The following is a 461373-nucleotide window of genomic DNA, read 5'->3' as shown; positions in this document are numbered from 1 at the left end:
CATGGTTTTGCCTATGACGATCTCCCCGTCTTTTACCAGGGGGACTTCTTCCATCTTTCCAGCAGAGATGATGGCAGAGTTGGGAGAGCTGACGATTGCAGAAAATGCGTGGATATTAAACATTCCCAGATTGCTCACGACAAAAGTTCCCCCGCTTAAATCATTCATGTTAAAGTTTCCTTTCCCTGATTTATTTTTGATATCTCCCATACATCGGTGAATCTCTTCCAGAGGCAGTTTGTCTGCATCTCTGATAACAGGGACTAATAAACCACGTTTTGTATCTACGGCGACGCCCATATTGATATTTTCGTTCTGGATGATCTTGGTTCCGTCATCCCAGGAACAATTCATAATGGGAAACTCGGCGATTGTATCTGCCACCGCTTTGATTAAAATAGTTGTGTATGAGACTTTGAACGGTAAACTTTTTCGGTATGCGATCATCTGCTCACAATTTATCACTGAAAAATGTGTAAATTGTGGAGCTTCCCAGCTTTTTACCATCTGCTTTCCCATACTTTTGGCTAAAGGCGAAAGTTTCTTTTCAATCATCGACTTCTACCCAGGCAATCGTTTTTGTGATCTCAACGGTATCGCCCTCGTCAGCTACAATTTCAGCCAACGTACCGTCAAGCGCTGATTCTACCTCGGTCACTGCTTTGTCTGTCTCGATCTCCAAAAGGACTTCGCCTTTTGAAACAGTATCACCTGCTTTCTTTTTCCATTCAAGAATTGTACCCTCCTCCATGTCCAATCCAATTTTCGGCATAATGACTTCTTTTCTCATACTGCTTCTCCTTTCACTCATTGGGTTTATAATTTAAATATGGTTTCTCTGATAATTTCGCTGACAGACGGATGGGGGAACACACTTTTTTTGAGTTCTTCCACAGATACCTTCTGATCTATCAGGGCTGCGATGCCCCATATCATTTCTGATACATAGGGCCCCAGAAGATGCGCGCCCACAAGACACCCTGTCTCCTGATCCATGATCAGCCTGCACAGCCCGTTTCCATCTGCATTTTCTGCCACATAACGGCCGGAATAGGCCATCGGAAGCTCTGCAGTTTTAACCGCAAGGCCTTTTTCTCTCGCAGATTCTTCGGTTTCCCCGATTCCCGCAAATTCCGGGAACGTGTAGATGACGGAAGGAATTGTCTGATAGTTGATCTCATCTTCTATGCCCAGCATATGATGGACTGCGACCTCACTTTCCCGATAAGCAGTGTGGGCCAGCATCATTTTTCCGTTGACATCCCCGGCGGCGTATATTCCCTCTGCGGAGGTACAAAGATGCTGATCTGTCACGACCCTCCCATGTTTTGCAGCGACTCCTATATGTTCCAGGCCGCATCCTTCCATGACGGGCTTTCTGCCTATGGAGAGAAGAATTTTATCGGCTTCTGCGAGCTTTGTCTCTCCGTTTTTTTCACACACAAGGCCATGACTGTTTACTTCCGTGACCTTGTGTCCCATCAGGAAAGATACCCCCTTTTTCTCCAATTCCTTCTGGAGAATCTTTGACAGTCTGGCATCCATACTTCCAGCAACCTTATCAAGCATCTCGACCACGGTCACCTTTACACCTGCCGTACAGCAGTAAGCCGCCATCTCCAATCCGATGACACCGGCCCCGATGACAGCCAGATGTCCGGGGAGTTCTTCCAACTCTAACAGTTCTCTGCTGGTTATGGCCAGCCCGCTTTCCAGGGCCTTTGCCACCCCCGGGATCGGCGGAATCAGAGTCTCTGATCCCGGGGCTGCCAAAATATATTTTGCGGTATATCTCTCTGCTCCCGCCTCCACGAGAAATCCTTCTTTTGTTTTTTCTATGACTTCTGCTCTCTCATAGACGACCTTTATCTTATTTTTCTTCATGGTCATACCGACGCCGGAGACCAGCATCTGTATCACCTTATTTTTTCTTTGAAGGACGGTCTTGGTATCCATGGTCACGCCGCGGGCCATGACGCCATACGCCTGGCCGTTTTTAGCGTGATCAAAGATCTTGGCCGAATTCAGCAGGGTTTTTGTAGGAACACATCCCTCGTTTAAGCACACGCCCCCGAGTTTCTTTTTCTCAAACAGCAGGACCTTCATCCCGGACTCTGCAGCTCTCTGGGCAGCCAGGTAGCCTGCGGGGCCTCCTCCGATCACAATCAAATCTAAGATATCCATAGTTCTCCTTTCTGTTACAGACAAGAATGGGCGGCATCCAGAATGTCTTTATAATCAGGAAGGTATGCCTTTTCAAGTACCGGCGCAAATGGAACCGGTACGTTCGGAGCACCCACCCGCTTTACAGGTTCTTTGAGCTTGTCGAATGCCTTTTCCTGAATCACCGCCGCAATTTCCGCTCCGAACCCGCCTTTGACACAGGCTTCGTGTGCGATGACTGCGTGTCCTGTCTTGCTGACAGAAGAGATGATGGTATCGGCATCGAATGGTTCTAAAGAACGGACGTCAATCACTTCGGCCTGTATTCCCTCTTTTTCAAGCTCTTTGGCCGCCCTGAGACTCTGATCCACCATAGAAGAATATGCAACGATTGTAATGTCACTTCCCTCCCGCTTGATATCACAGTTATATCCGCATTCGTATGGTTCCTCAGGCACTTCGCATTTCTTTTTGTATAAACCTTTGTGCTCTATAAACACAACCGGGTTGTTATCTCTGATCGCGTGCAGGAGCAGGCCTTTGGCGTCGTAGGCGTTGGACGGAATCACGACCCGGATTCCCGGAATATGTGCAAAGATTGCCTCCAATGACTGGGAATGCTGCGCCCCGTTTCCTAACCCTGCGCCGCCCTGGGTGCGGATGACAAGGGGCAGACTGACGCGTCCTCCGTACATATATCGTAATTTTGCCGCCTGATTCATGATTTGGTCAAAGCAGGTGCCGATAAAATCAATATATGAAATTTCCACTACAGGGCGCAAGCCGAGCATAGAAGAGCCAATGGCTGTTCCTATAATGGCGGCTTCGGAAATCGGGGTGTCCATGATCCGTTTCTCTCCGAAGTTCTGAATCAAGTCATAAGAACAGCGGAGCTGCCCTCCGTAAACCGCTATATCTTCCCCGATGGAAAATACGGACGGGTCACTGTTAAATGCCGTGTGAAGCGCTTCATTGATGGCTTCCCGCATAGAAATCTTTCTCATATCGTCTTCTTCCTTTCCTTATTTCACGAACCTGTTCCACTGTATCTCTGCAAATGAAGTGTCATATAAATCATTTCTTAAGTCTTCCGGGGAGGGCTCTTTTTCATTTTTTGCGCTTTCGCTGGCCTCAAGAACGACTGCGAGTTCTTCTTTCTGTATCTTTTTAAAATCCTCTTCTTTAAAGCCGTACTCCTCTGCCAGAAGTTTTTCCACATGCCGGATCGGACACTTTTCTTTCCACTCCGTGACTTCTTCCCTGGATCTGTAATTTTCGTTGTCTCCGTAATAATGTCCGGCGATGCGGTATGTCTTCATTTCCATTAAGATCGGGCCGCTGCCGCCCCTTACTTTCTCACACGCCCTGCCGAACTCGCTGTAGACCGCCTCAATATCGTTTCCGTCTACCGTGATGCCCTCGATTCCGTATCCGACGGCTCTGTCACTGAGATTCTCTATGTTGGATGATTTTTTCTGGCTGGTGGAGATCGCCCACTGGTTGTTTTCACACACAAAGATGACTGGGAGTTTCATGACGGATGCCAGATTCACCGCTTCATGAAAAGAACCCTGGTTGGAGGCACCATCGCCGAAGAAACATACGGCAATATTTTTGCTGGACGTATATTTCAGCGCAAATGCGGCACCCACAGAGATCGGAAGACCTCCTCCCACGATACCGTTGGCACCCAGCATACCGATCGACATATCGGCAATGTGCATGGAGCCCCCTTTTCCTTTACAGTAACCGGACTCCCTGGCCATCAGTTCCGCAAACATCAGCTTCATATCGGCGCCTTTTGCGATACAGTGTCCATGCCCTCTGTGGGTAGAGGTGATGTAATCCTGATCGTTAAGATGGGCACAGACACCGACGGCTATGGCTTCTTCTCCATTGTATGTATGGACGGCTGCGCGGGTCAGATTCATCTTGGCCAGTTCAATGGCCTCATTCTCAAACTCACGGATCCGTATCATTTTCCGGTAGAATTCCAATAATTGTTCTTTTGATATGGCATTATTTCTCATGGTAGTCAAAAGTTCTCCTTTCGTACACTGCGCAGCTTTCTGCGTCATTTCCATGTTTCTACGGCAATTATAGCAATGTACAAAATCACGTACAATTTGCTTTTCATGATTTTTGGTAACATTTGCTTCCGTCATTCTGAACACTTTTTCTTGCCTTTTTTATCTTTTTTTATTAAGATTTACTTTAGAATAAGAAAATTAACATGTATTGCCAACGATAAATCAGGAGATTGCTATGAATCAGAAACAATATCAGCTCGTTACTCTTTTTACATCTTCTGAAAAGAAGAAATATACATACAAAGAACTAGAAGAAATGCTGCATATCGGTAAGCGGTCAATTAATAACTACATTGCTGAGATCAATGATTTCCTGCATGAGAATGGATTTCATAAAATCCAAATCCTTCCCGACAGTACGCTTGTACTGGACAGCTCCATCAATGAGCTTGGAATGATACGGAAACGATACTATTCCCGCCCTCTCTATGAATATCATTTTTCTTCAGAAGAGCGCACATCCATCATCAAATTGCTCTTATGCAGACAAAACCTGGTTTCTACGTCTGACATCATACGTTCTCTGGATATCAGCAAAAAAACCTGTCTTTCAGATATGAAACAAGTTGCAAAGGACCTTGAGCAGCAGGATATTTTACTGATCACAACCGCGAAAGGATACCGGATTGATGTTAGTGAAGTTTTCAGAAGGGATTATCTGATTAATAGTTTTCACACTTTTTTGAATGTGGCAGGAGACCATTCTTCCTTTTCGGGCATTGATTTATGGATTTCCAGACATTTTGACCTGGATGCATTCAAGCTTCAGGTATTTCCGATTCTTCTTACATGGCAGAAAGACAATCATATTCATATTGAGGGTTATCAGTTTTACCAGCTGCTCTGGATACTCGTGGTGACTGCTGAACGAATCAAACAGGGAAATCACCTCGATGCATTCCCCTGCGCATCGGACAGGCGCACGGTTGCAGTCTCAAGAGATCTGTACCTAAGAATTCAGAGGGTGATCTCTGCATCGATTCCAGAAGAAGAATTTTATTTCCTTGCCTCCTATATTGACGGCCTGTGTCTTACAAACCTTCCTCAGACTCCGCTGGGGATCATTCCGTCAAACACCGTCATCCACACCTTTTTGGTCAATGTATCTCATGATCTGAAGCTGAAGCTGGCAAACGATGTTAAGCTCTACGATCAGCTGTCTGCCCATATAAAAAGTTTCTTCTCACTGTTAGAGAGAAGTACGTCCTTCGACCAGAGTTTTTATAAAGAGCTGGAAGATGAGTACCCGGCCATATGTAAGTCGGTCAAAAATAATTTATATATTCTGGAACAGAGCTTTCACCGTACATACAGTGAAAACGAAACGGCATTTTTGGTCATGCACATTGCCGCTGCTGTCTCCAAAATCCTGACAGAACGGCAGAAATTTAAGATCCTTCTTATCTGTGATACTGGCGCCGCCGCTGCCTCCTATGTCACAAATAAATTAAAATATTACTGTAAGGTAGATGATGTACAAGCGGTTACATCCTTTGAGTTTAAAAATTACATGTCAAGGGTGAATCCGCCGCCGAATCTGATCGTCTCCTTTTACCCTGTCGATGAAATCTCGATTCCTGTTGTTGTCGTATCGCCCGGACTTCCGCCGGAGGATCTGATCAAACTTCAGGAAAAGATGTATGAATCCAGGAAGGATGAAAATCATATCCTCAACAAACGATCTGCAAGATTTTCAGAGGCTCAGGAGGCGCCCTCCTCTAAATCTTCCAGCATAATTTCTCCGCATCTGATTGCATTGGATCTTTATGCAGGTACGTGGAAAGATGCTGTACAGCTGGGCGGCAGTCTATTAATGCAGGAAGGATTGATGACTCAGGAATATATTGATTCGATCGTAAAAAATATAGAAATCAACGGTCCTTACTTTGTCTTCTGGCCGCATATCGCTTTGGCCCATGCAAATGCAAGTGCGGAATTTATGCCCTTTTCGGCAAGTCTGATCCGCCTGAAGCAGCCGGTATTCTTCGGAAATGAACAGAATGATCCTGTGAAGTATATTTTTACTTTTATTGCATCAGATACTTCCGAAAATGATGAAAAAATACTGTCTGTGATTAATGTTGCGTCCAGTCCCACCTTATTTCAGCACCTGGACGAGGCAAAAACCCCTGAGGAAGTTTATGGGATCATTCATGAACTGGAAAAAAAACTCTGAAATATCGTTTTTTCTAATGCAAAAAATATCCTTACAACTGACTGTATTTGCCAGTTGTAAGGATATTTTTTATTTTCCGAATTTGTCGATGAGTTCGATCAGTTCATCGATCTTCTCATCACCGTTGTCTTCTGCCAGTGCTTCAGATATGCATCCCTTCATGTGTGCTCTTAGAATTTCTTTATTCGTCTTTCGTATGACGGCCTCTGTCGCCATGAGCTGATTGGAGATATCCATACAGTACCGGTCTTCCTCCACCATCTTTAAGATACCGTCGATCTGTCCCCTGGCGGTTTTAAGAAGCCTTGTGATCTGAGTTTTGTCTGCCTGCATGGACCCTCCTTACTGAATACCCGTCACTTGATAACCTGCATCTTCCACTGCCTGTTTCAGTACTTCCTCACTGACCTCTTTTTCTAAGTTCACAACAGCATTTTTATCTGAAAGGCTGACCTCTGCGGCCACCCCGTCGAGTTTATTGAGTGCATCTGTCACGTGTTTTACACAGTGTTCACACATCATTCCTTCGATTGAAATCGTCTTTTTCATCTTTGTTTCCTCCTCACTTTGGCCCGGCTCATGTACTTTCACCGGTGTTTCTTTGTTTCTTATAAAACCTGGCCGGAAAAACTTCAGGCGCAGGGCATTGCTCACGACAAATACAGAACTTAAACTCATGGCTGCGGCACCGAACATAGGATTAAGCTTTAATCCGAAAAACGGATACAGACATCCGGCGGCCAGGGGAATTCCGATTACATTATAGAAAAAGGCCCAGAAGAGATTTTCCTTGATGTTTTTGATCACCGCTTTGCTGAGCTGGACTGCCGCCACTCCGTCCAGCAGATCACTCTTCATCAGAACGATATCTGCGGATTCGATGGCAATATCGGTGCCGGCTCCAATAGCTATTCCCACGTCGGCTCTGGCAAGGGCCGGAGCGTCATTGATACCATCCCCGATCATGGCCACTTTCTTTCCTTCATTCTGAATTTCCCGGATCTTGGCCTCTTTGTCCTGTGGAAGCACTTCTGCGATTACACGGCTGATGCCCAGCTGTTTCTGGATTGCCTCTGCTGTTTTTTTGTTATCTCCGGTCAGCATGACGACTTCGATATGCATCTTTTCAAATTCCTGAATGGCCTGTCTGCTGGTCGGTTTTACCACATCGGCTACGGAAATCAGTCCAAGCAGTGTGCCCTCTTTTGCAAAGTAAAGAGGAGTCTTGCCCTGTGAGGCAAAAACAGTACTTTTTTCTTCCAGTTCTCCAAGAGAAACTCCTATCCGTTCCATCATTTTCAGGTTGCCGGCATAAACCTTATCACCTTTTATGGAACCTTCGATCCCTTCTCCGGGCACAGACTTAAATCCAGATACTTCATAGAGACCGGCATTGGTCTCTTCGCCAAAAGAGACAATGGCATCTGCGAGAGGATGCTCTGAAGGTTTCTCCATACTGGCGGCAAGCTTGACCAGTTCTTTTTCTTTCATGCTGCCGGAGGTTAAAATATCTGTCACCTGAGGACGTCCTTCCGTGACAGTTCCGGTCTTGTCCAGAACGACGGTTTTTATCTCATGTGCCGTCTCAAGGCTCTCCGCAGACTTGATCAGAATGCCGTTTTCTGCGCCTTTCCCGGTTCCCACCATGATTGCGGTCGGGGTGGCAAGGCCAAGTGCACACGGGCAGGAAATAACCAGGACGGCAATGGACGTAGACAGCGCGAACTCAAATGTCTGCCCGGAAAGGAGCCATATGATCCCAGAAGCCAGGGCAATGACAATCACTACGGGAACAAAAATTCCGGCAATTTTATCCGCAAGCTTTGCGATCGGCGCTTTGGAACCGGAGGCATCTTCCACAAGCTGTATGATCTGGGCAAGCGTCGTGTCGTTTCCTACCTTTGTAGCCCTAAATTTAATAAATCCCCCTTTATTGATGGATGCGCTGATGACTTTGTCTCCGGAGGATTTCTCCACAGGGATGCTTTCCCCGGTCAGAGCGCTTTCATCCACAGAAGTCATGCCTTCAAGGATGACTCCGTCAACCGGAATACTGGCTCCGGGGCGCACGATCACCGTATCACCCTCATTCAGCTCCTCCACAGGGATCTCAATCTCTTCCCCGCTTCTTTCTACAGTCGCAGTCTTCGGAGCCAGATCTAAGAGTTTGCTGATAGCCTCCGAAGTCTTCCCTTTGGACCTGGCCTCCAGATATTTTCCGACCGTGATCAGCGTCAGGATCATAGATGCAGATTCAAAATATAAATCCATGTGGTACTGATGTACCAGATGAAGATTCTGCACACCGAGGCCGTATCCCATGCGGTAAATGGCAAAGACTCCATAGACAAAGGCAGCGCCGGACCCGATGGCGATCAGGGAATCCATATTTGGAGAGCCCTTAAACAATGTTTTAAATCCCACCTGATAAAACTTCCGGTTAATATACATGACCGGGAGAACCAGGAGCATCTGGGTCAGCCCGTAAGAAACCGCGTTGTGGGTTCCGCTCAGAAAGGACGGGAGCGGAAGATTCACCATATGCCCCATGGAAATGTACATAAGCGGTATCATAAACAGGATGGATACCCAGAGTCTTCTTTTCATGCCAGTAATCTCATCATCTACGCCGATATCCCGTTTTCTGCCTGCTTCTTCCTGCTTATCATGGACAAAGGCACCGTAGCCTCCGCCGATGACAGCGCGGATAATCTGATCATCGTTTACTTCTGACTCGTCATACTCTACGGTCATGGTGTTTTGAAGCAGATTGACATTAACTTCAGCAACACCGTCTAATTTTCGGACACTCTTATCTACATGGGCACTGCATGCACTGCATGTCATACCCGTCACATCAAATTTTTGTTTCATAACACGCCTCCTTACCACCCCCTGGGGGTATGGGTATATTATAGGTCCCGCCATAATTTCTGTCAACGATAACATTTCTCAATTAGTATTTCCCAATCCGCTTATAATATCGCCTTATACGTAGAAAAGCAGAAAAAAGCAGCTTATCTCTGCTTTTTTCTGCCTTCCATCCACTCGATGAATTTTTTTGTTAAAAGCGGGTCAAACTGTCTTCCTGACCAGCGTTTTAATTCTTTTATGATTTCTTTTTCAGAATGACGATACCTTCCGAATGGTGCATATTTCATCCGGTCATAGGTATCTAAAATTAAAAGCATTCTCGATTCCACCGGAATGCTGTCGCCTGACAGACCATACGGATAGCCGCTGCCGTCCCAGTTTTCATGATGGTATAACACAATCTGTGCTTCTTCTTCCATATCCGGCACGGACTTCAGAATCCGGTATCCCGTTTCCGGATGACGCTTGACTTCCTGCCTTTCGTTATAGGACAGAAGGTCCCGCTTGTTCAGGACCTCATCAGAAATGGAAGCCATTCCGATATCATGTACATAGCCGAGGCCCTGGAGAAACTTGACCCGTTCGGTTTCCAGACCGAGATAAGAAGAAAACTGACCGAAAAGCCGGGACATTCTCATGGAATGCTGATGGATTTTCGGATTTCTAGTAAAGAGTGCATTGAGGATTACATCTAATGTCTCTGATTTTTTCACGGCGTTGTTTCTGAACTTCTTTCGGTACATCATATCTTCTGCGGCGGATAAAACCGTCAATATATCTTCTCCCGGACTGCTTTTTACTGCGCAGCCCCATGAGAAGGAAAGCCGGATGCCTGACAGGCTGTGCAGCTGTATCATCTCCTCTGCTCTTTTTAGAAACGATTCAGCTTCGCATAATTCTGTCCCCGGGAAAAAGGCAGCGATTTCATCTCCCCCGATCCGGGCAAAGATATAGTTTTCCTTTGCGTATGTTTTCAGAATCTTTGCAACTGTAGTGATCGCCCTGTCCCCGAAGGAATGGCCCAGGGAATCATTGATCATTTTTAAACGGTCCAGATCCAGGATTGCCGCGGAGAGGGGGAGATCATCCGTTTTATCACAGTACAGAAGATATTCATTGTAAAACATCCGGTTATAAAATCCGGTCAGTGAATCATGAATACTTTTCTCCCTTATTTTCTGCTGTTCTTTTTTCAATTCCGACACTTCTGTTACGATGCCCGCAAACAGCATGGATGCTTTGTTCTCCATACGGCCGAGGGGCTGTCCATATCGGTTGCCGGTTATGATAACCGGGATATAACTGTTCCTGCACAACATCCTGGCTTCTATTGATAAGACCTGATCCTTCTTCAAGAGACCGTGTATCATCATATCCAGTTCCTCTCTGGTGTCTTTGTCTGTCAAGTCTCTGATATTATAGCTGCACCGGTCCTGAAACGGTACAGATACCATACTGCAGAATCGGTGATTTGCATCTGCGATCCGCCCTTCCTGGTCAAATACAAGATATCCGGCCGGCGCGCTGTGAAACAGCTGCTGGTAATGCATCCGTTTCTTACGGCACTCTTCCAAGTTATATTCAAGATGTTCAATCTGCTTTGTCAGTTCCTCCACAGATTGTTCTTTGCCTGTCTTTTCAAGATGAAAGTGATTTAAATTGCTCATGATCGATCCATGTCTCCCCCTTATTAAAACAAAACCCCCGAAGCCTGCCGATGCCTTCCGGCAGACATTAAAATTATTATATGAGAGATTTTCCAAAAATAGAACCGGATATGTAAAAAAACATATTCGGTTCTATCATTTCGGGGGATCAAAGGAAATTGAAACTGAGCTGATCGCTTTCTTCCAGATCTCCCATTAATCCCAATTCTTTCATCTTATCTACAACAGATTTGGGCGTCTTTGTCCGGTCACGGAAATTTTCCATAGAAGTAAATGGTTCTCCTTTAGACGCCTCTGCGGCTTCCTTGGCAGCTTTTTCTCCCATACCGTCAATGGCTGAGTAAGGAGGCATGATCTTTCCGTCAATGATCTGAAAGTCTTTTGCCTTTGCCCGGTAGATATCCAGAGGCATGAACTCAAATCCACGGGCATACATCTCATCTGCAATCTTCATTTCCCGCAGAAGATCAAGGTCTGCATTTTTCACCTCAAACTTCGGCGTGTTTTGTATCTCCTTCATCCGGTTATTCAGTTTTTCTTTTCCCATACACATGTCTTCATAGGAAAATGCTTTTGCGCGGATACTGAAATAGGCGGCATAGTAGGCGAGAGGATGAAAAACCTTAAACCAGGCAATCCTCCATGCCATCATGACATAGGCAACCGCATGTGCTTTCGGGAACATGTATTTAATTTGTTTACAGGACCAGATATACCATTCCGGCACATCTTTTTCCCTCATTGCTTCTTCCTGTTCCGGTTTCAGGCCTTTTCCCTTCCGGACGCTCTCCATAATCGTAAATGACAAGGCTTCATCCAGACCCTGATTGATCAGATAGACCATAATATCATCCCTCGTACAGATGGAAGTTGAGATTGTAGCATCCCCCTCCTCGATCAGTTTCTGAGCATTGCCGAGCCATACATCTGTACCGTGGGACAGTCCTGAAATACGGACCAGATCCGAAAAGCTCTGAGGATTTGTGTCCAAAAGCATCTGAATAACGAAATCGGTTCCGAATTCCGGTATCCCGAGAGATCCGAGTTTCGTGCCTCCGATCTGTTCCGGAGTGATGCCCAGAACCTCTGTTCCGTGAAACAGAGACATGACAGATTTATCATCCAGGGGTATATTCTGGGCGTTGACTCCTGTCAGATCTTCCAGTCTGCGGATCATGGAGGGATCGTCGTGACCCAGGATATCCAGCTTTAACAGGTTGGAATCGATGGAATGATACTCATAATGGGTTGTAATAATCGGTGATCTTACGTCGTTGGCCGGACGCTGAACGGCAGTAAAGTCATAAATTTCTTTGTCATGGGGCACAACGATGATGCCGCCGGGGTGCTGGCCGGTCGTTCTCTTAACTCCGGTGCATCCTTTCGCCAGCCGTTCGATCTCACATTTTCTTTTCGATATTTCTCTTTCTTCTAAATATTTAAGGACATATCCATAGGCAGTCTTTTCCGCCAGCGTACCGATGGTCCCCGCGCGGTAGGCCTTTCCTTTGCCAAAGATCACTTCCACATATGCGTGGGCCTTACTTTGATATTCCCCTGAAAAATTAAGGTCAATATCAGGTTCCTTGTCCCCTTTAAATCCGAGGAATGTTTCGAACGGAATATCGTGGCCTTCTTTGTTTAATTTTGCACCGCATTTCGGACACACCGCATCCGGCATATCACATCCGGACATACCCATCCTGGCATATTTTTTTACCTCAGGAGAGTCAAAATCCACATAATAACACTCCGGACAGATGTAGTGGGCAGGCAGAGGATTTACTTCCGTGATCCCGGACATGGTCGCCGCAAAAGATGACCCGACAGATCCTCTTGAACCTACCAGATAACCATGGTCCAGGGAATCCCATACAAGCTTCTGTGCGATGATATACATAACTGCATAGCCGTTTCCGATGATGGAATTCAGTTCTTTGTCAAGTCTGGTAGTTACGATGTCCGGCAGGTTCGGACCATAGATATCGTGTGCTTTCTTGTAGCAGATATCCCGGAGATCCCGGTCTGAGTTTTCGATGACCGGCGGACATTTATCCGGATGGATCGGAGAGATATTTTCAATCTGGTCACTGATCTTATTCGGATTTGTTATGACAACTTCTCTGGCTTTATCGCTTCCCAGATATTCAAATTCATGGAGCATTTCCTCCGTTGTACGGAAGTAGAGAGGCGGCTGGCTGTCCGCATCTTTAAATCCTTTTCCGGCCATAAGAATCGCCCGGTAAATGGAATCATCCGGATCTAAAAAATGCACATCGCAGGTAGCAGCCACAGGTTTGCGGAAGGTTTCGCCCAGCTCCACAATCTTCCGGTTGAAATTTCTGATATCCTCAAAAGAGCTGACGTTCTCATGGCGGGCAGATTCGATCATAAACTGGTTATTGCCCTCCGGCTGAATTTCCAGGTAATCATAAAATTCAACAATCTTTGCGATTTCTTCCTCAGACCGCTGATCCACGATGGCACTGTACAGTTCGCCGGCTTCACATGCTGATCCGATGATCAGCCCTTCCCGGTACTTATTGATCAGGGATTTGGGCATTCTGGGGCGCCGGTTAAAGTACCGGACGTGAGATTCCGACACCAGGCGGTTTAGGTTGACTCTTCCGGTGTTATTTTTGACGAGAATGATCCCGTGATAGGTACGGCCTTTTTTAATGAAGTCTTCGGAACCTGCAACAAACTCATTTACCTGATCCAGGTCAAAGATTTCTTTTTCCTCCAGCATCTGAACAAATTTTATGAAGATTTTCCCCGTAGCTGTGGCGTCATCCACTGCCCGATGATGAGTCTCCAGTTTGATGTTCAAATTTTTGCACAGATTATCCAGTGTAAATTTTGCCAGGTGGGTCATCAGGCTTCTTGACAGACCGAGCGTATCCACAATGGTTGGATGAAAATCAAGATCCAGACGTTTCGCATTTTCATGGATAAATCCGGTGTCGAACCCGGCATTGTGAGCCACTAAGACAGAATCCCCGCAGAACTCAAGAAATCTTGGAAGTACAGCATCGATCGTATCTGCATTCATGACCATTTCATCTGTTATTGTCGTAAGCTGTGTGATTTTAAATGGAATCGGAATCTGCGGATTAATGAATTCACTGAAGGTTTCTGTGATCTCACCATCTATGACCTTTACGGCCCCGATTTCTATGATGCGGTCTGTCTGGCTGTTAAATCCTGTGGTCTCAATGTCGAATACCACAAAATCTCCCCGGAGGGACTGGCCTCTGGAGCGGACTGCCAGATCTCCAAGGTCATCGACAAAATAAGCCTCCACTCCGTAAATAATCTTAAACGGATCGTCTTGTGGAAGCCTTAAATCCTCATAAGCGTGCCTTGCAATCGGAAAGGCCTGAAGCACGCCGTGATCCGTGATGGCAACGGCAGGATGTCCCCACTCGTAGGCGCGTTTTACGATGTCATTGATCTGAACAACGCTGTCGTTGTCGCTCATAACTGTATGTAAATGGAGTTCTACTCTCTTGTCCATGGACGTGTCCTGGCGTTTCTCCCTGAAATCCGAGACTGCCTTAATGCCCATGACAGAACCAAGAGATATCTCATGATCAAATTTATCATACATGGCGACCGCCTTAACACGGTAGAAACCGCCTTTTTTCAGATCGCTTAGAACCTCCGGGAGCTGTTCATTCCTGACAAAAATTTTACAGGAGATGGTATCCGTAAAGTCCGTGATATGAAAAATAATGATTGTTTTTTCATTTCGAATTTCTCTCGTATCGAGGGTTGTAACCTGTCCGTGGATCACGACTTCACCGATCTCATCGATAATATCTTTGATTTCAATGAGTTCCCCTTCACAGTTTCGGCCGTAAAGAAGGGTCGGATCGTCTTTAAATTTAGGCTTTCTCTTAAACTTGGAATCGTAAGAAAAGTTGGATTCCTTTTTCTTTTTTCTGGCTTTTTTCTCTTCTTCCTGTTCTTTGCTGAGCAGGTCTGCCTGTTCGACAATCCCCTCAATCTCTTTTTGAAGCTTATATTGGCTTTCCTTTTTCAAAGACCGGTCTGTCGTCTTGGAAAAATCAAAGCCAACTTTGATCTCCATGCCAAATTTGTCTTTCAGCGTTGTCTCAAAATATTCTTTGATCTCATCTGCCTTGCTCTTGTTGACAAACGTATTTTCAAAAATAAAGGTAACGACATCGCCGTCAATGGCATAGTCTCCTTTTCTGACTACATTAAAAATAACCTCCCCTTTGCCTTTTAACTCAAAGAGGAAGCTTTTCATATAGTGTTCAAATAAATAATCCAGATCGTATTGGGCTGAAAGCCGGAAATACTCCTGAAAGCGTATTTTAACATAGCGCTTTGAAAACAGCTGCTCCCGGATCTGCTGTTCCATCCGCCAGGTGTCGATTCTTGGGATCAGATGGTCGCTTGTAAATGAAATGAAAAGTGTATTTTTTGATTTCTTGAACAGGACCTGACGGATACACACAGTGCGGAACAGTTCTTTTACATCCCCGGATACTTTCAGGTCAGGAAATACCTGAAAAAATTCTTTTGTATGCTCTTTAGCAGTCTGCATCTGATTCACCCCAATGTTCTAATTCATAGCGCAGAGTACTTAAAAGATCCTCCTCCGGGACCTTGCGGATGACCTGTCCTTTTTTCATCAGAAGGCCTTCACCGATTCCGCCTGCGATCCCGATATCCGCTTCCTTTGCCTCACCGGGACCGTTGACGACACAGCCCATGACGGCGACCTTGATATTCAAATGTTCGAAGTCTGCGGCCATCGTCTCCACCTGCCCGGCAAGACTGATCAGATCAATGTTGGTCCTTCCGCATGTAGGACAGGAAACTACTTCGATCCCGCCCCTTCTGAGCCCTAACGTCTTTAAGATCAGTTTAGCGCTTGCGATTTCGTTGACAGGATCTCCGGTCAGTGAGACGCGGATTGTGTCTCCGAGCCCCTGGTGAAGGATAATGCCCAGTCCGACAGCGGACTTGATATTCCCGCTGTACACGGTTCCTGCCTCTGTGATTCCGACGTGAAGCGGATAATCAATCTGCTCTGCTACCAGTTCATATGCTCTGGCACACATGAGAACATCAGAGGATTTGATGCTGACCACCAGATTGTCATAGTCGAATGCCTCGATCATACGGACTTTGTCAACGGCACTCTCCACCAGTCCCTCGGCCGTCACACCGTGATGTTTTTCCACCAGCTCTTTTTCCAGGGAACCGCTGTTGACGCCTACTCGGATCGGAACGCCGTACTCCTTTGCTTTTTCAATGACTGCACGGATACGGTCTTCTCCTCCGATATTGCCCGGATTGATGCGAATTTTATCGGCGCCGTTCTCCATAGCCGCGATGGCGAGCTTATAGTTGAAATGTATATCCGCCACCAGCGGAATGTGAATCCTTTTTTTGATCTCACCCAGGGCATCCGCTGCTTCCGGAGTCGGGACCGTGCATCTTACGATGTCACATCCGGCTTTCTCAAGGCTTAATATCTGTGATACGGTAGACTCAACGTCTTCTGTCTTTGTATTGGTCATGGACTGGATCAGCACAGGATTGCCGCCGCCAATCTTCTTATCCCCAATCCGGATGACTTTTGTATTATTTCTAGTAACCATACTAAGACTCCTTTACAACATAATCTTATAGATATCCTGGAACATGACAAAGATCATAAGCCCCAGCAGTAAAAACAGGCCGACCGTGTGGACAGCAGCTTCCACGTTTTTTGAAACAGGCTTTCTTCTGACCGCTTCCACGATAAGAAAACAAAGTCTGCCTCCGTCCAGTGCGGGAAGCGGCAGAAGGTTCATAACCCCCAGGTTTGCACTGATCAGGACCGCAATACTCAGCATTGTGGAGAGAAGGACTGTGAAACCGTAAGTGGCTGCCTGGTTATACGTATCCCCTACCTGTTTTACAATGCCTACAGGTCCTGACAGATCATTCAGCGTCAGCTGTCCCGTGGCCAGTTTTACAACACTCTTTACCGTCACGCGAATTTGGAATCCCACCTCATGAAATCCATATTCTATGGTTTTTAATGGATTTAATTTTTGATATGGTTCCCAGCCGATGCCGATCATATACCGCTTGGCTTCTTGGTTAAACTTCGGGGTCACAGAGAGGCTTTTCTCTGTTCCGTCCCGCTTTATCACAATAGGCACTTCTCCGCCTTTATAGTCCAGAAGGAAATAATAAGACAATTCACGGTTATTGTAGATCTTTTTTCCATCAATCTTCAAGACCTGGTCCCCGGCTTTCAATCCTGCTTCCTGAGCAGGAGACTTTTTCTCCACTCTGGCGATATCGGGCAGGTCAGCGCCTGATATACCGATCATAATAAAGGCAAGGATCAGGGCAAAAACAAAATTGAAAAACGGTCCGGCAAAAATGACTGCCATTCTGGCCCAGACAGATTTATTTCCAAAAGCGTCCGCCTCCGGCCGGTCTTCGTCTTCACCCATCATACAGGCTCCGCCAAATGGAAGGAGTTTTACGGAATAATAAGTTTCTCCCACTTGTTTCCCAAACAGAGTCGGACCAAGACCTATACAGAATTCGTCCACACGGATACCATTCTTTTTGGCGACTGAAAAATGTCCCAATTCATGTACGATGATAATAATGCCAAAGATTAAGATTGCAATAATAATGTTCAAGTAATTACCTGCTTTCTATGAATTCATATACCCACTGTTCTGTTTCCAGTACCTCCGTAAGAGATGGATTCTCTATCACATGATGTGCATTCATTGCATCTTCGATCAGATCATAAATCTCTGTAAAAGATATTTTCTCCTGCAAAAACAGAGCCACCGCTTTTTCGTTGGCTGCGTTCAGCACGGCCGGCATGGATCCTCCGGTCCGTCCTGCATCATATGCATATGAAAGACCTTTTAGAACATCGACAGGCGGCTCTTCAAAAGAGATACTTCCCAATGCAGCAAAATCTAAACGGTCTCCCGGAAGAAATCTGCGCTCCGGGTAGTAGAGGGCGTATTGGATCGGCAGCTTCATATCCGGGGTTCCCAGCTGGGCCTTTACCCCGCCGTCCTGAAACTGCACCATAGAGTGAATGATACTCTGCGGCTGTACGACTACCTTGATCCGGTCAAAATCTATATCAAAGAGCCAGCGTGCCTCGATCACTTCCAGCCCCTTATTGACCAGCGTTGCGGAATCTATGGTGATCTTTTTGCCCATAGACCAGTTCGGATGTTTTAAAGCATCTTTTAATGTGACCGTTTTGAGTTCTTCTTTTGTCTTGGTTCGGAACGGTCCGCCGGATGCCGTGATGATCAGGGAATCCACATCTCTATCAGACTCTCCCTGAAGGCACTGAAAAATAGCGGAGTGTTCACTGTCCACCGGATAAATCGAAACTCCGTATTCTTTTGCCAATGGCATGATCAGGTGGCCTGCGGTCACCAGCGTCTCCTTATTTGCGAGAGCGATGTCTTTCTTTGCCCTTATAGCAGCCATCGTCGGCTTTATGCCGATCATCCCGACGACTGCAGTGACGACCAGCGAACAGCACGGCTCAGAAGCTGCCTCGATGAGCCCTTCCGGTCCGGAAAGCACCTGCACTTCGAGATCCTTTACACGAAGACGCAGTTCCTCTGCTCTTTGTTCGTCATAGAGAACTGCTGTATGAGGATGAAATTCCCGGATCTGCTGTTCTAAAAGATCCACATTGCTTCCGGCTGCCAGAGCCGTCACGCCAAGATCTTTATTTGCACGTACAAGCTCCAGTGTCTGGGTTCCGATGGAACCGGTAGAGCCGATGATGGAAATGTATTTCACTGCATTGTGCCTCCTGAGATCATCATTGTGAGATAATAAATAACCGGAGCAATCAGTATGATACTGTCAAACCGGTCTAAAATACCGCCGTGTCCTGGAATCAGAGTCCCGAAATCTTTGATCTTGGAATCTCTCTTGATGGCAGAGGCAGCCAGGTCACCGATCACGGATATAGCCGCACCGATTCCACAGATGATCCCGAACATCATCATCGGATTAAAATTAAACCGGATTCTTGTCTTTAAATAGATCCCATATGCTGCTCCTAAGATCACCGCCCCAAGGATTCCGCCGATCAGTCCTTCTATGCTCTTTTTCGGACTCAGCTTCGGGGTCATTTTGTGCTTTCCGATCAGCATGCCCGTACAGTAGGCCAGTGTATCATTGCCCCACGCGGCCAGGAACAGGAGTACAATAAATTCGCCTCCGTTCTGAGCGATCCTCAGCTGATAAATATAGGAAATCATGACGCTCACATAGACAAATCCAAAAAAACAAGCCATGACCTGGTTCATGTGATATTTGGGAAATCGGACCACATAACAGCCGAGCAGGAAGATCATAAACAAAATGATGATCGATGTGGACCACTGGCCCAGGTCAAAAAACAAGGCGGCATAGTAAAGAATCGTTCCTGTGTATCCAAGGACCGCCAGAGATGATTTCTCTATATTGAATATCTTCAGTATTTCATTGTATCCGATCAGGGCAACGATCGCCGTTAAGAGTAAAGTCACGATCCCTCCCAGGTAAAGGCCAAGGACGGTAACTGCCACTAAAGCAATCCCGCTGATAAGTCTCTGTTTAAACATAAGTCTATATTCCTCCAAATCTCCGTTCTCTTCCGTTATAGTACTCCACAGCTTTTTTCAATTCTTTTTTATTGAAATCCGGCCAGAGCACATCGGTAAAATAAAATTCTGTGTAGGCCAGCTGCCAGAGCATAAAATTTGACAGACGCTGCTCTCCGCTTGTGCGGATCATCAGATCAGGTTCTGGAATACCCTTTGTATCCAGATATTCCGCAAATACATCCTCTGTAATATCCTCTTTTTTCAGGGTACCGGCCAGCAGATCACCGGCCATTTTTTTCATGGCGCGGATCATTTCATCGCGGCTTCCGTAATTCAGGGCAATCGTAAAATTAATTCCTGTGTTGCCCTTGGATGCTTCTTCAAGCTGTTCGATCTTTTCCCTGAGATCCTCTGAAAGGCCGGTCACGTCTCCGATGACGCGGACCCGCATATTATTTTTATTTGCCCGTTTGATGCATGTTTTTAAGTAATCCCTTAAAAGCTTCATCAAAGCATCCACTTCATCCTTCGGACGTCTCCAGTTTTCGGTTGAAAATGCGTATACCGTCAGGTATTTGATGCCCATGTCAAATGCATCCTCAATGATTCTCTCCACCGTCTTGCTGCCCTGTGCATGCCCCATATTCCTGGGAAGGAATCTTTTTTTCGCCCATCTGCCGTTGCCGTCCAGAATGATCGCAACATGCTCCGGCACTCTCATTGACTCCATAGAACACCTCCGTCAAATCATCGAAAAAACAGGGCTGACTCAAACCAGCCCTGCTGCTTTTCTTTATTGTTATACCGTCATGATCTCTTTTGACTTTGCTTCCACCGCATCATCAATTTTTTTAATATATACATCTGTAAGCTTCTGAACTTCAGATTCCTGGTCTTTTAGCTGGTCATCGTTCAGTTCATTGGCTTTGTTCATTTTTTTCAATTCGTCATTAGCATCTCTGCGGATATTCCGGACTGCAACTTTTGTTGTCTCCCCTCTTTTTTTGATATCCTTTGCCAGATCTTTTCTGCGTTCTTCCGTGAGTTCCGGGAAATTCAAGCGGATCGCAGACCCGTCATTGTTAGGAGTGATTCCGATGTCAGACATCATGATCGCTTTCTCGATCTCTCCGAGCAGATTCGGCTCCCATGGCTGGATCAGGATCGTGCGTGCTTCGGGAACAGAGACATTGCCCACCTGCTGGATCGGAGTCGGTACTCCGTAATAGTCTACGGTAACTTTGTCCAGAACATGGGGATTGGCCCGTCCTGCACGTATCGCCATAAATTCTGATGTCATGTTCTCATAAGACTTCTGCATCTTATCTTCAAATTTTTTTAACATTTTTCTTCCTCCTATTTTACGGTAACATATGTACCATTGAATTTTCCTTTTAATAAATCAGCTATGCTGTCCGGCTCATTGAGCCCGAACACTGCAAGGGGCATCTTGTTTTCCAGACACATGATCGTAGCTGTCAGATCCACGACTGCAAGCTTTTGATCCAATACTTCATCTAAACTGATCGTATCGTATTTTTTTGCATCGGGGTTGACCGCGGGATCGCTGTCGTATACACCGTCAATAGACTTTGCGAGCAGTATCGCATCTGCCTCGATCTCCACGGCGCGCAGAGCCGTTGCCGTATCGGTAGAAAAATACGGATGCCCGGTTCCGCCGGCAAAGAAAGCGATCTTTCCGTCTTCCATGGCTTTTACCGCCTTGTCTTTGGAAAACAGTTCTGTAAACGAACCGCACACAAATGGGGTGAATACTTCGGTCTCAAGCCCTGCGGTGCGGAAAGCGTCCGCAACATAAATACAGTTCATCACCGTAGCCAGCATGCCGATCTGGTCTGCTTTTGTCCGTTCCATATTCTCGCTTGTGCGTCCTCTCCAGAAATTACCGCCTCCGATGACAATGGAAATCTGGAGGCCCCGGTCGGCTAAAACCTTGACCTGTCTTGCCACATCCATACAGGTAGCTTCGTCAAAACCGGTCTTTTTATCTCCCGCGAGAGCTTCGCCGCTCAGCTTTAAAAGAATCCGTTTCATATCCTTTATATCTTTCATGAACATACCTCATCTATCGTATTTTTCTGTTTCTCTCTGATGAATTATAGCATAAACCATACCAAAGGACAACTGAAAATCAGCTGTCCTCACTGTCCAGTATAATCGTAAACGGTCCGTCGTTTGCGAGTGTCACTTCCATCTCCGCACCGAAGATCCCGGTCTCGACTTTAGGAACTTTTTTTCTGCACTCCGATATGATATATTCATACAATTCTTCTGCAAGATCCGGTTTTCCTGCATTGATGAAAGAAGGCCGGTTGCCCTTTCTGCAGTCTGCATAGAGGGTAAACTGGGAGACGAGCAAAAGGCTTCCGTCCACATCCTTCAGTGCAAGATTCGTCTTTCCGTTTTCATCATCAAAAATTCTTAACCCCACCATTTTTTTGATCAGTTTATCCGCTGTCTCTCTCGTGTCGTTCTGACCGACACCAATCAGCACGAGAAAGCCTCGGTCAATGCTTCCGACCGTTTTGTGGTCCGCATCCACTTTGGCATGGCTGACTCTTTGAATTACAAATTTCATATGCTCTCTCTTTCTGTCAATTTCCAAAAATTCTTCCTGTAATCTCTTCCGCTTTCCTGTAAACGAAATCTGGTTCTTCTCCGATGGAGAATTCTCCGTCCTCATAGAGGATCTTTCCAGCAACCATGGTGAGCCGGACATTCTGCTTGCTGCCGCTGTAAACTAAGTTTTTTGTCAGATTGTGGACCGGCCGCATATTGGGCTGGTTCAGATCGATCAGTATTAAGTCCGCCTGCTTCCCTTCTGCGAGAATATCACAGTCAGAAAGCCCCATTGCCGCTGCGCCGCCTAAAGTTGCCATTTTGAGCACAGTGTCCGCATCTGTGGCCGAGGCGTCGTTTTCCCGGTATTTGGAGAGCCCTGTGACCAAAAACATTTCCCGGAACATATCCAGGCAGTTGTTGCTTGCGGGACCGTCTGTCCCGATGGCCAGGCTGATTCCCATATCCAGCATCTGCTTTATTGGTGCAATACCGCTTGCCAGCTTCAGATTAGATGCCGGATTGGTGATCACAGACACCCGGCGTCTTTTCAAAATCCGGAGATCTTCCGGTTCCATATGGATACAGTGAAAACACCCGCCTCCATTTTCAAACAGGCCCAGACGATCCATGTAAGCCGTCGGCGTCAGCCCGGTGCGCTCTCTGCAGGAGATGACTTCCGGGAGGCCCTCTGAACTGTGAGTATAAACCGGGGCATGATACTGATCCGACAGCTCTTTTACAGCGCGAAGCTTCTCTTCGGATGTAGTATACTCCGCATGAAATCCAAGCCGAAAGCTGATCAGACTGTCTTCTTTGTTATATTTTTGATACCATTCGTCCAGCTGTTGGGCAGACTGTGAAAAATCGTTCAGGGCACCGCAGAGCACTGTCCTGAATCCGCAGTCTTCGGAGGCCTGAGCAATCGTATCGGGTGTTAAATACATATCGAAATTAGCTGTCATCCCGCTCGTCAGATATTCCATGACAGCCAGTTTAGAGAGATGATAGATATCATCGGGAGTGAGTTTTGCCTCCCACGGAAAAACCTGCCGGTTGAGCCATTCGAGCAGCGGCAGGTCATCTGCATGGGATCTTAAAAAGGTCATGGCGGAATGAGTGTGGGCATTTTTAAAGCCCGGCATTAAAAGACCGCCCCGGGCGTCAATCTCTCTTTCAAACGGCCGGGCATCTCCGGAATCTGCGGGTGGTTTTTCACCGATATATGAAATACGGGACCCGTCAGTTTGAATTTCTCCGTCAAACGGCTGCATGCCGTTTTCCATTGTAAGAATTTTAGCATTGTAGATCCTTATCATGGGACTCTCCCTTAAATATACCGCCGGAACTGCTTTTCTCAAAGCAGCTCCGCTATCTTTATGATCCCTTCTTTGAGCAGTGCCTTGAACACAGGAGCCACTTTATCGGCAGTCTCCTGAACCTCTTCATGGCTTAAAGGCTTCATTGTAATACCTGCACCCGGATTGGTGATGCAGGAAATACCGCAGGTTTTCATCCCCATATGCTTTGCGGCTACGGCTTCGCAGGCTGTACTCATGCCAACCGCATCCGCTCCCAGTATTCTGCACATCTTGATCTCCTGGGGAGATTCAAAATTCGGTCCGCTGAGCTGTACATAGACACCTTCCTTTAAATCAATTTCAAGTGTCCTGGCGATTCTGCGGAAAATATCCTGAAATCTGTCATTATAAATGCCTGTCATGTCACAGAAACGTTCTCCAAGCTTTTCCAGATTCGGTCCAATCAGCGGAGAAGGAACAAAGGTGGAAATCTGGTCAGTGATCATCATGAGATCACCGGCGTCAAATTCGTCGTTGACACCTCCTGCCGCATTGGTAAGGATCAAGGCTTTGGCGCCCATCATTTTCATCAGGCGGATCGGCAGAACTACATCTGTCATATCATAACCTTCATAGTAATGAACTCTTCCCTGCATGATCACAACAGGCACCTTTTCTACATAACCAAAGATAAATCTTCCTTTATGGCCTTCCACTGTAGACACCGGAAAATCCGGCAGATCCCTATATTCTACAATCGTCTCAATCTGAATATCTTCTGCAAAACCGCCTAGTCCTGATCCGAGCACAACGGCTATCAGCGGCTTAAAGTCTGTTTTTTCCTGCATGCTCTCATAGCATCTCTGTAATTTTTCGTAAACCGCATTCATCACGGTCCCTCCTTTATGAAATCAAATGAATATTATATTCTGCACCATGTTTCGACAGCCATGTTTTCGGCTGTTCATAATCCGGCATATACTGTGCGACCGCCTCATAAAATGCCGGGGAATGATTCATGACTTTTAAGTGGGCAAGTTCATGCACCACTACATATTCAAGAACTTTCCGCGGCATCAGGATCAGCTTCCAGTTAAAATTCAAGTTTCCTCTGCTGCTCGCGCTGCCCCAGCGGGTTTTCTGCTCACGGATCGTTATTTTCCCGCAGGAAACACCCATCTGTTCTGCATATATCCGGCAGAGCCGTGTGATCACAGTCTTTGCTTCCTTTTTATAGTTTTCCCGTTCTTCAGCAGTCATACGAATTTTTTTCTGATTTCTTTTTCTCTCCGCTGAAAGCTTCATGTGGTGTCTGATCCAATCCTGCTTATCTTCTATAAATCTGCGGATCTCACTTTTCGGAAATCGTTCGGGAGCCCTGACGACCACCCGACCGTCTGCAGTCACCGTGACTGCAAGGGTCTTTCTGCCGCTGTAAATCACTTCATAGTCTAATGCCTGATCCACTGGTAAACCACTCCCTCCAGCAGTGCCTTGGACGCGGCAAAATATTCACGGATTCTGTCTTTGTGTCTGCTTTGATAGATCACCGAATCCGAGATCACCGCATGGGCGTTCAGTCCTGCGGCTTCTGCCAGATAATCCGTCCTTGGAACATAGAGTTTCTGCGTGCACACATAAAATGATTTTCCGGGAAATGCGGAACATGTATTTTTCATTGTGCGGAATGTATCGAGACCTTCCCGGTCTTCATATATATTTTCTTGTGGAATTCCTCTGAAAAGCAGGTACATTTTCATGAACTTTACTTCTTTTCTCGTCCCTGAGATCAGAATAAACTTTCCGATGCTGGCCCGGTAAAGCCTCAGCGCCCCGTCCAGACGGTCTTTCAGCTGTGCGCCTATGATACCGTTTTTAACGAGTGCTCCCGGGACCAAAATGCCGTCCCGCTTTTTTAACGCCTCACAGAAGAACACATCCGCTGCAGCCCTCTTTTGTTTTCCGTGCAGCTTTCTGTATGAAAACAGAGAAAACCCTGCGGGCAGGATACCCGGAAGAAACCAGAGCCCTGTATGTCTTTTTTTGCCGTTCATCTCTCATTACTCCTTACTTACTGACCGTCATCTTCGGTTTGTTCCTGCTGCTGTTCCGTTGTGGCCGGCTGCTCCGTCGTGGCAGGTTTTGGTGCCTCGGTCTTCTGCTGTGTGGCTGTCGTCGTTTTCTGCCGTTCGGCCGTAGTCTTCTTCTGTCTGCGCGTCGTCGTACTCTTGTGGGCTGCGGTCGTACTCTGATGATTGGAGCCGGTGTTTTCTGTGCCCCGCTCCTGAGTCTGCTGATCTTCTGAGGACCCGGTGTCTTCTAAAGTCGTCTCTTCCGAGGATGTCTCGGTTGCCGATGAATCTTCCTTATCCTTTTTAAATCCTCCGGAAAACATTACAACAATGACCATGCAAATGATCACAGCGACTGTCCCAAAGATCAGTGCGATCATATTTTTTTTACTGATCTGCATTGTCTTATCTCCTGTTCTTATATAAATTTTTGTTTTATTTTCCTTCTATGTGCCGTCTCCATTATAAAAGAGGAATGATAGTGTGTCAATTTTTACTAACAAAGAAATTATATCATAGAATCATGCTGGGAATTATGTAGAATCTTTTTCAGTTGGTATCTTTGACTTGTAAAATGGTTTTTTGGACATTATACTAGTAGTGATATAATATTGACAAAAAATAATCAAATAAGCTAAGGGGATGAAAACATGTATTGCACAAAAAATATTACAGACGATTTATATTGGATCGGAGGAAACGACAGGAGACTCGCCCTGTTTGAAAACATTTTTCCGGTGCCAAACGGTGTTTCTTACAATTCTTATGTGCTGTTAGATGAAAAAACAGTGCTTTTCGATACGGTGGACAAGGCTGTCAGTGAACAGTTTTTTGAAAATCTTGTCCATGCGCTCGGAGAACGCACACTGGATTATGTGATTATTAACCACATGGAGCCTGATCACTGTGCCATGCTCAAAGAAGTAATCATGCGATATCCGGATGTTCAGATCGTATGCAATGCCAAGACAGCGGACATTATCAAACAGTTCTTTAAGATCGAGACGGACGCTGTCATCGTGAAGGAAAACGATACCCTTTGTACAGGAAAACATACTTTCACATTCCTTATGGCACCTATGGTACATTGGCCGGAAGTTATGGTCACATATGATACGACGGACAAAATATTATTTTCAGCAGATGCTTTCGGAACATTCGGAGCGATCAACGGAAATCTGTTTGCCGATGAGATTGAATTTGAACACAAATGGCTGGATGACGCCAGAAGATATTATACGAATATCGTAGGAAAATACGGAGCTCAGGTACAGGCGCTGTTAAAGAAGGCTTCCAATGTGGAAATCGGGATGATCTGTCCGCTCCACGGTCCGGTATGGAGAAAAAATATTGAGTGGTTCGTTGAAAAGTATCAGAAATGGAGCACTTATGAGCCGGAAGACCAGGGTGTCATGATCGCTTATGCATCTATATACGGCAACACGGAAAATGCAGCCAATGTACTGGCTTCCCGCCTCGCTGATAAAGGTCTTAAAAATATTGCCATGTACGATGTGTCTGTAACCCATCCGTCTGTGGTTGTTTCCGAAGCATTCCGGGCAAGTCATCTGGTATTTGCATCCCCGACATACAACGGCGGTATTTTTCCGAATATGGAGACCGTGCTGCTTGATCTGAAAGCCCATAATCTTCAGAAACGTACCGTAGCGTTCATGCAGAACGGAACGTGGGCAGCCACATCCGGCAGGCAGATGAATGAGATGGTGTCAGGGATGAAACAAATGACGGTCCTGGAACCAACCATCACGATCAAATCTGCACTGAATGACAGCCAGTCAGAGGAAATCGACGCGATGGCTGATGCAATTTTGGAATCTATGAACTAAAGAAATTATATACAAAATGACGCTTTTAAAGGCTTTGTAATCAGGTCGTTTAAAAGCGTCTTTTTTATCCTCCGATCTGAGACATTTTCCGGCTGTCTGCTTCACCATCCGTGTCTCTCTCAGAAAATCGGTGTCCTTCGGGCTTATCCAGAACAGTCTGGCGTATGAGCTGTGAAAGATCTCCTCTTGATATTCCGGATCTTAATTTTTCTCTCAGAGGGATGCCGCGGCTGTAATACAGGCAGGGCTTTAAGAAGCCTTCTGAGGTGAGCCGGATTCTGTTGCACTGTCTGCAGAATTTACAGTGTACCGCATCGATGAAGCCCACGGCTCCGGAAAAACCGGGAATTTTTAAGTATCTGGCAGGTCCGTTTCCACGGATTTGTTCTTCTTTTTTAATCCCGGGATATGTTTGACGGAGCAGAGATATGATCTCATCTGAATTCATACCGGTAAATTGTGTTCCGAAGCCGATAGGCATCATCTCAATAAAGCGGATGTCAACGTGATCCTCTCTTCCGATTTCCAGCAGATCCAAGATTTCATCGTCGTTGATGCCTTTCATAACCACACAATTTACTTTCGTGTTCAGACCCATGCGGGCAGAGTTTCTGACGGCTGACAAAACTGTCTGTACTCCTGTTTTCCCGGTGATCTCTTTATATTTCTTCTCGTCCAGCGTGTCCAGGCTGATGTTGATGCCGTCGATCCCTGCCTCTTTCAGCCGTTCAAGATACGGTTCTAAGAGGAGGCCGTTGCTGGTCAGGGTAACCTGCCTGACTCCGGGAAGCTGTTTCAGTCTTTCTATAAAGCCGGCGCATCCTTTCCTCACCAGAGGCTCTCCCCCTGTGATCTTAAACTTACAGATGCCCAGATCTGCGGCGCTCTCACATATGCTTAACAGTTCTTCGTAGCTTAAAATATCTGTATGTTCCACTGATGGAATATCCTCCGGCATGCAGTACCGGCACCTTAAATTACAACGGTCAGTGACGGAAATCCTCATGTAATCAATTGTGCGTCCATAGATATCTTTCATCACTGTGTGTCCTTTCTATCTCAAAAACAGACGAAGCAGCCTGTTTTTTCTCTTGCTGTACGGGTGGTAACGAATGGGAAGATCCGTCCATGTTGATTTTTTTACGATACTTTTTCTGTGGCTGAATGTCCGAAAGCCATATTCGCCGTGATAGGAGCCCATGCCGCTCTCACCGACTCCCCCGAATCCCATGTGTGACGTGGCAAGATGAATGACGGTGTCGTTGATACATCCGCCTCCGAAAGCCATGTTGTTAAGAATCCACTGTTCCATCTTCTTGTTTCCTGTAAACAGATAGAGAGCCAGGGGCTTCTCCATCTGCCTGATATGCTGTACCGCGTCAGAAAATCTACGGTAGGACAGCACAGGAAGTACAGGGCCAAAGATCTCTTCCTGCATGACGGGGGAATCCCACGATACCTCCGGAAGAATAGACGGTGCTATTTTCAGTGTTTTTTCACAGCCGTATCCTCCGAGGACTGCAGTCTCTTCCCCGATCAGCTTCATAATCCTGTGATAGTGTTTTTTATTGACGATTTTTGGGTATTCACTGTTTAGGAGAGGCTCCTCTCCAAGCATCCTGCGGGTCTGGAAGATCAGTTCTGTTATCAAAGTCTCTTTTACTGCTTCGTGTACGAGGATATAGTCCGGGGCCACACAGGTCTGTCCGCTGTTTAACAATTTTCCGAACACGATCCTCCTGGCAGCCAGGGAAAGATCTGCCGACCTGTCCACGATACAGGGACTCTTTCCTCCGAGTTCCAGGGTTACGGGCGTCAGACGGCGTGCCGCATGTTCCATGACGATTTTCCCCACTGCCTTGCTGCCGGTAAAGAAAATATGATCAAACTTCTGGCTGAGAAGCTGCTTGTTCTCCTCTCTTCCGCCTTCTACGACAGAGATATAATTCGCTGGAAAAGCCTCCTCGACGATGTGCCGGATCAGCGCGGATGTGTTGGATGCGTCTCTGGACGGCTTTAAGATACAGCAGTTTCCGGCGGCTATGGCTCCGATCAAAGGAGCAAACGTCAGTAAAAAGGGATAATTCCATGGAGCCATGATCAAAACCACACCCAGAGGCTCGGAGATTTCAAAGCTTTTTGCGTGAAACTGGCTGACCGGCGTAGGCTTTCTCTTCGGTTTCATCCAATTTTTTAAATGTTTTTTTGCATGAGTTAATTCACTGTAAAATAATCCGATTTCTGTCATATATGATTCAAAGCCGGATTTGTTCAAATCTTTTTTCAGGGCACGCTCCAGCTGTTTTTCATGGCTTTTGACTGTCTGCTCTAAACGGCAGAGAGCTTCCATCCGAAAAGCGTAAGACTGTGCAGCACCTGTATAATAAAAATTCCTCTGAAGTTTTACCAATCGTTCAATGGTCATAAAGGTTCCTCCTTATGGAATAAAAAAGAAAAAGATATCTGTTCATAGTCAGACTTTTTTTCCAGCGGCCCGGGTGTTTTCTGTAAGATGAATTCGGTCTGTCCGTCATCCATAAGCCATACCCATGCATCTTTCGGGTCCAGGATGAGAGGCATCCTGTGGTGAACACCTCTCACTGATTCATTTGCTTCTGTGGTAAGAATCACGAAACGCTGCCAGGAACCAAACTGATTCCAGCATCCTGCCATCAGCAGCGGTTTTCTGTCTGTGCGCTCAAAAGTATATTTCGTCTTTTCGCTGTCCCACTCATAAAAACCGCGGGAAGGTACGAGAATTCTTTTGGTGCGGACGCTGTCTCTGAACATCTTTTTTTCCAGTGCACCCTCCGCTCTTGCATTGAAAATCAGCTTATTTTTCTCAAAACCGGGAAATCCCCATCTCATCTTTTCAAACCCAATTCCTTTCGGTGTGGAAATCAGGACATCCGCAGTATCCGCGGGATGAATATCCTCCGCCGCCGGGACAACATCTTTTGTTCCGGGAATTTTGAATATATTATAGAGTTCTTCTGCCACTGAAGGGTCTGTAAAATATCTTCCGCACATAGTGCTCTCCTGTCCGTTAAGTTTTATTTTTTCTCTGTTTGATCACTTTAAGCCTGGTGAATTCTTCTCTCTCTTTCTCTTCCAGGGCATTGGATATCTCGCTCACAAGACTCCTGTAAGAGGGAATCGTAATGTTTTTCAAGGCATTTGCACGCTTTTGCGTCTTTTTGATGCTGGCTGCCAGCCGGTAGGCAGAGTTTTCAACCATGGAAAGCCGGATCGTCAGATCTTTGACTTTCCGGAAAGCTTCTCTTGCTTTGTCGATGGATTCCCTCGTAGTGCTGAAGGAATAGGTCGGAATGTTTTGATCCGGTGTGTAAGTCACCAGAGGGATCTCTGTTCCCATGATACTGCGGCTCTTTATCTGAATAGAATCCTCGATGGGCACCGTGTAGGCCAGCTGGTCTGTCTCGCTGATGCCGTGTTCAATATTTGCTTCCTGAAGACATTGATAGGCGTACGTAAAAGTCACATCAATCTGTTCCTGAATATCCTTCGCCTGATCAATCAGGTTCATAAGCTCTCTGATCAAAATGTTCCGCTTCTTGTCCATCAGATCATACCCCTGCATCGCCAGGGCGAGAGAATTTTTAGCGAGCATCAGATTCCCCTTGGTCGGAAAAGTTCTCGGGTCCATATGTCCGCCTCCTTTCGTTCAGCTTGGACTAAAACATTAAAGAATCCGTCGCCGCCGGAGGCCTGCTGTCCTCCGGATTTTTGGAATAAGTCTCCTTATCTCCGGTCTTTCGATAATAACGGTCCAAAAGCTTCGTGTCAACACGGTCCAGTTCTTCTCTCGGGAGAATGGCGAGGAGTTCCCAGCCGAGATCGAGGGTCTCTGTCACCGTACGGTTTTCCTCACTTCCCTGTCCGATGTACCGTTCCTCAAACTCTTTTCCAAACTCTAAATACTTTTTGTCGATCGGAGACAGTTCGTCTTCCCCGATGACGGAGGCCAGATTTCTGGCATCTCCCACTTTTGCATAGGCGGAGAAAAGCTGATTTGCCAGATCCTGATGATCTTCCCTCGTATAGCCCTCTCCGATTCCGTCTTTCATAAGGCGGGACAGGGACGGGAGCACACTGATCGGCGGATAGACAGCCTGACCGTGCAGGCTGCGGTCCAGCACGATCTGTCCTTCCGTAATATATCCGGTGAGATCCGGGATGGGATGCGTGATATCGTCATTGGGCATTGTAAGGATCGGTATCTGGGTCACTGATCCGTCGATGCCTTCCACAATGCCCGCCCTCTCATAGATCATTGCCAGTTCACTGTATAAATAACCGGGAAATCCTTTCCGGCTCGGAATTTCTCCCTTTGAGGAGGAAACTTCCCTCATGGCCTCCGCAAAGGCCGTCATATCCGTCAGAATGACTAAAATATGCATGTGATGTTCAAAAGCCAGATATTCTGCCGCGGTCAGCGCCACCTTGGGTGTGATCAGCCTCTCAGCCACCGGGTCGTTGGCCATATTTAAAAACATCGCCACATGGCCTAAGGCACCGCTCTCTTCAAACGTCCTGCGGAAGAAATCCGCGTCGTCGTGTTTGACACCCATGGCGGCAAAGACGATACCAAAGTTTTCCATGCTGTCCCCGCCCAGTGAAGCCTGGGTCACGATCTGGGCAGCCAGCTGATCATGGGGCAGCCCATTTCCCGAAAAGATAGGAAGTTTCTGTCCCCGGATCAGTGTCATCAGGCCGTCAATTGCCGAAATCCCTGTGCATATAAAATTTCGCGGATACTCCCTGCGGACCGGATTCAGGGGTAGTCCGTTGACATTGCGTTTTACGTCCGACACAATGGGTCCCAGTCCGTCGATAGGCTTCCCAAGGCCGTTTAATGTCCTCCCGAGGATGTCGGGAGAGAGAAAAATTTCCATTGGATGCCCCGTAAGCCTTGTATGAGTATTGGAAAGCCCCATATTATCCGTTGTGTCAAACACCTGGATGATCGCTTTGTCCTCGTAAAGTTCTATGATCTTTCCAAGCTTTTTTTTATTTCCCTCTACCACAAACTCTACAATTTCCTCATAAAAAGCATCTCTGCAGCCCTCCAGTACCACCAAAGGTCCATTGATCCTGTCAAGTCCCAAATATTCAATCGGCATGTGAAACACTCCTTTCAGGTACAATTTTTTTACACTGCAGACAATTTATCCGTTTTTCTCGATCACTTTCCGATAGAAATCATCCACCGCTTTCCGATATTCATCAAACATCTCCATCCTGTCATTGGGCACGTCATATTTCATGGAGATCACAGATTCAAACACCGTATCTTCTTTCAAAACAGACATGGGCATATTCATACTGATCAACAGCTTTGCCTTTTCATATAAATAGAGGATTACATCCATCATCTCAAACTGTTTTTCCATAGATACGCAGGTATCGTCTTTATGAAAGGCATTCTGCTGCAGAAATCCAAGACGGATTACTCTGGCGATCTCCAGAATCAGCTTCTGGTCATCGGGAAGCACATCGCTTCCGATCAGTTTGACGATTTCCATCAGGCTGCTCTCCTGATTTAAGAGAGCCATGATGCGGTTTCTGTGATCCACAAACTCCACGGAGACGTGTTCTTCATACCAGGGTGCCAGATCTTTTAAGTATTCACTGTAACTGGTCAGCCAGTGAATGGCAGGGAAATGTCTGGAATAAGCAAGACTTTTGTCAAGTCCCCAAAAGCACCGCACAAACCTCTTTGTATTCTGGGTCACCGGTTCTGAAAAGTCGCCTCCCTGGGGCGATACCGCGCCGATGATCGATACGGAGCCTTCTGTGCCGTTTAAATTCTTCATCATACCCGCCCTTTCATAAAAGGCCGACAGTCTTGAGGCAAGATAGGCAGGAAAGCCTTCCTCCGCCGGCATCTCCTCCAGCCGTCCGGAAAGTTCTCTCAGCGCTTCCGCCCAGCGGGACGTAGAATCTGCCATGATTGCCACGTCATATCCCATATCCCTGTAATATTCGGCCAGGGTCAGTCCAGTATAAATGCTTGCTTCCCTGGCGGCAACAGGCATATTGGACGTGTTTGCGATCAGGACTGTGCGGTCCATCAGGGGATTCCCGTTCTTCGGGTCCACCAGCTTGGAAAACTCCTCCAATACCTGTGTCATCTCATTTCCGCGCTCTCCGCATCCGATATAAATGATGATGTCGGCATCCGACCACTTGGCGATCTGATGCTGAGTCATCGTCTTGCCGGTTCCAAAGCCGCCCGGGATACAGGCCGTACCGCCTTTTGCAATGGGGAACATCGTATCCAGAATCCTCTGTCCGGTAATCAGCGGCCTGGATGCCGGATAGCGCAGGCTGACCGGTCTCGGAACTCTGATGGGCCACTGCTGCATCATAGGAAGTTCTTTGAGATCACCGTTTTCCTGTCTTACGGTAACCAGCGGTTCATCGATGGTATAGTTGCCGTCGCAGACTGTCTTTTCGACGACACCCTGAACTCCGGGAGGCACCATGCACCGGTGAGTGATGGCGGCCGTCTCCGGCACCCTGGCAATCACATCCCCCGGTTTTATCTGATCTCCCGCCGATACGGTGATCTGTGTTTCCCAGCGTTTTTGATAATCCAGGGAATCTACCTGAGTTCCCCGGCTGATATATTTTCCGGACTGAGCGGCAATCTGTTCGAGAGGGCGTTCAATTCCGTCAAAGATATTATGGAGAATTCCCGGTGCCAGTGACACAGAAAGCGGATGTCCGGAGGCCTCTGCCCGGTCTCCGGGACGAATGCCTGTGGTATCTTCAAAAACCTGTACCGTAGCCGCATTCTTATCCAGGGAGATCACCTCTCCCACCAGTTTCTCCGGTCCCACATAGACCATCTCGGACATTTTAAAGCCAATGTCTCCCTTCACGTAGATGACCGGTCCGTTGATTCCGTATATACGGCCTGCCTCAGACATTTTTCTCACCTCCCCGGAACAGAAAATCCGCGTATTCTTTCTCAAGTGCCCGGCTGAAAGAACGGTCAATCAGAATATTTTTGGTCCGGATGACTGCCCGGATTCCGCCGGTAAAATCTTCGCTGCTGACCGTCAGCAAAGCTCCGGTCCTCTCTTCTATGGCTTCCTTTAACTCTCTGTCCGAAGCATTGATATAGATCACAGTCTCCTCCCCGTCAGCATAGAGCATGGCTTCTCTGACCTGGCGGCTGAGAAGATCCAGGTATTCCCCGGTTTTCATATAAATCTTCAGCAGTTCGCGGACCCGTCCAAAAAGTTTCTTTTTTAACTCCTCCTGATATTCATTCAGTTCTCTCCTGAGCCTTATCTGATACTCAGAAATATCTCTGTTCTGCCTTAACCTGATCCGGGCTTTTTCATTCCCAATCCTGTTCTCGGCCTGCATCTTCATTTTCTGCTGATGTTCCGACAATCTGTGAGACAGAAAATCCGCATGTCCTTTGATCAGGGCATTTCCCTCGGACCTTGCCTCTTTCATAGAAACCCTCTGCAGGTTCTGGATTTTTTCTTCCAATGTCATTTGGGGTCACCTTCTTTGCAATCCTTAAAGCTTCAGTCCAATGGCTTCATTTACATACGATGTGATAAAGTCTTTTCTGCGTCCGGTTCCGTGGCGGTCGGGTATCTCGACAATCAGGGGCATTTTCCTGTTCAGTCTGATCTCGTCGATGATCTCGGGAAATTCCCTGCCGAACTTTTCCGTGAGCAGCACAATGCCGATCGTGCTGTCGGTCATGACCTTCTCAAGTGTACGGGAGAGTTCCTCTCTTTCATGGACAACGATGCCGTCCACGCCGGCAAGCCGCATTCCTGTGCAGGTGTCGACATTATCACTGATCAAAAACATTTTCATGGCTCACAGCTTTCCCAGGATCATAAAGGCGATGACCAGCCCATAAAGGCAGATTCCTTCCGCCAGCCCTGCAAAGATCAAAGATTTACCAAAAATACTGCTGTCCTCACTGATGGCGCCGAGAGCAGCGCTTGCGGCGCTGGCCACGGCAATTCCTCCGCCGATGCCGGAAAGACCAGTAGAAAGAGCCGCTGCCAGATATCCGATCCCGGCCGATGGATTGCCGGAGCCCGAAGCCGCCTGCACTCTTTCGGGATAAAGCATAACCACTGCGGCAATCAGAAGAGTGCCGAAGAAAAAGAAAACATTGACTCCCAGAGCCTTCTTATATCTGGATTTCTTTTTCTGCCCTAACAGAAAGTATCCGAACGGTATTAAAACGCTTAAAATCAAGGCTGCAATCAGCACAAGCTTTGTTAATGTATTCATAGTGAAGACCTCCTTTGATCTGATGTGTCCTGTTTGGTTTTATGTCTGTACGGCCGGAATTCCGTTCCGCCTCCCTGATAAAAGCGGCTGAATATTTCATAATATTCGAGTCTCAGCACCTGGATGCCCACAATGAGTCCTTCCATCAGACAGACAAACAGGTTTCCGAATACGATCACCGCCCAGTTGATATGCCCTTCTTCCGCTCCGGACAGCATCATGACGACTCCCATCATGGCTCCGTGGCTGACAGCAAACGCTCCGATCCTCACAAAAGACAGAGTGTTGGAAAAGTAGCTTAACAGTGTCTCAAATAATTCAAAAAATGCCTGGACGAAAAACATAAGCTTCCCCTCCTTTATTTCAGGCCTGTGTCTTTTCAGCATGCCGGAGAGAGGTTCCTTCAATGCAATTATGAGCAGCGGAATGCCGAACATGACAGCCAGTATGACCGTTCCCGGCATCCTGCGGCCCGTGACAAACATAAATACTGCCAGGAGTACAGAGCCATAAAACAGAAGTCCTGCGGCTCCGCTGGCTCCAAACAGTGATTCTCCCAGATCACCGGCCCGTACAGAAAATATAATGTGCAGGATCATGGTCAGAAGAATCAAAAATGTTCCAAAAATAATCGCCGCGATGAAGACCGTATTCATCTTTCCGATGCCCGGAACATTCATCATTGCCTCCTGGGGCTTCAGCCATCTGGCCTGTATAATATTCTCAAATCCAAAAAAGCTTCCGTACATCCAGCCGAAAAAGGAAGAACAGATGCCGGCAGCCGCAATGATCCCGGCCAGGTCAGCCTTTTTTGTCAGATAGAGCAGCATACCTCCCGCAAAAAGACATAATCCCTGTCCCAGATCTCCGAACATGATGCCGAAAATAAGAGGATACGTCATCGCAATAAAGATCGTCGGATCAATCTCGTTGTGAGAAGGCAGTCCGTACATTTTCACAAACATTTCAAATGGCCTGAGCACCTTTGGATTGTGCAGTTTCGTAGGGGGCTCTCCGAAGTAATCCTCGTGTTCATCCTCCACCATTAAAAACAGCTTTTGGTCGTTTTTAATGTCTTCGGTAAAACTTTTGACGTCTTCTTCTGACATCCAGCCGCATAAAATATAAAAATTCTCGTGTTTGTCCTCCACACATGCCGCCATCTTCCTCACGTCAAAATTTGCCGATAAAGCCGCTAAGGTTTCCCTGGCGGCATAAATCTTATCCGCATTTTCATTTAATTCCTGTTCCAGCTTCTTATTCAGCTTCTTTTTTTCCTCTGTTAGAATAGAGAGTTTTCGGTTCAGGTCGTCACAAGCCTCCTCCGGAGTTCCGATGAACTCGTCCGGAATAAAAATCCTCTCAAAGTGAAGAGACTTGAAAATGGCATCAATCTGTTCCGATTTGGACCTGGACGTAAAATATACCCCATACCCATAGCTGTTATTTCGTACCCCTTCGACGAAGATCACATCCGGATTGTGTTCGATAAACTCCAGCATCTTTTCGAAGTATTCCAAGGGTGCCCGTCCGAAACGGAATTTCACGAATTGAAAGTGAAACACTTCTCTCAGTACAAACTGCATGGGGCGGAATGGTTCAATCATTTTTATTTGCTCGGTGAGATTCTTTTCCTCAAGTTCCAGTGCTTCTTTTTGGGCCTCAATACTGCGGCAGATGTTTTCGGTCTGGGATATGATCCTGAGTGCCTGGTCAGAAGTCAGACCAGGCAGATCCTGAGTTTTTGGAACACTCAGAAGCTCTGCGGCTTTATCGGCCTGTTCCAGAGGCTTTTTATAAGGGTTTGTATCTGTGAACGGCTGCAGGTTATCAACCGTCTTTAATTCCGACAAGGCATTTTCAAGCTGAATCTCATATTTTGACAGATAGTCGTTGGTGACTCTGTCGATGTCGCGCTTTGGTCCTGTGAGTGTTATAAACTTCATCTTAACAATCATACCCCGATCACTCCTTTCACATAGCCTGCCGTCTGTTCAGGAGGCAGGCCGTAACGGACACGTTCCATAATGGTGATCAGTCTCTGTATCTCTTCTTCCTTATAAAAGAGATATGCGGTGAGGCTTGCGATAGAATACGGATCTCTGCGCCTTTCCGTCAAATACAGGCGGCGGAGACATTCGCGGTACATCTGCTCAATGGAAGCTGTATCTTCTATCCGGTACCGCCTCCCATAAAAACTTCCCGTGACCTCCGTCTTAAATTCCTCAGTTCCTGACACTTCTGTGAGTTTTTTCAATTCCTCCGCATGAATATGAAAATGTATTGGAATCAGCAGCGCATAGATATCCGCAGGCTGCATCTCATAGTACTTCTTGGATCGGTAGATCCACTGCAGATTCAGAAGATCTACCTGTGTGCCTGCCTCTTTCGTGAAAATCTCCAGTTCTTTCTTTTTTAAGATTTTTTTCTTTTCCCTCCATATGGAGGAGAAATAATAGAGATTCAGTGCCAGATCAAAATCAAACAGTGTCTGTGCCCCTGCATCCAGTAAATTTGAGAGCGGACCGTAATACTCCGTATCCCGAAGTCCTTCCACCAAATCTTTCATATTTTTTGATCCGATCAAACGATCGATGGAAATCTGAGAATATCGGTCAAAAAATCGTTTCTTATAATCCAGGTCAAAAGGTTTTTGATAATGATTAAAAATAATCCGGAAACAGTAATTGATCAGTTCCACCTCATATCTTTTTAAATATAATTTGAGGAATCTGCGCTGTTCCAGTCCTGAAAACCGGTACAGCTTTGTATAATCTTCATAAAGAGACTGTACCAGAACCTTTTCTATATTCCCTCGGTGAAGATCTCCCTCATCCAGAAGAGATAGGATATCCCTGTAGGCCGGATATCCTTTCAGATGGCCCACGATTTCAGGGACACTGAAAAGCTCTGCCAAAAACTGAAAATCTTCATCCCTTAACAGCTTGGCTCTCATGGCACGTATCTTAGTAACAAGAGCGCTGTATTTTATCATACTTCCCATAGGCTATACCCCGCTGATGCGTTCTAAAATCTCCCTGGCATACTGCTCCCCGCTCTGCTCATATTCCTTCTTCAGCTGAAGGATCTTTGATTCATGTTTTTTTTTCAGCTGTTCCTTTTCAGCGGATACTTGGCTCTCTGCCTGTTTTGATACTTCTGTAAGCCTCTGCTCCGTCACAGCCTTTAATTCCTCGTCAAATTTTGTCTGTTTCCGCCGCATTTCCTGTTCAAGCTCATCCTTCTCTTCCTCTGCATGTTTTACGATGGCGGCAGCGGCACTCTCAATTTCAGCCAGCCTGTTTACAATCGCATCCATCTTCACGCCCCCTTTTAAAGTCAAAATGTTTTTTTTCATTATACACCTAATGCATAAAAAAAGCATCTGAAAACCCAGAGATGTTTCTCTGTTTTCAGATGCATATTTCAGACGGATTATTTTGAGAGCAGGATGTTAAGCAGACCTTCTTCGTCTGACACTGTATAGTCCGGAGATGTCTTGCCGTCCGGCAGAATATCCTGTCTCCGGTTCAGCCAGATGCTCTTCCAGCCGGCAGCAATGGCTCCGCATATATCTGTGGCATAGGTATCACCTATAAACCATGTATCCTTCATATCAAGTCCGAATCTCTGCTCCGCGAGTTTAAAAATCCCGGGGTCCGGTTTGCGGACTCCCTCATCCCCGGATACAATGATATGGCTTCTTGGTATCCATTCTTCCAGATGAAGACTCTTTACTTTGTTCCACTGAGCACGGGAGAATCCATTTGTTATAATTCCGGTGAAAATTCCTTCTTGTCTGCAAAATTCCAGAACGTTTTTCATTCCTTCTGTCAGCGTAATTTTTGTCTGTTCTCCCCGGTAAACTTCATGAAATTCCATCACCTCTGACTCTGTAATCTGAATCCCGAATTTACTGAAAGCTTTGCGGATTCTGTCAACAACAGGGATGTCGTGAATTCTTCCTGCCAGAAATAAGTCTATGGAAGGAATGGAATATTTCTCTTTAAAAACCTTGTCGCATGCGCTGCAAAATGGTATGGATACATCATAAAGTGTGTCATCCACATCGAATAGTATAGCCAATATCCCCACCTCACTTTTTCTTTTGATTATTTTGCGGCATCCACCGGCCTGATCCGTCTGAAACAAAGCTTCCGTCACCGATGCCAAGCGCAGACTTTGCAAGCATATCTGCCTTGTCATTGTATTCATCATTGGAATGCCCTTTTACCTTTACAAACCGTACCTGAAGCCGATCCTTCACACTATCGTAGAAGGAACGGTAGGCTTTCGTTCCCTCTTTTTTTGCTGCCCACTCCCCGGTACACCATTTTGCGATTCCCTCATAGTCATAGTAAATGGCCAGTTTTTGATAACCGCTGTCCACAGCATACTGCATTGCCTTTTGAGCACCCTTGATCTCGCCGGCTACATTTCGCATAGCGGCTAACGCAGGATCTGCATATTTTTCGGCAAAATACAAGTCTCCCTCTTTTTTTCTGAGGACCATGCCATATGAAAATTCTTTTTTTCGATGGTCATAACTCCCGTCTACATAGGCTGTCAGTGTCTGACCGTCGATCTCTATATCCTGCCCGGCTGAAGAATTAAGAAATGCCTCAGCCTCAGCCAATGCAGGAAAGCTTTTAAACTGAGCACAAGGAAATCCGGAAACCTGTGCCTGACAATCCTTCCATGTGCGGTAAATTCCCGGGTTGCGTCCTTGTCTGACTGCATAAAATTTGTTTGCCACGATGTAAGTCCTCCATATTTTTTCCGCTTTTTATTATAACAGAAACAGGAAGTATCTGAAAGTACAGATACCCCCTGCCTGATTGCCGATATTTTAATGATAAAAGATGAAGTTTTAGTTATTCGACAAATTCACAGAAAAACTGTATGTAGCATTTGCTTTGGCAAGGACCTTCTGTTTTACAGAACAATCGTCGATCAGATAGGAAAATTCTTTCATGACATCCCATAAGTCCCTTGCCTCCTGACCGCTTAATTCGGTTGTACGGTCATTCAGTAATTTCCCTACTGCGGCTGCGGTCTGCCTCACATTTTCTGTGCTAAAATCATTTCCAAGCAACTCTAAAAAAACTTCAGACATATATTTCATATTTGCTCCTTTTATTATCTTAAAAGTAACACTGCTCATGCTTATAGAGTAAAGCAAAATTCTGAAAAAGTCTATTCTTTTCGACAGACATAAAATGAAAGAATCCGTCTCTATTCGACAGAATCTCCGTTCATACTTTTCTTAAAAGTGTCCAGCAAATCTGACAATATACGTTTTTGTTTGGGAGTCAAACTTTCTACTTTCAGGAGAAGTTTGTTTTCACTCTCAATTATTTCCGGATCAAATTGATCTTTTAATATTTCATTTGGTGCTGTTTTTAATGCCTAACATATTCTGATAAACAGAGGCAGACTTGGAAGCCTGATCCCTGATTCTATCTGCCTGATGTGTCCGGCATTTACATCACAAATTTCTGAAAGAGCTTCGGAAGTCAGCCCTCTTTCTTTCCGAATCTGGTTAATCCTCTTACCCAACAATCTGCGTTCCATGTTCATGGCTCCAATCGGTATTATTTTCTCTCTCTCATATCCTTTCACAGCCTTATCTTTAAGGTTTTAACATACATGTATTTCATTATATACAAAAGGTTTCCCGTTTCACTAGATGCGTAGACGTATGTATTATAATCTCTCAGCACACAAAACAGATGGATATGAACATGCTTCTTCTTTTATGTCGAATTTTGTCATCCATTTTCTGTTTACAAGATTCATAGAAAAGCCGTCTATCAAACGTGACAGGAACAGGATATCAAGATGAAAATAAATCTATGAGTCATCGGGAGCTCAGCTTTTGCAGCCATGACTGCAGAGCAGGACACTATTATGGAAATAATGGGGAAGGATATGTTAGATATACCGGCTTCATAAGAGGAAATCGGAACAATGAATGCGGAACTGAAAAGGAAAGATTATTCCTGCTGCTGATCTTTGGAAAAATTCATTGCAGCGGCAATCTCAGAAAATTTCCCGGTAATATAGCCATAATTTTCTCTTTTATGGGGAATTATGCACTGACTGCAGTCTTTCACGCCGTTTTTTAAATTAAAACTGCCGCCGCAGTTCTCCCCAAGCATATAGAGCGGACAGTAACAAAAAAGACAATTAAAGTTTTCAATATCATCTGTTTCATGGCATGGAAAATACTCACAGTCTCTGTGCCGGAAAAATTGATAGTTTTTTTTCTCTCTCTTCATAATTTACTTCCTGTCTGATGTTCTGAAACGAGGCGGACGAGACTTTCGGCCGATGCCTGCTCTGCAATATATACCTTCATTCCAACTTCTTCTGCCGCCCGGGCAGTCTGCTCTCCGATGCATGCTGCCTTCATTCCTTTGATGCACGTATCCGCCACTGCAGCCGCAAATCCCCGGACTGTGGAAGCGCTTGTAAAAACTGTCCAGTCGATCTCTCCCGATTCGATCATTTCTTTTACAGGGACCAGCTGCCAATTCTCATATTGAGTGTCATAGATTCCTATATCATCTGTCTGAATTCCGGGCTTTTTATGAAGAATCCGTATCATTTCCTGATTTCCCGAAGCTGCCCGCGGTATCAGGATGTGCTCCGTACCTGTAAGTCTGTCCGCGAGTGTCCCGGCAAGAGAAACTCCGTCATAATGTTCGGGTACCAGATCACAAAACAGGCCTCTCTCTTCCAATGCATTTTTTGTGCCTGCACCGATGGAGGCTATCCTGCAGGAACCAAGGCTCCTGATATCTTTCTTCTGATGTTTCATTTCCTCAAAGAAGATTCTGACTCCGTTGACGCTTGTGAACACGATCCAGTCATAAGAATTGATCTTCTCAAGAGCCATGGAAAGTTTCCTCTGGTCTCTTACCGGCTCTATACTGATAGAAGGCATTTCCAAGACTTCGGCCCCCTGATCTCTGAACATGGCAGCTGTCTTTTTGATAAGCTCCTTCGGGCGTGTGAGTAAAATGCGGCATCCCGCCAGAGGGAGGTCTTCATACCAGGCAAAATCTTTTGAAAATCTGCATACCTGTCCGACGACAATGACCGCAGGAGTCTTTATCCGGCTTTTGCACACGGCTTCCGGAAGTTCACGAAGCGGCGCAGCAACTCTTTTCTGTCCTGCCGTGGTTCCCCTGGAAAGCACGGCAGCCGGCATCTGAGGGTCCATTCCCGCAGAGATCAGGGAGTCTGCGATATCCGGAAGTGATGAAATTCCCATCAAAAACACCAGAGTACCTTTTGTTCTCACGAGAGCTTCAAAGTCGATATCATATTCTGACCCTGCTTTTTTGTGTCCGGTTATGATATGAACGGAAGAACTGAAATCCCTGTGAGTCACCGGGATACCGTTATATTCCGGCACCGCAATCGGTGAGGTGATGCCAGGAACGATTTCAAATGGAATCTGGTGTTCTTTTAACAGTTCCAGTTCTTCTCCTCCCCTGCCGAACAGGAAGGGGTCTCCTCCCTTCAGCCGCACGACAAAACGGCCTTTTTGAGCTTCTTTAAGAAGCAGCAGATTGATTTCTTCCTGAGGCATCGTGTGCTGTCCGGAACGTTTTCCGACATAAATGTAATCAGCTGTTTTGGGAAGTGCCGATAATATTTCGGTGCCGATCAGGCTGTCATAAATGATCACATCTGCCTTCTGCAGCACTTCCGCCGCTTTTATCGTCAAAAGGCTGATGGACCCGGGCCCTGCGCCCACCAGCCATACCTTTCCAGTCTTCATCGGTAATTTCTCCTTTTTATTTCCATCATAGCATATTGACAAGGTTCTAACAACTCGATAAAATGGGAGAAATTGAATGTTTACAGGTGCCTTTTATAAAGGAGAATAGGAAAGCGGGTGAGATTCCCGCACGGTCCCGCCGCTGTATAGGAAGAGCTGCATTTCAATCATGTCACTGGGAAACTGGGAAGGCGGAATGCGGCAGTGAGGCCTGAGTCAGAAGACCTGCCGTAAACATGCGATTTACACCGGTCTGCGAAAGACAGCCGTTGTAGAATATATCGTCGAAGGAGCCGCGTCCTTCTGCGCCTATATTCGATGCGCCAGCATACCTGGTGTTTTCGGTGCTGCAGTTTCTTACACCGAGACACAGCGAAGTGAATCGAAAGGAGCAAACATGAAAAACTATCAAAAAATCATTGTAACCGCTGCATTGGCGGCGGCTGTCATCTTTGGCTTCGGCCGCACAGCCAGCGCCATGCACATCATGGAGGGATATCTTCCTCCTCTGTTCTGTATCGCCTGGGGAGTTCTGAGCCTTCCGTTTTTAGCCGCAGGATTTTTTTCCATCAAAAAGACGGTCAGCAAAGACCGGCGGCTGATGACGATACTTGCTATGTCAGGAGCATTCATCTTCGTTATCTCTTCTTTAAAAATCCCCTCTGTCACAGGAAGCTGTTCCCACATGACCGGTACCGGACTTGGCGCCATTCTGTTCGGACCTCTGGCTGTAAGCATACTGGGCATCATCGTTCTGATCTTCCAGGCAGTCCTTTTAGCCCACGGCGGATTGACGACTCTTGGAGCCAACACTTTTTCTATGGCAGTCGCAGGGCCGTTTTTATCCTTCGCAGTGTATAAGATCTGCCAAAAATGCGGGCTGAACCGCCGAATCAGTGTATTTTTGGCCGCAATGCTTGGAGACATTTTTACATACTGTATTACCAGTGTTCAGCTGGCACTTGCATATCCTTCAGAACAGGGCGGCTTTTTGGCTTCTGCAGCAAAATTTCTCGGAGTCTTTGCTCCGACCCAGCTCCCTCTTGCCATCGTAGAAGGAATTCTGACCGTTGTGATCATTATCGCTCTTGAATCCTATGCCCGCCCGGAACTCAAGATTCTCAGCTTCATCAAGGAGGGACATGCATATGAAAAGTGATAAGAAAAAAGTAATCATCCTGCTTTTCGTGGCCGCCTTTATTGCTGTGGCCCCTCTGTTTGCCTTAAAAGGCGCCGAGTTCGGAGGCTCTGATGATGCGGGCAGTGTCATGATATCAAAGATTGAGGGAAAGGAATATCAGCCGTGGTTCACTCCTGTGCTGGAAACCTTTATTGACGGAGAACTTCCGGGTGAAGTGGAAAGCCTCTTGTTCTGTGTACAGACCGGGATTGGTGTCGGGATCATTGCCTATAACCTGGGACGTTTAAGGGAACGGAAGCGCCTCCTTGCTGCGGCAGAGGCGGCAAACGATGCTGATTGACCAATACTGTCACCGGTCCGGGCTCAGAAAAGTAAATGTCATGGAAAAGTTCTGCTTTTCCATGACAACGCTTCTGCTCTGTATCCTCAGCAGATCTTTTTCTGTTTCGACTCTGGTCATTCTAAGCCTTGGCTGGCTGACGGTAAAAAAAGGCGGCATCCCTGTCCGCCGGTATATAAAGCTGATGCGTCTTCCTGCGGTCTTCCTGCTCTTGAGCACGCTGGCGATCCTCTTTAATATTTCCAAAACTCCTCTGGATGCCTATGCAGTGCCGGCAGGTTCCTACTATATAACAGGAAGCTGGGAGTCGCTGATCTTCGGTTTCAGGCTGATACTCTCAGCTCTTTCTGCAGTATCCTGCTTATATTTTTTGTCTCTTTCCACCCCGGTGACTGACTTGATCGGCATTTTAAAGAAGCTGGGCTGCCCGGCTCTGCTCATAGAACTGTTTATGCTCATTTACCGGTTTATTTTTGTCTTATTGTCGGAGGCCACAGCCATCAGGATCTCCCAGGAGGCAAGGCTTTCCAACCGGAATTTCAAGACATCAGTCCATGCATTCGGAGGTATGGCTTCCGCCTTGTTCATGAAAGCAATGAAGCGTTCCGGCAGATTATTTGATGCCATGGAATCCAGATGCTATAACGGGAACATGCGGGTCCTTTTAGAGGACTATCCTCCAAAAAGGAAAGAAATTATTTACATCATAATGTTTGAACTTCTTCTGCTGTCTCTCATAATAGGAAGGAAAATTTACGGATGAAGATGGAATCTATTATAAAAGCCGATAATCTGTATTTTACTTATGACGGAGAGAATACTCCGGCGTTAAACGGGCTTTCCCTGGATATTCAAAAAGGCAAAAAAATCGCAGTCATGGGAGCCAACGGTTCCGGAAAATCTACTTTCTTTCTCTGTCTGAATGGGATTTTAAAGCCTCAAAAGGGAACTCTGTTTTTTTGTGGAACACCATATTCCTATGATAGGAAAAGTCTGTTAGAGCTGAGGCACAGGATTGGAATTGTATTTCAGGATCCCGATAACCAGCTGTTTTCGGCCAGTGTCCTGCAGGAAATCTCCTTCGGCATCTTGAATCTTGGAGCTGACAGCGAAACGGCTCTCAAAGAGACGGAAAAGATCATGGATGCTCTGGATATCACAGAGTTGAAAGACCGCCCTACCCATATCCTGAGCGGAGGGCAGAAAAAACAGGTTGCCATTGCTGACATCCTTGTCATGCATCCTGATATTGTAATCCTGGATGAGCCGGCTGCGGCTCTGGACCCTAAACATACGGCCCTGGTAAACGGAACCATAGATCAAATGACAGAAGCCGGATTGACTGTTCTGATCTCAACCCATGATCCGGACTATGCTTTCTCATGGGCGGACCAGATTATATTATTCCATCAGGGCAGAGTTCTGAAATCAGGATCTCCTATAGAAGTATTTTCTGATCAGGCAGCCCTTACCCTCACCAATCTGTCTCGGCCCGCCGTACTTTCTATGTATGGAAGTCTTTGCCGGAAAAAAATAATAAATACTGGAATTCCGATTCCCAAGAACCTTAAGGAGCTTGAACAAATAATTGAAGGAATCTGAAAAATATCTGTCTGCGGAGGAAATAGATGAAGAAAAAAGCGATTTTAGCTGTCAGTTTCGGGACAAGCTATGAAGATACACGAAAAAAAACGATCGAAGCGATCGAACATACACTGGAACATCATTTCCCGGATCACAAGATGTACCGGGCCTGGACCAGCCGTATGATCCTTAAAAAAATAAAGATAAGAGACGGCATCCATATTGATTCTGTGCCGGAAGCCATGGCGCACATGAAAGCCGACGGCATTACGGATGTGATCATCCAGCCCACCCATGTCATCAATGGTGTGGAAAATGACCGGATGAAAACAGACGCGCTTTCCTTCCGGGACTCTTTTCATTCTATTGTCTTCGGGGCACCTCTTCTCTCATCGGAATCCGACAATGAAGCGGTTGTAAATGCGGTGGCATCGGAATTTTCGTGGATCACTGACAAAGATGCCCTGGTTTTGATGGGACACGGAACTACTCACTATGCCAATACTGTCTATGCTGCACTTGACTACCGGTTCAAGGATATGGGGTTTAAAAATATATTTCTGGGTACAGTAGAAGCCTTCCCGAGCATGCAGTCCCTGATGCGTATGGTAAAAGAATACCAGCCGAAGAAAGTCATTCTTGCACCTTTTATGATCGTAGCCGGAGATCATGCAAGACATGATATGGCGGGAGACGACCCGGATTCCTGGTACTCTCAGTTTGTGTCGGCAGGATATCAAGTAGAATGTGTCATGAAAGGACTCGGAGAATATGACGGGGTCAGGGAGCTGTTTGCCGAACACGCGAAATCGTGTACCTAGATATTGACTTTCTCAGTCAATATGATATTATCTATAAAAATAGCATAAATGTTAATTACCGCCGGGTAACGTCTTATTTATTCCAGTAGGCCTTTGTTGGAATGAGTAAGGCGTTTTTTATTCCATAGGGAAGTCCTGCGGAGATGTACACAAATGCATAAGGAAGGTATATACCATATGAAAGAGATGTCATGTTTTAAAGTTTTTTTGAAGTATTCTTCGCTCAATGTACTGGGTATGCTGGGGCTGTCTTTTTATATTTTGGCAGATACTTTTTTTGTCTCCAGGGCATTAGGGGCAGATGGACTGACCGCCCTGAATCTTGCAATTCCGGTTTACAGCTTTATAAACGGCAGCGGATTAATGCTCGGAATCGGAGGAGGAACAAAATATTCAATTTTAAGAAGCCAGAAAAATAAAACCAAAGCGAATCAGGTATTTACAAATGCTGTGGTTTTGACGGGAATCGTTGCAGGTATCTTCTGCCTGCTTGGTATTTTCTGCTCCGGACCTATGGTCAGAATGTTGGGAGCCAACGAATCTGTGTTCCAAATGACAAAAACTTATTTACAGGTTATTCTGCTGTTTGCCCCAATGTTTATGGCAAATAATCTCTTGCTGTGTTTCGTAAGAAATGACGGAAATCCTCATTTAGCCATGGCAGCTATGATCTGCGGAAGTCTGTCTAATATTATTTTGGATTATATCTTTATATTTCCGCTCGGAATGGGACTGTTTGGGGCAGCGTTTGCCACCGGACTGGCACCGGTAATCAGCATTTTGATTCTGTCCCCTTATCTGATCAATAAAAGAAATCAGTTTCATTTAAAGAAATGCAGGCTTTCGGCAAATCTGCTGCTTGACATTTTTTCAAGCGGACTTCCGTCTTTGATCACGGAAGTTTCTTCCGGTATCGTGATCATTGTATTTAATATGATCCTGCTGCGCATAGCGGGGAACATCGGCGTCGCGGCCTATGGTGTCATCGCGAATCTGTCGCTGGTCGTCATGGCAGTCTATACAGGCATCGCACAGGGGATACAGCCCGTCTTAAGCAGCAATTACGGTGCCGGAAACCATAAAAATGTTACTGTGATTTTACGTTACGCCGTCACTGCGGTTATTGTTATCTCCGCCTGCGTTTATCTGTGTATATTTTTCGGTGCGGAACCGATTACCGGAGTCTTTAACAGCAGTCACAATAAAACACTTCAGGATATCGCAGCCGCAGGACTGAAAATATACTTTACCGCCTCTGTATTTGCAGGTTTCAACGTTGTGGCTGCCGTCTACTTTACTTCCACGGAATACCCGCGGCCGGCACACATCATATCAATTCTCCGGGGATTTGTCATCATCATTCCTATGGCTTTTTTGTTGTCTGCCCTGGGAGGCATCACTGGGGTTTGGGCGGCCTTTCCCACGACCGAGCTGCTTGTCAGTCTGATTGGAATGATCCTGCTTTTTCAATTTCATAAAGTAAAGAAAAAAGATTCTTGACATTAGGAATTCGTCTGTTATAATATGAATTGCTCGGAGGGCAAATCATTTGGATGATAGGCCGGACAAGGGTATAGATTGAATGATCAATCTGTTCCCTGTCCGGCTTTTTTACGTCTAAAATTATCATTTATTTTCAGGAGGATCACAATATGGATTTTTTAACAGGAAAAATCAGACCACTTTATTTTAAATATTTATCAGCTGCTTTCTGCAGTGCACTGATAACTTCCATCTATTCTGTTGTAGATATGGCCGTGGTAGGACAATATCAAGGCCCGGAAGGTACAGCTGCTCTTGCCGTAGTTGCCCCAATATGGAATATCATTTACAGCCTGGGACTGCTTATGGGGATTGGAGGGTCGGTAATCTTCAGTACCTTAAAAGGACGAACAGATCTTAAATCACGTGACGAAAATGAATATTTTTCTGCTTCCGTCATTGGTTCCGTTTTTTTAGCTGTAGCTGCATGGATCATTCTAATCTTTTTCGGCAAAGAATTGTTGGTCTTCTTCGGAGCAAAAGGCAGCTTTTTAGCGCTGGCAGAAACCTATATCATACCAGTTAAATTCGTACTGCCCTGCTTCTTACTCACACAAATGCTGGCAGCTTTTTTAAGAAATGATCAAGCTCCGCTCCTGGCAGCCATTGGTGTATTATCCGGCGGACTCATTAATGTATTTGGAGACTACATTTTTGTCTTCGCCTTTGACATGGGAATCTTTGGAGCCGGATTGGCCACAGCGATTGGTTCTGTCATATCATGTGCTGTAATGCTGTCTCATTTTTTCACAAAAAGAAATACATTAACTTTTGTAAAGCCCGAACGCTTGCTCCATAAGCTAAAAGAAATCAGTGTGGTTGGGTTCTCAACATTTTTTGTTGATATTGCCATGGGTATTATGACAATCCTGTTTAACAGACAGATCATCAAATACTTAGGGGTAAACGCCTTATCCGTCTACGGGGTTATCGTTACCTTAAGTACATTTGTACAATGCTGTGCATACAGTGTCGGACAAGCTTCCCAGCCTATTATTTCTGTCAACTTTGGGGCAGCACAGGGACATCGGATAAAAGAAACGTTAAAATATGCTTTGTACACAGTTATATTTTTGGGAGTTTTCTGGACCCTGTTAATGCTGCTTTTTCCAAATACATTTATTAAAATATTCATGACACCTGCCGGAGGAATATTAAAAATTGCACCTGATATTATGAGGTGTTACGGGCTTTCTTTCCTGCTTCTCCCTTTTAATATTTTCTCAACGTACTATTTTCAGGCGTTATTGAAACCAAGAGCCTCTTTTATTGTCTCAGTAGCCAGAGGACTTTTTATCAGCGGAGGTTTCATTATGATACTTCCTTTCATAAACGCTGATTACCTTTGGTTTACAATGCCTCTGACCGAATCCATCGTTGCAGTGTTTGCCATAGCTGCAATGATGCATTTCAATAAAAATTTATCTGTAAAAGGGCGATAACATCTTACCCTAAGTACTTAAAAAACCCCGGTATAGCTTTCCCTTGCTATACCGGGGTTTTCAGATAACTTCTCCAACAGATATCTTCGTCATTTCAGCCGTTTTTTCAGACCTCTGATATCTCCGGACTGAATATACGGGATTATCTCGGAAATTTGCTCTGCGGGCCAGTCCCACCATCTGAGTTCCTGAAGGAATGCAGTATCTTCTTTAGAAAACCGCCTTCGTATCGGCCTTGCAGGAATCCCGCCGACAATCGTATAGGGCGGTACGTCTTTTGTCACGACTGCGCGGGTGCCGATTACTGCACCGTCACCGATCGTCACACCCGCCATGATAACGGCTTCAAAGCCGATCCATACATCATTGCCCACGACGACATCTCCCCTGTTGTCCCAGGACTGTTCCGGCGTAATGCCGTGTCCCCACTCTTCACCGAACAGCGGAAACGTATAGCCGGACAGAGAAGACAGAGTATGATTCGCACAGTTCATCAAAAATTTTGCTCCGCACGCGATGGAACAAAATTTTCCGATATACACTTTGTCGTGATTGATCGGATAATGATACAGCACATTATGTTTCTGAAAATCTCTCGGATCATGGACAAAATCGTTGTAAATTGTAAAATCACCGACTTCTATATTCGGACAGTCAATCACATTTTTTAAATAAATTGTCTGGCTGTCGCCGGTTCTTGGATAAATTTTTTTCGTATCTGGAATCGTCATAACACTTCTCCTATCTTTGCTTCGTGTTTTCCCTAGACCATTCCAGTGACTGCAATACACAATTTCATAGAAAGTCACCCCTTTCCAGCCTATTATATCACAGATTTTATTCTTTTGCCTTTAATGCCTCCACCATGTTGATGCCGGGAATTTTTCTGGATACAATGCGGCTGATCATCCATGAGAGCACCAAGGTTCCTGCGGCGCTAAACAGCCATGAAGTCCATCGGATAAAGACCGGGATATCCATCGATTCCTGAACGGTGGAGAGCAGATAACAAAGCATTCCATATCCAGCCGGCAGTCCCAGGAGAATTCCGGCCGCGCATACCCACACGTTCTGCTGGATCATAACAGTCCTGATCCGATGGTCGGGAAAGCCAAGAACCTTCAGTGTTGCAAATTCTCTGTATCGTTCCATATATGACAAAACACCCAAATTGTAAAGCATGACACTTCCTAAAAGCACAGCACCAAAAACCAGAATTCCTATGATCATAACCATTCCTTCCATCATCACATCCATGTTTTTTGTCAGGTCAGCCTGAAGCGAGATGGTACACTGACCCTCATAGTTTCCAAAACCATTCTCCGGTATCTTTCCAATGACGGCTGTGGGCCTGAACTTAAGTCCTCTGTCCAGATAATCTCGTCTCATCATCGTGATTCCCTGAGAGACCGGTGTCCGGATCACTGCCTGTACTTTAGAACAGATTTTTTTATCCTGTCCGGCAGCCTTCCAGGCAACCGTATCCCCCTTTTTGATCCCAAAGCGGTCTGCCGTCTTTTTAGAAACTGCAATTCCGTTCTGAAGATCGGTAAATTGGCTGAGACTCTCTGCAAGCTTTAAATAGCTGGCCGACTCCTGTACCGTCATGCTCACTTCATGTTCATTTCCGTTCCTTATGAGAAGCGCCGTGCCTTCCTGAAGATACTCTCCATCGGTTCTTCGCAGCAATTCCTCCCGGCCTCTTTCATCAGGCAAATCTGTAATCTTGCATTCATATGACTGCTGCTTATGAAACGTCCAGTCAGAGAGGCTGACAAAGGTATCGTATAAAGAAAATGCGCAGAACAGAAGCGCTGTACACCCTAAAATTCCACAGAGAGTCATAAAACTTCTCAGCCGGTTTCTTCCAATATCCCTGAGATTCCATCGGCTGGAAAAGGAAAGACACCTCGGTATTTTCATGCAGTTTCTTATGCGGTACTTTGGCTGCGTTTCTTCTCTGAGGCTTTCTGCCGCTGTTCCTTTCAAATAGGTCCTGCAGACAGAAAAACTGATAAAAAGACAGATCAAAACGCACCCTGCCGGCAAAACCGCATAAACTGCCGGAAGGCTTCCTCCCCATTCAGGAAGATGATACATATTTTTTAAAAACCGGTAGATCAGATCCGGCAGCACCCGATAACCTAATATATATCCGAGTCCTGTTCCCAAAACACAGATCAGCGCAGTATGGGATAGATAATGGACCGTCAGTTTCTCTTTGGTAAAGCCCAGCGCTTTCAAAATCCCGATCTGTGTCCTTTGATTTTTCAGCATCCGGTGCATAGTCGTAGATGTGATCATCAAAGCGATAAAAAGAAAGGCCATGGAAAATACCGTTCCGATAGACTGGTGCTGCTTGATCTCATCGGTAATCATAGAGACAGCCGGATGGTCTTTCGCATAAACGGTCGTGATTTGCCTGTTTTTATAAATGATTCCCGCGATATTTTCCCTGCGGGCTGATTTTGAAGTCCTTATTACAATCTGATTATAGGCAGGCAGTCCCGCCGCCGGAACCAGTTTCGGACTGATCCATGCAAATCCATTATTTTTATGGTCCGGAACCATAGAGTCTTTTCCGGCCCCGTATATATATTCCGGACTGGAGACCAGCCCGAGGATTTTCCCCTTTATTGTAATACCTTTTTGAACAAATGTTATGGTATCACCGGTGCGAAATCCATTTTTCTTGGCAAATAAGTCATCCAGCCAGACACCTCTTCGTCTGCTGTCAAAACCCTGTCCGTCTCTTATAAGAAGTCTGGATATTTGATTGCTGTCGGCGGCATAACAGTCAATGGCTGTCTTTTCCCTGCCTTTTAGACTCATTGGGATGAAAAGTCTTCCTTCTGCCTGTTCTATTTTTTTGTCCTTTTTCAGACGTTTTATATCTTGTTTTGTAAAGGAGTCTCCGTACAGCCATTGGTCAGCGAGCTTCTGATTATTTATGTAAGCATCGAAGCGGCTTAAAAGCCCGCTCCATTCCCCGGTAATACCTGAGAACAGAAAGCAGCCAAAAAACATCATGAGAAAGATAGCCAGAAACTGTACTTTGTTTTTTCTGATGTCGCGAAATGTTTTTTTTATCAGCATTACCACTCCACCTCGCTTATTCTGAGGGGTGCTGTATTGATCTCCACACCTGTGATCTCCCCATTCCTGACCCGGATGACCTTATCTGCCGCTTTCGCTATATTGGCATTGTGCGTGACAATGAGCACTGTTTTCTTATCTTTTCTGCATAAGTTCCAGAGCTGTTCCAGTATCATGCATCCTGTCTCACTGTCCAATGCTCCGGTCGGTTCATCACAGAGCAGAATATCGGGGTTTTTGGCAATGGCTCTGGCGATGGATACCCGCTGCTGCTCTCCGCCGGAAAGCTGATCCGGGAACTTCTCTTCATGTCCGGAAAGTCCCACTTTTTTCAGAACTTCTGCTGCCGGAAGTGCTTCTCGTTTTAATTCTCTCATCAGATCCACATTTTCTTTTACAGTTAACGTGGGAATTAAATTATAAAATTGAAATACAAACCCAACTTTTCCGGCTCTGTAAAAAGACAGTTCTTTTTCAGTCAGACCTGTGATCTCCTGACCGGCCACTTCTGCAGTTCCGCTGTCCGCCCGGTCTATTCCTCCCAGAATATTTAAAAGCGTGGATTTACCGGCGCCGCTGGGCCCTAAGATTGCAGTGAATTCTCCCGGTTCGACAGAAAAAGATACATCTTTCAGCGCATAGATATCGCGATCCCCGGTATGGTAAATCCTGCTGATATGATTCAGTTCTACAATCTTCATGGCTTCTCCTCCTGGTTCATGACAAGTCCCGCACAGAGCATCCGGAAAACCTGAATGAATTCTTTCTGTGCTTCCTCTGAATTTGGATGTTCCAAAAGAGCATGGCGGATACAGGATATAAACATTTCAGCGATAATATCCACATAGGGAGAATCACTGTCATCAAGGCCTAAATGCCATGCCATGTGTTCTTTGAACTGCTGTATAAATGACTTCTTTAATTCTAAAAAACGAGTGGTTTTAAGATCCAATAATATAAGCAGCCGCTGATCCATCAAATACTGTATCTCTGATCCCTGGACTAATGACACGACATCATCCATCTGACCAAAAATTTCTTTGACTTCTTTTAAGGAATATACCTTTTGTTCTTTTTCAAAGTGCTGTTCTATAAGTTTATTAAGCCCCTCTACCGGCTCCTTCAGCAATTCTTCCAGTATTGCTTCTTTGTTATCAAAATAGTGATAGATATTTCCAATGGTTGTGTTTGCTTTTTTTGCGATGACTCTCAGAGAGGAACCTTCGTAGCCGTGAATCAGAAACTCCTGTTGGGCCGCATTTAAAATGGTTGTTCTGATCTCTTCTTTCTTTATCTGCATATCCTTACCTCCTGGGATCATCATAACTGCTTCTTATGTACCTTACAATACAATGGCAAATATAAAAATCAAAACATGACGAGCGATCATTATTCAAAACAAAAAGACACCCTGTATATAATACAAAGCGCCTTTTGTCCTGACTTTAATCCAGCATCTTATTCAGTTTTTTATCAAAACTTACTATCGTATCTCCTAATACTCTGTGCCGTGAAATCAATATACAGTCCACAAAATCAAGAGATGTATCAACCAATATAGTCAGTGCCTCACAGATTATTTCTCGATCTTCGATTAATACTTCGTCAAAAAAATCTATGAGTGTACTCCCAATTTCATTCCGTTCTATCTTGTATACGCCCGACAAAACATAAACTACTTCCGCAACGACTTCCGGCAGAGTAAAGGCCCCTTTTCAATGATCTGTCTGGCTTCTTCTGACATCTGCGGATGATCTCCCAAAAGATATCTTAAAATGACATTTGCGTCAATCAGTTTTCTCATGCTTTTCGATCATCGCCCTTTCGTATGAACCTTCCTCTTTTGCTGTCAGTTCAGAATCAGCATATCTTGAAAGCCGTCTGTACGTATTCCCTCGATTCGCAGTCATGACAAATGGCATCCCGTTTTCATTTACACTTTGCTGTGCGAAAATACGTACTGCCTCCGCAAAAGAGGTACCCATCTCCTTGTAAAGAGTCTCCGCTTTTTCCTTCAAATCCGCATCCATACGAACCTGTAATGTTGCCTCCTTCGCCATAATATCGCCTCCTGTTTTTGTAATACAATCGTAATAGAATCATAATTCTATGTCAATAGTATTAAATGATTATCTATATATCCTCAGCCAGCTGTCTCACGCCATACTTATTGGTTCTTCTGGAAATCAGATAGGAAAAACCGATCAGAAATCCAACGATGATAAATACAGGCGGCAGTACACTGGACCCTGTGATTTCCGCATGAAATTTTGAGATCCCAAGACTGCCGAACATGACACCAAACATCCGGTTTGTAAACAGCCCGACAAAAAGAAGTCCAAACACAGTTCCAAGAATTCCGATAATGCCAAAGGAAAAGGCAAACTGCAGACGCAGGTTCTTTAGAGAATATCCCATACTTCTCTGAACGGCAAACACTCTCCTCTGTTTTTTAAGAGTGTCATAGATAAAAGGAACATCTGTTCCTTTTCTGGCAAAGTCGGTCCTGCCATTCAATAATTTGATTCTGGATGTGAAATCCTTTCCGGTAGCATGATTCGTCTACAAACTTACCATCGTGCTCTGATAGTTTACAGCTTTCGTTGTCGCTGAAAGCTTCTCATAGGTCTCCCGGTCTAAAAACAGCTGTTTAAATCCGGTCATTGTGCTCCCGAGAAACGGATCTTCAAAAAAACCTGCGATCCGGTATTTTGACATCTGCCCGAACAGTTTAAGAGTCACAGTATCTCCCGTCTCTAAGTGATTGGAAACTTTTAAGGTAATGGGGAGATATATTGATGACTTCCGGCAAATGCATCCTGGCGGCCGCTTCATTTTACTGTTCCTGGCTCTGCCATAAAACTGATCAATGATGATATCAAAAAAACAAAGAGGCTTTAGGACAGAGTAACCATAAGTTCTTCGCATCAGCGCCAGGACTCGGGAATACATCTCCGCCAGATCTCTGTCATCTTCTACGATAAATATTTCTGACTGCTGCATATAAACTCCTCCTAATTCATTTCAATCAGTCTCTATTTTGCAGCCTCTTTTAAAGCTTCCCGCAATTCTTTATCACATGCATAAATATACAATCCATTCACTCCCCGAGTCATCAAAACCCGCACTTCATGCTGAATCAAAGTTTCACCAAATTCCTTCTTTGTACCATTCGATAATGTACGTTTTCTGGTGGCCTTTAAATTATGACTTTCATTTGGATCAAAAATAATCTCTCCATTGCGGTACTTCACAGACGGGCCAAGAATGACACCTGCATAATTCAAGTCAAATCCCTGGATTGTAAATGTAGATCCGATTTCATCTATTGTCTGAGACTGCTCTGCCCAGGCAAGTGATCTGTTTTTTCTTTTCTCTTTTTTCCCTAATTCCTTATTCAGCTCACGGTTCCATGGTTTTTTCCATTCTCCGATTATGACTTCCCAATATTTTTGCATCCTCTTTTCTACTGATGAGTTCTGGCTATATTCCCAATCATAAGTCGCTATCATCCGGGAAAGCTTGTGTTCTTCTTTTGCTGATTTCTCTTTAATCGCTGTTTCAAGTTCTGCCGGCTGTTCAAAAACTTTTATCTCATATCCGGTGGTATCCGTTGGAATTTTTGATATTCTTTTCTCCTTTGTAAAACCATCGATCCAAGAAATCGTTTCATCCGATGCGGTAATCCTCATCTGCTTTGTCAGCTTAAAATGATTTCCATTTTCGTCGGCACTCTTTCTGTAATCATTTAAAATTTCTGCCTCCCAATATTGCTCTGTTGTTAAGATCTGATTTTCATCAAACATAACGATGGTGACTTTTGCTCTCTCGATAATGTCCTTGAGCTGGTTCTTTCCCTGGTAAGATTGCTTCCCTTGTGTCAACAGTAAATGAGCCTCATCAATAAATGCTACATCTATGGGCTGATCAATTGAATGATGATTAATAAACGGAGTTGGTTTGCTTACAACTTTTCCATATTTATTTTTTAAACCTAATTTTTCTGCTATTTGCTCGTATACTGTAATCTGCTCTTCATGATTCACCAGCAGACAACATTGAAAATTCTCTATTTTCTGCTCTTCTGCCTTCAAATACATCTCATAAAAAGTGCTGCTGTTTAAAACAGTCTTCCCTGTTCCGGCTTCTCCATCAATGAAAATAAGCTGTCCTCTTTTATTTTGATCATTTAATGCTGAAAAAACTTTTTCTATAATCCTGTCTCTGATATCTTCCTGTTCCTGTGTCAGCTTATGCAGAGGAGAAGCTTTAAACAGCGCCGAATCTTTAATAACACTTTCATTTGGAAACAAATCCGGATCTGTTTTTCTCAGCTTATACCAGATCCTTTGAAAAATATGATTCATTTCAAAATCAGGAAAATATCTATTCTGCGGATTTGTCCTTTTGTTATGTATTCTTTTGACAGCATCGATTCCCATCATATACATCATTAAACGATTTTCAATATCCAGAGTCAAAGATTTATTGAAATGCTCATGGCCAATGATATACAAATCTGGCGATTTTGTTCTCAGATGAGACCTCCAGTTTTGTTTGTCCCCGGATTGATCAAAATGCTGTTTTGTTCTCTGAACAACATTGTTTGTCTCTCCAACATAAACCTCGTAGCTTTCACCTTTTTTCCAGTTATGAATATAAACGATTGGGTAGTCAAGCAATATAATTCTTTCTGAATGTTTATTTTCTAAGTGTTTTTGAAAATCCTGCAGACTTTGTATGTTATCCTTTATTTTATATATAATAGGCTCCAAGTTTTCTCCTCTGTAAATGTTTAAAAACATTTACTTTTCCTTTCGTATTGACTGTAAAAATTATATCATGCAGGCTGTAAAACAACAATCGCACTTTTACTTTCCTCATCCTCAGTGTTAAAATAAAATCATAATGAAATAAAAATTTTTATAAATAAAGGAGGCACTATGGAATCAGCAATTACACGTGATAAGGCTTTTGAGCTTTTGAAACAATATAACAAAGAACCTTTTCACATCCAGCATGCACTGACAGTGGAAGGTGTCATGAAATGGTATGCAAACGAACTAGGCTTCGGACAGGAAGAAGACTACTGGGGCATCACAGGACTTCTTCATGATATTGACTTTGAACTTTATCCGGAAAAACACTGCCAAAAAGCACCGGAGCTCCTGCGGGCAGGAGGTATTGGAGAAGATATGATCCGCTCTGTCTGTTCCCACGGCTATGGGATCTGTTCCGATGTCCGGCCTGAACATGAAATGGAAAAAGTCCTGTTTGCGGCCGACGAACTGACCGGTCTGATCGGTGCTGCTGCATTAATGCGTCCTTCTAAAAGCGTACAGGATATGAAACTATCCAGTGTCCGCAAAAAGTTTAAAGATAAAAAGTTTGCGGCAGGATGTTCCCGGGATATAATTTCACAAGGAGCTGAGAACCTCGGCTGGGAGCTGAATGAACTACTTGAAAAAACGATTCTTGCCATGCGTTCCTGCGAAGATCAGATCCGGCAGGAAATGCAAAAATATGAACAGTAGGAGGTAATCCACCATGTGTATTAACAAAAAAAGACAAGCAGATGTTACCCTACATGCAGAGCCGAACAAAAAAAGTGCCGACTGCATGGAGTAAACAGGCACTTTTGATATGCGGCTTTGCATCCAAGAACAACGATGTTTAAGGAAACGAGGCCAAATATGAAATATAAAAATGCATCTTCCCTTCTTCCTGCGGCCCTTGTGGAACAACTTCAGGACTACCTGCAGGGAGAATATTTATATATTCCTAAAAAAGAAGATCAGCATAAAAGCTGGGGTGACCAGACCGGAAGCCGGCTCAGGATCAGCAAACGCAATGCCTGTATCCGGAGAGATTTTCAGCTTGGGAAGTCAATAGAAAATCTGTCAGAGACATATTTTCTATCTGTACACACTATCAGGAAGATTATATACAGCAAATAAAATATCTGGAAAAAGTGCGGTTTATAGATTGGAAACCGCACTTTTGTTTTGCGCATGAAACTTTCTGAATCCATAAGTATAAAATGATTCTGTATCAATTCGTATATTGAGGGAAACTTATCTCTCTGATATTCTTTGATGCAGGAGGTGTTACTTATGAAACAAAATAGAAAGACTGCATCATTTGGATTTGCACAAACGGATATTGCCCCGAGCATATCCGTAGAAATGGTTGGATTTTCAAGAACAAACAATAAATCAAGGGGTGTTCTTCATCCATTGAAAGCACAAGTCCTGATATTCAGGACCGCAGATAAAACAATATGTCTGACAGCCATCGACAGTCTGGGATTTACCGTAAAATTAACGTCTCAATTAAGGAAGCAGATATCAAATGTACTGAATGTTCCCGTTGACAACATCATGATCTGCTTTTCCCATACTCACTCTGCTCCGAATGCTGCAGCAGAAAGTGCCTATTTTACCTTCGTGTGTGACCATATATGTTCTGCCCTGAAAACGGCCCTGAAAAATATGAAACCATTCTATGCCGGATGGGGTATTGCAGAACATGACATTGGAGTCAATCGGAGATCCGGAAAAGTTTTAAGAGATCCCCGTCTGGGAGTTTTAAAGCTTTCCAAGCCCGATGGCAGTCCGGCACTGCTCCTGCTTCGGGTATCCGCCCATGCAAATGTCCTTACAAGTGACAACTATAAAATTTCTTCCGATTATTTCGGCGTAACCAGGCAAAAACTTTCCGATTCATTTGGATGTCCGGTTATGATGATTCAGGGGGCATCCGGAGATCTCCGCCCCAGATTCCAACAGGAAAATGCAGAGTTTATGGAGGTTTATGGTGTAGACGCCTTAGAAAAACCATATACTGCCGAAGAAAAAGAAAAATATTTCAGACAGAGCACAGAATCCTTAAACAAAATGGCAGAATCCATATTTCAGTCTGTTGCTTCCATCTTTACTGCTTTAAAAACAATACCGATATACCGTCTTTCTATGTGTTCTGTAAGACACAGTTTCACAGCCGATGTTCCGCCTTTGAACCGGGCTGCTGAAATCGCGGCTGAAGCAAAGGAAAAGGCCAGGATTGACGGAACAGGATGGCTGCAGGAGGTCCGCAGGCTGCACCATGAACACATCCCTGCTCAGACAGCAGACATTGAATTTCAATATTTTTTATTGAATGAAGGATGTCTCTGCGGTGTTCCCAATGAAATCATGTGCGAAATATCTCTGGATGCGTGGCATCGGTCAAAGGATTCCCTTCTTTTCCTAAACGGCTATACCAATGGGATTGACAGTTACCTTCCCACAGCTGAGGAATATGATGAGGGCGGTTATGAAGTCCTCTGGTCTAATCTGATCTATTATCCTTATCACGGAAGGGTCATGCCGCTGAACCGGGAATCTGCCCGCCGGATGGCATCCTTTGTACTGGCTGACCGAAAGAATCTTCTGGCGGATTAGTCTGCCCCTATTCTTTTTTCTGCCTGATGTGAAGTCTTCCAGGCTTTGTCATGATTGTTTTCCATGACAGGGTGTAATCTCAGCTGATACTGCCCGCCGTGCTGACGGACCGTCCGGCTCAGTTCCCCGTAAACCAGTTCCCGTTTCTTCTGCTGGGAAACAGGAATACTGATGTCCGCCGTTATGAGAATGTTTGCCCCAGATTTGATCAAATAAAAATGATGGATGTTTAATAATCGATGGATTTCTTTCGCTTTCTCTTTTAAATCTTTTTTTATTTCCTGTATCTCAGGAGACTCTTCTGCCATTATATCCGCCTGGACCGTACAGCTGCATCCAAACTTCTGCTCTATTTCTATAGAAAGCTCTGAGGCCCGGGCGCAGACAGTATTTTCTGTTCCAAGAACCTTTGCCGAGACCACATAATGGTTGAGCCCGTAGTCATGAATCATTAATTCATAACAACTCTTGATGCCTTTCTTTTGCATTATCATCTCTTCTATCTTTTCTGCTATGGAACTATCGGCCTGCATACCGATTACTTTCTGTACAATGTCTGAAAAACTTTTGACTCCATTGAATATAATCAGTGCCGCCACTCCGACCCCGCACCATCCATCTATTTTTCAGGAAGTAAATTCTGCGGCGAGTGCTGAAACCAGTACTGCGGATGTAGCGAGTGCATCGGCCAGTGAATCATTTGAAACAGCTTTTAATGTCTCTGACTGCCGCCGCTCTCCTGCCCGCTTTTGTATAAAATGCATCCATATTTTAATAAATACAGACAGGAGCAGCACAATAAATACAGAACCCGGATACTGGGACTGCTGTCCTTGATATACGGCGGACCCAGAGGATTTGAGCAGTTCTAATCCTATCGTGATTACCGATGCAGAGGTCAGCATGCCAAGGATCCATTCCAGTCTCCCGTGTCCAAACGGATGATGTCTTCCAGCGCCGCATCCTGCCGCCCAGAGCCCAAGCATCGTGACAGCCGATGTCCCCGCATCTGTCAGGCTGTTCCATCCGTCTGCGGTTATCGTTACAGAATGGCTGACAGCGCCGGCTCCAAATTTCACCGCACACAGCAATAAGTTTAATGCAATTCCCAGCACGGTAAGTCCGAAAATACCGATCCCTTTCTTTTCCCCTTTCATATATTTTCCTCCTTCATCTGTTCCATAGACCGGCTGCCGTTTTGGATTCCCAATATTTCATTCATCTTCCATGCAAACCACAGAGTCATCAGTGCCGAACAGATATCCGCCGCCGGCTGAGCCCACACAATCCCTGAAAGTCCGAAGAGTTTTGGAAGGATTAAAATACACGGAAAGAAAAAGATCCCCTGCCTTCCTAAACTCAGAATACTTCCGGCACCGCTTCTCCCTGCCGACAGATATAGGGAGGCATAAACCATCTGAAACCCAAAAGTAAGAAACATCAGCGCATTCAGCCTCAGTGCTTTTCCTCCAAGGGCCAGCATCTGAGGGTCAGTTCCAAACAGCCCGATTACCTCTCCGGAATACAGAATACATAGAAATGACATGAGAATACAAAAGGCAGTAGACCATAAACTGCACAGCTTTACCGCCTTCCTGAGCCGTTCATACTGCCCTGCACCAAAGTTAAAACCTGCAAACGGCTGAAATCCCTTCATAAAGCCAAAGACGATATAGATACCGACCGTCATGACCCGGCTGACGGCACCCATTGCTGCGACTGCATAATCCCCGTACTCTTTTGCCGCCGTATTTGTAAGGCCCAGTGCAGCACTGGCAAACAGCTGAAAGGTCAGGACAGGAATTCCTATTTTTAAAATTTCCTTATAAACAGCACCTTTTATTGTAATTTTACGGATGGACGGTTTCAGCACACCCTTTTGTTTTCTCAGGTAATACACATACATCAATGAATTGACACAAAGAGAAATAACCGTAGCTGCGGCGGCTCCGCGGATTCCCATATGCAGTCCGTATATCAGAATCGGATCCAGGATCAGGTTCGTCACACTTCCGGCCATCATAGCCGCCATTGTAAATCGCGTTGATCCCTGAGCCGTCAGAAGGTTATTCATGGTCACATTAAATACATTGAGTATAGAACCGGAAACATAAATTACAGAATATTCTCTGGCATAGGGTAAGATCGTTTCTGTAGCTCCAAGTGCCGACAATACTGGTGTCAAAAAGCACAGGATCAGGCCAATAACTGCCGCTCCTGTCAATAGTCCGGAAAATAAAGCCGTTGAGGCTGTCTGGTCAGCCAGAGTGTACTCCTTCTCCCCGAGCAGCCGGGAAATATAGGAGGACGCCCCTGCACCGAACATCATCCCCAGTCCGATGACCAGCTGGACAACAGGGAAAACCACAGAGACTGCGCCCATTTGGCTGGTTCCCAATCCTCCCACAAAATAAGCGTCCACGGCATTATACAGAGCTGAGATCAGCATACCGATCATCGTGGGGATACCTAGTTTCATCAGCGCCTTTGACACTTTTTCTTCTCCTAAAAGAAAGTTCGTTTTCGTTGTTTGTTCCATTTTTCTTACCTCCAAAAGTATTTTTTATCTGAACGGATCACTTTTCCGTACAAATCAGAAGAATTATAATATTGAATATATATTCAATATTGTTCAATAAAAAAGGGAACCGGCTCAAAAACCGATTCCCTGCAAATACATCTTCGATATTTTATTTAGTAATTCCATAGCCCATTCCTCGCTTTCATAATGGTATGCAATTTGAAGCAGCGCATCTACAAAATTGTTGGCTACAATATGCACAAACACCGGATCATGGTTTTTTAACATGTCTTTGTGTGAATTCAGATGATGCTCAATTTCACTGACTAAGCGCTCTTTTTCATCCTCATATTTGGTCTTTGTGCTCTTATCCATCATAATAATCAATTCCCTGCGGTGTCTGAAAAGAGTCCGGATACAGTTCTCTTCCATTTGGCTCAGATACTTATAGTCTTGATAGTCCGGAGAGCCGCCATGTTTCATGACCCGTTTCCAGTCAAAACAAACCGGCCTTAAAACTTCATCAAACAAAGCCTCTTTATTTTTATAATAGGAATAGATCAGTCCGGCGGGAATCCCTGCCCTGCCGGCAATGTCCCGTATCGTTGTGCGGACATATCCATGGGTAAAAAACTCTTCCAGTGCAGAATCAAGAATACACTGACGTATTTCATCTTTTAAGACTTGTGCCATAGCGCCTCCTAATATTGAACTTTAATTCAATATTATAAGAAAGCCGGGATTTTGTCAACTATTGTTTCATCTTTGCTACAAATTTCATCTTGATGACTGACGGCAGCAGACAAAGCAGTTTGTTTCTCCATCCGGGAATGAAAATACTCTTATTTTTCATCAGGCTGTGATATGCATGCCGGGCCACATTCTCCGGATTCATGGCACCCTTTGGAATTTTGGCTCCCTCTCTTTGAAAGAAACCTGTCTTTGTAGCACCGGGACATAATGTGCAAACCTGTATTCCATGTTTTGGCCTCATATCTTACTGCACGGCTGTAACTTAAAACAAAAGCTTTGCTCGCAAAAAAGCTGGAAGTATAAGGACCCGGCTGAAATGCCCCTGTGGAAGAAACGTTGAGCACCTTTCCGCTTCCCTTCTGATACCGGTCTTTAAGAAACAGCTTCGTAAGTTCTGCAAGCGTCATCATATTTAAGATCAGCATATTACGGTCTTCTTCTATACCAATGTTTTGTGTTTCTCCTTTCAATCCGTATCCTGCGTTATTGACGAGAACAGAAATTTCAGAATGACCTCCTGTTATTTCTTTGTAAAGTTCCTCTGCAGCCCCAAACTTAGACAAATCCTTTTTGTATGTTTCTACTTCTGTGTGAAATTCTTCTGACAAACTGTTTTTTACCATAGACAATTTCTCACTGTTTGAAGCTGCGATTAGAATTCCAAAACCATTTTGGGCAAAAACTCTCGCAAGTTCATATCCAATACCGCTGGTTCCGCCTGTGATTAATACATATTCCATAAAAATCTCCTTACTTACATGCATTGTAATCAAAAGGAGCATATCTGTCATTCACATAGGTGAATCCATCTGTTTTTTTATACGGCACAAGGAGCCCGGGCGGATTCCCAAATAAGATGCCAGATGCTTTTGGCTGAGACGGCCAGCCAGTTTGGATTCTTCCAAAAGAAAATCTATATATCGTTCAGAGGCGCTTAGGGTCAGCAGGCCCCTTTCCCGTCTTTCTGCTTTCTTCAAGGCACGCTGGGTAAACTCATTGATGACTTTAAGAATCGTTTCATCTTCATTTCTGTTAGCATTGAGAAAGGAATAAGGTATCTTTACGCAAATACACGTTTCTAATGTCTCGATTGTGAAAGTCGCTTTTCCTGATTTTCTGAGTCTTTCTGTACAGGCAAACTCCCCTTCTGCCGCAAAGCATTTTGACATATCATTCCCTTCTGAGTCTATATAATATCCCCTCATGAGACCTTCAGCGATAAAGTAAATGAAACCAGGTTCCTCTCCCTGGTAAAGGACAGTGCAGCCCTTTTCTAACAACACAGTCTCCGCTGATCGATCAAGAGTCCGGCTGAAATTCGCCGGCAGGGAAAGCTTTAATCCACACTCTAAATATTCACTTGGTTTTTTCATTTAAATCACCTGTCTTATGATACGTTCATTTTACGGTTTCTTGACATCTTTTTATTATATAGTTATAATTATAACAGTTATAAATAGAACTATATAGAAAGGAATGCATTTGATGCAGAATCATGTTTTAACCTATGCCAATCATTTCAAACATCTGTACCGCCAGACATTTCAGCCCTTGTCGGAACAATATGAAATGTCTCAGCTGGAAATTGATATTTTGCTCTTTCTGAAAAACAATCCCCGGAATAATACCGCCAAGGAAATCTCAGTCATGCGGGGGTTTGCAAAATCCAATGTTTCAAAAGCCGTGGAATCTCTCAGGATACAGGGTTATCTGACCACCTCTCCTGATCCCGGTAACCGGAAGGTCCGCCGTCTGTATCTGGCTGAGGAAATGCAGAACAGAATCGACGCCCTTTCAAAGTGCCAGGAACAATGTTTCGCACTTCTCCTCGATGGATTTACAGAAGAGGAGCGGCTCAAGCTGCAGGAATTTTTCAGCAGGATCGACGAAAATATTACAAAGTCACTAAATCATAAAAAACACGAAGTATGAGGTAACAGCTATGTTGTATAAATTTATCATTTGTTTTTTAGCCGGAATCGGCGCAGGATTGGGGACAGGCTTCGCTGGAATGAGTGCAGCTGCAGTCATAAGTCCCATGCTGATCACTTTTCTTGGAATGAATCCATATATGGCAGTGGGCATTGCCCTGGCAAGCGATGTTTTTGCCAGCGCAGTTTCAGCTTATACATATGGAAAACACAAAAATCTGGATATTAAAAACGGACTGGTCATGATGATTTCTGTGCTTTGCTTTACACTAGTCGGCAGCTATATTTCCAGCCTTGTACCAAGCACTGCTATGGGCGGATTTTCTACATTCATGACTTTGCTGCTGGGAATTAAATTTATTGTCCGTCCTGTTATGACCACAAAAAGCAGTATGGATTTGGTGGATGCAAAAAAAAGATTTCTTCAGTCTGTTCTCTGCGGATCTGTCGTCGGTTTTATCTGCGGATTTGTAGGAGCGGGCGGAGGCATGATGATGCTCCTTCTGCTGACCAGTGTCTTAGGGTACGAACTCAAAACTGCTGTTGGAACCAGTGTATTTATCATGACATTTACTGCTCTGACCGGATCTCTGAGTCATTTTGCCATCGGCGGACGCCCGGATATGCTAAGCCTGCTTTTCTGCGTGCTGAGTACATTTCTCTGGGCAAGAGTAGCAGCGAAGTTTGCAAACAAAGCTTCGGCGATCGTATTAAACCGGGCAACCGGTGCGGTCCTTACGGTGCTTGGACTGGCGATTGTCGCAGTGAATTACCTTTAATCAAAAGGGCCGGATCCACTAAGGTGAGCCGGCCCTTTTGAATGCATCGATTTATCTGGTTCCATCTATCATATAAAGCAGTGCATTTACAATACACGCCGCAATATTGCTCCCGCCTTTTCTTCCCCTTGCCACAATATACGGAACTTCAGCATCCATGATCAGTTCTTTTGACTGGACCACATTGACAAATCCCACGGGAACCCCTATTACCAGATGAGGATCCAGTTTCCCTTCCCTGATCAGCTCATACAGCCTGACCAGTGCCGTCGGGGCATTTCCAACTGCAAAAATGAACTTCTCACCTAAAGCCGCCGCTTTGTCCATACTCGCCACAGCCCTTGTGGTGCCGTTTGCTTTTGCTGCTTCTGCAACATCCTCATCGGACATAAAACAGTGGACCGTTCCCCCATACCGGGCCAGTTTCTTTTTATTAATGCCTGCCCTGCCCATCTGCGTATCTGTCACAATGGACGCGCCGTTTTTGATGGCATCTATGGCAAGTGATACTACATGATCCGAAAAGCAAAGATTTTTTGCATAATCAAAGTCGGCGCTAGTATGAATACAGCGCTTTACGATAGGTTCAGTTCCGGGAATCAGCGAAAAAGCCCTCAATTCCTCTGTTATGATCTCAAAACTTCTTGCCTCTATCTGGGCAGGCTCCACATTCTCAAGTTTAATTTTCATCAGTCTTCTGCTCCTTTATGAAGGATTTCATATATTTTTTCCATATCCAGATGCTTTCTCAGTTCATCTGCCAGCAGATCATACTGATCTTCCTTTAACTGCCGGTAATCCGTCGCCGGAGCATCGGAAAGATCGATCCCTTTCTTTTCTCCAATGGCACGGACAATCTTTTCCGCCGTATCCGAGAGGTCAAAAATGCCATGTAAATAAGTGCCGTAGACATTTCCTACCCAGGTTCCGCAAAGCTTTGTGACGCCGTTACCTTTATCCTCAAAAAACGTCAGCGGTTTTGCATTGCCGTGCTGTGAAGAGATTCCCATGTGAATTTCATATCCTTCAAAGGGAGCTCCTGAGATTGGATACAAATCTCCATCCAGCTTAAGAAATCTTCCTTTGACCCGGCTTCTTGTTTTTTGTTTGGAAAAGACGGTGTCGATCGGGAGCAGTCCCATTCCTTTAACCAATCCTCCTGTCTCCACATGATGAGGGTCAGACAGTACTTCTCCCAGCATCTGATAGCCTCCGCAGATTCCAAAAATAATCGTTCCCCGGTATGCTTCTTTGAGGATCATATTTTCCAGGCCGGACTGACGGAGCCACAGGAGATCCTCAATGGTATTTTTGCTTCCCGGAAGCAGGATCATATCCGGATCTCCGAGTTCTCCCGGGGTTTTCACATAACGCAGTGAAACATTTGGAATGAGTTCAAACACGTTAAAGTCCGTAAAGTTAGAAATCCTTGGAAACCGGATCACAGCAATGTCGACCAATTCCTTTTTTGTTTTCCGGTCGAACTTCTCGCTCAGACTGTCCTCATCATCTAATTCAAGATTCATATAAGGGGTAACCCCCACGACCGGGATCTGCACTTTTTCTTCCAGCATCTCAACGCCGGGATCCAGGATCGTTTTATCTCCCCGAAACTTGTTGATAATCATTCCTTTCACTCTTTTTTGTTCTTCCTCTGTCAGCAGCATCATGGTTCCGGTCAGCTGTGCAAAGACGCCTCCCCGGTCGATGTCTCCCACTAGAAGTACAGGTGCATTGGCCAGTTCTGCCATGCCCATATTGACGATATCGTCCTGTTTCAGATTAATCTCTGCCGGACTCCCCGCACCTTCTATGACAATCATATCATATTCCCTGCTCAGAGCATCAAATGCCTTTTGGATTTCAGGAATCAGCGTTTTTTTATATGCAAAATAATCTCTGGCGCTCATATTGCCAAGGACTTTCCCATTTACAATCACCTGAGAGCCGGTATCGCTGGAGGGCTTTAAAAGAATCGGATTCATATAGACAGACGGTTCGATTCCCGCCGCCTCTGCCTGCATAACCTGGGCACGTCCCATCTCCAGTCCGTCCTTTGTTATGTATGAGTTCAGTGACATATTCTGAGACTTAAACGGAGCGGTTTTATAGCCATCCTGCTTCAATATCCTGCAAAGCCCTGCTGTGATAAGACTTTTCCCGACGTTTGACATCGTTCCCTGAATCATGATTGTCTTTGCCATGCTGTTTCTCCTTTCGTGAACGCCTGAAGTGTCCGGATAAACCGCCGGTTTTCCTCTTCTGTCCGGACTGCGATCCTGAACCATCCTTTTGAAAGCCCCTCATAATTCCGGCAATTCCTGATCAGAATTTGATTTGAGAGACAATATTCATAGAAATCCTCCGGGCCTTTGAAAAATATATAGTTGGCTCTGGACCCGTAAATTCGAAAGCCTGCTTCCTCCAATGCTTTCTTTAAAATATGTTTCTGTTCAGACACGAACCGGACTGACCGTTTTAAGTAGGACTGCTCCGACAAAGCCGCTGTTCCTGCGGCCTGGGCAGGAGACGACACTCTCCATGGCTGGGTCACTTCCGTCATTTTTAAAAGGACCTTTTCGTCGGAACAGATACCGTACCCGAGACGGAGACCGGCCATGGCATAGCGCTTTGTAAATGCTTTCAGCAAAAAAATATGGCGGTTATATTTCAGGCAGCCTGCCAGTTCATAGTCCTGTCCTTTCGGGACAAAATCCAGGAAACACTCGTCCACTGCAAAAAATACCTGATGTTCTCTGCACTTTTGTGAGAGTTTCAGCAGCATTTCCCTGTCGGTCAGTTCTCCTGTGGGATTGTTTGGATTGCACAAAAACACCATATCCAAAGCCGGTGTGATTTCTGAAAGGATCTTCTCTGTCACACGGAATTCTTCCTGTTCTGTCAAATAAAAATAGGTTATCTGACAGCCCACACTTTTCAGTGCCTGTTCATATTCTGCGAAGGTCGGAGCTAAGATCAAAGCTTTCTTAGGCTTTAACGCCAGTGTCAGGGCGAAAATAAGATCTGCAGCGCCGTTGCCGCAGATCAGCCAGGACTCAGGAACCTGTTCCCACTCTGATAATGCCTTTTTTAATTTGCTGCAGTGAACGTCCGGGTAATGTTCGATTCCTTCGGCCGATTTCCGAACAGCTTCTTTGACACTCTCCGGCGTTCCAAGAGGATTTACATTGGCGGAAAAATCAGTTATATGCCCGTGACGGTAAATATCTCCCCCGTGTATATGTTTCTTCATGCCGCTCCTCCTTCCGGTCAAAACTTCCATCCGATACACATAAGTATAATCCCAAAAACGGCGGCTGCCAAGAGGCTGCATCCGTACATAAGGCCGTTGGCTCTTTTTATATCTTCCGGCTCCGGGTGTCTTAAATCATCGCCTATGGTTGGTTTTTCATAAAGTTTTCCAAAGTACCAGGCATTTCCTGCCAGCTGGATATGCAGGGCTCCCGCTGTCACGGCTTCCGTGTGGGCAGCATTGGGACTCTTATGGTTTCTTTTGTCTCTCCTGTAAATCCGTCTGGCCGCCGGCACATCATTTCCGGTAAAAATACAGGCAGCAATCATAAACCATGCAGACAGCCTTGCAGGGATATAATTTGCCAGGTCATCCAATTTCGCCGGATATCTGCCAAAATTCAGATATTGTTCATTCTTATAGCCCACCATGGAATCCATCGTGTTGATGGCTTTGTAGAGAAACATCAGCGGAACACCGCCTAATGTCATATAAAATAACGGGGCCACGACTCCATCCGATGTATTTTCCGCCACGGTCTCCACGGCGGCCTTTATAACACCGGTCCGGGTTAGTTCTTCTGTATCTCTTCCGACGATCATGGAAACTGCCTTTCTGGCCCCTAAAAGAGATCCTTCGGTAAGCTCTCTGTAAACTTTCATACTTTCATCTTTCAAGCCTCTTGCCGCCGTCAGCTGATAACAGAAAAAAGACTCCAAAAGAAACCCTGCCGCCTGGCTCCATCCGTACAGTATTTTCAAAGCAAAAAACGGAAGGGCGAAGGATGCGGACCCGATCAGGAGGATCAGAAGAATTCCTCCCGCCCGTTCTCCTCGTGGTGTCTGAGGAAAAACAGACCGGATTCCTTTTTCCGCCGCTGATATGGCAGAACCGATCAGGCGGACGGGATGACAGAGCCAGCGGGGATCGCCGAACAGGAAGTCCAGGAAAAACCCAAACAATAATGCTGCTGCTCTTACTTCCATATGTCTGATCCCTCTTTTCTGATATAGATTTCATGACTGCCTATGACCCATTGTTTCTCATCCGTCTCTATTTCATATCCCTCCAGATTTTTTACCTGCCAGTCAAAATAATCCCTGTGAGGGACGGCAAATCCGTCTAAAATACTCATGATCGTTCCTCCATGGACTACCATTGCAAAAGTTCTATATTGATACTGTATGCAGTGCTCTATGCATAGAGAAAACCCTTCAAGACACCTGGCCTGAAATTCTTCTCTGCTCTCTCCCCCAGGAAAAGGGAGGGTTCCGTTGCTGTCGATCCATTCCTGATACTTCGGTTCATCGGATAACTCTATGTAGTTCTTTCCCTCAAAAATGCCGAAATCACACTCAGCGAAATGTTCCCGGATCACCGGCTTTTTCCCGCGGTAAAGAAGTCCGGCAGTCTGTATACACCGCCTCATAGGGCTTGTATAGACCACGTCTGTCTGCGGATATATCCGGTCCAGACACAAGGAGATCCCTTCCGGGCTTAAATTTTCATCTGTTCTTTTTCCAGCATAGCGGCCTGAAGCATTACTCTCTGTCATGCTGTGCCGGATCACGTATCCTCTGATCATCCCTTTATCACCGTCCCTATTCCGCACACGACCCGGTGCACTTCACTGCTCATCCCGGCCAGACAGGTAAGAAGCCTTCCCTCTGTCTCCCTGAAATTCCGGTCAAATGCATTCGCCGGCACAACACCGCAGCCGAGTTCATTAGCTATAAGGACCAGCTCCGGGTTTGCCTCAAAAATTTTCCTGGCTTCCTGTTCATAATCCTTTATATCCGGCAGTTTCCGCCTGACCCATTCATGAAAATGATACAGGCATTGGCAGGAATAAATCTCCTCCAAAGAACAATCCGCTCCGTCTGTCATCTGATTTCCCGGAATGCCGGTGACCCTTTCCGCATATTGTTTTTTTCCTTGAAATGCTCCTCCTATGATGATGATCATGACTGCTCCTTTACATTATTTTCTCTATTACGGCCAGGCATATGGCCGCAGACAGCTCACATATCTGCAGAAACCACCCTGCGAGATCTCCTGTAATGCCGCCAAACTGTTTCATCGACATCCGGTAATACCAGGCAAAGGATAAAATGGCTCCTCCAATACACAAAAGTCCGGCAGCAGGATTTAAGAGACACATGGCGGCCGCAGACCCTGCCGCTGTCACAGCCGAGACTCCGCGCACCGCTCTTTTGTGGGCAGTCCCCGAAAAGGATGCCGCAAGCCCTGTTTCTTTTGCCATGGGAAAAGATGCGATGGAAAAGGCACTCAGCGCCCGTGACAGCACGAATCCCCAGGAAAGAATCAAAAGATTTCCTCTTCCGATCTCACTGAGGGCGCCTCCATAAGCAATAAAATAACCCACGCATGAGAGAACGGCAAATGCTCCGCAGTGGGGATCTTTTAAAATCAGCAGCTTTTTTTCTCTGTCCCGGCAGGACCCTAAAGCGTCTGCGGTATCCATGAATCCATCCATGTGGATGCCTCCGGTGACAATGACCGGGATCAGAGCCAGGCCGGCAGTGCGGGCCAGGATACCCAAGTTCAAAAAGCTGCTGAAATCGGACCAGCAGATGACAAGAAGCCCCACAATCCCCCCAACTGCCGGAAAAAAACAAAGGGTATATTTCATATATTCTTTTGTCCACTCACTTTTCGGCACAGGAATCCTGGAATACATGGAAAATGCGATTTTAAAGCTGTTCCAAAGCTGCTTCATTTTTTGTCTCATCCTTTCTGTCTCAGCGGAATCCCGCATACTACTTCCACCACCCGGTCTGCCATTTCTGCCATCCGGCAGTTTAAATCCCCAAGATATTTCTGATAGAGGATCGTTTCGGCTCCATATTCTATTCCGTCTGAAAAAATCTCATTTGTGACAATACATACATCCTCTGCAGATGCCAGAAGATGTTCTATACCGGAAAGAATGGATGCTCTTGTATCAGCACCTGCTCCCTCTTCTGTAAACATTTCGTTGGCCGTAAGGTTTGACATACAGTCCAGCAGCACATGGCACTCCTCAGGAAGACAGAGATCAGAAAGGCCGGTAAAACATTCTAAGGTGACAAACCCTTTGTCCCGTCTCATCTCCCGGTGTCTTTGGATCTTCTTTCTGGTCTCCTCATCAAACGGCATCATCGTTGCTATATAGATTTTCGGATCGTTCCAGGAATCTGCAAGACTCTCTGCATATTCTGATTTTCCGCTGCCGCTGCCGCCGGTGACTAAGGTAAACATCCTGCCCTCCTTTCAGCTGAGAGGAACATACTGTTCCACGTTGATTTCATCAAAGGTGCTCATTTTTTCATAGACATCCAATGCCGTGTCCAGTAAAGGAAACAGCATAAGAGCCCCTGTCCCTTCTCCAAGGCTCATGCCGCAGTCAAGGCAGGCGTCCAGACCAAGCGCATCCAGCAGCAGTCCTGCCGCCGGCTCCTTTGACTTGTGGGAAGGAAGCATATAATGGACTGCGTCAGGACAGATTTTCATTGCCGCCAGAGCCGCTGTCCCGGAAATAAAACCGTCGATCACAATGGGAAGTCTTACTGCCGCTCCGCCCAGGAAGAATCCCGTCAGAGCGGCCAGATCAAAACCGCCGACTTTGGATAGGACATCCAGCGGATCCTTCCTGTCTGGCTGGTGCAGGTTTACTGCCTGTGTAATCACCTGAATCTTGCACCGGAGTCTCTGATCATCGAGGCCCGCTCCACGCCCGGTCATTTCTTCTGCCGGCCGGTCCAGAAGAACGGATGCGACCGCACTGCTGGTGGCCGTATTTCCGATTCCCATCTCGCCGGTGGCTGCGATACAATATCCCTTACGGGAAAGTTCAAATGCCATGGAAATTCCCGCATTGACTGCGCTGACGGCTTCCTCTCTGGACATCGCAGGCTCTCTCAGCATATTTCTTGTCCCAAAGCCTGATTTCTTTTGAATCAGAGACGTCTCGCATGCGACTCCCACGTCCACGGCAAACAGATCTGCCCCCAGATGCCGGCACATCACACTGGAAGTAGCCCTGCCGTTTAACATGTTTTCAGAGACGATCGCCGTGACCTCCTGTCCTGACTGGGAAATTCCCTCTTCCACGACTCCGTTGTCGGCGCACATACAAACCAGTGCTTTTTTCGTGAGATTGATGCGCTCACTTCCGGTGATCCCCGCGATCTTTACGATCAGATCTTCCAGCTTTCCAAGGCTGTGCAGCGGTTTTGCTATGCTGTCCCAGCGCTTTCTGCACCGTTTCATGGCGCCTTCATCCGGTTTCGTGATATGACTGCTGATTTCTGTGATGTCCATTTTATCTCCTCTTTTCCGTCTGGTATTGACGGCATTTCCTTAAAAATGCCTTTGGAAGCTCCGGACAGCCATAGTAATAAAAATGAGGAAAACCTGCAAACAAAGTATCGGATGCGTAGATACATTCCCAGCCTCTGTTTCCCACTGGTTTTTTGGCATAAAAGTCCTGCCCGCAGCAGTCGGAATCATAATAATGAAACTCGTGAGCCGTAAGCTCTGCAGGACTGGTTCCAAACAAGCTGCCAGAGTTCTGTCTCAGAGAGATATATCCGAACCGTGAAAGACGGTCCTCTTTATATGCCTTTCCCGGAATCACGCCTGCCATTTCCCTGAAAATACCGTCTTTGTCCTCCATCTCCCTGTGAAGATACAGAAAGCCTCCGCATTCGGCCATACATGGAAGCCCGGAAGACACAGCAGATGCAGTCTCTCGTCTCATCACATGATTTTCCTCAAGTTCCATTCCGTAAAGTTCCGGATAACCGCCGTAAAAGATCAGTCCGTCCAAATCTTTAGGCAGGTGTCTGTCATGAATAGGCGAAAAAAATACAAGTTCCGCTCCCATGTCACTGAGCAGTTCTAAATTTTCTCTGTACATAAAACAGAAGGCTTCATCTTTTGCAAGCCCGATCCTTACCTTGGAAAACGATGTGTTCTCAAAAGAATCCGTTTCATCTTCTGCCTCCAGGAAAGAGGCACCTTGCGCAATTCTAAATAATGTATCCCAGTCGATAGTTTCTCTCATAATACCCGCAAGACGGTGAAGCTTCTCTTTGATATCCTTGATTTCATCCGGCATCACAAGACCGAGGTGACGGCTTTTAAACACACAGTCCGGGACTTCCGGCACATAGCCTGCAACCGGGATGTCCAGCCGTTCCTCGATCAATTGTTTCATCCGGGGATAGAGCATCGGAGATATCCGGTTTAGAAGGACCCCTCGGATGCCGCTGTCCTTTTTCCATGATAAAAAGCCATGAATCTGTGCCAGGACAGAAGTACTCATCCCTTTTGCATCGACAATCAGGACTGCAGGAGTTCCTGTGATGCTGCACAGTTCATATGCGCTGGCTTTTGCCGTTGTCCCTCCGAGGCCGTCATAATACCCCATGACGCCCTCTATCACAGCCAGATCGGCGTCTTTGGCATGGCGGGCCAGCAGGGATCTGAGTGCCGAAGCCGCTGTCAGAAAAGGATCCAAATTCCAGGCATCGGTTCCGACTGCTTTCCGGTGAAACATCGGGTCAATATAATCCGGCCCGCACTTAAAGGATACCGCCTTTTTCCCCATCTCTCCAAGGGCGGCAAGAATGCCGCAGGTCACCATCGTCTTCCCTCCTGCACTCTGCGGGGCCGTAAATAAGAGTCTGTCAATCTTCACGGCGCACCTCCCCGGTCCCAGTGCAGGAAAGGATATAAACCGGATTTTCTCCCATCATCAAATGATAACTGCCGGCTTTTTTCGCCCTGCTCACCGTCACATTCACGATATCCGGCTTCGTGACAGGCAGAGTTTGAAAGGCCTTGACTGCCTCTGTAAGTGTCTCCAGCGTTATGCAGTTCATAACAATTCTGACCCTGGGGTTTTTCTTTAACACAGCATGAAGGATTTCTGTGAGACCGCCTGAAGTCCCTCCGATAAAGACATGGGTGGGAGGTTCCAGCCCTTTTAATGCCTCCGGTGCCGTACCTTCCACGATATGTATAGAATCCATGCAGAACTTTCTCCGGTTTTGACGGATCAAATCTGCCGCTTCCGGTTTCTTTTCCACTGCATATACGCGTCCTTCATCTGCTTTCTCTGCCATCTCTATGGAGACAGATCCCGTGCCTGCACCGATATCATAGCAGACAGCATCTTTCAAAAGCTGAAGCTTTGAAAGAGTGATGCTCCGCACCTCCTCCTTCGTCATGGGAACCTTTCCGCGCACGAACAGATCATCCTGTAAACTGTGAAAAGCAAAACGATTCCGCGGCTTTGGATTTTCCACACAGAGCACACTTAAAGTATCCGTTTTGCAGCAAAGGAATTCCTTAGGCGGGCCGGATCTGATCTTTTCGCCGGGATAGGAAAGCCGTTCCCCTATATGGAGAGTAACCTCCCAAAGGCCATATTGAAGGAGTTCCTTCGCCAGCTCCCCGATTTGTGTTCCTGTGCCCAGGATCGCAAATACTTTCCCGTTTTCTGCTATTTTCCGTACAAGATGTCTTTTCTGTCCATGGCAGCTAACCATCACCGCATCCTCCCAGGAAATACGAAGTTTGGCCATGAAATAGGACAGAGAAGAAATGCCGGACACTGCTCTTACGTTCCATTCTTTTTCAGAGGACAGCAGTCCGTACAGTTTCTTTGCCCCGCTGTAAAATCCGGGATCCCCTGACACAGCAATGGCAATATGGTCATAAAACGGATGAGCCTTTATGTATGCCAAAATCTCTTCACTTTTATATTCCTCATAAATCTCTGCCTTACGAGCGTTTCCGGCCGCTTTTTTTGCTGTTTCCAGCACCCGGCCGGCTCCGATCAGAAGATCTGCCTTTTGGCATGCACGTACTGCCTCTCCTGTCATCGTTTCGATGCTTCCCATTCCCACACCTGCAAGAGTAATCTCCGGACGGTATGGGATCTGAAAACGTTCCTTCAGCATCTTCCGGCATTCTTTAAAGGTAAGCCCTGCTTCCTTCTTCGGCCTCCCAATGATCAGAAGCTTTGCTCCCGCCTCTTTCGCGGCCTCTAATTTTTCCGGAAATCCGCCTTCCATACCGGAGGCCTTTGTCACCATCCATTTACAGCCATACTGCCTGAGCATTGCAGTATTCAGTTCCTTTGAAAACGGCCCTTGCATACAGATCAAATGATTTCCCCGAAACCCCATTTCGTCACAGCTTTTTACCACATCCGGAAGAGAGAGGACTCTCGCATAAATCCTCTCTTCAAATTCAGGAACCGCAGTAAACTCTGCCAAATCTTTGCTTCCGGTTGTCAAAAGAACATTTCCCTCTGTGCGTGAAAGAAACTCCGCTGCTTCTTTTGCGGAACTGACACAGGTAATGTCTCCTCCGTCCCAGGTGCCCTCGTCCCTTACCAGCCGTATCAGCTCCGTGTGGGTGTGGATACAGGCTGACCGTATATTTTCTGTTACCAATTCTGCATACGGGTGTGTGGCGTCAACCACAAGATCCGGATTTTCGGTTCCGATCTGTTCTTCCATCTCCTCTGCGGAAAGCCTTTCAGGAGACAGGACCATATGCTCCGCTTCCCTGATCAGGCTTTTCCCATATTCAGTTGCCGTAAATACAAAGACCTCCACGCCGGCCCGGCTTAGAAACTCCGCCAGTTCCCGGCCCTCTGTGGTGCCCGCAAATAAAAATACTTTATACATCTTGATATCCTCTCGGAGTGACCATCGCTTCGGACAGGGTCTTTGTCTGGGAGTTCCCAACAAATACTGTGGTAAACATATCCGCCTCTGCGTCTTTAAGCTCCTGAAGAGTGAGGAGAGACTTCTCCTCCCCCTCTCTTCCGATATTTTTTACGATTCCGCATACCGTGTCCGGGGATTTATACTTCAGCATGAGTTCACATGCCTTTTTCAGATAATCCCGACGCTTTTTGCTGGACGGATTGTAGAGACAGACAGAAAAGTCTGCCCTGGAAGCCGCAAGAATCCGCTTCTCGATGGTTTCCCACGGAGTCAGCAGATCACTCAGGCTGATGACGCAGAAATCATGGATCAATGGTGCCCCAAGCAGTGCCGCTCCGGCTGTGGCTGCCGTGACCCCCGGTATGACTTCCAGTTCTGTATCAGGATATTGTGCGCCGATTTCATACATTAGTCCGGCCATCCCGTAGATTCCCGCATCTCCGCTGCAGATCACCGACACCGTCTTTCCTTTCCGGGCCTCCGAAAATGCCATTCGGCACCTGTCTGTCTCTTTTGTCATGGGAGTAGACAGAAACTGTTTGCCCGGCAGGTGATCTCTCACCAGATCAATGTATACGGTATATCCGATAATGACATCACTCTGTCTTAAAACATCCGCTGCCTTTACGGTCATCTGTTCATACGCTCCCGGACCGATGCCCACTACATATATTTTATGACTCAAACCTGATCCTCCAATCTTTTAACGCAAGAGCCGCAGTCACGCCATTTCCAGCCTGTCTGCCCACAATCAGTTTCCCTCCGTCTCCGGCCGCCAGAAAGGCACTTCTCTCACAAACATTATCTGCGCCGGTCACGCGGCTGACAAAGGCAGAGGATGTAAATGCTCCTTCTGCCTGCATCAGTTCCTTGGCAGTAAACGTTTGAAAAAGAATTGCTTTCTCCCTGCAAAAACCAAGGAGTCCGCGTTCTTCCTTCTTTAAATCAATGCTGGCTGCCAATCCCAATGCCAAAGGCTCAAGCTGCCCTGTTTCACATACCTGTAAAAAAGCCTGTTTGATGGCTTTTTCCGGTGTGCCTTTTTTGCATCCCACTCCAAAAACGAGAGCTTTCGGAATCAGCCTCAGGGTTTTCGCAAAAGGAAGAAAATTCTTCCTCACAGAAATGCAGATGCCGAGTTTTGTATCTTCCCCCCGCACCAGTCCCTCCGGCAGATTCCCAGACACCGGAAAGTCACTGTGAAACCCGACCGGCATCCCTGACAGCAGAGAGGCGGATATTTCTTTGGCAAGCCCAAGATCCATGATATGCAGACGGTTCTTTTTTGCAAACAGATCCACTGCAAACACCTGATGGATATCCGTAGCCGTAGTAATCACAGGAACAGCGCCTGTGAGGAAAGCCGCCTGTTCTGCCAGATCGTTGGCGCCTCCCAGATGTCCGGACAGCAGAGGAACCGAAAAGTTTCCTGTCTCATCGATTGCTATGACAGCCGGATCAGTGTCTTTGCTTTTGATAAAAGGTGCAATAGCCCTCACCGCAATCCCGCAGGCCCCGATGAAATATAAGGCGTCTTTTTCCCGAAACTGCCTGGCAGTCCAGTCATTTAATGACTCTGTTACACAGTGCACATCCCGGTTCTTGATATATCCGGATTTCACTGAGATTTCTGCTCTGTGGCCCGACTTATTGAGACCCGTCTTCAATTTTTCGGCAAGGTTTAACCCTCTTTGGCTAAAGCAAATGATGACTGTCTTCATTTCCCGTTTCCTTTTCTGTATCCCGTGGTAAACTCCGGATCATAGAGCTTCGACCTCTGATAATGATGATGGGAGACCACATCCCCAACAATGATCAGCGCTGTTTTCGTAATCCCGTGCTCCTCTGCCGTCTGAAAGAGAGTCGCCACGGTACAGAGGAAGGTCTGCTCATCCTCCCAGGTCGCCTTATAGACGATAGCCGCCGGTGTCTCCTCTGCGTATCCGCCTTCCACAAGCTTCTCTGATAATTCCTTTAACATTCCGGTGCTGAGGAAAATCACCATAGTGGCCTGGTGAGCAGCAAAAGATGCAATGCTTTCTCTTTCCGGGACCGGGGTCCTTCCCGCCATCCTTGTAATGATGACGCTCTGTGACACATCGGGAAGTGTATATTCTAAGTTCAAAGCAGATGCTGCTCCGCAGAAGGAACTGACACCCGGACAGTAATCATATGGGAGACCTTTTTCATCCAGAAGGTCCATCTGTTCTCTGACAGCCCCGTAAAGACATGGATCTCCGGTGTGCAGCCGGACCGTGTCCTTCCCCGCCTGTTCCCCTTCTTCCATGACCTTGAAAACTTTCTCCAGTGTCATTTCTGCGCTGTTGTAGATCTTACAGTCAGGCCCTGCATATAAAAGAAGCTCCGGATTCACCAGAGATCCGGCGTAGATCAGGATATCCGCTGTCTCGATCAGCTGTTTTCCCCGGATGGTGATCAGGTCCGGCGCTCCGCTGCCCGCTCCGACAAAATGGATCATTGTACATCCTCCTGTTCCTTTACGATGATCAGGGAGTAATACCCTGCCTCCTGTGGGATCTCATTGATGCTGCCATAAAGTTTCTCATCTCTCATTCCGCAGTTTTCTATCATTCTTCCGTCCAGATTTTTTTCAGACAATTTTTTCTTCACCTTGGCCAGCTGTTTTCCTGCCTTCATGAATACTTTTGTCCCCGAAAGTTCCAGCCATTCTTCCACCTCATAGGCTGCCGGTAAAATGTGCAGTGCCTGGTCTTTCTCTGCAAGGCCTGTTTCCATTCTGGCCGCAGCCGCACAAAAAGAGGGGATACCGCTTATGATCTCTGCCAAAAATCCCTGTTTTCTGACAATCTTATGTAAATACAGGTAAGTAGAATACACAGTGGGGTCACCGAGCGTTAAGAAAGCGATATCCATCCCTTTCTTCAGATGTTCTGTCAAAAGAAACGCCCCCGCTTCATGGTTCTCCTTCAGTTTTTCTTCATCTCGCGTCATAGGCATATGGATACCGATCAGTTTTTTATCTTTTATTTCCGGACACGCCCTGACCGCAATCTGAAAAGCCGTGCTTTCTTCCGGATTTCTGCCCGGAACAGCGACTGCCGCGCACTCTCTGATCTTTCTCACTGCCTTTAGCGTTATAAGTTCCGGATCCCCGGGACCCACCCCGATTCCATATAGTGTTCCGCTCATTCTGTCTCCTTTAGTTTCTGCCATAGTAAATCTGTGTGTTTCGTCTGTCCCAGAAATCCGTGTCCGCCTGAAAAGACCAGGGCACCGGTCAGCAGCCTGTCATAGGCTCTTCGGGAAAGATTCTCCCCAATCTTTTCTAACAGATCTTCCATTGTCCGCTCCAAAATACCTTCTGATTTCAGTAACGAAATGCCCTCTTCCGTGGTTTTTGTCTGAAGAATCTCCCTGACCGTTTTAAGACCTGCACCGCTCCTCACTGCAGCGGCAGCCATCAGCTCTGCCCGGCAGTCTGCCTCTCTTGAATGGGTATTCATAATCCCGCCTGCAAGCTTGATGAACTTTCCGATATGGGACACAAACAAAAGACCCCTGGCCTTTAAATTGACAGCCATGTCGATCGTATCACCCACAAAGTTACTGCACTTTAAGATGTTGTCTCCCGAAATGCCGCAGTGTGTTTTTACATAGTCAGCCCCGTAATTCCCTGGCGTCACTAAAAGGTACCCGTTTCCCTCTGCGAGCAGAATCCGCATCTCTGTTTCAATACTTTTGACTATCGCCGCTTCGCTCATAGGTTCTACGATCCCGGTGGTTCCGAGAATCGAGATCCCTCCTTCGATCCCGAGGCGCGGATTAAAGGTTTTCTTTGCAGTCTCCTCTCCCTCCGGCGTCCGGACGGTGACTGAGAGACCTCCTTCATAATCGGAACAGTCAAGAACTTCCTGCACGGCATCCGTGATCATTTTCCTCGGCACAGGGTTAATGGCCGCCTCGCCGACCGGCAGAAAAAGGCCTTTTCTTGTAATTTGACCAATCCCCTCTCCTCCTTCTATGAGAATTCCGGGAGAAGGATTTTTTTTCACCTCCGCATAAATATGAATCCCGTCTGTGACATCCGGGTCGTCTCCGGCATCTTTGGTAACACAGCAGGAAACCGAATTATCTGATACCCTGAAATCCTCCAGGGGCAGAAAAAGACGGATACCCGCTGGTGTCATAAGAGAAATCTTTGCCTCCTGTTTCCCAAAAAGCAGAGCTGCCGCAGCTCCTTTGGCTGCGGCGGCCGCACAGGAGCCTGTCGTAAAACCGCATCTCAGCTCTTTATTCTGCTTTATGACCTTATGTTCTTCAAGTCCCCTGCCCATAGAATTCCTCCCGGCTGTCTTCTCTATGAAAAAAAGGAATCCATCACATCCAGCGTCAGATCTACATCCTCCTGTTTCATAGCATTGTTAAAGAAAATAGCTTCAAACTGGGACGGGGCCAGATGGATTCCGTGATCCAGCATATAATGAAAATATTCTGCAAATACTGATACATCCGAAGTCTTTGCATCCTCATAATTGGTAACCGGACGGTCTGTAAAAAACAGACAGCTTAAGGAGCCTGTCCCTGTAATCTGATATTCCCTGCCGTGCCGCTTTAAGATCTCTTTTACACCGCTCCTGAAAGACTCTCCGAGTTTCTCAAGATGCCGGTAGACTTCCGGGTGATCTTTTAGAATTGTAAGTTCCGTGATACCGGCCGCCATGGCAACCGGATTTCCGCTCAGAGTCCCGGCCTGATAAACACTGCCGAGAGGTGCGATCATTTCCATGATCTCCCGCTTTCCTCCGTAACAGCCTACCGGCATGCCTCCTCCGATGATCTTTCCGAATGTGGCCAAGTCCGGCATCACGCCGTAAGTTCCCTGTGCGCCGGTAAGTCCCAGTCTGAAGCCGGTGATGACCTCATCAAAAATCAGCAGTGTCCCGTTCTCGGTACAGATGTCTCTGAGATCCTTAAGAAAGCCTTCTCTCGGCAGTACAACCCCCATATTTGCCGCCACCGGTTCAATGATCAGCGCGGCGATCTGTCCCGGATTTTCTTCAAATAATTTACGGACGCTGTCTATGTCATTATACACCGCAGTCAGGGTATCCATCGCACAACCCTTTGGCACCCCAGAGCTGTCCGGGATTCCGGCGGTCATTACACCGGACCCTGCTTTGACCAGCAGTGCGTCAAAATGTCCATGATAGCATCCCTCAAATTTGATGATCTTATCTCTGCCTGTAAAACCTCTCGCCGCCCGAATGGAACTCATCACGGCCTCCGTGCCCGAATTGACCATGCGGACCATATCAAAACACGGCACCAGGCTGCAGAGCAGTTCTCCCATCTTGACTTCGATCTCTGTGGCCGTACCAAAGCTCAGCCCCTTTTGAGCAGCTTCCACTACCGCTTGTTGGATCTCTGGATGATTATGTCCTAGGATCATCGGTCCCCAGGAGCCGATGTAATCAAGATAACGTTTTCCTTCTTCGTCATATACATAAGTGCCTTCCGCTTTTTTAATGAACCGCGGACAGCCACCCACAGACTTGTAGGCCCTCACCGGGCTGTTGACGCCTCCCGGCAGTACCCGTTTGGCGCGGTTAAATAAGTCTTCTGATCTGGTCATCATCCGATCCTCCCTTCTCTCATAAATGCGGCGATCTCCTTCGCAAAATACGTCAGGAGGATATCACAGCCTGCCCGGTAAATCCCGGCAGCCGTCTCGCAGATCATCTGATCCTCATCAATCCAGCCCTTCATGGCTGCCGCCTTGATCATAGCATACTCCCCGCTGACGCTGTATGCAGCTACCGGAAGATCGACCGTGTTCCGGACATCCCGCACAATGTCCAGATATGAGAGAGCCGGTTTCACCATGATGATGTCCGCTCCTTCTTCGCAGTCCTGTTTCACTTCCTTCAGGGCCTCCAGACGGTTATGATAATCCATCTGATAACTCTTCCGGTCTCCAAAAGAAGGGGCAGATCCGGCGGCATCCCGAAATGGACCGTAAAAGGCGGAAGCATACTTGGCCGCATAGGACATGATCGGCACATCTGTGTAACCGTGCTGATCCAGCAGACTTCTGATCTCAGAGACCCGGCCGTCCATCATATCAGACGGGGCTACCATATCGGCCCCGGCCTGTGCCTGGGACAGGGCAATCTTAGCAATCATGGGCAGAGTCTTGTCGTTGTCCACCCGTTCTCCGCTTAAAATACCGCAGTGTCCGTGGGAAGTATACTCACACATACACACGTCTGTAATATAATAGAGATCCGGCACTTCCTTTTTTGCCTTTCTCAATGCCTTCTGGATGATGCCGTACTCTGACCAGGCCCCGGTTCCGCACTCATCTTTTATATCCGGAATTCCAAACAGCATAACACTCGTCACCCCGGCATCCGCCATTTCATTCAGCACCTCCGGCATCCGGTCCAGACTGTACCTGAACTGTCCCGGCATGGACGGAATTTCTTCTTTCACATTTTCTCCCTCCCGCACAAAAAGCGGATAAATGAGAGAAGACGCATCCATCCTCGTCTCCCGCACCATCTTTCTCAATACCGGTGTGGACCGGAGTCTTCTTGATCTTATTGTCATATCCATTCTGCATCCTTCTTTCTGTATCATTTATTCCTGTATCTGTTCTGCAAGGCGCCGTCCAAGCCCACCGGCATCCTGTGCCTTCCCAGTGATGCTCATTTTCCTTCCGGTATTATCTGCTGCATTATAATAAAGACCGGTAAGACAAAGGTCACTCCCTGTAATCTCTGCGTATGCCGCGATCGGAGAAGAACAGCCCCCGTCCAGAGCACGTACAAAACTCCGTTCCGCCTCGGTCACAAGTTCCGTCTCCCTGTCATGGATACAGGAAAAAAGGGACTGATCAAAATCTTTCCTCACCTGAACGCACAGTGTCCCCTGCCCTGCCGCCGGCAGCATTTCTTCCACTGAAAAATAACGGCTGATCCGCTCTTTAAGGCCTGCTCTTTTCAGTCCCGCGGCCGCCATGATCAGTGACGAATACTGTCCTTTGTCCAATTTGCGGAGTCTCGTGTGGATGTTCCCCCGGATACTCTGAAACTCTGCTTCCGGAAACAATCTTCTTACCTGGAGAACTCTTCTGGCACTGGAAGAACCGATCACCTGTCCAAATTCTTCAAAATCTCCGGATGAAGGAAGCACAAGCACGTCTCTCGGATCACCCCGCTTAGGCACTGCCGCCACGGGAAGGTCATCAGAGATCTCCATAGGCAGATCCTTCATACTGTGGACCGCCATGTCGATCCTTCCGTCCAGAAGGGCCTGGTCAAGTTCCTTCACAAAGAGGCCCTTTCCCCCAATCTTATCTAATGTCTTATTAAGAATCTTATCCCCGGTGGTTTTCAAAGTCACCAGTTCAAAAGAAAGCTCCGGATAATTTGCTTTTAACTGCTCTATTACAAGTCTTGTCTGAGCCACAGCCAGAAGGCTTTCGCGGCTTCCAATCCTCAGTCTTTTTGGTTCCATATCAAACTCCTGATTCTGTCTGCTGTCTGTTTTGTCTTTTTATGATCGGCACCTCCGGATGTAACCCCGATGACAATATCCCCGTCTTTTATAACTGAAGGAAAATAAAAACTGCACTCTTCTTTGCAGTCGCTGATATTGACAGGTATTTTCTCCCTCCGGGCTTCCAGAAAAATAATGTGATTGACTTCCCTGTCATCTGTTGCGGCAAGCACCATATCAAAATTTTTCAGGTCTCCTGAAACATAACTCCTGGAAATCCAGGTGACAAAGCCCTCAAGAACCATGTCTTCTATCTCTTTGCAGACAGACGGCGATATGACGGTGATATGTTCATGAAACATTTGAAGTGTCTTAAGCCTCCGCAGGGCGATTGCGCCCCCTCCGACCATCAAAATCCTGAAATGCCGGATATCTGTATACAATGGAAAGTATCCCATGGTCAAGCCTCCTTAAAAAATATCCACCTCATCTGCCGACAATTCCAGTGCCTCAAGGATATGTTTCCACTCCTGCCTCGGGAGCACATCTTTAAGCCCGAAGAGGATTCGTTCAACTGCTGACTCCGATGCCCGCATCACCTCTTTTTGAAGACCGCTTACATCCCGGTGCTTTTTCCTTAACTCCCTGTATGTCTTCTTCAGCTTGGCATTGGTCAGTTCCCCGGCAGCGCTGCTGACTTCCCGGACCAGGGGAATGTAGTCCCTGAAATAATACCAGTTCATAAACTCATCAGACTGCTCGCAAATGATTTCTTCTGCCTTCTTAAGTTCCCCGGCATCCGCCGATACCTGAAGGCCCAGATCGTCCATATCTAAAAGGCAGCATCCGGGCAGCTCTGTAAGATCCGGGTCCAGGTCTCTTGGCACTGCAAGGTCTGCAAATACATAAGAGCAGTTCTCCTCCAGAGCCTCTGCCGCCTGCTGCGCATGGACCGTATAGTGTGGACTTTTTGTGGCACTGAAAACAAAATCCATGGTTCCCATGGTTTTATACCGGTCCCGGTAAGGAACGACTCCGCATCCTGCCGGGATCATGACGTCCTGTTTCCGGTACTGCCGCAGAGTCATGGAAACACAGGCCCCTTTATGTATCAGCCATGCGGCCAGAAGACGGCCCATTTCTCCATTACCGATGACCAGACATTGTTTTCCTTTAAATGAGCCGTATCGGTCTTCCAAAATCGAAACGGCCCGTTCCGGCACAGAGGTGTCCCTGCTTCCGATCCGGGTTTCCGTTTTGACTTTTTTTGCTGCCGTCACAGCCATCCGAAACAGCGTGTCCAGAACAGGATCCGGCTTACAGCATTCTCTGGCACGGTTAAGCGCCTCTCTGACCTGGGAGACAATCTGGTCTTCCCCAAGGATCTGAGAATGGAGACCACTGGTCATTTCCATCAAATAAGAAACAGCCTCAGTCCCGGATCTTCGGACGAACAGCTCTCTCCCCGAATTCTTTATATGAGGCAACTGTGTGAAAAGGTAATCCAGGGGGTCAGGTGTCAGATTATAAAACCAAAGTTCTGTCCGGTTGCAGGTCGACAGGACAATACAGGACGCGTCTGGGTCTGTTTCCTTCACCGACTTCATGAATCGGACGGCTCCTGAATCTGTAAACGCAAACGGCTCCCTCTCCTCCACCGATGCCGTATGATAATCTATTCCTATCATCGAAAGTTCCATAGCTAACTCCTTTTTATGTCTGAAAGAATTTTAGCACGTTTTGCTGAAAAAGCGCAACTAAAAACAGAGCTCATCCGGCATTTCTCTGCCAAACATACCTACTGGATAAGTATTCATCAAACAAAAGGAACCATCCAACGATAGTTCCTTTTGTTTTAAGAAGTTCCTGTCTAGGAGACATTTTTCTTTTTACGGTTTGCCGCAGCCACACCGCATATCAGCGACATGAGCATGACTCCTGCCCAACCTGCAAAGCCCAAAGACTCTCCAGCTTTAGCCGTATTTTTGGTGACCCGCTTCGATTGGACTGAGCTGCCGGTCTTCGGTTTCGGCGCGGATGAACTGTTGGACGGAGGCACAGCAGCCTTCTGTTCATCCTCCTTTGGAACCGCTTTCCACCCGGCACTGTAAACCGTTGTTCCCGCCGGGAATTTCTCCGGCAGAAGCTCTGATTTCTTTCCATTTTGATCAAACCAGCCAGTAAACATATATCCTTCTTTTGACGTCTTCGGCATGCTGCGGTCAGAAATCTTCTGGTCTGTCAATCCTGTAAGATTGTCCACAGAGCTGCCCCCATTCACTTTAAATACAATAGATGCTTCTTTGGCAGACCACACGGCTATATAGGAACGGTCGCCGTAAGAACCTTCCGGAATGCTCACATCCTGCGACGGCAGCGGGAATCCGGTCCCCATCCATCCAGCGAATTCATAACCTGTTCTCTGAGGATTGATCAGGAGAATTTCATCGTCAAAATAGGTGTATGTCCCCGGATTCTTTTGTCCCTGAGGCAGTCCTCCTCCGGCATAATCATAAATGATCTTATATGACCTCGGAACGACTGCTCCAGGATCTTTGAGCGCATCCGGCGGATTCTGCTGATACTTCATTTCGTCATATAAATCCGAAACATCACCTGAAAATGTGCCTGAGGTAATCGGAGGTATTTCATCGGTATCCATTTTGTCCATCTGCATTGCCTTCTGTCCGTCGCTGCTCCAAACTTTTAAGAGTTTTCCTTCCCCCTGATTGATATTCAGTGTTTTAACTAGAGAATCGAGATTGTCCGCACCGTATTCCCGGACCGCTATATTATGTTTGCTTATAAATGTACCCCCGGTAATAGATACCTCGGCTCCCCGAGCACCTCCGTATTCTCCGCCTCTGGATATGATGGAAAGTGCCGCTCCGTCACGGACTGCCCCGTCTCCTGAGGGAATCACCGGATTGACCCGCTCATCGGAAGCGGTAATCACTCCTCCTGATATTGAAACCTTTCCTTCACCGAGATACTGAATCCCTGCGCTTCCTTCAAAAATTCCGCCGTTGATTGTCAGATTGCCGTTCTGAGGATGATAGACTGCCGCCCCGCCGGTATTCAAAGCTTTTACAGCGCTACCGTTCACCGTAATATCCGTACCGTCAAAAGTACCGTTTCCTGCAATGCCATAAGATCCCCCGGTCACTGAGCCGTCATTCAGCACCAGGGATGCAGTCCCATAGGTGCCGCTGCCGATCAGCGCAATTCCCGCGCCGCTTCCGGTGATCCGGGTGTCAGCACCGCTGACAGTGACTTCCGGTGCCAAATTGTTGTCGCCGTTTCCGATCCTCAGGCCATATCCCATCATACCGGCGTCTGGATTCGATGTAAGCTTCATATTCTCCAGATACAGTTTGACTCTTTGTCTTGCAAACACCGCTATGCTTAACTTGCCAGGTTCGCTGCTGTCATTGGTAATCGTTCCGTTTTTCAGCTTAACTTCAATCGTTTCCCCATATTTATTTATCAAAAAAGTCTGCTCTTTTACAGATCCGATGCTGTGTCCGTTCAAATCCAATGTCATGGATTTATCAATTGAGAATTGTTCATTGGCGGCAGGCACATCTTTGAGCAGCACTACGGTCTCTCCGGCCTCTGCCTTTCTGAGTGCTTCTGCCAATGTGGTATAAATAATATCCGCTCCATCTCTGCTGATCTTCGCTGCTTCATCTGCTTTTACAACGAACATACCGTTCGCCTCTTCCATGATATACCCTTTGCTGAGTGAAATGTTATCTTCGGACAGAGGATTCTTTGAAAAGGTCCCGGCTTTCACCATAACCTTTGAGCTTTCTCCGTCAGTGAGAAAAACAACACCGTTGTCATCTACCTGAAAACTGCAGTTTGAAACAGTGACATTCATTCCACTGTTTCGGATTCCGGTCACCTGACCCGCCAAAGCCGGCGGACCGCCGTAGATTACAGACAGACTTTCAGCTTCTATACTGCCAATGTGATTATAGATGCCGATCACATTTTTCGTATCCGAAGGCGGTTTCGGAAGATTGATCGTTCCGTTTTTTATAGTAAAGATATAACTCTTCCATGACTGTTCGTTATAAATGACACCGCTGCTCCAATCACCGTCCGAAGATGCGTTCAGACTCTTTCCGTTTAAGTCAATCGTTATCTTTTCGTTTATGATTATCTTACTGTCCAGCGTAATATCTTCCAGAAGTTTGAGTGTATCCCCCTCCGCTGCATTGGCCGCTGCCTCTGTCAGAGATGTATATTCAGTCCCTGTCTTCTCATTTAAAACGACATTTCCGCCGCTTATATTTCCTGGTTCTACTGCAAATATTGTCCCGGTGGTGCCGAGAACTATAATAACTGTTAAAAATATGGAAACCTTCTTTCTAAACACTCTTTTCATCCGAAACCCCTTTCCCCTGTGAATTCTGCAATGTATTGACAAAATAGAACTATGAATTCTCTATTATTTTATAATAAAAGGAAACTTTTATCAAATAGATATGCTGTAATAACTACTTTTTCAGTTCAAAAAAGTCACGGAATCTCTTATTTGCTTCCATAAGTTCCTGAAAACTGCCCTGTTCAGAGATTCTGCCGTCTTCCATATAAATAATTTCATCATACATCTTAAATATATCTGCATTCATATTGTGGGTAATCGTCACCAGTGTCAGTCCTTTCAATTTCAAAAGCCTGGTTTCTATATCATATGCCGTCTGCATATCAACAGCGGAAGTCCCCTCATCTAAAATCAAAAATGGTTTATGTCTGATCAGAGCGCGGGCAACCGCAATGCGCTGCTTTTGTCCGCCGGACAAGTTTGCCCCGTTTTCACCGGCGATATGGGACAGACCATCCGCCATCTGACTGATAAAACCGGCAGAACCACTGGCCTCTAGCGCCTCCTCCAGCTGGTGGTCCGTAAACTCCTGATGTAAACAAATGTTATGATAGATGCTTTCATTAAACATATAAATATTTTGATGAATGACGGAGGAAAGTTCCGTAATTTTTCTGAGATCAAGATCTCCCAGGTCTGTATCATCGTACCTGATCGTGCCTTCATATTTGGAGTAACAACCCGTAATCAGCCGGATAAGCGTCGATTTTCCACAGCCGCTTCTGCCCACAAGCGCATATTTCTTTCCTTGTTCTATGTTCAAAGAGAGTCCGTCTATCACATTCCGGCTGCTGTCATAAGAAAATTTCAAATGATCAATCGATATTTTCTTGTTTAATGAAGGGGCTGTTTTGCCGATAAACCTTCTTTCCTGGTACTCCGACAAATTCTTCAGACGTTTTATGATCGGCTTCACACTTTTTAGTTTTGGGATACTTCCCAAAATCATCAAAAGCGGATTAGCAAGATTTCCGCTGGCCTGCGTCATTCCCAGCAGCACTCCAGGTGTCACACGGCCAGTCATAATGAAATAAGCAGAAAGAAAAATGACAACCACCTGCAGAAAAACTGCAAGCAGCATGGACAGGGCATCATTTGCAGCAGCTGTTTTGTCCACGGAATACTTTGCATTTATGGTCTGTATGCTGCTCTTTTCAAATCTGGAAAGCGCATATCTTTTCATCCCATAAGATTTAATGACTTCAAATCCTGACAAAAGATCCTTCACATGTCCGGTAAAATCCGCAAGTTTTTCTGAATATGCCTCCTGTCTTTTTGCCATGATTCCGCCGAATACACCGGGAACGATAAACATCAGGAGAACAGCAAAGATGACGCAGACTGTGATAATAAGGCTAAAATAAATCATGACTGCGAGGGAGGCTATAAAAACAATCGTATACTGAAGGATTTCCAGCAAAGGGATGAGATAGTTGTCTTCCAGCAATTTCACATCATTTGTGATAAAGGAAAGGTATTCAGAAGTTTGATATTTTTCAAAATCTTCAGTACTGCGGCGTTCTATTCCCTCAAATGTCTTTGTGCGGACAGAACGCAGCGCATTGCAGATGAAACGCTTACTGCACAGTTCCTGCAAATATGCAAAAATTCCTATAAAAAGAAAGTAAAACAGTGAAAAGATCATCGTCGTCAAAAAACCCTTCTTATCACCTATAACTGCAATATCAAGTATTTTCTGCAGGACTATAGCGATAAAAACATAGGATAAAGAACTTACAACAGTAAATAGAACAGTGACAAAAAGCAGAAACTTATTTTCTTTTAAAAACTGATTCATTATATCCTCCTTAGATACATGCAACATGTATGTATTTGGTTATAAAAAATTGCCTCGGCTGGCATAAGGCAATTTAATCTATATTTATGGTATTCTCCCTGCACATTGACAAAATTTCTTCGTCTATGACCGGCATTCCTATTTTATCTGTGATCTCCTTGATCATTGACAAACGCTCCCATAGCTCCTCTTCTGTCTCACAGGGAAAGACTGACGGAACCATCCAAAAATTAGTCAGCATCACTGCCAGCTGAGATAAGGGTTTAGCATGCTTTGCTGTTACAGACCCGTCCTTTATTCCTTCTTCTATTAATTCCTCAAACATAGGTGCCAGCGTATCGCGGTTTGTCTCGATCAATTTTTTTAAAAAGGAAGGACTCTCCACCAGTTGGATGGAAGCGATACTGAGCTTCCTGCTGTCAGTTTCTCTAAAAGAATCTTTCAGTACAAACTTTAATTTCTCCAGTCCATTTAGATCTCTGCGTGCTTTTGCCTTTGCAAAAGGGTTATCGTCATAGAACAATTTTTCACTTAAAACATCAAAGACTTCCTCTTTTGATTTGAAATGGTGGTAAAATGCTCCTCTCGTCAGCCCGCCTAATTCACTGATGATATCTAAAACTGTGGTCTCCTCATATCCTTTTTCCAGAAAAAGCTTCAGTGAAGCATCTAAAATCCTCTGTACTGTTTCTTCCGGATGTTTATTTCTCGGCACTGCGTATCTCACCTCCTTTTACATGCACTGTGTATGTTTTATGTTATCATAATACTGTCTGCTATGCAAGACACAAAGTCTTAACATGAAAACAAAAAAATGCAGCAAAACAGGATCATGTTTCTGTTTTGCTGCATCATATCATATAATCAGGATTTTTCCCTTAATTTTCTTTTATTCTTTGTCATCGGTTTTCAGCGCTCGCATGGAATTAAGAATTGCGATTACAGATACTCCGACATCTGCGAAGACCGCTTCCCACATATTTGCCATTCCGGCTGCGCCAAGAGCCAATACAAGAGCCTTCACCCCTAAAGCGAACACAATATTTTGTTTCACGATCCGCAGTGTTTTTCTTGAAATATGAACGGTGGAGGCAATCTTTCTGACATCGTCGTCCATCAATACTACATCCGCGGCTTCTATGGCCGCATCAGATCCCATGCTCCCCATGGCAATCCCAATATCTGCTCTTGTAAGCACCGGAGCATCATTAATACCGTCTCCGGCAAAAGCAAGCTTTTCTTTGTCCCTCTGATTTTCCAGGAGCTTTTCCACCTTAACTACTTTATCGCCCGGCAGGAGTTCTGCGTATACTTCATCAATCCCTAATTGTGCAGCAACAGATTCAGCTGCCTCTTTCCTGTCTCCGGTGAGCATGACACATTTTTTAACACCTGCCTGCTTCATGCGTTTGATTGCCTCTTCTGCCCCGTCTTTTACCGTATCAGAAATGACAATGGCACCTGCAAACACTCCCTCAGAGGCCACGTAGACGACAGTTCCGCTGCTTTTGCAGGAGACATAGTCGATGTGCTGCTGTCTCATCAGCTTGCCGTTTCCGATTAGAATTTCTTTTCCATCGATCAAAACACGGATTCCGTGTCCCGCGATTTCCTCAGCGTCGGACACACGGTTCATATCCGCTGTTTTTCCATATGCCTCTTTGATAGAACCTGCAATCGGGTGATTCGAATATCCTTCACCCAATGCCGCCAGTTCAAGAAGTTCCTCCTCGCTGCATCCCTGCGGCAGGATCTCCGTCACTTTAAATTCGCCCTTTGTCAAAGTTCCTGTCTTGTCAAATACGATGGTCGTCATCTCAGATACGGCTTCCAGATAATTACTTCCTTTGACCAGCACACCGAGCCTTGAGGCAGCACCAATCCCTCCGAAAAATCCCATAGGCACTGAAATTACCAGCGCACATGGACAGGAGATGACAAGAAAAATACAGGCTCTCTGAACCCATTCACCCCAGCCTCCTCCTAAGATCAGCGGAGGAAGTACTGCAAGAATCACAGCACCGATCGTTACCACAGGGGTATAATATTTTGCAAATTTGGTAATGAAATTTTCTACATTTGCCTTCTTGCTGCTGGCATTTTCAACAAGTTCCAAAATTTTTGCAACAGTGGAGTCTTCGAATTCTTTCGTCACTTCTACTTTCAGTGTACCGCTTCCGTTGACGCACCCGCTGATCACTTCATCGCCTGCGGCTGCCTTTCTTGGAACGGACTCGCCGGTCAGTGCGGCTGTATCGACCAGGGATTCCCCCTCAATGACCACACCGTCCAAAGGAATTCTTTCCCCCGGCTTTACAACAATAAAATTTCCTATTTCCACTTCATCAGGATCAACCTGTGTAAGCACTCCGTCAACCTCAATATTCGCATATTCGGGGCAGATATCCATCATTTCTGAGATAGACTGGCGGGATTTTCCCACCGCATAACTCTGGAACAGCTCTCCCACCTGATAAAACAGCATAACGGCCACTGCTTCAGAATACTCTTTCACTCCAAAGGCCCCGAACGTGGCAATCATCATGAGAAAATTTTCATCAAATATCTGTCCGTTTTTGATATTTCTGGCTGCTTTGAAAATAATGTCATAACCGATCACCAGATACGGAATCAGATAAATCACAAATAAAGCCCATGAACCTTCCAAACTTTCCAGCTTTCCCATATGTTCCGCAATCATCAGCCCTGCAAGCAGGAAAAATGCCGCGATGATCCGGATCAGCATCTTTTTATGTTTTTTTGTCATAATTATAGTCTCCTTATATTAAAAAATAAAACCCGGAGTGAGGGATCGGCTCCGTTCCATCCGGGTTTTATCAGCTAGATGAGTATCCTGCAGTCAGGCTCAACCTTGGCACAGGTACTGACAACCTTCTGCATGATCTCATCAAACTTTTCATCTTCTGCGCTGATCGTCATTTTCTGAGTCATAAAACTTACACTGGCATCATTTACTCCCGGTATTTTTTTAATTGCCTCTTCCATCTTTGCCGCACAATGTGCACAGTCTAAATCCTGTAACTTAAATTTTTTCTTCATAATATCCTCCCATTTTAATTATGATTATTCCTCAATATGATCTCTTCCCTGAGCGATGATCGTTCTTACGTGACCGTCTGCCAGTGAATAAAAAACCGATTTCCCTTCTCTTCTGGATTTTACAAGCCTTGCCTGCTTCAGTATCTTCAGCTGATGTGAAATGGCAGACTGAGTCATATCAAGAGCCTCCGCCAGGTCACACACACATACTTCTGCTTCAAACAAAACAAACAGAATCCTGATCCTTGTAAAATCTCCAAAGACCTTAAAAAGGTCTGCCAGATCCTGCAGTTCACTTTCCTCGGGCATTTTTTCATTTACTGTTTTCAGAAGGTCATCATGGACCTGATAGGTATCACAGCAGTCTATATCATGTACTGTCAACTTCTCACCCTCCTTTTTATTATTATATTCATTCATATGAACAATCATTCATATGTTATATTTATAATAGCTCTCTTTTATCAAAATGTCAATCATAAAAAATAAAATATATTCATATTTCACCTGATCCTTTGAATATTTATGAAACAAGGTTTATAATAAGAAAATTAAAGCAGGAAAGGAGGATAAAATATGAAAATCTATACAGAAGTACAGTTTCAGAGTCACAATGTGCTCGTCGCAGATGTGGAAAAGGCAGTGAAGGAGGACATCAAATCAAAAGGTGTAAAATTAAATTCCCTGTCATCATTGGAAATCTATTATCAGCCGGAAAATTTGTCTGTATTTTATGTGGCAAAAGCAAAAGACGGCACTTCTATTTCTAATGAGGAACCGCTGAGCCTTGAATAACTCAGATACTATCGCTACATAATTATATTTTAAGCAGGGGCTGCTGTGCGAAAAACGTACAGCAGTTCTTCTTGTCAGAACAAAGCGGGCAGGACGAAAAAAAGAGCCAGTCCTTGAAGTATCTGGCTCATAGTTTCAGTCATCATCTGACAATGCTGATTGATGTACAGAAACAATCTTCCTGCAGTTTTTATTCTTCCGGCTCATTAAATACCTTTCGAAGGTACTCTTCTTTCTCCTTTGTCAGTTTCTTGCCCTTTATAGCTTTGATCAGTGCAACTTTAGAACCGCCATACCAAAAATCAACAAATTTCAGTACCTGTTCTCTTTTGTATTTTTTTTCGTCTACCAAAGGCTTGAGATAAGAAAATCTTCCTCTTCTCTCAATTTTAACAAATCCTTTTCCTTCGATGCTTGTTAAAAATGTACGGACCGTAGATCTTTTCGCATCCCAGTCAAACATTTCTTTCAGTTTATCCTGAAGATCCTGAATGGAAATCTCCCGATTCTCTGCCCATACACACTTCATGATCAGTTTTTCCCGGTTTGTCAAATCTCTGTCTATCATCGGCGTCTCTCCTTATTATTCATTTAATCAATTAACATCATTTTGTAAATTATATCATATTATTTGCTCAGTTTCAAGTTTTAAATGCAGATACTTCAAAAAAAATGCCAAAAAAAGAGAAAACACAGGTTATTTCTGTGTTTTCTCCCGAAAGACATGGCGTTTAAGCAGTTATTTGCTTTTTGCTCATTCCCCAAAAGTAATCAGACCGGCTGATAATACAGTCCATGCTTTGTACAGTACCAGAACAGCCTGCCGTGACCGAAAGCGGGAATCCTCGTCTGCATATCCCATTCGGGATAGAGTCTGCGTACCATCATACTGTCACCCGTCAGCAGCGCAGCAAAAGAGATATAATGATCTCTTGTCATTTCATGTGGAGACGAAATAAAGTAATCATTTTCAATAGACTCCACCTTCAAACGTTCATCTTCCGGTGCTTTCCGGGCCTGTACTGCCCTTAACTTCTTTCCGCAGCAGGAAACCGCCGTATCTGCCAGAGCAGTCACCAGATTGCCGCAGTTTGGACAGATATAAAATTGCATATGTTTCATATTTCCTCCTAATACTTCGTTGACATCGAGCCTGCCTGAGAGCAGTTTTTCCAGGTCTACGTCAAAAACCCCGGACAGTTTCGGAAAAAACGAAATATCAGGGCATCCCAAACCGCGTTCCCATTTTGATATCGTTTTATCGCTGATATTCATGTGCTCTGCCAGCTGCATCTGCGTCAGCTGTTTCTCTTTTCTCAATGTTTTAATAAGTTTTCCTATCTTTTGACTGTCCATATCAATTCACCTCATCTGCTATTATAAAAAAAGACTCCCGGGAATACAATCAACGCTGCGTAGAGTCCGGAACCCGGTCAAATATCAGAGCATGATATATCTCTTCTTTCGTATTGCATTTTAATATTCTCTTAAGGCGTTTTTGTTCCTTGCCGACAGCAACGATCTCTTTGATCAGATCTAAATATTCCTTTTCTCCCGTTGAAGCAAAACAGAAGACTAAGTTCACCTGATGCTGTTCTTTCCTGAAACAGATTCCTTCCTTTGAAACCAATACGCTTAACCCATCCTGTATCACTCCGGAATCCTTCCCGGCATGAGCCAGTGCCACACCCTGACTGACCACGATATAGTCTCCGTACTCTTCTACTTTTTCTATTGCCTCTTGTGTATATCTCGGCTCAATATAGCCGAATTGTTCAAGCGGTTTTGCCGAACGCCTTATGGCCTCTTTCCAGCTGCAGGGAGCTGCATGGATCGTGATAAATTCTTTATTTAACAGCTCTGCCATCGCACTTTCTTCCTCCGGATCTTTTTTTAAGCCCATAAGCATAGATTCAATCTTGTCATATATTTCTGCCGGCAGCCGGTCATCATCCATTAATTCCTCAAGATCCTCCAATATTTTCTTCTTTTTCTTTTCTGCCGGCAAATTTATCTGTTTCTGGCTTTGAAAGACTTCTTTTTGGATTAAATTTAAATCCTTCATAGTCAAAAAAGGATTGACTGTGATCACTTTATACCGGTCTGCCTCAATATGTACTGTCGATAGAATAAAATCAATCTTTTGTTCCATTTGCTCCAATTCACTGACCACTTCACCCGCGGCAAGAACGCCTGCAATTTCAAAATCAAAATAGTTTTTAATCTGTGCTTCCAAATATTTTCCCGTAGCCATGCTGCCGGGACAAACAATCACGATGGAAAGCTTCGGGATATAGTATCTCCGGTTTCTGATCACCGCCACACAAATATGGATAACGATTGATTTTTTCATATTGGTACTTAATTTATAAGATAAAAAAGATTCTAAAATATAAGAATATTTCTCTACTAATGTCTCCAGCAATTCATAATTCATGGGCAGATCATAATTTTTAGGGAATTCAACTTCATAGTTCCCCCAGTCCTTCATGCTTTTAATATGCATCAAAAGTGAATCAATTAATTTATCGTCATTGGTCAATTCTAACCGGAGCTCCTGATCAATTTGTGAAACAAAAAACATAATAATCTTATACAGCTCAACTTCGTCTACCGTCTTTACAAACGAATATAAATTATTTTTTTCAATATAGGTCCTGAAGCAGGCAATCATTTTTTCTGTCACCGGAACTTCTAACATGTAGCCTGCATACAGCATCATATGATCGATGTTTGTTAGTTTCGACTTTTCCGTTACCAGTTTATCTGTACCGGCATGATCGCGTTCACGGAAGTTAAACGCTGCAAATAAATATAAAACGATATCATAAAATATATCCTCAATGAAGACCAGATTATTTATCTTCATATAATCCTGCATATAAGAAAACAGCTCTGAAAATGTATACTGAATCTTCATTTTATCAAGCATCAATCTCTGGAAATATCCGTCATTCTTAATATTAACTGCGATTTTTTTATAGAGTGAAACCAGCAGTTCCAATGACGCCTCATAACTGCACGATAATTTGATTCCCTTTCCGCTGTCCAAGAGAAGCTCTGCATCACTGGGTATCAAAATCTGTTTGACTGCGTCGATGTCACTCATGATCGTAATACGGCTTACATAGAGCTCCTCCGCAAACCGGTGCATCGTCGTGTAATGGGGATTCGCAATCAATTCAAGCATAATATAAATCTGCCGTTCTTCCGGTGACAGTTTATACATATACATGTCCATCTGATATAAGTTCTTCTCTACTGTTTCTCTGTCAAACAGCCCTCCAAATTTAAAACTTCCGTCCTCAGTTATTAAGATCTCTTCCATTGAGATCGTCTTGAGGAAATCATTGATCTCATTAATATCATTCTTTAAGGTTCTCCTGGAAATATCATACCGGCACATCAACTGCTTTGCAGATATATCATTTTCCTTTGATCTCAGTATTGCCTGCATTATCTCAGTGCTTCGTCGTTTCATGGCATATCACTTTCCTCTTTATAATAAAAGAAACAGACATTATAGATTTTTGTCTCTCTATAATGTCATATTCTCCTTCAGGTTTATCCTAATTTTGTTTCCAGCAGTTTTGTAATATCTTCCAGCGGCATGCTGCTGCATTTCTCCAGACTGCCTTCATCCATTACAAACTGCATTAATTTCTGAAGAAACTCTAAATGATCATCTGCTCCTTTGATTGCCAAATTAAACACTAATCTCGTATCAATATACTCTTCACTGTCGTCCATCCGGTAAAACCGGACCGGTCGGTCTAATCTTAAGAAGCAGATACAATTTTCTTTTATCCCCTCTGCCTTACTGTGCGGTATGGCCACCGGTATGCCGGCCGGCAGCCCTGTGGGATATTCCCGCTCTCTTTCAATGCAGGAATCTGTGAATGATCTGCTGACACTTCCACGTTCCATCATGCATGTTCCGCAAATCCTGATCGCTTCTTCCCAGTCTTTCGCACTTCCCTCTGTCGCTATGTATACATTTTTTGAACTCACTGCGGTCACTCCTTTGTTTTATGGCTGTATCTACATTCCGAAAAGCTTACTTATAAAGCAGATGATTACGGTTCCCAGATTATATCCAAAAGATCCGTCCGCTACCATTCCCTGTATTTTCAGGCCCGTCACCGAAAGCATCTTTGTACACTCCGGCACAAACATATTGACAAAGAATGTGATCAGAAACATGGATGCGATGGAACAGACCAGGCTCCTCAACAGGTTCCCTTTGCTGGCCAGCACGCACATAACCGTGGTGTAGCACACAATTCCCAATAGTCCAATCGGGAAATACACCATATTCGGAATGATAAATGCGAATAAGATTGTGATTGGGATACAAATCGCAGTACAGGTAATACATGCGGGATCTCCCAGCCCCAGAGCCACATCCATGCCGATGAATAATTCCGCATCTTCACCCATATGTTTTTTCATATAAGCACTTGCTGCATTTCCGATCGGTGTGAGTCCTTCCATCATGATAGATACCATTCTCGGAATCAGGATCAGCACGCTGGCAATTCCCATTCCAATCCCAAAGATCGTTGTAGGTGCCTGTCTCGTAAGTAATCCAAGGAAAATCCCTACGATCAGACCTACAAATGCCGGATCTCCAAAGAAGCCTAACTTTTCTTCCAGTTTGTTCATGTCAATGTCAATGTCTTTTACTCCCGGAATATGGTCGATCAGCTTGTTGATCCCCCAGGATAAGGGATACATAAACGTAGTAAAGGACAAGGTTGAACAGGTCGTTCCGTCAAGGCCGAAAAAATCCTGCCATTTATGTGCGATCGCCTGCCCGGCGTACAGTGCTGCAATGGAAAGTCCAACTGTGATTGCCAGGCCGAGCACCGCGTTTCCCCAAAGTGCATAGGCCAAGGCTCCGGGGATCAGAAAATGAATGTAATTCCAAATATCCACATTCAGTACCTTCGTCAGCCCCGCTCTCAGCAGGATAAAGTTTGCGATTACGATCAGCGGCACCGCGATCGGCGCAAACGGTACGGTCCATGAGGCTCCGCCCACGGCTGCAAATCCGATATCCGCGGCCGTAAAACCGCTTCCCATTTTTTGATAGTATTGTGTAATTGGTTCAATCGTAGCTGTAAGAAGACCAACCGTTAAGCTCAATCCCTGAAAACCGATTCCTACCATTAATCCGGCTTTCAGCGATGCCCCAAACTTCATCCGGAACACGAGTCCCAGAATACAGATCATGATTGGAAGCAGGGCAACAGCACCCATATTCAATAAAGCCTGAACCGCTTTTAATAAAATATCCATACGTCTCTCTCCTATCTTTTCTAAAGCTGATCACTAATTTTCATTTTGAAGCCTGTGGCATGTTTCTATGATCTCATCCCTGATCTTATCCTCATTGATCCCCGAGATCAGCCCAAATACCTTGATCAGAGGTTTCTCTAATTTCTGCCGGTAATTTGTTGTCACCATAACTATGTCTACATCTGCCTGTTTTGCCGGGATTTCTGTCATTGTGCTTTTTATGATCTTTGCCGGAATCCCAGCATCCTTACATATTTTCTTTACCGCTTCCTGTGCAACGGTAGAGGTGGCCACTCCGCTTCCGCAGGCCACTAATATTTTCAATTCTTTTGCCATAATCTTTCATCTCCTACTCTTCATTCGGAAGCAATACGACTTTGATTGCCTCCCCTGTTCTAGTCAGCTCGATCCCCTTGTTTATCTCACTTAACGGCAGTACATGAGTGATGAATTTTTCCGTCGGAAAAGCATCGGAAATTGCCAATTCATAAGATTTCTGCACCTGCATGCTGTTGGCACCGTAGTGTCCGTAAATCCACAGGCTGTTATAATGAATATAGTTTGAATCTATTTCTGTCAAAGCTCCCTTAGGCACTCCGCCGAAGAATACGATGATTCCGCCTTTTTTTGCCATAAAAACGGCCTGTGACTGTGCAGCTGTTGACGGATTTGCGGAGATCACTTTTTCCGCTCCTTTTCCCCCGGTCAGCCTTTTTACGGCTTCGATCGGATCTTCTTTTGTGCTGTTCACAGTATGATCGACTCCAAACTGCTTTGCTGTCTCTAAGCGCTTGTCGTTGATCTCGATCATGATGATCTTTTTAGCTCCGCGGATCTTTGCCAGCTGTGCATGGAAACAGCCGATAGGACCGGCTCCTATGATCACAACCGTATCTCCCAGAGTGACATTTACGTTTTCCTGACATGCATAGACAGAAGATAATGGTTCTCCCAGTGATGCACTGTTGTAATCGACCCCGTCCGGGATTGGATATACAGCATCTGCATTGAGCTGCTCCGGAGGCACCGGGAGATAATCTGCAAAGCCTCCCTGACGGTTCGCATAGTCTCCTGCATTTTCACAGTTTTCACTGTGGCCGCTCCTGCATGCTTCACACTTTAAACAATGTTCTACCGGATAAACATAAAGCCGGTCCCCTACGGCATATGTAGTAATCTCCGGTGAAACTTCCGCAACTTCCCCAACCACCTCGTGACCATAAATGTGGGGATAATCTCCCTTTCTCGAATCTGTCGTTAGGTTTCTGATATCTGACCCGCAGAGTCCGATGGCTTTAACCTTTAGCAACAGCCCTCCTTTGGGGCATGCTGGTTTCTCGGTTTCTTCCACCCTGATATCATTGGGCCCATACATAATCGCTGCTTTCATTTTAAAATTTCCTCCTTTTTCTTATTTCTGTTTCTTTTGCTTCCCGGGTGGTGTTCAAACAATGACTCTAATTTATCATCCGGAATATCTGCGACCGTGCCGACTTCTCCTGCGATCTTCGCAATTTTTAACACTTCCTCTGCCGCCTCAATGATTTTTACTGCATCTTCTAAGGTCTGCCCAACGGCTACACATCCGTGATTGCCAAGCAGAACCAGATCATGCTCTTTCATTGCCTCATCGATTCCGTCTGCTATGTGAATCGTTCCCGCCTCTCCATAAGGCAGACACGGAATCTCTCCGAACACTAAAGAAAAGGTTGTAGAACATTTTAGTTTAATTGTCTGATTACAGTACGCATAGGCTGTTAAATACGGAGCGTGGATATGTGCCACTGCATTGCAGTCAGGCCTTGCTTTCAGTGCAGCCTCATGGAGCAGATATTCGCTGGAGCGGTTCACACTTCCTGCGATCTGTTTCCCGTCTTTTACAACTGCTACCATATCTTCGTCCACAAATGCTTTTCTAGTCCCTGAAGGTGTGATATATAATTCTCCGGTTTCACGGTCTAAAATTGATATATTTCCCTCCAATGTATTCACCAAGCCTTTTGCATCCAATAATTTTGCATAAAGAACGATTTCCTTCTTAATGTCATTTACCTTGTTTGCCATTTTAATCTCCTTTTGAATAGTTTTTTTGCTTATGCTAATTCATGAATTAGGATGTTGTGTGGTATGAATTCAGTATATCGTTCACACTTTTCATTCTCAAGACAAAAGCCTTACCCCTGTTCTGACAGTGTTTTTTACTATCTGGTTAAAAATATATCCATGCATCCGGACAAAATTTGACTAAAGACATTTTCCACACGATTTCCGTTCGGCTCTTAGAATGCCTCACTCCAATCGTGTGGAAAATGGACATATTATCTGCTGGAAAGGTATTCTTTGTATAAAATGGGTTATTCAATATAAGATTTCTTTATTCATCAGCCTTCTCCAGAAAAAACTATGTCCATTTTGACCAGTTTGGAGGCTTTGCTGAAAGTTAGAAAATCTTACATTTCTGAGACAGCAAGCCGGAAAACTGGTCAAAATGACATACAAAAAGAGCCGCATTCACTGCGGCTCCCATTTCAATATGCAATCATATTTTTACCTTATAACTTTATCATAAAAGTCATAAAACTTTAATATCCTCAAAAATGTAATGCGGTCTCTGATATACGGCGCGATTTTGGCCGTCTTTTCTCTCATTGATAAATCAAAGCCAAGATCCTGAAGACCAGCAGTTCCGTTCACTTTCCGAAGCATTTCTTCTATTTCTTCCGGCTTCGGAATTTCTTCGATTACCGCAGTGATTTCTTTTGTCTTCTGCTTTAATACTGCCGGATCTATCGTATCCAGAAGATTCGGATCATTGGTTTTTTTAATATTTTCACAGAGTTCTTTGTTCGTAAATATACGTTCAATCAGAGCTGTCTCCACATCCACAGATTCTTTGATCTCAAACTTACCCTTTCTTAAATAATCAGCCGCCTTATGGTATATATCGCTGGCCAAAACAAGCCCAACTCCGACTTTTTCTCCGTGATACGCACTGATTTCCTCATTGATAACTGCCATTTCCCAAAAATGTGCCATATGATGCTCCGAACCGGATGCCGGACGGGAATTCCCTGTCATCTGCATGGCTAGGCCCGACAGAAGCAGCCCGTACATTAATTTTTCATATGCGGCAATTTCTCCTCGTATCAGCCCTTCCAATGATTTTTTCAAGTTATCCAAAGCTTCATACTCCATGCTGCAGATTCTGCTGCAGATAGATTCACCGTTTAAGAGATGTGTGATCTTCCAGTCTGCAAGCGCCGTATATTTTCCCAGAAGGTCACCCACACCTGAGGCCGTCAGACGCATTGGTGCATGAGCGATTACGCGGCTGTCAGCGACTACAAGGATCGGTGAGACCGCAATCATACTTTTTTTAAACCCGTACCATGACATGGCGGCTACTGTGGAAACATATCCGTCTACACTGGCTGCCGTAGGCACGGAAATGAATGGAATCTGATCTTCATATGCATGATACCTTGTGAGATCATGGATGGTTCCGGAGCCAACTGCGATCAGACAGTCGATGCCTTCCATCTGCTCCAATGCTTTCCGGACTTTTTGTACACCGATCTCATTGGCATGGAGATTTTCAGGATTCAGTTTTATAACCTTGATCCCTCGGATAAGTCTCTCAACTTCTTTTCCGGCTGCCTCATATGTATGATCGTCACAGACCATTGCGAAATTGCGGTACTGGGTATAAGGATCTTTTTGTAAAAACTCCGGTATCCTCTGCAGTGCCCCCTGCTCCAGGATCATATCCTTCACCTTCAGCCGGTGCTCCTTCCCACAGGTACATTCTCCGGTAAATTCTTTCATATCTATTCTCATATGTTTCTCCCTTCTAAGAAAATAAAATCCGCTTTTCTTTATGATATATTTTGTTTAAAGGATCTTCAAGATCAGTTTGTTTCCTTTCTCCCATACCAAAACTTTACCAGCCGGAAAAGGAGCAGTATCCCAACTCCTTTGATCTGCCTCATAGCTGCACTCGTTTTTTCTCCCGTTAAACAGAAAAATGGAACGCCGTTTGAAGAAGCGTTCCATTTTCTATTATACTATTTTTCATTGTGGAGCAGTTTATGTTCCTTCCCTTTCAGAATTCCGTCATAAACGGTCGCCACAATCGGATTCTGGCTGGAAAGCTTGATCTGGGCCATCTTATCGATCTTATACAGACCCTCAACTCTCGCTTTCTTTGTCCTCGGCCCGATCGGCACAGGCTGGCCTCCTCCGGTAATGCATCCTCTCTTGCATGCCATGACTTCAACAAAGTCATAATAGATCTCTCCCGCATCCAATTTATCCAGTACCTCTGAGGCACATTTGAGGCCATTGACTACCGCGATCTTTACGTCCCTGTCTCCCAGCTTAACGGAAGCTTCTTTGATCCCGTCCACGCCCCGGACACCGGTAAAGCTGATGGCCTCCAGATCTTCTGCCCGGTCGCTGTTCATCAGGCGGCGCAGGACGGCCTCTGTCACTCCTCCGGTCACGCCGAAGATTGCTCCGGCTCCGGAGGAGATTCCAAACGGCATATCCAAAGCCTCCGGCTCTACCTGAGAAAGGTCAATCCCTGACTCCTGAATCATGCGGGATGCCTCGGTCGTTGTCAGAACATAATCTACATTTTGTTCCCCTTCATTGAAATGTTCCGGCCTCGTGATCTCTGCTTTTTTTGCGGTACACGGCATGATGGATACGACCACTGTTTTCCTCGAGTCGCCTGCCTCATCCATTCGTGCCTCTTCTTTGATCAGCGCTCCGAACATTTCCTGAGGAGAACGGCACGTTGAAATTTTTTTCCTGAACTGTGGATACCTGTTCTCACAGAACTTCACCCATGCTGGACAGCAGGAGGTGAATAACGGAAGGTTATCTCCGGATTCAAGCCGTTCTACCAGTTCCTTGGATTCTTCCATGACCGTTAAGTCTGCGCCGAAGTTTGTATCATAGACTTCATCGAATCCGATCCTTCTAAGGGCGGCCACAAGACGCCCCAGTACATTTTCTCCTTTCGGGATTCCGAACTTGTCTCCCACGGCTACGCGCACGGCAGGAGCAATCTGGACAACGACCCGTATTTTCGGATCAGACAGCGCATCCCAAACTCTTTCAATGTCCTGCTTGATCGTAATGGCTCCGGTAGGACAGACTGCACGGCACTGTCCGCATCCCACACAGTCCGTTTGTGCCAGGTCTTTGTTAAAAGCCGTTGTCACCTGCATTTTTGATCCGCGGAATGCGAAGTCCAGGATTCCCATGCCCTGAATTTCATCGCAGGTCCTCACGCAGTCTCCGCATAGGATACATTTGTTAGGGTCCCGGATGATACATTCGGAAGACAGATCCTTCGGTAGCTGCTTTTTATTGTTCTCAAAGCGCACCTCCTTGATTCCCAGCTGTCTGGATAATTTCTGCAGGACACAGACACCGTTTTTCGTACAGGTAGTACAGTCTCTGCAGTGGGAGGCCAGCAAAAGTTCAATAATCATTTTTCTGTGATGCTTAAGCCTCGGTGTATTTGTATAGATCACCATTTTGTCTCTTGGTGTCTCAGAGCAGGATGCAAAGATCCTACCCCGGTCATCTTCCACCACACACATCCGGCATGCGCCGTATGTGGAAAGTTCGGAATGATAGCAGAATGTAGGAAGATCGATCCCGGATTTGCGGATGACAGACAAAACATTTTTTTCATCTGTGAACTCTACTCTTCTGTTATTGATTGTCATATAACTCATGTTCTTCTCCTCCTACCCTTCAATATGGATCGCACCAAACGCACAGGCACTCTCACATGCACCGCACTTAATGCATTTATCATTGTCAATTACATACGGTTCTTTGATCCGTCCGCTGATGGCGTCTGCCGGACAGTTCCTTGCACACTTGGAACATCCTTTGCAGCGTTCCGGGCTGATGATAAATCTTCTCAGGGCACTGCAGTTATGAGAAGCACACTTCTTGTCGACCACATGTTCCACATACTCATCGCGGAACAGCTTAAGGGTACTCATGACAGGGAGGGCAGCACTTTTTCCCAATCCGCAGAGTGCCGTCTCTGTGATCGTCGTGGCAAGTTCCTCTAAAAGATCCAGATCTTCAGGCTTTCCTTTTCCTTCTACGATCCGCTCAAGTATCTCCAGCATTCGCTTGGTTCCTTCCCGGCAGGGAACACATTTTCCGCAGCTTTCATTCTGGGTAAAGTTCATGAAAAACCGTGCCACTTCTACCATACAGGTGCTGTCATCCATGACAACAAGGCCTCCGGAACCGATCATGGCACCCATTTTTTTCAGGGAATCAAAGTCCAGATTTACATCCAGGTGCGGTGTGATCAGACATCCTCCGGACGGTCCTCCGATCTGTACCGCCTTGAATTCTCCGTCTCCCTTGATTCCTCCGCCGATGTCATAGATCACTTCCCGGAGCGTCGTTCCCATAGGCACCTCGATCAGGCCCGTGTGGTTGACACTGCCTGTCAGGGCAAACGCCTTGGTTCCGGGACTCTTTTCCGGTCCGATCCCTTTAAACCACTGTGCCCCTTCTGTGATGATCATCGGTACATTGGCGAACGTCTCTACATTATTCAGCACCGTCGGCTTTCCGAACAGTCCCTGTTCCACGGTTCTCGGCGGTTTTACACGGGGCATTCCCCGGTTGCCCTCGATGGATGCCGTCAGTGCGCTTCCCTCTCCGCAAACGAAAGCACCTGCTCCTTTATTGATATGTAAGTGGAAAGAAAAATCGGTTCCCAGGATATGATCTCCCAGAAGTCCGTATTCTTCCGCCTGTTCTATAGCCCGTTTCAGACGGCTGATTGCCAGTGGGTATTCGGCCCGCACGTAAATGTATCCTTCCTGAGCACCCACCGCATAGGCTGCAATCATGATGCCTTCGATCATCTTGTGGGGATCTCCCTCCATGATGCTCCGGTCCATAAATGCACCCGGGTCTCCCTCGTCTCCGTTGCATACGACATAGCGGATTTTCTCTTCCTGTCCGGCTACCTGGGACCACTTATACCCTGTCGGGAAACCTCCGCCTCCCCGCCCTCTTAAGTTCGACTCAGATATTTCGCTGATCACCTCTTCCGGCTTCATGTCAAACAGTGCTTTTTCCAGAGCCTCGTATCCGCCGATGGACAAATATTCCTCTATGTGTTCTGCGTCAATATGCCCGCAGTTTTTCAGCACGATTCTCGTCTGTTTTTTATAGAAGGGAATCTCTTCCTGTCTCTGATATTCAATTCCATCCCTCTTGAATAACAGATGCCTGATCGGTTCCCCCTTTTCGATCGTCCTGTGAAAAATTTCCTCACAGTCTTCCAGCTTCACCTTCGTATATAGGATTCCCTGAGGCTCGATCCTCATCAAAGGACCCATCTCGCAGAAGCCATGGCATCCGCTTTTTTTAATTCCAATCTCACCGTCTCCGTGTGCAATCTCCGGTCCGAAATGGACTTCTACGTCTGGATGTTCCCCCACTAACTCACACATCCTGTCATAGATGGCACCGGACCCTCCGGAAAGACAGCCTGTACCTGCACAGATCAGGACCCGGCACTTACTTTTGTTCATCTGCTCCCTGGAAGTCTGACGGATCTGTCCGAGAGCTTCTCTGTTTTCAATCTTTTTCATCATCTAAGCTCCTCTCAGTTCTCGAATCAGTTCAGCGGCAGCATCCGGGGTCATCGCCGGATAGACTTTGTCATTGACGGTGATGACCGGTGCAAGACCGCAGGCGCCGAGACAGGAAACGGTCTCCAGCGTGAACATCATATCATCCGTAGTCGCTTTCTCCTCTGAGAGCCCCAGTTCACTGTAAAGACGTTCCAGAATGGAGACCGATTTGCGGACATGACAGGCTGTTCCGTTGCAGACTTTAATGATATATTTTCCTTTTGGCTCAAAAGAAAAATTTTCATAAAAGGTCGCAACACTGTACGCCTTGGCTTCGTCAATGGACAGCTTTGATGCCACATAACTTAAAAGCTCCGGCGGAAGATAGCGGTATTCTGCCTGAATATCCTGGATGATCGGGATCAAAGCAGCCTGCGTAAGCCCGTGAGATGCTATGATCTCATCTGTTTTGTCATAGTAGGCCTGGTTTAACATGAGATACCTCCTTTACGTTGTGCATTTTGGTTAAATTTTTATCAATCACCGTTAATTATATGTCAATTTTGACTGATTATCAATAAAATAAGTATAAAACTTTTCACCAAACCGCAGAAAGTCCCACAGTGATAAAAGACAGCAGTCTTTTTCACTGTGGGACTTTCTTTCATTATTTTTTACATCGCCAGTTTAAATATTTCTACAATATCTTCTGTATTTAAGCGGCGCACCCAGCCGATGCTTCCGTCCTCATGGACAACGCGTACTCGTTTCGCCATGCGCTCCATCACTTCTTCATCTAAATCCTCAACTCCGGGAACATCCCTTAATTTTGTCGGAACTCCAAGGCTTAAGAAAAACAATTCTAAACGGTCGATGGCTTCCAGTACAGTTCTCTCCGGATCGCCATAGTCCATAGACACTCCCATAACACGAGTTGCCCATTTTATAAATTTGTCCATATTGTCTTTGTACACATATTTCATCCATGCAGGAGTAATCACCGCAAGCCCTGCTCCGTGAGTTACGCTCTGGTATTCACCGGATAACTCATGCTCGATGAAATGGGATGCCCAGTCGCCGGTTCTTCCCATGCCGGTCAGACCATTGTGCGAAAGGGTCGATGCCACCATGATGCTGGCTCTTGCCTCGTAATTTTCCGGATCTTTCATGAGAATCCGTCCGCAGTCCATACATGTGTGGAAAATAGCCTCACATAAATAGTCCGTCAGTATGTCATTTTCCTTTTCAGGAGTAAAATATCTCTCAAAGGAGTGAGACATGATGTCAATGATACCGCATGCCGTCTGGAATGGAGGCAGAGTCATTGTAAGTTCCGGATTTTCAATGGCAAATCTGGCACGGTTGATGTCATTGTCACAGAACCGTTTTAAGTTTTCGTCTGCTTTTGTAATAACACAGCTGTTAGACGCCTCACTTCCTGTGGCGGCAATGGTAAGAATGACACCTAGAGGAGTACTCTTTGTCGGCACATCATGAGGTACCCCGTCTTCTTCGATAAAGAAATCCCAGACGTCTCCTTCATAAGGAAGACCCATGGCAATCGCCTTTGTAGAATCGATAACGCTTCCTCCGCCGATGGCCAGAAGAAAATCGACGCCCTCTTTCTTACAGAGTTCGATCCCCTCATAAACCTTTGACAAATGAGGGTTCGGGACAACTCCTCCGAGTTCCACTACCTTCAATCCGTCTGCTTTTAACATATCGATCACTTTGTCGACAAATCCGTTTTGTTTTACAAATCCGCTGTCGTGATGTACCAGCACGGTTGTTCCGCCGTATTCTTTGATCCATTTTCCCGTTTCTTTTTCTGCATCTCTTCCCACAACCAGTCTGGTAGGGCTTAAAAATGTAAAATCATTCATTTGAATCTCCTTCCGTTTCCGTCTTAATTATTCCATATTTGCGTGACGTGCAAACAATTCCTTGTCACCCTGTTTTGTGATCCTCATCAAATCCATGACGATAGCGTCATATGTGATCCATGTCAATTCTTCAAAAGAAGACCCGGAAGACTGGACGCTGCCTTTTCCCTGGCCTGCACATTTTTCTGTCACTCCCGGAATGCGGATGGCCGCATCTGCCATAGAACCTATCTTATTTTCTGGGAACATTGTGACAGTCGCAACCTTTGCTCCCTGAGCCTTTGCAGTCTTGGCATTGGAAACTAAGCTGGCTGTATTCCCTGAGCCTGAACCGACAATCAGCAGGTCACCTTCCTGGATACTAGGAGTCGTAGGCTCCCCCACAAAATAAACCTGAAATCCCAAATGCATCAGCCGGTTAGAGAACCCTCTGGCAGCAAAGCCGGACCGCCCTGCTCCGCCTACGAAGATCCTTTTTGCGTTCATAATCAGATCTTCTACCTTTAACACGTCTTCATTCTGGATTTCTTTTGCGTTTTCCATTAATTCGTTTAAAATGGAAAAAACATTTTTGCACTCGCTCATATTCTTTCTTCCTCCTTGATTATAATAATGCATCTTGAATTGCTTTTGCTTCTGCAACCGGATCATCCGCATGACCGATAGCAGATCCAACGATCACGATATCTGGTTTTAATTCTACATATTTGCCGATAGTCTTACTGTTGATTCCTCCTGCTACGGCAATCTGAGATTTCTTTGCATTTGCTGTCATAACTTCCAGATCCTGAATAGGTTCTCTTCCCGCTGCCTGCTGGTCGGCTCCGGTGTGCACAGCCAGGATATCCACTCCGATCTCTTCCATTTTTGCGATCCTTGCCGGAAGGTCTTCCACACAAATCATATCTACGACCAGTTTTCTTTCATAATCTCTGGCAGCTTTTAAGGCTCCTTCTATTGTCAAATTATCAGAAACTCCCAAAATGGTAGCATAGGCAGCCCCTGCCTCATAGGCATAGCTTGCTTCTAAATATCCTCCGTCCATGATCTTTAAATCCGCCAGGATCTCCTTATCCGGGAAGAAACGGTGAAATTCACGCACTCCCCTCATTCCTTCGTCCATAACAAAAGGTGTTCCCACTTCAATAATGTCAACATGTTCCGCAACCTTATCGGCAAAACGCAGGGCGTCCACAAGATTCATTTCATCCAATGCCAGCTGTAATTTCATTCTTTTTTCCTCCTAAAATTTATTTATTTGTTTTTTGGGCTGCATACTCGTTATAATATTTTAAAATTTCATTATAAATTCTGCTTCCAGCTTCGATTCCGGTATAGTGTGAAACTGCTTTTTCAATTCCGTTTTCACTGATATATGCCTGAATCTGGGCAGCCTGCTCATCCCCGTCCATGTCATATAAGAATGCTGCCGCGATTCCCTTCAGGATCAGGTCATTTGCAAGTCCGTACTCTTCACATTGAACAGCCGGTTTCACCATACGGTCTTCCGGATCCAGCTTCCGGATCGGAGCTTTAGCGATCCGCTCAACAGTATCTTTGACACCTGGTGTAGACCAGCGTCCGATGGTAGCGTCAATATAATCAACCATATCTTCATGTGCAAAACCATGTTTTTTCTCGATAAATGCGCCGGCCTGAAGCATAATGTCTCTCGTCAGTTGTTTGTTTTCCGGCACCATAAAGTAGTCCTGAATAATATCATAACCCATCTGGCGGGCGATGTAAGCTGACATCGTATGTCCGCCATTGACAACACAAAGTTTTCTTTCTAAATACTTATCGAGGTTGTCAGCATATTCTGCATCTTTGATCGGCTCGGCATCCGGGTCCACCAACTGCTCTTTTTCAATGACAAGTTCAAATGTATTGCCCACATCAATTCCGTCTCTTCCGTCACGGTCAGCTGCAAACACCATACGGTCCACTGCTGTGCTCGGGATTCCGGCGATCTTATCCAGTTCCTCCTCTGTGAGAATCCCTGTCTTTAACAGTTCTTTCTTTAACATAACCCCGCAGTAAAAAGCATTCTCACATGGGATTACATTGACCCTTTCTTTTCCTGCGTCTAATCTGGCTTTTAATCCAGCTGCCAGGTTGTTTGCGATCTTTGGAAAATTGTCTGCGATGACTGCTGTTGTCACCAGATCGGCGTCTGTAATCGCCTGTGTCACTTCTTCCGGCTGCGTAATCGGAGATAATGCAGAGACTTTATCGATCTCTTTTCTTCTGTAATCTTCCTGGATTACATACAGGTAATAATTGTGATACTGATTCATCTCAGCATTTAATTTTTCATTTACATCGACAAACGTAATCTCATATCCTGTATTATGTAATAAGTCTGCTATAAATCCTCTGCCGATTTTTCCTGCTCCAAAATGTACCGCTTTCATAAAAATCTCCTTTTCTACAAATCATAATGTTAAAGGTGTGTTGTTTGCCTATGATCTTATTATAGAAAGCTTGTTTTGGAAAATCCATCTGTTCCAGTTCTGTTTTTTTCAATTTTATTTTGACAAAATTATCACTGTGGCACAGACACAAAAAAAACGGGCATTCTGTTCGGAATGTCCGTTTTTTGTATTATACAGCCAGCAGTTCCGCCAGATACTGTTTAAACTGATATCCGAACCACTGTCTGACTCCTTTCTCATCTGCTCTGTGGATCATTTCCTGGATATCCCTGTCCTCGATCACACTTTCCAGCATACGATTTAAAATATTTTTTTCATATTCCGACGCCTGATCCGGATAAACGGCATAAATGACATCCGTGTACTTTTCTCCGTTGGACAAATATTGATCGTCATGATAGTGAGCAGCAAAAAGCTTCGGTTCCGGCATTCGGGCAAGGACTGCTTCGTAATAGACCATGTCCGTTACCGGAATATAGTAGGACTGCTGTTTCTTCATTTTTTCTTCTGTTTCCGGCAGGGAACACAGGCTTTCTTCCGATAATATCCGCAGAAGGTTGTTTTTTAAATCTTTTTCCCTTGTCTCAACGATCCTGAATTGTCTGATAACTCTCAAGCCTGTATCCATGAGCAGGCGCAGTGTTTCAAGCGATTCTATATTATCCCTGGATTCCAGCTGGCGGCGTTCCTGTTCCCGGACCGTTATCTTGCGCATCGTTTTATATTTGTGGCGTTTGATCGCTTCATGGATTTGTTCCAATTCATTACTGCTTAAAAGCGGCGATACTTTCAGATAATTCCGTTTATCAATATAGAGAGGAATTGTGGATAAGATCAGATCATACTCGTCCAGATTTTCCTGACCGAACCCGACCAGCGATACCTCTTTGCTCACGCATATTTCCGGAATTTCCTGTTCTACCCGGTGGGCGAGCATTTTGGAAGAGCCCATGCCGCCGGAACAGACGACGAGAATCCGGAATGAACGCTTCATGACTTTATCCAGAGACACTGCAAAATAAAGTACCAGATAGCCGATCTCATCATCGGGGAAGAAATCATCCTGAAAAATCCTGTCTGCACCTTCCCGGATAATCCCGAACAGTTCTTCATAGTCTTTTTTCACATCCTCGATCAGCGGATTAGAAATACACATACCGCTTCGGATTCTTGTCAAAGCCCTCTCTATATGAACATACAGGCTTTCTTTTAATTCTTTGTCCCGGATCAGCTGAAGCCCCATACGGTCTTCCACATATTCAATGAATGTATGGATTTTAGAATCCAGAATACGGTTTTTGACCGTATAGACGCTTGATGTATCCTGGATCATTCCCATATGAAGCACCCATTTTATATACTGTTCTTCCTCCTGGCTCAGCAGAATATGAAATTCCTCTTCCAGCTCTCTTTTCACCTGCCGGGTAACCCTCTGTTCTTCTCCTTTAAAATTCTCAGTCTCAAACACTTTCTCATAGGGCTGTCCCTTTTGATGACAGCCGATCATCATGGCGATCAGCAGTATATATTCCAAGTACTCCCGGTCTTTGATCATAGCCGGCAGTTCACACTGATCCCGTATGATATTTTTCATTCTAAGGTAACATGCCGACATCACATCGAGATATCCGTACTCTTCCATCCTCTTTGTAAACGGATTCGACACATCCCCTTCTCTCCTCAGCCATTGATAGAGAGTGGCTTCATCTGCATGATTCAGAAGAATATTGATCATCAGCGCATTCTTCTCGATCTCACTGCCTGTGAGCAGGATTCCCTCCCCCTTTTTCTGGATCAGGTGAAGATCGTACACACCTAACTGCTCCTTTACCTTTTTCAGGTCATTTCGCACTGTGGGCACGGATGTATGATGGTCAATGGCCAGTGCTTCTGTTTTTATGTAATCATCCTGCTGAAGAAGATATAATAAAATAAAATCAATTCGTTCTCTGGGATCTACAATATAAATCTGTTTTTCCATCCCCAGAGAAATGCGCAGAGATTTCATGTCCTCTAAGCTCCCCACTGCGGCCATGCCTTTCTTGCTGACTGTATTAAGCTGTACTCCGTATTCCCTCATAATCTCTGTGACTTCCGGAATCTCACGGTATACCGTGCGGTCAGACACATTGATCTGCTTCGCGATTTCACCGATCGTCACATAACCTTTACTGTTCAGAATCACTTCTATTATTTCTTTAATCCGATTCGACATCTGCATCGTTCTCACCTCAAAAACATTTTAACACATCCTATTCAAAGATCACATCTATATCATGATCAAAACAAAAAGCATCAAATTCTTCCGGCAGCGGCCGGTCGGTGATCAATACGTCGATCTCCGCCAGATCAAATACTTTTATATAATATTTACAGTTTATTTTTGTGTGGTCTGCCAGCAAAATGGTTTTTTTAGCCTGCTGATGATATACCCTGGTGATCTCCGCATCTTCTAAATATAAGTTTGTCAGTCCCTGTGAAACATCCAGACCGCCCATCGACATAAAACAGATGTCTGCATAGCGGGACCTCACATAATTGCAGGCATCTGCACCGTAGACTGCATCATTGAAAATATCGTATTTTCCGCATACGACTTCTACATTTATGTTTGATGATTTTGCCAGTTCCTTGGCCGCGGCAAAGCCATGCGTCATGACATTTAACTTTTTATCCCGGTTGATATATTGAGCCAGATAAAAACAGGAACTGCTGGCATCCATAAAAACAGAGTCACCATTTTGGACAAACTGTGACGCAAGCCTCGCGATATATTTTTTCTCCTGTATATTTTCATCGTGCCGGAATGCCTGTGGGTATTGGGTCTGCTGCCTGCTTACATAAGAAGCGCCGCCCCGGTTTCTCTTCAGCAGACCCTTCTTTTCTAACAGCGTCAAGTCCCTGCGAATTGTCGGCTCACTGACATACAAAAGCTTTGTCAGTTCTTTGACCGAAATGTAATTTTTCTCTTTTACTAACTGGATAATTTTCCTTTCACGGTCTTCAAAACTCATAAGATTCCTCCCTTTGTTATCAATTATATGCGAAAATTTGATCGTTTTCAATCATAAGACGAGCACTTTTAGTTTCGAACTTCATTTTTTCAATCAAATCTTGATAATTTCCGAAAATATTATAGAATAACATCATATCTTTGAAAAATAAATAGAAAGGAATCAAATAGATGAAAATTGACGGAATTATTTTTGATATTGATGGAACACTGTGGGACGTAAGAGATGAGATTGCTCTGGCGCTTACCAGGGAAGCCCACAATCAGGGTCATCCTGAAATAAACTTTACATCTGAAAATCTCACCTCTGTATTCGGGATTCCTCCAAAGGAAGTGGCTGATCTGTTTATGTCTCACCTTCCTCCAAAAGAACGGTACAAACTCATGGAGGACTGTGGAAATCACCAGATAAAACTTGTCGAATCCCTGAACACCGACCGGACTTATCCGGGAGTAAAAGATACAATTAAAAAACTTGCACAGCAGTATCCCCTGTTTATCGTAAGCAACTGCCCCAGCGGTTATGTCCGTGCGTTTATGAGAAGAAACAAACTCTCTCCCTGGATCATGGACTATGAAGAACAGGGTCGTACCGGATTATCAAAAGTAGAAAACATAAAACTTGTCATGGAGCGCAGCCGGCTGAAGTCTCCCATATATATCGGGGATACAAAGGGAGATGCCGAAAGTGCGAAAAAAGCCGGGATCTCTTTTGTATGGGCATCTTATGGCTTTGGCCATGTGGATAACCCAGAATACTCCATTGACGATTTCAGAGAATTACACAGATTACTGGAACAATAAAAAGTTCTTTTCTCATTTTTTTAAAATTAGGGGTTGTAAACAATTTTTAATGAACTTATGCTTACATTAAGGATATCCTTTATCACATAAACCAATGGATGAAAGGAGAAATTATGACAACTCAGCAAGACATGAAAGAACTTGAAGCGATCATCAACAAAGACTATGGCAATACAGCAGGCATCGTCGTATTAAAGGACGGTGAAATGCAGTATGAGCAGTACTTTAACGGCTGTACCGCCGAAAGCCGCGTTCATATATATTCTGTTACAAAGAGCATTGTCTCTATTTTGATCGGAATCGCCATGGACAAAGGCTTCATCACAGACATTGACCAGAAGGTTTTAGATTTTTTCCCTGACTACGTCCCAAACCAGAGAGAAAAAACCATACAGAATATCACACTGAAACATTTGCTGACGATGACAGCCCCGTACAAATACAAAATTGCCCCCTACGTCAAATACTTCACCAGCGATGACATGGTAACGTTTACGCTTGATTTACTGGGAGGCAGGGGAAAACCAGGCCAATTCAGATATGCTCCTCTGATCGGACCGGATCTTTTGACAGGTATTTTAAAACAAGCTGCCGGCCAGTCTGTATTTGAATTTGCCCGGGAAAATTTATTCATACCGCTTAAAATTACCGCGGAGCGCAGCATCGTATTTCATTCCAAGGAAGAACAGCTGGCATTTAACAAAGCCACGGATATCAGCGGCTGGGTCTCTGACCCGTCCGGTACAAACACAGGAGGCTGGGGCCTTACCCTCTCGGCTGCGGATATGGCAAAACTGGGTCAGTTATATCTAAATGGCGGACTGTGGAACGGAAAACCTATTGTTTCAGCAGAATGGATCAGCGAGAGCACGAAAGAGCACAGCCGCTGGATTAAGGAGAACCTTGCTTACGGGTATTTATGGTGGCTCCACGAAGAAGGCTTTGCAGCAATGGGAGACGGTGGAAATGTAATCTACGTCAACATGAAGAAAAACCTGACCGTAGCCATCGCTTCCCTGTTTAAACCCAGAGCGAAGGATCGAATAGACTTTATTCAGAACTATATAGAACCGAAATTTCAGTAAAATTTATTTCTAAACATTCAAAAACAGCCTGCCCATGGAATTTTTGTTGAATTTCCATGAGCAGGCTTCCCGTTATAAATTATTCCCGATACCCTGAGATCAGATCCGCAAATCTCTTGGCCGTCAGATGCGGCCTTGTGATAGCACTTCCGACAACCACTGCATGTGCCCCCAGATACAGGCATTTCACTGCTTCTTCCGGAGTATTGATATGCCCTTCCATCATCATATACACATCGCTGCCAAGATCCCGGCACATCTTTGCAAATGCCCTCATATCCTGGGTTTCAAAATGCTTTGTTGCCTCCGTATATCCAAACAGAGTAGGCGCCACAATATCGACACCCAAGTCGGCCGCTCTTTTGGCCTCGTCATAGTTGGAGACATCGGCAAAGATCATGGCCTCAGGGATTTCCCTTTTCACATCCGCTACAAGTTCCCATGCACGGCGGCCTTCTTTTGTCATTCGGTCCGTACAGTCCATGGCAATGATCTCTGCTCCCGCTTCCCAGACCTGCTTTGCGGCCTCCAGAGTCGGAGTGATAAAAACCTCTTCATCACCTCTCCTGATCTTATATAAACCGATCACCGGCAGATCCACTGCTTTTTTAATGGCTCTGATCTGCTCCGGAGAATTGGCCCGGATTCCGACTGCCCCTGCCCACTGTGCGGCCTCTGCCATCTTGACTACCATATCATCTGTGTAGATCGGATCTTCAGGCACTACCTGGCAGGATACGATTAAACCTTTCATAGAATCCAGTATTTTTCTCTTTTCTGCATCTGTTGTGTTCATGATTCCATCTCCTTTTATGTCTATGTTGCCTTGTACGTCTTTTCTGTCTTTTATCATAACATAAAATACACCATTTGACACCTGGTCTGTCCTGTACATCATAAAATTACGCCGCCATCTACATCATCAGTATATGAAAGATCAAAATCATGGTAATCAACAATGATATCAGCAGAATGATACGGCAGAATTCTTTCATGGCCTTCATTTTTTCTTCCGGTTTTTCCTTTTTCATCATTCAAACCCACGTATCCTTTCTGCCACCGGTGCCTTTCCCCGAATAATCCGGTATGCGGCCAGAGGAATTCCAATGCATACAGCCGCAGATAACAAGACAGCTGCCAAAACCGGAACGGCCGGAATTTGAAATGGAATGTTCATGTAATTCATCGTCTGATAGTACTGATAAGTGATAAAAAGGCCAGCCGTTGCCGTCAGTGCCAGAGAAGTTCCCGCAAACAGTAGCCCCTCCCTGACCAGAAGCTTTTTCACCTGTTTTTCGGTCATTCCCACACTTTCCATGACAGCCAGAGACACCTTCCGGTTCTGGATATTTCCAAACACCGTATTGATATAATTCATCAGTCCGATCAATGCAAGAATAAGGGCAATTCCCACACCGACTCCGGTCATATTTCCCTGGGCCTTTTGGATATCCTTCATGCTGTCGATCCTGGATTCATAGGACACATCTTTAGCATAAGGGCTTTGACTCAGTTTTTTTCTGATTCTGCCTTCTGTTTCATCATCATATTCTTTTGTATACCGGATATTCAGTTTTGAAATATACGGATTCATGACGTGCTTCTTCATAAATGATTCACTGACAATAACAACTGGTGCCTTTCCTGAAGTTCTGCCATAATAACTGTCGTCGGTCATGCCTGCAATTCTTAGCTGGAACTTTTTGTTTTTATTTTCTGACAGATAAAATTTTACCCTTGCTTTTTTATCGATCTGACCGGAAAGATCCATGCCCGGCCCATAGATAATACAAATCTTACCGCTTTCAAAAAGTTCCTGATCTACCGGTTGTATGAGACTCTCATTTAAGTGCTCAAATTCCTCTTTATCAATTCCCTGCATGACAGAATAATATTTCTCCGGATGCTTTTTATAATCGCTGACATCGTCTTTATAAGGCGTATACATCCACTTCTCATAAAACTCTCTCATCCACACATCTGAGAATTCCGGTTCCCATGGGACAATGATCTTTGAACAGCGCAGCGGGTGCACTTCCCGGATATCTTTGCTCTTTTTCAATTCTTTTATCAAAGATGGTTTAAGTATCTGTTCCCATTTTTCATCTTCCTCTTTCATCAGAGTATCATTGCTGACTACTAAATCCGTGTCCATATAGTTTGACATGATCGTTCTGGCTCCGTGACTTTGGATGATCGTGATCAAACATAAAAACATCGACAGACTGGCAGCAAGGGAGAGGACTGCAATTCCTGTTTTTTTCTTGTCCTTACAAAACTGATCTGCGGCCATTCTCCACAGGAGACTTCCATTTCTTGTTTTATGCGTTTTCTTTCCTGCCGATGTAAGACGGTAATTGAGCGCCTCCACAGGTGTAACAGAAACCGCCTTCTTCATTGGCTTTCTGCCTCCGAAATAAACGGTCAGCCCCGTAATAAAAATTGTAATGAAAAAGACTGCCGGATGAAATGTGACAGGGATTGCGCTTTCCCTGATGCCGAGCGTCCGCACAATCTTCGGGATCAGCAGAAAGGATGTTAAAAAACCGAGCAGGATTCCTCCGCCCACCCCGGCTGTTCCTATCATCATTATCTGAGTTTTCATCAATAGACGAATCTGCCTTGAGGACATTCCCACGGTCTGCATCAGCCCATAGTAACGGATATTTCCTGAAACGGACAGGTACAAAATATTATAGATCAGCAGATAGGCACTCAGGCAGGTGACCAGGACCAGACCGGCCATTCCCGCAAAGATACCTGCAGATTTCTCCGTTTCTCCTGTAAATTGAAAATTCTGCCGCTTATTCAGATGTATACTCTCCTGAAACTTCGTCCTCTGATCTTCTGTCAGTATTTTATTTTTAAATTTTACATACAGCACACCCATTTGATTCAGCTGATATCCGGTCTTGTTATAAAATGCTTCTGATACATAAAACAGCTCCTGCTCACCGTATCCTTCCCATATTCCGGAAATAAGAAAGTTTTTCGTGTGAGTACCGTTCTGGTCTGTATAAGTCAGATCAAAGGTATCTCCAACATCCAGATTTTCTTTCCCGCAGTCTTTCAGGGCTGCTTTCGTGACCATCAGTTCATTTTCCTTTTTCGGATAGTAGCCTCTTACCCGCTTTCTGGCAGGCTTCATCATGACACTCCAATTCGTCTCATCACACCAGATCAGTCCGGTATGAAGTGTATCGTCTGCGTCTGTTTTCACTGCGGCGCCTGCATATGCTCCTGCTCCTGCAACTCTGACATCCTGATTATTTTTGCACTGTTTCAGCTGCTGCTCTGAATAACCGCCGTGCAGGACTGCATCAAAATCTGCGCCGTGTAAATGAATATTCTGCACCTGCTGCATTTTAAAATAAGTACTTCCGACCGTAAACACACTGAACAGCATAAAAGAAGACAGCATGACGGCGATGATCATCACGGCAGATTTAGGCTTGTTTCCTCTAAGTGAAGACACGGCCATCTTTGTAATGATCTTCCGGTTATTATTTTCCAGCATACGCATCACTTCCTCTCATGATCCGTCCGTCCTCGATGTGAACGATGCGGTCTGAAAGCTGTGCAATATCCTGATCATGGGTAATCAGAACAACGGTCTGTTTAAACCGACCCGCTACCGCTTTTAAAAGCCCCAGCACATCATGGCTGGAAGCAGTGTCCAGATTCCCCGTAGGTTCATCCGCCAGGATCATCGAAGGTTTCGATGCAATGGCTCTGGCAATGGCCGCCCTCTGCTGCTGTCCTCCGGACAGGGTATTGGGCAGCGCCTCTTTTTTCTCCTGCAGTTTCAAAAGATTCAGGATCTCATCAATGAATTCTCTGTCCACACAGTCTCCATCCAGTTCAATGGGCAGGGTTACATTTTCATACAGATTTAAATCCGGGACAAGATTGTAATTCTGAAATATGAATCCAATTTTTCTCCTGCGGAAGACCGCGAGCTGTTCCCTGTTCATTTTGGCAAGATTCTTTCCGTCTATATACACCTCACCTTCCGTCGGCACATCCAGCCCTCCGATCATATGAAGGAGCGTACTCTTCCCGCTTCCCGATTTACCGATAATGGATACAAACTCCTGATCTTTCACCCTGAAGTCTACCCCATCCAGCGCTTTCACAACGTTCGTCCCCAGCTGATAATATTTTTTCAATGCCCGTGTCTCTACTATATATGATTCCATAGATTGATCTCCTTTCCTTTGATACTGCAATCATAACTTATAAAAATCACAAACCGTTCACAGACATAAAATTTCACAGTACTGTAACTTTCCTTCTATCACCCATTGGGCAGGTAAATCTGAAAATCGGAACCTTTTCCAACCTCAGAACAGACTTGGATATAGCCTCCCTGCATTGTTATGATCTTCCTCGCCAGATAAAGCCCCACACCGATCCCCTCCTGGTCATACACCTCCGGTTCCCGGTAAAACCTTGTAAAAATCTCTGCCTGACGCTCCAGGGCAATCCCCTTCCCGGAATCCCTGATACTGATCTTCGTAAATATCTCCTGGACTGACACCGAGATTTCAATATTTCCTTCTCTGCCGGTATACTTTACCGCATTGTCGAGCAGGTTAAAGACAGCCTCCTCCGTCCACTTTGTATCATGATGTACCACAATGTCCTCATCGCAGTCCACAGACAGGCGTATCTGCTTTTTCTCGGCTTTCAAAACGATTGCCTCCACTGCTCTTTGAAGCGTCCCGCACAAAGGTAATTTCATACAGCGGACTTCTATGATTCCTGTCTCCAGACGGGACATTTTTACCATGCTCTGCAGAAGAAAATCCAGCTTTTCAGTCTGAATCCTTATCTTTTGGAGAAATTCCCCTGCTTCTGCCGAATCCAGTCCTTCATCCAGCAACACCTCCTCATAGAGCTTGATATTCGCAATGGGAGTTTTCGTCTGATGGGAAATATCCGAGATCAGGCTTTTCATTTTTTTCTTCTCTTCCAGATTTTCTGCGCTTTCCCTCTTCCAGATGCGCTCCAGCTTCTGAAGCCTTTCGTAAACTTTATTCCACAGAGTATCTCCCTCTTCTTCTATATTTTCCGGCTCCCTGCCGCAGGTCATATCGTTCAGACACCGGATCAGACGGTCGCTGAAGAAGAAAACATCCCGTTTTAGCTTCCATATTTTTATGCCCATAAAAACCGATATGAAAAAAAGGCAGCATGCCGCTGCTGTCATGATTCCAGCCATTGATATCCCATCCCATAAATATTAGAAATATAATGATGCTCTCCGTCCTCGATCTTTTTTCTCAGACGGTTTACGTTGACTGCCAGAGCGTGTTTATCCACGAAGCAGCCCCCGCTGTCCCAGATACGTTCAAGCAGCACAGCGTAGGTCAGAAGCTGTCCTCTGTTCAGGACAAACTGACGGAGCAGCCGAAATTCCGTAGGAGTAACCATACATTCTTTTCCGCCCGCCTCTACCTTTGCCCTCTCAAAATCTATCTTTAAAAATCCATCGTCAAAGAAATTTTCTCTGCCGGTCTTTTCCCTCTTTAAAACCACGCGGATTTTTTCTTTTAATATTCTGATAGAAAACGGCTTTGTAATGTAGTCTTCCGCCCCGGAACCATAGCCCTCCAGGGCATCCTCCTCCAAATCTCTCGCTGTCAGAAACAAAACCGGGACTTCCCTCTGTCCTTTCATCCATCTGCAGAGAGAAAATCCTTCTCCGTCCGGCAGATTAACATCCAATAAAATCAGTTCCATTTTTTCTTGTCGATATATGGCTTTCGCCTCACAAACCGAATACGCTGAATATATGTCATACCCCTCTTTTTTCAGCGCATAGCAGATCGTCCGGTTTAGCTCCCGGTCGTCTTCCACGATCAGTATTTTCTGCATTTTGTACCTTCTTTCCGCATTTTCATCTGTCTTCAGCTTCTATTTTATCATACAATTAAGCCAAAAGACCTTCACTCCGGTGATTATCACGATATTGTGATCTTAAAAAAATAACAAAGGAACTGCTGTACATAACCGATTTCTCCGTCATGGCACAGCAGTCCCTGATTTGATTTTACCGAATTTATTTTAGTATAGAAATAACAACTTTTATTTCAGCGTTTTTAATGCCTCTGTTACAAAGGCGTGGTCTTCACTTTGAGCCATTCCGGATACGGTCACGGTTCCGATCATTCCTGTCCCGGAAACAAAGACCGGAATGCTTCCTCCTGCCTGCGCATAATCACCTTTTTCCAGCCCATACCGATTCCACATGTCATCCTGTTTGAGATCCATCGACAATTTCATTTCGTAAGAACTTTTTTCAAAATCATAAACCGTGTTTTCTTTCCTGCGGACCCAGTCTTCGTTGTTCTTAGACGTGCCCTCCATTGCCGCATAAAAAATCTGCTTTCTGTTCTTTGTAATGGAAATGACAATCGGTTTGTTTTCTTTCAAAGCTTTCTGGTACATTTGGATACCCAAAGCACAGGCTTCTTCGTTTGTGAATGATTTGAGAACAAGTTCTTTCTGCTCCTCGTTCATCTGATCAATTAATGTTTTGATATCTTCCATGACTTCCTCCCTATTGATCTGCCGGGAATACGATTCCCATCTGTTTTCTCGCTTCATCCATGACCTTCAGCTCCAATACAGAGTACTGATTATGTATCTGCGCACTTTCTTTTGCCTCTGCCAGCCGAATGAATTCCTCTATCTCATAATACATGTTGTTGGCCTTTTTGTCTATTTTGATCTCTTCTCTATCACCGTTCCGATAGACAATCTCGATCTTTGTTGTATCCGGAATTTCCGTTATGATCATAGAAGCCTCTTCTCCCTGGATCTGGCTTGGAAGTGCGGAATTTGTAATCTTAGAGTACATAAGCTCCGCCTGCATTTCATCATACATAGCCACAATGGTTCCGGACGCATCCACTCCGTTGGAAAGTTTCAGGCAGTGAGCTGAGATTTCATTGGGCAGTCCGAACAGTTTTACCATCGGATGCACACAGTAGACGCCGATATCCATCAGAGATCCGTTGGACAGCTCCGGTTTAAATGCGTTTTCTATGATTCCTTTTTTAAAATTGTCATACCGGCTGGAATACTGGCAGTACTGGAACGTTGCCCTGCGGATCTTTCCGAGCTTCGGAAGATTTTCCTGAATTGCCGCAAAACCAGGGTCGAACACGGAACGCATCGCTTCAATGACCATGACTTGATTTTCTTCTGCGGCCTTGAGCATCTGCTCTAATTCGCCGGAATTAGATGCAATGGTTTTTTCACACAGGACATGCTTGCCGGCTTTCAGCATCTTTATACTCTGTCCTGCATGGAGCGCGTTGGGAGATGCCACGTAAACTGCATCGATGTCTTTTGCAGCCGCCAGAGCATCAAGGGAATCATAGCAGTCTTCGATCCCATATTTCTCTGCATACTCTTTTGCCTTTTCCATACTCCTTGAATACACTGCCTGAACCTTAAAGCCTTCACATTGGCTCCCCGCATCCATGAAATTGTCTGTTATAAAATTTGTTCCGATTACTGCAAATCTGACCATATGATCTCATCCTTCCGTGTGGCTATTGTTTTATATTGGTTACTATTATTTTATTGTGTTGGATCTTTTTTGTCAACCTTCCCAACTTTTGTTTTCACTTTGCACAGAACAGCAATCGGCAGAAAGCTTACTTAGAGGCATCTCACGGAAAAAGACAGGAGTTACTGTAAATAGTAAATCCTGTCTTCTCTGCGTACATTCACTGATCTCAGCAGCTGGTCATGTTCTTTCCTATGCCTGTTAATCCCTCAAAATCTTTCACAAAGTCATCAATCGCTGATGTGATTGCCTGATTTTTTACCAATCCTTCAATCACATCCGGTGCGGCTGTAGAAGCGCCGATTCCGTATTCACATAGTTCCAGCACCTGCTGAGAATTCTTAAAGCTGGCTGCCAGCACTTCTGTGTTCAGTCCATTATTCCTGAAAATATCATGGATTTTTTTTGCAGCCTGGATACCGTTATATCCCATATTATCAATCCGGTTAATATAAGGGGCTGCGTAGGATGCCCCGCTCTTTGCTGCAAGGAACGCCTGCATCGGTGTATAAACCGCAGTTGCCGTCAGTTTAATACCCTCTTTCTTTAATTCCTGCATTGCCTTAAATCCTTCAGGAACAGCCGGAATTTTTACATAAGTATTCTTTCCGAGCTCTTTGACGATTTTATGTGCCTCTTCAGCAATTCCATGCGCATCGCCTGACACAGTCTGCACATGAAGTTCCGCTTCATCCCCGATAAACTCACGGATTTCTTTGAGTACATCATAAGGACTTCTTTTACTTTTAGCCAAAATAGATGGATTCGTGGTCACACCATCCACCGGATAAAATTCGTAAATTTCCTTAATCCGTTCGATGTTCGCATCATCAATCATTAATTTCATGGTAAATCTTCCTTTCAATTACAGTGTCTGCTCTGTTCTTTCAATAATATCATCCTGTGTTTTTTTAGAAAGTACATTGAAGAATGCACTGTATCCGGCCACACGGACAATCAGATCTTTATGGTCCTCCGGATGTACCTGCGCATCCAGCAGCGTTTCTTTTGACACAATATTATACTGTACATGATATCCGTGCAGTCGGTTGAAAAATGTACGGATCAGCATTTCCAGCTTTTGTTTGTTCTCTTCCGTAGAAAGCATCTGCGGCGTCATCTTCTGATTTAATAAGACACCTCCGGTTATTTTCTCTGTGGGAAGTTTAGAAACAGTTTTAAATACCGCGGTCGGTCCGTTTTTATCCGCATTATGTGCAGGACTGCAGCCTTCCGCTAAAGGTTCAAATGCATTTCTTCCATCCGGCGTTGCCTTAGTTCCCATACCCTGCCCCACATTGGCACTGATGGAAGATGTGCCGCCGTAGCGTATCCCTCCGATCGGTCCTCTCTGATAACGAGTGTTTGGATATTTCTTGATTTCATCTAAGTAAGAATCATATGCTTCAAGAACCAGCAGGTCTACATCGTCATTGTCATTGCCGTACTTTGGTACGTCATTGACCAGCATCTCCTGAATCTTCTGATTCTCCGGAGACTGGAAATCATCAAGAATCGCATTCCAGAGCTGCTCCTTTGTAATTTTCTTTTCTTCGTAAACAAGCTGCTTAATCGCAGCCAGAGAATCTGCCATATTTGCAATTCCAACCTGAAGTCCGGAAATAAAATCATAAACAGCTCCGCCTTCTTTGATGGTCTTTCCTCTTCCGATGCAGTCATCCGTAAGCGCAGAGCAGAGAATATCCGGCACATCTCTTTCAGATGCTTTATCGATGACATTCTCAACAATGACACTGTAACGGGTCATTTCTCTTACAGTCTTATCCCACGCTGCCAGCAGATCCTCATAGGAGTCCATATCCTTAAAATAACCATAACCTTTTGTAAATCTCTTTCCGCTTGTCAGATCCACGCCATTATTCATGGCACAGAGCAGAACTCTCGGAAAATTGATATAAGACATTCCCGTACAGCGGTATCCCCACTTGCCGGGAACTGCGGTCTCTACACATCCAATGGCGCTGTAATTATAAGCGTCCTCTTCTTTGACACCCCAGTTGATAAAAGAAGGTATGATAATTTCGTCATTGTTCAGTGCCGGCATTCCAAATCCAAGCTTCATAACTTCGATACATTCGTCAAAAAACTGCTTGTTGATATTTTGATGATACCGCACCGTCAGGTTGGGCTGGGTAAGCCTTGTCTGTGCAACAGATTTAAGTACTGCAAAACTTAATTCATTCACCGCATCTTTCTTATCCGGTGTCTGTCCGCCGATCGTAACATTCTGATACATAGGAGAGCCGGCTGAACTTAAGGTATGTGCCTGGGATCTTATTTTATTGATGGTCAGTGTCTTGATCCAGAGACATGTCAGGATTTCTCCTGCCTCTTCCTCTGTCATCGTTCCGTCCTGAATCTCTTTTTTATAATACGGATACATATACTGGTCAAACCTTCCGTAACTTAAAGAGTGTCCGTTTGACTCGATCTGCAGGATCAGCTGAATGAACCAGACAGACTGTACAGCTTCTTTGAAAGAAGATGCAGGTTCATACGGAACCTTAGAACAAATCCTGCTCATCTCTTCCAGTTCTGCTTTTCTCTTCGGGTCCTTCTCTTTGCCTGCTAATTCTTCTGCCAGTCTGCTGTAACGCAGTGCAAAATGATGAACCGCCTCAATCACAATCAAGACAGCCTTATAAAATTCATTTTTATCAACACTCTCCGGATCAGTAAAGTCAAGAGCATCTTTGAAAGCCTTTGTTCTTTCTTCATATCCTTTCAATCCCTCAGCCAGAAGTCTTTCATAATTCACTGCTAAATGGGCATCTCCTGCATTTAGTTTTCCTTCCATGCCGAAAACACCGGTTTCCATAAAGACACTGACTTCATCAGGAAGAAGCGCCTCACCTCTTGCGCGCAGATTATTATTCTCCCAAAATGGTGCAATCTCACGAAGCTGCTGTTTTGTTTCTTCTGTTATATAAAATACATCTCCATCTCTCTTCTCAAAGAGATCCAATTCGTTCAGAATAAATTCCATTGTGTATTCGGGAAAAATCGGAGCATTGGCATTCTTCGTTGCCTGGTTGCCGGCGATCACAGATTTGTCTTCAATGTAAATCGTCATGTTTTCCAAAATCTTCTTCAGCATAAGCGCTCTCACCATAACACGGGGCTGATTCTGATTCTCTTTATAGGCCTGAGTCGCCAGCAATGCCCTCTCAGCATCGATATAGGGTTTCTCATCCAAGACTTCTTCACGAAAAGCACTCATTCTGTCTGTCAGTGATCCAAAATGCGCTTTATTTTCCATAAGCTCCTCCTTTAAATTTCACTCGTAATATTTCTTTGTTTTGTTTGTAATTTAAATCTACATCATTTCCAAATATTTGTCAAGATGTTTTTGTATTAAAATTAATTATTCTTTCATTTGAAAGTTTTTATTTTCAAATCGAAACAAATATGTTATGATTTAGTCAGCAAAGGAGATTACTATGAAAAAAGCAGATTATAAAAAAACAGGTGTTGTTTTTAATATTCAAAAATTTAGTGTCAATGACGGTCCAGGCATCCGAACGGTTGTTTTTTTTAAAGGCTGCCCTATGCACTGCCGCTGGTGTTCAAATCCCGAAAGCCAGCTTTCAGAGATCCAGATTCTATGGGATCAAAAAAAATGTATTGGGTGTCATCACTGCATAGATGTATGTCCGTCCAAAGCAATTTCTTTGATTCAGGACCACATCCGCGTTCATGCAGAGAAATGCATCGGATGCAGACAATGTGTACTCGAATGTCCCGGTAAAGCATTAAAATCAGAAGGGGAAACCAAGACAGTACAGGAAGTCCTTAATGTAGTGCTGCAGGATAAAGATTTTTATGAAGAAAGCGGCGGCGGCATTACTCTTTCCGGCGGTGAATTCCTTTCCCAGCCCGAATTTGCCGCTGAACTGCTGCTTGCCTCTAAGGAAAATGGACTGCATACTTGCTGTGAGACAACAGGATTTGCTGATCCGGAAATCTTTAACGGCGTAATAAAACATCTTGATTACATACTATTTGATATGAAACATTGGAATACCGCAAAACACAAAGAGGGCACCGGTGTATCCAATGATCTTCCTCTATTTAATATGAAGCACGCCATCCAAGCAGGAAAAGAAGTCCTCCCAAGAATTCCTGTGATCCCGGGATTCAACGACTCCTTTGAAGATGCCGCCAGGCTGGCAGACACCCTGCTGAAAGCCGGAGCAGATAAGTGTCAGCTGCTTCCTTTTCATCAGTTCGGTGAAAACAAATATGATTTATTGGGTCAGGCGTATGATTACCATGATATACCGTCTATGCACAGGGAGGATTTGCAGGATTATCTTCAAACAATGATTGATTGCGGGATTCTTGCATTTTTTTAAGCAGCATGTTCTTTCATTCGTAACTTTACCTCATTGATTGAATCTTTATTTGTGGTATACTAGGAAACAAAGTAAAATATCACAATGCTACAACATACGAACGGAGTCATCATATGAAAAACAGGACAAATAAGATTTTGGAGCTTCTCACCCAAAAAAATAAAATTGAAGTATCACAGCTTTCCGAACAACTTGGTGTTTCCCAGGTTACTGTCAGAAAGGACTTAGATGAACTGGAAAACAAAGGAATCATAAAGCGTGAACACGGATTTGCACTCTTATGCAGCACGGACGATATTAACGGGAGAATCGCCTACCATTATGAAGCAAAACGAAAAATCGCCAAGAAAGCGGCCGAATTGATCTGTGACGGCGATACGGTTATGATCGAAAGCGGCAGCTGCTGTGCTCTCTTGGCAGATGAGCTGGCCTCTTCCAAAAAAGATTTGACGATTATTACCAACAGTGCTTTTATCGCAGACCATATCAGGGGAAAATCAAACTTTCAGATCATTCTCTTAGGCGGCATTTATCAGCAGGATTCCCAGGTCATGGTAGGCCCGATGATTCGTCCCTGTGTAGAAAATTTTCTTGTAGATTTATTTTTTATCGGAACAGACGGTTATACTCCCAAAGCCGGCTTTACCAATCGTGACCAGATGCGGGCACAGGCTGTACGGGATATGGCCCTGCAGGCCGGTCAGGTTGTCGTATTAACAGAAAGTGACAAATTTTCTAAACACGGAATTGTCCCTCTCAACCTAAAAGAACAGGTCAAGACAGTGATTACCGATGATCAAATTTCTGAGGCTTCCAAGTCAGAGCTGGAGAGCAAGGGAATCAAAGTAACATTTTGACCAGTTCTCCTGCTTGCTGTCTCCAATAAGATTCAAAAAAACAGAACGGAAAATATTTTTGATATTTTCCGTTCTGTTTTTCTTTTTTTACTTACTTATTGAATTTATTCGTCATCTTTTCTTGAGCGGCTGTAGATCATTTTCTTTGTTACGATAAAGATCACCAATGCTGCAAGAACAATAACACCGCCTACCAGGAATACATTCGCATAGGTAGATGCAGCTCCCGCTTCAACGCCTGCAATACTTCCTCCTGACATTGCACCCTTTGACATGAGCTGTCCAAAGACTGCCACACCGACAGATCCCGTGATCGCCTGTACAAGGTCATTGATTCCCAGGACACGCCCTGACTCTTCCGGCGATACCGTAAGTGTTGCCGTGTCTACGATCGGTGAGTAGAAGAAAGATGTTCCGAAGTAGTAGATACATGGTGCTGCCGCCAGTGCTGCATATTTACCGTAAGGAATCGCAAACGCAATGGCAATCAGTCCGAGTCCCATGGCTGAAAGAGCCATAATGATCGCTGCAGAACGCCCGATTTTTTTGATGACCGGTCCGCACACGAATCCAAGTACTGCCGCCAGGAGGATAGACCATACAAGCAGGTTGGAAACCTGAGCAGAATCAATACCAAACACCTCAAGTCCAATGGCATTTACACCGGCGTTCAGTGTATAGCTGAAGAAGTAACCTACGAAGATAACTACCATAGTTGCCACAAATGCTGGATTCTTTAAGAATGCCGGGGTAATGATCGGGTCTTCTGCTTTGTTGATGTACACGATAAAGGCTACCAGAGTTACAACGGTTGCAACGGTCCAGAGCATATTCATGTCAGTAAAGAACATTGTGATGGCACCTGCAAAAGCACCGATTAAAGTGAAGCCCCAGCCGTCAATCTTAGCGCCTTTTGCGTGTTCATCCGGAAGGTTCTTTGAAAGCGCCGGAAGAAATATAACAGAGATCATCGGGATCGCAAACATCCATCTCCAGTCAATTTTTGTTACATATCCGGCTGCTACTACACCGAGGGCCGCTGAAAATCTGAATACTGCCACAAAAATACCGTAATAAACTACACGCTCTTTCTGAGAAATGTATTTGGACACAAGGACCAGGAATACAGATCCTGCCACCTGACCGCCTATAGACTGAAGCATACGCGCCGCTACAACCGCCCAGATGCTCACTGGCCCCAGAAGGAATCCAATCGCAGAGCCAACAGCAAATACAATAGTTCCTAAAAGGGTCATTTTCTTTAGAGATACAAAGTCACCCAGAGATCCGTAGATAACACAGACAATACCGAGAGCAATACCCGGAAGGGATGTGATCAGGGATGCAAGTTCCGGTGTTCCCAGCTGCTGACCGATATTTACAAAGATCATTCCGAATGCCTGCTGCTCAAGAATACCAAAAATAAAGATGATCAGCACCAATGGGATTGCACGCTTTGCCATACGGTTCATTTTTTCAAATTCTGGTGTTCCTTCCGCAGGTACCGGGATACCTGTTGTTTTTATATTTGTATTAGACATTTTTTATACCATACCTTTCAATAATGTTTTTCATATTGTTTATTTACATTCCGTGTCTGCGACTCTCTTCACATATCGTCTGCGGAAACGTTCTGCATCCACATCCACACACACTGCAGCGTTCTTTGTTTCACTTAATGTACCGTCAAAATCTACCGCTGTGGCACCCATGGTAAGCGGGCTGGAGATTTCCACATCGATAAAAGCGTCTTTTGTTTCAAACAGTTCCGGCTCCATCAGATACATGGCCGCAGAAGGATCATACATCTTAACTCCCTCTTCCACATGGCCGCCGTCATAAGAACGGAACAGGGAACTGATCATTCTTCCCGTCTCTCCGCTCTCTTCCAGTTTCTCAAGGTCTTCCACTGTAAGTCTGGCCTTTCTTCCAATATCTAATCCAACCATGGTGATCGGAATGCCGGAACGAAATACGATTTTCGCCGCTTCCGGATCAATGGTTACATTAAACTCTCCATAAATGCCTATGTTCCCTCTTTCTGTAGAACCGCCCATAGTAACGATTTCCTGGATTTTTTCTTTGACCTCAGGAAACGTCGAGATCAGCAGAGCGATATTGGTCAGCGGACCAAGCGTGAGGATCGTTACCTTCTCTTCTGACTCCATCAGCACCCGATATTCGCTCAGAACTGCATTTTCTTTTAACAAAAGCTCCTTGTTAGGTTCAGGAAATTCAAACCCTCCCATACCGGATTTTCCATGCGCATTTGTTGCAAATCTGTTGTCCCTTAAAAGAGGAGCCGCTGCACCTTTTGCCACCGGGACATCCTTTTTCAGAAATGTCAGCAGCTTTAATGCATTGTTTGTGGTGTGTTCAATACCAACATTTCCTGATACACTGGCGATCAGCTTCACATCCAGGGACGGCTCGGACAGCATGACTGAAATTGCCGCCGCATCATCGATCCCCGGATCCGTATCAATGATTATTTTTCTTGTTTCCATGGTGTTCCTCCTAGTATAATTAGCATAAACAGTAAATCCGCTTTTTCTTAGTCTTCCTCAAACCGCTCTACCTCATCCTTTTTCGGGATAGACGGCGCCGCACCTTCCATAGAGACCGCGATCGCAGATGCTTTCGAAGCCATGTGAAGTGCTTTTTTCACAGTTTGCCCCTGCAGTCTTGCAGCCATATAATAGCCGGTGAAGGTATCTCCTGCCGCGGTGGTATCTACCGTTTCCACTTTATATGCTTTCTGCTCTGCCACTCCTTCTGTTCCCGCATACATCGAACCGTTTTCTCCAAGAGTAAGAACGATTTCAGCATGAGGAAACCGTTGTGTAAGCTGTTTTAGTAAAACATCCTGATCTGCATCTGACTGAACCAGTGTACGCGCTTCCACTTCATTTAGAATGAAACAGTCAATGTGATTTAGATTAATATCAAAAATCTTTTCATCCATTGGAGATGGATTCAGAACAATCTGCATTCCCCTTTCATGTGCTTTTTCTACAATATACGGAATCTCACTGATTTCATTTTGCAGGATCAGGCAGTCCCCTTCGTGAAATTCCCTGAGAACCTGATCCGCCATCTCTTTTGTGACCGCTTGATTTGCACCGCCGTACAAAATAATACAGTTATCTCCCTTCCGGTCTTTCTGAATCACTGCATTTCCAGTCCTGACATCCTCACTGATCCTCAGATAGCGGGTATCAACCTCTGCATCACAGAGAAGTTCGCTTAAAAACCTTCCGTCTTCCCCGATGATTCCTGCATGATAAACATCTCCCCCTGCTCTGCCGAGCGCAATGGACTGGTTAAGTCCTTTCCCTCCCGGAAACACATCCAGCGTATTAGAGGAGATCGTCTCTCCCTTTTCTACAAAATGGCTTACGCTGTAAACATAATCAATATTTAAAGAACCAAAATTAAGTATTTTCATATTACCCTCACTCACTCGTCAGTTTTTCGAAATGAAAATGCCATCTTATAAATGCTGCGGCAGTCATCCCGATTCAGTCTTTTTATGCCTCCAATGCTGTCATCTTCACCGCGGAAAGCGATCTGGTCAAGCATCTTTTCCACTTCATCTGTAGGAATCCTGAAGTCCTCAAATGATACCGGCATTCCCATGCTCCGGAAAAACTCTTCTGTTTTCAGAATCCCTTTATACGCTGCCTCCAATGTATTGTCTCCGTTCCAATCCACTCCAAATACTTCTTTCGCATAGCGGGCAAACCGTTTAGGGTCTTCCTTATATACATACCGCATCCAGGATCCCATAATAATAGAAAGTGTGGCGCCATGCGGCGTATCATACAGAGCACTTAATTCATTTCCGATTTCATGGGTTGCCCAGTCCTGGATTCGGCCAATGCCGACGGTATCGTTATGTGCTATCGTTCCGATCCACATGATCTCTGCGCGGTAAGAATAATTGTCCGGATCTGCGAGAACTTTAGGCCCAACCTCAACCAAGGTTTTCAGGATTCCTTCTGACATCCGGTCGATCACTCCAATCTCCCCATCCGGTGAGAAATATCTCTCACATACATGGGAAAACATATCCACAACACCGCATGCAGTCAAAAACTTTGGCAGCGAACAGGTCAATTCCGGATTCATAAACGCGATTGCCGGACGCAGGATCGGATTGCTGACCAAAAGTTTCATTCCAATCTCAGTATTGTTTATTACACTTACTTCACTGGATTCACTTCCGGTTGCCGGGCAGGTAAGGATCACGCCTGTGGGCAGAGACTTTTTGGGCACTTCTGTTCCCGTAAAAAAGTCCCATACATCTATATCCGTCACTGCTCCCAGCCCGATCGCCTTGGCAGAATCAATCACGCTTCCTCCGCCAATCGCCAGTACCATATCTGCATGTTCTTCCTTTGCCAGAAAAATTCCTTCTTTTACAAGAGACAGTCTTGGATTCGGCAGGACCCCGCCAAGTTCCAGCGTTTCGATTCCTTCTTTTTTAAGCTGTTCCTTCACCTGATCCAAAAGTCCGGTATCGTACAAAAATTTTCCATCGTCATGGTGGATCAAAACTTTTCGGATCCCCATCTGCTTTAATTCGCTTCCAATCTGATTTTGCGCATCTTTTCCAAAAACAAATTTGGTATCAATACATAAGTTAAAATCCTTGAGCATCTTTTACACACCTTCTTTTATAATTTTTTCTATTTCTGAAACATCCTGTGCACAGTATTTAGGTTTGCGGGCACAAAGCTGTTTTGTATCTCCGTCTCCGTATGTCACCCCAATACAGTCAATTCCATTTTCACATGCAGCATCCACATCACTCCATGTGTCCCCGATATAGACATACTGACTTGCCTCCAATCCTGACTTGCGCATTACATCGGTGATCATCTCACTTTTTGTTCGTTCAGCCCCCGGGAAAGAATCCGGAGATATCCAGCCGTCGAACAATGCTTTCCAGTCTTTTTGCTTAAGGATCTTTTCCAATGCTTCCTGCGGTTTCATGGTAATGATAAAATGGATCATTCCTGCTGCCCTGGTTTTCAAAAGCAGTTGGCGGATTCCGGGATAGAGATATGTATTCTGGTAATCGTTGAGCGTACGGTAATGTACTCTTACCACTTCCTCAAACATCTCATATTTCTCTTCTTCCGGCTTTGGAATGATCTGATGAAAAACTTCTTTCACCGTTTTTCCAAGATTACTGTCCCTGCCGGTAAACTCTTTGGGCAGCCTGCCGCCGCATTTCGCTGCGGCATGTTCCAAAGTAATCCATACATCCCTGCCAGTATAAGCCAGAGTGCCGTCAAAGTCCCATAAGACCATCTGATACTTCATCAGTTATAGTTTTTAAGCGTCTTATACAGCAGATCCATAAATCCCGGAAAGTCTAATTCCAGGGCTGCCTCAGCGTTTGGCGCTTCTCCTCTGAAATCCATCTGCGGCTCTCTGCACAGATCCACAGCAGGCTCTACTCCTCTTAAATGACGATAATCACATACTGTCATTCCCCTGGTAAGCTCACCTTTTAATTCAATGTCGATGTGCATATCAGCCGCTTTGATCAGAGACGGGTCGATCAGCCATGCCACCGCACAGGCATCGTGCATATTGGCCCCTGAAAGAGATGCACTCTTAATGGTTGTATCGATGAAGAATTCTGTCAGATCTGCCGCAAAATGTGCTGCTTTCGTTCCGATTTCACGGAATTTGGCCACATGCTCTGCTGTCAGACAACACTGCCTGGTCAGATTAATTCCTGACATTTTAATATGCATTCCTGAGTTAAATACACGGTAGGCTGCTTCCGGGTCTACATAAATATTAAATTCTGCTGCCGGGGTCCAGTTGCCGTAAGTCACAGAACCGCCCATGATACTTAATTCTTTGACACGCTCCACAATTTTGGGCTCACGGTTAATAGCTGCTGCAATGTTTGTCAGCGGGCCTGTGGCGATCAGAGTGACATCATCTGTGTTCATCACAGTTTCCACAATAAAATCAACTGCATGTTGATCCTGTGCTTTGGCAGTTGGCTCCGGAAGAACCGGACCGTCCAGCCCAGTTTCACCATGAAACTGCGGTGCGGTTACAAGAGGTACGGTTGTAGGGCAGGAATGTCCCGCAAAAACAGGAATATCAGTTCTTCCCAACACTTCCAGCACCTTCAGGGCATTCTTTGTCACATTCTCTAAAGTACAGTTACCGCCGATCGTGGTAATTCCAAGCACATCTAAATTCTGTACTGCCAGCATCATGGCAAACGCGTCATCATGCCCCGGATCGCAATCTAAAATCACTTTTTTCATAACTGATTCTCCTTTACTCTGCTTGATGTTCTTCTAAAAACTTTTGTAACTGCTCTGTATCAGGAGCAGTTCTGGCACCCTTTTTTGTCACGGTATACCCGGATACTGCATTTCCTGCGACCAGGCACTCCTTAAGCGGTCTGCCCTCCAGTACTGCACGGATAAATCCGGCATTATAGACATCCCCCGCTCCAACCGTATCTTCTACTTTGACCGAAAATGCAGGCGCTGCTGTTTCCTCTTGTGCAGAAAATCCATAAGAACCTTCTTTTCCATTTCTCACGATCACCACACGGCCTTCAGATACGAAGGACCTGGCATTCCTTCTCCAATCTTTCTCTTCCCCAAGATAAGCAAATTCATCGGTACCGGATCCCAGCAGATACGCCGTATATTTGATAATCTCACGCACCGCCTTCTCATATTCCGGATCCAAAACACCGTCATCCACTCTCAGGTTCAGATCGAATGAAGTAGGAACTCCCGCTTCATATGCTTCTTTAAAAATCTTGATCACCGTGTGGCGGGCAGAGGTATCATACGCCAATGACATTCCTGATGAATGTACCCAGTCCGCTTTCCGTACTTTTTCAAACGATACTTTATCTGCATCCAGCACTTTAAATGCCTGATCCACCCTGGGCCATCCCCAGAGATAGCGTTCTCCGTTTTCGTCAATAAACGCAAACACACCGACTGTATTCAACTCCGGCTCAATGATCATATCGGATATATTTACGCCTTCTTTTTGAAGATCACTTTTCACGTACCTTCCATACTGATCTTCTCCGATGGAACCGATAAAACTTGTTCCGACTCCAAGCCTTGCCAGAGCCACTGCCGTGTTGGCAGAGGTCCCGCCCCCCTGAAGGGACGGTTCCGGATAATCAACCAGTGTCCGTTCTTCATTCAGAAATCTCGGATAAGGTACGATAATGTCAACGGTCGCATCGCCGACAACGATTACATCAGGCATTCTGTGCTGCCTCGATAAATGCTTTTACTCTGGCCGGATCTTTGCAGCGTTCTGTGTCTGCACGCTCATCGTCATAGTTTGTCATCGTAAAGGAGTCTACTCCGTACGGATGTGTGATATGGATAGCTTCTGCCACATTGTCTGCATCCAGTCCTCCAGCGATAATACAAGGTACATCCGTGCTTTCGATGATAGCTTTGTCGATCAGCTGGTCATGGGTAAGTCCCGTTGCTCCGATATCGCCTGCTGACGGCGCTTTTGTATCAATCAGGAAGAAATCCGCTACCGGTTCATAATCTTTGATGTACTGCATAACTTTCTGCTCTTCAAGAGGCACCCCCGCAAGAACAGGAATCGCCTGCATAATCTTAAGTCCCGGGAATCTGTTTTTAAGTTCCTGTACCTGGGCCGGGGTAATGCCCTCAATATCGCCTGATAAATGCATCACATCCGGCATAGCCTCTTTTAAGTCTTCTGTAATCTCGTCAATGTCTTCTGATACTGTCAGACCAATCCTGACTGCTTCCGGCTGCACGCCTTCAAAAATTTCTCTGGCGCGTTCACATGAGAGCTGACCCGGGGTTCTCTTGATCTTTCCATAAGACACTCCAAGGTGATGTCCTCCCATCTCCACGACCATCCGTGCATCCTCTACTGTTCTGATCCCATAAATTTGAATAATTACATCTGCCATTTCCTAAACCATCCTTTCTTCTAATGCTTCCATAAATGCTTCTGTTGTAAAAACTGTCTTTGTAAATCCCGCCCCCTGTGCCACTTTTGTAATCGGCGGAGGCGCAACAAAACTCTTCTTTAAGGTTTCAACTTGCGCAAACACATCTTCAGCCCTGCCGTCCAGGATCACCTCCCCTCTGCACATCACAATGATGCGCTTAAAATTCTCAACTACAAATTTCATATCATGAGAAATGGTAATACATAATTTCCCTCTCTCTTTCAATGTCTGAATAATCCTGTGCAGCCTTAGATTTCCCTGCACATCCTGCCCGCAGGTAGGTTCATCAAAGATCAGTACCCCGGGATCCATCATGATGACCGCACCAATGGTACAGAACTTCTTCTCCGCCAAAGTCAGATCCAATGGATGCAGATCCAATTTCTCAGATAATCCTACAAGGTCAGCGGTCCACTCCACTCTCTTGTCGATCTCTTTCTGCGTCATCCCGATCTGCTTTGGTCCGAATTCAAATTCTTTCCTTACAGATTCCAGAAACAACTGGTCATCCGGATTCTGGAATACGTATCCAACCTCCTTTGACCACTGTGCTGTGGACCGTTTTTCAATACTCTCGTCATTGATCAGCACTTCTCCTGATGAAGGTCTCAAAATTCCGTTAAAGTGCTTTACGACTGTGGTCTTCCCGGCTCCGTTCTGTCCTATGACCGCGACCGGATCCGTTCCTTCAATCTCCAAATTAATTCCCTTCAGAGCTTCATCCCCTGAAGGATACACATAGCGGAGTTTTTTTAACTCAATCTTCATATTTTCAGAACCTCCTTCACCATTTCTATGGTCGGTCCCTCGGTAATTTCTATTTCCCGTTCCGTATAATGTTTTTCCTTAAGCGCCTGGGAGAGTTTCACATAATCAGGGACTCCGATCCCCCTTTTTACAATCTCCGGATTTCCAAAAATTTTCTTAGGTTCGTCTATAGCGGCGGCTTCTCCCTGATCCAAAACCAGAATCTTGTCCGCACATCTTGCAACCCTCTCCATATCATGATCCACCATAATGACCGTGATTCCTTTCTTATTCAGATCTTTTACAATATCAAAGATCTCCTCACTTCCTGACGGGTCCAGCTGGGTGGTACATTCATCTAAAACCAAAATTTCAGGTTCCATGATAAATGCAGAACCGAATGCCACCCTCTGTACTTGCCCTCCGGACAATTCCAGAGGATTTTTAGAAAGAATATGGTCAATCCTCATGAGTTTTGATACATAATCGACTTTCTCAGCCATCTGTTCCCTCGGTATTCCCCTGTTGCCAAGTCCGTATGCCAGCTCCTCCGCCACTGTCCCGGCGGTATAGGAAAGCTGGTTAAAAGGATTCTGGAATACCAGTCCGATCTTCGGTGAAAGCTCTGCAATCGTACTTTCCTCGGTACTCACTCCGTCCACAATCACCTGACCGGACATTTTCCCAGCAAAATAATGAGGAATCAAACCGACCAGCGCGTTACAGAGCGTAGATTTCCCTGATCCGTTGGAGCCTATGATGCACAAAAAACTTCCTTCTTCCACCTGAAAGCTGATCTTTTTCAGCGCTTTCCTTTTTGTCTGCCTGTACTTAAAAGAAAAATCTTTGACCTCTAATACTATCCTGCCCATTTGTTCTCCTCTTCTTTTATATCAGGTTCATCTTCATCAAAACTGTAACTGCTGCTGTGATAATAAAAAATAAGGCCAGGAAAATATTTACAGCTTTATCTCTCTTCGTTGTTCTGACTTCCACGTAACTCGTCTGCTTTACGCCTTTCATTCCAAACCCTCTGGTCTCCAGCGTCATACCCCTTTCCTGAGCATCGGTCAGAGAGGACATGACAACTGGTCCCAACAGCGGTATGTAAGCTTTTACCCTGGCAAATATAGTTCCTCCGGTTTCTACCCCTCTTGCTTCCTGCGCCTCCTGGATCACTGCCATTCTTCTCTGCATCTGGGGAACTACATTAAGACTTGCCAATACTAAATATCCGGCTTTCGGCGGCAGACCGCTCTTTGTAAGCGCTGCTACCAGTTTCCCGGGATAGGTTGTCTTGTTCATAATATAAAATGCTCCCAGAAAGACCAGAAGTGTGCTTATGATCTTCAGTGCATAGAGAACGCCCTCCAATCCAACTTTCGCAAACCCCAGATCCGCAATCACTGTCACGTTTCCTGGATGATAACATCCCTGGATAAACAAAAGCATAACTGCAACCGGCACTCCGAACCCAAACATGATCTTTGCAAATTCCTTCAGTATCCCGGCAAGACAGGCTGTCACAAATAATCCTATGATGACGGCCAGACCAAGCCATGATCCCGGAAAGATCAGCGACCCAAGCCCCAGAGAAAAGACTGCAAAGATCTTTGTCATGGGATTCAGCTCTTCGATCACCGTATGTTTTGAAATAAATGTGTTTGATGTCTTTGCCATGCTAAACCTCCCTTAAGCGGACTTGCATTTTAATCTTCATCGTCTTCCTCATCGTCATCGTCTGTATCCGCCGCATACTGACTCAGGAATCTCTTCGGGATCTTCTGTATAAGGATAAACGCAATGAAGAATGTAATCCCTTTATCGATCAGATTTTCAAGCATGGAGGTGGATAATACCGAAGTTATAATGTTTTTCGTAGCTGCGATCAGCGTTACGGTCAGTACTGAAGTTCCTGTCACGCCGGCTGACCCTCCGTAAACGAAAATTGTGATCACTGAGGCGGAAATGGTGTTGGTCAGCGTACATGCTAGCCATGTCAGAACAGCTCCCCAAACATTCTTGAAAAAACCTTTTTTCACCATATATCCGGTGACTACCGCACACAAAACGCTGACGATGGAATAGGGCAGATAAACAGGATTTGCCACCAGTGCCAGGAATACATTGGTCAGCAGTCCGCAGAGGGCAGATACCCATATTCCTGATAAACACGCAACAACGATCGTCCCGATCATATCCAGAAACAGCGGCAGCTTTAATGCAGAGCACAGGGTCCCGCCAATCAGGTTGATTCCGACTGCGATTGGGATCAATACCAGCGACTTTGTGGAAAACTGAGCTCTGATCCCTTCTGCAAATGTCATTTTTTTCTTTCTCATAACTTCATCCTCCTTTTTCATAAATAAGTTGGAACGCATTTTAAAGCGTGACGGAAATAGCGAGAGAAAACTCAATAATAATTCTAGGAAACTATTTTCCGAAATCATTTTCTTTATTTAAAATTTATCACTGCTCTATTCATTTGTCAACATTTTTATCATATAATGTTACTTTTTTTGTTTTTTCGATCCGTTCATTGTCTATTTTGCACATTTGGCTATATTGACATATATTATTTCTTTGTCTATTATGGAATGTAGTATAAAGTTGGAGGAATTTTATGAACATAAAGGAAATCGCACAGCTGGCAGGTGTCTCTGCCTCAACCGTTTCAAAAATAGTCAATCAAAAAGATGAAAGCATCAGCAGCGAAACAAGGGAACGGGTGCTGAAGATCGTAAGGGAGTATAATTACACTCCCTATGCAGCTGCCACCGCTTCCCCTGCAAAGACATGGATCCTCGGCATCCTGCTCCGGTCTTCTGTTTCTCTGGATTCTACGCTGGACGGGATCATACAGACCGCCCAGCAAAATGGGTACAGCGCCCTTGTATATAACAGTTACTCCGACATGGAACAGGAGCTTAAAAACATTACTTCATTGTGCAAAAACAACGTTGACGGTATTATCTGGGAGCCTGTAAGCAAAGAAAGCCTCTCCCGTACCTCTCACTTTCAGGACATGAACATCCCGCTCATGACCATTGGGCCCAACGGCGGTGATAATTCGCACATGATTCCTTATGAAGAAGCTGCCTACCGGATCACTCAGGAATTGATCAGCAGAAAGCACCGCAGTATTGCCTGTATCTTAAAAGAAGGGCGCCGTACTTCTGCCTTTTTAAACGGATATAAAAAATGTTTGTTCGACAATCATATGAAACTGGATAAAGATTTGATTTTTTATGATCTGGATGAATCTCTGATACATAAAGTAAACACTCACAGTATCAGCGGGATCATCTCTTCTCATTACCGGAAATCACTGGAATTTTATCAGCTTATGAATACATTAAGCTATAGGATCCCCGAAGACATCTCCCTCATTTCCTTAAAAAATGACACGATGGAGAACCTTGCTTTTCCCAATATATCCGAGATTTCCACTTATACCATGCTGAATGCTGATTTTGGTTCTTATTTATGCAATAAAATCATTACAGAGATTGAAAAACGCACGGACAAGCCACATTCTTTTGTCCAGGATTTTCATCTGGATAACGAGATCACAGTCAGTGTCCCATTTAACTTAAACGTTCCCAAGATCACAGTGGTCGGCAGTATCAACATTGATACCTACCTGAATGTACCGCAGCTGCCTCACAGCGGAAAAACTGTCAGCAGCTCCACTTCCTTTGTTTATCCCGGCGGAAAAGGCATCAATCAGTCCATCGGAGCGGCGAAGCTGGGACACCGCGTAACACTGATCGGCAATGTCGGTTCTGATATTGATTCTGCCTCTGTATACAACGCTCTTAAAGAATATGGTGTAGAATCTTTTGGAGTGAAGCGGTGTAATCAGGAAAAGACAGGACAAGCATTTATTTTTGTAGAGTCCAGCGGACACTCCATGATCTCTATCCTCTCCGGCGCAAACAACATTCTGACCCCGGAGGATATCCGGAAGCGAAAACGTTTCTTTAAAAATACCGGTTACTGTTTGATCCAGTCAGAAATCCCGCTGGATACCGTGGCAGAAGCATGCCGTATTGCACATGAATGCGGAGCCAAAACAATCCTGAAGCCCTCTGTCTGCGGATTTATTCCGTCAGAAGTACTTTCCGGAGTCGATATTTTAGTCCCGAATGAGGAGGAACTGAACGAAATATGCCCGGCCCAGTCAACCCTTCAGGAAAAGACTGCTGCCTTATTGGAATACGGCATAGAAACCATCATTGTCACCCTTGGTGAAAACGGCTGTTATGTCCGGACTGCGGATCTGGAAAAACATTTTCCGGCAGTTCCATTTCCGTCTGTTGATAATACCGGTGCCAGCGATGCCTTTATCAGCGCTCTGGCCGCTTATCTCCTGTATGGATATTCACTGGAAGAAGCCGTCCGGATTGCCACCTATGCCGCAGGTTTTTGTATCTCCCGGGAAGGTGTTGTTCCGTCCCTTATTGATAAACGCAGCCTGGAAACTTATATTATTCAGAAAGAAAAATCTTTGATTAAAGAACGTAAATCATCATACCGATAGGAGGAAATTATGGATTACAGAACTTATTTAAGAAACTACCCTGATCAGGAAGGACGTTTCGGCCCTTACGGCGGCGCTTATCTTTCGGATGAGTTAAAACCCGCCTTTGAAGAAATTTCAGAGGCTTACCAGACGATCTGCCACTCATCCCAGTTTATCAATGAACTCCGGAGAATCCGCAGAGAATTTCAGGGAAGACCCACACCGGTCTATCACTGTGAACGGCTCTCGAATATGTACGGAAACTGCCAGATCTATCTGAAACGGGAAGATTTAAATCATACCGGCGCCCACAAGCTGAATCACTGCATGGGAGAAGGCCTTCTGGCAAAATTCATGGGAAAGAAACGTCTGATCGCCGAGACCGGAGCCGGTCAGCACGGCGTGGCTCTCGCAACGGCGGCGGCATTTTTCGGACTGGAGTGTGAAATACATATGGGAGAAGTGGATATTGCAAAACAGGCTCCAAATGTGACCCGCATGAAAATTCTCGGTGCAAACGTCGTTCCCGTTACACACGGATTAAAAACTTTAAAAGAAGCCGTTGATTCTGCATTTGATTCTTACGCAAAAAACTATAAGGATTCTATTTACTGTATCGGATCTGCCCTGGGTCCTCACCCATTCCCGCTGATGGTCCGTGACTTTCAGTCTGTTGTAGGATATGAGGCGAAAGAGCAGTTTATAGAGATGACAGGGCTGCTGCCCGATGTAGTCTGCGCCTGCGTCGGAGGAGGCAGCAATTCCATCGGCATGTTCATTCCCTTTGTCGATGAGCCGGTAGACATCGTGGGCGTGGAACCGCTGGGCCGGGGCTCAGCCTTAGGTGATCACGCCGCATCTATGACTTATGGAGAAAAAGGAGTCATGCACGGATTTGAAAGCATCATGCTGAAAGACAGAGATGGAGAGCCCGCTCCGGTCTACTCTATCGCCAGCGGACTTGACTATCCCTCTGTCGGCCCGGAGCACGCATTCCTAAATGATTTAGGACGGGTTTCCTATGAGACGGCAGACGATGAAGCCGCCATGAAAGCATTTTTTGAACTTTCCCGCTATGAGGGGATCATTCCGGCCATTGAGAGTTCCCATGCGGTTGCCTATGCAACGAAGAAAGCACAGGAAATGAAGAAAGGTTCTATCCTCGTTTGTCTGAGCGGCCGGGGAGACAAGGATATTGACTATGTCGTAGAAAACTATGGGTACGGAGAAAAGTATTTATAAGTTTTTCCGCTCAGCTACAATCTGTTTGCTGCAATCATAAATCAGGAAACCGCCCTGTGACCATCTTTGGTCACAGGGCGGTTTCCCGTCTCTGGTTTTGCGAGTTCTTCTGCCTGCATTTCTCAGCGGATACGAACTGTCTTCTGCGGACTGTAACTTCCGTAATATTTTGTTTTCCCGACCGTTTTATAAGCGCGCACTTTAACCTGATAAGATTTTTTCCCGGAAAGCTTAGACAATGTATAAGAACGCTTGGAAGTTCTTTTATACTTATAAGATTTTGTTCCTTTTTTCCGGTATGCGATCTGATATCCGCTTGCTCCTGTCATTTTCTTATATTTTAAAGTCAGCTTCTTTGACTTTTTGGATCTAGCATAGGTGATCTTTGTCTTCTTCGGAACAATATAAAATGATTTTGTAACGGTTCCGGTATAATTGCCTTTCCCTGTCACCTTCACTGTGGCTTTCCCGGTATTCTTGTTTTTTCCATAGCTTAAGGTATAATCCGTGTTCTGTCTCAAAGTTTTCGATCCATATTTCACTGTCACAGACGGTTTTATAATTCTTCCGGTATAAGTACGGTTCGAAATCCCGCCAGTGCTTAAAGTATTCACACCCCGCCTGGAAATTATAAAATGTTTAACAGCACGACCAGTGTAATTCCCCTTTCCCGTAACTGTTACAGCTGCCGTACCCGCGTTGGTATTATTGTTGTAGGATAAGGTATAATCTGTTCCTTTCTTTAAAACAATTCCGGCATTTGTCACTCGCATATCCGGATATTGTGGTTTTCCATTATAGATCTTGGTGCCGGTACTGCCGTAATTCAATTTATTTATATCCGCCGGAACAATCGTAAAATTTCTGGCAGCGGTTCCTGTATAGTTCCCTATCCCTTTAATTGTCACAGATGCCTGACCTGCATTAATATTGTTGCTGTAAGTCAGTGTGTAATCCGTGCCTTCTTTCAACGCTGCAGTATCGTCCTTTACAATAACAGCGGGAGTCTGTTTCTTTCCATTATAAATAGCAGAAGATATCTTTTCGATTTGGACGGCTGTAATTCTGCGTGCCTGCTCCTTCAAAGACTCATGGTTCAATTCAGTAAATGCTTTAATACGGTTACAAAACTCAGAAGCATGCGTATCATACCATCCGCTGCCGTCAAATAAAAAGCTTTGCTGCGGTGCAGTTTTCTCCTCCGCAGATATCCAGCTGCCAGCCTCGCTTTTTGCCACAAAAATACTGCCAGAGTTCTCGGATTTATTTTTTAATGTTATAACAACAGAAAAATGACTTCCCTGGCTTAATTTTATTTTATCAGGCAGCTCAATCGTATAGATCCCTTCATAGGGCTCAAAACCGGTAACCGGCTGTGCCAAGGCTTTGGTTCCGCTGTACGGATCAGAAACATCCTTCAAGTCCGTATAAACCTGGACACTGTAATTGGTGTCTGCACCAGCAATCCCCACAGAAACCGCCTCCAAAAATTCAGGATATTTCCCGCTTCCGCTCTTAGCTTGAAAAACATTGGCTGCAGTCAGACTTCCCCCTCTGGTTTTGAGCCTCTGCATACCGACAGATCCATCATAAAAATAATTATTGTCATATTGGTCTGCTGCCATATAATTATAAGCTACAACAGAATTTAAAGGCTGATCATAGGAAAGATAAAAATATCCCCCATCGCCTGCTCTGCTGCTCCAGCTGTTTTTTACGATCCACGCTCCATCCTTCTGCGGCTTCTGATCTCCAAACAATTCTCTTGAAATGCTGTCATCATATCCGACAATGGTAACAGCATGGTCTGCTTTATCACTCCCACTGTAAAAATACTTATCTAAAGCACCCATTCCTTCCGATGCATAAGAGGCACTGACCGATCCATTTGTGATAATCGCCTGTTTCATCCCTTCTGTATCCTGAGCAGGAAGAAAAACAGCATCTTTCATTGCATATTCAGTATTTAGATAGTTAAGATCTGCATCCAAAAATTTAGGATAATTATTTTTGTCATTTACATAGGGAGCTTTACTTTCATCAACAGGTCCAGGCCACTGTGACAAGCTCATTGCAGTATACCAGTTGTTTCCGCCGTTTTGAAGATAACCATCCGGCTGCCCTGCATTTTTTCCCACTATTATATTTTGGTCTCCCTCTGTATTTCCCAGCGGATCGTTGACCCTGTGATAAAAGAAATAGGCCAGCTGCAGTTCTGACAGATCAATTTCTGATTTGTCAGCTGCCAAACCGTTTTTTAAAGCACTGGTCTCAGCCGCAGATATGGCAGAAAACGCCCAGCAGCCTCCGAACGGACTCTGATTTTTTACACTGGTTATATAATTTTCTGTCCTGGCATCATAGGATTTCGGAAGAACATTCCGCGAACGGAACCGGACATTTTTTGTCTTCGACTCAGATACTTCATAATCTACTGTATGATAATGACTTTCCCCTTCCCCGGAAGATTTTTCTTTTGCTTCCGGCAAAGTCAGCTGACTGAAAAATAAACAAAGTGACATTAAAAAAACAAACAGCTTTTTCATACTGCCTCCCCTCCCCCGCTTCCTGCAGGGACAGAACTCTTAACTTTACCCCTTAAACTTTTGTTATCTTGCCTGCATCCCCGCCAGCGTGTCCATTTTCTCCCTGACAAAATGGTTGAATATTGAAATCGTTCGTCCGACTCCGATCACTGCGGCCACCGTTCCAATGCCAATCCCGACGATTTTCCCCGCAAAAATCATGCCTGTCATAGCCGTAACGGAGATGTTTAATATGTCAAAGCAGTTCTTCACAAGTCCGGTTTCCTTCCCGACACAGTCCGCAATTGCCTGTACAATTCCATCTCCGGGATTTGGAATTACCCGCATGTTTAAAGACATGGCCGCACCGATCCCGGTCAAAACCACCGCAATGGCCAGGAATGTAAACCTCCCTAAAGAACTTCCGGCAAAGCTGTCCGGACTAAGCGAGGAAAGATCAGGTATCCATGCTGAAAAAACATTTAAAAATCGTGTAAAAACCAGACTCAGCGGAAACTGCAGCAAGTCCATAAGAAGCACCAGCTTTAAATCGACCTTATTTGCGTGTACAAGTATGGTGCTTTCCCTCTTCATGCTCCGTTTATTTCTGATGGTATGAAGAAGCATTTCAGCAGCCACGAAGATTCCATAGAGAACCAGCGTCATATTTCCGAAATTGAGGTTCCATATAGCTGAAATACTGTATGAAACTGATATGATCGGCGATACACCCAGGCCTGTTTTTGTATTTAAAGTAATCCCCAGAGCCAGTATAAAAAGCCCCGCCGCATAAAAAATTCCCCTGAACAAATTCGATTTCTTCATAAGGCTTATATCAGTCCTATTGATTCCAGCGCCATTGTGATGCCTTCTTCTCTTACGGTGCCCGTCAGCATGTCAGCCGCTTTTCCTGCTGCCCTGCTGTGCCGCCCCATCACAATGCCGGTTCCTACAGCCTCAAGCATCTCGATGTCGTTATCGGAATCGCCGAAGGCATAACAGTCTTTTTTGCTGATTCCATACCGGTCCATGAGATTTATAATAGCATTTCCCTTGGTGATCCCTCTTGACATAATATCTAAAATATTCATATCTTCAAAAGGTTTCACACACTGCAGCTCCCCTTCAAATTCCGTCTGTATTTCATCCATCAGCTCTTCCCTGTTGTAATTTATCACGATTTTCGTAATATTCTCTCCCTTTCTTGTCTCCCACGGTGCGAACCAGCGTTCCGGAAATCCAAGAAAGTTCCGGAAATCATGGTAAAACGGCTGATCATAGTGCATATAATATGTAACATCCTGTGTCTCCATATGCAGAGCCGTATCTTCTGAAAAATATCCGGAAATGACCTTCTGCATCGCCTCTTCAGAAATGTGAATATCACTGACAACCTGTCCGCCGACTTCCGTATAGGACCCGTTGCAGGTGATAGCTCCCTCAAATTTATCGATATCCGCTTCCAGAAAACGTTTGCTGCGCCCCGAACACAGCATCGTCAGATACCCGTTTTCCTTTAGTCTTCCGAGAGATTCTATTGTCTTTTGGGTTGCTTTTCTAATATTATCTGTATCGTCCACGGTCGTTCCGTCATAATCAAAGAAAACGATCCCTTTGTACTTTTTCATAAATCCTCTTTTCTAAACAAAACATGATGTATTACTCTTTTATTGTACTATGTTTAAAAATAAATTCAATACGAAGTTCTGACCCGAATCCTAATCAATCCATTTTTGCAGCACGTCTAATAAGCGCTCAATATCTACAGGTTTTGCAAGGTAATCATTCATCCCTGCACTATAGCCCATTGCCGCATCAGCAGTGAACGCATTTGCCGTCAACGCTATGATCGGGATTTTGCGGGCATCGTCTCTCTCCATGCTTCGTATGGCAGCTGTTGCATCATACCCGTTCATAACCGGCATTTGAATATCCATTAGAATAGCACTGTAATCACCCGGTGCAGATGCCTCGAAAGCTTCTTTACCGAGCTGTCCGTTTCCGGCTGAGTCTACATGCACATGATTCATTTCCAGGAGTTCTATGACAATTTCTCTGTTAATATCATTGTCCTCAACCAGAAGCACCCTCTTCCCTTCTATTCCTGTCTGTTTTTCCTCCTCATTGTCTCCTGTATCGTCTTCTTTGTCCACAGAGACAAACAATTGAAGTACCTGAAGAATCTTCGACTTAAACAGAGGTTTCGTTATAAATGCGTCGGCGCCCGCCTCTAAAAACTGTTCTTCAATTTCGGAATAATCATAAGCAGATATCACAATAATCGGCACATGCCCGCCTAAATTTTCCCGTATCGCTTTTGTGGCCTCCAGCCCGTCCATCTCCGGCATTTTCCAGTCCAATATCACTGCAAAGAAGTCCTCCGCCGCGTTATGTGCCTCTACAACTCTGCTGACCGCCTCTTTCCCGGACAGCACCCATTCTCCCCGCATGCCTAATTCAACTAAAAGTGCAGCAGCGCTCTCGCATGTCATCCGGTCATCATCCACTACCAGTACCGGCCGGCCGGATAGTTCTTCTGTGCATACCTCTTCTTCCCCGCAGATTTCAAGCGGGACAGATACCGTAAACTTACTTCCTGTACCAATCTTGCTCTCCACACTGATCGTCCCATTCATCATACGGACGATATTCTCTGTAATTGCCATTCCCAGGCCTGTGCCCTGAATTTTACTGATTCTGGAATCCTCTGCCCTTGAAAAAGGCTCAAAAATGTGCGGCAGAAATTCTTCTGATATTCCAATTCCTGTGTCAATACAAATAAATTCATACTGACTTTTCTTTGGATTCGGTGAATACTGCTCATTGATACGCAGCGTAATCGTTCCGCCTTCCGGCGTATATTTTACAGCATTCGAAATCAGGTTCATCAGGACCTGGCGGAGACGGTCACCGTCCGCAATCACATGTTCATGGTTTACATGTCCGATACTCATCTGAAACTGCTGATGCTTTCCATTAATTAACGGCAGGCACATATCCATAACTGCCCCAATCATGTCGGGCAGACTGATCTGCTCTAACGAAATATTTATCTTTCCGCTCTCAATTTTAGACATATCCAAAACTTCATTGATGAGACTGAGCAGATGCCTGCTTGAAGTGTTGATCTTATTCAGGCAGTCCTGTATCTTGTCCGGACATTCCAGATTTGCCTGTGCGATGGCCGCCATGCCCATAATGGCATTCATCGGTGTCCGTATATCATGAGACATAGAAGAAAGAAAGTTTGTCTTGGCTGCATTTGCTACTCTCGCTGCCTGATATGCGTCCTGCAGTGCCGTTTTTTGCCGTTCCTGCTCTTCTCTCTCCTTTGTAATATCAATCCCAATGCTGTAGAAAGAATCTTTCCCGTCCCAGCTGTCTTTCGCGCTGACATAACTGAAGGTCATTGTGAGGATTTTAATCTTTCCGTCCCGGGTTACAATACGCCCCTCTGCCGCTGTATCTTCACCGGTCTCTCTGGATTTTTCCATGATCTCCACCGTGCGTTCTATGTCATCCGGATGCACATAGTCGCATTTAGACTGAAGTTCATTTTCAAACTGTTCCTCAGTATAGCCGATCATCTGCAGAAACCCTCCGCCATACCAGATAACCGTTCTTAAATCCTCGGCATCCACCCGGGCAAATCCGCCGGGTATTGTCCGTATAATGGCTTCTCTTTCCCTGTCTCTTTTCTCCAGTTTATATTCCGGACTCAGATTATCATTAGACAGTTCAATCCGTGCCCTATGCCCTTCCCAGTCAATAATACGGTTTTTGATCAGAAACGAACGTTTCAAAACCGGATTGTAGAATTCCCATTCATAGAATTCATCCTCCGTGAGACAGTCATTATTGCAGAAAGGACAGGGAGATGTCCTTCCCTGAATCACTTCATAACATTTTCTTCCTATCAGCTGTTCTTTCGGAAGGCATAAGGTATCACAGGAAGTCTTATTGAGATACAGAAGCTCATAGGAATCAATATCTGAGATATAAATATTCCCCACATACTCATCCAGCATCCATTTAAAGTATTCTGCTTTCTTTTCCTGACTCCTGTTCTGCTCCACACTGCCTCCTTCTGACGGCAGCTCTATTTTCCGATCTGTCATAACCCTCTCCTTCAATAAGCCGGTCTCTTTCTTGCTCAAACCCCACCTTGTTCATATTATATATCCTGATTATAGCAAAGTGTTCCTCTGTTTACAACAGATTCCCAAAATCCACAGATGCCGAAAATCATTCTCTGTCTGCGGCTATGTTTTGTTATTTTATATATTTTGCTTCGAACTGTCCTGCTGCAGCCGGTTTATCGATCAGGTATCCCTGGATATAATCGCAGCCTGCCTTTTTCATAAACTCAAATTGTTCCTCTGTCTCCACCCCTTCTGCGCAGCACTGAATTCCGATCGCATGACTCATTTGAATAATATGTTTTACCAAAATATCTCCCTTGTCTGACTTTTGATATTTTTGTATAATTCCTTTGTCGATCTTCAATATATCAAAACTTGCCATCATCAAAAATTCATAGGAAGAGTATTCTACTCCAAAATCATCTAAAGCAATACAAAAACCATAATTCTTCAGCTGCTTAAGAAGATAGGCCATCTGTTTTTTGTTCAATGTCTCCTGAGTCTCTGTGATCTCCAGTTCAAGCTGGTCCGGTTTTAAATCGTATTTCCCGAAAATCTTACAGAAGTTTTCAAAAAAATGGTCGTCAAATAATGTAATTCTAGAAAAATTTAGTGCAAGTTTCATATCAGACAGGCTGGTGTTTTTCCACTTTGTAAGCAGTCTGCACGCTTCTTCCATGACAAAAAAATCGATATAGGAAATCAGTCCCTCACTTTCCAGCAGTGGAACAAATTTAAACGGTGATACGATAGACCCGTCTTTTTCTCTGTACCGTACTAATACTTCAGCACTGTCTATCTGTCCTGTTTTTACATGCAGCTTAGGCTGCAGATATACTAAAAACTCTTTCTTTACAATCGATCCCAAAAGTTCTCTTAATAATGGTACTTTCTCTGCGGCAATATTCTTATTTTCTCTGTAATAATCATGTTTATTAATGGCCATGAGCCGTTCTGCTTTATTCACCAGTTCCGGCAGGTCTTCCTGTACATCGCTCCACGATGTTCCAACTGAAACAATACACCGGCCGTCTTCAGACAGGCTTTTTTCCATGGCACTGAGCATTGTTCTGAATTTACTGTATTCAATCCTTTCTGTCACGATCAGAAACTCATCTCCGCTGAGGCGGAATTTCCTGCCCTCCGGAAAAAACTGTTTCATTTTGTTTGCGATATATCCGATCAGAATATCCCCATACATATGACCCTTCTTATCATTCATGATCTTAAGCCCATTGATATCCATAAAGATAACCCCTGCCGGGACCGGTCTGTCTTCCAAAAAGTCTCCGCAGTATTGTGTATAACTGTTCCGGTTTTCCAGACCGGTCATAGAGTCCTGATAGCTCATCTGTTCCAGTTTGCTTTTCAAAGCGTTTTTTGCTATTTCATTTTCAAGGAAATAGGAGAGTTCTCTCAGATAACGAATGTTATTCTTATATCTTTTGGCATCATCAATCCCCAGAAATCCTTTTATCATCCCTTTAACATACAGAGGGACAGCAAGAAGACTCTGAATCCCCTGTTCTTTTAATATTTCGTATTCCAGACTCCGGTCCTCTCCCAGATTTTCAATGTTCTCTATTCTTATATAATCCCTGGTTTCAAATCCTTTAAGCCAGAATACTGCCGCCTCGATAGGAATATTCTGCAGAAATGTTATCTGAGGTTCCACACCCTTAGCACAAATTTCATATGTATTGCGGGCAATGCCGCGCTCTTCTTCTATTTCCATAATATAGACGCGGTCCGACTGATAATACTCTCTGATGATCTCCAATACATATTCAATAGAATCTTCCAGATATCCAGAAGAAGTAAGACAATGGATACAATCTACAATACTTTTCTCCGCTGCAATATGGCAGTCATTATCATCGCAGCGAACAGGGAATCCCGCCTCCCGGACAAACTGCAGTTCTTGTTCTATCTTCTCATTCCGTTCTAAAATCTTTTTCTTTTGCAAAAACGTAGCCAAAATCTGTGAGATCAGCGACAGGGCATTTACTTCGTCTTTTGTCCACAGGCGGACACCCGTGCACTCATCGAATCCAAGGAATCCGCTCAGGTTATTTTCATTCCAAAAGGCACACTGAAGAGTTGAACTTATGCCCTGTGCCTCAAATATTTCTGTCTGCTCCCGTGTCAATGTACGAATATCCCGGCAATAGAAAACCGAATTGTCTTTAAACAGGTTTTGGTAATCTCCAAACTGACTGTACGCAAGATTCTGCAGTTTTTCTTTTACAGGAACTATACCGTTGTTGCACCACTCATATGTATTGGAACAGCACTCTCCGTCCTCACTGCTTTCAAAAACATATGCACGGCTCACATCAAACTGCTTTCCTACAATTTCAAGAATCATCTGAACAGCCTCATCGATATCTTCCATATCATATAGAATTCGGAATACATAGCGCGCCAGATTATCCGGTCCGTCTGAAAATTCCTTCTCCGAATCTATCGCCGTGCCTAAAAAAGAATATTCTGCTTCATCCACACAGAAAGATTTCTCTTTGTTATACAGTACGTATCTGCTTTTTCCCTGCTTTTTTGCCTGATAAAGAGCATGGTCCGCACACCGGTATAAGGAATTAAAATCCTTTCCATTCTCCGTGAAAGGGCTATCCCAATACTGCAGGTCACCTGGACTTCCTGTTTTTCATCTTCAAACAAATGGGCGAACATTTCCGACAGCTCTCCCGCTCTTTTTTCAGCCGCCTGTGATGAAGGAATATTCTTCATGAATATGGCGAACTCATCTCCTCCGATCCTGCCCACAATATCGCTTTCCCTCATGAGCTTTTTCATTCCCGAAGCCATTTCTGTGAGTACCACATCTCCCAGCATATGTCCTTTTGTATCATTGATCTGTTTAAAGTTATCTGTATCAATCATAAACAGAGCACACTGATTGTCTGAGTGCATCTCAAGATAACGCTTTATCCTCTTCTCTGTCTCTTCCCGGTTATATACCCCTGTCAGAGCATCTTTTTCTGCCCGATACCGCAATTTCTGTATTCTTTGTTTCTCCTTCTGAATATTCCAGACACTTCCAACTGCCTTGACAGGCTTTTTCTGTCCGTCATAGCGGATAATCGCATAGATTCTGCACCAGGTATACCTTTCCTCAGAATCTTTCCACCGGAATTCTGACATAGAGTATAGATTCCCCTGTCTTACCCGGTTCCTGAACTCAGCCAGTGCCGGAATATCTTCCGGATGGATCCGAAGAAATGTGCTGTCAGCCTGGTCTGTGTCAAAACACACATCTCTGATACAAACTTCTACTCCATTGCTCTGCGTACATGTTATCCTGTCTTGTTCTATATCCCATTCGAAAATCATTGCTTCTGACAAATCTATAGGGGACCCATCTGCTGCCATACAACCGATCTTTTCTCTGTGTGTCATCTTTGTCTCCCCCTTATTTCAAATAATACCCATGCACTTACCTTGTTCATATTATATCATATATTGTCTCATCCAGGTGAAATATCATCCTATCCAATATGATTTGTGATATTATAATGACAGCATAATTTTCACGAACCAGACCATCGAGAAAGGAATCAAAGTATGTCTAATTACCACAGTCAGGAACAGACCATTTACCGCAATCTTTCAGGTAAAATACAGATGGGTTTTTACGATAATGGAGAGCGGTTCCCTTCTGTTAAAGAGATTGCTGATCGTTTCCATGTCTCTTATTGTCCTGCACAGAGAGCACTCAAACTGCTTGAAAAGGATGGACAGATAAAACTTTACCGCGGAAGTGCCACTGCAGTTTTAAAGAAACCCTATGAAAATTATCTTGAAAGTAATGTTTTTAAACGGCGTATAAAATCAGTGCTGGATTTATGCCACAGTCTTGAGCTGATCTCTCCGGCACTCTGCACTTATAATATTCAGCATTTTAAAAAAGCATCCTCTTCTCTCTGGTTAAAAAAAATTGCACAGGGACAGCATGCCGGACGCGGTCTTTACCAGCAGTTTGAACGTTCTCTGCATTTGCTGGGCAATCAAACTGTACTCAGCCTTTATTATGACATCAGTTCTTTTTCTGGGAGTGCATTTCTGGATATCTTATATTTAAAATACGGAAAAGAAAAAGCGGATTCCTTCCTGCAGCATATTGCCTCAGAATATGCAGACTGTATCCGAAATCAACATCAGGACACTTCGTTTGTTCTTCAAGAAAAACTGGAGAAATTATGCGGCACATTTTTTGATGCCATCAAAGATTATCTCAGAAACACAGAGTGCGATGCGGATTCCAAAGCGCAGGAATTTTTCAGCTGTGAGCCCCGCAAAGGGCGTACCCGCTACTGTGATGTCGTTGCGATTGATATGATCTGCAGAATCAATCAAGATGTCTATCCTGTCGGCACACGGCTTCCTAACAGTCATACTTTAGCAGATATTTATCATATTTCCGGGATTACTGTCCGGCGAACGATTGCTCTTCTTAATAAGCTGGGCGTCACAGAAACAGTCAACGGGGTGGGTACTTTTGTTATTTCCCGGGGCGGACCAGATATTCCATATAAACTGAAGGACTTGACTTTGGATGACAATATGAGAAACTTTTTAGAAGCTCTGCAAATTCTGGCGATCATCAGCGTTCCGGTTATGCTTGTATCTCTCCCACATGTCCCGCGTAAAATGCTGAAGGAACTTTTTGCGGCTGCATCCATACCCGATGAAAAAAAATCTTTGGTACATGCGGTCAGCATCGGGCTGCAGTCTGTAATCAGGTACTGTCCCTTTGCGGCTGTGCAGGAAATTTACAAAAAGCTTACGCTCCTGCTGTTAAAAGGAAGTATCCTTCGCCTGGAAGAAACAGGTGCTGAACCAGTTACCGGATGGACTAAGATTTCTGCGTCTATTCGAAAAAGCTGCGCCCATTCAGACTACGAACAGCTCGCCCGCGCATTCCAAAGTCTTTTTCAGAATAATTTTGCTTCCTCAAAACAGCTTCTTTTGGAAATTGGCGTGGAAGGTGTCGAAAAAATCACCGGATTTTAACTATATATACAGAGAGAGGAAGGCAGTTTCAGAGATAATGTGCCGCTCTCTTTTTTCCTGCCGATGCTGCGGTGCTTCTATCTTTTTTCTTTCCGCCATAAGATCAAACTTCAGGCACAATATTTTCTCCGGTTTTTTCACCTTCTGCGGCTGAACCATCTTCCCCGGATCCTGCAAAAGTGCCGGTCATTCTCATCCATACGGATTCCCGTGATTCACCGGCCTGCTGATCTCATACTCTGCATATTCCCTGCTTTTTATTACTCTCCTATCTAAGATTTAAATTCTGTCTTCCTAATTCTATTCCTCATATTTTTAGCCGATCGTTTTTATTTATTTAACAATATCAAACCAAACACAAATGCACAGGAAGTAAATTCATTCATACAGTCCTGCTCAATTCTAAATTTTCAATTATTCAATTTTATAATTAATATATTTAATTATTATATTAATATTTTTAATTTATTTATTGACATTTATAAGTTTTAATATTATATTAATAGAAAACAGAAAGGAAATGAATGCATGAAAAAGATTATCAGCCGCTGTCCCGTGTGCAGGAATGACCTGGCCGTCACAAGACTCAAATGTAACTCCTGCAATACCATCATTGAAAATAATTTCAGACTCAGCAAATTTGATTATCTTTCAGACGAAGATCTGTATTTTACAGAGACTTTTATCCGCTGCCGGGGAAATATCAAAGAGGTTGAGAAGGCGCTCGGCATATCCTATCCCACGGTCCGGTCCAAACTGGACACAGTGATCAAAGAACTCGGTTATGAATCAGCTCCCGATGAACAGCCGGTTCAAAAAGAAGAAATTTTGAAAGCACTGGAAAACGGTGAAATAACAGCGGAACAGGCAATCGCACAGTTAAAATAGTATAGAAAAAGGAGTTTATCATGGATGAGAAATTAAGAATTTTAAAAATGGTTGAGGATGGAACGATCACGGCAGAGCAGGGAGCCGAACTGATGGCGGCTATGAATACGGAGACTCCTCCCCGGGAGCCGGTGTTAAAGAGAAACAGCTACGACAAAAAAATGTTCCGCATCATTGTAGACAGTGTTTCGGGTGACAAAGTAAACGTACAGTTCCCGGTGGGAGCCATCAAGAAGATATTAAAAGTGACCGGGAAACTTCCGATTCCGGAAAAAGATCTGGAAGGAGTTGATCTGTCCAGCATGATGGACGCTGTTTCCGAATGTCTGGACGACGAAATCGAAGGAGATTTTGTCAGCGTAGCCGCAGCGGACGGAACGACTGTAAGAGTCTTTGTAGACTGACAGGGTATCTCATATGAAAGTAAAAATCAGAACAAAAGGGGTACACCTGTCTATGCCGGTCCCGGTTTCTATGGTCGGTTTTGTCATAAGATTCATTCCAGACAGAATATTTGAAGACATGAAAAGTCGTACGCCGGGTCCTTACTGCAGCCTGATTTCAAAAGATATTATCTCTCTAGTATTGAGAGAATCCCTGGATCTTTTCAAGGAACATAAAGGCCTGGAAATCATTCATGTGGAAGCATCGGATGGCACCTTTGTGTCCATAAAACTATAAAAACGTCTCCTGGTCAGATATTTGAATTGACCAAGAGACGTTTCTTTTTTTATTGATTTCTGACTTTTTCAACCCAGGCGGCTAACTCCTCTTTTGAATGTTTTCCGTTGAGGATTTTCCCTTCTTTTATTACTGCGGCATCGGCACAGCTGCTCTTCAGTTTCTCCGCTGCCTTCCCGAATCCGCTTCCCCCTGAAGTGGCAAACAGCACAATGGTTTTTCCTCCAAAATCATAGCTCTCTAAAAATGTATTGACAATCGTCGGAGCCACATACCACCAAACCGGATATCCAAGAAAAATGAGATCATAGTTTTCAATTTCCGCACTTTGATCAGCGATTGCAGGCCGATAGGTCTGATCGCTCATCTCCACAGAACTGCGGGACTTTCTGTCCGTCCAGTTCAAATCATCTTTTGTATACGGAACTTCCGGCTTAATTTCATAAATATCTGCATGTGCCGCTTCTGCCAGCGCCTGGGCGGCTTTTTTGGTTGTGCCTGTTGCCGAAAAATAGGCAACTAATATTTTTTTATTCATTGTATCCCTTCTTTCTGGTCATTACCTGATAAAATTTGTCTGTTGGAATTCTTCCTTCTCAGGCAGCCCATATGCTTCCCTTCCGAGAGCAATGCTTTTCATAAGGAAAGCCATATTTTTCGCCAGAGTTCTCATCGTCTGCAGGCCTTCCTCATCCTGACAGGCCTCACCCGGCACTCTGCCGTGTATGCCGTTCCAGTATTGACTGGATGCGACCGGCATTCCTGTGATCGTAAAATATTTGTTCAGCTGGTCAAATGCTGCCGATAAACCTCCGCGTCTTGCCGCCACAGCACATGCACCGACCTTCATGGTCTTGTCAAATTGTGTGCTGTGAAACAGCCGGTCAAGAAAAGCACTCAGCGTGGCATTTGCCGAAGCATAGTAGACTGGACTGGCAGCCACCAGACCATCACATTCTTCGAATTTCGGTGCTGTCTCATTGACGATATCATTAAATACACATTTCCCTTTTTCCGCACAGGAATTACAGGCCGCACAGCCTCTGATATCCTTGTTTCCCACTTGGACTATCTCAGTTTTTATGCCCTCCTCCAAAAATATCTTTTCCATTTCATGCAGTGCCACATATGTATTCCCCTTTGAATGAGGACTTCCATTGATCATTAATACCTTCATCATAAAACCTCCTTTTACTATAGGATACTCCTTAGAGTTAACTCCATGTCAAGAATTTTTTGTCCCATAAATTACCACGTTCATTTTATCGAACATATGTTTTCTTCTCAGTGTCAGCTGTGTTATACTCAAGTCAGAAAGGAGTGTCATATTTATGGAGAAATCAATCTATGCATGTATTGATCTGAAAAGCTTTTATGCTTCAGTAGAAGCTGCCGAACGAAAGCTCGACCCGTTTAAGGAAAACCTCGTGGTCGCCGATCCGTCCAGAGGCCGGGGTGCCATATGCCTCGCCGTCACGCCGGCCATGAAATCTCTTGGAATCAAAAACCGCTGCCGTCTTTTTGAAATTCCGGAGACTGTGACATATATCACTGCAAAGCCGCGGATGAAGCTCTATATGGAATATTCCGCCCGGATCTACTCCATTTATTTAAACTATGTCAGCAAAGAAGATATCCATGTCTATTCTATTGACGAATGCTTTCTGGATTTCACGCCTTATCTGCATACGTATGGAAAAACTCCGAAAGAAATGGCGGTCATGCTGATGGATGCTGTCCGCAGAGAAACCGGGATCTGTGCCACGGCAGGCATCGGCACAAACCTATTTCTGGCAAAGGTAGCCCTGGATATCACCGCAAAACATTCACCGGATCATATCGGTTATCTGGATGAAAAAGAATTTAAGAGGACCATCTGGCATCACCGCCCGATCACAGATATATGGAATATCGGAAAAGGCATCGCGGCCAGGCTCAGCCGTTATGGCATTTATGATCTTTACGGGACGGCACATATGGATGAAAAGCTTCTTTATAAAGAATTTGGTGTCAATGCAGAGTTTCTCATCGACCATGCCCACGGGCGGGAGCCGTGTACCATAAAAGAAATTCATGATTATGAGTCTAAAAGCCACTCTGTTTCTCAAAGCCAGATCCTTTTTGAAGATTATTCTTATGACAATGCTCTTCTGGTCCTCAAAGAGATGACAGATGCACTGGCTCTGGAACTCAGGAGCCGTCATCTGACAACCGATTCCATTTCCATGTCCGTCGCATACTCCAAAAGAGAACTTCCTCCGTCCGGCGGCACCAGAAAACTTTCGGAGCGGACCGATTCTTATCGGGAACTCTCCCATGAATTTGAACGTTTTTTTCACCAGACTGTACAGAGGGGCATTCCCATCCGCAAAATCTCTGTCGGTGCAAATCATGTGGAGGAGACTTCCTTTCGGCAGCTTCATCTGTTTTCAGATATGGAAAAAGATGAAAAGGAACAGCATCTGCAGGATGCCGTCCTTTCCATTAAGCATCGATTCGGAAAAAACGCCGTGGTGCGCGGAATGAGCCTGTGTGAAAAAGCAACTGCCAGAAAACGCAACACGCTAATCGGAGGCCACAATGAAAGCTGACCGGGCAAGACAATTTCTTCCGTTTGCCGCTTTACGAGGTTTTGATGGAATGCTTCGTGAGATAGAAAAGCAGTCAGTTCCAAAAAAAGAGTTGACGGAAGAAGAATTAAGACTTTTAAATGAAAAAATAAAGTTGATCGGCAAAGGATCGAATGTATGCATTGTTCATTACGAAAAAAGTGCATATACAGAGACAAAAGGAACAGTGTCTTTTATTGATCCGGTATTCCGCAGAATCTTCGTCGGAGAAAAGAGTATTTTCTTTGACAATATCCAAAGTATATCAGATCAATAGCTGGAGAATCATATTACTCCTCCTTTTGGCTGAATTTGACTGCTCCAAAAATCAGCCAGGCAATACCAATCAGCGTAATACCGATAGATACGCCTTCGGATACGCCAAAAATGAACTGCGAAGCATCGGACGTCATATGCTTTAACTGCATAGAAGGCATCAGGCGTCCGATGAACAGCAGCAGTAAACCGATGCACACATCTTTCAGTGATCTTAAATGCTGGCAGCTTCCTAACATTGTTTTCATGTTCTGTTCACTGGCTTCCGGCAGCTGTGTACTCTCTATATCTTGGCCCGCCACAAGCTCGTTCAGTGTTATATGAAGGGCATCGCATAACTTCTCATGGAGTGACAGGTCAGGGAGACACTTTCCGTTCTCCCACTTTGATACAGCCTTATTTGTAATGCCAAGCAGTCCAGCCAGCTCAGCCTGTGTCAATCCCTGTGCTTTTCTTTTACATTTTATGTAATTTCCGATTTTTTGTATATCCATAACTGCCTCCTTGATACTGTTTATTGTACCTTAGATTTTCATGAAATACTATCTACCTGTGGTAGAATTCCGGCAGATAAAAGAAAAAAAGAATGTGAAGTCCTTTAGAACTTACACATTCTTCTTTCTGACCGATATTATTTCGTCTTTCTTAGATTCCTTCAAAGATATCTAAGATTTCCTGCTTGGATTTCGCATGGGCTATCTTATCCACATTGTCAAGGTCGGAACATGTGACTGCAATCTTGCCGAGCATTTCAATATGTTCGTCATTTTTCCCTGCAATCCCTATGATCACATAAGCAGTCTGACCGTCATAGTCCACTCCGTCCGGAACTTGCAGCAGTGAGATCCCGGAGGACTTGATCCTCTCCTCTGACTTGCAGATACCGTGCGGAATTCCGACATGATTGCCAATATAAGTACAAGCTGCCTCTTCACGTTTCAGCATATCTTCCAGGTATTCCGGCTGAACATAGCCATTTTCAATCAGCACGCCGCCTGCTGCCCTGATTGCATCTTCTTTTGAATCCAGTTTCACATTGAGACGAATATTATTTTCATTAAATACTTTATTTCCTGCCATTTTAATTCCTCCAATTTTAAATTTATTTGCTGCTTATATATAGATTATATAAATTCTGTGTCCAAAAATCCATTTGTTCCAGTGCTGTATTTATCAAAAATAAATTTGACAAAGTTATCACTGTCACGACAGACCGTGTTCCAAAAAGCATTCTTTGTCATGAGAATATATGACGCCTGTCGACTGTAAATACGCGTATATAATCGTTGTCCCCACAAACTTCATGCCTCTTTTTCTTAAGTCCTCCGATACGGCATCTGACAGTTCAGAACGGGACATCCCTTTTTCAAAGATTACTTTTCCATCCGTCCAATGCCAGATATAGTTTGAAAAGGAACCATATTCTCTCTGTATCTCCCGGAATATCTCCGCATTGTTTACCGCCGCTCTGATTTTCAGCTTATTGCGGATGATCCCCGGATTCTGCTGAAGTTCCAGCAGCTTGTCTTCTGTATAAGCACATACTTTCTCTAAATCAAAATCGTCAAAAGCCTCACGGAATGCCTCCCGTTTATTCAGCACACATTCCCATGACAGCCCCGCCTGAAAGGATTCCAGGACCAGCATTTCAAATAATCTGTGATCATCATATACCGGGACACCCCATTCCTCATCATGATAGCGGATGTAAAGCTCATTCTTTGGATTTGCCCATGTACATCTCTGTTTCTTATCCGGCCATTCCATAAATTCTTCTCCTTTAAAGAGCCGTTCCCTTTTTCGGAACAAACAGCTGTGACATATCTGCCCCTTCATGCTCAAGCAGTTTTATTTTGGCGGCAATGCCCCCTGCATATCCTGTCAGGCTTCCATTCGCCCCAACTACCCGGTGGCAGGGAATGATAATAGAAATGGGATTATGACTGACCGCCCCTCCGACTGCCTGGGCAGACATTCGTGTTCTGCCAGTCTTTGCAGCTATCTTCCCGGCAATTTCGCCGTAGGTCATCACCTTTCCATAGGGAATCTCCCGCAGAATTTCCCACACGCTCTGCCTGAATTCTCCGCCTTTCGGGCATAAAGGAAGCTCAGAAACGGAAGGCTTTTCCCCTGAAAAATACCGGTCCAGCCAGTCTTTTGCTGTTTTAAGCACGAAAAGACCGTCTTTTTTCTCCATTTCTCCTGAAAGGGTTCCTCCAAAATATTTCTGTCCTTCCATCCAAAGACCCACAATATGATCGCTGTCTGATGCAATGGTCAGCATCCCTAAAGGGGACTGATACTTCGTAAAAAAATACATGATTTCCTCCGATACAGAATTTTTTATCGTTCAGGCTTGTATATTCCGTAATTTCCTCTCTCTGTGTTCTTCACTTCATACAAAGCAGTGTCTGCATTTTGGTAAAGTTCCCGAAAAGTCTTCCCGTCACGGGGGTAAAACACGACTCCCATGCTGCAGGACACCTCCCCTTTGTCTGTATATTTGCGCCGCAGCAGATGACAGAGCATATTGATTCTCGGAATTACATCGTCCTCAGACCCGATGTTTCTCAATAAGACCATAAATTCGTCTCCGCCCATTCGGCCGCACAGATCACTTTCTCTCAAAAAACCTTTTATAAAATGAGCCGTTTCCCGAATAACCTGATCTCCGAACGGATGTCCGTGGACATCATTGTGGGTTTTGAACCGGTCAATATCCAGCATAATCAGAGCATGTTTGTTTGCAGAGCCCTCTTCCCCTAAAATTCTTGTAACTTTTGCCACGAAAGTCTCTCTGTTGAGAAGTCCGGTCATGCCGTCGTGCTCTGTCTGGCTGCGGAGTTTCAGCTCTTCTCTTTTTTCTTTATCAATATCGAGAGTCATCATAAAGAGACGTACATTATCGCTGTAAGGATCAGCCAGGAGCAGAATAATGGCGCGTACCCAGAAGAGACTTCCATCCGGCCGCTTTCTCAAATAATTCATGGAGCCTCTCGTCTGGCCTTTGTAATAACGGACCAGCAGCGAATCACGGTCAAAAAAGTCAGAAAACCTCTCAGCGTCCCCTTCATATACAAAATGATCGGCAATATATTGTACCGTCTGTGTATATTTTTTAAGCGGCCGCAGGTAATCCGGCGGAAGATCTCCGGCTTCTTCATCAAAGAGATCTTTCGTCAGGTTATATTCATAAAATCCAATGGTTTTTCCTTCCTGGGATTTGAAATACTGGCTCCATTTCTGGTAACTCAATTCCTTCTCCCGCTGCTCTGTAATATCCTCACAGGATATGACTGCCTTTTTTACATTTCCATTTTCATCATAAATAGAAGAAAACTTTGCTTCGTACCATCCGAAGGAACCGTTTTTTCTCCTCTTTTTGACTGCCGCATGTCCGTTTGGTTCACCCCGCAGGATAGCTTCATAAAATTCTATGTACTCCTTCTTACAGGGGCCGTCAATAGCTCCGGATTTCACGATGCTGTAAGGGGCATCATCCACAACCGGCGGAAGGCCGAATTCATCTGCCGCGGCTTTTGGCTGATGGAGCTGTTTTTTCTCCGCATCATAAATATACATTAATTTATCTGTAAGCTGATAGGCAATCCTGCTCTCTTCGCTGCTGATGCGCAGTTTTTCCTCCATCTCCTTCCTGTCGGCAATGTCGACCAGAGCACAAGTCATGCGGTCCGGCTGTTCCGGATCATAAAAACACCGGACCAGCAGCCACATTAATTTCCCGGAGCTGTGTTCGGCGCGGTACTCCAGCTGAAACTCCCTGTGCCCATTCCGGATATGCTGAAACACTTCCCTTTTGATATATAAATAATCTGATTCGGGAAGTATAAACTTGGCATTTAAAAATCCCTTTTCTTTAGCACTTTGGGGTGTATATCCATAAATCTTATAGTAAAATTGATTTGCATATAGCATTGTCAAGTCAGTATCCAGAAGGACCTGGCATATTCCGCAGGGTACTGTATCTAATATCTTACTATAGTCTAATACTGCTTCCAACTAAACTGCTCCCCTCTTCACAATGCAGACAAAGCCTGTCTGTAAAGTGTTTATTTTTTGAGTATAGCAAAATATGGAGAAAAAAGCAATGAAGCGTCCTTCACATGATTTCCCCATACTTTCACTTTTCTGCCGATAAAAATAAGACTGTATCTGTTATGTACGATTCAAACCCGGCAAATCCAGCAGATTCAAAAAATAATCGCAGTTCTTTTTGGCTGTACACCCTCACATCACCTTTATTGGAAAAGGGAAATACCAGCGTGTTGGCAAGACACCGCACCACCGGAGAATAAAACGGTTCTGCAATAAAAACTTTTCCATGACTCTTTAATACCCGCATACATTCGCCGGCAAAGGTCCGGGGATTCTCAAAATGATGGAACGCGCAGGATACCGTAATAACATCCATACTCTCATCTTCAAAGCCGAGAGGCGCACAGGGGCCAACTGTAAATGTACAGTCCGGGTACCTTTCTCTGGCAGACGCAATCATATTTTCAGAAATGTCTACACCAAAGGCATTAACTCTCGCCTTTTTGGAGAGTTCTCCAAGCAGATATCCATTGCCGCAGGCAACGTCCAGTATATTATCTCCATCTCTGAGCACCGCCTTTTTTATAATCTCTTTTTTATGGGATCTTGTGTAATTGCCCTCCGGGCCAGAGTCATATTCCCACGCCATCTCATTGTATATTTTATGAGACTGTTCTGTCTTTTTCCCCAAATTCATTCCTCCGAGTATGTTGTATCATACCTCACCTAATTTATTTCTGTTTTCAGCAGTGAATACATCCTCATATCGATAACTTTACCATTTTTCACGGCGTTATTTCTCAATGTTCCCTCATATTGGAAACCGGCTTTTTCGAGTACCCGGCATGATGCGGCATTATATGCAAATGGCTCAGCAAAGATTCGGATCATATCGCTTTTATCAAAAACATAGGCACAGATTTGTTTTACAGCCTCAGTCATGATTCCTTTGCCCCAATATTCTTCTGCTATATAGTAGCCCAGCTCACCAGTCTGTCTGTGTATGTTCTCCTGACGGAATACTCCAATACTGCCGACCACTTTGCTGTCTGCTGTGACAGCAAAGGCAAAAGTTTGATCTTCATCTGCAGAAAGCATATCCGTTATATATTCTGTTCCATCTTTCTCAGTGTAAGGGTAAGGCAGTCCGTCCCGAAGATTATTTTGTATCTTTGTATTAGACAGAGCAGCCGCTAAATCTTCTGCATCCGATAACTTCCACTTCCTTATTTTACAAATCATTTTTATCTGCCTCCTTGGTATGGTTGCACAGCATTGGGACCTTTTCTCTAATTTAAATTCAAAGTGGTGAATCTGTCAAGGTAATCCCAAATATCTTCAAAATTTATTAGAATTAATCAATCATTTTATTTATTTTAGAGGAAAATCAAATTTTAAAGAATATGTACAGCCTGATTCAGAGTCAAATGGAGAGTGTGATTGTATATCATCTACCTACCAAATAGATTTTAAATTATTGAAAAGTACAACAAGACTACATGCTTCACGAGAATTATCAGAACTTATGTAAATTTACTTAATGCTAAGAAAAATATATTCTTCCTTTTCCCGTATGAGTTTTCTTTTGTAAAACGTTATAACTTTCGATATGTTTTAAATAATATTAGAATTGCCTTAGAAAAAGATTTTTAGGAGTCAAATATATACAGAGAAAAATATTCCCATGGTTATGATACTTATATTGCATATATTTATTCAATAGTAAAACATATAGTATATTGTATGATTATGTATACTAACTCAAATGCTCTTGAGCTTAATTCCTCGATTAACAAAAAAGGATCGTTGTTATACAACGACCCTTTTGTCCAGTCTACACTGATAATGGTAATTCAATCACTCTGGGATTAGTTTCCCATCTGCTTTGCCACTTCCTCAGCAAAGTTTTCTTCTTTCTTTTCGATTCCTTCGCCTGTCTCAAAACGGATGAATCCTTTGATGGCAATCTTCGCAGAATTAGCTTTTGCTACTTCTTCTACATATTTTCCAACAGACTGTTTTCCGTCTTCAGCCTTTACATAAGCCTGATCTAAAAGACAAACTTCTTTTAATTCTTTGTTCAGACGTCCGATGATCATCTTCTCGATGATATTGTCCGGCTTGTCTGGATTTTCATTCTTAGCCTGAGCCTTTAAGATTTCTGTTTCATGATCGATATAATCTTTGGAAACTTCATCTCTGCTTGTATATTTCGGCATGATAGCAGCTACCTGCATAGCTACGTTTTTGCCCATTTCTTTGATATCGTCATTGACAACATCTGTCTCAACTTCTACTAGTACGCCGATCTTTCCGCCTGCGTGGATATAAGAAGCAACGAATCCGTCTGCTGATTCCATCTGTGCAAATCTGCGGATATTTAAGTTCTCACCGATGATGGCAATTTTTCCGTCTAATACTTCTTTTACAGTCTTTCCAGCTTCTGCTTTAGATTCTTCTGCCAGGAAAGCTTCGATGTCTGCCGCGCCTGTTGTGAGGGCCTGATCGGCAACCTCTGCAACATAAGTCTGGAACTGTTCGTTCTTAGCAACGAAGTCAGTCTCAGAGTTTACTTCCACGATAGCAGCTTTCTTTCCGTCATCAGAAAGTTTTGTAGCTACTAATCCCTCTGCAGCAATACGTCCGGCTTTCTTCTCAGCCTTTGCAAGTCCCTGCTCTCTTAAGTGCTCAACAGCTGCTTCCATATTTCCATCGGTAGCGTTTAATGCCTTTTTACAGTCCATCATTCCCGCACCGGTTTTTTCTCTTAATTCTTTTACCATTCCTGCTGTAATAGCCATGATTTTTCCTCCAAATAAATCTTATTCTTCTGCAGCTTCCTCTTCTGCTTCCACATCAGCAGCATCCATTCCCTGGTTTGCTTCAACAACAGCATCAGCCATTGCAGATGTGATCAATTTGACTGCACGGATTGCATCATCATTTCCTGGGATGATATATTCTAAATCTTCCGGGTCACTGTTTGTATCAGCGATACCTACCAGAGGAATTCCCAATGTATGTGCTTCCTGAACACAGATATTTTCTTTTTTAGGATCTACAATGAAGATCATATCCGGAATTTCGTTCATCTCTTCGATTCCGCCTAAGTTCTTCTGTAATTTGTCCATTTCTTTTCTAAGTTCTAATACTTCTTTCTTCGGAAGAACTTCAAATGTTCCGTCTTCTTCCATCTTTTTGATCTTCTTTAAACGGTCGATACGGCTTCTGATGGTCTTGAAGTTTGTAAGCATTCCGCCTAACCATCTCTGGTTTACATAGAACATTCCGCAGCGCTCTGCTTCAGTCTTGATAGAATCCTGAGCCTGTTTCTTTGTTCCCACGAATAAAATCTTTCCGCCTTCTGCAACACACTCTTTTACTGCGTTGTATGCATCGTCTACCATGCCTACGGATTTCTGAAGGTCGATGATGTGGATTCCATTACGCTCTGTGTAAATGTACGGAGCCATTTTAGGATTCCATCTTCTTGTCTGATGTCCGAAATGAACACCTGCTTCTAATAACTGTTTCATTGAAATAACGCTCATAAAAAATCTCCTTTGGTTATGCTTCCACCATTGTCATTATCCCGGCAAACCTTTCGGCACCTACCGGAATTCCAACGGCGTGTTTATTTTTACCTTTGACAGTATAGCACATCTATTTTGTATAATGCAAGAAAAACTTCGCAATTTAAGCCTAGATACGCCCGGCACGGTTTAATTCGTCAAAAATCAGGTCATTTACAACTTTGATATAGGTCCCTTTCATACCGGAAGACCGGGACTCGATGACTCCTGCACTCTCCAGCTTTCTCAGTGCATTGACGATGACTGATCGGGTAATGCCGAAACGGTCGGCAATCTTGCTGGCAACCAAAATGCCCTCGCTGCCGTTCAGTTCATCAAAAATGTGATGAACCGCTTCCAGTTCCGTAAAGGAGAGAGTTCTGAAGGCAGATTCAATAATATTCTGCTTTCTGCGTTCACTCTCCATCTCTTCACTGACAGAACGCATCATCTCCAAACCAACGACTGTTGTTCCGTATTCAGCCAATATAATATCGTCGATCGTATAGTCATCTTCCATCCGGTACATAAACAGCGTGCCAAATCTCTCTCCTGCAATATCGATCGGGGAGATAATGCCGCAGTAGCGGTGAATGTCGCTTTCAAAACCGAGTGTCTGGAGGTTTACATTCTCCTTCGTGGATAATATCGTCAGCAGACGCTCATTTAAATCCGTATCAATATAATCCCCGATTTTGCCGCTGATCATCTCTTCGATAGGATCTATGTTCTCTGAATTTTGAATTCCTAAGATCTTTCCCTTTTTGCTGATAACGATCACATTGGAATCCATAACCTCCATCAGAACCTGACAGATGTCATTGAAAACGACTTTTTGTGAATTGTTGTTATGCAGTAATTTATTTATCTTCCTGGTTTTATCTAATAATTGTACACTCATAGCTACTCCTTATTTTTCGTAACTTCTTCCTCTTTCGGCAGATCACATACATATCCGCAGTGTTCGTCTGAACAAACCAGTTTCTTTCCTTTTTCCACCATATACTTTCCGCAGCGCTCACACTTGACGGTAGAAGGCTTCTGCCATGACATAAATTCGCATTCCGGGTTATCCTCACATCCGTAGTATTTCCGGCCCTTCTTGGTTTTTTTCAGGACGACTTCCTTTCCGCACAGCGGACATGGAACTCCGATCTTTTCAAAATGAGGCTTTGTGTTTCGGCAGTCAGGGAATCCCGGACAGGCCAGGAATTTCCCATACGGCCCGTATTTCACAACCATGTTGCGTCCGCACTGGTCACAGACTACGTCGGTCACTTCATCCTCGATGGTCACCTGCTCCAGCTCTTTTTCTGCGGCCTCCACGGCTTCTTTCAGATCCGGATAGAAGTTTTCCACCACTGATTTCCAGTGGACCTTGCCTTCCTCCACCATATCTAAAAGTGCCTCCATCGTGGCGGTAAAATGCACATCCACAATAGACGGGAATGCCTTTTTCATCATAGTATTGACCGCTTCTCCAAGCTCCGTCATATACAGATTCTTCTTTTCCTTAACCACATACCTTCTGGCAATGATCGTCGATATGGTAGGAGCATACGTACTCGGCCGTCCGATCCCCTGTTCTTCCAGGGTGCGGACAAGGGTTGCTTCCGTGTAGTGGGCCGGCGGCTGTGTAAAATGTTGTTTATGGTCAAACTCTTTTAACTTCAGTTCCGTGGAAGTATCAATACTTTTCAGTATGACATTTCCTTTTGATTTTTCATTGTCGATGTTGTACACAGTCAAAAATCCGTCAAAAACGATCTTGGATGCGGAGGCATTGAAACGGTATCCGTTGGCATCGATCTTTACGGATGTGGTCTCATACTTGGCTGCACTCATGCGGCTCGCCATAAACCGGTTCCAGATCAGCTGATAAAGCCTGAACTGGTCTCTGGAAAGCTGTTCTTTCAGGCTCGCCGGAGTATTTTCGATGTAAGTTGGACGAATCGCTTCATGGGCATCCTGTACATTTTTGCCGTCCTTTTTTGAAACTTGTCCGTTTCCGACAAAATCACTTCCATAAGTTTCGGAGATAAACTCTCTGGCATTTTTATCTGCCTCTTCCGAAATCCTTGTGGAGTCTGTACGAAGATAAGTAATCAATCCCACGGTGCCTTTCCCTTTAATGTCCACACCTTCATACAGCTGCTGGGCAATCCTCATGGTCTTTGCTGTCGGAAAATTCAGTTTGCTGGATGCATCCTGCTGCATCGTGCTGGTCGTAAACGGAAGCGGTGCTTTCTTGATACGCTCCCCTGTCTTTACGCTGTCAACATGAAACTCGGCTCCTTCCAATTCCGCAAGGATCTTGTTCAGCTGTTCTTCATTCTTAATCTCGATTTTCCCGTCTTTGTCACCGGCAAACTTGGCCTCCAGAGGCTTTTTGCTCCCTTTCACATTCAGGAAAGCATCCAGTGACCAGTATTCTTCCGGTATGAAAGCGCTGATCTCTTCTTCCCGGTCACAGATCAGGCGAAGAGCCACAGACTGTACCCGTCCTGCGCTCAATCCCCTCTTGATCTTTGCCCATAAAAGAGGACTGATCTTATACCCCACAATCCGGTCCAGGACACGCCTCGCCTGCTGGGCATCCACCAGGTCCATGTCGATCTCTCTCGCATGCTTTAAGGATTCCTTGACTGCATTCTTGGTGATCTCATTGAACGTGATACGGCTGCATTTTTTATTCTCCAGCTTCAGCGCATAATAAAGATGCCATGAAATTGCTTCCCCCTCCCGGTCAGGGTCAGTCGCGAGATAAACTTTATCGGCCTTCTTCACTTCTTTTCTCAGTGCCGCCAATACTTCTCCCTTGCCCCGGATCGTAATATATTTTGGTTCAAAATTATGTTCCAGGTCGATTCCCATCGTACTCTTGGGGAGATCCCTCACATGACCGTTGGATGCAATGACTGTATAATTTTTCCCTAAAAATTTATTGATCGTCTTTGCTTTCGCTGGTGATTCTACAATTACTAAGTATTTTGGCATTTTTGCACCTCTTAATTATATTTTTATTATGTAATAATTTTTCAGTATTTCCTCTGCCAACCCCTGCCTCTTTAAATAGTATAAGGATGTCACAGTCTCTGTGACCGGCAGTCTTGCCTCCGAAGCTATCTGTTCCAGGCATTTGGGTTCCAAACTCAAAACATCATACACCATTTTTTCACCTCTAGCAAGTGAATTTTTATCAAATTGACAGACATTATGTGAAAATACTCTGAATTTTGGAAATTCATTTAAGATATCTTCGGGACCGGAAACCAGCTTGGCGCCTTGCTGGATCAGGCGGTGGCAGCCCCTTGATACATCACTCGTCACATTGCCCGGAAGTGCAAAAATTTCTTTATTTTGTTCCAATCCGCAGTCCGCTGTGATCAGAGATCCGCTTTTCTCTCTGGCCTCTACTACAAAGATTCCGTCGGAAAGTCCGCTGATGATCCTGTTCCTCTGCGGAAAGAGAAAAGAAAACGGCTCTACACCGGGACCATACTCAGAATAGATCACCCCCTGTTTCTCCACATCGGCGAAGAGTTTTTGATGAACTTTCGGATAGATCCGGTCAATCCCGCATCCCAAAACACCTGCCGTCGGCGCGCCTGCATCCAGGGCTCCCCTGTGAGAAGCTCCGTCGATTCCCCTGGCCATGCCGCTGACGATCAGAACACCTCTCCCGGACAGCTCCTTCGCAAAATATCCTGCCATCTCTCTTCCATATAAAGTACAGGATCTGGCCCCTACCATTGCGATGACCAGCCTTGATTCTCTCGGCCTGCCTTTTCTAAAAATCCCGAACGGATAGTCATAGATCTGTTTAAGCCGCTGCGGATAATCGGGTTCTTTCCATATAATATAGTCTGTTTTCTGCTTTTTTAACTCCTCGTACTTCTTACAGATATAAGATTCATCTCTTGTCTCAAGAAAAAGCCGGTACTGTCTTTTATTAAGAAATGATTTTGCAGTCTCTTCATTAAGTTTCCTGAGTTCTTCCGGGTGAAGAACGGCAGAAAGAATCTTACCCTGCGTCTTCCGGTTTATCTCAAGAAGCGACGTAAACCAAAACCACGAAAGCTTTTCATTCATACCCCACAGCCTCCGATAAAAACTCCATATTGCGCAGAGACAGTGCCTCTATAAGATGTCCCTCTCCTATCCCGCTTTGCTGTTCCATTCCGGCAATCGTTTTTGCTGTCCTCACAATCTTATGAATACCCCGCATTGAAATATGATGTTTCTTTTGTTCTTCTTTCAAAATTTTTTGGCTTTCTTTATTCAGGGGACAAATTTTTTCTATATCCTCTGCCTGTATCTGACTAAAATAAGAATACGGAGTATCCGAGAGTTCTCTCTGTTCCTCCCTGATATGCTCTATGACCCTGCTGCGGATAACAGCCGAAGTTTCCGTCTCAGCGTCCATTTTCTTTGCCTCCTGTCCAACTGTAAGGATCAGGTCAAAACGGTCCAGTACGGGACCGGAAAGTCTGTGATAATAGGACCGCTTTTGACCCGCGCTGCACCGGCATGCCTCCGGAGTGAAGCTGTTGCCGCATGGACACGGGTTCATGGCCGCTGCAAGTAAAAAGTCCGCAGGCATGGTATAGTCTCTCCCAAGCCTGTTTAAAATAATCTGCTTATCTTCCAGCGGCTGTCTCAGTGCTTCAATACATTTGGCGTCAAACTGTGCCAGTTCATCCAAAAACAGCACACCTTTGTGGGCAAGTGTGATCTCTCCGACTTTTGGAACCGCTCCCCCACCGATCAGCGCTCCTCTGGATATGGAAGAATGGGGTTTTCGGAAAGGCGGGCAAAAATCCCCTGCATCCCTGTGGATTCCTGCCGCCTGATAGAGAGCCTGCACCTCCAGGTATTCGTCCTCAGATAAACTATTCATAATAGAAGGAATCCGTTCCAGGACCATAGTTTTGCCGCATCCCGGAGCTCCGATCAGAAGAATGTGATGTCTCCCGGTCACGGCGATCTCCAGAGCTCTTTTTAAGAAAGCCTGCCCTTTTATTTCCGAAAAATCAAGACACTGGCTGTTTAGAATTATCCTTTTTTTCTGAAAATGGTATGGAAGCACACACCCGTTTCTGAAATAGTCCACAGCATCGGAGAGATGTTTTACCGGAACCAATTCCACATCTTTCATATATACAAGAGATTCCATATCATCATAGGGAACCATAAACCGCCGGATGCCCTGCTTTTTTCCTTCCATGATGATGGGCAGGCACTGTCTGATCCCATGGACACTGCCATCCAGTCCCAGCTCTCCCAGGAGGCAGATAGGCGGTTCTTTAGTAAATGGAATATAGTTGAGACCGGCCATAACGGCCGCTGCGATGGGAAGATCAAATGCAGTTCCTGTCTTTCTGATATCGGCAGGAGATAGATTAACGGTAACTTTCATCGGAGGGAGCGGACAGCCCAGAGCCCGCAGCGCGGATTCCACTCTGTGCCTGGATTCTTTTGCTTCATTAGAAAGGCGGCCTACCATAGTAAAGTATGGGAGACCGCTTCTTAATTCCGCTTCGACCTGAATGATACAGCCTGCGGCGCCTGAGACAATGCCGCTTAGCATCGAACAAAACATAAAGCCTCCTTCTTTCCCGGAAGCCTCTCAGCTAACAATATACTGTATCTTATCATATTTTCTAAATTTTTACAACTATTTCAGCAATTTTTTTAGTTCACTCATAAAGGTGTTCACATCTTTGAACTCTCTGTATATAGCGGCAAATCTTACATATGCCACCTCATTCAGTTCCTTCAGCTTGTCCATGACGATTTCTCCGATCAGGGAACTCTCCACCTCGCGCTGTCCGAGATTATAGATCTTTGTCTCGATCTCATCTACGATCTGATCGATCTGTCCCATGGATATAGGCAGTTTGTGGCAGGACTGTACGATACCCGCCTTGATCTTGGAGCGGTCATACATCTGTCTGGTCTTGTCCTTTTTGATCACAGACAGCGGTTCTGTCTCGATCTTTTCATAGGTCGTGAAACGCTTGCTGCAGTCGTCACACTGTCTTCTTCTCCTTATGGAGTTATTGTCTTCCGAATGTCTGGAATCAATGACTCTGGAATTTTCACTTCCGCAATAAGGGCACCTCATTTTTCTACCTCCCGGGCTATGCTTTTCTTTGTACTCTTTTGAGAGGCAGATCACGTCTGCCTCAAGATTTTCCATTCGTTAAAGGAAGTATATCATTTTTTCCAGATCACTTCAAACATTCTTTTTCATTAATATCCACCAATACAGTGTCACAGCCGATTCGAATGATCTTCTTATATGGAATATAATAAAACTCACCTTTTGTAAAGCACAGGATCTTTGTCGCTTTTGGAACGATCAGGCATAAAATCTGACCTGACGCCGGGTCAAACTCCAGATCGATGACACATCCCAGTTTATCTCCGGTCCGGCAGTTGATCACATCCTTTTCCCTTAACTCTAAAAACTTCATGAAACGCCACCCCAGAAAAATAGTTATAATAGTGTATGCACCAGGAAATAAAGTGTGACAAAAAGGCTGTATCCTCCAGTCAGATACAGCCTAATGATCTTTTTATCATTCACTTTATTATACCGTAATGATTTTTTTCGGACACTTTTTGGCACAGAGTCCGCAGTTGACACATTTCTCATAATCAATATGAGCAATATTATTTTCTACCGTAATCGCTCCAAGCTTACATTCCTTCGCACAAAGTCCGCAGCCGATGCATCCGGCTTTGCACACAGACATGACGTCTTTTCCCTTGTCTTTAGAATTACACTGTACTAAATGCTTCTTGTCATAAGGAACCAGTTCAATGAGTCCCTTCGGGCAGATATCGGTACATTTTCCGCAGCCGATGCACGCTTCTTTGTCAACATAGGCAATCCCGTTGACGATGGAAATTGCATTCTCAGGGCAGACCTGAGCGCAGCTTCCGAATCCCATACATCCGAAAGAGCAGGCCTTCGGCCCTTCTCCGGGCACATTCATCGCTTCCACACAGCTCATCTGTCCTGTATATTCGTATTTATTTGATGCTTTCTCACAAGTTCCCGCACACTTTACGAATGCCACCTGTTTTACGAAATCACCGGCTTCCACACCCATGATGGCACCGATTTTTTCTGCCGCTGAAGGCCCGCCTACCGGACAGGCATTGACCGCAGCTTCTCCGTTTGCGATCGCTTTTGCAAGCCCGTCACATCCGGCGTATCCGCATCCTCCGCAGTTATTGCCGGGAAGTTCTGCTCGGACTGCTACTTCTTTTTCATTGACCGGAACCTTAAACTTCTCAGAAGCGATTCCTAAAAGAATAGCAATGACCAAACCAATTCCTCCGACCACGACGGCCGCGAGAATAATTGCTGTAATATCCATTTATGCTACCTCCCTATATGATTCCTGAGAATCCAAAGAAAGCGATAGCCATCAGACCTGCCGTGACAAGAGTGATCGGCATTCCTTTGAAAGATTCCGGGATGTTGTTGTATTCTAGTTTCTCGCGGATACCGGCCAGGATCACGATGGCGATGGTAAATCCGACAGCCACTCCAAATCCGTTGACTACACTGGTAATAAAGTTGTAATCATACTGAACGTTATTCAATGCAACACCGAGCACCGCACAGTTGGTAGTGATCAGCGGAAGATATACGCCTAAAGACTCATAGAGAGCCGGCATAGATTTCTTTAAAAACATTTCCACGAACTGCACCAATGCCGCAATGACAAGAATAAATGCGATCGTCTGAAGATATTCCAGATGAAACGGCACGAGTATGCCAGCATAAACGAAATAGGTAACCGCTGAGGCGATCGTGATGACGAAAATAACCGCAGCGCCCATTCCGCCGGCGGTCTCTACCTTCTTGGATACACCAAGGAAAGGACAAAGGCCTAAGAACTGGCTCAATACTACGTTATTAACTAATGCCGCACCGATTGCGACTAATAATAAATTTGACATTGTTCATCCCCCCTATTTGTCGTCCACACTGTTATCAAAAAACCGGCTTCCGCAGGCACCGTTTCCGCAGCTTGCACAGTCGCCGCATCCGGAAGCCTGAGACTCTCCTGCTTTTTTCGGTTTCTTGTTTCTTACCTTATTCTGAACTGCAACAAGGCAGGCCAGGACAAAGAATGCTCCGGGAGCCAGGATAAAGATCGTGATCGGCTCATAAGCAGCCGGCATGATCTTTGCGCCAAAGATCGTACCTGCACCGAGGAGTTCACGGAAGGCTCCGATCACAGTCAGTGCAACAGTAAATCCAAGGCCCATTCCGACACCGTCGAAGAAAGAGAGCACTGCCCCGTTCTTAGATGCAAAGGATTCTGCGCGTCCCAGGATAATACAGTTTACTACGATCAAAGGAATGTAGATTCCAAGGCTTGCATTCAGTGACGGCACATATCCCTGCAAAAGGAACTGCACTACAGTTACGAGAGATGCAATAATGACAATATAGCCCGGAATACGGACTCTGTCAGGTATAATATTTCTCATGAGTCCAATGATCAGATTGGAAAACATTAAAACGGCCGTAGTGGAAAGTCCCATTCCTGCCCCGTTGATGGCGGATGTGGTTACCGCGAGGGTAGGACACATACCGAGCATTAAGACGAAAGTAGGATTTTCTTTGACAATACCGTTGATCAAACGTTCTATCGGATTACTTTTCATCTCAATTACCTCCTTTCAATGTATCCATTAAAGCAACACAGCTGTTGACTCCGCTTGTCACCGCACGGCTGGTGATCGTAGCGCCGCTGATGGCATCGACCTTTGCGTCGTCACTCTTGCCGGAACCGTCTTTTACGACTTCAAACTGCTTTGCTTTTTTATTGTTAAAGTTGCTCTTGAACTCCTCTTCTTTTGCCTTCATACCAAGGCCCGCAGTCTCATTGATCGTCAGAGTCTCATATCCGTTGACCGTACCGTCATTTTTGACGCCGACAGAGAGAGTGATATCTCCGCCGTATCCGTCAGGGTTTGTCACGGAGAATACATATCCAAGACCTTTTCCGTCCTTATCTACTGCTTTGGCAATCTCACTGACCGTATTCTGGCCCAGATTCTTTGCCTTTAAAGCTTTGTTTATCTCTTTTTTATCAAGTTTCACTGCCTCAAAACGGTCTGCGTCTTTGAACACAGCCTTGTATGCTTCCTGTTTTGTCTTTTCTTCCTGCTTTGCAATCGGATCTTTGGTCACGTTGTAAACGAATCCAAGGATCAGTCCGGCAGCCAGAGTGATGATAAATAATTTAATACAGTCATTTACTAAACTTTTATTCATTGTCTTTGCCTCCTTTTGCCTTCACAATTCCAAACGGAGTCGGAACCGTAATCTTTTCAATCAGAGGAACAACCAGGTTCGCAATGATAATAGAGTAAGAAACTCCCTCTGCCATCGGTCCGAACAGTCGGAAAATACCGGTCAGCAGTCCGCAGAGGACGCCGAAGATGATCTTTCCTCTGGAAGTGATCGGTGAAGTTACATAGTCCGTTGCCATGAAGATCGCACCGAGCATCAAACCGCCGGAAAAAATCTCAGACGCCATGTAAGTGAGATCGAAGCCATGTCCTCCAAAAAGCAGTACGAAGACAGCCACCGTCGCCACATAGATGCATGGGATCAGCGGTGAGATCACTTTCTTTAATACCAGGTAGGCTCCTCCCAGGAGGAGAAGGACGGCGGATGTCTCTCCGATCGTTCCGGGGATGAATCCTGTAAAGACACTTCCCAGGTCTACACTCTTTCCCGCCTTCAGCAGTGCAAGAGGAGTCGCAGTGGTGACACCGTCATATGTAAATGTTGTCATTCTTGCCGCGAAAGAGATCATCAGAAAGCAGCGGGCTCCCAATGCCGGGTTCATAAAATTCTGTCCCAGGCCGCCGAAAACCTGTTTTACGACAATGATGGCAAACAGGCCGCCCAGCACCGGCATCCAGAAAGGAACACCTGCCGGCAGGTTCAGTGCAAGCAGGAGTCCGGTCACAGCCGCGCTCAGATCGCTTACCGATACTTTTTGTTTCATTAACTTCTGATATATATACTCAGCAGCCACACAGGTGACAATGGAGACCGCAATGGTCACAGCCGCAGATGCACCGAAGATATAGATACCAAAAACTGTGGCCGGGAGTAATGCAAGGATTACATCCAGCATAATGCTTTGTGTTGAGCTTTTGTCCCTTACGTGCGGGTTTGCTGAAACACGATATAATGTTTCGTTCATATGTACCTCTCCTTTACTTCTTTCTACGATTTGCCAAGACCTGTTTGCGTCCTGTCTTCATTGACTGTGCCAGGTTTCTCTTCGCCGGACAGATAAAAGAACAGCATCCGCATTCCACACACTCATCGCCATGGAGAGCTTCAAATGCTTCAAAGTTATTGTTATCTGCCAGTACGGACAGTCTTGCCGGCATTAACTTCTGAGGACAGACGCTGACACAGCGCCCGCAGTTGATACAGTTGCTCGGCTCTACGGCAGACACCGGGTCCTTTGTAAATGCCAGCAGAGAAGAAAATGTTTTGACTGCCGGAACATCAGTAGTAAACATAGCCATTCCCATCATCGGACCTCCGGAGATCACCTTTTCAGGCTGCCCCTTAAATCCGCCGGCTGCTTCGATCAGCTCGCTGACATTCGTTCCGGTGCGCACTAAAAGATTCTTCGGACTTTCTATGGCGTCTCCTGTCACTGTCACAACACGCTGAAATAAAGGTTTCCCTTCTTTTACTGCGTCCTTCACAGCAACAATTGTTGCCACGTTGTCCACAATACATCCTGCATCTGCCGGAAGCATGCTGGAATTGATGGCTCTTCCCGTTGTCGCATAGATCAGGGAACGCTCTGCTCCCTGCGGATATTTTGTCTTCAGCTCCGCAACCGAAATCCTAGCATCCCCTTTGACACAATCGCTGACTTTTGCAATGGCATCTTTTTTATTATCTTCCACTGCGATGATCCCTTTTGCTTTCGGGAATAAGTCCAGAACAATGTTCAGCCCTTCCACGAGGACTTCCGGAGTCTCCATCATGATCCTGTAATCTCCGGTTATGTAAGGCTCACACTCCGCACCATTGACAATGATGTACTCGATGGCACCCGGATCTTTCGGAGCCAGCTTCACATGAGTAGGGAAACCTGCCCCTCCGAGTCCGACGATTCCTGCGTCTTTGATCGCAGCGAGAACCTCGTCTCTGGTCATATCCTGATACGGCTTTGCCTGAAACTCCGCTTCTTTGAATTCTCCGTCGTTTTCTATTACAATCGCATTTACTTTTGCTCCGGCGGGAGTCACTCTCGGCTCAATCGCTTTCACCGTACCCGAAACAGAGCTGTAAATATTGGCTGACACAAAACCGCCTGCCTCTGCAACCTTCTGTCCCGCCAGTACCTGATCACCTTTTTGTACGATCGGTTTCGCAGGTGCCCCGATGTGCTGGCCCACAGGTAAAACAACATCTCCTTTCGGCAGATATTCGGTGATCGGGGAATTTTTTGCGTATTCTTTCCCGTCATCCGGATGAACTCCGCCGCTAAATGTAAACAATGCCATTTTTAAGCCTTCCTTTCTCTTTTCTTAAATTTCCATATCTTTAATGATAAATTGTTTAGCATGCAAAATCAACTTTCGACATTTTTTTCACAAACGAAATCCCACAAAATAACATACATCTCACTAAAATCTTTTCATTCTTTCACTTTATTCAACTTTTTGCACAGAAAAAGAAACAATGCCGGGTTCTATATGTGAATTAATTGTCAATCTAAAAGGAGTCCCCGATCCTGAGAACTCCCTCTTTGAAGTTTTATCTAATGCCTGATCTGTCCATTGCCATAAATAATAAATTTGGTAGTCGTCAGTGCATCGAGTCCCATAGGTCCCCTTGCGTGAATCTTTTGAGTGCTGATTCCGATCTCTGCACCAAAGCCGAACTCGAATCCGTCTGTGAACCTCGTGGAAGCATTCACATAGACCGCAGCCGCGTCGATCTTCTCCAGAAACTCCTGGGCATGAGAATAGGAATCTGTGATGATCGCCTCGGAATGTTTTGTGTTGTAGCGGTTGATATGTTCTACCGCCTCATCAAAGCTGTCCACAACCTTTATCGAGATAACAGCATCCAGATATTCCGTGCCCCAGTCTTCTTCCGCCGCTTTCATCACCCGGTCACTGACTGCCATGACTCTCTCGTCTCCTCTGACCTGCACTCCCTTTTGGAGCAGAGCCTCTACGATGGCCGGAAGATGGGTCTGTACAACATCTTTATGTATGACCAGAGACTCACATGTATTGCAGGTTCCGAGCCTTTGAGTCTTTGCGTTGACCACGATGTCGACAGCCATTTTTGGATCTGCATACTGATCGATGTAAGTGTGGCAGTTTCCGGTTCCCGTCTCAATCACGGGAACTGTGCTGTTTTTCACGACGCTCCGGATCAGTCCGGCTCCTCCTCTTGGAATAAGGACATCAATATATTCCGTCATCTGCATCATCTTTGTGGCAGTTTCACGGCTGGTATCTTCCAGGAGCTGGATGCTGAATACCGGCATCTTTTTCTTGTCTAAAGATTCCTGGAGAACTTTCGCAATCGCGAGATTGGAGTGAATGGCATCGCTTCCGCCGCGGAGCAGACAGGCGTTTCCTGTTTTAAAGCAGAGAGCAAACGCATCCGCAGTAACATTGGGCCGGGATTCATAGATGATTCCTACAACACCCAGAGGAACGACTTTCTTTCCGATCAGCAGTCCGCTTTTATTGGGCTTCATCTCAGTGACTGCCCCAATGGGATCTTCCAGATCCGCCACCTGTCTGAGTCCTTCTGCCATGCCTTCGATCCTGTCTACCGTCAGAGTCAGCCGGTCCACCAGTGCCTCTGACATCCCGCGCTCCATGGCAGCTTTCACGTCTTTCACATTCTCCGAAAGAATATAATTCTGATTTGTCACAAGCTGGTCTGCCGCTTCCCTGAGCAGCTCGTTTTTGTCATTCATGGATGCCTGCGCCAGAACGACCGACGCTTCTTTTGCCTGTCTTCCTAATTGTTCTAACATAACAACCTCCCTGCTATTTTATCTCAATGCTTTCCCTTTGGCTTCAGCGGAGTCACGCTTCCGTCCTCATTCTTTATGCTGATATGATTCAGCTGGCCGCGCAGATTTGCCCGGACAGACTGTATATATTCTTCTCGAAGCTTCTTCTGCTCCTTCTTTTCCTTCTCTGAAAGCCCGACGGACTTTTCCAGATGATATAATTCATTGATTCTTCTGATCTTGTCTTCGTTCATACTATTCCTTTCCAGTCTGAATTATGAGTTTAAATACGGACATTCCGTAAGATATTTCCGAAAATTAAAATGTTCTCTTTTATGGGCCAAGAAAAGCGTTCCGATCTCCCTGCCCCCTATAATCCTGTTTAAATCATTTAAATCTCTGCTGTTTGCTATGACCATATCGGCCCCGCAGTCTGTTACGATGTTTGCAGCCGCGATCTTTGTGGCCATGCCTCCGGTTCCTACCTTCGTCACAGCTCCTTTTGCCATATTTTCGATCTCTTCCGTGATCACGGGTACTTCTGAAATAAGTTTTGCTCTTTTATTTCTATGCGGGTCGTCTGTATATAATCCGTCGATATCTGTAAGAAGGATCAAAAGATCCCCTTCTACTACCGCAGTGACCACCGCAGATAAAGTGTCATTGTCTCCGAACTCAATCTCTTCCGTGGAGACGGTGTCGTTTTCGTTCACGATAGGAATAATGCCCAGACTCAGCAGCTGGTTAAATGTATTTCTCGCATTGAACCTGCGCATATCGTTCAGCATCGTCTCTTTTGTGATAAGGATCTGGGCTGAACCCTGATTGTACTCTGCAAACAGCTTTTGATAGATCATCATCAGCTGTCCCTGCCCCACGGCAGAGCAGGCCTGCTTCATCGGCAGGGATTCCGGGCGTTCCTTGAGTCCCAGTGCTTTAAACCCGACCCCGATGGCTCCGGACGATACTAAGATCACATCTTTTCCGCTGTTGTGAATGTCTGTCAGGACACGGACCAGCTTTTCAAGCCGGAATAAATTTAGCTGTCCTGTCTTCGGATGGATTAGGGAAGAAGTCCCTACTTTTACTACGATCCGCTTCTTATCTTTTAGTTTTTCTCTGTTTTCCATAATGCTGAAGTCCTGTCCTATTCCCGCTGATCCCCGGTCAGCGCAGTTTATGATTATTGTAGCCTCTTTCTCAAAAAAAATCAATGCATTATCACCGAAAAATCGACATCGTTAAAAACCCAGAAGAATCTGATGAAATCAGAATTCTTCTGGGTTTATCCTTAAACCTCAAGAAGGATTACCGTTTTGCTTTCCAGTGATGCTTTCACGTCGATGATTCTTTGATTACTGCTTCCCCGGAATCTTAAATTTAAATCCTTTTTTTCTTCCACAAAAGGTCCGTCCACTAAAACATCCAGATATTGAAGTACCTTAGGATCAAACTCCATGATCTCTTCAAACAGATAAGAAGAATACATCCAGATATTTTTTTCCGGACAGCGCTCTTTGAGCTTCCTCAGCAGTTCCCTGACCGGACGCCGGTTTTCAGGTTCCATGGGCTCTCCTCCGAGAATCGTTGCCCCGGCTATATGCTCTCCTGCGGTCAGTGTTAAGAATTCTTCTTCCGCCTGTTCATTCCATTCATGGCCGCCTTCAAAATCCCATGTCTCCGGATTAAAACAGCCCTTACACTTCCTCGTGCACCCCTGGACAAACAGGGAGGTCCTGATGCCGGTCCCGTTTGAAATGTCGGTCTTTCTGATCTGTGCGTACCGCATTTAGTTCACCTCTTGCACCTGATTATCCAAGTGGACAAACCGTTCTCCGATCTCCTGGGTACGCCCCTTGTTCCAGAAATTATCTCCCAGATATCCGCAGGTCCTGCGGCATACGTTTAAAGTCTTGTGGCTTCTGTTGCCGCAGTTTGGGCAGTACCACTCGTAGTTCTCATCCAGAAGAATTTCCCCGTCAAATCCGCATTCCTGACAGTAGTCTGACTTTGTATTGATCTCGGCGTACTGAATCGTATCGTACATATAGTCGATCAGAGCAGACAGCGCTTCCGGATTCTGATTCAGGTTCGTCACCTCCACGTAACTGATGGCCCCGCCGGAAGAAATGCTCTGGAATTTCGCTTCAAATCCAAGTTTTTCAAAAGCATCGATCGGTTCTGTCACGTTTACATGGTAAGAATTTGTAATGTAATCTTTATCCGTGATTCCTTCCACAACACCAAACCGTTTCTTTAAGCTTCTCGCAAATGTATAAGTCGTAGACTCTGCCGGAGTTCCGTACACGCTGAATCCGAGTCCGGACTCTGCTTTCCACCGGTCACATGCTCCCCGGAGGCGCTCCATGATCCTGACAGCCAGTTCGTCCCCATCCTCTGTCGTATGGCTTTTTCCGAGAAGGGAAAGAACGCACTCGTACAAACCGATGTATCCGAGGGAAAGTGTAGAATAGCCGCCTTCCAATAGCTTGTCAATGGTCTCGCCCGGCTTCAGCCTTGCGATAGCTCCGAACTGCCAGTGAATGGGACTCACATCTGACAAAGTGCCTTTCAGGCTCTCGTGCCGCAGCATCAGCGCTTCCCGGCACAGACTCAGGCGTTCGTCGAGGATATTCCAGAATTTCTCCATATCCTGCTCCGCGGACAATCCCACATCGGCCAGGTTAATCGTCACGACTCCCTGGTTAAATCTGCCGTACCATTTATAATTGCCTTCTTCATCTTTCCATGGGGCCAGAAAGCTTCGGCATCCCATGCAAGGGAACACTTCCCCTTTGTAGTTCTTCTTCATAATCTTTGCCGAAATAAAATCGGGCATCATGCGTTTTGCCACACATTTGACCGCCAGATCCGTCAGATAGCGGTACCTGCTGTCTTTCGGCACGTTGTTTTCATCCAAAACATACAAAAGCTTTGGAAATGCGGGTGTCACATAGGCTCCCACCGGATTTTTCATTCCCTCATACCGCTGCCTTAACATTTCTTCGATCAGCATCGCCGTTTCTTTTTCATATTCCGGTTCTTCGCTGATGTACATGAAGACAGACAAAAACGGAGCCTGTCCGTTGGTTGTTGAAAAGGTATTGATCTGATACTGGATCGTCTGGATGCCGGAAACGATCTCATCGTGAAGACGGTCTTCGGCGATCAGTTCTACTTCCCGTTCCGTATACGCTTTTCCGATCATCTCCCCTTCCTTTTTCACCTTTTCTTTATGTTTATTTAAACTCACTCTTACAAAGGGCGCCAAATGGGAAAGCGAAATGGTCTGGCCTCCATACTGACCGTTTGCCACCTGCTGCACGATCTGGGTCGCAACCGTACAAGCCGTCTGGAGGGACTTGGGAGTCTCGATCAGTTTGCCGTTTATCACCGTTCCATTTTTAAACATATCCTTTAAATCCACCAAATCGCAGTTGTGCATCTGCTGGATATAGTAGTCCATATCATGAAAATGAATGATGCCGTCATCGTGTGCCTGAACAATTTTAGGCGGAAGCATCATCCTCCTGCAGTAGTCTCTGGAAAATTCTCCCGCGATCAGATCCCTCTGGGTTGCCAGTATATTCGGATCTTTGTTGGAGTTTTCATCCAAAGCTTCCTGGTTCTCTCCGGTCACGATGCCGAATACTTCATTGTCAATGGTATTTGTCTCTCTCTGGAACTCTCTGACCTTCCGGTATCCCTCATAGGCCTTGGCCGTCAGAATCTGGTCTTTTTGAATGAGCTTTTCAAATACCTGGTCTTCGATCCGGTAAATGCTGATATCCTCGTCTCCCTGATGTTCCTCATGGATCTCAAAGGAAATATCTTTTGCGCATTTTTCATCCACAACCCCGCTTCCGTACCTCATGGCTTTTAAGATGGCAAGTTCAATTTTAGACGGATCAAAATCTACTTTACTGCCATTTCTCTTAATCACTTTCATTTATCTTCACCCTTTCAATTATTCTGTCCTTTATTATAAACCAATATATATTGTGTGTCCAGATGTTAAACATCACAATATGTTGTATTTTTTATCCATATTTTCGATTAATTGTTCCGCCGTTTTAATGCCGTCCATAGCCGCAGACGTGATGCCTCCGGCATATCCTGCGCCTTCCCCGCATGGATAGATCCCGGATATACTGCCCTGAAATGACTCATCCCTTTCCATCCGGAGAGGGGATGAGGTTCTCGCCTCTATTCCGCTCAGGACTGTATCGCCATCAGAAAATCCTTTGATTTTTTTCTCAAAAGCATCCATTCCCTCAATGATTGCCTCTGAAACCTCGTCCGGCAGACATTCCCTTATATTTGCAAATGCTGTTTTCCCTTTTGTATTAGGAAGGATCTTTCCGAATTTATCAGTCTTTTTATCTTCCTTAAAATCTGAAAACGTCTGAACGGGTATGGCTCCGTTTCCGGCCAGATAAGCTTTCTCCTCCCACTTTCTCTGGAATTCGATGCCGGCCAGCGGATGTTCTGATCCAAAATCCTCCGGCGTCACACTGGCGATGACCGCACTGTTTGAATTTCTCGCCATACGGTCGTGATTGCTCATTCCATTGACTGTCAGCCTTCCTTTTTCTGAAGACGCATTCACCACAAATCCTCCGGGGCACATACAAAAAGAATAGACGCTCCTGCCGCATGAAGCTCTGTAAGTAAGTTTATAGGAAGCCGTGGGCAGTTTTTTATCCGCCGCCCCTTTTCCATACTGGGATTCGTCGATCTTCTGCCTCGGATGCTCAACCCTTACCCCGACGGCAAAAGCTTTCGGCGTCATATGAAGCTTTCTTTTATACAGCATTTCAAAGGTATCTCTGGCACTGTGTCCCACTGCCAGCACTGCAGTATCGCACGGAAGTGTCTCTGTTCCATTGATCACAAGCGCCGTCAGTCTTCCTCTTCTTATTACCAAATCTGTTACCTTGTTTTCGAACCGGATCGTTCCTCCTGCTTGCTGTATAGCATTTCTCATATTTGCCACAACCATGCAGAGCAGATCTGTCCCGATATGCGGTTTTCCGTCATATAAGATTTCTTCCGGTGCCCCATACTGCACAAAGGTTTCCAGCACAAACCGGTTCCGCCCGTATTTGTCCTTCACTGCTGTATTGAGCTTTCCGTCGGAAAAAGTCCCGGCTCCTCCTTCTCCGAACTGTACGTTTGACTCAGGGTTGAGATCCCCGTTTTCCCAGAAAGCTTCTACGTCCTTCCTTCTCTCTTCTACAGGTTTTCCCCGTTCCAGAAGAACCGGTTTCAGCCCGGCCTTTGCCAAAATCAGAGCTGCAAAAAGGCCGGCCGGGCCCATGCCGATCACCACAGGGCGGACCGGGATCTCTTTCCTGCATTTAGGTATCCGGTATTCTTTTCTTTCGGCTTTTGTTATCCTGGGATTCTTGTTTCTTTTGAGAAATTCGGACTCTTTCTCTACTTCTGCATCGATTGTATATACATAGCTGATCTGATCTTTTTTTCTGGCATCCAGAGACCTCTTAAAGATCTGATAGTTTTTTAACGTTGCGTGATGCACCGCTTTTTTTATTTTCTGTTCCAGCTGGACTTTCGTATGTTCCGCCGGAAGTTTTATCTGACTGATTCTGATCATTGATTCTCCGCCTCTATCTGATTTCCCGCAATATATCCTGATGTAAAAGCCCACTGAAGATTATAGCCGCCGCAGGTGCCGTCTACATCCAGTAATTCCCCGGCAAAGTACAGACCCCGGTGAATCTTCGATTCCAGTGTGCCCTCGATGACTTCCCTGACGGAAACGCCGCCTGCCGTCACCTGTGCCATATCAAATCCTTTATAACCCGAAACCGGGACCGGAAACTTCTGTATCATGGAACGGATCTGCCTCAGTTCTTTCTGTGTAAGGTCCGCTGCACTCTTCTCCGGCCGGATTTTCAAACGGCTCAGCACCGTAAATGCCAGTTTTTTATTCAGGAAGCCCTGGAGAAATTCTTCCGCTGTCTTGTAATATCCGACTTTTCTGAAATAGTCCATTAATTCCTTCAACGTGAACTGCTCCGGCATGAGGTTTAAGATCACTTCCACCTTTTTTTTCTTCCTCAGAGCGTCGATGGCATACCGGCTGACCTGAAACACCGGAATTCCGGATATCCCATACTTGGCAAACTGGACTTCTCCTGTTTGTTCCGCTGTCTTCTGTCCGTTTACGTAGACCGAAAGCGCAGAAACATTGCGGACACCGGCCAAATGCTGAAAGAATTTCTCCTCCGATTCCAGAGCCACCAAAGCCGGAAATACATCCGTCACGGTGTGCCCCACAGCTTTTGCCAGTGCATATCCGCTGCCGTTGCTGCCCAGTTTTTCCTGGGCCATTCCCCCGGCTGCCAGGATGACATTTCTGCCCTGATATTTCTCTGTGCCGCATGTCACATGAAATGTATCCTTTATCTTCTGTATTTTTTTAACTTCCGTTCCCGTCTTTATATGTACGCCGAGCTGCCGCATTTTCCCAGTCAGTGTATCAACCACCGTGGAAGCCTGCATGGACGCAGGATAATAGTATCCTCCCAAATCGGTGGTCAGCATTCCCATGGACTGGAAAAAGTCCAGGGTCTCTGCGGCCCCAAACACCTCCAGCATGGAGTATGGAAATCCCGGTTTTTCTCCCCGGTAGCAGTCCTGATCTAAATAACTGTTTGTCAAATTGCACCGTCCGTTGCCTGTGGCAAGGATCTTTTTTCCCGGCCTGTCCATCCTTTCCAGCACAAGGACGGAGCATCCTCTGCGCGCCGCTGTGATAGCCGCCGTCATACCGGATGCCCCGCCTCCTGCGATGATTACATCATACTTCATCTATATCCTCCAAAACACTGGTTCCGTCTATTTTTGATTCTATACCAAAATAGTCTAACACAGTGCTCCCGATATCTGCAAATGTTTTTCTTGTTTTTAAATTGACACCTTTTGCCTGCCCGTATTGATACATAAGAAACGGCGTATATTCTCTGGAATGATCCGTAGAAGGAGTCGACGGATCACATCCGTGGTCTGCCGTGATCATCAGGATATCCCCTTCCCGCATCAGCCCCAGAAGCTTCGGCAGCTGTTTGTCAAAATAACTGAGGGCTTTGGCATATCCGTCCACATCATTTCGGTGCCCGTACAGCATGTCAAAGTCTACGAGATTTACGAAACATAATCCTTCAAACCTCTTCTTCATCCACTCTTTCGTCTGCTCGATGCCATCCTCGTTGTTTTTGGTAAATGAAAACTCCGTCAGTCCTTTACCGGCAAAAATATCGTGGATCTTTCCAATGCCGATCACATCAAATCCCTTTTCTTTCAGCTGATCCAGCATCGTCACTTTCGGCGGTTCTATGGAAAAATCATGTCGGTTGGACGTCCTCGTATAATGGCCGCTCTCTCCGATAAACGGACGTGCAATAACCCTTCCCACACCGTGCTTTCCCGTCAGGATCTTCCTTGCTATTTTACAGTATCGGTACAGCTCTTCCGGCGGCACCACATCTTCATGGGCTGCGATCTGGAATACACTGTCCGCCGATGTATAGACAATGAGCGCTCCGGTTTTCACGTGTTCATCTCCGTAATCTCTGATAACCTCCGTACCGGAATACGGCCGGTTGCAGAGGATCTTTCTGCCTGTTTCCTGTTCAAAAACCGCAGTGACTTCTTCCGGAAATCCTTTCGGATACACCGGCAGCGGTTTTTCAGATATGATTCCCGCAATCTCCCAATGTCCGATGGTCGTATCTTTTCCTTTCGACTGCTCCGTCATTCGTCCATAGGTGCCAATCGGCACAGTGCTCTGCCTGTCACCGTCGATCTCTGCGCCGTCGACAGCAAATAAGCCCAGTTTCTCCAGATTCGGCAGGTCAAAATACAGACTTTTGGACACTGCCAGCAGTGTGTTGCTTCCCTCATCCCCGAAATCTTTGGCATCGGGCGCTTCCCCGATGCCAAAGCTGTCCAGCACGATCAAAAAAACTCTTTTCATTCCGGTCACCTCAATCTATCTTGCTTGTTCAGAATTTATCTTCTCTTTAGATTATAGTGCTAACTGCTGTAGGACTCAAGAAAATGATACACTTCTTCCACGGAATGAAATTTCTTTTTTTCTTTCAGCATCTGGTGGACTTCATCCGGCAGATCATTTTTTGTCAAATCTGTATATTCAAAAATTTCTTTTGTCTGATTGTTCAGGATCACCAGACTGCCGTCGCGCAGGGCGAGCCCGTAGGTTGTCTTTTTCTTTTTCGTAGTTTCTGCCTGCTCTTTTGTCGTCTGTTCTTTGATGATTGTGGACTGTACCTGATGGACCAGCTTGTCCTGGCTGGTATCCTTCTGATAAAACGCCACATAACACATATACCCGCAGAGGGTTGTGATCACGACCATATATATTAATAAAAAACGGTTGATTTTGTTCATACGAAACACTCCTTTTCCATAAGCGTTCCCAAAATCAGCCGTTCTATTCAAAAAAATATGAAATTCAGCAATTTACACGGTTCAGCAGAAGAATATCCTGTTCTCCCGCCGTGTCACACCGGCATGAAACAATTTTCTGAACATCCAGATATACAAATCCATCCTCAAATCCATCCTGATCAATCTTCTGTATTTTAATGAAGTTTTTGCTGAAATCCTGAATGAAACCGAGAATAGAATATTTCCCGTCCTCATCCATGTTAAAATTCATCAGCAGTCCCTGCTCCTTTGCATACCGGAGCAGAGCATCCATACAAGTCTGCTGGTCTAATTTATAAATTCTTCCATGGCTTTTTTTCTTATGTAGATAAAGGGTGCCCATCCTCCGTTCTCTGCTGCCGTCCGTCTCTGCCCTGAAAAAACACTTGGGCCGCTGCAGCACAAAACCGTCGTACTCTCCCCTCGATGAAATCTTCGCCATCAGCAGTTCCTCTTCCGTCATGTACAGTATATATCCTGTCAGGACTGTCTGCTCACCGCCCATATGGCCATATAAACTGACCAGTTTCTTTTCCTTTTGTATCTGCTCTAGTATCTGATTCATGCCTGTCCTCCACTTTTTCTTCTATTATAACAGAAAATGGATATTGAATGTAGGCTGTTTTCTTTTATTACTTCATTCTATTATAAATTATGAATTTAGAGTAATTTTAATTTTTGTGCTAATTTCAAAATAGCGTGTCCCTTTGGCATTTGCTTTAATTCTTCCTCTGAAAATGTTTGAAATTTAATTACAAATACAAAGTAAATAATCATACCAACAGGCACTGACACAGCCAGACAAGCCGCATACCCAATACTGGACCCTGAAATAAACTGCTCAAATGCCCAGGAAATAATAAATATAACAATCCCCATAACTCCTGCACTCAACATAGGCTTTAAAACTGACTTTTTTAAGTCCTGTCTGTATCCAGTGAATTTTGTAAGCGCTCGGGCATTTAGTACACTCATGACAACGGAAAAAGCCACAGTTGCTAAAACGATTGCATAGACATTCGCATTTGTGGTTTGTATCAAAATCACTAAAACTGCTACGTTAGCAACAACTGAAATTGCTGAATGTTTCACCGGGACCCTCATCTTTCCAAGACCCTGCAGAATGCCGTTTGTCATAGTAGAAAGACAATAAAAGATAATAGAAACAGCTCCTACCTGCAGCATTCTCGGACTGAGTCCCTGAACCGCATATTTAGGTCCAAACAATAACCCAATGACAGGTTTAGCTAAAACTGCAATTCCAACTGCACAGGGAATAGCAATCATCAAAATAAACCTGACCGCCGTATCAATGTTGTTCTTAATCGCTTCCTGATCGTTCACCGCATAAGACCCGGCAATATCAGGTACAATTGCATTTGATAAAGAAGATGCAATAGCAATCGGGACATTAATCAATACATTATACTGGCTTGAAAACAATCCGTAGAAAGCAGATACTGTTGTCTCCGGCAATCCTTTATTTGTCAGCAAATGTCCAAATAAAGTTGAATCTATACTGGCGCTGCAATTATAAATAAATGTGCTGAAGATTACCGGTGTTATAGTAAAGATCAATATTTTAACAATTCTTTTATAGGATTCCGTCTTCTTTGTTTTATCATGCTTCATCTGTAATTTTACTTTTGGACGATAGCTCAAATAAATGATAAAGCAAAATAACAGCCCAGTCAGAACACCTGCTCCTGTACCTATTGCACTTCCTGCCGCACCATGTTCTGCAAGTTTAAAAGCCGCCGCTTTTGTAGCATGTCCCACATAAGGTGCCACTAAAACATATGCCATAACAACGCTGACGACTGCATTTAAGATTTGTTCAAGAATTTGTGATACAGAGGTTGGCACCATCGTGTTGTGCCCTTGAAAATACCCGCGCAGTACGCCCAAAATCCCAGAGAAAAATATCGTAGGCGACATCGTTCTGAGCGCAAAAACAGACCCCTCATTCGGAACAAGATAAGGGGCTCCGACATATGTGAAGATAAAACCTGCGCCGCCAACTACGGCTGCATAAATTAATGCTCCATGAAATACTCTCTGTGCATTCCTATACTGTTTCATCGCAAGTCTTGATGCGATGGCCTTGGATACAGCTAAAGGAATACTAAACGATGCTATCAGCAAAACCATACTGTAAATTGTATAAGCAAATCCATAGTATCCCATTCCCTGCTCACCAATAACAGCAAATAATGGTCTTCTATACAAAAGTCCAATAATGCGGCAGAGCATTTGCGCGGCAATCAATATGGTTCCCTGTACTAAAAAGCTGCTCTTTTGTTTCTTTCCCATAGTAACCTCTAATCTCTTGTATAGTGAACGAACTGCAGTATTTCTTCCTGTTTTTCTTCCATCACCGCACGTTCTTCATCTTCCATGTGGTCATATCCAAACAGATGAAGCATACTGTGGGCGATCAAAAAGGCATATTCTCTCTCCAGGCTGTGTCCGTAAGCCTCGGCCTGTTCCTTTGCCTTGTCCATAGAAATCACAATATCACCCAGCATCAGCTCCCCTGAATCCGGGTGAAACGCTGCCGGATCTTCTTCCAGTCCGTCGAAACATCCAGGCTTTTCGTACTCGACCATCGGAAACGAAAGGACATCCGTAGGACGGTCAATGCCCCTTTGTTCCAGATTGATCCGATGGATCTCATTATTTCCCACGAGCATGAGATTCACTTCGCACTCAAAAGGGCATGTTACATAATCCACAGCAGCCTCAACAACTTGTCCGGCAATCATTTCACAGTCTATGCCTGCTGTTCCTTCATACTCATTCTCTAAAAAAACACTCATAACTTTACCTGTCTTTCATTCGTTTCCGGGGAGTTTTCTCTTTTTTCTTTCGGTTTTTGCTTTCTTCATATTTATCATATGCCGTGACGATCTGCTGTACCAGAGGGTGCCGCACGACGTCCTTGTTTGTCAGCTTACATATTCCGATATCCGGAATTTTCCCAAGTACTCTTACTGCTTCTTCCAGGCCTGAAATACTGTCAAACGGGAGATCTTTCTGGGTCAGATCACCGGTAATGATCGCCTTTGATCCAAAACCGATCCTGGTTAAAAACATCTTCATCTGGGCGGGTGTCGTATTCTGTGCCTCATCCAGGACGATGTAGGAATTATCCAGTGTCCTTCCCCTCATATAAGCCAGAGGAGCTACCTCAATCAGACCCTTTTCCATGTTCTTCATAAAGGCATCTGCCCCCATGATCTCATAGAGAGCGTCATAGAGCGGCCTTAAATACGGATCTACCTTGCTCTGCAGATCCCCCGGAAGAAAACCAAGCTTCTCACCGGCTTCTATGGCCGGCCTGGTGAGGATGATGCGGTTCACTTCATCATTCTTAAATGCAGTGATGGCCATGGCCATCGCCAGATAAGTCTTTCCGGTCCCTGCCGGTCCGATTCCAAACGTGATCATCTTCTCTGAGATCTGTTCCAGATATTTTTTCTGTCCCAGTGTCTTGGCTTTCACAGGCTTTCCCTGGACGGTGTGGCAGACCACATCCTTATCCAGTTCCAGCAGATGGCCGCTTTTTTCTTCCATGGACAGGGACAAAGCGTAATTGACATTCTGTTCTGTGATAATGTTGCCTCTCCTGGAGAGTTCCAGCAGTTCCCCGATCACAGACTCCGCTTTTTTCACAGCTTCTTCGCCGCCCACCACTTTCAGCTGTCCGTCTCTTAAAATCAAGTTTACATGAAGAGTCTTTTCGATCTTCTTCATGTAAACATCAAATTGTCCAAATACATTTCCTCCATGCTCAGAAGGAAATTCCAAATCTATTTCTATTGGATTCATAGGTACTCCTCAACATTTTATTTTCTTATATTAATAGTAGTTTACCATTTGCCTCCGATCTTTTCAACATTTTGTCATACGGCAGCAGACAGAATTACTGCGGAGCAGCGGTTGTCGGCGTAATTTTTTCTACCTGTTTTTTCGTCAGAGATTTTATATTTCTGATCTTTCCAACCGGCTCCTCAACATCAATCGTCCCCTTGGCAATGTAGTCATTTCCCTGTCTCTCATATTGAATGTTGGTTTTTATCACTTTAATTCCCTTTTTCTTCTTGTCATTGACATATGCGGAGAGCCGCTTTTTCAGCTTATCCTGAGCCTGTGCTTCCGTCAAAACTCTTCTTTTGGGTTCGTATCCTTCAAACTTCTTTGTTGTGATGCCGATTGGAAAATATAGATCACCGATGTGCAGCAGTTTCTTCTCACCTAAGACGTCATAATCCCCTTTCTGCTCCTTGATCGGAAGCTTGAGCTGCCAGTTTAACAGCTGTATACTTTCCACCCGCGTACTTTTCGATATAAACTTTTTCTCATAAGTGGCAATCGGTATGGTCTCCTTGTAATCTTCTTTGGTTCTCAGAATAATTTGCCCGTCGGCTTTGATCTTGCTTGTCTCGGTGACCTGATAATCGTCACTGTAATAATAGATCATTCCCGAAATGAGCGTATCTCCCCTTTTTACTTTGTCTCCCACCTGGACTAAAGGAGTGCCGCTTTTTACTGACATAGAAGTAATTGTTCCCTTTTTATTGGAAACAATATCACATGGCTTTCTGGGATTTTGTTTCGTTTTCCTGTCCAATGATTCCTTTATGTCAATATGTAATCTGGTGCCGTTGATGGAACAGGAAACCCATGCAATGCCTTCGTGGTCTTCCCGGATATGTTCCTCTAACAGGTTGCAGTCAATCTTTTTCTTATACGTCCCGATTTGATAAAAATTGCTCTTTACATATTTCAGCATATCGCTTTTGGAATACCGTTCATTTCCCGACACTGTGATCTCCCAGATAAACTGGGACATTAAAAACATCAGGACTAAGGCCATGCCGATGCCGAAGAAAAACACCTTTCGTTTCCGGTGCTCCAATAAAAAAAAGGGAAGCCCCTTTCTCCCCAGAATCCGGACTGAAGTCCCGGTTTTTTCTGCAAGTGCCAGAACAGTTTCATAGGCTCTCTTTTGTACGGAACACTGATATCCATTCCCACCCGGCTTCAGATTCCAGAGCACCAGGTTTTGTTTTGCACATAGGTTAAGAAAACGTTCCACGGAAGGACCTGATATCTCTAAAAATATACTTCCGAAAAAATACTGTATTAATCTGACCATCCTGATTCTCCTTTATGCGTATTCCAGCCGTGTGATTTCGCCGGTCACCTTCATAATTTCCATGGAATAATATTGAATGACAAGATTTGTCCCTATGATCCTCAAAACCACGTGGTTTCCCTGGACGGCGATTTGATTTTCTTCGTAAGACAGGATTCCCTTATAATTTTCAATCATCACCTGTTCATTGCCGGTTAAGGTAATAATAAAATCGCCAAAGACCACATCTCTTGGAAGGGATAAACCTTTGGCTAATGCCTCCTTTGGCTTTTTCTTCATATAGACCCTCACTATGCTTTTTGGCGCAGCAGCACACTTAAGCATCCTATCGTTGTTTTAATATATGCAAAAGAAAAGCACCGTATACCTCAAGTATACGATGCCTGCTTCTATTATTTTACTTTTCTTTTACGAGCCGCTTCAGACTTTTTCTTACGACGAACACTTGGTTTTTCGTAATGCTCTCTTTTGCGGATTTCCTGCTGAATACCTGCTTTGGCACAGTTTCTCTTAAATCTGCGAAGAGCGCTGTCTAAAGATTCATTTTCTTTAACGATAACGTTTGACATTCTTAATTCCTGACCTCCCCTCCAGCCTTATATTGTGCATTATGACTGTTTGGGCACTTTCTTGCACTAGATTATTATACCATAATTGGGATATTCGTCAATAGTTAAAATCATGTTTTTCAACGGAAAAAATGAGTTTTTATAGTTGACTTTAGAGAGGATTCCAGATCTCTTTAAGAAGATGCTCGGGCACCTTTGTCTTTACCTCTTCTTCAACTGCGTAAATACAATAATTTTTTAAATCTTCTGCGGCTACCCCTGCACTTCCGGTAAAAGCCCTCGGTGCCATTCCCTGCTGCCGGCCTAAAAAGGACAGCGGTGAGTCGCTTCCAGTATCATTGACGGTGTCTTTTACCTGATATGTATATTTTACATGATAGATGTCTAAGATATCCCGGATTTCATTGAATTTCTTTACGGATCTGCCCTGATAGATCTGCTGCTTTTTCTTTAGCATATAACATTCTCCTAATATCCGAATCGTTAAATTGGTTCCACAAACTTTTCATATATTATATCATTCTTTTAATTTTCAATCAACTATTTATACAATCACAATATCATGAGTATTTTAATAGCTTTTCATTCTATTTTTTTCTAATATATGTTAATATAGTATTAATTATAAATTTATTAATCTTTATAAATAAAGATTTATGAAACAACTAGTTCATCTAAAAGAAAGGAAGGTACAAATGAAAAAATTAAAACAACTATGCAGCGTAATGTTATGCATGGTTATGGTGACCGTATTTACCATAACTCCAATCCGTGCAGACGATGTAACAACATCTCCAACTACTACTATTTCAGGAACTGCTTCGATTACAGGAATCGTTTCACAATTTCCCGAGGATAAGGATGTAAAAGCATCTCTTTCAAATACAAATCCAGCTATAAAAGTAACTGTGGAGGCTACTATCGGATATAAAATTGGAACTGCAGAAAAAACAATCAAATCAGTGCCTATTCCCATGGAAACAAAAACTACGGATTCAGTCGAAGTAAATTTTAGATTCACACAAAAAGATCTAAATCTATTACCAGCAGGTACTTACGACATTAAGGCCAAATCAACAACTGACAGCGCAAATTCTGTTAAAGAAGCAAAGATTGGCTCTATCACCGTTAACAAAGAAACCCCAACCGTAACCATTGACAAGCCTATTTCCCTGACAAAATCAAGAAGCAATTTTGAAACAGCCGATGGGGAGCTCAAGGCAAAACTTGACAAAGCATTCTTTTCAAATACAAATCCAGCTTCTCTTGAGTTAACCGCATCCATCAATGACAACAGCAATGCTGCTAAAGTCACAGAGAAAGCTACAGCGACTAAAAATGGTGAGGTAGCCTTTACTTTTACTCAAGCCGACTTAAATACACTGCTGGAAGGTGATTACACGATTACCGTGACTTCTGCCGGAAATGACTTTAACAATGCAATAGCCGCTGTCACCCTCGGAACCATCAAAATAACACCGATGGTAAATGCATCTGTTAAGACTCCTCAGACATTCGATTTATCGAAACAAGGCGATATAGTCATTGGAATCGTTAGTAACGGTCGCACCTTAAAAGCCATCAAAAACGGTTCCCAAACCTTAACTAGCGGAAAAGATTATATTCTCGGAAACGAGTCTGTAAGAATCTACAAAAGTTATTTCAATCAATTTGCCGTAGGAAAACAGCATTTAACGTTTGATTTCGATGAAGGCAGTGATCCGATCTGTCAAGTCAATATCATAAAATCCTTAAAAAATACAAACCTGATTTTAAAAGGATATAAAGATAAATCCATTACGACATTATCAAACAGAACCGCCGGCAGTAAACTTCCCGGATGGAACAAGAAAAGCTACAAGGCAGCCGGAAGAAAAGGTTACGAGTTTGTCGGATGGACCTACAACGGAAAAACAGTGACTACAGTTCCGGATGACAGATTAAATGTAACACTCACTGCAAAATTCTCAAAGTTAAGTGTTGGCAGGGCCTCTGCTTTGTCTGTCAAAGGCAAATCCGGCAAAGGTGTTGGATTCACAGCAAAATCAAAGACTTACACAAAAGCAGACGGAACAAGACGTGGATTCCGTTTCCGCTATTCCCGAAGCAGCAGTATGAAAAAAGCCACTTATAAAACAACAGGATTAGGTAAAAACACATATACAAAAACAGGATTAAAGAAAAACGCACGATACAACGTTCAGGTGAGATATTATTATTACGATTCAACAAACCAGAAAGTATACGGAGCATACTCAAAGAGTAAATCTGTAAAAGCATACTAAACTAATCTTTATGTTCAAACCGCCTGTTTTTGCGGCATAAAAATGAAAAGCCTTCAAACTGAGAAAATTTAAAATAACTCAGTTTGAAGGTTTTTTTCTTTCGTTTTCCTCACGGTTTGAAATGGTACTTCATTCGTTTTGATTTATTTCAGCTGTCCGGCCAATTCTTCCTTAGCCTTAGCGATCGCATCATCGATTCCTTCCGGCTTCTTTCCTCCGGCCTGGGCCATATTCGGACGGCCTCCTCCGCCTCCTCCGACGCATCCTGCGATGCCTTTGATCAGATTTCCCGCATGAGCTCCGGCTTTTTGTGCCCCGTCGGTAGCCATAGCCACAAGGAACACTTTTCCGCCCAGAGAAGATGCCAGTACAATCACGCCCTCTCCAAGTTTTTCTTTCAGGGAATCGCCGAGTTCCCGCAGGCCGTTCATGTCTACGTCCGCCACTTTCGCTGCCAGAAGTTTCACTCCGTTTACATCCTGCACCTGATCCATCACGTCTCCAAGAGCATCCTTTGCCAGTTTGCTCTTTAGGGACTCGTTTTCGCTGTGAAGTTCTTTCAGTTCTGTCATCAGGGCTTCCAGGCGTGCCATCAGTTTGGCAGGCGTTGATTTTACAACCTTTGAGGCTTCCATGAGTTCTTCTTCCATCTTTTCATAATACTCAAAGACCGCTTTGTCCGTGATCGCCTCGATCCTGCGGACACCAGCCGCAATACCGGTCTCTGAAAGGATCTTAAATGCAGTGATGGATCCCGTGTTAGCCACATGGGTTCCTCCACACAATTCCACAGAAAAATCTCCCATAGAAACGACACGCACTTCATCTCCGTATTTCTCGCCAAACAAAGCCATGGCTCCGGTATTCTTGGCCTCGTCCATGGACATCAGCTTCGTCTCCACAGGCAGGCTTGCAGCGATCTCCTCATTTACGATATGCTCTACCTTTTTGATCTCCTCCGGTGTCATCGGAGAGAAATGAGTAAAGTCAAATCTCAAATGCTTCGCGTTGTTGCTGGAACCGGCCTGCTCCACATGGCTTCCAAGCACCGTACGCAGCGCTTTCTGCAGAAGATGGGTGGCACTGTGGTTCTTCTCTGTCTGGCGGCGGTTTCTCTCATTGACATTTAAAAGAACCTTTTCACCGACACTTAAATTTCCTTCATTCACATATCCTACATGTCCAAATTTTCCACCGGAAAGTTTGATTACATCTTCCACGGCAAAAGAAGAATTTTCACTCAGGATCACGCCCTGATCCGCTTCCTGTCCTCCGCTTGTGGCATAAAACGGCGTCCTGGAACAGATGATCGTTCCCCTCTGGCCTTCTACTAAAGAGTCTGTCAGCTCCTGATCCGTGGTCATGGCAATGATCTCTGACTCACAGGTCAATGTATCATATCCGACAAACTCAGAGGTCATGGCAGGGTCCAGCTGTTCATAGACCGTTGCATCAGCTCCCATGTAGTTGGTCGTCTCCCGTGCCTCTCTCGCCTGCTTTCTCTGCTGTTCCATGGCTCTCTGGAATCCTGTTTCGTCCACGGAAATGCCCTTTTCCTCAAGAATCTCCTTTGTCAGATCCAGAGGGAACCCATAAGTATCATAGAGCTTAAAGGCATCCTTGCCTGCAAGCTCCTTCTTTCCTTCTCTGGACATGGCTTCTTCCATGTCCGCAAGAATCTGAAGCCCCTGGTCGATGGTCCTGTTGAACTGTTCTTCCTCTGTTGTAAGAACCTTGTAAATAAATTCTTCTTTTTCTTTCAGTTCCGGATATCCGTCTTTGGACTCTGCGATCACGGTCTTACTGAGTCCGGCCAAAAACAGATCCTTCATGCCAAGCATCCTTCCGTGTCTTGCCGCACGGCGGATCAGACGGCGCAGCACATATCCGCGGCCTTCATTGGACGGCATGACACCGTCGGAAATCATAAAGGACGCAGACCGGATATGGTCTGTAATCACTCGGATAGAAATGTCATTCTTCTCATCAGCGCCATAAGTCACGCCTGCCAGTTCACAGATCCTGTCACGGATCGCTTTGATCGTATCCACATCGAAGATAGAATCCACTTCCTGGACTACGACAGCCAGACGCTCAAGCCCCATTCCGGTATCAATATTTTTATTGTCTAATTCTTCGTAATTGCCGTTTCCGTCATTTTCAAACTGTGTGAAGACATTGTTCCATACTTCCATGTAGCGGTCGCATTCACAGCCCACCGTACAATCAGGGCTTCCGCATCCGTACTTCTCTCCCCGGTCATAATAAATCTCTGAACACGGTCCGCATGGACCTGCACCGTGCTCCCAGAAGTTGTCCTCTTTTCCGAAACGGAAGATCCTCTCAGGAGCAATGCCGATTTCCTTCTCCCAGATCTCAAATGCCTCGTCGTCATCCAGATAGACAGAAGGATACAAACGTTCCGGATCAAGTCCCACAACCTCAGTCAAAAACTCCCATGACCAGCGGATTGCTTCCTTCTTAAAATAATCCCCGAAAGAAAAGTTTCCGAGCATCTCAAAAAATGTTCCGTGACGCGCTGTCTTTCCGACATTCTCGATATCTCCGGTACGGATACACTTCTGACAAGTCGCAACTCTGGTCTTCGGGGGCACTTCCTGGCCTGTAAAATATGGCTTTAACGGGGCCATACCTGCATTGATCAGCAAAAGACTCTTATCATTCTGAGGCACCAGAGAAAAACTCTTCATCACCAAATGATCCTTGCTCTCAAAAAAATCAAGGAACATTTTCCTTAATTCATTTACTCCATACGATTTCAAATCTCCATCCTCCTAAAAATTAATATGAAACTATTCTGCCCGGACAGATGCCTATGACGGCAGCTTCCTTTACAGCAAAGAAAAACCTTCTGCTGCATCAGAAGGCTTTCCATTCTATCTTACACATCTTATTCCTGATCCGGTTTCTGCTCATTCTTTGCTTTCTGCTGCGCTTTCTTCTGAATCTTACCGACAGCCATCTTCTTTCCGAAAAAAACGCCTCCTACCGATACGGCAAGCAAAAAAATAAACTTGATCAGATATGTGACAAACTCTGATAAATATGCGTGCATGTCCTGCCTCCTTTATCAAACCACGGTTCTTTGGTTTGCTCATGTGGCAATTATATCAAATCGGACAGCGAATGACAATTATTTTCTTTCAATTAATTCCCTGGTCACCTCGTCCCAGGTCATACCCCGCTCTGCCATCAGGACCATCAGATGGTACAGAAAATCAGAAATCTCGTACTTCATTTCCTCCACATCCGGATTTTTCGCCGCAATGACGATCTCCGTGGCTTCTTCCCCTACTTTTTTAAGGATCTTATCAATTCCCTTTTCAAATAAATAATTCGTATAGGAACCTTCCTTCGGATGCTTTTTGCGGTCCATAATCACATCGTAGACGGACTGGAACACTTCCATCGGGTTGTCATCTTTGTATTCCTTCTTCACAAGATCCGTAAAAAAGCAGGAATAGCTTCCTGTGTGGCAGGCATTTCCCACCTGCTCAACCTTAGCTAAAAGCGTGTCTTTGTCGCAGTCAATGGTCAGAGACTTTACATACTGGTAATGTCCCGAGGTATCTCCTTTGGTCCATAGTTCTTTTCTGCTGCGGCTGTAATAAGTCATGATCCCGGTCTCGACGGTCTTTTCAAACGCTTCCTTTGTCATATAAGCAACCATGAGCACTTCATTGGTCTTATAATCCTGAGTTACTACCGTTAGCATTCCATCACTGTTTAATTTAAATTCATCAAAACTCATGGAACTTTCAAAGGTGTTGACGCCGAATCCCGCAGTTCTGCAGTCGTGTTTCAGTTCCATGACTCCAAACGCTTCTCTGGATACCACCGCCAAATCATCAGCACCTGCAAGTTCTAAGATCCGTACAGCTTCTTTCGGGTCAGAAATGCTCACCATCACCGGAAGTCCGGATACTTCTTTGATTTCTTTGATCAGGGATGCAAAAGTTTCATATCCTTTGTCTGCAAGCAAAAGCAGTTGTCCGGCTCCGAGCCTCGCCATTTCCTTCGCAAAGGATACGGGATCTTCCTGTCTTTCCAGATCCATGGACACAATAATCTGATCCTTTCCAAACCGGTCCCCGGCCTTTTTCACGATTTCCTTATCCACAAGGACCGTTTTCCCAAGGCAGACCTTATCTGCTCCGGCATATAAAATCTTTTTTACGTCTTCCAGGTCTTCAATGCCTCCTCCGGCATAAAGCGGGATGTCAATATCCTTTGCAATCTCTTTTACGGTCTCCGCAGTTATTTTCTCGTCATAATAGCCGACGGCATCCGCACCTGAATGATCATACGCTTTTGCCGCTTCTGCAGGCTTTCCCCCGTAAATGCAGGGAATAATTTTTATCTGTCGTTCCATCTATAATGCCCCTTTCGTAGAAAGCACATCCGTAATGCGCGGGTCCATGCCGGTGGCCTCATCCAAAGCCTTTGCAAAAGCCTTAAAGGCCCCTTCCATCAGATGATGGTTGTTGGTGCCTGAGAGCTGTCTGATATGCAGATTCATAGAACTTGCGTAAGATACCGCATAGAAAAATTCCCGGACCATCTCCGTGTCAAATCCGCCGACCCTGTCCGCAGTAAAGCTGAGGTCTGTGTCAAAATAAGGTCTTCCTGACAAATCCAGGCCGCACAAAATCAGGGTCTCATCCATCGGGAGTACAAAGGAACCATACCTTTTTATGCCCTTTTTGTCTCCTGCTGCCTGTTTGATCGCTTCACCAAGGACGATCCCCGTGTCTTCAATGGTGTGATGGCTGTCCACATGCAGGTCGCCGTCCACCTTCACGTTCAGGTCAAAAAATCCATGCTTTGCAAAACTGGTCAGCATGTGGTCGAAAAAACCGATTCCTGTGTCCACCTCAGAGGCTCCGCTGCCGTCCAGATCGATAAACAGTTTAATCTTCGTTTCACTTGTGTTCCGAATAATTTCCGCGCTGCGACTCATATTGCTTCCTTTCTCTATTCGTTTTCAAATCTCACTTTAATGGAATTGGCATGGGCTGTCAACTCTTCCTGTTCCGCAAATGTTTCAATGTCTCTGTGCACCGGTTCCAGAGCTTCCCTGGAATAATAGATCACACTGGATTTTTTGATAAAATCGTCCACACTTAACGGAGAGAAGAATCTGGCTGTTCCGTTGGTCGGGAGTACATGGTTCGGTCCTGCAAAATAGTCACCCAGCGGTTCACAGCTGTACTGTCCGATAAATATGGCTCCCGCATTCTCGATCCTTGTCATAACGTCAAAGGGATTCTCCGTCATGATCTCCAAATGCTCTGAGGCGATGGAATTTGCCACGTCCACTGCCTCTTTTAAATCTTTAGCGATCAGGATATATCCAAAAGAATCAAGAGATTTTTGCATGATTTCCGTTCGTGAGAGCTTTTTCAGGAATCCGTCAACTTCTTCAGAAACCTGTTTGGCCAGTGTCTCACTCGTCGTCACCAGGATGGCACTGGCCATCTCGTCATGCTCCGCCTGGGATAACAGGTCCGCGGCCACATACCGGGGATTGGCGCTGTCATCGGCCAGCACGAGAATCTCGCTCGGTCCCGCGATGGAGTCGATGCTCACATTGCCGTACACTGCTTTTTTCGCCAGCGCCACGTAAATATTTCCCGGTCCCACGATCTTATCCACCTTCGGAATTGTCTCTGTACCGAAAGCCAGAGCCGCTATCGCCTGGGCACCTCCCACTTTATATACTCTTTGCGCACCTGCCTCTTTCGCTGCCACCAAAGTGTTCGGATTCACTTTGCCGTCCCTGCCCGGAGGCGTCACCATGATAATTTCTTTTACCCCTGCCACATGGGCCGGTACAATATTCATGAGCACAGATGACGGATAGACCGCCTTCCCTCCCGGCACATACACTCCGCACCTGGCAAGCGGAGTCACCTTCTGTCCAAGCAAAACGCCGTTCTCTTGTGTGTCAAACCAGCTGTTCTGCTTCTGCTTTTGATGAAAGTCACGGATATTTACGATGGCCTTTTTTATGACATCAAGAAGCTTTGGTTCAACCTTTTCATAAGCTTCCTCAATTTCAGCTTCCGTCACCAGCACAGTATCTGCCGTAAGCTTTGTCCCGTCAAACTTCTCGGTGTACTCAAACACCGCCTCATCGCCTCTGGCTTTTACATCATTGACGATGGCATTGACCTGCTCTTCATAGCCCTCGTAGTGATTCGGGCTTCTCTTCAGCAGGTCGTTTAAAATATCCGCAATGGAATCTTCATTTACTTTTACAATTCTCATGGCACTACCCCTGTTTCTTCTCGTCTAACAACTTCTTTAATGCAGTCACAATTTTACTGATCCGCTCCTGCTCCATTCTCTGGCTGACCTGGTTCACGACCATCCTTGCGGAAAGCGGGCAGATCTCTTCCAATACTTCCAGACCATTCTCTCTCAGCGTAGAACCTGTCTCCACGATATCCACGATAACCTCTGAGAGACCCACGATCGGCGCCAGCTCTACGGAACCGTTGAGCTTTACGATCTCCACGGTCTGGAGTTTTTTATTATAGAAATACTCTTTCGCGATATTCGGATATTTGGATGCCACCCGGATCAGCTGACTGCCGTTTAAATACTTTTTGGCTTCCTTTGGTCCGCACACGCACATCCTGCATTTGCCGAATCCCAGGTCCAGCACCTCATAAAGATTCCGTCCTTCTTCCAGGATCGTATCCTTTCCGACCACCCCGATGTCTGCCGCCCCGTACTCCACGTAAGTGGGCACGTCGCTGGCCTTGGAGAGGAAAAACTTCAGCTTCAGATCTTCGTTTACAAAAATCAGTTTTCTTGTCTTTTCATCTTTCATCTCTTCGCAGGTAATCCCTATCTGTTCCAGCAAAGATAATGTCTTCTTGGCAAGTCTACCCTTTGCCAATGCAAATGTTATATATCTCATCTCACTGCCCTTTCGTTAAATCCCTGACGCTATCCCCGGTTTCATAATATAAAACACATCCGATCGACTGATCCGAAGCCATTGCTATATACTCTTCCAGGTTTCTGTCCTTCTTTTCCAGTATGACTGCTTTTCCTTTTTTCCGATAGCCCGCAGCTGCCGGAATGGCGGCTTCCATAGCGGCCTCCTCATAGATGATCAGCATGTCTGTGGAATCGGCCTCCATTTCGATCTTCTGGCGCTCCATAGCCATCATCAGACTGTCCAGCACGATGGCAAATCCGATGGACGGAGCTTTCTTTCCAAACTGTTCGATCAGGTTGTCATAGCGGCCCCCTTTTAAAACCGCGTCTCCGGTTCCGTAAGTATAGGCTTTAAAAATAACCCCGGTGTAGTAATTGTGGCGGCTTAACATGCCCAGATCAAAGCTTATGTACTGCTCCAGCCCATATACCTGAAGCATCCGGTACACCTTTCTCAGCTTCCGGATGGCTCTCTTTGATGTCTCATTGGACACAAGGGCATCGGCCTTATCTAAGATGTCCACATCGCCGTTGAGCTCATTGAACTGGATAAAAACATCTTTTACAGCCTGGGGAATGTCAAGGCTTTCGACAAATTCGATCAGTCCGAAGAAATTTTTATTAATGATCAGCTCTCTTAACTGCTCTTTTACGTCTTCATCTTCTATGCACTCTACAAGTCCCTGGAAATACTCGACCTGGCCGATGGTCAGCCGAAAATCTTTCAGCCCTGCGTTCAGGCAGCAGTCCAGCGCCATGGCGATGATCTCTCCGTCTCCGTGACTGGAAGGATCATTGATGAGCTCTGCGCCCATCTGGCAGGTTTCCTTTAATTTCAGCTGATAGCTGGAATTATTCAAAAAGACATTTCCGGTATAGGCAAACCGCAGGTTCCGTTCCTCACTGTCATAATACTTTGCCACGCACCTCGCCACAGAAGGCGTGATGTCCGGCCTAAGGACCAGGGTATTTCCCTCCCGGTCAAAAAATTTGTACATCTCCTTGGAGGAAACGGTTCCTTTCTCACTGTTAAAGATATCGAAAAATTCAAAAGTTGGGGTAATGATATTCTCGTAACCGTAGAGGGCAAAGACATGATTTAATTTGTCCTTTAACCTGAGTCTTTTTTTACATTCCAATCCGTATATATCCCTTACTCCTTCCGGCGTATGGACCCTCTTCTGATTCATAATTCTTCTCCTTTTTACTTTAATACACTAAAGTGATAATTCGCTACCATGCTAAATACTTTAGTTATCATACCAGTCTGTCTTTTCGTTGTCAACCGTTTTACATATCTCTGTCTGTAAAATCTTCCTCCATATGGCTGCTTGCGCCGTACATATCCCGTCCCACAACCCGTTTGGCGATCCGTTCTTCCTCGATCCACCGGCTCAGGAGATCCTTTACCCTTCTGGAATCAGCAATATTTTTAAGCTCGATCACCGGATTTGAGGCATCCTTTGTGGTAAGGCGGATCGTTCCGGTGCCAAAGATTCGGTTTCCGAAAGTTCTCTCATAGGAGACATCCATAATTCTGTATAAAAGGCATTCTTCCTCATGTGTTGACAAAAGTCCGGTCTGCGTATATAATCTTTGGTTCTCAACTCTGTATTTTGTAAAGGTAATCGGCCACCACAGCAGATGACTGCGGTCTGACCATGTTTTATTTTGTTCATCTATCATTGGCTCGGTCCTCCATATTCTGAAAATTACCTTTCCATTATACCTGTATTAACGGCAAAAAATCAACCAAAACAGGGCGCGGCGTGATATAATACGATTGACTAAAAAATGGAGGTGCAGCTATGGCATTTGACGGATTTGTCATTTCAAATATCGTAAACGAACTAAACGAAAAAATATTAAACGGAAGAATTTATAAAATTTATCAGCCCGAGGCCGATGAAATCACCCTTGTGATCAAACAGAACCGGGAAAATCTAAGGCTCCATCTTTCTGCCAGTCCGAGCCTGCCGATCGTCTATCTTTCGAACCAGGGCAAACAGAACCCGATACAGGCCCCCAACTTTTGTATGCTGCTTCGGAAGCATCTGGGCAGCGGGCGTATCATCTCCGTAGAACAGCCGGGCTATGAGAGAATCATTGAGATCACAGTGGAACATCTGGACGAATTGGGAGATGTCTGCCAAAAGAAACTGATCATCGAACTGATGGGCAAGCACAGCAATTTAATCTTCGTGGGACAGGATGGAATGATCCTCGACAGCATAAGACACGTGGGAGCCAACGTGAGCTCCAAGCGGGAGGTCCTGCCCGGCATGACTTACTCTATGCCTCCCACACAGCACAAAAAGGATATAGATTCTCTGACTCTAGAAGACTTTTTAACCGGAATCAAGCCAAAACCCGTACCGGTCACCAAGGCACTTTATTCATCCATCACGGGCATGAGCTCGTTTTTGGCAAATGAAATCTGCTACCGCGCCGGAGTCGACGGCAATCAGTCTACAGATGCCCTGACTCAGGACCAGTGCTCCGGTCTCTACTCCCAGCTGAAAAAGCTGGCGGTTTCCGTTGAAAAGCACGAATATGTGCCCAATATCATTTATCAAAACGGGGAGCCGAAAGAATTTTCCTGTTTTCCGATGACGTCTTATAAGACGTCTTATGAAGTGAAAGTCTTTCCATCCATCAGCGATGTTCTGGTCATCTATTACTCTGAGAAGGAAAAATATACAAGAATGAAACAGAAGTCTGCCGACCTTAGAAAAATTGTCCAGACTTCCATCGAACGCACGAGCAAAAAATATGATCTGCAGAGAAAACAGCTGCTCGATACGGAGAAAAGAGATCAGTATAAGATATATGGAGAATTAATTCAGGCATATGGATACGGTCTTGAACCTGAATCCAAATCCCTCAAATGCCTGAACTATTACACCAATAAAGAAGTCACCATCCCCCTTGACCCTGTCAAGACTCCTCAGGAGAACGCACAGAAGTACTTTGCCAGATATAATAAGCTGAAACGGACCTATGAAGCCCTCTCCGAACTTACGGTTGAGACAAAAGATGACCTGATGCATCTGGAATCAATCGCGTCTTCCCTGAATCTTGCAGAGAACGAACAGGATCTTTCCTCCATCAAACAGGAACTCTCAGATTATGGATATTTGAAAAAGCGCGGTTCTAAGGGAACGAAAAAACCGGCAAAATCAAAACCTCTTCACTTTGTATCCTCTGATGGATTTCATATGTATGTAGGCAAAAATAATTATCAGAACGATGAACTGACATTTAAATTTGCCAACGGCGGCGACTGGTGGTTTCACGCAAAAAATATGCCTGGCTCTCATGTCATCGTGAAAAAAGAGCAGGCGGACACTCTGCCGGATGCTACTTTTGAAGAGGCCGGGCGGCTTGCCGCTTTTTATTCCAGCGGCCGTCAGGCACCAAAAGTAGAAGTCGACTATATACAGAGAAAGGAATTGAAAAAACCGCCGAAAGCAAAGCCTGGATTTGTCATTTACCATACGAATTATTCTATGATGTGCGTCCCGGATATCTCAGGCATCAAAGAACAGTAACCGAAAAAGCATTCTGGCGGTTTTCCTCTTGGTTTAAGAGGCGTTCATGTGATATTCCAGCCTGAGTTTATCTGCGATCAGCGCTATAAATTCAGAATTGGTCGGCTTCCCTTTGCCGGCACTGATCGTATATCCGAACATCTCTTCCAGCAGTTCGATCTTTCCTCTGCTCCATGCCACTTCTATGGCGTGGCGGATCGCTCTTTCCACACTGCTGGAAGTTGTTTTATATTTTTGTGCAATTGTTGGGTATAGCAGCTTTGTTATGTAATTCATCATGTTGACATCATGAATCGCCATGATGATGCCTTCCCTAATGTACTGATATCCTTTGATATGAGCAGGAATTCCCAGATCTCTGATGATCTTTGTCACATCTTTCTGGATATCATATTCTGTAAACGTTTTTTTGACCGGCTCGCTTTTCACCTCAAATGTCTTTTGGAAGTTATTATTTACTCTTTTCATTCTCATCATCTGATTAATTCTGTCCATTAAGACATTCGTATGAAACGGCTTCATCATACAGTAGTCGACACCCATAAGGCTGATACACTCGATCAGTCTCTGATTGCCGATGGAGGTAATTGCAATAAAAGAAGGTATCTTGTCGTCGTCCATCGTCCCGTTGCACTGTTCGATTACACCCAGTCCGTCTAAAACCGGAAGTACAATATCGATCACTACCACATCGGGCTCATGTTCCTTAATCAGCTTTACTGCGGAAGCACCGTCATAAGCCACTCCCACTACCTGCATTTCATTCTCCATTTCTCTGCAAAGTTCTTTAGCCTCATTTTGACTGCTGACGGCGATCAAAATTTTCCGTTTATCATACATTATGTATACCCCTCCATCCAAATCTAACCATTCTAAGAGAGAAATATATCAAGCATATTCCCCTTTGTCAATCGCATAATCAAACAATATTTACTATCTTCCATCATTTTCAGACATTTTTTGCGACACGATTCGATCTCCGTATTCAAGTCTGATTTTATCTGCAATCAGTGCAATAAATTCTGAATTTGTCGGTTTCCCTTTCCCTGCATGGACCGTATATCCGAACAGCGCATCAATCGTATCCATTTTCCCGCGTCCCCAGGCTACCTCGATGGCATGGCGGATCGCCCGTTCCACTCTACTAGATGTAGTACCAAACTGTTTGGCAATTGTTGGATATAGTTGTTTCGTGATGGAGTTCAGAATATCCATGTCGTAGATGGCCAGCATGATGGAATCTCTCAAATATTGATAACCCTTAATGTGAGCCGGCACACCTATTTCATGGATAATGTTTGTGATAATGATCTCCAGCTGGTTCTTATTCAGACCTTCCTGCTCCTTTAATGCGACAAAAGGCTTCTGTACTTTTTTGTCTAATTTTGCTTGTTTTATTTTTCGGATTACCATTTCCGAATCAAATGGTTTTAGGATAAAATAAGATGCACCCAGCTCCATCGCTTCTTCGGCAACACTTTCCTGACCCATGGCAGTCACCATAATCACCGTCGGCTGTTTTTCAAGTCTCTCATCACGAAGCTTTTCCAAAACCCCGATTCCGTCAAGCTTCGGCATGATAATATCCAAAAGAACAACGTCCGGCTTTTTCTCTTTGATAATCTCCACGGCTGCTTCCCCGTTGCCGGCACTTCCGATGACCTCGATCTCCTGATCTAAGTTTAAAAGCTGAGTCATCATACTGACCATTTTCTGATTATCATCCGCGATTGCCACATTAATTTTGCTCATGTTAAGTCCTCCGATTCTGTTTTTATTTACAATATAATTATATATTTTTGCAAACTTTACAAACACCCCTTATCCTTCGCAAGTTTTTTGTAAATAACAGCAAAATCATCTTATTTAGAGGAATTCAGCATGTTTTCAATGAAGGTTGCGTACCCTTTTGTCGAATCATCCACAAACACATGGGTCACTGCACCTATAATGTGGTTATTCTGAATGATAGGAGTCCCGCTCATTCCCTGAACGATACCATTCGTCAGCTTTAAAAGTTTTGGATCTGTAATCTCAATCTCCATCCCTTTCAGCACATCATGGTTGGATTGATCCACACTTTTGATTTCAATGTCATAAGTCTCTCTCCTGCCGCTGATGCAGCTTATGATCTGCGCTTTGCCTTTCTTCACCGACTGTTTATAGCCGATTCGGTAAGCCTTGTCTTTCTTATCCGACTGAGTCGTACCGTAAATGCCGTATTTGGTATTCTTGCGGATGGTTCCCAGAAGATTTGCCTCCTTGTAAAAAATGCTTCCTACAATCTCTCCCGGAGATCCTGATTTCCCCTTCTGGATCGTGTCAATCTGCGGAGTCAGCAGGTATCCGCCCTTGATGTCCATCAGCTTTCCGGTATCCATATCACAGATACCATGTCCTAAGCCTCCGAATTCGGTTCCGGCCACATAAGTCATAGTTCCGATGCCCTGTGTATTATCTCTGACCCAGGCGCCGATCTTGTACTGGCTGTCTGTGACAGACTGCACAGGCTTAACTTTGATCTTTGTTTTTTTATGGTTCCGGATCACTTCCAGGGTAACTTCCTTTCCATTGCATTCGTTGATCTTTTTCATAAAATCAACCTTTGTTTCAACCTTTGAACCGTTCACTGACAGAATATAGTCACCCTGATACAGTTTATTGGAGCTTGGGGAATGGTTTCCTCCGTCCACTCCGGTGATCATATCTGTTTCCAGCACAAGGATCCCATTGGTTTCTACATAGATGCCGACAATCTTTCCGCTTGGCACCAATGTTTTCTGTTTGACGACATTCACCTTAATGTCTTTTAAAGGTATGGCGCCGAACAGCTTTGCTTTGATCTCATCCTGCCCCACCGAATCTTTGGTCAGCACGAACGGCTGGTTCAGTTTGATCTTCTGATCCTTGACCATTCCCACGGCCGGAACGTCGTATTTGAGACAGGCTTTCTCTCCCATCGTCAGTTCGATGGCGTTGGGCAGTACATTTCTGCAGTATTTGAAATAAACGGCGCAGATTCCAACGATGTTTATGACAAACAGAGCAATGAGAATTTTGCGGTAATAGTATTTTCTCATGGTTTCCTCCTAAACAGATTAAATCAAAAATGATTTAAAAAAGGACGTATCCTGTTATGTGATACATCCTTTTTATTATGTCTGAAACCATGGAAAAGCACTCAGTATAATTTTGCGTCATTTGCTAAACTTTTCATTTCTTCTGAATTTTTTAAAACGGCCTCCGTAATGTCGTCTCCGTTGATCATGCGGCTTAATTCCCTGAGAGAATCCGCCTCTGTAAGTTTTTGTATGGTCGTTGTCGTCTTCTTCCTGTCTGCACGTTTTTCAATATAGTAGTGTGAATCCGCCATGGCCGCAATCTGAGGAAGATGTGTGATCGCCAGTACCTGATGGTCTTTTGCGATGACAGCCATTTTTCTGGCCACTTTGTTGGCCGTCTCCCCGCTGATTCCCGTGTCGATTTCGTCAAAAATCAACGTTCCCACACGGTCCACATCCGCAAGGACAGATTTCACTGCAAGCATGATCCTTGAAAGTTCTCCTCCGGATGCCACATCCGCGATAGGTCTCACCGGAAGTCCGGGATTCGTGGAGATCATAAAGGATACCTTGTCAGTCCCGTCGGCATGAACTCCTTCTGCCGCCGATACCTGAATCTGAAAGCGGACAGAGAGAAAATTAAGCTCTGAGAGCGCCTTAAAAATCTGCTGTTCCAATATTTTTGCGGCTTTTTTCCGCTCTTTTGAAAGCTTTTCGGCCGCCTGATAAAATGTCTTTTCGGCTTTGGATATATTTCCCATGAGACACTTTTTTTCTTCCTCATAGTGTTCATAGATTAAAAGCTTCTCCTCGGCCTGCTGCCTGTAGTTTAAGACATCCTCAATGGTTCTTCCATACTTTTCTTTCAGTCCGTTTATGAGATTTAATCTGTCTTCTGTTTCGGAAAACTCCTGAGGATCAAATTCCATCAACGACATATAATCTGAAATCTGCTGATTAAATCCATTGATAATATCTTCTGCCTGAAGCAGCTGCTCATAGGAATCTGTCAGCCCGGAATCCAGGTTCACAATCCCCTGAATCTCTTTTAAGGCGCTTGAGAGCAGAGTTCCCACGGAAACCTCAGATTCGTTTCCGGTACATTCATAAGCCTTTTTCACGCCCTCCATAATCTCCTGGCTGTGCATCATTTTTTGATATGCTTCTTCCAGAAGTTCATCTTCATTTTTTACGGGATGAGCATCCTCTATTTCCTGAATCTCGTGTTTTAAAAAACTCATCTCCCGGAGTCTCTGGGCTTCATCTGTCTCAAAGTCGCCTCTGCGGTTCAGAAGTTTCTGAAGTGCCTCAAATGCTTCCTTTGTGTCTTTCTTATATTGTTTCCCATTTTGGCTTAAAAAATGGTCTAAAATTGATTTGTGATTTTTTTCATTTAAAAGTGACTGGTGTTCCTGCTGTCCATGAAGGTTCATGAGCCTTTCTGAGACCTCCTGAAGGGTCTTTAACGTCACCGTACAGTCATTGATGCGGTTTACATTCCGCTTCTCCGATATCACCCTCCTGACAAGGATCATGCCGTCTTCTGCGGGAAGATCCCTTTGTTTCAGATCATTTAAAATTTCTTCATCTTCCGTGTAAAACAAGAGCTCGATCAGCGCCTCACTGCTCCCCGGCCTGATCATATCCCTGGAAACCTTCTTTCCAAGGGCACTTTCAATAGAGCCGATGATGATTGACTTTCCCGCCCCCGTCTCACCGGTCAGTATGTTTAAGTGCTCATCAAAATGAATCTCGATCTCGTCAATCAAAGCTAGATTTTTTACATGCAGACTCTGTAACATAGTTCACCTACTTATCACTTGTGCTCTCCATCATCAGACGGATCTCCCTGATGACATCACTGCCGTTTTCCTGTTCTCTTACGGCACAAAAAATCGTGTCGTCTCCGGCGATGGACCCCATGAGTCCGGGAAGATCCAGATCATCCAGCGCCGCGGCGCAGGCCATCGCCATACCTGATGCTGTCTTAATGACCAGCAGATTCCCGGATGTCTCCATGGAAACAATGGCATCATTTAAAATTCTCTGATAGGACTTTGCCACCTCTTTTTCCCTCGCACTTAAAAGCCCGTATGCCTGCCTTCCGTCCGGCAGAGGAATCTTCGTAAGCTCCAGTTCCCTGATGTCCCTGGAAACCGTCGCCTGGGTCGTGCTGAATCCCTGGTCATTCAGCAGGCTGGTCAATTCTTCCTGTGTCTCGACCGGCTGCTTTGTGATCAGTTCGATGATCGCCTGCTGTCTCTTTTTTTTCATGCTTTTCCACCAACTTTCACCCGAAGCGTATGATAAAAACTATTTTCCTGAACCTTGACAACCTTCGCAACTTTCCGGGATTTATGAATCTTTATGATATCTCCCGGATTCAGCCGCTCTGCCACCTGGCCGTCGAAGGTTACAAGTGCTTCCTCAAGCTGTGTTTTTCTGACCTTCTGGATATGGATCTCAATGGTATCCCACTCGCCAAGGACAATGCTCTTTGCCTGGAGAGAATGGGGACAGACCGGTGTGATCAGAATAACATTTGCCTCCGGATTTACAATCGGGCCTCCTGCGGAGAGATTATAGCCCGTGGACCCGGTAGGCGTTGAGATAATGACTCCGTCTGCCGCATACACATCTAAAAGTTCTCCGTTGACAATGATCTTAAATGAAATGATTCTTGAAAAACCGCTTCTCGTGATAACGATGTCGTTGAGAGCAGACAGTCTGTAACATGATATGTCGCGGTGGAAAATACATCCCTCCAGCATCATCCGCTCCTCGATATGAAAACGGTCATTGAGAAGATCATCAATCCCCTCCGACAGATGAGACATTTCAATTTCCGTTAAAAATCCCAGGGTGCCCAGATTCACTCCCACCACCGGGAGATCATGAGGTGCTATGAGGCGGGATGCATGCAGCATGGTTCCGTCTCCGCCGAGTACAATGACACATTCCACTTCCCCGGGAATATTGGAATAGGACTGGGTATCTTCCGTAAAATCTTTTCTCAAAAAAGCGGCTCCGCCTTTTGATTCAATATACTCCCTTATCTTGTTGGAAGTGGAAAATCCCGGGTCTTTCTCTTCATTGGTCATAATCAAAAAATTCTTCATTGTCTTCCTTCTTCTGCTATTTTATCTTCTCCAGATCACCGTGAGATGCCGCTACCACTTTCGGTATCTCTTCTCTCAGGTTGTTCTCGTGCTGCTTTTCTTCAGTCTTCTTCATATGAAGGAGATATTCGATGTTTCCCTCCGGACCTTTGATCGGAGAGTAATCAAGATGTAACAGTTCAAATCCATTGCTGCTTGCAAAATCCGTGATTTTTTCTATGACTTCCCCGTGAACGGCCGGATCTCTCACAACGCCTTTTTTCCCGACCTTTTCTCTGCCTGCTTCAAACTGCGGTTTGATCAGGGCGGTTACCTCCCCGCCGTTTTCCAAAATTCCGTAGACGGCCGGAAGAATTTTGGTCAGAGAGATAAAAGACACATCGATGGAAACAAAACCCGCTGGCTCCTCTATGTCTTCCGGTGTCACGTAGCGCATGTTTGTTCTCTCCATGCACACGACCCTCTCATCATTCCTCAGGCCCCAGTCCAGCTGTCCATGCCCCACGTCAACAGAATATACCTTTTTGGCACCGTTTAAGAGCATGCAGTGGGTAAAACCTCCAGTGGACGCTCCAACATCCATGCATACCCTGTCCGTAAGCTGAATATTGAACTGTTTCATTGCCTTTTCGAGCTTCAGCCCTCCCCGGCTGACATACTTTAAGGTCTTTCCTTTTATTTCGATGGGAAGTTCTTCTTTGACCATAGTACCGGCCTTGTCTTCCCTCTGTCCGTCTACAAAAACCACACCTGACATGATGATCGCCTTCGCCTTTTCCCTGGATGCCGCCAGCCCCTTTTTCACCAGCAGGACATCTAATCGTTCTTTCATCCTTTATCTCCAATCCAAGCTTTGATTTTTTCTGTCATCGAATCACTGTCGATGCCAAGCATCTTCCTCAGCTGTTTTACAGAACCGTGTTCCACAAACCGGTCGTCAATTCCGATATTCCGGACCCTGCCCTTATAATCATGATTTGCCAGAATCTGTGTTACCTGCTGTCCGAATCCGCCGTTTAACACGCCCTCTTCCATCGTAACGATCAGGCGGTGGTTTTTCATAAGAGAACAAATCAGTTCTTCATCCAGAGGCTTCACAAATCTAGGATTCACGAGTGTCGGTTTAAATCCTTCCTTTACGAGATTTTCACAGACAGCCGCCCCTTCCTCCATCAGATTGCCAAGGGGGAGGAGCGCGATCTCACTGCCTTGTCTGAGAATACTGCCTTTTCCCCTCAAAATCGGCGTAAGTTCGTCTTCAAACAATGTGGAAGCAGTTCCTCTCGCGTATTTTACTGCCATGGGACCTTCTCCTTTTGTGAGGGCATAGGTCACCATTTCTTTTAACTCTCTGCCGTTGACCGGTGCCATGACCGTGACATTGGGTATCGACGACAGATAGGACACATCAAAAATACCCTGATGTGTCTCTCCGTCGGCTCCTACGAGCCCGGAACGGTCTACTCCGATCAGCATCGTCAGTCTTCCGATCGCCGCATCATGAAGAATCTGGTCATAAGCTCTCTGAAGAAATGTGGAATAAACAGCTGCTGCCGGTTTGAGACCTTTGGCCGCCATTCCCGCACAGAACGCTATGGCATGCTGTTCTGCGATACCCACGTCAAAGAACCGCTCCGGAAACTGTTCCTTGAATCGTTCAAGCCCGGTTCCCTCCGGCATCGCAGCCGTGACTGCCGTGATCGTTTCATCTTTTTTTGCAAGTTCCGTCACAGTATCTGCAAATATATCTGTGTAGGAAGGCCCCCCGGAAGACTGCGCGGGCAGATTTTTCCCCGTGCGCACAGAGAAAGGCCCGACCCCATGAAATCTGGCCGGTTCCTTTTCCGCATAGCGGTAACCCTTTCCCTTCTTCGTGACAACATGAATAATGATCGGCTCATCCAGCTGTTTTGCCCTCTCGAAGGTATCGATCAGAAGAGGAGTATTATGCCCGTCGATAGGGCCGATATAAGTGATTCCCATATCCTCAAACATCATGCCCGGAACGAACAGCTGCTTGATGGAATCTTTGGAACGTTTCAGTCCTTTGGCGATCGGCTCTCCGACGACCGGGATCTGCATCAGTGATTTCTCTACGTTTCCCTTAAAATCTACATATTCTTTTTTGGACCGAACTTTATTCAGATAGCCGGACATACCTCCTACATTTTCTGAGATAGACATCTTGTTGTCATTGAGAATGACGATTAGTTTTCTCTTTTCTTCCCGAAGCCTTGCCATGTTATTCAGCGCTTCATAGGCCATGCCTCCTGAAAGCGCTCCGTCGCCAAGCACTGCCACGATTGTTTCATCTGTTCCTTTTAAATCCCTGGCCTGTGCCAGTCCCAGGGCAACGCCGATGGAGGTTGAACTGTGTCCGCTGTGGAACGCATCACAGTCACTCTCCGTGGGTTTCGGAAACCCGCTCATGCCGTGGAACTGCCTCAGTGATGCAAAGCCGTCTTTTCTTCCTGTCAAAATCTTGTGGACATACGACTGATGTCCCACATCAAACACCAGCTGATCTTTCGGAAAATCCAGAACCGTGTGAAGTGCCATTGTAAGCTCCACTGCCCCCAGGTTAGAAGCCAGGTGGCCTCCTGTTCTGCTGACATTCATCAGCAGGAATTTCCGAATCTCTTTGGCTAAAAGCCGGTAATCTTTTCTTTCTATTTTTTTTATATCATTGGGATGATTGATCTGTTCTAACATGTCTACTCCTTTGGCAGTCCTTTTTATACATACTCCTTGCAGTCTAGCAGGTTCTGTGAATCAGGTATTCTGCCAGACCTGTGAGATAACCGTCGGATGTATCATAGGTTCTCAGAATCTCCACTGCCTCCAGTGAGATCCTCTCAACATCTTTCCCAGCCTGCTCCAGTCCTTTGATCGAAACGTATGTGGTCTTCTGATTTTTCTCATCGCTTCCCACCGGTTTTCCGATGACTTCCTCCTGTCCTGTGATATCGAGGATGTCATCCTGGATCTGAAAGGCAAGACCGATCTTTCGCCCGCATTCTTCCATGGCTTTTACGTCTTCTGGTGATGCACCGGCAAGCACCGCCCCGATCATCATGCACGCTTCAATCAAAGCAGACGTTTTGTTGTGGTGGATAAACATGATCTGCTCCATCGAAAGCACAGTGCCCTCCAGTTCCACGTCTGCCGCCTGTCCTCCGATCATTCCGTAGATACCCGGTTTCCGGGCAAGAATCCGAATGGCTTCTGCCACCTTGGGAAGATCTGCATCCTCTAAAGCAAACGCGGAGGAAGCAGTCTCAAATGCGTAGTTCAGCAGAGCATCTCCGGCGAGAATTGCCATGTCTTCTCCGTAGACGATATGACACGTCTTCTGCCCTCTTCTGTAATCGTCGTTGTCCAGAGCAGGAAGATCGTCATGGATCAGGGAATAGGTATGGATCATCTCGATCGCAGCCATAAAGGGCTCAATCACTTTTTCTTTTCCCCCAAACATCTTGTAGGTTTCTTCCATCAGCATCGGTCTCAGCCGTTTTCCTCCGGCTTTTACCGTTGTGTTCATCGCCTTCAGCACTGTTTTCTGAAAACCTTCCGGTTTCGGAAGATAATGATCCAGAATTTTCTCAATATGACTTATGCGCTTTTTAAGTTCCTGATCAAACTCATTCATTGTTCTCTCCGTTTTGTTCTAATATAATCAGCTCTTTTTCCACCTGGTCCAGAGAATCCTTGCATTCTTTTAAAGTGGAGACTCCTTTTGTATAAAGTTCTACCGCATCGGCAAGCTTTATGTCCTCCTGCTCTAAATTCTTTAATATATCGTCTAACTGGCTGAATCCCTCATCAATACTAAACTTCTTTTTTGCCATAAGTTACAACCTGATTTCCTTTCCAAAAATATTTTCTTCATTATATCATATTTGGTTTGAAATGAAACCCTTGAGTTTTTCTCCAGTATCTCCAGTCGGCTCTGAAAAGACCTCCTTCCCACAATGGAGAAAAACTATCGCAAATGGCACCTTTTGTCTCTAAGCAGCCTGCTCCATCAGACATTATCTCCAGTAGATATTACGTCCGGCTTCTTTATGACTGGAATGAGGTATTTTACGTGCTGAATAGGAATCTTTCGAAATCTGTCCTGTTGATCGGAGAGCAAAAGAAAAGACAGGATAAATCTCCCCGTCTTCTCATCTTATGTATTCTAATAATAATCTACTAATTTCCTGTTTTATAATACATTCTGTAAAACAGAAAAACTTTACAACTCTTGTTACTGTTTATCGGAGTCTTGCGAAAGTGGGTGGTGCTTATGAGTACATAATTTCAATACAACACTTGTTACTGTTTATCCTCATAACAGGGATATACCCCACTTCTATTTTCTTCATTTCAATACAACACTTGTTACTGTTTATCCAACGTTTTTACGCCGTTTCTTGTTTTTATTATAGTCAGTTTTCCTGATGAAATCAACGTTTCTTTGATTTTTTACCAACCGATTGTTTGTTTTTCTAAATCACCTTTAAAATCGCCTCCTGACTCCCATTTTAAGCGGTTCTCCGACGTTTTTTGGTTCATGAGGTTGGGAAAACTAAGCATCTGTAAAATACAAAATAGGCAAGCCCACTTTGTTCTTTATTTTTCTCTCGGTATAACTTGTGTTACTTTTGTTTTTATAGACCCGTCAGAGATGGTAATCTGCACTTCATCCCCTTCAGATATCTGAGCCGTCGATAAAACCGGCTGTCCGGACTGATCCGACAGATATCCATATCCTCCAATCAGTTTTGCCGTAGGAGAAAGTCCGTGCAGGCGCTGTGCATATAGTTCCAGCCGATGCTGATAGCGGTTTCGCAGATAATCCATCCTCTTTGTCAGGCGGTCTTCCAGTTCCGCGAGCGTCATTCTCTGCTCCTGTAATTGAAGCTTGGGATCAAACCTGCGCAGTTTTCCGCTGTACTGTTCCAGACGAAGTTCATAATTCCGCAGAATGTGGCGGATCTGTACAGAAAGGCTTCTTTTCCTTGCGTCAATCGCATCCAGTGTCTCCCTAAGATCCGGAACTGCAAGTTCACACGCCGCCGTGGGTGTGGCTGCCCTTAAATCTGCCGCATAGTCTGCGATGGTCGTATCCACCTCATGGCCTGTCCCGGAGATGATCGGCGTTTTGGCTGCATAAATGGCCCTGGCAACCTTCTCTTCGTTGAATGCCCAGAGATCCTCAATCGATCCGCCTCCGCGGCCGATGATGATCGTATCAACTCCATAGCGGTCCAGTGTCTCAATACCTCTCACAATCGTCTCTGCCGCCCCGTCACCCTGAACCTGTGCCGGATACAGCACCAGCTGTATATACGGGTTTCTCCGCTTTGCAACACTCATAATATCGTGGATGGCGGCTCCTGTCTTCGCCGTCACGATGCCGATGGTTTTCGGATTTTGGGGAATCGGCTTTTTCTTTTCGTGATCGAATAAACCTTCCCTGTAAAGTTTCTCCTTCAGCTTCTCAAACTCCACATAGAGCCGTCCGATGCCGTCCAGAGAAATTTCGTTGGCATAAAGCTGATAGGTTCCGTTTCTCTCAAACACACTGATGCTTCCCGAAACAATGACCGTCTGTCCGTTTTCCATCTCAAAATCCAGCCCGCTGATCCTCTGATTGGCAAACATCACACAGGAAATCTGGCTTTTATCATCCTTTAATGAAAAATAGATATGACCGGAAGAATGGTATTTGCAGTTTGAGACTTCTCCCTTGATATAAATCCGGTTCAGGGCATAATCGCTCTGAAAGATTCTTTTGATATACGCATTGATCTGCGCCACTGAAAATACTTTGTTCATTTAACCAATCTTTCCCAAGATCCCATTGATAAATGAGGCAGCCTTTTCGTTACAGTAAGTCTTTGAAAGTTCTACTGCCTCGTTGATCGCCACTTTATCCGGGATATCCTCATCAAACATTATTTCATAAACTGCAATTCTTAAGATCGTAAGCTCGGCTTTCCCCAGTCTCTTAATATCCCAGCCTTTGCTGTTTTCATTGATCTTTTGATCGATTTCTTCAAGACGGGAAAGCATATCGAGAGTCCTTGTCTTTATGTAGTCTTTCTCTTTGTTCCTGAAAAAATCATTATTTGAAAAATACAGGTCTGCCTGCGCTTCAAACTCCTCGCTTGTGTGAAAATCGATGGAAAAGCACAGACGGAACATCTGCTCTCTTAATTTACTCCTTGTCATCTTACGGTCCTTTCTCTACACAGTAAGAACGGAACTGCTTTTCACAGCTCCGCATCTTTTGATTATTCTTCTTCCAGCGCTACGCCGGCAATTCTTACGTTGACTTCGTCGATGGTCAGGCCTGTCATATTCTCTATGGCTGTCTTAACCTTTTCCTGTACTTTCTTTGAAATCTGTGCAATGCTGACTCCATAGTCCAGTTCGATGGCCAGATCAACACTGACATGACTTCCCTCAACGATAACACGCACACCCTTGGAAAGGTTCTTCATACCGAGTTTGCTCACAAGCTCATTCGTTATATTGCCGCACATACCTGCCACGCCTTTGACTTCTGTCGCTGCAAGCCCTGCGATGATCGCGATCACTTCATCTGCGATCTTTACTTCTCCGAGCATCCCTTTTTCGTGAATCTTATAACCACTACTTTTATTTTCCATAAAAAGCCTCCTGCTGATTGCTTCTAAAAACTTTTTCTTCTGTTTTATGATTCTTCATATACAGTATGTTAATTATACCAAAAGTTATCGATGTTATGCAAGAAAAAAGAAAGTGTGCAAATCCCTGTCCCCGGAATTTACACACAAAACCTTTAATCTTCTGTTTTTATGGATGTGATCACGACATTTTCCAGCTTGCATCCGGTCTTTCTCGTGACAATATCTTCAATCTGGCTTCTCTCCACTTTGGAGACATCTTTCAGGTTCACCAGGACATCCACGTTTCCATTTTGAATGGTCACGATGGAATTCAAAAACCCCTTGGCGCCCAGCAGGTTTTCGGTAGCTGTCTCCATCTCCATCTGCTCTGCCAGCGTAGCAAGCTTATCTACTGCATCCTGTTTTACACTGTCTTTGACTGTTTTGTCTTTGATGATTTCTTCCAAAGTGTCCTTTGCCTTGCTGTGGGTCTGTTCTCTCTCAAGCTTCGCCTTTGCCACATAATTTCCCACCTGGGCATTCGTGAGCACCGCTTCCCCCACATCTGTGATGTCATCTTTTGCCTGGCTCTGAGAGGCATTTTTTGCCGTATTGCTGACCGTCTTTGCTTTGTCCTTCGTTGTAGTGATGTACTGACCCGTATAATTTACATAGCCCGCGACCGCTATAATAACAGCCAGAGTTGTGATGATTAACTGATTTTTTTTCACGATTTTCTTCATTTCCTAGTCCTCCATTTTTAACACCTTTATTTTATAAGATGAAATGTGAAACAACACACTCACCGCATCGACGATATTCTGGTTGACAATATCGCTTCCTCCGCCTTGTGCGACCACTACAACTCCTTCCACTTCAGGTTCTACTTCTTTCACTATGTAAGGGACCTTCTCCCCGTTTTTATCAATTAAAACGGTCTCCTCATCTTCCTTCACCGCTTTTTCGTCCTTTTTTGTACTCTCTTCATAAGGTGTATCCTTGTTGACGACTGACTCCTTTGAAGATTTCAGAGTGATCATCACTTTTACTTTTCCCACGCCTTCCACATTTTTCAACGCGGCTACAAGCCGTTGTTCCTGCTTTTTGACATAGGCATCCGTGGATGACACATCCTCACTGCTTTCTGAGTCTTTGGTGCTTTTGGCCGTTTTCTTCCCTGATGAAGGAAAAGAAAATACGATCAAGGCAATCCCAAGAACAAAAATCAAAACAATTTTCTTTGTGCCCAGAGATTCAATTTTTTGGATCAGTTCCTTTTTGTCCATCATACATTTCCTACTCACTTATATTGATATGACTCTCATCTACATTATAGAAGTTCAAAAGTATTGTTTTTACTTTCTTTGCTTCAGATTCTTCATCTTCAACCTTCACAGAAATCTCATCGATCTCCGGATCATCCTTTGTATCATCCGTATCCACTTCCACTTCTTTCGCCTGAATCTTATAGGACTGAAGGATTTTTTTTATTTTCTTCTCTTCGCGGTTTTTATAAGTTTCAAGAGCCTGGCTCCTGAAAGAAGATTCTGTGCTGTCCGTATTCACATTAGAAAATACTGTGAGGTCTTCCGGCCCTATATTCATAACATAGGCAATCGGCCTCATCATCAGGGCCAGCAGCATAAATCCGGTCACCAGCCGGATGTAGGGCTTGTATTTATCCCCCTGACAAAGCTGGCTTACCAGTGTCATAAGAATCAGAAAAAAAACAATCGCTTTAATATACTGCATATGCCGTCACCCCGTATAGTAATTAATATTTGTGGAAAAGGCTACGATGGCAATGGACAGAATAAACAAAATGCTCAGAGTAAACACGGTCCGAAGCAGCAGTTTTCCGCTCTTGATCACCGCATCCAGAGATCCTGTGATCCGTTTGTCTGAGACCGGCTGAAGCAGAATCCCTGTTCCAATATAAGACAGAAGGATTCCCCCGATCTGCATCAGCGGAACAAGGATGATAACACAGAGAACAAAAATCCCCGCCACTCCGATACTGTTTTTGATCACAACAGCTGATCCGATCAGAGTCGTTGTCACCGTGCTGACGCCCTGTCCCACTCCGGGGATCATGGACACACCTTTTTTAAAAATACCGTCTTTTACGGAATCTACTGCCGGCAGAAGCATGGCCTGAATCATCTGGATTCCCAGAACCACGGCCAGCAGTGCCTTTAACAGGGCTCTCACGGCCCATTCCAGTGTATCGCAGAGTCTGGAAAGTTTCTCCTCCAGTGAAATGTGATTGACGATCTTTAGCACAAACAGGATCTTTACCGCCGGAAAGATCACACTCTGGACCAGAAGAGAAATGATATAGATCACAAACAGATACATCTCATACAGGGCCACCGATGTGGATACCCCCGTAGTTGCCACCACTGCGATCGAGTAGGCTGTGATCAGTCCTTTCATGAAATCAATGAGCGTAGAGATCACCTGATCCGTGATGGAATTCAAAAAGAAAAAAGAATTCGCCATGAGACCGATCAGAATCATATATGTGACATAAAAGGCCGTATCCCCGGTATTCCCCTGGAAAAACGCATCGGAAAAATTTTTGAACACTGCCGCAATGATCGCCACTGCGATCAGCTGTCTCATAAAGTTCCTGTTTTCCGAAAGAATTGAAAACAGCTGATCCCCAACGCTCTGTCTGACCATAGAAAAAGCCCCTTTGATATTTCCTGTTATAAGCTTTTTCACCAGTTCCTCATAAGAGAAACTGATTTTTGCCTTCTCCAGTGTTTTTTCCACCTGTTCAAACGAATATTCGCTCAAGTCTTCCTCTTCCTTCGCCGACACCTTTGCCGCAAACATCAGGACAAAGATAAATGCCAGCAGTATGATACGTTTTCTCATCCCATCAGCCTTTCTAACGTCGTCAGCAGAGATTGAAGGATCGGCAGACTGACAACCAGTATGGACAGCTTTCCCGCCATCTCCACCTGTTTTGCCATGGTTGCCTGTCCCGCGTCTTTGCATATATTTGAGGCAAACTCACACAGAAAAGAAATCCCGACCAGCTTTAAAAGAATTTGTATGTAAGTTCCCGGAATTCCTGAATAAGACTCGATAGAGCCAAATAAGTCTATGATCTTCCCCATCTCGTCCAATGCGTAGATTGCCAGAAATAAGCTGGATACGAGACCGATCACCAGGCTGTACTCCGGCCTGATGGATTTAATCTTCAGCGTCAGTATACTGGCTATGATGCCAAAAAGTGCAATCTTAACCATAGGCCCGCCTCCTAAGAAATGGTGAACAGTGTCTGCACACTCTCGAAAAGATCATAGATATAAGGGATCACCCATGACAGTACAAGGATCAGCCCCGCAAGGGTAATCAGAAACGCCTGTTCGTCCCTGCCCGAGTGTTTCAGTACCTGCACCAGGATCGTGACCAGAATTCCCACGGCCGCAATCCGAAAGATAATGTTTACGCTCATAAGATCCTCCTTACAATAAAATAATCACAACGAGAAGTCCAAAGGACAATCCAAGGCTCTGATATAGTTTACAGTTCTTGATCACCTGATCTTTAATCTGATACATTCTCTCCTCGATCTGCTCGATCGTAAAATCAATGGTCTTCACCTGCATATCCTTGTCCAGATAACCAATCGTATCTCCCATGGTGATCAATGGCTCCAGCATCTTTTTCTCCAGGACATACGGTGTGAGATCCTTCTCCACAGAATTCTTCCACACTTGGGAAAATGTTTCTTCCTGATAAGAAGAAAGTTTTTTTGACACGTCGGAGAGAAAGACCGAAAACTCGGCATTCATCTTCCCTGCTATTGTGCCGATGGCATCGGGAAGAGGCGTCAGTCCGTACCGGATCTCGCCCTGGAGAAGATATAGAAGTCTTTTCAATTCAATCCCCTGCTCCAGTCTCTTTCTTTCCCTCGACGCCCGGTAAAATCCCAGAACACCGCCGGAAATAATGACAATAGCCGCACCCAGCAGTTTAACCATAGAGCCTCACCCCCTCCTCATTTAAAATTTCCTTGACAGTTCCCGCTTTTCCCTGTTCACTCAGAACAACATAGCGTTTAAAAACTTTTCTTTCCATCATTTCCCCAACATACGGCACTTTTTTTAATTCCTCCATATCTTTGCCGTGGATCGTCGCCATCAAAGTACATCCGCAGTAAGCACTGTACAGCATAGCGTCCACGTCCTCTTTTTTCCCAATCTCATCTACTGCTATCACATTTGGAGCCATAGAGCGCACAAGCATCATCATTCCTTCCGACTTCGGACACCCGTCCATCACATCCGTGCGGATACCCACTTTGTTCTGGGGGACTCCCATATAAGAAGCCGCGATCTCACTGCGCTCATCCACCACACCCACAGTCTCGCCGCCGTCGGAAGCGATGCGGATCATATCCCTTAAAAGCGTTGTTTTTCCTCTCCCCGGAGGCGAAATGATCAGCACCGGGAGAAGCTGTCCATCTTTCGTGCAGTGTTCAAATATCCCCTCTGCACAGCCGATGACCTCATGAGCCACACGGATGTTCAAAAAAGTGATATGCTTCATCGTCCTGATCTCACCGTCTTCTATGGACACTTTTCCTGCGATCCCTACCCGGTGTCCCCCTTTCACAGTCAGAAAACCCTGTCTTAACTGGTCTTCATAGGCATAAAGAGAATAATTGCTGATATATTCCATCATCTGTTTCAGTTCATCTCTCGTGAGAACATGTACAAAATGATGGCTGGCCGTCAGCTTCCCTTCCGTAGACAAAAAATATTCTTTATTTTCATAGCGGACGATCACAGGCTGATGAATGCGCAGTCTGATCTCCTGAAGTTCTCTCGGCTTGAGACCGCTTTTCTGCATCAGACCCCGGACAGACTTCGGGAGTATGTGATAGATCTCACTTGTATTTTCCATAGGACTCCCCCTTCTTCGTAAAGCTGTATAACCCTAATATATGAGGAAGACAAGTCATTTAGAATAGAAAAAAGGAAGCCTCCCAAAATCAGAGAACTTCCCTTCAAAATATGATATTATTCTGTTTTGTTCCTGCGGTTGTTGTAGAAAAACATGACAACGGCTGCCGTGATAATGATCACATATCCAAGGATACTGAACCCGTCTGGCATCTGCCCGAACAGAAAAAGCCCCAGCAGAGTTGAAAAGATAATCTGGGTGTAATCATAGATGGATATCTCTTTTCCCGGCGCATAGGTGTAGGCTGCCGTGATGGCAAACTGTCCTCCCGCTGCTGCAAGTCCCGCAAGCAGCAGGTAAACAAGCTGAAGCCCTGAGATCGGGTGAAAATTCCCGATCATAAAGGGGATACAGCTGATGCAGGAAAATGTGGAGAAGAAAAAGACGATGAACGGTCCCCTCTCCCCTCTTGTGCCAAGCTTTCTGACACATGCATAGGCACAGCCTGCAAACATGCCTCCTAAAAAGCCGATCAAAGCCGGCAGGACAGAAACAGCTGCAAAGCTTGGCTTTACAATAAACATACTGCCGATAAATGCGGATGTGATACAAGTCAACTGGAATACGGTAATTTTTTCTCTCAGAATCAGATAAGAAAATACAATGACAAAAAACGGCGACAATTTATTAAGCGTAGACGCATCCGAAAGCACCAGATGATCCACCGCATAAAAATTGCAAAAAATACCTAAGGTCCCTGCTAAGGACCTTAGGATAAACCAGTGTAAATTCTTCATCTGAAACCGGAATCCGGCGCCGCTTCTTTTGATCATCACAAATGCAAAGATCAGGGCTACCAGATTCCTGAAAAAGCTCTTTTCAATCGACGGAAGATCTCCGGAAAGCTTTACAAACGCATTCATCCATGCAAAGCAGAACGCAGACAGGACAATGCAGATGATCCCCCGGATCTTCTGGTTTTTTGACAAGCTTATACCCTGGATAAATATTCCCCGGTTCTTGTATCAATCTTCAATGTATCACCCTGGTTGACAAACAGAGGGACATTGACATTCGCACCCGTCTCTACCGTACAAGGCTTCGTAGCGCCCTGAGCTGTGTTTCCTTTTTCTCCCGGTTCACACTCGGTAACAAGAAGTTCTACATGCAGAGGAGCCTCCACCTGGAAAACAGTCCCGTTGTGTGAAACAAGGGTAACGTTCATATTTTCTTTTACAAACTTTAATGAATCTCCGATGGTGTCCGGGTCCAATGCGATCTGATCAAAAGTCTCCGGATCCATGAAATGGAATAATTCACCGTCTGTATATAAATACTGCATTTCTTTACGTTCGATGTGAGCATTCTCAAACTTCTCTGATGGACGGAAAGACTTTTCAATCGCTCCCCCACTCTTGATATTTTTTAACTTCGCGCGTACGAAGGCTGCTCCCTTTCCAGGCTTTACATGCTGAAATTCAATAATCTGATAAATATTGCCTTCGTATTCGATGGTCAGCCCATTCTTAAAATCTCCTGCGGATACCATATCGTAATTTCCTCCTTAATCATTTTGTTCTATAACATTCTATAATAAATGGTACTTCTTATCAACTATTTATTTGCCAATTTGTATACATTAAAGATATCTTCTTTATTTAAGACACGGAAAGCCCCTATGGTCCTCGTATCTTTGTAGGAGCATCCGTCGGCCATAGCCCACAGTTCGTCCTCTGTCTTAATGCCGATTTCTTTGGCTTCTGAAAAGCAGGTCGGCATGTCCAGTGACTTAAAGTAATTTACGGTGGCGTTGATCGCTTTTTGCGCCACTTCTTCTTTATTGTCACCGGAAATTCCCCATACCTTATCGGCAAAGCGCACAAACCGGTCTACATCTTCCATGCAGGAGTACTCTGCCCAGGCTCCCCAAACGGCGGAAAGGCTGGCTCCGTGGGCGATATCAAATTTGGCGCTCAGTTCATGTCCCAGCTGGTGCGGAGCAAAATCTTTCTCAGCACCAAGACCGGTCAGGCCGTTATGTGAAATACTTCCGCACCACATGATCTCGCTCATGCTCTCGTAATTATGAGAGTCCTGGATCGCAATCCTTCCGTTGGCGATCACGGTCCGAAGCAGTCCTTCGGCGATCTCGTCGGTCAGCTGATTGCCCTTTGTCTTCGTAAAGTAACGGTCCAGTGTATGCATCATAATGTCGACAATACCGCAGCCCACCTGATACTTGGGAAGCGTATACGTAAGTTCCGGATTCATGATGGCAAACTCAGGGCGGTTCAGATCTGTACTGAGCCCTCTCTTTACCTGAATCTCCGTATTGGTAAGGACAGCTGAATCACTGGTCTCACTTCCAGCGGCTGCGAGGGTCAGGATCACACCTACCGGAAGAGTTTTCTCCACCGTTTTCTTCCGGGACCAAAACTCCCAGATATCGGTGTCCGGATTGGCCGCTCCGTGTGAGACTGCCTTCGCAGTATCGATCACACTTCCGCCTCCTACGGCAAGAATCAGATCTGCCTGGAATTCAATGGCTTTCTTTACAGCTTCCCTGGCAAAATCAAGCCTTGGATTCGGTTTTACTCCGCCGATAGTCTCCACCTTGAGCCCTGCCGCTTCCAGTGTCCCGGTCACTCTTCCAAGCAGCCCGCTCTTTACGACACTTCCTCCTCCATAGACAACGAACACTCTGGAGCCGTGATATTTCTTTGCCAGCTCTGCCACTTTGTCCTCTGAAGCTTTTCCAAAAACAATCTCTGTCGGTGTGTAATGGGTAAATGCCTGCATCTTCATTCCTCCTAATTTATAGATGGGTTAATTTTCCAACAATCTCTTCCGCGATCTCTTCGACATTTTTATGATCTGTATCTACAATGATATCTGCCGCCGCGCGGTACTTCGGTCTCCGGATCTCCATCAGTTCCGAAATGTACTCCGTATTCTTGCGCCCTCTGAGCAGCGGACGTTCGTCACTGTCTTTGACACGCTCAAGGATCGTCTCCGGTGAAGCAGTCAGGAGAACGACCCTGCCGTTCTTCTTCATCTCCCGGACATTGATCTCCCTCATCGCCACCCCGCCTCCGCAGGAGACAATTTGATTATTCTTTTTCTGAAGTTCGATCAGAAGGTTTGTCTCACAGTTTCTGAAATATTCTTCGCCGTACTCTTCGAAAATTTTGTTGATCGACATGTGTTCTTTATTGACGATCACCTGATCCATCTCCACCTGCGGCGACGCAAGGATCTTGCTTAAATAGTCGGATACTGTACTCTTTCCCACACCCATAAATCCAATCAGGAAGATATTGTGCGTAAACAATGTCCTCGCCTGGATTCTGCGGCTGTTTTCTACAATATACGTAAAAATATCAAGAATCTCTTCTTTGTATGTATTTTCTTTTACATGCTCTTTCAGCATTTTGCGCTGCCGCTTTTCCTGTTCCGGCTGCAGAATCGGGAGTCCGTTCTCCTTTTTGTACTCCATAATCTCTTTGATAATGTCCATCCGGTCTTCCAGAACCGACACGATCTGTTTGTCACAGACTTCCAGTCTTTCTCTGATCTCTTCTAACTTTCCCATTGTGTTCCTCGCTTTTCTTCAATCGTAGTCTAATGTGGTTCAGTATACCATAATCCGGCATTTCTTTCAATATTGTGCTCAGCCGTACCAGATCGTTTTACATCTGGTGCCGGGATTTAATAAACCCTATAAAATCTTCAACGATCGGTGAGAGGTATTTATCCTTCTGTGTGACGAGATAGATATATCTCTTAATTTCAGGCCTCTTAATAGGGATCGTCTCCACCTCCATAGTTTCCAGAATGGGAATCCTCGGCACAATCGAAATCCCGAGCCCGGCGGCCACAAGGCCTGCAACAGAGGAGTCCTCCTCCCCCTCATATGCGATGAAAGGCTGGGCTTTTACCTCAGCAAAAAGTTTATTGATAAACGGCCTCAGACCGCTTTTGCGCGAAAACATAATATAAGGATAATCCGTTGTCTTTGCCAGGTCAACGGCCTCTTCCTCTGCCAGAGGATGTCCTTTTGGCGTGATCAGCACAAGCTCTTCTTCCACAACAGGGGTGAAATTCAGCCGGTCTTCACCCTCTTTATAAGATGAAAATACAAGATCATAGGTGCCCTTCTTCAATTCCTCGATCATCTGCTCTGTAGTCCCCTGTCCAAAAGAAAACCGGATATTCTTGCCCTCATTCTCTTTCATGTAGTCACTCATATTCTGCGGAATAAAATGACTTCCCAGAGTATAAATATATCCGATGTCGATATATCCGCCGGCCATTCCGGATACTTCACCGACCACGCGTCTTCCTTCATCCAGCATATCCAGTGACTGTATCACATAACGGCAAAAAAGCTCACCCTCTTTGGTAAGCCTGGCATTCCTTCCGATTTTTTCAAACAGTTTGACATTTAACTCCTTTTCCAGAGCATTGATGGCATGACTCAGACTGGGCTGCGTGATATTTAAAATGTGGGCAGCCCTGGTGTAGTGCTGTTCTTTCGCCAGTGTTCTGAAATAATACAGATGATTCAGATTCATATGATCCCTCCGGAATTGGTTTTCTTAGTTATGAGTATACCATACTTTACCCTGCGGGGCACGCCCATCCGAAGGATTTTCAATACGGTGTGCCCCGTGGGTATAATATTCATTGCATTTGTATACACAGTTTGATATAATTATTGCAGTGAAAAAGAAAGAAAAATGGAGGAACTAACTATGGCAGCAAAGAATTTCCGCAATATATTTGAACCCTTTACCGTAAAGTCTATGACATTGAAAAACCGTATCGTCATGACGCCGATTGGAACAAATTTTGCTGAGCGAACAGGAGAAGTCAGCGACAAGCTGATTGCATATTATAAACAGCACGCAAAAGGAGGCATTGGCCTCATCACAGTGGAAGGTGCCAGTGTTGCATCCCCTCAGGGCTCTTTAAGCACCAACCAGTTAAGAATTGACCATGACAATTATATCCATGGCCTGTACAAGCTCTGTGAAGCTATCCATGAGTATGGCTCCAAGGCTTCTATCCTGCTCAACCACGGCGGTGCCGATTCCGACGGCGCGGAGACGAACATCCAGCCTGTTTCTGCTTCCGATATTCCGTCAAAAGCAGGCGGAGATATTCCGAGACCTCTTGCCATTGAAGAGATTCACGGCATTGTCCAGAAGTTTGCAGACGCCGCGAAACGTGCGGTCACAGCCGGTTTTGATGCCGTTGAGATCCAGGCAGGACACGGCTATCTTCTGAACCAGTTCTTATCTCCCCTGACCAATGACAGGACAGATGAGTTCGGCGGTTCCAAGGAAAACCGCGCAAGGTTCACGACGCTTGTATTAAAAGCTGTCCGTGAAGTCGTAGGCGAAAACATTCCGATCTTTTTAAGAATCAGTGCAGATGAGCTCACAGAGGGCGGTAACTCACTGAATGACACTTTGGAGATCGTAGAATATTTCCAGGAGTATGTAGACGTCTTTGCCGTATCCGCAGGTCTTACCTGTACGATTCAGTATCAGCATGACGCAGATTATCTCCCTGACGGATGGAAATCTTATATGTCAAAAGCTGTTAAGAAGAAAACAGGAAAACCATGTACAGCAGAAGGAAATATCCGCGAACCTGAGATTGCCAATGAGATCCTGAAAAGCGGCCAGTCTGACCTGATCGGTATCGGACGCGGACTCATCGCAGATCCTGAATGGGTCAACAAAGTTCAGTTCGGAAATACGGATGATATCAACAAATGTATCTCCTGCAACAACGGATGTACTGCGACGCTCAGCAACAAGCCGATGCGCTGTACCGTCAATCCATTTGTAGTAAGCGGAGAAAACTATAAAAAAGAACGCATTAAGAAACCCTGCAATGTCGTTGTCATCGGCGGCGGGACTGCTGGCCTTGAAGCAGCATGTACTGCTGCAGAGGTAGGGTGCTCCACAGTTCTTATCGAAAAGACCAATCAGCTGGGTGGTTTGGCCAGACGTGTGGGCAGTATGCCGAACAAAAAACGCCTCGGTTACTTCCCTGCATATCAGGAAAAAAGAGCTATGGCTCTCAAAAACCTGTTTATCTGCAAGAATGTAGAAGCTACCGCTGAGTTCGTTGACGGATTCAAGCCGGATATTGTGGTCAATGCCACCGGCTCCAATGCTCTGCTTCCGGATATCAAAGGTCTCAAAGAAAATCTTGAGAAAGGCAATGTCTCTACCATCTTCGATTTGGTTGACAATGTAAAATCATATGAACAAACAGATCTCGCCGGTAAAAAAGTAGTTGTCATCGGCGGCGGAAATGTCGGCCTTGATGTCGTTGAATTTTTCGCTCCAAGAAAGGCCGATGTGACCATTGTAGAGAAAAAACCTCATTTTGGCGAAGATCTGGATCTGATCACGAGAACCGGCGCCAATGAACTGATGGAAAAATACAAAGTAACTCAGTATCCGAATGCAAATCTTTTGGAAGTGAAAGAAAAATCTTTCATTGTACGCCATGACTATAAGGATCTGGAATTAGACTTTGACTATGGATTTATCTGCCTCGGAATGCAGTCTGCCACACCGGCTCTGCAGGCTCTGTATGACCATTTTGTGGATGAGGGCATTGAAGTTCTCAACATCGGTGACAGTGCAAAGACCAGGCGTATGATCGAAGGTGTCAAAGAGGGACGTGATATCCTGATCGCACTGGAGAGACATCACTTCTTGTAAAAAACAACTGATAAATATCCCCTCAGACTGTAAAAGACCTTAGGAACAAGCTATCATAGCTTCCCCTAAGGTCTTTTTATTCTTGTTTCCCCGCATAATCAAATCAGTGGTTACTGCGCATGAGATGTTTTCAGCATCCTGCTTTTGATAACATCCAATTCCTCTTCTCTGAAATATGGGACAGACTGCGTCATATTCAGCGCAGAGGCCAGCAGGTGTAGGTTCCCTTTCTGAATGCCCGTTTTTTGGGCTATAAAATTCTGTTTGGTATTTATATGCTGAATCTTATCGTAGCTGACACAGATAACAGAACGTCTCATGTATCCACGCACGAGTATCAGATAATCTTCTTTCACGGATACCCCGGCAGTAAAAAATCTGCAGACAGCAGAGAGCAAAAACAATAGTGTCATTCCTGCGGCAGCAATGACTGTTTGCTTTAAAAAATCAGGCCTGAATTCCAGCACAGTCAAAAGTCCTGCCGCAATCGCCACAAGATATCCTGAAAAAGGAATCAGCCATGCGGCCCATACCACCCTGGGCTGTTTCTCTGCAGGAGCAGCAAGAATATCAGAAAATTCAGGCAGGAGCATCTGAAGATAATTCTGCATACTGTTCCTGGACGAATAAAGAACTAAAAATGCTTTCTGGTCGGTTCCGTCATCTCCCATCCCCACATTGATTACCTCAGCCATATATCTTCCTGTAATTCTTGCCTGCAGAGACTGGGTCAGTTTCACCGCATTAATCTTCTCTACAGGTATCGTGTAATGAACTTTTTTAAAGAGGCCGTAGCTCAAGTATATTTTGTTTCCCTGCCGCTTCGCCTTGAAATCATAATATTGTATAAACCCCTTAGCGATATCCCACAGCGAAGAAAAAAAGACAAAGATGATAACAGTCACGCTCCCCAGCACAGCTATTATACTCTTTCCGGCCATTCCCGAACCAAACGTCTGGACGAACAGATCTGCCGCTCCGACAATACAGCCAAGCAGCACAAGAACAGAGATGATATTGACAGAAAAAAGTCCGTGGACCAGCATGTCACCCAATCCCGCCGTCATATCGTACTCCATGGCTTGTTCCAGATCATACACAGCCGCCGGTTCATCTGCTTCTCCTGTTTCCGTCTGGTGCAGAAGCATCATGACTGTTCGGCGGAAATTTTCCGCATCGGCCTTCTTCAGTACGATCTTGACATCCGTCTTGTCCGCCGTAGACAGACTATTGGTGTCAAGCTTCACCTTACAGGTTCCCATAAGCATCTCAAACAGGTTCTGCTCTGTATTTACATTAGAAATATTTTTAATTCCTATGGTGTTTTTCCGGCGGTTCAGTGTATTCCGCTCTATAACAATGGTATTTTCTGCAATCGATATATATGTTTTAGACCAGACCACCACCTGCCAGACAATGATCAGCCCAATGACGGCCAGAACTCCAAGCATCGGCAGCAGTACTTCTGCAAAGTCTGCATCCAGCCTGATATCTTTTTTTGCAATCGTCTTCAGATTCTGGGCAAATCCGCCCATAAGGGCAAAAAACAAAAAGAGGAATATGCTTCCCATCCGCTCTGCCACAATTGAAATATGATTGCGGAACCTGATCTTATTCTCCATACACCTCTTCCCTTTGCTCTGTCACAATTTCATTAATACGGTTTCTAAGGCTCTCTGCAATCTGTTCTGCTTTCTCCTCATCCAGAAACCGGATCGTCACATCACCGCCTGCCGTTGTCACGACGACCTTTGCCACCTTAAAGATCTGATCAATCGGGCCCTTTGCCGTCTGGAGTTTATGCAGCCTTTCAATAGGAACGATATCTCTCTTTACAAACAGATACCCTTCCTTAATGTCAATACATTCCTCATTGATGCTGTAACGGTATCTGTAAAATCTGAATACCGGGCTGAGCAGCATGTCAAACAAGGTCAGGATCACCAAAATTAATGATATCAGTTTTCCAGTCCCGATGTCAGCCGGAAAGAGCCAGAAGTAATTCACCGCCCCAATTACCGCCAGCGCAGCTGCTCCAACCGCCGCACCCGCAGCATACATGCAATACAATGCCCTCTTTGACAATTTCTCATATTTCATAATCTATGCCTCTTATTTTTTCTTGTAAAAATGCAGGACAATCTTCTCAATATATCTTTTTAGTACAATCTGTATCTCTTCTTTAGGATTCATAGGTTTTACGAGAATACTGTAAACTTTCGCGCGATTGGCACCATAGACATCCGTAAACAGCTGATCCCCCACAAACAATGTATTGGTCCGGTCCGTCCCCATTAATCTCATACCTTTTTCATAGCTTCCAACCATGGGTTTATTTGCTTTGTAAATATAATGAGTCCCCTCCACTGCCTCACAAAACTTCTTCACTCTGGGTTCCTTGTTATTGGACATAAAACAAAAATCAAAGCCGATGTCCTTCAGTTCCCTGAAAAAACGGACTGCCCGGTCATCTGCAGGTGCATTGTGAGGCACCAGGGTATTATCTACATCAAATAAAATCCCCCGGTATCCTCTGTCATAATATGCTTTAAAGTCAATGGAATAAGTACTGTCCATATATTCATTCGGGTAAAATTTCTCAAACATCTTCTGTGTATCCATCCTTTATTTTTCTTTTGTCCTATTCTAGCATATAACTGAAAAAAAGCCAAATTCCCCTGAATGTGGACGTGCATTAGAAGAAATGCTATAATTATAGCAATGCAAACTACATGGCAAAGGAGAATCACATGGATCAGGAACTAAAAAAAGAATTTCAGGCCGATCTGGCCGAATTTCATTTAATGACAAGAAAGTTTTATCAAAAAGAAATCAGCGTGAAAGAATACAAAGGTTTTTCAGGAGGATTTGGGAGCTACGCACAGAGAGGCGGCGGTTCCAGTATGCTGAGACTTCGGTTTACCGGCGGAGAAATCACGAAAGACAAACTTCAGTTTATTGCAGACAGTGTTGAAAAGTATAAGATTGACAAACTCCATCTGACCACCTGTCAAACCGTACAGGTACACAATCTAAGTGATGTTACCGTCTCCTCTCTTATCGAGGAAGCGTTTGAGCATGATATTATCACCAGAGGAGGCGGCGGTGACTTTCCCAGAAATGTCATGGTTTCCCCTCTCTCCGGAGTAGAAAAAGAAGAGTACTTTGACGTGCTTCCATATGCAAGGGAAGCCGCCGATTTTCTCCTGACTTTCATTAAACAGGTGAAAATGCCCAGAAAGCTGAAGGTCTGTTTCTCTAATTCTCCAAAGAATGTGACGCACGCCACCTTCCGTGATCTTGGATTTGTTGCCCGCAGGGATCACACCTTCGACGTTTACAGCGCCGGCGGCCTTGGAAACAACCCTAAAATGGGCGTACTCGTAGACGAAGGAATAGATCCCTCGAAAGTACTGTACTATATTAAAGCCATGATTCTGACATTTGTACAGTATGGCAACTACGAAAACCGCGGAAAGGCCAGAACACGGTATATGCAGGACACTTTGGGCCCGGAAGGCTACAGGACTGCTTTCCTTGAGAATCTCAGCAAGGTAATGGCTGAAGATTCCCTGGACCTCAATGTACAGGAAGTTCCTATAATAAAAGAGGGCTGCGGCTTCCTCGAGGAAAACTTCCGCATCACCGCCCAGAAACAGGACGGTCTTTACAGCGTTTTGTATCATCCGTTTGGAGGCAATATCCCGCCGGAGCTGATCGCACCGATCAATAAAGCTGTCCAGAAGATGGACCAGGTGGTTTTAAGAATCTCTCCAGATGAGAGCCTGTACTTTATAAACTGCAATAAGGACGAAGCCCTCGAACTTCTGGAGCTTACAAAAGACAGTGCCTCCAATTTATTTGAGACTTCGGTAGCGTGTATTGGAAGCGGAATCTGCCAGGTAGGTCTCAGAGATTCCCAGAAATTATATAACACCATTATGGACAAGATCCGGCCTTTAGATTTTGCGGATGGCGTGCTCCCAAAGATTCATATCTCCGGCTGTCCGTCTTCCTGCGGAACTCACCAGATTGGGACACTTGGCTTTCGCGGAGCCACAAAGGTTATTGACAAAAAACCTCTTCCAGCCTTCCAGCTGTATATCGGCGGAGAGGAAACGCAGGGCAATGCACAGTTCGGGGAGGATGCCGGAACCATTCTTGAAGCAGATATTCCGGACTTCTTAATAGAAATCGGACATGCAGTGCAGGAAAAACACAATTCATATTCTGACTGGATACAAGAAAATCCGGATGCCCTGAAAGTAATCATTCAAACATTCACAAAATAAAAACAACCCCATTGGAACATGTTAAAAGCATTGATTCCAATGGGGTCTCTTTCTTTTGTTTTCTCTTAAATGTACAATCTTTTTATTGTTTATTTGCTCTCTTCCACTGACGAATGAAAAGTATCAGGATATACAATCGACAGAATATACTCATAGGCTTCGCTCCACCGGCTGTTTGGCTTATACTGATACAATTCTTTCGGAAGAATAACAATATGCTTCTGCTTCACAGCCTTCAGATCTTCCCAGCCGGATCCCGTTTCCAGAGTATCATGAAGTTTTTTCAGGGCAAGCTTTCTGTCTCCCATGGTTGTGACAAAAATATAATCCGGATCACTCTCTGATATGGCCTCCAGTGAAGGAGTTTTATTTTCCGAAAGATTTGTATTGTTCGCCGCTGCATTTTTTACTCCGATGTCCTGCAGGATATTGCAGACGACATTTTCCTCTGTCTTTACCTTGATGTCTGCAGAATAAGCTCTGAGCACCAGTGCAGTCGTTTTCCTTCCTTTTGGCACTTGCTTCAGCAGGTAATCCGCTTCCTCCCTTGCTTTCTCTCCATACTCCTCATAATTATCTTCTTCTCCGGTTACTTCCGTCATTTGTTTTAAAACAGTCAGGAAATCGTCCAGAGTATTCATCCTGACGATATAATATGGAATATCTTCTTTCTTTAGAGTCTCAGCTGTATCCATCTGCTCCTCAATATTTCCTGAAATCAGAACCAAATCCGGTTTCAGGGAAAGAACAGTATCCAGATCCGGATGTTTGACAGAACCAACATTTTTAATCTTTTTTTTGTTAAGATTTTCGTGGACTACCTCTTCTTCCAGCACATCTGCAGTAGCTCCGCATAATTCCCCTCCGGAGAGCAGCCATACATCCGACAGGGACGCCGATAACGCTACTACTTTTTTCGGTTCCTTTTTTATCTTTACTTTTCGCCCGGTGGAATCTTTTATCACTGTATATGACTCTTCTTTTATCTGTTTTTTGTCCTTGTCACGGTTTCCCCTGCACGAGGCCAGAAACAAGACACACAGCAGAAGTAAAACAGCCGCTTTGCACTTTTTATTCATCATCTGGTATATACTCCCCCTGACCAGTATTTGCCAATGATTTTGCAGGCAATATTTTCTTTTATTATATAGTATAACTCCAGCAGGTGCAAGTTTCTTGACTTAAAGCGCTTCTCTTTCAGGGGAATCAGGCTGACCGCCTGCTGTGGTCAAGTTTTATTTACTTGATCTTTCAAACATTTCAGCAAAGGCTTTTACTGCAAGAGTATAAGCAGATTCGCCCATACCTGCTATCATCCCTGCCGCAACAGGAGCTATGACGGAGTGGGAACGAAAATCTTCTCTGTTAAAGATATTTGACATATGAACCTCAAGAATCGGGCACTCTAATATTTCCAGCGCATCATGGATGGCATAGTTATAATGAGTCCATGCGCCCGGATTGATGATGACACCGTCATATTTTTCATAGAATACCTGGTGAATCTTGTCTACCATTTCACCTTCATGATTGCTTTGAAACGTGTCCACCTGAATCCCGGTCTCTTTTGCGGTTTTTTCAATCAGCTCATTAATCTCATCCAAAGTGATCGTTCCATACTGTTTTGGGTCACGTTTTCCATACATATTGTGATTGACACAGTGAAGCATCATTACTTTTTTCATTTTCAAATTCCTCCGTTATTCTATCCAGGGCTTTTTCTCTATTATTTCTTTCAATACATCTGTTTTTCCGGCAATCACCTCAATACACAGTCCGCTCGGAAGTTCAAACCAGTTGTGTCCCTGCGGCAGTTCTTTTACTCCTAAACGATAAGCCTTTTCCAAAACCGCATCCACATCTTCGGTCATAATCCCCATATGATCCGCGCGTCCTTCCGGTCCTTCATAGTCAACCGCCTCATTGAGCTGTATTCCGGCATGCAGCCATACTTTTCTGTTAGGCGCCTCTCCCAGTTCCATGCGCACAGGCATATCAAATACATCTTCAAAAAAACGGATATGCCAGTCCAGATCTTTTACGCGGAGAGCCATGTGTTCTAAATATGAAGCCATATGATCCTCCTATTTTTTCAGGCTCGGTTCGTATTCCAGCAAAAATTTCTCAATTCCTTTGACGCATGTCACAAGGGTTTTGTTTACTGGTGTAGCAATACCGAATTTTTTACCCCACTCTACAACAGATCCGTTAATGAAATCAATTTCGGTCGGGCGTTTCATTTCAAGGCTCTGTAAAATGGAAGTCTTGAATGTTCCGGGAAGTCCCTCACTGGCAGCATACCATGCGTATTCAGGATCTTCGGATTTTAATTTTACTCCGGCGGCTTTGGCCACGTTAATTCCTTCCTGGATGGCTTCGACCGCTGTATCCTTTATATAATCTTCTTCATATAATGGCCCGTAAGGAAGTCTGGTAATGCCGCAGAGAGCCCCGGCAGCCACATTGATCAGCAGCTTATCCCAAATCAGACCTTTGATATTGTCACTGACTTCACACAGCAGTCCGGCTTTATTAAATTCCTCACATACTGCCTGAATTCTGTCTGTGATCTTTCCTGTCAGCTCACCTATATAAGTATATTTGCCTTTCACTCCCGCACTGACATATCCGGGTTCCAGCAGGCGTCCTCCTACATAAGTTTTTCCGCTGATGACATTGTCTTCACCAACGACTTCTGCAATCGTCTCCTCATTGCCCAGACCGTTCTGAAGGGACATAACAAGAGTCTCTGATCCGATCACATTCGTCTTTTTCAGCTGTGCCACTGCTTCTTTGGTTGCAAATGATTTTACAAGTACGATTACCAGATCCACTGGTCCTATCCCTTCCGCTGAAGTCCGGGCATCCACCTTTACAAACCATTCTTCCTTTTCATCTGTCATTTTCAGACCGTTTTCATTGATCTTATCTATGTGTTCCTTCCACTGGTCCACAAAATAAACTTCAGACCCGCCCTGTGCTAAAGTGCCTCCAATTGTGCTTCCAAGAGAACCGGTTCCCAACATACAAATTTTCATTGATATTCTCCTTTTCTTGTAAATATAATTATTTGTCGTCTTCCAGCGGGAAGAACTTAAGAATATGTACCGCGGCAACGACGATCTCGCCGTGCTGGTTAAATATCTCCAGTTTAGAAAATGTTTTGTTTGTCTCTTCTTCCACTCTATCGACTGTATATCTGCATGTCAAGGTATCACCAAAAAATACCGGTTTAATAAAACGGAGTCTGTCATATCCATAGGAAGCACTCGGCACTGGTGATTTTACCTGTTCCTGTATTTTCGTAGATGCCGTACAGCCAATGGCAAATGTAAGGATTCCATGGACAATCCTTGTTCCATACATTGTCTTTTTCATATATTCTTCATTAAAATGCATCTGGCTGTAATCTGCTGTAATACCGCCAAATAAATAAACATCGGTTTCTGTCACTGTCTTTGTAAATTCTGCTGTATCGCCAACGTGCAGTGGAATTTCAACTTTTGCAATTTTACTCATCATAATCTCCTTTTTTATATGTACTTGATTGTTTCTTTAACTGCTGTTTTTCTAAAAAGAACCTTTCATAAATTCATCATAGATCCCCATGACTCCATCGGTGAAGATTCTTTGATCCATCTGTTTCAGATTTTCTGAAATAATTGGTTCAAATCCCATCTGATCGATGATATCTTTTTTGACATCCACACCCGGAGCAGCCTCTGTAAGAACCACACCTTCTTCTGTAAGAGTGAATACGGCCCGTTCTGTAATAAATACGACTTCCTGCCCCTGTTTTAATGCCTGTTCTCCGCTGAACGTAATCTCGGAACATTCAGGAACCATTTTTTCAAATTTTCCTTCCTGTTTGATCTGTATTTTTCCGTCACCGACTTCTGTCTTCAGTCCTCCGGCACGCAGGGTTCCGCACAGTACCACTTTTTTAGAACCCGCACAAATGTTTACAAACCCTCCGGTTCCCATGATCTTTCCGTTAAATTTATGTACGTTGACATTTCCTTTCGCATCCAGCTCAGCAAAGCTTAAGAACGCTACCTCCAGTCCGCCTCCGTCATAGAAGTCGAACTGTGCCGGCATCGACATCAGCGCCTTTGAATTGATACTTGCTCCAAAGAAAATCCCCTGGGCAGTAGCACCTCCCACCGGGCCGGTCTCTACGGTCAGTGTAAATTTATCTCCTACTCCTTCTTCTCTTGCAACTGTTCCGATACCGTCTGCAATTCCAACGCCTACATTTCCCACGTTGCCCGGTGCGATCTCCATCAGGGCACGCCGTGCAACAACTTTCCTCTGGTCCAGCAGAAGAGGTTCTGCTTCTCCATCCTCTGCAGTATAGTCTCCGGAAAAGAACCGGTCAGAGCCATTGTAAAGCTGTTCCTGCTCCGGATTTACAACGACAACATCTACAAGATATCCGGGAATGGTCACTTTTTTCGGATGGATGCTCCCGGCTTTTACGACACGTTTTGCCTGCAGAATCACAAGACCTCCGTTGTTATGGACTGCCTGGGCCGTTGCCAGAATATCCATATAAGTGATCTCATCTTCCAGAGAAGCATATCCTTCTGTGTCCACAGTTGTAGCACGTATAAAACATACATCCAAAGGAACTGCCGGATAAAACAGCCACTCCTTCCCTTCTATCTCCATCAGACGGATGAGATCTTCTTGTGTCACGTCATTTAATTTACCGCCTTCGTTTCTAGGATCCACAAAGGTTCCAAGCCCCACATGAGATAAAATACCGGGATGGCCGGCGGCTGCGCTTCTGACCAGCTGCGCCATGACTCCCTGCGGAAAATTATAGGCTTCGATCTCATTTCTCTCTGCCATCTCAGCCAGACGCGGTGACTGCCCCCAGTGTCCTCCGATCGCACGCTTCACCATGCCTTTTTGAGCCAGTGGTGACATTCCGCGGTCCCCACGGTCTCCCAATCCGCTGGAATGCCACAGCGTCAAATTTTTGGGCTCCTTTGTCTCCACATATCTGTCTTTCAGAGATTCGATCAATGAAGACGGATCTACAATGCCTCCTCCGGCTCCGCAAACCGCCAGAGTATCTCCGTCATCTATTAATTCTACGGCCTCTCTTGCAGTCATTATCTGCACTTTTGTACCTTTCTTTTCTGGCTTACGCATACTCAGACCTCCTGTTGAAATAATACTTTTTGTTTATCATATTGATTACAGACTCTTTCCCTCTGCCGCCAAAGACTTTTCAATGATTGAATAGCGGATATTTACAACGACCGCCAAAACAATTCCTAAAACGGTAAATCCTACAGCTACCAGCAGAGAATATTCCATACCGAACATTTCAGCCAGTTTACTTGCCATTACCGTTGCTGAAAACTGGGAAAGAGCTCCTGCAATCATAACTGCGCTGACACATTTCGCCTTGGAAGCCGGAAACAGGTCTGTCATTGTAGCTGTCACCAGCTGAAGCACACCCCCTGCTGCCGTTGCGCCGACAATGAAACCGCCTGCCACTGCCAGCGTCGTATTTCTGGAAACAAACATTAAAAATTCTGTCGCTCCTGCGATGATCGGGCAGATCAAAATAAATTTGACTGGTTTGATCCATTTCAGCAGAAATGTTGTAGCTACGACCATAAGGATAGAACCTAAAGAATACATAGACTGAATCTGCCCGGCAGCCCCTTCTGTCATTCCCAGCACGTCCATTCCATAACTTTTATTTACAGCCAAAAAGATCTGGAATGTTGCTGTACAGGTATAACCGATAACGATCAGTGCAATTCCTTCCACTGCAAATTTTGATGCCTTGGAAACTCCCACGAAACCTTTTACTTTCTCTCCGTTTTCTGTCTCTACTTTCGGCTGCGGCGCAAATTTGGCTCTTGTCAGCAGCAGTGCATTGACGATCAGGATAATAATACAAAAGACAAATGTCCAGCCATACCACATGTCATTTGCCAGCAGATAGGCAATCATCATTGGCAGAATATACTGAGCAATGGAGATGACCAGCTTCGTAAGAATACTTGCAAGTCCTGAATCCTCCAGGATTTCCATCGCTCCCGGAATAACGCCGGAGTCTAAAAATCCATTGGCAACACCGCAGAGCATTGCAACAAAGTAGCCGACCTGAGCATTCGGAGATACAAGGATTCCGGCAAAGAACAAGACGTAGACAAAACTTCCGATCAAAGTAATTGGTCTTCTTCCGAACCGGTCAGACAATGCTCCTGAAAATGGATATGTAATCAGACGTCCGATTCCAAGCGCTGATGTCACGGCAACAACTCCGGCCGCTGTGGTCCCCCACTGCTGCTGAAGGGAAGTTACATTCTGTCCTATGATCGCTGCTCCAAAACCATGGACAAAGAATGTAACGTACAGCATAAATGCTGTTGGGTACAAATGCTTATAACGTTTTTCCTGTTTCATTTTTCTCCTCCTGAAAACTATTACATGTTATTTTTTTCACAAAACTGTCAGTAATTCATCTGCATAACTTACTACAAAAATTATATCAATTATCCTGTATTTTTCTACAACGTAAATTGTAGATTATAAAAATTATCTTGCTTTTCTATCCAATATTCTGTATGATTATTTCAGATTTTCTTATTTTTTAGTCAACTATCTTGTATTATGTAATAATTATCTTGTAGTCAAAGGAGTGCCATTATGTTCTTAGAGGAATATCGCGAGAAAGTACGGAGGCCAATATTTGAGCCGGATCATTCTCCAAAAATCTGCCGTTTATCACACAGCTATAATAATCCCACCTGGAATTACCAGTACCATTTACATAAAAACGAGACCGAACTGGTCTATATTTCAAAAGGAAGCGGGACTTATGTCATCAATACCAATTCCTATCAGCTGAAGAAAGGAATGATTCTCATTGTAGAACAGGGTGCCATCCATTCCCTTTTTTCTGATGAACATGATCCCCTGAACTGCTGGACCTGTGCCATTTCAGATTACAAATTATGCTGCCGGTCCGATCACGGATTTATGCTTCCTGCCAATGTATGCCCTGCCATGGATTCCGGTATCCATGAAAACTATATCCACCGTCTGTTTGAGGAATTAGACTTGCTGAGAAAATTTTCTTCCGATACTCATATGGCAGCCTGTGACGCCTTAGCCGTTTCACTGGCAAGCATTTATTTTGAACTTTTCCTTGCCGATCCGAAAACGGAGCGTCATAAAGATTCCTCTTTTGCCCGTGATATTTTAATTTATATCAACGAAAATTACGCCTCACAAATCACTTTGAAAAAACTGGCTGAACAATTTCACATCAGCACAGATCATATCAGTCATGAATTTTCTAAGGTATATGGAATCTCACCGATTAATTATGTGATTGACCGCAGACTGAATGAGGCAAAATGGATGCTGATCAACACTTCCGATTCTCTGGTCTCCATTGCAAAAAAAATCGGCTACGAGAACACCAATCATTTTTCAAAACTCTTCCAGAAGAGAATGCAGTATCCGCCGCTCAAATTCCGGGAACTGTATCAGCACAAAAAGAGCACCTCATCTTGAGATGCTCTTTTCTAAACTCTTGTATTTAATACTGAATATCCAAAACTTTTTTCATATGTTCTAACGGCATATGTTTTCCTGTCCATAGATGAAAAGCTGCGTCCCCTTGGAACAGCATCATTCCCAGTCCGTTCATACATTTGCATCCGGCTTCTTCTGCCTGCTCCAAGAGCTTTGTCTGCCGCGGTGCATATACAGTATCTGTCACAATCAGATCCGGTCTCAAAAATGAGATGTCTGGTATTACAGACTGTCCCTCCAGAGGTTTCATTCCCACCCCTGTTGCCTGTGCGAAAAGATAACTGTCAGCGATTTCTTCCTTCAGCTTATCTTTGTCATCCAGATCATAGAGATTTACCACACAGTCTGTATTTGATCGAATCTTTTCAATGGTCTTCTCAGCGTTTTCCCAAAACTTATCTTTGATATTAAAGATCGACATTTCCTTTACTCCGTCCAGCGCGGCCTGGATCTCAATAGCTGTGGCAGCACCGCCGGCTCCGGCAATAGTCATTTTCTTTCCGATGACGTCAATTCCGTTGTCCTTTAATGATGCCATATAGCCTATTCCGTCCGTTATATGTCCGGTCAGCTTTCCATTCTCGTTCACAATGGTGTTTACCGCACCGCAAAGTTTAGCTGCGGGTGAAAGTTCATCCAAATATTGTCCTACTACCGTTTTATTCGGCATGGAAACATTGGAGCCCTTCAGCTGCAGAGCACGGATCCCTTTTACTGCATCTTCAAGGGTCTCATTGGTCACCTCAAATGCAAGATACGCATAATCAAGTCCCAGCTGTGCAAATGCCTCGTTGTGCATTGCCGGCGAACTGGAGTGTCTGATCGGATACGCCATCAGCCCGATCAATTCCGTATGTCCTGTAATTCTTTCTGCCATATTATCCTCCTATCATTTCTGAATATGATATCATTATAGTCAAAATAAGCTGATCCTAAAAGCATCGATATTTCACTTCTGCTGAACTATCTTGTCCATTTTTCGTCCTTACATCTGAGAATAGGAACTCTGTCGTGATTTTCAAGCAGGTATTTTGCTTTTTTCATAAATTATCCTGTTTTTTAAATTTTCTTAAGCAATAAAGAACAGGCACTTTTACTGTTTTCCAATAAAAGTGCCTGCTGATCTTACTTCTGGTTCAAATATGCATCAAAAACATCTTTTGATACATTTTCCTCAATGCTTTTATATATGTCGGAAGACGCTTTCCTTACGTCCTCCTGAGTTTTCTTATCCAGCCTCACAATCTTCGTACCACTGTCTTTTATGACCTTCATCCGGTCTTCGATCCGTTCATCCGAAGCTTTCCTTGCATATTCCTTTGCCGTCTCTGCCGCCTCAGAAATAATCTTCTGCTGATCTTTCGGAAGGTCTTTATAAAATTCATCACTTACAATCAGAGAAATATAATGGGGCAGATGATTTGTTTCTACCACGTAATCCTGCTGTTCATAAAGTTTGCTTGACACAATGACCTCATATGGATTTTCCTGTGCGTCAATCGTCTTCTGCTGCAGACCGATGTATACCTCACTGAACGTCATCGGCGTCGGATTGGCTTTCAGTGCCTTCCAGAAATCCATATGGTAGCTGTTTTCCATGGTACGGATTTTCTGTCCTTTAAAGTCATCAATCGACTTCACCTCTTTGTTGGTGGACATCACACGAAATCCCTGGTCCGCATAACCGAGCAGCTTAAATCCGCCTTTTTCATAGACCTTTTCCATCTTCTTATAAAATACAGGATTGTCCACGGCAGCTCTTGCCTCGGCAATCGTAGCAAAGGCACTTGGCAGGTCAAAGACAGCGGTATCCGGCATAAAAGTAACCTGCGGTGCTGTATTCTGCACGACGAAAGGAATATCACCGTCAGAACAGCTCTCAAGCAGTTCTCTGTCTCCTCCCAGCGTACTGTTGGGATAAACTTCAATCTTCATTTTTCCTTTGCTCAGCCGGTTCACCTCATCGGCAAACTTTTGTGAATAAAGCTGAGTCACTGTGTCCTCAGGACTGGAGGTCCCCAGCGGCCAGGCATACCGCTGCACTCCATCGGAACTTTTTTTCCCGCATCCTCCCAGCACAAACGCAGAGATGATACATAATGCTGCAATGGTAAATCTTCTAAGTCTTTTCATCTGTATCCCCCTCCTATAACAGCGCAAGGCTGATCTGCGGTATAAATGTAATCAGTAACAGAGCCACCAGGAAACATGCAATCAGAGGCATGGCTTTTTTGGCAATATCCACTACAGGAATCTGTGTCAGTGAAGAAGCCACAAACAGATTCACTCCAATCGGCGGGGTAACAAAACCGATCGCCAGATTGACCACCATCATCACACCGAAATGAATTGGATTCATTCCAACGCCTACTGCAATCGGCATCAGAATCGGTGTCAGAATCAAAATAGCCGGTGTCGTATCCATAACCATACCCACAAGCAGTAAGAAGACGTTGATTACCAGCAGAATGACAATTCCATTGTGGAATGTTCCGAGAATCCACTCGCTGACTGTCTGAGGAACCTGCATCAGCGTCAGGACTCTTGAAAATGCGACGGATGCTGCAAGTATAAATAAGATAGGCGCGTAGGTACGGATTCCCTCGATCATTACTCCCCATAAATCTTTTATATGGATACTCTTGTAGACAAATAAGCTTACGAATACAGAATAAAAAACAGAAATCACCGCCGCTTCTGTAGGGGAAGCCACACCAGTATAAATACATCCGAGGATAATAACCGGACTGAGCAGCGCAAAAAAACTGTCTTTCAGCACAGTAAGCAGACCTTTGTCATGAAGCGCCTGTACTTCTTTTCGTATCTTTTCTTTATCTTCCCCATGTTTTCTGCAGTAAAAAACAGCATATACCATCAGCAGCAGACCGATAGAAATCCCGGGAAGAATCCCGGCGATAAACAGGTCACTGACAGACTGTCCGGATGCCATTCCGTACATAATAAAAGGAATACTTGGAGGGATAATGACACCCAGTCCTCCTGAAACCGCAACGATCGCTGTGGCAAATTTTTTATCATAACCGAGCTTAATTAAAATCGGGATCGTCATACTGCCCACGGCTGCCACCGTAGCAGGCGCTGAACCTGAAATTGCTCCATAAAAAAGACACGTAACAATAACTGCACATGGCATTCCCGCTGTAAATTTTCCAATAAAATATACAAAAACATCAAAAATCTTTTTTGAAATTCCGCCCTTTGCCATCACCATGCCTGATAATACAAACATCGGCACCGCCAGCAGCGGAAAACTGTCGATTCCCCCAAGCATAGATCGGATGACAAACTGACCGCTTGCGGTAAAAGAAGAATCAAAAATTCCCGGAAGTACTGACACAATACCGAGTCCAATGGAAATCGGGATCGCGATGATCAAACACAAAAAGAAAATAATAAAAACTGATAACGCTGACATACCTACACCTCCTGATCCTTTCCAACTGCGATTTTAAACTCAATCAGCCATCTCTGTAAAATACGGATTGTCACCAGCAGGAAACTCACCAGCGGTGCTGCCTGTATGTAGTACATTGGAATATGGCATGCAGGGCTGACTTGTCCGCTCTCAAATGCACTTTTTAAATACAGGACAGAGTACGGGATCAGATACAGGAACAACGCCAGTTCAATGGTATGGTTCACCACTTTAAAGATGGCCCTTCCCCTTTTAGGAAACATTGCCACAAACTGTTCAATTTTAATGGAAATACACTTTTTTGTGCAGTAGCTGACACTGATAAATCCCGACCAGATGAACAGGTATCTTGTGATCTCCTCCGACCAGGAAAGGGATGCTCCCAGAACATAACGCGCCAAAACCTGAATGCCCATGATCAGGACCATCCCCACCAGGAAAATTCCCATTAAAAACTCTTCTAAATTCTCATCTAACCACTTTAGCATCTTCATACCTCTCTTTTGTAAGCGGAGCCCTGCTGTTCTCAGCATAATTCTATCTATTTGAACATGCTTCCCCGCCTGTAATTATTACAGCATCCAAAAGTTAATTTTTTAACAACCAATCCACTATATTATACATGGAAATAATTGATTCCACAAATAGATTTTTCAAATAGAATTAATAATTTTTATCTATCAATTTTGCAGATTTTCTTTGAACCCAAATGCCCTGCAGTTGTGAATCAGCCGCAATTCTCCCACATAAAAAGCAGATAACCTGGTTTCAGATTATCCGCTTTTATCTTACTGTCGTTTTGTTTTTATAATTCTACAGTCCCTGATTTGCGTGGAGGAACTGAAGCATATCATTTAATTCATTGACTGCTGCCTGACCCGGAGCGGACGCTTTTTTCGCTGCGCCGAATGTGAGCGCTGAACCAAAGACTTCTCCGCAGAGACGGCTGATCAGTCCTGTTCCGGCCATTGACATGGTGATGATCGGACGGTCTGCATAATCTGTATACATTTCTTCCGTAGCCGAGAGCAATGTAAGCACATCTCTTCTGCAGGTCGGCATCACAGCAATCTTAGGAATATCAGCTCCTAATTCCTGCATTTTGACAAGCCTGCTGACAATCTCTTCTTTTGCCGGAGTCTTGTCAAAATCGTGATTGGAAGCTACAACCTTCACACCGCACTCGTGCGCTGCCGCCACGATATCTTTTACGATATCATCTCCCGTAAATACTTCCACATCTACAAGATCTACATATCCGCTTTTCGCTGCGTTTTTATTCAGTTCTGCATACGGACCCGCTTCGATGGCTTTCTCTCCGCCTTCTTTGGATGTACGGAAGGTAAAGAGAATCGGTGTCTCCCCGAGAGCTTCTCTCAGATCTTTTAACACATCTTCTACTTTGGCAAAATCGAAGACTCCCTCAAACCAGTCCACGCGCCATTCCACAACATCTACCGGGATCTCCCCGAAAGACTTTGCCTCGGCGATGATCTCTTCCTTTGTCACGCCGACAATCGGCACACAAATCTTGGGAACACCCGTTCCAATCTCTACATTTCTAACTTTTACTGGATTCATTCTTTACTCCTTATTAAGCTTTCTCTTCCATTGCCTTGTATCTCACATTGACAAACAGAGCCAACAATACTCCGACAACAGTGATTCCAATGTTCATTAATAAAATGTCTGCTTTATCCATTGTACCAGCCAGAGAAAGGATTGTATAGTTCGATAAGCTGGACGCGATCATAACGATACTCGTGATGGTTCCTTTGATTTTCGGAAACAGATCGTTGGCGGTCGCTGTCACAAGCTGAAGTACAACGGCTCCTGCGGAATATCCGACAACTGCTGATCCGATGTAGCAGATAGAAGGAGTTCTCAGCAGATAAACAAGCGCAATCATAATCGTTGCGATCAGAGGATATACAAATAAGAATCTTACCCCTTTTATCTTATTAACTAAAACAGTTGTAACGACGATAGCTACGAGAGATCCTGTGCTGTAGTAAGTCTGCATGACAGAAGGATCACCAATCTTTGCATATTCCTTCGCGAAATCCTGAGCACAGTTCAGCCAGAGCTGGAATGTTGCTGTTCCTGTAAATCCGATGATGATCAGCGCAATGCTTTCCAGTGAGAAGTTTGCGTGTTTGATATCCTGGATCAGAGAAGATTTTGCTCCGCCTGCTGTTTCCATTTTCGGAAGAGGCGCGAATAAAACGAGCACTCCGATGATAGCGATGGCAGCACCGCATACGTATAATAATACATTTAAGGAAAGGTTTGCTCCAACGATAGCACCGATCATAAACGGCATTAACAGCTGTGAACAGGAGATTGAAAACTTGGTAAGCATCGTTGCCATACTGGATCTCGGTGCGAGAATCTCAACACATGCCGGAATAACGCCTGTGTCAAGGAAAGAGTTTGCGATACCTCCCAGAATTGCCGCGATATATGCAACGGTCATATTCGGTGACATGGCAAGTCCTAAGAAAAAGATCGCATAGGAGCCTGCGCCGATAATGGATGCAACTTTTCTTCCCAGCTTATCAGAAAGAGGTCCTGCAAACGGAAGGGCAATCAGCCTTCCCAATCCTAATGCGGCAGCTACCATTGTAACAAGGCCGATGTCTGATGCTCCCCACTGTTTTACCAGGGTTTCTTTTACTGCCACCTGTCCTAAGACAGATGCTCCGATACCATGGATAAAATAATTTAAATATAAGATAAACGCACTGGGATAATATTTTTTGTTCATAATTGATTCCTCTCAAATTTCCTCTCTAAGTTTAGTCGTATTTAATATCCAACACTTCTTTCATGTGATCGATCGGCATATGTTTTCCAGTCCACAAGTGGAATGCAGCGTCTCCCTGGAACAGCATCATACCAAGACCGTTCATTGTCTTGCATCCGGCTTCTTTTGCCATCTTTAGAAGTGCAGTCTCTCTCGGTGCATAAATTGTATCAGTGACAATCAAGTCCGGACGTAAGAATGACGCGTCAGGGATTACTGACTGTCCCTCTAAAGGTTTCATTCCCACACCTGTTGCCTGTGCGAACAGATAGCTGTCTGCAATCTCTTCTTTTAATTTATCTTTATCATCAAGATCATAAAGATTTACGATACAGTCTGTGTTTGCACGAATTTTCTCAACAGTTTTCTCCGCGTTCTCCCAGAACTTATCTTTAATATTAAAGATTGACATTTCTTTGACACCGTCTAATGCCGCCTGGATTTCGATTGCCGTTGCTGCTCCGCCTGCCCCTGTGATTGTCATTTTTTTACCGATCACATCGATGTCATTGTCTTTCAGTGACTGCATGTAGCCGATTCCGTCGGTGATATGTCCTGTCAAAACTCCGTCTTCATTGACGATCGTGTTGACCGCTCCGGCCATTTCTGCTGCCGGTGAAAGCTTATCTAAGTATTTGCCTACGACTGTCTTGTTCGGCATAGAAACGTTGGAACCTTTCAGTTTCAAGGCGCGCAGTCCTTTTACCGCATCCTCTAATGTGTCATTGTCAACTTCAAACGCCAAATATGCATAGTCAAGTCCTAATGTGGCAAATGCTTCATTGTGCATTGCCGGTGAGCTGGAATGTCTGATCGGATATGCCATCAGCCCGATCAATTCTGTATGTCCTGTGATTCTCTCTGCCATGTGTCATTCTCCTTTTTTACTTACCCTGTTGTTTCTTCACCCAAAAGTTAATTTTTTAACAACCTTACAAAAACTATTATACACGGATCTTATTGATACTTCTAATACATCTTTTAATACTTTTTAATAGTATTTTGCTATCATTCATGTTATGCTTCCTTATATATATAGCACTGCACTTTCCACAGAAATGAGGTAATCTCTATGAATCTAAACCAGCTTTCATATTTTCAAAAAATCGCAACCCTGCAGCATTATCACCAGGCAGCCAGAGAATTGAATGTATCCCAGCCCAGTCTGAGCCGCTCCATCGCCAATTTAGAAGAGGAACTGGGGCTTCCTCTCTTTCGGAAAAACGGAAGAAACATCGAGCTGACCAAGTACGGCAAGATCTTTTTAGAACATGTTAATAAAATACTCGAAGAAGTAAAGATTGCCGAGGACAAAATGAAGGCTCTGGCCAACGCCAAAGGAGGCCACATCGACCTGGCCTACGTGTTTCCCCTCGCCAAATCGTATATTCCCCACCTCGTACGCAGTTTCCTGGATTCGGAAGATTCCAGCAATATCACCTTTTCTATGACGCAGGAAATCACCAACAAAATGCTCCGTGATCTGAAATCCGAAAAATATGACGTCATCTTCGGCTCGTACGTATCCAATGAGCCTGAGATCGAATTCGTCCCGGTCATCAATCAGGAGATGGTTGTCATCACGCCGCTGGAGCACCCCTTGAAACATAAAAAAGAAGTTCTGCTGGAAGATCTTCTGTCCTATCCTGTTATAGGATATGACCGCACCTCCGGTCTGGGGCAGTATACAAATTCCATCTACCGGCAGAACCGGATGGAACCTGAGATTGCATTTGAAACCTCCGACGAAAATGCCATTGCTGCTCTCGTAGCCGAAAACTTCGGTGTCGGCTTTGTGGCCCATGTGGAATCGCTGAGGGAATATGACGTGGAAATTCTTCACTTAAGCAACGTCAAACCTTATCACACCGTCTACATGGCGTACCTGAAAAATAACATTATGATTCCTGCGGTAGAGAAATTTATCGGCTTCGTAAAAAAAAACAATAGACAAAAGCTATTAATTCTTTAAAAAATATCAATTTGTTAAATAATTATCTTTGCTTTATAATGAACTTATCATTACAAATCACCCAAATGCAATGATAACAACCCTAATTAGAAATCGATAATCTTTTGGAGGGTACACAATGAAGTGCAATTATAAAAATATTTTCAGTCCGCTGACAATCAAAAACATGACGATGAAAAACCGCATCATGATGACACCGATGGGAACTAACTATGGAGAACAGACCGGAGAGATGAGTTTTCTCCATATCAATTATTACGAACAGAGGGCAAAAGGCGGTGTCGGCCTTATTATGGTGGAAAATGCCAGCGTAGATTCCCCTCTCGGCTCAAACGGTACGACTCAGATCAGAATCGACCATGACAATTACATGCCCCGCTTCTTTAAGCTCTGTGAGACCGTTCATTCTCACGGTGCATGTATCGGATTACAGCTAAACCATGCAGGTGCGTCCGCTCAGTCTAAGCGTACGAATATGCAGCCGGTGTCTGCTTCAGATATTCCGTCTAAGGCAGGCGGAGAAATTCCTCGTCCGCTCACAAAAGATGAGATTTACGCGATTGTTAAAAAATATGGTGAGGCCGCTGCACGCGCACAGGCTTCAGGATTTGACTGCATTGAGATTCATGCGGGACATTCCTACCTGATCAGTCAGTTCTTATCTCCTACGACAAACGTCAGAACCGATGAATTCGGAGGTTCTCCGGAAAACAGAGCCAGATTCGCAAGACTGGTCTTAGAGGAAGTCAGAAAACAGGTTGGACCGATGTTCCCGATTTTCGTCCGCTTAAGTGCCGACGAGTTTATGGAACATGGAAATACCCTGGATGATACTTTGGACTACCTCCAGTATTTCCAGGAAGAAGCCGATGTTTTCGATGTTTCTGCGGGATTAAACGGTTCCATCCAGTATCAGATCGACGCCAATTACTTAGAGGACGGCTGGAGATCTTATATGGCAAAGGCTGTCAAAGAAAAATACGGAAAACCATGTGTGACGATGGGTAATATTCGTGATCCTCGTGTTGCAGATGATATTCTTGCCCGCGGAGATGCTGACATCATCGGTATGGGACGCGGTCTCATCGCAGATCCGTGCTGGGTGAAAAAGGTTGCCACAGGGCACGAAGATGAATTAAGGAAATGCATCTCCTGCAACATCGGATGTGCAGGAAACCGAATCGGAGTCAACCGGCCGATCCGCTGTACGATCAATCCTACAGTAAATGATGGTGCCGATTATAAAAAGCATAAAATCAACAAACCATGCAACGTTGTCGTGATCGGAGGCGGTACTGCCGGTCTGGAAGCCGCATGTACGGCTGCGGAAGTAGGATGTACAACATTCTTATTGGAAAAAGAAGATCATTTGGGAGGACTTTCTGTAGAAATCTCTAAGATTCCTGACAAGAAACGTCTGGCTGATTTCCCTCACTACCTTCAGGTAAGAGCTTCTAAATTAAACAACCTGTTTATTTTCAAGGGACAGGAAGCCACACTGCCGATGATCAAGGCTCTGCACCCGAATATCATCGTCAACGCCACAGGATCCAATCCTCTGCTTCCGCCGATTAAAGGTCTTCACGACCATATCGACAAAGAAGGCTCCAAGGTTGCCTCTATTTCCGGCATGATCAATCATCTGGCTGACTATCCGGAAGACTGCACAGGCAAAAAGGTTGCTGTCATCGGAGGCGGTGCCGTGGGACTGGATGTGGTAGAATATTTCGCACCAAAAGGCGCAGAGGTGAGCATCGTAGAGATGATGCCTGCCATCGGTAAAGATTTAGACCCTGTTTCCAAATCCGGTGTGAATGCACTGATGAAAAAATATGAGGTCAATCAGATGCCGAACACTGCTCTTTGTGAAGTAAAAGCCGATTCCTTCCTGGTAAAGGCAGACGGTGAAGAAAAAGACCTGCCGTTTGACTATGGATTCGTATGTCTCGGAATGCGTGCCAACGCTCCGGTTCTGGAGGAGATCCGTGAGGCATATGCGGATACCAACGTAGAAATTGTCAATATCGGTGACAGCGTCCGTGCAAGGCGTATCATCGACGGTGTTCAGGAAGGACATAACATTTTAAGAGTTCTTTCCGACATGGAATACTTATAAAAAATATTCGCCAAACTCTTTTCATAACAATTTCATAATAATAGAAAGAAAGGGAACCTTCATCATATGGTTCCCTTTCTTTCATCTATAGTTTCTTATTATTCATGAAGTTCTAACGGAAGTCCGTCGGGGTCATGGAAAAATGTCATCTTTTTTCCTGTAAAGGTATCACGTCTGATATCTTCTGTCTCAATTCCCGCCTCATTTAATTCTTTTATTGTCTCCCCAATATCTTCAACATGAAACGCGAGATGTCTGAGTCCGCATGCTTCCGGATAAGACGGCCTTTCGGGATGTCCTTTTCCTGAAAATATCTCCAGCTCACAGTCACCCTGCTTCAAATCCAGTTTATAATCTCCTCTGTCCTCACGGTAATTTTCTCTGAGAATCTGAAATCCAAGCTGTTCCGTATAGAACTTTTTTGACTTCTCGTAGTCACTGACAATGATCGCAATATGATGTATTTTGTTTAATTTCATTCTGGCTCTCTCCTTTTTTGTCACAATTCTGTATTTATTATATAACAAGCATGAAACCCATAACCTTTTGACCCTGGTATCATATTATAAAGTAAAAGAAAGAAAGGGGTTGTTTTATGGATAAATGCTGCTGTCATACTCCATGCTGCCCGGCTCCGGTTCCTGCGGAACCGATTGATTTTTATGCCCAGTATGGAACTTCATATAATGGAGCCTCCGGGACATATGTGTCCTTTTTTCCTGTTTTTCAGGAAGGTGATGGAATCCGGCTTGAAAATGATACAACGATATCGCTGAAACCAGGATATCTCTACCTCATAGATTTTATCTTTCTGGGAACTGCGGAAGCTGACGGATACATGCAGATTCTTCCTTATATCAACGGTTCCCCCCGTCTGCTCTATTCATTTTTTGCACCTGCCGGAACGGAACGCAACACTTCCGCTTCAGGCAGTTTCACAACAAATGAGGCCATCTCTTCTGAAGCACAGTTGTCATTCCGTCTCACCTATTCCTCTGTCACAAGGAATATTGATCTGAGCGGAGCCGTATCGGTGACGCCTCTTCAGAGATATTGACACCATCTGTTTTCTGCACGGTCATTCAAAAACCGTGCAGAAAATGGAATTGAGATCTGGCAGAAATGCGCCGTTTTTACTTCTTCTTTTTCTCAATCTTAATCGTTGATACAAGGGCATAAATAACTGCGGCGATTGTAACTGCCAGCGCCGCATAAAACAGCCAGCCGATTTCATATATCATTTGAAGTGTATTCAGTAAAAATATAATTTCAATCAGCAGAAAGATGACTGCTGACTGCCGGTAATGTAGTTTTTTGTCTATTTCTCTCCGTTCCTTTTTCGATGCAAACAGATAGGCATTATTCAATAGAAATCCCTTCTCTTTGAAGTAAAAACAACTGGCTGCAAATGAACCTGCCGATATAATAAGCAGTATCATAATAAGAAACTTCTCTGTCATATTCATCCTTCACCTTCCAAAATGGCTTATTTCTGAAAAATATCAATCACATGGCTCGTGACTCCTAAAAGATCTTCGCGCTCGCACGTGGCAAAGTGATATTTTAAATATAGCTCAAAAGTTTCATCATCCATGGCATCTACCGCTTCTCGCATAAATAGAGAACAGCCGTCTGACGCAGCATAATGCAGTCTGGATACGGGAAATACAGACATCAGTTCGTCAATGTCCTCCTTTCGGACAAGTTCAAATAAATCTTTTGGCTGGGATCTGGAAGCAAAGGTTTCCGGATCGATCAGACCCTTCTCAATATACTCGGAGACGTTGATATTGCCGCGGTTAAATCCTTCGTCGAGGAGACATCCATCGGATATCACATGTGCTGCAAAGATCACCCCTCCCTGTTTTGTCACGCGGATCGCCTCAGAAAGAGCCTGTCTCTTGTCTTCTTTGGTGTAAAGATGGTACAGTGGACCTAACAGCAGCGTTATATCATATTGGTTGTCCGAAAAATCGGATAAATCAAGGGCATTCCCCTGAGTAACCGTGATCGTCTCATCCGGCTGAATATTTTTCCGGAACATTTCAATGTTATGTTCCACCAGCTCCACCGCATCAACTGCATATCCCTGACGCGCCAGTGCATGTGAATAGCGGCCGGTTCCCGCTCCGATTTCCAGTACACGGTCATCGGGTTTTATATACTTGTCTATGTAACGCATAGTAGTAAGGAATTCAACTGATCCATGCTTTGACATAAGACGGGCATCCTCATTGAAACTGCTGTAATGGTTTATCAGATATTGGTTTGTTTCCATACTATGTCTCCTCTATTTATAATCAAATTACTGTTTGCTTTACTCGGCTGCTTTGCTGTACAAAAAACACTGGAGATCAATCTTTTTATGTCCTATCTTCAGTATGACATCTTTTTCACCGGCACGCTGAAAGCCCCTGCGCTCATAAAACTGATAAGTACATGCGTTATCCGTATATAAATATATATTCTTTCCCTTTTCTCTTCGTGCAAATTCATTAAGCAGGAAACTTCCAGTTCCTTTGGCTTTCATCTCAGGATTGGCGGCCAGGAACAAAATCTCTCCGTCCGGCGAAGTTTGTTTACAGTAACGTGTAAACATTTCCCTGTTTGCCTCATCATAGACGCCGGAACCTCCTTTCGCAAAAAGGTTCTGCAAAACATCAAATACTTTCACGTAAAACGATTTCCAAAAAGAACGGTATTTCTTATCCTCACCTTTGATTTCAGCAAGCAGTACTCCTGCAAACATATCCCCCGCATATGCTGCAATCACCTGAGTTGCACGGGCAAGCGACAAATACCAAAAATATCTGCCGTATAAATTCAGCAAGAGTTTACTATCCATGTACCAGTCAAAATGCATCCCTTTCACCGCAAATTGAACTGCTTTTTTATGGTCTCTTTTATCCAGTTCTCTGATTTCTAACTTCATGAAATTCTTCTCCATAAATTTTGGTTTCTATATCCCTCATCTATTCAGTGTCATAGGCGTATACCGTATCCCATCTGTAAGCTGTTCGTCATCCACAGCCTGAAAACCCAGCTTTTCATAGACTGGTACAGCATAAGGAGAAGCATTCACTGTTATTTGCTCGGTCCGGCTCTGTGCCAAAAAATAGTTCCAAAGGGCTCGTCCGATTCCTTGTTTTTGTATCTTTTCTTCTACAAAAAAGAGACTGATATGATTTCCCCTCATCGCTAATACACCTACGACAGCTCCGTCAATTTCCGCTCCAAAGATCTCTAATCTTTCTAATTCTCTCTCATTGCGGATAAAATCATGAAATGTAAGGATTCCTTCTTCCGAATACTCCGGTGCTTCAAATTTCAAAAAGGTTTCCCACACCAGATCCATGGCCTCCTGACTCCTTGAACGATACAGTCTTGCAATTTCCATCCTCATTTATTTTCTCCCCGGCTTTGGCTGTTTCTGTTTTTTCAATTATATCTGTTTCTCGGGGTTCTATCAACTTAAGTTTACTTTCAGATAATGGAAACTGCCGGAATCTAACTTACAATTCCGGCAGATAACCTAATTATAATTTTAACCTTCTTTTTATCTTCTCAACAGCTTTTTTTTCAATACGGCTCACATAAGATCTCGATATATGAAGTTCTTTTGCCACCTCTTTCTGAGTCATGGGTTTTTTGCCATATAATCCGTATCTCATGATCAGAGTCGTTTTCTCTCTGGACGGTTCCATCTCATCCACCATTTTATACAAGTCTCTGATTTTCTCCTTCAGGTCCAGTTCATCTACGATATCGTTTTCATCCGCCCCCAGTACATCCAAAAGATTAATTTCATTCCCCTCTTTGTCAATCCCAATCGGCTCATATAACGAAGTGTCCTTTGCACTTTTTCTTTCCTGTCTCAGCATCATGAGCAGTTCATTTTCAATGCATCGGGAAGCATAGGTCACCAGCCGGTGCCCTTTCTCCAAGTTATAGGTATTGATCGCTTTGATCAGCCCAATCGTTCCCACGGATATCAGATCGTCCTTATCCCTGTCAAAGTTATTATATTTTTTAACAATATGGGCAACCAGACGGAGATTGTGTTCTACTAATATGTTCCTGGCCTCCATGTCCCCCAGGCGGCTTTTCTTCAAGTAATATTGTTCCTCTTCCTGTGACAGCGGTTCTAAAAATGCCTGCAAGTAAAGCAACCTCCAAGCCTTTTTAACATTGTATGCCTTCCTCTGTCCAATAGTGCTTTTCCCTCTAAAAGATATTTCATCTGCTGTAAGGGTTCTCTCAAATGTGTTAAACTTACAATATCATATATTTTATTCAGGAGGTACGCTATGAATGTTTTATTTCATATTGATGAGAGTTTAAAGTGGGCAATGGTTCTGGGAAATATACAAAATATGATTCAATATTTTGATCAGGAAGCCATGCATTACCGAATCGAGCTGGTGGCAAACGGCCCGGCTGTCTGTGAACTTCAGGATGCCGTCTCAGAAAAGATGGGGTTTAAAAATGCTCTGCTATCTCTTTCCTCAAACATTCGGATCTGTGCCTGCCGCAATGCACTGCGCGCAAACCATATTTCTCCTGAACTTCTGCTGCCGTTTGTTGAAATTGTCCCGGCAGGTGTAGTGGAAATTGCTCTTCGGCAGACGGAAGGTTTTTCATATATTAAACCTTAAAACAACCTTGGGGAACATAAACAAATTCTCTGATCTGTGGTATAATAATGTAAAAACAATACAGGAGATGAGAGAATATGAAGAAATTAAAAATCGCAGCATTATTATGCCTTTTGTGCCTTCTGACCGCAGGGTGTGCAAAAGAGAAAAAAGTCAAAAACAAGACGGTCACATTGGAATACCAGAACAAGAAATATGAGGGCCAGTATACCGGTCTCATGAAAAATGACAAGCCAACGAAAGGAACTTTTTCCTACAAAAAGGGAGATGATTACCTCACCTACAAAGGCAAAATCTCAAATGGAAAAATGTCCGGAGAAGGAACCCTTGATACAAACCTGATGACAGCCTATTTTATCGGAAAAAAATGTGAAGGGCGCTACAAAGGCATTGTCTCCGGCGGCAAAGCCAGTAAAAAAGGAAGATTTGAATTTGTGTCTCCAAAAGACTTCAAAAACGCCGTCTATCAAGGAAGCTGGCATGCGAACATGGCAAACGGCGAAGGACGTCTTGACTTCTCTGTCGGAGGAAAATGGGCTATGACCGGCCATTTTGACACCGGTTATTTTGATCCCACCACTTTTGAAATCTATCAAACGATGGGGACTCTTGAAGAGATCGAATATAAAATTTCTCCAAAAGCAAAAACATTTATAGAAGAAAATGATTCCTTATTTATGGCAAAAAAAGAAACTGATCTGGCACCTTATGTAGATTCTTCGCTCAGTCACCATGATGTTTTAAAAAAGTCCGGTGATTACGGAGATGAACTTATGAAATTTTCTGACTATACAGTTCTGAATACCGAGCTGAATGAAAAAGTATTTGGCAGAAATCTATCTCTGGTTCTTCTTGGTCTGCCCTCTGAGAATGCATACATATACGTTATCTGCCTGGACCCTTTAAAGGATGTTTCTTTCAACAGCACTCAGACCGTATATGGACTTCCCCTTTCCTCTGCAGAGTATACAATGCAGTCCGGCAAAAAATTAAAAGTACTGATTGTAGCAGGCAGTTTCTTAAAACACCAGTAGCAATACGGAGGGGAAAACTATGAAAAATTTAAAGTTTACAGCTGTTTTTATCTTATTGGTCTTCTGTCTCACCGGATGTTCCAACCGTGTAGAAAATGAAGAAATGACCCTGTCTTTTTTTGACAAAGATTTGAAAGGAAAGTTTTCGGGAACTCTGAAAGACAAAAAACCAGAAGGCAAAGGCACTTTTGTCTTTAAAAAGAACAAACAATATCTCACCTACAAGGGAAATTTCTCTAAAGGCCGTCCGGAAGGCAAAGGTTCTGTAAAAACAAACCTTGCCAAAGTCAAACTCAGCGCCACAGATACAACCGGTGTATATGATGGAGAGACATTGAACGGAAAATTTCATGGCAGCGGCAAATACAAAGTTCAGAGTCCGGCCAATCTAAAATCTACCTATACCGGCCTCTGGAAAAACAATCTGCCGGAAGGAACCGGAGAATTAGTGTTTGACGACAAAGATTATCCCAAACAGGCAGGCACTTTTAACAAAGGTTATTTTACACCAAATGTACTGGAATTTTTTAATACGCTTGGTTCACTCTCCAGTATGCCCTTTTCTATTTCCTACAAGGCACAGGAATTTCTTTCCGACCAAGAGGAACTATTCCCAGCGAAGAGTTTAAAACAGATTAAAAAATATACAGATCCTTCCATAAAGTATGAGCAGGTCTTTAGACATCCGGATCAATACGGAGATAAAATTGTACGGCTATCCAACTATTATATTGTGCAAATGGATTCTTACTCTGCATTTGGCTATGATTATAATGAAGTTCTGCTGCTGGATCGTTCCGGAAAACATGTATGCATCGTGTACTATCTGGATGAATTAGAGAATATTTATGAATCTGACTTTGCAGATGTGTATGGTATTCCAGTTAATACATCATCCTATGAAAACAAGAACGGCAAAAAGATAAAAACTTGTATTCTCGCAGGAAGTTATTTCAAAAAGATCAAGTAAATAAAAGGCCATTCTCCCTGTTATGGCAGAGAATGGCCTTTTTCTTCAGCCGCGCTGAAAAACTGTTGTCGGATATTTTCTTATTCTAGGATATTTTATACATTTTATCAGACACATATTTTATATATTCCTCCAGACACATGTTTTTCTTTTTCATTTCCCCTGCGGCTTTCCTGCCCACATACCGGTAATGCCACGGTTCATATCCGATTTTTGTAATATTGGTTTTATTCTTCGGATATCTGAGAATAAATCCGTATTTCCAGCTGTTTTCCATAAGCCACTGCTGTTCTTTCCTCTTTTCCTGAGTCTCATCAAGCACCGGATAATCCACTGCCACGATGTCCACTGCCAGTCCTGTCTGGTGCTCACTCCGGCCCGGAAGCGCAACCCATCTGGATGCCTTCTTCCTGGCCTCAGCTTCCGTACATCCCTGATTCAAATACTTATTGATATCGCGCTCCAGAAGATATGTCTGGCGCTCTTCTGTCCGGTATGCAGAACAAACGGAGGGATAAAGCCCTCTTTTTCTGGCCGCATTCATCATTTTCTGCAGATCCGGCAGTATCCTCCGGTCTACCTGGCACCCATTATTTAATGTAGTCAGGTCAGGCTGAAAACCATCCGGCACATAATTTTCATGATTTATTAAGATTAGGTTCCAGGGAATATGAACTGTTTGTTCTTTTTGTTTTGGCCTTACAAATCTGCTGACCGGTATGGTATTCTTTACCGGCTGCTGCGTAGAAGTACAGTACTGTATCACGAGGACCGTCAGGAACCAGGTGCCTATGATCTCTAATATAAGCAGTACAAAATACTTATGTCTCCTCCGTATATATTGTTTCTTTCTCATTAGTCCGTCACCCTTCTTTCCAGAGAATATGATCTCTGGTATTATCATACCCGGACCTTGTATCACAATTCAGTCAAAATTCCATCGAAGTTGTATCATCTGCTGACACTGTTTTGATCTCCGCCATTTCCCTCAGGATGAATATAAAATTCCCCTTCTTCCGCAAACTTTTTGCTGAAGAATATAAATAAATAGTATACTTTTTCACTGCCTGACCTGTATGTTACAAAATAGTTGTTTTTTACCGCTGCCATTTTGTTTGTTTCTTTCAAACCAAGATACCGGCCCCAGATCCCTATGATCTTCTCAGCATCCGAAGGCTTGATTCCGGCTCCTTTTACACTGTCGATACTCAAAATCTTATGTGAAGAATCATCAATGACCGCCACTAAACTCTGATCCCCTGATTGTACCGTCACGCTGTGAATTCTCAGACGTCTTGCATAATTTTTTGTATCCAGACAAGTCGTTGTGGTTTCATAAAACATCATTGTATTCTTATTCAAAGCAAGCTTTGGAAACATTCCCATTTCTTTTAGTTGTTTTAATTCTTTCATACAAACGTTTTTGAGTTCGTCTATCTCTGCCGATCCCCACTCATAGGTCTGGTTCGTCACGGCAATCTCCTCCGCTGAGTTATCTGCTTCCGCAATGAGTGATAATTTTTCCTCTATAGTTAAGGTATCTGTCCGGATTTCCGATGTATCTTCCACCTTGTCCAGTTCCACCCGGCCTCTCATTTTCTTATCCTGATACCCCGATATCAGAGACGGCCATAGAATACAGGAGGCTGCCAGGACCGCTGAAAAAAAGCAGATCAAAATATTCTTAAATTTCATCGGACCTCTCCTTTCTGAGCTGAACGGTGACTGCCGTTCCTATTTCCAGCCGGCTCTCAAATTCCATCGTTCCGCCGTGCAGTTCCACGATCCGGCGGCAGAGAGAAAGTCCAAGCCCCGCTCCGCCTTCTTTTCTTGCTCTGGACTTATCTGCCATATAGAACGCTTCCGTTATTCTGTTCATATCTTCTCTGAGCATTCCTCTTCCGTTGTCTTTTATCACAAGGGTATAGCCGTTTTCATCTGATCTCCCTTCAAAACGGATCAGTCCGTCGGCATCCACTGCTTTCCTGGCATTATCCAAAAGATTCACACAGAGACTCTGCAGCAGATCCGGTTCTCCCCATATGATCCCCTCTTCAAAAGAAGTTTCAAGCTGGATACCTGATGCTTTTAAAAGAGGCTCTGTGAGATGAATGACTCTTTCAGACAGCTCAGCTGCCGGGACCGGTCTCATGGAAATTTTCTGCTTGTCCAGAACGATCAGGTCCATCAGCTTCAGAGACAAAGCCTCCAGACGCTTCCCCTCCTCAAAAATATAATTCGCCGCCTGAAATCTCTGCTCCTCACTGAGTCCTCTGGACCGCAGGGTATCTGCGTATCCTATGATAGAAGTCATAGGCGTTTTCAGTTCATGTGCAAAGCTTCCCATAAACATCTCCTGGCGCAGCGCAGAGTCTTCAAGTTCACAGATCTTTTGTTCCAGCTGCTCTGCCATTGTGTTAAAATCTCCGGCGAGAGAACCTATCTCATCCTCGGACACCACCTCCGATCGGATCTTTAAATCACCTGCTGCGAAGTTTCTGACTGCCCGGGAAAGGATCCTCAAAGGCTGGGTCAGCCATCTGGACAGGCAAAAGACAGCAATTCCCAGAGTTACGACCAGAATAATGGAAATTTTCTGATACAGCTTCATCTGATTTTCTTTTAATTCATAAATCGGGGTAATATCTCGTACATTTTCCAGGTAAAATACTTCTTCATCTACGGTGAAGCGGCATGCCGACTGCAGATAATACCTGCCGTCCTGTTTAAGAATAGAGTATCCGGTATGTTTTTCGTCCAGGGCCTTCATTACCTGATCCGGTACACGAAAACTCAGATCCGAAAACAGTTCCCGGAAGGAACTGTCACATATCCGAAATTTTCTTTCTTTTCCCGGTGACGAGAGACTGATTGATCCGGCCAGCTTTTTAACCGTGTTTTTAGGTGAACCGCTGTCCGGAGGAGATACGGCAATAGAAGCCCCCAAAGTTGCCCGGAAAATATTGTTTTCCTGATATGACATCTCTGCGGTCTGGCGCAGAGATGACTGAAAAGAAGACTGGATCAAAAAATACCCGCCAACACTGAATGTGAGCATAGTAAGTGAAATAATGCTTAAAAATACTTTCCAGGAAAACTTCATTGCGAATCCTCCAGGCGGTAGCCTACCTTATAGACCGTTTTTATTTTGTGTTCCCATCCGATCTTTTTTCTCAGTCGCTGCACGTGCAGATCGACTGTCCTGCTGTCCCCCATGTATCCGCTGCCCCAGATCTTCTCATAGATAAAGTCCCTGAATAAGGCAATGTTTTTATTCTGTATCAGGAGCAGCAGCAGTTCATATTCTTTGACTGTCAGATTTACAGGCTGCCCCTGTTTTTTTACAATTCTTGCGGACATATCAATCTCCAGGTCTCCTTCCTTCAGACGGCTTTCTGTCTTCTGACAGCGCCTGAGGACCGTCTCTACCCTGGCCAGCAGTTCCGCAATTTCAAATGGCTTGGTCAGATAATCGTCTGCCCCTGCCTTCAGTCCCTTTACTTTATCTTCTGTATTGGCCTTGGCCGTAAGAAATATGACCGGAATCTCAAGCGGCCTGATGTAGTCCATCAGCTCATAGCCGTCTATCTCCGGCAGCATGATATCCAGAAGAATCAGATCAAATCCCTCCTGATCCAGCCGGTCGGCCGCCTCAGCCCCGTCAAAGGCACAGTCACAGCAGTATCCCGCTGCCGCAAGATTCATCTGGATTAAATTAGATATAGCCGGCTCATCCTCGACGATTAAAATACGGTTCATATTCCTCTCCTCTGCTTTTCATTTATTTGTCGAAAAATATAACAGATCCTTGTATCATTTTTGTATCCTCAGCTGCTAATGTCCATTATAAATTCAGAAAATCAAAAGGCTCCTTATCCTGTAAAAAGTGCATAAGCATATAGGCACACATGATGGCCACATGTTCTTCTTTAAGAATCCTTTTTACTTCTTCTCTGTCTGCCAATACGATCTCAATTTCTTCGGAGTCTTCCTGTCCCTTCTTACTCGGTGTCCCGCTGGCGTATCCATAAATGGTGGCACAGGACTCATCTGTCATGCCGACAGACATGAATCCGGGCTTTTCAAACATCGGGTCTGCATCGATCAGCTCCAGAGAAAGTCCTGTTTCTTCCTTCAGCTCCCTGATTCCTGCCTCCCGGTAGTCTTCTCCTTCTTCCACCAGACCTGCCGGAAATTCATAGATATAATCATCGATCGAATACCGGTACTGCCTGACCAGCACGACCCTGTCCCGTTTTTCACCGTAGAGGCTGTAAACAATAATGCCGTCCGGATCATTGCGCTTTGTCTTTAATTTCAGCCGTTCCATATTTTTCACCCTGGAAGCGATATAGTAATTCAACGGTTTTCCAACCCGGTTTGTGCCTTTTAAATGATACAGATTCAGATGTGGATTATCTGTCAGTCTGCTGACTTCACTAATTTTTTTCATGACGAATGCTCCTTTTCTAACGATGCTTCTTTTTGTTCTGTCTGTTTTTATATATTATATCGGAAATGCCGTCCCCGGGAAAGCCTTTCTGTTACAGGGCTAAGGCACATTCAAACGCAAGTTGCATGTATTTCTTAAAATTTCTGATACCGTACTCTGCCAGATCTCTTTGCTCCCATCTGTCTGCATCCAGATGATCCGCACCGTATAAAAATTGAATACATGGAATCTTCCGAAACTGGGTGACCGCCAAAGCAGCAGAACATTCCATCTCAACTGCAAGGCATCCCTGTTCTCTGCGCTCTTCTATTACACTCTGGGTTTCCCTGTAAACCGCATCCGTGGTCCATGTCTTGCCGGTCACATAAGACATTCCGCATTTTTTTAAACTATTCTTTAATATATTTACAGACGATGTCTCCGCATGGATTTCCTCACTGGCCGGCATATAATGATAGCTGGTTCCCTCATCTCTTACCGCGGAAACAGGGACAATGATTTTATCCTGGACAGCGGACTGGTTCAGGACCCCGCAGCATCCAAACATCACGATCTTTTTCGCTCCCATTGCTATGATTTCTTCTAAACCGGCCGCACAGGCAGGGGCCCCCACTCTGGATAAAAAAACCGCAATACGCTTTCCGCCATAACATATTTCATAGACCGGAAGATTCCCGTTTGCACTGCACAATTCTGCGATCTTTTTTCCATCTCTTGATTCAGCCAGCCGATCGATCATATCCGCCGAAAAAGTGGTAATGCATACCTCCGGAAAATCCGGTTTTTCTTCTATAACATTCCATGGATTTATCAGAGCCGTTTTTGCACTGCCCCAGCGTTCAAATATCGTTGCCATATCTTTTATTCCTTTCTCACTAATAAATTTCGGATTTCCTTCATCATTCTTTCCGGTACTTCTCTGCTGACCGGCATGAGTCTGCTGTACATTCTTACTCCCTGATAGGAAAAAATGATCAGGTCAAACACTGCCGGTATATCGACAGGATAGAATTCCTTCCGGTCAATTCCATATTGAAGAAAACTCTTCCATGTATCAAATGACGCTAAATACTGACGGTACAAGGCATTCTCCCCGGCGGCATTTTCCTTTATGCTGAAATATTCATAAATCGCAGTGCTCAAAGAGCCTTCCCTGTCGATCATTTCCTCCTGGTAGCGTTTCAGGATATCATCCAGAATATGAACCGCAGAAAGTCCCAGTCTCATTTTTGAACGAAATTCTTCATCCTGGGAATTCATCATTTCATCCACGATTTCTTTAAAAATCTGTTTTGTGTTCTCATAATGCCCATACAAGCCTCCCCGGCTTAACCCCGTGATCTCACAAATATCTTTCATTGTAACTTCTTTAAAACCCTTCTCTGCGAACAAAAGACAGGCTTTCTCCCTGATCCGTCTCCTCGTCGCTTCACCTCTCTTATTCACGGAACCCTCCTTTCCGACATATGTGTCTACAATTTCAATATACGACACATATGTCGGAAAGTCAATAGTGTACATCTGCGAGCCATATAAAAATTCCTTCAAAACAAAAAAGTCTGTTCAGCAATCTCTTTTTTCGTTAATAAACACATATCCAGCAGGCATTACGTCCATTTTCTGCGTGATTGGAATGAGGCATTCTAAGAACAGAACGGAAATCATGCAGAAAATGTCTCTCGGGTGGACGCGCTTCGCGCGATAAGGTATACTTATTATATAGTTTGAAACGTGTTTATCTCTTTGTTTTTTTGCAGAAAGGATGGTTTTTATGGATTTTGGAGAAGGTATGAAGAAGGTTCTGCTGGCCGGTATCGGTGCTATGGCTGCAACCGCGGATTCCGCCAAAGATATCGTCGAGGATCTTGTAAAGAAAGGGGAACTTACCGTAGAGCAGGGGAAGGTCGTAAATGAAGAGCTAAAGCATAAAGCAAAACAAAAACTGAAAGATCATGTGACTGTAAATGTTGTGAAAGACTATAGAGACTTGATGGATGCGGTGGATGATATGTCTGAAGAAGATCTGGACCGTTTAATGGATAGAATCGAGGCGAAAAAGCAGGCATCTGAAAATCCTCCGGAAGATACCCCGGAGGAATCAAAAGAAGATGAGCAGTGATGTCTCTAACCGGCGGCTTCTCGATATTCTCACAGTATTAAAAAGGCATCATCTCTCAAGGGGGATGACCCCTCAAAAACTGAAAGAGATTCTGGAAGACCTGGGGCCCACATATGTCAAGCTGGGACAGATTATGTCCATGCGCTCTGACATGCTTCCAGAAGCATACTGTACAGAATTAAAAAAACTCAGGACTGAAGTAAAACCACTGGACTTTTCTCTGGTGAAAGAGGTGGTCGAACAGGAACTCTGCCGTCCCCTGGAATCTGTATTTTCTGAGATCCAGCCAGATCCGTTAGGCTCTGCTTCTATTGCACAGGTTCACTTAGCGGTGCTTGCAGACGGCGGACGAGTTGTGATCAAAGTCCAGCGGCCTCATATCCGGGAAACCATGGAAAATGATATTCATCTGCTGAAAAAAGCCGCCAAAATCATGAAAATCGCCATGGGTACCGGTGACCTGATCGATTTTCATACGATACTGGATGAACTTTGGAAAACTTCTCAGGAAGAGATGGATTTTATAAGAGAAGCGGACAATCTGGTGCGGTTTTATGAACATCAACAAGACATTGCCTATGTCACCTGCCCGCAGGTGCTCACCGAGTTTACTACACCCCGTCTGCTCACTATGACCTATATCGACGGCATCCAGATCGATCATATTGATGCACTCCGAAAGGCCGGATATGACATGACGGAGATTGGCGAAAAAGCTGCTGAAAATTATTGTAAGCAGATCCTGGAAGATGGTTTTTTCCACGCGGACCCTCATCCGGGTAATCTGTGGATTACGGGAGGAAAGATTGCCTGGCTGGACCTTGGCATGACAGGACATCTGTCTGAACACTATAAACAGCTGCTGAGAAAAGCTATTACAGCACTGTTAATGCACGACATCTATACACTGAAAAATGTCCTCCTCACCCTGGGAGAGCCAAAAGACCGCATCAATCATGCCAGGCTCTATACGGACGTGGATGACATCGTCAGCCGTTATATGACTTTAGACTTCGGCGAGATGCGCCTGGGCGATTTGATCGAGAAGCTCCTGGATCTTGTAAAAAAGCATAAGATTGCCATCAGCCCGGATATCACACTTCTCGGCAGGAGTATGATCACTATGGAGGGCACTCTGGCCGCCTGCTCCCCTGAAGTCAACATGCTCTCCATTCTTTCCATGCATATGTCTTCTATGATATATGATCATTTTAACTGGAAGAAGGAATTAATCCACCGGGGCCGGACAGCTTATGCATCCCTTGATAAATCCATGGAGATCCCGTCCCAGCTTTCTGACCTGTTAAATATTACAAAAAACGGGCAGACAAAATTAAATATGGAACTTACAGACGCAGATGATTTTATGAAAACTTTTCGTCAATCTGTCGGTTACCTTGTGCTCGGGATCGTCTCATCCGCTCTGTTTCTTGGTGCAGTCCTGCTTTGTATGACAGAGCTGAGACCTCTGATCTTCGGTATCCCCTGGATCAGTTTTATCGGATTTGTTCTGTCCGGGCTGATCATTGTATACTTGCTGTACCGAATATTATTTCGTCCAAAATACTGAAAATGCTGTAAAACAGATGAACCTGCATCTATTTTACAGCATTTCTTTATACCTTCAAAGTGTATCTGAGGATCGTCTTTTTATTCTTTGAATCGGCCTGTCTGGCCCCTGCCACATAGATTTCCCGGTGCCAGTGATTCCGTCTTTCATATCCCTTCTCTTTGATAAACTCATCCATCTTCGCAAAGGATTCCGGTTCATCGCCGAATGGCCCCTTATGCATGATCTGAGCACACAGCCCTTCCTCCTGAGAGAAAAACTCCACCTCTTTAAGCAGCTGATGAGGCTTCTTTCGGGCAACTGCATCATACGCTTTTTTAAACATCTGCTCTGTGATCACGTCCGGCTGCTTCAGCATAATCCGGTAGACAAAGCGGTCTTTGTCCAAAGGATGCTCTGGATCAGAAGTCGTCCATACTCCTTCCAGCGGATAAACTACATAGTCATCATATAAACCGTCTATCCTGTCTGCCGAACCGTCAAGACAGGCTTTTTTATATCCGTTCTTGATCTGATATGCAAGTGAATATAAAACTCCGACTCTCTCAGAAAAATCTTCTTTATTCGGATCACCTTCCCCGCAGATCATAATATAGTTCTGCACCGGCATCCTGATCAGAGACGGCTCCTGCTTTGCGCTGTAAATCTCTTTCTCCTGTTTTCTCCATTCATATTTCATAAGAAATTTCATCTCCCTTCCTAATAGGAATAATATCACCTTGAACTTGTCATCCCATGTCATGTTAAAAAAACATCGGCAATATTTTTTGCCGATGTTTTGAAACTTCACTTTATTCTTCTTTTCGTCTGAGCAGATATCCTTCCGGAATTTCTTCTCCGAAATCCACATAGATCATCTGTCTCGGGTGAGGCGCACTCTCCATGGAAACGCCGTCCTCATCCTCGATCGCTTTTACGGTCACCTGGAGGTTTTCTCCTCCTGGTATCATGACCTCGATGGTCTCGCCTGTGAGGAACTTATTTTTCTGTTCCAGCAGCGCAAATCCCTTTTCATTGTGTCCCTGCACGATGCCGATATAGGTATATTCTTTCACATAAGTATTGCTGTCATAAATCTGAGCATGTTCATCTGTCTTCCCATAATAGAATCCGGTTGTAAACTGCCGGTAAGTGCACTTGGAAATCTCCTGCCTGTAATAATCCATATTGGCAAAATATTTCTCCGGTGACTCCCTGTAATCGTCAATCGCTTTTCGGTAAGTTCTCGCAACCGCCGCCACATAGAGGGCAGTCTTCATTCTTCCTTCGATCTTCAGGCTGTCGATTCCTGCGCCGATCAGGTCATCTATGTGTTCGATCATGCAGAGATCCTTGGAATTAAAAATATAAGTCCCCCGTTCATTCTCATACACCGGCATATATTCGCCCGGCCTGGTCTCCTCCACCACAGAATACTTCCACCTGCACGGATGGGTGCACGCCCCTTTGTTGGCATTCTGTCCGGTAAAATAATTGCTTAAAAGACAGCGCCCCGAATGGGAAATACACATAGCCCCATGGACAAATGCCTCAATCTCAAGATCATCCGGGATATGCTCCCTGATCTCTTTGATCTCCCGAAGAGAAAGCTCTCTGGCAGCCACCACACGGGATGCGCCCTGTTCCTGCCAAAATTTATAAGTGGCATAGTTGGTGCTGTTGGCCTGTGTGCTGATGTGGCGTTCAATCTCCGGACATTCCTCTTTGGCGATCATGAAAACACCGGGATCAGAAATGATCAGTCCGTCCGGCTTTATGTTCCTAAGCTCCCTGAAATATTCCCGGATACCGCTAAGGTCTCCGTTATGAGCCACGATGTTGGCTGTTATATAAACTCTGACTCCGTGCTCATGGGCAAAACAGATTCCTTCCTTTACATCGTCCATAGAGAAATTTTTGGCTTTTGCCCTGAGCCCGTACATTTCTCCTCCGATATAAACCGCATCTGCTCCGTAGAGCACAGCTACTTTCAGTACTTCCAAATTGCTTGCTGGTATCAGCAGTTCTGTTTTTCTCATGTTACTCTCCTGTTTTCATACTCACTGCCACCCCGTCTCCCACAGGAAGCACAGATGTCTCCAGCAGAGGATGGTTTTTCAGTGTATATAAGTACTCCCGCATCCGCTTGTGAATGGTCCGGTCTCTGCGTTCCACCGCATACCTGGATCTTACGATATCCCCATCCTGAAGCACATTGTCGGAAACTAAAATGCCTCCCGCAGGAAGCAGACGTAAAATGTGCTCAAAAAAACGGATATACTGGCCTTTGGCCGCATCCATAAAAATAAAATCAAAGGTTCCGGATAGTTCTTTTAAGATCTGGACGGCATCCCCTTTTAAAAGAGTCACTGCGTTCTGCACTCCCGCTTCGGCAAAATTTGCCTCAGCTTTCAGTATCCTTCCTTCGTTTCGTTCAATGGTTACGACAGTCCCGCCCTCCGGCTGAAACTTGTGCATATAAAGAGATGAAAATCCCACAGCCGTTCCGACCTCCAGGATTTTCATCGGCTGTTTCATCAGCACTAATAATTTCAGAAACTCTTTTGTCTCGGGCTTCACGATCGGCACATGATTCTTCCTGGCTTCGCGTTCAATCCTCTCAAGAAAAGCGTCCTCCTCCCGGATCAATGAGCGGAGATAATCTGTTACATTTTCATCTACAATCATTTTTTCTCCTTTTCACGGACATCCCCGCACAGCACAGCCATAATCTCATCAATTCCCTGAGACTGTGACAGGCTGTACTTTCCGGGAACAAACTCCGTTTCACTATATTTCGAGAAAAATTTTCTTACTTTAAATCTGTTTTTACCGATGATCAGATGCTTCTCATAAAGCTGATCGGCCACCTGTCCGGTCCCGTCTCCCTTAGAGATTACCACCTGAATCTTCCTGGTGCTGGAAGCGTCATATGCCTCGTTTGAGAAAGCATGATAAGCAAAAGAATACATGCCGAAAAATAATCCAACGATCAGACCTATGATCAGGATCTGATGGACCACCTTCCAAAAAAGCCGGAACAGGTCATCTCTATTGTTTTTTCTCTCTTCATCCTTTGTCATCATCTGTCTTTGCACTTTCCTTCCCCGCGTAAAGCTTTATACTTCTGTAATGATCGGAAGGATCATCGGATCCCTCTTCGTCTTCTTCCAGATATAATTACTCAGCGTGTCCCGGATACAGGACTTTAACTTGCCCCAGTCGGTAATGTTCTTTGTAAGACAGCCTTCCACCGCATCTTCCACAACCTGTCTGGCTCCTTCCATGAGGCTTTCAGATTCTCTCACGTAGACAAAACCGCGGGATACGATATCCGGACCTGCCAAAATGCTGTTTCCGTGTTTTTCCAAAGTCACAGTCACAATGATCAGGCCATTTTGTGACAGCTGTCTTCTGTCGTTCAGCACAATATTTCCTACATCCCCGATGCCCAGTCCGTCTACGAGGATTCCCTGGGCAGGGACTTTTCCGGTGACTTTTCCGGCTTTCTTGTTTAGTTCCAGAACGTCTCCCTCTTCCATAACAAAAACATTCTCTTTCGGAATTCCCATTTCCAAAGCCAGCTCACTGTGGCGCACCAGATGGCGGTACTCTCCGTGTACCGGTATTGCATACTGGGGCTTCGTGAGGGCATAGATCAGGCGGATCTCTTCTCTGCACGCATGCCCGGATACATGAGTATCCTGGAACACGACTTTTGCTCCCTTCATAGCCAGCTCGTTCATAATGTTTGAAACATTTTTCTCATTTCCCGGAATCGGGCTGGAACTGAACACGATGGTATCTGTCGGTTTGATGGAAACCTTCCGGTGGGTGCCGTTTGCCATCCTGGATAAGGCTGCCATTGTCTCACCCTGGCTTCCCGTGGTGATCATAACGATCTGATCGTCCGGTACATTTCTCATCTGATCTGTCTCAATCAGAGTATTCTTAGGGATCTTGATATATCCCAGCTCTGAAGCAGTCGCAATGATATTTACCATGCTCCGGCCTTCTACCGCTACCTTTCTTCCATGCTTATAAGCGGAATTGATAATCTGCTGTACACGGTCTACATTGGAAGCAAAGGTGGCAACAAGAATCCTTCCTTTTGGATGGGCCGCAAACAAGCTGTCCAGCGTCTTTCCAACGTTCTTCTCAGACTGAGTATACCCGGGTCTCTCCGCATTGGTGCTGTCCGCCATCAGCGCAAGGACACCCTCTCTTCCCAGCTCCGCAAACCTTGCCAGATCGATTGCCTCTCCGAAAAGAGGAGTATGGTCGATTTTAAAGTCACCAGTATGAATGATCAGCCCTGCCGGAGTGTGGATAGCAAGTGCCGCAGCATCCGCAATACTGTGGTTGGTCTTGATAAATTCTACCGTAAAGACTCCCAGTTTTATCACATCGCCGTGTTTTACGACTGTCTTCTTCACCTGTTTTAACAGTCCATGCTCTTTTAATTTATTATCGATCAGTCCCATTGTAAGCTTTGTCGCATAAACTGGAATATTGAGCTGTTTCTCAATATAAGGGATCGCTCCGATATGGTCCTCATGCCCGTGGGTGATGACCAGTCCCTTGATCTTCTTCGCGTTTTCCTTCAAATAGGTTACATCCGGGATGACTAAATCAATTCCGAGCATCTCATCATCCGGGAAAGCTACCCCGCAGTCAACGATCAAAATATTATTGTTATACTCAAAAGCCGTAATATTCATTCCGATCTGACCTAGTCCGCCGAGAGGAATGATCTTTACCGTTCCCGTATTCCTTCTCTGAGTTGTCCTCGGACGTCCCTGTGCTTTTGGTGCAGCTGTCTTCGTCTGAGTCTTCTTCGCTGCTGCCTGTGTCTTCGGCGCTGCTTTCGCCTTTGCAGGCGCCGTCTTTTTCGGTGCCGCCTCTTTCTTCTGCGGCTTTGCCTTAACCGTGAGTTCCTTCGACTCATTCGGTATCACTGCCGGAGTCTTCGGCTGGCTGTACTTTTTCGGCCAAAAGTTTTTTGACTGTTTCTTTTGCTGTTGTCCTTCTGTCTTGTTACTTACACTTGTGTTGTCTGATTTCAAAATAATTCCTCCATTATTATTACTTCCGGTTATTTTGACAATCACGACAATATCCGTACATCTTTAATTCATGATCATGGACGATGAATCCGGTCGTTTTCTCAACCTGTTTTTCTAATTCATCTAATAAATCATCGTCGAACTTTAAAACTTTTCCGCAATTCACGCATATCAAATGATGATGGTGGTGCTCATTTTTATCTTCTTTTCCGATTTCATAGCGAACGTATCCATCATCTAAATTCAATTTATCAATTAATCCTAATTCACAAAGTAACTGTATGGTACGATAAATTGTCGCAATCCCGATTTCGGGAGTGTCTACTCTAACCAATTCATAGATTTCTTCCGCGGTCAGGTGCTGGTCCGGTTTTGATGAAAGTGCCTTTAATACAGCTTTTCTCTGATTCGTCACTTTTAAACCCTTGCTCTTTAAAATTTTTATAAAAGCTTCTTCATTATAGCCCATCAAACCACCTCGAAATCCTGTTACATTTATACTGTCAAATCAAAATCCTCGATTAATTCATTGAATATCTTGGATATGATCTCAAGTTCTTCTTCATCTTCTACAATCTCATAGGAGACATAGTCCTCCTCCAGTGAGATTTCTTTCATAATCAAAACTGTCCCGTCTTCCTCCACGGAATCCGCAACAAGCAGGTAATTTGTCCCTGCCAGTGTCGTCTGCTCCAGAACCATAAATTCAATCTCCCGGCCCTGGTCATCTAAAAAGAGAATTCTGCTCTCTTTGTCTTTCATTTTATCAATCCTTTCTTTACAGAGAATCCAGATATCCCTGTAAAATCATCGATGCAGCAACCTGATCAATGACCTTTTTCCGATGTTCCCTCCGGACGCCGCTTTCCATCAATACTTTATTGGACGCAACAGTAGAAAGGCGCTCGTCCCACAAGATCACATCCAGTCCGGTTCTGCGCACTAAACTATCGCGGAAAGCTTCCGTTGCCATTCCGCGTTCTCCGATCGTATTATTCATATTCTTCGGATATCCGAGGACAATCTTCTCAACCTTATATTCGGCGGCGATCTCCTCGATCCTTGCATAAGTCTTTCTTAACTTATTTTCATCTTTTCTCGTAATGGTTTCAAACGGCTGCGCTGTGATCCCCAGCTCATCGCTCAGGGCAACGCCCACTGTCTTTGTCCCATAATCAAGCCCAAGTATTCTCATAATCCCTACTTCAGCCTTGTATCAATATAATTTAAAAACAGGGCCTCGATAATCTCGTCCCTCTCTACTTTATTGATCATGCTTCGTGCATTCTTATGGCTGGTAATGTAGGTGGGATCACCTGACATAATGTAGCCTACCATCTGGTTCACCGGGTTATATCCTTTTTCCTCCAGTGCTTCATAGACATGCTCTAAAATTCTGTGCACGTCCAGTTCATCTTTCACCACGGAAAAATGCTGTGTCTGATTCTTATCCATATTATCACGTCCTTTTTCGTATCTTTTTTTTATTCTAATATATATCCGAAAAAATAGCAATGGATTTTCTACACATTTCCTGCCACATATCCTTCCCCGGTGATACCGGTGAGTTCAACTTCCACGATCTGATTTTCCAGCGGCTCTTCACTTTCCACCGCCACTTTGACGTATTCTTTTGTGTGCCCCACATAGAAATTTCCGGAGCTGTTTCTTAATTTTTCTTCGATCAGAACTTTTCTTCGTGTCCCGATCTGCCTGTTTTCAAACGCATTTTTATGTTCCTCATTCATGGCGATCAGGACTGCGCTCCTTCTGGCTTTTTCCTGATCATTTACCTGATCTTCCATGACGGCAGCCCTGGTGCCTGCTCTCTTTGAATATTTGAAAACATGCATTTCATACAGTCCGATCTCTTCCAGAAATTTTCTCGTTGCCTCGAATTCTTCTTCAGTCTCTCCCGGAAATCCTACGATAATATCCGTTGTCAGTGCGGGATCTTCGTAAGCTTTCCTCAGAATCTCTGCTTTTTCTCTTATCTCGTCCGTCGTATACTTCCGGTTCATCCGTTTCAGGGTAGCATCACATCCGCTCTGAAGGGACAGATGAAAATGCGGACAGAACTGCTCTATACTTTGAAGCCTTTTTACAAAATCTTCTGTGATGATCCCCGGTTCCAGAGAACCTAAACGGATTCGGTCCACTCCTCCGACCTTTCCTATTTCTTCGAGCAGATCAATCAGTCCTTTGTCCCCGTCAAGATCCGTCCCATAGGAACATACATGAATCCCTGTAATGACAAATTCCCTGCATCCGTTTTGGGCAAGGCCTCTGATCTCAGAGAGGACATCTTCCATATCCCGGCTCCGGACTCTTCCTCTGGCATAGGGAATAATACAGTAGGAACAAAACTGGTTGCACCCGTCCTGAACCTTGATATAGGCTCTCGTATGTTCATTTAAATGCCTCACATGCAGGGCTTCGTATTCGCTTCCCGAAGACAGGTCCAACACCTCGGCATCCCGGCGGTGACCCTCAAAATATTTTTCAAGGATCGGAATTAAATCTTTCTTTTTATTGTTCCCAATGATCAGATCGATCAGCGGATCTTTTTTCAATTCTTCTTTTCCCACCTGGGCATAGCATCCAACGGCTGCCACCACGGTATCCGGATTCAGCTTCTTTGCCCGGTGCAGCATCTGTCTGGACTTCCGCTCCGCTATATTCGTCACAGAACATGTGTTGACGATATAAATATCCGCACCTTCTTTGGGACTGACGATTTCAGCCCCTGCATCCGTCAGCATGTCAAACATGGCATCGGATTCATATTGGTTGACCTTGCAGCCCAAAGTCACGACTGCGGCTTTCACATTTTTTAAACTCATGGAGTTTCTCTTTTCCTTTCGTTGTTATTGACAATTCAAATCTTAGCTTGTACACTATCGTCATTGGAGGATGAATCATGTGCGAAGTACAATTAATGCTGAATTCCATAAAAAAGGTCAACGACTTTATCAATATTATCAAAGAATATGACGGCGGTTTTTACATAATCTCGGGTTCCTACCTTTTGGACGCCGCAAGTGTCATGGACCTGTTCAGCTTAAACTTAAACGAACCAATTCTTCTCGCCTTTCAGATTCCCGAAAAAAGGGATGAGATTCTTCAAAGGCTGGAACCCTTTCTCTGTTCTTCCCCTCAGTAAATCATTCTTTATTTTACAACGATCACTTCCGTAGTTTCGATCGCTTTTTCCATCAGTTCCTCTATGACATCAGCAAGATTTTCTTCTGATTTCTCAATTTTCTTTAAGTTTCCTTTGGTCACAGGATGTTTTGCCACAAAGATTGTACAGCAGTCCTCAAACGGCTGGATCGAAGTCTCAAAGGTGTCGATCCTCTCTGCGATATTTACGATTTCCTGCTTGTCCATCCCAATCAGCGGACGAAACACAGGCATATGGCATACGTCGTTTGTGATCGCCAGGTTATGGATCGTCTGGCTGGCAACCTGTCCGATGCTTTCGCCGGTGATCAGCGCCAGCGCATCATTTTCCTGTGCAAAATGTTCTGCGATCTTCATCATATAACGGCGCATGATGATCGTAAGCTGGTCGTGCGGACATTTCTCATAAATAGCAAGCTGAATATCCGTAAAGTTTACCACATGAAGATGGATCGGCCCCGCATACTTAGAGACAATCTTTGCCAGATCCACGACTTTCTGTTTTGCCCGCTCGCTCGTATATGGAGGTGCATGGAAGTAAGTCGCATCGATGCGCACTCCTCTTTTGGCAATCATATATCCTGCCACAGGGCTGTCGATTCCTCCTGACAAAAGCAGCATGGCTTTTCCGTTTGTTCCCACCGGCATGCCTCCCGGTCCGGGGATCTCCACAGAATAAATATAGATCTGCTGTCTTACCTCGATGTTTAAAAGCACTTCCGGACGGTGCACGTCTACCTTTAAGTCCGGCCATGCATCCAAAAGTTTTTCTCCCACCAGACAGTTGATGTCCATAGAATTCATCGGGAATTCCTTATCGCCCCGCCTTGCATTGACCTTAAACGTAAAATGCTTCCTGTCATACTGGCTGTCGACGTAACGTACTGCCGCATCCGTCAGATGCTCCACATCCTTTGTCTGCTCGATCACCATCGGACAGATGCCCGTGATCCCGAAGACAGTTTTTAACGCTTCCACGGCTTCCTCATAGTCAAAGTCCTCCTGTCCTTCCACAAAGACACGCCCGGACTCTTTTCTCACCTTAAATTCTCCCACCGGCTTCATGGCATACTTGATCTGTCTGACCAGTGCATCCTCAAACATGTAGCGGTTTTTTCCTTTGATGCCGATCTCGGCATATTTTATTAAAAAAGCTTGTACTTTCATCTTCTCTCCTTCTTATCTTCTTACGAATTTCCGCAGCATCGGAACTAATTCTTCCAGTGCCGCTATGACCTGGTCCACTTCTTCTTTTGTGTTATAGACAGAAAAACTAAACCTCAATGTTCCGTCCCGGTACTCAGGGCTGAGTCCGATGGCAGACAGGGTGCCGCTTACATGGGGACGGTTGGAAGAACATGCCGATCCGGAAGAAACATAAATTTCCCGGTCTTCCAGTGCGTGCAGCAGAACCTCACTTCTGATGTTTTTAAAACTGATGCTTGCCACGTGAGGCGCATCGCCGGAGTTGTCTTTGATCTCGGGAATTTCCGTGACCCGGCTTCTGAAATAATCTCTGACTTCCCCGATCTTGTCTGCATTCTCTTTCAGATGCCCGGCCATAATCTGGCAGGCCTTTGAGAGTCCCGCAATCCCCGGCACGTTTTCGGTGCCCGAACGCATTCCTTTCTGCTGTCCTCCGCCTAAGATCAACGGCTGTATTTTTGTCTTCTCTTTCACATACAAAAATCCGACGCCTTTTGGACCATGGATTTTATGGCCGCTCATGGAAAGCAGATCGATTCCTTCATTCTTCGGAACTACCGGGATTTTCCCATATCCCTGGATCGCATCAACATGAAAGACCACTGCAGGATTTCTGCTTTTTATCATCTTCCCAATTACTTCAATAGGTTCCACTGCGCCGATTTCATTGTTGACCAGCATACAGGACACAAGAATTGTATCCTCTCTGATGCAGTCTTTAAGCTGTTTTAAATCGATGATCCCTTTTTCATCCACGTCCAGATAGGTGACTTCAAATCCTTCATTTTCTAAAAAAAACATCGGTTCATACACAGAGGCGTGTTCAATCTTCGTGGTGATGATGTGTTTTCCCCTCCTTTTATTGGCCATCGCCGTTCCTAGGATCGCAAAGTTATTGGACTCCGTGCCCCCGGAAGTAAAAACGATCTCTTTTTCCTTTGCCTTCAGCGTCCCTGCGATGATCTGCCGGGCCTTTTTCACAATATTTTCCGCCTCGATCCCTTTTGTGTGCTTGGCAGAGGGATTTCCGTAGGATACTTCCATCGCCTCATTCATAGCCTCCAGTACCTCAGGAAAGACTTTTGTTGTCGCCGCATTATCTAAATATACCGCCATGTCACTCCTCCAATTCAAACATTAAAACCGACAGCATGGCCATGCCTGCCGTTTCCGTCCGTAAAATCCTCTTTCCGAGACTTAAGATCTGTCCTCCTGATTCCCGCAGTTCTTCTATCTCTGCCGGCTCAAATCCGCCCTCGGGGCCGATAAAAATGCCCACAGATTCCCTGCCTTTCACTTCTTTTACCAACTGTCTGGAATATTCCATTCCCTCTGCCGCTTCATACGGGACGAGAACCATGGAAAGTCCCCGGGCCATTTCTGCTGCCTCATGAAAACTGTAAACTCGGCTTACTCGCGGTATCATGCCCCTTTTGGACTGTTTTGCCGCACTTAAAGCCACCGCATTCCACCGTTCTGTCTTTTTTCTTGCTTTTTTCTCATCCAGCTTCACCACACACCGCTTCATTTTTACCGGCACAATCTCACTGGCTCCAAGCTCTATGGCTTTCTGGATGACCAGGTCCATCTTATCTCCTTTGGGAAGCCCCTGAAACAGCACGATCCTTGTTTTCAGTTCAGATTCGGCACCATGAATGTCCAAAATCCTTGCCTGAATCTTATCCCCTTCAAGAGAAACCAGTTCAGATTCATACTCCATGCCGCTTTCACTGCAGAGCAGAACCCGTTCCCCTGCTTTCATCCTGAGAACATTCCGTATATGATTTACGTCATCACCTTCCACCCAGATATACGCTCCGTCCACCTGACACTCTTCTATAAAAAAACGATACATTATTTTCTTCTTCTCCTTGCAGTGATGGACACCCATTCCTTCATCCGCCGGGTCTTTTCAGCGAAAAATCCATACTTTTTAAGCTGTGAGAGCACCTCCTGCTCTTTTGTTTCAATGATTCCTGAAATCACAAAAGCACCGTCCTCTTTTAAGAATAAATCTACAATCGAAGTGAGGGGCAGGATTACGTCAGCAAGAATATTGGCCGCCACAATATCGTATTTCTTTTCTCCCAGTGAGCGGGCAAACTCCTTGTCTTCCAATACATTTCCAAAATGGGTTTCATACTGTTCCCGGCTCAGATGGTTCACGTCCATATTTTCTTCGGCTGCTTTTACCGCCCTGGGATCAATATCTGTCATCACGGTCTTTTTTGCTCCCAGCTTCAGGGCAATGATGGATAAAATCCCGCTGCCGCAGCCCACATCCAGCATAACCGTTTCCGGATGGATCTCCTCTTTCAGCCCTTCAATGCAAAGTCTGGTCGTCTCATGGGACCCTGTGCCGAATGCAGTTCCGGGATCGATCTCAATGACCACATCCCCGTCTTTGTGTTCGGTCAGCGTCTCCCATGTCGGTTTAATCACAATCGTATCATCCAGCCTTATCGGTTTAAAAAACTTCTTCCAGTTGTTGATCCAGTCTTCTTCTTTGGTAAAACCATATTCTATTCTGCCTTCTCCGATGTCCATAAAACTTTTCAGCCGGCCGAGCATTGTCTGGATCTTTATAGTCACATCCTCAAGATTTTCCGACTCATCAAAATAACAGTGCAAAACTGCTTTTCCGTCATCCGGCTCCTCATGGTCCGGAAGGACTTCTATAAACATCTCGTCAATTTCTTCCTTGGAGAGCGGCACATGATCTTCCACTTCCACACCTGCTGCTCCAAGTTCCGTAAGTTCATAACTGATCATATCCTCTGCCGAGGTAACTGTACGGATCGTAATTCTGTTCCATCCCATGAAATCTGCTCCTTTAAACTTCTTATCCGTTTCACTATACCAGTTAATTAGTGTATCACAGAAACAGGCTCAGAACAAGAAGTCGCGCATGGTTTTTGTAACTCCGGGATACTTTCTTAGCTCTTCCTCTTTTTCCTTTGGACAAATCACTGCGATATCCCTGCACCCCGCCTCATATGCACTTCTGATCCCTGACAGGGAATCTTCATAGATGCGGATTCGTCCCATATCCACTCCGATAAGATCCGCCGCCTCTTGAAACATGGCGATTTTGTTTTCATAAGTCCCATTGTCATAGATGATCTCAGACGGCTCAAACCAGCGGTCCAGCCGGAAAGATTCGATAAAGAAATCTATATTTTCTTTGATGGAGGCACTGGCGATCGTAAAAGGTATTTTATGCTGTTTTAAATAGTCAAAATATCTTTCTGCGCCTGACACCAGATGTAAATGTTCCTGATCCTCTCTGCAGAATCTCCGGTAGTATTCTTCTTTCAGCTGAGAATATCTGTCTTGTTCCTCCTCTGTTGCTTTCCCGTCCATCATATACTGGATATTCATAATGTTCGGAGTTCCGTTCAGCTTCGTGTGCAGTTCTCCATCCGTGATATCTCTTCCCCGCAGCAGTCTGGAAATCTCTCCCCATGCCAGCACATGCTTATCATCATCAAAAAACAGTGTCCCGTTAAAGTCAAAAATTACACCTTCATATGTTTCCATTTTCTATCTCCTATTCGTCGTAAATCACCAGTATGTCATCTTTGTAAATCTTCGTCTCCCCGTTTGGAATGATGTCCTGATCTTTTCTTCTGATCATCGCCACGAGGATATGTTCCTTTAGATCCAGCTCTTTAATTTTTTTATCTCTCCATGGATGATCTTCCTCAATCTTGATTTCCTTGAGAGAAATCTCATTTGCAGCTTCAAATGACGGAACATTCACCGCGATATCATCCCCGGCCATCATCACTGTATCTCCCTTTGGAATGATGATGTCATCCTCCCTCCGGATTACCATAGCAAGAGATCCCTCCGGCAGGGTGACATCCTTAAGCTTCTGATTCTCCCAGTGATGTCCGGGTGAGATGTGAAGCTGCATCAGTGTCATGGCCGACTCTTCCTGATAATCGTTGAATGTTTTCCTCACGTCATTTTCTTCATCGATCAAATCAAGCCTCCGGGCCGCCCATGGAAGAAAGGTCCCCTGCACAGCCACCGAGATCAGTGCCAGGCCAAAAACAATATGAAACACATTGCTCTGCATATATACTCCGCCGGCTGAGGCAAAGATTGCAAACACAATGGACGACGCCCCTCTTAATCCTGCAAATGAGACAAATATCTTTTCACGAAATTTCAGATATCTTCCCGTCAATATAAAAACCATCACGGGCCTTGCTGCCAGTGTGAGAAACAGAATAATCACAAGGGTCGCCGGAAGTGAAGAAACCATCTGAGACGGATAGGAGAGCAGTCCAATGAGAAAAAATGTTGCTATCTGGGCAAGAATGGTTACATTGTCAAAAAAGCGGACGACATTGGCCTTGTTTTTCGTCTTCGCATTTCCCATAAGGATCCCGGTCAGGTAAACCGACAGAAATCCATTACCTCCCATAATTCCAGCCAGAGCATACGAGATCAGAGCCGCTGCCAGTACAAAAACCGCATCAAATCCATCGGTGCAAAACTTAAACTTTCGGATAATTTTTGGTCCGGCAATCCCCACTGCCGCGCCAACGCCAGCACCCACTGCCAGCTGTAGGAAAACCATTTTCCAGATAAAATCCAGTTCTCCCCCTTTCATCACAGTCAGTGCGATCACCGTGAGCATATAAGAAAATGGATCGTTGCTTCCGCTCTCGATTTCGAGGAGAGGAGCCAGATTTCCTTCCAGATTCAGATTTTTAGAACGGAAGATGGAAAAGACGGAGGCCGCATCCGTGCAGCTGACCACAGAACCGATCAAAAAGCTTTCCGGCAGAGACAGCTTTAAGATGAAATGGCAGAAGGCACCTACCAATGCCGCCGTCATGGCAACACCTAAGGTAGAAAGTACTGCCGCTCTCCCGGCAGCAGGTTTTGCACGTTCCCAGTTTGTGGAATATCCCCCGTAAAACATGATAAAGATCAGCGCAGCGGTACATATATTTTCTGCCGCCTGAAAATCACTGAATTCAATTTTAAAGATGCCCTCAGATCCGAACACCATACCCAGGAACATAAAAATCAGGAGGCTTGGCACCCCGATTTTATCCGAAATCTTATTAGAAAAGATGCAGAGCAGCAAAACAACAGCACAGAGCAGCAGGTATAATTCCATAGAAACCTCTCCAGTCATGATAACACATATTAATAAGTAGTAGCTTTAATTGTAACAAATTCTTCCATTCTGTCAAGAACAGAGCTTTCCATCAATCTATACAGACATTTTAAAAGCCCTGGTCAACTGCCAGGGCTTATTGTATGATTCCTTATTTAATTGCAGCCAATTCTATATAGCCTCTTGTCCCAATCGGCTCCAGCTGAATTCTTGGATTGCTTTCATCCCACTGACAGCCAATAACAGACGGGTCATATTTCTTCATAGCATCCCATACTTCCTCAATGGCCTGACAGTAATTTTCTTCTTCAAATGGCTCACTTTGGAACATTAAATACTTGGCGGCCGGCAGCTTGATCACATCGAATCCTTCCGGCACCTCACCGTCATAATCTTTGGATACCTCCACACCCTGAACATATTCTGATGTATCCGGTTTCCGGCAGGCAGGCGGCAGCCAGAGGCACACAGGCTCTCCGCTGATCGATTTGACACTTAATAAAAGTCCCCATACGTCGCATCCTACTTCCTCACAATATGCGAAATAGTCTGAGGCTTCTTTTCCCCTCTTAATGATCACCTTTCGTTCCGGCTTCTCCATCACTTGAATGAATACATTTCTCAAGTTTTCCATAATTGGTCTCCTTTCGATCTCCCTGAATTTTACGCCATACGGGGTAAAAAGATATAACGGTACAGGGTTCATGGCATATTCACGGGGATTGCATCCGAATTCACGCTGAAACGCGCGCTGATACCCATCCACACTGTCAAATCCCATCTCGAAAGCCACGTCCGCTATTTTACAGGCACTGTCTCTCAGCTTCAGCGCTGATTTAGACAGACGGAGCCGCCGGATATAATCAGCAGGTGTCGCTCCCGCATGCCGTGTAAACAGCCGGTAAGAATACCACGGAGAATACAAAGATACTCTCGCCAGGTCGGCCAGCGTGATGTTTTCTGCCAGATGTTCTTCTATGAATTCCTGCATGCGCTGAACTGCCAGAATCTGTTCCCTCATACCTTTCACCTCCTTTACATCTGTCATTATAGATGGATCAAAAGAAAAACTCTCGACTATTTTTGCCTATCTGAATTTACTGTTCCAAATAGGCTGTATCCCCAATACTTTGAACATGAAATTTCCCGTCCTTATATATAATTTTAGTGACACTGGAATTTTCAAGATGTCCGGGTACTTTTTGCTCTGTCATGTCAGAAAGCATCGTTATAATCGCCATTCCATGAGAGACAACCAGGACGTTTCCCCCACCCTTTTTCTCTGTATCCTCTGCAATGCTTCTGAGCGACTTTTGCATCCGTGCCTTAACAGCCTTAAAACTTTCCGCATATCCGGTTTTATCCAGACTTTTTACGCCGTCTATCCTTTTCCTGATATGATAAGTTCCGGATTGCTTAAATTGTTTCAGGTTTTCATACCCAAGATTTCTGGAGACATCCTCCATCATTTTGGAAAATTTCTCACCTTCATAGGTTCCGAAGCAGACCTCTCTGAGCCCTTGCTGTTCTCTCAGGGGAAGTTCAGACTGACCCAATCCCTTCAGAATAATACCCGTTGTCTGCCGGGTCCTGCCCAGATCACTGGAATAAGCATAGTCAAACTCGATCCCCCTCTTTTTAAACCCGTGGGCCAGCTTTTTTGTCACCTTCACTCCTTCATCAGTCAAAGGAGCGTCAGCCCATCCCTGGGCGCGCTTTGCTTCATTCAGCATAGTCTTCCCGTGCCTGACCACATAAATCATTGTGTCTTTCCCTGTTTTCTCTGCCGCTTTTTCCTGTCTCATTTCCGGCACCTCTGTCTTACCGGCGCATCCTCCCACAAGAAAAACACAAGATAACATGATAAAAATTGATATAATTTGTTTCAGCTTCATGGCAGTCCCTCCTCAGTCTTTTTGTTTTATCATAACATGTGAACATGAGAAGTTAAACAACACCCGGCTATTCTGCCTGGGGACCTGCCGTATGATGCATGGAAACCGGCTTCACATTGAAATTTGACCGATATTCCGTCTCGCTCCAAAAAATATCCTCGGCCACCAGACATTCCGGATTCAGTTTCACACCTTCCAGCATGATTTCCTTAAACTTCTTATAACCGGCCCGGTCGATCAGATGGCCTCCGTGCAGGTACTCCGGCTTATAGTCCATGACCCATGCAGAAAACTTCTGCCAGTTGCCCAAGACCCCTAAAATCACTTCTTCCGCGGCCCAGTTAAGAAACATCTTTCCGGCTCTCGGAGTCTGACGTCCTGTTCTTCCTCCCAGGATCACCCGGTAAAACTTCGCCGGCTGTCTGGTCCATGCGCTGGCCGGACAGGCCCTCACACATTCTCCGCACCCCACACAGCAGCATGCGTCTTTTTCTATCTTCTGTGTCTCTTCATTTTTGCTTAACACCCGTGTGGCTCTCTGTTCACATGCCTTTACACAGGCTCCGCAGCCGATACACCGCTCCGGATGGTACGTCATCCTTGCAGTTCCAATGATGCCGAAATCACACATATGAGCTTTATTGCAGTCATTGGGGCAGCCGGATATATTGATCTTGATATGGTAATGACTTGGGAAGATGATCGGTTCGATCTTCCTTGCCAGTTCAAACGTATTAGAATTGCCGCAGACACAGTGGTAATTTCCGATACAGGCGGTGATATTTCTGGCCCCGATGGTCGGATAACCCGCCTTGGGGTCCCACGGCTCCGGCTCATGGGCCACCGTATCCATATCGGTGTTGCAGAGAGTTCCGTCCACCTCTTTGATATACTGTTCCAAATAGGCATTGACTGCCGGAATATTTTCATATTTAATTCCTGGAATGTCAAAGGTCTGACGTGTTCCGAAATGGAAGTTGCCGTCACCCCAGGTCCGGGAAATGTGTTCCACATAAGAGAGATATTTTGCATCTACTGTTCCTCCGGGAACTCTCATCTGGAGCATAAACACCCCCGGTTCTTTGGACTGGCGGAAACAATTCAGCCGTACTTTGCCCACATTGATATCATGATTCATTGCTGCACACTCCTTCCTTAATCCACCAGATCTCTGGCCGTTGTGTAAGGGAAAACCGGTCCGTCCAGGCAGACATAGACTTCATCGATGCGGCAGTGGCCGCACTTTCCGATGGCACAGGACATCTTTCTCTCAAAACTCATCCATATTTTTTCCGGGTCCGCACCGCAGTTTAACAGTTCCAGTCCTGTAAATTTCATCATCGGAGGAGGCCCTACGACAACAACCGCATAATCATCCCCGAAACTGCCAAATGGGATTTCTTTTACGAACGCAGTGACCATACCGGTCCTCCACCCCTCTTTTTCATCATTATCAAGAGCATATACCGTATGAAATTTTTCTTTCCACTCTTTCAGTTCTCTGTGAAAGACGATCCCGGCTTCATCTTTAAAACCAGAGATCAAATGTACATCTTTCACAAAATCCTTTTCCCCGGCACATTTATGAAGGAGAGAACGGACCGGAGCCAGACCTGTTCCTCCAGTGATAACCACCAGATGTTTTCCCCTGAATTCTTCAGACGGCCATCCTTTTCCATATGGGCCCCGCAGGAACAGGGTATCCCCTTTCTCTTTGCTGAAGATACAGTTGGTCACCCTGCCCACAGAGCGGATCGTAAATTCCAGCCAGCCATCTCCCTGGGCGGAAACTGAAATCGGTGCCTCCCCTATTTTAGGAATAGAAAGCTGCATGAACTGTCCGTGGTCCGGTTTGGCTTCGGAGGCAACCCGGAAGGTCCACTCGTGTTCGCTTTCCCGCTTCACATTCAGAATCGTACATGGCTTGGGCTGAACAAAATTTTCCATACTCTTACCTCCCCTGCTGTGCCATCTCGGCTTTGATCTCGTTTACCGCATCGTTTACTTTGGAGACTGTCGCTGAAATTGATATCAATTCCGGACAGCGGTGGGCGCACCTGCCGCACCCGACACACATATGGCGTTTTCCAAATCGGGCCTTATAATCATGAAATTTATGAAGAATCTTATAGCGCATCCTGTCGCCTGCATTGTTTCTGAATTCCCTCTGTCCCGCCATCTGGTCAAATCCTTCGATCTGGCAGGACGCGGTGACTCTGCGCCGCTCTCCGGCCTCCGGGTTATCTCCGTAACTCAGATCTCTTGTGGAAAAGCAGGTACATGTGGAACAGGCTACCGTACAGCTGCCGCAGGAGATACACCTCTTGTCAAACTCTCTCCACATGGGATGCTTTTTTAATTCCATCCGCACCTGTTTGTCAGACAGATCCGGCAGAGTTACTTTCATCTCATTTTCCTTCACAAAAGCAGGTGTGTAGCTGCCTTTCGGCATATCGTTAAAATATGTATTGAACGAAGCATCTTCGACCCGGACATCGGCTCCGTCTTCCCGAAACCGGACTGCCAGGGCATAGTCCTCTGTCTCATTGCTCCCCATGGAAACACAGAAGCAGGTGTCGTCCCCGCCATTACATTCCATCATGGCAAATGTTACAAGGCTGCGCATCCGCTCATAGTAAAAATCCGTATATCCCCCGTTGCCCGCATATATTTCATCCTGTATATGCTGTGCATTGATGTCGCACGGCCTGGCAAAGATCAAAACAGGTTTTGCCGGATTTCTGCTCGGTTTATACTCATCCTCCGTGTAATAAAAGAGTGTCTGCTGAATGGGCATGACAACCTCCTTCACAGGATAGTCGGACTTTTCCTTCCAGACAATCTCCTCAAAATTTTTCACCTCATCATAGCGTATGATATCCGTGTCAGAATAACGCCCCTGTTTCGGAAAACGCTTCGGAGCATAGACACGGTAGTCTTTTCTCAGCGCCTCCAAGACCCGGTCAGCCTGGGCAATGTCAAGTGAATATTCCATCTTCTTGTCCCTCCATTTCTTATTCCGGTGTTCTGCCTAAAAATTTTCATGTTTCATTACTCTCATTATACTGCCGTACTATAATTATGAATAATTATAGTTTGTTATCACAATATAAGAATTTATTATCCATATATGCAGACATACTTCCTTAATGCTATAATTAACATGTGTATTTGATAACTTTTTCTATACAGAAAGGACACTGCATCAGATGAAATATAAACTAATCGCCCTGGATTTAGATGGTACCTTAAACACCGATGAAAAAACAATCACCCCGAAAACCCGGGATGCCCTTCTCAGAGCACAGCAGCAGGGACTTATCATAGCTCTCTGCTCCGCACGCCCGGTGCCGGGACTCTATAAAGATATGAAAACACTGGAACTGGAAAAACACCATGGAATCCTGATCGCCTATAATGGAGGTAAAATTCTGCGGGCCGAAGATAAAGAGATTCTTCACCAACAAATTTTTCCCCGCGGTCTGGCCATAGAAGTTTTAAAACATCTGAAACGTTATCCGGTCACCCCAATCATAGACGACGGAGAACGTTTTTATGTGACAGATAAAAATGGATATAAAGTTCAGCACGAATGTTGGAACAATCAAATGGAATGTATGGAAGTCCCATCATTAACGAACTGTCTCGATTTTGACCTGGTAAAGATTTTAATGTCCGTACGGCCAGAAGAACTTTGGGACATACTCCCAGAAGTCAGCAAACCATTTGAAGATGATCTGGTCTTCGTAAGGACCGCCCCTTTTTACATCGAAGCCATGCCAAAGGGTCTCAATAAAGCAGAGGGCCTGCGCCGTACATGTGAACTTCTCCACATCTCTTCCGAAGAAGTCATCGCCTTTGGGGACGCAGAAAACGACCTGGAGATGATCAGATTTTCCGGCCGGGGCGTTGCCATGGGAAATGCCTGTGACGCCCTGAAAGAGGCAGCCGATGAAATCACTCTGACCAACAATGAAGATGGAATTGCACATAGTCTGGAACGTCTTTTGTAAAAATATGAACACCCACTGTCATAAGAATTAGGCAGACAATCCCACTTCAATAAAATGCTCCCTTCCAGGCAGACAAGTGAAAAACAACTTGTTTACCCGGATGAGAGCATATCACAACAGACAACACAAGATATTTATAATGAGATTAAAAGTACGTTCGGACACAGCTTTATCATGTTCTCAACTGTTTTATCGGCCTCCTCCTTAGAAAAAACAGGACTATGATGTTATATTCTTCATCATAGTCCTGTCTCTTTATTTTTTATGTTTCCCGAAAAATCCTTTATGTTCTTCTTTCTTCGGCACTTCGCCCATAGATTCCTGGAACTTTTTAAGGGCATTCTTCTGCTCTTCGTTCAGATGCTCCGGCACCTGGACAACAAGGGTCACATAGTGGTCGCCCCGGACATTCTTGTTCCGTAAGGTTGGCACACCCTTGCCTTTCAGACGCACACGGGTGTCTGTCTGGGTTCCTGCCTTGATCGTATAGTCATAAGGACCGTCTACCGTATTGATCTTGATCGTCGCACCAAGTGCTGCCTGGGTAAAGGAGATCGGCTCCGTGGATATAATATCGTATTCCTGTCTCTGGAATTTCGGATGCCGGTCCACGGAAACAACCACGAGGAGATCTCCCCTCGGTCCTCCGTTTGTTCCGGGCTCTCCTTTTCCGCGGATTCTGATACTCTGTCCGTTGTTGATGCCGGCCGGCACAGTGACCTCAATTGTTTTTCTCTGGCTCACATAGCCGCTTCCGTGGCAGTCCGGACATTTTTCCTTGATCACCTGACCGGTTCCCTGGCAGTCCGGACATGTCTGGACATTTCTCACCGTTCCGAACATAGACTGCTGGGTATATACTACCTGGCCTTTACCGCCGCACTTCGGACATGTCTCCGGATGGGTGCCGGCTTTGGCACCGCTTCCGTGACAGGAAGCACACTCCTCTTTCAGAGAAATTTCCAGCTTTTTGGTTGTTCCAAAAACCGCTTCCTCAAAGGTCACATGGATCCTTGCACGCACGTGGGCACCCTGGGTCGGCGTATTGGCCGCGCGCTGGCTTCTGCCTCCGCCGCCGAACATACCGCCGAAGATATCTCCGAAAATATCTCCCATATCTCCGCCGAAATCAAAACCGCCAAACCCTCCTCCGTTGAATCCTCCGGGTCCGCCCTGTTCAAAGGCAGCATGACCAAACTGGTCATACTGCGCTTTCTTTTCAGGATCACTTAAAACTTCATAAGCCTCGGAAGCTTCTTTAAACTTTGCCTCGGCCACTTTGTCTCCCGGGTTCGTATCTGGATGATACTGTTTCGCAAGTTTACGGTAGGCTTTCTTTATTTCTGATTCTGAAGCACTGCGGGATACCCCCAGCACTTCATAGTAATCTCGTTTATCTGCCATAATCGTCTACCTTCTTTTTCTCTTATACTTCTTTGTAATCTCCATCTACGACATCGTCTGCTGCACCTGCTGCTCCGGCAGTATCTCCTGCAGTCTCCTGAGCTCCCTGGGCATTGGCTGCGGCAGCTTCATACATCTTCGTGAATAATCCCTGTGCACTGTTCATGAGCTGATCTTTTTTATTCTTAATGTCTTCTACCTGAGCTTCTGTAAGTTCAGCGTCTTTTGTCTGCTCTAACAAGTCTTTCAATGCTTTCAGGTCTTCTTCCACTTTCACTTTCTCTGTTGCGTCTACCTTGTCTCCTGCTTCTTCCAGGGCTTTTTCTGTCTGGAATACCATAGAATCAGCTTCGTTTCTTGTATCGATCGCTTCTTTTCTCTTCTTATCCTGATTTTCAAATTCTGCCGCTTCTTTTACTGCCTTATCGATATCTTCATCAGACATGTTGGAACCGCCTGTGATCGTGATGTGCTGTTCTGCACCTGTTCCAAGGTCTTTGGCAGACACTTTTACGATACCGTTGGCATCGATATCAAAGGTTACTTCGATCTGAGGCACGCCTCTTCTCGCAGGTGCGATGCCGTCCAGACGGAATCTTCCCAGTGATTTGTTATCTTTTGCAAACTGGCGCTCACCCTGTACTACATTGATATCTACGGCTGTCTGATTGTCTTCCGCTGTAGAGAAGATCTGGCTCTTCTTTGTAGGAATCGTTGTATTTCTCTCGATCAGTCTGGTTGCCACGCCTCCCATCGTCTCGATAGATAAGGACAATGGTGTTACGTCCAGAAGAAGGATATCGCCTGCTCCTGCGTCTCCGGCTAATTTACCGCCCTGGATGGAAGCACCGATGGCAACACATTCGTCCGGGTTGATTCCCTTGAATGGTTCTTTTCCTGTGAGCTGTTTTACTTTATCCTGTACGGCAGGAATTCTTGTGGAACCTCCTACAAGGAGAACCTTGCTCAGTTCTGATGCCGCAATTCCTGCGTCTTTTAACGCTGTGTTAACAGGAGTTGCTGTTCTCTCTACAAGAGATAAGGTCAGTTCATCAAACTTTGCTCTTGTAAGGTTCATATCAAAATGTTTTGGTCCTTCATTTGTCGCTGTGATGAACGGAAGGTTGATGTTGGTTGTTGTCGCAGAAGAAAGTTCTTTTTTCGCTTTCTCAGCAGCTTCTTTCAGTCTCTGCATTGCCATCTTGTCTCCGGATAAGTCAACGCCTTCCTGTTTTTTGAACTCGTCTAACATGTAGTTTGTGATCACATTGTCGAAATCATCTCCGCCCAGTTTATTGTCACCGGCTGTTGAGAGAACTTCGATGACACCGTCTCCGATCTCGATGATGGATACGTCGAAGGTACCTCCTCCAAGATCATAAACCATGATCTTCTGTTCATTCTCATTGTCCAGTCCGTAAGATAAAGCTGCTGCTGTAGGCTCGTTGATGATACGTTTTACATCGAGTCCTGCAATCTTACCCGCATCTTTTGTTGCCTGTCTCTGAGCATCGTTAAAGTAAGCCGGTACTGTGATGACAGCCTCTGTTACTTTTTCTCCGAGATAGTTTTCTGCATCTGCTTTCAATTTCTGAAGCACCATTGCTGAAATTTCCTGCGGTGTATAATTCTTGTCGTCAATTTTTACTTTATAATCAGTTCCCATGTGGCGTTTGATAGAAGAAATTGTCTTCTCTGCATTCGTAACAGCCTGACGTTTTGCAGGTTCTCCGACGATACGCTCATCTGTTTTCGTGAATGCCACAACGGACGGGGTTGTTCTCACACCTTCTGCATTTGTGATAACGGTTGGCTTTCCGCCTTCCATAACTGCTACACAGCTGTTTGTTGTTCCTAAGTCAATACCAATAATTTTACCCATGATAAATTTCCTCCTAAAATAAATCTTTCTATATTTCCAATGCTTTCGCTTGATTTCCTCAAGTGTCTTACATTTAGTTCGCTACTTTTACCATACTGTGCCGAAGTACGCTTTCTTTATACATATATCCTTTTTGAAGCTCTTCGACCACTACATTTTCTCCGGCTTCTTCGTCTTCCACGTGCATCACCGCATTGTGGAGATTGGCGTCGAACTCTTTGCCCTCGGCATCCATGGCCTTTACTCCCAGTTCATCGAGAGTTCCCATAAGCTGCTTATAAATCTGTTCGATGCCCTGAACAAACGGAGAATCTTTTTCTTCCTCTGCCACGGCCTGAAGTCCCCTCTCAAAGTTGTCGACTACCGGCAGAAGCTTTTCTAAAACTCCCATGGCTCCCATGTCATATCTCTGGACAAACTCTTTGGCCGTCCGCTTTCTGACATTCTCAAACTCTGCCATGAGACGCTGATACTTATCGGTCAGCTCACCGATCTGCTGGTCTTTTTCCTTTATCAGATCATCCGCTTTCTGCTTTTTCGATGCCTTCTTGTCTGCCTTCTTAGCCTCTTTTGTTTTTTGGGTCTCTTTTTCTTCTGTGGCTGTATTTTCTTTCATTTCTTCTTCCTGAACTTTTTTCTCTTCTCCCATAATGCACCTTCCCTCCTATGGTTTTTTCTTGAACAGATCGTTGATCTCATCCGTCAGATTCTGGAGTGTCTTCACAACCCTCTTGTAATCCATCCGTTTCGGACCAATAATCCCGATTGTTCCGGTTCCGCCTTCCTCCAGTTCATAAGTGGCTGTCACAATGCTGCAGTCCCTCATGTTCTTCACCGGCGCCTCATCTCCGATGTAAACCTGAATTCCGTGGTGGTCATCACTTTCCAATGTGTCGCCCACCAGCTTGTTCAGTGCCTTCTTTTCCACTAAAGCATCTAAAAGCTCGGTAGCTGTCTCCGGCGAGCCAAGCTCGGGATACTTTAAGATATTGGAAGCACCTCCCGTATAAATCTCCAGCTGGTCCGCATTGTGGATAACGACTGCGATCTCCTCCAAAATCTTTTCCAGTATCTGGCTGTGGATTCCGGCCTGATCCTTCATCGTCTGGATCAGCTCCAGGTTGATTTCCTTCAGAGTCAGCCCCTGGAGAAAGGAGTTTAATAATACGTTCAGTTTCAGGACTTCGTCATTTGCCAGTGGTTTTTCCACGTCGATGATCTGGTTTTTTACGACATTGCCGTCTGCCACGATAACCGCCAGCAGACTGTACTCATCCACCTGGGAAAGCTGCACAAACTTGAGCTTTGTATTTTTGTACTGAGGGGCAGATACCATCGTCGCATAATTCGTACTGGACGCCAGGACATTGGCAACCTGCTTCAGCATCACTTCCATCTTGTCAACTTTCTTGACAAGCTCCAGCCGTTCTTCTTCGTCCGACTCCCGATCCTGCATAAGCTGGTCCACATAAAAACGATATCCCAGATCCGAAGGTATCCGCCCGGCCGACGTGTGCGGCTGCAGAATGAATCCCAGATCCTCAAGGTCCGCCATTTCATTGCGGATCGTTGCGGAACTTAAGTTCAGTCCCTCCATCTTGGAAATCGTCCTGGAACCAACGGGTTCCCCGGTCTCCAGATAATTTGCTATAATCGCTTTTAGTATTAGTCTTTTACGATCATTTAAATCCATGGTATCTTTCCTTTCATTATTAGCACTCATCTTAAACGAGTGCTAATATCTATAACATAAGTTATCACTTTTAAATTTCATTGTCAACCCCTCCTATTATTTTTTTTAAAATTGTCTCCTGGCTTTCCAAATAAAATATAGTAGGAACCTGTTTTTCTGAACATGGTTCCTACTATATCCAATCTTTATTCTGATTTTTTCATCTTACGGCAAAACTGAAAGCAGTTCTTCTTTCGCTCTGTTCAGTTCACCGGCCTGTTCCCTCGTAATCTTTTCAAGCTTCACACGTTTGAGCGCTTTTTTTAAATCTGCCGCTGCATCTTTGATGGCTTTCTTCTTTTCTTTTTCGATCTCTTTCTTGTGCTCTGCAAGATACTGTTCCGCCCTGACAAGTGTCTCTTCCGCCTCATGATAGGACTGAACCGCTTCTCTGTGTTCCTCATCAAATGCTGCATTTTCTTTTGCATTCCGGATTGCCTGTTCGATCTCTTCCTCCGACATATTGGAACTTGAGGTGATCACAACGCTCTGTTCCTTTCCGGTCCCCAGGTCTTTTGCCGATACCTTCAGGATACCATTGACATCGATATCGAAAGTCACTTCAATCTGAGGCACCCCTCTCACGGCCCGTTTGATCCCCTTGAGCCGGAAATTGCCGATGACCTTGTTTTCATTGGCCATCATCCGCTCTCCCTGGAGAACCTTGATATCCACGGCTGTCTGGAAATTGGCGCCTGTAGTAAAGATCTGGCTGTGACGGGTCGGAATTGTCGAGTTGCGCTCAATAATCCTTGTAGCCATTCCTCCCATTGTCTCTATAGACAGGGAAAGCGGGGTTACGTCCATGAGCAGCACTTCATTGGTTCCGGCCTCTCCTGCAAGTTTCCCTCCCTGGATGGCAGCCCCCAGCGCGACACACTCATCGGGATTTAAAGACTGGTCCGGGCGCTTTCCGGTGATCTCTGCCACCTTCCGCTGTACGGACGGAATTCTTGTAGATCCTCCCACCATCAGCACCCTGTTGATTTCTCCTGCGGACAGTCCCGCATCCTTAAGTGCGTTTCTGACCGGTTCTTCGGTTTTTGATACAAGGCTGTAAGTCAGCTCATCAAACTTTGTCCTCGTAAGCTGAATGTCCATGTGGTGTGTCTCACCCCGGTCCACGACGATGAACGGCAGGTTGATATTTGTCTCAGACATGCTGGAAAGTTCGATCTTAGCTTTCTCTGCGGCTTCCATGATCCGCTGCATTGCCTGGACATCTTTTTTCAAATCAATTCCATCTGTCTTCTTAAAAGTTTCCACCAGATACGCTGCCACTGCCTCATCAAAATCATCACCTCCCAGGTGATTGTTTCCTGAAGTTGCCAGCACCTCGATCACGCCGTCTTCGATCTGAATGACCGACACATCGAAAGTACCGCCTCCCAGGTCATAGACCATGATCTTTTGCTCCGTCCCGTTATCCAGGCCGTAGGCCAGCGCCGCAGCGGTAGGTTCATTTATGATACGCTTTACCTCAAGACCTGCGATCCTTCCCGCATCCTTGGTAGCCTGTCTCTGGGCGTCATTAAAATATGCAGGCACGGTGATCACTGCCTCCGTCACTTCCATTCCCAGATAGCTCTCGGCATCCTGCTTTAACTTCATCAGGATCTGGGCGGAAATCTCCTGTGGGAGATATTTCTTTCCGTCGATCTTCACCCTGTAATCCGTCCCCATATGCCGTTTAATAGATGACACTGTCCGTTCCGGGTTCGCCGCAGACTGCCTTTTGGCCGCATCTCCGATCAGTCTTTCTCCGTTTTTGGTCAAAGCCATGACCGACGGCGTCGTCCTTGAACCTTCTGCATTATGTATGACAACGGCTTTTCCGCCTTCCATCACGGCAGTACAGCTGTTGGTCGTCCCTAAATCAATCCCTATGATCTTACCCATAAGTCCTCCTGTTTATGTTCCGTTGTTAACAAGGCCTGCAGCAGAAATTGATAAAACAATTCAGCATAATAAGCTGCATGCAGCAGCTGCTTCCCATCGTACTTCTTCCATATCCGGAGCCCATGTTCTGATACCAGCTTCCGCTCTGCTGCATCTGCTTTAAAAGCATCTGGTATTCCATGTTGGAAGGGTCCATCTGCACAGCTGTCTGCGCATGTTCCAGCGCGGTTACGTTGTTGCCGATGCCCATGTTTGCCACAGCGCTGAAATAAAACCACTGTGCATTTCTCTCGGATATACTTCCGAGCACCTGAAGAGCCTCCCGGTAATGACCTGCCCGCAGATAATTATAGGCGGCCGTCATCTCTGCCGAACCGGTTCCGGCATTGCCGTATCCCCCGTAGGAGGACTGTCCTCCCTGATATGGATTTCCATATGGGTTTCCGCCGGACGCGCCGTACTTTCTGAAGTCCATGATCTTTTTATAGGCCTCCTGGACTTCTTTAAATTTCCGCTCTGCGTATTCCGGCTGATTTAAGTTGGCATCCGGATGATATTTCTTGCTCAGCCTCCGATATGCTTTTTTTATTTCCTCATCGGTCGCATCCTGGGATACGCCTAAGATTGTATATGCTTCATCCATCTCATTCTTCCTCACTGCCTTTTCTTCTGTTCTTTGCGATCTCAAATTTCGTCCATACTCCAGAATAAATGATATTCCTGAGAATTTCAATATCCTTTAAGATCGGCAGTCGTTCAAACACAGCGGCACACTCCGTCATCATCATGGTCAGGACCGTCTCTGCTCTCTGATCAAACTCTTTGCCCTCCGCATATAAACTCCATGGATTGTACCGTCCATTCTTCAGATCATCGGATAAATCTTCGTAGGCATCCATCAGATAAATGAACTTTCCAAGAAAGAATCCCATCGTTCTCAGATCATCAGACCACTCATCCTCCCGGAAGACAAAAATCTCTCCGAGCATCGTTCCCGTGAGGCCTGCCACACGATCCAGCTGATCCGTGTTTTCCTTCTCACAGACTGAAAGCTTCTTTATATAATCTCTGACAGCCCGGCTCTGTCTCGGATATCTCCGAGTGATCTCCATACATGATTTCCTGAGGCTATCCGCCAGCAGAAGACTTTTAAGCTTCTTCTCGTCCTGCCAGTCATCCAGCAGATTATAATAAGTAAGAAGAATTCCCATATCCGCCGCATAGTCACTCAGCTGATTGCACATAACCTTCTGCCTCTTTGCTGGATGGAGTCCGCAGAAATGCTTGCCGGAATGAAGCTTCGGCTCATAAAGCCCGTTTAATAAAATGGTAAGAAACGTCATGTCAAAGCTCAGTGTCAGCTGGCCTTTCTTTCCGTAATGCTTATAGAGCCTCCGGCACAGTCCGCAGTAATAGGCACGGTACCGTTCATAATCTTTGATCTTCATCTCAGGCTTATTGACAATCAAATATCCAAACATGCAAACCTCCTTTTACGATCTCGCCTGGAATTCTTTCCGGCATTTCGGACAGGTGATCACGATATTCCCCTTACCCTTCGGCACTCTGATATCCTGACCGCAGCCCGGACACCGGAAAAACTTGTGCGTTTTCCGCTGTTCAAAATGAAGCTTCTTCTTCCTGAAAAACCCGGTAATCTTGCTGGTCTTCCTGAGGAATGCCGCATTTTCAGCCGATCTCTTCGCAATATTCCTGGAAAAAATCCTGAAATAGGAATAGATCAGCAAAAGAAGTCCCGCATAATAAAACACAAACGCCTTCTTTATAAAAATAGGAAGAAACATCCCCGCCAAAGCCAAAATCAGCAAAAATTTTGAAAGAGAATCTGTGCCGTAACGCCCTCTTAAAAAATTCTGAATCTTATCTCTCATCATCTCACCTTTCTTAACATTCAAATGCACCCATGAAGTATAGTGCCTTTTGTCTCTAAGCAGCCTGCTCCAGCAGATATTACGTCCATTTTCCACATGCTTGGAGTGAGGCATTCTAAGAGCCGAACGGAAATCATGTGGAAAATGTCATAGATAACATTATAGCATTTTCGTTTGATGGAAAACATAAAGAAATTATAAAATCTTTGAACTTTTTGTGTCATAGAAACATACATGCCTCATATAATGAACAAAGGAGATGATGAGATGACAGATTTAACAAGGCTTCGCATGGAGCAGGAAAAACTGAAATTAAATCAAAAATACGCCTCCCATTCCGATCCGTTTCACACAGAGCCGGAGGAGAGCGCCAGCTACTGGTCTTTTCTGAAGCTGCGCACGATTTTTTCTATCATTCTGCTGCTGTTTGTCCTGTCCCTTTCTAAAACAGCCGGATCCAGAGATGCCGAGAAAATCAAGTCCGTCATTCAGCACATCGACCAGAGAGACCCTTATACACAAAAAGCTCTCAATGAAATCCAAAAAAATTTCCATTAACCCTAAGACAGCCGCTTCCTCTTTCATGTGGAAGCGGCTGTCTGCTGATTATCTTTTCTTTGGTTTCGGCACCGGAAGCTCCTCAAAAGAAGCTCTCAGAAAACGGCAGAGCAGCTCCCGGTCTTCCAGCTCTTCTATGAGAAAATAAGGTTTTGCCCCGTCATAGGGCGGTTCTTTCGGGCATTCAGGCAGGATTTCTTCCCCGGCCTTTGTGATCTTGACAAAAAATTGATTGTCACAGACAACACCTATAAATTTCCCGTCCAGATAAATCCCATACTCTCCAAACATTCTTCTGTAAGAAACCTTTCCGGCACCCTCGGCCTGACCGCATACATATTCTGTAAATTCAACACTTGAAGCCATATCTTCACCTCCTGTCATCATCCTTAGAATAGCAAAAGGAACAGGACAGCTGTATGTCCTGTTCCAAATCTTCTCTTTAATTTCCTTCTTTGACCTGGCAGAACTTCTTCTTTCCCTTTTTCAGGAGCAGACGTTCTTTGTCGTCAAAATCTGCCGAAGTAAACACCTGTTTAAAGTCTGTCACTTTCTCCCCGTTGACGGATACGCCGCCCTGGGTCACAGTCCTTCTGGCATCAGATCTTGTAGAACAGAGTTTCGTATCTACCAGCAGAGTCAGGATATCAAGTCCCTCCTCAAGCTGTGCCTTGGAATACTCATGCACCGGCGCATCCTCACTGGCCGCACCCTGTACAAACAAGGCTTTTGCTCCGGCCTGTGCCTTCTTCGCCTCTTCTTCACCGTGAACGATCTTCGTCACTTCATATGCCAGCACTTCTTTTGCCTTATTGATCTCGGCATCCTGAAGCGCTCCAAGTCTTCTCACTTCTTCCATCGGAAGGAACGTTAAGAGTCCGAGGCACTCTTCTACCTTCACATCTTCGATATTTCTCCAGTATTGATAAAACTCATATGGAGAAGTCTTTTCAGGGTCCAGCCAGACGGCTCCCGACATCGTTTTGCCCATCTTCACGCCGTCGCTTCTGGTAAGCAGGGTAAGTGTCAGCCCAAACGCATTTTTCTGCTCCTTGCGGCGGATCAGATCCGCGCCCGCAAGAATATTGCTCCACTGGTCGTTTCCGCCCATTTCCAGAGTACAACCGTATCTGCGGTTCAGCTCTAAGAAATCATATGCCTGCATGAGCATATAGTTGAATTCAAAAAACGTAAGTCCCTTCTCCATGCGCTGTTTGTAGCACTCAGCTGTCAGCATCTTGTTGACAGAAAAATGGACTCCGATCTCTCTTAAAAAGTCTACATAGTTTAAGTCCAAAAGCCAGTCTGCGTTATTTTCGAGGATTGCCTTGTCGTTGTCAAATGAAATAAACCGGGACAGCTGCTCCTTAAATCGCATGGCATTGTGTTCAATGGTTTCTTTTGTCATGATATTGCGCATGTCAGACTTGCCGGAAGGATCTCCGATCATCGTCGTTCCGCCCCCTAAAAGAGCAATCGGTCTGTGCCCCGCTCTCTGCATATGCATCATGGCCATGACCGTGAGGAAATGTCCTGCGGTAAGGCTGTCTGCGGTAGCGTCAAACCCGATATAGAACGTTACTTTTTCCTTTCCAAGCAGATCGCGCAGTTCCTCGTGGGTCGTCTGAGCGATAAATCCTCTTTCCTGCAAAATATCGTATACATTTTCACTCATTGGTCTACTCCTTTATCTAAATTGTTCATTTTCAATTTCAGCCGTGTAATAGATTCTGGCTTTTACGGAAACTCTTCGATGATCTTTAACAGCAGTTCCCATGTCCTTTTAACGGAAGGAACAGAAAGCCTCTCATCAGTCGTGTGAATATCAAAGATATCCGGTCCGAAAGACACGATATCCAGTCCCTCGATTCTGGATGCAAAAATGCCGCACTCCAGTCCTGCGTGAATCATCTCCACTTTCATTTCCTTTCCGTACATCTGCCGGTAAGCCTTCAAAAATACGTCTCTTAAAACCGAATCCTTCTTATATTCCCATGCAGGGTAATCGTTGACCCGCTCATAACTGCCGTTAAGCTTCCGGGCCAGAGACTCAAGGCAGCCTGCCAGCTCCTCTTTATAAAAAGGCGCCGAACTGCGCACACCGAAAGAAAATGAGATTTCTTCTCCGTCCATCTTAAGAATCCCCAGGTTTAATGAACTTTCCACCAGACCTTCGATATCCCGGCTCATCGTGTGAATGCCGTTTGGCGTATGGTTAAGAAAATAAAGCACTGCATCCTGCGCATCCTGAGTCAGGCAGTCCCTCTTTTCCATTTCAGAGAATTCCAGTCTCACTTCCATGCCGTCATCTGTACCCTGAAACTGCTCTTTAAAGTTCTGAAACAGCTTTGCCGCCGCCTCTTCTATCGCTTCTCTGTCCTCACAGATCAATTCTGCATAACACTCGTTGGGAATGGCATTGTCTTTCTGCTCCAAAGCCCCATAGATTCGGCTTATATGAATCCCCTTTACGCAGCAGAGCAGCCGCCCCATCAGAATATGGGCATTCGCACGGTTTTTATCGATCTCGGTTCCCGAATGCCCGCCTAAAAGACCGGTAATGGAGACTCTGCACAGGCTTCCCTGCATCTCTTTATATTTAAGCGGGAGAGAAACCTTGACTGTCGTTCCCCCGGCACATCCCGCCAGCAGGATTCCTTCTTCTTCCGAGTCAATATTCAAAAGGTACTTTCCCTCAAGGACCGATGTGTCGAGGGCTGTAGCTCCCTCCATGCCCACCTCTTCCTCTGTGGTAAACACCACTTCCAGAGGAGGGTGCAGAATCGAATCATCATCCAGGAGCGCCAGGCAGTAAGCCACCGCGATACCGTCGTCTCCTCCCAGCGTCGTTCCCTTGGCAGAGACAAAGTCTCCGTCGATCTGAAGTTCCAGCGCGTCTTTTGTAAAATCCACCGGACTGCCCTGGTCCTTCTGGCATACCATATCCAGATGTCCCTGAAGGATCAGGGCAGGTTTATGGGCACAAGAAGGAGAGGCCTCCTTTTTGATGATCACGTTATAGTGATCGTCCTGAATCACAAAAAGGCCTCTCTTTTTGGCAAAGTCCACGCAGAAATCACTCACGGCCTTACAGTTGTAAGAGCCATGAGGAATCTTTGTCAGGATTTCAAAATATTTAAATACTTTTTTTGGTTCTAAATGGTCTAATACCCCAAAAGTCTTCACCTCTAATTTTTAAAACTGTGGATCGGCGCAGGAATCCTTCCGCCGCGGTTAATAAAATCATCACAGGAAAATTCATTGACCGGCATGACCGGAGCATATCCCAAAAGACCTCCGAATTCCACCTGGTCTCCCACATCTTTTCCGATGGCCGGGATGATCCTGACTGCGGTAGTCTTCTGGTTGATCATTCCGAGAGCCATCTCATCGGCGATGAGTCCAGCAATCGTTGATGCTTTTGTCTTTCCCGGAATAGCGATCATATCAAGTCCCACGGAGCAGACACAGGTCATAGCCTCTAATTTCTCCAGAGTCAGGGCGCCTGCATTGACCGCATCGATCATCCTCTGGTCTTCGCTGACTGGAATAAAAGCTCCGCTTAAACCTCCCACGTAAGAAGATGCCATGACACCGCCCTTCTTCACCTGGTCATTTAACATGGCAAGAGCCGCCGTAGTTCCCGGTGCACCTGTGTACTCCAGACCGATCTCCTCTAAAATCTCTCCAACGCTGTCACCCACTGCCGGGGTCGGCGCAAGGGAAAGGTCGATGATGCCGAACGGAATTCCAAGGCGTTTGGATGCTTCCTTGGCAACCAGCTGTCCCACACGGGTAATCTTAAACGCTGTCTTCTTGATAGTCTCACAGAGAACTTCAAAATTCTCCCCGTGCACCAGCTCGATGGCACGCTTCACAACGCCGGGGCCGCTGACTCCCACATTGATCACGGAATCTGTCTCTGTCACGCCGTGGAAGGCGCCCGCCATAAACGGATTGTCATCCGGAGCGTTGCAGAATACGACAAACTTTCCGCATCCTAAACAGTCATTGTCTTTGGTCAGTTCGGCAGTCTCTTTGATCATCTCGCCGATCAGCTTTACGGCGTCCATGTTGATGCCGGTCTTTGTGCTTCCGACATTGACAGAAGAGCAGACAAAATCCGTTTCTGCCATGGCTTTCGGTATGGAACGGATCAGCAGTTCATCCGCTTTCGTCATGCCTTTGCTCACCAGTGCGGAATATCCTCCGAGGAAATTGACGCCCACCTGCTTTGCGGCCTTGTCAAGCACCTTTGCAAGCTCTACGAAGTCATCCGATGTCTTGCAGACATTCCCCGCCACCAGTGCGATCGGAGTAATGGAAATCCTTTTATTTACGATAGGAATCCCAAACTCCTTTTCAATATCCTTCCCGGTTTTCACAAGATCTTTCGCCACTGTTGTGATTTTATTATAAATATTTTCTTTTACTTCAGAGAGAGTGGAGCCGACACAGTCCAGCAGGCTGATCCCGATGGTGATGGTTCTGACGTCCAGATTCATCTCTGAGATCATCTTATTTGTTTCGATTACTTCATTAATATTTATCATTTCAGACCCCCGTTAAATCCTGTGCATTACATTAAAAATCTTTTCGTTCTGTGCCTGAATGACAACGCCTAACTCTTCTCCGATCTGTTTTAATTCCTCTGAGAATATGGTGATATCTTTTGTCGCCTCGGAAGAATCCACAACCATCATCATGTTGAAAAATCCTCCTGTGATCGTCTGGGAAATATCCAGAATGTTCACGTGATTGTTGGCCAGATAGGTACAGACCTTTGCGATAATACCAACATTATCTTTCCCTACCACTGTAATTACTGTCTTATCCATTTTTAATCCTCCTAAAATATGTATCTTAACTGACTTTTGTGATGGATGAAATGCAGTCTCTCTTTGCCACCTCCATCAGGAAATCCGGCTCTGTAAGCGCAACCTTTACCGTCTCATAGGCGAGCTCTGCAAAATTGTTCTCCTTGCTTAAATGTCCCAGATAAACTTTCTGAGTCTTTTCTGTCACAGTGTCTTCTATAAGCTGGGCACACCGCTCATTGGACAGGTGTCCGTGGTCTCCCAGTATGCGCCTCTTCAGATAATAGGGATAACTTCCCACCTGGAGCATATTCACATCATGGTTTGCCTCCACAAACAGGATATGGGAATCTCTGATTTTTTCCACCAGATATTCATCGTAGTCCCCAAGATCCGTGGCAATACTGGCCTTAAACCCTTCTGAATAGAAGGAATAGCATACCGGGTCTGCCGCATCGTGCCAGACATGGGATGCCTCCACTGTGATATCGTCGAGCTGAAACGGGTGATCCGCCTCAATCGGATGAAACAAGTCCTTGTCTACCTTTCCGATGTACCTGCTGTCCAAAACCGCGTCGATGGTCTTTGCCGTGGCGAAGACCGGAAGTCCATATCTTCTCAGCATCACTCCCAGCCCCTTGATGTGGTCGGAGTGCTCATGGGTGATCAGTATGCCGGAAAGCTCAGACGCCCTGGTATCCAGTTCATCCAGAGACTTTTCAATCCTCTTGGCACTGATGCCGCAGTCCACCAAAAGCTTGGTTTCCTTTGAACCTACGAATATAGAGTTGCCTTCGCTGCTGCTTGCAATACTTGTTAATTCCATTCTTCTACCTCAATTCATCTTCGTCCGCATAAACACTTGCGCCGAATCTATCTGCCATTATATCATAAGGTAATAAAAATTGTATAGGTTTTTTGCCACTATTTCCGTCACGCTTTAAAATTTGAAACTATTTTTCTTCCTGCTCCGTCTAACTTTTGTAGCTGCAAAACAAGGAGGTTCCATTCATGAAAAAGACACAGAAGATGGAAGATCTGACAGCCGGTATCATTCTCGATGAATATGAAAGCCTGTACCGCATGGCCTATACTTATGTCCGCAATGAAAGCGACGCCATGGATATCGTTCAGGAAAGCGCATATAAAGCGATCACCAAATGTCAGACGGTAAAGCCCCGGTATCTGAAAACCTGGATTTACCGGATTACCATCAACACGGCCATTGATCTGATCAGAAAAAATAAGAAGGAAGTCATCGGAATCGAAGACTACGAATACGGTGCCGAGGATTCCTACCAGGATTTTGATACGCTGGACGCATTAAATGTATTGAGTCCCAGGGAAAAGCAGGTCATCGTCCTCCGTTTCTTCGAGGACATGAAGCTTGCTGAAATCGCTGAGATACTAAACGAAAACTTAAACTCAGTAAAATCAGTGCTTTACCGCAGTCTCAAAAAATTAAAAACCGAACTGACAGAAGGAGAAGAACATTATGAACAATAAAAAGAAATTGGATCATCTGAAACATCAGTATGAGGACATTCAAATTCCGAAAGATCTGAAACAAAAGGTAAAAAGCTCAATCGAAGCAGGAAAATCTGAAAACGAAAGCCGCAGGAAAAAAGCGCGGTTCACAGGCACTGCCGCAAAGCTTGGAATATCTGCCGCAGCAGCACTTTTTGTCATCACCGTCGCGGCAAATGCCAATCAAAACATGGCCTACGCCATGACAAAGGTTCCCGTGTTAAAAAACATCGTCAGAGTGGTCACCTTCCATTCTTATGAGGAGAAGAAAAATCACATGGAAGCAGAGATCAAGACTCCGAAAGTGACAGGTCTTAAGGACAAAAAAACACAGAAAGAATTAAACAGGGAAATGGCCCGTTATACGGATATGATAAAAAAAGAATTTTCAAAAGATCTGCGAAAGAACGGCGGCGGACATAAGAGTGTCACGACAGACTACCAAGTGCTTCTGAACAATGACTCTTTCCTTTCCATCCGAATCCGCACCGAGACTTCCGAGGCAAGCTCCGATTCTTTCAGCCGTATTTATAATATCAGCAAGAAGACCGGCAGGATCATGAAGCTTGGCAGCCTGTTTCAGGAGAAAGCGGACTACCGGGCTGTCATATCCAAAGAAATCCGCAGACAGATGAGACAGCAGATGAAAGCAGATCCTTACAAGTCTTATTTCATCGATACGAAAAAAGACGATGTGCCGGTAGATGAATTCAAAAAAATCTCCGGCTCACAGAATTTCTATCTGACATCTTCCGGGGACCTGGTGATCGTATTTGATAAATATGAAGTTGCTCCGGGATATATGGGCGCCCCTGAATTTACAATTTCAAAGAAACTGCTTTCTTCTATCTTGGAATAAGGAACAAAAACCTGACACAGTGCTGTCAGGTTTTTTCTGCTATAATGGAACTATCAGGAAAGGAGTTTTATTAATGGATGAATTAAAAATAATCGCTGTAGACCAAAGCAATATTGATCAGGAACACATCTGCTGCGCTATCACCGACAAGAAAGGTGAAACCTGCGTATCTTCCAAGAAAGCCTGGATGCAGGAACGTTTTCCGGACGGGCTGGTGTTCAGAAAGCTAAATGTCCGCGGAAAAGTATTTATCGAGTATATTCCTGCCGAACACGCATGGATTCCCATACTGGCCGAACAGTATATGCACATCAACTGTCTCTGGGTCTCCGGAAAGTATAAAGGCCAGGGTTATTCTGACCAGCTTTTAAACCAGTGCATTGACGATGCAAAAAAGGCAGGAAAATCCGGTCTCACAGCCCTGTCCTCCGCAAAGAAGAAACCGTTTTTGTCTGATCCCGGATACTTGAAGCACAGAGGGTTTAAGACTGCCGATACCGCAGATCCGTTTTACGAGCTGTTATATCTTCCGTTCTCCGATGACGCACCGGTCCCGGCATTCAAAGACTGTGTCAAACAGGAGAGAATTCCGGAGGATGGAATGGTTATTTATTACAGCAGTCAGTGTCCGCACACTGCAAAATATGTCCCTCTGCTTCAAAAAATCGCAGAGAGCCACAGCCTGCCCCTCTCCGTCCACAAAATTCAAACAACGGAGCAGGCACAAAATGCTCCTGCTCCGTTTACTGCTTTCAGCCTGTTTTATCAGGGCCGTTTTATTACAAATGAAATACTGTCCGAGAAAAAATTTGAAAAATTCATAGAGCAGAACTTTTAAACTTCTGCTCCCAATATTTCTGCAATCTGCTGTTTTGTCTCATTCAGGCTCCCGGAATTATCAATGATATGCGTCGCCGCTTTTCGGAAGCTTTCTTCTCCCGGCTGGCTTTTGATCATAGAAGCCGTCTTCTCATCCGAGTAGCCTCTTCCCTCTTTCAGTCTCTGAAATCTCAGATCTTCTCTGGCAAATACATACCAGAGCTGGTCAAATCTCTGTTCAAATTCTGCCCCTGTGAGCAGGGCTGCCTCGTAGACGATCAGCCGGATATCCGGATCACTCTCCATCCTGTCCATCCGGCACAGAATCTCTCTCTCCACATTTGGATGGGTAAGGCTGTTTAAAACCGCGAGTTTTTCTTTGTCCCTGAACACAATGGCACCCAGAGCCGCACGGTCGATCGTTCCCTCATCCGTTAAAATGCTGTTTCCAAATTTCTTCACAACAGCCTCATAACTTTCGGCTCCCGGCTCCATGAGCTCATGGGCCACCCGGTCCGCCTCGATGAGACCGGCCCCGTATTCTTTTTTTAAAATGTTCAATACTTCACTCTTCCCGGAGCCTACGCCTCCGGTGATTCCAATGACTTTCTTCATTTATTTTGCCTCATACCAGCTGTTTCCGGTGTGAATGTCAATGCTCAGCGGCACAGAGAGCTTTGCGGCACTCATCATTTCTCTGGTTAGTATTCCTTTCACTTCTTCCACTTCGCTGTCATGGGCTTCTATGAGCAGTTCATCATGGATCTGCAGGATCAGCCGGGATTTTAATTTTCTTTTCTTCAGTTCCATATTGACCCGGATCATGGCGATCTTTATAATATCAGCCGCTGATCCCTGGATCGGAGAGTTCATGGCTACTCTTTCGCCAAAATTTCTCTGCATAAAATTGCTGGACTTTAATTCCGGTATCGGCCGGATTCTCTGGAACATCGTAGTGACAAAACCTTCTTCTTTTCCTTTTTCCACTTCCCTGTTCAGGTATTCTTTTACTTTAGGATAAGTCTCAAAATATTTGTCGATATATTCCTGTGCCTGTTTCCTGGTGATCTTTAAATCCTGACTCAGGCCAAAAGCGCTGAGTCCATAGACAATCCCGAAGTTGACCGCCTTGGCGTCCCGCCTCTGGATACTGCTCACCTGATCAATCGGCACGCCGAACACTTCGGAAGCTGTTCTGGCATGAATGTCCTGTTCCATCTCATAGGCGTGGATCAGATTCTTGTCTCCGGAAAGATGGGCCAGCACCCGCAGTTCGATCTGAGAGTAATCCGCATCCACGAATGTATATCCTTCCTCCGGCAGAAACACCTTCCGGATAGCCCGGCCGAGTTCCACTCTGGCAGGAATGTTCTGTAAGTTAGGCTCGGTGCTGCTGATCCTTCCGGTAGCTGTGATGGTTTGGTTGAATTTTCCGTGGATTCTTTCGTCATCGCCGATATAGTTAGCCAGCCCGTCCGCATACGTCGATTTCAGCTTGGTGAGCTGTCTGTACTCAAGAATGTAGGAAATAATCGGATATAAATGCTCAATCTTTTCCAGAACATCCACACTGGTGGAGTAGCCGGTCTTGGTCTTCTTCCCGCCCTCCAGCTTCATATGCTCGAACAGAACGACACCAAGCTGTTTCGGAGAGTTGATATTGAACTCCTCCCCGGCTTCTTTATAAATCAGTTCCCTGAGTTCCTCAATACGCCCGATCAGCTGATCCCCATATTCCTTTAATGCTTTCCGGTCCACGTGGATGCCCCTGACTTCCATGTCGTGGAGGGCTACCATCGTCGGGATCTCTATCTCCTCATACAGGGAAAGCATCCCGGTTTCTGTAAGTTTTTTTCTTAAAGGCTCGATGCACGCGCATGCCACATAGGCCTCATAGCCGATGATCTGCTCTCCTTCCGGCAGCAGTTTCCCCTCTTCAAAAATACTTTTCCTCTTGTCCAGCAGTTCTTTTTTGGAAGGCAGCATGATCCCCAGATAGTCTCTGGAAATATCATCGTACTCATAAGTGCTCTTTAACGGATTGATAAGATACGCCGCCAGAGCCGCGTCAAAGATGCTCTTGTCATCTTCACTCAATGACAACTCGTCCAGAAATTCCTTTACATTCAGCATGCTGACTCTTGGTACGGTGCGGTAAAGTTCTCCTGCCTGCCCCATCAGATAATCCCTGGTCAGAAAGCCCTCTGTCTGAAACAGAAATGTCTCTTTTCCTTCTATACACAGCCCAAGAAACGTATTTTCCTGCTCATGATAGACTGCAAGCCCTGCCGCCTCACATTTTTTTGCTCTGGAAAATATCTGATCTGCCTCATCCAGCTCAAAAACCTTTTTGAGATTTACCGAAAATTCTTCTCCGTGTTCCCCGTCAAATTTCTTTAAAACTGACTTAAACTCCAGCTGTTTTAAAAGCTGATAAGCCTCCCCTGTAAAAATATCATTGAACTTGGCATCTTCAAAAGAAAGCTCGATCGGACAGTCTAATTTAATCGTCGCCAGTTCTTTGCTCAGCACTCCCTGGTCATAAAATTCCTCCAGCTTATTTTTAGCCCGCTTCGGCATCACTTCCTCAATGTGCTCATAAGCATTTTCTATACTCTTAAACTCTTTGATGATCTTGGACGCAGTCTTTTCTCCGATTCCGGGAATACCCGGAATATTGTCGGAAGCATCTCCCATCAAAGCCTTCATGTCAATGAATTCTCTCGGCGTCACACCGTAAGTTTCCATGACATCTTTGGCAAAATAATCTTCTACTACATTTCCGCCGCCCTTGGTCTTTGGAATACGAATCTGAACATTTTCTGTGGCCAGCTGTAAAAGATCTCTGTCTCCGGAAATGATCCGAACCTGATAACCCTCTTTTTCTCCGATCACAGACATAGTGCCAAGCAAATCATCTGCCTCATAGCCTTCTTCCATCATCAGCGGTATATCCATGGCTTTTAAAACCTCTTTGATCACAGGCACCTGTTCCCTCAATTCTTCGGGCATAGGTTTTCTGGTTCCTTTATATTCCTTGAACATTTCATGCCGGAAAGTAGGCGCACTCAAGTCGAAAGCCACCGCAAAATGGGTCGGCTTCTCCTCATCCAGAAATTTAAACATGATATTTAAAAATCCAAGGATCGCATTGGTATGGAGGCCCTTACTGTTAGTCATATCCGGCAGCGCATAAAAGGCCCGGTTTAAGATGCTGTGGCCGTCGATCAGCATTAATTTCTTTTCCATAATGGACATTCTCCTTTTTTAAACAATTATCATTATTGTAACACAAAGAAAATAGTCTAGTCCACTTCATGTTATCTTCTTTTCTCCTTCTATATTATTTCCCCGCTTCCGCCGCGCATACTCATAGAAAAAACCTGATATGTACTTATAAAAGCACATATCAGGCCCATCCGTAAGTTTATTATGAAAACATCGGTGTTGAAAGGTATCTGTCTCCTGTGTCCGGAAGCAGGGCAACGATCTTCTTACCCTTATTCTCCGGACGTTTTGCAAGCTGAATGGCGGCCCAGAGGGCGGCCCCTGAAGAAATCCCCACTAAAATCCCTTCTTTTCTGGCGATGGCTCTTCCAAGCTCGAAGGCATCCGCATCATCGACAGCAATAACCTCGTCATAGATCTTTGTATTCAGTACATCCGGAACAAAGCCTGCCCCGATTCCCTGAATCTTATGAGGTCCGCTCTGCCCTTTTGAAAGTACAGGGGAACTGCTCGGCTCCACTGCCACGATCTGAATATCCGGATTTTTTTCTTTCAGATATTCTCCGGTTCCGGTTATCGTACCTCCGGTTCCGATCCCTGATACAAAAATATCGACTTTTCCTTCCGTATCGTTCCAGATCTCAGGTCCGGTAGTCTTCTTATGGCGCTTCGGATTAGATGTATTGACAAACTGTCCGGGAATAAAGCTGTTTTCCAGTTCCTTTGCCAGCTCTTCGGCCTTGGCGATGGCGCCGTTCATTCCTTTCGTACCGTCTGTCAGTACGACTTCCGCTCCGTATGCCTTCAGCAGATTCCGCCGTTCCACGCTCATAGTCTCCGGCATCGTAAGAATGATGCGGTATCCTCTGGATGCCGCGATCGCCGCCAGTCCAATTCCTGTATTTCCGGATGTGGGCTCAATGATGACGGACCCTTCTTTCAGCTTTCCTGCCGCCTCAGCGTCTTCGATCATCTGTGCCGCCACACGGTCTTTGACGCTTCCTGCCGGATTAAAATATTCCAGTTTCCCAATGATCTCTGCATCTGCTCCGTATTCCTTTTCCAGACGGTTCAAACGGACCAACGGGGTGTTTCCGATTAATTCTGTCACATTCTGATAGATTCCTGCCATAGTTCTTCTCCTTTTTATATTCCTATATTTCCTACGTGTTTAGTATGTATTGATTATATGCAATCCCTTTTTCTATGTCAATACCTTTTTGAAAAAACAAAATTTCACCTGTCTCCTCTTCCTTGAAAAAGATTCATTTATTTGGTATATTCTATGTTGTTTCGCATTTGGCCCGCTTTATTCTACTATGGAGAAATGAATAAAAAATTATGAAAAGAGAAAAAACTGCAATTACATTGATCAAATTCTGCATACCGCTTATCTTAAGCGGTATTCTGCAGCAGCTCTACAACTGGGCGGATGCATTTATTGTCGGAAATGTAGCCGGAGAAAACGCCCTGGCCGCCATCGGTTCTACAACTACGGTCATTAACCTGTTCCTCACTGCCATAACAGGATTTACCCTCGGTCTTTCCATTTTATTTGCCCAAAAATTCGGCGGCGGAAAAAAAGATCAGATCTCAAAGACTCTGTCCGTATTCACCGTTGTACTCGGGTGTATTTTTTTACTTGTCCCGGCAGCAGGCATTCCGGGCGCTTATCCATTGCTCCGAATCATGAATACGACACCGGAAACCATACATATGGCAAAAAATTATCTTCAGATCATACTGATCGGCTTACCGTTTCTTGCCGTATATAACGTCTACACCTCGGCCCTCCGCGGCATCGGAAACAGCCGGGCTCCTTTTGGTTCTGTCCTCTGTTCGTCTGTCGTAAACGTTGTGCTGGATCTTATCTTTGTGGGAATGATGCACTGGGGTGCTGCCGGCGCGGCAGCCGCAACAGTAATCTCTCAGATGATTATGACTGTATTCATCATTCTATACAGTGTCAAAAATTATCCCTGTCTGTGTTTTTCCATAAAAAAATGGACTATGGATCACGCCGTTTTAAAAGAAGGTCTTCATCTTGCCATACCTCCGATGATCCAATCCTGTATCAGCTCCTTCGGCGGTCTTATCCTACAAAATTTTATGAACGGCTTCGGGACACAGACTGTTGCAGCCATTACCACAGCCTATCGCGTCGATACGATCATACTCCTGCCGGTCATCAATCTCGGCTCCGGCATATCTACAATGGTCGCACAGAATCACGGAGCAGGAAAAAGAGAGCAGATTTCTAAAATCGTCTGCGCCGGAACTGTGATGATGATTGGTGTTTCCTTATTATTGACATGGCTTGTACTGGGAACCGGGGAATATTTGATTTCCATGTTTGGAATCAGTCCGGAATCGGCTGAGATCGGAAAAAATTTCTTCCAAAGAATTGCGGCGTTTTATGTAGTATACGGCATCGCCATGTCCATCCGGGGTTATATAGAAGGAATTGGAGACGTTCTCTTCTCCAGTGTATCAGGGATTGCCGCACTGCTCTCCCGTATTGTATTTTCCTATGCTTTTGCCGGACTATGCGGAAACATGATCATTGCCTATGCGGAGGCAGGCTCATGGGGAGTCCTGTTCTTCCTGTATCTGATACGCGCCCTTTGGAGAAAGAAAACGGGCATTACGCCACAAAAGGCATCTTCTGAAAATTAAATTCTGATAAAAGCTGAAAGGCTTCCCGAAACCTCGGGAAGCCTTTCAAATCTGTCTATATTACAAAATCATTTCCGCCTTTTGAAGCGGCACGGTCCAAAATATCCTGTATCGTCACACTGCCCAGATAATCCCTCACAACTTTATCCAGCCCTTCCCAGATAAAAATGGTCGGACAGTCATAATAGCGTTCGCACTGATTGGTCTCATCGTCCAGACACGCCACCGGGGCAATGCTGCCTTCTGTTATTTCCAGAACATCTTCGATCGTATATTCCGAAGGTTTTTTAGAAAGCTGATACCCTCCTCTCGGGCCTCTCAGACTTTTCAAATATCCGCACACACTCAGCTGCCTTACGATCTGCTCCAGATATTTTATGGAGATCCCCTGTCTCTTTGACACATCCTTCAGTGAAATCCATTCTCCCGTATTGTGCTGCGCCAGATCATATAATAAGCGGACCGCATATCTGCCTTTGGTTGAAATTTTCACGGACTCCCTCCTCATTCCTACTTTTTCACTATGTTATATGACTATTGTAAAGAATCCGTCTCTTTCTGTCAAACTCCTTTCCGTCAAATATAGAAATTAAGCTTTTTTAAGTAATAAAAAAACAGCTGAAATCAAAAAATTCAGCTGTTTTTATCACTCTGCCGGCAATGGGACTCGAACCCATACGCCCGTAAGGACAACAGATTTTGAGTCTGTCTCGTCTGCCAATTCCGACACGCCGGCTTGTCTTGACGACCTTGAATATAATATCATCTCTGTCATGGAATGTCAACAAGAAAACCCAAGTTTTTCATCTCTCCCCTTATTCTCCGCCGATCATATTTTCCAGTGAATTCCCCGGAGATACCATCGGAAGGACATTCTGTTCTCTGCCTATGATAAACTCAATAACCGTGGGGACATCCTTTCTCTCTTTGGCTTTCAGGAGAGCGCTTCTGATGTCTTTCACTTCCCGGACCCGGATACCCTCTGCCCCGTAACTTCGTGCCAAACGGACAAAGTCAGGGATATAACCGGACGGACATTGTGCAGACGGACCTTTGCATTCTTTCATACAGCTTTCCCTGCGGCAGGTACATGTGGCAGAATAACGCCTCTCATAAAACATCTCCTGCCATTGGCGGACATTGCCCAGATAACCGTTGTTTAAGATGCAGATAATAATAGGGAGTTCATAGAGCACTGCCGTGGCAAGTTCCTGAATGTTCATCTGAAATCCGCCGTCTCCGCATATGGCTATGACATCTTTCCGGGGATCTCCTAATTTAGCGCCTATGGCAGCAGGAAAACCATATCCCATTGTTCCCATGCCTCCGGAAGTAAGCATTTTTTTCTTCTCCGACAGCTGTAAAAACTGTAACGCCCACATCTGATTTTGCCCTACATCCGTTGTAATCACGGCACTGTCAAACAAGTCATTGATCTGTTCTGTCACGTCCCGTGCGCTGATTTCCTCAGATGTGCTTTTCTTTACAGTGACCGGATGCCGCTGTTTCCACAGGTTCAGACGGCTGACCCACTCCCCGGCCCCAGACGGTTTTGCTCTTTTAAGAAGAATCCGGATCAGTTTCCCGGCATCCGAAGCAACCGATATATCTGCCGGTACATTCTGCGAAATTACATCCGGCTCTATGTCTGCATGGATAAGGACTGCCTTATCCGCAAAACTGTCCGTGTTTCCAGTGATACGGTCATTAAACCGGGTTCCGACGGCAAACAGGACATCACACTCGCTGACAGCCATGTTTGCCGCAAAGCTCCCGTGAATACCCAGATTTCCTATATACAGCGGATGATCTGAGGGAAGAACCCCTTTCCCCATGATGGTCGTGACAACCGGTATCCCGGTCTTCTCTGCCAGCCTGGTCATTTCTTTTTCCGCTCCTGCAGTATGTACACCCCCTCCAATCAAAAACAGAGGCTTTCGGGCTGTCCTTAACGCTTCCAGACAACGGTCTGTGACTTCCTCCGGCACAGGCACTTCAGCTTTATCGTCTGTGCACAGCGGATAAAAATCAGAACCCAGTTCCTGCTGAATATCCTTCGGCAGATCGACGACCGCCGCGCCGGGCCTTCCTGACCGGGCTGCCTGAAAGGCGCTGCGGACCGCTTCCCCCAGTTCCCTTCTGTCACGTACGGTCACTGCATATTTACAAATACTTTTCATGATCTGAACTGTGTTTACTTCCTGGAAAGATTCTCGCCCGATCAGCCCTGAAGAAACCTGGCCCGTAAAACAAACGAGAGGAACACTGTCTATATTTGCAGTGGCAATGCCGGTCACAAGATTGGTCGTTCCCGGTCCGCTGGTCACAAGACAGACTCCTGTTTTTCCCGAGGCCCTGGCATATCCGTCTGCCGCATGCACTAATCCCTGTTCATGGCGCGGCATAATGATTCTGATCTCCTTCTCATCATAAAGCTCGTTAAATAAATCAATCGCCTGACCTCCCGGATACGCAAACAACGTATCTGTATTTTCCGCCTTCAATGCTTTCACAACCAGCTGTGCTCCTGTAATCTCCATATCATATTCCTCCATTGGATCTTAAAGCAAGTAATCACTTGCATATCAGTTATATTTATACGGCACCGCCAAAAGACAATGCCGTCTCCTTTACTCAGCCGTAATTCCATACAGGAATGCGGCAACTGTTTTTTTAATAAAGTCTTCTCTCTCAACCTCCGAAAGTTTTTGTTCGAACGACGCATTTAAAAATGTATAACCAAACGTGCTGGAAAAAAACGTCATAGCCAAAACCTCAAAATCTGCCTTGGGAATCCTGCCTTTCTGTGCCATCTGTTCAAAGTAAGAAATCAGCGATGAGAGGAACGTCTGGGGGACTTTCATAATAAATGGTGCTGTTTCCTCATAAATCTGCGGAGCCCGCAGACCAATGGAGAGTCTCACAAAGTCAGGAGTTATCCTCTTCATATACTCTCTCATATACATTTCCAGATCATGCCGTAGTTCCCACCGGACATCCTGAAATACATCCGGCGTAAAATCCGCCCGCCACTTTTCCTGCTCAATACCGCTCATAACGATACTTTTCTTATTCTGAAACTTCCGAAACAGAGTACATTCATTCACCCCTGCGGAATTGGCGATGTCTTTTGTAGTCGTTGCCATGTATCCTTTATCCCTTACCAGAGACATCGCCGCATCAATAATTTTTTGACCAGTCTCGTCCATATGTATCATCCCTCTCCGTAATGCAAGTATTTACTTTCATTTTAGAATCTCTCGTCAAAAAAGTCAAGGCCGGAGAACTGATATCTCATCATTCTCCGGCCTTTCATGCTATTTGGATTTTAATTCTGTAAGTAATTCTTCAATATTGTCAAGACAAGCCCCGCAGATGCTTCCTGCGCCGGTTGCGTCTTTGACTGCGTCCACTGTTGTGGCACCGTCTTCATAGGCATCCATTATTTCTCCCACGGTCACATCGACACATGGACAGATAATATCGTCACGGTCCATTCCTTCCACCTCCATAAATAAGATAGGAATATTATGGGCATAAACTTCGCGGAATATACACTATTTATTCTGAACTTTCTCAAGCAGTCCCTTTTTCCTCAGTCTTTCGTTGGCTGCATTCCTTAAAAGTGCATAAATAACGGAACAGGCCGGGATACTGATAAACATTCCGGCTACTCCGGCCAGATTGCCGCCGACGGTCACCGCAACTAATACCCAGATAGCAGGAAGACCTACGGAATTCCCCACCACATGTGGATAAATAAGATTTCCCTCGATTTGCTGCACAACGACAAACATGATAACAAAAATAACCATCTTAAACGGACTTACCATAAAAATCAAAATCGCCCCCAAAGTGCTTCCGATGAATCCTCCCAAAATAGGAATCAGTGAAGTCACGCCGATAAACATGGCGATCAGCATGGCATACGGCAGGCGGAGAATATTCATGCTGATAAAAATGATCGTGCCCAGAATCACGGCTTCCGTACACTGGCCGGACAAAAAGCTTGAGAATGCCTGATTGCACATATTTCCAATGTATACGATACGGTCCGCATAGGATTCTTTCAGATAAGAGTATAAAAGTTTCTTCGTCTGAAGTACCAGTTTCTCCTTTTTCAGCAGTGCATTAACTGCAAAAACCGTGCCGAGCAAAAACGTCACTACCGTCTGAACTGCTGAACTGATGACAGATACCGTAGAGCCCAGAATATTGCTGGCGCTGGTCTGGAAGAATCCCATCAGTTCTGTACTGATCTTATTCCAATCCAAATCGATCTTCATAAGATTCTGTTTAGTGAGCAGAGGATTGTCGGAAACATTCTGTAAGAAATCTTTGATTTCGTTCACAAATCCGGGGATGCTGGATGCCAGGCTGTAAAGCGTATTGGCAAGCTCCGGAAGAATGAGAAAACTGATCAGCGCCAGGACGCCAATAATACATAAAATGGCCAGAATCAGGCTCAGTGCCCGCTTTCCTTTTTTCACCTTCGAAAACAGTTTCGTTTCAAAAAATCTCATCGGCACATTAATAATAAACGCCATACAACCCCCGATAATAAACGGGAAGATTACTGAGACTAAATAGGAGAATGCCTTCAATATGTAGCTTATATTGCTGACACCCAAATAAAGAAGTACTCCAAACGCCACAAGACCAAAGAAACCCTGCGTGTTTTTATTATAAAATTTCATATGATACAGCTCCTTTTAAAAGATATTAAATAATTATACCGAAAATAAAAACAGATATCCAGACATATTTAAAAAGATTCGGTTTCTTGTTGTGCTTCTAACTTTTTCCATGGTAAAATAAAGATGTACAAAATGCGAAATGGAGAATATATGCCAATGAACATTTACACTTTTAACAATAATCGGAACTCATCCGAAGATCATATAAAAACATTAAAAGACATCGCTTCAGAGCACCACTATAACATTCATATATTTAAATATACAAATAAAGACGAATTAGTATTTGATCTGTCATCTCACCCGGAACGGGCGGATATTATTTTCCTGAGAATATCCAAAAGCAAGGACGATGAGATTACAGGTCTCGAAGCAGCGAAAAGTCTCCGCAAGCTTTGCTGTCATGCACTGCTCATTTTTATCTCTGCCAATAAACAGCTGGCTGCAAATACTTTCCCGACGTTTCCTTTTTACTTTTTCTATCTCAAATATCTGACTCTGGAACAGTTTGAACCAGTATATTTAAAAGCCCTCTCACTGGCCGAAAGGAGGCGGAACAACCTGTTTCAGTGCGGCAGCGGCGCGGATGAACATTACATACCTCTGAATGATATTTACTACTTTGAAATCTTTCAGAGAATTACAACTGTATACCACAGCAACACCAGCTTTTCATTCTATATGTCCATGTCCAGGCTGGAAAAAGAATTAACACCGAAAGGATTTCTGCGCATTCACAGGTCTTTCCTTATAAATATGCGCCATATTGACCAGATTACTGACCGCACGGTACGGCTGACGAATGGATTTACTCTGCCCATAGGAACCACATATCTAAGTCAGGTACGAAAAATGCTGTCACAGCTTAAAATCTACACCCTATAAGAATTAAGAAGGTGATATTATGTTTTCAATCTGCTTTTGTGATGATACTCCTGCGACACTGCAAAAATACATAGAACTTTTTGAGCTGATCGCCGAGAGACATCAGATCCCTGTCAGTATTCGGGCATTTTCTTCGGGCAGGGAGCTTCTTGCTTACATGGAGAACCCAAACCACTTTTTTGATCTTTATTTTGTTGAAGCCGGACTGAAAGACATTAACGGAATTGACACGGTTCTCCATATTCACGAGCATGATCCGTTGGGACTTGTGATTTTTCTCGGAGTCCGCGCGGAATGTGCCAGTGACTGTTTTGCCGCTTACCCTTTCAATTACATTATCAAGTCAAAGCTGAACTTTATCAGGGGTGAATCTGTTTTTCTCAACGCCTACTCGGTCTTCAAGCAGAAAAAGAAGCCGTATATCGTCTGTAAAAACCGGACCACGTTCCAGTGCATTCAGCTTTCCGATATTTCTCATTTTGAGACTCTCGGGCGGCTCGTAGTTGTACATTTTAAAGAACAGAGTTTTGAATTTTATTCTAAACTCAATATTATAGAACAGTCTGTGAAAAACAAAGGTTTTATCCGTGTCCATCGTTCTTACATCGTAAACCTCTCCTATATTTCAGATGCGGACAGAGAAAATATCTTCCTGACAGGCCACGAAACTCCCGTTCCAATCGGCCAGGTTTATCTTGACCATGTCCGCAGGGAGACTTATCCGTTTTTTTCTGTTAATTCTTCCAGTTTGTCTGTCAAATAGAACAAGGACTTTTGCACATTGTTAAAATAAGAGTGCAAAAGTCCTTGTTTTGTTATTTGTTCTTTCTATTTTTATGTAACAATAAAGTCAGTATTCCTCCGCCTGCCGCCAGCATCACAAAGGCCATGGAGAAATCTGCAGTGTCACCGGTTTTAGCAGTGGATTCTTTACTGCTTCCGCTTCCTGTGATCACTTCTCCATTTTTATTACTTTCCAGTATTTCCTCTCCTTCCCACGAATAATTTCCTGTTTCTTTTTTCTTGGTTTTATTGTTCTCCTTCTGTGCAGTACCATTTACTTCTCCAGCATCCTTCTTCCAGGCCGCTTTTAAAGAGAGATCAGCGTGAACCGGCGTCTCAAAATCCCATTTTTGTTCTTTTCCATTCTCATCCTTATAGTACCAGCCTTCAAATATATAACTTTTTCGTTTCGGCTCTTTCGGTTCTACTGCACATTTACCGCCCGGAACAGTCTGAGTTTTCGGGGTAAAATCTCCTCCGTTTGGGTTAAAACTCACCTTATGTTCACCTGTTAAGGTAACCACAACGCTTACTTCTTTCCCTCCCGAAATAAAAAATGTCAAATCGAATGTTCCGGTTCTTCCTTTTTGTTTTGCAGCATTTAGTTTGTTCATCTCTTCATTTTTAATATTAAGTTCTGCATCACTCCTTGTTTCATCTTTTCCTTTTGCTTCACAAAGTTTAATCAGATCTTCCTTGGTAAAAGCAGTACCTCCAGTTTTATGAACCGCATTGTTGGCAGCGATGGAGGCATCAAATTTTCCGGGTTCCGGGTTCTTAGCTCCATCTGTCCCATGATCTCTTAGATGAACTGTAATGGTAATTTCTGTTCCCTTTGCAGTTTGAAAAGTCAATGAAAAGTTTCCGGTTTCCCCGGCTGTTTTTGCTTTATTTAATGATGTTAGCTGATCCGGGTCTGAGAAAACGATTTCTTCTGCTGTCAACTCTTTCCCGCTTTCGTCAAATGCCTTGACTCTGGACAACTCTTTCAGCTGACTTCCAGTAAATCCTTCTCCTCCTGTTTTACTGATGATATCCATTCCTTTCATACTCTCGGTTTGATCCGGAGCCTCCGAAGTCTCATCATATTTAACTAAAGATACCTTGACCGTCACTGCACTCCCATCGTTAGCGAAATAGGTCAGATCAAATACGCCGGACTTTCCAGAAGTCTTCGCTTGATTAATTTTCCGGAATTGCTCCAGATCTACTGTAAAATCATCCGGTAATATCGTATTTCCTTCTGTGTCTTTTCCTTTCACTTCCCCATATTTTTTTAGCTGTTCTTTGGTAAAAGGATCTCCGCCTGTATCTTTCTCAAAATCATTGGCTCCAATAGTTGATATTGAATTTTCTGAACCCATCTCAGATGTATCTGTTCCATGGTCTCTTAAAAATACGGTCACCGTTACTTCTGTACCACTTAGTGTTTGAAACGTTAATGGAAAATTTCCGATTTCCCCGGTGGTTTTTGCTTTATTTATAGCTGTCAGCTGATCCTGATCTGAAAAAAGAATATCTACTGCCGGCACTTCTTGTCCATTTTCATCAAATGCCTTTACTCTGGACAACTCTCTAAGCTGTTTCTCCGTAAATCCTTTTCCTCCGGTTTTGGAAATGATATTCATTCCTTTGATCGTTTCTCCAGTGTCTGTATCTTCCGTAATTTCATCATATCCGACCAGAGAAACTTTGACTGTCACTTGTTTTCCATCTTTGGATGTATAAGACAGATCAAATATGCCTGTCTTTCCAGAGGTTTTTGCTTCATTAATTTTTTGAAACTGATCCAAATCTACTGTAAAATCGTCGAGTGAAATCGTATTCCCCTCTTTATCTTTTCCTTTTACTTCCCCTAATTTTTTCAGCTGTTCTTCTGTAAAAGGATCCCCTCCTGTATTGGTTTCAAAGTCATTAGCTCCAATGGTTGGAATTGGATTATTGGGTTCAAATTCTGCGGAATCTGTTCCATTACCTCTTAGAAAGATGGTCACCGTAACCTTTGTTCCATTTGGTGTTCTAAACGTCAATGGAAAATTTCCAATTTTCCCAGAAGTTTTTGCCTGATTAATATTCTGTATTTGTCTGGCATCTGTAAAAGTCAGTTCTCCTTCCATGAAGCTTGTTCCGTTCTCACGCTTTCCATTGACCTTGGCAAGCTCCTTCAGCTGGCTTTCACTAAAGCCAGCTCCGCCAGTTTTACTGATAATATTATTAGCTCCAATCTGTTCTTTTGTGTCATTCGCAATGGTATTTTCATCTCTGAATGGACCGAAATATATTTTCGTATAAAACTTTTCTACAGAAATTGGAGAAGCTGAAGGAAAAGGCGTATGTTTTGTAAAATTATAATCTGTTTCTGAGGTACCATCCTGTATATACCCTTGAAAACCGGTATCCGGACTGGCTATGACATTTGTTATAGTTCCTTGTGGTTTATTGTCCGGAGGCGTTCCGCAGCCTATGCCCGGCATATTGGTGCTCTTATCACCCAACGCTGTAACAACAGTATCTCCTCCGCTGATAACAACATTAGACACATTAACATTTGCACCATATGTGCCATCTTCAGCTCCGGTATGTCCACCGGATCCTATTCCCGCTGCATTGGTTCCTCCACTGGCATAAATATTCCCTCCTGTAATATATATACCATCTGTCGGAGTCCAGGATCCGCTCCCGATCCCTGCACAGCTGACACCTCCGCTTGCTGTCACGATTCCTCCAGAAATCCGGATATTTTTTGTATACCCTTTTCCGACACACCAACTGGCACACGCACTTCCAATAGCACAATTATGTTCTCCTGCCTGTGCTGCAATAATTCCTCCTTTTATATATAAATTACTAAAGCCGGTTAAATCGGCCTTTTCTCGATTTACAACTGTGCTTCCAATAGCGGTTACATGGACCGTAGTACCTCCGACTTCCAGACTCCCGCATGTTTCCTTCCTGCATTTATGCCCTTGTTCTTTGCTGTGTTCGCACTGAAGAATTAAAGCCGTATTATCCATTCCGTCTTTTACTAAAGCCCCATAATCTCTTTTCTCACAGGAAAGTTTATTTTCTCCAATCAAGGTAATCGTCACATTGGCGCGGGATACAGTCACACAGTTTTCACTTCGGGTTTTATTTGTAATACTCAGATGATCAAAGATGATATCTGTAGTAACTCCTGGATCTACGATAATTTTATTGACTGCTGTCGTTCCCGTGATTCGATAACCCTTCGTATTTAAACGGCTCTCTTCCTGGGCCAGCCCTCCGCCTGCCGCTCCGGTCGCTTTGATCCGGACACTTTTTTTACTCACATCCAGCAGTGTCCTTGAATCTTTCGCAAGGGATTTTAAAGTTTTCTTTTTTTTCTTTGGAAGTTTAGTTTCTTCCTCCTGCTCTATTTCTGCCGTACTGCTCATTTCAGTTTTCTGCTCCTCATCTGATGCAGACTGGTCCTGCTGTTCTTGCTCCGCTTCCTCTGTATTTTCTTTTGCAGACAAGGCTCCTGATCCTGCTGCCAGGACAGCCGTCAGCAAACAAATCAAAACCGTATTCCAAACCTTTCTCTTTTTCTGCATGGTTCTGCTCCCTCCTAATTTTTTAGTCAATGACAGGCATTTTCCCAATATCGACCTTAGATGGTCCGGCGAAAAACAGGATGGTTAGAAATCTTTACAAAAAAATAAGAAACATTTTTTGTTTCTTATTTTGGAACTTTCCGGTACCTAAACAGCCTCTGACTGCCGTCTCTGCTGACCAGATGCAATATAAACGTATTTTTTTGTGAGGGAAAATATAAAATCTTTTTCTGGGGATCATAGCTCTGCGCTGATACCCGTTTCCCGTCTTCCCCAAGCAGATAAGTCTTTTGATAATCAATACTGCCGCCCGCACGGATCACGATATGCCCGGACTCTCTGTCTTCCCCTACATGTTTCAGAGATACCGACGGTCCTGGACTTTTACGGACCGGCTCCGGTTCAGGCTTCGGAATACGGATACCCTTTAAGCTGCTTGTCTCCAGCATGATATTCGGGGTCTGAACAGACTGAAAACTGTGGGAAGGCAGTGTATCCCTGTTCAGCAGCAGAATTCCCGCGGCTCCGGCTCCGCAGGCTGTCATTACTCCGGCAATGACCTTCTTTGCCATAAGCGCATGTTTTGCAGATTCTGCTTTTCCCATCTCTGACAGCGAACCTCGGAGCACCGGATACAAAGAGAAAAAGCCGAAACTGCGGAGTCCTAACGCCTCTCTGTCTTCCTTTGGCAGGGCTTCAATCTGTTTTTTTAAATTCTTTCTTCCGTGGTACAAAAGATTTTTCACTGCATTGACATTACAGTCAAGAATCTCAGCGGCTTCTTTCATTTTCAGCTGCTGAATCACGCTTAAAATCATGGCTGCTCTCTGTTTTTCAGGAAGCTTCCGAATACATTCATTCAGAATCTGCGCCTTCTCATTCTGTAGAACCACATCCTGAGGCTGCATGCTGTCTTCTATCAAGCTTTTGACAAACTCAATCTTTTCATCTCCGATGATGTCCGGTCTCTGTTTTCTGACAGACTTGAGGCAGCAGTGATAGGTAATCCTCCTAAGCCATGCGTAAAAAGCCATATTATTTTTTAAAATCGGGAGAGAATGATAGACCTCCAAATATACTTCCTGGATAATATCTTCCACCTCGTTTTGATCCTTGCAGAAATTGGATACAAAATTTCTGGTCATATCATATGTACTGTGATACAGGTACCCAAAAGCCTGTTCATCCCCTTTTTTTGCCCTCTCTACGTAAGGACACAGTTTCTCATAAGTGTTTTCTCTCTCCATTTTTCGACTCCTCTTTGATTTATTGTTACTATAAAATAATTATTTTAGAAAAGCAAGTGCAAAAAATGGAATCATTTTGTAATATATAGGCAGACCAAAAGAGACTGCCGGCTCAGCCAACAGTCTCTTCAACTTATCTTTTGTTATGCCCAAGATGCCGTTCCCCGCAATTTTGACTCCTAGCCACAGCTAGGTGGGTTTCCTCATCCTGCCTTCTACCTTCCACCGTATTGTGGCTTGGTATCCAGCCGGATATTCGGAATCCCGTTCAAATAGTTGTAGGTTCAAAATAGCAGGCGTTATCGAACACCCCAGGCCGTTTATTCCGTTTCTTTACAAGTTATTATACATGAAGTATGTGAGAGTTTCAAGAAGTACATACATGAAATTCTAGCCAATCGCCACAGGACCTGTTTTCTCAAAAGGAGAAATGCGGTCATAACCGCTGATATCCTCTTTTAAGTCTCTTTTCAAATAGCGAAATGTCTCCTTTTCTCCCTTTTCAGCATACATTGTCAAAAGCATCATCAGATAATCTTTGGAAGCCTCATGCATGATGGATGCCCCGATTCCGTTATTAAAATACTCCAGAGGGCTCTCTTTTGTAAAATCATTTTTTTTGTAGATTTTCCCGGCGCTGATTCTGTCCACTAACATCTCCGCCATATATTTTTTCGGAATTTTCATCCCTACCAGACCCTTGGCATCAGGATTCAGGCTGTAATCGATCCAATACTCAAAATGATGCCTGTTCCTTCCTTTATGGTGCAGCCATGCCCTGGATATCCCGTATTTCCTTCGTTCAATGTTGTTAGGGCTTTGATTTCCCTGGTAGTATTTCGCCCCCGGAATAAATTCCGTCGGAGAATACTTTGACATATCGTGCATGATACCCTGGCAGTAAAGTCCCACCTTAAAACAGCCTTTGGCCACAAGGATTTTATGTTTTGTAATTGTCTTAAAGTGTCCTAAAATATGCATAATCAAACTCCCAGCACAGCAATCCCGATACATCCCGACAGCACGATCAGAAAAATCGGATGTATGGATTTTCCCCGTTTCTCTGCTACTTTATTTATTATATATAATATAACAAAAAGAATCACAGATTTAAAGTCAATGGAAGAAACTATTTTTTGAAGATGAAGTTCCCCGTCTTTTAAAAACGCCACCTGAAACACAGACAGAGTCGCCGCACAGATTAATCCGGCCACCACCGGACGGATGCCGTAAAATCCCGCCTCCACATGACGGTTGTTTTTAAAACTTTCCAATACTCTGGCAACGAGGATAATAATGACCACCGACGGCAGCACAAGGCCGAATGTGGCGATCAGGCTTCCGGGGATACCTGCGATATGAAATCCCGAATAAGTCGACATGTTGACGCCGATGGCTCCCGGCGTGGATTCGGAAATTGCCAGCATATTTACAATATCTGCGTGGGTAAACCAGTGAAAACGGTCCGCCATGCTGTATAGAAACGGCAGCGTGGCAAGCCCGCCCCCAAGCGCAAACAGTCCGGTCTTAAAAAATTCAATAAACAGCTTCAAAAGGATCATTTTCTGTCTCCTCCTTTCCGCACTTTCCCGCAGAGCAAAAGACCTAAAACAGCGCCGATGATCACATAGATCACAGGATTGTTCATGACAAAGACCATGCCGAAAAATGTGGCCGCAAATATCATGCCGGTGAGCCAGTCCACGACTCCGCCTTTTACCATTTTCCTGATACTGTTGATCATCAGAACGCAGACACAGACCCGGATGCCCCAGAACGCACTCTGCACCGCTTTCAGTTCACTGAAATTGGTCATAAAAGCCGCTATGATCATGATAATGATCAGCGAGGGCGCCGTAAATCCTAAAGTAGCCGTGATGCCTCCTCTGATTCCCTTCAGTTTGTATCCAATAAACGTGGAGGTATTGACAGCGATGACTCCGGGCGTACACTGCCCTACCGCAAAATAATCCATGACTTCTTCACTCGTCGCCCAGCCTTTGTTCCGGACAACCTCCCGTTCGATCATCGGGAGCATGGCATAGCCTCCGCCGAATGTGAATGCACCCATCTTAAAAAAGGTTAAAAACAGTTCCTTATATTCTTTCAACTCGCTGATCCGTCCTTCCCATTAAGTTTTCTTTTTATTATACGGAAAAAATGCGAAAAAAACCAGAGACAAAACCAAACTGGCTTCGTCTCCGGAAATGAAAACATATTACAGGTTTGTGTATCCCATCATCTGAAGGTCCACTTCTCTCGCTGCTTCCCGTCCTTCGCGGATTGCCCACACGACCAATGACTGGCCCCGGTGCATATCTCCCGCGGTAAACACGTTTTTAACGTTGGTGCGGAAAGAATCCGGCTCTGTGGCTACATTGGTGCGTTCATTTACCTTCACACCAAATGCATCGGTCACATAGGATTCACTTCCGAGGAATCCGGCAGCGATCAGCACAAGATCCACTGGAATTTCTTTCTCTGTCCCCGGCACCTCTGCCATTGTCATCCGGCCGGTTTTCTCATCCTTTTTGCTCTCAAGCTTTATGATAACGGCTTTCGATACCTCACCCTTTTTGTTTTTCTTAAATTCTTTTACGGTCGTCTGATAGGTTCTCGGATCATGACCAAATACGGCGATGGCTTCCTCCTGGCCGTAGTCTGTCTTGCAGACTCTCGGCCACTCCGGCCACGGATTATTCTCTGCGCGCTCATCCGGGAGCTTCGGCATCATTTCCAGCTGGATGACACTCTTGGCTCCGTGGCGGACAGAAGTACCCACGCAGTCATTTCCCGTGTCGCCTCCTCCGATGACCATGACATTCTTTCCCTTGGCACTGATATAAGTATTGTCTTTCAGTCCGCTGTCCAGCAGGGCTTTCGTGGTGGATTTCAGGAAGTCTACGGCAAAATAAATGTTTTTGGCATCCCTTCCCGGAACTTCGATGTCTCTCGGATGGGAGGAACCGCATGCCAGGATAATGCTGTCATATTCTTTTTTCAGCTGTTCCGCCTTGATATCTTTTCCCACATCTGCATTCGTCTTAAATAAAATGCCTTCTTCTTCCATGATTTTTATCTTCCGGTCCACGATCTGCTTTTCCAGCTTCATGTTTGGAATCCCATACATCATCAGTCCGCCGACCCTGTCGGAACGTTCATAGACTGTAACCTGATGTCCTCTCTTGTTCAGCGAGTTGGCCGCCGAAAGCCCGGCGGGTCCGGAACCGATAACAGCGACCTTTTTCCCGGTCCGGCTCTTTGGCGGTTTTGCATCCGCAAGTCCGTTGGCATAACCGTATTCAATAATGCTCAGCTCATTCTGCTTGGAGCAGACCGGTTCACCGTTGAGGCCGCAGGTACAGGCCGCCTCACACAGGGCAGGGCAGACCCTGCCTGTAAACTCCGGAAACGGATTGGTTTTTTTCAGCCTCTCAAATGCCTGTTCCCAGTTTCCGGTATAAATCAGGTCGTTCCACTCCGGCACCAGGTTATTTAACGGACACCCGGACGCCATACCGCCGAGCATCAGTCCTGACTGGCAGAACGGTACGCCGCAGTCCATGCATCTGGCTCCCTGTCTCTGCTGTTCTTCGGTCGGGAGGGGAATATGGAATTCATTATAGTGTTTGATTCTCTCTTTAGGCTCCTCCGCCCTTGCGTCTTTTCTCTCGTAATCTATAAATCCGGTTGGTTTTCCCATTGGTCTGTCCTCCTACTTAGCGTTCTCATAAAATGCTTCGATCTGCGCCTGCTCACTGCTGAGTCCCCGCTCTTCCATCTGTACGATCAGGTTCAGCATCCGTTTATAGTCTACCGGCATGATCTTTTTAAACTTCGGCAGAAATTCCTCAAAGTTTCTAAGGATTTTCTTTCCTTTTTCGGAGTTGGTATAAGCCACATGTTCTTTCAGCATTTCTTTGACTTCAAGTACGTCGTATTTGGAGGTGATCGTTTCGATGGTCACCATCTCCTTGTTGACATTCATATAAAGGGAACTGTCCTCATCTAAGACGTAAGCGATGCCTCCGCTCATGCCCGCCGCAAAATTCTTTCCTGTCTCACCCAGGACTAAGACACGGCCTCCGGTCATATATTCACATCCGTGATCACCCACGCCTTCCACTACGGCAGCAGCACCGGAATTTCTGACACAGAACCGCTCTCCCGCAACTCCGTTGATAAATGCTTTGCCGCTGGTAGCCCCGTAGAGTGCCACATTTCCGACAATGATGTTTTCTTCCGGTTTAAACTTGATGCCGGCCGGCGGATATACTACCAGCTTTCCTCCGGACAGTCCTTTTCCGAAGTAGTCGTTGCTGTCCCCGACAAGCTCCAGCGTGAGGCCTTTCGGAATAAACGCCCCGAAGCTCTGCCCTCCTGCACCGCTGCATTTTACAGTATACATATCATCAGGCAGCGTGTTTTCTCCCCATCGCTTCGTAATCTCGGAACCGAAGATCGTTCCAAAGGTACGGTCGATGTTTGTGACATCCAGCTCGATGCTCTTTCTCTGCTTTTTCTCAAGTGCAGGTTTTAATTGTTTCAGGAGAACCGTCTCATCTGCTACTTTATCCAGCTTAAAATCATAGACTTTTTTATGGGTATAATCAATCTTTTCTGCCTTGGCATAGGAAGTATCAAGGATTCTTGACAGATCAATGTGTCTGTCTTGTGTCTCTTTTGTCGGCTTTAACAGATCGGTGCGTCCAACCAGCTCATCGATGGTGGCCACGCCCAGCTTCGCCATATATTCTCTCAGCTCCTGTGCTATAAAACGCATGAAGTTGACCACATATTCCGGTTTTCCGGCAAAACGTTTGCGGAGTTCCGGATTCTGTGTCGCAACACCCACCGGGCAGGTATCCAGATTGCAGACACGCATCATCACACATCCCAGCGTCACAAGCGGCGCCGTCGCAAATCCGAACTCCTCTGCACCCAGCATGGCGGCAATGGCCACATCCCGTCCGCTCATAAGTTTTCCATCGGTTTCCAGTACAACCTTGTTCCTTAAATCGTTCATGATCAGATTCTGGTGCGCCTCAGCAAGCCCCAGTTCCCACGGAAGTCCCGCGTTGTAAATAGAGTTCCTCGGTGCGGCTCCCGTACCTCCGTCATAACCGGAGATCAGAATAACCTGGGCACCGGCCTTTGCGACACCGGATGCCACCGTACCGACTCCCGCTTCGGAAACAAGCTTCACGGAAATCCTTGCGTCTCTGTTGGCATTTTTGCAGTCATAGATCAGCTGTGCCAAGTCCTCGATTGAATAAATATCGTGATGGGGGGGAGGCGAAATCAGCCCCACTCCCGCCGTTGAATGACGGGTCTTTGCAATCCACGGGTAAACCTTCTTTCCGGGGAGGTGCCCCCCTTCTCCAGGTTTTGCTCCCTGGGCCATCTTGATCTGGATTTCTTTTGCACTTACAAGGTACTCGCTGGTCACACCGAACCTTCCGGATGCTACCTGTTTGATGGCAGAACAGCGGTTCTTTCCGTCTCTTCCCACCGTCAGCCGTTCCGGGCGTTCTCCGCCCTCTCCGCTGTTGGACTTGCCGCCCAGCATATTCATGGCAATGGCAAGAGTCTCATGAGCCTCTCCTGAGATGGAACCGTAAGACATGGCTCCTGTCTTAAATCTCTTTACAATGGAATCCACACTTTCCACCTTATCCAGAGGAATTCCCTTTGAAGGATAGTTAAACTCCATCAGGCCTCTTAAATTTCCGGGCTCTAATTCCTCATCGATCATATGGGTATACTTCTTAAAAGTCTCGTAATTTCCTGTTCTCGCCGCCATCTGAAGCGTATGGATCGTCTGCGGATTATAAAGATGCTGTTCCTTTCCGCTTCTAAACTTGTGGCTTCCTGTGCTCTCCAGCATCAGGTCATTTTCCAGTCCCAGCGGATCAAATGCAGATGAATGTCTGATGTCCACATCTTCTTCGATATCTTTTAACGTAATTCCTTCCACACGGCTGACGGTATTGGTAAAATACTGATCAATCACCTTAGAATCAATGCCGATGGCCTCAAAAATCTGAGATCCCTGATATGACTGGATCGTGGAAATCCCCATCTTGGATGCAATTTTGATGATTCCGTGAAGGACTGCGTTTGTATAGTCTTCCACAGCCGCATAATAATCCTTGTGCAGCAGGTTATCGTCGATCAGTTTCTGAATCGCCTGCAGTGCCAGATATGGATTTACCGCACAGGCTCCGTAGCCAAGCAGCGTGGCAAAATGATGGACTTCTCTCGGCTCTCCGCTCTCCAGGATCAGAGCTACGGAAGTCCGTTTCTTTGTCTTAATCAGATGCTGGTGCATGGCCGATACCGCAAGCAGAGACGGAATCGCCACATGGTTTTCATCCACTCCCCTGTCAGACAGGATAATGATATTTGCTCCGTCCCTGTAAGCACGGTCTGCTTCCACAAACAGGCGGTCCAGCGCCTTTTCAAGGGATGTATTTTTATAATAAATGATCGGAAGCTCCGCAACCTGGAAGCCTTCTGTCTTCATATTCTTGATCTTCAGCAGATCTGTGTCCGTGAGAATCGGATTGTGGACTTTCAGCACCTGGCAGTTCTCCGGTTTCTCTTCCAGAATATTTCCGTCTTTTCCGACATAAATCGTGGTAGAAGTCACAAGTTCTTCCCTGATCGCGTCGATCGGCGGATTGGTTACCTGTGCAAACAGCTGTTTAAAGTAATTAAACAGCGGCTGATGCTTCTTTGAGAGAACCGCCAGCGGGGAATCTGTACCCATGGCCGCGATCGCCTCAGAGCCGTTTAACGCCATCGGCTGAATCGCGGTTTTTACTTCCTCATAAGAATATCCGAATGCCTTTAAGAGCTTTTCTCTCTGCTCTGTCTCATAAGACGGAACCGGAATATTTGGTATCTTTAAATCTTTGAGTTCTGTGAGATTGCTGTCAAGCCATTCTCCGTACGGCTCTTTTCCCGCATAAGATTCTTTGACCACATCGTCGTCAATGACTTCTCCTTTGACCGTATCCACCAGGAGCATCTTCCCGGGACGCAGTCGTTCTTTCACGAGGATCTTGGTAGGGTCAATGTCCAAAACTCCGATCTCGGAGGACAGGATCAGCTGGTCGTCATCTGTAATATAATACCTGGAAGGACGCAGGCCGTTTCGGTCGAGCACAGCTCCCACCTGGTCTCCGTCGGTGAAAAGAATAGAGGCCGGTCCGTCCCACGGCTCCATCATCGTCGCATAATACTGGTAAAAATCCCTTTTCTTCTGACTGATGACCTTATTGTTTTCCCACGGTTCCGGTATCGTGATCATGATCGCGTGCGGCAGGGCCATTCCGCTCATCACAAGGAATTCCAGGGTATTGTCAAGCCGTGCAGAGTCGGACCCGTTCGGATTGACCACCGGGATCACCTTATGCATCTGGCCTTTCAGGTACTTGGATTCCATATTTTCTTCCCTTGCCAGCATCTTATCTGCATTTCCGCGGATCGTGTTGATCTCACCGTTATGTACGATGAACCGGTACGGATGCGCTTTCTCCCAGCTCGGAGTCGTATTCGTACTGAAACGGGAATGAACGAGGGCGATGGCAGATTCGTAGTTTGGGTCCTGAAGGTCTTTAAAAAATGTTCTGAGCTGTCCCACAAGGAACATTCCCTTATATACGATCGTCCTGCTGGACAGGGAAATCACAAAGGTCTCTTCGTTGCTCTGTTCAAATACTTTCCGGACAATGTACAGCCTGCGGTCAAATTCCAGTCCTTTCTCTGCGTCCTCCGGCTTTTCGATAAATGCCTGGAGAATCTTGGGCATACATTCAATGGCTTTTTTGCCCAAAACCGTGCTGTCGGTCGGCACTTCCCTCCATCCGAGGAACTTCATGCCTTCCTTTTCCACGATGATCTCAAACATCTTTTTGGCCTGCTGTACTTTCAGCTCGTCATTTGGAAAGAAAAACATGCCGACTCCGTATTCTCTCTCTCCCCCGATTCCAATACCAGACTCTTTACATGCCTTTTCAAAAAATTTGTGGGAAATCTGGAGCATAATGCCGACACCGTCTCCGGTCTCCCCGGCCGCATCTTTTCCTGCCCGGTGTTCCAGGGTCTCAACAATCTTTAATGCGTTATCGACCGTGGTATGACTTTTGATTCCCTTAATATTGACACAGGCACCGATCCCGCAGTTGTCATGCTCAAAGCTGGAATCGTATAGCCCGGGTGTGTTGTCTCTTTTGATCGTCATAAATCTCTTCCTTTCATTCAGCAGTTTGGAAATGTTATTTTTTGTAGAATTCCTACGTTGGAATCTATCATACAAAAATATATTCGTCTTGTAAAGCGTTTTTTTCTTAAGTTATCTGATTATTTGATTATTTATATATTTTTTTATAATTATCAGAATATTTTACAGGATAATTTCTCCATTCAATGACAAAAAGAAACAGCCGGGACATCAACTGTCCCGGCCCTGATTATGTATGTTGTATAAATACATCTAATATGTTTGCAAAAGAGTTCTCAACCCTATTTTAAAAGGGAACTTTTTCATATATTCCTTTTAAAACAGCTTCTTCAATAATATGTCCGTCCATCTGTTTCCATAATTCGTTTAGGTAAAAACCATTTTCTATACATAATTTTTTATCCAATGCAAACACATGGAGTTCATATGTATGTGATTTATCTGGTGGTGTCATCCCCCCATAATAACTGGATTGTTTTCTGCTCTGTTGGTTTCCTTGTATACTTATCCAACTATTGGCTCCTTGTATAAAGTCTGTAGCCGTCTGACTTTCGTTTTCTTTTAATTCATTGCGAAGTAAATTTGCTCCCAACCAATGTATCCATTGAAAGCCAGTAACAGCATATGCGTCCTTATCTTCAAGTATAAAAGCAAAGGATATCGTATTTTTGGGAGCTTCTTCAATTTTAAAAGGCAATGAATACATTGGAATATTATTTTCATTAAAATTCGTACCATATCCACCATATTTTTTTTCAATAATTCCATTAGAGATTCCTACACTTGAAATATACATAAATTCTCCTCCTTGTATATCATTTAATTTAAGATATATGATAACAAGGGGGAAATAAAACGTAAATTACCCACTTTTTTGTAGGTATCAGTCTGGTATAACGTGTTTCTCAGTTAATTCATTTTCTTTTCCATTTTTCTTTAAATATTCAATCCCTATATGTTGCATAATTCGTAATGCTTCTAGTATTTGATTCCCCATATCTTCTGTCAAAAAATACTCAACATGAAGTGGATAACCAGCAAATGTTTTTTTATCAACAAATCCATAATCTACAAGTTCCTTTAAATGTTCCAAAAGCATTTTTTGTGTAATTCCATCAATATCACTCTCTAATTTAGACAAAGAAGTAGCCCCTAATCGTAAACGCCATAAAATAATTGGCTTCCATTTTCCCTTTATCATATCATGAACTAATTCCAAAGGGCATGTATATTCATCTCTTAATTTCATTGGACATCAGCTCCTATAAGTCACATTGGTAAAACAAATAATCTGTACTTGTAATAACATTAGCAAATTTCTGATTTAAAGAAGCCATAAATATGCTTTGGACAGTATCTGCTGGGATATAGTCTCCATTCCATTCTAATTCCTTGGTTGCACAACCATCTGATATTAGTGTAAGTTCATAGCCATAGTCTTTGGCAGCTCTTATAGTTGTGTCAATACACATATGTGTCATCATTCCACAAATGACCAATTCCGTAACCCCATTCTCCACCAGTTTGTTTTGCAAATTCGTTTCATAAAAACTATTTGGATAATGCTTAACAATAACTGTTTCTGTATCTAATGGTTTAATATCATTATGAATTTGTACACCATCTGTATTTGGATTAAAAAATGTTCCATTTATAGACTCATGGCGAATGTAAATAACTAGCAGGTCTTGTTTTCTAAAATCTTTCAATAAATCTTTTATTGCATTCAACGCTACCTCTGGTTTATACAACTGGCACTTTCCATTAGGAAAATAATCATTTTGCACATCAATAATAAGTAATGCTTTTTTCATATTCCCATATCCTTTCTTAATTCTAATCATATGATATAGGATAATAATCCCCAAGTAAATTACTTACTTTTTCGTATATAATAGAGTTTAATAACAAATTCCTTTTTCATCAAGTATCTCCGTCATACAATGCTCTACCATGTAATCTATACCAATTTCTTGCATTATCTTAATTGCTGATAGCATCTTTTCTCCCTGCCCAGTTAAAAAGTATTCCACTTTTAAAGGATATCCATCATATGTTTTTTTATCAATTAAGCCAAAGTGTTTCAATTCACGCAGTTGTTCCAATAGCATTTTTTGAGTTATTCCTGCTATACTGTGATAGAGTTCAGAAAAAGAACATTTTCCATTTCTAAGTTGAAAAATAATTATCGTTTTCCATTTTCCCTTTATCATATCATGAACAAGTTCTAATGGGCATGTATAGTTTTTTCTAAGTTTCATTTTATTATCATCTCCTATGTGGAATATTTTATATGTTTAGGCTCAATATTTCAAAACATATTTTATTTTCGGAAAATATTCTATGATACGGTACCCCTCTGGAGTGAACTTACATATACAAGACTTTTTCTACATTCCAGATACCCGAATAGCTTTTAATCTTTTTCCAGTTCTTTCGTAAGTCTATAAATGGGAAAAGGACAGCCATTTTCAGACTGTCCCTTAAAGAGAAATACGCCGTCAGCAGCAACAATTTTTCACAGCCGACTTCTACTTGCATATCATTAAAAATATCGTTCACCACATCACTCCAATCTGGATTTTAGGTAAAAAAAGCAGTCAATCCTAAGACCAACTGCTTTGTGTTTATGGATATGAAATTATAAATCAGCTAATGACTATTCCTTAACTGATACAGATAATATGAAAGAGTTGTTTAAACATCGGCTTTACTTTCCATAGAATATGTATGAATAAACCATATGCTACAAACGCCATTATGTTCTGAATATTTCCTTTAAAATGTTACATCTTTTCCATAGTAGATGCACTCTAAAACTTTTTCCATGTCATCTACAGAAGTTTCTCTAGGATTAGATCCCGTACATGCGTCTGCCACAGCGCGCTCTGCGATCATCCTCTTCTTCTGGTTGAATTCTTCTTCATTGATTCCAAAATCTTTCAGATTGGAAACAATATTTAATTTCTTATTCATCTCACGGATCGCCTCAATCAGTGAAAGAGTCAATGCCTTATCGGAATTTCCAGGAAGTCCGATTCTCCTTGCGATAGCCGCATAGCGCTCCTCACAAACCTTTGCGTTGAACTGGATCACATATGGCAGATAAATGGCATTTGCACATCCATGGGTGATATGTCCGGTGTCAAATACAGCTCCGGTCTTATGAGCCAGGGAGTGCACGATTCCTAAAAGCGCATTGGAGAATGACATTCCTGCAAGGCACTGCGCATAGTGCATATTTTCACGTGCAGTCATATCTCCCTCATAGGAAGCTTTCAAGTTGTCAAATACCATCTCAATGGCTTCCATTGCCAGCGGATCAGAAAATGGGGAATGCAGGCCTGCCACATATGCCTCAATCGCATGGGTCAGTGCATCCATTCCTGTATAGGAAGTCAGTTTCGGAGGCATTGTCTCTGCCAGCGCAGGATCTACGATCGCAATATCCGGTGTGATCTCAAAGTCTGCCAGCGGATATTTAATACCTGAGCTGTAGTCTGTGATAACAGCAAATGCTGTCACTTCAGTAGCTGTCCCTGAGGTTGACGGGATCGCAAGGAATTTGGCTTTATTCCTGAGCGGCGGAACCGTAAACGGATCTTTTACATCGTCAAATGTTGTCTCCGGATGCTCATAGAAGATCCACATTGCTTTCGCAGCGTCGATCGGAGATCCTCCGCCCATCGCAATGATCCAGTCCGGTTCAAAGTCTCTCATGACTTCCGCGCCTTTAAATACAGTCTCAACAGAAGGGTCCGGTTCTACACCTTCGATTAATTTTGTCTCAATACCTGCTTCTTTTAAATAATCGACAACCTGATCTACAAATCCAAAACGTTTCATAGAACCGCCGCCGAGTACCAAAACAGCTTTTTTTCCATCCAATGTCTTCAGTGTCTCAAGTGATCCTTTTCCAAAGTATAAATCTCTAGGCAGTGTAAATCTTCCCATACGTTATCTCCTTTGCTGCAGAGGATTGAAATGTTGACAACCCTGACCAATGGTTACATTCTTATTGTACTGCTTTGTTAATGTTTTATCAATAAAAATCTGCAACAAAAATACACTCACACAAATGTTCTGATATTGACCATATGACATTGACATTTGTTCTTTCTTACTTTCGCTCCGAAAGATAGGCTTCCATCCCCCGCCTTCTGAGTCTGCACGCAGGACAGTCTCCGCATCCGTCCCCCCTGACTCCGTTATAGCAGGTCAGTGTTTCCTGTCTGATCACATCAAATACGCCCAGATCATCGGCCATTTTCCACGTTTCTTTTTTGTCGATCCACATAAGAGGCGTAATCACTTCAAATTCGTAATCCATCGCCAGAGTCAGCGTCGTCTCCAGAGACGTAATAAATACGTGTCTGCAGTCCGGATATCCGCTGAAATCGCTCTGGGACACGCCGGTCACCAGTACATGAATATCTCTCTGCTTTGCAAATACTGCCGCAAAGGTAAGAAACAGCATATTTCTTCCGTCTACAAAAGAATTCGGCGTACCCGTCTCAGGCGCCTCTTTGTCCACCTCTATATCCGCCCTCGTCAATGAGTTGGGAGCCAGCTGGTTTAAGAGGGCCATATCCAGAATATGATGCTCTACGCCATATTTTTTGCAGATTTCTTTGGCACAGATCAATTCATCCGAATGCTTCTGTCCGTAATCAAAAGAAAGCGCAATGACTTCTTCATATTTTTTCTTTGCCCAGAACAGACAGGTGGTACTGTCCTGTCCCCCACTGAATACTACGACTGCTTTTGTCGGTTTTGACATAATCTTATTCCTCCTCTTATCTGTCTGCGAGCATATAAAAGCGGTTTTCCATGGCAGGATCGCTTTCGAACCGTCCCCTCAGTGTGGAAGTGATGGTCTTTGTCTGATTTTTCTTAATACCCCTGGCGCTCATACAGCTGTGATTTCCTTCGATGAGTACTGCCACATCCTCTGTCCCCGCCACTTTGGAAATGATCTCCGCAATATCCGACCCGATCCGCTCCTGGAGCTGAAGTCTCTTGCCGACCATGTCACAGATCCTTGCAATTTTGCTCAGTCCCAGAATCTTTTCCTTCGGCTGGTAGGCCACAGTGACTTTCATATTGTACATAAGAGCCAGATGGTGTTCGCAGTAGCTGAAAATATCGATATCTTTTACAACGACCATATCCTTATGATTTTTTACAGACAGATCATCTTCAAAGGTTTTGGAGTACATTTCTGCAATCTGGTCATTGCTGTAATTCATTCCCTCAAACACTTCTTCATACATCCTGGCCACACGGTCCGGCGTCTCCTTAAGGCCTTCCCGGTCCGGGTCATCCCCCAGCGCTTCCAGAATTCCTCTGATATGTTTTTTGACTGCTTCTTTATCGATTGCCATAGCTTCTTAGACTCCCTTCCGCTCCGGATCCCAGACAACTTTATGGATCTGGATCTGGAACCTGACTTTATTCATCCTGTGTTCTTTCATAAACTCCACGATCTCATCCGGAGGTATGGCACCGAAAACCGGACTGAAATACACAATCGCCTTTTCACAGAGAGAAAACCGTTCGATGACTTCTTTTGCTTTCTCCAGATCTTCTCTTGTTCCTATCACAAACTTTACCACATCCCAAGGTTTTAATTCTTCCATATTTTCAAGACACATGGACTCCTCCATGCCGCTGGAGGGAAGTTTATAATCCATGGTCATGGAAAGTCTCGCGTCCCGCTCTCTCCATGGACGGATGGGAATACTTCCGTTCGTTTCGATTTCCAGTTCCATCTTTGGAAGTGACAAAATACTGCCGATCAGCCCGCTGATATTTTCATCCAGCAAAGGTTCTCCCCCGGTCAATGTCACCAGATCCACTCCCGACTCCTTTACCATCTGTGACACTTCCGCAGCCGTCATGAGTTCTGCCTCGCCTTTTTTACTGATGGCCCATTTGGTATCGCAGTAGGAACAGTTTAAATTACATCCCCTAAGGCGAATGAACATAGAAAGCCTGCCTGCCTTCTTTCCCTCCCCGTTGATACTCACAAAACTTTCTGCTATCTTAAAAACTTCCATCTCTATTCTCCGTAAATGGCACAGTTATTCGGCGTCTCATATACTTCCACAAAAGATACGTCATAACCGTCCTGTTTGATCCGGTCATAAAAATATCTGGCAAAATTCTCTGCCGTAGGGCGGAATTTCACTTCAATGATCCGGAACTCTTCTTCTCTCAGTGCCTCTATCGTCTTGGCCTTCAGTGTGTCTTTTTCCATGATCAGAGCATGGTCAAACTCGTCTGCAATTTCTTTTACCTTGTCCTTTAATTCGCCGAAGTCTACAACCATCCCCCTGGTCTGGCCCTGTTCTTCTACTTTTTCCTTTTGGATCGTCACCGACAGTTTCCACCGGTGTCCGTGCAGATTTCTGCACTTGCCCTCGTATCCCGCCAGAAAATGTGCGGAGTCAAAAGACGCATGTGTATTTAACTGGTACATGTTGATCCCTTTCTCTCGTTTTCTATTTCTCCTGTTTCAGGCCTCATCCAAAAAAACATGAAACAGCAAAAGACACGCCACCCGCGGTGTCCGTGTCTCTAAGCATTCTTCTAAGACATAAGAAATATGTCTGATCATATTCTCTTATTTTGTCCTAGTTTTGTTTAAAGACAGGATGGTACGAATGAACTGTCTGATATATTTACAATAACTAAATGAGTATAACACAATTTTCATTCAAAAGAAATAAAAATTCCAAGTTTTTCTCCCCAGTCTTCCGTTTTACCTCATGGCTGCTGAAAATAACCGGATCAAGAATTTCCATGTACGGGGATATTCCCTCAGGATCGTTTGTCTGATTTCTTCACAGGCTGCTGCCCCTTTTTCTGTGAAAACAAATGCTCCGTCAGCAGCGCCTCCGATGGCTATGTGTGCATTGGCGTAACCTCCCACAGCAATACGGGCGGCCAAAGCACATCCTCCTGCGGCGTACACTCCTACGGCCAGTCCGCCTATGGCAAAAATACCGAGAGCAGCGCCTCCAATGGCCAGTCCGCCAAGGGCGAGTCCCCCAAAGGCCAGCAGTCCCAGAGATGCCGTTCCTATAGATATCAGCCCCGCAGAGAGCAGACCCATAGAGAAAAGACCTACAGCAAAGTTTCCAATAGCTATGACTCCTTTTGCTTTATACATCCCCCGCCCAAAATTGATATGCACCAGCGGAATCCCGAATACGGTCAGCCTGCTCTTGTATTCATAGTGGAGATTCACAGTCACATAGACCACTTCTTTTTCTCCCGGTGCATTAGAATTTCCAACCAGCTCATCAATGCTGACCTGAAAGATTCTGCTCAGTTCCATCAGTTTATTCATCTCCGGTGTTGTAGTCCCCAGCTCCCACTTAGATACGGTCTGTCTTGACACATTCAGGCGGTTCCCCAATTCTTCCTGTGACCAGCCTTTCTCTTTTCTGAAACGGTTCAGATTTTTATAAAATTCCATAAATGTTCTCCTCTATGCTGTTTTTATTTATCATATAAATTCGGGACCTCTTTTTCCACCAAATGCTGTTGGAAATGTGTCAACTAAAGTTAACATCCACGGTTTTTAGCCATTTTATCTGTATTCTAGGTAATCCAGGAACCGTTTTACCGCAAGAGACATTCCTTTCCTGTCACGGAAAGCCAGCCCGATCTTTCGGCAGGCCGACACTTCTAATTCTTTCGTGACAATCCGGTAAGGAATCCTCTGCAGGATGAGCTTCGGCAGGATACTGATTCCCAGCCCGCTCTCCACCATGGACATGATGGCGTAGTCATCCCATGTTGTAAAATGAACGTTCGGAGTGATGCCGCACCGCTCAAAAATTTCCGATATCTCTGCTTTTGCCCCTTTTTCCAGCAGCATAAAAGGATCATCACATAATGCACCCACAGGAAATTTACTGCATCCGGCCAAAGGATGATGTTCCGGAAGAACAGCCATCAGCTGATCATCTTCTAAAAAAATAGTTTCAAACTCCGGAAGCGTAGGCAGTCTCAAAAATCCACAGTCCACCCGGCCTTCTGTGATCCAGCTTTCTATCTCCGTATAGTCTCCCAGCAGCAGTTCATAATCAATGTTGGGGTAATCTTCCTGAAACTTCTTAATGATATTCGGAAGCCAGTGTGTCGCCACACTTGAAAAAGTCCCGATTCGGATCAGACCGGATTCCAATCCCTTTAACTCATCGGCCTGTGTCTGTAAATTCTGAAACTCATCACACACTCTCTTTGCATACGGCAGCAGCTTCAATCCGTCGGAAGTCAGCCTCACCCCTGAATGTCCCCGTTCCAGAAGGGAGATACCCCACTCTGTTTCCAGATCATGGATCATACGGCTGATCCCTGACTGGGAATAATCCAGTTCCTGGGCGGCCCTTGTAAAACTCCCGGATTCCACGGTTTCAACGAAAGCCATATACTTTTGTATGTTCATATCCATGCCGGTATTCCTCTCCTATCCATCTGATATTGTAATATAAATTATAACAAATATTCGTTTTTGTAATTTATAGTTTTATGTTACAGTAGTATCACAAATGATTCAAGAAAAATCGAGGTGTCACAGTGAAAAAAGCTTATCTGAAATACTTTACCGCATTGCTTCTGTTTGGTTCCAACGGAATCGTTGCTAGTTATATCCTGCTTAACAGCTATGAAATCGTATTTTTAAGAACCCTTATCGGAAGTCTGTTTCTCATTGCAGTTTTTTTATTTTCCGGAAGAAAGCCGCAGGGGTTTCACGATAAAAAACATATTCTTTATATCACCATATCCGGCATAGCGATGGGAATCAGCTGGATGCTTCTGTATGAAGCATATAAAACGGTCGGAGTCAGTATTGCCACCCTTGCATACTACTGTGGTCCGGTCATCGTGATGGCTGTATCTCCTATTGTCTTTCAAGAACACATGACACTAAAAAAACTTTCAGGTTTTGCCGCCGTAATTGCCGGTATGTATCTGGTCAATATAAACGGTTTATTTAAGACCCATGTCTCTGCCGGGCTGATCTTCGGCATCCTGTCAGCTGCCATGTATGCTCTAATGGTTATCTTTAACAAAAAAGCAAAGAGCATTACCGGTCTTGAAAATTCCGCATTTCAGCTGATCATAAGTTTCCTGACTGTAGCTGTCTTCAGGCAGACAAAACAAAGCCTTGATGCTTCGTCTGTTTTCCATAGTCTTTTTCCTGTGCTGTTTTTAGGCATTGTCAACACAGGCATCGGCTGTTATTTTTATTTTTCTTCCATCGGTCGGCTGCCCGCCGGGTCAGTGGCTGTCTGCGGATATCTCGAACCACTGTCGGCTCTCATATTCTCAGCATTTTTTCTCAGAGAGCGCCTGTCGGCGGTACAGCTTCTGGGAGCCGTTCTTATTCTGGGAGGTGCTGTGGTCAGTGAATTGTCACGAAAAAAGAGACCGTCATAAAAACGTGTAATTTAGAAATTTACGAAAACAAGTAAATTTCAAGTGAACACCTTTAAACAACTTAGCACCACCCACAATCAATCCACAGGCTCATCACCATGTACTTCAGACAATTTTCCTGCCTGCTCAGCAATTTTCTTTTCCTGAGACTTAACACGCCGTTCTAATTTTTTTATGTCCTCGGAAGGCGGCAGACTTTCCGGTTTAATTCCACGTTGTTCAAGCATATCCCTGACAGAATGATTATTTTGAATATGTTCACCTGTAATAGAGACTTCACCCTGTAAGTCTTTTTCTTCAACATTATAATTTGTCATTTCTGTTGCAAGGTTTTTTGCTGCAATAGTAAGTGTTGGAAGAAAGTCTGCCAAAGGTCGATTATCTTTCACACCAAGTCTCTTTTTCATTTCTTGTGTAGAATAACCACCAAATAATGCTTTGTCTCCTTTAGAACGAATACGTCCAAAGCCTGCGTCGTCTACACCTCGTTCGTAAATATTTTGAGACAGACGCTTTTCAGATTCACGAAGTCTGCCACGAGCCTCAGTGCGTTCAATTAAAGCAATACGTTCTTCAATCAATTCCTGTTTTCTTGTCTGTACCGCAAAATAACTTTGTGCAAATGCAATTTCTTCTTTTTTAGGATCACCATTTTGAGCAATCAAATAGCAGGCATAGCGAGTAAGCATATAATCTTTAATACTTCTTTTTGCACCACTGCCCAGTTCAACCATTTTCGTGACCTCACGAAAATGGTCTGATATCTTTATATCGGAAGTCGCACACGATTCCATTGCACGGCTGACTGCCTTATCAAAATTCTCCCAACGCTCATATCCGAGTAATTGCATTAACTCACGGGCATACCAAAATTCAATATCAGCATCGTCGACATTATGGATAAACATATCATATTGTCGACGTATTTGTTCAATTTTTCTTTTATCCATTATTACTTAGCCTTCCCTTTCTTTAATATACACTACAACTATAGTCCAACACATCATATATCCGCCTAAGAATAGTAAGATTCACAGCTTTATCTCAACATTACTTTTCCATATTGCACCTCCATTTATTCTTCTGTTTTTTTACATTTTATCATTATTTTTTAATATTTTACAATATTTAATTTCAAATCAACACAAAACACTTGTTCTTCCGATAAGTTAAGAAAAATCGGTATAGCCGATAGCCACGACTATGCCGATTTTTAAGATAATTTACCCATATTAATTCTCACCAAATCCCCGTATATGATCACTTAATTCCCAGTCTCTATGCTGATTTCATTAAACTGATCCAACAGGTCTTCTATGGCAAGTGCTTCTTTTTCTTTTCCTGCCTTGTCTAAAACCGCCTGTCCCTGATGCATCATAATGAGACGGTTTCCATATTCCACGGCAAACCTGAGATTGTGCGTGACCATAACAGTCGTTAAGTTTTTCTCTCTGACGATCTTATCCGTCAGCTGCATGATCAGTTCCGCCGTCTTTGGGTCCAGCGCTGCCGTATGTTCATCCAGGATCAAGAACTCAATCGGCGTCATTGTGGTCATCAGAAGGGCCATCGCCTGCCGCTGTCCCCCTGACAGAGCACCGACCTTTGTTCCCATCATGTCTTCAAGTCCCAGCCCCAGCTGGGAAAGCATTTCACGGTAATGGCTGATCCTTTTCTTATTTGTTCCCAAAGCGAGTCCATACGCTCTGCCTTTATTGTCTGCCAGAGACATATTTTCAAGAATTGTCATGGAAGGACAGGTTCCCATAGCCGGGTCCTGATAAACTCTTCCAATCTTTCTTTGGCGGACAAACTCCTTCTGCTTTGTGATATCCTCACCGCCCAGGCTGATGGATCCTTTTTCAGGCTGGAGACTTCCGCAGATCAGATTCAGCATCGACGTTTTTCCTGATCCGTTGCTGCCGATTACAGAAACAAAATCACCGTTCTGGATCTTTAAATTGAAATCCTTAAACAGACAGATTTCATTCACCGTTCCAATGTTATAATATTTGTCAATATTTTTAAGTTCAATCATGCTTTCACCTTCTTTTTCCGGTCCATGCTGATGATCAGGATCACAAGAAACAGGATCGCAGTGATCAGTTTAAGGTCCTGGGAGTCCAGTCCGATCTCGATGGCTGCCGCCACACAGGCTTTGTATATAACAGAGCCGATGATGACAGCAGTTGTTGCCTTTAACAGATTTCCTTTAAAAATGTTCGTCCCGATAATAACGCTGGCGAGACCAATGACGATAGTTCCGGTACCCATGGAGATTTCAAAAAATCTCTGCTGCTGACACATGACACTTCCCGCCAAAGCTACCAGACCGTTGGCGATAGAAAGGCCGACAATTTTTACAAACCCACTGTCTTTAGCAAGTGATGTGACAATTTTTTCATTGTCCCCTACGGCTCTGAGCAGAAATCCGGATTTTGTCTTTAAGTACAAGTCCAGGAGGAGTTTTGCGATCAGCATGATCAGCGCAATGATGATCAGTGTCTTATACGGCTCAAGCGCCTCCGGAAATAAATTGTTGATAAAATCATTGTTGAAAATCGTATGGTAGTTGAACAGAGGCACATTGGCACTTCCCCCGGTAATCCGCAGATTGATCGTATAAAGTCCCGTCATCATGATGATACCTGACAGCAGATCCCTGACTCTGAACTTTACGTGGATGATCCCGGTCAAAGCCCCTGCTGCCGCTCCCGCCGCCGTTGAAAGGATCAGCGAGAGGACCGGATTGAACCCATTCATCAACAGTACCGTGGTGATGGCGGCACCTAATGGAAAGGTACTGTCCACAGACAAATCCGGAAAGTCCAGTATTTTATAAGTAATATATACGCCCAAAGCCATCACCGCATAGATGAATCCCTGCTCGAAGACGCCAATGATCAGTTGTTCCATTTTTTGCTCCTATTTATTTGCTTGCTTTAATTTCTGTGAATGTCTCTACTGCCTCTTTCTTAACATCTGAAGGCAGTTTAATTCCAAGATCTTTTGCCACCTTTTCGTTAAGATAGATGTCTCCCTGATTAAACGTTTCAAACGGAATTTCGGATGCTTTCTTCTCTCCCTTTAACACTTTGGCAGCCATTTTTCCCGTCTGTTCTCCAAGTTTTATGAAGTCAATCCCCACACATCCGATGCATCCTAATTTCACCTGTTCGATCTCTGAACCGAATACCGGGATCTTTGCCTTGTTTGCTTTTTCCAGATAAGTCGGCATTGAGCTTACGACCAGATTATCTGTAAGGTTTGTGATACAGTCTACTTTCTTGATCAGGCTGTCGGCTGCCATCGGCATATCTGCCGCCGCGCTGATTCCCTGAGTAATGATCTTAAAACCGTTCTTTTTAGCCACTTTCTCATAGGCTTCAATTCCCGCTTTAGAGTTAACCTCGTTAGTGCTGTACAGAATTCCTACATTTTTTGCCTTTGGAAGCACTTTACGGATCAGCTTCAACTGTTTATCTGCAAGGATCAGATCAGAAGTTCCTGTAACTTCCCCTACATTTTTTCCGTCCTTGTCTACGAATCCTGCCAGTTCCGGTGATGTAACCGCAGTGTAGATAACCGGTGTCTTAGAATCAGAAGCTGCATTGTATGCGCTCTGGGCACTTGGTGTCGCAATGGCACAGATCAGGTCCATCTTCTTGGAAGCAAAGTTTGAAGCGATCTGGTTATCTGCAGCGGTATCAGCCTGAGCATTTTTATAAGTGATCTTTAAATTTTTTCCTTCCTTGATTCCTTCTTTTTCTAACCCCTGGATAAAACCTTTGCGGCAGTTATTTAAAGATTCATGCTCTGCAAACTGCTGAATTCCGATTTGATAGCTTTTGTCCTCACTTTTTTTTGAACATCCTGCAAATAATAATGTTGCCGCCAATACTGCGCTGCATCCTGCTGCTAATAATCTCTTTTTCATAACTTTTTCTCCTTTTCTCTACAATCAATTTTTTGCACTTATAGAGATAAACAAATACTGTGGTCCGGAGTTTTTTATTTCATAGGGAAGGTCATAGAACTTTCCTATGGAATAAAAAACGCCCCAAGCTAACGCTTGAGGCGGATATCCGCGGTACCACTCAAATTGGCATCATAAAAAATGCCCACTCTTTTCATATACCATCATATATGCCCTGTTGTGTAACGGGTCGGGTGCCCGGCAACTCCTACTGTGGTTCAGAACTGCCCTCGAAAGTCCATTCATCAGGGAATTCATGCTGCAATCCCACCATCTGCAGCTCTCTTATAATCCTTCTGATCCTGACTACTACTCTTTCTCATCGGTTTATCACTATATGATAGAATGATAATACTTTTCTTTTTACGTGTCAACCCCGAATTTTCACTCTTATTTATAAAAAGAATGTCCCTGATAAGTGAACAGTTTCGTCAGCGCCCTGTCAAACCAGGACACATTTCTTGGATTCGCCATTGTCTTTTCCACAAAATACAGAGCCCCCTCTGAGTAGTCTTCTCCTTCAAGTGCCCGCTCCACACTTTCCCGTGTAGACGCTTTGATCGTCACCGAGTTATACCGTCCGTCGGCTGTCGGAGAAAACTGCACACTGCCATTGGTCCTCTGGAACACGACCTGTTCGATGGTGTTTGGAAATTCCTTGGAACGGACCCTGTTTAATATCACATTTGCGACTAAGATTTTACTCTTCATGTCTTTGTCAGTAGCTTCTGCTTCCACAATCCTGGTAAGAATTGCTTTCTCTCTTGTAGATATTTTTCCTTTGAGGCCTTTGACATCCTGTACTTTTTCAATCTGACGTTCTATATTTAACTTTTTAATCAGTGCTTTTCTCTCTTTAAACTGCTTCTGTTCTTCCAACAGTTTCCTCTGGATAAGCTGATCAACGCCATTTTCGCCCTGCGGCGGCTGAAATAAAGTATCACTTGCAAAGACCTGCTGCCCTACGCTGCATAAGCCAATCGCACAAGATATGGCTGCTACTTTCCATTTTTTCTTCAATGTCATATACACTCCTTTAATATAGTGTATGACATTTTTGAAACATTATTCACACTTTTGTAAAATTTACGTCCAATTTCAGAGACATCTGCATGTTTTTACATCATAAATTTTATATCGTCATGACATAAATATCATTTTCCGTATTTAAAACAAATCCACAGGACAGCAGCAAACCGCAGGACGCTGCATTCTCCTGTTCAGGCTGTACAACAATCCTCTCAGCATCACCATGGCATCTGATCTTTTCTATCAGCTGTTTTACAATTTCTTTCCCAAATCCTTTGCGGATGCAGTCCAACTCACCAATCATATAATCGACGCTGTAAGATCCGCCCATTTCCGTGTATCCTCCCCATAGTTCATCACTGTCTTTACATGCATAGTATTGACAGAAGCCGATTGGTTTATTTTCATACTCAGCGATAAAATGATGAATCCAGCAGAAAGCACTGTCCTGCTTTTCGACTTCTTCGATCCAATCCAATGGCTCATGATACCACTTTGCAACATGCGGCATCCTAAGCCATTTTTTAAAGACAGGGAGATCTTCCGCATTCATTGTTCTTAGATTCAGCATACTCATTTCCTCCTGCATATACATTCGTTAAAAGACAACACGCATCTGTACACAATACACGGAGTATGTTTTATCTCTCAGAAAACATTTTCTATCACTGCCGTGACAGGGTATTTCCTGGGTAATAAAAAATTCCCCTTATCTACATTATAAAACATAAATAAAGGGAATGATACTATGACATTTTCCACATGATTTCCGTTCGGCTCTTAGAATGCCTCACTCCAATCATGTGGAAAATGGACGGAATGTCTGTTGGAGAAGGGCTTCCGTCGAAAAAGGTGCCACTCTTCGAAAGTTATTTATCGCTATTGGAGGAGCACATTTCAAAAGCGCGACGGAAATAGTGGTAAATAACTAATGACATTTTTCACACGATTTTCCTTCGATTCTTAGAAAGCCTCACTCCAATCGTATAGAAAACGGACGGAATGTCTGTTGGAGAAGGGCTTCCGTCAAAAAAAGGCGCCACTTTTCGAAAGTTATTTATCGCTATTGGAGGAGCGCATTTCAAAAGCGCGACGGAAATAGTGGTAAATAACTAATGACATTTTATCTGCTGGAGCAGGCTGCTTAGATATCAAAGGTGGCACCTGCGATAGTTTAACTAATTTTTCTCTTCTTTCTAAGACAACATAAAATACCTGTTCCTCCCAAAAGGCCCAACACCGCCCATACAGTTTTAGATTCTTCTCCTGTCTTCGCTGTCTGTTCGTTCTTCCGGATCTCTTTATATTTCCAATTCTTATTTTTTTCTGATGTACCTTTTTTGTTTTCTTTCCCTGAAGTACCCTTGTCTGCCTTCTCAATTTCAGCTTTCTTCCATTTCGCTCTTAAAGTCATATTCTGATGCACCGGATCTGAAAAATTCCACTTGGCTTCTTTTCCATTCTCATCGGTATAATACCAGCCCATAAATTCATAGCCGTCTCTCTTTGGATCTTTCGGCTCGATCACCTGATTTCCTCCTCTGACCGTCTGAGTCACCGGAGTATCATAGCCTCCGTTGGAGTCAAACTTCACTTTGTGGTCTCCGGTCAGCGTGATCTTTACCTGAACTTTTGTCCCGTCCTCTATAAAAAAGGTCAGAGAAAATTCTCCGGTCCTGCCCGCCGTCTTAGCTTCGTTCAGTACTTCCCATTGTTTCGGATCGATGGATGGCTCCACGGTATTCTTGCTCTGGTCTTTCGCTTTTGCCCTGCAGAGTTCCAGAAGCTCTTCTTTTGCAAACGCCTCTCCTCCGGTTGGATGGGTCCCGTTATTCGCAGCCAGGAACGCTTTTCCATGGTCCGGATCAGATTTGGCACTGTCCGTCCCCTGATCCCGTAAATACACCTGGACCGTCACCTCTGCTCCTCCCGGCGCCTTCATCGTCAGCGGAAAGTTTCCGGTCTCTCCTGCCTTCTTTGCCTCATTGATCCTCTCGATCTGATCCGGTTCGGAAAAGAGGATGCGCTCTCTTTCCACTGATCTTCCATCGTGATCAAACGCTTTGACAACAGAAAGGTCCTTCAGCTGTTCTTCAGTAAAACCGTCTCCTCCGGTCCGGCTGATAATATTCATCCCTTTGATCGTCTCTTTGCTGTCCGGATCTGTGCTTGTCCCCGTCTCATCATATTTCATCAAAGACACTGTGACCGTGACTTTTGCCCCGGCTTTTGACGTATAAGTCAGCTCAAACACACCGGCTTCCCCGGCTGTCTTTGCCTTGTTGATCTTTTCAAACTGTTCTGTATCCACAGTAAAACCATCCAGGTCAATGGTCGTCCCATCTTTGTCTTTTCCTTTCAGCTCCCCATAGATCTTGAGTTCCTCTTCGGTAAACGCATCTCCTCCGGTATCCTTCTCAAAATCATTGGCTCCGATCGCTGGGTCCGGATTCCCCGGGTCCATTCCGGCGGCATCTGTTCCGTCATCTCTCAGGCAGACATTGACCGTCACTTTCGTTCCGTTTGAGGTCTCAAACGTCAGCGGGTAATCCCCGACCTTTCCCGCCTGTTTTGCCTCATTTAATTCCTGGATCTGCTTTTCATCAGAAAAACGGATCTGGCCCTCCGGCAGGTCATTTCCTGTCTTATCTTTTGCCGTCACCTTCGTAAACTGTTTTAACTGCTCCTTTGTAAACCCGTTTCCCCCGGTCTTACTGATGATATGATTGGCTCCGATCTGCTCATTTGTTTTTGACTCCACGGTATTTTCATCCCGGAACGGCCCAAAATAGGCCACTGTATAAAATTTTCCTACATGGATCTGTGTCTCAGATTTAAACGGTGTTCCTTCCATAAAGGTATAGCTGTCCATAGAGTCTCCGTCCTGGACATAGCCCTGATAACCTTCCTGAGGAGATGACACGAACCTGCCGAATTTCGTAGGAATTGTATATCCCGGATAATTGGTTGCCCCAATCCCCGGGGCATTGCTGTTCTCATCTCCTTTTGCGATGACTAAAGTATCCCCTCCGCTGATCACGATATTATCAAGGGAGGAGGTACAGACCGCTCCAATGCCGGGACCATAGCTTCCGCCGACTGCTTCTACCTTTCCTCCGGTGATCGAAAGGCCGTCTATATTGACCCATACGCCTCCTCCGAGCCCGGCACATCCATAATTGCCTTCAGCCTTAATGTTCCCTCCTGATATAGAAAGATTGCTTACCTTTTGATTGGCAGCCGGCATACTGCTGCTGCCGTACACAGCATCATGTGTAAATTTATAACTTGTCAGACAGGCTCCCCCGATACCGGGGCTGTGATATCCGCCTTTTGCCACAATATTCCCGCCTTTGATGATAAGATTTGCCAGACCGCACTCACCGTCTATTTTTGTTCCCCGCACGCTGTTTCCGATGGCTCCTGCGTGATACTGGTCATCTTGTCCTGCTACTGTAAGGCTTCCGCAGCTGCTGTCACAGCGATGTCCTTTTTCATTCGCCTTCTCACACTGGATGATCAGTTCTCCGTCCATCCCGTCTTTTGTAATGGCATTTCCTTCATGTCCTGCATATCCATCCTTAGCAGTTCCAGACTTACAAAGCAATGTATTATTTCCTTTTAGTGTCATAGTCACAGTGGCGTGGGAGACATTGATACAGTCCATCTTTGTTTTATCACAAGTAATATCGACATCACTCAGAGTAATCTCTGTCCTGACACCTTTTTCCACAATCACGTTGTACTTTGTCGTGGTCCCTGTGATCCAGTATCCTTTCGGATTCAGGCTTCCATCATCCTTAGACACTCCGCCTACTGTGACGCCTGTTTTTGTAATCTTTACGTCTCCCTCACTGACATCCAGAATGATCTGTCCGTTTTCCGCAGTATCTCCGGATGTTTTTATCGTTTTCTTTTTCGGATGATCCCCTTTTAATTCATTCTCAGCTGCTTCTAAAGTCTGATTTTGGACTGTTTTTCTGTCTTCCGATTTCTCTGTTTCCTCCGTTGCTTTTTCCGGTGCTTCTTCAGTTAATCCGGAAATACCCCCCCCCGGATTTTCCAGGCATTTCCTGTTCTGTGCCCAATGCTCTCAGCATTTCCGGCCCGGAACCGATGCCCAGTGCCAGTGTAAGCGCGGCAGCAGCCATACACCTCTTCCATTGTTTCTTCATTCTTTCCCTTCCTTTCCTGTCTGTCATGTGCACTTTTTGCAGACAAATGGTTTTTGACTTTATAAGACCTTTCTTCAAAAGAATAGGTTAGACAGCAAAAGACACCAGCCTTTGAATTCTGATGTCTCTTATTTGATATTAGTATGTTCTTTTTTTCAGTCTATAACTTAAGATAATTCCTGAGGCACTCAGAAGACTGATCCATATCCATCCAGCGTTCGATTTCTCTCCTGTTTTTGCTGTCTTTGCTGATCCGTCTTTCTTCTGAATCTCTTGGTATTTCCAGTTCTCATTTTTTTCTGGTCCGTCTTTTTTTTCGAAACTTTTTCAGAAGTTCCGTTATCTGCTTTCTCAGTCTCAGACTTTTTCCATTTTGCCTTTAACGTCATATTCTGGTGCACCGGATCTGAAAAATCCCATTTGACTTCTTTTCCGTTCTCATCGGTATAATACCAGCCCATAAATTCATAACCGTCTCTCTTCGGATCTTTCGGCTCGACCACCTGATTTCCTCCCCTGACCGTCTGAGTCACCGGAGTATCATAGCCTCCATTAGAGTCAAACTTCACTTTGTGGTCTCCTGTCAGTGTAATCTTTACCTGGGCTTTTGTCCCATCTTCCAGATAAAACGTCAGCGGATATGTCCCGGTCTTACCGCTCTCCTTTGCCTTATTCAGTGTTTCCCACTGATTATTTTGCACCTCAGCTTCCACATTGTTCCTGGAAGGATCTTTTGCCTTGACCCGGCACAGGTCTCTCAGTTCATCTTTGGTAAAGGCCTCTCCCCCAGTCTCATGGACTGCATCATTGGCTCCAATAAATGAAGATAATTTTTCCGGATCATACCCGGCACCGTCTGATCCGCTGTCTCTAAGACATACCTTTACTGTCACCTTTGTCCCATCCGGTGTCTCCATCGTCAGATCAAAGTTTCCGGTCTCCCCTTTCGTTTTTGCCCCATTGATTCTTTGGAGCTGATCCGATTCTGAAAATTTTAAGTCTTCCGGAAGGATCTCTCTTCCATCTTTATCGAAGGCTTTTACCATCGTCAGTTCTTTTAACTTCGCCTCGCTGAACGCACTTCCTCCGGTCCTGCTTATCACGTCCATCCCTTTGATCATTTCCGGATTATCCGGATCCTGATTCTCCTCGACCGCATCATATTTTACCAGCGTTACCTGCACCGTAACCTTTGCTCCTTCATTGGATGTATAGGTCAGATCAAAGGTACCGGACTTTCCCGCTGTCTTTGCCTGGTTCAGCTGTTCCATCTGCTCCGGGTCCACGGTGAATCCGTCCAGATCGATGGTCGTTCCGTCCTTGTCTTTTCCTTTTAATTCTCCGTATATCTTTAACTGTTCTTCAGTAAATCCATCTCCTCCGGTATCTTTCTCAAAATCGTTGGCTCCGATCGTCGGCACAGGATCATCCGGATCGATCACCACCGCATCCGTTCCGTCTTTTCTCAAGTAGATCTGTACCGTCACTTCCGTCCCATTTGCCGTACAGAAGGTCAGAGGGTAGTCCCCGGTCTTCCCCGCAGTCTTTGCTTTGTTGATGGCTTCGATCTGCTCTTCATGGACAAAGCGGATCTGATCCACGGAAAACGGGTTCCCGGACTTGTCCCTGGCATTGACTTTTGTGAGTTCTTTTAATTGGTCCTTTGTAAATCCCTTCCCTCCGGTCTTGCTGATCACATGATTGGCTCCGATCTGCTCATTGGTTGAAGATTCCACTGTATTTTCATCACGGAATGGTCCGAAGTAAACGGCCGTATAAAACTTTCCGACCCGGATATCTGTTTCTTTTTTAAACGGCGTTCCTTCCATAAAGGTATAGCTATCCATGGATTCTCCGTCCTGCACATATCCCTGGTATCCATTGTCCGGAGAAGCTGCTACATGCTGAAAAACAGTATTCTCTACATTTGTTGAAGCCGAATAGTTTGTTTTTCCGATTCCAGGGGCGCCGCTCTCTTCATCTCCTTTGGCTATGACGACAGTGTCCCCGCCGCTGATCACGATATCCTTTAAAAGCGAAGTACTGACAGATCCGATTCCCGGTCCCTTTTTACCCCCAGTGGCCTCTACCTTTCCTCCAGTAATATAAAGTCCGTCGATGATGTTCCATACACCGCCTCCGATCCCTGCACATCCGTAGTTTCCTTCTGCCTTAATGTTTCCTCCCATGATCCTTATATTGGAAGTCTTCCCACTCATACCATCAGGACGGTTTCCACCGTTTATAAGTTTATTGCTCGTATTACACGTCCCTCCGATCCCGGGACTATGATATCCACCTTTTGCCTCAATATTACCGCCTTTAATGGTAAAGTTTGAAAAACCTGCTTCACTTCCCTTTGACCCATTGGCATTTCTGAAAGTATTTCCAATGGCACCTCCATGATACAGATCTTCCTTTCCTTTGGCGATCAGCCTGCCGCATCTGTTATCACACTTGTGTCCTGATTCTTTGCTGAATTCACATTGGATCGTCAGCTGTCCGTCCTCTCCGTCTTTTGCGAGAGCTGCACCCTCTTTCGTATAAGTTCCGTCCTGTGAATTCCCTGATTTACAGAGCAGTTCATTTTGCCCTTTCAGAGTGATTGTGACATCTGAATGGGAAACATTGATACAATCCATCTTAGTCTTATCACAGGTAATATTAACATCACAAAGGGTAATTTCTGTTTTTACCCCTTTCTCCACCACAACATTGTAAGCAGTTGTGGTACCGGTGATCCAGTAGCCTTTCGGGTTCAGACTTCCGTCGTCCTTGGATACTCCTCCTACTGTGGCGCCTGTTTTTGTAATCTTTACGTCTCCTTCACTGACATCCAGAATGGTCTGTCCATTCTCCGCAGTGTCTCCGGATGTTTTCGCCGTCTTTTTCTTCGTCTTCGTCTGATCCCCTTTTAATTCCTTCTCATCCGGTTCCAGCGTCTGGTTTTGGACTGTTTTTCTGTTTTCTGATGTCTCTGTTTTCTCCATTACTTTTTCAGTTCCCGCCTCTGCCTGTTTCCCCGGAGCTTCTTCAGTTAATCCAGAAATACCCCCCCCCGGATTTTCCAGGCATTTCCTGTTCCGTACCCATTGCTCTCAGCATTTCCGGCCCGGAACCGATGCCCAGCGCCAGTGTAAGAGCGGCGGCAGCCATACACCTTTTCCATTGTTTCTTCATTCTTTCCCTTCCTTTCCTGTCTGAAATGTGCACTTTTTGCAGACAAATGGTTTTTGACTTTATAAGACCTTATTTCTGGAAAATAAGTTAGACACAAAAAAACAGCAAATTTTATCTTTTAATGTCTCTCATTCGACATCCTCACTTTTTTAGGTTGAATTTATCCTATTATTTGGGCTTAATAATAAAAAAACTATGAAAGGAGGTCACACACATGAATGTAAATATAAACAATCTCGTTTCTATTACCGAAGCAAATCAAAATTTTTCCCGCATTGCAAGGATGGTGGATGAAAATGGTTCTGTGGTTATTCTTAAGAACAACACACCTCGTTACCTTGTTATTGAATTTAATGCCGCAGAAGCGGAACAACTTGCAGACAATGAAGATATTCTTTCTGTTTCCAAAAGACTGATTGATCAAAACAAGCAGGCATATGAGTTACTTTCCAAATGATAAAAGTAACCAAAGAACAGATTATTCTGCTCCATGATCAACTCATTCAGGAAACAGGCGGCAGCGGTGGAATCCGCGACGAAGGGCTTTTGGATTCTGCTTTATATGCACCATTCTAAAGTTATGCCAATACAGATAATTTTCCATCCATTCAACAGAAAGCAGCGTGTCTTGGTTTTGGGCTTATTAAAAACCACGCTTTCATTGATGGAAACGAACGAATTGGCGCTCATGCCACACTCGTATTTCTTGCCCTCAACCGAATAGAACTGAAATACACACAGGAAGAACTATCGGACACAATTTTAATAATAGCTTCAAAGGAACTTTCTTTTGAAGAATTTTACAATGGATACTGAACCATCAGATTTAATAAAAGTAAACTTACTTTATGTAAACAATAATTTTTAACTCTTTAAAAGATTTTGATAAAAAAATACAAGACACTCAATCTTAAACCAAAGTGTCTTGTATTTTTATACTTTCATAAAAATGGAATTTAGCTAATCTATAAGCCGGGTTCTGTCTTAAATGATCATCTATCTCGACTTGCTGTTGCCAGCAAGCTCCAGCGGCACACCGAAAAGCGGACCGGGCAAGCCCATAGCTTTTCTCCTGCCTTGCTTCGGATGGGGTTTACATGTGCCTTGCCTGTTACCAGCCAAGCGGTGGGCTCTTACCCCGCCTTTCCACCCTTACCGGCTAATACCGGCGGTTTATTTCTGTTGCACTAGCCTGAGGGTCACCCCTACCGGACGTTATCCGGCATCCTGCCCTGCGAAGCCCGGACTTTCCTCACCAAAAGACTTTGGCGCGATCATTCGGTTAACTAAATTCCGAGTGGAATTATACCATGTTCTCATGTGTCCCGTCAAACGATTTAGAGATTCCTTTTCTTCGTTTTAATACCGAACATGATTCCTGCGGCACCCAGAAGACTTATAAATACCCAGCCAGCTTTTGATGTCTCTCCTGTTCCTGCTGCTTTTTTCGCTTCTGCCGATGATGTCTCTCCTGTTCTTGCTGCTTTTTCCCGCCGCAGCTGATCCTCTCTCCTCTGGATCTCCCGATAATTCCATTTTGTATCTTTTTCTGATGAAGGCTCTTTTTTATTTGTTTTCTCTTTTTCTTTCTCTATATTTGGCTCTGTTTTGGGTTCTTTCTTCCATTTTGCTGTCAACGTCATGTTCTGGTGCACCGGATCTGAAAAATTCCATTTGATTTCTTTTCCGTTCTCATCTGTATAATACCAGCCCGCGAATTCATATCCGTCTCTCTTTGGTTCCTCCGGCTCAAGCACCTGACTGCCTCCTCTGACTGTCTGAGTCTCCGCAGCATCATAGCTTCCGTTAGAGTCAAACTTCACTTTGTGGTCTCCGGTCAGAGTCATCTTTACTTCAGCTTTTGTATGATCATCTATGAAAAAAGTCAAAGTATATTTTCCCGTCTTACCGGAAGTCTTCGCTTCATTCAATGTTTTCAGCTGTTTCTGATCGATGGTTCTACTGTGTTTTTGCCCTGGTCTTTCGCCTTTGCCTTGCAAAGTTCCAGGATAACTTCCTCTGAAAACTCTGTTCCTCCTGTTAGATAGGTTCCATCATTCGCAGCTAAAAACGCTTCTGTTTGGTCCGGATTGACTTTGGCACTGTCCTTCCCTTTATCTCTTAAATAAACTTGAACAGTCACCTCTGTTCCACCCGGTGCCTTCATCGTCAGCAGAAAGTTGCCGCTTTCTTTTGCTGCCTTTGCCTCATTGATCCTTTTCATCTGGTCCGGCTCGGGAAATGTAATTCTGTCTTTTTCCACTAACTCCCCGTCTTTATCAAATGCTTTGACAGCAGACAGCTCTTTCAGCTGTTCTCCGGTAAAGCCGTCTCCTCCAGTTCCGCTGACAATATCCATCCCTCTGATCACCTCGTCGTTGTCAGGGTCCTGATTCTCTGCGACCGCATCATATTTCACCAATATTACCTGTACTGTGGCCTTCGCGCCTTCACTGGATGTATAGGTCAGATTGAAGGTTCCGGGCTGCCCCGCTGTCTTTGCCTGATTCAGCTTCTTCATCTGTTCTGCATCGATCGTGAATCCTTTCAGATCAATGGTTGTCCCGTCTTTGTCCTTCCCTTTCAGTTCCCCGTATAATTTCAGCTGTTCTTCTGTGAATTCCTCTCCTCCGGTGTCTTTCAAAAAATCATTGGCTCCGATCATTGGCTCCGGATGCTCCGGGTCCATCTTCACTGTATCCGTTCCATCTTTTCTCAGGAAAATATGCACCTTCACTTCTGTCTTATTGGCCGTACAGAAGGTTAGCGGATAGTCTCCGGTCTTCCCGGCCGCCTTTGCCTTATTGACCGCCTCGATCTGCTTTTCATGGACAAAGCTGATCTGCCCCAGAGAAAGAGGATTCCCGGACTTGTCTCTGGCATTGACTTTTGTAAATTTTTTTAACTGCTCCTTTGTAAACTCTTTCCCGCCGGTTTTGCTGATCACGTTATTGGCTCCGATCTGCTCGTTGGTTAAAGGCTCCACTGTATTTTCATCGCGGAACGGTCCAAAGTAAACGGCTGTATAGAACTTTCCGACCCTAATTTCCGTTTCCTCCTTAAAAGGGCTGCCTTCCATAAACGTATAGTTGTCCATGGATTCTCCGTCCTGCACATATCCCTGGTATCCATTATCCGGAGAAGCTGCCACATGCTCAAAAGTAGTTTCAACGTCAACGCCGGGATATTTTCCCACGCCAATACCAGGAGTATCACTGGTTTGATCTCCCTTCGCTATGACTGTTGTATCTCCGCCGCTGATCACGATGTTTTTCAGCGATGTAGCCCCTACTGCGCCGATTCCCGCACAGGCATAGTTTCCTTCTGCTTTTACATTACCGCCGGTAATCCGCAGATTGGACGTCTGCTTGTTATTCCCCAAAGAATCGCCCGGAAAAACGATTTTATGGCTGGTCAGACATGATCCGCCTATTCCCGGACTGTGCTGTCCTCCTTTTGCCTCAATGTTTCCGCCTTCAATCGTCAAATTACAGAAACCGCTTTCTTCGTCTGCCTGTACCTTTCTGTAACTGTTTCCGATCGCACCCGCATGATATAAAGTTTCCTGCCCTTTGGCAATCAAAGTTCCGCAGTTTTCATCACACTGGTGTCCCGTCTCCCCGGCCTTTTGACACCTGATCACCAGCGTTCCGTCCATTCCGTTCTTGGCAAGGGCCGTTCCTTCGTCTCCTGCCGGTGCTCCGTCACTCGCCCTTCCAGCTTTACAGAGCAGTTCATTCTTTCCAATTAGTGTAATGACAACATCTGCATGGGACACATCGATACACTCCATCTTAGATGTGTCGCTGGTAATATTTACATCGCAGAGAGTAATTTCTGTTTTTACCTCTTTCTCCACCACAACATTATAATCCGTTGTAGTGCCGGTGATCCAGTAGCCTTTCGGATTCAGGCTTCCGTCATCCTTTGATACTCCTCCTACTGTGGCACCTGTCTTGGTGATCCGCACATCGCCTTCACTGATATCGAGAATCGTCTGTCCATTTTCCGCAGTATCTGCAGAAGTTTTCACCGACTTCTTTTTTTCAGCCGGCTTTGTCGCTTTTGGCTTACTCTCTTCTTCATCCGGTTTTAATGCAGGTGTTTTTACAGTGTCACCCTCTGCTTCTGTCTGTTCCACAGCTTCTGTTTCGGGCTGTTCCTCTGTATTTTCTTCAGTTAAACCGGAAATACCCCCCTCCGGATTTTCCGGATATTTCCTGTTTCATTCCTAATGCTCTCAGCATCTCTGAACCGGAACCAATACCCAGTGCCAGTGTAAGCGCAGCCGCCGCCATACACCTCTTCCATTGTTTCTTCATTCTTTTTCCCTACCTTTCCTGCCTGACAAGTGCACCTTTTGCAGGCAAATGTTAAATAATATAGTATTTGACTTTATAAGTGTTTCCTGTGGAAAGATAGGTTAGAAAAACATTTAAAATATGCCAATGTAAATATACAGACAAAACAGGAAGTCACACTGACAACCTGCACTGCCTGCTTGACTTCCTGCCCTAAAGGATTATGAAGTTAAAAAGATATGGCTTAATAAATTTTCACGGTATAAGATACCTTGTATTTTCCGCAGTAAGCGGTGACTTTCACTTTGCCTTTTTTCTTTTTGGCCTTGAATTTACCGCTTGTCTTTCCGATCGATGCCAGCTTTTTATTGCTGACTTTCCATCTCACTTTTCCGGAGATACCGTATTTTTTCACTTTAAAGGTATAAGATTTCTTTTTCTTTATCCTTGCTTTTTTCTTAGAAAAAGCCAAACGCTTCTTACTCACCTTAACCTTACATTTTAAGCTGTAATTTTTACCCTGCTGCGTAACCTTTGCCGTGATAACCGCAGTCCCTGCTTTTTTACCGGTAACTCTGCCGGAAGAATTCACTGCTGCCACAGACTTTTTAGAACTGGAAAACGTGACCTTTGCACCTTTCACTTTGTTCTTTACTGTAATAGATGAACTGTTTCCTTTATAAATACTGAGTGAACTCTTTGAAACTGATGGTTTGATATAAGTCACAGCCGGTTTTGCCGTAGTTGCCGTCGGTTTTGGTGCAGCCGTTGCAGGCGGCGTCTGCGGAACAGAAACGACCGGTGTATCTGCCGGTTTTGAAGCAGTTGTCCCGCTGTTTCCGGCCTTCACCTTATCGTTGGAAAATAATTTAACCAATGCGTTGCCCGTTTGATATACCCCATTTAACGGCTCCAATGATGTTACATCTCTGCCCGAACCGCCAAAATTATATTTTATCTGGGTTTGTCCCGCCGTACAATCCATTTGAAATTCATCTGACTGATCCTCCTGCAGTTCAAACGGATAAAAATATTCGGTCCTTCCTTCTTTTTTGAAAGAAATCTGAAGCTCCGCACGGTATACTTTGCCTTTCTCCATATCAAACGAGGAGGAACCGAAAGGAATCGTGTAAAATCCGGCATTCTGTGCCGTATATTCTTTGGAAACCAACGACTTATTACCCTGGTCCTGATAAACCCGAACTTTGACGCTGCAGTTTGCTGCTGGAACATAAACTCCGCATGCGGTTAGCTTTTCATTGTCTCTGGCCGTAAATTTATTGACTCCAACCACGGGACTGGTGCCTGCCGTAAACAAAGCGTCTCCAAATCCTGCCCCGTCATATTGATAAATATTCTGATAAGTATGCGCGGTCTTACTTCCGTTATAGTTCACATTCTCAGCTTCAAAAACCGTAGGTTCAGAAAGGGATTTGTCATAATACGAAATATAGAAATATCCGCTGTCACCCCAGTCAACGTCCCAGCTGTTTTTCACAAGGAACGCACCGTTTCCGGGAGGCGTAACACTGAAATTATCTTTGCTGTAATTGTCATCCCAGCCGACAATGGTAATCTCATGATCTGCGTATCTTTCCCCATTATAATAATACGATGTTGTAGTTCTTGAAGATCCGGTTTTACTGCCGAAACGATAATATCCCGAATATGAATTGCCCGTGTAATATCCGGCACTGACAGCGCCTTTTTCATATACAGCCCGCTTCACTGCCTGCACCCCTGCGTCACTGTGCACAGTTTCATCATTGCTGTTTTCCAGATTGATCTCCGGCAGATACAGTGCATTTTTAAGATGGATATAAGATTCCGTCTGATACTTTTCCGACGGATCAGCTGCCCATATCTGACTGAACGGGAGTACCGATTCATCCACCGCTCCATACCATCTGGCCAGTGTCGGCACTGAGAACCAGCGGCTTCCTCCAATCGTGTAGTCGCTTTCTCCGGACTGATTCAAAAAACTGTCATTTCCCGCGTATTTGCTCTTGTCCCGGTCTTTATTCTGTCCATGAAAGGTAAAATAAGCAAGTTGTCTCTCCGATAAATTAATCGATGAAGAAGCGGTTCCTGCCGTCATCATCACAGATTCCAGGGAAGCCATAGCACCAAAAGTCCAGCAGATACCGGTATTCTCCTGGGTTTTTACTCTGGTATGCTCTGCCGTATATGAGTCCGGCAGCTGTGCCGCCCGTTTTCTGCTCTTATCCGTCTGCGGCTGCAGCAAAGCTGCATCCTCATATTCTATAATTCTTCTCCCGCTGCGCACTGCCGTTTTTCCAATGAGATCAAACTCCAGATCTTCTGTGTTAATCTCATCAGCATGAACATCAAAGGAAGTCAAAGCCGTACACGACACGGCGGCAGCAAGTGCCAGACTCATCAATCTGCGTTTCCAGTTATACATTATTCATTATCCCCCTAATCTTGATTCCCCGCTATCCTAATTCCCCATAAAAAATCTCTCTCATAAATTAAGATAGAGTTTCATCCCGATTAGTTAGATAAAAAAACGGAACCGTCAAGTCTCAAAGCAGCTTCCCCCAATGAACTCTCTCAAAAGAGACGTCTTCGGTATATCCTCACTTTTCACACTCAGGAAATAATCCAAGAACTTCAGCAGACGCTTGGATTCCTGATATTCCGGACATCCAGGGCTGATCTGAAATAAAAGCGGCTCCGCATACTGTTTTAATACAGCCAGCTCGTAAATCTGGGCAGAGTTAAACATGATGTCCGCTTCCTCCTGGTAAGGGAAAATATTCAGTTCCTCACCCCTGCGCACAGATTCCCACCGTCCGATGGTCGTCTTTGCATCCGTTCCCCTGTGCCTTGCATCCCTCACGATCCTTCTCAACAGACGGCCGTCGGAGCTGGGTATCCGGTTGTGTTCATCTATATTGATCTGACTCAGCGCGCTGACATAAATCTTATATTTGTCTTCTTCCGAAATCTCACTGGACAGCATCCCGTTCAAGCCATGGATTCCCTCGATGACCAGCACATCATCCGGTCCGATCTTTTTATAATTCCCTTTGTATTCCCGTTTTCCTGAAACGAAATTATAGGTTGGGAGCTGTACCTGCTTCCCTGCCAAAAGACAGTTGATATCTTCGTTGAACAATTCCAGGTCAAGAGATGCGATCGTCTCGAAATTATAGTTGCCCTCCTCGTCCCTGGGAGACAGCTCTCTGTCTAAGAAATAATCATCCAGAGAAATTGGGTGCGGAGTGAGCCCGTCGATCTGAAGCTGAATGGCAAGGCGGTGGGAGAATGTCGTCTTCCCGGAAGAAGACGGACCTGCGATCAGGACAACCTTTTTCCCGTCGTCCACGATCTTTGAAGCAATATCAGCCAGAAGCTTTTCCTGAAGGGCCTCCTGCACGAGAATCAGGTTATTGATATCGCCGTTGGTGATCTCTTCGTTGAGAGCCCCGACCGTGTCCACTCTCATAAGCTTGCTCCAGGATCTGGACCTCTGCATCACATGAAACAGCTTTGGCTGAGGCGTAAATCTTGAGACGGAATGGAGATGATCCCGTCTCGGGATCTGAAGAACAATTCCTCCCTGATACGCATCTACATAAAAATCCTGGATATATCCCGTACTGGGTGCCATATACCCATAAAAATAATTCTCATATCCGTCCAGAGAATATACATTGGTTCTGGAAACCCTGCGGAACCGGAAGAGCCTCACTTTCTCTTTCATCCCCTGCTGTGCAAATCTTTTTCTTGCCTCAAACGTATTGTAGGAAATTTTTTTGATCTTTAAATCCTGTCTCACCAATTCCCGCATTTTATTCTGGATTTTTCTCGCCAGATCGTCGTCCACTTTTAGATCATCGAGAGAAAATTCACAGAAGGTACTGTTGCCGATGGAGTAATTCATTGTGATGCGGTTTGTGCACCCTTCTCCCAGCACTTCCTCACAGGCCTTTAAAAATACGAAATTTACCGTCCTCTTATAAGTCATATATCCGGTCTGCTCCTCATTCGTCACAAACCGGATATCACAGTCTTCATCAATCGTATGGTGAAGCTCTCTAAGCTTCTCTCCCGTATAGGCAAGCAAAATAACTGGGGCGCCCGGTCTCTGAAATCTTTTCGCAAGTTCCTCCAGGGCCGTGCCCTCTTTTACACTGATCTTTGTTCCTTCTACTGTTACATTCAGCATATTCAGCCATCAACTCCTCTCTGCTCTATTTTACGTCAAACGGACACTTTGTATGACTCAGGATGATCTCACACTCCGGTACATTTTTTTCGAGAAATTGTCCCATAAAATCTACAAAAATCTTTTCCAGACCGTGATGGCCTGCGTCGATGACTGTAAGGCCCAGTTCCATGGCATCCAGCCCTTCATGATGTCCGATATCCCCGGTTAAAAACAAATCTGCTCCTGTTCCGGCCGCCTGCTGTTCCATATGTCTTCCGGACCCCGGAACAACCGCAATCTTTTGGATTATTTTTCTTTTATTTCCAAACAGCAAAACATGTTCTATACCGAACGTATTTTTTACCACTTCCGCAAAATCCCCTGCTGACATGGGGCGCTCAAGTTCTGATACTGTTCCGATGCCCTTCAAAATACCGTCTTCTGTACATGTCATTTCTACCGGAGCCAGACTCTTGAGTCCCATCGCCTCACAGACGATCCTCCCCATATGCACCACGTCGAAATTCGTGTGCATGGCAAAACAATTCACACCGTTTTCTATCAGCTTCAGAAGTTTTTCCGGTGTGCCCGGCTCATCGGTAATGCTCTTTTGGGGAGAAAAAATAACAGGGTGGTGAGTCAGCAGAAAGTCCACCTTTTGTCTGACTGCTTCTTCCACCACCCCTTTATCCGCGTCCAATGCGACCATGATTTTATGGATCTCTCTGTCTCTTCTCCCTGTAAGAAGTCCCACGTTATCCCACTCCATGGCATAACGCGCCGGCACATAATCTTCCAATATCTTCATCAGTTCACTGCATTTCATAGTTTTTCAGTGCCTCCTTTATCTCTCTGAGAATACAGGACAGTTCTCCTGCCCTGCGCCTTAGATGTTCTGAATCCTTTCCCTCAAAAGAGTCAAGGATCTTCTGTTTGTCATTCAGCTCTTTCGTCAGGTACTCCTTCATCAGGGGATCTTTTAATCCTGTAAGATAAGTGCCGTAAGAATACTGCCAGGACTCGCCGTAAGATTGCCGGCCCCTGACAGCTTTTATGACAATATAATATTTCCCGTCTTCCTTTATCAATGCTTCTTTTTCGATGGCAAACCCATGGCTGTGCAGGAATCTCCTGACTTTCTCCCAGTGGGACTGGGGGGAAAGAACCAGTTCTGAAAGCCTGAAAAGCCTGTCCTCTCCCCTCATTAAGATCTGTTCCATCAGGTCTCCGCCCATTCCGGCAATCACTGCACTGTCTGCATCCATCGGGAGTTTCTCCATACCGTCCGATAGGATGCACCGGATCTTTCCGTTCAGTCCTTCTTTCCTTATGTTCTCCGAGGCCCTTTCAAGCGGTCCCCGATTGACATCCATGGCATATGCTTTGTCCGTCATCCCTTCGGAGGTCAGATAAATGGGTATGTATCCATGATCTGTCCCTATATCGGCGACACACATCCCTTCGGACACAAAAGAAGCAATTATTTTTAACCTTGATGACAATTCCATATTTCACCCGATCAGTCTAAATAGTCTTTTAATTTTCTGCTGCGGCTCGGATGTCTCAGCTTTCTCAGAGCCTTGGCCTCGATCTGGCGGATTCTTTCCCTGGTGACGTTGAACTCTTTTCCTACCTCTTCCAGCGTCCTTGCACGGCTGTCATCCAGTCCGAAGCGCAGTCTTAACACCTTCTGCTCTCTCTCCGTCAAAGTTCCGAGCACTTCGCTCAGCTGTTCTTTCAGCAGTGTAAATGCCGCCGCATCCGCCGGCACCGGAACATTGTCATCCTGAATAAAGTCTCCGAGGTGGCTGTCTTCTTCCTCTCCGATCGGTGTCTCTAAAGATACCGGTTCCTGGGAAATCTTTAAAATCTCCCTCACACGGTCCACTGGAATATCCATCTCCTCGGCGATCTCTTCCGGAAGCGGCTCTCTGCCGAGTTCCTGAAGGAGCTGCCTGGACACACGGATCAGCTTGTTGATGGTCTCCACCATATGGACAGGGATACGGATCGTTCTTGCCTGGTCGGCAATGGCTCTGGTGATAGCCTGGCGGATCCACCATGTGGCATACGTACTGAACTTATATCCCTTCCTGTAATCGAATTTTTCTACTGCCTTGATAAGACCCAGATTTCCCTCCTGGATCAGATCCAAAAACAGCATCCCACGTCCCACATAGCGCTTCGCAATGCTGACTACGAGACGCAGGTTGGCTTCCGCAAGCTTTTTCTTGGCTTCCTCATCACCTTCCTCCATCCTCTGGGCCAGACGGATCTCCTCATCCGCGCTCAGCAGAGGTACCTTTCCGATTTCCTTTAAATACATGCGCACCGGGTCCTCGATGCTGACTCCGTCCGGGATCGTCAGGTCCGCTTCTTCCTCGATCTCTTCCTTGATCTCCAGATCTTCGTCGTCCTCTCCCTCGGGGATCGTGAGCACATCGACTCCGTTTTGTTCCAGGTAATCAAAAATTGCCTCCATCATATCCGATGTCAGCTTAAAATCTTTAAAATATGTCTCAATCTGGGCATACTCCAGAAAATTTTTATTTTTCTTCCCCAGTTCTACTAAACCTGCCAGCTTCTCGCTGAATTGTAACATTGTTTCGTCCATTGATTTCCTTCCTCTCATACCTATTTTAACCAACCTAAATCGAAATATGCAGCTTTGCCAGTCTGCCTTTTTCCTGGATCAGCTCCTGCCATTTCATAATGTCGTTGGATTCATTCATCTTGTGTTCAATGCTGTCTTCCTTTACCTTCCGGACAATGTCGGTCAGCGCCTTGTCATTGTCCTCGGGCAGAGGCTTTAATTTCAGCGTCGTATTGAACAGCTCCGCAATTTTCTTCTGGTCTTCCATATCCGTATACTGATTCAGTATCTTAGCCGGCATCACTTTGCCGTCCCTCTCGTATTCTTCAAAGAGCAGCATAGCAGCGCCGTGATAGATCGGCTCAATAAAATCATCCGGTCCGATGATCCCGGCAAGCTTCTGAAAAAGTACCGGCTCGTTGACCAGCCAGGTGAGCAGCAGCTTCTGAGGCTCCTGCCTTTTTTCTTCTTTTTTTACTTCCGCCGGTCTCCGCTCCTGTTCCTTTGGTTTCTCCTGTACATATCCGCTGGTGCCGTAATACTCCACCAGATCTTTCAGTTCCTTCACACCCATAAAATATTCCCTGGACACGGCTTCGCAGTAGTTGTTCCTCTCCAGAGGTTCCCTTATACCAGACAAAAGTTTTGCCGCCTCATGCTGGAACTTAGTTTTTTCCTCCGGATCATCCTGATTGTACTTTCCCGCTGCCACCGATATCTGGAACATGAAACTGCTCCTGGCTTTCTGTATGCGGTTTTTCAGTTCTTCGCTTCCCAGTTCCTTTATAAATTCATCAGGGTCTTTGTACGGAGTGAGATCGAGAACCCTGACCGTGAGGCCTGCCCCTTTGAGAATGGGTATCGCCCTTAAAATCGCCCTCTGACCGGCCTCATCGCTGTCAAAAGAAAGGATCACTTCGTTCGTATAACGTTTGAGAAGCATCCCGTGCCCCTCGGTAAACGCCGTTCCCAAAGCCGCCACCGCATTTGTGAATCCGGCCTGATGCATGGAAATGACGTCCATATATCCTTCGCATAAAATGATAAACTTCTCTCTGGAACTCCGGGCAAAATTCAGTCCGTAAAGATTCCTGCTCTTGTCAAACAGTTTCGTCTCCCTGGAATTTAAATACTTAGGGCTTCCGTCTCCCATGACCCGTCCCCCGAATCCTATGACACGGCTGTTGACATCCTGAATCGGAAACATGACCCTGTTCCAGAATTTGTCACTGCCTCCTCTGGCCTCGTCAATAGTGACCAGTGCAGAATCCTTCAGTTCTTCGTCGGAAAAGCCCTTGCTCTTTAAAAACCGGTAGAGGTCATCCTGATAAATATCTGCGTATCCAAGGCCGAACTTTTTGATTGTCTCCCCGGTAATCCCGCGTTTTGTAAGATAGGCAAGTCCTTTTTCCCCTCTTTTGCTGTGAAGGAGGATATAAAAATAATTGGCTGCCATCTTATTCATCTCTTTTAATTGTACCTTGGCGTCTGCCTGCTGCTTTGCTTCTGCGCTGAGTTCCTGTTCCGGAAGTTCCATCCCGGCCCGCTCCGCCAGATACCGCACGGCTTCCGGAAATGTAAAGTTCTCATATTCCATAATAAAAGTAAAGACATTGCCGCCGGCCCCGCATCCGAAACAGTAATACATCTGCTTGTCCCTGCTGACAGAAAACGACGGTGATTTTTCATTATGGAAAGGACAGAGTCCGAAATAAGAACTTCCTTTCCGCTTGAGCGGTACATAGGAAGAGATCAAATCCACGATGTCATTGCGGCTTCTGACCTCTTCAATAATGTCATCTCCGTATAACAACAGCCTGTCCTCCTATCTGTGTGATAAATGTCCTCTATATATATTATTCTACATAAACTGATTCATTCCTTTTTATTTTTCTCACTTTTCCAGCCAGAACTTCGGAATGAAGATTTCTTTGTATGTCTCGATAGCAAAATGGTCCGTCATTCCCGCAATATAGTCACAGGCAGCCTGTTCTTTGGACTCTGTGACACCAATCCTTTCTCTGGAGTAAGCAGGAAGAAGGTCGGTATGGTGAAGATAATATTCAAACAGCGGCTCAATGATATGGTGCACCTTTCGTTCTTCTTTTTTCGTTTGAGGGTTGAAATATACATGATCAAACATGAATCTTCTGAGACCGAACATCGCAGTGTGGATTTCATCAGACATTAAAATATCGTCCCGGTCCTCGCTGTGCTTTACAATGTCATGAATGATTGTATTGATCCGCTCCCGCACCGTATTACCAAGCACGTCTGTGTACTCTGCCGGAAGATCCGATTCTTTCATGACTCCTGCCCGTATAGAATCATCTATATCATGGTTGATGTAGGCGATCTTGTCAGCCAGGCGCACAATCTTTCCTTCCAGGGTAGACGAAATGCTGTGAGTAGAGTGGTTTTTCATCCCCTCCCGGACTTCCCAGGTAAGATTCAGCCCATTTCCGTTCTTCTCCAAAAACTCCACAACCCTGACGCTCTGCAGATTATGGCGGAATCCTTCGGGATTTAATTCGTTCAGCGTTCTCTCCCCCGCATGGCCGAACGGCGTATGTCCCAGGTCATGTCCCAGGGCAATGGCTTCCGTCAGCAGTTCATTTAAGTTCAGGGCCCTGGCTATGGTCCTGGCATTCTGCGCCACCTCCAGTGTATGCGTAAGTCTCGTCCGGTAGTGGTCTCCTTTTGGAGACAAAAACACCTGTGTTTTGTCCTTTAAACGCCGAAAAGCCTTGCAGTGGACGATCCGGTCCCTGTCTCTCTGGAAACAGGTCCGAAGTTCGCACTCCACTTCAGGCTTTTCTCTCCCTTTTGTCCGGCTGCTCTGTGTCGCATATGGACTCAGCAGCTTAAGCTCTGTCTGTTCCTGCTTTTCTCTGATGTTCATTGCCCCACCTCTTCCTGCATATGGGCGGCCGGAACATCCGGCCTATTTCCGGGTAATGTCTGTCTCAACGACAGAGATCGCATCAAGGGACATCTTCATGATCTCCTTTACTTCCTCTTCCGTCATCTTGAGATGATCCGCAAGTTCTCCTGCAGTTGCCTCTCTTCCAAGGTCTTCTGCCAGAAATCGGGCTGCCTCGTCCAGGCGGTTGGCCTTTCTTGCCATCTGTTCTCCCACCGAGTCCGTATTCATCTGCTCGGAAACGGCTTTCTTCATTGCCGACTCCGCTGCTTCCCGTAAAAACTTTTCAGCCTCCTTTGGCTCTCTGTCTCCAAGTTCAAATACAGCCTCTATAAGGCCCATATTACCCTCCTGGATCAGATCTCCAAGCAAAACACCGTGCCCTGTGTAGTTCCTGGCATCCAGTGCCACGTCGGCAAGCATACTCTCAATCAGTTCATTTTGGACGTCTTCCCCGTCTGCCAGCCTTACAATCAATTCCCGTACTTTTTTGGGATCGGAGCCTCCCAGCTCTTCGAGCTCCTCCTCATAAAACCGGATCACTCCCGGATCTGTCTCTTCTTTCTGTAATTCCTTTTTCGGGCTTTTTTCATACCCCTCCACCTGCACCCCGGCTTCCACAAAGTAGTCGCAGAGCATGGTCTCGATCTCATCCGTGATGTCCATTCCTCCGAAATATGATAAAATATCTTCCTTCCGGATCTTATCGCCCCCGGCCTTTGCGACCTCTAAAAGCTCCTGCATCCCTTTTAAAAACAACTCTTTCTCCATGTAATTCTCCTATTTAAAAAACATAAAATATCCGATGACCAGAATACCAAGTATGATCCTGTACACCCCAAACGCCTTAAAATCATGCCGTTTTACATATCCCATCAAAAACTTAATCGAAACAATGGATACAAGGAACGAAACGATCATTCCTATGGCCAGCACCACAAGCTCTGTTCCGGTAAAGGAAAGCCCGAATTTTAAGATCTTTAAAAGGCTGGCTCCGAACATGACCGGAATTCCAAGAAAAAATGAAAACTCTGCCGCCACGGTCCTGGAACATCCGATCAGAATACCTCCCACAATGGTAGCTCCGGAACGGGATGTGCCCGGAATCAGAGACAATACCTGAAACACTCCAATGATAAAGGCCATCCGGTATGTAAGCCCCGAGAGAGAATCCATGCCTCTTCTCCTGCTTCTCTCGTTATGATTTTCAATGACGATAAATAAGACACCATAGATGATCAGCGTTGCCGCAACAACCACCGGGTTAAAAAATCTGTCATGAATAGCATCGTCAAACAGTATGCCGATGACTGCCGCCGGAAGGACCGCAAAGATCACTTTATACCAGAGTACCATGGTCTCATGTTTCTGCTTCCGGTTCTTTTTTGGAGAGAGCGGATTCAGCTTGTGAAAATAGAGCACGACCACCGCCATGATGGCGCCCAGCTGGATCACCACGTCAAACATCTCTTTAAATGCCGCCGAGACGTTTAAGTTTATGAACTCATCCACTAAGATCAGGTGTCCGGTGCTGCTGATTGGGAGCCATTCCGTGATGCCCTCCACAATTCCTAAAATGATTGTTTTTAAGATTAATATAAGATCCATGTCTGTTCCTTTCAAGATGATATTTGAAAAGGGTGACTAGAAAAAATCCTATTCACCCTTCGTGCTTTCTCTATTCTTCGTCTTCTCCATCCTGAAGAATCTTTACTTTATTGCTCCGTATCTCCTCGACTGCCGTGGAAAGAGGCTTCTGTTCGTCTGCATCTTCCGTAAGCGGCATATCTCCTCCGATCAGCTGTCTGGCTCTCTTGGCACTGGCAATGACAAGTGAGTAGCGGCTGGTGATGATATTCTTGTCTTCGTCATCTCCATTGATGACCTGCATTAATTCTGAATATGATGGGTGTAGCATAAATATGATTCCTCCTATAAGGTTTTTAATCCTTCCATTGTTTCTTTTACCAGATCCATGTTGTGTCTGCGCTCACAGGACTGTGCGGTGACCACCGCATGCACCTGGCCGACGCACACTTCCAGATCGTCATTGACGATAATATAATCATACTGGCACATGTCCTCGGACTCTTCCACCGCCCTTGAAAGCCGCTTTGCTATGACTTCCTCAGACTCCGTTCCCCTTCCGATCAGGCGGTTTTTGATCTCCCCGGCACTGGGAGCCGTGATGAAGATCAAAAGAGCATCCTCGTACTGTTCCCTGATGGCAAACGCCCCCTGTACTTCAATCTCCAGTATGACATTATGCCCCGCGTTGAGCTCATCTTCCACGAACTTCCGCGGCGTGCCGTAAAAATTTTCTACATATCTAGCATATTCTATAAATCCGTTGTAGTCAATCAGGTTTCGAAACTCTTCTTCCGTCTTGAAAAAATAGTCTCTTCCGTCCACTTCCCCTTCCCGGGGCTGCCTGGTCGTCGCGGAGACCGACAGACTGTATCCGTACTTCTCCACCAGGCGCTTTGCCACTGTGCCTTTTCCAACGCCGGAAAATCCGGATAAGATGACCAACGCACCTTTTTTCATCGTTTTATCCTCCCTACTCGATATTCTGAACCTGTTCCCTGACCTTTTCCACATTGGTCTTCAGCTCGATGGCGTGGTTGGAAAGCTCCACGTCACTGGACTTGGACAAGATCGTGTTGGCCTCCCGGTTCATTTCCTGGGCAAGGAAATCCAGTTTTCTTCCGACGCTTTCTTTCTCATAGAGCTCTTCCTGCATGGCCTTGATATGGCTCTTAAAGCGGACGATCTCTTCATCCACGGATATTTTGTCTGCATATAAGGTGACCTCTGCCGCAATCCTGTTTTCATCGATCCCAGCATTTTCTAAAAATTCTTTTACTTTATCTTCCAGTTTCGTACGGTATTCCTGAATAATAGACGGAGAACGCTCGGCGATAAACTCAATATCGTCTTCCATCCGGGCGAGCTTTCCTTCCATATCCTCCAAAAGTCTTTTCCCTTCCACTGTCCTGGATTCCACAAATTTTTTGCCGGCTTCCTTAACCGCTGTTTCGATCAGGCTCCACCACCGGCTCTCGTCAAAAGTCTCTTCTGTGAGAGAGAGCACCTCTGGAAACTGAGCCAGGCGTTCTGCCGTGGCCGACACCGGAATTCCAAACTCTTCTTCCATCTGATGAAAGGCATCCATATACTCTTTTGCCACCGCGCGGTTATAGTGGAGACCTACGCTGGTCTCGGACAAGTCTTCATATGATATGGACAGATCGATCTTTCCCCTGTTCGCATACTGTTTAAACAGGTTCCGGACATCCGCCTCAAACATAGTAAATTTTTTCGGTATCTTTAATGAGATATCACAGTATCTGTGATTGACTGATTTCACCTCAACGGTGATCGTCTGATTGTTGTCATTGGATACGACGCTGCGCCCAAATCCTGTCATACTTCTAATCATTGGTCTATCTTCTTTCTGTGTATTCACTTGCCGGACGTAACGGCTGTTTCAATGTTTTATTATACGAAAAACAGCAGGCTAAGTCAACGCCTCCCGGCCAATAGTTTATTCAGGCACTCTAAATAATGCAGGATCATACCTTTTTTCATAGGAACAAAGAATCCTGCATCCAGTTCCTCAAATTTAAAATGCTTGGGACCGCCGTTTAACTGCCTGTTCCAGTATTTCATTGTCTCCTCAAAAGACATGAAGTAACAGGCCTGCCTGTGGGTAAAATAGATCAGCAGAAAGCTTATGCCACCCTGTTTTTCAAACCTCTCCATAAATTCTATTTGGTGTTCATGGATATTATGTAAGGGAAATACGTCGTTTCCGCACTCTTTGGCGTCAAAACAAACAGGATATCCCTGGACAGCCCCCATATAGTCCACCGTACTTTTCTGGTCAAAATATGCTAAAGTGATCTGCCGGGTGGTCTTGTCAAACCGGACCGGCTTTATGGATGTGGGGATCTTCTGGATCAGAGCCAGCCCCTGTTCCTTATACTTTTCATTTGTGTGGTTGACCAGTTCTTCAAGGACCGATCCCCTCAATCCTTTTAAATTCCAGGTTCCCATACGACTCTCCCAAACAATTCATTTGCTGTCCTTAAAAATGTTTCCGGAGGCTCTGCGGCAACGGTCCTGCCGGACAGCTCCCCGCACCTTTTCATCCCTTCGGGAAACTCGAGGCAGCCGCAGTGCAGCAGCTGGTGCTTTACTCCGAACTTCTGCTTCATCTGCAGATTGACACCCCTGTCTCCGTACTTGGTATCCCCTGCCAGAGGAAATCCCATCCCGGCTAAATGGGCCCGGATCTGATGGGTCTTTCCGGTGATCAGTTCCACCCTCAGGAGCGTAAAGCCGTGCCCGGCTGCCATCGGCTCATAGGCTGTCTCAATCCGGCTTCCTCCGCTGATCTTTCGCTCCGAAAAAGAAACTTTGTTTTCTCTGTGGTCTTTACATATATAACCGGAAATTCTTGTTTTTTTGTTCACCATGCCCTTCACAATACAGTAGTAATATTTTCTCACAGAGCGGTCTCTCAGCACTTCCGCCATCGTCTGAAGCCCCTCCAGAGAGATCCCCGCGATCAGCAGACCCGTCGTATTCCTGTCTAAACGGTTGCAGACAGACGGACGGACCAATTCCAGGTCAGACTCTTTTAAAATGCCGTGTTCCAGGCAATAGGGAACGATCAGCTCATTCACCGATATATCCGACGGCTTTGCTTTCTGTGACAGCATCCCGTAAGGCTTATTGATGATGAGCACATTGGAATCCTGATAAATCACAGAAAGATCTGCCTTCCTCCTCTCCGCCCTCGGTTCTTCCCGGAAAGAAGCAATGGTCGCATCCGCCATATAAACACACACCACATCGCCGGATTTCAGCTTTTCACTTCCCGATGCCTTTTTTCCGTTCAGTTTAATATTCTTTTTACGGAGCATCTTATAGAGAAAGCTTTTCGGAGCCTTATTCAGATATTTTGCCAGCAGTTTGTCCAGCCGCTGTTCTTCTTCCCGGTCTGAGATTCTGATTTCTTTCATTCGGGTTCCCTTCTAGCCTATCAGTCTGACGATCAGACCGCTCGGCAGCAGCTTGCACAAAACTCTCACCGCCTTCATGGAAAGCCCGTAGACAGAGACCGCCCGGCCTCTCTTTACATCCCTCAGAGCCTTCTTTACCACTTTTTCAGGCTTTGCCATCGCAAGCTTTTTATATAGTTTCATTTCTTTTTTTTGATAGGCCGTATCAAAGAACTCGGTCTTTACCGGTCCCGGACAGACGGCCGTCACAATAATTCCTCTCTTTTTCAGCTCCTGTCTCAATGCCAGGCTCAGATTCAGTACATAGGACTTTGTCGCCGCATAGACTGCAAATCCCGGCTGAGGTACAAATGCCGCAGAAGATGCCACTTGTACGATACGTGCCTTTCTTGGCATATACGGCAGCACGGCTCTGGTGATCCTCGTGAGAGCGAGACAGTTCACTTTCACCATCTGATCCAGCATCTCTTCCTCCTGCCGGTCAAACTTCCCGGCCAGTCCGAGCCCGGAACAGTTCACCAGCACATAAACTTTCGGCTTTTCTTTTGCCAGGATATTTCTGATCCGTTCGGCGCTGTCCTTTTTCGCAAGATCCAGAGGAATCGGCCGGATCACGATGTTGGAAACCAGCACCCCAAGTTCAAATAAGCGGTCTGCCCTTCGCGCCACCACCCAGATCTCATCTAAAAATCCATGACTCTTTGCCGTCTGAATGACAAACTGCCTTCCCAGCCCTGAGGAAGCACCTGTAATAATCGCTACTTTCTTCATGTTATCACCTCTCGTATCGCTTAAACTGATTGATAGGTTCCGTTTATGATATCAAAGTAAGTGTCAATGTAATAGTCCGCCAATTCCTTCTTCTTTTCCGTCACCGCCTGGGAGTAGGAATCCCGGACGGCACAGGTCGTCATATTCGCGCTGTTTCCGGCCATGATGCCGTATGGAATATCTTCAAACACTAAAATATGTTCCGGAGAAACAGAGAGCTCCTCCGCGGTCTTCAGATACACATCCGGCGCCGGTTTCCCTTTCGGCACTTCATTGGAGGTACAGATATACTGAAAATATTCCCCGATCCCATGGGCATCGAGACATGCATTTGTCAGTTCCCTGGAATTGCTTGTAGCGATTCCAAGCGGAAGCTTTTTCTCCTTCAGGATATCCAGAAACTCCTTTGCCCCCTCCTTGAGAGGGATCTCATTCATATACATCTCACAGGCCATACGGTTCCATGTGTCCTTGATCTCCTGTACGGAGAGCGGCAGCGGAAAATTGTTTTTAAAATACTCCGCCGTCTCATTAAAACTGAAGCCTTCCAGGAAATCGTTCAGCCCATCCGGTACCTGCAGGCCATACTGTCCCAAAAACCGTTCGTCGATCTCCCGCCAGATCCACATGGAATCCACAAGGGTTCCGTCCAGGTCAAAAATAACTGCTCGTTTATCTTTTAGCATTAGTTCTCCTTTAAACATTTGATTTCTTCTTCCGTAAGCTCTCTGACCTGTCCCGGGAGAAGTTCCGGGTCCAGAACAAGGCTTCCCATGGAAAGTCTTTTCAGTTCTAAAACTTTGCTGCCTACCGCCTCAAACATCCGTTTGATCTGATGGAATCTCCCCTCTGTGATAAACACCTCTGCCTGCGATACTTCTCCTGAAGTCAGTATGACAAGTTTCGCCGGCTTCAAAGGCTTGTCATCTCCGATATCCATGCCTGACTCAAAAATCTCCTGCTGCTCTCTGCCAATTTCCCCTGTTACAGTGACAGAGTAGCATTTCGTGACATGATGCTTCGGAGACAGCAGACGGTGAGCCAGTTCTCCGTCATTTGTGATGAGCAGCAGGCCTTCGGTGTCCTTGTCCAGCCTGCCTGCCGGGAACAGCCCCTTCCTGTGTCTTCCAGTGAGCAGATCCATGACCGTTTTATCTCTTCCATCTTTTGTTGCCGTCACCACGCCCTTTGGCTTGTTCATCATCAGATACTCATATTTCCGGAAGTTCAGTCTCTGCCCGTCCGCTGTAATCTCATCTTCTTCCGGGTTTACTTTATATTCCGGTTTCTTAATGATCTCGTCTCCTGCCAGGACTCTGCCCTGGCGGATCATTTTCCTGGCCTCGCTCCTGGTGCATCCCAGGACATCGCATAAAAACTTGTCCAAACGCAGTGTCTTCATCACATCCATCTCCATGACGGCGCATATTTATTTTTCATCCGTCCCTTTGAAAGTTTCCCCCATCCGAGAGGGTATCCGCAGACAGTGATCAGATACACACCGTCTTCTTTTTCGTCTGCAAGTATCGTTTCACATTTCAGATATTTCATGAGCCTGTCATCTGAAAGGCTTAGATCCAGGGTTCTCACATATCCGCTGCCGGAAAGCGCCATAGCCAGAACCTGGCTTGGCTCAAACCGTTTCTTCTTCATCTCTCCCAAAAGCAGTCCGTGTCTTAAAACCCGGAGCCTGCCAAGGTCAGGCAGTTCTTTCGGCATAAGGATCAGTCTCCCCTTATGTTCTTTGATCCTGTCTCTGTCAAGGTCCATCCTGCACCCGGACAAAAAGGCTTCCGCCTCCTCAGAGATCACCGCACGGGCATTTCCTGACTCCTTCCTGTCCGAAGCCGGAGAGCCGTCCTTTTTCAAAAGAGCCAGAAAGTGGCCTTCTCCTTTGATTCTGTGGGGCCAAAGCCTGATGCATTTCTTTACATCCTGAAGCCCTGACACCGTCCATTCGGCGTGTCCTCTGTCAAACCCTTCACAGTCCGGCAGATCGGCCAGGGACAGCCCGGGCTCCTGTTCCAGCAGGTACTCAATCAGCTGCTCGTCCTCTTCCGGAGAGAAGGTACAGGTAGAATATAAAAGATATCCTCCGGGCTTGAGCATCTTTACCGCGTCAAGGATGATTTCCCTCTGGATTTTTACATAAGGTTCAATGCCGTATTCGGCCCAGTTTTTAATCTCGCTGCTGCCTTTGCGGAACATTCCTTCCCCCGAACAGGGCGCGTCCACAAGCACTTTATCGAAATACTCATAAAAGACCGGAACAAGATTTTTAGGTTCCTCGCTTACGATCACGCTGTTGCTGATGCCGAACATCTCTAAATTTTTCAAGAGGGCTTTTGTCCTTGTAATGCTGATGTCATTGGACACCAGAATTCCCTCTCCCCGAAGCTTTGCCCCGAGTTCTGTGGACTTGCCTCCGGGCGCCGCACAGAGATCCAGTACCTTGTCCCCGGGCTCTACCGGAAGAAATGCCGCGGGTGCCATGGCGCTCGGTTCCTGAATATAGTACAGACCCGCATGATAAAAGGGATGCTTCGCAGGCTGCTCTTTTGGTCCGACAAAAAACCCGTTTTTCGTCCACGGCACCGGCTCGGTCTCAAATGGTGCGATCTTTTGAAATTCTTCCACCGATATCTTTGATGTATTGACCCGGATGCCATTCTGCTTCGGCCGCTTTAAACATGCCTCATAATCGCTGTATTCTTCTCCCAGAAGGGATTTCATCTTCTCAACGAATAATTGTGGTAATTCCATAACTTCTCCTATGACAGGCTCTGTGCGCGGTAGCCTTCCGCAATGATGTCCAGCTGCTTATTGAAATGGATCAGCTGCTCCATATCTCCTGTCTCATATATTTTGTAAAACTCATCCTGTATCTTGATGACTTCCTGTTTGTTGGCAACTTTATATAAATTCTGCATCGTTGACAAGATCTCAGAAACGATATTTGCCTTCTTCCTGAAAGAATTCTGTGCATCCATGATCTCATCTCTGACAATGGACATCTCCTTGTCAAGGACCACGATGGCATCCGCCGCATTCATGAGCTTTTCCGTGATATGCTCTGGGATATTTTCCTTATATTTGTACTGAAGGGAGTGCTCCACTGTTGCCCAGAAATTCATGGCCAGTGTGCGGATCTGTATCTCCGCCTGGATTCGTTTTTTTCCGTAGATCGTATCCACATCGTAATAGATGATGACATGAAAACTCCGGTATCCGCTGTCCTTTGCTTTTGTTATATAATCTTTTTTTGTCTTGATCTCCATGTCAGACCGCTGTTCAATAATCTCCACAACACGGTCGATATCTTCCACAAACTGACAAATGACTCTGATGCCCGCAATATCCTCCAGATCGGTCTCGATTTCATTGATATTGATCTTTTTCCTCTGCATCTTGTCAAGAATGCTGGAAATACTCTTGACTCTCCCATCCACCTGTTCGATCGGTGAATAGCGGCCTGCGGTCCTGTACTCGTTCATGATGTGTACGAACTTCAGCTTTAATTCTTCCACAGCTAAGTCGTAAGGGCAAAGGATCTCTCTCCACATCTGTAATTCCATTGCCAACACCTCCTTTAATCTATATTCTTATATTATAGCATACTTTAACATTTGAAGCACGTTCATCCTCACGCATCTGTGCTCAATCGGCGGAGCGTTTTTATTCCACAGGGAAGTCCTGAAACTTTCCTGTGAAATAAACAAAAAAAGCAGGAAAGCCCTACTTTTTTCTCAGGTGACACCGGAATCGTCTCCGGCCGTTTCTTACCATTCTAAATAAATCGTTCCCCAGGTCAGACCTCCTCCAAATCCGCACATGACAATCTTATCTCCTCTCTCAAGCAAACCCTTTTTATTGATCTCGTCCAATAAGATCGGGACACTTGCAGAAGAAGTATTGCTGCACCGGTCCAGGTTCATCGGAAACTTTTCTATGTCAAGCTTCAGACGTTTTGCAGCCGAATCGATGATCCGTTTGTTGGCCTGATGCAGGACGTAATATTTGATCTCATCTTTTGAAACTCCTGCTTTCTCCAATACATTTTCAATCGTCCTGGGAACCGTCTTTACCGCAAACCGGTAAACTTCCTGTCCGTCCATAAAGACTTGTTCCAAAGGCTCATGGTTCTCTACCAATAAGTTATTTAATTTTCTCTCCCCGCAGGTCAGCGCTTCCCCGAGTTCCCCGTTAGATCCGTAATCGATAAATACTTCTCTGGAATCATCCGCTTCCACCACTGCACACCCTGCCCCGTCTCCGAACAAGACACAGGAACTGCGGTCGCTCCAATCCACGACCTTTGATAAGGTTTCCACACCGATGACGAGCATCTTTTTTGCCAATGCTGCTTTTGCATAGGCTACCGCAGTGGTCAGAGCATAGACAAACCCGGAACACGCCGCATTTAAGTCCATACAGACCGCATTCCTTGCTCCGATGGCTTTTTGAACGTCACAGGCCCCGTTGGGAGTGGCCCGGTCACCGGACAATGTCGCTAAAAAGATACAGTCCAGCTCCTCCGGAGCGACTCCGCTTTCCTTCAGGGCTTCTTTTGCAGCTTTCACTGCCATGCCGGATGTTGTATCGTCCACAGAAATATGACGTGCCCGGATACCGGTTCTGCTGGCAATCCACTCATCGCTGGTATCCATCACTTTTGCTAAATCATCATTTGTAACAATCGTCTCCGGAAGATAACTTCCTGTACCTAATATTCTAATCGACATCTTATCATTTATCCTGCGCTTTCCTAATATTTTGTTTACCAAAGTATATTCTTTTTTTCGTAATTTGTCAATGCCACCCAGCTATTGTCAGATGATGATGCAGACCAGTCCGCCGTTGCTCTCATTGACGATCTTTTCCATAGTATCCTGCAGTTTCTGCTGGCTTTCTTCTGTCATCTTCTGCGCTTTTGACTGCATGCCTTCTCCGACAAGCTGCTCCAGTGTTTTTCCAAAAATATTGATATCCCATATACTTTCCTGAGGATCACTCTTTCCCTTGTCAAAGTACTCCATCAGATCCTTGGCCTGATACTCTTCTCCGACGATCGGTGCGATCTCCGTGGAAATATTGGCCCGTATCATATGAATGGACGGAGCACTGGCCTTGATCTTCACCCCGTATTTGTTCCCATGCTTCACGATCTTAGGTTCTTCCAGGACAATATCTCCCTTTGTCGGGGTCACAACACCGTATCCCCTCTGTTTCACTGCGTTCAGGGCATCGGCCACTTCTTCGTATTCCTTTTTCTGTCTTGCAAGATCTCTCATGATCGAGATGAATTCGTATTCATTCTTGATCGGAAGTCCAATCGTATCACTTAAAAATTCATAATAATAGGAATCATCCATATCCACTGCGATACGGATCACTCCGGTATCCATAGCGACAGAATCCAGTTTCCACTGTTTTATGTATTGATTTTCGTAATCTTCCTCCTCATAGATGTCTTTCATGGTATCCTTCTCTATGAGCATCTTCCGGGCAGTCTCCATGATTTCCTGTTTGATCTTGTGATCGTGCGGAAGTACCTCCACCCATTTCGGTACAAAAAAGCCAATCGAAGAAATTGGGAATTCCATCAGTACACTCTTGAGTATATAATAAATATCATCCTTCTTAAGCTGTTCACAGTTCATCGGGAGCACTTTTGCCCCGTATTTTGCTTCCTTTTCTTTGGCAAGGTTCACAGTTTCTTCAGAATATGGACGGCTCGTATTTAAAAGTACCACAAATGGTTTATGTAATGCTTTGAGCTGTTTGATCGTCTCTTCCTCCGGCTCCTGATAATTGGCCGCCTCTATGTCGCCGAAGGAACCGTCTGTAGTCACTACGATCCCGATCGTGGAATGTTCCGTGATGACTTTTTTTGTCCCGATGCTGGCCGCTTTTGTAAATGGAATCTCATAATCAAACCACGGTGTCTTCACCAGCCGTTCTTCTTCTCCCTCAATATGGCCCACAGCTCCGTTTACCATGTAACCCACACAGTCGATGAGGCGGACTTTCATGCTGATGCCGTCATCCACGTTGATCTCCACCGCTTCATTCGGCACAAACTTGGGTTCCGTCGTCATGATGGTTTTTCCGCTGGATGACTGAGGCAGCTCGTCGTTGGCACGGCTTCTTTCGTTCTCATTTTCCATGTTCGGAAGAACCATCAGGTTCATAAACCGCTTGATAAACGTACTCTTTCCGGTCCTAACCGGACCTACCACGCCGATGTAGATCTCTCCGTCGGTCCTGGCCATAATATCCTTATATACATTAAAGTAATCCATAATATCCTCCTACGATAGACTGTTAAAGTATATGCAGTATTCTGCCAGGATATGACTGTAAGAAAGAAAAAAGGACTGCCCGGGCAATCCTTTTTCTCTTATATCACTGGTTGATTATGTATTCTGTTTTAAGAAAAGAACTTTTCCTTTACTTCTTTTACCGGCATATCCTGTCCGGTGAACAGTTTAAATGCAGCCACTCCCTGCCATAAGAGCATTCCGTCTCCCTGGACAGTCCTGCAGCCCGCTGCTTTAGCCTCTCTTAACAGCTTTGTCTCTTTCGGATTATAGACCACATCTGCAACAACCATATCTTTGCGGAACAGGCTCGTATCCCGGATCACGGAAGTGTCTTCTTTTGGTTTCATCCCAAGAAGAGTTCCGTTGATGAGAATATCGGTTTTTGATACCGCTTCTTTGACAGCAGCTTCGTCAGCCAGATCGATCAAAGTGATGTCACAGTCCGGAGTTTCTTCCCGGAGCTTTTTATGCATCTCTTCCGCCCGTCCGAAGAAATCATCCCTTGGGTTAATGACCGTGACGGAATTTGCGCCATCCAGAGCACACTGTACCAAAATCGCTGTCGCAGCACCTCCGGCCCCAAAGATCACAATATCTTTTTTCCCGATTGAAACCCCATGATCCTTAAGATTTGCCACAAATCCTTCACCGTCTGTGATATGTCCGTAAAGTTTTCCGTCTCTGTTTACCACAGTGTTTACCGCACCGATCAGCCTGGCTGCCGGAGACAATTCATCCATATATTTTGCTGCCTCTGTCTTGCACGGCATGGTCACATTGAGCCCCTGCATATTCAGTGTTCGCACTGCGCTGATGGCATCTTTTACCTGGTCTTCTTTGATATCAAAAGCCAGGTAAGCCGCGTCAATCCCGAGCGCCTGAAATCCATAATTGTGCATAGCCGGTGATCCTGAATGTCCCACCGGTGACCCGATCAGTCCCAATAATCTTGTTGTTCCTTTAATTCTGCTGTCCATAGTTCCTCCTAATCTCCTCCCGGAAACATGTGTGATGCTTTCGGTTTTTGTGTTCTGAATTTAAATGGATTCTGCGATGATCTCCCGGATCAAGTCTCTTTCATCCATATGATGTTTCACTCCTCTGATCTCCTGATAATCTTCATGTCCTTTGCCCGCCAGAATGACGATATCGCCCTTTCCTGCATGTTCCATGCAGTAGCGGATGGCTTCTTTCCTGTCAGGGATCGTGACATATTCTCCCGGTCCCTTATGGACTCCCACCAAAATATCATTGATAATGTCCATCGGTTCTTCATTTCTCGGATTGTCTGATGTCACCACCGTAAGATCCGCAAGTTTTGAAGATACCTCGCCCATCTCATACCGTCTGGCTTTGGCCCTGTTGCCTCCGCAGCCGAACAGACAGTAGATCTTTTTCGGATCATACTTCCGTATCGTCGTGAGCAGGCTTTCGAGACTCATGGCATTGTGGGCGTAATCAATCATCAGGGTGTATTCGCCCGGTGTTTTTATGATCTCTAAACGGCCTTTTACCTGAATCGTATTCAGTGCGTCCAGAACATCTTTCTTTTGAATTCCCATATGGCGGCACAATGAAATGGCTGCCAGCGAATTATAGACCGTAAAGTCTCCTGGAATGTCCACATGAACGTTATACTCTTCTTTTCCTTTTAAATCGTAAGAAACGCCAAGATAACCGGGTTCCTGGATACGCTCTATATGGTCGGCATACACATCGCTGCCCGGCTTCATGCCAAAGGTCTCTAAAGAACATGTATGCCCCTTGATGATTCTTTCTACATAGTCATCATCCCCGTTTACAATGCCCTGCCTGCACTGCTGAAACAAAAGAGACTTGCAGCGGATATAGTCATCCATATCCTTGTGTTCATTTTCTCCGATATGGTCTTCGGCCAGATTCGTAAAAATACCATAGTCAAAGGTAAAGCCGCTCACCCTGTGGAGCATCAGTCCCTGTGAAGAAACTTCCATGACGACATTTTTGCATCCCGCATCCGCCATCTTCCGGAAAGATTCCTGAATCACGTAAGATTCCGGCGTCGTATTGACCGAAGGGATTCTTTCATCCCCGATGACAGTCTCAATGGTTCCGATCAGCCCGGTCTTCTGCCCCGCGTGCTCAAGCACCGACTGGATCATGTAAGTGATCGTTGTCTTGCCTTTGGTTCCGGTTATCCCAATGGTCATCAGTTCCTCTGCCGGATATCCGAAGTAAGCTGCGGACATCTCTGCAAGCGCCTTTCTCGTGTCGTCAAAACGGATCACCGTTACGCCCTTCGGAGCTTCCACATCCTGTTGTACAACGATAACTTTGGCACCCTTTTCGATTACCTGCCCAATAAACTTATGTCCGTCAAAGGCTGCCCCGGAAATGCAGACAAAAACACTGTTCTCCTCCACTTTTCTTGAGTCATATACGAGAGTCGAAATCTCTGTATCTTCCGTGCCCTGTACGAGAGTGTATTCTGAGCGTTCTAATAATTTTGATAATTTCATAGATTCCTCCTAAGCCAAAACTTTTTAAAGGTCAATCTCCCCGTCAAATACTTTTGTGGCCGGTCCTTTCATGAAGATGGTATGTTTCTCTTCGTCATATTCAATCTGAAGATCTCCTCCCAGAAGGTGGACCAGGACTTTATTGCCGGTCTTCTGATTCAGATAGCTTGCATAGGCACTTGCACATGCACCGGTTCCGCAGGCTAGAGTCTCCCCTGCTCCGCGCTCCCAAACACGCATCCTGATCGTATGGTCGTCGACCACCTGGATAAATTCTGTGTTGACTCTGTCCGGAAACATCGGGTGATGTTCAAACATCGGCCCGAGCTTTTCAATATCAAGATCATCCACAGAGTCTACAAACACGACTCCATGGGGATTTCCCATAGATACACAGGTGATCCTGTACTCTCTGCCGTCTACGATGACAGGCTTGTCGATGACTTTTTTCTCCTCATCATAAATCACCGGTATTTTATCGGCCTCCAGCACAGGGGCCTCCATGTCTACATTGACCCATGTGACCTTTCCGTCTTCCACTGTAAGGTCCAGTTCTTTGATCCCGCCTTTGGTCTCGATGGTGATCGTTGTTTTGTCCGTTAATCCATAGTCGTATACATACTTTGCGATACAGCGGACTCCGTTTCCGCACATGGCTCCCTCTGTACCGTCACTGTTGTACATGGCCATCCGGAAATCCGCTTTGTCAGAAGGATGAATACAGATCATACCGTCTGACCCGATTCCAAAATGGCGGTCACTGACAAACTTTGCCGTCTCATTGGGATTTTCTATCGTTTCTTCAAAACAGTTCACGTATACATAATCATTGCCGCAGCCATGCATCTTTGTAAATTTCATGGAATCACTCCTCGTTTTCATAGTGTTTTTAATATTTTATTTATTCTACCATAATCAATATAGAAACACAAAGTGTTTTCTGCCGTTTCCCGGTTGTGTTTTACCGCTTTGTATTATAAAATAAAAGTAAAAAACAGGGAAAGGAGAGACTATGTATTCATTTTTGGAAATCAAGAACCAAATGTTTTCTGACTTTTATCTCCTTTTCTGCGGCATACAGGAGTGCACACCTCTTTATTCCTTCGGTCCTGCTGTCCGGAGCCACCACCTGCTTCACTACTGTGTCAGCGGAAAAGGATATTACTATGCCGGGGACAAACAGTACACCATTGAGCCGGGAGACGCTTTCTTGATCCTCCCGGATGAAGTAACCTTTTACCAGGCAGACGAACAAGATCCCTGGACCTATCTCTGGGTCGGTTTTTCCGGAAATCAAGTCAATGACTATCTTCAGCGCTGCGGTCTGGACAGTGAACATCTGATCTGTCACTGTGAGGAGAAAGAACTTCTTGTATCTTATATTGAAGATATCCTCAGACATAATACCTTAAGCTACAGCAATGAGATTTATATTCAGGGCATACTCTTTCTGATCTTTGCCTCCTTCAGCCGGTCCGCTGATATTAAATACAAGTCTGATTTTACAAGTGAAAACATACATATCAGCAAGGCCATTGAATTTATACAGAAAAATTACCAGAATGTCATTACCGTCAGGGACATTGCTGATTATGTTTCTTTAAACCGGAGTTATCTCTGCAGCATGTTCCAGGAAAACCTTCATATGTCACCCCAGCAGTTCCTCTTAAGATTCCGCGTTACCAAAGCCACAGAACTTCTTTCAGATACGGATCTTCCGGTTAAGAATATCTCATACTCCTGCGGTTATGCCAATCAGCTTGCCTTTTCCAAGGCATTTAAAAAAAATTACCGGTTTAAGTCCCACGGCCTACCGCAAAGAAAACCGGAATGTTCCGAATATTATACGGGCTTTCGACCCTCACAAAGCAGAAAACCAAAAGCATTCTGAATAGATAAAAAGGAAAGGCTCCATACTGTAAACAGCAGGAGTCTTTCCTTCATTAGGAACGTACGGAAGGCGCTCGCAATTCGTCCTCCGCAGTTAAGATATATAGGCGAGACTGGTAATCTCCGTTGGCTCCGTTATATGTCTCACGGTTTTCACCGCTGGAGGCATCCGAAGTCACCAGTCCGGCTTTCATTAGTTCATCGCCGTAGTGGCTGGTTTCATTGATTGTCACATGATAGCATAAATTTTCATCGAGCCCCCGGAGCTTCAGTCTTGTATATCCTGAATTCACCGGTTCCAGCGTGCGGAAGTATCCGACGACCGCCGTCCGTCTGTCTTGTGAGACCGACATCCATGCACTTGTATTGTGTTTAAAAGGGCTCTGAAGGCGGTAGAAGGTTCCAAACTGAAGGACCTCCCGGTATGTCTTCATAAATTCCACCTGTTCTTTTATTTTTTCCTGTTCCTCTGCTGACAACTGATTCAAATCAAGTTCATATCCAAAAGTCCCGAAACAGGCAACATTCGCCCGCGTCTCAATCGGAGTATTCCTCAGCACCTGATGATTCGGCACCGCTGATACGTGAGCTCCCATACTGCTGACCGGATAAACCATACTGGTGCCGTATTGGATTTTAATTCTTTCTATTGCATCCGTATCATCACTGGTCCAGCACTGGGGCGCATAATACATCATTCCGGGATCAAATCTGGCACCTCCGCTGGCGCAGGATTCAAACAGGATATGCGGAAACTTCTTTGTCAACCGTTCATAAAGATCATATACCCCAAGGATATATTTATGTGTAACTTTCCCTTGATCCGATGCACCGCATCCTGCTGAATACACCTCTGACATACAGCGGTTCATATCCCATTTTATATAGGACACAGGAGCATCCAGCAAAACTTTTTCCATGAGCCGGTATATATAATCTACCACTTCTTTTCTGGAAAAATCCAGGACAAACTGATTTCTTCCGTGACAGCTGTTTCTGCCCGGAGCCGCAAGCATCCAGTCCGGATGAGCCCGATACAGGTCACTGTCTTTGTTGACCATCTCCGGTTCAAACCAAAGTCCGAATTTCAAACCTTTCTTTTCAATTTTTTCCGCAATGCCCTTGATTCCTTCCGGAAGTTTGTTAAGGTCCGGGTACCAGTCTCCCAGAGAACTTGTATCGTCATCTCTTCTGCCGAACCAGCCGTCATCCAGGACAAATAATTCGATGCCGAGACGTTTCGCCGTATCTGCGATTAGAAGAATTTTATCTTCATCAAAATCAAAGTATGTGGCTTCCCAGTTATTCACAAGAATCGGACGGACTTGATCCCTCCATTCTCCTCTGGCCAGCCGTTTCTGATACAGCTCATGGTAAGTCTGGCTCATACCGTTTAAGCCCTCACTGCTGTAGACCATCACCGCTTCCGGTGTCTGAAAGTTCTCTCCCGGTTTTAATTCCCACGTAAACGTGTTAGGGTTGATTCCCATGGTGACCCTTGAGACATCATAAGTATCCACTTCCACCTGCGCAAGAAAGTTTCCGCTGTACACAAAGGAAAAACCGTAAACTTCTCCGTCATGTTCTGTGGTGTTTTCCCGTTTCAGTGCAATAAACGGATTATAATTATTAGAACTGCAGCCTCTCATACTGTACACGGACTGGATGCCATGGCACAGTCTGCGCTCCTTTATATGCCTCTCTCTGGACCACGCTCCGGTCAGTTCGATCATTTCGTAGTCTGAATCCGGAAGATCCAGACACAGACTCATTGCCTGATCCAGGATCACAGACTCTGTTCCCCGATTCACAAACCGTACACTACGCGCAACAGCTCCATAATGTGCAAATATGGAATACGATAACAGCAGATCCACCTGGATCAATTCATCCCGAAGAAGAATCTCCAGCGTCTGTGCCTCTTTCGGATCCTCTGTATAGGTTGCGGGAAGCCCTGGAAGCTCTGGTTTTCCTTCCATGATCTTATGGGATATATATGTAAAATCTGTGATTCTGCTTCCATTGCTCTGCAGAATCTGAAAAGCCGGATATCTCATATCCCCTGATCCATAAGCCGGATATTCCTGCTTGATATGCTCCATAGAAAACGTCAGATCCCCTTCATAGGTACACGGCGCCATGGGACGCTGCCTTGCCTCAAATAAATGCTCATATTCTTCTCTGTCCCGTATTGCCGCTCCGCAGTAAAGCTGACCAAGCTGACCGTTTCTTAAGATTTTAAAAATATAACTGATCTTATCATTATATAGATGAAATGTTTTAGATCTCTCATGAAAAATAATTGACATATAGATTCCTCCGTCTTTTCTATAATTATTATGAATTGTTTGCCAGACGCTCGTCCAGTTTCTCTTTTCTCAATGCCAGAACATTCATGATTTTGTCGTAATACGCCCCATGAAGTTTAAATTTTGTCTTGTAGATCATAAAACTGAGGGCTACAAAAACAATCGGGACACCGATCATAACAAAACGGATACCGTTCTGTGTTGATGCTGTCTGTACTGCATTTGGAATATACCCCGTGGCATTCAGTGCAAATCCGGTAAGAAGCGCACCCATAGCCGAAGTAAACTTTACGAGCAGTGTTTGGATAGAAAAGGTAACAGACTCATTTCTTGTTCCGAATTTATATTCACCATAGTCGACAACATCTGCCAGCACAACCGTCACAATCCCAAGCTGAAGCCCGGAACCGAATTTAACACCATAGCCGGCGATGGCTGTCAATACAAAATTCGTCGGTGCCAGATATCCGATGACGAATAACAGCCCCAGTCCAATTGTCGGTATCAGGCTTGCCAAAAGATAAACCTGGTTTCTGTTCAGATGTTTCGCGATCCATGGAAACAGAAACAAGCCGGAGATCTCTGCAATCCCTGCAAACATCGTAAAGATTGAAAACATTGATTTGCTGCCTGCCACATATAAGAAGTAGTATAGAGATACCCCTGTCATAACCTGCATCGCAAAATTAAATGTAAGGATTACTGCAATGGCTACAAGAAGCTGATCATTTTTTGAAATGATATGCAGCAATTTCTTAAAGGATGTCTTCTCTTCCTTCACTGCTCTTACATGATCCGCTGATTTTACATTTGTGACCGTAAATGGTGATAATAAATACAGCCGTAATTATGTATGCGAAATAAGAAAATCCTTTCTGCGCATCACCTTTTCCCAAAAAGTCCATGATCTGAAGCCCAAATCCTCCGACGATCAGGGATCCTCCCACAGATGCGAAGATCCTGGGAACTACAGCCACCCGGTCGCGCTCTGATTTGTCACTGGTCAGATTGGGGAGCATAGACCAGTATGGGATATCCATAATGGTATAAGTCATTCCCCACAAAATATACATAACGGCAGCAAAAACATAAAGTGCGGTTCCGGATAATCCCCAGTCCGTAAATAAACAGGCAAAAACAACGGCATTGATCAATGTTCCAACAGCCAGCCACGGCCTGAATTTTCCCCATCTTGTTTTCGTATTGTCAACGACCATTCCCATTCCGAGATCATTTACCGCATCCCAGAACTTTGCAAAGAAAAAGAGTGTCCCTACAAATGCCGCTGAAATTTTCAGTACATCTGTAAAATAGACCATTGCATAGGTAAATATGACTCCGCAGATCATATCTTTTCCCAGGGCACCGATTCCATAGCTATATTTTTCACGCGCTGATAGCTTCATTCTATTCATCCTCCTATTTTTTCACGACCATTAGATCTTCATTAGCTTTAACCCGGCCTGCCTTCAGCACTTCAATGTTGTCATTTTCTACATTGGCAAATACGATAGGGGTTGCTTCTGATAAATTTTTTTCTTTTAATAGTTTTTGATCAAATTCCAGCAAAAGCTGTCCTTTATTCACATAATCTCCTGGCTCCACATATATATGAAATCCCTCTCCTTTCAGCTGATTCGTGTTAATCCCTACATGGATTAGATATTCATATCCAGACTTTGTCTCCAGCCCGACTGCATGGCGTGTCGGGAATGTAAAATTTACTTTTGCTGCCGACGGTGCAAACACTTTATCTCCCGATGGAAAAATAACCACCCCATCTCCAAGGAGTCCGTCTGCGAATGCCCTGTCCGGTGTTTCATCCAAAGGTCTCACTTCACCGTCCATCGGACATCCAAACACTTCTTTCCCTTTTGAAAATAATGCCATTTTCTTACCTCCTGATCATTTCTTTTTCTTCCATCGATGTTATCTAAATTATAACATTCGGACATACTTTTTCTAGCCAATTTTGTGTGCAGAATATGTCCAAATGTCATTTATTTGACACTTTTAACAAAAGAATATTTTGTTTTCCCCCTGTATTTATGCATTTCTGTATACAAGTGTTGTGATTTATATTTCTCTTTCAATTATTTTTATAGGTAAATATTTTATATAAATATATCCAAATGTTATTTTATTCAAGATTCTATTTATCCGGAAAACATGCTATACTTTTTACCAAAGATTGTTTGGAGAAACGAGGCTGTATCCGAGTATGGAAAAAACTAAGAATGATTTTACAAAAGGAAGCGTCACAAAAAACATCATAAACCTTGCTGTACCTATGACTCTGGCTCAGCTGATCAACGTACTGTACAGTATTGTTGACCGTATCTATATCGGAAGAATGGGAACAGATGCCGCTCTCGCCCTGGGAGGTGTGGGCATTACCTTTCCGATTATTACGATCATCATGGCATTTGCCAATCTGATCGGCATGGGAGGTGCTCCTCTTTGTTCCATAGAACGCGGAAAAGGAAATCAAAAAAAGGCCGAGGAGATCATGGGAAATTCTTTTTTCCTTCTGATTCTCCTGGGCCTTCTGCTCACGGCTGTAATCCTCATTTTTAAAAAACCGATTATTTATGCATTCGGAGCGAGCGAAGCTACATTTCCCTATGCAGACAGCTACATCACGATCTATCTTCTGGGATCTGTTTTTGTGATGATCGGCCTTGGTATGAACAGCTTCATAAACTCTCAGGGTTTTGCAAGAACCGGGATGCTGACAGTTTTAATCGGCGCCGTCTTAAATATTATATTAGATCCTGTTTTTATCTTTATCCTGCAGCTGGGTGTCAGGGGAGCGGCTCTCGCAACCGTCATTTCCCAGTTTGTTTCCTCTGTATGGGTCCTCCTCTTTCTCGCCGGCAGAAAAACAATACTAAAACTGAAAAAGGAAAACTTTAGGTTAAGGTTCCGTCTGGTCAGGCAGATCGTAACCCTCGGTCTTTCCGGTTTTACGATGTCGGTCACAAACAGTATCGTACAGATCGCCTGCAACGCAACCCTGCAGGTCTATGGAGGAGATCTCTATGTGACCGTCATGACGATTTTAAATTCGATCCGGGAAGTCATCACGATGCCGGTTACCGGTATTACCAACGGCGCCCAGCCGGTTCTGGGATATAATTACGGAGCTGAACAGTACGAAAGAGTCAAGGCAGCCATTCGGTTTATGACTCTTGCCTGCATCGGCTACACCTTTATTGTATGGGGTATCCTGCTTCTTGCACCGCACTTTTTTATCCATATTTTCAACAGCAGTCCGGAGATCATAGCAAAAGGTGTCCCCGCCTTAAAGCTTTATTTCTTTGGAATCTTCATGATGTCCCTGCAGTTTTCGGGCCAGTCCACCTATATCGCGCTGAACAGGTCCAGACAGGCTATCTTCTTTTCTATCTTCCGGAAGGTCGTCATTGTTCTTCCCCTGACCGTCTGCCTGCCAATGCTGTTCGGTCTCGGTGTCAACGGTGTTTTTATCGCAGAGCCCATCTCCAATTTCATCGGAGGAACCGCCTGCTATGTCACAATGCTGCTCACTGTCTACCGCAAACTGAAAGACTCCGGGGAACAAGCTTAAATGCTCGTCTCCGGAGTCCTTATGTTCTATTCTCTGACCAGTTTATGCAGCGCTGCCTTCTTTACACAGACACAGAACAGTTCCATCGCCTGTTCCAGTTCTTCCACTGTAGGGTATGTAGGCGCAATCCTTAAATTGCTGTCCTTCGGGTCCTTCTTGTATGGATAAGTCGCTCCTGCGCCGGTGAGTACAACTCCCGCCTCTTTTGCCAGGCGTACAACTTCTTTTGCACATCCCGGATATACATCCACGGACACAAAATATCCGCCTTTCGGCTCCTCCCATACAGCGAGCCCTGTTCCTGCAAGCTCTTTGTTCAGGTATTTGAGAACCGTTTCAAACTTCGGCCTCATGCACTCAGCCAAAACCTGCATATGCGCTCTCAGTCCCTCTGCATTTTGAAAGAACTGTACGTGGCGCAGCTGGTTGACTTTGTCATATCCGATCGTCTGGACACCCATGATCTTTTTGATTTCATTTATATTCTCTTCACTGGAAGCGATCAGGCTGACACCGGCTCCCGGGAAGGTGATCTTTGAGGTAGAGAAGAAATAATACGGACGATTCTTTGTACCGGCTTCTTCACATGCGTCGATGATATTCTTAACTTTCACATCCTCAAAGACCGGATGCACACCGTAGGCATTGTCCCAAAATATTTTGAAGTCTTTCGCGGCAGTCTTCATGGAAGCCAGTCGGTCTACTGTTTCATCGCTGTAACAGATGCCCTGCGGATTGGAATACTTGGGAACGCACCAGATACCTTTGATGGACGTATCACTTCCCACAAGCTCTTCCACCATATCCATATCCGGGCCTTCTTTGGTCATAGGAACCGGGATCATTTCGATACCCAGAGTCTCGCAGATGGTAAAATGACGATCATAGCCGGGACTTGGGCAGAGAAACTTCACCTTGTCAAGCCGGCCCCACGGTTTCTCTCCCATCGTTCCGAACACAAACAAACGCATCACTGCGTCAAACATTAAGTTAAGGCTTGCATTTCCTCCGACGATCAGCTGGCCGGCCGGAATATCGAGCAGTTCACTGAAAAGTTCCTTCATCTCAGGAATCCCGTCCAAAACGCCGTAATTTCTCACATCCATGCCTGCCTTTGTGTGATAGTCCGTCATTTCTTTCAGCATGCCGTTGGCGTGATCAATCTGCGACGGCGCAGGCTTTCCCCTTGACATATCAAGGCTTAAATTCCTGGCCTTCAGTTCCTCGTAATCCCTGTCTGCTGCTTCCTTTGCCTGTTCCAATTCTTCCTTTGACATTTCCGCGAATTCTGCCATAGCTTTGTCCTTTCTTATTCTTCTTCCCATTTAAGGTTTGTATGTTCTTTCTTGCGCTCCCTTAAGAGCAGATCTGCCACTGCCTCTTTCGGATCTTTCTCCTCAAAGAGTACTTTGTTTACTTCCTCAATGATCGGAACATTGACATTATTCCGCTTTGCGAGTCCGAGAGCCGCTTTGGCGGAATAGACACCTTCCACGACCATCTTGACTTCATCCATAGCCTCTTTCGGAGAATATCCCTGTCCCATCAGGAGTCCGGCTTTCCTGTTCCGGCTGTGAACGCTCGTACAGGTAACGATCAGGTCACCGATGCCGGTCAGACCGGTAAATGTCTCGATCTGTCCCCCGAGAGCGGCTCCCAGTCTGGTAAGTTCCGCGATTCCTCTGGTCATCAGTGCGGCTTTTGTATTGTCGCCGTATCCGAGGCCGTCTGTGACGCCGGCAGCCAGGGCAATGACATTCTTCAATGCTCCTCCGAGCTCAATTCCCATGATATCAGGGCTTGTGTAGACACGGAACACCTCATTCATAAACAGATCCTGAAGCATTACAGCTACACTTTCCTTCTTTGCACCGACAACACAGGTCGTCGGGAGTTTTCTTCCCACTTCCTCTGCATGGCTCGGGCCGGAGAGTACACAGACAACAGCGCCCGGAATCTCCTCCTCGATGATCTCTGTCAGTGTCTTATAGGTTTCATCCTCAATCCCTTTCGCCACATTGACGATGACCTGGCCTTCTTTTATAAATGGAGCCATGCGAGTTGCCATAGAACGGACCACCGGAGACGGCACAGCCATGACGATGACATCTCTGCCTGTGAGAGTTTCTTCAAGATCGGCGCTGACCTTTATATTCTCCGGAAGCTTCACTCCAGGAAGCTTGTCTTTCTGCTCTCTTTCCTTCTGAAGCATCTCGATCTCCTTGGAATCGTGAGACCACAGTGTCACTTCATGTCCATTGTTCGCCAGCAAAACTGCCAGGGCACTTCCCCAGCTTCCTGCACCGATTACGCTAACCTTTTTCATAGTTTCCTCCTAACGTTTTACCTTCTGTCCGAGTTTGTTTTCCGTCCCGTGAATGAGCCGGCCAATGTTTGCCCTGTGGCGCCAGACCGCCATAGCCGTAAACACACACCCCACCGCCACAAGCTGCCAGTCGTGGGGACTGCTGAAATATAAAATAAACGGGATTACCAGTACCATGCAAATAGAACCCAGTGATACATATTTACTGATCCCTGTCACAACAGAAAAAATAAGCAGACAGAGAAGTCCCAGTCTCCAGTCGAATGCAAAGATCACGCCGCCTGTTGTAGCGATCCCTTTCCCTCCTTTAAAATGCAGGTAAAAAGGAAAATTGTGCCCGATGACCACGGCAAACCCGGTCACCAGCCAGAGTGTGGCTTCATGGGCCATTCCTCCGAACTGGGGAATTAATATGTATCTGGCAATGTTGACTGCGATGAGTCCCTTTGAGGAATCCCCAAGGAAGGTCAGCAGTGCCGCTGTCTTTCCAAGGGTTCTCAGTGTATTTGTCGTTCCGGAATTACCGCTTCCGTAATCTCTGATGTCGATATGATTGATTTTTCCGATAATAAATCCTGTCTGAATACAGCCCAGCAGATATCCCATGGCCAGGCAGAGAAAAACACAAAGGACCATTACTTCTCCTTCCTTTCCCGCGCAATGATGTGGATCGGGGTTCCCCGGAATCCGAACGTATTCCGTATCTGGTTTTCAATATATCTGGTATAGGAAAAGTGCATCAGCTGCCTGTCATTGATAAACACCACAAATGTGGGGGGCTTCACCGATACCTGTGTCATATAGTAGAGCTTCAGGCGTTTTCCTTTGTCAGACGGCGGCTGTTTCATCGCTACTGCTTCTGTCAGAATCTCGTTGAGCACTCCGGTCTGGACACGCATAGCGTGATTTTCAATAACGGCATCCAGCATATCAAAGATCTTAGGAAAACGCTGTCCGGTCTTTGCCGAAATAAAAACCAATTCCGCATAGGACATATAAGCCAAAACCTCGCGGATTTTGTTTGTGAACTTATAGATCGTCTTGTCGTCTTTCTCCACCAGATCCCATTTGTTGACCGCAATGATCATCCCCTTGCCTCTCTCATGGGCAATGCCTGCGATCTTTGCGTCCTGCTCGGTGATGCCTTCTGTGGCGTCAATGACCAGAACCGCCACATCACACCGTTCCACTGCGGAAACTGTACGGATGACACTGTAACGTTCCAGATCTTCTTTGATTTTATTTTTCCGGCGGAGCCCTGCGGTGTCAATAAACACGTATTCTTTTCCGTTTTTCTGGATGACCGTGTCAATGGCATCTCTCGTCGTTCCCGCAACATCCGATACAATGACTCTCTCCTCACCAAGCATTTTGTTGATGATCGAAGACTTTCCTGCATTGGGCTTTCCAATGATGGCAATCTTAGGCCTTTCATCTTCTTCCTCTTCCAGAGCCTTTGGATCACAGTTTTCCACGACCTCATCCAGCAGATCACCGAATCCAAGCTTGGAATTTGCGGAAACCGGATGTGGATCACCCAGTCCCAGATTATAAAACTCATAGGTATCCGGCAGAAACTTCTCATAATTGTCTGCTTTATTCACTGCCAGGACCACCGGCTTCTGAGACCGTCTCAGCATGTCCGCCACCTGGAAGTCCGCATCCACCAGTCCCTGCCTCACATCTACAAGAAAAATGATCACGTCTGCAGTCTCAATGGCAATCTGTGCCTGCTCTCTCATCCTGGAAAGGATGACATCTCCCGAATCCGGCTCGATCCCGCCGGTGTCGATCAGCGTAAAATTATAATTCAGCCAGGAAATGTCCGCATAGATCCTGTCCCTTGTCACTCCCGGTGTATCTTTTACGATTGAAATATTCTCTCCCGCAAGTGCGTTGAACAGTGTGGATTTCCCCACGTTCGGCCTTCCCACGATTGCTACTATCGGTTTACTCATGTTTATTTCCTCTCTGTATGGAATCTTTCTTCCTAAAACTTCCGTTTGATTATATGATAATCTTTCCCTATTGTAAAGATTATATCACATTCAAAGCACAATGAATGCCCCTAAATTCCCCCGTTTTCCTTTTGTTGCCCGATGAGAAAATAAGTAATCGCTGTTGCAGCAGGTACAGAGATCGGTGATGTCCAGATTCTCCTGTAAAATTCCTGCTTCCGTCAATATAATCTCATTGGCCTTCCACAGGTCCAGCTGATACTTGTCATTTTCCTTCCTGTCCAAAAATTCTTCTTTCGGGTGTGCTGAAAATTCCTTTATGAACTGCTCTGCCACATCTTCGCTGACCTCATAGCAGTCTCTGCAGATTGACGGGCCGACAGCCGCCACAATATCCTCAGGACGGCATCCATATCCGTCTTTCATCTGTTTTACCATCTTTTCTCCGATCCGTCCGACTGTACCCTTCCAGCCGGAATGGGCCAGAGCCGCCACTTTTTTGACAGGATCAAAGAAGAACAGGGGTACACAGTCCGCATATCCCGTATACAGAGGGACTCCAGGCACATCGGTCACCAGTCCGTCCATTCCGGTCATGACTTTTCCGCAGTCTTCTTTCCTGACTCTCCTGATCTTCGTGTCATGGATCTGATTGGAGAATACAAGCTGTTTCTCGTCAAACCCTATTGCCTGCCCGATCCTGCGGAAATTTTCATCCACAGAGGCTTCATCGTCTCCCCTTGTATAGCTTAAATTCATAGAGGAGAACATCCCTTGACTGATGCCTCCCATCCTGGTGGAAAATCCATGGCGGACTCCGGCCTGATCCAGTTTTCTAAACGTTAGATACGGCACCTGCCCTTCGTGCAGCACCGTGGAATGATTATCGTTTGATCTCTTAAAATGCATTTTTTATCACCCTGATCTTCTTTCCTATGATTTCTACCACATCAAATCTTGCCGGCCTGTCAAACATGCCGCGGCAAAACAAATAATATTCCGCCGTCTTATGAATCTTCTGCTGTTTTCTGCGGTCAACAGCCTCTCCTGGATATCCGAAGGCTGTTGACCGCCGGTATTTCACCTCGGCAAACACAAGATACTGCCCATCCCGCGCAATAATATCAATTTCCCCATAGCGGGAATAAAAATTTCTCTCAATAACTTCATACCCCTGAGTCAATAAAAACCGGCACGCAGTCTCTTCCTTCTCCATACCGGTCTTTCTATGATTTTTCATATGTATTTCCTTACAAAACTCTTCCGGTGAAGTGTGCAGATACCATACTCTTTGATCGCCTCGATATGAGCCTTTGTTCCATAGCCTTTATTCTTTGCGAACTGATATTGAGGATAAAGCTGATCGTATTCTTCCATCATCCGGTCTCTGGTCACCTTTGCCACAATGCTTGCCGCCGCAATCGAAGCGCTCTTTGCATCCCCCTTGATGATCGGAACCTGCTCTGTTCCGATCCCCGGGATCGTAACCGCATCGTTTAGCAGCAGATCCGGCTTGACCGGAAGATTTGAAACCGCCGTCCTCATCGCTTCATAGGTAGCATTTAAAATATTGATCTCATCTATGACTTTTTCCGAAGCCATCCCGATTCCGACAGCGAGAGCTTTCTCGTAAATTTCATCATACAATGCTTCTCTCTTTTTCGGTGAAACCTTCTTGGAATCGTTCAGGTATAAAATATCACAGTCTCTCGGCAGAATGACGGCCGCCGCCACCACGGGTCCCGCAAAGGGTCCCCGGCCCACCTCGTCAATCCCGCATATATGAGAATACCTTTCATATTCTCTCTCATAAGAAAACATCTCATACATGCGCTGCTTTTCTTTCTTCAGTTTTTCTATCCGTTTTTCTTCCTGTTTTGTCATAAGTGCCTCTCTATAAGATTCTTCCCGCATCTTTGAGCGGAAACAGCCTGAAAACAACCCTTCCCTGTATCTCTTTCCTGTATATGGGACCCACGCGGATGTCCCTGCTGTCCATGCTGTTATTCCGGTTATCTCCCAGTACAAAATATTCGTCTTTTTTTAGGGTAATGCTGCCCTCCACATTGATGGGAAATGTCATATGATCTTTGGAATAATCCCTGGATATTATCCGGCCGTCGATGTAGACTGTGCCGCTGCGGATCTCCACTGTCTCCCCGGGCATTCCGATGACTCTCTTTACCAGCTTTTCTTTTCTGTCTGCGGGATTTGGAAATACCACGACTTCAAAGCGCTTCGGGTCCCGGAACCGATAAGTCAGCTTGTCAACCAGTACGCTGTCCATATGGTGGAGCGTCGGCTCCATAGAATGGCCGGAAACCCCGGTCCTCTCTCCTATAAAGGTAATGATAAGAAAGGAGACAAAAACTGCGATAAAAACAGTGGATCCCCAGAAGCATAATTCAGAATAAAAACGATGCGCCCTGCGCCTTATTCGAAACGACATGTGTTTGATTACCCCTCATAGTCAGCAGGTACTTCCAGCGTGATCTTTCCAAGCTTTCCGTTCCTGTACTCCTCCAGCAGGATATGTGCGGCCTTTTCATAGTCCAGCTGATTGCCTTTTTCTTTACAATTTCGGTTAGCCGCGATCTGTTCAAGGATTTTCAGTGTATTCTTGTCCTCTTCAACCCGGTAGCGTGCCGCTAAAATACCCGGATATTCTTTTACCAGAAATGGGATCAGTTCCATGGCCATCTCTTCCTGATTTAATATTTCTTCTTTAATAGAACCGATCAATGCCAGATGAAGGCCTACGGTCTGATCCTCAAATTTGGGCCACAAAATCCCCGGTGTATCTAATAACTCGATATTTTTATTCAGTTTAATCCACTGTTTGCCCTTTGTCACACCCGGTTTATTTCCGGTTTTCGTACAGGCTTTTCCGGCCAGACTGTTGATAAATGTAGATTTCCCTACATTCGGGATTCCCGCGATCATGGCGCGGACAGGCCGGTTCTTAATTCCCCTCTTCCGGTCCCGCTCGATCTTTTCTCTGCACGCCTCCATGACAATGCCCTGGACAGCTTTGACTCCGGTTCCCTTTTGGGAATTGACTTTCCCGACAAAGAATCCCCTGTCTTTAAAATACTGTTCCCAGAGTTCTGTCTTCCTGCTGTCTGCAAGATCCGTCTTGTTTAATAAAATCAGTCTGGATTTGTTCTGTGCCAGCTGGTCGATATCGGGATTCCTGCTTCCGAATGGAATTCTCGCATCCACCAGTTCGATCACAATATCGATCAGCTTTATATTTTCCTGCATCATTCGTTTTGCCTTGGTCATATGACCCGGGTACCACTGAAACTGCATGTGTCCTCCTTCTTTATCCAAAAGGCCAATATTTGATCCCGACCTTGCCTATGATCTGTGTCTTTTTTACATTGCCGACTACGGCACTCCTGGAATCTTCGCTGTTATTGTAATTATCTCCCATGACAAAATATTGATTCTTGGATAGTTTTACGCCGTCTGCTGCCAGTCCGGGAGACAGGATCTGTTCTTTTCCGAAGCTTTTGGCCTTCCTGCCGTCTACATAGACGTTCCCGTCCCTGACCTGAACCGTCTCTCCTGGGAGTCCGACCACTCTCTTTACATAATACTGCTTGTTTGTCTCGTCCTCTGACTCGAACAATATTATATCATATCGCGCCGGACTTTTCACTTTATAAATCAGCCGGTTGACCAGCCGCTTTTCTCCGCTCTCATAGGTGGGAAGCATGGAATCCCCCTGTACCGTATAACCGGCACACAGAAAACGGACAATGATAAAAGCCGCAAAAATCACGGCCACAAAAGTCAGCACATATGCCGCGATCTTATCCCGCCTCTGTCTTTTTTTCTTCCTCATCTGATAAGTAACCGTATATCCGCTCACAGATCTCACACCCTTTCTTTAAACAAAACAGGGACAAGCTCCGGCTCGTCCCTGTGTTTTTTTGAAAAATATTATACTCTTTCTTTCACTTTCGCAGCCTTACCTACACGGTCACGTAAGTAGTATAATTTCGCGCGTCTAACCTTACCTTTGCGCACAACTTCGATCTTCTCGATGATCGGAGAGTGTACCGGCCAGGTTTTTTCTACGCCGATGCCGTTGGAATTTTTGCGCACGGTAAATGTCTCGCGTGCTCCGCCATTCTGTCTTTTGATGACAGTTCCTTCAAATACCTGAATTCTCTCGCGGTTTCCCTCTTTTACTTTTCCGTATACTTTTACAGTGTCACCTGTTCTGAAATCTGCAACTTCTCTTAACTGTGCATCTTCAATACTTTTAATGATATCGTTCATGTTGTTCCTCCTTAAATCTTTTTAGATGTTCATAATACCTTGTGTAACAGAGGACCATCCTATTTATAACAACTGCTATATAATATCACAACAAGACTGCTTTTGCAAGAATTATTTATTTTTATCGAGCAGATCCGGCCTTCTCTCCTTTGTCCTCAAATAAGACTGCTCTTTCCTCCACTCTTCGATCCTTCCGTGGTGACCTGAAAGCAGCACCTCCGGTACTTTTCTCCCCAAAAACTCCGGCGGTCTTGTGTACTGGGGATATTCCAGCATCCCGTTTTCAAAAGACTCGTACTCCGCCGAGTCTCCGTTATTCAGTACTCCCGGAACCAGTCTGGATATGGCGTCGATCATCACCATAGCCGGAAGCTCTCCTCCCGTCAAAACGTAATCCCCAATGGAGACATAATCCGTGACAATCTCTTCTAAGACACGTTCATCCACGCCCTCATAATGGCCGCACAGAAAAACAAGTTCTTCTTCCTCTGCAAGCTCCTTAGCCATCTCCTGGTGGAACACCTTTCCCTGAGGAGTCACATAAATCACCCGGGGCTTCTTCTCCATCTTTTGCTCAATATGCTGATATGCCAGATAGATCGGCTCCGCCTGCATGACCATTCCGGCACCGCCGCCGTATGGATAATCGTCCACTTTTTTATGCTTGTCCCTCGTAAAATCCCTGATGTTTACGGCTTCCACACCGATATGTCCCGCCTCTTTTGCACGGCCTAAAATACTCGTGCTGCATCCGCTCTCGATCATCTCGGGAAATAAAGTCAAAACGTGAAACTTATTCATCCAGCAGTCCTTTCATTACAAAAACATCGATTCTCTTTTCTTCCAGAGAGACCTTTTTGATACAGTCTCTTATGGCCGGAAGCAGTACTTCCTTTCCATCATCCATTTTTACCACATACACATCGTTTGCCCCTGTCTGAAGCACGTCATCCAATATTCCCAGCTTCTTTCCGGTCTCCCGGTAAACATCGAACCCAATGATATCGGCAATGAAAAACTCATTCTCTTCAAGCTTGACTGCATTCTCTCTTGTGACAAACAGCCCGCAGCGTTTATACTGTTCGATATCATTGATATTGTCAAACTCCTCAAACTTAAGAATCGGCTGGTTTTTAAAAAACTTACAGGACTTCACATGCAGAAGCTTCATTTCCCTGCCCGTATCCAGCAGCACCTCCTTCAAATCCTTAAAGCGCTCCACATCATCGGTCATCGGATACACCTTGACCTCTCCGCGGACACCGTGGGTGGAAGCGATCGCTCCTACCTGTAATATATCTTCCATAATAAACTGTATTCCTTCCTATTTGTTTTCTTCGATATATGCCTCTACGGCTTTTCTCACTTGTAAAAAATTGCTCGGACCGTTTTCAAGAATCACCTTGTGGAACTCTTTCGTCTGGAACTTCTTGCCAAGCTCCTTGGACGCCTTGTTTCTCAATTCCTGAAATTCCAGGGCTCCGGAATAATATTTCAGATAGTATCCCGGTTCCGAAGATACGAGCCTGTAAAGCTGGTCTGCCGCAGAACTTCCATATCCCATCTCTTTCAGCATATCCTTGATCTGATCCAGGGTCCATCCCCGGTAGTTGACATTGATATCGACAGCACTTCCGATGGCCATATTGATCTCGTCATTGATGCGTTTCAATTTGGCCACAGACTTATCATACGGAGCATAGTCAAAGGCATGCATCTCCACATAGGAGGCCCAGCCTTCCGAGTAACCAGGAAAATCCATGATTAAACGGATATCGTCCGGATCTGTGCTGAGAAAATAATTGTTTTGATAAAGATGCCCCGGATACCCTTCATGAGCCAGAGTATTGTAAATTCCGCTCTTATCGGTGGAGCCTTTGTTGATATAGATGGTATTTTCTGTCTCATCATCGATCGGCGGGATCATATAAAATGCCGGACTTAAAGTATCTTCCAGCGCTTTTGGAACATATTTGATCTTATAATGGACTTTTTTCAGGGGTGGATAATCTGTTTTAGCCTTCTTCTCCAGATCGGCCAATACCTTTTTAGGACTGGTCATCACCGGATCAAAATTATAAAACTTTTTCTGGAGGCTCTCATCGCCCTGGATCAGATTCACCATCTGTTTCACTGAGCTCTGGAGGCGGCCTGTCACACTTGAGAGCAGCTGGCTGACTGTTTTGTTTGTTCCTGTCTGCTCCTTCAAGACAAGCCGATAGTATTTTTTCCCGTTTTTTAAATTGCAGACACCTCCGCTGTTTTTTCCGGTTCCCTTCAGTGACAGAATCGTCTTTTTAAAGCTGCGGAATGCAGGATATACAGACTGCTTCAGCAGTTTCTTATTTTGTTTATTATAGGTTGTTTTCTGTTCCTTGCTGATACCCGAAAAGTCATTGACACGTTCTTTAAATGTAGCACTTAATATATTTTTTTCGCCGCTTTCTTTCAAAAAATCATCAATCTGTTTCGCCGCAGTATCTGCCGCCCCATCGGTTACATACAGTCCCGCTTTAGACTGTGCTTTCAGATACTCTCCTGCCTCCTGAAGATATCCCGTAACCTGAGACAGCAGGGTGAGATAGTCTTGAATATCCTTCTCTCTGTAAAACTGATACTCTGCCAGTGTCACCGGAAGATTGGACTGGATGCCGGAAACCTCCCCGATAATATTATCATATAATGGATATTGGCTTTCCTCTATGAGCATACTCAGATAGTCTTCCAATATATCATACGTAAGTTTTTGTTTTCCTGTCAGACTGCTCCTTTTAAATCCGGAAAGTTCTTCTGCTGTCTTCTTATTTTCCTTCAGTGCTTTCTTATCCTGTCCGGGAGAAATATGTCCGATGGAAACCTTCTCCTGTTTGATGCCGTACTTCTCAGGATCTTTCAGCTGATAATGAAGATTCAGTGTATTTTGAGACAACGTCTCTTTTACCTGCCGGTCTAAAAATTTGTCAAACTGTTTTTGTTCCTCGATTTTTGACTGTTCCTGGCCGGTCTTCTGGCTGGTTTGTCCGCTTTTCCCCTGCTCTGTTGATGTTTTGCAGCCGCTCAGTGAAAACGCCAGCAGCAATGAGAGCAGCAGAGAAAGCAGTCTCTTTGTAAATTTCATAAATTTATCCTCCCGGTTATTTGTTCCTTATGAATATTTTAAATAAACAGCAAAAGATATGCAACCTAAAAATATGATATACTATTTAAAAACTTAGTGAAAGGACAAGTACTGTATATGTCAAGAATATTAATCATCGAAGACGACAAAGAAATCCTGAAAATTCTGTCAGACTTTTTATCCGGATACGGCTTTGAAGCCGTTGGCAAAACTGACGGCCGCTGTATTTGTCAAATCATCAGACACCAAAACATCGATCTGGTACTTCTGGATCTCATGCTTCCATATAAAAGCGGCGATCAGCTCCTGAAAGAAATACGTTCCTGTTCTGATCTTCCCGTGATTGTCATTTCTGCCCGGGTAACGACTCAGAATAAAATTGATCTGCTTCGTCTCGGCGCGGATGATTATATTACAAAGCCTTTTGATCTGGATGAAACCCTTGCAAGGATTGAAAGCAACCTCCGAAGATCGAAGCTTCAGACATTCCAAAAAAAGGTCCTTAAATTTCAGGAGCTGACTTTGGATACCGGTTCTCTTACTGCATATCTCAAAGGCGTGGAACTTTCCTTAACAGCAAAGGAATTCAGGATTCTTGAGCTGCTGATGAGATATCCGGACAAAATATTTTCCAAAGCAAATCTGTTTCAAAGCATCTGGGGCAGTGAATATTTAAGTGAGGACAATACACTGAACGTACATATCAGTCATCTGAGAAACAAGCTCAAAGCTGTTTCTTCCGAAAACGAATATATTGATACTGTCTGGGGCATCGGCTACCGGCTGCACAAAGACTGAAAAATAGACGATCCATTGTTCTCATCTTTATCTTAATTTTATAATTTTCTGTTCCTAATTAAGAAATTCTTTAATATTGTGTCTTATACTGGTCTGAGAAGAAAGGAGCAGTTTATATGAATTCTACTGTATTAGAAGCACATAATTTAACGAAAAAATATAAGCATTCTTTGGTTATAGACCACATAAATTTAAGGATCGAGAAAGGCAAAATTTACGGATTTATCGGACAGAACGGCGCCGGAAAGACCACATTCCTCCGCTTGACTGCCGGGCTGTCCTTTCCCACGGACGGTACTCTTGAACTTTGGGGACAGAGGAACAGAACCGGTCTCCAGGAGCAGCGAAAAAGGATGGGATGTCTGATCGAGTCTCCCGCTCTTTATCCCAACCTGACAGCAGTTCAAAATCTTGAGGTGCAGAGGCTTCAGAGAGGCATTCCCGGAAAATCTGTCATTTCAGACTGTCTTCGCATGACCGGTCTTACAGATACCGCAAAAAAACCGGTCAGAAACTTTTCCCTGGGAATGAGGCAGCGCCTCGGAATCGCTGCCGCCCTGTTAAACAATCCTGAATTTCTTATTTTGGATGAACCTATCAACGGTCTTGATCCTAACGGTATCGTTGAAATCCGCAGACTCCTCAAAGACCTGAACCAAAAATACGGGATGACAATCTTAGTCTCCAGCCATATACTGGAGGAATTATACCAGACCGCTTCACAGTTCATCCTGATCCATAAAGGAAGGATCATTGATGAACTGTCAGGCCGAGAACTGGATGAACAGTGCAAAAGGCATATAGCCATCAAAACAAATCAGCCGCAGAACGCACTTCTGTCACTGGAAAAACACCTGCACACAGAGCATCTGCGCCTCATGCCCGACGGCACCATCCGCCTGTATGAGTATCTGGATGATATAGAAACGGTTGCCCGGACCCTGTCGGATTCCGGCATCCTCGTTACCACCCTGAATGTATCCGGAGATACTTTGGAAGATTATTTTTTGAGAAAGGTTGGTGCAGTATCCCATGCGCAGAATCTTAAAAGCTGAGTTTTATAAACTATGGCGAATGAAAAGTTTTTGGGGACTTTTGGTCATTTCCTGTGTCCTGAGCTGTATTCTTCTGCTCGACGGATCGCCGCCCGCAAAATCACTGGATGTTTTCAATCATATCCTGTACACCGCTCCCCTGCTCTACGTCTTAATCATGATCTTCGGTGCGCTGTTCATCGGGTCGGATTTTGAAAACCGGACAATACAAAGCTATATTTCGGCAGGTCATAAAAGGGGGCACATCCTGCTGGTCAAGATCATCGTACACCTTACCGGATGTATTTCTATCCTCTGTCTTCCTCTGTTTGCAGGGGCAGCGGCAGGATGTATGCTGTTTGGAATCACCAGTGCCTCTTTATCGGCTCTTTTCCTCAAATCAGTGCTGGCTATCTGGATCATATGCGCAATGGCCATGCTTCCCTGTCTTTGCGGATTTCTTTTCCAAGGCGTTGGAAAGGCGCTGACTCTGCCGCTGGTCCTCTTTTTTGTCATGCTCTTTCTTTTAAACGGCCGGCACTATCCCCTTGTGGCAGCGGTTCTTCCGATGGGGCAGCTAAGGCTGCTGTGTTTCGATCAGCTGACAAGTTTAAATGTCTTTTTAACGAACTTTTTATGGATCTTTATCTGCTGTATTTGGGCTTATTGGAATTTTTCCCGAACAGATTTGAAATGAAAGAGGTGAAAGCATTGATCAATTTATTAAAGACTGAACGGTATTATTTTTTACACAACCGTACCTACTGGTGGAGCGTGATCATGATCTTTATGCTTGGCTTCATCACTGCGCCGGCTTACAGGTCAGAAATCTTCGGCCCCAAAGAAAAAATTGCCGAAAATCTTACAGATATACTAAACGGCATGGTGTATGACTCTACCTTCCTGCTGATTATCGTCTCCTGTATCCTGGCACTGGTCCTCGGCCAGGAATTTTCCTGGCGCACTATCCAGCAGGAAATCGCCGCGGGACATTCCCGTCTCACAGTATTTATAAGCAAAATCATCGTATATCTCACCGCCTTTAATCTTCTGGCGTTGGTGTTTCCGGCTGCAGGCTGCATCAGAGAATCTATTTATTTTGGTATTCATGATCTGATCGGTTTCTTATCAGATTTTGTCAGGGCTGCGGCTGATTCCTTTCTGTTTAACAGTCCTGTCCTGCTGATTCCAATCTTTTTGTGTTTTGTTCTGAGAAATATGCCCAGGGCAATCTGTGCCGCCGCTCTCCTCACCTTTGTGTTAAGTCTGTATCTGGGATACGGAATGATGCTGGACCTGCCGGTCCGCTTTCTGCCATCCTTCCAGATCCGTCAAGTGATCAGCGGTACCGAAATACTTACCTTCGGGAGTCTTGCTGTTTCGCTGTGCTGGAGTACCGTTCTTCTCCTGGCATCCTGGAAAACATTCAGAAGCTGTGAACTGAAATAAAAGAAAGGAAAATCATATGAACCTCGTTCTATTCTTTCTCCTCATATTATCTGTCATTATATCTTTCAAATATTTTGCGCTGAAACGGCAGATAAACCACATGTCCCTTCAGATTGACCAGGTAACCTGCGGCAAAACCGAAAAAATGCTGGACTTGTCTCTGGCAGATCAGGACCTGGAACTGCTGGCGGCAAAAATAAACCTCTTTTTTGACTGTCAGCGCAAGTCGGCTGCAAAAGCCTTACAGCATGAAGAAGAACTGAAAAATTCCATAGCCAATATATCCCATGATCTGCGCACTCCTCTGACTGTGATCAACGGCCACCTCCAAATCCTGCAAAAGAGCCGGCTATTGCCTGATCAAAAGGACCGCATTGAAACTGCCCTGCGAAAAACCTGCCGTTTAAGGGAGCTGATCGATGTGTTTTATGATCTGTCCATTTTGGAGGCAGACCATACAGAACCTGATTGGGAAGATCTCAATTTTTCTAACTTTCTGATCGATTTTCTGGCAGACAGTGCCCCATTATTTCAAAGCAGACAGCTCTCTCCCCAAATCACAATGCCCGAATCTTCTGTCTTTGTAAAGGCGGACCGCAGCATGCTGGAACGTATTCTTCAGAATCTGCTGTCCAATGCAGTCCGCTATACGTCAGGAGAAATTTGTATTTGTCTTTCTCTGACCAAAAGCCGCAATGTGGTTTTTCGAATATCAAATGCGGTATCTGACCCTGAAAAGATTCAGGTGAGCAGATTGTTTGAACGCTTCTACACAAAGGACCAGTCACGTCATAATGAAAGTACGGGACTGGGCCTTTCTGTTGTAAAAATTCTGGTTAATAAACTGCACGGTACTGTCGAAGCTTCGGTCGATGGAAATGTCCTGTCTGTTACAGCCGTTTTTAAAAGCTCATTTTAAATTAATGTTCCCCATGGTGTCCCCCGCTGCCGTGATGTCCTCCCTGCTGCCGGTCCTGGCTGTTTCCATGGCTGTTTTCATGACCTTCTTCACACTGTTTTGTATAATCCTTTATCTCACTGATGGAATGGTCCCTGCACTTTTCTACCGTTGCCGTCTGGTCCACCTTTTGAAGTTCCTTAATGGCAAGATACTTAGCCGGCGTTACGTTCAGATGGTGTGATTTTTTCTTCAGTCGTTTTGATACGGCATACACCTCCACATTCTGCCTGCCGCCATGTTCACTGATGCATTGGTCAATCTCGGTCTGCAAAGTTTTAATTTCTGAGGCTTTCTCACGGTCTTTTCCCTGTACTGTCACAGAGATCATTCCGTTCTGCTTTAAATAACCTTTTTCTTTTATCTTCTTCAAAATGAGAGCTACCGCATCTTTGTAGCTTTTATGTTTAAGATTCAGCTCAGAGAGTACTTCCTTTCCATCTTTGTTATATGCAGACATCCGGATGACCCGGTCAAATCTGTTTACAGACAGTTCAATGGAGGGATTTACATCCATATCAATATAACTGCTCTCCGAGAAATATATCTGAAAAGAACCGGCTCCAATAAAAAGTAAAAATGCCGCTGCCGCCACAGCAAGAGATAATCTCTGAAAATTTCTCCTTGGCTTTGGCTTTTCGTTTAGCTTATTTAAAACTGATTCTCTGGTGCTTTGCTTTAATCCTTCTTCCGCCTTGATTTTTTCAAAGGATCTGCGTATATCATTCTTCAAAAAAGTCACCTCCTAAATCTTCCTTGAGCTTTTTTCTTGCCCTTCCAAGCCAGGTATAAATCGTGTTCTCTTTTTTATGAAGAATCTGTGCAATTTCCGGCACTGTATATTCTTCATAATAAAAAAGATAAACTACATTTTTAAATTTAGTCGGCAGCTTTGTTACTGCATCAAAAACATCCAGATCCCTCTCCTGCAAAAAAATGGGTTCTTTGCTGATGCAGTCATAAGAGACTGCATTCCTCCGAAAAAAATTCTTCAGCACATCTTTACATCTGTTTACTGTGACCCTGATCAGCCAGGCTTTTTTGTGTTCTTCACTCTCAAAGCTGATGTCACTCTGCATATACTTTAAAAATACATCCTGAAATACATCTTCCACATCACTATAATTCTTTAAATGCATAAAACATATTTTCCTGAGCATATCAGAATATATCTCTATTGTATTTGTCAGGTCTGCTTCACTTCTCATCTCTGCCCTCCCAGGCGTCACTTTTTTCAGCTTTTATCTTATCTGTGATGTCTTCCGTGATGACTGCTTCTGTGGCTTTTTCTATGATGTCCGCTGTATCGTTTATGGGTATGTTTCTTTGTTATTTTACAACTTGAAACACCGCAGTTATAACGTTTAGCTTTCGTATGGTGCTTTTTCTTAGTATGATGCTTTACAGTTGTGTGATGTTTATGTGCACCTGTTTTTCTGCATGATTTTACAGAACAGACTGCCTGAACGGCAGGTTTCCTGGCTGACACATATTTTTCTGTCCCGCTTCCGGTAAAAGAAGATAATCCTCCTAAACATAAAATTCCTGTCGTAATAATCGCTGCTGATACTTTCATTTGATCCACCTTCTCTTTCTATATTTTTTAACGTTCTATCAATAATACGAATGACCGAAGGGAATCCTTTCATTTTTTATAATTTATTTTTTACATGCTGTAAGTATAATATAAGTTTGGTAAAGTTCCAAATTATTTTGTATAACATTTTGACCAGTTTTCCGGCTTGCTGTCTCAGAGATGTAAGATTTTCTAACTTTCAGCAAAGCCTCTCCGGCGGCCCGTTCGGAACTCGCTGACGCTCAAACAGCCTCACTGCGCACTGCGCACCGCCTCCAAGCCTTTGCTGAAAGAAGAAAAACTAACATCTCTTCGAATGCAAGGCCTCCAAATTGGTCAAAATGGACGTAATATCTGCTGGAGCAGGCTGCTTAAAAACAAACGGTGCCTGCTCCAGCAGATAATATGTCCGCATTCTAAGAGTCGAACGGAAATCGTGTAGAAAATGTCATATGTTATAGTGTTTTTGGTATAAATTGTGGTATATTAATATATATTGCCATCAATTGTATGCACAAATGGAAGGTAACTTTATATTTAACAAAGAGGAGGTATTTATGAAAAAGAAATTGTTTTGTATGATTCTGGTATTCTCTATGATAATACCAACACTTGCGATCCCGGCAGCCGAGTCTTGTCAGCATGAGTGGAGTGAATGGGATACTACGACTGAACCTACATGCAGTGATACCGGAGAAAAATCCCGCTGGTGTTATCTTTGCTATGAAAGCCAGACTAAAACTATCCCTGCAACAGGTGATCATTTATGGGATGACTGGTATACCGTAAAAAAACCAACCATCCATAAAACAGGTCTGAAACAGCGCGAGTGTCTTGAATGTTATAAAAGACAGTCAAAGAAAACTGCAAAATTAAAACCGTATGTAAAGTTTACGAAGAAAACCGTAAAATTAAAAGTCTCTAAAACCTACAAACTGAAAATAAAATATGCAAAAGGTGATTCCGTAAAGAAATGGAAATCCAGCAATAAGAAGATTGCCACTGTCTCAAAAAAGGGAAAAGTAAAAGCAAAAAGAAAAGGCACTGCCAAGATCACAGTGACTATGAAGTCCGGCAAAAAAGCAACCTGCCGGATTAAGGTTTCTCCTAAAAAGAAGTCTTCAAAAAAGAAACATACAGAAACAGTTTACTGGACTCCCGGAGGTTCTGTATACCACAGCACCATAGACTGCCCGACTCTGGGCCGTTCCAGGACGATTTATCATGGCTCCCTGTCTTCCTGTCCTAAGAGCAGGCCCTGCAAAGTCTGCTACTAACAAGCTTCTCATACAAAAAGAAGAAAATAAAAAAATGGCTTATTTATGTGTTTCAAACATATCTAAGCCATTCTTTTTTTATTACTTAGAAAATACCTTGTCACGCTAATGCGTGAAAGTCTTCCCTAGTATCATTCAAAAAAAGAGCACGTAAACACGCGCTCTTTGCGATGGACTAGGCGGGAATCGAACCCGCGTCCAAAAACCCATCCCCTCAGGCATCTCCCATTACAGTCTCTGTATTGACATTCCCTCCATACTGCTCCCAGAGACAGGATCAGTACTTCAGTAGCTTCATAAATACTTCATCTGCCGCAAAGCTTAAACAGACGAGGGTTCTACATTATTTGAAGCCTAATGACAGGCTGTAGATGACCTGTCACAGACTACTGCTGCCCTTAGGCTGCAGCGTACGCTAATTTATTATCTGCGTTTAATTTAAGTTTACACCGTAACGTGGTCTCTCCGAATGGCTTCCCGAGCTTCAGAATCCCTGTCGAAACCAGTACTAGCCCGAATATTTCCTTATATAGTATAACCCATTTTTTGTGAAAAAGTCAATAAAAAGAAATGGATTAGGCCAAAAACACCGCATAAACGAAGACCAACAGTGAAATATGAACAGGATAAAACAAATAAAAAAAGTATTTCATCCCTTTTCCTTTCACTCCATGGTATGTTTGGAGAACCAGTATTGTGCCAAGGCAAAAAAATAATTTAATGAAATAAGAGGGAAGCATATATAAATCAAACCCATAAGATAAGATATCTTCTGCGGGAATCCGTATGCCATAAAGCAAGAAAATGATGATTCCGAGGGCGGTAAATTTCTGCTTTTTCTCTCTAAAAAAATAACACGCAAATACAGCCATAACCCCGTACATATCATAATCCGTGTGCAGCACCCAAGCGATTCCCGCACAGAGTACAGCGGCCAACAGACCAATCCATCCTTTGCCCCGCTTCTTCATCTCTTCATATGCAAAGCAAGCACATGTCCCCAGCAGCAGTGTAAATAAAACATTGGTAAATCCAAACTGCAGTTTCAGGGGTTCTCCTTCTATAGTATCTACAAGATACTGAAATGGAATCTCTGACAGAACTGCAAATACCAAAAGGTTTCTTAGATAGCGGAATCTATGCTTTGTATACCCACAAGACTCTGCACAGAAAAATGCAAAAATAAAAAATGACATAGAGGTAACGCCGAACAGCAGAGTGACAATGTTATAACATATTTCTTCCCCCAAATGAAGCCATACGCTCAGTCCACTTACGATCCAAAAGAAACATATTTTATATGCATGGTCCAAAAACATCGTGATGGCCCCAAAAGTTTTAAGTTGAAATGCTGTATGTTCTTTATGTATTATCATAATAACGATTCCTTCTCACACTGGCAGAATCACCGGTTATGCATCCTCAAATACCGCATCAGAATTTGATCTAACAGCCTGATGTCAATGGGTTTTGGCATAAACCCGTCAAACCCCTCTTTCTTAAACAACTCCTGTGCTTCTTTCGTCACATTGGCTGTTAACGCTATGACCGGAACCGCCCTCTTTTTTTTATTCGGCAATGAACGGATCACTTTTAATGTTTCGACACCGTCCATCTCAGGCATCATATGATCTAAAAAAATAAGATCATAGTCCACTTCCGTCACCGCCTGCACAGCCTGCTTCCCGGAGTCTGCACAATCAATCTGCATCTGGTACGGAGCCATCAGTGCCTCCGCCACTCCCAGATTGATCTGGTTATCGTCGACAAGCAATATTTTTGCCTCCGGAACCGGCCGTATCATGGAAATATCAAATTGACCGGCTGTCCGAAAGACCTTCTTTTCAGAAGACATCAGACTTTCCAGGCCAAAACAAAACAGCGGAGAATAAACAGCCGGCTCCTGAACCCCATAAGCGTCTTCTTCCTGACGCAGAAGTACGATACCTTTCACCGGACGGTCTATTGCACTCTCTGCCATTGACAGCGTTTTCTCATCCGCAAGAATAAAATCATAACTCCCCCGGCTTACAGCATCGATAAATTTTTTCTGATCAGACTCAATCCAATGGGAAACCTTGTATTCTTCTAGTGACTTCTGATACAGAGCACAGAGATCCCTGTTCGGCTCATATACAGCCAAAACCTGTTCACGAGGCCAGGTGATATGAACAAGCTTGTCTTCTCCCTGCGGCCTTTGGCGGACAGCCGCCGTAAAAGAACTTCCCTCACCATAGACACTCTCCACGTCAATGCTTCCTTCCATCATCTCCGCCAGATTCCTGGAAATAGCCAGTCCCAGACCGGTTCCCCCGGTACTGTGACTGTGATGAGTATCAACTTGCTCAAAGCTGTGAAACAGACGGTCCATATCCTGTTTCCTGATGCCGATCCCTGTATCCTCCACAGTCATGACCAGCCAGAAATCCCCGTTTTCAATTCTGCCGCTGAGTCGAAGGCAGATATGCCCCTGCTCTGTAAATTTCACCGCATTTCCAAGCAGGTTTACCATAATCTGTTTGACTCTCGTCATATCTCCATACAAAAAAGCCGGAAGCTTCTCATCTAAATCTATATAAAAGCACACAGGCTTTGCACCGATCTTCAAAACCGTCAGTGCAGTTATATCTGTGATCAGACTTCTCAGACTGTACTCTTCCTCGATCAGCGTAAATTTTCCGGATTCAATCTTTGAAAAGTCCAGAATATCATTGATGACAGAGAGGAGACTATTGGATGAATGGGCAATCGTATTGACATACTCCCTTTGTTTTGCCGAAAGATCCTCCCTTAATAATAATTCGCTGACCCCAGTGACAGCATTCATGGGAGTACGTATTTCATGGCTCATATTTGCCAAAAAAGCGGACTTCATCTCTGCAATGCGCCGTTGGTTTTTAGAACTGATAAATGAGACTGCCACGCAGGTTAAGAGAAAAACAAAAACTCCGGCACACGCTGTGACCAGGATTGATAATTCCTTTGTCAAAGCCGCGGTATTGGCAGAAACCGTATCTTTTGCCACAATGCTGATGATTGTCCAGCCGTTAAATCCCAGAGGCTGATAATAGGCATACTGCTCTGTGCCGAGATGATCATAAAGTGTCATCCCCTTTTTATGAGCATTTATATCAGACTTTGTTTTTTGAAAACTATATCCGTCACTAAAAGAAACATTCTCCAGCACAGTAAAGTAATTATTATAGTCCATACTTTTTGTACGCAGTATCAGTTCCCCGTCCATGTCGATCAGGTATGCATATCCATTTCCGCTGAAACTGGTCATATTCAGCGCATCCTGTAAATTCTTTATATCCATCATAGCAATCAGGACACCCTCTGCGTGTCCTGATCCGTCATAAACCGGCATGGAAAAAATAATACCCGAAACTGCTTTGTCCTCCAGTATTTTTCTCTGAACATTGGTCACCTCTGTTTTCCCTCCGCATGCAGAAAGAAAATAGTCCTCTTTTGATATATCTTCTGTTTTATGCATATTGGGGGACCGCAGAATTCCATCCCTGCCTGCATAACCGATAAAGGCAACCCCCGGTTTCTTCAAAGTACTTTGAAGATAGGATATTTTTTTGCTGGAACTTGGGATAAACGATAATGCATCTGCCGTCATCCTCAGGGATACCCCTGTATCCTTTATGATCGTCAGCGCATGAGATGCCGTCTGCTGAGCTGTCTCAGAAAGCCGATTTTCATTTTCCTTTGCCAGTGTCCTGTCAAACTTTTTAAAGTATGCTGCCAGCATAATAAAGAAGGATACGGCCAGCAATACAATGGCTGCGCCAAGAAAGCAGATTAACTTTTTATTATGTATGGATTCTCTCAATCTTTTCATATATCCAGCTCCCAACTCACATCGTCACTTTTCCTGCCTTATCCTCTGTCTTCGCAGCCGGTCCATCTTTTCCAAGCACTGCTCCGGTGTTATATTACGGCCTGAAACCATATATTCCTGAATACACAAGGCGTCTGTCTGTGAAAATCCTCTGATCCTCAGCCATGCTGCAGAATCATGATAATTTCGGTCAATCAGACGCTCTGCCTGCATATACTGAGGAGTTGAAATACTCGCCGTCTGATTTTTAAATACCGGTGCAGTATAAATCCCCTCGAATGCTTTATTGTAATTATACGGGTCTGCTAAAAAAGTAACGAAATCAACGGCAGCAGTTAATTTAGAACTATGTTTATTTACAGTGAATAATGCCAGGTTAGGCCCTTCAAATGTTCCGTGTTCAGGGACCCCGATGAAGGCCGGCATAAGGCCAAACCTGGATGGATCTCCGTCAAAGTCCGTGTAAAGCCATGTATCCCAGCAGAACATCATGCCGTATTTCCCGCTCTTCATGGCATCATTCATACCGTCCCAGTTATTTAATGCATAATCCTTTCCGAAATACTCTTTTTTCATCATTGTTTTATACCATTTTACAATAGTCTTCATCTCGGGAATATCTGCATAGCCGATTTTTCCGCTATTCAGATTTTCCAAAACTTCCGAATCACTGACAATGGTGTCGAGCGGAAATTGGTATAGCATCATGGATGGCTCTTTAAACGGGAGATATACAGGTGTAATATGATTCTTCTTCAGGACTTCGCATACTTTCATAAACTCTTCTTGTGTTTTTGGGACTTTCAGATGAAGATCCTGAAAAATTTCTTTGTTGTAGACCGTTCCGGATACAGATGCTTCCCAGTGAGGAAGGCCGATGACTTTGCCGTGGTAGATCGCCTGATTGACAGACGTGTCTGTCAGATCATCCACCCATACGGCCTCTGTAAAGTCATATAGATTTTTGTCCGGATCAATTTTATCGATATTGGTCCCTCCATAAGTCAGAAGCAGGTCGGGCTTCTTTTGCTTTCCGGCAAAGGCCTGCCTGATCTGTTTTTGAAATTCATCTTTAGGATAAGACTTCACCTTTACGCGGTTTCCCGTTGCTTCCTCAAAATTCTTAATAGCTCTCTGTATATAGACACGTTCTGCCTCCGGTTCCTGAGACCACAAGACCAGTGTCTGCCTGCCTTCCCCCTTCAGCTTGTACTGCGGCTCTCTGAAGCAGGATACCGCAGCATCCGAATCATTTTTGGGATGTTTGGCAGAGCAGCCGATCAGTCCTGCCGTCAGCAGAATCAAGGACAAAACCGCCGCAAGATATCTCTTCATTTTCTCAGTCCTCCCGACAATTTCCACACCGCTTCACTATAAAATATTATACCATGGATCACTGTAAATATGGGGAAGGTTTGCTAAAAAAATACCCCATTCTGCAGCATGCCGTCTCCGGCATATACAGAATGGGGATCTTTTATTCTTCTTCTCGTCTTGTCTCCGGACACAGGCTGTGCCTATCCGTTGGATTTCTCTTTTCATAATCTTTAAAACTATAATCCATGTCCACTTCGCCCCGGATGCCTCTGACCCTTCCGGAATCGGAATACTGCCACATATCAACATCATCCACTCCAAGAACATGCTGGTATTTCGCCAGCCAAAGTTCATATTCTCTGAGACGCCGTATGTCAAAATAATCCTCTAAATCAGAGAGATTTGTATAAAACATCGGTCTGTATCCGGATCTTCGGATCTCATCACAGAACTCTCTTGTAAAGTCTGTTGCAAGATCTTTTGTGATCGTAACACCATGTTCTCTCGCATAATCAATGGAATCTTCTTCAAAATCAAAAGCTACTGGGTATTCAACCCGATATCTTCTGATGATCTCTACACATTGTTTCGCCTCTCTTCTGGCCATCTCTCTTGTATATGCATAACTGAACCAATAGATTCCGAGTGGGATTCTCTCACGATTGCACTCTCTTGCATTCCGTTCAAACTCCTGATCTATATTTCCATCGCCGAATCCGGCCCTGACCATTGCAAATTCTATCCTGTCTTCTCTGACTCTTCTCCAGTCAATCCGGCCGTCGGCATAGCTTACGTCAATACCCTTCCTTCTGTGCATACTGTCCTCCTGTCTTTTTGTAATTATAGTATGCTCCAAAGAAAGTGCCGTTCCATTGTCCTAACCCAGATTTCTGACCTTAAAGTCTCTCATCGCTTCTCTCTGCTGATCTTTCTTTGCGATATCCTGTCGTTTATCATACAATTTCTTACCGCGGCACAGTCCGATCTCAACTTTGACCAGACTTCCTTTAAAATAAACCCGCAGAGGAATCAATGTATAGCCTTTTCTGTTTACTTCCGACATCATCCTTGTAATCTCGGAACTGTGCATTAAAAGCTTCCTCTCTCTGAGAGGGTCTTTGTTGAAGATATTTCCCTTCTCATAAGGGCTGATATGCATCTGTTTCACAAAAACTTCTCCATTGTCAATGCTGATAAAGGCTTCCTTGATACTGCAGTGTCCCTGCCTCATAGATTTTACTTCTGTCCCAAACAATACGATGCCTGCCTCAACCGTCTCCTCGACAAAGTAATCATGACGTGCCTTTTTGTTATTCGCAATCAGCTTTGTTCCGCCCGTCTTCGCCATGTTCATCCTCCTCAATCATCTCAAAATCAATATTCTTCAAAATCTTATCGACTCCGGCTACAACGATCTCTACCGGCTGTCCCAGCTTCCACTTACGCCCTGTCCTCTCTCCTGTCATAGAATAGGACGACTCATCATAATTGTAATAATCCCCGGGCAGCTTGGACACATGGACCATTCCCTCGATCGTGTTCGGAAGTTCCACATAAATGCCCCATCCGGTCACTCCCGAGATCACGCCTTTGTACTGCTGTCCGATATGGCGTTCCATATACTCTGCTTTTTTCAGTTTTTCTACTTCCCGCTCCACTTCATCTGCCCGCCGTTCCATCTTGGACGACTGCTCTGAGACTTTTGTGAGTATAGACTCGTAATGCCGGATTCTTTTGGCATTGAGCTTTCCCCTAAGAGTTTCTTTGATGATCCTGTGAATCTGCAGGTCCGGATACCGGCGGATCGGTGAAGTGAAATGACAGTAATAACTTGTAGATAATCCGAAATGTCCCGTGCTCTCAGTTGTATACCTGGCCTGTTTCATAGATCTCAGAGTGAGCCTGCTGATCAGAGCCTCCTCCGGAGTGCCTTCTACCTTGGTCAAAAGTTTCTGTATCTCTTTCGGATGGATTTCATCCTTTTTAAGTTTCAGTATGATTCCGAAATTTTCGAGAAACGTCCTGAGTTTCCTGACTTTTTCCCCGTCCGGATTGTCATGGGTACGGTATACAAACGGTATTTCCTGCCAGTAAAAATTCTCTGCAACCGTCTCATTTGCAAGGAGCATGAAATCTTCAATAATTTTGGTCGCTTTATTTCTCTGGGCAGGAATCACGTCAATGGCCTTTCCGTCTTCATTCAGCACAATCTTTGATTCAGGGAAATCAAAGTCCACACTTCCCCGTTCATGTCTCACTTCCCGCAGAATGTCAGAGAGCTCTTTCATCTGCTCAAACATCGGAACAAGTTTTTCGTATCTTTTCCGCTCTTTTTCATCACCGTCCAAAATTAGTGCCACGCTCGTGTAGGTCATGCGTTCATCCACATGGATAACTGTCTCGGCAATACGATGCCCTTTTAAATTTCCTTCCCTGTCAAGATCCATGATACAGCTCAGTGCCAGCCGGTCTGTACCTGCATTCAGAGAACATATGCCGTTGGAAAGCTGATGAGGAAGCATCGGTATGACCCGGTCCACCAGATAGACACTGGTCCCTCTTTTCAGTGCTTCCTTATCCAGTGCAGAGTTTTCCTTCACATACTCGGAGACATCTGCGATATGGACGCCCAGCTGATAGCCTCCGGGTGTTTTGGTCAGCGTGATCGCATCGTCAAGGTCCTTGGCATCCTCTCCGTCTATGGTCACTGTCTGCCAGTCTCTCAGATCCAGCCGCCCTTCCAGCGAAGATTTTTCTATGGCCGAAGGCACTGCTCCCACTTCTTTTTTGACATCTTCCTCAAACTCCGTTGGAATATTGTATGCCTTCACAATCGATAAGATGTCCACTCTGGGATCATCCCTGTGGCCTAATACTTCCAGTATCCTTCCTTCCGGGCTCTTTCCTAAATCTCCGTAGTCAACAATCTTTACCAGAACCTTAAATCCATCGGTAAGATTTCCACATTCTTCTTTCGGAATAAAAATGTCACTGTCAAATCTCAAGTTATCCGGAACCACAAATCCATAACTTTTACATTTTTCAAATGTACCGACTATTTCCGTCATTCCCCGTTCCAGAATCTTTACAATTTTGGCTTCTTTGCGCCTGCCGTTCCTGGCCCGTTCCTCAGTCACTTCGATCTGCACTGTATCTTCGTGGAAGGCTCCGTTCATATCATTCTCATTGATATAAAAATCGTCTTCTTCACCTTCCACCGAAACAAATCCAAACCCTTTCTGGGTGCATACAAACGTTCCGTTCAATAGCTTCTTTGACACCGGGCTGTATTTTCCTCTCTTAGAGACTTCCACGACTCCCTCATCAACGAGTTCATGAAGAATCTGAACAAACTCTTTTCTGTCTTCCGGTTCTACCTGCAGTAAATAGCCGATCTCTTTTTGTTTCATAGGCTGATAGTGTTTATCATAAATCAGATCTCTGATTCTTTTTTTTCTTTTATCAAATAATTCCTTTTCCATTATCTTTCCTTTACTTTCTGCAAAAATGCTGTACGATTCGGAGCATTTCTCATTCCACAGGAAGGTACGCAGAACTTTGCTGCGGAATAAAAAAACACTTCTTAAACATTATCTGCTTAAAGAAGTGTTTCCATTCTAAAGAAATCTGGAACAAAGGAGCGCTGCTGTCACAAAAAAGATGACGGTAAACAGGGTTGTCGCTTTTATAATGTTCCCTTCTCTGGAACGGCCTTTGTTTTTGCTCCAATATGTGCCGGAGGTTGTAGATCCTGTCAGCGATCCCAATCCAGCTTCTTTTCCTTCTTGCATCAATACTAATATGATTAGAACAACGCACGATATTAAAAATAATATAGTTAATGCCGTCTTCATTGCTTCTTCCTCCTAATGTTTCTGCTCACTGCTGATTATTCTAGCACACCTTACCATAAAATGCAAGGATCCGTTTAAATCTCACTTTTTCTTAACGGAAATCTGTGTATAGATGCGCTTTCCTCTGACTTTGCGAAAGCCTTTCAGCCGGAACTGATACTTCTTTTTTGGATTGATTTTTTTCTTCTCAAAGCGGATTGTTCCTCCTCGGGATGTCTCCTTCACTTTTTTATATTTCCCTGACCCTGTTTTCATCTCCACCACATAGCCCTGGTATCCGCTGATATTTGAGTATGTGACCCGTATACTATTTAACGGTTTCCCTCCTTTTGCCTTTCGCATCTTATCATACCGGCGTTTTTTATTCTTCACCCGGTACGGTTTTACTTTAAAATAATATTTACTTCCGGATTCAAGAAGAAGCGTTGCCTTAGTCTGTTTTTTTACGGTTTTTACTCTTTTATATCTGCCCTTTTTCCCTCTTTTGGCGTAAATGACGTAACCCGAACGTCCTTTTGATTTTTTCCATGAAACCCGGATTTTCGCTTCTTTTACTATATAATAAGTCATAGGTTTTGTTGGTTTCGGCTTTGCAGATGTATTTTTTTGCGAACTCGTTATAGCTGTGGATGAATATGTTCCGTCTGGTTTAGAGGTATTGACTGTGGCTATTGTACTGCTTGATTCCGTTGTACTTGTCGTGCTTGTTGTACCTGCCGTATTGGTTGGTTTCATTGTACTGCCATGTTCTGTAGACGCAACAGTTGATGTGGTTGTCTGGACAGCTGTTGTTACTGTAGAAGGGTTTCCTGTATTCCCTGATTCGGGTCCTTCTGAATTTTTTAAAAAAATCCCCAAACCATTACTGCAGTTGACAGCCCCATAAACAGCTGTACCGGCCACCGCAAATTTACATTCTGAATCTTCGGCGGCTTTCGTTATATAATTCCCCAACTGAGACCATGTTTCATTTTTTCTGACATAACATTTTGCTGTTTTTTGTCCGTCTTCCAATCTTCCGATCAGCAGCTGCCCCTGATACATCGAAAGAGCGCCCCCACTTCCTTTCGGAAGCGGTGATGTATCAATATCTTTCCACTGTTTTTTATCATATTCATATAAGTTAACTCCAGTTCTATCTACACCGCTAATATAGAGTCGGTTGTCATCTGAACAGCAGCTGAAAGAATTTGCATCTGTAGTTATTTTTCTCAAAAGCGACCATTTCCCATCCACATAGTTCTTTATCTGAAGGCCTGTATCGCCGAATATGTCCCTGAACACCAGCACAGGCTCTCCCTGATACAGCGTCATCCCTGGATCAGCAATCGCTGTCAGTCCCTCTGAAACAGTACCGAAATCTTCAACTAATGTATCTGTTATCCTTTTGGCTATTAACTTATCTCCTTCATCGAAAGCGACATAAATGCTATGGTTATCAGCAGCCACAGCTATCTTTCCATTTCCTGTGCCTGCTGATGTAAAAATCGGATTCCATGAGCCATCCTTAAATTTACTGATTACCGTGTGGAATTCTCTTCCTTCTGTATATACAAGATAAATATCATTTCCCACAGCTGCAAGCTTCGGAGAATAAGCATTAGGAATCGTGCTTCCTACTTCTGTCCAGACATTCCCGGCTCTTTTTTTAACTTCTATTCCCTGTTGGTTCTCTGCAGCAAAATATACATCCTCATTTTTAGAAGAGATAGTATCATATCTTCCCGTACCCGCTTTCGCAAAAGTACGGTTCCACAGTGATAATTCTTCATAATCAGGCATTGTCATCCGAAAGGTAATAGAATCAGCCGCTTCTCCGACCTGATCGATCACAATACCGCTGTTGCTCCCGTCAGAATAGGTGATTGCATTATCTTTCACTCCTTTTGACCAATCAGAAGTACCGAAACTCGTTCTCCCGCTATTTTTTGATAAAAATGATTCACTCACATTATCCCTGTTCTCTGGACGAAATACATACAGATAATCGTCTCCTGCTATATTTCCCACTTCCTCCTTTGTAGTATCCACCCGATAAATAATCAGACCGCTGCCTGGAATCTTTACATCCAGTTCCTCTGAAATTGATTCCCCTTTTTTCCTGTATTCCACTACAAAAAATTCTGTATCTGACATAGGACTTTTTATGACAAAAGAATAATCTTTTCCCTCTGTTCCAGGGGCATACAGCTTATAAGTTCCTGATTTATTTTGTTCCGGAAGATCAATCCATCCAAGCTGCTTCCTCTGCCAGCTCAGAGGATACTGCAGATACATGGATGATCTCGCCATGATATCCCAGCTCTCCACCGGATAGTTTATAGTTCCCGCACTATTCTGGTTCCGGTATAAATCCGGAAGGCCAAGGGTATGAAGAAATTCATGGCAGACCAGCCCCTGTTTCTCCACTGTGTTCCACAAATTTCCTGTGTTAATCAGCACATACGGACCCACATATTTTCCACTCAGACTCAAACCGCCCGGACTGTCTGCCTTGTGTGGATAGAATACAGAATCTCTGCTGGAATTTTCTCGGTGATGGACTAAAATCAACAGATTATCGACAACCTGATCACCATCCTGATCTACTTTCTCTGAAGGGCTGATCAACTTCCCCGCTTTGCTGACCGCCTCTTCTAAAAATCTGGCTTCTCCCTCATAGCTGTCATAATAATCCACGCTGTGTTCCATCGTAATGGGAACAATTTTGGCACCATTATACTGGGGAAACACATTTTTAATTTTCAATTTTCCTTCTGAAACTGCGTCTATGTAAGTAGCCAGGGAGGAGCGGTTGCGTTCTCCCCTGCCATTTAAAATCCGCTCATATGCCGCAAACCCTGTCAGTAGTTCTGAGCCTTTGTCATAAGTCAGTCTTTCCTGATGAGTGTTAAAAAAATCTGCTGTTTCATCCTCCGGAAACTGTACAAACAGGACAACGTTGCTCCGCTGTCCTGTTTTCTCTGAGGTCTGTTCTCCATATACAGAAATATTCCAAGTAAGAAGCAGGCAGACTGCCATGATCCACGATAAAACTTTTTTATAATTTCTCATCTTCCGCCCCTCCCGCAATGAAATATTTTTTTCTTTTATTATACCTTATCGCGCGAAGCGCGTCCACCCGAAGAGTATAAAATACGGTGTGCCCTGCGGGTATACTATTGTTGTTCTATAAATACAATCCATATCGCTTGCAGGCTCCCAATTCTTCCTCAATTCTCAGCAGCCGGTTGTATTTTGCTGTTCGGTCAGAACGGCAGGGTGCTCCTGTTTTGATCAGTCCGCTGTTTGTCGCCACTGCGATATCCGCGATTGTTGTATCCTCTGTCTCTCCGGACCGATGAGAAATGATTGTTTTATATCCTGCCCTTTTTGCAGTCTCTATGGCATCCAGGGTTTCTGTCAGTGTCCCGATCTGATTCGGCTTGATCAGGATACTGTTTGCCATATCATTCTCAATACCATCTGTCAGACGTTTCTTATTTGTAACAAATAAGTCGTCGCCTACCAGAAGTATTTTTTCTCCCAGACGGTATGTGAGTACTTTCCATCCGGGCGCGTCTTCCTCATTTAATCCGTCTTCAATGGAAAAGATCGGATAATGTTCGGTGAGCTGTTCATAATATTGAACCATTTCTTCAGAATTTCTCCGAATCTCTTTTCCGGTCATCTGGCTCTCACCCGGGAAATAATAAACATCCTCATCTTCATCATAAATTTCTGACGCAGCACAGTCCATAGCAATCATGATCTGTTCCCCTGCCTTATAGCCCGCATTTTCAATGGCTTTTACCAGCAGGTCCAATGCCGCCTCCGAGCTTTCCAGATTCGGTGCGAAACCGCCCTCATCTCCAACCCCGGTGCTCAGATGATTTTCTTTTAGAATACTCTTTAACTTATGATAAATCTCTGTTCCCATCATCAGCGCTTCTTTGAAGGTCTCTGCTCCAACCGGAGCAATCATAAATTCCTGAAAATCTACCGTGTTATCTGCATGCTTTCCTCCGTTTAAGATATTCATCATCGGAACCGGCAGCTTACACGCGAAACTTCCCCCTAAATACTGATACAGCGGAATGCCCAATCCGTTTGCGGCAGCTCTGGCAGTGGCCAGTGAGGCTCCAAGGATGGCATTTGCCCCAAACTTTTCCTTATTTTCTGTTCCATCCGCTTCAATCATAATCTGATCGATCTCAATCTGGTTCAATGCATTTTTTCCTACCAGACGGTCTGCGATACGATGATTCACGTGATTCACAGCTGTTTCTACTCCCATTCCTCCATAGCGTTTTTCACGGTCACGAAGCTCTATCGCCTCAAATTTACCCGTGGAGGCTCCGGACGGCACCAGTGCGGTTCCAAAATGTCCATTGGACAGCAATACCTCCACTTCCACCGTAGGGTTTCCTCTTGAGTCTAAAACTTCTCTTCCTATCACATCTTCTATTGACAAGCCATATTTCAACACATTCACATCCTTTACAAGTAATTAGTAGTATTTTATCCAGATTGATGAAAATCCATACATTGAAATACAAAAAGAAAGCAGTATGCTTTCAATACATACTGCTTTCCGTTATATCAATATTTATTTTACTAACAAAGATTTTCCGGTCATATCTTCCGGCTGCTCAAGTCCCATCATTTCGATCAGCGTCGGCGCGATATCCGCCAGGCATCCGCCCTCTCTCAATTTCACACCGTCCTTATAATTTACTAAAATAAACGGTACCTGGTTGATTGTATGGGCTGTAAACGGAGCTCCTGTCACATAATCCACCAGCTGCTCTGCATTCCCGTGGTCAGCACAGATAAACATCTGTCCGTCTGTCTTTTTGATGGCTTCTACCGCTCTGCCCACACATCCGTCCACAGTCTCAATCGCTTTTACTGCCGCATCACAGATGCCGGTGTGTCCAACCATATCCGGGTTTGCAAAGTTAACGATGATCACATCATACTGGTCAGACTCGATAGCTTCCACAAGTTTGCTGCCCACTTCCATGGCGCTCATCTCCGGCTGCAGGTCATAAGTTGCCACAGACGGTGACTTCACAAGGATTCTCTCCTCTCCTTCATTCGGAACTTCTACGCCTCCGTTGAAGAAGAAGGTAACGTGTGCATACTTCTCTGTCTCGGCCAGACGAAGCTGTTTTAACCCCTGTTCTGCCAGGAATTCACCAAATGTATTCTTAATCTCTACTTTGTGGAATGCCACCAGCTTATTTGGAATTGTAGCATCGTATTCTGTAAAGCATACATAAGTTGTCTTAAAGTAACCATTTGGACGCTCAAAGCTGTCAAATTTGTCATCACAGATTGCCCTGGTGATTTCTCTTGCCCGGTCCGGGCGGAAGTTAAAGAAGATGACAGAATCATTTTCTTTGATCGTGGCAGTCGGTTCTCCATTTTCAGTAATAACAGTCGGCAGAACGAACTCATCGTTCACTTCTTCTTTGTAGGAATCTGCGATGGCATCCACGGCGGAGTCTTTCATTACACCTTCTCCCATGACAAGAGCTTTGTATGCTTTCTCCACACGGTCCCAGCGATTGTCACGGTCCATTGCATAGTAACGTCCGGAGACAGTGGCAACCTTTCCTACACCGATCTCTTTCATCTTTGCTTCCAGCTCTTCTACAAATCCTTTTCCGGAAGTAGGTGCTGTATCACGTCCGTCTAAGAATGCATGTACATAGACTTTTTCAATATTATTTCTCTTTGCGAGTTCTAATAATCCATACAGATGTGTATTGTGGCTATGTACCCCGCCATCAGATACTAATCCCATTGCATGAAGTGCACTTCCATTCTTCTTACAGTTTTCTACTGCCTGGAGCAGCGCTTCGTTCTCAAAGAAATCTCCATCCTGGATCTCTTTTGTGATTCTTGTCAGCTCCTGATATACGATTCTTCCGGCACCCATATTCAAGTGTCCCACTTCAGAATTTCCCATCTGCCCTTCCGGAAGGCCTACTGCCATGCCGGATGCATTTCCCGGAACAAACGGGCATGTCTTCATCAGTTCGTCCATGACCGGTGTATTGGCTGCCGCAATCGCGTTGCCTTCTTTCTTATCATTCAATCCGTAACCATCTAAAATCATTAAAACGGTAGGTTTCTTGCTCATTATAATCTCCTTTATCTTCATTGGCTGTCAATTTATAATCCGTTAATATTATAACGATTATTTTTTATAAATTCAATAACAGATTGAATCTGACTATAGACTATTTTATCCCAGCTATTATTTTTCCACTCTTTAAATTCATCCCGTAAGCATTGTCTCTGGAGCGATTACCATCCCCTTTAAACATCAGAATATCATAAGACGGATAAATAGGATCTCTGCTGCAGTTTAAAACAGAATTGCTCCCCATCTTCTGCAGTTCAGCACTTGTCACATAAACAAGAAGAGGATAATATTTACTTCCTGAGCCGTTATTCGCAGTTCTCCTCAGATATACAACGCTGCTTCTCACTTGTATAAAACGATTATTTGTCAATGTCAGCTTTTTGACGCCTCCTCCTGCTACACCGTGTTTTGCCGTATTCGTATTTCTTTTATTTTTCATACCAATTTTTGAAAACTGATTTGAATCTATCGTCGTATTTTCCCAATTCATCATAAAGACAGCATTATCGTAAATATTTTTAAACTGATTATTTCTAATCTGTATGTTCTGATGATAAACATTTACCGAAGACTTCGAATATTTTCCTTTTTTGTCTTTCTTTTGTGAATATTTATGCGTTCCGATTGCACGATTCACTCCGTCAAATACATTATTAGTGATCATGACATTTACATTCGGAGTCTGGTCTTTTTTGCTCCACTTAAGTGTAAATCCACCGGTGGCTTTATCTGGTGTATCGATATTAATTGCTTCTTTATTGTATGCAGAACTCCTTGTACTGGATTTAGCAGAAAGAAATCTGTTATCTTTTACTGTTACATTTTTCACTCCGGCGATCTCAATATAATGTCCTCCATTCTGTCCCTTGAAGGTTATATTTTGAAAAGTCACATTCTGATTATGTGAACCAGATACTCCATGTGCCCCCTTTATATAAGATAAATCGATAACCGACTTACTTCCGTGACCTATAAATTTAATATTTTTGGGCCCGTTAAACTTTTTATATGCATTTGTTTTATTTCTGTTTTTATAGGAACAGAGCAAAAACATATTTTTCGTAGGCTTATAATTGCTTTTACCTTTGTTTATTTTCTTTAGTACTGCACCTTCTTTAAGTTCTATTGTTGTATTCGATGGTACAAAGAGAGTCGAACAGATCTTATATGTCCCCTTTTTCAGAACCAGTCTGCCACCTCCTTTTTGCAGTTTCTTTAAATAATATTGTATCTGAAGAGAATTCCTGGTGTTTTTATTGTAGGCAGAAGATTTTTTAACGGACTTTGGAATTTTATTTGGGCTGATTGTATAAGTCTTTCCCTTTGCTTCAACTTTCTTGACATAAATTGAAGGACAACTAAATAAGCCTGCCATCAAAAAAAATGTCATTATTATATATCTCTTTTTCATAATCTTACTCCCCTTTTCTCTAAACCAATTTAAAGCAAAAAGCTGCTGCAAATAATTTCTGCAGCAGCTTTATCTCTCTACTTATAATTTACGATCTTACCAAAGTCCGGTTTTAAAGAAGCTCCTCCGACTAATCCTCCGTCGATGTCGTCCTGTGCGAATAATTCCGGTGCGCTTGCAGCAGACACTGAACCGCCGTACTGGATGCGGATGGCGTCAGCAGTAGCCTGATCATACACTTCTGCGATACACTCACGGATCGCTTTACAAACTTCCTGAGCCTGCTCTGTTGTTGCAACTTTTCCTGTACCGATTGCCCAGATTGGCTCGTAAGCGATAACAGCAGTCTTTGCCTGATCTGCAGTCACACCCTGGAATGCAATCTTGATCTGCTGGCGAACAAAGTCAATGGTTACGCCCTGTTCTCTCTGAGCAAGAGTTTCTCCGCAGCAAACGATCGGAGTGATTCCGTGTTCAAAAGCTTTTAAAACTTTTTTATTAACCGTCTCATCTGTCTCAGCGAAATATTCTCTTCTCTCTGAATGTCCGATGATGACATATTTTACACCTAAGTCCGTCAGCATGTTTGGAGCGATCTCTCCTGTGTAAGCACCGCTCTCTTCATAGTACATGTTCTCAGCACCGATGTTGATGTTGCTTCCTTTTGCAGCTTCGATCGCTGCCGGAATACAGATTGCCGGTACGCAGAATACTACATCAGATGTTTCACTCGCTACCAATGGCTTTAATTCATTTACTAAAGCTACTGTCTCGCTAGGTGTTTTGTTCATTTTCCAGTTTCCTGCTACGATTGTTTTACGCATAATGGTATACCCTCCGATTACTTTCCTTGATAGTTAAAAAGCTTATTTATCATTTGCCGCTGCAACACCCGGTAATTCTTTTCCTTCCAGGAATTCCAGAGATGCTCCGCCGCCTGTGGAAATATGTGTCATCTTATCACCGAAACCAAGCTGGTTTACTGCTGCTGCGGAATCTCCTCCGCCGATGATCGTTGTAGCATCAATCTCAGCCAGTGCCTCTGCAACTGCCACAGTTCCTGCCGCAAAGTTCGGCATCTCGAAACATCCCATAGGTCCGTTCCATACAACTGTCTTTGCATCTTTTAAGGCATCCGCAAATAATGCTCTTGTCTTCGGTCCGATGTCAAGTCCCTGCCATCCTGCTTCAATTCCGCCTCTCTCTACGGTCTTGATGTTGGCGTCATTGGAGAAGTCATCAGCAACTACGGTATCAACAGGGATCAGCAGGTTCACACCTTTTTCTTTTGCTTTATCCATCATTTCTTTTGCATAGTCTAAGTAGTCAGCTTCCAGTAAGGAATCTCCGACTTCTTCTCCCAATGCTTTCATGAATGTATAAGCCATACCGCCGCCAATGATCAGTGTATCAACCTTGTCTAAAAGATTGTTGATAACAGAAATTTTAGAGGAAACCTTGGCTCCTCCTAAAATCGCTACCATAGGGCGTTCCGGATTGTTGACTGCATTTCCTAAGAAATCGATCTCTTTCTGCATTAAGTATCCTACAACTGCAGTGTCTACGAACTGTGTAACTCCCACGTTAGAACAGTGAGCTCTGTGAGCAGTTCCAAAAGCATCATTTACAAATACATCGCAGAGGCCTGCAAGTTCTTTGCTGAATTCTTCCCCATTCTTTGTCTCTTCTGCTCTGTAACGTGTATTCTGGAGTAAAATGACATCTCCGTCCTGCATTGCATCTGCCGCTGCTTTCGCATTCGGTCCTACAACGTTATCGTCTGCTGCAAACTTTACTTCCTGACCTAATAACTCACTCAAACGTGCTGCTACCGGTGCAAGAGATAATTCCGGTTTTGGCTCTCCTTTCGGCTTTCCTAAATGAGAGCAGAGAATGAGTTTTCCGCCGTCTGCGATTAACTTCTTTAATGTAGGAAGGGCCGCAACCAAACGGTTTTCATCTGTGATCTTCCCGTCCTGAAGCGGAACGTTGAAGTCACAGCGCACTAAGACTTTCTTTCCTTTTACGTTGATATCATCTACTGATTTTTTGTTTAACATGTTCTTTCCTCCTGGGATTTCTTATAGGATTAAATCGAATGCCTATCCTGTCGGATCGCTTTCTTAAAATACAAGAAACGGGTCCGGTCCAAAAAGACCGGACCCGTTTGAGTCTTTATAACTGCACTGAATCGCGAAGCTTGTCCGCATCCACAGTGCTGATAATTATGCTAATTCTGCAAAGTATTTGATTGTTCTTACCATCTGGCTTGTGTAAGAGTTTTCATTGTCATACCAAGAAACAACCTGAACTTCGTATAATCCGTCACCAACTTCAGTAACCATTGTCTGAGTTGCATCGAATAATGAACCATATTTGATTCCGATGATGTCAGAAGATACTAATTCTTCTTCTGTATATCCGAAAGACTCTGTAGCTGCTGCTTTCATAGCTGCGTTGATTCCTTCTACAGTTACATTGTCACCTTTAACAACTGCTGTTAAAAGTGTTGTAGATCCTGTAGGAACCGGTACACGCTGAGCAGATCCGATTAATTTTCCGTTTAATTCCGGAATAACTAATCCGATAGCTTTTGCAGCTCCTGTAGAGTTAGGAACGATGTTCACTGCAGCTGCACGTGCTCTTCTTAAGTCACCTTTTCTCTGAGGTCCGTCAAGAGTCATCTGATCTCCTGTGTAAGCATGTACTGTTAACATGATACCAGACTGGATTGCTGCATACTTGTTAAGTGCATCAGCCATAGGTGCTAAGCAGTTTGTTGTACAAGAAGCTGCTGAGATGACTGTATCTTCTTTTGTCAGTGTATCATGGTTTACATTGTATACGATAGTTGGAAGATCGTTTCCAGCCGGTGCAGAAATAACAACCTTTTTAGCTCCTGCCTGAACGTGTGCAGATGCTTTGTCTTTAGATGTGTAGAATCCTGTACATTCTAATACAACGTCTACGTCTAATTCTCCCCAAGGAAGTTTTGTTGCGTCTGCTTCTGCATAGATTTCGATTTCTTTTCCGTCTACTACGATAGAAGATTCTTTTGCTTCTACTTTGTCGCCTAATGCGTATCTTCCCTGTGCAGAATCATACTTTAATAAGTGTGCTAACATCTTAGGATTTGTTAAATCGTTGATTGCTACAACTTCATAACCTTCAGCTCCGAACATCTGTCTGAATGCAAGACGTCCAATACGTCCAAATCCATTAATCGCTACTTTTACTGCCATCTCAATTCCTCCTAAGTCTTGAATGAATAATTTAATGTTGTCTGTCAATTGTCAATCTATTGACAAACTTCCTTTTTATTTTAAACAATATGTCCAAAAATATCAAGTCTATTTTAGCATTTCTCTCATGTATACAAAATCATATCTTTGTACAAGATTACCAAAAGCTTTATTTCTCATTCTCATCAATGATATAATTGGCAATATTGTCTGCATAGTCAGAAATACGCTCCAGACTTGTCATCATATCAATATAGATCACACCAGCCTCCGGCAGGCAGGATTCCCGTTCCAGCCGTTTAATATGCTGTTTCCGGTACTGTTTTTCTATTCTGTCTACTTCTTCCTCTCCCTGAATGGCCTGTTTTGCAATTTCCACATCATCTTTCTCAATCGCTCTGATGGCATAATCAAATGTTTTAATGACCTGTGCCGTCATTTTGTGCAATTCGTCCTTTGCCAGATCAGAAAATGCAATTTTGTCGTCATGCTTCGTCTGCATAAATTCAGCAATATTCTCTACGTGATCTCCCGCTCTTTCAATATCCGATATAGTGTAGAATAAATCCGTGACAATTTTACTCTGTTTCTCCGTCAGCGCCAGATTGCTGATCTTCACAAGATATCCGGTGATCATAGTTTCTAAATGATTGATGACCTTTTCATCCCTGAACACCTTGTCCAGCTGTTTCTCACTCGGCTGCGGATTCATAGCTTCCTTTGTAACACGCTTCATATTCTTCAGAACGATGTCACCCATGCGCACTACTTCTTTGACTGCGTTTTCCACCGCAAAAGAAGGAGTTTCTAAGATACGCGGATCCAGGTGGCGCAGCACCATCTCTTCTACTTCCTCGTCTTCCTCATCTTCCGGCTCTTCATGGATAATCAGTCCTGACAGTTTCACCAATACATTGGCGAACGGGAACAGCAGTACGGTAACTGATACATTGAAGATAGAATGGAAAATAGAGATCTCCGTACTCGAAATATGCTGCATGGCCAAATGGTCAAACACGCCGAAGAAAATGGTCATGATAATTCCATAGATAGCAGCTCCGATGATGTTAAAAGATAAATGGATCACCGCCGCCCTTTTTGCGGTTTTATTTGCTCCCGCACTGGATAAAAGAGCCGTGATACATGTACCGATATTCTGCCCCAGCGTAATAAAAACGGCGGAGCGCCAGTTTACAATGCCCTTCATGGCAAGTGTCTGGAGAATACCCACGGATGCGGAAGAACTCTGAATGATCGCTGTAACGACAGCTCCTACAAGAATTCCTAAAATAGGATTCCCCCCGAGAACTTCAAAAGCCTTTGCGAAAATAGGGCTGCTCTGATATACCCCGATGGAACTGGACATAAAAGAGAGTCCGATGAAGAGAACACCGAAACCTACGGCAATCTCTGCCTTCTGGTTTAACTTTTGTTTATTTGAAAAAGTTACAATAAATGCTCCGATGGCTAAAATCAGCGGTGCAAAAAATTCAGGTTTCAGCGCCCCTGCCCATTCATTTGCCGATACAAGCCATGCGGTGATCGTAGTTCCGACGTTCGCACCCATAATAACGCCTGCTGCCTGGGTAAGGTTCATGATGCCTGCATTCACAAAACCTACGACCATAACGGTAGTTGCCGAACTGCTCTGGATGATGGCAGTGACCAAAGCTCCCACTAAAACTCCTAAGAAGCGGTTGTTGGTCAGATATCCCAGCAGCTGCCGCATCTTATTGCCGGCAGTCTTCTGCAGTCCGTCCGCCATCACATTCATTCCATAGAGAAACATACCTAATCCGCCGGCAAAGGCAAACAGGTTCCCCAGATGATCTAATGTACTCATTTTTTTTCCTCCTGTATTAAACATCTTTAGTTTAACATAAGGTAATTGTTCATTTAAAGTAAAACTTTTGTAACTTATCTGATTTTCATGTATTTTTTTTAATAATTATATATAATAAGATTAAAACCAATCATATTTTTAAATATAAAGGAGACGCCATGATTCATTCAGACTTTCATTTACATACCAGTCACTCTTCTGACTCACAGGCTTCAATGGAATCCATGATCTTAAAAGCCATAGACCTTGGTCTCACCAAAATCTGTTTTACAGAACATCAGGATTACGGTTATCCTGAAAATAAAGAAAATTTTGATTTTCTGGTGGATCTACCCTCATATAAATCTGAATTATTATCATTAAAAGACAAATACAATGACCGGATAAAGATTTTATTCGGCGCCGAAATCGGACTGATGCCGACAACTTATGACAAATGCCGGGATTTTGCCCGCTCTGATGATTTTGATTTCATCATCGGTTCTACTCATATTGTTGACCAAATGGATCCATATGAACCTATATATTTTGAAACATATCCTGGAAAAAAAGGTCTTTTAAGATATTTAGAGGTGATACTCCAGAATGTCAAAGTCTATCATGACTACTGCGTATATGGTCATCTGGACTATGCCGTGCGCTATTGTCCCGATAAAAACTATCAGTTTATCTATCAGGATTACGCCGATTTGATCGAAGAAATTTTAAAAACCATCATAGAAGACGGAAAAGGGATCGAGGTCAACACCGGCGGATATAAGTATGGTCTTGGATATCCGAACCCCCATCCAGATATTCTCAAACGCTATTTGGAACTGGGGGGAGAGATTCTGACGATCGGCTCTGACGGACACTGTCCGGAGCATATGGCATACGACTTTCCAAAGCTCCGGGAACTCCTCACTTCTCTCGGCTTCCGGTTCTATACCGTTTTCCAGAACCAGTCACCGGAATTTATTGAGCTTTAATATAAAAAAAGAAGGAAAATGTACATGTAATTACACTTTCCTTCTTTTTTCTGTCACTGAAGAATTTAAAATCCTCTCATCCATTCTTCTTTCAAATGCAGATTGCCCTGTATCGCCTCATCTAGCTTCGCGATCATTTTATCCCTGTCTTCATTCAAGGTTCCTCTCAAATTGACATAATTGGACGCATGGTTGGACCGGAAGATACATCCCGGACAGTCCATATGTTCCAGCATCAATTTTGTCTCTTTCAGATTATCATAGGGAGTGATCAGTTCAAACTCTCCGCTTCTGATCTTTTCTTCCAGCGGAAGTCCGGGTTCTATCATCAATGTCAGCAGGCCTATATAATCCGGTTTCATTGCAGAAAAAACTTTCCCTGTATCAACCGCATGCTCCATCCACAGCTTTTTTCCTCCCAGCCCCGAAATAGCCGTCACTGACAGCCGGATACCCGCCTGTTTTATCTTGGATGCAGACTGTATCATCTCATCCGGCGTGGCTCCCTTTTTCATGAACTTAAGCACCTGGGCATTTCCCGATTCCAGGCCCATGTATACCATATCCAGGCCGTTTTCTCTCAGTTCCCGAAGTTCCTCCTTTGTTTTAATCATGACACTCTTAGGGGAAGCATAGCAGGTGACCTGCCGGCATTCCGGAATTTCTTCACGAATATATTTAAGAATCTCGTTCAGATATTCATTTTTACAAATCAGGGCATCTCCGTCTGCGAGAAAAATCTTTCCGATTGAATTGTAGTACTCTCTTGCCTCCCTGAAATCGGCCAGAACATCCTGAAGCGGCCTCATCCTGAATCTTTTTTCTTTGTACATATTACAGAAGATACAGTCATTCTGGCTGCATCCGATGGTCACTTGTATGATCAGACTGTATGCCTCACTGGGCGGTCTGTACACCATTCCTTCATATTCCATTTGTCTTTCCTCCTGGTAACTTTCAGTTTTATTTTCGGTAAATGCAGATCCTTGCCCCAGATTCCGCATTTTTTATGATCTTCTTCATGTTCTTCCGGCTTACTGCAATACATCCTGCCGTGTACGGCTTCTTTCCTTTACAGTGGAGAAATATTGCAGATCCTTTTTTATATTTATGTTTTGGATTATAATTAAGAAACATTCCATAATAATAATGTGGTTTATAGTCAATCAGATGCTCTCCGCGGCAGCGGTGCTTCTTTTTTCTCACGTCTATCAGCCGATTATAATATTTTTTATCCCCGCACCAGTAGAGGTACTTATTGACTCTGGTATAATTCATCTTTGCACCCGGATTTTTTTTGATCCCAAAAGCACCTGTGAATCCAAAAGTGCCGGAAGGTGTCTTCAGATCTCCTTCCCTCTTCTTGTGGATTCCTTTTTTCCCTACATAACCTTTACATTTCAAAATGCGCTTCCATTTATGATCTCTTTTTTGATACATATAGACAGTTGCTTTTGATTTCTTTTTGTATTTCACAAAAATCAGCTGGTTTACTGACTTGTTATACCGGTACTGACTGAACTTTTTTTGCCATATTGTCTGTTTAGACGCTGCATAGGCCGTTCGGGTTTCTAAATTTGTTCCTGCCATATTCCAAATGAGCACTGCCATAAGAACGATTGCCATCCATCTTTTTTTCACCATTATTCTATTCCCCTCCCGGGTTATTATACACAAATATTCCAAAGAAAAAAAGAGTTTTGAGAAATTTTATTTGTACGCAAACAATTCATTCGCTAAATATTATCTTCCTATAAACTTTAGGAAGAAATTCCAGACAGGATGTAGACGATTTTTTTAGATTATATTAGTATAGAATTGATGAAATTTATGGGAGGAAAAAATTATGGGAGTCGGCACATCCAGGGGCATGCCCGGAACTGCCCTGTTATTGTTCACTATTCTTGTATGGGCATTGTTTTTGCTTGTTTATCTCTCCAACAGGAGAAACAAGTCTAATCAGTGGTGTGCTTTTGCGGGATTCTGTTTCAGTATGGGCGTATTTAAAGAATATCTTTATTTTTCCCTGGACCCCTCCCTGACTGCGGATCTCTCTTTTTATAGTCCGGAACTTTCTTATCATATTTACTCTGTGCTCACCGGAGTTCTTTACTATCTGGCCATGCCGTGTTCCATCATGTTCAGTTTCTATTTCAGTAATTTTGACCAGAGGCATCCGAAATCATTCCGCCTTTTAAGATTTATTACCTTTGTCCCTGCGGTCATTTTCTCCGTTGTATATCCGATTGCAGACACGCGATTTTACCAGCTGAACGACCGTACTTATTATCTCCTGGCCGCCATATATAACTGGAGCTGCGGTATTTTCATGACATTTCTTCTGCTGAGCACCCTCGTCCGTGAACGGCTCCAGGCTAATTACCGGCAGCGGAAAATGGCTGCAGTCGTTGTGCTGACACCCCTTTGGTACTGGCTGTTCAGCGCGTTTGCCATTCATCTGCTGGGACTCAGGGGCCTGTTTAAAGTATGGCAGGGCAATATCTTCATCATTTTCCTTCTTCTGCTCTACTACGTCAAAAATTTATTTGAAGATGGGATTCTCGGTACCAGACTGAAACGGGAAACTTATGACTGGACTGGCAGTGAGGCCGTGATTCAGAAGAATGCCCAATATGTGGGACATGCACTAAAAAATGAGCTTTCAAAAATTCAGTGGTGTCTGCGCATCATGCAGCAGAAACATCCGGAAGGAATCCGGGAAGAACTCGATATCCTCTCCCGGTCCGTCTCCCATCTGACGAATTTCGTCAACAAGACAAAAATTTATTCCGACAGAATTTCATTGGATCTGAAAGAAACTCCCGTCCGTCCCCTGCTGGAACAAAGCATTCAAAATATCCCAACAGATATGCGGAAGGGCATCCGGTTTTCCGTCAGCTGTCCCCGGGATCTGTATCTGCTCTGCGACAGTTCCCACGTCCTGGAGGTCATGAATAATCTGCTCAACAACGCCATCGAGGCCTCGGCTTCCAAAGGCGAAATCAAGCTGACATGTGTCGAACAGGCAGGGCGCAGACAAACCGTCATCTCTGTTGAAGATAAGGGATGCGGCATCCCGAAAGAGGAACTTCCTTATTTATTCGAACCGTATCATACGACAAAGACTACCAATCATCACCTGGGTCTCGGCCTTTACTACTGCACGAAAGTGATGAAAGAACACCATGGAGCGATCAAAGTAAAGAGTATCCCGGGGAAAGGCACCATCTTCTTTCTCTATTTTCCCCTAAAGTACCGTCTGGTTCGCCAGAAGAGAGGACTGAGCCATGAAAACTAACACTATTCGAATTTTAATTGTTGAAGATGATCTTGACTTTTGTTATCTCATAAAAAATACACTGAGTACACTGGATGGTTTTTCTGTTCTGGGCGAGTGTCAGGATGCTTCCCATGCCTTGGCTTTGGCCATGGAACTTCAGCCTGATATCGTACTGATGGACTTAAATCTGTCCTCCACAGACTTAGACGGCATCGAAGCAGGGAGGCAGATCCGGCTTGCAACTGATGCAAAAATTATCATTCTGACTGCCTTTGAAGATCCAGAAATTGTCATCGATGCCTGTGTCGGATCGTTTGCCTCTGCCTATGTTTTTAAAAGTCAGTTTGAACTTCTCACAGACACGATCCGAAATACCGCCTGCGGCAGCACCCCTCAAAAGTATCTGATCCATGCCGCAATTCTTTCCTGCCTTTCTCCCGCTGAAAAGTCGGTTTTCGATCTGATGCTTGGCAAATCGGTGGACCTGCAGTCCTCATCTAAGACGATCGCCAACCAAAAGACCTCTGTTCTAAAAAAGCTGGGTCTGAAAAGCCAAAAAGAATTAGTCCATATTTTTTCAGAAAAATGTTAAACAAAGAGGACCTGTTACCGGTCCTCCTCACTCTCAAGTTCCTGTACATAACGATCAATGCCGGCTGCCGCTCCTGCTGCCATTTTCTCTTGAAATTCTTTCTCTTTCATGGCCATATCATCTTTTGGATTGCTCATAAAGCCCATTTCCAGGATTGTAACCGGCATAGAAGCCCAGTTAATGCCGCTCATCTGGTCTGTCAGCATGACTCCCCTGTTTTTCATCCCCGTGGCCTTACAATATTCGTCCAGAACCATTCTGGAAAGCTTTTGAGATTTGACCGCCAGGGAAGCTGCATATGGATTCTTCTTAGACGGTGCCATGGAAAGTGCTCCTCTGACCGCATGGCTCTCTGAACCATTTGCATGAATCCTTATAAAAATGTCCGCTCCCATTTTCTTTGCGTAGCCCGCCCGTTCTGCATTGCTTATGTTCACATCCGCTGTTGTCCGGGTCATATATACAGTATAGCCCCTCTTTTTCAGTTCCTTTTTTAGTTTCTTTGAGACCTGAAGAGTCAGCTCATGTTCCTGAAGCCCTGATGAAACTCCGCTCGTACCCGAGGAGACTTTCGGCTTTGTCTCACTGGCTCCCGGCCCGATCGGCTCCTCTGACGTATCCTGTTCTCTCTGATGCCCCGGATCAATGACTACAATATAGGTCTTTTTCTCAGGCTTTTGGGTTGGCTTTTGAGTTGTCTTTTTCGATGCAGTCCTTTTTGTACCGGATAAACCGTTCTTATTTTTTCCGTCTCCCCGAACAAAATAAAGCACTGCAAATCCAATCACTGCCGCACATAAAATCAACACTGACGCGGCTAAAATTTTCATCCTGTTTTTCATCGATATCCCAGATCCTCTTCTACTTTCACGATTAATTTTAAGTTATATTCCTCCGCATCATTCCAGTTTTCTTTAAACTGGCTATCGGAATATACGGCGCGATACCAGTTTTTTGTAAGAAAAACAGCCTGAAGCAGCGGATCTTCAAATTTCCGGTAGTGTCTTGCAAAAATCTCGTTTCTCATGATCATAAGTTCGGTCTCCGATTTGTTTTTCAGCCCGCTCTCGCTGAGGCGGTACCGGTCAGTGCCTGAATAAAATTGAGTGGCGGAAGAAGTGCTCCACCCCATACAATAAGTAAGAAACGCTGTGGCATCTGCCTTCTGGTCCTTGACGATCAAGAGATAACTTCCATACGGAACTGTATCCATAGTGCGCACCGTTTTATAAAACCTGAGCGACGCTTTCCCTCCCGCCACAGACAATTCTTTCCTTTCCCCGCTGCGGTTGGTTTTCATCTGGTAAGTAAGTCCGGACTTTCTCAGCAGATACTGTGCTTCCGGAAGAGTCGTATATACCCTCTGGTTGACAAACATGAGATTCAGCGCCGCATCCACTGATTTTGCAGACATGCCCTTATAATACATTTCAATGACCTTTAAAAGAGAACTCCATTTGTCAGACGCGATCTCCGTGCCGCCGATCAGGATCTTTTTACACGTCATCTCCTGCCCTTCCATGGCAAACTCAAACTGAAAACTCCTGAGACGGTTGGCATAATACGCCTGCCCCTGAAAGGTCACATGATAGCTGGAGGAGTCGGTGCCTACTGCATCCCATCTTCCGTTGTCAAAATAAAGATCAAATACCTGGCCGACCGTTGCACCTTTTTCTTCATCGTTATAATATTGATTTCTGATATCCTGCACAACCGCCTTGTGAAGATCGCCCTGGGATGTGGTGGATACAGAACTGCCGGTATTTCCGGTTCCTGCCCGTGAGGAAGAAGGATATGAATTGGTCAGGTTTCCGAGAACCTGGGAGGAAATCACTGCAAACAGTCCATTTACAATAAAAGCTCCAACCATCACTCCCGCCATAGGCGCTCCGGTTAAGACACCGCTCTTCTTTCGGTAGATCTGCTCTCCCTGTATCTTGGCCTGAAGATTGACCTTCTCATAATATTTATAATAGAAGGAATTGCCCATGAGCCCGCACAGGATACCCGCTCCTAAGCCTGCCGCGCAGCACAGGACCATAAATATCATACTGGCATCAGAACCTGCAAATGTCCCTGCCGCGCCCGCAGCTATGACCTGAAAAACTATAAGGAAACCTAAAACAATCCCTCCCCCAAGAAACATTTTACGGTAAAACATCCAAAAGAATGTCAGGAAAAAAGCCGGTACGTGAAATCCTGCCCGTTTCCCTTCCCTGATCTTTGAGAATTCTCTCTGATAATAATCTTCATTTTTGTCAAACAGAAATCCTTTGCTCTCCTGCGTCTTTTCTTCGGTAAACGGTTCCTCTTTGCTAGACTCCTGAACAGAATACGGATTTATGTAGACCGGCGTTTCCCCCGGCTCCTCTTCCTGCTTTGGAAGCGCCTCCATGAACCCGGCTTTCAGTTCGATCACACTCTGGGGCCGGTCGGCAGCTTTATACGAAAGCCCTCTCATCAATATCTGTTCTAAAGAGATGGGAATCTCAATCCCCATGGCAGACGGAGGCATAAGCTGATCTAATTCCATCCGGTCCATGGCGGCCTCCGGAACCTTGCCTGTAATCATAAAATAAAAGGCAGCACACAAGGCATAGATATCTGACCAGGGCCCGAAATGTCCATGGGTCTGATACTGTTCGATCGGAGCAAACCCCTGTTTCAATACGATGGAAAGGCTTTTGCTCTGTTCCCCGATCACCTGTCTGGCAGCGCCGAAGTCGATCAATTTTACCTCATTGTCATTTGTGAGAAAAATATTGTCCGGAGAAATATCCCGGTGCAGGACTCCGGCACTGTGTACAACCGTCAGCGCATCCATGATAGGCTCTATGATCCGCACGGCCTCATCGACTTCCAGCTTTCCGCCATTTTTTGCCGTATATTTTTTCAGATCCATTCCGTCCAGGTATTCCATGACAAAATAGGCCGTCTGATTTTCATAAAAGAACTCATAGACAGATACAATGTTTGGATTTCCATTAAACCTGGAAACCATTTTTGCCTCTTCAAAAAACCGTTCGGCCCCTTTTTTAAACAGATTTTCTTTTTCTCCGGTATAGACAGAGATCATCGTCTGTCCAGGCTGTCTTGCGGCGAGACCATCCGGGAGATATTCTTTTATGGCTACTTTTTTCTTCCCGGGAATATCGAATCCGAGATACGTAACACCGAAGCCTCCACGGCCCAGCATTTTCCCAATTAAATATTTTCCCGCCAAAATCTCTCCTGCCGGCAGTACACCTGCTTCTGGCTCATATGTATCTTTTTGAAAGCCGCACACCGGACAGACATCTTCCCCGCCGCTTAACTTCGCAAAACAATATTCACATAAATACAAATCCTCTACATGATGCATGGTCCCGCCTCCTATCTCACCTCAAAAATATTTGCTTTGCTGCCTACACAGAAGCGCTCCCCGGACTTAAGCGCGGCCGGCTGTCCGCTCTTTAATCTGGTTCCGTTTAATAAATATGTTCCGTAGGTAGACCCCAGATCATTCAGTATAAACATCCTTGTCTGAGGGTTATAGTCCACCTGACAGTGATGTCTTGACACTCCCGGTGCCGATGCTGACAAGGCGATCTGACATGCCACTGGATCTCTGCCGATCATAGTACCCGCCGGGGAAACCGCTGCCGCTCTGCCCGCAAATTCACCGCTGATCCCCACGATCTGCCTGCCGCTCTGTCCTCCGGAAAAATTCCCTGCCTGCCCGGCTCCTGTCTGATATCTACCCGGCACAGGAGAACCATCGATGACAAAAGTTCCCGCCACCTTATCGTGCAGTGCCTGAGAATTCTCCGTGAATGCCGCCATCAAATATCCGACAAAAACCGTCAGGGATGAAAGTATCCTTCCCAGGTACCGGACTGCCGCGGTCCCATATTCTATTCCGTTTCCGCTTCCGTCCACCACTGAAATTCCCATGGCTCTTTTCCCCAGTGTCGCATGCCAGCTGCTCCCTTCAAATAAAATATAATAAAGCGCGCCAGCCACCCAAAATACGGCCATATATACATAGTAGCCATAGAAGATGATAATCATTCCGCACAGTACATTGAGCATCAGAACATCAATCAAATAGGCCAGCAGACGTTTGCCAAAATTTGCATAAACCATATATATCATCCTTTCACATTTTTTCAGAGAGACCGGACCATCCCTGCCGCTGCCGTAAAATTATCATGGTCTGAGGGTGCCTTCAGCAGCACCCGCTTCACCATAAAGACAATCCACTCTTCGGGAGTTTCCGATTTGACCAGATCTGCCTCCATCTCTGTCTCCCACACATATTCCCAAAAGCCATCGGTACAGAGAAGAAAAGCATCTCCCGGTTCTAAAGCAAAACTCTCCGGCGACGGCGCAATCTTCAGTTCCTGAGAGTCCCCAAGAACTTTTAAGAGTTTGCTCCTGTCCGGATGGAACCGGATCTGTTCCGGTGAAATATCGCCCATCTCGGCAGAGAGCTGTACGACCGAGTGGTCCCTGGACTGGAAATAAAGGCACCTGTTTTTAAAAAGGTAAATCCTGCTGTCCCCTGTATGACACTCCCACAACTGTCCTTTTTCTTCAATCACTGCTGCCATTGTAGTCCGCATTCCGGGGTATTGATTCTGTCCGTCCAATACACACTGATTCGTCTCCCTCAGCGCTTCTTTCAGGCTTTCAACGGTAATCTGATCCATACACATTAACCGTTCCATCATAAACCTGCCTGCGAGTTCTGAGGCTATCTCTCCTTTTTCATGACCTCCCAGCCCGTCGGCTACCACAAAAGAGGACCGCCCGCTGCCCAATTCAAAACTGCAGTAATCTTCATTGACCGTCCTTCCTCCGGGACTGGTATAAACAAATGCGTCAATTTCTGCCATTATCTCACCTCAAATCGATTGTCTTCTCCTCCCAGATAAAAAGAATCTCCGGAACTAAGCCGGCGGTTTTCGCCAGGTTCCACCTTTGTCCCGTTGCCGAGAAATGTTCCGTAGGTAGAGTTAAGGTCTCTCAGAAGGATTCCGCTGCCTGAGGGTTCTACCTCGCAGTGCACAGCACTCACTCCTTTTGTATCTATCGGAAATGAGATACCGCATTTTGAGCTGTCCCGTCCAATCTTTGTGGCCTGTGTCACTCTGTACTTCCGGTTTGCCAGCTTTCCCCCGGTTCCCGCTACAAGGATCGACGCCTCTCTGCTGTTATGTTCCGGCACCGGTGCAGAAGCTACCGGTTCCGGCGGTATTTCATGTCCTTCCGGAATCTGTGGGGACGGTTCCTGTTTCTTTTTCTTGCCTTTCACGACCAGAAGAATGATGACAGCCACAAGGATCACTGCCGCAGTAATGCCTGCGATCAGAACCATTTGGAGAACATTGGACCCTGCCACGGCAAAGGGCACCTGATTTTGGTCCAGGTTTCTTATGAGTTCGTCGATCACAACGGCATATTTGGCTTTCTCACCGATCATAAACGTATTGACGCCCACCACCTGGCCTTTTGAGTTCACAAGGGGACCGCCGGAATTGCCCTGACTGATCTCGACATCTACAAGATAACAGTCTGTTCCGTTTACCCGCACCTGCTTGGATATTCCGCCTCTTGTGATGGAAATGTCACTCTCATCAAACTTGACCACATCGGCTGCCATACTTGCCGCCGGGTATCCCAGAGCCGCAAAGTCATCGTCCATATCCGTCTTTTCCATCGGACAGAGTACCATCGCCTCACGCTGGTCCGTAGGTTCCGGCAGCTTCAATACCGCCAGATCATGCTCCTCACTCTTCCAATAGACCTCGGCAGTCATAGAGCGCTGTGCTGCCGCCGAAAAGTAAACCGTAAGCGTACACGGAATCTTATTTCCGTATTTATCTGTGGGCTGAGCCACATGACAATTGGTGGCAATATACTGGATATCTTTCCCCGGCTTCCCGATGGCAAATCCGGACCCCCATCCGATCATACTGCCCCTGCTGTCCCTGATGGCGATGCATACAACGCTGTCCTTGGCCTCTGTCGGCGTAGAAGCCATTACCGGTACCGCAAACAGAAATACTGCCGTACACAAAATAAGAACTGAAACTTTTAACCTTTTTGTCATATCCTTCCCTCCATTCTAATTGTAGCTGACCGCCATAGCAGTCATATTGTCCTGTCCCGGAAGATTCTTTGAGACGGCATCCATGATCATCCTCCGGCAGGCCTCCTGGGGATCTTTTCTCATTCTTCCCGCCATCTCTTCTTCGGTGAGGGCATGGTACACTCCGTCCGTCACCATTAGAATCTTATCTCCGTTCTGCAGTACAAATCCAAAGCGGCTTACATCGGTCTCTTCCATCAAAGGGCAGCCAATATAACTGGTGAGTGCATCTTTCTGCGGATGACTCACCGCCTCCTGAAAGCTTCCCTCTCCCCTTATATAGCGCCCAAGAAGCCTGTTTTTATAATCGTGGTCTTCATTCATCTGATACAGACGTCCTCCCCGGAACAAATACAGGCGGCTGTCTCCTGCTGTACACCAGTAAAGACTGTTCCCGTATATGAAAACGGCCACCAGTGTTGCTCCCGCCCCGGCTCTCCCGTCTTTTCCGTATAAATCAAAGACTTGTTCACAAAGCTTTGCAGCAAACGCTTTCATCTGTAAACAGACCGGCTCTTTGTCACTCATAGTTTTAAAAAATTCAAGCGTTCTCAGCACCGTCAATTCGCTCACTTCTCTTCCGGAAGAAAGTCCTCCCATGCCGTCGGAAAGCACCGCACAGATCCCTCTCCTGCTCAGCAGTTCTGCATCCGACAGATCTGAAAAGCCAAAGGAGTCTTCCTGCTGCTTTCTCGTCCCGATGTGCTGGGCATTGCCGAATTTAAACTCCGCTTCCATGCCCGGAAAGCTGACTTTGACAGGCTCCTGGCTTTCCCTGGGGATTTCAACAGTCCTGCCGATCCTGGATGCCTTTTTTTTCTTCTTTCTCCCAAACATCCTTCATCACTCCCAACAAAAATCACTGTTGCAGAACTTCCGGAACAAGAGTTTTGTCTCTCCCAGCTTTATAATGTCATTGTCCTTCAGAGTTTCCGGAATCAGCAAAAGTTTTCCGTTTAATTTGACGTTATTTTTCTGATGTTCTCCCGGCTGTATGTAAAATTCATTTTCCTCATCGTCATAAGAAATAATAATATTGGCGACAGAAGAGATTTTATCGTCAAAGTTCAGGACAACGTCATTGGAGCCCGCCCTTCCCACAAAATTCCGTTCTCCGTGAAGGCGAAAATCCTTCCCCTTTTTCTTGCCCTCGATACATACCAGCCATCCTGTGACTGCAGATACTCCCTCTTCATTAATATCCAGGCCCTGAGTCACATTTTGATAAGGTTCCGTAACTCCCGGCCCCTGTCCCTGTGCAGGTTCCATGCTGACAGGCATGGTCTTCGGGAATCCCCCTTCTCCTGCCCCCGCAGGGATCTCCTCCTGCAGCCCGGTATTGTCAAGCGGCACAGTAATTCCAATGGCCTGACTTCCGCTGCAGTAAGGGCACTGAGCATGTTTTTCATTATCATAATTATGTCCTTTCGGACACTGAACAATTGACATATGCCTCCTCCATTCTCCTCATTGAAAATTTCCTGTATCCTCTTTCTATAGTTTAATTTTACTATATTTCATTTTATAACTGCTCCTAATAATTTTAGGAACAAAGTGAGCAAGCCCACTAAAGCTCTTAGACCCCTCAATCTTTGAGGGGCTTGACAACTTTGCGTGCCAGATGCGATTTGACGCAGTCAAATAATTTCCTTACGCATCTGTGTACAGCCCGCGGAGCGTTTTTCTTTCATAGGGAAGGTCGCAGAACTTTCCTATGAAAGAAAAAAAAGTACCGGAGTCCGCATTTTCTGCGTACCTCCGGTACCTGATAACTTTTATTATTTGTGATTCAGGATCTCTCCCTTTTTTATGACCGCTTTGATCTCCAGATCTTTATCCAGCAGGACAACATTCGCATATTTCCCCTCTGAAATACTTCCATAGCTGTCATAAATGCCAATGGATCTGGCCGGATTTTCAGTGGCGCATTTTACTGCGCTGTTCAGCGGGATTCCCATTGTCTTAACGGCAGTTCTCAGACAATCCATGAGATTGGTTGCAGAGCCTGCAATCGCGCCTCCTTCGGCAAGAGTAGCAAGATTGCCGACCACCTTCACGTCCTGTCCTCCCAGCTGATAAGTTCCGTCTTCCATTCCGGTAGCCATCATACTGTCACTGATCAGAATGATCTTATCATCCCCGAACATCTTAAACGTTGTTCTCACGGCGCTCGGATGGATGTGGATACCGTCACAGATCAGCTCGACATCCAGTCCGTGATCACATGCCGCTCCGATTACCCCTGGTGCCCTGTGGCTGTACCCCGGCATGGCGTTGTAAAGATGCGTCACATGGCTGACTCCATGTTCAATCGCTTTGACCGCGGTTTCATAATCCGCAGCCGTATGTGCGATCGAAATCACTGCCTCATCCTTAACCTGACGGATAAATTCCATTGCGCCCTCATTTTCCGGCGCAATGTCCACCAGCTTAAACAGACCATTGGATGCCTTTTGAAGTCTTTCATACATTGCCACATCCGGTTTATGGATATAGGCCGGATTCTGTGCGCCTTTTTTGGCCTCATTGATAAACGGCCCCTCCATATTGATTCCAACCAGATCTGCTCCGCTGTCCCCATTGTAGGCTGCCGCCGCCTTGGCGATGGTCATCAGTGTTTCTTCCGGCAGAGTCATCGTTGCAGGACATATGGCAAGCACTCCATTTTCTGCCTCATAAGAAGCAATTTCTCTTATAGCTTCCTCTGTTCCGTCACAAAAATCGTGTCCTACACAGCCATGGAAATGAATATCGATCAGCCCGGGAACCGCATAGCAGCCTTCGGCGTCCAGAATCTCATCATTCTCTGAAGAACTGCTGATCCTTTCACCGTCTGTACAAATATCTTTTGTCCTGAAAACTCCGTCCTCACAAAAAACATCTGCGTTCTTTATAATCATAATAAATCCTCAACCTCTGACAGCGCATCCGCATCTGCTACCAGAATCACATCATTGTGAAGCTGTAAGATAGATGCAGGAACTTTCGGGGTAACCGGTCCGAAAAATGCTTCTTTCACAATGCCTGCTTTTTCTTTTCCACTGATAATGAGAAGAATTTTCTTTGCTTTCATGATGGATTTGATTCCCATAGTATACGCCTGTCTCGGCACATCTTCTTCTTTCTCAAAGAATCTTTTATTGGCATTGATTGTACTTTCAGTAAGGTCCACACAGTGAGTCTCTTTCTCAAATGCTTCTCCCGGCTCATTGAAGCCGATATGGCCGTTGTGTCCGATACCCAGAAGCTGAAGGTCAACTCCTCCCAAGTCCTCAAGCACCTGATTATATCTTGCACACTCTTTTTCAGAATCTTCTTCCATACCATTCGGAATGTTGATGTTTTCAGGCTTGATATTTACCTTATTAAAAAGGTATTCATGCATGAAATAATCATAGCTCTGGTCATTTTCTTTTGGAAGCCCTTTGTACTCATCCAGATTCACTGAGGTTACCTGACTGAAATCCAGATCATCCTGCTCATACCAGTGCACCAAATTTTCATAAATCCCGATCGGAGAGGAACCTGTAGCCAGTCCCAAAACACAATCTGGCTTCGTGATAATTTCCGCAGAAATAATATTTGCTGCTTTTCTGCTCATGTCCTTGTAATCTTTTCCCTTAATAACTCTCATCTTGTACTTCCTTTCTATAATGCGGGGAAACAGTATCTGCTGTCTCCCCATATGTTATCCCTAATCACTTACAATATAACGCTTAATTTACTTTTCAGCAAGTTTTATCAATTCATCTGCGACAAACTGGACTTTCGTTCCCACAATAATCTGGATACTGTTTTTGCCCGGACGGATGATTCCTGCAATTCCGGCAGATTTGATCTTCTTCTCATCGATCTGATCCTGGTCTTTGATTTCCAGACGGAGCCTTGTAATACAGTTGTCGATGGAAGTCAGATTTTCTTTTCCGCCAAGACCTTCCAAAATAATCTGTGCTACTTTTGTAAAGTCATTATCAGCCAGCACTGCATTTTTCTCTTCTTCTACATCGTCATCTTCCTCACGTCCCGGAGTCTTTAAGTTGAACTTCACGATGATAAAACGGAACAGTACGTAATATACTACAAAAGCGATGACTCCGAGAATCAAAAGCATCCACGGTTTATTTGCCATAGGGAGTCTGGAGCTTAACAAAAAGTCAACCAAACCTGCACTAAAACTGAACCCTGCGGTTGCATGGAGCATTGCAGCCACTGCCACAAAGATACCGGTCAGCAGTGCATGGACAACATAAAGTGCCGGAGCCAGGAACATGAAGGAGAATTCCAATGGCTCTGTAACACCGGTAAAGAAGGAAGCAAAGGCTGCCGCAATCAGTAAACCTGCTGCAATCTTTTTCTTATTATCTTTTGCCGTATGGTACATAGCCAGTGCTCCTGCCGGAAGACCGAACATCATAACCGGGAAGAATCCTGCCTGATACATACCTGTAATACCTTTTGTTCCGGTTCCAGCCCAGAAGTTACCGATATCATTGATTCCTGCAACGTCAAACCAGAATACAGAGTTTAATGCGTGATGTAATCCTGTCGGGATAAGCAGTCTGTTAAAGAATGCATAGATTCCTGCTCCCACAGGTCCCAATCCCACGATACTTTCCCCAAATTTGACTAATACATTATACAGTGGAGGCCATGCAAAATACAATATACCAGATACCACTAACATAAGGGCTGAAGTTATGATCGGCACACAGCGTTTTCCGCTGAAGAAAGATAATGCGGTCGGCAGCTGTACTTCTCCGAATTTGTTAAAGCATCCCGCTGCGATCAGACCGGACAGAATACCTACAAATGCATTTTGAATCTTTGAGAATGCAGGTGCTACTTCTTCTACCGGGATATTCAGCAGAAGGGCGATGTTGTCACTTTTCAGAATGGTTGTGACAACTAAGTACGCTACGAGGCCGGAAAGTGCTGCAGCCCCGTCCTTTTTCTTTGTCATTCCAAGTGCGACACCTACTGCAAAGAGGATCGGCAGGTTATCGATGATGGCCCCTCCGGCCTTCACAAGGAAAACTGCCACTGCGATTGGTGCTTTGTCTGCGTTAGCCGCCATAACATTGGAATCGATCAGGTATCCGATACCCATCAGGATTGCCGCTGCCGGAAGAACCGCAACCGGAAGCATCAGCGCTTTGCCTAGTTTCTGAAAATATTTCATCATAATATAATCTTCCTTTCTATACTAAAATCCATCTCTTTACTTTTCTCTTAACCGGATGATCACTTCCCCGGCTTCTGTCTCTTTCCCGTGGAAACATTCAATCTCCGTGTAATTCCCTTTTTCACAGATTACCACCGGAACTGTCACATCATATCCTGCCTCCTTAATGGCATCCATATCGAAGGTCAGCAGCAGATCCCCGGCTTTCACCGGATCTCCGGTATTCTTGTGTGACGTAAAATACTTTCCCTTTAATTGGACAGTATCAATCCCCACATGGACGATCATCTCCACGCCGTCCGGACCGGAAATACTCACCGCGTGTTTGGTTTCAAACATCACTCCCACTTTTCCGTCCACCGGGGATACGACTCTTCCCTCTTTCGGCACAATGGCTACCCCCGGTCCCAGAATTTCTCCTGCAAACGTGGGATCTTTTACTTCATTCATCGGGATCACGGTCCCTTTCATCGGTGACAGTACATCTGCCGACCTCACTTCCTGCTTAAACGCTTTCTTAAAAGACTCAAACATATTTCCCTCCTATTTACTGATGTTCTTTGTCTGATTGCTGCTTTTTATGCGTTCAATATGCATTGTCAAGTATACAATCTCACCTTCCGACATCTCTCTGCGGTATTCCTTTTTAATATACTCTGCAATCTCTCTGCTGCACTGATATTCGTCCGGATACATCGCCGAGATCATCTTCCTGAGCTCTGGTTCAATCTCGTCCATCCCTCCTCCTGACATAACTTTTCTTGACAAAAATTTGAGGTGTGTGATAAATCTTTCATAGTTCAGAGAAGTTTCCGTAAGTTCCATCTGAAAATAATCTTTCACTTTATCTATAACATTTTTGATAAAGGTGGTAATCTGAACCGTATCCCGGACCTTCGTGTCATACTCCGCGCTGACCACATGGAGTGCAATGGATACTGCCTCATCCTTGGGAAGTCTTACTCCCAGGTCTTTTTCCACAATTCCCAGGGCATACTCTCCGATCTTATACTCCAGGTCATAGAACGTTTTCACTTCCCTGCTCAATGGATTCGGATACATCATATCCTGCTCCATTCTCTGAAGCGCAAAGTTGATATGGTCTGTCAGCGTAATGTAGATGTTTTCATTGAGTTTCGTGTCGAGAATTCCTTTCGCATACATGATGATGTTGCTGCACGTATTTAAAAGCTCCATCGGAAGATCTGTGATCAGCTCCTTAAACCTCTGACTGACTCCGGCATCTTCCAGATGAAAAATTTTCTGGATCTTGCTCTCGTCAACGACCTTTCCTTCTTTTCCCTTAAATCCCAGTCCGGTTCCCATCAAAATGACTTCATTACCGGCTTCATCTGTGGAACTGACTACGTTGTTGTTGATTACCTTCGTTATCTTCATAATGCCTCTCCTCATAAACATGAACAAAAGAAAAAAAACCCAATTCTACAAGAGCGGTACAAGTTTCCCTCAAAAAACTTTCCCTTCTCGTAAAATCCGGTTTTGCCTGCCGAACAGTGACAATCCTCGAATAATAAATATCACCAGTTATTCTTCTTTATGCATTCATTATATCCGCAGGCTTGACAGATGTCAACCCCCTAAATTTTGATTTATATACAAATAATACAACAAGAAATTGAAAAGCGCCGGCGTACTACTGGCGCTTCTCTCTCATAACCTTGTCTTTTACGTGATCCTGATTATATACCTGCATCTGTATCAGAGTCTTATATGCATCAGCCCTCGTCACCGCATATTCCAGCATATTCCCCTGCTCATCGTACGTCACTGTGGAAGAAATCGAGATCGGGTCCCCTGGTTTCAGATCCAAATGCATGGCATCATACTCGGATGCTTTAGAAATTTCTATGGTTTTGTCCGCTTTAAACGGCACATGACCGTACTGACAAAGTGTGTTGTGCAGAGAACGGTCTGAAAAATCATACTCCGTAAGCTCAAGGCAAAGCTCATAGGGAATATATGCATTGGCCAGAGAATACAATTTGCCGTTGATATACCTCAGACGCTCCAGATGAAACACCTTGGCATTTTTGGGAAGTCTCAGCATCACAGCAACCTCTTTATCTGCAATCTCAATCTTCTGCAGCAGAACCTTACTGCTCGTATAGTCTCCCCTCAGACTAACCTGATTGTAGAAAGCAATATCTGAGAACCTCATATCATTATTCGCATCCACAAACTCCTTATTGCCGATAAAAAACGCTCCTTTTCCTGTCAGCCTTATGATACATCCTTCATCCTCAAGGATTTCAAGTGCCTTTCTGACTGTAGGCCGGCTGACAGAATAAATATCGCACAGTTCACGCTCCCCCGGCAAAGGAGAATAGTATGGCTTGTCCTTATAGTCTGCCAAAATGGAATCTCTCAGCTGCATATACAGCAGCTGCTTTTTTTTCACTTCACTCATACGCCCTCCTTTGTATAAGAGACCTCAGTTCTTAACGAATATTACCCCAGATACCTATAGTATACACCATAAATCCTGTTGGATAAAAGCGGTTTTTTAAATATACATTTGTTTAGAAAAACAGAGAGCAAGCCATTATTTAACCGGCTCCCTCTCTGCTTCATCCGCATCCTGACAGCGGCAACCAACAAGGTCACCCGTCTTTAGAATTTTAATACTACTCTGAACTTATCACCCTTAATGGCAGATTCAAATGCTTTCTGATAATCACTCAAATCATATACTTCACTGACAAACGGTTTTACATCCACAACTCCCTCTGAGAGCAGTCTCGTCGCTTTTGTAAAATCTACGGTGTTGGAGTTTGCAGTACCCATCAGCTTTGCACCGCTCTTGTGAAGCCAATCCGGGCTGATAGAGATCGGAGTATCCGGATAGAATGAACTGTAAAGTACCAGACGTCCGTTGTTAGCGACAGCTTTCACTGCGTCCTCAGCAACTTTAGAGATCGGTGTCGTATCAAACACAACCTGTGCCATGTTTCCGCCTGTGATTTCCTTTACGCGTTCTTCCAGTTTTTCCTTCGCCGGATTTACCGCATAGTTTGCGCCCAGCTCTAAGCCCAGCTTTGTTCTTTCTTCATTCGTGTCGGAGACAATGACAGAGGCTCCCCGTTTTGTTGCAAGGATCGTGTGCAGCAGTCCCATGATTCCGCATCCGATCACAACAACGGTGTCGCCAAATTGAATATCAGCAGTTTCTACACTGTGCAGCACACAGGATAATGGTTCTGTGATCGTTGCTTCTTCCGGTGTGATATCATGTAAATGAAACAGATTTGACGGATGTACTAAGAGATGAGAACTCAATCCGCCCATACCTTTCTCCGGAAGTCCCTCTAACTGTTTGCTGTGATCAAAATGTTCACAGTTCTGCTCATTTCCGCTCTTACACTGATAGCAGTTTTTGCATGGCAGCGTTACTCCGACTGCCACAAAATCACCGACACTCCACTGTCTCTGGTCCACATTTTTGCCCATCTTGACAATCTTCCCGACCATTTCATGTCCGCCGATAAACGGAAAATCTACTTTTTTTACTCCGGTATAAACCCTCTGCTCCCATGTGCAGATTGCACACGCATCTGTTTTTACCAGAACCATATCATCACTGACTTCAGGAATCGGATATTCCTGTATCTCAATTTGCTTTTCCCCTGTAAACACAAGGGTTCTTGCCATTTCTCCCATTGTTCTTCCTCCACGACGTTTCTGACAATTTAATATATTATGCACCTAAGAAGCCGACCGCACCTAATACAACTCCGATGACAACCAGAATCAACATAACAGTTGTGGCTTTCATCTTCTTGTTCTTCAGCAGATATAAGGTGAACAGCGTCACTGCCAGCGGTAAGATTCCCTGGAATAACTGATCAAATACTGTTTCCTGCACATTCATCTTCAATGCGCCCAGCTTGATGATCGCAGAACACTTAACAGTTACAAACTGTGCGGACAGAGCACCCAGTACGATAGCACCCATGGCCGATGCACCTGTGATCAGCATCTGAAGCTGGTTTCCGCCGAGAATCTTTTCAATACCTTCTTTACCTAAGCTGTATCCCTTCATCCAGCAGATATAAGCTACCGGGAACATGATACCGAACATTAACAATGTGTAGATAACCGGTCCCAGAAGATTTCCCTGAGATCCAAGGCTGATACCGAAAGCTAAGAGGATCGGTGTCAGTGTACCCTGCCATAATGTATCACCAATACCTGCAAAAGGTCCCATCAGACCGGTCTTTACACCGTTGATCGCCTCATCAGTGATCGGTGCGCCGTTTGCGCGCTCTTCTTCCATAGCCAGAACAATACCGGGAATAACACCTCCGATATGAGGCTCTGTGTTAAAGAACTGCATATGTCTTTGAATACATGCTTTATATTCATCCGGTCTGTCTCCATAAAGCTTTTTAATCACCGGCTTCATGGCAAATACGAGACCTGTTGCCTCCAAGCGCTCATAGTTGTAGTTTGCATGAGAGAAGAAGGTCCATCTCCAGAAGGCTTTTACGACTTCTTTTTTTGTTAAACTTCTTTTTGTTTCTTCAGCCATATTAAAAATCCTCCTCATCGTCTTCTATAGGTGCTGCTCCTCCGGAATCCCCGGCGGCTGCAGCCTGCGGTGTCTGGTTACTTAACATTGTGTAGAAATATCCGATAACTCCGGCTAATACTGCTACAGCGATTACCGGCAGTTTCAGATATACGACCAGAATAAATCCTACAAGGAAGAACAGGAGTGTACCAGGTCTTCCGATTGCACGAAGGTTCATGGCAATACCAAGAGCCGGAAGCAGTCCTCCGATTACGGTTAATACCGTCAGCGGGCGTCCTGTCAGTGAATCAATAATTCCTTTTACAGCCGTTGATCCAAAATAAGTTGCTGCGGTTGCCGGTACAACACAGAGCAGGAACATCAGGATTTGCGGCGGTACTACGTGCCAGAAACAAATTTTCTCAAGGTTTCCTTCTTCTGCTGCTTTATCAGCCATATGTACAAAGGTTACGTCCAAGGTCATATGTGCTACCCAGACCATCGTTCCGAGCAGTCCAAGCGGAAGAGCGATTGTTACTGCTGCTGCCGGGTTTACTCCTGCTGCCATTGCCCATGCGGTTCCAACTGTACCTGCAAGGCCCGGGTCCTAAGGAGCGGTTCCTCCTGCGGAGATAAATGCTACATACGGCAGGTTGATTGCTGCGCCGATGATACATCCTTGTACAGGGTCTCCTAAGATAAAACCTACTAAAGTTCCGGCTACCAGCGGTTTGTATACAACCGAGATACTTCCCAGCAGTGATAGCCATGGTGTACCGATATTACCCAGGTAATAAACGATACCAATCAAAAGCGCTTGAATTAATGTAATTTTCATACTTAACCTCCTTTATTCGTCGCTTTCATTGATAGTTTCTCATATGGTTCTGTTTCTCTTGTTGGTTATGTAGTCTGTCCCTCTAAAGCATCTTTGAAATGTCGGTTTCGCTGTCTTCGGCAATGATCCTCACACCTATTTTAGATCCTGCCTCCACTAATTCTTTCAGCATTTTCTTTTCTTCTTCTGAAGCGGAAATGTTGCGGAAGAACTTTGTGCGGTCACCGCTTACTCCCATGCCTCCGATATTGACGTGATCAAAAACAATTCCCTCACTCATCAGGCGATATAATGTTTTTGGATATTTTACAAGGATAATACATTTGTCTCCTGCAAAACCTTTCTTTAATCTTGCTGCTGCCTTTTCCACTGTGAATGTTGCCAGCTTTACATTTGCCGGCACGCATGTTTTCAGCACGCTCTTCATAAATGCGTCATTTGCAACTTCATCATCAATAATCATGATTTTGTTTGCACTGGTGTAATTCAGCCAGGAAGTCATAACCTGACCATGAATCAGTCTGTCATCAATCCTCACTAATACAATACCATCGATCTTCATAATGCCTGCTCCCTTCGTTAGAAAAATATGAACTCTTACTCATTTTTTGGCTGCCCCTCAATACAACCACTGGTTATATTCTATATTACCACTACTCACTAAAATGTCAACTTTTTTTATGATATTTCGCTCTTTTTGTGAAAAGTGACTTAAATTTATAAAAAATATATAAACATTATACAAACTTCATGACCATCGGTTATATTTATTGCATTCCTGTATTTTCTTTCTTATACTGAACAGTAAGAAACAACTTATTCTCATTTTATATAGAAGAAAGGAAGGTTTCATCCATGAGACAGCTTATATTAAATCCACCCTGTGTTTCTGCTTCTGTATCCTGTATGGATTTACTTCATTTAAAGGAACAGATTGTGGAAACCGAACAGTCCGGCATATCATTTTTCCACTATGATATGGTAGACGGAAAGTTTAACAAATGCTTCATTTTAGGGGATACATTATTAGAAATGATGCGTTCGGAGGTAACCCTGCCCATCGAGGCGCACCTGGCCGCATACAATCCCGATGCTTATATTGAGCGCTTTGCGAAACTGGGTGCAGATTATATAGCCGTGCACTACGAAGCTATGGAGCATCCGCTGAAAACCTTTGATCTGATAAGGAAATTTGGTGCCCAGCCTGTATTAGCCTTTAAATGTGATACTGCTCCTCCGGACGATTTCCTTGCTTTGGCAAAAGAAGTTCCCTGGATCTTAAAGCTTACTGTCAATCCGGGCTTTTCCGGTCAAACCATGCAGCAAAACAGTCTCGGACATATTAAAGAGATGAGACACAGACTGTCAGAAGCCGGGATGTCTGTCTCCATCCAGGCTGATGGAAATGTCAATCCCTCAACGGTAAATACCCTTTACCAGGCCGGGGCCGACATATTTACCGGTGGTACTTCCGGTCTGTTTAAATCCGGGCATACAGTCAAGGAGAATAAAGAGATCCTGCTGTCCGTTCTTCACTCTCAAACCAATCAGTATTACCATTGGTAATTTTGCATTTGACTTTATTATTACCATCGGTTATAATTTTGTTATAGCCAAGTAATGAATGATTCACGGAGGTATAAGATATGCTAGTAACAATGAAAGAAATTTTAGAAGATGCAAAAGAGAAAAAGTATGCTGTCGGCGCATTCAATGTTCCTAATCTGGAATCTATACAGGCAGTGATCTCTGCCGCTGAAGAACTCAATGTTCCTGTCATTATCCAGCATGCAGAGGTGCATGAAAACTTAATCACTATGCAGGAAATTGGGCCAATCATGCTGGACTATGCAAGACGCGCTTCTGTTCCTGTATGTGTTCATCTGGATCACGGTGCTTCCTTTGACTTATGCGTTCAGGCAATCCGCCTTGGATTTACATCTGTTATGTATGACGCTTCTGCAAAGAGTTATGAAGAAAACTTTGAAGAGACAAAAGAAATGGTCAAGATCGCACATGCCGCCGGCGTGTCCGTTGAAGCCGAATTAGGGCATATCTTTACTTCAGCCGTAGGAGGCGGAGAAGGACGCGGAGCTGTGGGAGCCGAAGACTTTGCGTCTTTGGAAGACTGCTATACAGATCCTGATACAGCAAAGGCATTCGTAGAGGGAACTGGTGTTGACGCACTTGCCATCTCTTTCGGTACCACTCACGGTGTTTACCTGACAGAGCCAAAACTTGACTTAAACCGTATCACAGAAATCAAAAATAAGATCGATATTCCATTCGTAATGCATGGAGGTTCCGGTGTTTCTGATGAAGACTTCAAGACTTCCATCCAGAACGGAATTACTAAGATCAACTACTATACATACAGCGCCATGGCTGGCGGAAACAAAGTTCGTGAATTCATCAACGCTGCCGGAGATGAGAAGGTATTCTTCCATGACATCATTGCTGCCGGCAAATCTGCCATGAAAGAGAACGTAAAGGCTGCTATGAAAGTTTTTGCAAGCAGTATCTTAGATTAAATTTGGTAACTCTAACTCATTTTTGTTGGTTGGGCATCCGCTTTTTGTGGGTGCCCTTTTTAATTAAACTGATCCATTTTGTTTTATGGATGGGCAAAGTAGGCAAGCCGCCTCATCTCCCCAACTCCTGATTCTTTGAAGGGCTTGACAACTTTGCGTGAAAGTCTTTCCTGAAGAATAAAAAATGCAGCTGGTTTTTCCGGCTGCATCCATAAAGCTAATTTAAATTTCGTCTTCTTCTGTATCCTCACTCTGCTGTTTTACCATGTCCGCATACATGTCATGCAGCAGAATCGGCGGCTGATTGCCAACCTCAACACACTCGTCACATAAAGAATCCAGATCCATTCCTTCTCTCATCATGACCGCCTGAACTACCATCGCCATATTCATACCTGCAATGGCTTTCATATGATCCTTTTTCGAGAAGCACCTCATAACGGTATTGGATGGTGTTCCTCCAAGGATGTCTACGAATACCAGCACACCGTCTCCATCATCCAGCTTGTCCATTGCAGCTGTAATCTTACCTTCAAATTCATCGACTCCGTCTCCGTGATATAAGCCGACAGTCTCGACCTTTTCCTGCTTTCCGGCAATCAGTTCCACTGCGCTTAACAGGCCCTCAGCAAATCCTCCATGAGTAGCAATTAAAATACCGACCATTTTTATCCTCCTTGATCTTACTTTTTTGATATTATTATTATACTATATTTCCAACCATATTACAACTGGTAATATAAATATATTACCAGTTGTAATAATATTTTTATTTAGAACTGATTTTTACTTTTGCCATATTATATATAAAACAACAAAATAAAAGGATTTCATATGCATCTAATATCTGTCATTTTATTTTCGATCTCAGCGAATATCGATGCTTTTTTTCTTGGCGCCGCCTATGGCACTAAGGGATGCCGGTATCATATTGTAGATAATATTACAATTTCTTTTCTCACTTCCATAGGAACCTTACTATCTATGTTCCTGGGGGAATGGCTGGTGAGCATCCTATCAATTTCCACAGCAAATACCTTTGGCTGCCTGATTATTATTTTTCTCGGTATCTGGATGATGATGGATTACTTTTTTAAAAAGAATGTACCGGATGATCTTTCTGAAAAAGAAAAAAAGGCCTTGGCTACTGGCCGCACCAAGCGGCACGCCATGCCGATTGCTTCTTTAATTGCTCTTTCAATGGCGCTGACCTTAAATAACCTTGGTCTTGGCTTTGGTGCCGGAATTACCGGATTAAATCCATATCTTACCTCAGCCTTCACATTTTTTTTCAGTTTATTCTTTCTCACAACAGGTATGGCCGCAGGAAAAAGATTTCTGTCTGATATTTTCGGAAACTATGCTGCTTTAATTTCCGGCCTTTTAATCTTGATTTTAGGTATTTATGAGTTATTTATTTAATAAGAATCGTTATGTTTGCCCATACTATTCTATGAGGTGATAAAGATGTCTTATGTTTCTCCTGAGCTTCGTCCAAAATTTGAAACGCTCAGTATCGAATTAAAGGATATGATCCTGGAACGCAACGTGGAGTTAAATACAATTCACGACCTCATCCGTGTTCTGGAGGAAATTGTTGCAGAGTCAGAGGGCTGATCCCCGGCTCTGCAATGCAGTTTCTAATGGATATTATTTCGCCTCTTTCCGACCATATCTGTAACTGTCATTTTTAAAACAGTCGTTACTTTTATCATATCTGTATTAAATTTAAAATCCTCTGCATGGTAATGTCTCATTAATATCTTCAGCGCTTCATATTTATCTTCTTTAGGTACAAATTCTATGATTCCATGTCCGGTAATACTTGCATACCCCATAGTACAGCTCATTCTCTCTTCATAGAGGATAAAGTTGTGGTCACAGTCCATTTCAAATGCCGCACGATTGTCTTTTGTAATCAAATCTAGTTTTTTCCCTTTCATGGCGGAATGAAAATAGAGTAAAACTTTATCTTCTTGTATATCTAGTCCAAAGTTCAGCGGAACAATATAGGGAAATTCTTCATCATTCAATGCAATCCTGCAAACATCACATTTTTTCATGATCTCAAGCATTTCATTAAAATCTGTAATTTCTCTGTCTTTTCTTCTCATATTTTAGATCCTTTCCAATTTCCTATTCACCGAACACTATCTCATCTTCAGCCCTTTTTGTTGTTTTGTCAATAGCATGAGTTTTTTATCTTTTCAAAGACACTCTGTTAATTTGAAAATCTTTCATCTTTTCTTCTGATTTGGAGATAATATAAATGCAGAAAAAGGAGGCCGATATGAAAAAAGCAAGAGGCGATAAAGAAATCAATACAATTCCAAAAGGGTCCTATGAGGCCGGTATCACAAATCATGCGCTTAAAAAAAGCAATGACACGGCATCAGCTGATCCCGGAACAGATGCACAGGGAAACGGATATCCTACGGATAAAAAAACTGACTGTGATAATAAGTAAAAGAAAAAGTCTAGGAAAGTTAATTTCCTAGACTTTTTAACAGGGGCAGAAGGACTTGAACCCTCGACCTGCGGTTTTGGAGACCGTTATTCTACCAACTGAACTATGCCCCTATATACAGCAAAAAGATAAAAAATACTTTTATTTTTTATCCCGCTTTTTCATTTTATGTACCTTCAAAACTACATACAGAACGTTCCATCAAACTTTCTTCCTTACCTTTCCTTGGTTAAAGCCTCGACCGATTAGTAACAGTCAGCTCCATACGTTGCCGCACTTCCACCTCTGCCCTATCTACCTCGTCGTCTTCAAGGGGTCTTACTAGATTACTCTATGGGAAATCTTATCTTTAGGGGGGCTTCACGCTTAGATGCCTTCAGCGTTTATCCCTTCCAGACTTGGCTACTCTGCTATGCATTTGGTAATACAACAGATCCACCAGTGGTCCGTCCATCCCGGTCCTCTCGTACTAAGGACAGCTCCTATCAAATTTCCTCCGCCTGCGCCGGATAGGGACCGAACTGTCTCACGACGTTCTGAACCCAGCTCGCGTACCGCTTTAATGGGCGAACAGCCCAACCCTTGGAACCTGCTACAGCTCCAGGATGCGATGAGCCGACATCGAGGTGCCAAACCACTCCGTCGATGTGAACTCTTGGGAGTGATAAGCCTGTTATCCCCAGGGTAGCTTTTATCCGTTGAGCGATGGCAATCCCACGTTATACCACCGGATCACTAAGTCCTACTTTCGTACCTGCTCCACCCGTCGGTGTCACAGTCAAGCCTTCTTCTGCCTTTGCACTCTGCGAATGGTTTCCGTCCATTCTGAGAAGACCTTTGAGCGCCTCCGATACCCTTTCGGAGGCGACCGCCCCAGTCAAACTCCCCACCTGACATTGTCCCCCAACCAGATCATGGCTGTTGGTTAGAAATCCAATACTGCAAGGGTGGTATCCCAACAGTGACTCCTTAAGGACTGGCGTCCTTAATTCTCAGTCTCCCACCTATCCTGTACATGCAGTACCGAATCCCAGTATCAAGCTGGAGTAAAGCTCCATGGGGTCTTTCCGTCCTGGCGCAGGTAACCAGCATCTTCACTGGTATTTCAATTTCACCGGGTGTGTTGTTGAGACAGTGCCCAAATCATTACGCCTTTCGTGCGGGTCGGAACTTACCCGACAAGGAATTTCGCTACCTTAGGACCGTTATAGTTACGGCCGCCGTTTACTGGGGCTTAAGTTCAGACCTTCGCGCTAATGCGCTAAGCCCTCCCCTTAACCTTCCAGCACCGGGCAGGCGTCAGCCCATATACTTCACCTTGCGGTTTTGCATAGACCTGTGTTTTTGCTAAACAGTTGCTTGGGCCAATTCTCTGCGGCCATATCGCTATGGCACTCCTTCTCCCGAAGTTACGGAGTCATTTTGCCGAGTTCCTTAACAACACTTCTCCCGTCGGCCTTAGGATTCTCTCCTCATCCACCTGTGTCGGTTTACGGTACGGGCACATAAAAAACAATAGCGGCTTTTCTTGACAGCTGGGGGCCTGGGCTTCCCTACTTTTGTTCGGTCCGCGTAACGCCTTTGCCTTGCATGAGGGATTTGCCTCCCATACGGCTACTTCGCTTGCACCAGTGTTTCCATTCCTGGCTCCCATTTCCCTTCTGTGTCCCCACAGTTCTGTTTTTATGTGGTACTGGAATTTCAACCAGTTATCCATCGACTACGGCTCTCGCCCTCGCCTTAGGTCCCGACTTACCCAGAGCAGATCAGCTTTACTCTGGAAACCTTAGATATTCGGCCGGAAGGATTCTCACCTTCCTCTCGCTACTCATTCCGGCATTCTCTCTTCTAAGCAGTCCACCACTCCTTACGGTATGGCTTCATCCCGCTTACAATGCTCCTCTACCAATGTATTACTACATTCCACAGCTTCGGTGTCGTGTTTTAGCCCCGGACATTTTCGGCGCAGGATCTCTCGACTAGTGAGCTATTACGCACTCTTTCAATGTATGGCTGCTTCTAAGCCAACGTCCTAGTTGTCTTTGAAATCCCACATCCTTTTCCACTTAACACGTACTTTGGGACCTTAGCTGGTGGTCTGGGCTGTTTCCCTTTCGACTGTCCAACTTATCTCGTACAGTCTGACTCCCATCAATCATCTGGCTGGCATTCGGAGTTTGATATGTTTTGGTAAGCTTTGACGCCCCCTAGACAATTCAGTGCTCTACCTCCAGCAGACTTTGATGAGGCTAGCCCTAAAGCTATTTCGAGGAGAACCAGCTATCTCCGGGTTCGATTGGAATTTCTCCGCTATCCACACCTCATCCCCACCCTTTTCAACGGATGTGGGTTCGGTCCTCCACTTCCTCTTACGGAAGCTTCAACCTGGACATGGATAGGTCACCCGGTTTCGGGTCTGCCCTCACTGACTATTTTCGCGCTCTTAACGCTTGCTTTCACTTCGGCTCCGGACCTTAAGTCCTTAACCTTGCCAGTACGGGCAACTCGCCGGACCGTTCTACAAAAAGTACGCAGTTCCCCATCTAAAGGGGTTCCACAGCTTGTAAACATAGGGTTTCAGGTTCTCTTTCACTCCCCTCCCGGGGTCCTTTTCACCTTTCCTTCACAGTACTATGCGCTATCGGTCACTAAGGAGTATTTAGCCTTACGGGGTGGTCCCCGCTCATTCCCACAAGGTTTCTCGTGTCTCGTGGTACTCTGGATCCTGCTAGGGTACTTCAGACTTCGGATACGGGGCT

Annotated in this window: 455 protein-coding genes, 2 tRNA genes, 1 rRNA gene, 3 other RNA genes, 2 pseudogenes, 1 riboswitch and 1 other annotated feature (2 of these 465 only partly in view); of the genes and pseudogenes, 69 read left to right on the top strand and 394 right to left on the bottom strand. The window is 44.8% G+C overall.

Annotated elements, in window-relative coordinates; all coding sequences use genetic code 11:
• The 5 genes in view from ANCC_RS08975 to ANCC_RS08955 are tightly spaced (at most 26 nt apart) and all read right to left on the bottom strand, a layout consistent with a single transcriptional unit that may run on beyond the window.
• Positions 1-555: the 5' portion of a 2-oxo acid dehydrogenase subunit E2 gene (locus ANCC_RS08975; RefSeq protein WP_006566971.1), read on the bottom strand. Its footprint begins 99 nt before the window's first position; only the first 555 of its 654 coding nucleotides appear in the window; the start codon lies at positions 553-555; its stop codon lies beyond the left edge, outside the window.
• Positions 548-790, bottom strand: a complete 243-nt coding sequence (locus ANCC_RS08970; RefSeq protein ID WP_006566972.1) for a biotin/lipoyl-containing protein — start codon at positions 788-790, stop codon at positions 548-550. Before ANCC_RS08970 ends, ANCC_RS08975 begins: the two co-directional genes overlap by 8 nt.
• 26 nt (positions 791-816) lie before the next feature.
• Complete coding sequence (gene lpdA / locus ANCC_RS08965) at positions 817-2184, bottom strand: dihydrolipoyl dehydrogenase (protein ID WP_006566973.1); 1368 nt, start codon at positions 2182-2184, stop codon at positions 817-819.
• A gap of 14 nt (positions 2185-2198) precedes the next feature.
• Positions 2199-3167, bottom strand: coding sequence for an alpha-ketoacid dehydrogenase subunit beta (locus ANCC_RS08960; RefSeq protein WP_006566974.1), 969 nt, complete (start codon positions 3165-3167; stop codon positions 2199-2201).
• Between the two features lie 18 nt (positions 3168-3185).
• Positions 3186-4193 carry a thiamine pyrophosphate-dependent dehydrogenase E1 component subunit alpha gene (locus ANCC_RS08955; RefSeq protein WP_039946580.1) on the bottom strand — a complete coding sequence of 336 codons (1008 nt, stop codon included), beginning with the start codon at positions 4191-4193 and terminating at the stop codon, positions 3186-3188.
• Positions 4194-4428: 235 nt separating this feature from the next.
• On the opposite strand from ANCC_RS08955, the gene ANCC_RS08950 reads away from it, so the two are divergent.
• Positions 4429-6429: a BglG family transcription antiterminator gene (locus ANCC_RS08950; protein WP_006566976.1), complete on the top strand. Its 2001-nt coding sequence runs from the start codon at positions 4429-4431 to the stop codon at positions 6427-6429.
• 69 nt (positions 6430-6498) lie between these two features.
• Here the strand turns inward: ANCC_RS08950 and ANCC_RS08945 are convergent, their stop codons facing one another.
• The 17 genes from ANCC_RS08945 to ANCC_RS08865 form a co-directional block, all read right to left on the bottom strand.
• Positions 6499-6762 (bottom strand): metal-sensing transcriptional repressor, encoded by a 264-nt coding sequence (locus ANCC_RS08945; RefSeq protein WP_006566977.1) that lies wholly within the window; start codon positions 6760-6762, stop codon positions 6499-6501.
• A 9-nt stretch (positions 6763-6771) separates the two neighbouring features.
• Positions 6772-9303 (bottom strand): heavy metal translocating P-type ATPase, encoded by a 2532-nt coding sequence (locus tag ANCC_RS08940; RefSeq protein ID WP_039946582.1) that lies wholly within the window; start codon positions 9301-9303, stop codon positions 6772-6774.
• A gap of 143 nt (positions 9304-9446) precedes the next feature.
• The gene (locus ANCC_RS08935) at positions 9447-10970 is read right to left on the bottom strand and encodes an HD domain-containing phosphohydrolase (protein ID WP_006566979.1); all 1524 of its coding nucleotides are present in this window, start codon (positions 10968-10970) and stop codon (positions 9447-9449) included.
• A 148-nt stretch (positions 10971-11118) separates the two neighbouring features.
• On the bottom strand, positions 11119-15546 hold the full coding sequence (locus ANCC_RS08930; protein WP_006566980.1) for a PolC-type DNA polymerase III: 4428 nt from the start codon (positions 15544-15546) through the stop codon (positions 11119-11121).
• Positions 15533-16609: a flavodoxin-dependent (E)-4-hydroxy-3-methylbut-2-enyl-diphosphate synthase gene (ispG, locus tag ANCC_RS08925; protein ID WP_006566981.1), complete on the bottom strand. Its 1077-nt coding sequence runs from the start codon at positions 16607-16609 to the stop codon at positions 15533-15535. Before ispG ends, ANCC_RS08930 begins: the two co-directional genes overlap by 14 nt.
• Positions 16610-16621: 12 nt before the next feature.
• Complete coding sequence (gene rseP, locus ANCC_RS08920; RefSeq protein ID WP_006566982.1) at positions 16622-17653, bottom strand: RIP metalloprotease RseP; 1032 nt, start codon at positions 17651-17653, stop codon at positions 16622-16624.
• Positions 17654-17657: 4 nt separating this feature from the next.
• A complete protein-coding gene (locus tag ANCC_RS08915) occupies positions 17658-18797 on the bottom strand; it encodes a 1-deoxy-D-xylulose-5-phosphate reductoisomerase (RefSeq protein ID WP_006566983.1) in 1140 nt (379 codons plus the stop codon).
• A complete protein-coding gene (locus ANCC_RS08910; RefSeq protein ID WP_006566984.1) occupies positions 18794-19609 on the bottom strand; it encodes a phosphatidate cytidylyltransferase in 816 nt (271 codons plus the stop codon). The genes ANCC_RS08915 and ANCC_RS08910 overlap by 4 nt, the downstream gene beginning before the upstream one ends.
• Before the next feature lie 4 nt (positions 19610-19613).
• Positions 19614-20312: an isoprenyl transferase gene (locus tag ANCC_RS08905; RefSeq protein ID WP_039946679.1), complete on the bottom strand. Its 699-nt coding sequence runs from the start codon at positions 20310-20312 to the stop codon at positions 19614-19616.
• 78 nt (positions 20313-20390) lie between these two features.
• Positions 20391-20936, bottom strand: coding sequence for a ribosome recycling factor (gene frr, locus ANCC_RS08900; protein ID WP_006566986.1), 546 nt, complete (start codon positions 20934-20936; stop codon positions 20391-20393).
• A gap of 11 nt (positions 20937-20947) precedes the next feature.
• Complete coding sequence (gene pyrH / locus ANCC_RS08895; RefSeq protein ID WP_039930409.1) at positions 20948-21646, bottom strand: UMP kinase; 699 nt, start codon at positions 21644-21646, stop codon at positions 20948-20950.
• Between the two features lie 97 nt (positions 21647-21743).
• Positions 21744-22190: a D-aminoacyl-tRNA deacylase gene (gene dtd / locus ANCC_RS08890; RefSeq protein WP_039930411.1), complete on the bottom strand. Its 447-nt coding sequence runs from the start codon at positions 22188-22190 to the stop codon at positions 21744-21746.
• Between the two features lie 16 nt (positions 22191-22206).
• On the bottom strand, positions 22207-23490 hold the full coding sequence (locus ANCC_RS08885; protein ID WP_006566989.1) for an amidohydrolase: 1284 nt from the start codon (positions 23488-23490) through the stop codon (positions 22207-22209).
• Between the two features lie 38 nt (positions 23491-23528).
• Positions 23529-24362 carry a purine-nucleoside phosphorylase gene (locus tag ANCC_RS08880; protein WP_006566990.1) on the bottom strand — a complete coding sequence of 278 codons (834 nt, stop codon included), beginning with the start codon at positions 24360-24362 and terminating at the stop codon, positions 23529-23531.
• A gap of 13 nt (positions 24363-24375) precedes the next feature.
• A complete protein-coding gene (locus ANCC_RS08875; RefSeq protein WP_006566991.1) occupies positions 24376-24939 on the bottom strand; it encodes a M48 family metallopeptidase in 564 nt (187 codons plus the stop codon).
• Positions 24924-25526: a SanA/YdcF family protein gene (locus ANCC_RS08870; RefSeq protein ID WP_006566992.1), complete on the bottom strand. Its 603-nt coding sequence runs from the start codon at positions 25524-25526 to the stop codon at positions 24924-24926. The genes ANCC_RS08875 and ANCC_RS08870 overlap by 16 nt, the downstream gene beginning before the upstream one ends.
• Before the next feature lie 17 nt (positions 25527-25543).
• A complete protein-coding gene (locus ANCC_RS08865) occupies positions 25544-25945 on the bottom strand; it encodes a hypothetical protein (protein WP_006566993.1) in 402 nt (133 codons plus the stop codon).
• A gap of 249 nt (positions 25946-26194) precedes the next feature.
• Here ANCC_RS08865 and ANCC_RS08860 point away from each other — a divergent pair, with 249 nt between their 5' ends.
• A complete protein-coding gene (locus tag ANCC_RS08860; protein WP_006566995.1) occupies positions 26195-27391 on the top strand; it encodes an FprA family A-type flavoprotein in 1197 nt (398 codons plus the stop codon).
• A 64-nt stretch (positions 27392-27455) separates the two neighbouring features.
• On the opposite strand, the gene moaA is transcribed toward ANCC_RS08860, so the two are convergent.
• The 18 genes from moaA to cobA all read right to left on the bottom strand — a co-directional run bounded on the left by moaA (position 27456) and on the right by cobA (position 43481).
• Complete coding sequence (moaA, locus tag ANCC_RS08855; RefSeq protein WP_009289643.1) at positions 27456-28430, bottom strand: GTP 3',8-cyclase MoaA; 975 nt, start codon at positions 28428-28430, stop codon at positions 27456-27458.
• Positions 28431-28445: 15 nt separating this feature from the next.
• Positions 28446-29816 (bottom strand): aldehyde dehydrogenase, encoded by a 1371-nt coding sequence (locus ANCC_RS08850; protein ID WP_006566997.1) that lies wholly within the window; start codon positions 29814-29816, stop codon positions 28446-28448.
• Positions 29813-30421: an SOS response-associated peptidase gene (locus tag ANCC_RS08845; RefSeq protein WP_006566998.1), complete on the bottom strand. Its 609-nt coding sequence runs from the start codon at positions 30419-30421 to the stop codon at positions 29813-29815. The genes ANCC_RS08850 and ANCC_RS08845 overlap by 4 nt, the downstream gene beginning before the upstream one ends.
• 16 nt (positions 30422-30437) lie before the next feature.
• The gene (locus tag ANCC_RS08840) at positions 30438-31058 is read right to left on the bottom strand and encodes a V-type ATP synthase subunit D (protein WP_006566999.1); all 621 of its coding nucleotides are present in this window, start codon (positions 31056-31058) and stop codon (positions 30438-30440) included.
• Between the two features lie 28 nt (positions 31059-31086).
• The gene (locus ANCC_RS08835; protein ID WP_006567000.1) at positions 31087-32535 is read right to left on the bottom strand and encodes a V-type ATP synthase subunit B; all 1449 of its coding nucleotides are present in this window, start codon (positions 32533-32535) and stop codon (positions 31087-31089) included.
• 45 nt (positions 32536-32580) lie between these two features.
• The gene (locus ANCC_RS08830) at positions 32581-34347 is read right to left on the bottom strand and encodes a V-type ATP synthase subunit A (protein ID WP_006567001.1); all 1767 of its coding nucleotides are present in this window, start codon (positions 34345-34347) and stop codon (positions 32581-32583) included.
• Entirely contained in the window at positions 34340-34927 is a 588-nt protein-coding gene (locus tag ANCC_RS08825; RefSeq protein ID WP_006567002.1) for a V-type ATP synthase subunit E, read from the bottom strand. The genes ANCC_RS08830 and ANCC_RS08825 overlap by 8 nt, the downstream gene beginning before the upstream one ends.
• A 24-nt stretch (positions 34928-34951) precedes the next feature.
• On the bottom strand, positions 34952-35260 hold the full coding sequence (locus tag ANCC_RS08820; protein WP_006567003.1) for a V-type ATP synthase subunit F: 309 nt from the start codon (positions 35258-35260) through the stop codon (positions 34952-34954).
• Positions 35261-35263: 3 nt separating this feature from the next.
• A complete protein-coding gene (locus ANCC_RS08815; RefSeq protein ID WP_006567004.1) occupies positions 35264-35689 on the bottom strand; it encodes an ATP synthase subunit C in 426 nt (141 codons plus the stop codon).
• Positions 35686-37647, bottom strand: coding sequence for a V-type ATP synthase subunit I (locus ANCC_RS08810; RefSeq protein ID WP_006567005.1), 1962 nt, complete (start codon positions 37645-37647; stop codon positions 35686-35688). The genes ANCC_RS08815 and ANCC_RS08810 overlap by 4 nt, the downstream gene beginning before the upstream one ends.
• Complete coding sequence (locus ANCC_RS08805) at positions 37644-38693, bottom strand: V0D/AC39 family V-type ATPase subunit (protein WP_006567006.1); 1050 nt, start codon at positions 38691-38693, stop codon at positions 37644-37646. Before ANCC_RS08805 ends, ANCC_RS08810 begins: the two co-directional genes overlap by 4 nt.
• A gap of 3 nt (positions 38694-38696) precedes the next feature.
• Positions 38697-39008, bottom strand: coding sequence for a hypothetical protein (locus ANCC_RS08800; RefSeq protein ID WP_039946586.1), 312 nt, complete (start codon positions 39006-39008; stop codon positions 38697-38699).
• A 116-nt stretch (positions 39009-39124) separates the two neighbouring features.
• On the bottom strand, positions 39125-39784 hold the full coding sequence (locus ANCC_RS08795) for an HAD family hydrolase (protein ID WP_006567008.1): 660 nt from the start codon (positions 39782-39784) through the stop codon (positions 39125-39127).
• Between the two features lies 1 nt (position 39785).
• The gene (locus ANCC_RS08790; protein ID WP_006567009.1) at positions 39786-40445 is read right to left on the bottom strand and encodes a ribonuclease H1 domain-containing protein; all 660 of its coding nucleotides are present in this window, start codon (positions 40443-40445) and stop codon (positions 39786-39788) included.
• Positions 40446-40559: 114 nt separating this feature from the next.
• Positions 40560-40814 carry a hypothetical protein gene (locus tag ANCC_RS08785; RefSeq protein ID WP_009289659.1) on the bottom strand — a complete coding sequence of 85 codons (255 nt, stop codon included), beginning with the start codon at positions 40812-40814 and terminating at the stop codon, positions 40560-40562.
• A gap of 284 nt (positions 40815-41098) precedes the next feature.
• A complete protein-coding gene (locus ANCC_RS08780) occupies positions 41099-41263 on the bottom strand; it encodes a helix-turn-helix domain-containing protein (RefSeq protein ID WP_167319332.1) in 165 nt (54 codons plus the stop codon).
• Between the two features lie 422 nt (positions 41264-41685).
• Positions 41686-41970 (bottom strand): cysteine-rich small domain-containing protein, encoded by a 285-nt coding sequence (locus tag ANCC_RS08775; RefSeq protein WP_006567013.1) that lies wholly within the window; start codon positions 41968-41970, stop codon positions 41686-41688.
• On the bottom strand, positions 41967-43481 hold the full coding sequence (cobA, locus tag ANCC_RS08770) for a uroporphyrinogen-III C-methyltransferase (protein WP_006567014.1): 1515 nt from the start codon (positions 43479-43481) through the stop codon (positions 41967-41969). The genes ANCC_RS08775 and cobA overlap by 4 nt, the downstream gene beginning before the upstream one ends.
• 66 nt (positions 43482-43547) lie before the next feature.
• Positions 43548-43728, top strand: a riboswitch (cobalamin riboswitch).
• Between the two features lie 150 nt (positions 43729-43878).
• On the opposite strand from cobA, the gene ANCC_RS08765 reads away from it, so the two are divergent.
• The 7 genes from ANCC_RS08765 (at position 43879) to ANCC_RS08735 (ending at position 50351) form a co-directional block, all read left to right on the top strand.
• Positions 43879-44640 carry an energy-coupling factor ABC transporter permease gene (locus tag ANCC_RS08765; RefSeq protein WP_009289663.1) on the top strand — a complete coding sequence of 254 codons (762 nt, stop codon included), beginning with the start codon at positions 43879-43881 and terminating at the stop codon, positions 44638-44640.
• Positions 44630-44962 (top strand): energy-coupling factor ABC transporter substrate-binding protein, encoded by a 333-nt coding sequence (locus ANCC_RS08760; protein ID WP_006567017.1) that lies wholly within the window; start codon positions 44630-44632, stop codon positions 44960-44962. The genes ANCC_RS08765 and ANCC_RS08760 overlap by 11 nt, the downstream gene beginning before the upstream one ends.
• Positions 44952-45725 carry a cobalt ECF transporter T component CbiQ gene (gene cbiQ, locus ANCC_RS08755; RefSeq protein WP_006567018.1) on the top strand — a complete coding sequence of 258 codons (774 nt, stop codon included), beginning with the start codon at positions 44952-44954 and terminating at the stop codon, positions 45723-45725. Before ANCC_RS08760 ends, cbiQ begins: the two co-directional genes overlap by 11 nt.
• Positions 45722-46564, top strand: coding sequence for an energy-coupling factor ABC transporter ATP-binding protein (locus ANCC_RS08750; RefSeq protein ID WP_156340521.1), 843 nt, complete (start codon positions 45722-45724; stop codon positions 46562-46564). The genes cbiQ and ANCC_RS08750 overlap by 4 nt, the downstream gene beginning before the upstream one ends.
• Before the next feature lie 26 nt (positions 46565-46590).
• Entirely contained in the window at positions 46591-47367 is a 777-nt protein-coding gene (locus tag ANCC_RS08745) for a sirohydrochlorin cobaltochelatase (RefSeq protein ID WP_006567020.1), read from the top strand.
• Positions 47368-47544: 177 nt separating this feature from the next.
• Positions 47545-48867, top strand: coding sequence for an MATE family efflux transporter (locus ANCC_RS08740; RefSeq protein WP_039946680.1), 1323 nt, complete (start codon positions 47545-47547; stop codon positions 48865-48867).
• Between the two features lie 152 nt (positions 48868-49019).
• Positions 49020-50351 (top strand): MATE family efflux transporter, encoded by a 1332-nt coding sequence (locus ANCC_RS08735; protein WP_006567022.1) that lies wholly within the window; start codon positions 49020-49022, stop codon positions 50349-50351.
• 89 nt (positions 50352-50440) lie between these two features.
• On the opposite strand, the gene ANCC_RS08730 is transcribed toward ANCC_RS08735, so the two are convergent.
• The 10 genes from ANCC_RS08730 to ANCC_RS08690 form a co-directional block, all read right to left on the bottom strand.
• On the bottom strand, positions 50441-51082 hold the full coding sequence (locus ANCC_RS08730; RefSeq protein ID WP_006567023.1) for a CatB-related O-acetyltransferase: 642 nt from the start codon (positions 51080-51082) through the stop codon (positions 50441-50443).
• Positions 51083-51188: 106 nt separating this feature from the next.
• The gene (locus ANCC_RS08725; protein WP_006567024.1) at positions 51189-53447 is read right to left on the bottom strand and encodes an ABC transporter permease; all 2259 of its coding nucleotides are present in this window, start codon (positions 53445-53447) and stop codon (positions 51189-51191) included.
• Positions 53447-54148: an ABC transporter ATP-binding protein gene (locus ANCC_RS08720; RefSeq protein WP_006567025.1), complete on the bottom strand. Its 702-nt coding sequence runs from the start codon at positions 54146-54148 to the stop codon at positions 53447-53449. The genes ANCC_RS08725 and ANCC_RS08720 overlap by 1 nt, the downstream gene beginning before the upstream one ends.
• Complete coding sequence (locus tag ANCC_RS08715; protein ID WP_039946589.1) at positions 54145-54747, bottom strand: TetR/AcrR family transcriptional regulator; 603 nt, start codon at positions 54745-54747, stop codon at positions 54145-54147. Before ANCC_RS08715 ends, ANCC_RS08720 begins: the two co-directional genes overlap by 4 nt.
• A 145-nt stretch (positions 54748-54892) precedes the next feature.
• Positions 54893-55114, bottom strand: a complete 222-nt coding sequence (locus ANCC_RS18000) for a PIN domain-containing protein (RefSeq protein WP_006567027.1) — start codon at positions 55112-55114, stop codon at positions 54893-54895.
• Positions 55115-55122: 8 nt separating this feature from the next.
• Positions 55123-55251: a PIN domain-containing protein gene (locus tag ANCC_RS17810; RefSeq protein ID WP_006567028.1), complete on the bottom strand. Its 129-nt coding sequence runs from the start codon at positions 55249-55251 to the stop codon at positions 55123-55125.
• Positions 55235-55507 carry a type II toxin-antitoxin system RelB/DinJ family antitoxin gene (locus tag ANCC_RS08705; RefSeq protein ID WP_006567029.1) on the bottom strand — a complete coding sequence of 91 codons (273 nt, stop codon included), beginning with the start codon at positions 55505-55507 and terminating at the stop codon, positions 55235-55237. The genes ANCC_RS17810 and ANCC_RS08705 overlap by 17 nt, the downstream gene beginning before the upstream one ends.
• Before the next feature lie 73 nt (positions 55508-55580).
• The gene (locus ANCC_RS08700; RefSeq protein WP_006567030.1) at positions 55581-55964 is read right to left on the bottom strand and encodes an FtsX-like permease family protein; all 384 of its coding nucleotides are present in this window, start codon (positions 55962-55964) and stop codon (positions 55581-55583) included.
• Between the two features lie 45 nt (positions 55965-56009).
• Positions 56010-56450, bottom strand: coding sequence for a hypothetical protein (locus tag ANCC_RS08695; RefSeq protein ID WP_006567031.1), 441 nt, complete (start codon positions 56448-56450; stop codon positions 56010-56012).
• A gap of 32 nt (positions 56451-56482) precedes the next feature.
• Positions 56483-58129: a DUF2075 domain-containing protein gene (locus ANCC_RS08690; protein ID WP_233458246.1), complete on the bottom strand. Its 1647-nt coding sequence runs from the start codon at positions 58127-58129 to the stop codon at positions 56483-56485.
• A gap of 261 nt (positions 58130-58390) precedes the next feature.
• Here ANCC_RS08690 and ANCC_RS08685 point away from each other — a divergent pair, with 261 nt between their 5' ends.
• From ANCC_RS08685 to ANCC_RS08675, 3 genes are all read left to right on the top strand, one after another.
• Entirely contained in the window at positions 58391-58981 is a 591-nt protein-coding gene (locus ANCC_RS08685) for a hypothetical protein (protein ID WP_006567033.1), read from the top strand.
• Between the two features lie 159 nt (positions 58982-59140).
• Entirely contained in the window at positions 59141-59404 is a 264-nt protein-coding gene (locus ANCC_RS08680; protein WP_009289684.1) for a CD3324 family protein, read from the top strand.
• Between the two features lie 156 nt (positions 59405-59560).
• Positions 59561-60889, top strand: coding sequence for a hypothetical protein (locus ANCC_RS08675; RefSeq protein ID WP_039946591.1), 1329 nt, complete (start codon positions 59561-59563; stop codon positions 60887-60889).
• On the opposite strand, the gene ANCC_RS08670 is transcribed toward ANCC_RS08675, so the two are convergent.
• The 6 genes from ANCC_RS08670 to ANCC_RS08645 all read right to left on the bottom strand — a co-directional run bounded on the left by ANCC_RS08670 (position 60886) and on the right by ANCC_RS08645 (position 65536).
• Positions 60886-61488: a cation diffusion facilitator family transporter gene (locus ANCC_RS08670; RefSeq protein WP_006567036.1), complete on the bottom strand. Its 603-nt coding sequence runs from the start codon at positions 61486-61488 to the stop codon at positions 60886-60888. The genes ANCC_RS08675 and ANCC_RS08670 overlap by 4 nt on opposite strands.
• A gap of 27 nt (positions 61489-61515) precedes the next feature.
• Entirely contained in the window at positions 61516-62046 is a 531-nt protein-coding gene (locus tag ANCC_RS08665) for a cation diffusion facilitator family transporter (RefSeq protein WP_006567037.1), read from the bottom strand.
• Entirely contained in the window at positions 62043-63428 is a 1386-nt protein-coding gene (locus ANCC_RS08660) for an MATE family efflux transporter (protein WP_006567038.1), read from the bottom strand. Before ANCC_RS08660 ends, ANCC_RS08665 begins: the two co-directional genes overlap by 4 nt.
• A 114-nt stretch (positions 63429-63542) precedes the next feature.
• The gene (locus ANCC_RS08655; RefSeq protein ID WP_006567039.1) at positions 63543-64103 is read right to left on the bottom strand and encodes a TetR/AcrR family transcriptional regulator; all 561 of its coding nucleotides are present in this window, start codon (positions 64101-64103) and stop codon (positions 63543-63545) included.
• Positions 64104-64252: 149 nt separating this feature from the next.
• Positions 64253-64903 (bottom strand): SDR family NAD(P)-dependent oxidoreductase, encoded by a 651-nt coding sequence (locus tag ANCC_RS08650; protein WP_233441555.1) that lies wholly within the window; start codon positions 64901-64903, stop codon positions 64253-64255.
• Between the two features lie 51 nt (positions 64904-64954).
• Positions 64955-65536, bottom strand: coding sequence for a Crp/Fnr family transcriptional regulator (locus tag ANCC_RS08645; protein WP_006567041.1), 582 nt, complete (start codon positions 65534-65536; stop codon positions 64955-64957).
• A 112-nt stretch (positions 65537-65648) separates the two neighbouring features.
• Here ANCC_RS08645 and ANCC_RS08640 point away from each other — a divergent pair, with 112 nt between their 5' ends.
• Both ANCC_RS08640 and ANCC_RS08635 read left to right on the top strand, forming a co-directional pair.
• Positions 65649-66095: a MarR family winged helix-turn-helix transcriptional regulator gene (locus ANCC_RS08640; protein WP_006567042.1), complete on the top strand. Its 447-nt coding sequence runs from the start codon at positions 65649-65651 to the stop codon at positions 66093-66095.
• Between the two features lie 10 nt (positions 66096-66105).
• Positions 66106-66873, top strand: coding sequence for a sulfite exporter TauE/SafE family protein (locus tag ANCC_RS08635; RefSeq protein WP_006567043.1), 768 nt, complete (start codon positions 66106-66108; stop codon positions 66871-66873).
• Positions 66874-66924: 51 nt separating this feature from the next.
• Here the strand turns inward: ANCC_RS08635 and ANCC_RS08630 are convergent, their stop codons facing one another.
• The 27 genes from ANCC_RS08630 to ANCC_RS08500 all read right to left on the bottom strand — a co-directional run bounded on the left by ANCC_RS08630 (position 66925) and on the right by ANCC_RS08500 (position 95027).
• Positions 66925-67563 carry a precorrin-8X methylmutase gene (locus ANCC_RS08630; RefSeq protein WP_006567044.1) on the bottom strand — a complete coding sequence of 213 codons (639 nt, stop codon included), beginning with the start codon at positions 67561-67563 and terminating at the stop codon, positions 66925-66927.
• Positions 67563-69077 (bottom strand): cobyric acid synthase, encoded by a 1515-nt coding sequence (locus ANCC_RS08625; RefSeq protein ID WP_006567045.1) that lies wholly within the window; start codon positions 69075-69077, stop codon positions 67563-67565. Before ANCC_RS08625 ends, ANCC_RS08630 begins: the two co-directional genes overlap by 1 nt.
• Complete coding sequence (locus ANCC_RS08620) at positions 69059-70126, bottom strand: pyridoxal phosphate-dependent aminotransferase (RefSeq protein ID WP_039946593.1); 1068 nt, start codon at positions 70124-70126, stop codon at positions 69059-69061. Before ANCC_RS08620 ends, ANCC_RS08625 begins: the two co-directional genes overlap by 19 nt.
• A 17-nt stretch (positions 70127-70143) precedes the next feature.
• Positions 70144-71112, bottom strand: a complete 969-nt coding sequence (gene cbiB, locus ANCC_RS08615) for an adenosylcobinamide-phosphate synthase CbiB (protein WP_006567047.1) — start codon at positions 71110-71112, stop codon at positions 70144-70146.
• A complete protein-coding gene (locus ANCC_RS08610) occupies positions 71103-71711 on the bottom strand; it encodes a histidine phosphatase family protein (protein WP_006567048.1) in 609 nt (202 codons plus the stop codon). Before ANCC_RS08610 ends, cbiB begins: the two co-directional genes overlap by 10 nt.
• Positions 71708-72091: a bifunctional adenosylcobinamide kinase/adenosylcobinamide-phosphate guanylyltransferase gene (locus ANCC_RS08605; RefSeq protein WP_006567049.1), complete on the bottom strand. Its 384-nt coding sequence runs from the start codon at positions 72089-72091 to the stop codon at positions 71708-71710. The genes ANCC_RS08610 and ANCC_RS08605 overlap by 4 nt, the downstream gene beginning before the upstream one ends.
• 10 nt (positions 72092-72101) lie before the next feature.
• Entirely contained in the window at positions 72102-72866 is a 765-nt protein-coding gene (locus ANCC_RS08600; protein ID WP_129701265.1) for an adenosylcobinamide-GDP ribazoletransferase, read from the bottom strand.
• Positions 72867-72874: 8 nt separating this feature from the next.
• Entirely contained in the window at positions 72875-73387 is a 513-nt protein-coding gene (locus ANCC_RS08595; RefSeq protein ID WP_006567052.1) for a bifunctional adenosylcobinamide kinase/adenosylcobinamide-phosphate guanylyltransferase, read from the bottom strand.
• Between the two features lie 12 nt (positions 73388-73399).
• Positions 73400-74449 (bottom strand): nicotinate-nucleotide--dimethylbenzimidazole phosphoribosyltransferase, encoded by a 1050-nt coding sequence (cobT, locus tag ANCC_RS08590; protein ID WP_006567053.1) that lies wholly within the window; start codon positions 74447-74449, stop codon positions 73400-73402.
• 1 nt (position 74450) lies between these two features.
• Positions 74451-75830 carry a cobyrinate a,c-diamide synthase gene (locus ANCC_RS08585; protein ID WP_006567054.1) on the bottom strand — a complete coding sequence of 460 codons (1380 nt, stop codon included), beginning with the start codon at positions 75828-75830 and terminating at the stop codon, positions 74451-74453.
• Entirely contained in the window at positions 75820-77832 is a 2013-nt protein-coding gene (locus ANCC_RS08580; protein ID WP_006567055.1) for a bifunctional cobalt-precorrin-7 (C(5))-methyltransferase/cobalt-precorrin-6B (C(15))-methyltransferase, read from the bottom strand. Before ANCC_RS08580 ends, ANCC_RS08585 begins: the two co-directional genes overlap by 11 nt.
• A complete protein-coding gene (cobJ, locus tag ANCC_RS08575) occupies positions 77825-78559 on the bottom strand; it encodes a precorrin-3B C(17)-methyltransferase (RefSeq protein WP_006567056.1) in 735 nt (244 codons plus the stop codon). The genes ANCC_RS08580 and cobJ overlap by 8 nt, the downstream gene beginning before the upstream one ends.
• Positions 78549-79595 carry a cobalt-precorrin 5A hydrolase gene (locus ANCC_RS08570; protein ID WP_006567057.1) on the bottom strand — a complete coding sequence of 349 codons (1047 nt, stop codon included), beginning with the start codon at positions 79593-79595 and terminating at the stop codon, positions 78549-78551. Before ANCC_RS08570 ends, cobJ begins: the two co-directional genes overlap by 11 nt.
• Entirely contained in the window at positions 79592-80353 is a 762-nt protein-coding gene (gene cobM, locus ANCC_RS08565; protein ID WP_006567058.1) for a precorrin-4 C(11)-methyltransferase, read from the bottom strand. The genes ANCC_RS08570 and cobM overlap by 4 nt, the downstream gene beginning before the upstream one ends.
• On the bottom strand, positions 80350-81045 hold the full coding sequence (gene cobI, locus ANCC_RS08560) for a precorrin-2 C(20)-methyltransferase (protein WP_039946598.1): 696 nt from the start codon (positions 81043-81045) through the stop codon (positions 80350-80352). The genes cobM and cobI overlap by 4 nt, the downstream gene beginning before the upstream one ends.
• The gene (gene cbiD, locus ANCC_RS08555; RefSeq protein WP_006567060.1) at positions 81042-82190 is read right to left on the bottom strand and encodes a cobalt-precorrin-5B (C(1))-methyltransferase CbiD; all 1149 of its coding nucleotides are present in this window, start codon (positions 82188-82190) and stop codon (positions 81042-81044) included. The genes cobI and cbiD overlap by 4 nt, the downstream gene beginning before the upstream one ends.
• 23 nt (positions 82191-82213) lie before the next feature.
• Entirely contained in the window at positions 82214-83488 is a 1275-nt protein-coding gene (gene hemL / locus ANCC_RS08550; protein ID WP_039946681.1) for a glutamate-1-semialdehyde 2,1-aminomutase, read from the bottom strand.
• A complete protein-coding gene (gene hemB, locus ANCC_RS08545) occupies positions 83488-84471 on the bottom strand; it encodes a porphobilinogen synthase (RefSeq protein WP_182483047.1) in 984 nt (327 codons plus the stop codon). The genes hemL and hemB overlap by 1 nt, the downstream gene beginning before the upstream one ends.
• A 24-nt stretch (positions 84472-84495) precedes the next feature.
• Positions 84496-85374, bottom strand: a complete 879-nt coding sequence (gene hemC, locus ANCC_RS08540) for a hydroxymethylbilane synthase (RefSeq protein ID WP_006567063.1) — start codon at positions 85372-85374, stop codon at positions 84496-84498.
• A complete protein-coding gene (locus tag ANCC_RS08535) occupies positions 85356-85814 on the bottom strand; it encodes a precorrin-2 dehydrogenase/sirohydrochlorin ferrochelatase family protein (RefSeq protein ID WP_006567064.1) in 459 nt (152 codons plus the stop codon). Before ANCC_RS08535 ends, hemC begins: the two co-directional genes overlap by 19 nt.
• 12 nt (positions 85815-85826) lie before the next feature.
• On the bottom strand, positions 85827-87056 hold the full coding sequence (hemA, locus tag ANCC_RS08530) for a glutamyl-tRNA reductase (RefSeq protein WP_006567065.1): 1230 nt from the start codon (positions 87054-87056) through the stop codon (positions 85827-85829).
• A 170-nt stretch (positions 87057-87226) separates the two neighbouring features.
• Positions 87227-89749, bottom strand: coding sequence for an InlB B-repeat-containing protein (locus ANCC_RS08525; protein WP_006567066.1), 2523 nt, complete (start codon positions 89747-89749; stop codon positions 87227-87229).
• Positions 89750-89861: 112 nt separating this feature from the next.
• Positions 89862-91547 carry an ABC transporter ATP-binding protein gene (locus ANCC_RS08520; RefSeq protein WP_039946601.1) on the bottom strand — a complete coding sequence of 562 codons (1686 nt, stop codon included), beginning with the start codon at positions 91545-91547 and terminating at the stop codon, positions 89862-89864.
• A 73-nt stretch (positions 91548-91620) separates the two neighbouring features.
• Entirely contained in the window at positions 91621-92262 is a 642-nt protein-coding gene (locus ANCC_RS08515; protein WP_039946603.1) for a TetR/AcrR family transcriptional regulator, read from the bottom strand.
• Positions 92263-92436: 174 nt separating this feature from the next.
• Entirely contained in the window at positions 92437-94314 is a 1878-nt protein-coding gene (locus ANCC_RS08510) for a heavy metal translocating P-type ATPase (RefSeq protein ID WP_006567069.1), read from the bottom strand.
• Positions 94315-94388: 74 nt separating this feature from the next.
• A complete protein-coding gene (locus ANCC_RS08505) occupies positions 94389-94607 on the bottom strand; it encodes a heavy-metal-associated domain-containing protein (protein WP_006567070.1) in 219 nt (72 codons plus the stop codon).
• A gap of 24 nt (positions 94608-94631) precedes the next feature.
• Entirely contained in the window at positions 94632-95027 is a 396-nt protein-coding gene (locus ANCC_RS08500) for an ArsR/SmtB family transcription factor (RefSeq protein ID WP_039930420.1), read from the bottom strand.
• A gap of 156 nt (positions 95028-95183) precedes the next feature.
• Here ANCC_RS08500 and ANCC_RS08495 point away from each other — a divergent pair, with 156 nt between their 5' ends.
• Complete coding sequence (locus ANCC_RS08495; RefSeq protein ID WP_006567072.1) at positions 95184-95402, top strand: DUF6465 family protein; 219 nt, start codon at positions 95184-95186, stop codon at positions 95400-95402.
• A gap of 190 nt (positions 95403-95592) precedes the next feature.
• Here ANCC_RS08495 and ANCC_RS08490 read toward each other — a convergent pair whose 3' ends face one another.
• The 18 genes from ANCC_RS08490 to ANCC_RS08405 form a co-directional block, all read right to left on the bottom strand.
• Positions 95593-95970: a BlaI/MecI/CopY family transcriptional regulator gene (locus ANCC_RS08490; RefSeq protein ID WP_006567073.1), complete on the bottom strand. Its 378-nt coding sequence runs from the start codon at positions 95968-95970 to the stop codon at positions 95593-95595.
• 203 nt (positions 95971-96173) lie between these two features.
• The gene (locus ANCC_RS08485; RefSeq protein WP_006567074.1) at positions 96174-96758 is read right to left on the bottom strand and encodes a helix-turn-helix domain-containing protein; all 585 of its coding nucleotides are present in this window, start codon (positions 96756-96758) and stop codon (positions 96174-96176) included.
• 49 nt (positions 96759-96807) lie between these two features.
• Positions 96808-98883, bottom strand: coding sequence for a BglG family transcription antiterminator (locus tag ANCC_RS08480; protein WP_006567075.1), 2076 nt, complete (start codon positions 98881-98883; stop codon positions 96808-96810).
• A gap of 83 nt (positions 98884-98966) precedes the next feature.
• Entirely contained in the window at positions 98967-99413 is a 447-nt protein-coding gene (locus ANCC_RS08475; RefSeq protein ID WP_039946605.1) for a PTS sugar transporter subunit IIA, read from the bottom strand.
• A 30-nt stretch (positions 99414-99443) separates the two neighbouring features.
• Entirely contained in the window at positions 99444-100703 is a 1260-nt protein-coding gene (locus tag ANCC_RS08470; RefSeq protein ID WP_006567077.1) for a PTS transporter subunit IIC, read from the bottom strand.
• 33 nt (positions 100704-100736) lie between these two features.
• On the bottom strand, positions 100737-101039 hold the full coding sequence (locus ANCC_RS08465; RefSeq protein ID WP_006567078.1) for a PTS sugar transporter subunit IIB: 303 nt from the start codon (positions 101037-101039) through the stop codon (positions 100737-100739).
• A gap of 13 nt (positions 101040-101052) precedes the next feature.
• On the bottom strand, positions 101053-102093 hold the full coding sequence (locus ANCC_RS17995; RefSeq protein WP_006567079.1) for a zinc-binding dehydrogenase: 1041 nt from the start codon (positions 102091-102093) through the stop codon (positions 101053-101055).
• A complete protein-coding gene (locus ANCC_RS08455; protein ID WP_006567080.1) occupies positions 102090-102767 on the bottom strand; it encodes a class II aldolase/adducin family protein in 678 nt (225 codons plus the stop codon). The genes ANCC_RS17995 and ANCC_RS08455 overlap by 4 nt, the downstream gene beginning before the upstream one ends.
• A gap of 483 nt (positions 102768-103250) precedes the next feature.
• Positions 103251-104540: a sn-glycerol-1-phosphate dehydrogenase gene (locus tag ANCC_RS08450; RefSeq protein ID WP_006567082.1), complete on the bottom strand. Its 1290-nt coding sequence runs from the start codon at positions 104538-104540 to the stop codon at positions 103251-103253.
• A 227-nt stretch (positions 104541-104767) separates the two neighbouring features.
• Positions 104768-106453 (bottom strand): [FeFe] hydrogenase, group A, encoded by a 1686-nt coding sequence (locus tag ANCC_RS08445; RefSeq protein ID WP_039946608.1) that lies wholly within the window; start codon positions 106451-106453, stop codon positions 104768-104770.
• A 12-nt stretch (positions 106454-106465) separates the two neighbouring features.
• Entirely contained in the window at positions 106466-108355 is a 1890-nt protein-coding gene (gene nuoF / locus ANCC_RS08440) for an NADH-quinone oxidoreductase subunit NuoF (protein WP_006567085.1), read from the bottom strand.
• Positions 108356-108829 carry a complex I 24 kDa subunit family protein gene (locus ANCC_RS08435; RefSeq protein WP_006567086.1) on the bottom strand — a complete coding sequence of 158 codons (474 nt, stop codon included), beginning with the start codon at positions 108827-108829 and terminating at the stop codon, positions 108356-108358.
• Between the two features lie 179 nt (positions 108830-109008).
• Entirely contained in the window at positions 109009-110217 is a 1209-nt protein-coding gene (locus ANCC_RS08430; RefSeq protein ID WP_006567087.1) for an iron-containing alcohol dehydrogenase, read from the bottom strand.
• A gap of 27 nt (positions 110218-110244) precedes the next feature.
• On the bottom strand, positions 110245-110802 hold the full coding sequence (gene hxlB / locus ANCC_RS08425) for a 6-phospho-3-hexuloisomerase (RefSeq protein WP_009289729.1): 558 nt from the start codon (positions 110800-110802) through the stop codon (positions 110245-110247).
• 19 nt (positions 110803-110821) lie between these two features.
• Positions 110822-111448, bottom strand: a complete 627-nt coding sequence (gene hxlA / locus ANCC_RS08420) for a 3-hexulose-6-phosphate synthase (protein ID WP_006567089.1) — start codon at positions 111446-111448, stop codon at positions 110822-110824.
• A gap of 19 nt (positions 111449-111467) precedes the next feature.
• A complete protein-coding gene (locus ANCC_RS08415) occupies positions 111468-112631 on the bottom strand; it encodes a mannitol dehydrogenase family protein (RefSeq protein ID WP_006567090.1) in 1164 nt (387 codons plus the stop codon).
• A 190-nt stretch (positions 112632-112821) separates the two neighbouring features.
• Entirely contained in the window at positions 112822-114873 is a 2052-nt protein-coding gene (locus tag ANCC_RS08410) for a BglG family transcription antiterminator (RefSeq protein ID WP_006567091.1), read from the bottom strand.
• A 31-nt stretch (positions 114874-114904) separates the two neighbouring features.
• Positions 114905-115666, bottom strand: a complete 762-nt coding sequence (locus ANCC_RS08405) for a DeoR/GlpR family DNA-binding transcription regulator (protein WP_006567092.1) — start codon at positions 115664-115666, stop codon at positions 114905-114907.
• Between the two features lie 170 nt (positions 115667-115836).
• On the opposite strand from ANCC_RS08405, the gene ANCC_RS08400 reads away from it, so the two are divergent.
• Positions 115837-116469, top strand: a complete 633-nt coding sequence (locus tag ANCC_RS08400) for an HAD family hydrolase (protein WP_006567093.1) — start codon at positions 115837-115839, stop codon at positions 116467-116469.
• Positions 116470-116582: 113 nt separating this feature from the next.
• Positions 116583-117554 carry a serine hydrolase domain-containing protein gene (locus ANCC_RS08395; RefSeq protein WP_050754285.1) on the top strand — a complete coding sequence of 324 codons (972 nt, stop codon included), beginning with the start codon at positions 116583-116585 and terminating at the stop codon, positions 117552-117554.
• A 79-nt stretch (positions 117555-117633) separates the two neighbouring features.
• Here ANCC_RS08395 and ANCC_RS08390 read toward each other — a convergent pair whose 3' ends face one another.
• The 10 genes from ANCC_RS08390 to ANCC_RS08345 all read right to left on the bottom strand — a co-directional run bounded on the left by ANCC_RS08390 (position 117634) and on the right by ANCC_RS08345 (position 128416).
• Positions 117634-118350: an N-acetylmannosamine-6-phosphate 2-epimerase gene (locus ANCC_RS08390; protein ID WP_039930423.1), complete on the bottom strand. Its 717-nt coding sequence runs from the start codon at positions 118348-118350 to the stop codon at positions 117634-117636.
• A 98-nt stretch (positions 118351-118448) separates the two neighbouring features.
• Positions 118449-118592, bottom strand: a complete 144-nt coding sequence (locus tag ANCC_RS08385; RefSeq protein ID WP_156340525.1) for a hypothetical protein — start codon at positions 118590-118592, stop codon at positions 118449-118451.
• Positions 118585-121071, bottom strand: coding sequence for an ABC transporter permease (locus ANCC_RS08380; protein ID WP_006567097.1), 2487 nt, complete (start codon positions 121069-121071; stop codon positions 118585-118587). Before ANCC_RS08380 ends, ANCC_RS08385 begins: the two co-directional genes overlap by 8 nt.
• Positions 121058-121753, bottom strand: a complete 696-nt coding sequence (locus ANCC_RS08375) for an ABC transporter ATP-binding protein (protein WP_006567098.1) — start codon at positions 121751-121753, stop codon at positions 121058-121060. The genes ANCC_RS08380 and ANCC_RS08375 overlap by 14 nt, the downstream gene beginning before the upstream one ends.
• Positions 121754-121851: 98 nt before the next feature.
• Positions 121852-122778 (bottom strand): sensor histidine kinase, encoded by a 927-nt coding sequence (locus tag ANCC_RS08370; protein WP_006567099.1) that lies wholly within the window; start codon positions 122776-122778, stop codon positions 121852-121854.
• A complete protein-coding gene (locus tag ANCC_RS08365; protein WP_006567100.1) occupies positions 122763-123434 on the bottom strand; it encodes a response regulator transcription factor in 672 nt (223 codons plus the stop codon). The genes ANCC_RS08370 and ANCC_RS08365 overlap by 16 nt, the downstream gene beginning before the upstream one ends.
• Before the next feature lie 210 nt (positions 123435-123644).
• Complete coding sequence (locus ANCC_RS08360; RefSeq protein ID WP_006567101.1) at positions 123645-124109, bottom strand: heme-degrading domain-containing protein; 465 nt, start codon at positions 124107-124109, stop codon at positions 123645-123647.
• 10 nt (positions 124110-124119) lie between these two features.
• Entirely contained in the window at positions 124120-125097 is a 978-nt protein-coding gene (locus ANCC_RS08355) for a Gfo/Idh/MocA family protein (protein ID WP_006567102.1), read from the bottom strand.
• Between the two features lie 208 nt (positions 125098-125305).
• Positions 125306-125983, bottom strand: coding sequence for a transaldolase family protein (locus ANCC_RS08350; RefSeq protein ID WP_006567103.1), 678 nt, complete (start codon positions 125981-125983; stop codon positions 125306-125308).
• 18 nt (positions 125984-126001) lie between these two features.
• Positions 126002-128416 (bottom strand): glycyl radical protein, encoded by a 2415-nt coding sequence (locus ANCC_RS08345; protein ID WP_009289740.1) that lies wholly within the window; start codon positions 128414-128416, stop codon positions 126002-126004.
• A gap of 181 nt (positions 128417-128597) precedes the next feature.
• Here ANCC_RS08345 and ANCC_RS08340 point away from each other — a divergent pair, with 181 nt between their 5' ends.
• Together ANCC_RS08340 and ANCC_RS08335 are read left to right on the top strand one after the other, a co-directional pair.
• On the top strand, positions 128598-129512 hold the full coding sequence (locus ANCC_RS08340) for a glycyl-radical enzyme activating protein (RefSeq protein ID WP_006567105.1): 915 nt from the start codon (positions 128598-128600) through the stop codon (positions 129510-129512).
• Between the two features lie 113 nt (positions 129513-129625).
• Positions 129626-130369, top strand: a complete 744-nt coding sequence (locus tag ANCC_RS08335) for a DeoR/GlpR family DNA-binding transcription regulator (RefSeq protein WP_006567106.1) — start codon at positions 129626-129628, stop codon at positions 130367-130369.
• Between the two features lie 104 nt (positions 130370-130473).
• On the opposite strand, the gene ANCC_RS08330 is transcribed toward ANCC_RS08335, so the two are convergent.
• From ANCC_RS08330 to ANCC_RS08275, 12 genes are read right to left on the bottom strand one after another with little or no spacing between them, the layout of a single operon-like run.
• Positions 130474-131910: an MFS transporter gene (locus ANCC_RS08330; protein ID WP_006567107.1), complete on the bottom strand. Its 1437-nt coding sequence runs from the start codon at positions 131908-131910 to the stop codon at positions 130474-130476.
• 39 nt (positions 131911-131949) lie between these two features.
• Positions 131950-132876 carry a ribonucleoside hydrolase RihC gene (rihC, locus tag ANCC_RS08325; protein ID WP_006567108.1) on the bottom strand — a complete coding sequence of 309 codons (927 nt, stop codon included), beginning with the start codon at positions 132874-132876 and terminating at the stop codon, positions 131950-131952.
• 47 nt (positions 132877-132923) lie between these two features.
• Positions 132924-133817 (bottom strand): ribokinase, encoded by an 894-nt coding sequence (locus ANCC_RS08320; protein WP_009289744.1) that lies wholly within the window; start codon positions 133815-133817, stop codon positions 132924-132926.
• An 11-nt stretch (positions 133818-133828) separates the two neighbouring features.
• Positions 133829-135031: an iron-containing alcohol dehydrogenase gene (locus tag ANCC_RS08315; protein WP_006567110.1), complete on the bottom strand. Its 1203-nt coding sequence runs from the start codon at positions 135029-135031 to the stop codon at positions 133829-133831.
• A gap of 3 nt (positions 135032-135034) precedes the next feature.
• On the bottom strand, positions 135035-135688 hold the full coding sequence (locus ANCC_RS08310) for an HAD family hydrolase (RefSeq protein ID WP_233458247.1): 654 nt from the start codon (positions 135686-135688) through the stop codon (positions 135035-135037).
• Between the two features lie 11 nt (positions 135689-135699).
• Positions 135700-136671, bottom strand: coding sequence for a nucleoside hydrolase (locus ANCC_RS08305; protein ID WP_006567112.1), 972 nt, complete (start codon positions 136669-136671; stop codon positions 135700-135702).
• 13 nt (positions 136672-136684) lie between these two features.
• A complete protein-coding gene (locus tag ANCC_RS08300) occupies positions 136685-137647 on the bottom strand; it encodes a carbohydrate kinase family protein (protein ID WP_006567113.1) in 963 nt (320 codons plus the stop codon).
• The gene (locus tag ANCC_RS08295) at positions 137640-138341 is read right to left on the bottom strand and encodes a phosphoribosylanthranilate isomerase (protein WP_006567114.1); all 702 of its coding nucleotides are present in this window, start codon (positions 138339-138341) and stop codon (positions 137640-137642) included. Before ANCC_RS08295 ends, ANCC_RS08300 begins: the two co-directional genes overlap by 8 nt.
• Before the next feature lie 3 nt (positions 138342-138344).
• Positions 138345-139151 carry an energy-coupling factor ABC transporter ATP-binding protein gene (locus ANCC_RS08290; protein WP_006567115.1) on the bottom strand — a complete coding sequence of 269 codons (807 nt, stop codon included), beginning with the start codon at positions 139149-139151 and terminating at the stop codon, positions 138345-138347.
• Entirely contained in the window at positions 139148-140002 is an 855-nt protein-coding gene (locus ANCC_RS08285; RefSeq protein WP_006567116.1) for an energy-coupling factor ABC transporter ATP-binding protein, read from the bottom strand. The genes ANCC_RS08290 and ANCC_RS08285 overlap by 4 nt, the downstream gene beginning before the upstream one ends.
• Positions 140003-140018: 16 nt before the next feature.
• Positions 140019-140810 (bottom strand): energy-coupling factor transporter transmembrane component T, encoded by a 792-nt coding sequence (locus ANCC_RS08280; protein WP_006567117.1) that lies wholly within the window; start codon positions 140808-140810, stop codon positions 140019-140021.
• A gap of 29 nt (positions 140811-140839) precedes the next feature.
• The gene (locus tag ANCC_RS08275) at positions 140840-141472 is read right to left on the bottom strand and encodes an ECF transporter S component (protein WP_039946611.1); all 633 of its coding nucleotides are present in this window, start codon (positions 141470-141472) and stop codon (positions 140840-140842) included.
• Between the two features lie 281 nt (positions 141473-141753).
• Between ANCC_RS08275 and ANCC_RS08270 the strand changes: the two genes are divergently transcribed.
• Complete coding sequence (locus tag ANCC_RS08270; RefSeq protein WP_006567120.1) at positions 141754-143673, top strand: PfkB family carbohydrate kinase; 1920 nt, start codon at positions 141754-141756, stop codon at positions 143671-143673.
• A gap of 9 nt (positions 143674-143682) precedes the next feature.
• The gene (gene trpB / locus ANCC_RS08265) at positions 143683-144897 is read left to right on the top strand and encodes a tryptophan synthase subunit beta (protein WP_006567121.1); all 1215 of its coding nucleotides are present in this window, start codon (positions 143683-143685) and stop codon (positions 144895-144897) included.
• Positions 144898-145019: 122 nt separating this feature from the next.
• Here trpB and ANCC_RS08260 read toward each other — a convergent pair whose 3' ends face one another.
• From ANCC_RS08260 to ANCC_RS08235, 6 genes are all read right to left on the bottom strand, one after another.
• Complete coding sequence (locus ANCC_RS08260) at positions 145020-147443, bottom strand: C1 family peptidase (protein WP_006567122.1); 2424 nt, start codon at positions 147441-147443, stop codon at positions 145020-145022.
• A gap of 63 nt (positions 147444-147506) precedes the next feature.
• Positions 147507-148247: a YczE/YyaS/YitT family protein gene (locus ANCC_RS08255; protein WP_006567123.1), complete on the bottom strand. Its 741-nt coding sequence runs from the start codon at positions 148245-148247 to the stop codon at positions 147507-147509.
• 5 nt (positions 148248-148252) lie between these two features.
• The gene (locus ANCC_RS08250) at positions 148253-149050 is read right to left on the bottom strand and encodes a Cof-type HAD-IIB family hydrolase (RefSeq protein ID WP_006567124.1); all 798 of its coding nucleotides are present in this window, start codon (positions 149048-149050) and stop codon (positions 148253-148255) included.
• Positions 149051-149140: 90 nt separating this feature from the next.
• The gene (locus tag ANCC_RS08245; RefSeq protein WP_050754286.1) at positions 149141-151540 is read right to left on the bottom strand and encodes a response regulator; all 2400 of its coding nucleotides are present in this window, start codon (positions 151538-151540) and stop codon (positions 149141-149143) included.
• Positions 151541-151694: 154 nt separating this feature from the next.
• Entirely contained in the window at positions 151695-154067 is a 2373-nt protein-coding gene (locus ANCC_RS08240; RefSeq protein ID WP_006567126.1) for a sensor domain-containing diguanylate cyclase, read from the bottom strand.
• A complete protein-coding gene (locus ANCC_RS08235) occupies positions 154040-154981 on the bottom strand; it encodes a sensor domain-containing diguanylate cyclase (RefSeq protein WP_006567127.1) in 942 nt (313 codons plus the stop codon). The genes ANCC_RS08240 and ANCC_RS08235 overlap by 28 nt, the downstream gene beginning before the upstream one ends.
• 165 nt (positions 154982-155146) lie before the next feature.
• Between ANCC_RS08235 and ANCC_RS08230 the strand changes: the two genes are divergently transcribed.
• The 4 genes from ANCC_RS08230 to ANCC_RS08215 all read left to right on the top strand — a co-directional run bounded on the left by ANCC_RS08230 (position 155147) and on the right by ANCC_RS08215 (position 158164).
• Complete coding sequence (locus ANCC_RS08230) at positions 155147-156595, top strand: GntR family transcriptional regulator (protein ID WP_006567128.1); 1449 nt, start codon at positions 155147-155149, stop codon at positions 156593-156595.
• A 528-nt stretch (positions 156596-157123) separates the two neighbouring features.
• Positions 157124-157483, top strand: coding sequence for a DUF2089 domain-containing protein (locus ANCC_RS08225; RefSeq protein WP_006567130.1), 360 nt, complete (start codon positions 157124-157126; stop codon positions 157481-157483).
• A gap of 20 nt (positions 157484-157503) precedes the next feature.
• A complete protein-coding gene (locus tag ANCC_RS08220) occupies positions 157504-157887 on the top strand; it encodes an SHOCT-like domain-containing protein (protein WP_006567131.1) in 384 nt (127 codons plus the stop codon).
• Positions 157888-157900: 13 nt separating this feature from the next.
• Positions 157901-158164: a hypothetical protein gene (locus ANCC_RS08215; RefSeq protein ID WP_006567132.1), complete on the top strand. Its 264-nt coding sequence runs from the start codon at positions 157901-157903 to the stop codon at positions 158162-158164.
• 49 nt (positions 158165-158213) lie between these two features.
• On the opposite strand, the gene ANCC_RS08210 is transcribed toward ANCC_RS08215, so the two are convergent.
• Entirely contained in the window at positions 158214-158702 is a 489-nt protein-coding gene (locus ANCC_RS08210; protein ID WP_006567133.1) for a flavodoxin, read from the bottom strand.
• A 21-nt stretch (positions 158703-158723) separates the two neighbouring features.
• Positions 158724-159344: a flavodoxin family protein gene (locus tag ANCC_RS08205; protein ID WP_006567134.1), complete on the bottom strand. Its 621-nt coding sequence runs from the start codon at positions 159342-159344 to the stop codon at positions 158724-158726.
• Positions 159345-159495: 151 nt separating this feature from the next.
• Between ANCC_RS08205 and ANCC_RS08200 the strand changes: the two genes are divergently transcribed.
• Both ANCC_RS08200 and ANCC_RS08195 read left to right on the top strand, forming a co-directional pair.
• Positions 159496-160755 carry a Y-family DNA polymerase gene (locus ANCC_RS08200; protein ID WP_006567135.1) on the top strand — a complete coding sequence of 420 codons (1260 nt, stop codon included), beginning with the start codon at positions 159496-159498 and terminating at the stop codon, positions 160753-160755.
• Positions 160745-161050, top strand: coding sequence for a YolD-like family protein (locus ANCC_RS08195; RefSeq protein WP_006567136.1), 306 nt, complete (start codon positions 160745-160747; stop codon positions 161048-161050). The genes ANCC_RS08200 and ANCC_RS08195 overlap by 11 nt, the downstream gene beginning before the upstream one ends.
• A 13-nt stretch (positions 161051-161063) precedes the next feature.
• Here ANCC_RS08195 and ANCC_RS08190 read toward each other — a convergent pair whose 3' ends face one another.
• From ANCC_RS08190 to ANCC_RS08005, 38 genes are all read right to left on the bottom strand, one after another.
• Positions 161064-161543 carry a helix-turn-helix domain-containing protein gene (locus ANCC_RS08190; RefSeq protein WP_006567137.1) on the bottom strand — a complete coding sequence of 160 codons (480 nt, stop codon included), beginning with the start codon at positions 161541-161543 and terminating at the stop codon, positions 161064-161066.
• Positions 161544-161694: 151 nt separating this feature from the next.
• Positions 161695-162129, bottom strand: coding sequence for a PTS mannitol transporter subunit IIA (locus ANCC_RS08185; protein WP_006567138.1), 435 nt, complete (start codon positions 162127-162129; stop codon positions 161695-161697).
• A gap of 123 nt (positions 162130-162252) precedes the next feature.
• Positions 162253-162816 (bottom strand): DNA-3-methyladenine glycosylase I, encoded by a 564-nt coding sequence (locus ANCC_RS08180; protein ID WP_006567139.1) that lies wholly within the window; start codon positions 162814-162816, stop codon positions 162253-162255.
• Positions 162817-162829: 13 nt separating this feature from the next.
• Positions 162830-163369, bottom strand: coding sequence for a methylated-DNA--[protein]-cysteine S-methyltransferase (locus ANCC_RS08175; protein WP_006567140.1), 540 nt, complete (start codon positions 163367-163369; stop codon positions 162830-162832).
• Between the two features lie 23 nt (positions 163370-163392).
• Positions 163393-165069, bottom strand: a complete 1677-nt coding sequence (locus ANCC_RS08170) for a sensor domain-containing diguanylate cyclase (RefSeq protein WP_083774646.1) — start codon at positions 165067-165069, stop codon at positions 163393-163395.
• A gap of 121 nt (positions 165070-165190) precedes the next feature.
• Positions 165191-165802, bottom strand: coding sequence for a class I SAM-dependent methyltransferase (locus ANCC_RS08165; RefSeq protein WP_247881549.1), 612 nt, complete (start codon positions 165800-165802; stop codon positions 165191-165193).
• A 29-nt stretch (positions 165803-165831) separates the two neighbouring features.
• Entirely contained in the window at positions 165832-166347 is a 516-nt protein-coding gene (locus ANCC_RS08160) for a GNAT family N-acetyltransferase (protein WP_006567143.1), read from the bottom strand.
• 626 nt (positions 166348-166973) lie between these two features.
• Positions 166974-167906 (bottom strand): translation elongation factor Ts, encoded by a 933-nt coding sequence (tsf, locus tag ANCC_RS08155; RefSeq protein WP_006567144.1) that lies wholly within the window; start codon positions 167904-167906, stop codon positions 166974-166976.
• A gap of 21 nt (positions 167907-167927) precedes the next feature.
• Positions 167928-168656, bottom strand: coding sequence for a 30S ribosomal protein S2 (gene rpsB / locus ANCC_RS08150; RefSeq protein ID WP_009289773.1), 729 nt, complete (start codon positions 168654-168656; stop codon positions 167928-167930).
• A gap of 151 nt (positions 168657-168807) precedes the next feature.
• Positions 168808-169578: a GTP-sensing pleiotropic transcriptional regulator CodY gene (gene codY / locus ANCC_RS08145; RefSeq protein ID WP_006567146.1), complete on the bottom strand. Its 771-nt coding sequence runs from the start codon at positions 169576-169578 to the stop codon at positions 168808-168810.
• A 2-nt stretch (positions 169579-169580) separates the two neighbouring features.
• Positions 169581-171674, bottom strand: a complete 2094-nt coding sequence (gene topA, locus ANCC_RS08140; protein WP_006567147.1) for a type I DNA topoisomerase — start codon at positions 171672-171674, stop codon at positions 169581-169583.
• A gap of 15 nt (positions 171675-171689) precedes the next feature.
• Positions 171690-172769: a DNA-processing protein DprA gene (dprA, locus tag ANCC_RS08135; protein ID WP_006567148.1), complete on the bottom strand. Its 1080-nt coding sequence runs from the start codon at positions 172767-172769 to the stop codon at positions 171690-171692.
• Entirely contained in the window at positions 172762-174279 is a 1518-nt protein-coding gene (locus tag ANCC_RS08130; RefSeq protein ID WP_039946616.1) for a YifB family Mg chelatase-like AAA ATPase, read from the bottom strand. Before ANCC_RS08130 ends, dprA begins: the two co-directional genes overlap by 8 nt.
• Before the next feature lie 75 nt (positions 174280-174354).
• Positions 174355-174804 carry a transcriptional regulator NrdR gene (nrdR, locus tag ANCC_RS08125; protein ID WP_024727737.1) on the bottom strand — a complete coding sequence of 150 codons (450 nt, stop codon included), beginning with the start codon at positions 174802-174804 and terminating at the stop codon, positions 174355-174357.
• Between the two features lie 106 nt (positions 174805-174910).
• Complete coding sequence (locus ANCC_RS08120) at positions 174911-175156, bottom strand: YlmC/YmxH family sporulation protein (protein WP_006567151.1); 246 nt, start codon at positions 175154-175156, stop codon at positions 174911-174913.
• Between the two features lie 117 nt (positions 175157-175273).
• A complete protein-coding gene (locus ANCC_RS08115) occupies positions 175274-176068 on the bottom strand; it encodes an RnfABCDGE type electron transport complex subunit B (protein ID WP_006567152.1) in 795 nt (264 codons plus the stop codon).
• A 13-nt stretch (positions 176069-176081) separates the two neighbouring features.
• Positions 176082-176657 (bottom strand): electron transport complex subunit RsxA, encoded by a 576-nt coding sequence (gene rsxA, locus ANCC_RS08110; protein ID WP_006567153.1) that lies wholly within the window; start codon positions 176655-176657, stop codon positions 176082-176084.
• Between the two features lie 12 nt (positions 176658-176669).
• Positions 176670-177371, bottom strand: a complete 702-nt coding sequence (rsxE, locus tag ANCC_RS08105; protein WP_006567154.1) for an electron transport complex subunit RsxE — start codon at positions 177369-177371, stop codon at positions 176670-176672.
• Position 177372: 1 nt separating this feature from the next.
• Positions 177373-177984: an RnfABCDGE type electron transport complex subunit G gene (locus tag ANCC_RS08100; RefSeq protein WP_006567155.1), complete on the bottom strand. Its 612-nt coding sequence runs from the start codon at positions 177982-177984 to the stop codon at positions 177373-177375.
• Positions 177977-178927, bottom strand: a complete 951-nt coding sequence (locus tag ANCC_RS08095; RefSeq protein WP_039946618.1) for an RnfABCDGE type electron transport complex subunit D — start codon at positions 178925-178927, stop codon at positions 177977-177979. The genes ANCC_RS08100 and ANCC_RS08095 overlap by 8 nt, the downstream gene beginning before the upstream one ends.
• Before the next feature lie 13 nt (positions 178928-178940).
• Entirely contained in the window at positions 178941-180257 is a 1317-nt protein-coding gene (rsxC, locus tag ANCC_RS08090; protein WP_006567157.1) for an electron transport complex subunit RsxC, read from the bottom strand.
• Positions 180258-180514: 257 nt separating this feature from the next.
• On the bottom strand, positions 180515-181756 hold the full coding sequence (locus tag ANCC_RS08085) for a glutamate-5-semialdehyde dehydrogenase (RefSeq protein WP_006567158.1): 1242 nt from the start codon (positions 181754-181756) through the stop codon (positions 180515-180517).
• 23 nt (positions 181757-181779) lie between these two features.
• The gene (locus tag ANCC_RS08080; protein ID WP_006567159.1) at positions 181780-181989 is read right to left on the bottom strand and encodes a DUF896 domain-containing protein; all 210 of its coding nucleotides are present in this window, start codon (positions 181987-181989) and stop codon (positions 181780-181782) included.
• A gap of 21 nt (positions 181990-182010) precedes the next feature.
• Positions 182011-182865, bottom strand: coding sequence for a glutamate 5-kinase (gene proB, locus ANCC_RS08075; RefSeq protein WP_009289782.1), 855 nt, complete (start codon positions 182863-182865; stop codon positions 182011-182013).
• A gap of 161 nt (positions 182866-183026) precedes the next feature.
• On the bottom strand, positions 183027-183524 hold the full coding sequence (gene nrdG / locus ANCC_RS08070; protein ID WP_006567161.1) for an anaerobic ribonucleoside-triphosphate reductase activating protein: 498 nt from the start codon (positions 183522-183524) through the stop codon (positions 183027-183029).
• A complete protein-coding gene (gene nrdD / locus ANCC_RS08065; protein WP_006567162.1) occupies positions 183525-185684 on the bottom strand; it encodes an anaerobic ribonucleoside-triphosphate reductase in 2160 nt (719 codons plus the stop codon). It lies immediately after the preceding gene.
• A 72-nt stretch (positions 185685-185756) separates the two neighbouring features.
• Positions 185757-187352 (bottom strand): NAD(P)/FAD-dependent oxidoreductase, encoded by a 1596-nt coding sequence (locus ANCC_RS08060; protein ID WP_006567163.1) that lies wholly within the window; start codon positions 187350-187352, stop codon positions 185757-185759.
• Positions 187349-188572, bottom strand: a complete 1224-nt coding sequence (locus ANCC_RS08055; RefSeq protein ID WP_006567164.1) for a BaiN/RdsA family NAD(P)/FAD-dependent oxidoreductase — start codon at positions 188570-188572, stop codon at positions 187349-187351. The genes ANCC_RS08060 and ANCC_RS08055 overlap by 4 nt, the downstream gene beginning before the upstream one ends.
• Positions 188562-189737, bottom strand: coding sequence for a phosphopentomutase (locus ANCC_RS08050; RefSeq protein WP_006567165.1), 1176 nt, complete (start codon positions 189735-189737; stop codon positions 188562-188564). The genes ANCC_RS08055 and ANCC_RS08050 overlap by 11 nt, the downstream gene beginning before the upstream one ends.
• A 59-nt stretch (positions 189738-189796) precedes the next feature.
• Positions 189797-190171 (bottom strand): hypothetical protein, encoded by a 375-nt coding sequence (locus ANCC_RS08045; RefSeq protein WP_022260703.1) that lies wholly within the window; start codon positions 190169-190171, stop codon positions 189797-189799.
• 64 nt (positions 190172-190235) lie between these two features.
• A complete protein-coding gene (locus ANCC_RS08040) occupies positions 190236-190775 on the bottom strand; it encodes a hypothetical protein (RefSeq protein ID WP_006567167.1) in 540 nt (179 codons plus the stop codon).
• Positions 190776-190870: 95 nt separating this feature from the next.
• Positions 190871-192523, bottom strand: a complete 1653-nt coding sequence (locus tag ANCC_RS08035) for a putative polysaccharide biosynthesis protein (RefSeq protein WP_006567168.1) — start codon at positions 192521-192523, stop codon at positions 190871-190873.
• An 8-nt stretch (positions 192524-192531) separates the two neighbouring features.
• On the bottom strand, positions 192532-193029 hold the full coding sequence (gene ybeY, locus ANCC_RS08030; RefSeq protein WP_006567169.1) for an rRNA maturation RNase YbeY: 498 nt from the start codon (positions 193027-193029) through the stop codon (positions 192532-192534).
• Between the two features lie 4 nt (positions 193030-193033).
• Positions 193034-194041 (bottom strand): PhoH family protein, encoded by a 1008-nt coding sequence (locus tag ANCC_RS08025; protein WP_006567170.1) that lies wholly within the window; start codon positions 194039-194041, stop codon positions 193034-193036.
• A 94-nt stretch (positions 194042-194135) separates the two neighbouring features.
• Positions 194136-195371, bottom strand: a complete 1236-nt coding sequence (locus tag ANCC_RS08020; RefSeq protein WP_024727760.1) for a sporulation protein YqfD — start codon at positions 195369-195371, stop codon at positions 194136-194138.
• A 12-nt stretch (positions 195372-195383) separates the two neighbouring features.
• A complete protein-coding gene (locus ANCC_RS08015) occupies positions 195384-195650 on the bottom strand; it encodes a YabP/YqfC family sporulation protein (RefSeq protein ID WP_024727761.1) in 267 nt (88 codons plus the stop codon).
• Between the two features lie 113 nt (positions 195651-195763).
• The gene (gene rpsU, locus ANCC_RS08010) at positions 195764-195940 is read right to left on the bottom strand and encodes a 30S ribosomal protein S21 (protein WP_006567174.1); all 177 of its coding nucleotides are present in this window, start codon (positions 195938-195940) and stop codon (positions 195764-195766) included.
• Between the two features lie 151 nt (positions 195941-196091).
• Positions 196092-196397 (bottom strand): hypothetical protein, encoded by a 306-nt coding sequence (locus ANCC_RS08005; RefSeq protein ID WP_006567175.1) that lies wholly within the window; start codon positions 196395-196397, stop codon positions 196092-196094.
• Positions 196398-196635: 238 nt separating this feature from the next.
• Between ANCC_RS08005 and ANCC_RS08000 the strand changes: the two genes are divergently transcribed.
• Positions 196636-198225, top strand: a complete 1590-nt coding sequence (locus ANCC_RS08000) for a X2-like carbohydrate binding domain-containing protein (RefSeq protein ID WP_233458248.1) — start codon at positions 196636-196638, stop codon at positions 198223-198225.
• Positions 198226-198368: 143 nt separating this feature from the next.
• Here ANCC_RS08000 and alaS read toward each other — a convergent pair whose 3' ends face one another.
• The 8 genes from alaS to ANCC_RS07960 all read right to left on the bottom strand — a co-directional run bounded on the left by alaS (position 198369) and on the right by ANCC_RS07960 (position 206883).
• Positions 198369-201008: an alanine--tRNA ligase gene (alaS, locus tag ANCC_RS07995; protein ID WP_039946622.1), complete on the bottom strand. Its 2640-nt coding sequence runs from the start codon at positions 201006-201008 to the stop codon at positions 198369-198371.
• 128 nt (positions 201009-201136) lie between these two features.
• The gene (locus ANCC_RS07990) at positions 201137-201301 is read right to left on the bottom strand and encodes a hypothetical protein (protein WP_006567178.1); all 165 of its coding nucleotides are present in this window, start codon (positions 201299-201301) and stop codon (positions 201137-201139) included.
• Positions 201302-201379: 78 nt separating this feature from the next.
• Entirely contained in the window at positions 201380-202618 is a 1239-nt protein-coding gene (gene hisIE / locus ANCC_RS07985; protein WP_006567179.1) for a bifunctional phosphoribosyl-AMP cyclohydrolase/phosphoribosyl-ATP diphosphatase HisIE, read from the bottom strand.
• A complete protein-coding gene (hisB, locus tag ANCC_RS07980) occupies positions 202619-203206 on the bottom strand; it encodes an imidazoleglycerol-phosphate dehydratase HisB (RefSeq protein ID WP_006567180.1) in 588 nt (195 codons plus the stop codon).
• Between the two features lie 14 nt (positions 203207-203220).
• Positions 203221-204516 (bottom strand): histidinol dehydrogenase, encoded by a 1296-nt coding sequence (gene hisD / locus ANCC_RS07975; RefSeq protein WP_006567181.1) that lies wholly within the window; start codon positions 204514-204516, stop codon positions 203221-203223.
• 4 nt (positions 204517-204520) lie between these two features.
• The gene (gene hisG / locus ANCC_RS07970) at positions 204521-205174 is read right to left on the bottom strand and encodes an ATP phosphoribosyltransferase (protein WP_006567182.1); all 654 of its coding nucleotides are present in this window, start codon (positions 205172-205174) and stop codon (positions 204521-204523) included.
• A 1-nt stretch (position 205175) separates the two neighbouring features.
• On the bottom strand, positions 205176-206387 hold the full coding sequence (gene hisZ / locus ANCC_RS07965; protein ID WP_006567183.1) for an ATP phosphoribosyltransferase regulatory subunit: 1212 nt from the start codon (positions 206385-206387) through the stop codon (positions 205176-205178).
• A 100-nt stretch (positions 206388-206487) separates the two neighbouring features.
• On the bottom strand, positions 206488-206883 hold the full coding sequence (locus tag ANCC_RS07960; protein WP_006567184.1) for a PH domain-containing protein: 396 nt from the start codon (positions 206881-206883) through the stop codon (positions 206488-206490).
• A gap of 122 nt (positions 206884-207005) precedes the next feature.
• Here ANCC_RS07960 and ANCC_RS07955 point away from each other — a divergent pair, with 122 nt between their 5' ends.
• Positions 207006-208748, top strand: coding sequence for an Rqc2 family fibronectin-binding protein (locus ANCC_RS07955; protein ID WP_009289804.1), 1743 nt, complete (start codon positions 207006-207008; stop codon positions 208746-208748).
• Positions 208749-208781: 33 nt separating this feature from the next.
• On the opposite strand, the gene spo0A (ANCC_RS07950) is transcribed toward ANCC_RS07955, so the two are convergent.
• From spo0A (ANCC_RS07950) to ANCC_RS07825, 26 genes are all read right to left on the bottom strand, one after another.
• The gene (gene spo0A, locus ANCC_RS07950) at positions 208782-209588 is read right to left on the bottom strand and encodes a sporulation transcription factor Spo0A (RefSeq protein WP_006567186.1); all 807 of its coding nucleotides are present in this window, start codon (positions 209586-209588) and stop codon (positions 208782-208784) included.
• 93 nt (positions 209589-209681) lie between these two features.
• On the bottom strand, positions 209682-210500 hold the full coding sequence (gene spo0A, locus ANCC_RS07945; RefSeq protein ID WP_022260673.1) for a sporulation transcription factor Spo0A: 819 nt from the start codon (positions 210498-210500) through the stop codon (positions 209682-209684).
• Between the two features lie 110 nt (positions 210501-210610).
• Positions 210611-211828 (bottom strand): SpoIVB peptidase, encoded by a 1218-nt coding sequence (spoIVB, locus tag ANCC_RS07940; protein ID WP_006567188.1) that lies wholly within the window; start codon positions 211826-211828, stop codon positions 210611-210613.
• 101 nt (positions 211829-211929) lie between these two features.
• The gene (recN, locus tag ANCC_RS07935) at positions 211930-213612 is read right to left on the bottom strand and encodes a DNA repair protein RecN (RefSeq protein WP_006567189.1); all 1683 of its coding nucleotides are present in this window, start codon (positions 213610-213612) and stop codon (positions 211930-211932) included.
• A gap of 7 nt (positions 213613-213619) precedes the next feature.
• Positions 213620-214084 (bottom strand): arginine repressor, encoded by a 465-nt coding sequence (gene argR, locus ANCC_RS07930; RefSeq protein WP_006567190.1) that lies wholly within the window; start codon positions 214082-214084, stop codon positions 213620-213622.
• The gene (locus ANCC_RS07925; RefSeq protein ID WP_006567191.1) at positions 214081-214929 is read right to left on the bottom strand and encodes an NAD(+)/NADH kinase; all 849 of its coding nucleotides are present in this window, start codon (positions 214927-214929) and stop codon (positions 214081-214083) included. The genes argR and ANCC_RS07925 overlap by 4 nt, the downstream gene beginning before the upstream one ends.
• Positions 214930-214945: 16 nt before the next feature.
• The gene (locus ANCC_RS07920; RefSeq protein ID WP_006567192.1) at positions 214946-215761 is read right to left on the bottom strand and encodes a TlyA family RNA methyltransferase; all 816 of its coding nucleotides are present in this window, start codon (positions 215759-215761) and stop codon (positions 214946-214948) included.
• Positions 215758-217641 carry a 1-deoxy-D-xylulose-5-phosphate synthase gene (dxs, locus tag ANCC_RS07915; protein WP_006567193.1) on the bottom strand — a complete coding sequence of 628 codons (1884 nt, stop codon included), beginning with the start codon at positions 217639-217641 and terminating at the stop codon, positions 215758-215760. Before dxs ends, ANCC_RS07920 begins: the two co-directional genes overlap by 4 nt.
• A 43-nt stretch (positions 217642-217684) precedes the next feature.
• Positions 217685-218578 (bottom strand): polyprenyl synthetase family protein, encoded by an 894-nt coding sequence (locus ANCC_RS07910; RefSeq protein ID WP_006567194.1) that lies wholly within the window; start codon positions 218576-218578, stop codon positions 217685-217687.
• Positions 218571-218777, bottom strand: coding sequence for an exodeoxyribonuclease VII small subunit (gene xseB, locus ANCC_RS07905; RefSeq protein ID WP_006567195.1), 207 nt, complete (start codon positions 218775-218777; stop codon positions 218571-218573). The genes ANCC_RS07910 and xseB overlap by 8 nt, the downstream gene beginning before the upstream one ends.
• Before the next feature lie 766 nt (positions 218778-219543).
• Positions 219544-220752 (bottom strand): exodeoxyribonuclease VII large subunit, encoded by a 1209-nt coding sequence (gene xseA, locus ANCC_RS07900; RefSeq protein ID WP_006567197.1) that lies wholly within the window; start codon positions 220750-220752, stop codon positions 219544-219546.
• Positions 220753-221148, bottom strand: a complete 396-nt coding sequence (nusB, locus tag ANCC_RS07895) for a transcription antitermination factor NusB (protein WP_006567198.1) — start codon at positions 221146-221148, stop codon at positions 220753-220755.
• A gap of 62 nt (positions 221149-221210) precedes the next feature.
• The gene (locus tag ANCC_RS07890) at positions 221211-221588 is read right to left on the bottom strand and encodes an Asp23/Gls24 family envelope stress response protein (protein WP_006567199.1); all 378 of its coding nucleotides are present in this window, start codon (positions 221586-221588) and stop codon (positions 221211-221213) included.
• Between the two features lie 152 nt (positions 221589-221740).
• Positions 221741-222310, bottom strand: coding sequence for a SpoIIIAH-like family protein (locus ANCC_RS07885; RefSeq protein WP_006567201.1), 570 nt, complete (start codon positions 222308-222310; stop codon positions 221741-221743).
• A gap of 3 nt (positions 222311-222313) precedes the next feature.
• Positions 222314-222856: a hypothetical protein gene (locus tag ANCC_RS07880; protein ID WP_006567202.1), complete on the bottom strand. Its 543-nt coding sequence runs from the start codon at positions 222854-222856 to the stop codon at positions 222314-222316.
• Between the two features lie 7 nt (positions 222857-222863).
• The gene (locus tag ANCC_RS07875) at positions 222864-223319 is read right to left on the bottom strand and encodes a stage III sporulation protein AF (RefSeq protein ID WP_006567203.1); all 456 of its coding nucleotides are present in this window, start codon (positions 223317-223319) and stop codon (positions 222864-222866) included.
• A 6-nt stretch (positions 223320-223325) separates the two neighbouring features.
• Positions 223326-224450, bottom strand: coding sequence for a stage III sporulation protein AE (locus ANCC_RS07870; protein WP_006567204.1), 1125 nt, complete (start codon positions 224448-224450; stop codon positions 223326-223328).
• The gene (locus ANCC_RS07865) at positions 224447-224827 is read right to left on the bottom strand and encodes a SpoIIIAC/SpoIIIAD family protein (RefSeq protein ID WP_006567205.1); all 381 of its coding nucleotides are present in this window, start codon (positions 224825-224827) and stop codon (positions 224447-224449) included. Before ANCC_RS07865 ends, ANCC_RS07870 begins: the two co-directional genes overlap by 4 nt.
• Before the next feature lie 11 nt (positions 224828-224838).
• Positions 224839-225036: a stage III sporulation protein AC gene (gene spoIIIAC, locus ANCC_RS07860; protein WP_006567206.1), complete on the bottom strand. Its 198-nt coding sequence runs from the start codon at positions 225034-225036 to the stop codon at positions 224839-224841.
• 10 nt (positions 225037-225046) lie between these two features.
• On the bottom strand, positions 225047-225565 hold the full coding sequence (locus ANCC_RS07855) for a stage III sporulation protein AB (RefSeq protein ID WP_006567207.1): 519 nt from the start codon (positions 225563-225565) through the stop codon (positions 225047-225049).
• On the bottom strand, positions 225558-226490 hold the full coding sequence (gene spoIIIAA / locus ANCC_RS07850; RefSeq protein ID WP_006567208.1) for a stage III sporulation protein AA: 933 nt from the start codon (positions 226488-226490) through the stop codon (positions 225558-225560). Before spoIIIAA ends, ANCC_RS07855 begins: the two co-directional genes overlap by 8 nt.
• A gap of 116 nt (positions 226491-226606) precedes the next feature.
• Positions 226607-227479 carry a DMT family transporter gene (locus tag ANCC_RS07845; protein ID WP_009289821.1) on the bottom strand — a complete coding sequence of 291 codons (873 nt, stop codon included), beginning with the start codon at positions 227477-227479 and terminating at the stop codon, positions 226607-226609.
• Positions 227480-227481: 2 nt separating this feature from the next.
• Positions 227482-228039, bottom strand: coding sequence for an elongation factor P (gene efp, locus ANCC_RS07840; protein WP_006567210.1), 558 nt, complete (start codon positions 228037-228039; stop codon positions 227482-227484).
• Between the two features lie 65 nt (positions 228040-228104).
• Positions 228105-229295 carry an iron-containing alcohol dehydrogenase gene (locus tag ANCC_RS07835; protein ID WP_006567211.1) on the bottom strand — a complete coding sequence of 397 codons (1191 nt, stop codon included), beginning with the start codon at positions 229293-229295 and terminating at the stop codon, positions 228105-228107.
• Positions 229296-229305: 10 nt separating this feature from the next.
• Entirely contained in the window at positions 229306-230082 is a 777-nt protein-coding gene (locus tag ANCC_RS07830; RefSeq protein WP_006567212.1) for a shikimate kinase, read from the bottom strand.
• Positions 230083-230179: 97 nt separating this feature from the next.
• Positions 230180-231064 carry a LysR family transcriptional regulator gene (locus ANCC_RS07825; protein ID WP_006567213.1) on the bottom strand — a complete coding sequence of 295 codons (885 nt, stop codon included), beginning with the start codon at positions 231062-231064 and terminating at the stop codon, positions 230180-230182.
• Between the two features lie 180 nt (positions 231065-231244).
• Between ANCC_RS07825 and ANCC_RS07820 the strand changes: the two genes are divergently transcribed.
• Positions 231245-233236, top strand: coding sequence for an oxidoreductase (locus tag ANCC_RS07820; protein WP_009289824.1), 1992 nt, complete (start codon positions 231245-231247; stop codon positions 233234-233236).
• Between the two features lie 110 nt (positions 233237-233346).
• Here the strand turns inward: ANCC_RS07820 and ANCC_RS07815 are convergent, their stop codons facing one another.
• The 3 genes from ANCC_RS07815 to ANCC_RS07805 are packed head-to-tail and all read right to left on the bottom strand — an operon-like array spanning position 233347 to position 235843.
• A complete protein-coding gene (locus tag ANCC_RS07815) occupies positions 233347-234858 on the bottom strand; it encodes a PH domain-containing protein (RefSeq protein ID WP_156340536.1) in 1512 nt (503 codons plus the stop codon).
• Positions 234848-235336, bottom strand: a complete 489-nt coding sequence (locus ANCC_RS07810; protein WP_006567217.1) for a PH domain-containing protein — start codon at positions 235334-235336, stop codon at positions 234848-234850. The genes ANCC_RS07815 and ANCC_RS07810 overlap by 11 nt, the downstream gene beginning before the upstream one ends.
• A gap of 12 nt (positions 235337-235348) precedes the next feature.
• Positions 235349-235843: a YqeG family HAD IIIA-type phosphatase gene (locus tag ANCC_RS07805; RefSeq protein WP_009289826.1), complete on the bottom strand. Its 495-nt coding sequence runs from the start codon at positions 235841-235843 to the stop codon at positions 235349-235351.
• Positions 235844-235986: 143 nt separating this feature from the next.
• On the opposite strand from ANCC_RS07805, the gene ANCC_RS07800 reads away from it, so the two are divergent.
• On the top strand, positions 235987-237528 hold the full coding sequence (locus ANCC_RS07800; protein WP_039946626.1) for a nitrite/sulfite reductase: 1542 nt from the start codon (positions 235987-235989) through the stop codon (positions 237526-237528).
• Positions 237529-237617: 89 nt separating this feature from the next.
• On the opposite strand, the gene ANCC_RS07795 is transcribed toward ANCC_RS07800, so the two are convergent.
• The 7 genes from ANCC_RS07795 to ANCC_RS07765 all read right to left on the bottom strand — a co-directional run bounded on the left by ANCC_RS07795 (position 237618) and on the right by ANCC_RS07765 (position 243960).
• A complete protein-coding gene (locus tag ANCC_RS07795; protein ID WP_006567220.1) occupies positions 237618-238610 on the bottom strand; it encodes an ABC transporter substrate-binding protein in 993 nt (330 codons plus the stop codon).
• Positions 238611-238763: 153 nt separating this feature from the next.
• Positions 238764-239213 (bottom strand): type II 3-dehydroquinate dehydratase, encoded by a 450-nt coding sequence (aroQ, locus tag ANCC_RS07790; protein ID WP_006567221.1) that lies wholly within the window; start codon positions 239211-239213, stop codon positions 238764-238766.
• Positions 239214-239228: 15 nt separating this feature from the next.
• On the bottom strand, positions 239229-239603 hold the full coding sequence (locus ANCC_RS07785) for a VOC family protein (protein ID WP_006567222.1): 375 nt from the start codon (positions 239601-239603) through the stop codon (positions 239229-239231).
• Positions 239604-239612: 9 nt separating this feature from the next.
• Positions 239613-240566: a ketopantoate reductase family protein gene (locus ANCC_RS07780; protein WP_006567223.1), complete on the bottom strand. Its 954-nt coding sequence runs from the start codon at positions 240564-240566 to the stop codon at positions 239613-239615.
• Between the two features lie 28 nt (positions 240567-240594).
• Positions 240595-241047, bottom strand: coding sequence for a MaoC family dehydratase (locus tag ANCC_RS07775; RefSeq protein WP_009289829.1), 453 nt, complete (start codon positions 241045-241047; stop codon positions 240595-240597).
• Positions 241048-241098: 51 nt separating this feature from the next.
• The gene (locus tag ANCC_RS07770; protein WP_006567225.1) at positions 241099-242688 is read right to left on the bottom strand and encodes an acyl CoA:acetate/3-ketoacid CoA transferase; all 1590 of its coding nucleotides are present in this window, start codon (positions 242686-242688) and stop codon (positions 241099-241101) included.
• 45 nt (positions 242689-242733) lie between these two features.
• On the bottom strand, positions 242734-243960 hold the full coding sequence (locus tag ANCC_RS07765) for an MFS transporter (protein ID WP_006567226.1): 1227 nt from the start codon (positions 243958-243960) through the stop codon (positions 242734-242736).
• 243 nt (positions 243961-244203) lie between these two features.
• On the opposite strand from ANCC_RS07765, the gene ANCC_RS07760 reads away from it, so the two are divergent.
• On the top strand, positions 244204-245076 hold the full coding sequence (locus ANCC_RS07760; protein WP_006567227.1) for an AraC family transcriptional regulator: 873 nt from the start codon (positions 244204-244206) through the stop codon (positions 245074-245076).
• Between the two features lie 25 nt (positions 245077-245101).
• On the opposite strand, the gene ANCC_RS07755 is transcribed toward ANCC_RS07760, so the two are convergent.
• The 7 genes from ANCC_RS07755 to ANCC_RS07725 all read right to left on the bottom strand — a co-directional run bounded on the left by ANCC_RS07755 (position 245102) and on the right by ANCC_RS07725 (position 252207).
• Positions 245102-245974 carry a shikimate dehydrogenase gene (locus ANCC_RS07755; RefSeq protein WP_006567228.1) on the bottom strand — a complete coding sequence of 291 codons (873 nt, stop codon included), beginning with the start codon at positions 245972-245974 and terminating at the stop codon, positions 245102-245104.
• Positions 245975-246222: 248 nt separating this feature from the next.
• Complete coding sequence (locus ANCC_RS07750; protein WP_006567229.1) at positions 246223-247230, bottom strand: TRAP transporter substrate-binding protein; 1008 nt, start codon at positions 247228-247230, stop codon at positions 246223-246225.
• Positions 247231-247243: 13 nt separating this feature from the next.
• Positions 247244-248533, bottom strand: a complete 1290-nt coding sequence (locus ANCC_RS07745) for a TRAP transporter large permease (RefSeq protein WP_006567230.1) — start codon at positions 248531-248533, stop codon at positions 247244-247246.
• A 2-nt stretch (positions 248534-248535) separates the two neighbouring features.
• Positions 248536-249021, bottom strand: coding sequence for a TRAP transporter small permease (locus ANCC_RS07740; RefSeq protein ID WP_039946686.1), 486 nt, complete (start codon positions 249019-249021; stop codon positions 248536-248538).
• Between the two features lie 325 nt (positions 249022-249346).
• Positions 249347-250114 (bottom strand): type I 3-dehydroquinate dehydratase, encoded by a 768-nt coding sequence (gene aroD, locus ANCC_RS07735; RefSeq protein WP_006567232.1) that lies wholly within the window; start codon positions 250112-250114, stop codon positions 249347-249349.
• Between the two features lie 13 nt (positions 250115-250127).
• A complete protein-coding gene (locus ANCC_RS07730) occupies positions 250128-251300 on the bottom strand; it encodes an MFS transporter (RefSeq protein ID WP_006567233.1) in 1173 nt (390 codons plus the stop codon).
• A 31-nt stretch (positions 251301-251331) separates the two neighbouring features.
• Entirely contained in the window at positions 251332-252207 is an 876-nt protein-coding gene (locus ANCC_RS07725) for a shikimate dehydrogenase (protein ID WP_006567234.1), read from the bottom strand.
• Between the two features lie 204 nt (positions 252208-252411).
• Here ANCC_RS07725 and ANCC_RS07720 point away from each other — a divergent pair, with 204 nt between their 5' ends.
• Together ANCC_RS07720 and ANCC_RS07715 are read left to right on the top strand one after the other, a co-directional pair.
• Positions 252412-253311, top strand: a complete 900-nt coding sequence (locus tag ANCC_RS07720; protein WP_156340538.1) for a LysR family transcriptional regulator — start codon at positions 252412-252414, stop codon at positions 253309-253311.
• 118 nt (positions 253312-253429) lie between these two features.
• A complete protein-coding gene (locus tag ANCC_RS07715; protein ID WP_006567236.1) occupies positions 253430-255427 on the top strand; it encodes an oxidoreductase in 1998 nt (665 codons plus the stop codon).
• Positions 255428-255525: 98 nt separating this feature from the next.
• On the opposite strand, the gene gloA2 is transcribed toward ANCC_RS07715, so the two are convergent.
• On the bottom strand, positions 255526-255906 hold the full coding sequence (gene gloA2, locus ANCC_RS07710) for an SMU1112c/YaeR family gloxylase I-like metalloprotein (RefSeq protein WP_039946628.1): 381 nt from the start codon (positions 255904-255906) through the stop codon (positions 255526-255528).
• 116 nt (positions 255907-256022) lie between these two features.
• On the opposite strand from gloA2, the gene ANCC_RS07705 reads away from it, so the two are divergent.
• Positions 256023-256484: a hypothetical protein gene (locus tag ANCC_RS07705; RefSeq protein WP_009289837.1), complete on the top strand. Its 462-nt coding sequence runs from the start codon at positions 256023-256025 to the stop codon at positions 256482-256484.
• 76 nt (positions 256485-256560) lie between these two features.
• Here the strand turns inward: ANCC_RS07705 and ANCC_RS07700 are convergent, their stop codons facing one another.
• The 5 genes from ANCC_RS07700 to sigK form a co-directional block, all read right to left on the bottom strand.
• Positions 256561-256887, bottom strand: coding sequence for a DUF3784 domain-containing protein (locus ANCC_RS07700; RefSeq protein WP_247881548.1), 327 nt, complete (start codon positions 256885-256887; stop codon positions 256561-256563).
• Between the two features lie 26 nt (positions 256888-256913).
• Positions 256914-257705, bottom strand: coding sequence for a class I SAM-dependent methyltransferase (locus tag ANCC_RS07695; RefSeq protein WP_006567241.1), 792 nt, complete (start codon positions 257703-257705; stop codon positions 256914-256916).
• Positions 257706-257744: 39 nt separating this feature from the next.
• A complete protein-coding gene (locus tag ANCC_RS07690; protein ID WP_039946631.1) occupies positions 257745-258359 on the bottom strand; it encodes a GNAT family N-acetyltransferase in 615 nt (204 codons plus the stop codon).
• A gap of 36 nt (positions 258360-258395) precedes the next feature.
• Positions 258396-258830, bottom strand: a complete 435-nt coding sequence (locus tag ANCC_RS07685) for a GNAT family N-acetyltransferase (RefSeq protein ID WP_006567243.1) — start codon at positions 258828-258830, stop codon at positions 258396-258398.
• Between the two features lie 133 nt (positions 258831-258963).
• Entirely contained in the window at positions 258964-259587 is a 624-nt protein-coding gene (gene sigK, locus ANCC_RS07680; protein ID WP_024727820.1) for an RNA polymerase sporulation sigma factor SigK, read from the bottom strand.
• A 147-nt stretch (positions 259588-259734) separates the two neighbouring features.
• Here sigK and ANCC_RS07675 point away from each other — a divergent pair, with 147 nt between their 5' ends.
• From ANCC_RS07675 to ANCC_RS07665, 3 genes are all read left to right on the top strand, one after another.
• Positions 259735-260082, top strand: coding sequence for a DsrE family protein (locus tag ANCC_RS07675; RefSeq protein WP_006567245.1), 348 nt, complete (start codon positions 259735-259737; stop codon positions 260080-260082).
• Positions 260083-260159: 77 nt separating this feature from the next.
• Complete coding sequence (locus ANCC_RS07670; RefSeq protein ID WP_182483049.1) at positions 260160-261116, top strand: MORN repeat-containing protein; 957 nt, start codon at positions 260160-260162, stop codon at positions 261114-261116.
• Between the two features lie 19 nt (positions 261117-261135).
• Positions 261136-262086: an MORN repeat-containing protein gene (locus ANCC_RS07665; protein ID WP_006567247.1), complete on the top strand. Its 951-nt coding sequence runs from the start codon at positions 261136-261138 to the stop codon at positions 262084-262086.
• Positions 262087-262171: 85 nt separating this feature from the next.
• Here ANCC_RS07665 and ANCC_RS07660 read toward each other — a convergent pair whose 3' ends face one another.
• The 7 genes from ANCC_RS07660 to ANCC_RS07630 all read right to left on the bottom strand — a co-directional run bounded on the left by ANCC_RS07660 (position 262172) and on the right by ANCC_RS07630 (position 267985).
• Positions 262172-262942, bottom strand: coding sequence for a D-Ala-D-Ala carboxypeptidase VanY (locus ANCC_RS07660; protein ID WP_039946633.1), 771 nt, complete (start codon positions 262940-262942; stop codon positions 262172-262174).
• Positions 262943-263037: 95 nt separating this feature from the next.
• On the bottom strand, positions 263038-263781 hold the full coding sequence (locus tag ANCC_RS07655) for a hypothetical protein (protein ID WP_006567249.1): 744 nt from the start codon (positions 263779-263781) through the stop codon (positions 263038-263040).
• Complete coding sequence (locus tag ANCC_RS07650; RefSeq protein ID WP_006567250.1) at positions 263771-265189, bottom strand: sensor histidine kinase; 1419 nt, start codon at positions 265187-265189, stop codon at positions 263771-263773. The genes ANCC_RS07655 and ANCC_RS07650 overlap by 11 nt, the downstream gene beginning before the upstream one ends.
• Positions 265186-265845, bottom strand: coding sequence for a response regulator transcription factor (locus ANCC_RS07645; RefSeq protein ID WP_006567251.1), 660 nt, complete (start codon positions 265843-265845; stop codon positions 265186-265188). The genes ANCC_RS07650 and ANCC_RS07645 overlap by 4 nt, the downstream gene beginning before the upstream one ends.
• Positions 265846-265930: 85 nt before the next feature.
• A complete protein-coding gene (locus ANCC_RS07640) occupies positions 265931-266539 on the bottom strand; it encodes an NUDIX hydrolase (RefSeq protein ID WP_006567252.1) in 609 nt (202 codons plus the stop codon).
• 91 nt (positions 266540-266630) lie between these two features.
• Positions 266631-267395, bottom strand: a complete 765-nt coding sequence (locus ANCC_RS07635) for a nucleoside phosphorylase (RefSeq protein WP_182483050.1) — start codon at positions 267393-267395, stop codon at positions 266631-266633.
• Between the two features lie 5 nt (positions 267396-267400).
• Positions 267401-267985 (bottom strand): TetR/AcrR family transcriptional regulator, encoded by a 585-nt coding sequence (locus ANCC_RS07630; protein ID WP_039946691.1) that lies wholly within the window; start codon positions 267983-267985, stop codon positions 267401-267403.
• A 325-nt stretch (positions 267986-268310) separates the two neighbouring features.
• On the opposite strand from ANCC_RS07630, the gene ANCC_RS07625 reads away from it, so the two are divergent.
• On the top strand, positions 268311-268658 hold the full coding sequence (locus ANCC_RS07625; RefSeq protein ID WP_039946635.1) for a phasin family protein: 348 nt from the start codon (positions 268311-268313) through the stop codon (positions 268656-268658).
• Positions 268648-270228, top strand: a complete 1581-nt coding sequence (locus tag ANCC_RS07620) for an ABC1 kinase family protein (RefSeq protein WP_006567257.1) — start codon at positions 268648-268650, stop codon at positions 270226-270228. The genes ANCC_RS07625 and ANCC_RS07620 overlap by 11 nt, the downstream gene beginning before the upstream one ends.
• 46 nt (positions 270229-270274) lie before the next feature.
• Here ANCC_RS07620 and ANCC_RS07615 read toward each other — a convergent pair whose 3' ends face one another.
• The 10 genes from ANCC_RS07615 to mtaB form a co-directional block, all read right to left on the bottom strand.
• The gene (locus ANCC_RS07615) at positions 270275-270907 is read right to left on the bottom strand and encodes a GyrI-like domain-containing protein (RefSeq protein ID WP_039946693.1); all 633 of its coding nucleotides are present in this window, start codon (positions 270905-270907) and stop codon (positions 270275-270277) included.
• Between the two features lie 112 nt (positions 270908-271019).
• On the bottom strand, positions 271020-272246 hold the full coding sequence (locus tag ANCC_RS07610) for a peptidase U32 family protein (protein ID WP_006567259.1): 1227 nt from the start codon (positions 272244-272246) through the stop codon (positions 271020-271022).
• Position 272247: 1 nt separating this feature from the next.
• Entirely contained in the window at positions 272248-272895 is a 648-nt protein-coding gene (locus ANCC_RS07605; RefSeq protein WP_006567260.1) for an O-methyltransferase, read from the bottom strand.
• A complete protein-coding gene (locus ANCC_RS07600; protein ID WP_233441491.1) occupies positions 272892-273305 on the bottom strand; it encodes a hypothetical protein in 414 nt (137 codons plus the stop codon). The genes ANCC_RS07605 and ANCC_RS07600 overlap by 4 nt, the downstream gene beginning before the upstream one ends.
• Positions 273306-273326: 21 nt before the next feature.
• Positions 273327-275273 (bottom strand): ribonuclease J, encoded by a 1947-nt coding sequence (locus ANCC_RS07595; protein WP_009289856.1) that lies wholly within the window; start codon positions 275271-275273, stop codon positions 273327-273329.
• 19 nt (positions 275274-275292) lie between these two features.
• A complete protein-coding gene (locus ANCC_RS07590; protein WP_006567263.1) occupies positions 275293-275742 on the bottom strand; it encodes a Fur family transcriptional regulator in 450 nt (149 codons plus the stop codon).
• A gap of 26 nt (positions 275743-275768) precedes the next feature.
• Entirely contained in the window at positions 275769-276035 is a 267-nt protein-coding gene (locus ANCC_RS07585; protein WP_006567264.1) for a DUF1292 domain-containing protein, read from the bottom strand.
• Positions 276036-276051: 16 nt separating this feature from the next.
• On the bottom strand, positions 276052-276468 hold the full coding sequence (gene ruvX / locus ANCC_RS07580; RefSeq protein WP_006567265.1) for a Holliday junction resolvase RuvX: 417 nt from the start codon (positions 276466-276468) through the stop codon (positions 276052-276054).
• A gap of 5 nt (positions 276469-276473) precedes the next feature.
• Positions 276474-276728 (bottom strand): IreB family regulatory phosphoprotein, encoded by a 255-nt coding sequence (locus ANCC_RS07575; RefSeq protein ID WP_006567266.1) that lies wholly within the window; start codon positions 276726-276728, stop codon positions 276474-276476.
• A gap of 68 nt (positions 276729-276796) precedes the next feature.
• On the bottom strand, positions 276797-278116 hold the full coding sequence (gene mtaB, locus ANCC_RS07570) for a tRNA (N(6)-L-threonylcarbamoyladenosine(37)-C(2))-methylthiotransferase MtaB (RefSeq protein WP_006567267.1): 1320 nt from the start codon (positions 278114-278116) through the stop codon (positions 276797-276799).
• 77 nt (positions 278117-278193) lie between these two features.
• On the opposite strand from mtaB, the gene ANCC_RS07565 reads away from it, so the two are divergent.
• On the top strand, positions 278194-278436 hold the full coding sequence (locus ANCC_RS07565; protein WP_006567268.1) for a hypothetical protein: 243 nt from the start codon (positions 278194-278196) through the stop codon (positions 278434-278436).
• An 8-nt stretch (positions 278437-278444) separates the two neighbouring features.
• Here ANCC_RS07565 and thiI read toward each other — a convergent pair whose 3' ends face one another.
• The 11 genes from thiI to asrA form a co-directional block, all read right to left on the bottom strand.
• Entirely contained in the window at positions 278445-279623 is a 1179-nt protein-coding gene (gene thiI / locus ANCC_RS07560) for a tRNA uracil 4-sulfurtransferase ThiI (protein ID WP_006567269.1), read from the bottom strand.
• Between the two features lie 12 nt (positions 279624-279635).
• Complete coding sequence (locus ANCC_RS07555) at positions 279636-280778, bottom strand: cysteine desulfurase family protein (RefSeq protein WP_006567270.1); 1143 nt, start codon at positions 280776-280778, stop codon at positions 279636-279638.
• A gap of 1 nt (position 280779) precedes the next feature.
• Positions 280780-281517 (bottom strand): 16S rRNA (uracil(1498)-N(3))-methyltransferase, encoded by a 738-nt coding sequence (locus ANCC_RS07550; protein WP_006567271.1) that lies wholly within the window; start codon positions 281515-281517, stop codon positions 280780-280782.
• Positions 281517-282482 carry a 50S ribosomal protein L11 methyltransferase gene (gene prmA, locus ANCC_RS07545; RefSeq protein WP_006567272.1) on the bottom strand — a complete coding sequence of 322 codons (966 nt, stop codon included), beginning with the start codon at positions 282480-282482 and terminating at the stop codon, positions 281517-281519. The genes ANCC_RS07550 and prmA overlap by 1 nt, the downstream gene beginning before the upstream one ends.
• A 69-nt stretch (positions 282483-282551) precedes the next feature.
• Positions 282552-283202 carry an HAD family hydrolase gene (locus ANCC_RS07540; protein WP_006567273.1) on the bottom strand — a complete coding sequence of 217 codons (651 nt, stop codon included), beginning with the start codon at positions 283200-283202 and terminating at the stop codon, positions 282552-282554.
• A 10-nt stretch (positions 283203-283212) separates the two neighbouring features.
• Positions 283213-284802: a potassium/proton antiporter gene (locus ANCC_RS07535; protein ID WP_039946638.1), complete on the bottom strand. Its 1590-nt coding sequence runs from the start codon at positions 284800-284802 to the stop codon at positions 283213-283215.
• Between the two features lie 151 nt (positions 284803-284953).
• The gene (locus ANCC_RS07530) at positions 284954-285850 is read right to left on the bottom strand and encodes an AraC family transcriptional regulator (protein ID WP_006567275.1); all 897 of its coding nucleotides are present in this window, start codon (positions 285848-285850) and stop codon (positions 284954-284956) included.
• Between the two features lie 49 nt (positions 285851-285899).
• A complete protein-coding gene (locus ANCC_RS07525) occupies positions 285900-286697 on the bottom strand; it encodes a histidine phosphatase family protein (protein WP_006567276.1) in 798 nt (265 codons plus the stop codon).
• A 67-nt stretch (positions 286698-286764) separates the two neighbouring features.
• Positions 286765-287835, bottom strand: coding sequence for a sulfite reductase subunit C (gene asrC, locus ANCC_RS07520; RefSeq protein WP_006567277.1), 1071 nt, complete (start codon positions 287833-287835; stop codon positions 286765-286767).
• A gap of 17 nt (positions 287836-287852) precedes the next feature.
• Entirely contained in the window at positions 287853-288644 is a 792-nt protein-coding gene (gene asrB, locus ANCC_RS07515) for an anaerobic sulfite reductase subunit AsrB (protein WP_006567278.1), read from the bottom strand.
• A gap of 4 nt (positions 288645-288648) precedes the next feature.
• Entirely contained in the window at positions 288649-289692 is a 1044-nt protein-coding gene (gene asrA / locus ANCC_RS07510; RefSeq protein ID WP_006567279.1) for an anaerobic sulfite reductase subunit AsrA, read from the bottom strand.
• 214 nt (positions 289693-289906) lie between these two features.
• On the opposite strand from asrA, the gene ANCC_RS07505 reads away from it, so the two are divergent.
• A complete protein-coding gene (locus ANCC_RS07505; protein WP_006567280.1) occupies positions 289907-290710 on the top strand; it encodes a Cof-type HAD-IIB family hydrolase in 804 nt (267 codons plus the stop codon).
• A gap of 255 nt (positions 290711-290965) precedes the next feature.
• Here ANCC_RS07505 and dnaJ read toward each other — a convergent pair whose 3' ends face one another.
• From dnaJ to ANCC_RS07465, 8 genes are all read right to left on the bottom strand, one after another.
• Entirely contained in the window at positions 290966-292114 is a 1149-nt protein-coding gene (gene dnaJ / locus ANCC_RS07500; RefSeq protein WP_006567282.1) for a molecular chaperone DnaJ, read from the bottom strand.
• Positions 292115-292136: 22 nt separating this feature from the next.
• The gene (gene dnaK / locus ANCC_RS07495; protein ID WP_006567283.1) at positions 292137-293996 is read right to left on the bottom strand and encodes a molecular chaperone DnaK; all 1860 of its coding nucleotides are present in this window, start codon (positions 293994-293996) and stop codon (positions 292137-292139) included.
• Between the two features lie 73 nt (positions 293997-294069).
• A complete protein-coding gene (gene grpE, locus ANCC_RS07490; protein WP_006567284.1) occupies positions 294070-294645 on the bottom strand; it encodes a nucleotide exchange factor GrpE in 576 nt (191 codons plus the stop codon).
• 15 nt (positions 294646-294660) lie between these two features.
• Positions 294661-295689 (bottom strand): heat-inducible transcriptional repressor HrcA, encoded by a 1029-nt coding sequence (hrcA, locus tag ANCC_RS07485; protein ID WP_039946640.1) that lies wholly within the window; start codon positions 295687-295689, stop codon positions 294661-294663.
• 204 nt (positions 295690-295893) lie between these two features.
• Positions 295894-297627: a molecular chaperone DnaK gene (gene dnaK, locus ANCC_RS07480; protein WP_006567286.1), complete on the bottom strand. Its 1734-nt coding sequence runs from the start codon at positions 297625-297627 to the stop codon at positions 295894-295896.
• 25 nt (positions 297628-297652) lie between these two features.
• Positions 297653-298270: a J domain-containing protein gene (locus ANCC_RS17805; RefSeq protein WP_267904094.1), complete on the bottom strand. Its 618-nt coding sequence runs from the start codon at positions 298268-298270 to the stop codon at positions 297653-297655.
• Position 298271: 1 nt separating this feature from the next.
• Positions 298272-299108: a DUF5685 family protein gene (locus tag ANCC_RS07470; RefSeq protein WP_006567288.1), complete on the bottom strand. Its 837-nt coding sequence runs from the start codon at positions 299106-299108 to the stop codon at positions 298272-298274.
• 12 nt (positions 299109-299120) lie between these two features.
• On the bottom strand, positions 299121-299522 hold the full coding sequence (locus ANCC_RS07465; RefSeq protein WP_317134614.1) for a hypothetical protein: 402 nt from the start codon (positions 299520-299522) through the stop codon (positions 299121-299123).
• Between the two features lie 264 nt (positions 299523-299786).
• On the opposite strand from ANCC_RS07465, the gene ANCC_RS07460 reads away from it, so the two are divergent.
• Entirely contained in the window at positions 299787-300077 is a 291-nt protein-coding gene (locus ANCC_RS07460) for a hypothetical protein (RefSeq protein WP_022261410.1), read from the top strand.
• A 48-nt stretch (positions 300078-300125) separates the two neighbouring features.
• Here the strand turns inward: ANCC_RS07460 and ANCC_RS07455 are convergent, their stop codons facing one another.
• The 6 genes from ANCC_RS07455 to ANCC_RS07430 form a co-directional block, all read right to left on the bottom strand.
• Positions 300126-300443 carry a TfoX/Sxy family protein gene (locus tag ANCC_RS07455; protein ID WP_039946644.1) on the bottom strand — a complete coding sequence of 106 codons (318 nt, stop codon included), beginning with the start codon at positions 300441-300443 and terminating at the stop codon, positions 300126-300128.
• 76 nt (positions 300444-300519) lie between these two features.
• Positions 300520-301752 carry a tyrosine--tRNA ligase gene (tyrS, locus tag ANCC_RS07450; protein WP_006567293.1) on the bottom strand — a complete coding sequence of 411 codons (1233 nt, stop codon included), beginning with the start codon at positions 301750-301752 and terminating at the stop codon, positions 300520-300522.
• Between the two features lie 62 nt (positions 301753-301814).
• On the bottom strand, positions 301815-303263 hold the full coding sequence (locus ANCC_RS07445; RefSeq protein WP_156340546.1) for an aminoacyl-histidine dipeptidase: 1449 nt from the start codon (positions 303261-303263) through the stop codon (positions 301815-301817).
• Positions 303264-303265: 2 nt separating this feature from the next.
• Positions 303266-304630: a PFL family protein gene (locus ANCC_RS07440; RefSeq protein ID WP_006567295.1), complete on the bottom strand. Its 1365-nt coding sequence runs from the start codon at positions 304628-304630 to the stop codon at positions 303266-303268.
• Between the two features lie 12 nt (positions 304631-304642).
• Positions 304643-304915 (bottom strand): ACT domain-containing protein, encoded by a 273-nt coding sequence (locus ANCC_RS07435; RefSeq protein WP_006567296.1) that lies wholly within the window; start codon positions 304913-304915, stop codon positions 304643-304645.
• A 25-nt stretch (positions 304916-304940) separates the two neighbouring features.
• Positions 304941-305720 carry an MBL fold metallo-hydrolase gene (locus ANCC_RS07430; protein WP_006567297.1) on the bottom strand — a complete coding sequence of 260 codons (780 nt, stop codon included), beginning with the start codon at positions 305718-305720 and terminating at the stop codon, positions 304941-304943.
• A 185-nt stretch (positions 305721-305905) separates the two neighbouring features.
• Here ANCC_RS07430 and ANCC_RS07425 point away from each other — a divergent pair, with 185 nt between their 5' ends.
• The 3 genes from ANCC_RS07425 to ANCC_RS07415 all read left to right on the top strand — a co-directional run bounded on the left by ANCC_RS07425 (position 305906) and on the right by ANCC_RS07415 (position 308118).
• Positions 305906-306400 (top strand): RNA polymerase sigma factor, encoded by a 495-nt coding sequence (locus ANCC_RS07425; protein WP_006567298.1) that lies wholly within the window; start codon positions 305906-305908, stop codon positions 306398-306400.
• Positions 306390-307280 (top strand): anti-sigma-V factor RsiV, encoded by an 891-nt coding sequence (gene rsiV / locus ANCC_RS07420; protein WP_006567299.1) that lies wholly within the window; start codon positions 306390-306392, stop codon positions 307278-307280. The genes ANCC_RS07425 and rsiV overlap by 11 nt, the downstream gene beginning before the upstream one ends.
• A 73-nt stretch (positions 307281-307353) precedes the next feature.
• Entirely contained in the window at positions 307354-308118 is a 765-nt protein-coding gene (locus ANCC_RS07415) for an N-acetyltransferase (protein ID WP_006567300.1), read from the top strand.
• On the opposite strand, the gene coaE is transcribed toward ANCC_RS07415, so the two are convergent.
• The 3 genes from coaE to cysK form a co-directional block, all read right to left on the bottom strand.
• Positions 308115-308714, bottom strand: a complete 600-nt coding sequence (gene coaE, locus ANCC_RS07410; protein ID WP_006567301.1) for a dephospho-CoA kinase — start codon at positions 308712-308714, stop codon at positions 308115-308117. The two genes, ANCC_RS07415 and coaE, sit on opposite strands and share 4 nt — an antisense overlap.
• The gene (gene polA, locus ANCC_RS07405; RefSeq protein WP_039946647.1) at positions 308715-311348 is read right to left on the bottom strand and encodes a DNA polymerase I; all 2634 of its coding nucleotides are present in this window, start codon (positions 311346-311348) and stop codon (positions 308715-308717) included.
• A gap of 181 nt (positions 311349-311529) precedes the next feature.
• Positions 311530-312459, bottom strand: a complete 930-nt coding sequence (gene cysK / locus ANCC_RS07400; RefSeq protein ID WP_006567303.1) for a cysteine synthase A — start codon at positions 312457-312459, stop codon at positions 311530-311532.
• 209 nt (positions 312460-312668) lie between these two features.
• Between cysK and ANCC_RS07395 the strand changes: the two genes are divergently transcribed.
• Positions 312669-314003 (top strand): MATE family efflux transporter, encoded by a 1335-nt coding sequence (locus tag ANCC_RS07395; protein WP_006567304.1) that lies wholly within the window; start codon positions 312669-312671, stop codon positions 314001-314003.
• A 55-nt stretch (positions 314004-314058) separates the two neighbouring features.
• On the opposite strand, the gene ANCC_RS07390 is transcribed toward ANCC_RS07395, so the two are convergent.
• From ANCC_RS07390 to ANCC_RS07365, 6 genes are all read right to left on the bottom strand, one after another.
• Entirely contained in the window at positions 314059-314496 is a 438-nt protein-coding gene (locus ANCC_RS07390) for an RrF2 family transcriptional regulator (protein WP_039946648.1), read from the bottom strand.
• Positions 314497-314655: 159 nt separating this feature from the next.
• Positions 314656-314739, bottom strand: a tRNA-Leu gene (locus ANCC_RS07385).
• 79 nt (positions 314740-314818) lie between these two features.
• A complete protein-coding gene (gene ilvB, locus ANCC_RS07380) occupies positions 314819-316543 on the bottom strand; it encodes a biosynthetic-type acetolactate synthase large subunit (protein WP_039946650.1) in 1725 nt (574 codons plus the stop codon).
• A gap of 90 nt (positions 316544-316633) precedes the next feature.
• Positions 316634-317212 carry a TetR/AcrR family transcriptional regulator gene (locus tag ANCC_RS07375; protein WP_039946652.1) on the bottom strand — a complete coding sequence of 193 codons (579 nt, stop codon included), beginning with the start codon at positions 317210-317212 and terminating at the stop codon, positions 316634-316636.
• A gap of 108 nt (positions 317213-317320) precedes the next feature.
• Complete coding sequence (locus tag ANCC_RS07370; protein ID WP_009289887.1) at positions 317321-317500, bottom strand: (2Fe-2S)-binding protein; 180 nt, start codon at positions 317498-317500, stop codon at positions 317321-317323.
• Positions 317501-317560: 60 nt separating this feature from the next.
• The gene (locus ANCC_RS07365; RefSeq protein WP_006567309.1) at positions 317561-318700 is read right to left on the bottom strand and encodes an AI-2E family transporter; all 1140 of its coding nucleotides are present in this window, start codon (positions 318698-318700) and stop codon (positions 317561-317563) included.
• A gap of 156 nt (positions 318701-318856) precedes the next feature.
• Between ANCC_RS07365 and ANCC_RS07360 the strand changes: the two genes are divergently transcribed.
• Together ANCC_RS07360 and ANCC_RS07355 are read left to right on the top strand one after the other, a co-directional pair.
• The gene (locus ANCC_RS07360) at positions 318857-319585 is read left to right on the top strand and encodes a LytR/AlgR family response regulator transcription factor (RefSeq protein ID WP_129700205.1); all 729 of its coding nucleotides are present in this window, start codon (positions 318857-318859) and stop codon (positions 319583-319585) included.
• A gap of 19 nt (positions 319586-319604) precedes the next feature.
• Positions 319605-320348 carry a LytR/AlgR family response regulator transcription factor gene (locus ANCC_RS07355; protein ID WP_006567311.1) on the top strand — a complete coding sequence of 248 codons (744 nt, stop codon included), beginning with the start codon at positions 319605-319607 and terminating at the stop codon, positions 320346-320348.
• 52 nt (positions 320349-320400) lie between these two features.
• Here ANCC_RS07355 and ANCC_RS07350 read toward each other — a convergent pair whose 3' ends face one another.
• From ANCC_RS07350 to ANCC_RS07260, 19 genes are all read right to left on the bottom strand, one after another.
• Positions 320401-323943, bottom strand: a complete 3543-nt coding sequence (locus ANCC_RS07350) for an InlB B-repeat-containing protein (protein WP_006567312.1) — start codon at positions 323941-323943, stop codon at positions 320401-320403.
• A gap of 125 nt (positions 323944-324068) precedes the next feature.
• On the bottom strand, positions 324069-325190 hold the full coding sequence (locus ANCC_RS07345; protein WP_006567313.1) for an RNA polymerase sigma factor: 1122 nt from the start codon (positions 325188-325190) through the stop codon (positions 324069-324071).
• A gap of 142 nt (positions 325191-325332) precedes the next feature.
• Positions 325333-325511, bottom strand: a non-coding RNA gene (ssrS, locus tag ANCC_RS07340) — 6S RNA.
• 69 nt (positions 325512-325580) lie between these two features.
• The gene (locus tag ANCC_RS07335; protein WP_006567314.1) at positions 325581-326171 is read right to left on the bottom strand and encodes a DUF5662 family protein; all 591 of its coding nucleotides are present in this window, start codon (positions 326169-326171) and stop codon (positions 325581-325583) included.
• A 2-nt stretch (positions 326172-326173) separates the two neighbouring features.
• The gene (locus ANCC_RS07330) at positions 326174-326752 is read right to left on the bottom strand and encodes a chromate transporter (protein ID WP_006567315.1); all 579 of its coding nucleotides are present in this window, start codon (positions 326750-326752) and stop codon (positions 326174-326176) included.
• Positions 326749-327300 (bottom strand): chromate transporter, encoded by a 552-nt coding sequence (locus ANCC_RS07325; protein WP_006567316.1) that lies wholly within the window; start codon positions 327298-327300, stop codon positions 326749-326751. The genes ANCC_RS07330 and ANCC_RS07325 overlap by 4 nt, the downstream gene beginning before the upstream one ends.
• A gap of 108 nt (positions 327301-327408) precedes the next feature.
• Positions 327409-328893: a glutamate synthase subunit beta gene (locus ANCC_RS07320; protein WP_006567317.1), complete on the bottom strand. Its 1485-nt coding sequence runs from the start codon at positions 328891-328893 to the stop codon at positions 327409-327411.
• A gap of 12 nt (positions 328894-328905) precedes the next feature.
• Positions 328906-333438, bottom strand: coding sequence for a glutamate synthase large subunit (gltB, locus tag ANCC_RS07315; RefSeq protein ID WP_006567318.1), 4533 nt, complete (start codon positions 333436-333438; stop codon positions 328906-328908).
• Between the two features lie 286 nt (positions 333439-333724).
• The gene (locus ANCC_RS07310; protein WP_006567319.1) at positions 333725-334234 is read right to left on the bottom strand and encodes a YbhB/YbcL family Raf kinase inhibitor-like protein; all 510 of its coding nucleotides are present in this window, start codon (positions 334232-334234) and stop codon (positions 333725-333727) included.
• 87 nt (positions 334235-334321) lie between these two features.
• Complete coding sequence (locus tag ANCC_RS07305; protein ID WP_006567320.1) at positions 334322-334687, bottom strand: winged helix-turn-helix transcriptional regulator; 366 nt, start codon at positions 334685-334687, stop codon at positions 334322-334324.
• A gap of 13 nt (positions 334688-334700) precedes the next feature.
• On the bottom strand, positions 334701-335252 hold the full coding sequence (locus ANCC_RS07300; protein WP_039946655.1) for a cysteine hydrolase family protein: 552 nt from the start codon (positions 335250-335252) through the stop codon (positions 334701-334703).
• An 87-nt stretch (positions 335253-335339) separates the two neighbouring features.
• Positions 335340-335699: a winged helix-turn-helix transcriptional regulator gene (locus ANCC_RS07295; protein WP_006567322.1), complete on the bottom strand. Its 360-nt coding sequence runs from the start codon at positions 335697-335699 to the stop codon at positions 335340-335342.
• 517 nt (positions 335700-336216) lie between these two features.
• Positions 336217-337392 carry an iron-containing alcohol dehydrogenase gene (locus tag ANCC_RS07290; protein ID WP_006567324.1) on the bottom strand — a complete coding sequence of 392 codons (1176 nt, stop codon included), beginning with the start codon at positions 337390-337392 and terminating at the stop codon, positions 336217-336219.
• A 166-nt stretch (positions 337393-337558) separates the two neighbouring features.
• Positions 337559-338218 (bottom strand): 7-cyano-7-deazaguanine synthase QueC, encoded by a 660-nt coding sequence (gene queC, locus ANCC_RS07285; RefSeq protein WP_006567326.1) that lies wholly within the window; start codon positions 338216-338218, stop codon positions 337559-337561.
• 16 nt (positions 338219-338234) lie between these two features.
• Entirely contained in the window at positions 338235-338822 is a 588-nt protein-coding gene (gene folE / locus ANCC_RS07280) for a GTP cyclohydrolase I FolE (RefSeq protein WP_006567327.1), read from the bottom strand.
• A gap of 6 nt (positions 338823-338828) precedes the next feature.
• Positions 338829-339497, bottom strand: coding sequence for a putative 7-carboxy-7-deazaguanine synthase QueE (queE, locus tag ANCC_RS07275; RefSeq protein WP_006567328.1), 669 nt, complete (start codon positions 339495-339497; stop codon positions 338829-338831).
• Positions 339498-339499: 2 nt separating this feature from the next.
• Positions 339500-339919 (bottom strand): 6-carboxytetrahydropterin synthase QueD, encoded by a 420-nt coding sequence (queD, locus tag ANCC_RS07270; protein ID WP_006567329.1) that lies wholly within the window; start codon positions 339917-339919, stop codon positions 339500-339502.
• A 282-nt stretch (positions 339920-340201) separates the two neighbouring features.
• Positions 340202-340921, bottom strand: coding sequence for a helix-turn-helix domain-containing protein (locus ANCC_RS07265; protein ID WP_006567330.1), 720 nt, complete (start codon positions 340919-340921; stop codon positions 340202-340204).
• Positions 340922-341035: 114 nt separating this feature from the next.
• Positions 341036-341902, bottom strand: a complete 867-nt coding sequence (locus tag ANCC_RS07260; RefSeq protein ID WP_006567331.1) for a LysR family transcriptional regulator — start codon at positions 341900-341902, stop codon at positions 341036-341038.
• 125 nt (positions 341903-342027) lie between these two features.
• Here ANCC_RS07260 and ANCC_RS07255 point away from each other — a divergent pair, with 125 nt between their 5' ends.
• Positions 342028-342891, top strand: coding sequence for a DMT family transporter (locus tag ANCC_RS07255; RefSeq protein ID WP_006567332.1), 864 nt, complete (start codon positions 342028-342030; stop codon positions 342889-342891).
• 77 nt (positions 342892-342968) lie between these two features.
• On the opposite strand, the gene dinD is transcribed toward ANCC_RS07255, so the two are convergent.
• The 11 genes from dinD to ANCC_RS07205 form a co-directional block, all read right to left on the bottom strand.
• Positions 342969-343841 carry a DNA damage-inducible protein D gene (gene dinD, locus ANCC_RS07250; protein WP_006567333.1) on the bottom strand — a complete coding sequence of 291 codons (873 nt, stop codon included), beginning with the start codon at positions 343839-343841 and terminating at the stop codon, positions 342969-342971.
• A 314-nt stretch (positions 343842-344155) separates the two neighbouring features.
• Entirely contained in the window at positions 344156-344929 is a 774-nt protein-coding gene (locus tag ANCC_RS07245) for an ABC transporter ATP-binding protein (protein WP_006567334.1), read from the bottom strand.
• Positions 344926-345807: an ABC transporter permease gene (locus tag ANCC_RS07240; RefSeq protein WP_006567335.1), complete on the bottom strand. Its 882-nt coding sequence runs from the start codon at positions 345805-345807 to the stop codon at positions 344926-344928. The genes ANCC_RS07245 and ANCC_RS07240 overlap by 4 nt, the downstream gene beginning before the upstream one ends.
• 13 nt (positions 345808-345820) lie before the next feature.
• Complete coding sequence (locus tag ANCC_RS07235; protein WP_006567336.1) at positions 345821-346828, bottom strand: ABC transporter substrate-binding protein; 1008 nt, start codon at positions 346826-346828, stop codon at positions 345821-345823.
• A gap of 133 nt (positions 346829-346961) precedes the next feature.
• Positions 346962-347199: a binding site (T-box leader), on the bottom strand.
• A gap of 58 nt (positions 347200-347257) precedes the next feature.
• Complete coding sequence (locus ANCC_RS07230) at positions 347258-347893, bottom strand: cell wall hydrolase (protein ID WP_006567338.1); 636 nt, start codon at positions 347891-347893, stop codon at positions 347258-347260.
• 106 nt (positions 347894-347999) lie between these two features.
• Complete coding sequence (locus ANCC_RS07225) at positions 348000-348467, bottom strand: GNAT family N-acetyltransferase (protein WP_233441490.1); 468 nt, start codon at positions 348465-348467, stop codon at positions 348000-348002.
• Between the two features lie 603 nt (positions 348468-349070).
• A complete protein-coding gene (locus ANCC_RS07220; RefSeq protein WP_006567341.1) occupies positions 349071-351704 on the bottom strand; it encodes an InlB B-repeat-containing protein in 2634 nt (877 codons plus the stop codon).
• Between the two features lie 220 nt (positions 351705-351924).
• Entirely contained in the window at positions 351925-352071 is a 147-nt protein-coding gene (locus ANCC_RS07215; protein ID WP_167319333.1) for a hypothetical protein, read from the bottom strand.
• A gap of 138 nt (positions 352072-352209) precedes the next feature.
• Entirely contained in the window at positions 352210-352272 is a 63-nt protein-coding gene (locus tag ANCC_RS17990; protein WP_233458315.1) for a hypothetical protein, read from the bottom strand.
• Complete coding sequence (locus ANCC_RS07210; RefSeq protein ID WP_006567343.1) at positions 352260-355061, bottom strand: InlB B-repeat-containing protein; 2802 nt, start codon at positions 355059-355061, stop codon at positions 352260-352262. The genes ANCC_RS17990 and ANCC_RS07210 overlap by 13 nt, the downstream gene beginning before the upstream one ends.
• Before the next feature lie 43 nt (positions 355062-355104).
• Positions 355105-355251 carry a hypothetical protein gene (locus ANCC_RS07205; protein ID WP_006567344.1) on the bottom strand — a complete coding sequence of 49 codons (147 nt, stop codon included), beginning with the start codon at positions 355249-355251 and terminating at the stop codon, positions 355105-355107.
• A gap of 214 nt (positions 355252-355465) precedes the next feature.
• Here ANCC_RS07205 and ANCC_RS07200 point away from each other — a divergent pair, with 214 nt between their 5' ends.
• Genes ANCC_RS07200 through ANCC_RS17985 form a run of 3 tightly spaced genes read left to right on the top strand, consistent with a single transcriptional unit; the run spans position 355466 to position 356067 of the window.
• Positions 355466-355708 (top strand): prevent-host-death protein, encoded by a 243-nt coding sequence (locus ANCC_RS07200; RefSeq protein ID WP_006567345.1) that lies wholly within the window; start codon positions 355466-355468, stop codon positions 355706-355708.
• Positions 355705-355827: a hypothetical protein gene (locus ANCC_RS17890; RefSeq protein WP_006567346.1), complete on the top strand. Its 123-nt coding sequence runs from the start codon at positions 355705-355707 to the stop codon at positions 355825-355827. The genes ANCC_RS07200 and ANCC_RS17890 overlap by 4 nt, the downstream gene beginning before the upstream one ends.
• Before the next feature lie 30 nt (positions 355828-355857).
• The gene (locus ANCC_RS17985; protein WP_317134617.1) at positions 355858-356067 is read left to right on the top strand and encodes a type II toxin-antitoxin system death-on-curing family toxin; all 210 of its coding nucleotides are present in this window, start codon (positions 355858-355860) and stop codon (positions 356065-356067) included.
• 136 nt (positions 356068-356203) lie between these two features.
• Here the strand turns inward: ANCC_RS17985 and rnpB are convergent.
• From rnpB to dapF, 28 genes are all read right to left on the bottom strand, one after another.
• Positions 356204-356541, bottom strand: an RNA gene (gene rnpB / locus ANCC_RS07190) — RNase P RNA component class A.
• 47 nt (positions 356542-356588) lie between these two features.
• Positions 356589-357182: an InlB B-repeat-containing protein gene (locus ANCC_RS17600; RefSeq protein ID WP_006567347.1), complete on the bottom strand. Its 594-nt coding sequence runs from the start codon at positions 357180-357182 to the stop codon at positions 356589-356591.
• 5 nt (positions 357183-357187) lie between these two features.
• Complete coding sequence (locus tag ANCC_RS07185; protein ID WP_006567348.1) at positions 357188-359392, bottom strand: hypothetical protein; 2205 nt, start codon at positions 359390-359392, stop codon at positions 357188-357190.
• A 34-nt stretch (positions 359393-359426) separates the two neighbouring features.
• Positions 359427-359573, bottom strand: coding sequence for a hypothetical protein (locus ANCC_RS07180; RefSeq protein WP_006567349.1), 147 nt, complete (start codon positions 359571-359573; stop codon positions 359427-359429).
• Between the two features lie 223 nt (positions 359574-359796).
• Entirely contained in the window at positions 359797-361977 is a 2181-nt protein-coding gene (locus tag ANCC_RS07175) for a C1 family peptidase (RefSeq protein WP_006567350.1), read from the bottom strand.
• Between the two features lie 114 nt (positions 361978-362091).
• Complete coding sequence (locus ANCC_RS07170) at positions 362092-363747, bottom strand: nucleoside kinase (protein WP_006567351.1); 1656 nt, start codon at positions 363745-363747, stop codon at positions 362092-362094.
• 25 nt (positions 363748-363772) lie between these two features.
• Positions 363773-364555 (bottom strand): Nif3-like dinuclear metal center hexameric protein, encoded by a 783-nt coding sequence (locus tag ANCC_RS07165; protein ID WP_006567352.1) that lies wholly within the window; start codon positions 364553-364555, stop codon positions 363773-363775.
• Positions 364542-365237, bottom strand: a complete 696-nt coding sequence (locus ANCC_RS07160) for a tRNA (adenine(22)-N(1))-methyltransferase (protein ID WP_006567353.1) — start codon at positions 365235-365237, stop codon at positions 364542-364544. Before ANCC_RS07160 ends, ANCC_RS07165 begins: the two co-directional genes overlap by 14 nt.
• A gap of 11 nt (positions 365238-365248) precedes the next feature.
• Positions 365249-366343: an RNA polymerase sigma factor RpoD gene (rpoD, locus tag ANCC_RS07155; protein WP_009291195.1), complete on the bottom strand. Its 1095-nt coding sequence runs from the start codon at positions 366341-366343 to the stop codon at positions 365249-365251.
• A gap of 34 nt (positions 366344-366377) precedes the next feature.
• Positions 366378-368135 carry a DNA primase gene (gene dnaG, locus ANCC_RS07150; protein ID WP_009291194.1) on the bottom strand — a complete coding sequence of 586 codons (1758 nt, stop codon included), beginning with the start codon at positions 368133-368135 and terminating at the stop codon, positions 366378-366380.
• An 81-nt stretch (positions 368136-368216) separates the two neighbouring features.
• Positions 368217-369224: a deoxyguanosinetriphosphate triphosphohydrolase gene (locus tag ANCC_RS07145; protein ID WP_006567356.1), complete on the bottom strand. Its 1008-nt coding sequence runs from the start codon at positions 369222-369224 to the stop codon at positions 368217-368219.
• 42 nt (positions 369225-369266) lie between these two features.
• The gene (locus ANCC_RS07140; RefSeq protein WP_006567357.1) at positions 369267-370016 is read right to left on the bottom strand and encodes a sigma-70 domain-containing protein; all 750 of its coding nucleotides are present in this window, start codon (positions 370014-370016) and stop codon (positions 369267-369269) included.
• Positions 370017-370025: 9 nt separating this feature from the next.
• Complete coding sequence (locus ANCC_RS07135) at positions 370026-370853, bottom strand: undecaprenyl-diphosphate phosphatase (RefSeq protein WP_006567358.1); 828 nt, start codon at positions 370851-370853, stop codon at positions 370026-370028.
• A gap of 70 nt (positions 370854-370923) precedes the next feature.
• Positions 370924-371163 (bottom strand): DNA-directed RNA polymerase subunit omega, encoded by a 240-nt coding sequence (rpoZ, locus tag ANCC_RS07130; RefSeq protein WP_009291193.1) that lies wholly within the window; start codon positions 371161-371163, stop codon positions 370924-370926.
• A gap of 14 nt (positions 371164-371177) precedes the next feature.
• On the bottom strand, positions 371178-371792 hold the full coding sequence (gene gmk / locus ANCC_RS07125) for a guanylate kinase (RefSeq protein WP_006567360.1): 615 nt from the start codon (positions 371790-371792) through the stop codon (positions 371178-371180).
• A 13-nt stretch (positions 371793-371805) separates the two neighbouring features.
• Complete coding sequence (locus ANCC_RS07120) at positions 371806-372687, bottom strand: YicC/YloC family endoribonuclease (RefSeq protein WP_006567361.1); 882 nt, start codon at positions 372685-372687, stop codon at positions 371806-371808.
• A gap of 83 nt (positions 372688-372770) precedes the next feature.
• The gene (locus ANCC_RS07115; RefSeq protein WP_006567362.1) at positions 372771-373304 is read right to left on the bottom strand and encodes a Holliday junction resolvase RecU; all 534 of its coding nucleotides are present in this window, start codon (positions 373302-373304) and stop codon (positions 372771-372773) included.
• Positions 373286-374275 carry an RluA family pseudouridine synthase gene (locus ANCC_RS07110; RefSeq protein WP_006567363.1) on the bottom strand — a complete coding sequence of 330 codons (990 nt, stop codon included), beginning with the start codon at positions 374273-374275 and terminating at the stop codon, positions 373286-373288. The genes ANCC_RS07115 and ANCC_RS07110 overlap by 19 nt, the downstream gene beginning before the upstream one ends.
• Positions 374276-374287: 12 nt before the next feature.
• Positions 374288-375046, bottom strand: a complete 759-nt coding sequence (locus ANCC_RS07105) for an SDR family NAD(P)-dependent oxidoreductase (RefSeq protein WP_006567364.1) — start codon at positions 375044-375046, stop codon at positions 374288-374290.
• 20 nt (positions 375047-375066) lie between these two features.
• On the bottom strand, positions 375067-375732 hold the full coding sequence (locus tag ANCC_RS07100; RefSeq protein WP_009291189.1) for an HAD family hydrolase: 666 nt from the start codon (positions 375730-375732) through the stop codon (positions 375067-375069).
• Entirely contained in the window at positions 375732-376448 is a 717-nt protein-coding gene (locus tag ANCC_RS07095) for a pseudouridine synthase (protein WP_009291188.1), read from the bottom strand. The genes ANCC_RS07100 and ANCC_RS07095 overlap by 1 nt, the downstream gene beginning before the upstream one ends.
• Positions 376448-377809: an RsmF rRNA methyltransferase first C-terminal domain-containing protein gene (locus tag ANCC_RS07090; RefSeq protein ID WP_006567367.1), complete on the bottom strand. Its 1362-nt coding sequence runs from the start codon at positions 377807-377809 to the stop codon at positions 376448-376450. Before ANCC_RS07090 ends, ANCC_RS07095 begins: the two co-directional genes overlap by 1 nt.
• Positions 377810-377817: 8 nt before the next feature.
• Positions 377818-378621, bottom strand: a complete 804-nt coding sequence (locus ANCC_RS07085; protein ID WP_006567368.1) for a GTP pyrophosphokinase — start codon at positions 378619-378621, stop codon at positions 377818-377820.
• Between the two features lie 204 nt (positions 378622-378825).
• Positions 378826-379788: a beta-ketoacyl-ACP synthase III gene (locus ANCC_RS07080; protein ID WP_006567369.1), complete on the bottom strand. Its 963-nt coding sequence runs from the start codon at positions 379786-379788 to the stop codon at positions 378826-378828.
• An 87-nt stretch (positions 379789-379875) separates the two neighbouring features.
• Positions 379876-381348, bottom strand: a complete 1473-nt coding sequence (gene spoIVA, locus ANCC_RS07075) for a stage IV sporulation protein A (protein ID WP_009291186.1) — start codon at positions 381346-381348, stop codon at positions 379876-379878.
• Between the two features lie 128 nt (positions 381349-381476).
• A complete protein-coding gene (locus tag ANCC_RS07070; RefSeq protein ID WP_006567372.1) occupies positions 381477-382346 on the bottom strand; it encodes a shikimate dehydrogenase in 870 nt (289 codons plus the stop codon).
• Between the two features lie 60 nt (positions 382347-382406).
• Positions 382407-383867, bottom strand: a complete 1461-nt coding sequence (locus ANCC_RS07065; protein WP_006567373.1) for a UDP-N-acetylmuramoyl-L-alanyl-D-glutamate--2,6-diaminopimelate ligase — start codon at positions 383865-383867, stop codon at positions 382407-382409.
• A gap of 24 nt (positions 383868-383891) precedes the next feature.
• A complete protein-coding gene (gene dapF, locus ANCC_RS07060; protein WP_009291185.1) occupies positions 383892-384728 on the bottom strand; it encodes a diaminopimelate epimerase in 837 nt (278 codons plus the stop codon).
• Positions 384729-384879: 151 nt separating this feature from the next.
• Here dapF and ANCC_RS07055 point away from each other — a divergent pair, with 151 nt between their 5' ends.
• Complete coding sequence (locus ANCC_RS07055) at positions 384880-385758, top strand: AraC family transcriptional regulator (protein ID WP_006567376.1); 879 nt, start codon at positions 384880-384882, stop codon at positions 385756-385758.
• Positions 385759-385810: 52 nt separating this feature from the next.
• On the opposite strand, the gene ANCC_RS07050 is transcribed toward ANCC_RS07055, so the two are convergent.
• From ANCC_RS07050 to ANCC_RS07035, 3 genes and pseudogenes are all read right to left on the bottom strand, one after another.
• Positions 385811-388066: an alpha-galactosidase gene (locus tag ANCC_RS07050; RefSeq protein WP_006567377.1), complete on the bottom strand. Its 2256-nt coding sequence runs from the start codon at positions 388064-388066 to the stop codon at positions 385811-385813.
• 28 nt (positions 388067-388094) lie between these two features.
• Positions 388095-389385: pseudogene (gene melB / locus ANCC_RS17595) on the bottom strand (melibiose:sodium transporter MelB).
• Positions 389386-389485: 100 nt separating this feature from the next.
• The gene (locus ANCC_RS07035) at positions 389486-389956 is read right to left on the bottom strand and encodes a PTS sugar transporter subunit IIA (protein ID WP_006567380.1); all 471 of its coding nucleotides are present in this window, start codon (positions 389954-389956) and stop codon (positions 389486-389488) included.
• A 331-nt stretch (positions 389957-390287) separates the two neighbouring features.
• Between ANCC_RS07035 and ANCC_RS07030 the strand changes: the two genes are divergently transcribed.
• Positions 390288-391655: an MATE family efflux transporter gene (locus ANCC_RS07030; RefSeq protein WP_006567382.1), complete on the top strand. Its 1368-nt coding sequence runs from the start codon at positions 390288-390290 to the stop codon at positions 391653-391655.
• A 26-nt stretch (positions 391656-391681) separates the two neighbouring features.
• Here the strand turns inward: ANCC_RS07030 and ANCC_RS07025 are convergent, their stop codons facing one another.
• From ANCC_RS07025 to ANCC_RS06960, 14 genes are all read right to left on the bottom strand, one after another.
• Complete coding sequence (locus ANCC_RS07025) at positions 391682-392950, bottom strand: aspartate aminotransferase type Ic (RefSeq protein ID WP_009291182.1); 1269 nt, start codon at positions 392948-392950, stop codon at positions 391682-391684.
• A 14-nt stretch (positions 392951-392964) separates the two neighbouring features.
• Positions 392965-393981, bottom strand: coding sequence for an NAD(P)H-dependent glycerol-3-phosphate dehydrogenase (locus tag ANCC_RS07020; RefSeq protein WP_006567384.1), 1017 nt, complete (start codon positions 393979-393981; stop codon positions 392965-392967).
• A gap of 9 nt (positions 393982-393990) precedes the next feature.
• Complete coding sequence (gene plsY, locus ANCC_RS07015; protein ID WP_006567385.1) at positions 393991-394617, bottom strand: glycerol-3-phosphate 1-O-acyltransferase PlsY; 627 nt, start codon at positions 394615-394617, stop codon at positions 393991-393993.
• The gene (gene der, locus ANCC_RS07010) at positions 394617-395939 is read right to left on the bottom strand and encodes a ribosome biogenesis GTPase Der (RefSeq protein ID WP_006567386.1); all 1323 of its coding nucleotides are present in this window, start codon (positions 395937-395939) and stop codon (positions 394617-394619) included. Before der ends, plsY begins: the two co-directional genes overlap by 1 nt.
• Before the next feature lie 90 nt (positions 395940-396029).
• Positions 396030-396848 (bottom strand): peptidoglycan editing factor PgeF, encoded by an 819-nt coding sequence (gene pgeF, locus ANCC_RS07005; RefSeq protein ID WP_006567387.1) that lies wholly within the window; start codon positions 396846-396848, stop codon positions 396030-396032.
• The gene (locus ANCC_RS07000; protein ID WP_006567388.1) at positions 396838-397179 is read right to left on the bottom strand and encodes a YraN family protein; all 342 of its coding nucleotides are present in this window, start codon (positions 397177-397179) and stop codon (positions 396838-396840) included. Before ANCC_RS07000 ends, pgeF begins: the two co-directional genes overlap by 11 nt.
• Positions 397176-397823, bottom strand: a complete 648-nt coding sequence (locus ANCC_RS06995; RefSeq protein WP_233458249.1) for a ribonuclease HII — start codon at positions 397821-397823, stop codon at positions 397176-397178. Before ANCC_RS06995 ends, ANCC_RS07000 begins: the two co-directional genes overlap by 4 nt.
• 10 nt (positions 397824-397833) lie before the next feature.
• Positions 397834-398388, bottom strand: a complete 555-nt coding sequence (gene lepB, locus ANCC_RS06990; protein WP_022261381.1) for a signal peptidase I — start codon at positions 398386-398388, stop codon at positions 397834-397836.
• A gap of 8 nt (positions 398389-398396) precedes the next feature.
• A complete protein-coding gene (gene ylqF / locus ANCC_RS06985; RefSeq protein ID WP_009291177.1) occupies positions 398397-399251 on the bottom strand; it encodes a ribosome biogenesis GTPase YlqF in 855 nt (284 codons plus the stop codon).
• Between the two features lie 13 nt (positions 399252-399264).
• Complete coding sequence (gene lepB / locus ANCC_RS06980; protein WP_009291176.1) at positions 399265-399816, bottom strand: signal peptidase I; 552 nt, start codon at positions 399814-399816, stop codon at positions 399265-399267.
• Between the two features lie 71 nt (positions 399817-399887).
• Positions 399888-400229: a 50S ribosomal protein L19 gene (gene rplS / locus ANCC_RS06975; RefSeq protein ID WP_006567393.1), complete on the bottom strand. Its 342-nt coding sequence runs from the start codon at positions 400227-400229 to the stop codon at positions 399888-399890.
• 111 nt (positions 400230-400340) lie between these two features.
• Positions 400341-401030 carry a tRNA (guanosine(37)-N1)-methyltransferase TrmD gene (gene trmD / locus ANCC_RS06970; RefSeq protein WP_006567394.1) on the bottom strand — a complete coding sequence of 230 codons (690 nt, stop codon included), beginning with the start codon at positions 401028-401030 and terminating at the stop codon, positions 400341-400343.
• Positions 401023-401535 (bottom strand): ribosome maturation factor RimM, encoded by a 513-nt coding sequence (gene rimM, locus ANCC_RS06965; RefSeq protein WP_006567395.1) that lies wholly within the window; start codon positions 401533-401535, stop codon positions 401023-401025. The genes trmD and rimM overlap by 8 nt, the downstream gene beginning before the upstream one ends.
• 18 nt (positions 401536-401553) lie before the next feature.
• Positions 401554-403347, bottom strand: coding sequence for a DUF885 domain-containing protein (locus tag ANCC_RS06960; protein WP_006567396.1), 1794 nt, complete (start codon positions 403345-403347; stop codon positions 401554-401556).
• Positions 403348-403464: 117 nt separating this feature from the next.
• On the opposite strand from ANCC_RS06960, the gene ANCC_RS06955 reads away from it, so the two are divergent.
• From ANCC_RS06955 to ANCC_RS06935, 5 genes are all read left to right on the top strand, one after another.
• Positions 403465-404145, top strand: a complete 681-nt coding sequence (locus ANCC_RS06955) for a response regulator transcription factor (RefSeq protein ID WP_006567397.1) — start codon at positions 403465-403467, stop codon at positions 404143-404145.
• Between the two features lie 116 nt (positions 404146-404261).
• Positions 404262-405200 (top strand): ATP-binding cassette domain-containing protein, encoded by a 939-nt coding sequence (locus ANCC_RS06950; protein ID WP_006567398.1) that lies wholly within the window; start codon positions 404262-404264, stop codon positions 405198-405200.
• Between the two features lie 19 nt (positions 405201-405219).
• On the top strand, positions 405220-405876 hold the full coding sequence (locus ANCC_RS06945) for an ABC-2 family transporter permease (protein WP_233458250.1): 657 nt from the start codon (positions 405220-405222) through the stop codon (positions 405874-405876).
• 5 nt (positions 405877-405881) lie between these two features.
• The gene (locus ANCC_RS06940; RefSeq protein ID WP_390610108.1) at positions 405882-406628 is read left to right on the top strand and encodes an ABC transporter permease; all 747 of its coding nucleotides are present in this window, start codon (positions 405882-405884) and stop codon (positions 406626-406628) included.
• Positions 406629-406644: 16 nt separating this feature from the next.
• On the top strand, positions 406645-407547 hold the full coding sequence (locus ANCC_RS06935) for a sensor histidine kinase (RefSeq protein ID WP_006567401.1): 903 nt from the start codon (positions 406645-406647) through the stop codon (positions 407545-407547).
• Between the two features lies 1 nt (position 407548).
• Here ANCC_RS06935 and ANCC_RS06930 read toward each other — a convergent pair whose 3' ends face one another.
• Genes ANCC_RS06930 through ANCC_RS06920 form a run of 3 tightly spaced genes read right to left on the bottom strand, consistent with a single transcriptional unit; the run spans position 407549 to position 409162 of the window.
• Complete coding sequence (locus ANCC_RS06930; protein ID WP_006567402.1) at positions 407549-408328, bottom strand: anti-sigma-I factor RsgI family protein; 780 nt, start codon at positions 408326-408328, stop codon at positions 407549-407551.
• Positions 408309-408794, bottom strand: a complete 486-nt coding sequence (locus tag ANCC_RS06925; protein ID WP_006567403.1) for an RNA polymerase sigma factor — start codon at positions 408792-408794, stop codon at positions 408309-408311. Before ANCC_RS06925 ends, ANCC_RS06930 begins: the two co-directional genes overlap by 20 nt.
• Before the next feature lie 38 nt (positions 408795-408832).
• The gene (locus tag ANCC_RS06920; RefSeq protein ID WP_006567404.1) at positions 408833-409162 is read right to left on the bottom strand and encodes a hypothetical protein; all 330 of its coding nucleotides are present in this window, start codon (positions 409160-409162) and stop codon (positions 408833-408835) included.
• Positions 409163-409719: 557 nt separating this feature from the next.
• Between ANCC_RS06920 and ANCC_RS06915 the strand changes: the two genes are divergently transcribed.
• Positions 409720-410439 (top strand): Ig-like domain-containing protein, encoded by a 720-nt coding sequence (locus ANCC_RS06915; RefSeq protein WP_039946047.1) that lies wholly within the window; start codon positions 409720-409722, stop codon positions 410437-410439.
• A 168-nt stretch (positions 410440-410607) separates the two neighbouring features.
• Here ANCC_RS06915 and ssrA read toward each other — a convergent pair.
• From ssrA to ANCC_RS06835, 16 genes are all read right to left on the bottom strand, one after another.
• Positions 410608-410954, bottom strand: a transfer-messenger RNA (tmRNA) gene (gene ssrA, locus ANCC_RS06910).
• 60 nt (positions 410955-411014) lie between these two features.
• On the bottom strand, positions 411015-411815 hold the full coding sequence (locus ANCC_RS06905; RefSeq protein WP_006565416.1) for a TraX family protein: 801 nt from the start codon (positions 411813-411815) through the stop codon (positions 411015-411017).
• 29 nt (positions 411816-411844) lie between these two features.
• Positions 411845-414289 (bottom strand): hybrid sensor histidine kinase/response regulator, encoded by a 2445-nt coding sequence (locus ANCC_RS06900; RefSeq protein ID WP_006565417.1) that lies wholly within the window; start codon positions 414287-414289, stop codon positions 411845-411847.
• A 24-nt stretch (positions 414290-414313) separates the two neighbouring features.
• Positions 414314-415624, bottom strand: coding sequence for an ABC transporter substrate-binding protein (locus ANCC_RS06895; protein ID WP_039946049.1), 1311 nt, complete (start codon positions 415622-415624; stop codon positions 414314-414316).
• Positions 415625-415766: 142 nt separating this feature from the next.
• Entirely contained in the window at positions 415767-416423 is a 657-nt protein-coding gene (locus ANCC_RS06890) for a glycoside hydrolase family 25 protein (RefSeq protein WP_006565419.1), read from the bottom strand.
• Between the two features lie 60 nt (positions 416424-416483).
• Positions 416484-416954 (bottom strand): SsrA-binding protein SmpB, encoded by a 471-nt coding sequence (gene smpB / locus ANCC_RS06885; RefSeq protein ID WP_006565420.1) that lies wholly within the window; start codon positions 416952-416954, stop codon positions 416484-416486.
• On the bottom strand, positions 416917-419088 hold the full coding sequence (gene rnr / locus ANCC_RS06880) for a ribonuclease R (RefSeq protein ID WP_006565421.1): 2172 nt from the start codon (positions 419086-419088) through the stop codon (positions 416917-416919). Before rnr ends, smpB begins: the two co-directional genes overlap by 38 nt.
• 135 nt (positions 419089-419223) lie before the next feature.
• The gene (secG, locus tag ANCC_RS06875; RefSeq protein WP_006565422.1) at positions 419224-419460 is read right to left on the bottom strand and encodes a preprotein translocase subunit SecG; all 237 of its coding nucleotides are present in this window, start codon (positions 419458-419460) and stop codon (positions 419224-419226) included.
• Between the two features lie 81 nt (positions 419461-419541).
• Entirely contained in the window at positions 419542-422514 is a 2973-nt protein-coding gene (locus ANCC_RS06870; RefSeq protein ID WP_156340550.1) for a hypothetical protein, read from the bottom strand.
• A gap of 115 nt (positions 422515-422629) precedes the next feature.
• A complete protein-coding gene (gene eno, locus ANCC_RS06865; RefSeq protein ID WP_039946055.1) occupies positions 422630-423925 on the bottom strand; it encodes a phosphopyruvate hydratase in 1296 nt (431 codons plus the stop codon).
• 123 nt (positions 423926-424048) lie between these two features.
• Entirely contained in the window at positions 424049-425590 is a 1542-nt protein-coding gene (gene gpmI / locus ANCC_RS06860; protein ID WP_009291157.1) for a 2,3-bisphosphoglycerate-independent phosphoglycerate mutase, read from the bottom strand.
• A gap of 100 nt (positions 425591-425690) precedes the next feature.
• A complete protein-coding gene (locus tag ANCC_RS06855) occupies positions 425691-427007 on the bottom strand; it encodes a glycoside hydrolase family protein (RefSeq protein ID WP_129700143.1) in 1317 nt (438 codons plus the stop codon).
• A 77-nt stretch (positions 427008-427084) separates the two neighbouring features.
• Positions 427085-427834, bottom strand: coding sequence for a triose-phosphate isomerase (gene tpiA, locus ANCC_RS06850; protein ID WP_039930792.1), 750 nt, complete (start codon positions 427832-427834; stop codon positions 427085-427087).
• Between the two features lie 39 nt (positions 427835-427873).
• On the bottom strand, positions 427874-429067 hold the full coding sequence (locus ANCC_RS06845) for a phosphoglycerate kinase (protein WP_006565429.1): 1194 nt from the start codon (positions 429065-429067) through the stop codon (positions 427874-427876).
• A 165-nt stretch (positions 429068-429232) separates the two neighbouring features.
• On the bottom strand, positions 429233-430249 hold the full coding sequence (gene gap / locus ANCC_RS06840; protein WP_039946056.1) for a type I glyceraldehyde-3-phosphate dehydrogenase: 1017 nt from the start codon (positions 430247-430249) through the stop codon (positions 429233-429235).
• Positions 430250-430418: 169 nt separating this feature from the next.
• Positions 430419-432092: a Na/Pi cotransporter family protein gene (locus ANCC_RS06835; RefSeq protein WP_009291153.1), complete on the bottom strand. Its 1674-nt coding sequence runs from the start codon at positions 432090-432092 to the stop codon at positions 430419-430421.
• A 158-nt stretch (positions 432093-432250) separates the two neighbouring features.
• On the opposite strand from ANCC_RS06835, the gene ANCC_RS06830 reads away from it, so the two are divergent.
• Positions 432251-433060, top strand: a complete 810-nt coding sequence (locus ANCC_RS06830) for a histidinol-phosphatase HisJ family protein (RefSeq protein WP_039946057.1) — start codon at positions 432251-432253, stop codon at positions 433058-433060.
• A gap of 65 nt (positions 433061-433125) precedes the next feature.
• Here the strand turns inward: ANCC_RS06830 and ANCC_RS06825 are convergent, their stop codons facing one another.
• Both ANCC_RS06825 and ANCC_RS06820 read right to left on the bottom strand, forming a co-directional pair.
• Entirely contained in the window at positions 433126-433995 is an 870-nt protein-coding gene (locus ANCC_RS06825; protein WP_022261371.1) for a radical SAM protein, read from the bottom strand.
• A 28-nt stretch (positions 433996-434023) separates the two neighbouring features.
• Positions 434024-434704 carry a L,D-transpeptidase family protein gene (locus tag ANCC_RS06820; RefSeq protein ID WP_006565434.1) on the bottom strand — a complete coding sequence of 227 codons (681 nt, stop codon included), beginning with the start codon at positions 434702-434704 and terminating at the stop codon, positions 434024-434026.
• A 202-nt stretch (positions 434705-434906) separates the two neighbouring features.
• Here ANCC_RS06820 and ANCC_RS06815 point away from each other — a divergent pair, with 202 nt between their 5' ends.
• Entirely contained in the window at positions 434907-436358 is a 1452-nt protein-coding gene (locus ANCC_RS06815) for a sensor histidine kinase (protein WP_039946060.1), read from the top strand.
• Complete coding sequence (locus ANCC_RS06810) at positions 436348-436932, top strand: response regulator transcription factor (protein ID WP_006565437.1); 585 nt, start codon at positions 436348-436350, stop codon at positions 436930-436932. The genes ANCC_RS06815 and ANCC_RS06810 overlap by 11 nt, the downstream gene beginning before the upstream one ends.
• A 14-nt stretch (positions 436933-436946) precedes the next feature.
• Here the strand turns inward: ANCC_RS06810 and ANCC_RS06805 are convergent, their stop codons facing one another.
• The 17 genes and pseudogenes from ANCC_RS06805 to ANCC_RS06725 all read right to left on the bottom strand — a co-directional run bounded on the left by ANCC_RS06805 (position 436947) and on the right by ANCC_RS06725 (position 454178).
• The gene (locus ANCC_RS06805) at positions 436947-437774 is read right to left on the bottom strand and encodes an N-acetylmuramoyl-L-alanine amidase (protein ID WP_006565438.1); all 828 of its coding nucleotides are present in this window, start codon (positions 437772-437774) and stop codon (positions 436947-436949) included.
• A complete protein-coding gene (locus tag ANCC_RS06800; RefSeq protein WP_006565439.1) occupies positions 437771-440293 on the bottom strand; it encodes a protein kinase domain-containing protein in 2523 nt (840 codons plus the stop codon). Before ANCC_RS06800 ends, ANCC_RS06805 begins: the two co-directional genes overlap by 4 nt.
• A gap of 11 nt (positions 440294-440304) precedes the next feature.
• Positions 440305-441057, bottom strand: a complete 753-nt coding sequence (locus ANCC_RS06795; protein WP_050754267.1) for an RDD family protein — start codon at positions 441055-441057, stop codon at positions 440305-440307.
• Positions 441058-441080: 23 nt separating this feature from the next.
• Complete coding sequence (locus ANCC_RS06790) at positions 441081-441809, bottom strand: PP2C family protein-serine/threonine phosphatase (protein WP_006565441.1); 729 nt, start codon at positions 441807-441809, stop codon at positions 441081-441083.
• A complete protein-coding gene (locus ANCC_RS06785; RefSeq protein WP_006565442.1) occupies positions 441809-443026 on the bottom strand; it encodes a trypsin-like peptidase domain-containing protein in 1218 nt (405 codons plus the stop codon). The genes ANCC_RS06790 and ANCC_RS06785 overlap by 1 nt, the downstream gene beginning before the upstream one ends.
• Positions 443027-443041: 15 nt before the next feature.
• Entirely contained in the window at positions 443042-443902 is an 861-nt protein-coding gene (locus ANCC_RS06780; protein WP_006565443.1) for a PP2C family protein-serine/threonine phosphatase, read from the bottom strand.
• Between the two features lie 6 nt (positions 443903-443908).
• Complete coding sequence (locus ANCC_RS06775; protein WP_006565444.1) at positions 443909-444514, bottom strand: FHA domain-containing protein; 606 nt, start codon at positions 444512-444514, stop codon at positions 443909-443911.
• Positions 444515-444843: 329 nt separating this feature from the next.
• Positions 444844-445965, bottom strand: a complete 1122-nt coding sequence (nagA, locus tag ANCC_RS06770; RefSeq protein WP_006565445.1) for an N-acetylglucosamine-6-phosphate deacetylase — start codon at positions 445963-445965, stop codon at positions 444844-444846.
• Positions 445962-446699, bottom strand: coding sequence for a glucosamine-6-phosphate deaminase (gene nagB / locus ANCC_RS06765; protein WP_009291147.1), 738 nt, complete (start codon positions 446697-446699; stop codon positions 445962-445964). Before nagB ends, nagA begins: the two co-directional genes overlap by 4 nt.
• An 87-nt stretch (positions 446700-446786) precedes the next feature.
• A complete protein-coding gene (gene nagE, locus ANCC_RS06760) occupies positions 446787-448247 on the bottom strand; it encodes an N-acetylglucosamine-specific PTS transporter subunit IIBC (RefSeq protein ID WP_006565447.1) in 1461 nt (486 codons plus the stop codon).
• 36 nt (positions 448248-448283) lie between these two features.
• The gene (locus tag ANCC_RS06755; protein WP_006565448.1) at positions 448284-448781 is read right to left on the bottom strand and encodes a PTS sugar transporter subunit IIA; all 498 of its coding nucleotides are present in this window, start codon (positions 448779-448781) and stop codon (positions 448284-448286) included.
• Positions 448782-448790: 9 nt separating this feature from the next.
• Positions 448791-449645 (bottom strand): BglG family transcription antiterminator LicT, encoded by an 855-nt coding sequence (licT, locus tag ANCC_RS06750; RefSeq protein ID WP_009291145.1) that lies wholly within the window; start codon positions 449643-449645, stop codon positions 448791-448793.
• Between the two features lie 256 nt (positions 449646-449901).
• Positions 449902-450675: a GntR family transcriptional regulator gene (locus tag ANCC_RS06745; RefSeq protein ID WP_006565450.1), complete on the bottom strand. Its 774-nt coding sequence runs from the start codon at positions 450673-450675 to the stop codon at positions 449902-449904.
• 203 nt (positions 450676-450878) lie between these two features.
• Positions 450879-451925 (bottom strand): zinc-dependent alcohol dehydrogenase, encoded by a 1047-nt coding sequence (locus tag ANCC_RS06740; protein ID WP_006565452.1) that lies wholly within the window; start codon positions 451923-451925, stop codon positions 450879-450881.
• 37 nt (positions 451926-451962) lie between these two features.
• The gene (locus tag ANCC_RS06735; RefSeq protein ID WP_022261095.1) at positions 451963-452796 is read right to left on the bottom strand and encodes a PTS system mannose/fructose/sorbose family transporter subunit IID; all 834 of its coding nucleotides are present in this window, start codon (positions 452794-452796) and stop codon (positions 451963-451965) included.
• A gap of 1 nt (position 452797) precedes the next feature.
• Positions 452798-453616 (bottom strand): annotated as a pseudogene (locus ANCC_RS06730) (PTS mannose/fructose/sorbose/N-acetylgalactosamine transporter subunit IIC).
• Between the two features lie 82 nt (positions 453617-453698).
• Complete coding sequence (locus ANCC_RS06725; RefSeq protein WP_006565456.1) at positions 453699-454178, bottom strand: PTS sugar transporter subunit IIB; 480 nt, start codon at positions 454176-454178, stop codon at positions 453699-453701.
• A 293-nt stretch (positions 454179-454471) separates the two neighbouring features.
• On the opposite strand from ANCC_RS06725, the gene ANCC_RS06720 reads away from it, so the two are divergent.
• The gene (locus ANCC_RS06720; protein WP_022261096.1) at positions 454472-455182 is read left to right on the top strand and encodes a ribulose-phosphate 3-epimerase; all 711 of its coding nucleotides are present in this window, start codon (positions 454472-454474) and stop codon (positions 455180-455182) included.
• An 80-nt stretch (positions 455183-455262) separates the two neighbouring features.
• On the top strand, positions 455263-456147 hold the full coding sequence (locus ANCC_RS06715) for a class II fructose-bisphosphate aldolase (protein ID WP_006565458.1): 885 nt from the start codon (positions 455263-455265) through the stop codon (positions 456145-456147).
• A gap of 222 nt (positions 456148-456369) precedes the next feature.
• Here the strand turns inward: ANCC_RS06715 and ANCC_RS06710 are convergent, their stop codons facing one another.
• On the bottom strand, positions 456370-456813 hold the full coding sequence (locus ANCC_RS06710) for a PTS sugar transporter subunit IIA (RefSeq protein ID WP_006565460.1): 444 nt from the start codon (positions 456811-456813) through the stop codon (positions 456370-456372).
• Between the two features lie 318 nt (positions 456814-457131).
• Here ANCC_RS06710 and ANCC_RS06705 point away from each other — a divergent pair, with 318 nt between their 5' ends.
• A complete protein-coding gene (locus ANCC_RS06705) occupies positions 457132-457569 on the top strand; it encodes a manganese efflux pump (protein ID WP_225103668.1) in 438 nt (145 codons plus the stop codon).
• A gap of 45 nt (positions 457570-457614) precedes the next feature.
• Entirely contained in the window at positions 457615-457764 is a 150-nt protein-coding gene (locus ANCC_RS06700) for a hypothetical protein (protein WP_006565462.1), read from the top strand.
• Between the two features lie 23 nt (positions 457765-457787).
• Here the strand turns inward: ANCC_RS06700 and ANCC_RS06695 are convergent, their stop codons facing one another.
• Positions 457788-458261: a pyridoxamine 5'-phosphate oxidase family protein gene (locus ANCC_RS06695; protein ID WP_006565463.1), complete on the bottom strand. Its 474-nt coding sequence runs from the start codon at positions 458259-458261 to the stop codon at positions 457788-457790.
• Positions 458262-458437: 176 nt separating this feature from the next.
• On the opposite strand from ANCC_RS06695, the gene ANCC_RS06690 reads away from it, so the two are divergent.
• Entirely contained in the window at positions 458438-458614 is a 177-nt protein-coding gene (locus tag ANCC_RS06690) for a hypothetical protein (protein ID WP_022261097.1), read from the top strand.
• A gap of 40 nt (positions 458615-458654) precedes the next feature.
• Here ANCC_RS06690 and ANCC_RS06685 read toward each other — a convergent pair.
• Both ANCC_RS06685 and ANCC_RS06680 read right to left on the bottom strand, forming a co-directional pair.
• A tRNA-Trp gene (locus ANCC_RS06685) sits at positions 458655-458727 on the bottom strand.
• Positions 458728-458839: 112 nt separating this feature from the next.
• Positions 458840-461373: ribosomal RNA gene (locus ANCC_RS06680) — 23S ribosomal RNA — on the bottom strand (it continues 362 nt past the right edge of the window).

The organism is Anaerostipes caccae L1-92 (genome assembly GCF_014467075.1).
Classification (GTDB): Bacteria; Bacillota; Clostridia; order Lachnospirales; family Lachnospiraceae; genus Anaerostipes; species Anaerostipes caccae.
The sequence above is the reverse complement of the archived record's forward strand: the minus strand, read 5'-3'. Positions and strand labels throughout refer to the sequence as shown.

What these genes read in the sequence shown, in the direction of transcription:
- ANCC_RS07335 (WP_006567314.1), bottom strand. Translation starts at nt 326,171, where the DNA reads ATGCATATTTTAGGACACTTTAAGACAATTACAAAACATAAAATCCTT.
- ANCC_RS08285 (WP_006567116.1), bottom strand. Translation starts at nt 140,002, where the DNA reads ATGGGCAGGATAGTATTAGAGGTCAAAGATTTTTCTTTTAAGTACAGG.
- ANCC_RS08500 (WP_039930420.1), bottom strand. Translation starts at nt 95,027, where the DNA reads ATGAATGAATATAATAATAAAAAGGAGGGTGAGAAGTTGACAGTACAT.
- ANCC_RS08435 (WP_006567086.1), bottom strand. Translation starts at nt 108,829, where the DNA reads ATGTTAAACCAGGCCTACTATGACAAAACAGATGAGATCATAGCATCT.
- cbiB (WP_006567047.1), bottom strand. Translation starts at nt 71,112, where the DNA reads ATGGAAGTAAGAGCAGCAGCATTATTGTTTGGGTTTTTCCTGGACTTC.
- ANCC_RS08220 (WP_006567131.1), top strand. Translation starts at nt 157,504, where the DNA reads ATGGATGAGAAATTAAGAATTTTAAAAATGGTTGAGGATGGAACGATC.
- ANCC_RS07050 (WP_006567377.1), bottom strand. Translation starts at nt 388,066, where the DNA reads ATGTCAATTATTTTTCATGAGAGATCTAAAACATTTCATCTATATAAT.
- trpB (WP_006567121.1), top strand. Translation starts at nt 143,683, where the DNA reads ATGGATTACAGAACTTATTTAAGAAACTACCCTGATCAGGAAGGACGT.
- ANCC_RS08445 (WP_039946608.1), bottom strand. Translation starts at nt 106,453, where the DNA reads ATGAGTTATATGACAATCAATAACAGAAGAGTAGAGTTCACAGATGAA.
- ANCC_RS06805 (WP_006565438.1), bottom strand. Translation starts at nt 437,774, where the DNA reads ATGAAAAACAGGATGAAAATTTTAGCCGCGTCAGTGTTGATTTTATGT.
- ANCC_RS08250 (WP_006567124.1), bottom strand. Translation starts at nt 149,050, where the DNA reads ATGAAAAAGTACAAAGGGATCGTTTTCTTTGATTATGACGGAACGACC.
- ANCC_RS08870 (WP_006566992.1), bottom strand. Translation starts at nt 25,526, where the DNA reads ATGAACGGCAAAAAAAGACATACAGGGCTCTGGTTTCTTCCGGGTATC.
- ANCC_RS08595 (WP_006567052.1), bottom strand. Translation starts at nt 73,387, where the DNA reads ATGTTTACCTTAGTCACCGGCGGCAGCGGCAGCGGAAAATCAGAATAT.
- asrC (WP_006567277.1), bottom strand. Translation starts at nt 287,835, where the DNA reads ATGAATCATGATATCAATGTGGGCAAAGTACGGCTGAATTGTTTCCGC.
- ANCC_RS08225 (WP_006567130.1), top strand. Translation starts at nt 157,124, where the DNA reads ATGAAAAAGATTATCAGCCGCTGTCCCGTGTGCAGGAATGACCTGGCC.
- ANCC_RS08195 (WP_006567136.1), top strand. Translation starts at nt 160,745, where the DNA reads ATGAAAGCTGACCGGGCAAGACAATTTCTTCCGTTTGCCGCTTTACGA.
- ANCC_RS06905 (WP_006565416.1), bottom strand. Translation starts at nt 411,815, where the DNA reads ATGATAATACATAAAGAACATACAGCATTTCAACTTAAAACTTTTGGG.
- rpoD (WP_009291195.1), bottom strand. Translation starts at nt 366,343, where the DNA reads ATGGACGAAACAATGTTACAATTCAGCGAGAAGCTGGCAGGTTTAGTA.
- ANCC_RS08600 (WP_129701265.1), bottom strand. Translation starts at nt 72,866, where the DNA reads ATGAAGCAGCTTTGGAACAGCTTTAAAATCGCATTTTCCATGTATTCC.
- gloA2 (WP_039946628.1), bottom strand. Translation starts at nt 255,906, where the DNA reads ATGAAATTAAACAAAATACATCATATTGCGATCATTGTCAGTGACTAC.
- ANCC_RS07320 (WP_006567317.1), bottom strand. Translation starts at nt 328,893, where the DNA reads ATGGGAAAACCAACCGGATTTATAGATTACGAGAGAAAAGACGCAAGG.
- ANCC_RS08865 (WP_006566993.1), bottom strand. Translation starts at nt 25,945, where the DNA reads ATGCAGATCAGTAAAAAAAATATGATCGCACTGATCTTTGGGACAGTC.
- ANCC_RS06800 (WP_006565439.1), bottom strand. Translation starts at nt 440,293, where the DNA reads ATGCATCATGTAGAGGATTTGTATTTATGTGAATATTGTTTTGCGAAG.
- gap (WP_039946056.1), bottom strand. Translation starts at nt 430,249, where the DNA reads ATGGCAGTAAAAGTAGCGATTAATGGATTTGGACGTATTGGACGTCTT.
- ruvX (WP_006567265.1), bottom strand. Translation starts at nt 276,468, where the DNA reads ATGAGAATACTTGGGCTTGATTATGGGACAAAGACAGTGGGCGTTGCC.
- asrA (WP_006567279.1), bottom strand. Translation starts at nt 289,692, where the DNA reads ATGGAATATTCACTTGACATTGCCCAGGCTGACCGGGTCTTGGAGGCG.
- ANCC_RS07650 (WP_006567250.1), bottom strand. Translation starts at nt 265,189, where the DNA reads ATGAAGTTTTCCTGGAAAGTATTTTTAAGCATTATTTCACTTACTATG.
- ANCC_RS08525 (WP_006567066.1), bottom strand. Translation starts at nt 89,749, where the DNA reads ATGAAAAGAGTGTTTAGAAAGAAGGTTTCCATATTTTTAACAGTTATT.
- ANCC_RS07525 (WP_006567276.1), bottom strand. Translation starts at nt 286,697, where the DNA reads ATGAAGCTGAAACAAATTATATCAATTTTTATCATGTTATCTTGTGTT.
- ANCC_RS07535 (WP_039946638.1), bottom strand. Translation starts at nt 284,802, where the DNA reads ATGGAATTATACCTGCTGCTCTGTGCTGTTGTTTTGCTGCTCTGCATC.
- ANCC_RS07645 (WP_006567251.1), bottom strand. Translation starts at nt 265,845, where the DNA reads ATGAACCGTATTTTAATCGTCGAGGATGAGCCGGCTATATCTAATTTA.
- ANCC_RS07830 (WP_006567212.1), bottom strand. Translation starts at nt 230,082, where the DNA reads ATGGGAAAGTTAGAAGAGATCAGAGAAAGACTGGAAGTCTGTGACAAA.
- ANCC_RS07890 (WP_006567199.1), bottom strand. Translation starts at nt 221,588, where the DNA reads ATGGAAAATAAAAGTAGTGGTTATAAGATTCACGAAAAAGGGATGCTC.
- dtd (WP_039930411.1), bottom strand. Translation starts at nt 22,190, where the DNA reads ATGAAATTTGTAATTCAAAGAGTCAGCCATGCCAAAGTGGATGCGGAC.
- frr (WP_006566986.1), bottom strand. Translation starts at nt 20,936, where the DNA reads ATGTTAAAAAAATTTGAAGATAAGATGCAGAAGTCTTATGAGAACATG.
- gltB (WP_006567318.1), bottom strand. Translation starts at nt 333,438, where the DNA reads ATGACGATCAAAAGAGACAACACACCCGGGCTATACGATTCCAGCTTT.
- ANCC_RS07780 (WP_006567223.1), bottom strand. Translation starts at nt 240,566, where the DNA reads ATGAAAATTTGTATGTTGGGAACCGGTTCTCTTGGAAGCACAATTGGA.
- ANCC_RS08335 (WP_006567106.1), top strand. Translation starts at nt 129,626, where the DNA reads ATGAAAAACAGGACAAATAAGATTTTGGAGCTTCTCACCCAAAAAAAT.
- ANCC_RS07225 (WP_233441490.1), bottom strand. Translation starts at nt 348,467, where the DNA reads ATGCTGAATCTAAGAACAATGAATGCGGAAGATCTCCCTGTCTTTAAA.
- rpoZ (WP_009291193.1), bottom strand. Translation starts at nt 371,163, where the DNA reads ATGCTACACCCATCATATTCAGAATTAATGCAGGTCATCAATGGAGAT.
- ANCC_RS07245 (WP_006567334.1), bottom strand. Translation starts at nt 344,929, where the DNA reads ATGATTGAACTTAAAAATATTGACAAATATTATAACATTGGAACGGTG.
- ANCC_RS08405 (WP_006567092.1), bottom strand. Translation starts at nt 115,666, where the DNA reads ATGAGTTTTGAAGACCGTGAAAGGAAAATTATCCAGTTAGTAAAAGAG.
- ANCC_RS08375 (WP_006567098.1), bottom strand. Translation starts at nt 121,753, where the DNA reads ATGGAATCATATATAGTAGAGACACGGGCATTGAAAAAATATTATCAG.
- ANCC_RS06945 (WP_233458250.1), top strand. Translation starts at nt 405,220, where the DNA reads ATGAAAAGTTTTTGGGGACTTTTGGTCATTTCCTGTGTCCTGAGCTGT.
- ANCC_RS07330 (WP_006567315.1), bottom strand. Translation starts at nt 326,752, where the DNA reads ATGATCCTTTTGAAGCTGTTTATTGAATTTTTTAAGACCGGACTGTTT.
- spo0A (WP_006567186.1), bottom strand. Translation starts at nt 209,588, where the DNA reads ATGTATGATAAACGGAAAATTTTGATCGCCGTCAGCAGTCAAAATGAG.
- ANCC_RS08735 (WP_006567022.1), top strand. Translation starts at nt 49,020, where the DNA reads ATGGATTTTTTAACAGGAAAAATCAGACCACTTTATTTTAAATATTTA.
- ANCC_RS08785 (WP_009289659.1), bottom strand. Translation starts at nt 40,814, where the DNA reads ATGAAATATATGTCTGAAGTTTTTTTAGAGTTGCTTGGAAATGATTTT.
- ANCC_RS08185 (WP_006567138.1), bottom strand. Translation starts at nt 162,129, where the DNA reads ATGGCAGGAAATAAAGTATTTAATGAAAATAATATTCGTCTCAATGTG.
- ANCC_RS08290 (WP_006567115.1), bottom strand. Translation starts at nt 139,151, where the DNA reads ATGAAGATTGAGTTAAAAAAACTCCGCTATGTGTATCCTTCAGGGGAT.
- moaA (WP_009289643.1), bottom strand. Translation starts at nt 28,430, where the DNA reads ATGAAAGATATCTATGGACGCACAATTGATTACATGAGGATTTCCGTC.
- ANCC_RS08370 (WP_006567099.1), bottom strand. Translation starts at nt 122,778, where the DNA reads ATGGCTGGAATCATGACAGCAGCGGCATGCTGCCTTTTTTTCATATCG.
- ANCC_RS07695 (WP_006567241.1), bottom strand. Translation starts at nt 257,705, where the DNA reads ATGGAAACAAACCAATATCTGATAAACCATTACAGCAGTTTCAATGAG.
- folE (WP_006567327.1), bottom strand. Translation starts at nt 338,822, where the DNA reads ATGGCAATCGATAAAGAAGCAGTCAAAAAACATATCAGAGGAATTCTG.
- ANCC_RS06740 (WP_006565452.1), bottom strand. Translation starts at nt 451,925, where the DNA reads ATGGGAGAAATGGCAAGAACCCTTGTGTTTACAGGGGAAAAGCAAATT.
- ybeY (WP_006567169.1), bottom strand. Translation starts at nt 193,029, where the DNA reads ATGAGTGTTTTTTTAGAGAATGAGTATGAAGGAACAGCAGGCATAGAC.
- ANCC_RS07350 (WP_006567312.1), bottom strand. Translation starts at nt 323,943, where the DNA reads ATGCAGAAAAAGAGAAAGGTTTGGAATACGGTTTTGATTTGTTTGCTG.
- ANCC_RS07235 (WP_006567336.1), bottom strand. Translation starts at nt 346,828, where the DNA reads ATGAAAAAGAGATTATTAGCAGCAGGATGCAGCGCAGTATTGGCGGCA.
- ANCC_RS08660 (WP_006567038.1), bottom strand. Translation starts at nt 63,428, where the DNA reads ATGGAACAAACAACGAAAACGAACTTTCTTTTAGGAGAAGAAAAAGTG.
- spoIIIAA (WP_006567208.1), bottom strand. Translation starts at nt 226,490, where the DNA reads ATGGAAAATACAAGTGAGATCTATCACATACTCCCGAAGTCTGTCCGG.
- hemL (WP_039946681.1), bottom strand. Translation starts at nt 83,488, where the DNA reads ATGACCAGATCAGAAGACTTATTTAACCGCGCCAAACGGGTACTGCCG.
- cbiD (WP_006567060.1), bottom strand. Translation starts at nt 82,190, where the DNA reads ATGGGCAGGGGACTTGAAGAACATAAGGTCATAAAGCAGAATAAAGAG.
- rpsU (WP_006567174.1), bottom strand. Translation starts at nt 195,940, where the DNA reads ATGTCAAACGTTATCGTTAAAGAAAATGAATCTTTAGACAGCGCTCTT.
- mtaB (WP_006567267.1), bottom strand. Translation starts at nt 278,116, where the DNA reads ATGAGTTTAAAAAATGTGAAAGCCGCAGTCGTGACTTTGGGCTGCAAG.
- hisIE (WP_006567179.1), bottom strand. Translation starts at nt 202,618, where the DNA reads ATGGAACGACAGATAAAAATTATTCCCTGCATTTACGGGGGAAAGCCT.
- ANCC_RS07760 (WP_006567227.1), top strand. Translation starts at nt 244,204, where the DNA reads ATGTTCTTAGAGGAATATCGCGAGAAAGTACGGAGGCCAATATTTGAG.
- ANCC_RS08490 (WP_006567073.1), bottom strand. Translation starts at nt 95,970, where the DNA reads ATGATAGACAGAGATTTGACAAACCGGGAAAAACTGATCATGAAGTGT.
- ANCC_RS07555 (WP_006567270.1), bottom strand. Translation starts at nt 280,778, where the DNA reads ATGGCGGTATATTTAGATAATGCGGCGACAACAAAAGTCTTTCCTGAG.
- plsY (WP_006567385.1), bottom strand. Translation starts at nt 394,617, where the DNA reads ATGGTCCTTTGTGTTTTTCTCTGCCTGGCCATGGGATATCTGCTGGGC.
- ANCC_RS08765 (WP_009289663.1), top strand. Translation starts at nt 43,879, where the DNA reads ATGAAAAACTATCAAAAAATCATTGTAACCGCTGCATTGGCGGCGGCT.
- ANCC_RS08830 (WP_006567001.1), bottom strand. Translation starts at nt 34,347, where the DNA reads ATGTCTGAGGCAGGCCGTATATACGGAATCAACGGACCGGTCATCTAC.
- ANCC_RS07465 (WP_317134614.1), bottom strand. Translation starts at nt 299,522, where the DNA reads ATGATGAGAGATAAGATTCAGAATTTTTTAAGAGGGCGTTACGGCACA.
- hrcA (WP_039946640.1), bottom strand. Translation starts at nt 295,689, where the DNA reads ATGGATTTAAATGATCGTAAAAGACTAATACTAAAAGCGATTATAGCA.
- efp (WP_006567210.1), bottom strand. Translation starts at nt 228,039, where the DNA reads ATGGTATCCGCAGGAGATTTTAAGAATGGGCTGACCATCGAATACGAA.
- ANCC_RS07800 (WP_039946626.1), top strand. Translation starts at nt 235,987, where the DNA reads ATGGATCAGGAACTAAAAAAAGAATTTCAGGCCGATCTGGCCGAATTT.
- ANCC_RS08085 (WP_006567158.1), bottom strand. Translation starts at nt 181,756, where the DNA reads ATGTTAGAACAATTAGGAAGACAGGCAAAAGAAGCGTCGGTCGTTCTG.
- ANCC_RS07310 (WP_006567319.1), bottom strand. Translation starts at nt 334,234, where the DNA reads ATGTATATTTCAAGTGTAGGAATCTCTAATGGAATTATTGAAAAAAAA.
- ANCC_RS08330 (WP_006567107.1), bottom strand. Translation starts at nt 131,910, where the DNA reads ATGTCTAATACAAATATAAAAACAACAGGTATCCCGGTACCTGCGGAA.
- ANCC_RS08505 (WP_006567070.1), bottom strand. Translation starts at nt 94,607, where the DNA reads ATGAAGAAAAAATTTAAGTTACAGGATTTAGACTGTGCACATTGTGCG.
- ANCC_RS07755 (WP_006567228.1), bottom strand. Translation starts at nt 245,974, where the DNA reads ATGGCAGAAAGAATTACAGGACATACGGAATTGATCGGGCTGATGGCG.
- ANCC_RS08750 (WP_156340521.1), top strand. Translation starts at nt 45,722, where the DNA reads ATGAAGATGGAATCTATTATAAAAGCCGATAATCTGTATTTTACTTAT.
- dnaK (WP_006567286.1), bottom strand. Translation starts at nt 297,627, where the DNA reads ATGGGTAAGATCATAGGGATTGATTTAGGGACGACCAACAGCTGTACT.
- ANCC_RS17995 (WP_006567079.1), bottom strand. Translation starts at nt 102,093, where the DNA reads ATGAAAGCAGCGATTATGTATGGGCCCAATGATATCAGGGTGGAAGAA.
- ANCC_RS07415 (WP_006567300.1), top strand. Translation starts at nt 307,354, where the DNA reads ATGGATGAATTAAAAATAATCGCTGTAGACCAAAGCAATATTGATCAG.
- ANCC_RS06890 (WP_006565419.1), bottom strand. Translation starts at nt 416,423, where the DNA reads ATGCACAGAAGGAAGGGTATTGACGTAAGCTATGCCGACGGCCGGATT.
- ANCC_RS06700 (WP_006565462.1), top strand. Translation starts at nt 457,615, where the DNA reads ATGTCTTATGTTTCTCCTGAGCTTCGTCCAAAATTTGAAACGCTCAGT.
- ANCC_RS07610 (WP_006567259.1), bottom strand. Translation starts at nt 272,246, where the DNA reads ATGAGAAAAACAGAACTGCTGATACCAGCAAGCAATTTGGAAGTACTG.
- tsf (WP_006567144.1), bottom strand. Translation starts at nt 167,906, where the DNA reads ATGGCTATTACAGCAGGAATGGTAAAAGAATTAAGAGAAAAAACCGGT.
- ANCC_RS07110 (WP_006567363.1), bottom strand. Translation starts at nt 374,275, where the DNA reads ATGAAAGAAATCAGAATCTCAGACCGGGAAGAAGAACAGCGGCTGGAC.
- ANCC_RS08860 (WP_006566995.1), top strand. Translation starts at nt 26,195, where the DNA reads ATGTATTGCACAAAAAATATTACAGACGATTTATATTGGATCGGAGGA.
- ANCC_RS08580 (WP_006567055.1), bottom strand. Translation starts at nt 77,832, where the DNA reads ATGTATAAAGTATTTTTATTTGCGGGCACCACAGAGGGCCGGGAACTG.
- nagE (WP_006565447.1), bottom strand. Translation starts at nt 448,247, where the DNA reads ATGATGAAATATTTTCAGAAACTAGGCAAAGCGCTGATGCTTCCGGTT.
- ANCC_RS07105 (WP_006567364.1), bottom strand. Translation starts at nt 375,046, where the DNA reads ATGAAGAAAGTAGCGATTATTACAGGTGCTTCCTCAGGGCTGGGAAGG.
- ANCC_RS08850 (WP_006566997.1), bottom strand. Translation starts at nt 29,816, where the DNA reads ATGACCATTGAACGATTGGTAAAACTTCAGAGGAATTTTTATTATACA.
- aroQ (WP_006567221.1), bottom strand. Translation starts at nt 239,213, where the DNA reads ATGAAAAAAGTAATGATGCTTCACTGTGTCAATCACAATATGTATGGA.
- ANCC_RS06795 (WP_050754267.1), bottom strand. Translation starts at nt 441,057, where the DNA reads ATGGTTTATGCAAATTTTGGCAAACGTCTGCTGGCCTATTTGATTGAT.
- hisB (WP_006567180.1), bottom strand. Translation starts at nt 203,206, where the DNA reads ATGAGTCGCAGCGCGGAAATTATTCGGAACACAAGTGAAACGAAGATT.
- ANCC_RS08200 (WP_006567135.1), top strand. Translation starts at nt 159,496, where the DNA reads ATGGAGAAATCAATCTATGCATGTATTGATCTGAAAAGCTTTTATGCT.
- ANCC_RS08305 (WP_006567112.1), bottom strand. Translation starts at nt 136,671, where the DNA reads ATGAAAAAAGTGATTTTAGATTGCGATCCGGGGCATGATGACGCGTTT.
- ANCC_RS06815 (WP_039946060.1), top strand. Translation starts at nt 434,907, where the DNA reads ATGGGAGTCGGCACATCCAGGGGCATGCCCGGAACTGCCCTGTTATTG.
- ANCC_RS08800 (WP_039946586.1), bottom strand. Translation starts at nt 39,008, where the DNA reads ATGGATGCGATTGTAAACAGGCTGGCTGAAATTGAGAGTGCCGCTGCC.
- rpsB (WP_009289773.1), bottom strand. Translation starts at nt 168,656, where the DNA reads ATGAGCGTTATTTCAATGAAACAGTTATTAGAAGCAGGTGTTCATTTC.
- ANCC_RS08805 (WP_006567006.1), bottom strand. Translation starts at nt 38,693, where the DNA reads ATGGGAAGTATGATAAAATACAGCGCTCTTGTTACTAAGATACGTGCC.
- ANCC_RS07265 (WP_006567330.1), bottom strand. Translation starts at nt 340,921, where the DNA reads ATGGAATTTTATAAAAATCTGAACCGTTTCAGAAAAGAGAAAGGCTGG.
- hisZ (WP_006567183.1), bottom strand. Translation starts at nt 206,387, where the DNA reads ATGAATCAGAAGAGGGTCCATACGCCGGAAGGAGTAAGGGATATATAC.
- ANCC_RS07660 (WP_039946633.1), bottom strand. Translation starts at nt 262,942, where the DNA reads ATGAGAAAGAAACAATATATACGGAGGAGACATAAGTATTTTGTACTG.
- ANCC_RS07865 (WP_006567205.1), bottom strand. Translation starts at nt 224,827, where the DNA reads ATGGTTAAGATTGCACTTTTTGGCATCATAGCCAGTATACTGACGCTG.
- ANCC_RS07300 (WP_039946655.1), bottom strand. Translation starts at nt 335,252, where the DNA reads ATGAAAAAAGCATTACTTATTATTGATGTGCAAAATGATTATTTTCCT.
- ANCC_RS07165 (WP_006567352.1), bottom strand. Translation starts at nt 364,555, where the DNA reads ATGAAATGCAGTGAACTGATGAAGATATTGGAAGATTATGTGCCGGCG.
- ANCC_RS08835 (WP_006567000.1), bottom strand. Translation starts at nt 32,535, where the DNA reads ATGCCGATTGAATATTTGGGACTTGACAGGATCAATGGACCTTTGGTG.
- ANCC_RS08255 (WP_006567123.1), bottom strand. Translation starts at nt 148,247, where the DNA reads ATGAAGAAATCGAATTTGTTCAGGGGAATTTTTTATGCGGCGGGGCTT.
- ANCC_RS08815 (WP_006567004.1), bottom strand. Translation starts at nt 35,689, where the DNA reads ATGAATACATTAACAAAGCTTGTGCTGATTGCAGCCTTGATTTTAAGC.
- ANCC_RS06870 (WP_156340550.1), bottom strand. Translation starts at nt 422,514, where the DNA reads ATGAGAAATTATAAAAAAGTTTTATCGTGGATCATGGCAGTCTGCCTG.
- asrB (WP_006567278.1), bottom strand. Translation starts at nt 288,644, where the DNA reads ATGGAAAATTTTGTTCAGCCCAAGCCATGTACGATTCTGAATGTGAAG.
- lpdA (WP_006566973.1), bottom strand. Translation starts at nt 2,184, where the DNA reads ATGGATATCTTAGATTTGATTGTGATCGGAGGAGGCCCCGCAGGCTAC.
- ANCC_RS08485 (WP_006567074.1), bottom strand. Translation starts at nt 96,758, where the DNA reads ATGGACAGTCAAAAGATAGGAAAACTTATTAAAACATTGAGAAAAGAG.
- ANCC_RS07920 (WP_006567192.1), bottom strand. Translation starts at nt 215,761, where the DNA reads ATGAAAGAACGATTAGATGTCCTGCTGGTGAAAAAGGGGCTGGCGGCA.
- grpE (WP_006567284.1), bottom strand. Translation starts at nt 294,645, where the DNA reads ATGGGAGAAGAGAAAAAAGTTCAGGAAGAAGAAATGAAAGAAAATACA.
- ANCC_RS07240 (WP_006567335.1), bottom strand. Translation starts at nt 345,807, where the DNA reads ATGGAACAACTGATCATTGGCGTCTTCGAGCAGGGATTCATCTATGCG.
- ANCC_RS08300 (WP_006567113.1), bottom strand. Translation starts at nt 137,647, where the DNA reads ATGCCTGATGTAATCGTTGTCGGCGATGCGACCGTTGACATTATCGTA.
- ANCC_RS07690 (WP_039946631.1), bottom strand. Translation starts at nt 258,359, where the DNA reads ATGAAGTTAGAAATCAGAGAACTGGATAAAAGAGACCATAAAAAAGCA.
- ANCC_RS06820 (WP_006565434.1), bottom strand. Translation starts at nt 434,704, where the DNA reads ATGGTGAAAAAAAGATGGATGGCAATCGTTCTTATGGCAGTGCTCATT.
- ANCC_RS07655 (WP_006567249.1), bottom strand. Translation starts at nt 263,781, where the DNA reads ATGAAATTTAAGAATATTTTGATCTGCTTTTTTTCAGCGGTCCTGGCA.
- ANCC_RS07820 (WP_009289824.1), top strand. Translation starts at nt 231,245, where the DNA reads ATGGCAGCAAAGAATTTCCGCAATATATTTGAACCCTTTACCGTAAAG.
- hisG (WP_006567182.1), bottom strand. Translation starts at nt 205,174, where the DNA reads ATGAGATATATAACATTTGCATTGGCAAAGGGTAGACTTGCCAAGAAG.
- ANCC_RS08645 (WP_006567041.1), bottom strand. Translation starts at nt 65,536, where the DNA reads ATGAAAAAACCAAGTGAATATTTAGAGTGTGGATTAAAGCTTTCCCTG.
- ANCC_RS07990 (WP_006567178.1), bottom strand. Translation starts at nt 201,301, where the DNA reads ATGCACGCATATTTATCAGAGTTTGTCACATATCTGATCAAGTTTATT.
- trmD (WP_006567394.1), bottom strand. Translation starts at nt 401,030, where the DNA reads ATGAATAAGTTTCACGTTTTGACTTTATTTCCCGAGATGATCGAGAGC.
- codY (WP_006567146.1), bottom strand. Translation starts at nt 169,578, where the DNA reads ATGAGTGTACAATTATTAGATAAAACCAGGAAGATAAATAAATTACTG.
- ANCC_RS07815 (WP_156340536.1), bottom strand. Translation starts at nt 234,858, where the DNA reads ATGGAGAATAAGATCAGGTTCCGCAATCATATTTCAATTGTGGCAGAG.
- cbiQ (WP_006567018.1), top strand. Translation starts at nt 44,952, where the DNA reads ATGCTGATTGACCAATACTGTCACCGGTCCGGGCTCAGAAAAGTAAAT.
- nagB (WP_009291147.1), bottom strand. Translation starts at nt 446,699, where the DNA reads ATGAGAGTTATTAAGGGAAAAGATTACAAGGACATGAGCAGAAAAGCA.
- ANCC_RS06825 (WP_022261371.1), bottom strand. Translation starts at nt 433,995, where the DNA reads ATGGAATATGAAGGAATGGTGTACAGACCGCCCAGTGAGGCATACAGT.
- secG (WP_006565422.1), bottom strand. Translation starts at nt 419,460, where the DNA reads ATGAAGACGGCATTAACTATATTATTTTTAATATCGTGCGTTGTTCTA.
- cysK (WP_006567303.1), bottom strand. Translation starts at nt 312,459, where the DNA reads ATGGCAGGAATCTATCAGAATGTGACAGAATTAATCGGAAACACCCCG.
- ANCC_RS07375 (WP_039946652.1), bottom strand. Translation starts at nt 317,212, where the DNA reads ATGGACGAGACTGGTCAAAAAATTATTGATGCGGCGATGTCTCTGGTA.
- ANCC_RS07770 (WP_006567225.1), bottom strand. Translation starts at nt 242,688, where the DNA reads ATGCGTAAGCCAGAAAAGAAAGGTACAAAAGTGCAGATAATGACTGCA.
- ANCC_RS08035 (WP_006567168.1), bottom strand. Translation starts at nt 192,523, where the DNA reads ATGGGAAAGAAACAAAAGAGCAGCTTTTTAGTACAGGGAACCATATTG.
- dprA (WP_006567148.1), bottom strand. Translation starts at nt 172,769, where the DNA reads ATGAATGAAAAGCTTTCGTGGTTTTGGTTTACGTCGCTTCTTGAGATA.
- ANCC_RS07590 (WP_006567263.1), bottom strand. Translation starts at nt 275,742, where the DNA reads ATGGGCTATAATGAAGAAGCTTTTATAAAAATTTTAAAGAGCAAGGGT.
- ANCC_RS08320 (WP_009289744.1), bottom strand. Translation starts at nt 133,817, where the DNA reads ATGAAAATACTTAATTTTGGTTCTTTAAATATTGATTATGTTTACAGC.
- ANCC_RS08605 (WP_006567049.1), bottom strand. Translation starts at nt 72,091, where the DNA reads ATGATCATCATCATAGGAGGAGCATTTCAAGGAAAAAAACAATATGCG.
- ANCC_RS08270 (WP_006567120.1), top strand. Translation starts at nt 141,754, where the DNA reads ATGAACATAAAGGAAATCGCACAGCTGGCAGGTGTCTCTGCCTCAACC.
- ANCC_RS08825 (WP_006567002.1), bottom strand. Translation starts at nt 34,927, where the DNA reads ATGACATTGGAAGAAAAAATCCAGAACCTGCAGAGGGTTTCTATGAAA.
- ANCC_RS07035 (WP_006567380.1), bottom strand. Translation starts at nt 389,956, where the DNA reads ATGGCATTATTTTCAAAAGGGAAAGAAGTGTTTGGATGTCCGATGGAC.
- ANCC_RS07395 (WP_006567304.1), top strand. Translation starts at nt 312,669, where the DNA reads ATGAAAAGAGAAAAAACTGCAATTACATTGATCAAATTCTGCATACCG.
- ANCC_RS08245 (WP_050754286.1), bottom strand. Translation starts at nt 151,540, where the DNA reads ATGACAGATCGGAAAATAGAGCTGCCGTCAGAAGGAGGCAGTGTGGAG.
- ANCC_RS08480 (WP_006567075.1), bottom strand. Translation starts at nt 98,883, where the DNA reads ATGAAACGACGAAGCACTGAGATAATGCAGGCAATACTGAGATCAAAG.
- ANCC_RS08215 (WP_006567132.1), top strand. Translation starts at nt 157,901, where the DNA reads ATGAAAGTAAAAATCAGAACAAAAGGGGTACACCTGTCTATGCCGGTC.
- ANCC_RS07700 (WP_247881548.1), bottom strand. Translation starts at nt 256,887, where the DNA reads ATGACAGAGAAGTTTCTTATTATGATACTGCTTATTATATCGGCAGGT.
- ANCC_RS06895 (WP_039946049.1), bottom strand. Translation starts at nt 415,624, where the DNA reads ATGAAGAGATATCTTGCGGCGGTTTTGTCCTTGATTCTGCTGACGGCA.
- queD (WP_006567329.1), bottom strand. Translation starts at nt 339,919, where the DNA reads ATGTACCAGTTAAATACACATGCGTCTTTTGACTCCGCACATTTTCTG.
- aroD (WP_006567232.1), bottom strand. Translation starts at nt 250,114, where the DNA reads ATGAATCCAGTAAAAGTTAGAAATGTAGAGATTGGAACGGGTGTTCCC.
- ANCC_RS07145 (WP_006567356.1), bottom strand. Translation starts at nt 369,224, where the DNA reads ATGAACATCAGAGAAAAGCAGGAACAGACAGAGCTTAAGCTGCTGAGT.
- ANCC_RS08685 (WP_006567033.1), top strand. Translation starts at nt 58,391, where the DNA reads ATGGAATCAGCAATTACACGTGATAAGGCTTTTGAGCTTTTGAAACAA.
- ANCC_RS08705 (WP_006567029.1), bottom strand. Translation starts at nt 55,507, where the DNA reads ATGGCGAAGGAGGCAACATTACAGGTTCGTATGGATGCGGATTTGAAG.
- ANCC_RS08510 (WP_006567069.1), bottom strand. Translation starts at nt 94,314, where the DNA reads ATGACAAAAAAACATAAAAAGATGCTGATCCGGATCATCGCGGCATTT.
- der (WP_006567386.1), bottom strand. Translation starts at nt 395,939, where the DNA reads ATGAGTAAACCGATAGTAGCAATCGTGGGAAGGCCGAACGTGGGGAAA.
- ANCC_RS07785 (WP_006567222.1), bottom strand. Translation starts at nt 239,603, where the DNA reads ATGGCTTCATATTTAGAACACATGGCTCTCCGCGTAAAAGATCTGGAC.
- ANCC_RS07470 (WP_006567288.1), bottom strand. Translation starts at nt 299,108, where the DNA reads ATGTTTGGATATTTGATTGTCAATAAGCCTGAGATGAAGATCAAAGAT.
- ANCC_RS07180 (WP_006567349.1), bottom strand. Translation starts at nt 359,573, where the DNA reads ATGAAGAAACAATGGAAGAGGTGTATGGCGGCGGCTGCGCTTACACTG.
- ANCC_RS06785 (WP_006565442.1), bottom strand. Translation starts at nt 443,026, where the DNA reads ATGACAAAAAGGTTAAAAGTTTCAGTTCTTATTTTGTGTACGGCAGTA.
- ANCC_RS06725 (WP_006565456.1), bottom strand. Translation starts at nt 454,178, where the DNA reads ATGAAGATCGATGGTATTGTATTAGTGAGGATTGATGACAGACTGATT.
- ANCC_RS06955 (WP_006567397.1), top strand. Translation starts at nt 403,465, where the DNA reads ATGTCAAGAATATTAATCATCGAAGACGACAAAGAAATCCTGAAAATT.
- ANCC_RS08535 (WP_006567064.1), bottom strand. Translation starts at nt 85,814, where the DNA reads ATGGGATACTTTCCATTGTATACAGATATCCGGCATTTCAGGATTTTG.
- ANCC_RS07705 (WP_009289837.1), top strand. Translation starts at nt 256,023, where the DNA reads ATGGATAAATGCTGCTGTCATACTCCATGCTGCCCGGCTCCGGTTCCT.
- ANCC_RS07360 (WP_129700205.1), top strand. Translation starts at nt 318,857, where the DNA reads ATGAACATTTACACTTTTAACAATAATCGGAACTCATCCGAAGATCAT.
- ANCC_RS08455 (WP_006567080.1), bottom strand. Translation starts at nt 102,767, where the DNA reads ATGGCAAACAAGGTAAATGACATTAAGAAGGAAATCGTTCTTTATGCA.
- argR (WP_006567190.1), bottom strand. Translation starts at nt 214,084, where the DNA reads ATGAAAAAAAAGAGACAGCAGGCGATCATCGAACTGATCACAAAGCAG.
- ANCC_RS07100 (WP_009291189.1), bottom strand. Translation starts at nt 375,732, where the DNA reads ATGCTAAAAGATAAACGAGCAGTTATTTTTGACCTGGACGGAACCCTT.
- ANCC_RS06780 (WP_006565443.1), bottom strand. Translation starts at nt 443,902, where the DNA reads ATGTTTGGGAGAAAGAAGAAAAAAAAGGCATCCAGGATCGGCAGGACT.
- ANCC_RS08935 (WP_006566979.1), bottom strand. Translation starts at nt 10,970, where the DNA reads ATGAGCAATTTAAATCACTTTCATCTTGAAAAGACAGGCAAAGAACAA.
- cobI (WP_039946598.1), bottom strand. Translation starts at nt 81,045, where the DNA reads ATGAGCGGAACACTATATGGAATCGGGGTGGGTCCCGGGGATCCGGAA.
- xseB (WP_006567195.1), bottom strand. Translation starts at nt 218,777, where the DNA reads ATGGCAAAAAAGAAGTTTAGTATTGATGAGGGATTCAGCCAGTTAGAC.
- ANCC_RS08180 (WP_006567139.1), bottom strand. Translation starts at nt 162,816, where the DNA reads ATGGAATGGCCGGATAAGAAACAGAGATGTACATGGGCAAATCCAAAG.
- ANCC_RS07955 (WP_009289804.1), top strand. Translation starts at nt 207,006, where the DNA reads ATGGCATTTGACGGATTTGTCATTTCAAATATCGTAAACGAACTAAAC.
- ANCC_RS08360 (WP_006567101.1), bottom strand. Translation starts at nt 124,109, where the DNA reads ATGGAAGATATCAAAACATTAATTGATCAGATGAACGAGGAGCAGAAA.
- ANCC_RS06790 (WP_006565441.1), bottom strand. Translation starts at nt 441,809, where the DNA reads ATGGCAGAAATTGACGCATTTGTTTATACCAGTCCCGGAGGAAGGACG.
- ANCC_RS08745 (WP_006567020.1), top strand. Translation starts at nt 46,591, where the DNA reads ATGAAGAAAAAAGCGATTTTAGCTGTCAGTTTCGGGACAAGCTATGAA.
- ANCC_RS06920 (WP_006567404.1), bottom strand. Translation starts at nt 409,162, where the DNA reads ATGAAAGTATCAGCAGCGATTATTACGACAGGAATTTTATGTTTAGGA.
- ANCC_RS08080 (WP_006567159.1), bottom strand. Translation starts at nt 181,989, where the DNA reads ATGAACGAAGACAAGATCAGAAGAATCAATGAATTATATCATCTGGAA.
- polA (WP_039946647.1), bottom strand. Translation starts at nt 311,348, where the DNA reads ATGGAAAAGAAATTAATGCTGATCGACGGCCACAGCATCTTAAACCGG.
- ANCC_RS07855 (WP_006567207.1), bottom strand. Translation starts at nt 225,565, where the DNA reads ATGGTTAAACTGCTGGGTGCGGCTATTGTCATTATTTCCGGCGGTGTT.
- ANCC_RS07875 (WP_006567203.1), bottom strand. Translation starts at nt 223,319, where the DNA reads ATGCAGTATATTAAAGCGATTGTTTTTTTTCTGATTCTTATGACACTG.
- ANCC_RS08465 (WP_006567078.1), bottom strand. Translation starts at nt 101,039, where the DNA reads ATGGCAAAAGAATTGAAAATATTAGTGGCCTGCGGAAGCGGAGTGGCC.
- cobM (WP_006567058.1), bottom strand. Translation starts at nt 80,353, where the DNA reads ATGATCCATTTTGTCGGAGCGGGCAGCGGAGCGCCGGACCTGATCACC.
- ANCC_RS07200 (WP_006567345.1), top strand. Translation starts at nt 355,466, where the DNA reads ATGAATGTAAATATAAACAATCTCGTTTCTATTACCGAAGCAAATCAA.
- ANCC_RS06690 (WP_022261097.1), top strand. Translation starts at nt 458,438, where the DNA reads ATGAAAAAAGCAAGAGGCGATAAAGAAATCAATACAATTCCAAAAGGG.
- ANCC_RS07055 (WP_006567376.1), top strand. Translation starts at nt 384,880, where the DNA reads ATGTATTCATTTTTGGAAATCAAGAACCAAATGTTTTCTGACTTTTAT.
- dinD (WP_006567333.1), bottom strand. Translation starts at nt 343,841, where the DNA reads ATGGATAAAAGAAAAATTGAACAAATACGTCGACAATATGATATGTTT.
- rsxE (WP_006567154.1), bottom strand. Translation starts at nt 177,371, where the DNA reads ATGAAAAGTAATCCGATAGAACGTTTGATCAACGGTATTGTCAAAGAA.
- ANCC_RS07345 (WP_006567313.1), bottom strand. Translation starts at nt 325,190, where the DNA reads ATGGAGAGAGAAAACACTTATGAGAAACTGTGTCCTTACGTAGAGAGG.
- ANCC_RS07730 (WP_006567233.1), bottom strand. Translation starts at nt 251,300, where the DNA reads ATGAACAAAAAATATTATCCCAGTGCGTTTATCTTATATTTAAATTAT.
- ANCC_RS07880 (WP_006567202.1), bottom strand. Translation starts at nt 222,856, where the DNA reads ATGATGGACAAAAAGGAACTGATCCAAAAAATTGAATCTCTGGGCACA.
- ANCC_RS08970 (WP_006566972.1), bottom strand. Translation starts at nt 790, where the DNA reads ATGAGAAAAGAAGTCATTATGCCGAAAATTGGATTGGACATGGAGGAG.
- ANCC_RS07455 (WP_039946644.1), bottom strand. Translation starts at nt 300,443, where the DNA reads ATGGCTTCAAGTGTTGAATTTACAGAATATGTATGCGGTCAGGCCGAG.
- ANCC_RS08630 (WP_006567044.1), bottom strand. Translation starts at nt 67,563, where the DNA reads ATGAAAATTAAACTTGAGAATGTGGAGCCTGCCCAGATAGAGGCAAGA.
- ANCC_RS08730 (WP_006567023.1), bottom strand. Translation starts at nt 51,082, where the DNA reads ATGACGATTCCAGATACGAAAAAAATTTATCCAAGAACCGGCGACAGC.
- ANCC_RS07715 (WP_006567236.1), top strand. Translation starts at nt 253,430, where the DNA reads ATGAAGTGCAATTATAAAAATATTTTCAGTCCGCTGACAATCAAAAAC.
- ANCC_RS07615 (WP_039946693.1), bottom strand. Translation starts at nt 270,907, where the DNA reads ATGAAATATGAATGGAGAAAACAGGAGAAAGAGATTTACAGCGCAAAG.
- dnaK (WP_006567283.1), bottom strand. Translation starts at nt 293,996, where the DNA reads ATGGGTAAAATTATTGGTATTGACTTAGGAACAACAAACAGCTGTGTA.
- ANCC_RS08275 (WP_039946611.1), bottom strand. Translation starts at nt 141,472, where the DNA reads ATGAGAAAGAAAAAAATGACATTTGCAGAAGGGATCAGAGCTCAGTTT.
- prmA (WP_006567272.1), bottom strand. Translation starts at nt 282,482, where the DNA reads ATGGGATGGAACAGAATTACGATCCGTACAGTTACCTCGGCAGAGGAT.
- ANCC_RS08025 (WP_006567170.1), bottom strand. Translation starts at nt 194,041, where the DNA reads ATGAATCCAATAGAAATAGATTTGGAATTTCCTTCTGAGCATGGAGGA.
- ANCC_RS07425 (WP_006567298.1), top strand. Translation starts at nt 305,906, where the DNA reads ATGAAAAAGACACAGAAGATGGAAGATCTGACAGCCGGTATCATTCTC.
- hxlB (WP_009289729.1), bottom strand. Translation starts at nt 110,802, where the DNA reads ATGAGCGAGTGCAAAAATGTTTTTTCCATTTTAAACGAATTAATGGAA.
- lepB (WP_022261381.1), bottom strand. Translation starts at nt 398,388, where the DNA reads ATGTCGTTTCGAATAAGGCGCAGGGCGCATCGTTTTTATTCTGAATTA.
- ANCC_RS07605 (WP_006567260.1), bottom strand. Translation starts at nt 272,895, where the DNA reads ATGATTGTAGATGAAAATGTAACAGATTATCTCCGCTCATTGATCCGG.
- rsxA (WP_006567153.1), bottom strand. Translation starts at nt 176,657, where the DNA reads ATGTCAAATTTATTATTAGTCGCAATCGGTGCGGCATTAGTTAATAAC.
- ANCC_RS17890 (WP_006567346.1), top strand. Translation starts at nt 355,705, where the DNA reads ATGATAAAAGTAACCAAAGAACAGATTATTCTGCTCCATGATCAACTC.
- dapF (WP_009291185.1), bottom strand. Translation starts at nt 384,728, where the DNA reads ATGAAATTTACAAAGATGCATGGCTGCGGCAATGATTATGTATACGTG.
- ANCC_RS06935 (WP_006567401.1), top strand. Translation starts at nt 406,645, where the DNA reads ATGAACCTCGTTCTATTCTTTCTCCTCATATTATCTGTCATTATATCT.
- ilvB (WP_039946650.1), bottom strand. Translation starts at nt 316,543, where the DNA reads ATGGAGATTACAGGAGCACAGCTGGTTGTGAAAGCATTGAAGGCGGAA.
- ANCC_RS07750 (WP_006567229.1), bottom strand. Translation starts at nt 247,230, where the DNA reads ATGAAAAGACTTAGAAGATTTACCATTGCAGCATTATGTATCATCTCT.
- ANCC_RS08000 (WP_233458248.1), top strand. Translation starts at nt 196,636, where the DNA reads ATGAAAAAATTAAAACAACTATGCAGCGTAATGTTATGCATGGTTATG.
- ANCC_RS06995 (WP_233458249.1), bottom strand. Translation starts at nt 397,823, where the DNA reads ATGACAAAACAGGAAGAAAAACGGATAGAAAAACTGAAGAAAGAAAAG.
- ANCC_RS08620 (WP_039946593.1), bottom strand. Translation starts at nt 70,126, where the DNA reads ATGAAGAAACATATACACGGGGGAGATATTTACCGTCACGGGCATATA.
- proB (WP_009289782.1), bottom strand. Translation starts at nt 182,865, where the DNA reads ATGGAAAACAGAGAAAAACTAAAAGATAAGAAGCGGATCGTAGTAAAA.
- ANCC_RS08430 (WP_006567087.1), bottom strand. Translation starts at nt 110,217, where the DNA reads ATGAATGATTTTACATTTTTAAGCCCTACCAGACTGGTTGTGGGAAGA.
- ANCC_RS07635 (WP_182483050.1), bottom strand. Translation starts at nt 267,395, where the DNA reads ATGGCAACGATATTTGAACGCTGGGGCAGTGCAAAAACGGCTCTGATA.
- ANCC_RS07000 (WP_006567388.1), bottom strand. Translation starts at nt 397,179, where the DNA reads ATGAAAAATCATAGAAAGACCGGTATGGAGAAGGAAGAGACTGCGTGC.
- ANCC_RS07795 (WP_006567220.1), bottom strand. Translation starts at nt 238,610, where the DNA reads ATGATGAATAAAAAGTGCAAAGCGGCTGTTTTACTTCTGCTGTGTGTC.
- ANCC_RS07870 (WP_006567204.1), bottom strand. Translation starts at nt 224,450, where the DNA reads ATGAGAAAACGTATCATACTGCTGGCATTTATCTTTGTCCTGATGTTT.
- hemC (WP_006567063.1), bottom strand. Translation starts at nt 85,374, where the DNA reads ATGGAACCAAAAAGACTGAGGATTGGAAGCCGCGAAAGCCTTCTGGCT.
- ANCC_RS06755 (WP_006565448.1), bottom strand. Translation starts at nt 448,781, where the DNA reads ATGTTTGAGTCTTTTAAGAAAGCGTTTAAGCAGGAAGTGAGGTCGGCA.
- ANCC_RS08470 (WP_006567077.1), bottom strand. Translation starts at nt 100,703, where the DNA reads ATGGATATTTTATTAAAAGCGGTTCAGGCTTTATTGAATATGGGTGCT.
- ANCC_RS08005 (WP_006567175.1), bottom strand. Translation starts at nt 196,397, where the DNA reads ATGCTAAAGAAAAAGCAGCAGATCTATCAGGGCAGATCCGTAAAGAAA.
- ANCC_RS08115 (WP_006567152.1), bottom strand. Translation starts at nt 176,068, where the DNA reads ATGGATATTACAGCAATTATTCTCGCGGCCGTCGTGGTCGGAGGAATT.
- queC (WP_006567326.1), bottom strand. Translation starts at nt 338,218, where the DNA reads ATGTCAAAACCGACAAAAGCAGTCGTAGTATTCAGTGGGGGACAGGAC.
- ANCC_RS08845 (WP_006566998.1), bottom strand. Translation starts at nt 30,421, where the DNA reads ATGTGCGGAAGATATTTTACAGACCCTTCAGTGGCAGAAGAACTCTAT.
- ANCC_RS07620 (WP_006567257.1), top strand. Translation starts at nt 268,648, where the DNA reads ATGAGCAGTGATGTCTCTAACCGGCGGCTTCTCGATATTCTCACAGTA.
- ANCC_RS08720 (WP_006567025.1), bottom strand. Translation starts at nt 54,148, where the DNA reads ATGAAGATTGTAGAACTGAATCATATCAGCAGGATTTACCATACCGGG.
- nrdR (WP_024727737.1), bottom strand. Translation starts at nt 174,804, where the DNA reads ATGAGGTGCCCTTATTGCGGAAGTGAAAATTCCAGAGTCATTGATTCC.
- ANCC_RS08205 (WP_006567134.1), bottom strand. Translation starts at nt 159,344, where the DNA reads ATGATGAAGGTATTAATGATCAATGGAAGTCCTCATTCAAAGGGGAAT.
- ANCC_RS06715 (WP_006565458.1), top strand. Translation starts at nt 455,263, where the DNA reads ATGCTAGTAACAATGAAAGAAATTTTAGAAGATGCAAAAGAGAAAAAG.
- ANCC_RS07140 (WP_006567357.1), bottom strand. Translation starts at nt 370,016, where the DNA reads ATGGAGAAAGAGTTGTTTTTAAAAGGGATGCAGGAGCTTTTAGAGGTC.
- spoIVB (WP_006567188.1), bottom strand. Translation starts at nt 211,828, where the DNA reads ATGAGAAAATACTATTACCGCAAAATTCTCATTGCTCTGTTTGTCATA.
- ANCC_RS07135 (WP_006567358.1), bottom strand. Translation starts at nt 370,853, where the DNA reads ATGGATCTTATATTAATCTTAAAAACAATCATTTTAGGAATTGTGGAG.
- ANCC_RS07685 (WP_006567243.1), bottom strand. Translation starts at nt 258,830, where the DNA reads ATGAGGATGGAAATTGCAAGACTGTATCGTTCAAGGAGTCAGGAGGCC.
- ANCC_RS07355 (WP_006567311.1), top strand. Translation starts at nt 319,605, where the DNA reads ATGTTTTCAATCTGCTTTTGTGATGATACTCCTGCGACACTGCAAAAA.
- gmk (WP_006567360.1), bottom strand. Translation starts at nt 371,792, where the DNA reads ATGAAAAAAGGTGCGTTGGTCATCTTATCCGGATTTTCCGGCGTTGGA.
- ANCC_RS08235 (WP_006567127.1), bottom strand. Translation starts at nt 154,981, where the DNA reads ATGACACACAGAGAAAAGATCGGTTGTATGGCAGCAGATGGGTCCCCT.
- ANCC_RS06705 (WP_225103668.1), top strand. Translation starts at nt 457,132, where the DNA reads ATGTTCCTGGGGGAATGGCTGGTGAGCATCCTATCAATTTCCACAGCA.
- topA (WP_006567147.1), bottom strand. Translation starts at nt 171,674, where the DNA reads ATGCCAAAATACTTAGTAATTGTAGAATCACCAGCGAAAGCAAAGACG.
- ANCC_RS08190 (WP_006567137.1), bottom strand. Translation starts at nt 161,543, where the DNA reads ATGGATATACAAAAAATCGGAAATTACATAAAATGTAAAAGAAAAGCA.
- ANCC_RS08130 (WP_039946616.1), bottom strand. Translation starts at nt 174,279, where the DNA reads ATGTTTTGTTCGATGCTAAGCGGCATTGTCTCAGGCGCCGCAGGCTGT.
- ANCC_RS06950 (WP_006567398.1), top strand. Translation starts at nt 404,262, where the DNA reads ATGAATTCTACTGTATTAGAAGCACATAATTTAACGAAAAAATATAAG.
- ANCC_RS07670 (WP_182483049.1), top strand. Translation starts at nt 260,160, where the DNA reads ATGAAGAAATTAAAAATCGCAGCATTATTATGCCTTTTGTGCCTTCTG.
- ANCC_RS07805 (WP_009289826.1), bottom strand. Translation starts at nt 235,843, where the DNA reads ATGTTTGAGAAATTTTACCCGAATGAATATATGGACAGTACTTATTCC.
- licT (WP_009291145.1), bottom strand. Translation starts at nt 449,645, where the DNA reads ATGAAGATAACGAAGGTAATCAACAACAACGTAGTCAGTTCCACAGAT.
- ANCC_RS07835 (WP_006567211.1), bottom strand. Translation starts at nt 229,295, where the DNA reads ATGAAGATGCAGGCATTTACCCATTACACACCGACAGAGATTGTTTTT.
- ANCC_RS08910 (WP_006566984.1), bottom strand. Translation starts at nt 19,609, where the DNA reads ATGTTTAAACAGAGACTTATCAGCGGGATTGCTTTAGTGGCAGTTACC.
- nrdG (WP_006567161.1), bottom strand. Translation starts at nt 183,524, where the DNA reads ATGCGGTACGCACAGATCAGAAAGACCGACATTTCAAACGGGACCGGC.
- ANCC_RS08640 (WP_006567042.1), top strand. Translation starts at nt 65,649, where the DNA reads ATGCAGAATCATGTTTTAACCTATGCCAATCATTTCAAACATCTGTAC.
- ANCC_RS08280 (WP_006567117.1), bottom strand. Translation starts at nt 140,810, where the DNA reads ATGGCAAAGACATCAAACACATTTATTTCAAAACATACGGTGATCGAA.
- ANCC_RS07460 (WP_022261410.1), top strand. Translation starts at nt 299,787, where the DNA reads ATGACAGATTTAACAAGGCTTCGCATGGAGCAGGAAAAACTGAAATTA.
- ANCC_RS06735 (WP_022261095.1), bottom strand. Translation starts at nt 452,796, where the DNA reads ATGGCTGAAGAAACAAAAAGAAGTTTAACAAAAAAAGAAGTCGTAAAA.
- ANCC_RS07960 (WP_006567184.1), bottom strand. Translation starts at nt 206,883, where the DNA reads ATGATAGATGAACAAAATAAAACATGGTCAGACCGCAGTCATCTGCTG.
- ANCC_RS07085 (WP_006567368.1), bottom strand. Translation starts at nt 378,621, where the DNA reads ATGGAATTACAGATGTGGAGAGAGATCCTTTGCCCTTACGACTTAGCT.
- ANCC_RS07585 (WP_006567264.1), bottom strand. Translation starts at nt 276,035, where the DNA reads ATGAAAGACAAAGAGAGCAGAATTCTCTTTTTAGATGACCAGGGCCGG.
- tyrS (WP_006567293.1), bottom strand. Translation starts at nt 301,752, where the DNA reads ATGAGTGAAAATGTATACGATATTTTGCAGGAAAGAGGATTTATCGCT.
- recN (WP_006567189.1), bottom strand. Translation starts at nt 213,612, where the DNA reads ATGTTACAGAGTCTGCATGTAAAAAATCTAGCTTTGATTGACGAGATC.
- ANCC_RS08495 (WP_006567072.1), top strand. Translation starts at nt 95,184, where the DNA reads ATGAAAATCTATACAGAAGTACAGTTTCAGAGTCACAATGTGCTCGTC.
- rsiV (WP_006567299.1), top strand. Translation starts at nt 306,390, where the DNA reads ATGAACAATAAAAAGAAATTGGATCATCTGAAACATCAGTATGAGGAC.
- ANCC_RS07725 (WP_006567234.1), bottom strand. Translation starts at nt 252,207, where the DNA reads ATGGCAGAGAGAATCACAGGACATACAGAATTGATCGGGCTGATGGCA.
- ANCC_RS08675 (WP_039946591.1), top strand. Translation starts at nt 59,561, where the DNA reads ATGAAACAAAATAGAAAGACTGCATCATTTGGATTTGCACAAACGGAT.
- ANCC_RS08930 (WP_006566980.1), bottom strand. Translation starts at nt 15,546, where the DNA reads ATGCAGACTGCTAAAGAGCATACAAAAGAATTTTTTCAGGTATTTCCT.
- ANCC_RS08295 (WP_006567114.1), bottom strand. Translation starts at nt 138,341, where the DNA reads ATGGCAGATGTAATTATTCAAATTTATGGGATCAGAACAGTAGAGGAT.
- ANCC_RS07435 (WP_006567296.1), bottom strand. Translation starts at nt 304,915, where the DNA reads ATGGATAAGACAGTAATTACAGTGGTAGGGAAAGATAATGTTGGTATT.
- nuoF (WP_006567085.1), bottom strand. Translation starts at nt 108,355, where the DNA reads ATGATGAAAAAGATTGAAAACAGAGAAGCTCTCGGACAGATCCGTCAG.
- ANCC_RS07745 (WP_006567230.1), bottom strand. Translation starts at nt 248,533, where the DNA reads ATGTCAGCGTTATCAGTTTTTATTATTTTCTTTTTGTGTTTGATCATC.
- ANCC_RS08400 (WP_006567093.1), top strand. Translation starts at nt 115,837, where the DNA reads ATGAAAATTGACGGAATTATTTTTGATATTGATGGAACACTGTGGGAC.
- ANCC_RS08880 (WP_006566990.1), bottom strand. Translation starts at nt 24,362, where the DNA reads ATGAATGCGGTTTACGAAAAATTACAGAGATGCTATGAGAGCATGCAG.
- hisD (WP_006567181.1), bottom strand. Translation starts at nt 204,516, where the DNA reads ATGAGAATTGTAAAAGTAAATGAAGATTCCATTGCGGATATTTTAAAC.
- ANCC_RS08740 (WP_039946680.1), top strand. Translation starts at nt 47,545, where the DNA reads ATGAAAGAGATGTCATGTTTTAAAGTTTTTTTGAAGTATTCTTCGCTC.
- ANCC_RS06695 (WP_006565463.1), bottom strand. Translation starts at nt 458,261, where the DNA reads ATGAGAAGAAAAGACAGAGAAATTACAGATTTTAATGAAATGCTTGAG.
- ANCC_RS08315 (WP_006567110.1), bottom strand. Translation starts at nt 135,031, where the DNA reads ATGCTCAAGGATTTTAACTTATGTATTGATACCAAATTTGTTTTTGGA.
- ANCC_RS08350 (WP_006567103.1), bottom strand. Translation starts at nt 125,983, where the DNA reads ATGAAATTAATGATTGATGATGCGAACATCGAACGGATTAAGGAAATT.
- ANCC_RS07625 (WP_039946635.1), top strand. Translation starts at nt 268,311, where the DNA reads ATGGATTTTGGAGAAGGTATGAAGAAGGTTCTGCTGGCCGGTATCGGT.
- ANCC_RS08570 (WP_006567057.1), bottom strand. Translation starts at nt 79,595, where the DNA reads ATGAAGACAGTCATCATTTGCTTTAGCCAAAGAGGGTTAAACCTTGCC.
- ANCC_RS08390 (WP_039930423.1), bottom strand. Translation starts at nt 118,350, where the DNA reads ATGAACACAACAGATGCAGAAAAGAGAAAAATACTGGATTCTATGAAA.
- queE (WP_006567328.1), bottom strand. Translation starts at nt 339,497, where the DNA reads ATGGAAGTTTTTAAGATAGCAGAAAGTTTTGTGAGTATCAACGGGGAG.
- ANCC_RS08780 (WP_167319332.1), bottom strand. Translation starts at nt 41,263, where the DNA reads ATGGAACGCAGATTGTTGGGTAAGAGGATTAACCAGATTCGGAAAGAA.
- ANCC_RS07175 (WP_006567350.1), bottom strand. Translation starts at nt 361,977, where the DNA reads ATGTATAACTGGAAACGCAGATTGATGAGTCTGGCACTTGCTGCCGCC.
- ANCC_RS08210 (WP_006567133.1), bottom strand. Translation starts at nt 158,702, where the DNA reads ATGAATAAAAAAATATTAGTTGCCTATTTTTCGGCAACAGGCACAACC.
- ANCC_RS08820 (WP_006567003.1), bottom strand. Translation starts at nt 35,260, where the DNA reads ATGAAAATGTTTTTGATCAGTGATAATGTCGACACCTGCACAGGAATG.
- ANCC_RS08885 (WP_006566989.1), bottom strand. Translation starts at nt 23,490, where the DNA reads ATGATAAGGATCTACAATGCTAAAATTCTTACAATGGAAAACGGCATG.
- ANCC_RS08055 (WP_006567164.1), bottom strand. Translation starts at nt 188,572, where the DNA reads ATGAAGTATGATGTAATCATCGCAGGAGGCGGGGCATCCGGTATGACG.
- ANCC_RS07365 (WP_006567309.1), bottom strand. Translation starts at nt 318,700, where the DNA reads ATGAAATTTTATAATAAAAACACGCAGGGTTTCTTTGGTCTTGTGGCG.
- ANCC_RS07115 (WP_006567362.1), bottom strand. Translation starts at nt 373,304, where the DNA reads ATGGGAACCTGGAATTTAAAAGGATTGAGGGGATCGGTCCTTGAAGAA.
- ANCC_RS06775 (WP_006565444.1), bottom strand. Translation starts at nt 444,514, where the DNA reads ATGTCAATTGTTCAGTGTCCGAAAGGACATAATTATGATAATGAAAAA.
- ANCC_RS08175 (WP_006567140.1), bottom strand. Translation starts at nt 163,369, where the DNA reads ATGTATTTTTTTACGAAGTATCAGTCCCCTTTAGGGATGCTGACCATT.
- ANCC_RS08905 (WP_039946679.1), bottom strand. Translation starts at nt 20,312, where the DNA reads ATGAGAGTGCCGGAGCATGTTGCGATCATTCTGGACGGCAACGGCAGA.
- ANCC_RS06925 (WP_006567403.1), bottom strand. Translation starts at nt 408,794, where the DNA reads ATGAGAAGTGAAGCAGACCTGACAAATACAATAGAGATATATTCTGAT.
- ANCC_RS08520 (WP_039946601.1), bottom strand. Translation starts at nt 91,547, where the DNA reads ATGAATCAGTTTTTAAAAGAAAATAAGTTTCTGCTTTTTGTCACTGTT.
- ANCC_RS08715 (WP_039946589.1), bottom strand. Translation starts at nt 54,747, where the DNA reads ATGCAGATAAAGAAAGAAGAGATCAGAACAACCATTTTAAATGCGGCC.
- ANCC_RS07210 (WP_006567343.1), bottom strand. Translation starts at nt 355,061, where the DNA reads ATGGAGAAAACAGAGACATCAGAAAACAGAAAAACAGTCCAAAACCAG.
- ANCC_RS07080 (WP_006567369.1), bottom strand. Translation starts at nt 379,788, where the DNA reads ATGTCGATTAGAATATTAGGTACAGGAAGTTATCTTCCGGAGACGATT.
- spoIIIAC (WP_006567206.1), bottom strand. Translation starts at nt 225,036, where the DNA reads ATGAGCGTAAACATTATCTTTCGGATTGCGGCCGTGGGAATTCTGGTC.
- ANCC_RS08940 (WP_039946582.1), bottom strand. Translation starts at nt 9,303, where the DNA reads ATGAAACAAAAATTTGATGTGACGGGTATGACATGCAGTGCATGCAGT.
- ANCC_RS08665 (WP_006567037.1), bottom strand. Translation starts at nt 62,046, where the DNA reads ATGAAAGGGGAAAAGAAAGGGATCGGTATTTTCGGACTTACCGTGCTG.
- ANCC_RS08450 (WP_006567082.1), bottom strand. Translation starts at nt 104,540, where the DNA reads ATGAGAATAGATATGAAAGAATTTACCGGAGAATGTACCTGTGGGAAG.
- ANCC_RS08230 (WP_006567128.1), top strand. Translation starts at nt 155,147, where the DNA reads ATGTCTAATTACCACAGTCAGGAACAGACCATTTACCGCAATCTTTCA.
- ANCC_RS07025 (WP_009291182.1), bottom strand. Translation starts at nt 392,950, where the DNA reads ATGGCAGAATTCGCGGAAATGTCAAAGGAAGAATTGGAACAGGCAAAG.
- ANCC_RS07370 (WP_009289887.1), bottom strand. Translation starts at nt 317,500, where the DNA reads ATGGACCGTGACGATATTATCTGTCCATGTGTCGATGTGACCGTGGGA.
- ANCC_RS07205 (WP_006567344.1), bottom strand. Translation starts at nt 355,251, where the DNA reads ATGAAGAAACAATGGAAAAGGTGTATGGCTGCCGCCGCTCTTACACTG.
- ANCC_RS07740 (WP_039946686.1), bottom strand. Translation starts at nt 249,021, where the DNA reads ATGCTAAAGTGGTTAGATGAGAATTTAGAAGAGTTTTTAATGGGAATT.
- ANCC_RS08945 (WP_006566977.1), bottom strand. Translation starts at nt 6,762, where the DNA reads ATGCAGGCAGACAAAACTCAGATCACAAGGCTTCTTAAAACCGCCAGG.
- ANCC_RS07120 (WP_006567361.1), bottom strand. Translation starts at nt 372,687, where the DNA reads ATGATTAGAAGTATGACAGGATTTGGGCGCAGCGTCGTATCCAATGAC.
- ANCC_RS07160 (WP_006567353.1), bottom strand. Translation starts at nt 365,237, where the DNA reads ATGGAATTGTCATCAAGGTTAAAAATAATTGCTTCTTTTGTGTCCGAA.
- hemA (WP_006567065.1), bottom strand. Translation starts at nt 87,056, where the DNA reads ATGGAACTTTCGATGATAGGAATAGATTATCATACGGCATCGGTGGAG.
- cobT (WP_006567053.1), bottom strand. Translation starts at nt 74,449, where the DNA reads ATGGACATCACAGAAATCAGCAGTCATATCACGAAACCGGATGAAGGC.
- ANCC_RS07810 (WP_006567217.1), bottom strand. Translation starts at nt 235,336, where the DNA reads ATGAAATATGAGAAATTGTCAAAGAGGGCATTGTATTGCATGTATGCT.
- ylqF (WP_009291177.1), bottom strand. Translation starts at nt 399,251, where the DNA reads ATGCAGTTTCAGTGGTACCCGGGTCATATGACCAAGGCAAAACGAATG.
- pgeF (WP_006567387.1), bottom strand. Translation starts at nt 396,848, where the DNA reads ATGCATTTTAAGAGATCAAACGATAATCATTCCACGGTGCTGCACGAA.
- ANCC_RS07565 (WP_006567268.1), top strand. Translation starts at nt 278,194, where the DNA reads ATGTGCGAAGTACAATTAATGCTGAATTCCATAAAAAAGGTCAACGAC.
- ANCC_RS08635 (WP_006567043.1), top strand. Translation starts at nt 66,106, where the DNA reads ATGTTGTATAAATTTATCATTTGTTTTTTAGCCGGAATCGGCGCAGGA.
- ANCC_RS06720 (WP_022261096.1), top strand. Translation starts at nt 454,472, where the DNA reads ATGAGACAGCTTATATTAAATCCACCCTGTGTTTCTGCTTCTGTATCC.
- ANCC_RS08410 (WP_006567091.1), bottom strand. Translation starts at nt 114,873, where the DNA reads ATGCAGATGTCGAATCGGATTAAAGAAATAATAGAAGTGATTCTGAAC.
- ANCC_RS08345 (WP_009289740.1), bottom strand. Translation starts at nt 128,416, where the DNA reads ATGGAAAATAAAGCGCATTTTGGATCACTGACAGACAGAATGAGTGCT.
- ANCC_RS07070 (WP_006567372.1), bottom strand. Translation starts at nt 382,346, where the DNA reads ATGGACAGCAGAATTAAAGGAACAACAAGATTATTGGGACTGATCGGG.
- ANCC_RS07065 (WP_006567373.1), bottom strand. Translation starts at nt 383,867, where the DNA reads ATGAAATTATCAAAATTATTAGAACGCTCAGAATACACTCTCGTACAG.
- ANCC_RS07885 (WP_006567201.1), bottom strand. Translation starts at nt 222,310, where the DNA reads ATGAAGAAAATCGTGAAAAAAAATCAGTTAATCATCACAACTCTGGCT.
- spoIVA (WP_009291186.1), bottom strand. Translation starts at nt 381,348, where the DNA reads ATGGATTACTTTAATGTATATAAGGATATTATGGCCAGGACCGACGGA.
- ANCC_RS08810 (WP_006567005.1), bottom strand. Translation starts at nt 37,647, where the DNA reads ATGATTGTTAAGATGAAGTTTATAACACTCACAGGACCAAAGCGCGAC.
- ANCC_RS07775 (WP_009289829.1), bottom strand. Translation starts at nt 241,047, where the DNA reads ATGAGTAAAATTGCAAAAGTTGAAATTCCACTGCACGTTGGCGATACA.
- ANCC_RS06855 (WP_129700143.1), bottom strand. Translation starts at nt 427,007, where the DNA reads ATGAAAAAGAGATATATAATAATGACATTTTTTTTGATGGCAGGCTTA.
- hemB (WP_182483047.1), bottom strand. Translation starts at nt 84,471, where the DNA reads ATGGATATGACAATAAGATCAAGAAGACTCCGGTCCACACCGGTATTG.
- ANCC_RS07305 (WP_006567320.1), bottom strand. Translation starts at nt 334,687, where the DNA reads ATGAAATTAAGAGATGAATATACATGCCCTTTGGAATTAGTTCATGAT.
- ANCC_RS08100 (WP_006567155.1), bottom strand. Translation starts at nt 177,984, where the DNA reads ATGAATAAAAGTTTAGTAAATGACTGTATTAAATTATTTATCATCACT.
- ANCC_RS07550 (WP_006567271.1), bottom strand. Translation starts at nt 281,517, where the DNA reads ATGTATCGTTTTTTTATAGAAGAGTGTCAGGTGGACGGAGCGTATATC.
- ANCC_RS08040 (WP_006567167.1), bottom strand. Translation starts at nt 190,775, where the DNA reads ATGAATCAGATACTAGAGCAGATACAAAAGGAAAAGAAACTGGTCAGT.
- ANCC_RS07290 (WP_006567324.1), bottom strand. Translation starts at nt 337,392, where the DNA reads ATGGGAAGATTTACACTGCCTAGAGATTTATACTTTGGAAAAGGATCA.
- ANCC_RS06710 (WP_006565460.1), bottom strand. Translation starts at nt 456,813, where the DNA reads ATGGTCGGTATTTTAATTGCTACTCATGGAGGATTTGCTGAGGGCCTG.
- ANCC_RS06915 (WP_039946047.1), top strand. Translation starts at nt 409,720, where the DNA reads ATGAAAAAGAAATTGTTTTGTATGATTCTGGTATTCTCTATGATAATA.
- nrdD (WP_006567162.1), bottom strand. Translation starts at nt 185,684, where the DNA reads ATGAAAGTGATTAAGAGAAATGGCAGTAAAGTAGATTTTGATCCGTCT.
- ANCC_RS07230 (WP_006567338.1), bottom strand. Translation starts at nt 347,893, where the DNA reads ATGACATTGAAGAAAAAATGGAAAGTAGCAGCCATATCTTGTGCGATT.
- ANCC_RS08340 (WP_006567105.1), top strand. Translation starts at nt 128,598, where the DNA reads ATGAAAAAAGCAGATTATAAAAAAACAGGTGTTGTTTTTAATATTCAA.
- ANCC_RS08165 (WP_247881549.1), bottom strand. Translation starts at nt 165,802, where the DNA reads ATGAATTTGGGGAAAAAGACAGAACAGTCTCATAAAATATACAATGAG.
- ANCC_RS17805 (WP_267904094.1), bottom strand. Translation starts at nt 298,270, where the DNA reads ATGGATGAAGCATATACAATCTTAGGCGTATCCCAGGATGCGACCGAT.
- ANCC_RS07540 (WP_006567273.1), bottom strand. Translation starts at nt 283,202, where the DNA reads ATGGAAACATATGAAGGTGTAATTTTTGACTTTAACGGGACACTGTTT.
- ANCC_RS08625 (WP_006567045.1), bottom strand. Translation starts at nt 69,077, where the DNA reads ATGGCAAAGACAATCATGATTCAGGGAACGATGTCAAACGTCGGGAAA.
- ANCC_RS08695 (WP_006567031.1), bottom strand. Translation starts at nt 56,450, where the DNA reads ATGCAGCAGTCAGAAATATTTATCGTAGAAGATGACAGAGATCTGGCG.
- ANCC_RS08655 (WP_006567039.1), bottom strand. Translation starts at nt 64,103, where the DNA reads ATGGCACAAGTCTTAAAAGATGAAATACGTCAGTGTATTCTTGATTCT.
- dnaJ (WP_006567282.1), bottom strand. Translation starts at nt 292,114, where the DNA reads ATGGCAGATAAACGAGATTACTATGAAGTGCTGGGGGTATCCCGCAGT.
- ANCC_RS08415 (WP_006567090.1), bottom strand. Translation starts at nt 112,631, where the DNA reads ATGAAAGCGGTACATTTTGGAGCAGGAAAAATCGGCAGAGGATTTATA.
- rimM (WP_006567395.1), bottom strand. Translation starts at nt 401,535, where the DNA reads ATGGAAGATATATTACAGGTAGGAGCGATCGCTTCCACCCACGGTGTC.
- ANCC_RS06810 (WP_006565437.1), top strand. Translation starts at nt 436,348, where the DNA reads ATGAAAACTAACACTATTCGAATTTTAATTGTTGAAGATGATCTTGAC.
- ANCC_RS08050 (WP_006567165.1), bottom strand. Translation starts at nt 189,737, where the DNA reads ATGAAAAGAGTTTTTTTGATCGTGCTGGACAGCTTTGGCATCGGGGAA.
- nagA (WP_006565445.1), bottom strand. Translation starts at nt 445,965, where the DNA reads ATGATTATAAAGAACGCAGATGTTTTTTGTGAGGACGGAGTTTTCAGG.
- ANCC_RS07530 (WP_006567275.1), bottom strand. Translation starts at nt 285,850, where the DNA reads ATGACAGATGTAAAGGAGGTGAAAGGTATGAGGGAACAGATTCTGGCA.
- ANCC_RS08650 (WP_233441555.1), bottom strand. Translation starts at nt 64,903, where the DNA reads ATGGAATATGTATTAATCACAGGCGGAACCAGCGGTATTGGATATGAA.
- ANCC_RS07170 (WP_006567351.1), bottom strand. Translation starts at nt 363,747, where the DNA reads ATGCTGAATGTAACAGTAGAAGGAACAAAGATCAGTGTAAAAGAGGGC.
- rplS (WP_006567393.1), bottom strand. Translation starts at nt 400,229, where the DNA reads ATGAACGATATCATTAAAAGTATTGAAGATGCACAGTTAAGAGAAGTT.
- ANCC_RS08775 (WP_006567013.1), bottom strand. Translation starts at nt 41,970, where the DNA reads ATGAAGAGAGAGAAAAAAAACTATCAATTTTTCCGGCACAGAGACTGT.
- ANCC_RS07765 (WP_006567226.1), bottom strand. Translation starts at nt 243,960, where the DNA reads ATGAAACAGGAAAAACGTTATAAGCATTTGTACCCAACAGCATTTATG.
- xseA (WP_006567197.1), bottom strand. Translation starts at nt 220,752, where the DNA reads ATGAACAAAGTATTTTCAGTGGCGCAGATCAATGCGTATATCAAAAGA.
- ANCC_RS08950 (WP_006566976.1), top strand. Translation starts at nt 4,429, where the DNA reads ATGAATCAGAAACAATATCAGCTCGTTACTCTTTTTACATCTTCTGAA.
- ANCC_RS08960 (WP_006566974.1), bottom strand. Translation starts at nt 3,167, where the DNA reads ATGAGAAAGATTTCTATGCGGGAAGCCATCAATGAAGCGCTTCACACG.
- ANCC_RS07095 (WP_009291188.1), bottom strand. Translation starts at nt 376,448, where the DNA reads ATGAAGACACTGCGTTTGGACAAGTTTTTATGCGATGTCCTGGGATGC.
- ANCC_RS07440 (WP_006567295.1), bottom strand. Translation starts at nt 304,630, where the DNA reads ATGATAAATATTAATGAAGTAATCGAAACAAATAAGATGATCTCAGAG.
- ANCC_RS08045 (WP_022260703.1), bottom strand. Translation starts at nt 190,171, where the DNA reads ATGAACAAAATCAACCGTTTTTTATTAATATATATGGTCGTGATCACA.
- ANCC_RS07505 (WP_006567280.1), top strand. Translation starts at nt 289,907, where the DNA reads ATGAAATATAAACTAATCGCCCTGGATTTAGATGGTACCTTAAACACC.
- coaE (WP_006567301.1), bottom strand. Translation starts at nt 308,714, where the DNA reads ATGAAGAAAGTCATTGGAATCACCGGAGGCGTAGGCTCCGGGAAGAGT.
- ANCC_RS07295 (WP_006567322.1), bottom strand. Translation starts at nt 335,699, where the DNA reads ATGAAACTTAGAAAAAACTATACATGCCCATTAGAACTTGTTCATGAT.
- ANCC_RS08095 (WP_039946618.1), bottom strand. Translation starts at nt 178,927, where the DNA reads ATGAACGAAACATTATATCGTGTTTCAGCAAACCCGCACGTAAGGGAC.
- ANCC_RS08160 (WP_006567143.1), bottom strand. Translation starts at nt 166,347, where the DNA reads ATGATTTGTAAAATAAGGAAGTGGAAGTTATCGGATGCAGAAGATTTA.
- ANCC_RS06830 (WP_039946057.1), top strand. Translation starts at nt 432,251, where the DNA reads ATGATTCATTCAGACTTTCATTTACATACCAGTCACTCTTCTGACTCA.
- ANCC_RS07575 (WP_006567266.1), bottom strand. Translation starts at nt 276,728, where the DNA reads ATGGATAAGAATCAGACACAGCATTTTTCCGTGGTGAAAGATGAACTG.
- ANCC_RS07260 (WP_006567331.1), bottom strand. Translation starts at nt 341,902, where the DNA reads ATGGATATGAACATACAAAAGTATATGGCTTTCGTTGAAACCGTGGAA.
- ANCC_RS08260 (WP_006567122.1), bottom strand. Translation starts at nt 147,443, where the DNA reads ATGAAAAAGCTGTTTGTTTTTTTAATGTCACTTTGTTTATTTTTCAGT.
- ANCC_RS07215 (WP_167319333.1), bottom strand. Translation starts at nt 352,071, where the DNA reads ATGAAGAAACAATGGAAGAGGTGTATGGCTGCTGCCGCGCTTACACTG.
- ANCC_RS07720 (WP_156340538.1), top strand. Translation starts at nt 252,412, where the DNA reads ATGAATCTAAACCAGCTTTCATATTTTCAAAAAATCGCAACCCTGCAG.
- hxlA (WP_006567089.1), bottom strand. Translation starts at nt 111,448, where the DNA reads ATGAAATTACAGCTGGCATTGGATGAAATGAATCTTGTGGACGCCCTG.
- nusB (WP_006567198.1), bottom strand. Translation starts at nt 221,148, where the DNA reads ATGACAAGGAGTAAATTAAGAGAGCAGATGTTCCGTCTGTGCTTTTCC.
- ANCC_RS07925 (WP_006567191.1), bottom strand. Translation starts at nt 214,929, where the DNA reads ATGAAGAATTTTTTGATTATGACCAATGAAGAGAAAGACCCGGGATTT.
- ispG (WP_006566981.1), bottom strand. Translation starts at nt 16,609, where the DNA reads ATGGTTACTAGAAATAATACAAAAGTCATCCGGATTGGGGATAAGAAG.
- ANCC_RS07675 (WP_006567245.1), top strand. Translation starts at nt 259,735, where the DNA reads ATGAATGTTTTATTTCATATTGATGAGAGTTTAAAGTGGGCAATGGTT.
- ANCC_RS07825 (WP_006567213.1), bottom strand. Translation starts at nt 231,064, where the DNA reads ATGAATCTGAATCATCTGTATTATTTCAGAACACTGGCGAAAGAACAG.
- smpB (WP_006565420.1), bottom strand. Translation starts at nt 416,954, where the DNA reads ATGGCGAAGACGGGCGGAACAAAGCTGATTGCGAATAACAAAAAGGCA.
- pyrH (WP_039930409.1), bottom strand. Translation starts at nt 21,646, where the DNA reads ATGAAACGGATTCTTTTAAAGCTGAGCGGCGAAGCTCTCGCGGGAGAT.
- ANCC_RS08395 (WP_050754285.1), top strand. Translation starts at nt 116,583, where the DNA reads ATGACAACTCAGCAAGACATGAAAGAACTTGAAGCGATCATCAACAAA.
- ANCC_RS06835 (WP_009291153.1), bottom strand. Translation starts at nt 432,092, where the DNA reads ATGAGTACATTAGATCATCTGGGGAACCTGTTTGCCTTTGCCGGCGGA.
- ANCC_RS07665 (WP_006567247.1), top strand. Translation starts at nt 261,136, where the DNA reads ATGAAAAATTTAAAGTTTACAGCTGTTTTTATCTTATTGGTCTTCTGT.
- rsxC (WP_006567157.1), bottom strand. Translation starts at nt 180,257, where the DNA reads ATGGCATTGTTTACATTTAGCGGCGGAGTTCATCCGGATGACGGGAAA.
- ANCC_RS07640 (WP_006567252.1), bottom strand. Translation starts at nt 266,539, where the DNA reads ATGAAAAAAATTAGTGAAGTCAGCAGACTGACAGATAATCCACATCTG.
- ANCC_RS08365 (WP_006567100.1), bottom strand. Translation starts at nt 123,434, where the DNA reads ATGCAGAAAATACTGATCGTGGAAGACGACCGGGAGCTAAACCGGACG.
- ANCC_RS08015 (WP_024727761.1), bottom strand. Translation starts at nt 195,650, where the DNA reads ATGAAGAAAAAGCCAAAGGAGGCATTAGCCAAAGGTTTATCCCTTCCA.
- ANCC_RS08840 (WP_006566999.1), bottom strand. Translation starts at nt 31,058, where the DNA reads ATGGACCCGAGAACTTTTCCGACCAAGGGGAATCTGATGCTCGCTAAA.
- ANCC_RS08380 (WP_006567097.1), bottom strand. Translation starts at nt 121,071, where the DNA reads ATGCTGGAAAATAATAACCGGAAGATCATTACAAAGATGGCCGTGTCT.
- ANCC_RS08680 (WP_009289684.1), top strand. Translation starts at nt 59,141, where the DNA reads ATGAAATATAAAAATGCATCTTCCCTTCTTCCTGCGGCCCTTGTGGAA.
- rihC (WP_006567108.1), bottom strand. Translation starts at nt 132,876, where the DNA reads ATGGAAACAAGAAAAATAATCATTGATACGGATCCGGGGATCGATGAT.
- ANCC_RS06960 (WP_006567396.1), bottom strand. Translation starts at nt 403,347, where the DNA reads ATGAAATTTACAAAGAGACTGCTTTCTCTGCTGCTCTCATTGCTGCTG.
- ANCC_RS08725 (WP_006567024.1), bottom strand. Translation starts at nt 53,447, where the DNA reads ATGCTGATAAAAAAAACATTTCGCGACATCAGAAAAAACAAAGTACAG.
- ANCC_RS08610 (WP_006567048.1), bottom strand. Translation starts at nt 71,711, where the DNA reads ATGATCAGAGGATACGTGATCCGGCACAGCATGACAGAGAGTAATGCT.
- ANCC_RS07090 (WP_006567367.1), bottom strand. Translation starts at nt 377,809, where the DNA reads ATGGAATTACCACAATTATTCGTTGAGAAGATGAAATCCCTTCTGGGA.
- ANCC_RS08020 (WP_024727760.1), bottom strand. Translation starts at nt 195,371, where the DNA reads ATGGTCAGATTAATACAGTATTTTTTCGGAAGTATATTTTTAGAGATA.
- ANCC_RS07020 (WP_006567384.1), bottom strand. Translation starts at nt 393,981, where the DNA reads ATGAAAAAGGTTAGCGTAATCGGTGCAGGAAGCTGGGGAAGTGCCCTG.
- ANCC_RS06900 (WP_006565417.1), bottom strand. Translation starts at nt 414,289, where the DNA reads ATGAAAAGATTGAGAGAATCCATACATAATAAAAAGTTAATCTGCTTT.
- ANCC_RS08355 (WP_006567102.1), bottom strand. Translation starts at nt 125,097, where the DNA reads ATGGTCAGATTTGCAGTAATCGGAACAAATTTTATAACAGACAATTTC.
- ANCC_RS07910 (WP_006567194.1), bottom strand. Translation starts at nt 218,578, where the DNA reads ATGAATGAGTTTGATCAGGAACTTAAAAAGCGCATAAGTCATATTGAG.
- ANCC_RS08120 (WP_006567151.1), bottom strand. Translation starts at nt 175,156, where the DNA reads ATGAAGTTTTTAGAGTTAAGGGAAAAGGATGTGATCAACTGCCGGACC.
- cobA (WP_006567014.1), bottom strand. Translation starts at nt 43,481, where the DNA reads ATGAAGACTGGAAAGGTATGGCTGGTGGGCGCAGGGCCCGGGTCCATC.
- thiI (WP_006567269.1), bottom strand. Translation starts at nt 279,623, where the DNA reads ATGAAAGTACAAGCTTTTTTAATAAAATATGCCGAGATCGGCATCAAA.
- spo0A (WP_022260673.1), bottom strand. Translation starts at nt 210,500, where the DNA reads ATGAGCAAAATTAATGTGGCAATCGCGGATGATAATCAGAAAATGGTC.
- ANCC_RS08310 (WP_233458247.1), bottom strand. Translation starts at nt 135,688, where the DNA reads ATGGTCTTATGGGACTTTGACGGCACTCTGGCTTATACTGGCAGGGAT.
- dxs (WP_006567193.1), bottom strand. Translation starts at nt 217,641, where the DNA reads ATGTTAGAACAGATCAATCATCCCAATGATATAAAAAAAATAGAAAGA.
- ANCC_RS06745 (WP_006565450.1), bottom strand. Translation starts at nt 450,675, where the DNA reads ATGAGTGAAGTGAAAAAAAAGCAGCTGCTGTATATGCAGCTGAGAGAT.
- ANCC_RS07430 (WP_006567297.1), bottom strand. Translation starts at nt 305,720, where the DNA reads ATGGAATTAACAAGTATTGCAAGCAGCAGCGAAGGCAACTCTATATTC.
- gpmI (WP_009291157.1), bottom strand. Translation starts at nt 425,590, where the DNA reads ATGAGCAAGAAACCTACCGTTTTAATGATTTTAGATGGTTACGGATTG.
- rnr (WP_006565421.1), bottom strand. Translation starts at nt 419,088, where the DNA reads ATGGAAAAGGAATTATTTGATAAAAGAAAAAAAAGAATCAGAGATCTG.
- ANCC_RS17810 (WP_006567028.1), bottom strand. Translation starts at nt 55,251, where the DNA reads ATGAGAAAACTGATTGACGCAAATGTCATTTTAAGATATCTTTTGGGA.
- ANCC_RS06845 (WP_006565429.1), bottom strand. Translation starts at nt 429,067, where the DNA reads ATGTTAAACAAAAAATCAGTAGATGATATCAACGTAAAAGGAAAGAAA.
- ANCC_RS08955 (WP_039946580.1), bottom strand. Translation starts at nt 4,193, where the DNA reads ATGAGAAATAATGCCATATCAAAAGAACAATTATTGGAATTCTACCGG.
- ANCC_RS08760 (WP_006567017.1), top strand. Translation starts at nt 44,630, where the DNA reads ATGAAAAGTGATAAGAAAAAAGTAATCATCCTGCTTTTCGTGGCCGCC.
- ANCC_RS08060 (WP_006567163.1), bottom strand. Translation starts at nt 187,352, where the DNA reads ATGATCAGAATCAGTCAGATAAAACTTCCGGCGGAACATACGAAAGTC.
- ANCC_RS07030 (WP_006567382.1), top strand. Translation starts at nt 390,288, where the DNA reads ATGGAAAAAACTAAGAATGATTTTACAAAAGGAAGCGTCACAAAAAAC.